At 71.2% G+C, this 461,373-nt stretch carries 402 protein-coding genes, 2 tRNA genes, 6 pseudogenes and 2 riboswitches (2 of these 412 running past the window's edge); of the genes and pseudogenes, 178 read left to right on the plus strand and 232 right to left on the minus strand.

Annotated features, from left to right (window positions below; all coding sequences use genetic code 11):
• The 4 genes from H343_RS0108565 to H343_RS29685 form a co-directional block, all read left to right on the plus strand.
• Positions 1-1,617: the 3' portion of a thiamine pyrophosphate-binding protein gene (locus H343_RS0108565; protein ID WP_028430787.1), read on the plus strand. The gene continues 78 nt to the left of window position 1, outside the view; only the last 1,617 of its 1,695 coding nucleotides appear in the window; its start codon lies beyond the left edge, outside the window; its stop codon occupies positions 1,615-1,617.
• On the plus strand, positions 1,610-3,040 hold the full coding sequence (locus H343_RS0108570) for an aminobutyraldehyde dehydrogenase (protein ID WP_037903084.1): 1,431 nt from the start codon (positions 1,610-1,612) through the stop codon (positions 3,038-3,040). The genes H343_RS0108565 and H343_RS0108570 overlap by 8 nt, the downstream gene beginning before the upstream one ends.
• Positions 3,041-3,247: 207 nt before the next feature.
• Positions 3,248-4,114 (plus strand): hypothetical protein, encoded by an 867-nt coding sequence (locus H343_RS0108575; RefSeq protein WP_037903085.1) that lies wholly within the window; start codon positions 3,248-3,250, stop codon positions 4,112-4,114.
• A 1-nt stretch (position 4,115) separates the two neighbouring features.
• On the plus strand, positions 4,116-5,138 hold the full coding sequence (locus H343_RS29685) for a PadR family transcriptional regulator (protein ID WP_051264834.1): 1,023 nt from the start codon (positions 4,116-4,118) through the stop codon (positions 5,136-5,138).
• Between the two features lie 29 nt (positions 5,139-5,167).
• Here the strand turns inward: H343_RS29685 and H343_RS0108585 are convergent, their stop codons facing one another.
• Both H343_RS0108585 and H343_RS0108590 read right to left on the minus strand, forming a co-directional pair.
• Positions 5,168-5,752: a Uma2 family endonuclease gene (locus H343_RS0108585; protein WP_486586831.1), complete on the minus strand. Its 585-nt coding sequence runs from the start codon at positions 5,750-5,752 to the stop codon at positions 5,168-5,170.
• Between the two features lie 257 nt (positions 5,753-6,009).
• Positions 6,010-6,972 (minus strand): zinc-binding dehydrogenase, encoded by a 963-nt coding sequence (locus tag H343_RS0108590; RefSeq protein WP_028430791.1) that lies wholly within the window; start codon positions 6,970-6,972, stop codon positions 6,010-6,012.
• A gap of 140 nt (positions 6,973-7,112) precedes the next feature.
• On the opposite strand from H343_RS0108590, the gene H343_RS0108595 reads away from it, so the two are divergent.
• Both H343_RS0108595 and H343_RS35245 read left to right on the plus strand, forming a co-directional pair.
• Positions 7,113-7,967 (plus strand): IS5 family transposase, encoded by an 855-nt coding sequence (locus H343_RS0108595; protein WP_028430792.1) that lies wholly within the window; start codon positions 7,113-7,115, stop codon positions 7,965-7,967.
• A 125-nt stretch (positions 7,968-8,092) separates the two neighbouring features.
• Positions 8,093-8,578: a hypothetical protein gene (locus tag H343_RS35245; RefSeq protein ID WP_158679537.1), complete on the plus strand. Its 486-nt coding sequence runs from the start codon at positions 8,093-8,095 to the stop codon at positions 8,576-8,578.
• A gap of 108 nt (positions 8,579-8,686) precedes the next feature.
• Here H343_RS35245 and H343_RS0108605 read toward each other — a convergent pair whose 3' ends face one another.
• The 3 genes from H343_RS0108605 to H343_RS0108615 are packed head-to-tail and all read right to left on the minus strand — an operon-like array spanning position 8,687 to position 11,417.
• Positions 8,687-9,448 carry an amino acid ABC transporter ATP-binding protein gene (locus tag H343_RS0108605; protein ID WP_078505236.1) on the minus strand — a complete coding sequence of 254 codons (762 nt, stop codon included), beginning with the start codon at positions 9,446-9,448 and terminating at the stop codon, positions 8,687-8,689.
• The gene (locus H343_RS0108610; RefSeq protein WP_028430794.1) at positions 9,445-10,407 is read right to left on the minus strand and encodes an amino acid ABC transporter permease; all 963 of its coding nucleotides are present in this window, start codon (positions 10,405-10,407) and stop codon (positions 9,445-9,447) included. Before H343_RS0108610 ends, H343_RS0108605 begins: the two co-directional genes overlap by 4 nt.
• A gap of 53 nt (positions 10,408-10,460) precedes the next feature.
• Positions 10,461-11,417 (minus strand): ABC transporter substrate-binding protein, encoded by a 957-nt coding sequence (locus H343_RS0108615; protein WP_028430795.1) that lies wholly within the window; start codon positions 11,415-11,417, stop codon positions 10,461-10,463.
• A gap of 596 nt (positions 11,418-12,013) precedes the next feature.
• Between H343_RS0108615 and H343_RS0108620 the strand changes: the two genes are divergently transcribed.
• Positions 12,014-13,210 (plus strand): NAD(P)-dependent malic enzyme, encoded by a 1,197-nt coding sequence (locus tag H343_RS0108620; RefSeq protein ID WP_028430796.1) that lies wholly within the window; start codon positions 12,014-12,016, stop codon positions 13,208-13,210.
• Between the two features lie 141 nt (positions 13,211-13,351).
• On the opposite strand, the gene H343_RS0108625 is transcribed toward H343_RS0108620, so the two are convergent.
• A complete protein-coding gene (locus tag H343_RS0108625; RefSeq protein ID WP_051264836.1) occupies positions 13,352-14,140 on the minus strand; it encodes a class I SAM-dependent methyltransferase in 789 nt (262 codons plus the stop codon).
• An 86-nt stretch (positions 14,141-14,226) separates the two neighbouring features.
• On the opposite strand from H343_RS0108625, the gene H343_RS0108630 reads away from it, so the two are divergent.
• Positions 14,227-14,946: a CGNR zinc finger domain-containing protein gene (locus tag H343_RS0108630; RefSeq protein WP_028430798.1), complete on the plus strand. Its 720-nt coding sequence runs from the start codon at positions 14,227-14,229 to the stop codon at positions 14,944-14,946.
• Here the strand turns inward: H343_RS0108630 and sodX are convergent.
• Positions 14,874-15,356 (minus strand): annotated as a pseudogene (sodX, locus tag H343_RS34105) (nickel-type superoxide dismutase maturation protease); the annotation flags it as partial. The gene H343_RS0108630 and the pseudogene sodX sit on opposite strands and share 73 nt — an antisense overlap.
• Positions 15,357-15,541: 185 nt before the next feature.
• On the opposite strand from sodX, the gene sodN reads away from it, so the two are divergent.
• Positions 15,542-15,937, plus strand: coding sequence for a superoxide dismutase, Ni (gene sodN / locus H343_RS0108635; RefSeq protein WP_028430799.1), 396 nt, complete (start codon positions 15,542-15,544; stop codon positions 15,935-15,937).
• A 246-nt stretch (positions 15,938-16,183) separates the two neighbouring features.
• On the opposite strand, the gene H343_RS0108640 is transcribed toward sodN, so the two are convergent.
• From H343_RS0108640 to H343_RS0108650, 3 genes are all read right to left on the minus strand, one after another.
• On the minus strand, positions 16,184-17,212 hold the full coding sequence (locus H343_RS0108640; protein WP_028430800.1) for a cation transporter: 1,029 nt from the start codon (positions 17,210-17,212) through the stop codon (positions 16,184-16,186).
• A 297-nt stretch (positions 17,213-17,509) separates the two neighbouring features.
• Complete coding sequence (locus tag H343_RS0108645; RefSeq protein WP_028430801.1) at positions 17,510-18,535, minus strand: hemolysin family protein; 1,026 nt, start codon at positions 18,533-18,535, stop codon at positions 17,510-17,512.
• A complete protein-coding gene (locus tag H343_RS0108650) occupies positions 18,532-19,881 on the minus strand; it encodes a hemolysin family protein (protein WP_028430802.1) in 1,350 nt (449 codons plus the stop codon). Before H343_RS0108650 ends, H343_RS0108645 begins: the two co-directional genes overlap by 4 nt.
• A 538-nt stretch (positions 19,882-20,419) precedes the next feature.
• Here H343_RS0108650 and H343_RS0108655 point away from each other — a divergent pair.
• The 4 genes from H343_RS0108655 to H343_RS0108670 all read left to right on the plus strand — a co-directional run bounded on the left by H343_RS0108655 (position 20,420) and on the right by H343_RS0108670 (position 23,262).
• Entirely contained in the window at positions 20,420-21,448 is a 1,029-nt protein-coding gene (locus tag H343_RS0108655; RefSeq protein ID WP_028430803.1) for a sporulation protein, read from the plus strand.
• Positions 21,449-21,562: 114 nt separating this feature from the next.
• Entirely contained in the window at positions 21,563-22,018 is a 456-nt protein-coding gene (locus tag H343_RS0108660; protein WP_028430804.1) for a tellurite resistance TerB family protein, read from the plus strand.
• 75 nt (positions 22,019-22,093) lie between these two features.
• A complete protein-coding gene (locus H343_RS0108665) occupies positions 22,094-22,372 on the plus strand; it encodes a Sec-independent protein translocase subunit TatA (RefSeq protein ID WP_028430805.1) in 279 nt (92 codons plus the stop codon).
• A 146-nt stretch (positions 22,373-22,518) separates the two neighbouring features.
• Positions 22,519-23,262 (plus strand): beta-glucanase, encoded by a 744-nt coding sequence (locus tag H343_RS0108670; protein ID WP_486586832.1) that lies wholly within the window; start codon positions 22,519-22,521, stop codon positions 23,260-23,262.
• Between the two features lie 129 nt (positions 23,263-23,391).
• Here the strand turns inward: H343_RS0108670 and H343_RS0108675 are convergent, their stop codons facing one another.
• Both H343_RS0108675 and H343_RS0108680 read right to left on the minus strand, forming a co-directional pair.
• Entirely contained in the window at positions 23,392-24,594 is a 1,203-nt protein-coding gene (locus tag H343_RS0108675; RefSeq protein WP_028430807.1) for an acyltransferase family protein, read from the minus strand.
• A gap of 221 nt (positions 24,595-24,815) precedes the next feature.
• On the minus strand, positions 24,816-25,391 hold the full coding sequence (locus tag H343_RS0108680; protein WP_028430808.1) for a TerD family protein: 576 nt from the start codon (positions 25,389-25,391) through the stop codon (positions 24,816-24,818).
• A 133-nt stretch (positions 25,392-25,524) separates the two neighbouring features.
• On the opposite strand from H343_RS0108680, the gene H343_RS0108685 reads away from it, so the two are divergent.
• A complete protein-coding gene (locus H343_RS0108685; RefSeq protein ID WP_028430809.1) occupies positions 25,525-25,929 on the plus strand; it encodes a BlaI/MecI/CopY family transcriptional regulator in 405 nt (134 codons plus the stop codon).
• A gap of 3 nt (positions 25,930-25,932) precedes the next feature.
• The gene (locus H343_RS0108690; protein ID WP_028430810.1) at positions 25,933-26,865 is read left to right on the plus strand and encodes a M56 family metallopeptidase; all 933 of its coding nucleotides are present in this window, start codon (positions 25,933-25,935) and stop codon (positions 26,863-26,865) included.
• A 43-nt stretch (positions 26,866-26,908) separates the two neighbouring features.
• Here the strand turns inward: H343_RS0108690 and H343_RS0108695 are convergent, their stop codons facing one another.
• Both H343_RS0108695 and H343_RS0108700 read right to left on the minus strand, forming a co-directional pair.
• Positions 26,909-28,066 carry a N5-glutamine methyltransferase family protein gene (locus H343_RS0108695; RefSeq protein WP_028430811.1) on the minus strand — a complete coding sequence of 386 codons (1,158 nt, stop codon included), beginning with the start codon at positions 28,064-28,066 and terminating at the stop codon, positions 26,909-26,911.
• A gap of 9 nt (positions 28,067-28,075) precedes the next feature.
• Positions 28,076-29,023, minus strand: coding sequence for an EamA family transporter (locus H343_RS0108700; RefSeq protein ID WP_486586833.1), 948 nt, complete (start codon positions 29,021-29,023; stop codon positions 28,076-28,078).
• 69 nt (positions 29,024-29,092) lie between these two features.
• Between H343_RS0108700 and H343_RS0108705 the strand changes: the two genes are divergently transcribed.
• Both H343_RS0108705 and H343_RS0108710 read left to right on the plus strand, forming a co-directional pair.
• A complete protein-coding gene (locus H343_RS0108705; protein ID WP_028430813.1) occupies positions 29,093-30,001 on the plus strand; it encodes a LysR family transcriptional regulator in 909 nt (302 codons plus the stop codon).
• An 85-nt stretch (positions 30,002-30,086) separates the two neighbouring features.
• Positions 30,087-30,323 carry a hypothetical protein gene (locus H343_RS0108710; protein ID WP_028430814.1) on the plus strand — a complete coding sequence of 79 codons (237 nt, stop codon included), beginning with the start codon at positions 30,087-30,089 and terminating at the stop codon, positions 30,321-30,323.
• 198 nt (positions 30,324-30,521) lie between these two features.
• Here the strand turns inward: H343_RS0108710 and H343_RS0108715 are convergent, their stop codons facing one another.
• Together H343_RS0108715 and H343_RS0108720 are read right to left on the minus strand one after the other, a co-directional pair.
• Positions 30,522-31,052, minus strand: a complete 531-nt coding sequence (locus H343_RS0108715) for an NUDIX hydrolase (protein ID WP_028430815.1) — start codon at positions 31,050-31,052, stop codon at positions 30,522-30,524.
• 88 nt (positions 31,053-31,140) lie between these two features.
• On the minus strand, positions 31,141-32,538 hold the full coding sequence (locus H343_RS0108720) for an NsdA family TPR-like regulatory protein (protein WP_028430816.1): 1,398 nt from the start codon (positions 32,536-32,538) through the stop codon (positions 31,141-31,143).
• Between the two features lie 739 nt (positions 32,539-33,277).
• On the opposite strand from H343_RS0108720, the pseudogene H343_RS35850 reads away from it, so the two are divergent.
• From H343_RS35850 to H343_RS0108750, 6 genes and pseudogenes are all read left to right on the plus strand, one after another.
• A pseudogene (locus tag H343_RS35850) lies at positions 33,278-34,441 on the plus strand (tetratricopeptide repeat protein); the annotation flags it as partial.
• Positions 34,442-34,549: 108 nt separating this feature from the next.
• Complete coding sequence (locus H343_RS0108730) at positions 34,550-35,140, plus strand: peptidoglycan recognition protein family protein (protein WP_028431141.1); 591 nt, start codon at positions 34,550-34,552, stop codon at positions 35,138-35,140.
• A 182-nt stretch (positions 35,141-35,322) separates the two neighbouring features.
• A complete protein-coding gene (locus H343_RS0108735) occupies positions 35,323-36,231 on the plus strand; it encodes a pyridoxal-phosphate dependent enzyme (protein ID WP_028430817.1) in 909 nt (302 codons plus the stop codon).
• 9 nt (positions 36,232-36,240) lie between these two features.
• Positions 36,241-36,726 (plus strand): GNAT family N-acetyltransferase, encoded by a 486-nt coding sequence (locus H343_RS0108740; protein WP_028430818.1) that lies wholly within the window; start codon positions 36,241-36,243, stop codon positions 36,724-36,726.
• Positions 36,727-36,981: 255 nt separating this feature from the next.
• Entirely contained in the window at positions 36,982-37,404 is a 423-nt protein-coding gene (locus tag H343_RS0108745; protein WP_028430819.1) for an ATP-binding protein, read from the plus strand.
• Complete coding sequence (locus tag H343_RS0108750) at positions 37,401-38,387, plus strand: SigB/SigF/SigG family RNA polymerase sigma factor (protein ID WP_037903091.1); 987 nt, start codon at positions 37,401-37,403, stop codon at positions 38,385-38,387. The genes H343_RS0108745 and H343_RS0108750 overlap by 4 nt, the downstream gene beginning before the upstream one ends.
• A 70-nt stretch (positions 38,388-38,457) precedes the next feature.
• Here H343_RS0108750 and H343_RS0108755 read toward each other — a convergent pair whose 3' ends face one another.
• Entirely contained in the window at positions 38,458-38,880 is a 423-nt protein-coding gene (locus H343_RS0108755) for a hypothetical protein (RefSeq protein ID WP_028430821.1), read from the minus strand.
• 89 nt (positions 38,881-38,969) lie between these two features.
• Between H343_RS0108755 and H343_RS0108760 the strand changes: the two genes are divergently transcribed.
• Positions 38,970-39,938 (plus strand): diacylglycerol kinase family protein, encoded by a 969-nt coding sequence (locus tag H343_RS0108760; protein WP_028430822.1) that lies wholly within the window; start codon positions 38,970-38,972, stop codon positions 39,936-39,938.
• 315 nt (positions 39,939-40,253) lie between these two features.
• Positions 40,254-40,517, plus strand: a complete 264-nt coding sequence (locus H343_RS0108765; RefSeq protein ID WP_027747983.1) for a WhiB family transcriptional regulator — start codon at positions 40,254-40,256, stop codon at positions 40,515-40,517.
• Between the two features lie 216 nt (positions 40,518-40,733).
• On the opposite strand, the gene H343_RS0108770 is transcribed toward H343_RS0108765, so the two are convergent.
• The 6 genes from H343_RS0108770 to H343_RS0108795 all read right to left on the minus strand — a co-directional run bounded on the left by H343_RS0108770 (position 40,734) and on the right by H343_RS0108795 (position 48,738).
• A complete protein-coding gene (locus tag H343_RS0108770) occupies positions 40,734-42,227 on the minus strand; it encodes a PAS domain-containing sensor histidine kinase (RefSeq protein WP_028430823.1) in 1,494 nt (497 codons plus the stop codon).
• Between the two features lie 337 nt (positions 42,228-42,564).
• Positions 42,565-43,590: an SIS domain-containing protein gene (locus tag H343_RS0108775; RefSeq protein ID WP_051264954.1), complete on the minus strand. Its 1,026-nt coding sequence runs from the start codon at positions 43,588-43,590 to the stop codon at positions 42,565-42,567.
• A gap of 155 nt (positions 43,591-43,745) precedes the next feature.
• Complete coding sequence (locus H343_RS0108780; RefSeq protein ID WP_028430825.1) at positions 43,746-45,335, minus strand: glycoside hydrolase family 3 N-terminal domain-containing protein; 1,590 nt, start codon at positions 45,333-45,335, stop codon at positions 43,746-43,748.
• A gap of 64 nt (positions 45,336-45,399) precedes the next feature.
• Positions 45,400-46,206: an ABC transporter permease subunit gene (locus tag H343_RS0108785; RefSeq protein WP_028430826.1), complete on the minus strand. Its 807-nt coding sequence runs from the start codon at positions 46,204-46,206 to the stop codon at positions 45,400-45,402.
• A gap of 44 nt (positions 46,207-46,250) precedes the next feature.
• A complete protein-coding gene (locus H343_RS0108790; RefSeq protein WP_028430827.1) occupies positions 46,251-47,234 on the minus strand; it encodes a carbohydrate ABC transporter permease in 984 nt (327 codons plus the stop codon).
• Positions 47,235-47,469: 235 nt separating this feature from the next.
• Positions 47,470-48,738: an extracellular solute-binding protein gene (locus tag H343_RS0108795; protein WP_028430828.1), complete on the minus strand. Its 1,269-nt coding sequence runs from the start codon at positions 48,736-48,738 to the stop codon at positions 47,470-47,472.
• 327 nt (positions 48,739-49,065) lie between these two features.
• Here H343_RS0108795 and H343_RS29695 point away from each other — a divergent pair, with 327 nt between their 5' ends.
• The 6 genes from H343_RS29695 to H343_RS0108825 all read left to right on the plus strand — a co-directional run bounded on the left by H343_RS29695 (position 49,066) and on the right by H343_RS0108825 (position 56,948).
• A complete protein-coding gene (locus H343_RS29695; RefSeq protein ID WP_051264841.1) occupies positions 49,066-49,893 on the plus strand; it encodes a GntR family transcriptional regulator in 828 nt (275 codons plus the stop codon).
• Between the two features lie 104 nt (positions 49,894-49,997).
• On the plus strand, positions 49,998-52,184 hold the full coding sequence (locus H343_RS29700) for a carbon starvation CstA family protein (RefSeq protein ID WP_078505265.1): 2,187 nt from the start codon (positions 49,998-50,000) through the stop codon (positions 52,182-52,184).
• The gene (locus H343_RS0108810) at positions 52,181-52,381 is read left to right on the plus strand and encodes a YbdD/YjiX family protein (RefSeq protein WP_028430829.1); all 201 of its coding nucleotides are present in this window, start codon (positions 52,181-52,183) and stop codon (positions 52,379-52,381) included. Before H343_RS29700 ends, H343_RS0108810 begins: the two co-directional genes overlap by 4 nt.
• Positions 52,382-52,508: 127 nt before the next feature.
• Entirely contained in the window at positions 52,509-53,009 is a 501-nt protein-coding gene (locus tag H343_RS0108815) for a GNAT family N-acetyltransferase (protein WP_028430830.1), read from the plus strand.
• Between the two features lie 26 nt (positions 53,010-53,035).
• Positions 53,036-53,205, plus strand: a riboswitch (cobalamin riboswitch).
• A gap of 303 nt (positions 53,206-53,508) precedes the next feature.
• The gene (locus H343_RS29705) at positions 53,509-55,884 is read left to right on the plus strand and encodes a ribonucleoside-diphosphate reductase subunit alpha (protein ID WP_051264956.1); all 2,376 of its coding nucleotides are present in this window, start codon (positions 53,509-53,511) and stop codon (positions 55,882-55,884) included.
• Entirely contained in the window at positions 55,884-56,948 is a 1,065-nt protein-coding gene (locus H343_RS0108825; RefSeq protein WP_028430831.1) for a ribonucleotide-diphosphate reductase subunit beta, read from the plus strand. Before H343_RS29705 ends, H343_RS0108825 begins: the two co-directional genes overlap by 1 nt.
• 95 nt (positions 56,949-57,043) lie before the next feature.
• Here the strand turns inward: H343_RS0108825 and H343_RS0108830 are convergent, their stop codons facing one another.
• The 10 genes and pseudogenes from H343_RS0108830 to H343_RS0108875 form a co-directional block, all read right to left on the minus strand.
• On the minus strand, positions 57,044-57,559 hold the full coding sequence (locus tag H343_RS0108830; RefSeq protein ID WP_028430832.1) for a hypothetical protein: 516 nt from the start codon (positions 57,557-57,559) through the stop codon (positions 57,044-57,046).
• Between the two features lie 50 nt (positions 57,560-57,609).
• On the minus strand, positions 57,610-58,356 hold the full coding sequence (locus tag H343_RS0108835) for a D-Ala-D-Ala carboxypeptidase family metallohydrolase (protein ID WP_028430833.1): 747 nt from the start codon (positions 58,354-58,356) through the stop codon (positions 57,610-57,612).
• A gap of 377 nt (positions 58,357-58,733) precedes the next feature.
• Positions 58,734-59,369 (minus strand): peptide deformylase, encoded by a 636-nt coding sequence (def, locus tag H343_RS0108840; protein ID WP_028430834.1) that lies wholly within the window; start codon positions 59,367-59,369, stop codon positions 58,734-58,736.
• A 186-nt stretch (positions 59,370-59,555) separates the two neighbouring features.
• Positions 59,556-60,557, minus strand: coding sequence for a hypothetical protein (locus H343_RS0108845; RefSeq protein WP_028430835.1), 1,002 nt, complete (start codon positions 60,555-60,557; stop codon positions 59,556-59,558).
• A gap of 171 nt (positions 60,558-60,728) precedes the next feature.
• On the minus strand, positions 60,729-61,973 hold the full coding sequence (locus H343_RS0108850) for an HD domain-containing protein (RefSeq protein WP_028430836.1): 1,245 nt from the start codon (positions 61,971-61,973) through the stop codon (positions 60,729-60,731).
• A gap of 305 nt (positions 61,974-62,278) precedes the next feature.
• Positions 62,279-63,658, minus strand: a pseudogene (locus H343_RS29710) (HD-GYP domain-containing protein); the annotation flags it as partial.
• 212 nt (positions 63,659-63,870) lie between these two features.
• Positions 63,871-64,254, minus strand: a complete 384-nt coding sequence (gene rsrA / locus H343_RS29715; protein WP_051264843.1) for a mycothiol system anti-sigma-R factor — start codon at positions 64,252-64,254, stop codon at positions 63,871-63,873.
• Positions 64,251-64,901, minus strand: a complete 651-nt coding sequence (locus H343_RS0108865; RefSeq protein ID WP_028430837.1) for a sigma-70 family RNA polymerase sigma factor — start codon at positions 64,899-64,901, stop codon at positions 64,251-64,253. Before H343_RS0108865 ends, rsrA begins: the two co-directional genes overlap by 4 nt.
• A 317-nt stretch (positions 64,902-65,218) precedes the next feature.
• Positions 65,219-65,863: an alpha/beta family hydrolase gene (locus tag H343_RS0108870; protein ID WP_028430838.1), complete on the minus strand. Its 645-nt coding sequence runs from the start codon at positions 65,861-65,863 to the stop codon at positions 65,219-65,221.
• 47 nt (positions 65,864-65,910) lie between these two features.
• Entirely contained in the window at positions 65,911-66,729 is an 819-nt protein-coding gene (locus H343_RS0108875) for an SOS response-associated peptidase (RefSeq protein WP_028430839.1), read from the minus strand.
• A gap of 138 nt (positions 66,730-66,867) precedes the next feature.
• Between H343_RS0108875 and H343_RS0108880 the strand changes: the two genes are divergently transcribed.
• From H343_RS0108880 to H343_RS0108895, 4 genes are all read left to right on the plus strand, one after another.
• A complete protein-coding gene (locus H343_RS0108880; protein WP_028430840.1) occupies positions 66,868-67,581 on the plus strand; it encodes a M50 family metallopeptidase in 714 nt (237 codons plus the stop codon).
• 55 nt (positions 67,582-67,636) lie between these two features.
• Complete coding sequence (gene aroA, locus H343_RS0108885; protein ID WP_051264845.1) at positions 67,637-69,046, plus strand: 3-phosphoshikimate 1-carboxyvinyltransferase; 1,410 nt, start codon at positions 67,637-67,639, stop codon at positions 69,044-69,046.
• Between the two features lie 9 nt (positions 69,047-69,055).
• A complete protein-coding gene (gene rsgA, locus H343_RS0108890; RefSeq protein WP_028430842.1) occupies positions 69,056-70,066 on the plus strand; it encodes a ribosome small subunit-dependent GTPase A in 1,011 nt (336 codons plus the stop codon).
• Between the two features lie 106 nt (positions 70,067-70,172).
• Positions 70,173-70,499 (plus strand): DMT family transporter, encoded by a 327-nt coding sequence (locus H343_RS0108895; RefSeq protein WP_028430843.1) that lies wholly within the window; start codon positions 70,173-70,175, stop codon positions 70,497-70,499.
• Between the two features lie 142 nt (positions 70,500-70,641).
• On the opposite strand, the gene H343_RS0108900 is transcribed toward H343_RS0108895, so the two are convergent.
• A complete protein-coding gene (locus tag H343_RS0108900; RefSeq protein WP_078505271.1) occupies positions 70,642-71,238 on the minus strand; it encodes a TetR/AcrR family transcriptional regulator in 597 nt (198 codons plus the stop codon).
• Positions 71,239-71,404: 166 nt separating this feature from the next.
• Between H343_RS0108900 and hisN the strand changes: the two genes are divergently transcribed.
• A complete protein-coding gene (gene hisN, locus H343_RS0108905; RefSeq protein ID WP_028430845.1) occupies positions 71,405-72,199 on the plus strand; it encodes a histidinol-phosphatase in 795 nt (264 codons plus the stop codon).
• Positions 72,200-72,395: 196 nt separating this feature from the next.
• Positions 72,396-72,821, plus strand: a complete 426-nt coding sequence (locus tag H343_RS29720; RefSeq protein WP_037903096.1) for a CBS domain-containing protein — start codon at positions 72,396-72,398, stop codon at positions 72,819-72,821.
• A gap of 84 nt (positions 72,822-72,905) precedes the next feature.
• On the opposite strand, the gene H343_RS0108915 is transcribed toward H343_RS29720, so the two are convergent.
• Complete coding sequence (locus H343_RS0108915) at positions 72,906-74,372, minus strand: catalase (RefSeq protein WP_028430846.1); 1,467 nt, start codon at positions 74,370-74,372, stop codon at positions 72,906-72,908.
• A gap of 132 nt (positions 74,373-74,504) precedes the next feature.
• Here H343_RS0108915 and H343_RS0108920 point away from each other — a divergent pair, with 132 nt between their 5' ends.
• Positions 74,505-74,921, plus strand: a complete 417-nt coding sequence (locus H343_RS0108920; RefSeq protein WP_028430847.1) for a Fur family transcriptional regulator — start codon at positions 74,505-74,507, stop codon at positions 74,919-74,921.
• 177 nt (positions 74,922-75,098) lie between these two features.
• Here H343_RS0108920 and H343_RS0108925 read toward each other — a convergent pair.
• The 4 genes from H343_RS0108925 to H343_RS0108940 form a co-directional block, all read right to left on the minus strand.
• Positions 75,099-75,172 (minus strand) — tRNA-Met (locus H343_RS0108925).
• Positions 75,173-75,267: 95 nt separating this feature from the next.
• The gene (locus tag H343_RS0108930; protein ID WP_051264848.1) at positions 75,268-77,037 is read right to left on the minus strand and encodes a tetratricopeptide repeat protein; all 1,770 of its coding nucleotides are present in this window, start codon (positions 77,035-77,037) and stop codon (positions 75,268-75,270) included.
• A 185-nt stretch (positions 77,038-77,222) separates the two neighbouring features.
• Positions 77,223-77,296: transfer RNA gene (locus H343_RS0108935), tRNA-Met, on the minus strand.
• A 74-nt stretch (positions 77,297-77,370) separates the two neighbouring features.
• A complete protein-coding gene (locus H343_RS0108940) occupies positions 77,371-80,244 on the minus strand; it encodes a UPF0182 family membrane protein (RefSeq protein ID WP_486586857.1) in 2,874 nt (957 codons plus the stop codon).
• A 132-nt stretch (positions 80,245-80,376) separates the two neighbouring features.
• Between H343_RS0108940 and H343_RS0108945 the strand changes: the two genes are divergently transcribed.
• Positions 80,377-80,949, plus strand: coding sequence for a PPA1309 family protein (locus tag H343_RS0108945; RefSeq protein ID WP_028430850.1), 573 nt, complete (start codon positions 80,377-80,379; stop codon positions 80,947-80,949).
• Positions 80,950-80,982: 33 nt separating this feature from the next.
• Here the strand turns inward: H343_RS0108945 and H343_RS0108950 are convergent, their stop codons facing one another.
• The 3 genes from H343_RS0108950 to H343_RS0108965 form a co-directional block, all read right to left on the minus strand.
• Positions 80,983-82,077 (minus strand): PDZ domain-containing protein, encoded by a 1,095-nt coding sequence (locus tag H343_RS0108950; RefSeq protein WP_028430851.1) that lies wholly within the window; start codon positions 82,075-82,077, stop codon positions 80,983-80,985.
• Positions 82,078-82,677: 600 nt separating this feature from the next.
• On the minus strand, positions 82,678-83,136 hold the full coding sequence (locus H343_RS0108960) for a molybdopterin synthase catalytic subunit (protein WP_028430852.1): 459 nt from the start codon (positions 83,134-83,136) through the stop codon (positions 82,678-82,680).
• 158 nt (positions 83,137-83,294) lie between these two features.
• Positions 83,295-84,392 carry an SDR family oxidoreductase gene (locus H343_RS0108965; RefSeq protein ID WP_028430853.1) on the minus strand — a complete coding sequence of 366 codons (1,098 nt, stop codon included), beginning with the start codon at positions 84,390-84,392 and terminating at the stop codon, positions 83,295-83,297.
• Between the two features lie 245 nt (positions 84,393-84,637).
• Between H343_RS0108965 and H343_RS0108970 the strand changes: the two genes are divergently transcribed.
• Positions 84,638-86,161, plus strand: a complete 1,524-nt coding sequence (locus tag H343_RS0108970) for a zinc-dependent metalloprotease (RefSeq protein WP_028430854.1) — start codon at positions 84,638-84,640, stop codon at positions 86,159-86,161.
• Positions 86,158-86,751: an NUDIX hydrolase gene (locus H343_RS29730; RefSeq protein ID WP_078505272.1), complete on the plus strand. Its 594-nt coding sequence runs from the start codon at positions 86,158-86,160 to the stop codon at positions 86,749-86,751. Before H343_RS0108970 ends, H343_RS29730 begins: the two co-directional genes overlap by 4 nt.
• On the opposite strand, the gene H343_RS0108980 is transcribed toward H343_RS29730, so the two are convergent.
• The 4 genes from H343_RS0108980 to H343_RS0108995 all read right to left on the minus strand — a co-directional run bounded on the left by H343_RS0108980 (position 86,741) and on the right by H343_RS0108995 (position 90,500).
• Positions 86,741-87,499 (minus strand): AIM24 family protein, encoded by a 759-nt coding sequence (locus H343_RS0108980; RefSeq protein ID WP_028430855.1) that lies wholly within the window; start codon positions 87,497-87,499, stop codon positions 86,741-86,743. The two genes, H343_RS29730 and H343_RS0108980, sit on opposite strands and share 11 nt — an antisense overlap.
• Positions 87,500-87,522: 23 nt before the next feature.
• On the minus strand, positions 87,523-88,206 hold the full coding sequence (locus tag H343_RS0108985) for an AIM24 family protein (RefSeq protein ID WP_028430856.1): 684 nt from the start codon (positions 88,204-88,206) through the stop codon (positions 87,523-87,525).
• A gap of 11 nt (positions 88,207-88,217) precedes the next feature.
• The gene (locus tag H343_RS0108990) at positions 88,218-89,876 is read right to left on the minus strand and encodes a TerD family protein (protein WP_028430857.1); all 1,659 of its coding nucleotides are present in this window, start codon (positions 89,874-89,876) and stop codon (positions 88,218-88,220) included.
• Between the two features lie 72 nt (positions 89,877-89,948).
• The gene (locus tag H343_RS0108995) at positions 89,949-90,500 is read right to left on the minus strand and encodes a M48 metallopeptidase family protein (protein ID WP_051264854.1); all 552 of its coding nucleotides are present in this window, start codon (positions 90,498-90,500) and stop codon (positions 89,949-89,951) included.
• A gap of 182 nt (positions 90,501-90,682) precedes the next feature.
• Here H343_RS0108995 and H343_RS29735 point away from each other — a divergent pair, with 182 nt between their 5' ends.
• Positions 90,683-91,786 (plus strand): ThiF family adenylyltransferase, encoded by a 1,104-nt coding sequence (locus H343_RS29735; RefSeq protein WP_037903100.1) that lies wholly within the window; start codon positions 90,683-90,685, stop codon positions 91,784-91,786.
• A gap of 54 nt (positions 91,787-91,840) precedes the next feature.
• A complete protein-coding gene (locus H343_RS29740; protein ID WP_037903103.1) occupies positions 91,841-93,214 on the plus strand; it encodes an ABC1 kinase family protein in 1,374 nt (457 codons plus the stop codon).
• A 65-nt stretch (positions 93,215-93,279) separates the two neighbouring features.
• Here H343_RS29740 and H343_RS35525 read toward each other — a convergent pair whose 3' ends face one another.
• From H343_RS35525 to H343_RS29745, 5 genes are all read right to left on the minus strand, one after another.
• Positions 93,280-93,456 (minus strand): hypothetical protein, encoded by a 177-nt coding sequence (locus H343_RS35525; protein WP_199778904.1) that lies wholly within the window; start codon positions 93,454-93,456, stop codon positions 93,280-93,282.
• Between the two features lie 65 nt (positions 93,457-93,521).
• Positions 93,522-93,845, minus strand: a complete 324-nt coding sequence (locus tag H343_RS0109010; protein WP_028430859.1) for a hypothetical protein — start codon at positions 93,843-93,845, stop codon at positions 93,522-93,524.
• Complete coding sequence (locus H343_RS0109015; RefSeq protein ID WP_028430860.1) at positions 93,842-94,207, minus strand: WhiB family transcriptional regulator; 366 nt, start codon at positions 94,205-94,207, stop codon at positions 93,842-93,844. The genes H343_RS0109010 and H343_RS0109015 overlap by 4 nt, the downstream gene beginning before the upstream one ends.
• Positions 94,208-94,341: 134 nt before the next feature.
• Entirely contained in the window at positions 94,342-94,614 is a 273-nt protein-coding gene (locus tag H343_RS0109020) for a hypothetical protein (RefSeq protein ID WP_028430861.1), read from the minus strand.
• Between the two features lie 178 nt (positions 94,615-94,792).
• Positions 94,793-97,126: an ATP-dependent DNA helicase UvrD2 gene (locus tag H343_RS29745; RefSeq protein WP_199778905.1), complete on the minus strand. Its 2,334-nt coding sequence runs from the start codon at positions 97,124-97,126 to the stop codon at positions 94,793-94,795.
• A gap of 232 nt (positions 97,127-97,358) precedes the next feature.
• On the opposite strand from H343_RS29745, the gene H343_RS0109030 reads away from it, so the two are divergent.
• Positions 97,359-97,607, plus strand: coding sequence for a mycoredoxin (locus H343_RS0109030; protein WP_028430862.1), 249 nt, complete (start codon positions 97,359-97,361; stop codon positions 97,605-97,607).
• Positions 97,608-97,787: 180 nt separating this feature from the next.
• On the opposite strand, the gene nudC is transcribed toward H343_RS0109030, so the two are convergent.
• From nudC to H343_RS29760, 5 genes are all read right to left on the minus strand, one after another.
• Positions 97,788-98,741, minus strand: a complete 954-nt coding sequence (gene nudC / locus H343_RS0109035; RefSeq protein WP_028430863.1) for an NAD(+) diphosphatase — start codon at positions 98,739-98,741, stop codon at positions 97,788-97,790.
• Complete coding sequence (locus H343_RS29750) at positions 98,738-100,264, minus strand: dipeptidase (RefSeq protein ID WP_078505274.1); 1,527 nt, start codon at positions 100,262-100,264, stop codon at positions 98,738-98,740. The genes nudC and H343_RS29750 overlap by 4 nt, the downstream gene beginning before the upstream one ends.
• A gap of 106 nt (positions 100,265-100,370) precedes the next feature.
• Positions 100,371-103,724: an ATP-dependent DNA helicase gene (locus tag H343_RS29755; protein WP_078505275.1), complete on the minus strand. Its 3,354-nt coding sequence runs from the start codon at positions 103,722-103,724 to the stop codon at positions 100,371-100,373.
• Positions 103,725-104,022: 298 nt separating this feature from the next.
• Entirely contained in the window at positions 104,023-107,589 is a 3,567-nt protein-coding gene (locus H343_RS0109050) for an ATP-dependent DNA helicase (protein WP_078505370.1), read from the minus strand.
• Between the two features lie 269 nt (positions 107,590-107,858).
• A complete protein-coding gene (locus H343_RS29760) occupies positions 107,859-108,266 on the minus strand; it encodes an MGMT family protein (RefSeq protein ID WP_037903229.1) in 408 nt (135 codons plus the stop codon).
• Positions 108,267-108,454: 188 nt separating this feature from the next.
• Here H343_RS29760 and H343_RS29765 point away from each other — a divergent pair, with 188 nt between their 5' ends.
• A complete protein-coding gene (locus tag H343_RS29765) occupies positions 108,455-111,355 on the plus strand; it encodes a lysylphosphatidylglycerol synthase transmembrane domain-containing protein (protein WP_078505276.1) in 2,901 nt (966 codons plus the stop codon).
• A gap of 115 nt (positions 111,356-111,470) precedes the next feature.
• Here the strand turns inward: H343_RS29765 and moeZ are convergent, their stop codons facing one another.
• The 7 genes from moeZ to H343_RS29780 all read right to left on the minus strand — a co-directional run bounded on the left by moeZ (position 111,471) and on the right by H343_RS29780 (position 121,302).
• Positions 111,471-112,649, minus strand: coding sequence for an adenylyltransferase/sulfurtransferase MoeZ (moeZ, locus tag H343_RS0109065; RefSeq protein WP_028430865.1), 1,179 nt, complete (start codon positions 112,647-112,649; stop codon positions 111,471-111,473).
• Positions 112,650-112,711: 62 nt separating this feature from the next.
• A complete protein-coding gene (locus H343_RS0109070; RefSeq protein WP_028430866.1) occupies positions 112,712-113,542 on the minus strand; it encodes a spherulation-specific family 4 protein in 831 nt (276 codons plus the stop codon).
• Positions 113,530-114,609 (minus strand): SDR family oxidoreductase, encoded by a 1,080-nt coding sequence (locus tag H343_RS0109075; RefSeq protein ID WP_028430867.1) that lies wholly within the window; start codon positions 114,607-114,609, stop codon positions 113,530-113,532. Before H343_RS0109075 ends, H343_RS0109070 begins: the two co-directional genes overlap by 13 nt.
• 135 nt (positions 114,610-114,744) lie before the next feature.
• Positions 114,745-115,926, minus strand: coding sequence for a hypothetical protein (locus tag H343_RS29770; RefSeq protein ID WP_051264856.1), 1,182 nt, complete (start codon positions 115,924-115,926; stop codon positions 114,745-114,747).
• A gap of 212 nt (positions 115,927-116,138) precedes the next feature.
• Positions 116,139-118,418, minus strand: coding sequence for a DUF3492 domain-containing protein (locus H343_RS29775; protein WP_078505277.1), 2,280 nt, complete (start codon positions 118,416-118,418; stop codon positions 116,139-116,141).
• Positions 118,419-118,756: 338 nt separating this feature from the next.
• Complete coding sequence (locus tag H343_RS0109090; protein WP_028430868.1) at positions 118,757-120,280, minus strand: DUF3152 domain-containing protein; 1,524 nt, start codon at positions 120,278-120,280, stop codon at positions 118,757-118,759.
• Positions 120,280-121,302, minus strand: coding sequence for an alpha/beta fold hydrolase (locus tag H343_RS29780; protein ID WP_051264858.1), 1,023 nt, complete (start codon positions 121,300-121,302; stop codon positions 120,280-120,282). The genes H343_RS0109090 and H343_RS29780 overlap by 1 nt, the downstream gene beginning before the upstream one ends.
• 113 nt (positions 121,303-121,415) lie before the next feature.
• On the opposite strand from H343_RS29780, the gene H343_RS0109100 reads away from it, so the two are divergent.
• The 4 genes from H343_RS0109100 (at position 121,416) to H343_RS29785 (ending at position 123,304) form a co-directional block, all read left to right on the plus strand.
• Complete coding sequence (locus tag H343_RS0109100) at positions 121,416-121,646, plus strand: hypothetical protein (RefSeq protein WP_028430869.1); 231 nt, start codon at positions 121,416-121,418, stop codon at positions 121,644-121,646.
• Between the two features lie 121 nt (positions 121,647-121,767).
• Positions 121,768-122,391, plus strand: coding sequence for a TetR/AcrR family transcriptional regulator (locus H343_RS0109105; protein WP_028430870.1), 624 nt, complete (start codon positions 121,768-121,770; stop codon positions 122,389-122,391).
• Positions 122,392-122,634: 243 nt separating this feature from the next.
• Complete coding sequence (locus H343_RS0109110) at positions 122,635-122,865, plus strand: DUF3107 domain-containing protein (RefSeq protein ID WP_028430871.1); 231 nt, start codon at positions 122,635-122,637, stop codon at positions 122,863-122,865.
• A gap of 148 nt (positions 122,866-123,013) precedes the next feature.
• Entirely contained in the window at positions 123,014-123,304 is a 291-nt protein-coding gene (locus H343_RS29785) for a hypothetical protein (RefSeq protein ID WP_051264860.1), read from the plus strand.
• A 94-nt stretch (positions 123,305-123,398) separates the two neighbouring features.
• On the opposite strand, the gene H343_RS0109120 is transcribed toward H343_RS29785, so the two are convergent.
• Entirely contained in the window at positions 123,399-124,127 is a 729-nt protein-coding gene (locus H343_RS0109120; protein ID WP_028430872.1) for a ferritin-like fold-containing protein, read from the minus strand.
• A gap of 486 nt (positions 124,128-124,613) precedes the next feature.
• On the opposite strand from H343_RS0109120, the gene H343_RS0109125 reads away from it, so the two are divergent.
• Together H343_RS0109125 and H343_RS0109130 are read left to right on the plus strand one after the other, a co-directional pair.
• Positions 124,614-126,269 (plus strand): DEAD/DEAH box helicase, encoded by a 1,656-nt coding sequence (locus H343_RS0109125; protein ID WP_037903105.1) that lies wholly within the window; start codon positions 124,614-124,616, stop codon positions 126,267-126,269.
• 203 nt (positions 126,270-126,472) lie between these two features.
• Complete coding sequence (locus tag H343_RS0109130; protein WP_028430874.1) at positions 126,473-127,390, plus strand: alpha/beta fold hydrolase; 918 nt, start codon at positions 126,473-126,475, stop codon at positions 127,388-127,390.
• Positions 127,391-127,396: 6 nt separating this feature from the next.
• Here the strand turns inward: H343_RS0109130 and H343_RS0109135 are convergent, their stop codons facing one another.
• From H343_RS0109135 to H343_RS0109150, 4 genes are all read right to left on the minus strand, one after another.
• A complete protein-coding gene (locus H343_RS0109135) occupies positions 127,397-128,002 on the minus strand; it encodes a MarC family protein (RefSeq protein ID WP_028430875.1) in 606 nt (201 codons plus the stop codon).
• A 230-nt stretch (positions 128,003-128,232) separates the two neighbouring features.
• On the minus strand, positions 128,233-129,093 hold the full coding sequence (locus H343_RS0109140) for a PHP domain-containing protein (protein ID WP_028430876.1): 861 nt from the start codon (positions 129,091-129,093) through the stop codon (positions 128,233-128,235).
• A 244-nt stretch (positions 129,094-129,337) separates the two neighbouring features.
• Positions 129,338-129,976 carry a DUF6758 family protein gene (locus tag H343_RS0109145; RefSeq protein ID WP_028430877.1) on the minus strand — a complete coding sequence of 213 codons (639 nt, stop codon included), beginning with the start codon at positions 129,974-129,976 and terminating at the stop codon, positions 129,338-129,340.
• A 188-nt stretch (positions 129,977-130,164) separates the two neighbouring features.
• Complete coding sequence (locus H343_RS0109150; protein ID WP_028430878.1) at positions 130,165-130,752, minus strand: suppressor of fused domain protein; 588 nt, start codon at positions 130,750-130,752, stop codon at positions 130,165-130,167.
• 468 nt (positions 130,753-131,220) lie between these two features.
• Here H343_RS0109150 and H343_RS0109155 point away from each other — a divergent pair, with 468 nt between their 5' ends.
• Entirely contained in the window at positions 131,221-132,336 is a 1,116-nt protein-coding gene (locus tag H343_RS0109155) for a magnesium and cobalt transport protein CorA (protein ID WP_028430879.1), read from the plus strand.
• A gap of 106 nt (positions 132,337-132,442) precedes the next feature.
• Positions 132,443-132,973 (plus strand): hypothetical protein, encoded by a 531-nt coding sequence (locus tag H343_RS0109160; RefSeq protein ID WP_028430880.1) that lies wholly within the window; start codon positions 132,443-132,445, stop codon positions 132,971-132,973.
• A 62-nt stretch (positions 132,974-133,035) separates the two neighbouring features.
• On the opposite strand, the gene H343_RS0109165 is transcribed toward H343_RS0109160, so the two are convergent.
• Positions 133,036-133,740, minus strand: coding sequence for a hypothetical protein (locus tag H343_RS0109165; protein WP_486586834.1), 705 nt, complete (start codon positions 133,738-133,740; stop codon positions 133,036-133,038).
• A gap of 234 nt (positions 133,741-133,974) precedes the next feature.
• Here H343_RS0109165 and H343_RS29790 point away from each other — a divergent pair, with 234 nt between their 5' ends.
• The 3 genes from H343_RS29790 to H343_RS0109180 are packed head-to-tail and all read left to right on the plus strand — an operon-like array spanning position 133,975 to position 137,148.
• Positions 133,975-135,306, plus strand: coding sequence for a magnesium transporter MgtE N-terminal domain-containing protein (locus tag H343_RS29790; RefSeq protein ID WP_051264862.1), 1,332 nt, complete (start codon positions 133,975-133,977; stop codon positions 135,304-135,306).
• Positions 135,296-135,904 carry a DUF1003 domain-containing protein gene (locus H343_RS29795; RefSeq protein ID WP_051264864.1) on the plus strand — a complete coding sequence of 203 codons (609 nt, stop codon included), beginning with the start codon at positions 135,296-135,298 and terminating at the stop codon, positions 135,902-135,904. The genes H343_RS29790 and H343_RS29795 overlap by 11 nt, the downstream gene beginning before the upstream one ends.
• 56 nt (positions 135,905-135,960) lie before the next feature.
• Positions 135,961-137,148, plus strand: a complete 1,188-nt coding sequence (locus H343_RS0109180; RefSeq protein WP_028430882.1) for an Mrp/NBP35 family ATP-binding protein — start codon at positions 135,961-135,963, stop codon at positions 137,146-137,148.
• Positions 137,149-137,252: 104 nt separating this feature from the next.
• Here H343_RS0109180 and H343_RS0109185 read toward each other — a convergent pair whose 3' ends face one another.
• The 5 genes from H343_RS0109185 to sigE form a co-directional block, all read right to left on the minus strand.
• On the minus strand, positions 137,253-137,933 hold the full coding sequence (locus H343_RS0109185; RefSeq protein WP_028430883.1) for a hypothetical protein: 681 nt from the start codon (positions 137,931-137,933) through the stop codon (positions 137,253-137,255).
• 206 nt (positions 137,934-138,139) lie between these two features.
• Positions 138,140-138,637: a sec-independent translocase gene (locus tag H343_RS0109190; RefSeq protein WP_028430884.1), complete on the minus strand. Its 498-nt coding sequence runs from the start codon at positions 138,635-138,637 to the stop codon at positions 138,140-138,142.
• Positions 138,638-138,784: 147 nt separating this feature from the next.
• The gene (locus H343_RS0109195; protein WP_028430885.1) at positions 138,785-140,590 is read right to left on the minus strand and encodes a trypsin-like peptidase domain-containing protein; all 1,806 of its coding nucleotides are present in this window, start codon (positions 140,588-140,590) and stop codon (positions 138,785-138,787) included.
• A gap of 92 nt (positions 140,591-140,682) precedes the next feature.
• Complete coding sequence (locus H343_RS29800) at positions 140,683-141,627, minus strand: anti-sigma factor (protein ID WP_051264866.1); 945 nt, start codon at positions 141,625-141,627, stop codon at positions 140,683-140,685.
• A gap of 11 nt (positions 141,628-141,638) precedes the next feature.
• A complete protein-coding gene (gene sigE, locus H343_RS0109205; RefSeq protein WP_078505279.1) occupies positions 141,639-142,412 on the minus strand; it encodes an RNA polymerase sigma factor SigE in 774 nt (257 codons plus the stop codon).
• 203 nt (positions 142,413-142,615) lie between these two features.
• On the opposite strand from sigE, the gene H343_RS0109210 reads away from it, so the two are divergent.
• A complete protein-coding gene (locus H343_RS0109210) occupies positions 142,616-143,266 on the plus strand; it encodes an O-methyltransferase (protein WP_028430887.1) in 651 nt (216 codons plus the stop codon).
• Between the two features lie 315 nt (positions 143,267-143,581).
• On the opposite strand, the gene H343_RS34110 is transcribed toward H343_RS0109210, so the two are convergent.
• Positions 143,582-143,749, minus strand: coding sequence for a DUF3117 domain-containing protein (locus tag H343_RS34110; RefSeq protein WP_016469583.1), 168 nt, complete (start codon positions 143,747-143,749; stop codon positions 143,582-143,584).
• 308 nt (positions 143,750-144,057) lie between these two features.
• On the opposite strand from H343_RS34110, the gene H343_RS0109220 reads away from it, so the two are divergent.
• The gene (locus tag H343_RS0109220; protein WP_028430888.1) at positions 144,058-144,846 is read left to right on the plus strand and encodes an enoyl-CoA hydratase-related protein; all 789 of its coding nucleotides are present in this window, start codon (positions 144,058-144,060) and stop codon (positions 144,844-144,846) included.
• 39 nt (positions 144,847-144,885) lie between these two features.
• Here the strand turns inward: H343_RS0109220 and H343_RS0109225 are convergent, their stop codons facing one another.
• Positions 144,886-145,506 carry a DNA-3-methyladenine glycosylase I gene (locus tag H343_RS0109225; protein WP_028430889.1) on the minus strand — a complete coding sequence of 207 codons (621 nt, stop codon included), beginning with the start codon at positions 145,504-145,506 and terminating at the stop codon, positions 144,886-144,888.
• Complete coding sequence (locus H343_RS29805; protein ID WP_078505282.1) at positions 145,496-145,903, minus strand: DivIVA domain-containing protein; 408 nt, start codon at positions 145,901-145,903, stop codon at positions 145,496-145,498. The genes H343_RS0109225 and H343_RS29805 overlap by 11 nt, the downstream gene beginning before the upstream one ends.
• A gap of 175 nt (positions 145,904-146,078) precedes the next feature.
• On the opposite strand from H343_RS29805, the gene folP reads away from it, so the two are divergent.
• The gene (gene folP, locus H343_RS0109235) at positions 146,079-146,948 is read left to right on the plus strand and encodes a dihydropteroate synthase (RefSeq protein WP_028430890.1); all 870 of its coding nucleotides are present in this window, start codon (positions 146,079-146,081) and stop codon (positions 146,946-146,948) included.
• A gap of 177 nt (positions 146,949-147,125) precedes the next feature.
• Here the strand turns inward: folP and H343_RS0109240 are convergent, their stop codons facing one another.
• Both H343_RS0109240 and dapE read right to left on the minus strand, forming a co-directional pair.
• Entirely contained in the window at positions 147,126-147,872 is a 747-nt protein-coding gene (locus tag H343_RS0109240) for an LOG family protein (protein WP_028430891.1), read from the minus strand.
• Between the two features lie 232 nt (positions 147,873-148,104).
• Positions 148,105-149,184, minus strand: a complete 1,080-nt coding sequence (gene dapE, locus H343_RS0109245) for a succinyl-diaminopimelate desuccinylase (protein ID WP_028430892.1) — start codon at positions 149,182-149,184, stop codon at positions 148,105-148,107.
• A gap of 51 nt (positions 149,185-149,235) precedes the next feature.
• On the opposite strand from dapE, the gene H343_RS0109250 reads away from it, so the two are divergent.
• Both H343_RS0109250 and H343_RS35855 read left to right on the plus strand, forming a co-directional pair.
• Positions 149,236-150,219 (plus strand): VldE C-terminal domain-containing protein, encoded by a 984-nt coding sequence (locus H343_RS0109250; protein WP_028430893.1) that lies wholly within the window; start codon positions 149,236-149,238, stop codon positions 150,217-150,219.
• A gap of 333 nt (positions 150,220-150,552) precedes the next feature.
• Complete coding sequence (locus tag H343_RS35855) at positions 150,553-151,047, plus strand: hypothetical protein (protein ID WP_028430894.1); 495 nt, start codon at positions 150,553-150,555, stop codon at positions 151,045-151,047.
• Between the two features lie 90 nt (positions 151,048-151,137).
• Here H343_RS35855 and dapC read toward each other — a convergent pair whose 3' ends face one another.
• Together dapC and fdxA are read right to left on the minus strand one after the other, a co-directional pair.
• Positions 151,138-152,244, minus strand: coding sequence for a succinyldiaminopimelate transaminase (dapC, locus tag H343_RS0109260; protein WP_028430895.1), 1,107 nt, complete (start codon positions 152,242-152,244; stop codon positions 151,138-151,140).
• Between the two features lie 160 nt (positions 152,245-152,404).
• On the minus strand, positions 152,405-152,731 hold the full coding sequence (gene fdxA / locus H343_RS0109265; protein ID WP_027764481.1) for a ferredoxin: 327 nt from the start codon (positions 152,729-152,731) through the stop codon (positions 152,405-152,407).
• Positions 152,732-152,869: 138 nt separating this feature from the next.
• Here fdxA and H343_RS0109270 point away from each other — a divergent pair, with 138 nt between their 5' ends.
• Complete coding sequence (locus tag H343_RS0109270) at positions 152,870-153,919, plus strand: GNAT family N-acetyltransferase (protein ID WP_028430896.1); 1,050 nt, start codon at positions 152,870-152,872, stop codon at positions 153,917-153,919.
• On the plus strand, positions 153,912-154,922 hold the full coding sequence (locus H343_RS0109275) for a transglutaminase-like domain-containing protein (RefSeq protein WP_028430897.1): 1,011 nt from the start codon (positions 153,912-153,914) through the stop codon (positions 154,920-154,922). The genes H343_RS0109270 and H343_RS0109275 overlap by 8 nt, the downstream gene beginning before the upstream one ends.
• Positions 154,923-154,956: 34 nt before the next feature.
• On the opposite strand, the gene H343_RS0109280 is transcribed toward H343_RS0109275, so the two are convergent.
• The 4 genes from H343_RS0109280 to H343_RS0109295 all read right to left on the minus strand — a co-directional run bounded on the left by H343_RS0109280 (position 154,957) and on the right by H343_RS0109295 (position 158,891).
• The gene (locus H343_RS0109280) at positions 154,957-157,116 is read right to left on the minus strand and encodes a peptidoglycan binding domain-containing protein (RefSeq protein ID WP_028430898.1); all 2,160 of its coding nucleotides are present in this window, start codon (positions 157,114-157,116) and stop codon (positions 154,957-154,959) included.
• A gap of 129 nt (positions 157,117-157,245) precedes the next feature.
• Positions 157,246-157,686: a DUF6113 family protein gene (locus tag H343_RS0109285; RefSeq protein WP_486586835.1), complete on the minus strand. Its 441-nt coding sequence runs from the start codon at positions 157,684-157,686 to the stop codon at positions 157,246-157,248.
• The gene (mshB, locus tag H343_RS0109290; RefSeq protein WP_028430900.1) at positions 157,683-158,666 is read right to left on the minus strand and encodes an N-acetyl-1-D-myo-inositol-2-amino-2-deoxy-alpha-D-glucopyranoside deacetylase; all 984 of its coding nucleotides are present in this window, start codon (positions 158,664-158,666) and stop codon (positions 157,683-157,685) included. Before mshB ends, H343_RS0109285 begins: the two co-directional genes overlap by 4 nt.
• 30 nt (positions 158,667-158,696) lie before the next feature.
• On the minus strand, positions 158,697-158,891 hold the full coding sequence (locus H343_RS0109295; RefSeq protein WP_028430901.1) for a hypothetical protein: 195 nt from the start codon (positions 158,889-158,891) through the stop codon (positions 158,697-158,699).
• A 216-nt stretch (positions 158,892-159,107) separates the two neighbouring features.
• On the opposite strand from H343_RS0109295, the gene H343_RS0109300 reads away from it, so the two are divergent.
• A complete protein-coding gene (locus H343_RS0109300) occupies positions 159,108-161,414 on the plus strand; it encodes a prolyl oligopeptidase family serine peptidase (RefSeq protein WP_028430902.1) in 2,307 nt (768 codons plus the stop codon).
• Between the two features lie 148 nt (positions 161,415-161,562).
• On the opposite strand, the gene H343_RS0109305 is transcribed toward H343_RS0109300, so the two are convergent.
• The 5 genes from H343_RS0109305 to H343_RS0109325 form a co-directional block, all read right to left on the minus strand.
• Positions 161,563-162,681, minus strand: a complete 1,119-nt coding sequence (locus H343_RS0109305) for a dipeptide ABC transporter ATP-binding protein (RefSeq protein ID WP_028430903.1) — start codon at positions 162,679-162,681, stop codon at positions 161,563-161,565.
• 14 nt (positions 162,682-162,695) lie between these two features.
• Positions 162,696-163,769 (minus strand): ABC transporter ATP-binding protein, encoded by a 1,074-nt coding sequence (locus H343_RS0109310; protein ID WP_028430904.1) that lies wholly within the window; start codon positions 163,767-163,769, stop codon positions 162,696-162,698.
• Positions 163,770-163,779: 10 nt separating this feature from the next.
• A complete protein-coding gene (locus H343_RS0109315; RefSeq protein ID WP_028430905.1) occupies positions 163,780-164,757 on the minus strand; it encodes an ABC transporter permease in 978 nt (325 codons plus the stop codon).
• Positions 164,758-164,887: 130 nt separating this feature from the next.
• A complete protein-coding gene (locus H343_RS0109320) occupies positions 164,888-166,684 on the minus strand; it encodes an ABC transporter substrate-binding protein (RefSeq protein WP_028430906.1) in 1,797 nt (598 codons plus the stop codon).
• A gap of 87 nt (positions 166,685-166,771) precedes the next feature.
• Positions 166,772-167,815, minus strand: a complete 1,044-nt coding sequence (locus tag H343_RS0109325) for an ABC transporter permease (protein ID WP_028430907.1) — start codon at positions 167,813-167,815, stop codon at positions 166,772-166,774.
• Positions 167,816-168,278: 463 nt separating this feature from the next.
• Here H343_RS0109325 and H343_RS29810 point away from each other — a divergent pair, with 463 nt between their 5' ends.
• Together H343_RS29810 and H343_RS35250 are read left to right on the plus strand one after the other, a co-directional pair.
• Positions 168,279-169,277 (plus strand): hypothetical protein, encoded by a 999-nt coding sequence (locus H343_RS29810; RefSeq protein WP_051264868.1) that lies wholly within the window; start codon positions 168,279-168,281, stop codon positions 169,275-169,277.
• An 893-nt stretch (positions 169,278-170,170) separates the two neighbouring features.
• A complete protein-coding gene (locus tag H343_RS35250; RefSeq protein ID WP_158679538.1) occupies positions 170,171-170,599 on the plus strand; it encodes a hypothetical protein in 429 nt (142 codons plus the stop codon).
• Positions 170,600-170,880: 281 nt separating this feature from the next.
• Here the strand turns inward: H343_RS35250 and H343_RS0109335 are convergent, their stop codons facing one another.
• The 7 genes from H343_RS0109335 to H343_RS0109365 all read right to left on the minus strand — a co-directional run bounded on the left by H343_RS0109335 (position 170,881) and on the right by H343_RS0109365 (position 181,236).
• Entirely contained in the window at positions 170,881-172,008 is a 1,128-nt protein-coding gene (locus H343_RS0109335) for a dipeptide ABC transporter ATP-binding protein (RefSeq protein ID WP_028430908.1), read from the minus strand.
• Positions 171,998-173,026: an ABC transporter ATP-binding protein gene (locus H343_RS0109340; RefSeq protein WP_199778906.1), complete on the minus strand. Its 1,029-nt coding sequence runs from the start codon at positions 173,024-173,026 to the stop codon at positions 171,998-172,000. The genes H343_RS0109335 and H343_RS0109340 overlap by 11 nt, the downstream gene beginning before the upstream one ends.
• An 11-nt stretch (positions 173,027-173,037) precedes the next feature.
• Complete coding sequence (locus H343_RS29815; protein ID WP_078505288.1) at positions 173,038-174,036, minus strand: ABC transporter permease; 999 nt, start codon at positions 174,034-174,036, stop codon at positions 173,038-173,040.
• A gap of 127 nt (positions 174,037-174,163) precedes the next feature.
• Positions 174,164-175,087, minus strand: a complete 924-nt coding sequence (locus H343_RS0109350; protein ID WP_028430910.1) for an ABC transporter permease — start codon at positions 175,085-175,087, stop codon at positions 174,164-174,166.
• 14 nt (positions 175,088-175,101) lie between these two features.
• Positions 175,102-176,742 (minus strand): ABC transporter substrate-binding protein, encoded by a 1,641-nt coding sequence (locus tag H343_RS0109355; protein ID WP_028430911.1) that lies wholly within the window; start codon positions 176,740-176,742, stop codon positions 175,102-175,104.
• Positions 176,743-176,979: 237 nt separating this feature from the next.
• Positions 176,980-178,848, minus strand: a complete 1,869-nt coding sequence (typA, locus tag H343_RS0109360; protein WP_028430912.1) for a translational GTPase TypA — start codon at positions 178,846-178,848, stop codon at positions 176,980-176,982.
• Between the two features lie 147 nt (positions 178,849-178,995).
• Complete coding sequence (locus H343_RS0109365; protein WP_037903259.1) at positions 178,996-181,236, minus strand: ABC transporter family substrate-binding protein; 2,241 nt, start codon at positions 181,234-181,236, stop codon at positions 178,996-178,998.
• A 293-nt stretch (positions 181,237-181,529) separates the two neighbouring features.
• On the opposite strand from H343_RS0109365, the gene H343_RS0109370 reads away from it, so the two are divergent.
• The 6 genes from H343_RS0109370 (at position 181,530) to H343_RS0109395 (ending at position 189,050) form a co-directional block, all read left to right on the plus strand.
• Positions 181,530-182,507, plus strand: a complete 978-nt coding sequence (locus H343_RS0109370) for a bifunctional helix-turn-helix transcriptional regulator/GNAT family N-acetyltransferase (RefSeq protein ID WP_028430914.1) — start codon at positions 181,530-181,532, stop codon at positions 182,505-182,507.
• Between the two features lie 252 nt (positions 182,508-182,759).
• Positions 182,760-183,077: a hypothetical protein gene (locus H343_RS0109375; protein WP_028430915.1), complete on the plus strand. Its 318-nt coding sequence runs from the start codon at positions 182,760-182,762 to the stop codon at positions 183,075-183,077.
• Between the two features lie 72 nt (positions 183,078-183,149).
• Positions 183,150-184,007, plus strand: coding sequence for a hypothetical protein (locus tag H343_RS0109380; protein ID WP_028430916.1), 858 nt, complete (start codon positions 183,150-183,152; stop codon positions 184,005-184,007).
• A gap of 30 nt (positions 184,008-184,037) precedes the next feature.
• Complete coding sequence (locus H343_RS0109385; protein WP_028430917.1) at positions 184,038-186,023, plus strand: fumarate reductase/succinate dehydrogenase flavoprotein subunit; 1,986 nt, start codon at positions 184,038-184,040, stop codon at positions 186,021-186,023.
• Entirely contained in the window at positions 186,020-186,919 is a 900-nt protein-coding gene (locus H343_RS0109390) for a succinate dehydrogenase/fumarate reductase iron-sulfur subunit (protein WP_486586836.1), read from the plus strand. The genes H343_RS0109385 and H343_RS0109390 overlap by 4 nt, the downstream gene beginning before the upstream one ends.
• A gap of 331 nt (positions 186,920-187,250) precedes the next feature.
• Complete coding sequence (locus tag H343_RS0109395; RefSeq protein WP_028430919.1) at positions 187,251-189,050, plus strand: serine hydrolase; 1,800 nt, start codon at positions 187,251-187,253, stop codon at positions 189,048-189,050.
• Positions 189,051-189,181: 131 nt separating this feature from the next.
• Here the strand turns inward: H343_RS0109395 and H343_RS29820 are convergent, their stop codons facing one another.
• The 6 genes from H343_RS29820 to H343_RS29825 all read right to left on the minus strand — a co-directional run bounded on the left by H343_RS29820 (position 189,182) and on the right by H343_RS29825 (position 198,012).
• Positions 189,182-190,978: a SpoIIE family protein phosphatase gene (locus tag H343_RS29820; RefSeq protein ID WP_078505290.1), complete on the minus strand. Its 1,797-nt coding sequence runs from the start codon at positions 190,976-190,978 to the stop codon at positions 189,182-189,184.
• Between the two features lie 302 nt (positions 190,979-191,280).
• Positions 191,281-193,734, minus strand: a complete 2,454-nt coding sequence (locus tag H343_RS0109405) for a SpoIIE family protein phosphatase (protein WP_486586837.1) — start codon at positions 193,732-193,734, stop codon at positions 191,281-191,283.
• A gap of 91 nt (positions 193,735-193,825) precedes the next feature.
• On the minus strand, positions 193,826-194,050 hold the full coding sequence (locus H343_RS0109410) for an SPOR domain-containing protein (protein WP_078505292.1): 225 nt from the start codon (positions 194,048-194,050) through the stop codon (positions 193,826-193,828).
• Between the two features lie 102 nt (positions 194,051-194,152).
• Entirely contained in the window at positions 194,153-194,905 is a 753-nt protein-coding gene (locus tag H343_RS0109415; RefSeq protein ID WP_028430922.1) for a GntR family transcriptional regulator, read from the minus strand.
• Positions 194,906-195,174: 269 nt separating this feature from the next.
• On the minus strand, positions 195,175-196,437 hold the full coding sequence (locus tag H343_RS0109420) for a saccharopine dehydrogenase NADP-binding domain-containing protein (RefSeq protein ID WP_028430923.1): 1,263 nt from the start codon (positions 196,435-196,437) through the stop codon (positions 195,175-195,177).
• 246 nt (positions 196,438-196,683) lie between these two features.
• The gene (locus H343_RS29825; RefSeq protein ID WP_051264870.1) at positions 196,684-198,012 is read right to left on the minus strand and encodes an MFS transporter; all 1,329 of its coding nucleotides are present in this window, start codon (positions 198,010-198,012) and stop codon (positions 196,684-196,686) included.
• A gap of 416 nt (positions 198,013-198,428) precedes the next feature.
• Between H343_RS29825 and H343_RS35255 the strand changes: the two genes are divergently transcribed.
• Entirely contained in the window at positions 198,429-198,581 is a 153-nt protein-coding gene (locus tag H343_RS35255; RefSeq protein WP_158679539.1) for a hypothetical protein, read from the plus strand.
• 144 nt (positions 198,582-198,725) lie between these two features.
• On the opposite strand, the gene H343_RS0109435 is transcribed toward H343_RS35255, so the two are convergent.
• Positions 198,726-199,139 (minus strand): SgcJ/EcaC family oxidoreductase, encoded by a 414-nt coding sequence (locus H343_RS0109435; RefSeq protein ID WP_037903114.1) that lies wholly within the window; start codon positions 199,137-199,139, stop codon positions 198,726-198,728.
• 646 nt (positions 199,140-199,785) lie between these two features.
• On the opposite strand from H343_RS0109435, the gene H343_RS0109440 reads away from it, so the two are divergent.
• The 5 genes from H343_RS0109440 (at position 199,786) to H343_RS0109460 (ending at position 204,116) form a co-directional block, all read left to right on the plus strand.
• On the plus strand, positions 199,786-200,304 hold the full coding sequence (locus tag H343_RS0109440; protein ID WP_028430925.1) for a sigma-70 family RNA polymerase sigma factor: 519 nt from the start codon (positions 199,786-199,788) through the stop codon (positions 200,302-200,304).
• Positions 200,301-200,612 (plus strand): hypothetical protein, encoded by a 312-nt coding sequence (locus H343_RS29830; RefSeq protein WP_037903116.1) that lies wholly within the window; start codon positions 200,301-200,303, stop codon positions 200,610-200,612. The genes H343_RS0109440 and H343_RS29830 overlap by 4 nt, the downstream gene beginning before the upstream one ends.
• A 560-nt stretch (positions 200,613-201,172) precedes the next feature.
• On the plus strand, positions 201,173-202,873 hold the full coding sequence (locus H343_RS0109450) for a carbon starvation CstA family protein (protein ID WP_028430926.1): 1,701 nt from the start codon (positions 201,173-201,175) through the stop codon (positions 202,871-202,873).
• Complete coding sequence (locus H343_RS0109455) at positions 202,870-203,127, plus strand: cory-CC-star protein (protein ID WP_028430927.1); 258 nt, start codon at positions 202,870-202,872, stop codon at positions 203,125-203,127. The genes H343_RS0109450 and H343_RS0109455 overlap by 4 nt, the downstream gene beginning before the upstream one ends.
• Positions 203,118-204,116 (plus strand): ArsA family ATPase, encoded by a 999-nt coding sequence (locus H343_RS0109460; protein ID WP_028430928.1) that lies wholly within the window; start codon positions 203,118-203,120, stop codon positions 204,114-204,116. Before H343_RS0109455 ends, H343_RS0109460 begins: the two co-directional genes overlap by 10 nt.
• A 220-nt stretch (positions 204,117-204,336) precedes the next feature.
• Here H343_RS0109460 and ychF read toward each other — a convergent pair whose 3' ends face one another.
• Complete coding sequence (gene ychF, locus H343_RS0109465; RefSeq protein WP_028430929.1) at positions 204,337-205,425, minus strand: redox-regulated ATPase YchF; 1,089 nt, start codon at positions 205,423-205,425, stop codon at positions 204,337-204,339.
• Between the two features lie 196 nt (positions 205,426-205,621).
• Here ychF and H343_RS29835 point away from each other — a divergent pair, with 196 nt between their 5' ends.
• Positions 205,622-206,365 (plus strand): DUF6542 domain-containing protein, encoded by a 744-nt coding sequence (locus tag H343_RS29835; protein ID WP_051264872.1) that lies wholly within the window; start codon positions 205,622-205,624, stop codon positions 206,363-206,365.
• Between the two features lie 91 nt (positions 206,366-206,456).
• Here the strand turns inward: H343_RS29835 and H343_RS0109475 are convergent, their stop codons facing one another.
• Positions 206,457-207,467, minus strand: a complete 1,011-nt coding sequence (locus H343_RS0109475; protein WP_028430930.1) for a 4-hydroxy-3-methylbut-2-enyl diphosphate reductase — start codon at positions 207,465-207,467, stop codon at positions 206,457-206,459.
• 151 nt (positions 207,468-207,618) lie between these two features.
• On the opposite strand from H343_RS0109475, the gene xseA reads away from it, so the two are divergent.
• From xseA to H343_RS0109490, 3 genes are all read left to right on the plus strand, one after another.
• A complete protein-coding gene (xseA, locus tag H343_RS0109480; RefSeq protein ID WP_028430931.1) occupies positions 207,619-208,833 on the plus strand; it encodes an exodeoxyribonuclease VII large subunit in 1,215 nt (404 codons plus the stop codon).
• A 79-nt stretch (positions 208,834-208,912) separates the two neighbouring features.
• Positions 208,913-209,236, plus strand: coding sequence for an exodeoxyribonuclease VII small subunit (locus tag H343_RS29840; RefSeq protein WP_051264874.1), 324 nt, complete (start codon positions 208,913-208,915; stop codon positions 209,234-209,236).
• A gap of 187 nt (positions 209,237-209,423) precedes the next feature.
• Positions 209,424-210,017: a malonic semialdehyde reductase gene (locus H343_RS0109490; RefSeq protein ID WP_028430932.1), complete on the plus strand. Its 594-nt coding sequence runs from the start codon at positions 209,424-209,426 to the stop codon at positions 210,015-210,017.
• Between the two features lie 96 nt (positions 210,018-210,113).
• On the opposite strand, the gene H343_RS29845 is transcribed toward H343_RS0109490, so the two are convergent.
• Positions 210,114-210,722 (minus strand): DUF4245 domain-containing protein, encoded by a 609-nt coding sequence (locus H343_RS29845; RefSeq protein ID WP_486586838.1) that lies wholly within the window; start codon positions 210,720-210,722, stop codon positions 210,114-210,116.
• 250 nt (positions 210,723-210,972) lie between these two features.
• Here H343_RS29845 and glpX point away from each other — a divergent pair, with 250 nt between their 5' ends.
• Positions 210,973-212,007: a class II fructose-bisphosphatase gene (glpX, locus tag H343_RS0109500; RefSeq protein ID WP_028430933.1), complete on the plus strand. Its 1,035-nt coding sequence runs from the start codon at positions 210,973-210,975 to the stop codon at positions 212,005-212,007.
• 226 nt (positions 212,008-212,233) lie between these two features.
• Here glpX and H343_RS0109505 read toward each other — a convergent pair whose 3' ends face one another.
• Together H343_RS0109505 and H343_RS0109510 are read right to left on the minus strand one after the other, a co-directional pair.
• Positions 212,234-212,611: a WhiB family transcriptional regulator gene (locus H343_RS0109505; RefSeq protein ID WP_028430934.1), complete on the minus strand. Its 378-nt coding sequence runs from the start codon at positions 212,609-212,611 to the stop codon at positions 212,234-212,236.
• A gap of 215 nt (positions 212,612-212,826) precedes the next feature.
• Positions 212,827-213,513 (minus strand): DUF1707 and DUF2154 domain-containing protein, encoded by a 687-nt coding sequence (locus H343_RS0109510; RefSeq protein ID WP_028430935.1) that lies wholly within the window; start codon positions 213,511-213,513, stop codon positions 212,827-212,829.
• A 199-nt stretch (positions 213,514-213,712) separates the two neighbouring features.
• On the opposite strand from H343_RS0109510, the gene H343_RS0109515 reads away from it, so the two are divergent.
• The 5 genes and pseudogenes from H343_RS0109515 (at position 213,713) to H343_RS0109535 (ending at position 221,708) form a co-directional block, all read left to right on the plus strand.
• Positions 213,713-215,437, plus strand: coding sequence for a fumarate hydratase (locus H343_RS0109515; RefSeq protein WP_028430936.1), 1,725 nt, complete (start codon positions 213,713-213,715; stop codon positions 215,435-215,437).
• 192 nt (positions 215,438-215,629) lie between these two features.
• A complete protein-coding gene (locus H343_RS0109520; RefSeq protein WP_028430937.1) occupies positions 215,630-217,036 on the plus strand; it encodes a class II fumarate hydratase in 1,407 nt (468 codons plus the stop codon).
• A 165-nt stretch (positions 217,037-217,201) separates the two neighbouring features.
• Positions 217,202-217,936, plus strand: a pseudogene (gene fomD, locus H343_RS29850) (cytidylyl-2-hydroxypropylphosphonate hydrolase); the annotation flags it as partial.
• 469 nt (positions 217,937-218,405) lie between these two features.
• Entirely contained in the window at positions 218,406-219,107 is a 702-nt protein-coding gene (locus tag H343_RS0109530; protein ID WP_051264970.1) for a class I SAM-dependent methyltransferase, read from the plus strand.
• Between the two features lie 48 nt (positions 219,108-219,155).
• Complete coding sequence (locus H343_RS0109535) at positions 219,156-221,708, plus strand: SpoIIE family protein phosphatase (RefSeq protein WP_037903118.1); 2,553 nt, start codon at positions 219,156-219,158, stop codon at positions 221,706-221,708.
• A 208-nt stretch (positions 221,709-221,916) separates the two neighbouring features.
• Here H343_RS0109535 and H343_RS0109540 read toward each other — a convergent pair whose 3' ends face one another.
• Together H343_RS0109540 and H343_RS0109550 are read right to left on the minus strand one after the other, a co-directional pair.
• Complete coding sequence (locus H343_RS0109540; RefSeq protein ID WP_028430940.1) at positions 221,917-222,087, minus strand: DUF5670 family protein; 171 nt, start codon at positions 222,085-222,087, stop codon at positions 221,917-221,919.
• A gap of 359 nt (positions 222,088-222,446) precedes the next feature.
• The gene (locus H343_RS0109550) at positions 222,447-223,319 is read right to left on the minus strand and encodes a SigB/SigF/SigG family RNA polymerase sigma factor (RefSeq protein WP_037903275.1); all 873 of its coding nucleotides are present in this window, start codon (positions 223,317-223,319) and stop codon (positions 222,447-222,449) included.
• Positions 223,320-223,634: 315 nt separating this feature from the next.
• On the opposite strand from H343_RS0109550, the gene H343_RS29855 reads away from it, so the two are divergent.
• On the plus strand, positions 223,635-224,843 hold the full coding sequence (locus H343_RS29855; protein WP_037903120.1) for a PP2C family protein-serine/threonine phosphatase: 1,209 nt from the start codon (positions 223,635-223,637) through the stop codon (positions 224,841-224,843).
• A 45-nt stretch (positions 224,844-224,888) separates the two neighbouring features.
• On the opposite strand, the gene H343_RS29860 is transcribed toward H343_RS29855, so the two are convergent.
• The 8 genes from H343_RS29860 to H343_RS0109595 form a co-directional block, all read right to left on the minus strand.
• Positions 224,889-225,413 carry a MarR family transcriptional regulator gene (locus H343_RS29860; RefSeq protein ID WP_051264876.1) on the minus strand — a complete coding sequence of 175 codons (525 nt, stop codon included), beginning with the start codon at positions 225,411-225,413 and terminating at the stop codon, positions 224,889-224,891.
• Positions 225,414-225,623: 210 nt separating this feature from the next.
• Complete coding sequence (locus H343_RS29865) at positions 225,624-226,928, minus strand: PP2C family protein-serine/threonine phosphatase (RefSeq protein WP_051264877.1); 1,305 nt, start codon at positions 226,926-226,928, stop codon at positions 225,624-225,626.
• Between the two features lie 238 nt (positions 226,929-227,166).
• Positions 227,167-227,346, minus strand: a complete 180-nt coding sequence (locus H343_RS33545) for a hypothetical protein (RefSeq protein ID WP_051264972.1) — start codon at positions 227,344-227,346, stop codon at positions 227,167-227,169.
• A gap of 173 nt (positions 227,347-227,519) precedes the next feature.
• Positions 227,520-228,476 carry an SPFH domain-containing protein gene (locus H343_RS0109575; RefSeq protein ID WP_028430943.1) on the minus strand — a complete coding sequence of 319 codons (957 nt, stop codon included), beginning with the start codon at positions 228,474-228,476 and terminating at the stop codon, positions 227,520-227,522.
• Between the two features lie 194 nt (positions 228,477-228,670).
• On the minus strand, positions 228,671-231,070 hold the full coding sequence (locus tag H343_RS0109580; protein ID WP_158679540.1) for an FtsX-like permease family protein: 2,400 nt from the start codon (positions 231,068-231,070) through the stop codon (positions 228,671-228,673).
• Complete coding sequence (locus tag H343_RS0109585) at positions 231,067-231,807, minus strand: ABC transporter ATP-binding protein (RefSeq protein WP_078505297.1); 741 nt, start codon at positions 231,805-231,807, stop codon at positions 231,067-231,069. The genes H343_RS0109580 and H343_RS0109585 overlap by 4 nt, the downstream gene beginning before the upstream one ends.
• The gene (locus tag H343_RS0109590) at positions 231,804-232,331 is read right to left on the minus strand and encodes a PadR family transcriptional regulator (protein ID WP_028430946.1); all 528 of its coding nucleotides are present in this window, start codon (positions 232,329-232,331) and stop codon (positions 231,804-231,806) included. The genes H343_RS0109585 and H343_RS0109590 overlap by 4 nt, the downstream gene beginning before the upstream one ends.
• A 210-nt stretch (positions 232,332-232,541) precedes the next feature.
• The gene (locus tag H343_RS0109595; RefSeq protein WP_028430947.1) at positions 232,542-233,993 is read right to left on the minus strand and encodes a catalase; all 1,452 of its coding nucleotides are present in this window, start codon (positions 233,991-233,993) and stop codon (positions 232,542-232,544) included.
• Between the two features lie 255 nt (positions 233,994-234,248).
• Between H343_RS0109595 and H343_RS0109600 the strand changes: the two genes are divergently transcribed.
• A complete protein-coding gene (locus tag H343_RS0109600; RefSeq protein WP_078505298.1) occupies positions 234,249-236,291 on the plus strand; it encodes an alpha/beta hydrolase in 2,043 nt (680 codons plus the stop codon).
• Positions 236,292-236,351: 60 nt separating this feature from the next.
• Here the strand turns inward: H343_RS0109600 and H343_RS29875 are convergent, their stop codons facing one another.
• From H343_RS29875 to H343_RS0109620, 4 genes are all read right to left on the minus strand, one after another.
• Positions 236,352-237,848 carry an AI-2E family transporter gene (locus H343_RS29875; RefSeq protein ID WP_078505300.1) on the minus strand — a complete coding sequence of 499 codons (1,497 nt, stop codon included), beginning with the start codon at positions 237,846-237,848 and terminating at the stop codon, positions 236,352-236,354.
• A 201-nt stretch (positions 237,849-238,049) separates the two neighbouring features.
• Positions 238,050-238,745, minus strand: a complete 696-nt coding sequence (locus tag H343_RS0109610; protein WP_028430949.1) for an aggregation-promoting factor C-terminal-like domain-containing protein — start codon at positions 238,743-238,745, stop codon at positions 238,050-238,052.
• A 589-nt stretch (positions 238,746-239,334) separates the two neighbouring features.
• Positions 239,335-240,657: an RNA 5'-3' helicase PhoH2 gene (phoH2, locus tag H343_RS0109615; protein ID WP_028430950.1), complete on the minus strand. Its 1,323-nt coding sequence runs from the start codon at positions 240,655-240,657 to the stop codon at positions 239,335-239,337.
• Positions 240,658-241,095: 438 nt separating this feature from the next.
• Positions 241,096-241,857, minus strand: coding sequence for an isoprenyl transferase (locus H343_RS0109620; RefSeq protein ID WP_028430951.1), 762 nt, complete (start codon positions 241,855-241,857; stop codon positions 241,096-241,098).
• Positions 241,858-241,978: 121 nt separating this feature from the next.
• Between H343_RS0109620 and mgrA the strand changes: the two genes are divergently transcribed.
• Positions 241,979-243,031, plus strand: coding sequence for an L-glyceraldehyde 3-phosphate reductase (mgrA, locus tag H343_RS0109625; protein WP_028430952.1), 1,053 nt, complete (start codon positions 241,979-241,981; stop codon positions 243,029-243,031).
• A gap of 351 nt (positions 243,032-243,382) precedes the next feature.
• Here mgrA and H343_RS0109630 read toward each other — a convergent pair whose 3' ends face one another.
• On the minus strand, positions 243,383-244,336 hold the full coding sequence (locus H343_RS0109630) for a prepilin peptidase (RefSeq protein WP_051264879.1): 954 nt from the start codon (positions 244,334-244,336) through the stop codon (positions 243,383-243,385).
• A 156-nt stretch (positions 244,337-244,492) separates the two neighbouring features.
• Here H343_RS0109630 and H343_RS34120 point away from each other — a divergent pair, with 156 nt between their 5' ends.
• A complete protein-coding gene (locus H343_RS34120; protein ID WP_078505302.1) occupies positions 244,493-244,672 on the plus strand; it encodes a hypothetical protein in 180 nt (59 codons plus the stop codon).
• Positions 244,673-244,781: 109 nt separating this feature from the next.
• Here the strand turns inward: H343_RS34120 and H343_RS0109635 are convergent, their stop codons facing one another.
• From H343_RS0109635 to H343_RS0109690, 12 genes are all read right to left on the minus strand, one after another.
• Positions 244,782-245,534, minus strand: coding sequence for an OmpA family protein (locus H343_RS0109635; RefSeq protein WP_028430954.1), 753 nt, complete (start codon positions 245,532-245,534; stop codon positions 244,782-244,784).
• Between the two features lie 9 nt (positions 245,535-245,543).
• Positions 245,544-246,089, minus strand: a complete 546-nt coding sequence (locus tag H343_RS0109640) for a hypothetical protein (protein WP_486586839.1) — start codon at positions 246,087-246,089, stop codon at positions 245,544-245,546.
• Positions 246,090-246,157: 68 nt separating this feature from the next.
• Positions 246,158-246,691, minus strand: a complete 534-nt coding sequence (locus H343_RS0109645; protein WP_486586840.1) for a hypothetical protein — start codon at positions 246,689-246,691, stop codon at positions 246,158-246,160.
• 50 nt (positions 246,692-246,741) lie between these two features.
• On the minus strand, positions 246,742-246,951 hold the full coding sequence (locus tag H343_RS0109650) for a hypothetical protein (protein ID WP_028430957.1): 210 nt from the start codon (positions 246,949-246,951) through the stop codon (positions 246,742-246,744).
• A gap of 301 nt (positions 246,952-247,252) precedes the next feature.
• On the minus strand, positions 247,253-248,143 hold the full coding sequence (locus H343_RS0109655) for a type II secretion system F family protein (protein WP_028430958.1): 891 nt from the start codon (positions 248,141-248,143) through the stop codon (positions 247,253-247,255).
• A 21-nt stretch (positions 248,144-248,164) separates the two neighbouring features.
• Positions 248,165-249,109, minus strand: coding sequence for a type II secretion system F family protein (locus H343_RS0109660; RefSeq protein ID WP_028430959.1), 945 nt, complete (start codon positions 249,107-249,109; stop codon positions 248,165-248,167).
• A gap of 122 nt (positions 249,110-249,231) precedes the next feature.
• Positions 249,232-250,584, minus strand: a complete 1,353-nt coding sequence (locus H343_RS0109665) for a TadA family conjugal transfer-associated ATPase (RefSeq protein WP_028430960.1) — start codon at positions 250,582-250,584, stop codon at positions 249,232-249,234.
• A 91-nt stretch (positions 250,585-250,675) separates the two neighbouring features.
• Positions 250,676-251,143: a TadE/TadG family type IV pilus assembly protein gene (locus H343_RS0109670; RefSeq protein WP_078505304.1), complete on the minus strand. Its 468-nt coding sequence runs from the start codon at positions 251,141-251,143 to the stop codon at positions 250,676-250,678.
• Positions 251,144-251,150: 7 nt separating this feature from the next.
• Positions 251,151-253,388: an AAA family ATPase gene (locus H343_RS0109675; protein WP_028430962.1), complete on the minus strand. Its 2,238-nt coding sequence runs from the start codon at positions 253,386-253,388 to the stop codon at positions 251,151-251,153.
• A gap of 15 nt (positions 253,389-253,403) precedes the next feature.
• The gene (cpaB, locus tag H343_RS0109680; RefSeq protein ID WP_028430963.1) at positions 253,404-254,132 is read right to left on the minus strand and encodes a Flp pilus assembly protein CpaB; all 729 of its coding nucleotides are present in this window, start codon (positions 254,130-254,132) and stop codon (positions 253,404-253,406) included.
• A gap of 3 nt (positions 254,133-254,135) precedes the next feature.
• A complete protein-coding gene (locus H343_RS29880; protein ID WP_486586841.1) occupies positions 254,136-255,131 on the minus strand; it encodes a hypothetical protein in 996 nt (331 codons plus the stop codon).
• A gap of 297 nt (positions 255,132-255,428) precedes the next feature.
• Positions 255,429-256,763, minus strand: coding sequence for an Nramp family divalent metal transporter (locus H343_RS0109690; RefSeq protein ID WP_028430964.1), 1,335 nt, complete (start codon positions 256,761-256,763; stop codon positions 255,429-255,431).
• Between the two features lie 222 nt (positions 256,764-256,985).
• Here H343_RS0109690 and H343_RS0109695 point away from each other — a divergent pair, with 222 nt between their 5' ends.
• Positions 256,986-258,008 (plus strand): chitinase, encoded by a 1,023-nt coding sequence (locus tag H343_RS0109695; protein WP_078505378.1) that lies wholly within the window; start codon positions 256,986-256,988, stop codon positions 258,006-258,008.
• 214 nt (positions 258,009-258,222) lie between these two features.
• Here H343_RS0109695 and H343_RS0109700 read toward each other — a convergent pair whose 3' ends face one another.
• The 5 genes from H343_RS0109700 to H343_RS0109720 all read right to left on the minus strand — a co-directional run bounded on the left by H343_RS0109700 (position 258,223) and on the right by H343_RS0109720 (position 263,084).
• Positions 258,223-259,083 (minus strand): S1 family peptidase, encoded by an 861-nt coding sequence (locus tag H343_RS0109700; protein ID WP_028430966.1) that lies wholly within the window; start codon positions 259,081-259,083, stop codon positions 258,223-258,225.
• A gap of 173 nt (positions 259,084-259,256) precedes the next feature.
• Entirely contained in the window at positions 259,257-260,726 is a 1,470-nt protein-coding gene (locus H343_RS0109705) for a GntT/GntP/DsdX family permease (RefSeq protein WP_028430967.1), read from the minus strand.
• Positions 260,727-260,839: 113 nt separating this feature from the next.
• Positions 260,840-261,253, minus strand: a complete 414-nt coding sequence (locus H343_RS0109710) for a RidA family protein (RefSeq protein WP_028430968.1) — start codon at positions 261,251-261,253, stop codon at positions 260,840-260,842.
• Positions 261,250-262,014: an IclR family transcriptional regulator gene (locus tag H343_RS0109715; RefSeq protein WP_028430969.1), complete on the minus strand. Its 765-nt coding sequence runs from the start codon at positions 262,012-262,014 to the stop codon at positions 261,250-261,252. Before H343_RS0109715 ends, H343_RS0109710 begins: the two co-directional genes overlap by 4 nt.
• Positions 262,011-263,084 carry a sugar kinase gene (locus tag H343_RS0109720; RefSeq protein ID WP_486586858.1) on the minus strand — a complete coding sequence of 358 codons (1,074 nt, stop codon included), beginning with the start codon at positions 263,082-263,084 and terminating at the stop codon, positions 262,011-262,013. The genes H343_RS0109715 and H343_RS0109720 overlap by 4 nt, the downstream gene beginning before the upstream one ends.
• Before the next feature lie 148 nt (positions 263,085-263,232).
• Between H343_RS0109720 and H343_RS0109725 the strand changes: the two genes are divergently transcribed.
• Both H343_RS0109725 and H343_RS0109730 read left to right on the plus strand, forming a co-directional pair.
• The gene (locus tag H343_RS0109725; protein ID WP_028430971.1) at positions 263,233-264,504 is read left to right on the plus strand and encodes an alanine racemase; all 1,272 of its coding nucleotides are present in this window, start codon (positions 263,233-263,235) and stop codon (positions 264,502-264,504) included.
• A gap of 84 nt (positions 264,505-264,588) precedes the next feature.
• Positions 264,589-266,211, plus strand: coding sequence for a D-aminoacylase (locus H343_RS0109730; RefSeq protein WP_028430972.1), 1,623 nt, complete (start codon positions 264,589-264,591; stop codon positions 266,209-266,211).
• Positions 266,212-266,262: 51 nt separating this feature from the next.
• Here H343_RS0109730 and H343_RS35860 read toward each other — a convergent pair.
• Both H343_RS35860 and trhA read right to left on the minus strand, forming a co-directional pair.
• Positions 266,263-266,340 (minus strand): annotated as a pseudogene (locus H343_RS35860) (dihydrofolate reductase family protein); the annotation flags it as partial.
• A gap of 71 nt (positions 266,341-266,411) precedes the next feature.
• Positions 266,412-267,197: a PAQR family membrane homeostasis protein TrhA gene (trhA, locus tag H343_RS0109735; protein ID WP_486586842.1), complete on the minus strand. Its 786-nt coding sequence runs from the start codon at positions 267,195-267,197 to the stop codon at positions 266,412-266,414.
• A 291-nt stretch (positions 267,198-267,488) separates the two neighbouring features.
• Between trhA and H343_RS0109740 the strand changes: the two genes are divergently transcribed.
• Together H343_RS0109740 and H343_RS0109745 are read left to right on the plus strand one after the other, a co-directional pair.
• Positions 267,489-269,327, plus strand: a complete 1,839-nt coding sequence (locus H343_RS0109740; RefSeq protein WP_028430974.1) for a phosphoenolpyruvate carboxykinase (GTP) — start codon at positions 267,489-267,491, stop codon at positions 269,325-269,327.
• Between the two features lie 168 nt (positions 269,328-269,495).
• Positions 269,496-269,900 (plus strand): SCO4983 family protein, encoded by a 405-nt coding sequence (locus H343_RS0109745; RefSeq protein WP_028430975.1) that lies wholly within the window; start codon positions 269,496-269,498, stop codon positions 269,898-269,900.
• Positions 269,901-269,956: 56 nt separating this feature from the next.
• Here the strand turns inward: H343_RS0109745 and H343_RS0109750 are convergent, their stop codons facing one another.
• Positions 269,957-271,168 carry a pyridoxal phosphate-dependent aminotransferase gene (locus tag H343_RS0109750; RefSeq protein WP_028430976.1) on the minus strand — a complete coding sequence of 404 codons (1,212 nt, stop codon included), beginning with the start codon at positions 271,166-271,168 and terminating at the stop codon, positions 269,957-269,959.
• Between the two features lie 140 nt (positions 271,169-271,308).
• On the opposite strand from H343_RS0109750, the gene H343_RS29885 reads away from it, so the two are divergent.
• Positions 271,309-271,989: a TetR/AcrR family transcriptional regulator gene (locus H343_RS29885; RefSeq protein ID WP_486586843.1), complete on the plus strand. Its 681-nt coding sequence runs from the start codon at positions 271,309-271,311 to the stop codon at positions 271,987-271,989.
• On the opposite strand, the gene H343_RS0109760 is transcribed toward H343_RS29885, so the two are convergent.
• On the minus strand, positions 271,931-273,967 hold the full coding sequence (locus H343_RS0109760; protein ID WP_028430977.1) for a thioredoxin domain-containing protein: 2,037 nt from the start codon (positions 273,965-273,967) through the stop codon (positions 271,931-271,933). The two genes, H343_RS29885 and H343_RS0109760, sit on opposite strands and share 59 nt — an antisense overlap.
• Before the next feature lie 135 nt (positions 273,968-274,102).
• Entirely contained in the window at positions 274,103-275,269 is a 1,167-nt protein-coding gene (locus H343_RS0109765; RefSeq protein ID WP_028430978.1) for a hypothetical protein, read from the minus strand.
• A 109-nt stretch (positions 275,270-275,378) separates the two neighbouring features.
• On the opposite strand from H343_RS0109765, the gene H343_RS0109770 reads away from it, so the two are divergent.
• Positions 275,379-276,566, plus strand: a complete 1,188-nt coding sequence (locus H343_RS0109770; protein WP_028430979.1) for a cystathionine gamma-synthase — start codon at positions 275,379-275,381, stop codon at positions 276,564-276,566.
• Between the two features lie 141 nt (positions 276,567-276,707).
• On the opposite strand, the gene H343_RS0109775 is transcribed toward H343_RS0109770, so the two are convergent.
• The 3 genes from H343_RS0109775 to H343_RS0109785 all read right to left on the minus strand — a co-directional run bounded on the left by H343_RS0109775 (position 276,708) and on the right by H343_RS0109785 (position 278,171).
• The gene (locus H343_RS0109775) at positions 276,708-276,956 is read right to left on the minus strand and encodes a hypothetical protein (RefSeq protein ID WP_028430980.1); all 249 of its coding nucleotides are present in this window, start codon (positions 276,954-276,956) and stop codon (positions 276,708-276,710) included.
• A 95-nt stretch (positions 276,957-277,051) separates the two neighbouring features.
• On the minus strand, positions 277,052-277,573 hold the full coding sequence (locus H343_RS29890; RefSeq protein ID WP_078505310.1) for an RNA polymerase: 522 nt from the start codon (positions 277,571-277,573) through the stop codon (positions 277,052-277,054).
• Positions 277,574-277,628: 55 nt separating this feature from the next.
• A complete protein-coding gene (locus tag H343_RS0109785; RefSeq protein WP_028430981.1) occupies positions 277,629-278,171 on the minus strand; it encodes a MarR family transcriptional regulator in 543 nt (180 codons plus the stop codon).
• A 162-nt stretch (positions 278,172-278,333) separates the two neighbouring features.
• On the opposite strand from H343_RS0109785, the gene ilvA reads away from it, so the two are divergent.
• The 3 genes from ilvA to H343_RS0109800 all read left to right on the plus strand — a co-directional run bounded on the left by ilvA (position 278,334) and on the right by H343_RS0109800 (position 281,706).
• A complete protein-coding gene (gene ilvA / locus H343_RS0109790) occupies positions 278,334-279,566 on the plus strand; it encodes a threonine ammonia-lyase (protein ID WP_028430982.1) in 1,233 nt (410 codons plus the stop codon).
• A gap of 215 nt (positions 279,567-279,781) precedes the next feature.
• Positions 279,782-280,843, plus strand: a complete 1,062-nt coding sequence (locus tag H343_RS0109795; RefSeq protein WP_028430983.1) for a daunorubicin resistance protein DrrA family ABC transporter ATP-binding protein — start codon at positions 279,782-279,784, stop codon at positions 280,841-280,843.
• Positions 280,840-281,706, plus strand: a complete 867-nt coding sequence (locus H343_RS0109800) for an ABC transporter permease (protein ID WP_028430984.1) — start codon at positions 280,840-280,842, stop codon at positions 281,704-281,706. The genes H343_RS0109795 and H343_RS0109800 overlap by 4 nt, the downstream gene beginning before the upstream one ends.
• An 82-nt stretch (positions 281,707-281,788) precedes the next feature.
• Here the strand turns inward: H343_RS0109800 and greA are convergent, their stop codons facing one another.
• Both greA and H343_RS0109810 read right to left on the minus strand, forming a co-directional pair.
• The gene (greA, locus tag H343_RS0109805; protein WP_028430985.1) at positions 281,789-282,286 is read right to left on the minus strand and encodes a transcription elongation factor GreA; all 498 of its coding nucleotides are present in this window, start codon (positions 282,284-282,286) and stop codon (positions 281,789-281,791) included.
• Between the two features lie 131 nt (positions 282,287-282,417).
• Positions 282,418-282,879, minus strand: coding sequence for a DUF4307 domain-containing protein (locus H343_RS0109810; protein WP_051264882.1), 462 nt, complete (start codon positions 282,877-282,879; stop codon positions 282,418-282,420).
• 112 nt (positions 282,880-282,991) lie between these two features.
• Here H343_RS0109810 and mca point away from each other — a divergent pair, with 112 nt between their 5' ends.
• From mca to H343_RS29895, 5 genes are all read left to right on the plus strand, one after another.
• Complete coding sequence (gene mca / locus H343_RS0109815; protein WP_028430987.1) at positions 282,992-283,861, plus strand: mycothiol conjugate amidase Mca; 870 nt, start codon at positions 282,992-282,994, stop codon at positions 283,859-283,861.
• A gap of 4 nt (positions 283,862-283,865) precedes the next feature.
• Complete coding sequence (locus H343_RS0109820) at positions 283,866-284,174, plus strand: hypothetical protein (RefSeq protein WP_051264884.1); 309 nt, start codon at positions 283,866-283,868, stop codon at positions 284,172-284,174.
• A 34-nt stretch (positions 284,175-284,208) separates the two neighbouring features.
• Entirely contained in the window at positions 284,209-284,874 is a 666-nt protein-coding gene (msrA, locus tag H343_RS0109825) for a peptide-methionine (S)-S-oxide reductase MsrA (RefSeq protein ID WP_028430989.1), read from the plus strand.
• A 193-nt stretch (positions 284,875-285,067) separates the two neighbouring features.
• Complete coding sequence (locus H343_RS35865; protein WP_078505312.1) at positions 285,068-285,421, plus strand: hypothetical protein; 354 nt, start codon at positions 285,068-285,070, stop codon at positions 285,419-285,421.
• Positions 285,418-285,696 carry a hypothetical protein gene (locus H343_RS29895; RefSeq protein ID WP_037903132.1) on the plus strand — a complete coding sequence of 93 codons (279 nt, stop codon included), beginning with the start codon at positions 285,418-285,420 and terminating at the stop codon, positions 285,694-285,696. The genes H343_RS35865 and H343_RS29895 overlap by 4 nt, the downstream gene beginning before the upstream one ends.
• Here the strand turns inward: H343_RS29895 and H343_RS0109840 are convergent, their stop codons facing one another.
• Together H343_RS0109840 and H343_RS0109845 are read right to left on the minus strand one after the other, a co-directional pair.
• Entirely contained in the window at positions 285,697-286,134 is a 438-nt protein-coding gene (locus H343_RS0109840) for a VOC family protein (protein ID WP_028430991.1), read from the minus strand. It lies immediately after the preceding gene.
• A gap of 1 nt (position 286,135) precedes the next feature.
• Positions 286,136-286,720: a DinB family protein gene (locus H343_RS0109845; protein ID WP_028430992.1), complete on the minus strand. Its 585-nt coding sequence runs from the start codon at positions 286,718-286,720 to the stop codon at positions 286,136-286,138.
• Positions 286,721-286,787: 67 nt separating this feature from the next.
• On the opposite strand from H343_RS0109845, the gene H343_RS0109850 reads away from it, so the two are divergent.
• From H343_RS0109850 to H343_RS0109860, 3 genes are all read left to right on the plus strand, one after another.
• On the plus strand, positions 286,788-287,741 hold the full coding sequence (locus tag H343_RS0109850) for a helix-turn-helix transcriptional regulator (RefSeq protein ID WP_486586844.1): 954 nt from the start codon (positions 286,788-286,790) through the stop codon (positions 287,739-287,741).
• Between the two features lie 332 nt (positions 287,742-288,073).
• Entirely contained in the window at positions 288,074-288,499 is a 426-nt protein-coding gene (locus tag H343_RS0109855) for a DUF1801 domain-containing protein (RefSeq protein ID WP_028430994.1), read from the plus strand.
• Between the two features lie 378 nt (positions 288,500-288,877).
• Positions 288,878-289,402: an RICIN domain-containing protein gene (locus H343_RS0109860; protein ID WP_028430995.1), complete on the plus strand. Its 525-nt coding sequence runs from the start codon at positions 288,878-288,880 to the stop codon at positions 289,400-289,402.
• Between the two features lie 206 nt (positions 289,403-289,608).
• On the opposite strand, the gene H343_RS34130 is transcribed toward H343_RS0109860, so the two are convergent.
• The 4 genes from H343_RS34130 to H343_RS0109880 form a co-directional block, all read right to left on the minus strand.
• Positions 289,609-290,535, minus strand: coding sequence for an alpha/beta fold hydrolase (locus tag H343_RS34130; protein WP_158679541.1), 927 nt, complete (start codon positions 290,533-290,535; stop codon positions 289,609-289,611).
• A gap of 419 nt (positions 290,536-290,954) precedes the next feature.
• Entirely contained in the window at positions 290,955-291,608 is a 654-nt protein-coding gene (locus H343_RS0109870) for a class I SAM-dependent methyltransferase (RefSeq protein WP_028430996.1), read from the minus strand.
• Between the two features lie 119 nt (positions 291,609-291,727).
• A complete protein-coding gene (locus H343_RS0109875; RefSeq protein WP_028430997.1) occupies positions 291,728-293,149 on the minus strand; it encodes an APC family permease in 1,422 nt (473 codons plus the stop codon).
• A gap of 535 nt (positions 293,150-293,684) precedes the next feature.
• The gene (locus tag H343_RS0109880) at positions 293,685-293,906 is read right to left on the minus strand and encodes a hypothetical protein (protein ID WP_028430998.1); all 222 of its coding nucleotides are present in this window, start codon (positions 293,904-293,906) and stop codon (positions 293,685-293,687) included.
• Positions 293,907-294,200: 294 nt separating this feature from the next.
• On the opposite strand from H343_RS0109880, the gene msrA (H343_RS0109885) reads away from it, so the two are divergent.
• The 4 genes from msrA (H343_RS0109885) (at position 294,201) to H343_RS0109900 (ending at position 298,378) form a co-directional block, all read left to right on the plus strand.
• Positions 294,201-294,857 (plus strand): peptide-methionine (S)-S-oxide reductase MsrA, encoded by a 657-nt coding sequence (gene msrA / locus H343_RS0109885; RefSeq protein WP_028430999.1) that lies wholly within the window; start codon positions 294,201-294,203, stop codon positions 294,855-294,857.
• A 553-nt stretch (positions 294,858-295,410) separates the two neighbouring features.
• Positions 295,411-296,931 (plus strand): alanine/glycine:cation symporter family protein, encoded by a 1,521-nt coding sequence (locus H343_RS0109890; protein WP_028431000.1) that lies wholly within the window; start codon positions 295,411-295,413, stop codon positions 296,929-296,931.
• A gap of 189 nt (positions 296,932-297,120) precedes the next feature.
• Complete coding sequence (locus H343_RS0109895; protein WP_028431001.1) at positions 297,121-297,774, plus strand: ATP-dependent Clp protease proteolytic subunit; 654 nt, start codon at positions 297,121-297,123, stop codon at positions 297,772-297,774.
• A 1-nt stretch (position 297,775) separates the two neighbouring features.
• Positions 297,776-298,378 carry an ATP-dependent Clp protease proteolytic subunit gene (locus H343_RS0109900; protein ID WP_028431002.1) on the plus strand — a complete coding sequence of 201 codons (603 nt, stop codon included), beginning with the start codon at positions 297,776-297,778 and terminating at the stop codon, positions 298,376-298,378.
• A 187-nt stretch (positions 298,379-298,565) separates the two neighbouring features.
• Here H343_RS0109900 and H343_RS34135 read toward each other — a convergent pair.
• Positions 298,566-298,922, minus strand: a pseudogene (locus tag H343_RS34135) (helix-turn-helix domain-containing protein); the annotation flags it as partial.
• Between the two features lie 220 nt (positions 298,923-299,142).
• Here H343_RS34135 and H343_RS29910 point away from each other — a divergent pair.
• The 4 genes from H343_RS29910 (at position 299,143) to H343_RS0109930 (ending at position 302,061) form a co-directional block, all read left to right on the plus strand.
• On the plus strand, positions 299,143-299,736 hold the full coding sequence (locus H343_RS29910) for a DUF1648 domain-containing protein (protein WP_078505317.1): 594 nt from the start codon (positions 299,143-299,145) through the stop codon (positions 299,734-299,736).
• A gap of 190 nt (positions 299,737-299,926) precedes the next feature.
• A complete protein-coding gene (locus H343_RS29915; protein ID WP_037903133.1) occupies positions 299,927-300,769 on the plus strand; it encodes a MerR family transcriptional regulator in 843 nt (280 codons plus the stop codon).
• Entirely contained in the window at positions 300,766-301,623 is an 858-nt protein-coding gene (locus tag H343_RS29920) for a hypothetical protein (RefSeq protein ID WP_199778907.1), read from the plus strand. The genes H343_RS29915 and H343_RS29920 overlap by 4 nt, the downstream gene beginning before the upstream one ends.
• Before the next feature lie 69 nt (positions 301,624-301,692).
• Positions 301,693-302,061, plus strand: a complete 369-nt coding sequence (locus H343_RS0109930) for a hypothetical protein (RefSeq protein WP_028431004.1) — start codon at positions 301,693-301,695, stop codon at positions 302,059-302,061.
• A gap of 211 nt (positions 302,062-302,272) precedes the next feature.
• Here H343_RS0109930 and H343_RS29925 read toward each other — a convergent pair whose 3' ends face one another.
• The gene (locus H343_RS29925) at positions 302,273-302,827 is read right to left on the minus strand and encodes a hypothetical protein (protein ID WP_051264892.1); all 555 of its coding nucleotides are present in this window, start codon (positions 302,825-302,827) and stop codon (positions 302,273-302,275) included.
• 466 nt (positions 302,828-303,293) lie between these two features.
• Between H343_RS29925 and H343_RS0109940 the strand changes: the two genes are divergently transcribed.
• Both H343_RS0109940 and H343_RS29930 read left to right on the plus strand, forming a co-directional pair.
• Positions 303,294-303,827: a type 1 glutamine amidotransferase domain-containing protein gene (locus tag H343_RS0109940; protein ID WP_028431005.1), complete on the plus strand. Its 534-nt coding sequence runs from the start codon at positions 303,294-303,296 to the stop codon at positions 303,825-303,827.
• 14 nt (positions 303,828-303,841) lie between these two features.
• Positions 303,842-304,312, plus strand: a complete 471-nt coding sequence (locus tag H343_RS29930) for an acyl-CoA thioesterase (protein WP_051264894.1) — start codon at positions 303,842-303,844, stop codon at positions 304,310-304,312.
• Positions 304,313-304,502: 190 nt separating this feature from the next.
• On the opposite strand, the gene H343_RS0109950 is transcribed toward H343_RS29930, so the two are convergent.
• Positions 304,503-305,741 carry an Ig-like domain-containing protein gene (locus H343_RS0109950; protein WP_028431006.1) on the minus strand — a complete coding sequence of 413 codons (1,239 nt, stop codon included), beginning with the start codon at positions 305,739-305,741 and terminating at the stop codon, positions 304,503-304,505.
• Positions 305,742-305,943: 202 nt separating this feature from the next.
• On the minus strand, positions 305,944-306,384 hold the full coding sequence (locus H343_RS0109955; RefSeq protein WP_486586845.1) for a hypothetical protein: 441 nt from the start codon (positions 306,382-306,384) through the stop codon (positions 305,944-305,946).
• Between the two features lie 122 nt (positions 306,385-306,506).
• On the opposite strand from H343_RS0109955, the gene H343_RS33555 reads away from it, so the two are divergent.
• On the plus strand, positions 306,507-306,860 hold the full coding sequence (locus H343_RS33555) for a hypothetical protein (protein WP_051264896.1): 354 nt from the start codon (positions 306,507-306,509) through the stop codon (positions 306,858-306,860).
• On the opposite strand, the gene hutH is transcribed toward H343_RS33555, so the two are convergent.
• The 5 genes from hutH to H343_RS0109985 all read right to left on the minus strand — a co-directional run bounded on the left by hutH (position 306,833) and on the right by H343_RS0109985 (position 313,477).
• Positions 306,833-308,380 (minus strand): histidine ammonia-lyase, encoded by a 1,548-nt coding sequence (gene hutH / locus H343_RS0109965; RefSeq protein ID WP_028431008.1) that lies wholly within the window; start codon positions 308,378-308,380, stop codon positions 306,833-306,835. The two genes, H343_RS33555 and hutH, sit on opposite strands and share 28 nt — an antisense overlap.
• Positions 308,381-308,497: 117 nt before the next feature.
• Positions 308,498-309,787, minus strand: a complete 1,290-nt coding sequence (locus H343_RS29940; RefSeq protein WP_078505318.1) for a GGDEF domain-containing protein — start codon at positions 309,785-309,787, stop codon at positions 308,498-308,500.
• Positions 309,788-309,933: 146 nt separating this feature from the next.
• On the minus strand, positions 309,934-310,743 hold the full coding sequence (locus H343_RS0109975) for an enoyl-CoA hydratase-related protein (protein ID WP_028431009.1): 810 nt from the start codon (positions 310,741-310,743) through the stop codon (positions 309,934-309,936).
• A gap of 286 nt (positions 310,744-311,029) precedes the next feature.
• Positions 311,030-312,166, minus strand: coding sequence for an adenylate/guanylate cyclase domain-containing protein (locus H343_RS0109980; RefSeq protein WP_028431010.1), 1,137 nt, complete (start codon positions 312,164-312,166; stop codon positions 311,030-311,032).
• A 354-nt stretch (positions 312,167-312,520) separates the two neighbouring features.
• Entirely contained in the window at positions 312,521-313,477 is a 957-nt protein-coding gene (locus tag H343_RS0109985; protein WP_028431011.1) for a biotin--[acetyl-CoA-carboxylase] ligase, read from the minus strand.
• Between the two features lie 201 nt (positions 313,478-313,678).
• On the opposite strand from H343_RS0109985, the gene H343_RS0109990 reads away from it, so the two are divergent.
• The 4 genes from H343_RS0109990 to H343_RS0110005 all read left to right on the plus strand — a co-directional run bounded on the left by H343_RS0109990 (position 313,679) and on the right by H343_RS0110005 (position 316,554).
• Positions 313,679-315,286, plus strand: a complete 1,608-nt coding sequence (locus H343_RS0109990; protein ID WP_028431012.1) for an acyl-CoA carboxylase subunit beta — start codon at positions 313,679-313,681, stop codon at positions 315,284-315,286.
• Between the two features lie 13 nt (positions 315,287-315,299).
• A complete protein-coding gene (locus H343_RS0109995) occupies positions 315,300-315,545 on the plus strand; it encodes an acyl-CoA carboxylase epsilon subunit (protein WP_051264897.1) in 246 nt (81 codons plus the stop codon).
• Positions 315,546-315,714: 169 nt separating this feature from the next.
• The gene (gene mmpB, locus H343_RS35870; protein ID WP_486586846.1) at positions 315,715-315,843 is read left to right on the plus strand and encodes a morphogenic membrane protein MmpB; all 129 of its coding nucleotides are present in this window, start codon (positions 315,715-315,717) and stop codon (positions 315,841-315,843) included.
• Positions 315,844-315,906: 63 nt separating this feature from the next.
• Entirely contained in the window at positions 315,907-316,554 is a 648-nt protein-coding gene (locus H343_RS0110005) for a Maf-like protein (protein ID WP_028431014.1), read from the plus strand.
• Between the two features lie 83 nt (positions 316,555-316,637).
• On the opposite strand, the gene H343_RS29945 is transcribed toward H343_RS0110005, so the two are convergent.
• Positions 316,638-317,075 (minus strand): hypothetical protein, encoded by a 438-nt coding sequence (locus tag H343_RS29945; RefSeq protein WP_037903134.1) that lies wholly within the window; start codon positions 317,073-317,075, stop codon positions 316,638-316,640.
• Between the two features lie 419 nt (positions 317,076-317,494).
• Here H343_RS29945 and H343_RS0110015 point away from each other — a divergent pair, with 419 nt between their 5' ends.
• Positions 317,495-319,267 carry an ATP-binding protein gene (locus tag H343_RS0110015; protein WP_028431015.1) on the plus strand — a complete coding sequence of 591 codons (1,773 nt, stop codon included), beginning with the start codon at positions 317,495-317,497 and terminating at the stop codon, positions 319,265-319,267.
• 81 nt (positions 319,268-319,348) lie between these two features.
• Here H343_RS0110015 and H343_RS0110020 read toward each other — a convergent pair whose 3' ends face one another.
• Complete coding sequence (locus H343_RS0110020; RefSeq protein ID WP_028431016.1) at positions 319,349-320,308, minus strand: DeoR/GlpR family DNA-binding transcription regulator; 960 nt, start codon at positions 320,306-320,308, stop codon at positions 319,349-319,351.
• A gap of 157 nt (positions 320,309-320,465) precedes the next feature.
• Positions 320,466-321,944 (minus strand): NAD(P)H-quinone dehydrogenase, encoded by a 1,479-nt coding sequence (locus H343_RS0110025; RefSeq protein WP_028431017.1) that lies wholly within the window; start codon positions 321,942-321,944, stop codon positions 320,466-320,468.
• A 128-nt stretch (positions 321,945-322,072) separates the two neighbouring features.
• Between H343_RS0110025 and H343_RS0110030 the strand changes: the two genes are divergently transcribed.
• The 3 genes from H343_RS0110030 to H343_RS0110040 all read left to right on the plus strand — a co-directional run bounded on the left by H343_RS0110030 (position 322,073) and on the right by H343_RS0110040 (position 325,905).
• A complete protein-coding gene (locus tag H343_RS0110030) occupies positions 322,073-322,510 on the plus strand; it encodes a gamma-glutamylcyclotransferase (protein ID WP_028431018.1) in 438 nt (145 codons plus the stop codon).
• A gap of 777 nt (positions 322,511-323,287) precedes the next feature.
• Positions 323,288-324,106 (plus strand): purine-nucleoside phosphorylase, encoded by an 819-nt coding sequence (locus H343_RS0110035; protein WP_028431019.1) that lies wholly within the window; start codon positions 323,288-323,290, stop codon positions 324,104-324,106.
• An 83-nt stretch (positions 324,107-324,189) separates the two neighbouring features.
• A complete protein-coding gene (locus H343_RS0110040) occupies positions 324,190-325,905 on the plus strand; it encodes a phospho-sugar mutase (protein ID WP_028431020.1) in 1,716 nt (571 codons plus the stop codon).
• A 105-nt stretch (positions 325,906-326,010) separates the two neighbouring features.
• On the opposite strand, the gene H343_RS29950 is transcribed toward H343_RS0110040, so the two are convergent.
• The 3 genes from H343_RS29950 to H343_RS29955 form a co-directional block, all read right to left on the minus strand.
• Positions 326,011-326,490: a hypothetical protein gene (locus tag H343_RS29950; protein WP_158679543.1), complete on the minus strand. Its 480-nt coding sequence runs from the start codon at positions 326,488-326,490 to the stop codon at positions 326,011-326,013.
• 321 nt (positions 326,491-326,811) lie between these two features.
• Positions 326,812-327,222 carry a hypothetical protein gene (locus tag H343_RS0110050; protein WP_028431021.1) on the minus strand — a complete coding sequence of 137 codons (411 nt, stop codon included), beginning with the start codon at positions 327,220-327,222 and terminating at the stop codon, positions 326,812-326,814.
• A gap of 385 nt (positions 327,223-327,607) precedes the next feature.
• A complete protein-coding gene (locus H343_RS29955) occupies positions 327,608-328,522 on the minus strand; it encodes a PH domain-containing protein (protein ID WP_078505326.1) in 915 nt (304 codons plus the stop codon).
• Positions 328,523-328,714: 192 nt separating this feature from the next.
• Here H343_RS29955 and deoC point away from each other — a divergent pair, with 192 nt between their 5' ends.
• The 4 genes from deoC (at position 328,715) to H343_RS0110075 (ending at position 332,916) form a co-directional block, all read left to right on the plus strand.
• A complete protein-coding gene (deoC, locus tag H343_RS0110060) occupies positions 328,715-329,698 on the plus strand; it encodes a deoxyribose-phosphate aldolase (RefSeq protein ID WP_051264903.1) in 984 nt (327 codons plus the stop codon).
• An 8-nt stretch (positions 329,699-329,706) separates the two neighbouring features.
• The gene (locus H343_RS0110065; RefSeq protein WP_028431023.1) at positions 329,707-331,146 is read left to right on the plus strand and encodes an aldehyde dehydrogenase family protein; all 1,440 of its coding nucleotides are present in this window, start codon (positions 329,707-329,709) and stop codon (positions 331,144-331,146) included.
• A complete protein-coding gene (locus H343_RS0110070; protein ID WP_078505328.1) occupies positions 331,139-332,125 on the plus strand; it encodes an aldehyde dehydrogenase family protein in 987 nt (328 codons plus the stop codon). The genes H343_RS0110065 and H343_RS0110070 overlap by 8 nt, the downstream gene beginning before the upstream one ends.
• A gap of 104 nt (positions 332,126-332,229) precedes the next feature.
• The gene (locus tag H343_RS0110075; protein ID WP_486586847.1) at positions 332,230-332,916 is read left to right on the plus strand and encodes a hypothetical protein; all 687 of its coding nucleotides are present in this window, start codon (positions 332,230-332,232) and stop codon (positions 332,914-332,916) included.
• Between the two features lie 242 nt (positions 332,917-333,158).
• Here H343_RS0110075 and H343_RS0110080 read toward each other — a convergent pair whose 3' ends face one another.
• Positions 333,159-333,974, minus strand: a complete 816-nt coding sequence (locus H343_RS0110080) for a SigE family RNA polymerase sigma factor (RefSeq protein WP_028431026.1) — start codon at positions 333,972-333,974, stop codon at positions 333,159-333,161.
• A gap of 283 nt (positions 333,975-334,257) precedes the next feature.
• Between H343_RS0110080 and afsQ1 the strand changes: the two genes are divergently transcribed.
• The 5 genes from afsQ1 to H343_RS0110105 all read left to right on the plus strand — a co-directional run bounded on the left by afsQ1 (position 334,258) and on the right by H343_RS0110105 (position 338,466).
• On the plus strand, positions 334,258-334,935 hold the full coding sequence (gene afsQ1 / locus H343_RS0110085) for a two-component system response regulator AfsQ1 (protein WP_078505381.1): 678 nt from the start codon (positions 334,258-334,260) through the stop codon (positions 334,933-334,935).
• Between the two features lie 89 nt (positions 334,936-335,024).
• A complete protein-coding gene (locus tag H343_RS29960) occupies positions 335,025-336,815 on the plus strand; it encodes a sensor histidine kinase (protein ID WP_037903334.1) in 1,791 nt (596 codons plus the stop codon).
• Positions 336,812-337,462 (plus strand): hypothetical protein, encoded by a 651-nt coding sequence (locus tag H343_RS29965; protein ID WP_037903136.1) that lies wholly within the window; start codon positions 336,812-336,814, stop codon positions 337,460-337,462. Before H343_RS29960 ends, H343_RS29965 begins: the two co-directional genes overlap by 4 nt.
• A gap of 107 nt (positions 337,463-337,569) precedes the next feature.
• On the plus strand, positions 337,570-338,190 hold the full coding sequence (locus H343_RS0110100) for a VanZ family protein (protein ID WP_028431028.1): 621 nt from the start codon (positions 337,570-337,572) through the stop codon (positions 338,188-338,190).
• A 78-nt stretch (positions 338,191-338,268) separates the two neighbouring features.
• Positions 338,269-338,466, plus strand: a complete 198-nt coding sequence (locus tag H343_RS0110105; protein WP_028431029.1) for a PspC domain-containing protein — start codon at positions 338,269-338,271, stop codon at positions 338,464-338,466.
• A gap of 100 nt (positions 338,467-338,566) precedes the next feature.
• Here the strand turns inward: H343_RS0110105 and H343_RS29970 are convergent, their stop codons facing one another.
• Complete coding sequence (locus tag H343_RS29970; RefSeq protein WP_037903138.1) at positions 338,567-339,688, minus strand: adenosine deaminase; 1,122 nt, start codon at positions 339,686-339,688, stop codon at positions 338,567-338,569.
• Positions 339,689-339,838: 150 nt separating this feature from the next.
• On the opposite strand from H343_RS29970, the gene H343_RS0110115 reads away from it, so the two are divergent.
• Positions 339,839-340,666: an alpha/beta hydrolase gene (locus H343_RS0110115; RefSeq protein WP_078505384.1), complete on the plus strand. Its 828-nt coding sequence runs from the start codon at positions 339,839-339,841 to the stop codon at positions 340,664-340,666.
• A 27-nt stretch (positions 340,667-340,693) separates the two neighbouring features.
• On the opposite strand, the gene H343_RS0110120 is transcribed toward H343_RS0110115, so the two are convergent.
• Both H343_RS0110120 and H343_RS0110125 read right to left on the minus strand, forming a co-directional pair.
• The gene (locus H343_RS0110120; RefSeq protein WP_037903140.1) at positions 340,694-341,683 is read right to left on the minus strand and encodes a class I SAM-dependent methyltransferase; all 990 of its coding nucleotides are present in this window, start codon (positions 341,681-341,683) and stop codon (positions 340,694-340,696) included.
• Between the two features lie 121 nt (positions 341,684-341,804).
• Positions 341,805-342,746 (minus strand): LysR family transcriptional regulator, encoded by a 942-nt coding sequence (locus tag H343_RS0110125; protein WP_028431032.1) that lies wholly within the window; start codon positions 342,744-342,746, stop codon positions 341,805-341,807.
• Between the two features lie 91 nt (positions 342,747-342,837).
• On the opposite strand from H343_RS0110125, the gene H343_RS0110130 reads away from it, so the two are divergent.
• Positions 342,838-344,187 carry an MFS transporter gene (locus H343_RS0110130; protein WP_028431033.1) on the plus strand — a complete coding sequence of 450 codons (1,350 nt, stop codon included), beginning with the start codon at positions 342,838-342,840 and terminating at the stop codon, positions 344,185-344,187.
• A gap of 218 nt (positions 344,188-344,405) precedes the next feature.
• Here H343_RS0110130 and H343_RS0110140 read toward each other — a convergent pair whose 3' ends face one another.
• The 11 genes from H343_RS0110140 to H343_RS0110190 form a co-directional block, all read right to left on the minus strand.
• Positions 344,406-345,683, minus strand: a complete 1,278-nt coding sequence (locus H343_RS0110140; RefSeq protein ID WP_028431034.1) for a thymidine phosphorylase — start codon at positions 345,681-345,683, stop codon at positions 344,406-344,408.
• A gap of 155 nt (positions 345,684-345,838) precedes the next feature.
• Positions 345,839-346,264, minus strand: a complete 426-nt coding sequence (locus H343_RS0110145) for a cytidine deaminase (RefSeq protein WP_051264907.1) — start codon at positions 346,262-346,264, stop codon at positions 345,839-345,841.
• Positions 346,261-347,526 (minus strand): ABC transporter permease, encoded by a 1,266-nt coding sequence (locus tag H343_RS0110150; protein WP_028431036.1) that lies wholly within the window; start codon positions 347,524-347,526, stop codon positions 346,261-346,263. The genes H343_RS0110145 and H343_RS0110150 overlap by 4 nt, the downstream gene beginning before the upstream one ends.
• A gap of 116 nt (positions 347,527-347,642) precedes the next feature.
• Positions 347,643-348,758, minus strand: a complete 1,116-nt coding sequence (locus H343_RS0110155; protein WP_028431037.1) for an ABC transporter permease — start codon at positions 348,756-348,758, stop codon at positions 347,643-347,645.
• Positions 348,755-350,509, minus strand: coding sequence for an ABC transporter ATP-binding protein (locus H343_RS29975; RefSeq protein WP_078505387.1), 1,755 nt, complete (start codon positions 350,507-350,509; stop codon positions 348,755-348,757). The genes H343_RS0110155 and H343_RS29975 overlap by 4 nt, the downstream gene beginning before the upstream one ends.
• 178 nt (positions 350,510-350,687) lie before the next feature.
• Positions 350,688-351,719: a BMP family ABC transporter substrate-binding protein gene (locus H343_RS0110165; RefSeq protein WP_028431038.1), complete on the minus strand. Its 1,032-nt coding sequence runs from the start codon at positions 351,717-351,719 to the stop codon at positions 350,688-350,690.
• A 267-nt stretch (positions 351,720-351,986) separates the two neighbouring features.
• A complete protein-coding gene (locus tag H343_RS0110170) occupies positions 351,987-353,279 on the minus strand; it encodes an amidohydrolase (RefSeq protein WP_028431039.1) in 1,293 nt (430 codons plus the stop codon).
• A gap of 117 nt (positions 353,280-353,396) precedes the next feature.
• Positions 353,397-354,860: a hypothetical protein gene (locus H343_RS29980; RefSeq protein WP_078505389.1), complete on the minus strand. Its 1,464-nt coding sequence runs from the start codon at positions 354,858-354,860 to the stop codon at positions 353,397-353,399.
• 144 nt (positions 354,861-355,004) lie between these two features.
• Positions 355,005-355,937: an N-acetylneuraminate synthase family protein gene (locus H343_RS0110180; RefSeq protein ID WP_028431040.1), complete on the minus strand. Its 933-nt coding sequence runs from the start codon at positions 355,935-355,937 to the stop codon at positions 355,005-355,007.
• Between the two features lie 94 nt (positions 355,938-356,031).
• Entirely contained in the window at positions 356,032-357,306 is a 1,275-nt protein-coding gene (locus tag H343_RS0110185) for an acylneuraminate cytidylyltransferase (RefSeq protein WP_051264908.1), read from the minus strand.
• Positions 357,307-357,379: 73 nt separating this feature from the next.
• The gene (locus tag H343_RS0110190; RefSeq protein WP_028431042.1) at positions 357,380-358,720 is read right to left on the minus strand and encodes a DUF6716 putative glycosyltransferase; all 1,341 of its coding nucleotides are present in this window, start codon (positions 358,718-358,720) and stop codon (positions 357,380-357,382) included.
• A 244-nt stretch (positions 358,721-358,964) separates the two neighbouring features.
• Between H343_RS0110190 and H343_RS0110195 the strand changes: the two genes are divergently transcribed.
• Both H343_RS0110195 and H343_RS0110200 read left to right on the plus strand, forming a co-directional pair.
• On the plus strand, positions 358,965-359,951 hold the full coding sequence (locus tag H343_RS0110195; protein ID WP_028431043.1) for a glycosyltransferase family 2 protein: 987 nt from the start codon (positions 358,965-358,967) through the stop codon (positions 359,949-359,951).
• A 41-nt stretch (positions 359,952-359,992) separates the two neighbouring features.
• On the plus strand, positions 359,993-361,342 hold the full coding sequence (locus H343_RS0110200; protein ID WP_028431044.1) for a polysialyltransferase family glycosyltransferase: 1,350 nt from the start codon (positions 359,993-359,995) through the stop codon (positions 361,340-361,342).
• Positions 361,343-361,350: 8 nt separating this feature from the next.
• On the opposite strand, the gene H343_RS0110205 is transcribed toward H343_RS0110200, so the two are convergent.
• Positions 361,351-361,908, minus strand: a complete 558-nt coding sequence (locus tag H343_RS0110205) for a gluconokinase (protein ID WP_051264910.1) — start codon at positions 361,906-361,908, stop codon at positions 361,351-361,353.
• A 176-nt stretch (positions 361,909-362,084) separates the two neighbouring features.
• On the opposite strand from H343_RS0110205, the gene H343_RS0110210 reads away from it, so the two are divergent.
• Positions 362,085-362,798, plus strand: a complete 714-nt coding sequence (locus tag H343_RS0110210) for a FadR/GntR family transcriptional regulator (RefSeq protein ID WP_028431046.1) — start codon at positions 362,085-362,087, stop codon at positions 362,796-362,798.
• 90 nt (positions 362,799-362,888) lie between these two features.
• Here the strand turns inward: H343_RS0110210 and H343_RS29985 are convergent, their stop codons facing one another.
• Positions 362,889-364,343, minus strand: coding sequence for an amidase (locus H343_RS29985; protein ID WP_078505391.1), 1,455 nt, complete (start codon positions 364,341-364,343; stop codon positions 362,889-362,891).
• A gap of 116 nt (positions 364,344-364,459) precedes the next feature.
• Here H343_RS29985 and H343_RS29990 point away from each other — a divergent pair, with 116 nt between their 5' ends.
• Both H343_RS29990 and H343_RS0110225 read left to right on the plus strand, forming a co-directional pair.
• Complete coding sequence (locus H343_RS29990; RefSeq protein ID WP_051264912.1) at positions 364,460-365,188, plus strand: HAD-IA family hydrolase; 729 nt, start codon at positions 364,460-364,462, stop codon at positions 365,186-365,188.
• Between the two features lie 220 nt (positions 365,189-365,408).
• Positions 365,409-366,287, plus strand: a complete 879-nt coding sequence (locus tag H343_RS0110225) for a L,D-transpeptidase family protein (RefSeq protein ID WP_486586848.1) — start codon at positions 365,409-365,411, stop codon at positions 366,285-366,287.
• A gap of 354 nt (positions 366,288-366,641) precedes the next feature.
• Here H343_RS0110225 and H343_RS33560 read toward each other — a convergent pair whose 3' ends face one another.
• From H343_RS33560 to H343_RS0110240, 3 genes are all read right to left on the minus strand, one after another.
• The gene (locus H343_RS33560) at positions 366,642-368,015 is read right to left on the minus strand and encodes a hypothetical protein (protein ID WP_028431048.1); all 1,374 of its coding nucleotides are present in this window, start codon (positions 368,013-368,015) and stop codon (positions 366,642-366,644) included.
• Positions 368,015-368,665 carry an RNA polymerase sigma factor gene (locus tag H343_RS0110235; protein WP_028431049.1) on the minus strand — a complete coding sequence of 217 codons (651 nt, stop codon included), beginning with the start codon at positions 368,663-368,665 and terminating at the stop codon, positions 368,015-368,017. Before H343_RS0110235 ends, H343_RS33560 begins: the two co-directional genes overlap by 1 nt.
• A 295-nt stretch (positions 368,666-368,960) precedes the next feature.
• Entirely contained in the window at positions 368,961-370,556 is a 1,596-nt protein-coding gene (locus H343_RS0110240) for a family 20 glycosylhydrolase (protein ID WP_106958811.1), read from the minus strand.
• A gap of 269 nt (positions 370,557-370,825) precedes the next feature.
• Between H343_RS0110240 and H343_RS0110245 the strand changes: the two genes are divergently transcribed.
• From H343_RS0110245 to H343_RS0110270, 6 genes are all read left to right on the plus strand, one after another.
• On the plus strand, positions 370,826-371,452 hold the full coding sequence (locus H343_RS0110245) for a 2-oxo-4-hydroxy-4-carboxy-5-ureidoimidazoline decarboxylase (protein ID WP_486586849.1): 627 nt from the start codon (positions 370,826-370,828) through the stop codon (positions 371,450-371,452).
• Between the two features lie 216 nt (positions 371,453-371,668).
• Positions 371,669-372,049, plus strand: a complete 381-nt coding sequence (sdhC, locus tag H343_RS0110250) for a succinate dehydrogenase, cytochrome b556 subunit (RefSeq protein WP_037903145.1) — start codon at positions 371,669-371,671, stop codon at positions 372,047-372,049.
• Between the two features lie 5 nt (positions 372,050-372,054).
• Positions 372,055-372,543, plus strand: a complete 489-nt coding sequence (locus H343_RS0110255; protein WP_028431053.1) for a succinate dehydrogenase hydrophobic membrane anchor subunit — start codon at positions 372,055-372,057, stop codon at positions 372,541-372,543.
• 26 nt (positions 372,544-372,569) lie between these two features.
• Positions 372,570-374,324 (plus strand): succinate dehydrogenase flavoprotein subunit, encoded by a 1,755-nt coding sequence (gene sdhA / locus H343_RS0110260; protein ID WP_028431054.1) that lies wholly within the window; start codon positions 372,570-372,572, stop codon positions 374,322-374,324.
• Entirely contained in the window at positions 374,324-375,121 is a 798-nt protein-coding gene (locus tag H343_RS0110265) for a succinate dehydrogenase iron-sulfur subunit (RefSeq protein ID WP_028431055.1), read from the plus strand. Before sdhA ends, H343_RS0110265 begins: the two co-directional genes overlap by 1 nt.
• Before the next feature lie 208 nt (positions 375,122-375,329).
• Positions 375,330-376,340 (plus strand): peptidase, encoded by a 1,011-nt coding sequence (locus tag H343_RS0110270; RefSeq protein WP_028431056.1) that lies wholly within the window; start codon positions 375,330-375,332, stop codon positions 376,338-376,340.
• A gap of 31 nt (positions 376,341-376,371) precedes the next feature.
• Here H343_RS0110270 and H343_RS0110275 read toward each other — a convergent pair whose 3' ends face one another.
• Positions 376,372-377,292 (minus strand): transglutaminase family protein, encoded by a 921-nt coding sequence (locus H343_RS0110275; protein WP_028431057.1) that lies wholly within the window; start codon positions 377,290-377,292, stop codon positions 376,372-376,374.
• Between the two features lie 92 nt (positions 377,293-377,384).
• Here H343_RS0110275 and H343_RS0110280 point away from each other — a divergent pair, with 92 nt between their 5' ends.
• The gene (locus H343_RS0110280; protein ID WP_028431058.1) at positions 377,385-378,689 is read left to right on the plus strand and encodes an acyl-CoA thioesterase/BAAT N-terminal domain-containing protein; all 1,305 of its coding nucleotides are present in this window, start codon (positions 377,385-377,387) and stop codon (positions 378,687-378,689) included.
• Positions 378,690-378,813: 124 nt separating this feature from the next.
• Here H343_RS0110280 and rocD read toward each other — a convergent pair whose 3' ends face one another.
• Positions 378,814-380,028, minus strand: coding sequence for an ornithine--oxo-acid transaminase (rocD, locus tag H343_RS0110285; RefSeq protein WP_028431059.1), 1,215 nt, complete (start codon positions 380,026-380,028; stop codon positions 378,814-378,816).
• 361 nt (positions 380,029-380,389) lie between these two features.
• On the opposite strand from rocD, the gene trpS reads away from it, so the two are divergent.
• The 3 genes from trpS (at position 380,390) to H343_RS30000 (ending at position 383,219) form a co-directional block, all read left to right on the plus strand.
• Positions 380,390-381,403: a tryptophan--tRNA ligase gene (gene trpS, locus H343_RS0110290; protein WP_028431060.1), complete on the plus strand. Its 1,014-nt coding sequence runs from the start codon at positions 380,390-380,392 to the stop codon at positions 381,401-381,403.
• Between the two features lie 68 nt (positions 381,404-381,471).
• Positions 381,472-382,089: a 2'-5' RNA ligase family protein gene (locus H343_RS0110295; protein ID WP_028431061.1), complete on the plus strand. Its 618-nt coding sequence runs from the start codon at positions 381,472-381,474 to the stop codon at positions 382,087-382,089.
• Positions 382,090-382,151: 62 nt separating this feature from the next.
• Positions 382,152-383,219, plus strand: a complete 1,068-nt coding sequence (locus H343_RS30000) for a YihY/virulence factor BrkB family protein (RefSeq protein WP_106958812.1) — start codon at positions 382,152-382,154, stop codon at positions 383,217-383,219.
• Here the strand turns inward: H343_RS30000 and H343_RS30005 are convergent.
• On the minus strand, positions 383,101-384,642 hold the full coding sequence (locus H343_RS30005) for a D-alanyl-D-alanine carboxypeptidase family protein (protein ID WP_486586850.1): 1,542 nt from the start codon (positions 384,640-384,642) through the stop codon (positions 383,101-383,103). The genes H343_RS30000 and H343_RS30005 overlap by 119 nt on opposite strands.
• A 95-nt stretch (positions 384,643-384,737) precedes the next feature.
• On the opposite strand from H343_RS30005, the gene H343_RS0110310 reads away from it, so the two are divergent.
• Together H343_RS0110310 and H343_RS0110315 are read left to right on the plus strand one after the other, a co-directional pair.
• Positions 384,738-385,034 (plus strand): SCO4848 family membrane protein, encoded by a 297-nt coding sequence (locus tag H343_RS0110310; RefSeq protein WP_051264916.1) that lies wholly within the window; start codon positions 384,738-384,740, stop codon positions 385,032-385,034.
• A 20-nt stretch (positions 385,035-385,054) separates the two neighbouring features.
• Positions 385,055-386,422: a metallophosphoesterase gene (locus tag H343_RS0110315; RefSeq protein WP_106958820.1), complete on the plus strand. Its 1,368-nt coding sequence runs from the start codon at positions 385,055-385,057 to the stop codon at positions 386,420-386,422.
• A gap of 176 nt (positions 386,423-386,598) precedes the next feature.
• Here the strand turns inward: H343_RS0110315 and H343_RS0110320 are convergent, their stop codons facing one another.
• The 12 genes from H343_RS0110320 to H343_RS0110375 all read right to left on the minus strand — a co-directional run bounded on the left by H343_RS0110320 (position 386,599) and on the right by H343_RS0110375 (position 402,189).
• Positions 386,599-387,570, minus strand: a complete 972-nt coding sequence (locus tag H343_RS0110320; RefSeq protein ID WP_028431064.1) for an ABC transporter substrate-binding protein — start codon at positions 387,568-387,570, stop codon at positions 386,599-386,601.
• A gap of 95 nt (positions 387,571-387,665) precedes the next feature.
• Positions 387,666-389,702, minus strand: coding sequence for an ABC transporter permease subunit (locus H343_RS0110325; RefSeq protein ID WP_028431065.1), 2,037 nt, complete (start codon positions 389,700-389,702; stop codon positions 387,666-387,668).
• A 38-nt stretch (positions 389,703-389,740) separates the two neighbouring features.
• Positions 389,741-390,919, minus strand: coding sequence for a glycine betaine/L-proline ABC transporter ATP-binding protein (locus H343_RS0110330; RefSeq protein ID WP_078505334.1), 1,179 nt, complete (start codon positions 390,917-390,919; stop codon positions 389,741-389,743).
• On the minus strand, positions 390,919-392,490 hold the full coding sequence (locus H343_RS0110335; RefSeq protein WP_037903147.1) for a GMC oxidoreductase: 1,572 nt from the start codon (positions 392,488-392,490) through the stop codon (positions 390,919-390,921). The genes H343_RS0110330 and H343_RS0110335 overlap by 1 nt, the downstream gene beginning before the upstream one ends.
• 76 nt (positions 392,491-392,566) lie before the next feature.
• On the minus strand, positions 392,567-394,069 hold the full coding sequence (locus H343_RS0110340) for an aldehyde dehydrogenase family protein (RefSeq protein ID WP_028431068.1): 1,503 nt from the start codon (positions 394,067-394,069) through the stop codon (positions 392,567-392,569).
• 527 nt (positions 394,070-394,596) lie between these two features.
• Positions 394,597-395,400 carry a hypothetical protein gene (locus tag H343_RS33565; protein WP_051264918.1) on the minus strand — a complete coding sequence of 268 codons (804 nt, stop codon included), beginning with the start codon at positions 395,398-395,400 and terminating at the stop codon, positions 394,597-394,599.
• Between the two features lie 22 nt (positions 395,401-395,422).
• Positions 395,423-395,869 carry a hypothetical protein gene (locus tag H343_RS30015; RefSeq protein WP_051264920.1) on the minus strand — a complete coding sequence of 149 codons (447 nt, stop codon included), beginning with the start codon at positions 395,867-395,869 and terminating at the stop codon, positions 395,423-395,425.
• A complete protein-coding gene (locus H343_RS30020; RefSeq protein WP_486586859.1) occupies positions 395,866-397,509 on the minus strand; it encodes a hypothetical protein in 1,644 nt (547 codons plus the stop codon). Before H343_RS30020 ends, H343_RS30015 begins: the two co-directional genes overlap by 4 nt.
• A gap of 353 nt (positions 397,510-397,862) precedes the next feature.
• The gene (locus H343_RS0110360; protein ID WP_028431069.1) at positions 397,863-398,852 is read right to left on the minus strand and encodes a malate dehydrogenase; all 990 of its coding nucleotides are present in this window, start codon (positions 398,850-398,852) and stop codon (positions 397,863-397,865) included.
• Between the two features lie 365 nt (positions 398,853-399,217).
• Entirely contained in the window at positions 399,218-400,675 is a 1,458-nt protein-coding gene (locus H343_RS30025; protein WP_051264925.1) for a helix-turn-helix domain-containing protein, read from the minus strand.
• Between the two features lie 246 nt (positions 400,676-400,921).
• Complete coding sequence (locus tag H343_RS0110370; protein WP_037903148.1) at positions 400,922-401,320, minus strand: DUF3017 domain-containing protein; 399 nt, start codon at positions 401,318-401,320, stop codon at positions 400,922-400,924.
• Complete coding sequence (locus H343_RS0110375) at positions 401,320-402,189, minus strand: bifunctional methylenetetrahydrofolate dehydrogenase/methenyltetrahydrofolate cyclohydrolase (protein WP_028431071.1); 870 nt, start codon at positions 402,187-402,189, stop codon at positions 401,320-401,322. Before H343_RS0110375 ends, H343_RS0110370 begins: the two co-directional genes overlap by 1 nt.
• A 404-nt stretch (positions 402,190-402,593) precedes the next feature.
• Between H343_RS0110375 and H343_RS0110380 the strand changes: the two genes are divergently transcribed.
• Both H343_RS0110380 and H343_RS0110385 read left to right on the plus strand, forming a co-directional pair.
• On the plus strand, positions 402,594-403,391 hold the full coding sequence (locus H343_RS0110380) for an RDD family protein (RefSeq protein WP_028431072.1): 798 nt from the start codon (positions 402,594-402,596) through the stop codon (positions 403,389-403,391).
• A gap of 133 nt (positions 403,392-403,524) precedes the next feature.
• Positions 403,525-404,157, plus strand: a complete 633-nt coding sequence (locus H343_RS0110385; RefSeq protein WP_028431073.1) for a hypothetical protein — start codon at positions 403,525-403,527, stop codon at positions 404,155-404,157.
• A 169-nt stretch (positions 404,158-404,326) separates the two neighbouring features.
• On the opposite strand, the gene purH is transcribed toward H343_RS0110385, so the two are convergent.
• On the minus strand, positions 404,327-405,940 hold the full coding sequence (gene purH / locus H343_RS0110390; RefSeq protein ID WP_028431074.1) for a bifunctional phosphoribosylaminoimidazolecarboxamide formyltransferase/IMP cyclohydrolase: 1,614 nt from the start codon (positions 405,938-405,940) through the stop codon (positions 404,327-404,329).
• Between the two features lie 7 nt (positions 405,941-405,947).
• A complete protein-coding gene (gene purN, locus H343_RS0110395; RefSeq protein ID WP_051264927.1) occupies positions 405,948-406,619 on the minus strand; it encodes a phosphoribosylglycinamide formyltransferase in 672 nt (223 codons plus the stop codon).
• A 268-nt stretch (positions 406,620-406,887) separates the two neighbouring features.
• Here purN and H343_RS0110400 point away from each other — a divergent pair, with 268 nt between their 5' ends.
• Complete coding sequence (locus H343_RS0110400) at positions 406,888-407,802, plus strand: hypothetical protein (protein ID WP_028431076.1); 915 nt, start codon at positions 406,888-406,890, stop codon at positions 407,800-407,802.
• A gap of 86 nt (positions 407,803-407,888) precedes the next feature.
• Here H343_RS0110400 and H343_RS30030 read toward each other — a convergent pair whose 3' ends face one another.
• Positions 407,889-409,391 carry a cell division protein PerM gene (locus tag H343_RS30030; protein WP_158679544.1) on the minus strand — a complete coding sequence of 501 codons (1,503 nt, stop codon included), beginning with the start codon at positions 409,389-409,391 and terminating at the stop codon, positions 407,889-407,891.
• Positions 409,392-409,507: 116 nt separating this feature from the next.
• Here H343_RS30030 and H343_RS33570 point away from each other — a divergent pair, with 116 nt between their 5' ends.
• The gene (locus H343_RS33570) at positions 409,508-410,377 is read left to right on the plus strand and encodes a sigma factor-like helix-turn-helix DNA-binding protein (RefSeq protein ID WP_051264931.1); all 870 of its coding nucleotides are present in this window, start codon (positions 409,508-409,510) and stop codon (positions 410,375-410,377) included.
• Between the two features lie 93 nt (positions 410,378-410,470).
• On the opposite strand, the gene sucD is transcribed toward H343_RS33570, so the two are convergent.
• From sucD to H343_RS0110450, 8 genes are all read right to left on the minus strand, one after another.
• A complete protein-coding gene (gene sucD / locus H343_RS0110415; protein ID WP_028431077.1) occupies positions 410,471-411,355 on the minus strand; it encodes a succinate--CoA ligase subunit alpha in 885 nt (294 codons plus the stop codon).
• 40 nt (positions 411,356-411,395) lie between these two features.
• A complete protein-coding gene (sucC, locus tag H343_RS0110420) occupies positions 411,396-412,568 on the minus strand; it encodes an ADP-forming succinate--CoA ligase subunit beta (protein WP_028431078.1) in 1,173 nt (390 codons plus the stop codon).
• Between the two features lie 366 nt (positions 412,569-412,934).
• Positions 412,935-413,435, minus strand: coding sequence for a hypothetical protein (locus H343_RS0110425; RefSeq protein WP_028431079.1), 501 nt, complete (start codon positions 413,433-413,435; stop codon positions 412,935-412,937).
• A 205-nt stretch (positions 413,436-413,640) separates the two neighbouring features.
• Positions 413,641-414,807, minus strand: a complete 1,167-nt coding sequence (locus tag H343_RS0110430) for a hypothetical protein (protein WP_028431080.1) — start codon at positions 414,805-414,807, stop codon at positions 413,641-413,643.
• A 102-nt stretch (positions 414,808-414,909) separates the two neighbouring features.
• On the minus strand, positions 414,910-415,806 hold the full coding sequence (locus H343_RS0110435) for a hypothetical protein (protein ID WP_158679545.1): 897 nt from the start codon (positions 415,804-415,806) through the stop codon (positions 414,910-414,912).
• A gap of 288 nt (positions 415,807-416,094) precedes the next feature.
• Positions 416,095-417,411, minus strand: a complete 1,317-nt coding sequence (locus H343_RS0110440) for a VWA domain-containing protein (protein ID WP_486586851.1) — start codon at positions 417,409-417,411, stop codon at positions 416,095-416,097.
• The gene (locus tag H343_RS30040; RefSeq protein ID WP_078505396.1) at positions 417,408-419,975 is read right to left on the minus strand and encodes a DUF5682 family protein; all 2,568 of its coding nucleotides are present in this window, start codon (positions 419,973-419,975) and stop codon (positions 417,408-417,410) included. The genes H343_RS0110440 and H343_RS30040 overlap by 4 nt, the downstream gene beginning before the upstream one ends.
• A gap of 14 nt (positions 419,976-419,989) precedes the next feature.
• Positions 419,990-421,090, minus strand: a complete 1,101-nt coding sequence (locus H343_RS0110450) for an ATP-binding protein (protein ID WP_028431083.1) — start codon at positions 421,088-421,090, stop codon at positions 419,990-419,992.
• A gap of 150 nt (positions 421,091-421,240) precedes the next feature.
• Between H343_RS0110450 and H343_RS0110455 the strand changes: the two genes are divergently transcribed.
• Both H343_RS0110455 and H343_RS30045 read left to right on the plus strand, forming a co-directional pair.
• Positions 421,241-422,656, plus strand: coding sequence for an SWIM zinc finger family protein (locus H343_RS0110455; RefSeq protein WP_037903151.1), 1,416 nt, complete (start codon positions 421,241-421,243; stop codon positions 422,654-422,656).
• Positions 422,657-422,730: 74 nt separating this feature from the next.
• Entirely contained in the window at positions 422,731-424,560 is a 1,830-nt protein-coding gene (locus H343_RS30045) for a DUF5691 domain-containing protein (protein ID WP_486586852.1), read from the plus strand.
• A gap of 146 nt (positions 424,561-424,706) precedes the next feature.
• Here H343_RS30045 and icmB read toward each other — a convergent pair whose 3' ends face one another.
• Positions 424,707-425,117, minus strand: coding sequence for a coenzyme B12-dependent isobutyryl CoA mutase small subunit (gene icmB, locus H343_RS0110465; RefSeq protein ID WP_028431085.1), 411 nt, complete (start codon positions 425,115-425,117; stop codon positions 424,707-424,709).
• A 599-nt stretch (positions 425,118-425,716) separates the two neighbouring features.
• Here icmB and H343_RS0110470 point away from each other — a divergent pair.
• On the plus strand, positions 425,717-427,423 hold the full coding sequence (locus H343_RS0110470) for a M23 family metallopeptidase (RefSeq protein ID WP_051264935.1): 1,707 nt from the start codon (positions 425,717-425,719) through the stop codon (positions 427,421-427,423).
• Positions 427,424-427,571: 148 nt separating this feature from the next.
• Here the strand turns inward: H343_RS0110470 and pcrA are convergent, their stop codons facing one another.
• Complete coding sequence (pcrA, locus tag H343_RS0110475) at positions 427,572-430,196, minus strand: DNA helicase PcrA (protein ID WP_028431087.1); 2,625 nt, start codon at positions 430,194-430,196, stop codon at positions 427,572-427,574.
• Between the two features lie 326 nt (positions 430,197-430,522).
• Positions 430,523-430,714, plus strand: a riboswitch (cyclic di-AMP (ydaO/yuaA leader).
• A gap of 7 nt (positions 430,715-430,721) precedes the next feature.
• On the opposite strand from pcrA, the gene H343_RS0110480 reads away from it, so the two are divergent.
• The gene (locus H343_RS0110480) at positions 430,722-431,849 is read left to right on the plus strand and encodes a C40 family peptidase (protein ID WP_028431088.1); all 1,128 of its coding nucleotides are present in this window, start codon (positions 430,722-430,724) and stop codon (positions 431,847-431,849) included.
• 55 nt (positions 431,850-431,904) lie between these two features.
• Here H343_RS0110480 and H343_RS0110485 read toward each other — a convergent pair whose 3' ends face one another.
• Positions 431,905-432,258: a hypothetical protein gene (locus tag H343_RS0110485; protein WP_028431089.1), complete on the minus strand. Its 354-nt coding sequence runs from the start codon at positions 432,256-432,258 to the stop codon at positions 431,905-431,907.
• Between the two features lie 468 nt (positions 432,259-432,726).
• Here H343_RS0110485 and H343_RS0110490 point away from each other — a divergent pair, with 468 nt between their 5' ends.
• The gene (locus tag H343_RS0110490) at positions 432,727-434,067 is read left to right on the plus strand and encodes a hypothetical protein (protein WP_486586853.1); all 1,341 of its coding nucleotides are present in this window, start codon (positions 432,727-432,729) and stop codon (positions 434,065-434,067) included.
• A 248-nt stretch (positions 434,068-434,315) separates the two neighbouring features.
• Positions 434,316-434,858 carry a TQO small subunit DoxD gene (locus H343_RS0110495; protein ID WP_037903153.1) on the plus strand — a complete coding sequence of 181 codons (543 nt, stop codon included), beginning with the start codon at positions 434,316-434,318 and terminating at the stop codon, positions 434,856-434,858.
• A gap of 129 nt (positions 434,859-434,987) precedes the next feature.
• On the opposite strand, the gene H343_RS35530 is transcribed toward H343_RS0110495, so the two are convergent.
• Positions 434,988-435,302 carry a hypothetical protein gene (locus H343_RS35530; protein ID WP_199778908.1) on the minus strand — a complete coding sequence of 105 codons (315 nt, stop codon included), beginning with the start codon at positions 435,300-435,302 and terminating at the stop codon, positions 434,988-434,990.
• The gene (locus tag H343_RS30055) at positions 435,299-436,891 is read right to left on the minus strand and encodes a PspC domain-containing protein (RefSeq protein WP_078505336.1); all 1,593 of its coding nucleotides are present in this window, start codon (positions 436,889-436,891) and stop codon (positions 435,299-435,301) included. The genes H343_RS35530 and H343_RS30055 overlap by 4 nt, the downstream gene beginning before the upstream one ends.
• A 140-nt stretch (positions 436,892-437,031) precedes the next feature.
• Between H343_RS30055 and H343_RS0110510 the strand changes: the two genes are divergently transcribed.
• The 4 genes from H343_RS0110510 (at position 437,032) to H343_RS30060 (ending at position 441,561) form a co-directional block, all read left to right on the plus strand.
• Positions 437,032-438,396 (plus strand): ATP-binding protein, encoded by a 1,365-nt coding sequence (locus H343_RS0110510; protein WP_028431092.1) that lies wholly within the window; start codon positions 437,032-437,034, stop codon positions 438,394-438,396.
• Positions 438,397-438,566: 170 nt separating this feature from the next.
• Entirely contained in the window at positions 438,567-439,214 is a 648-nt protein-coding gene (locus H343_RS0110515) for a LuxR C-terminal-related transcriptional regulator (protein ID WP_486586854.1), read from the plus strand.
• A 242-nt stretch (positions 439,215-439,456) separates the two neighbouring features.
• Positions 439,457-440,251, plus strand: a complete 795-nt coding sequence (locus tag H343_RS35535; protein ID WP_028431094.1) for a hypothetical protein — start codon at positions 439,457-439,459, stop codon at positions 440,249-440,251.
• A gap of 263 nt (positions 440,252-440,514) precedes the next feature.
• Complete coding sequence (locus H343_RS30060) at positions 440,515-441,561, plus strand: SPFH domain-containing protein (RefSeq protein WP_078505338.1); 1,047 nt, start codon at positions 440,515-440,517, stop codon at positions 441,559-441,561.
• Between the two features lie 96 nt (positions 441,562-441,657).
• On the opposite strand, the gene H343_RS0110530 is transcribed toward H343_RS30060, so the two are convergent.
• Positions 441,658-442,656 carry an aldo/keto reductase gene (locus H343_RS0110530; protein ID WP_028431095.1) on the minus strand — a complete coding sequence of 333 codons (999 nt, stop codon included), beginning with the start codon at positions 442,654-442,656 and terminating at the stop codon, positions 441,658-441,660.
• Between the two features lie 240 nt (positions 442,657-442,896).
• Here H343_RS0110530 and H343_RS0110535 point away from each other — a divergent pair, with 240 nt between their 5' ends.
• The 4 genes from H343_RS0110535 to H343_RS0110550 all read left to right on the plus strand — a co-directional run bounded on the left by H343_RS0110535 (position 442,897) and on the right by H343_RS0110550 (position 445,567).
• The gene (locus tag H343_RS0110535; protein WP_028431096.1) at positions 442,897-443,556 is read left to right on the plus strand and encodes a hypothetical protein; all 660 of its coding nucleotides are present in this window, start codon (positions 442,897-442,899) and stop codon (positions 443,554-443,556) included.
• Between the two features lie 195 nt (positions 443,557-443,751).
• Positions 443,752-444,534, plus strand: coding sequence for a metalloregulator ArsR/SmtB family transcription factor (locus H343_RS0110540; RefSeq protein ID WP_028431097.1), 783 nt, complete (start codon positions 443,752-443,754; stop codon positions 444,532-444,534).
• Positions 444,531-444,914: a VOC family protein gene (locus tag H343_RS0110545; protein WP_028431098.1), complete on the plus strand. Its 384-nt coding sequence runs from the start codon at positions 444,531-444,533 to the stop codon at positions 444,912-444,914. The genes H343_RS0110540 and H343_RS0110545 overlap by 4 nt, the downstream gene beginning before the upstream one ends.
• 125 nt (positions 444,915-445,039) lie before the next feature.
• The gene (locus tag H343_RS0110550; protein WP_028431099.1) at positions 445,040-445,567 is read left to right on the plus strand and encodes a DinB family protein; all 528 of its coding nucleotides are present in this window, start codon (positions 445,040-445,042) and stop codon (positions 445,565-445,567) included.
• A gap of 66 nt (positions 445,568-445,633) precedes the next feature.
• On the opposite strand, the gene H343_RS30065 is transcribed toward H343_RS0110550, so the two are convergent.
• Positions 445,634-446,653, minus strand: coding sequence for a LysR family transcriptional regulator (locus H343_RS30065; RefSeq protein WP_486586855.1), 1,020 nt, complete (start codon positions 446,651-446,653; stop codon positions 445,634-445,636).
• Between the two features lie 161 nt (positions 446,654-446,814).
• Here H343_RS30065 and H343_RS0110560 point away from each other — a divergent pair, with 161 nt between their 5' ends.
• Positions 446,815-447,357 carry a hypothetical protein gene (locus tag H343_RS0110560; RefSeq protein WP_028431100.1) on the plus strand — a complete coding sequence of 181 codons (543 nt, stop codon included), beginning with the start codon at positions 446,815-446,817 and terminating at the stop codon, positions 447,355-447,357.
• A gap of 141 nt (positions 447,358-447,498) precedes the next feature.
• Here H343_RS0110560 and H343_RS0110565 read toward each other — a convergent pair whose 3' ends face one another.
• Positions 447,499-448,404 carry a LysR family transcriptional regulator gene (locus tag H343_RS0110565; RefSeq protein ID WP_028431101.1) on the minus strand — a complete coding sequence of 302 codons (906 nt, stop codon included), beginning with the start codon at positions 448,402-448,404 and terminating at the stop codon, positions 447,499-447,501.
• 147 nt (positions 448,405-448,551) lie between these two features.
• Between H343_RS0110565 and H343_RS0110570 the strand changes: the two genes are divergently transcribed.
• Positions 448,552-449,250 (plus strand): type 1 glutamine amidotransferase domain-containing protein, encoded by a 699-nt coding sequence (locus H343_RS0110570; protein ID WP_028431102.1) that lies wholly within the window; start codon positions 448,552-448,554, stop codon positions 449,248-449,250.
• A gap of 119 nt (positions 449,251-449,369) precedes the next feature.
• Here the strand turns inward: H343_RS0110570 and H343_RS0110575 are convergent, their stop codons facing one another.
• Both H343_RS0110575 and guaA read right to left on the minus strand, forming a co-directional pair.
• Entirely contained in the window at positions 449,370-449,966 is a 597-nt protein-coding gene (locus H343_RS0110575) for a Uma2 family endonuclease (protein WP_028431103.1), read from the minus strand.
• Positions 449,967-450,104: 138 nt separating this feature from the next.
• Positions 450,105-451,715, minus strand: a complete 1,611-nt coding sequence (gene guaA, locus H343_RS0110580) for a glutamine-hydrolyzing GMP synthase (RefSeq protein WP_028431104.1) — start codon at positions 451,713-451,715, stop codon at positions 450,105-450,107.
• A 397-nt stretch (positions 451,716-452,112) separates the two neighbouring features.
• Between guaA and H343_RS0110590 the strand changes: the two genes are divergently transcribed.
• Positions 452,113-452,451, plus strand: coding sequence for a chorismate mutase (locus tag H343_RS0110590; RefSeq protein ID WP_028431106.1), 339 nt, complete (start codon positions 452,113-452,115; stop codon positions 452,449-452,451).
• Positions 452,452-453,233: 782 nt separating this feature from the next.
• Here the strand turns inward: H343_RS0110590 and H343_RS30070 are convergent.
• From H343_RS30070 to H343_RS0110610, 4 genes are all read right to left on the minus strand, one after another.
• Entirely contained in the window at positions 453,234-455,159 is a 1,926-nt protein-coding gene (locus H343_RS30070; RefSeq protein WP_078505342.1) for a GMC family oxidoreductase, read from the minus strand.
• 167 nt (positions 455,160-455,326) lie between these two features.
• Positions 455,327-456,988: a succinic semialdehyde dehydrogenase gene (locus tag H343_RS0110600; RefSeq protein ID WP_028431107.1), complete on the minus strand. Its 1,662-nt coding sequence runs from the start codon at positions 456,986-456,988 to the stop codon at positions 455,327-455,329.
• A 119-nt stretch (positions 456,989-457,107) separates the two neighbouring features.
• The gene (locus H343_RS0110605; protein ID WP_028431108.1) at positions 457,108-460,053 is read right to left on the minus strand and encodes a hypothetical protein; all 2,946 of its coding nucleotides are present in this window, start codon (positions 460,051-460,053) and stop codon (positions 457,108-457,110) included.
• A gap of 240 nt (positions 460,054-460,293) precedes the next feature.
• On the minus strand, positions 460,294-461,373 hold the 3' portion of the coding sequence (locus H343_RS0110610) for a serine/threonine-protein kinase (protein WP_486586856.1). It continues 831 nt past the right edge of the window; the window shows 1,080 of its 1,911 coding nt (coding positions 832-1,911); the start codon falls outside the window, past its right edge — the gene reads right to left on this strand; its stop codon occupies positions 460,294-460,296.

The following is a 461,373-nucleotide window of genomic DNA, read 5'->3' on the forward strand; positions in this document are numbered from 1 at the left end:
TTCGGCGTGCCGGGCGAGAGCTATCTCGACGTGCTCGACGCCCTGCACGACGCTCCCGTACGGATGGTCGTCTGCCGTCACGAGGGCGGCGCCGGCTACATGGCGGAGGCGTCCGCCAAGCTCACGGGCCGCCCGGGTGTCTGCTTCACCACCCGCGGCCCGGGCGCCGCCAACGCCCTCGTGGCGCTGCACACCGCGCACCAGGACGCCACACCGCTGGTGCTCTTCGTCGGCCTGGTGCCGCGCGGCCACACCGGCCGCGAGGCGTTCCAGGAACTCGACCTGCGCGGCACCTTCGGGGCCACGGCCAAGCTCGTCGAGACCGTCGAGGACGCCTCCCGCATACCGGAGTTCACCGCGCGCGCCTTCGCCGTCGCCGCCTCGGGGCTGCCCGGCCCCGTCGTACTCGGCCTGCCCGAGGACATGCTCACCGACACGGCGCGGGTCGCGGACGCGACGCCGCTGCCCGTGCCCGGGGGAGGCGTCTCCGGCGGTCAGCTCCGCGAACTGGAGGAGCTGCTGGAGGAGGCGCGGCAGCCGCTGGTGCTCCTCGGCGGGACGCGCTGGACGGACACCGCGCGTGCGGACGTACGGGCCTGGGCCGAGTCCTGGTCGCTGCCGCTGGCGGTCGACTTCCGCTGCCAGGATCTGGTGGCGGAGGAGTGCGAGGTCTTCGCCGGGAGCCTGGGCTACGGACGCTCGGACGCGCTCGCCCGGCGCCTGGACGGCGCCGACCTGCTGATCTGCGTCGGCGCCGTCCCGGGAGACGTGGCCACGGACGGGTACACGCTCCTCGAACCGCGGGAGGGGCACGGCCGGGACGGCCGCCGGGTGGTGCACGTACTGCCGCAGTCCCAGCCGCCCGGCGCGGCCCACCGCGCGGACCTCGCGCTGCTGGCCTCACCTGCGGCGTTCGGTGAGGCGGTACGAGAGCTGAAGCCGGCGGAGCCGGTCCGCTGGAGCGAGGTGACCCGGGCCGACCGGGCCGCGCACCTGGACTTCCGCGAACCGCTCCACGACGACGAACCCCTCGACCTGGGCGAGGTGTTCGCCACCGTCGACGCCGCTCTGGACCCCGACGCCGTGGTCACCTTCGGCGCGGGGAACTACGCGCTGTGGGCCCAGCGCTTCATCGGCTACCGCGAAGGGATGCGTCAACTCGCCCCCCGCAGCGGCTCGATGGGCTACGGCCTGCCCGCCGGCGTCGCCGCGTCACTGCTGGAGCCCGCACGCCAGGTCGTCACATTCGCGGGCGACGGCTGCTTCCTGATGAACGGCCAGGAACTGGCGACCGCCACCGCGGAGGGCGGAGCGCCACTGATCCTGGTCGTCGACAACGGCACGTACGGCACCATCCGCAAGCATCAGGAGATGCACTACCCGGGCCGCGTCAGCGGCACCGACCTGATCAATCCCGACTTCGCCGCGTACGCACGGGCCTTCGGCGCCCACGGCGAAACGGTCACCACCACCGGGGAGTTCGGCCCGGCGCTGGAGCGCTGCGTGGCGAGCTGCCGCGGGGGCAGAGCGGCACTGATCGCACTGCGCCCCGCCGAGGGGCGCCTGGCGCCGGGCACCACGGTGGAGTCACTGCGTGAGGAGGCCCGAGGTGTCTGAAGACCTGGTACTGCGGAACGTCATCGACGGCGTGAGCGTCCCGCACACCGCCCGTATGGAACTCACGGACCCCGCCACGGGCGAGGTCTACGGCACCGCGCCGCGCTCCACGGCCGCCGAGGTGGACACCGCGGTGGCGGTGGCGCGACGTGCCTTCGGCTCCTGGCGCCGCAGCACCCCCGCCGACCGTCAGGCAGCGCTGCTGCGGCTCGCCGACCTGGTGGCGGAGAACGCCGGGGAACTGCTGGCGGCAGAGGTACGTGCCACCGGAAAGCCCCCGGAGGTCACCAGGACTCTCGAAATCGACCGGGGCGCCGACCAGTTGCGCTTCTTCGCGGGTGCGGCCCGTGTCCTGGACGGCGTCGCGGCCACGGAGTACGCCGAGGGGCACACCTCCTACGTCCGCCGGGAGCCCGTGGGCGTGGTCGCCCAGGTGACCCCGTGGAACTACCCGTTCATGATGGCGGTCTGGAAGCTGGCACCGGCGCTGGCGGCCGGCAACACCGTCGTGCTGAAGCCGTCCGACACCACGCCCGTCTCGACGGTGATGCTCGGTGAACTCGCCGCCCGCGCGTTCCCGCCCGGCGTGGTCAACGTCGTGTGCGGCGACCGGGAGACGGGCAGGGCGCTGGCCGGGCACGAGGACGTGGACATGGTGGCCATCACGGGCAGCACACGGGCGGGCTCCGAAGTGATGACCTCGGCCGCCCCGCGGGTGACGAACGTGCACCTAGAACTGGGCGGCAAGGCACCGGCACTCGTCTTCGGCGACGTCGACCCGGAACGAACCGCCCGCGCACTCGCCGACGCGGCGTTCTTCAACGCCGGACAGGACTGCACGGCCGTCACCCGGGTGCTGGTCGAACGTGCCGCCTACGAACCGCTGTTGACGGCGCTGGTGCGGGCCGCTAGTGAGACGCCCCTCGGAGCGCCCTCGGAGAGCGCCTTCCTCGGCCCGCTCAACAGCGCGGCACACCTGGACCGGGTGGCCGCCGTCGTCGGCGAACTGCCCCCGCACGCCGTACTGGAGACGGGCGGCCGGCAGGCGGACCGTCCCGGCTTCTTCTTCCCGCCCACGGTGATCTCCGGAGTGCGGCAGGACGACGCCGTGGTCCAGCGGGAGATCTTCGGCCCGGTGGTGACGGTCCAGCCCTTCGACACCGAGGACGAGGCGCTGGAGATGGCCTGCGGCGTCGACTTCGGCCTCGCCTCCAGCGTGTGGACGTCGGACCTGGGGCGGGCGATGCGGCTGAGCTCGGCACTGGACTTCGGCAGCGTGTGGCTCAACTGCCACCAGGTGATCCTCGCGGAACTGCCGCACGGCGGATACAAGCAGTCGGGCATGGGACGCGACCTGAGCCGCTACGGCTTCGAGGACTACACCCGCGTCAAACATGTCATGGCGGCGCACGCGGCGCCCTGAGCGGAAGCCGGGCCCTGACCGGAAGCCGGGACGGGCGCCGGCGCCGTCGGTGAACGGGCGCCGGCGCCCGTCCTGCGGCCGCCCGTCCTCTCGCGACCGATCGCGACGGACCGCGCGGACGGTCTTGCTTGCCTCTCTCCCAGACACGACATATCGTGTTCCTCAGCGGACGCGATATGTCGTCGCACGTCTACCCGGGAGGCCGCCGTGCCCGCCGAACACTCGTGGCAGATCTCCGAGGCACAGAACCTCGACTTCGACGACCCCGTCGAGACCCTCCACGTCCACGTGGTCAACGGCACGGTCAACGTCGTCGGCACCGCCGAACCCGGCGCCCGCGTCGAGATCAGCGAGGTGCAGGGCCCTCCGCTGGTGGTCACGCATGAGGGCGCTTCCCTGGTCGTCGCCTACGAGGACGTGCCCTGGAAGGGCTTCCTGCAGTGGCTGGACCGCAAGGACTGGAACCGGCACGCCGTCGTCTCGGTGTCCGTGCCCGCACATGTGCGCCTCTCGGTGGGTGCCGTCGGGGCGAACGCCTTCGTCTCGGGCGTCACCGGACGCACGGACGTCCGCGGGATCAGCGGCGACACGACCCTCGTCGGACTGACGGGCCGGGTACAGGCGGACACCGTCTCCGGCAGCATCGAGACACAGGGTCTGACGGGCAGGCTCAGCTTCAGCTCCGTCTCCGGCGACCTGACCGTCATCGACGGCGGCGGCTCGGCGGTCAAGGCCGACTCGGTGAACGGCGACATGGTCCTCGACCTCGGCGGACGGGACGACGGCATCGACGCGGCCGACATCGCACTGGGCACGGTCTCGGGGTCCATCGCCGTCCGGCTCTCCTGCCCCGTGCACGCCAAGGTCGAGGCCAACAGCGCCGGCGGCGCCGTGAGCAGCGCCTTCGAGGAGCTGAGAGCGGAAGGCACGTGGGGTGGGAAGAAGGTGAGCGGCGTGCTGGGCACCGGCAGGGGCCAGGTCAAGGCCAGCAGCGTCTCCGGCTCCATCGCGCTGCTGCGCCGCCCCTCCGCACCGCTCGACGACGACGCCCCCCTCCTCAGCAAGGACGTATGACATGCCTCCCGTCTTCGGCCACGGCCGTCTCCGCCTCTATCTGCTCAAGCTGCTCGACGAGGCGCCCCGGCACGGCTACGAGGTGATCCGGCTGCTGGAGGAGCGCTTCCAGGGCATGTACGCGCCGTCCGCCGGCACCGTCTACCCGCGCCTGGCCAAGCTGGAGGCCGAGGGCCTGGTCAGCCACTCAACCGAGGCGGGCGGCCGCAAGGTCTACTCGATCACCGACGCGGGACGCGCCGAACTCTCCGAACGCCGGGCCGAACTGGCCGAGTTGGAGGCCGAGATCTCCGCCTCGCTGGCGGCGCTCGCCACCGACATCCGGGACGAGGTCAGCGGTTCCGCGAGCGATCTTCGGCACGAGATCCGGGAGCAGGCCGAACGCGCCCGCAGGGAGGGCAACGGCGCGCGGACCGCGAGCGGCGGCGAGAAGGAGTCGTGGCAGCAGGCGAAGGAGGAGATGAGGCGGGCCAAGGAGGAGTGGAAGGAGCAGGCCCGCCGCGCGAAGCGGGAGACGCAGCAGGCCAAACGCCGGGCGAAGGAGGCGGAGGCGCGGGCGGCGGCCGTCGAGGAGGTGCAGCGCATCGCACGCCAGGTGCAGGACCAGGTCTCCTCGCGCGCCAAGTCGGGCGACTGGCCGGGCGCGGTGCGCGAGGGGATGTCCCAACTGGCGCGCGAAATGGGCAACCTGGGCCGGATCACCTCGTACACGACGCCGTGGTTTCCGCACGCGGGAGGGGAGCAGGGCCAAGAACAGGCCACGGGCCAGGAACCGCCGCGTCCCGACTGGGCGGAGGAGAACGGCACTTCGGGCGAGGACCCCGCCCGGGACCTGGAGAGACTGCTGGACCACTTCCGTGACGACGTACGGGACGCCGCCCGCGACCACGGCGTCAGTGAGGCCCAGCTGCGCCAGGCGCGGCGTCATCTGTCCACCGCGGCGGCGCACTTGGTGGCGGTGCTGCGGAACCCGGACGCCGGCACGGAGCGCGGGAAGGAGCCCGGAAAGGAACCCGGGAGCTGAACCGGGACTCGGCGGAGGCGCCGGCGGCCTCAGAACTCGCCGGTGTCCAGCTCGAACCCCAGCGGCTCGGGCAGTTCGATCCTCTTGGAGAGCTTCGCCTCCGCGCTCCGCGTGTACGTGCCGCCGGACGGCTCGGAGTGCACGACGACCTCGCCGGCCTCACGGTCGATCAGCAGATAGCAGGGGATTCCCGCCGACGCGTAGCCCCGCAGCTTCGCTCCCCGGTCCTGGCGTCCGGTGGAGGGGGAAGTCACCTCCCCGACGAGCAGAACGGGAGCAGGGTCGTGATACTCCGCCACATCGCCGAAACTGCCCTTCGGCGCGATGACGAGGTCCGGTACGACCTTGCCCGTGGGCGAGGCATCGGCGACGTACAGGCCCAGGCCGGTATAGCGTCCGAGTTCCTTCCGGTGGTCACGGACCTGACCCGATACCTCGGACACGATCTCCTCGTGCTCGCCGTTGGCCGGAGGCACCACGTGGATCTCTCCCTCGATCAACTCCACGCGCCATCCCTCGGGGGCTGCCGCGCTCAACGCGTCGAAGGCGTTCTCGACCGACGACGCCATGCTGTCGTCGGCCACCACATCGGACTCACGCTCGGGGGCTGCCATGGGCACGTGGACCTCCTTCGTCACGGAGCGACATTTCCAGAGTAGCCGCGCGGGCGCGACCGTGACCTTCGGTAGTCATCCCATCGCGGGATCAGTGACGTTTCCGCACCTCACGGAGCGGCCGCGTGTGCTGCTGCCGGTGCCCGGCCGGACGAGCGCCGCGCGGAGGCCGGCCGGGACCGAGCCGTTCACCGTCCACACCGCACGGCGCGCGCCGCCGTCCCCGCCGGACCGAACCACCCGGCCTGAGGAGCCGCTCAGACCGTGAGCACGACCTTGCCGAACAGGTCGCCCTCCGCCATCTTCACGAAGCCCTCCCGCGCCCGGTCCAGCGGGAGCGTGGAGTCGATGACGGGCCGTACGCCCTTGGCGGCGCAGAAGCTCAGCAGCGACGCCAGCTCCTCCTTGCTGCCCATGGTGGAGCCGACGACCTTCAGTTCCAGGAAGAAGATCCGGTTGAGTTCGGTCGCGGGCGGGTTCGGGCCGCTGGTGGCACCCGAGATGACGACGGTGCCGCCCGGCTTGAGGGACTTCAGGGAGTGCGACCAGGTGGCCGCGCCGACCGTCTCCAGCACGGCGTCGACGCGCTGCGGCAGCCGTGCGCCGCTCTCCACGGCGGCCTCGGCGCCGAGCTCGACCGCGCGCTTGCGCTTGTCCTCGTGGCGGCTGGTGGCGAACACCCGCAGTCCGGCCGCGGCGCCCAGCACGATCGCGGCGGTCGCGACACCGCCGCCGGCGCCCTGGACGAGGACGCTGTCGCCGGGCCGTACGCCCGCGTTGGTGAAGAGCATGCGGTAGGCGGTCAGCCATGCCGTCGGCAGGCAGGCGGCCTCCTCGAAGCTCAGCTCCTGCGGCTTGGGCAGCACGTTCCACCGGGGGACGGCGACCCGTTCGGCGAAGGTGCCCTGGTACTTCTCGGTGAGGATGCTGGGCCTCTCGCCCGGCCCGACCCCGTGGCCGGTGGCGCCGATGACGGAGTGGAGGACGACCTCGTTGCCGTCGGCGTCCACGCCCGCGGCGTCGCAGCCCAGGGTCATCGGGAGCGATTCCTCGCCGAGACCGATGCCCCGCAGTGACCACAGGTCGTGGTGGTTGAGCGACGCCGCCTTGACGTCGACTGTCGTCCAGCCGTCCGGAACCGCCGGTTCCGGACGGTCGCCCAACTCCAGTCCTTCGAGCGGCTGGTCCTTGTCGATGCGCGCGGCGTATGCAGCAAACATGATCGCACCGTACTCCCCCGGGCTTCGCCGGTGGTACCCCCATGGGCCGGTGACCAGCCCTCCCGCTCCGCGAAGCGACCGATTCACCTGAGAGCGGGTTTGAGATCTGCGGTACCGGTAGCGGGGTGACTCGTTGAGCAGTGCATGGGTACTGCTGGGGAGGGTTCCCGTCGGACCTGACGGATGAACAGTGGGCGTTGATCGAGGGGTTGCTGCCGCCGCCGCGGACGGGCCGGAAGGGCGGACGGCGGGAGAAGCATCCGCGACGCAGCATCGTGAACGCGATCTTGTACCTGGCGCGGACCGGCTGCCAGTGGCGATACCTGCCCAAGGACTTCCCACCGTGGGAGACGGTGTACTGGTACTTCACCTGGTGGCATGACGAGGGCACGGTCGAGAAGATCCACGACGCCCTGCGCGGGAAAGTCCGTGAGGCCGACGGACGGAAGGCCGAGCCGACGGCGGGGCTCGTCGACTCTCCATCGGTGCGGGTCGCCGACTCCGTCCCGAGGGAGACCAGCGGCTTCGACGCGGGCAAGAGAACCAAGGGGCGCAAGCGGTTCATCGTCACCGACACCCTCGGTCTTCTCCTGGCGGTGCACGTCGTCGCAGCCGGCGTCCAAGACCGTGACGGCGCTCGGCGCCCACTGCTGTGGATCCGCCTGGATCACCCCTCGGTGGAGACGGTCTGGGCGGACCAGGGCTTCGCCGGCCGGCTCGTGGGCTGGGCCGATGAGGTCCTCGACCGCACCATCGACATCGTGCGGAAGCTGCCTGGCCGGCGGGGTTTCCAGGTGCATCCCAGGCGCTGGGCCGTGGAGCGCACGTTCGGCTGGATCACCGTGCGCCGCCGCCTGGCTTGCGACCACGAGCGAGATCCGCGCCATTCCGAGACCATGATCCGCTGGGCGATGACCGACGTCATACTGCATCGGCTCACCCGCAGCGGACCGGCCACCCGCCGGCCCCGACGACCTCTACACCGCAGCACCTGAGGAGATCTCAAACGCGCTCTCAGAGAGCCCTCTACGTGCTCGACCCGGGCCCGGCGCCCGAGTCTCACACCACCCTGTATGCGACAAGGAATTTCGGACCCCCTAAAACCAGTTGACGTCGATATATGTCCACGCTAAGATTCGACCTCCCTGAAATTCAGGAACTCATATTGAACGGGGGAACTTTGAAGTCCTTGCTGACCGCCAAGGCCCTTGCAACGGGCATCGCCGCAGTGGCCCTGACTTTTGCGATGACAACTCCGGCGCATGCTGCGACAACCAAATTCTGCAACGTCAACTGGGGTCAACCGGGAGCCGGCTGCTTCTACTCAACGGGCGACAAATTCAAGGTACAGGACTATGTGTCCGACGGGCGCCGAGTCGTACTGAAATGGAAGCTCATCAACGGCCCACGCGAGGGCCGCCATGGTGAGTGCCATGACAAGAACGGTTCCGGCAACGGCTGGACCTGGTGCAACTACAACTTCCCTGAAGGCAGCAACTGCGCCCTAACTTTCGTCACCGTGGCGAGGAATGGGACCGATTCGGGCAGCGACATCCCTGGGGGGAACGGCGGGCAGATAACCGCCTATGTCTCCGGCCTCGGATAGAGGAATAACGAATGCGAGAACTTCGTCACCGTGACGAAGTGCTCGCATTCTTCTGCCGATCTGCGAATGAATCAGGCCCCAGCGCGGGCGATCGCCCCGCCCGCCTCGCTAGAGCACCTTGGAGAGGAAGGACTTCGTCCGCTCGTGCTGCGGGTTGCTCAGCACGTCCCGCGGATGCCCGGTCTCCACCACGACACCGTCGTCCATGAAGACCAGCGAGTCGCCGACCTCCCGGGCGAACCCCATCTCGTGCGTGACGACGACCATCGTCATCCCGTCCCGGGCCAGGTCCCTCATCACGTCCAGCACTTCACCGACCAGTTCGGGGTCGAGCGCCGAGGTCGGCTCGTCGAAGAGCATCAGCTTCGGCTCCATCGCCAGCGCGCGGGCGATGGCCACCCGCTGCTGCTGCCCGCCGGAGAGCTGGGAGGGGTAGCCGGCGTTCTTGTCACCCAGCCCCACGCGCTCCAGCAACGCACGCGCACGCTCCTGCGCCTTGGCCTTGCTCTCGCCCTTGACCTGCACGGGTGCCTCGGCCACGTTCTCCAGGGCCGTCATGTGCGGGAAGAGGTTGAAGCGCTGGAAGACCATGCCGATGTCGCGGCGCTGGGCGGCCACTTCGCGGTCGCGCAGCTCGTAGAGCTTGTTGCCCTGCTGGCGGTAGCCGACGAGGGTGCCGTCCACGTACAGCCGCCCGGCGTTGATCTTCTCCAGGTGGTTGATGCACCGCAGGAACGTCGACTTCCCGGAGCCGGACGGCCCGACGATGCAGAACACCTCCTGCGGGGCCACCTCCAGGTCGATGCCCTTGAGGACCTCCACCGGGCCGAAGGACTTGTGTACGGCCTCCGCCTTCACCATCGCGTTCATGCGCCCGCCCCTCCGGCTCCCGAGCCCGCTCCCGTACCACGCCTGAAGGTGAACACCAGCTGCCGCGCCCGCTGCCACGGCGTCGCCGGAAGCTGCCGGGACGAGCCGCGGGCGTAGTGCCGCTCCAGATAGAACTGCCCGATACTGAAGAGCGTTGTGATGACCAGGAACCACAGGGTCGCGACCAAGAGCATCTCAACGACCGCGCCCGCATTGTTGCCAATGTTCCTGGCCTTGCGCAGCGTTTCCTCGAACAGGACCACCTCACACAGCGCGGAGGTCTTGAGCAGGTTGATGAACTCGTTGCCGCTGGGCGGCACGATCACCCGCATCGCCTGGGGCAGCACTATTCGTCGCATGTTCTGCCCACTGGTCATGCCGAGCGCCTGGGAAGCCTCGGTCTGCCCCTCGTCGACGGACTGGATGCCCGCGCGGCAGATCTCCGCCATGTAGGCGGCCTCGTTGAGGCCGAGTCCGAGCAGCGCCGCCATGAACGGTGTCATGACGTCGGTCATCTCGTCCTTGTAGATCGGACCGAGATTGAGAACCGGGAAGATCAGCGCCAGGTTGAACCACAGCAGCAGCTGCACATACACGGGCGTGCCGCGGAAGAACCAGATGTAGCCCCAGGCCACCGAGGAGGTGACCGGGTTCTTCGACATCCGCATCACGGCGAGGACGATGCCGAGCACCAGGCCCATCAGCATCGAAAGCACGCTGACCACAAGGGTGTTCTTGACGCCCTCCATGATCTGGTCGTCGAAGAAGAAGTCACCGACCGAGGCCCACGACAGGTCCGCCACGGCGAACGCGTTGAAGAGGAGGGCCAGCAGTGCGACCACGACAACGGCGGAGACGTAGCGGCCGTAGTGCCGCACGGGTATCGCCTTGATCGCCTCGGGTGCCGTGCCGGTCGGTGGTGGCGCGTCGGCGGGCGCCTTGTCGAGGGGAGCGGTCATGGGGGTTTGCCTTTCAGCGTCCGTACAACGTCGGTTCGGTGGCCGCGACCGGCTCAGGAACCGCTGTTGATCTTCGCTTCGGAAACCCCGCCGTCCTCGACGCCCCACTTCTTGAGCGCCTTCTCGTACGAGCCGTCCTCGATGATCTTCGTCAGGGCCTTCTTCAGCGCGCCGCTCAGCTTGTCGTTGCCCTTGGCGACGGCCATGCCGTAGGGCGCCGACTCCATCTGCTCGCCGACGACCTCGAAGTCGTCACCGCTCTTCGCGGCGTTGGCCGCGACGGGGAAGTCGGAGATGTCGGCGACGACACCGCCGGCCTTCAGCCGCACCCGCGCCTGGTCGTCGTTGTCGAAGGGCTCGACGGAGATGGGGCGCTTGCGGTCCTTCTTGCACTCGTCGATCTGCTTCTTGAGGATCTCGTGCGAGGTGGTGCCGCGCTGGGTGGCGACCTTCTTCCCGCACAGCTGCTCGACCGACTCGATCTTCTCCGGGTTGCCCTTCTTGACGAGGATCGAGGAACCGGCCGTGAGGTAGTCGACGAAGTCGACGCCCTTGCCGACCTTCTTGCCCTGGTCGTCCAGACCCTCCTGGCGGTCCTTGGTGTCCGTCATCGACGACATGATCATGTCGAAGCGACCGGTCTGCATGGAGGTGATCAGGCCGTCGAAGGTGCCGTTGGTGAACTCGAAGCGCACGCCGAGCTGCTTGCCCATCGCGTCGGCGAGGTCGGGGTCGAGACCGACGATGTCCGCGCCGTCCTTGAACTCCATGGGCTTGTACGCGGCGTCCGTGCCGACCTTGATGACGCCCTCGTCCTGGATCTTCTTCGGCAGCTCGTCGAAGAGGGGGGCTTCACTGTCCTGCTTGCCCGACCCGCCCTCGGCGGAGCCCGTCTGGTCCCCGCAACCGGTCAGCAGCAGGGCGCCGGTGACCACGACGGCCAGGGGGGCGGCTGCCCGTATGCGCCTGGTACGCGCTGCGGCCTGTCGTCGGATGCTGCGTGCGGTCATTGCGGGTCCTCCTGCGGATGAGGGGCGGCCGGCCGGGCACACACCTTCGGGTGTCGCGACCCCGTGGGGAGCGGCTGATGGATGCAGAAATCCTGCCATCCGTTCGAGCGCTTACAGACGACTGGTGAGTCAAAATCGGATAACGGAGCCCGCAATCCGAATACAGGGCGGTCACGCATCGCGTACCGGACGTCGCTTTCCGTCGGGAAGAGACCTTCGGCACAGCGCGCCGCCCCGGCTCCGCGTGAAATCCGTGCGCCGCCGGGCGGTTGCGGTGGAGAACCAGCGGACGCGCGGACGCTTTCCGGCCGTTCTGTCGGCCGATGTCCGGTTTCTCTTCCCCGGGGTCCGGGAAGCGGGTCGTAACCGGAGGGCGTTGTCCGGTACAAAGGTCGATTACACCCCTCACCCGGGGACCAGGGCGCGTGTGCGGCGCGCCCGGCGTCTGCACCTCTCCCGCCGGACCGACGGGCCGGAGGGACCCACACCTGGGCGCGGCGGCCTGCGGCCGTCCGGACAGCGGACGCGGTTGCCCGCCCGTTCCTCAACCAGGGGACGGCCACCCTCACACAGATTCGACAAAGGGGTTCGACAAAGTGGCAGCGGAGATCGTCAATCCGAAGGAAGGCCTGGACGGGGACGTCATCGACCCGGCATTCGCCCTGCACCGCGGCGGCAAGATGGCCGTGCAGGCGACCGTTCCGGTGCGCAACGCCGAGGAACTCTCCCTCGCCTACACGCCGGGCGTCGCCAAGGTCTGCAGCGCCATCGCGGCCCAGCCGGAACTCGTCGACGACTACACCTGGAAGTCCCAGGTCGTGGCGGTCGTCACCGACGGCAGCGCCGTCCTGGGGCTGGGCGACATCGGCCCGGAGGCGTCCCTCCCGGTGATGGAGGGCAAGTCCATCCTCTTCAAGCAGTTCGGGGGCGTGGACGCGTTCCCGGTCGCGCTCGAGTGCCGCGAGACCGACGAGATCGTGGAGACGGTCGCCCGCATGGCACCGTCCTTCGGCGGCGTCAACCTTGAGGACATCGCGGCACCCCGCTGCTTCGAGATCGAGGCCAGGCTCAAGGAGCGGCTGGACGTCCCGGTCTTCCACGACGACCAGCACGGCACCGCCATCGTCACGCTCGCCGCGCTGCGCAACGCCGCCCGTCTGACGGGACGGCCGCTCGGCGACCTGCGTACGGTCGTCTCCGGCGCGGGAGCGGCGGGAGTGGCCATCGCCAGGATCCTCGTGGAGGCGGGCATCGGTGATGTGGTCGTCTGCGACCGCAAGGGCGTGGTCTCCTCCGACCGCACCGACCTGACCGCCGTCAAGCGGGAGTTGGCCGGCTTCACCAACAAGGCCGGGCGCACCGGTTCCCTGGAGTCGGCCATGGCCGGCGCGGACGTCTTCATCGGTGTCAGCGGCGGTACGGTCCCGGAGGACGCCGTGGCCACCCTGGCGGAGGACTCCTTCGTCTTCGCCATGGCCAACCCCGACCCGGAGATCCACCCGGACGTGGCCCGCAAGTACGCGGCTGTCGTGGCGACGGGCCGCAGCGACTACCCGAACCAGATCAACAACGTGCTCGCCTTCCCCGGTGTCTTCGCGGGGGCGCTGCAGGTGCGCGCGACCGACATCACCGAGGGCATGAAGCTCGCGGCGGCGGAAGCGCTGGCGGCCGTCGTCTCGGACGAACTGAGCGCGGAATGCGTCATCCCCTCGCCGTTCGACGAGCGGGTGGCTCCGGCGGTGACGGCGGCGGTCGCCGCCGCCGCACGCGCGGAGGGCATCGCCCGCCGCTGATCCTCCGGCTGAGAGGGGCGTCGACGCCGCGTGGAGGAACACCGGAGCCGGCGGCCCGCGCGGCGGGGAAGTTCGAGGGCGGTACGGGCCGGCCGGGCCCGTACCGCCCTCACCCGTGTCCGGGCCCGTGCCCGGGCCGGCTCAGCGCAGTCCGAGCACCAGCGCGTCCTCGGGCGAGCACCACACCGGCCGTGCCTCGGCGAAGCCGGCGGCGCGCAGGATTTCCGCGTGCCGCTGGGGGGACTGCGTCTCGCCGTCCGCGTGATCGCCGTCGGCGGGGTTGCCGAAGATGCGGAAGCGCTCGGCGACGACGTCCGCCAGGGCGGGCTCCTGGGCCATCGCCTTCCACCAGCCGGTCCAGTCCTGCGATCCGGCTGCCTTCTCGCGCTCGCGGCGGGCCTTGTCGAAGGCGTGCACGGTCTCGTTGATGCGCGGGGTGGAGGCGTCGGGCATGTGGTCGGCGTTCATGAAGACGCCGCCCTCGCGCAGTACGCCGGCGAGTTGTCCGTACAGGGCGCTCAGTTGAGCGGTACTCAGCCAGTGCAGTGCGGTGGCGGTCAGCACGGCGTCGTAGGAACGGTGCGGCAGCCGGCTCACCCAGCCGGGGTCGACGATGTCGGCGGTGACGAACTCGACGCGGCTGTCGGAGGCGAAGTGACCGCGGGCGAGGGTGAGAAGCGCGGGGTCGAGGTCGACTCCCGTGGAGTGTGCGGCGGGGAAGCGCCGCAGCAGCCGGTCGGAGATACTGCCCGTGCCGCAGGCGAGGTCGAGCACCCTGGGGGTGGAGCCGGCGAACGCCCCGACCATGTCGAGCATGACCCGGAACCGCTCCTCGCGGTCGGGGAGGTACCACTCCTGCTGACGGTCCCAACTGTCCTGCCACGCCTGCCAGTCCACCTGACGGGCGGCCGCGTCCGCGTACGTCGTCACGAACCCTCCTAGGTGTAATACCCTCTACCGCAGCACAACCATTACCTTCCGATGCCGACGATAGAGCAGTCTCGTAAGGATCACAAGTGGAACTCAACTATTACTCCGACATGGCGGTGCGCCTGGTCAACACCGAGCAGCCGGAGCGCGGCGAGGACTCCCTGACGTCGGTCGAATCCGTACGGGAGCTGTGCGGCGCCAGCCGGCAGATGGCACGGCGCGCCTCCGAGTCGGACGTGTCGCGGCTGAGAGGCGTACGGACGAGGCTGCGGGCCGTCTTCAGCGCGGCCTCCGAGGGCGACGAGACGCGCGCGGTCGACCTGCTCAACTCACTGCTGATGGAGTTCCCGACCAGCCCCCAGATCAGCGGCCACGGCGAACTCGACCAGGACGGACGCCCCCGCTGGCACATGCACCTCGCCGAGCACCCCGTCACCGCCGCGGCGGGCTACGCGGCGACCGCCTGCATGGGCCTCGCCTTCCACCTCACCGACCTCGGCGTCGAACGGCTCGGCATCTGCCAGGCCGCCCCCTGCAGCAGGGCGTACCTGGACACCTCCACCAACCGCTCCCGCCGCTACTGCTCCGACCGCTGCGCCACCCGCGCCAACGTGGCCGCCTACCGCGCCCGCAAGCGCCTGGAGGGCGAAGAGGCCGCGGACGGCCGTGCCCCGGGCCGTGATCCGGGCCGCGACCAGGGACGCAGCCCCGGCCGCAGGGCCGCCAGCGCCCGCAGCCCGCGCTCCGCCACCAGCGGACGCGCCGCCGAAAGCGCCCAGCGCGCCACGGGCAGGAAGGAGCGCTGAACCCCGCGCGGTGGGCGCAGCCGCAGCCACGCGCGGGCGACCACCAGCTCGTCGGGGACCGCTCCGAACTCCCGGCTGTCATTGCGCACCCGCGGATTGTCACCGACGACCCACCAGCCACCCGAACGGCGCTCCACCGCCCTCTTCACGATGAGCAGGTCGTGCTGGAAGGGATGCCGGAGCACCACGACGGCCCCGGGGCGCACGCCGGTGCCGTATGTCAGCACCAGGGTGTCGCCCGGCCGCAGCGTCGGCTGCATGGAGGGGTTGTGGACCTCGGCGAGCCCGATGCGTTTGAGCAGGCCCGCCTCGCCGCCGCTCCCCCGCATCCCGTGCCCTCCTGCTCCGTCTGCTCCTCCTGCTCCGCCTCCCTCGGCTGCCTCGGCTGCTTCCCGCGCCCGCTCAGGCATCTGTGCGACTCACCTCGTCCCGATACGTCCCGTCCCGCCCTGCCCCGCCGGCGGCCGGTCCGGCGGGTTCTCCTCTTACCCCGACACTGGACTTTTGTCCTAAGCCCACGGGGGCACACGCGAAAAGGCCTCCCCCACGGAGTAATCTCACAGGTGAGAAGACGATCACGAGGAAGGACGGCTTTATGCTTTCCCGTCTGTTCGCCCCCAAGGTGCAGGTCAGCGCTCACTGCGACCTCCCCTGCGGTGTCTACGACCCTGCCCAGGCCCGCATCGAGGCGGAGTCGGTCAAGGCCATCCAGGAGAAGTACCAGTCCAACGACGACCCGCACTACCGCGCCCGCGCCACCACCATCAAGGAGGAGCGGGCCGAACTCGCCAAGCACCACGTCTCGGTGCTGTGGAGCGACTACTTCAAGCCCCCGCACTTCGAGAAGTACCCGGAGCTGCACCAGCTGGTCAACGAGACCCTCAAGTCGCTGTCGACGGCCAAGGGCTCGACCGACCCGGCCACGGGGCAGAAGGCGCTGGACCACATCGCCCAGATCGACAAGATCTTCTGGGAGACCAAGAGGGGCTGAGCAATCCTCAAGCCCTATGACCTGCGGTTTTCTTGACCGCCAGGTCCACATGTCCGCACCCGGTCCGCAGGGCGCTCACCACGGCGTCCGTGACGGACCGGGTGCGGTCCTCGTGCCAGGACCGCCCGTCCTGCGCGGTGCGGGCGCCGGGACTCAACTGCCGCCGCCGTCAGGCTCGTCAGGACCTCATGGCATGGCGCACGCTGCCGGGCTCGCGCTGCTTCCCGGACTTCCCGGCCGGTCCCGTCAGAAGGCGAGGATGACGAGAGTGACGGCGTAGATGCCGATGAGGAGGGCGCCGTCGAAGCCCAGTCGGAGCCATCCTCGCTTCTGACGCACCAGGAGGCCGCCGAGTACCACGGTGGTCATGACGAGGGCGGCGCTGGTGAGGAACAGCTCGTCCGGGGCCGCCGCGTGGAACAGCGAGCCCTCCCGGTAGGCGATGTCGCCGATGGCGAGGTTGAGCACGTCGAGTGAGTTGCCGCCGATGATCGCGGCGATGGCGAGGGTGATCGCGCCGCGGCGGACGGCGGCGACGGCGGTGACCGCCTCGGGCAGGGCGTTGATGACGCCCATGATTCCGGCACCGACGAGTCCGGCCTTGAGGTTCGTGCTCGCGAGAATCCCCTCGGCGGCACGGGTGACCGCCCACCCGCCGATGACGACCACGCCCGCGATCCCGAGGAACTCACTCCACAGCCTGGAGTTGGCGCGCTCGGTGTGCTTGCCCCGTTCCTGCGGCACGTCGGTGACCGTCTCCCTCGTACGCACGGCCCGCCACATGGGATCGGAGCTGGTGTGGATGAGGCGCAGCCCGCCGACGTAGAACAGGACGAGGACCCCCGAGGCGGGGTGGATGCCCGCGACCGTGACGTCGGGGCTGAAGGACGCCATGAGAGCCAGGCCGAGCAGTCCCGTGAGGAGGCATCCGAAGAGGAGGTTCTGCATGGAGGCCGAGGCATGTTCGAGGTTGGCCCGCCGGTGGAACGCGTCGGCGGCGACGACGGCGAGGGTTTGTGCCGCGATGCCGCCGACGGCATTGCCGTAGGCGAGTTCCGGTTGGGCGTCGGCCGCGCTGACGGCGGTCATGACGATGCCTGAGAGCGAGGTGATGAGCCCGAAGAGAACCGCTCCGAACAGCGCCTCGCCCCAGCCCGTACGGTCGGCCAGGACGTCCCCCAGCCCTGCCAGCCGGACGCTGCAGACGACGGTGAGCGCACCGGCCAGAACGACGCCTGCGACGCTCCAGCCCAGTGGCCACTGCCCGCTGAGCAGTTCGACCATGGTTCTCCTCTCCCGGTCGGGGGCCCGGCGCGGTCCGTTCCCGGGGTGTGTCCCACGCTGTGCTTGCCGCACACGTGGACAGGGCCCAGTGCGCATGTACGGGACGGCAGGTGGCTCACATCCGCCGCTGCGGGGGGCCCGGCCGTGCGGGCCGGCTCAGCCGTTCAGCGGGTGCCGTGAGCGGCGTGGAGGTCCGGCGCGGGCCTCCTCGCGAGCACCGCGGCGCCCCGGGCCGGCCGGCGGCCCGCGACGGCGGGCGTCCGGCCGGCGGCTGACCTCCGGCTCAGGTCACTGGCCGGTCTGCGCCTGAAGGAGCCGGCCCACGAGGTCGTCCAGGCTGACGAGCCCGGCCAGGCTCCCGTCCGCGTCCCGGACGACCGCGAGTGAGGCCCTGTGACGCCGCAGTTGCTCGACGGCGTGCGCGACGGTGTCGCCCGGTGACACCTCCGGTACGTTCCGCGCCAGCCGCCGGGCGCTCGTGGACGTACCGCGGGAGCGGGCGACGAGCGCGTCGCGGGCGTGGACGGAGCCGACGACGGTCCCGTCCTCCTCCCGTACGAGCAGACGCGTCCGGTCACTGGCGTCCGCGGCGGCCAGCACGGCCGCGGCGTCCGCCCCGGCGGGTACGGAGGCGATCCGCCCGGCCGGCACGCGCAGCTCCCCTACCGGCGTCTGCGGCTCGGTCAGCGAGCGGGTCAGCAGCCCCGAGTCCGTCTCACTGATCAGCCCCAGCCGCTGGGACTCCGCGATCAGGTGCGTGAGCTGCTCACGGTTGTGCACGGACGCCAGCTCTTCGCGTGGCACGACCCCGCACATCCGGACGAGCGCGTTGCTCACCCGATTCAGCACCCGGATCAGCGGCCACAGCAGCCGGATGAGGCCGCGGAAGGGCGGGCTCAGCAGCATCGCCGAACGCTCCGGGTGGGCGATGGCCCAGGACTTGGGAGCCATCTCACCGAGAACCATGTGCAGGAAGACGACTACGGCCATCGCGACGGCGAAGGCGATGCCGTAGCTGAGGCCGGTGGGCAGGCCGAGGCTCACCAGAAGCGGGTCGAGCTGGTGGGAGATGGCGGGCTTGGAGATGCTTCCCAGGCCCAGCGTGCAGGCGGTGATGCCCAGTTGGGCACCGGCGAGCATCATCGAGAGCTCGCGCATGCCCGCGAGCGCGGAACGCGCTCCGCGCACCCCGTCGGCCGCCGCCCGCTCCATGCGGTGCCGCTTGGCGGCGACGAGGGCGAACTCGGCGGCCACGAAGAATCCGCTGCCGAGAAGCAGCAGCAGTGTGATGAAGCCGGCCGTCAGCGGGCTCATGCGTTCTCCTCCTCGGCCCGGGGGTGCTCCTCGGCGGAGCCGGGCAGACGCTCCAGACGGACGGCAGCGGGTACGTGGCGGTCGAGCGCGCGGACGTCCACGGCGCAGCGGTCACCGTCGGGCAGGGTGAGGGTGAGCCGGTCACCGACGGCGGGGAAGCGGCCCAGCCGGTCGATCAGCAGGCCGGCGACGGTCTCGTAGTCCTCCTCCTGGGGCAGCGGGATGCCCGTGGCCGCCTCGATCTCGTCCAGGCGGCGCCCCGCGTCGACGAGCCATCCGGCTCCGTCGGGGGACGCGAGCCGGATGATGCGGTCGGACTCGTCGGCGATGTCTCCGACCAGTTCCTCCGCGATGTCCTCGAAGGTGACGATCCCTGCCAGGCCCCCGTGTTCGTCCAGCACGGCGGCGAACTCCTCGCCGTGGTCGCGCATCTGCTCGACGGCGTCGGGCAGGGGCAGGGTCACCGGCAGCAGCAGCGGACGGCGGGCCAGTTCTCCGGCGGTGGCCCCGGGGAGCTGTCCGGCGGGCAGCCGCATCAGCTCGCGCACTCCGAGGACACCGGTGACGTCGTCGGGGCGCTCGCCCAGGACCGGGTAGTGCGAGTGGCCGTGCTCGCCGATGAGGTCCACGGCTTCGGGCGCCGGCGCGTCCGCGCGTATGTAGGCCACGTTCACACGGGAGACCATCACCTGCTCCAGGGTCCTCTCGGAGAACTCCAGTGCGTGATCGAGGAGTTGCGCGGTGTGCGGTGGCAACTGGCCGCTCTCGTGGGACTCGTCGATGAGATGGCCGAGCTCCTCCAGTGTCGCTCCGTGGTGCAGCTCCTCCACGGGCTCGATGCCCACCTTGCGCAGCAGGGAGTTGGCGGCGCTGTCGAAGACGCGCACGAGGGGACCGACGACTTTCAGGTAGGCGAGCGTCGAGGAGGCGAGCGACTTCGCGAGCCGCTCCGGCACGGCCAGCGCCAGGTTCTTGGGGGCCAGTTCGCCCAGCACCATCTGGATCACGGTGGCCAGTACGAAGGCGAGGGTGAGGGAGATCCCCGGTACCGCGGCCTGGGGGACACCGGCCGCGGTGAGGGCGGGGCCCAGCAGCGCGGCGACCGACGGCTCGGCGAGGAATCCCACGACCAGACCCGTGACCGTGATGCCCAGCTGGGCCCCGGAGAGCATGAAGGAGAGCCGCCCCAGCACCGTCACGGCACGAGCGGCCCGCTTGTCGCCGGCCTCCGCCTGACGGGCGAGAATCAGCCGGTCCGCTGCGACGTAGGCGAACTCCTGGGCCACGAAGTAACCCGTGCCGGCCGTCAGGACGAGCACTGCCAGAAGGCCGAGAACGGCGCTCATTCAGCACCACCGCGCAGGGTGCCGGGTGCGGCACGGAAGGGGTGGGCCGGGCGGGGACGGCGCCACGGCGGGTCCGTCATCCGGTGGGCGGGCAACGAGTGCTCCTCATCTGTGTGGGCTGCTGCGACGGGTGTGACCAGCACAGTTCCCGCACTCGCTCCTCCGGGCGGGCCGGGCGGGCTCTGCCTGAGTCCGTCCATGGCTGGATTTATCGCTGGATCAGGTGCCGTGGCAGGTGAGAGTGCCCCGTCCTGACGCTGCTTGCCTTACTCTGCTGAACCTACAGGACTGTAGAAGTTGCCTGCGGGGGCGGCCTGTGCCGCCGTCTCGCGCGGCTGCCACAGCCCTGCCGACGACCGGGAGGGGGCCGGGTGGCGAGTCCCGACAGGGACCACAGGCCCGCAGGGGGTTCAGGGGCTCCGGCGGCACGGTGCGCCGCCCCGGCGGGTGCCCGCAGCCGAAGCCCGGGGAGCACCCTCCCGTACACGGCACGCGACACACGACGTCACACGGAACGACTGAAGGAGTGGACGCCGCGATGGTGTTCAAGAAGCTGCTCGGGGCCATGGGAATCGGGGGACCGTCGGTGGACACGGTCCTGGAGGAGGGAGCGGTGGCGCCCGGCGGGCCGCTGTCCGGCCAGGTCCACATCGAAGGCGGCAGCTCGGATGCCGAGATCGAGCAGATCGACCTCGAACTCGTCGCCCGCGTGGAGGCCGAGAGCCACGGCGACGAGCACGAAGGCACCCTCGCCTTCGCACGCTTCACGGTGGGGGGCGGATTCCGGCTGGCCGAGGGCGAACGACGGAGCATCCCCTTCTCCGTCACGCTGCCGTGGGAGACGCCGGTGACGGAACTGCACCAGCAGCCGCTGGGCGTGGTGCTGGGCGTACGGACCGAACTGTCGGTCTCCGGCGCGAAGGGCAAAGGCGACCTGGACCCGCTGCGGGTGGGGCCGCTGCCCGTGCAGGAGGCCGTACTGGAGGCTCTCGGGCAGCTCGGGTACGCATTCCGCTCCGCCGACCTGGAGGCGGGCCACATCCACGGTACGGGCCAGCAGCTCCCCTTCTACCAGGAGATCGAGCTCACGCCGCCGCCCCAGTACGCCCACACGGTCAACGAGATCGAACTGACCTTCCTCGCGGGCCCCTCGGGCGTCGAGGTCGTACTGGAGGCCGACAAGCGCGGCGGGCTCTTCTCAGGCGGCCACGACGTCCTGAACCGCTTCGCGGTCGGCCATGAGGACGCCGGACGTACGGACCTGACGGCCGAGGTCGAGGGCTGGGTGCGTCAGCTCGTCGACCGTCACGGCGGCCACGGCCAGCACGCTCAGCACGGCGAGTGGGGTCACGGCAGCCCGTACGGCGGTGAGTTCGCCCACAAGGACGGCCACGGCGGACACGGGCACGGCGGCGGTCACCACGGCTCCTCGGGCCCCGGCATGGGCACCGCGGTCGCGGCGGGCGCCGCCGGACTGGCCGTCGGTGTCGCGGGCGGGTTCGTGGCCGCGGAGGTCGTCGACGAGATCGGTGACGCCTTCGAGGGCGACGAGGAGGAGGAAGGCTGAGCGGCGGAGCAGCGAACCTGCTAACTTCTACACGTCTGTAGAAGTTACGTCGCGGATGAAACCGCGCCCGGTCCGCCAGGGGCGGCCCGGGCCCCTCACTCATACGGAGTTCTCATGGCCCTTTGGGACCGCATCAAGGAATCCGCACAGACGATGCAGACTCAACTGGAGGCGAAGAAGAACGATTTGCAGAGCGGCGCCTTCCGCGACGCGAGCATGGCCATGTGCGCCCTGGTCGCCGCGGCGGACGGCACCATCGACCCGGCGGAGCGCACGCGCGTCGCCCAGCTGATCACCAGCAACGACGTCCTGCAGAACTTCGCCGCCGACGACCTGCGCCGGCGCTTCGAGGGTTACCTCGACAAGCTCACCTCCGACTTCGACTTCGGCAAGGTCGCCGTCCTGCAGGAGATCGCCAAGGTGAAGAAGAAGCCGACCGAGGCACGCGCCGTCGTACAGATCGGCATCGTCATCGGCGGCGCCGACGGCGACTTCGACGCCACGGAGCGCGCGATGGTCCGCGAGGCCTGCTTCGCCCTCGACCTGCCCGCCGCCGAGTTCGACCTCTGACCGGCTCACCGGCGTTTCACCGGGGCGCCGGCCGCCCCTCGCCACACACCTCAGTGCGAGCAGAAGGGACGCCTCATGTTCGGCATCAGCGAGCTGGCCATCCTCATCATCGTCGGCGTGCTCCTCTTCGGCGCGAAGAAGCTGCCGGAGCTGGCCCGTTCGGCGGGCAAATCCGCCCGCATCCTCAAGAGCGAGGCCAAGGCGATGAAGACGGAGGGCAAGCCGGACGGGACGCCCTCCTCGTCGTACACCGTTCATCCGGCCCCTGACCCGGCACCCCCGCCGGCCCCGCCCGCCCACGGCGCCACCGAGCCCCGGGGCGAGGCGGGCGGAGGGGCTCGGGACCAGCCCTGAGGCGCACGTGAGCACCCGCCGCGCGGTACGGCCGCCCCCGTGCCCCCGCGTACCCCGGCGGCGTACCGCGCGTCGGCTCCTGAGCGCCGCGCCGCACGCGTAACGTGACGGCCGACCACCCCGGAGCCGACCGTGAGGCTTACGCCGTGACGAGCCCGACGCCGGACTTCATGGACCGGATCAGGAGCAGGCTGCCGGCGCTGCGCCCGCGACGCCCCGAGGTGTCCCCGTACCTGCCGCCGGGCGGCCCCGTCCTCACCGCTGACTTCTCCTCGAAGAGGCAGTGGGTCGCGGGCCGTTCATGGGCCTATCCGGACGGGGGCCCCACCAATCCCGGCGACGGCAAACTCGACCACCTCGTGCCCGATCCCGCCTACAGCCGGACCGGGGTCTTCCGCGCCACTCCCCGGCCGGAGGGCACCTGGAGCGCCGGCCTGCTGACGACGGAGGGCAGCGACGAGGACTTCACCGTCCGCGCGGGCGACATCCTCGAAGCCGGGGTGGTGCTGCCCCGCGAGCCGGGGGCGTGGCCGGCGATCTGGACGTGGCGGGAGGGCGGCAACGAGATCGACGTCTTCGAGTACCACCCCGACAATCCCCACACGCTGGAGATGTCGAACCATGTGCGCGGCAGTGGGCACTACTGCACCGACCCTGCCGTCGCCCCGGGCTCCGGGATCGACGTGCGGGTGCGCTTCGGCGCGGAGTCCGTCGACTGGTGGATCAACGGAGCCCCCGTCTTCGCCGACGGCACCGGCGTGGGCGAGGACTGGTACGCGCACCTCGTGGTCAACCTCTCCGTGAGCGCGGGCGTCCATCACCCCGCGCCGGGCCCGGCCGTACGGTCGATCAGCTACGAGGTGCCGTACCTGCGCGTGCACCGGCCCTGAAGCAGCCCTCCCGGGGCCCCGGTCTGAGGGGTCCCGACCGTCGGGCCCCGGTCTGAGGCCCCGCTCCCGAGCCGGGACGACCTACCCGAAAGCCGCGCCCTGCGCCGCGCCAGGCCCTTCCGGCACCCCCTATGGGCGCCGGCCCCGTGAGGTATCCGTACCGGCGGCCCCGTCGTTGCGGCGGCGGGCGTCCGCTGCCGGGTCGCCGCGGAAGGCCCAGTTCATCCTCGGCTCCATGGAGAAGCGGAACGCCCGGCGCACCGGAGCCGTGCAGAAGACGGTGATCACCGCTGCCGCGATGGCCGTGACACCGATGGCGCCCAGGGGGGTGTGCACCCAGTCCGCCTCGTACCAGTCCCAGAAGCGGGAGCCCTTGGCGAAGAAGCCGTGCAGCAGGTAGCCGTAGAGCGTGCCGGCGCCCAGCGCGGTGAACCACATGTGGCGGCGCGGCACCCAGGCCAGGAAGCACGCGGTGAGCACCATCGAGCAGCCGAAGAGCGCGAACGTCATCACCACCCCTGCCCACCAGGCCACGCCCAACTCCTGGGCACTGGCGTAGTGGTAGAGCCATGCGGGGTTCATCCGCTCCACGGCCCAGTAGGCGAACGCGAGGCCGCACAGCGCCACCGGCACCGCCAGCAGACGCGCGGACCGGCTGCGTACGAGGTCGAAGTGCTCGGCCCTGAGCCGGAGCCCGATGACGAAGAACGGGAGGAACTGCAGGACGCGTTGCAGGTCCAGGTCGTCACCGATGTCGGGGGAGACCGAGGCGAGCACGGCGATGGCCAGCGCGAGGGGCACGGGCCGGCGAACGGCGTTCCACAGCGGCGTCGTCAGCCGCCAGATGAACAGCGCGATCAGGAACCAGGTCAGATACCACGGGTCGAGCAGGCTGATGGGGTAGCCCGGGTCGTCGCCCGCCCAGCGCTTGAAGAGGGTGTAGGCGACCTCGAAGAGCACGTACGGGACGGCGATCCCCGTCACCAGCCGCTTGAGCTGGTGCGGCTTGCCCGTGAAGCCCCGTGAGAAGTAGCCGGAGATCACCATGAACGCCGGCATGTGGAAGGTGTAGACGAAGACGTAGAGGGCTCCCGCGGCACGCGAGTCCGCCCTCAGCGGCTCCCACGCGTGACCCAGCGCCACGAGCACGATCGCCAGATACTTCGCGTTGTCGAAGAACGGATCACGCTGCTTCCCCTCCTGGACGCTCGTCGGGGCGGCTGCGGGTCTGCCCTTGGCGCTGTCCGGGACCTGGGGCTCCGGCGGAGGGTCCGCCGGGCGGGCGGCCGGCAGGGGTGCCCGCTGGTTCCGCGTGTACAGGTCGTGCGCCACAGCGCCTCCTTGCTGCCTCTCTGCGAGGGGGTCATGAGACGTGCCGCACGCTCCGCCCCGGAGCGGCGGGGAGTATCTACAGCACTGTAATAGATGAGCCGTGAACGGTCACGGACTCCGGGGAACAGCCGACAGACCGCCTCCGCAACGGAGTTGACCCCTCCCCGTACGTACGAACCGGACCGCGGCCCGGAGTCGTACGCACGGGCGGGCCGCCCGCATCAGATGTTCACGCCGAAGTCCTGGGCGATTCCCGCGAGTCCGGAGGCGTACCCCTGGCCGACCGCCCGGAACTTCCACTCCTGCCCGTGCCGGTAGAGCTCGCCGAAGACCATCGCGGTCTCGGTCGCCGCGTCCTCGGTCAGGTCGTAGCGGGCGAGTTCGGCGCCGCCGGCCTGGTTGACCACACGGATGAAGGCGTTGCGGATCTGGCCGAAGCTCTGCCCGCGCTGCTCCGCGTCGTGGATCGAGACCGGGAAGACGATCTTGCTGACCTGCGCCGGGACGCGCGCGAGGTCCACCTTCACGGCCTCGTCGTCCCCCTCCCCCTCACCGGTGAGGTTGTCGCCGGTGTGCTCGACCGACCCCTCGGGGCTGGTGAGGTTGTTGTAGAAGACGAAGTGCCCGTCGGAGAGGACCTGTCCGGCCTCGTCGCACAGCAGGGCACTGGCGTCCAGGTCGTAGTCGGCGCCCGTCGTCGTACGCACGTCCCAGCCCAGACCGACGAGGACCGCACTGAGCCCCGGGGCCTCCTTGCTCAGCGAGACGTTGCCGCCCTTGGCCAGCGAAACTCCCATGATCTCCTCCAGACTTCGACGTGCCGGAATCAAAAACTACATCACTGTAGAAGGGCAAATCACGGGGCTGCCCCCGTTCAGTACCATGGCCGCCTCTGCCGTGCGCGGCGAGCCAGGCTGGAGGGAGACGCCATTGAAGGGGCAGGACAACCTTCGTACCGGTCCGCGGGCCCCTCGCCGGGGCCAGGGCGAACTGGAGGCGCAGGTACTCACCGTGCTCCACACCGCCCCCGGCCCGGTGAGCGCGGCGTGGGTGCAGGAGCGGCTGGACGGCACTCTCGCCTACACCACCGTCGTGACGATCCTCACCCGGCTCCTCACCAAGGGTGCGGTCAGCCGTGAGCGGCAGGGTCGTTCCTTCGCCTGGCAGCCGTCGTGCGACGCCGCGGGGCTGGCCGCCCTGCGGATGCAGCGGGTCCTGGACAGCGAGGTGGACCGCGAGGCGGTCCTCACCAGCTTCGTGACCGCCCTCCCCCCGGACGACGAGAAGCTCCTGCGCGACCTGCTGGGCCACTACGCACAGGGGCCGGAGCACTGAGACATGGGCGTCTTCGTCTTCCTGCCGCTGGTTCTGCCGCTGACGGCATGGCCGATCGCCCGTCTCGCCGAGCGGCGTCTCCACCCGCGTTCCGCCGCCCGTCTGCTGACGGGGGTGGGTGTCGTCCTGGCCGTGTGCAGCACCCTGTGCCTTGCGCTGATCATGGTGGTGGGGACGGCCCAACTGCCCGGCAACCCGCTGCCCGACGGCTGGTCCGACCCCGAAGTACGGGCCGCCGTCCCCTACGACGAGGTCGTGGGCAAGGCCGCGATCCCGGCCCTCGCCCTCGTCGCCGTGGAGTGCTGCAGAACGGTGTGGCGTCACCTGCGGGTCCGGCGCCGGGCCGAACGCGCGCTGCAGGGGATGCCGCCGTCGCAGGTCGCGGTCCTCCCCGACGGGAGCGCCTACGCCTACGCCCTCCCCGGCAGGGGACAGGGCCGGATCGTGGTCTCCACCGCGATGCTGGCCTGTCTCGAACCCCGCGAGCGGGAAGCCCTCTTCGCCCACGAGCGCACCCATCTCGAGGCGGGCCACCACCGCTTCCTGCTGGCGGCCCAACTGGCGGCGCGGGCCAATCCGTTCCTCCACCCGCTGAAGACGGCCATCGCCTTCAGCGCGGAACGCTGGGCCGACGAGGACGCCGCGCACGCCGTGGGTGACCGCCGCCTCATGGCCCGTACGGTCGGCAAGGCAGCACTGGTCTCACGTCCCGCACCCGCCCGGACACTCGCCGGATTCGCGGCGCCCGGGCCCGTACCGCGCAGAGTGCAGGCCCTGCTGTGCCCGGCTCCCGACGCCCGCGTCTGGCCGCCCGGTCACACCGCCGTCGGCCTGGCCGTGTGGACGGCTGCCGCGGGTGCCACCGCATCCGCGCTGTCGTCGGCGAACGCCACCGTCGCGCTCTTCCTGGTCCTGCACGCCGCGACCCCGCTGTAGGAGCCCGCCGCCCTCACGTCCCCAGCCTTCACGTCCCCCGCCTTCACGCCGCGGCCCTCAGCCGCCACAGCGAGGTGACCTCGGCCGCACGGGCCGCGTGCAGCGGATCGGCCGGGTCGGCGGAGCGCGGATGGTGCGGACGGGTGTCCTCGCGTCCCGCCACGGTGAGCCCGGCCTCCCCGATCCAGCACAGCAACTCGGCGCGGGTGCGCAGTCGGAGGTGCTCGGCGAGGTCGGAGAGGATCAGCCAGCCCTCACCTCCGGGCGTGAGCCGTCCGGCAAGCCCGGTGAGGAAACCGCGCAGCATGCGGCTTCCCGGGTCGTAGACGGCGTGTTCGAGGGGCGAGGTCGGCTTGGCGGGCAGCCACGGCGGGTTGCAGACGACGAGGGAGGCGCGTTCGCCGCCGGGCGGGAAGAGGTCCGCGCGCAGGACCGTCACTCTTCCCGACGGGTCCAGCCGGCCGAGGTTCCCGCGTGCGCACTCCAGCGCGCGCGGGTCCTGGTCCGTCGCGACGACGCGCTCCACGCCCCGCCGGGCGAGCACCGCGCTGAGCACGCCGGTGCCGGTGCCGATGTCGAACGCCGTTCCCGCCGGGGGCAGTTCGGTACGGGCCACGAGGTCGACGTACTCGCCTCGCACGGGCGAGAAGACGCCGTAGGCCGGATGCACCCGCTCACCGCCCAGCGCCGGGACCGGCACACCTCTGTGCCGCCACTCGTGCGCACCGATCACACCGAGCAGTTCGCGCAGCGAGACGACGGAACGCTCCGCCACGGACGGCGGCGGCCCGTACGCCTCCGCGCACGCCTCCCCCACGTCCGGGGCACGGCGCAGCGGCACGGCGTAACCTCCCGGCCCAGGCCCGGAGTCGAGCGGCACCAGCAGCATGCCGAGCACTCTCGCGCGCCGGGACTGCGCCTGCCGGTTGAGATGGAAGCTCTCGCGCGGGTCCGCCCCGGCACGGGGCGGCTTCCTCTCGACGCGGCGGCGCAGCGCGGACAGCAACTGGCGCGCACCGTGGAAGTCGCCGTGCCAGAGCAGCGCGGTGCCCTCGCAGGCGAGCTTGTAGGCGGAGTCCGCCGTCATGCGGTCGTCCGCGACGCGTACGTGCCGCGGGGGCTTCATCCCGCTCTCCGAGCGCCACAGTGCCGACCGTTCACCCTCGTCCTCGGTCCAGCCGACCGACTGCCGCTCGTCCACCTGCCCAGCCTATGGCGCCCCGCGGGCGGGCGGCGTACGCACAGCACCCATGCTGGCGACGATGACCAGCGCTATGGCCACCAGCTCCAGCGGGCGCAGGCGCTGCTGGAGGACCAGGAAGCCCGCCAGCGCCGCCGCCACCGGCATCAGACTCATCAACAGCGCGAAGGTGGCCGCCGGCAGCCGGCGCAGCGCGAACAGCTCCAGGGTGTAGGGCACCCCCGAGGAGAGCACCGCCACCGCCGCGCCCAGCCCCAGCGTCACCGGGTCCAGCAGGGCGAGCCCCGCGTCGGCCACCCCGAGCGGCGCGCTGATCAGCGCAGCGGGCACCATGGCCAGGGCGAGCCCGTCGGCCTTGGGGAAACGGGCGCCCGTACGGGAGTTGAAGAGGATGTAGGCGACCCACATCGCGCCCGCCGCCAGCGCGAACCCTGCCCCCGCCGGGTCGATGCGGTCGAAGCCGCTGCTGCCCAGCAGGTACACCCCCACGAGCGCCAGCCCGGCCCACAGCAGACTCAGCGCCCGCCTCGAAGCGACGACGGAGAGGACCAGCGGGCCGAGCAGTTCGAGGGTGACGGCCGCGCCGAGCGGGATGCGGTCGATGGCCTGGTAGAAGAGCGTGTTCATCGTGCCCAGCGCGACGCCGAGACCGGCCACCGCGGCCCAGTCCGTACGGGAGTGCCCCCGCAGCCGTGGCCGGCACACGAGCAGCAGCAGCACCGCGGAGAAGATCAGCCGCAGGGCGACGACACCCAGCGCACCCGCGCGGGGGAAGAGCGTGGCGGCGACGGCCGAGCCGAACTGCAGCGACATGGCACTGCCGACGACCATGCCGACCGCGGCGGCCCTGCCGCCTCCCGCGTCACCGGACGTACGGGCGCCGGGCGCGGAGGCGGACGTACCGGCGGAGGCGGACGTACCGGCGGCGGCGGGCGCGGTGCTTTCCCCAGAGGTCATGAGCAACACGCTAGGACCACCGCGCCCGGCTGTGAAATGCCGCTTCGCCAGCGGCTATGCTCCCGACGCATGACCGCCGAGCTACGCCACCTGCGCGCCTTCCTGGCCATCGCGGAGGCGGACAGCGTGACCTCCGCCGCCGCGGTGCTGCGGATCAGCCAGCCCGCCCTCTCCCGTACGCTGCGCCAGCTCGAGGCGCACATGGGAGTACGGCTGGTCGACCGGACGACGCACCACCTCCGGCTGACGGCCGACGGCCACCGGTTCCGGGAGAAGGCGGCGAGGGCCCTTGCCGCCGTCGACGAGGCCCTCGATCCCGGCAGGCTGTGTCCCTGGCCGCTGCGGCTGGGCCATGCCTGGTCGGCGTTCGGCCGGTACACCACACCCCTGCTGCGGCGCTGGAAGGAGAGCTGTCCGCAGACACCGCTGGAGCTGCTGCGCGTCGACGACCGTACGGCGGGGCTGCTGAGCGGCAAGGTCGATGCCGCGCTCGTACGGGCGCCGATGATCCCCGAGGACGCGGAGGGCCTGCTCGGTGAGTGGCTGTGCAACGAGCCCCGCGTGGCGGCCGTCCCCGCGGAGAGCGAACTGGCCGAGCAGCCCGGTGCATTGACCCTGGCCGACCTCGCCCGCCATCCGGTCGCGCTGAACACGGTCTCCGGACTGACGACTCTGGACCTGTGGCCGGAGGAGATCCGCCCCGACCCGGCCTCGACCGTGGCCGTCGCCAACACCGACGACTGGCTCGGCGCCATCGCCGCGGGCAGCGCGGTGGGCACCTCCACGTCCGCCACCGCGGAGATGCACCCGCACCCGGGTGTCGTCTACCGGCCGCTCGACGGGGCGGACGAGGTGCCGCTGATGCTCATCTGGCGGGAGACACCCCCGGGTTCCGGAAGACCCGGGCACCCAGCCGTCCCCCAGCTGGTGGAACTCGCGCTCGGCGTACTGGCCGGGGACGCGCGGGGAACGGGCTGATCCCGGCATACGTTGAGCGACCGGGGACAGACGGAGAGTCCGGACACCCCGGGCACAGGCGACACGAGCAGCGGGAGGCACGAGCATGGCGGGATTCATCGACAGGGCCAAGGAACAGGCGCAGCGCGGACTGGCACAGGGCAAGGAGAAGGTGGAGGAGGTGCAGTCCCAGCGCACCGGCAACGATCTGCTGCGCAGGCTCGGCGCCGCCTACTACGCGGAGCAGCGCGGCAGCGGCTCACCCGCTCAGGTGCAGCAGGCGCTGGCAGCCGTGGAGCAGCACATCGCGCAGAACGGGGACGGTTTCCTCCGCAATCCCTGAGCGGTCGGCCGCCGGAGGCCGGCGCGCGCACCTCTCACCGCGCACCGGCTCGCCCGGTCCCCGGCCCGTACGCACGGGCCGGGGATCTCTGCCGTCCACCGCGGCCGGGGCCGGGAGACCCACGTCTCGCGGCCGGGGCCCGGGAGACCCACGCGTCCGACGCCTCGGGCTGACCCTCGGGGCCCGCCCGGACGGGACCTAACCGAAGCGCAGCCGGTACAGCATGAGCAGCGCCGCCGCCGTGTTCGCCGCGGGCACCTCGCCCTGTGCGATCAGTTCGGGCGTCTCCTTGAGCGGGACCCACTCCCTCTTGTCGGACTCGATGTCGTCCTCCGGGTGACCGACATGGGTGGCACCGTCCGACCAGTAGATGTGGTGCCGAGCGTCGATCAGCCCGTTGGCGGGCTCCACCGTCATCAGATGCCGCAGCGGTCCGGGCCGCCAGCCCGTCTCCTCCAGCATCTCGCGGGCGGCGGCCCCGGCCAGGTCCTCGCCGTCCTCCACGACTCCGGCAGCCAGCTCCCATCCCCAGCTGTCGGTGATGAAGCGGTGCCGCCAGAGCATCAGCACCTCGTTGCGCTCGTTGACTGCTGTGGCCATCGCCACCGGCCGCAGCCGGATCAGGTAGTGATCCAGATGCCGGCCGTCCGGGAGAAGCACGTCCGCGAGATTGACCCGTAGCCACTGGTTCTCATACACAGTGTTCTCACCCAGGTTCTGCCATCGCACGTGTGTGCCCCCTTCCTGACGGGGTTGGGGCACATCCCAGCACGCGGCGGCATCCCTCTGACAGAGGCGCCGCCCGGGCCTCTCCCCGTCAGAGAGGCACTCTCAGGGTCTCCTCGATCAGCCTGGCCGCGCGGTCGGCAGGTGTTCCGGGATGGCGGAGCAGATGCTCCCTCACCTGCCGCATGCGCTGCCGCAGCCGCCGCGACTCGATGCCCTGCGCGTTGTCGACCATCTGCACCGCCGTCCGCGCGGCGCGCTCGGCGGAGCCTCCGTGCAGCTCGATGTCCGTGAGCGTGGCCAAACGGTTCACCCGGCCCCGCACATGGGCGGGTTCCCGAGCCGCCTCCTCGGCGTACCGCTGTGCGGGGTCCAGCTCTCCCAGTACGAGCAGAGTCTCAGCCAATCGCACCTGCACCAGGCCCGGTTGTACGTAGCCGGTCTCCTCGGGTTCCTCCTCCGGACGGATGCGCGTCGAGCAGCTCTCGGCCTTGCGCATGCAGTCGTACGCACTGCGCCGGTCGCCGATCCGGGCGTAGGCCGTCGCCTGCATCGCGTGGAGGTCCGTCGCCAGGGCCGGTGTGGACTGCGGCCCCGGCGTGCGTAACACCGCCTCCGCGCAGGCTATGGCGCGTCTGTCGTCACCGAGGAAGAGCGCCTGATTGACCAGCAGCGCCACCACGTAACCGCCGAAGAGACGGTCGCCGGAGGCTTTTCCCAGGCGCAGGGCCTGGTGGAAGTAGCGCTGCGCCAGGCCCTGTTCGTCCGCGTCGTAGGCACATATGCCGCCGACCGCCGCCAGCGACCCCGCCGCACGGCACAGTTCGCGGCCGGTGCCGTCGCCGTAGCCGCCGCGGAGCAGCGGGGCGACCTCGCCGTTGAGGAATCCGACGACACGGGGGCGGGTCGCGACGCCGCCCGCGTTGCGGTACAGATGCTCGTAGTGTCCGCGTGCCGCGTGCAGCACCGAGACGTCCACCTCCGAGACCTCACGCGTCCCGTCGTGCGAGACGTCCGGGTCGTCGGGCGGGTTCTCCCACTCCCACACGGGCGCGACGGCCGCGGCACCCGTCAGCAGCGCCGGCCCCGGCGTGTCCGCGTGGAGCTGGTCGGCACGCCACGAGAGCGCCGCCCGCTCCACGAACCGGCCGAGTGCCGCCCTGTCCCCGGCGGCACACGCGGCGAACCCGCCGTCCCCCGCCCGGCCGGCATCCTGCACCGATGCCGGGGAGTGGGAACGCGGCGGAGCGGCCATGCCGATGTCGTCGAGAGTGAGCGTGCGCTTCAGCCGCCCGCCCAGGACCTCGCATATCAGCTCCGGGACCCTGCCGCGCGGGCGCTGCCCTTTGAGCCAGCGCGCCACGGACGTGTGATCGTAACGCAGAGTGACATCACTTCGAGCGCCGAGGTGATTGACCCTCATGGCGAGACCGGCCCGGGAGATTCCTGACTGGTCAAGCAGTACGTCCAGTTGACTGTTGGGCTCCATCACGCCCTCCGGTCGTCCAACCCTTGTTTCGCAGAGTAACGGACTTCCGTTCACACGGGGTGTGAAAAAGCCACCTGTGCGTGGGCACGGCACATGCTGCCGCAGAAGCGGAGGCTGCTGTTCGCTTGGAAGCACTCCGTCCGCGGCAGGGCGAACGGAGCACCACAAGGAGGGATTTCGACCATGAATGACCCGATCCTCATCCACTTCGAGCCGCGCCGGGCGGTCGGCAATGCTGTCCTCTGAACACCACCGCCGGCACCCCGCGCCGAACGGAACGCTGCGTTCACTTCTGGCCGAGACCGAGTGGACGCAGGAGGCACTCGCCCGCGCCGTCGGCCGGCTCGGTGCCGAGGCGGGGGTCCCGCTCAGCTACGACCGCACCTCCGTGGCCCGCTGGCTGCGCGGCAGCCGCCCCTCCCCGCGCGTACAGGGCTTCATCGCCGAAGCCCTCTCGCGGCGGCTGGGCCGCCCGGTCCGGGTGACTCAACTGGGCATGGGGGACGGGCGCAGCGGCGGGCCCGGCCCCCGCTCACCGCGGTACGGCGCGGGGAAGACGGAGAGCAGCGATGCCGTGCCGGGAGCGTACGACGGCCAGGAGACGGCACGCCCCGCGGACCAGCTCGCCGCGCTCACCTCCGCGGTGGTCGGCCCGCCCCGCGCGGACTCCCCGCCGCCCGCCCCCTACCGGCTCACGCTGCTGGCGCCGGCCGTCGCCGCCGCGCACGGCACCGGGGCGATGACCGCCGGCCGGTCGCGGGCGTCTCCCGGCGCAGGTACGGGCGACGCCCCCGGTCCGTCCGGCGGCACAGCAGCGGTGGCGCAGCGCTCGCGGCACACGCCCCGCACCGCCGCGGCAGACCCCTCGACTGCCGTCGGCGGCGACAGAACCGGCGAGGAGGCCCGCCTGAACGGGGGAAGCATCGGCGAGACCCCCACCGAGACTCCCGAGCCCCTCCGTCCCCGTCCGCCCCGGGCGCACTCCCCCACGCCCGCCCGGGGCGGACGGTCCTCCCGGCGCACCACCCCCGACGAAGTCGCCTCCGTACGCGAGCATGTGCGCTTCTTCGCCCAGCAGGCCGACCGGCACGGCGGCGGTCACATCCGCACGCCGCTCGCCGCCGCGCTCGCCGATCTGGTCCGCCGGCTGCGCACGGGGGGCGAAGGGCCGCACCATCCCCGGCTGGTGGCGGGAGCGGCGCGGCTGAGCTTCCTGCTGGCACGCGTCTACGCCGACGAACAGCGCCACGGGCTCGCCCAGCGCGCCTTCCTCACCGCGGCCGAACTCGCCGAGGAGGGTGAGGACCCCGAGGGCGTCGCACTCGTCCGCCGGGCGCTGAGCTCCCAGGCGCACCAACTGGGGCACCGGCGCCAGAGTCTCGCCCTCGCGGAGGCCGCCTGCGAGGCCGCGCCGGCAGGCGCACCGCCCTCGACCGTGGCCTTCCTTCACGCCGGGCTGGCCGTCGCGCGGGCGGCGGAGGGCGAACGCGGCAGCGCCCTGGCGGCGATCCGCCGCGCCGAGTACGAACTGGCCCGCTCACCGGCCGACTTGACGACCGGTCCGGAGAGCCCCGACGGGGAGCCCGTCGGCGCGTACCAGGACGCCGCGCTGCACTACCAGGCCGGCCAGGTGCGTGTTGCCCTGGGCGACAGGGACGGCGCCATCACGGAGTTGCGCTCCTCCCTGCGCTCCCGGCCGGAGGGCGAGCGGCGCTCGCGTGCGCTCAGCGAGGCGGAACTGGCCGAACTCCTGCTCTCCCGGGGGCGCGTGGAGGAAGCCTGCTCCACCTGGCAGGGCTTCCTGGAGGACGCGACGCTCGTGCGGTCCGGCCGTGCGCGCCGGGCACGCGACCGTATGCCGCGTCTGCTGCGCCCGTACGCGCAAGAGCGCTGCGTCCAGGCGCTGTCGGCCCGGGCGGGCATGACCCCGGGCCGTGAGCGGAGTAAGTCCCCGCCCAGCGGGCATCACCCACGAACACCACGAGAGCGCACAGGGAAGGTACGGGGCGAGATGGCCACACCCATCACAGCGAGCGCCTTCATCGCAGCCCTCGAGAAAGAGGGCGTGACGATCGAGGAGGTCCGCGACTGGCGCAACCACAACCGCAACCACACGGGGCCCTGGGGCCCTGTGCACGGCATCATGATCCACCACACGGTCACCAACGGCTCCAAGGAGACGGTCGACCTCGTCTACGACGGCCGCTCCGACCTGCCCGGACCCCTGTCGCACGGCGTCATCACCAAGGACGGCACGGTCCACCTCGTCGGACACGGCCGCGCGAACCACGCGGGGCTCGGTGACGACGACGTGCTGCGCGCGGTGATCGCCGAGGAGGAGCCCCCGGGCCCCAACGAGGTGAACACCGACGGCAACCGGTGCTTCTACGGCTTCGAGTGCGAGAACCTCGGCGACGGCGAGGACCCGTGGCCCGAGGAGCAGCGCGACGCGATCGAGCGGGCCGCCGCCGCGCTGTGCAGGCACCACGGATGGAACGAGCGCTCCGTGATCGGCCATCTGGAGTGGACGGACCAGAAGGTCGACCCGCGCGGATTCACGATGGACGAGATGCGCGAGCGCATCGCGGCACGCCTGAAGTAGCCGCACCCGGCATCACGGGAAGGGGCGGGCGGCGCGACAATGGAGAAGTGGAGACCAGCGCCCCCGCCCCGCCCCCGCACGGCGCCGACGGTGTGTCCGGTCAGTGCCGTGACAGCGTGGCGGGCGGTGAGACCGGTGACGCCGCGTCCGGCCTCCGCGGCGCGGACGCCCTTCTCGCGGCGGTGAGCCCCGCGCCACTGCTGCCCTCCCCTCTCCGGGAACTCGACGACGAGCGGTTCGCGCGGCACGGCGTACGGCTGCTGCTCAAGCGCGACGATCTGATCCATCCCGAGCTGCCGGGCAACAAATGGCGAAAACTCGCCCCTAATCTCCGCGCCGCGCTCACCGCCGGAGCCGGGACCGTGCTGACGTTCGGCGGCGCCCACTCCAACCATCTGCGCGCCACGGCCGCCGCCGGACGCATGCTCGGGCTCACCACGGCCGGCTTCGTACGCGGCGACGAACTGGCCGCACGCCCCCGCAACGCCTCACTCGCCCGCTGCGAAGCCGACGGCATGCGGCTGCACTTCGTCTCACGTGCGGACTACCGCCGCCGCGCCGAGCCGCACTTCCTCACCTCGCTGCTCGCCCGCTCCGGGTACGGGGACGCCGGCACGTTCCTCATACCGGAAGGAGGCAGCAACTCCCTTGCCGTACAGGGCTGCCTCGACCTCGGCCGCGAACTGCGAGGCCGTACCGACGTCGCCGCCGTCGCCTGCGGAACGGGCGGCACCCTGGCGGGCCTGGCCGCCGGACTCGCGCCCTCCCAGCGCGCCCTGGGCATCCCGGTGCTCCGCGGCGGCTTCCTCGGGTCCGACGTCCGCGGCCTGCAACGATCTGCGTTCGGGGAACTCCGGGGCAGCTGGTCGCTGGACGAGCGCTTCCACTTCGGCGGCTTCGCACGCGGGAGCCGGGAACTGGAGGAGTTCGCGGCGGACTTCGCCTCCCGGCACGGCCTGCCGCCGCTGGAGCGGACCTACGTCGCCAAGCTGCTCTTCGCCCTGACCGCGCTCGCCGCCGAGGGCGCCTTCGCGCCGGGCAGCACCGTGACGGCCGTCGTCACAGCAACCGGTCCGGGCGGTCCGGGCTAGCCTGACGGCATGATCAGAGCCGCCGTCCCGGCCGACGTTCCGGCCATCCACACGATGATCCGTGAACTGGCCGCGTACGAAAGAGCACCCGAGCAGGCCAGGGCGACGCACCGGCAGCTGCACGACGCCCTCTTCGGCGAACACCCGGCGGTCTTCGCGCTGATCGCCGAGGCGGCTACGGAGAGTGACCCGGTCGGTTTCGCTCTGTGGTTCAGGAATTTCTCGACCTGGACGGGCACTCACGGTGTGTATCTGGAGGACCTGTACGTCCGCCCTTCCGCACGCGGTGCGGGGCACGGCAGGGCACTGCTTTCAGCCCTTGCCGGAATCTGTGTCGAACGGGGTTATGAACGCTTCGAGTGGTGGGTATTGGACTGGAACGACCCCTCCATCGGTTTCTACAGATCACTCGGGGCCCGGCCGATGGAGGAGTGGACGGTCTTCCGCATGTCCGGAGAGCCGCTGCGGGCACTGGCAGAAGCCAACGCAGCGTAATCACTTCGGATTCGCGACCTCCGACCCCTAGCCACAGACAGTACCCATATGTTTACTATGGGTGACGCTCATGTGATGGGGCGCTGTGATCCATGCGGGCGACATCAGGTCTCGGATCGCGATAGCGTCACAGTCGAACCATCGACGGCGTCAGGCCGGTGGTTCTCCGTGGAGGAGATCCACAACTGCGCGGCGGAGTGCCGCATGCGCAGCAGCGAACGAGCCGAACCGGCTTGTGCCACTTTGGAGGTGAGGGTGTCCCAGATCGCAGGTGAGCCCGTGGGGCAGGACGGACAGGACTTCGTGGAAGTCCGGCTGCCCGCCGCGGGTGCCTATCTGTCGGTGCTGCGCACGGCCACTGCCGGACTCGCGGCCCGCTTGGACTTCACCCTCGACGAGATCGAGGATCTGCGGATCGCCGTGGACGAGGCGTGCGCGATCCTGCTGCAGCAGGCTGTGCCGGGCTCCGTGCTCAGCTGCGTCTTCCGGCTCGTCGGTGACTCCCTCCGTGTCACCGTCTCGGCCCCCACGACCGACGGCCGGGCCCCGGAGCGCGACACCTTCGCCTGGACGGTGCTCTCCGCCCTGGCCGGCGAGGTGGATTCGACGGTTTCCGACGACCGTACGGTCAGCATCAGCCTGCACAAGAAGCGCGGTGCGGGCCCCGGGGCGCCGTGACTGAGCACGAGGCACGGGAGCATTGGGCGGGCCGTACCGGTGCGGCGGCCGACCCGGTCGTGCCGGAGCAGGCCAGACCGCACCCCGCCGACCCCAGCAGTCAGCGACCGGACCAGGCAGAGCGGGCGGACGCGATGGACATGCAGCAGCACGAGACCCAGGAACACCACGGGTCCGCACAGCACGGCGGGCGCACGGCGCGGGCCGCTCAGTTCGCGCACTTCGACCCGCACGACCGCAGCGGGGCGCGTGCCATGTTCATCGCCCTGCGGAACCTCCCCGACAACTCTCCCGAGCGCGCCGAACTGCGCAACCACCTGGTGCGCATGCACCTGCCGCTCGTGGAGCACCTGGCCCGCCGCTTCCGCAACCGGGGCGAGCCGCTGGACGACCTCACCCAGGTCGCGACGATCGGTCTGATCAAATCCGTCGACCGCTTCGACCCGGAGCGCGGGGTGGAGTTCTCCACGTACGCCACCCCCACCGTCGTCGGCGAGATCAAACGGCACTTCCGCGACAAGGGCTGGGCCGTACGCGTCCCGCGCCGTCTGCAGGAGCTGCGCCTGTCCCTGACGTCGGCGACCGCTGAACTCTCCCAGCTGCACGGCCGGGCGCCGACCGTGCACGAACTGGCGCAGCGGCTGTCGATCTCGGAGGAGGAGGTGCTCGAAGGGCTCGAGTCGGCCAACGCCTACAGCACGCTCTCGCTCGACGTCCCCGACACCGACGACGAATCCCCGGCGGTCGCCGACACGTTGGGAGCGGAGGACGACGCCCTGGAAGGGGTGGAGTACCGCGAGTCCCTCAAGCCCCTCCTGGAGGAGCTGCCGCCGCGGGAGAAGAAGATCCTGCTGCTCCGCTTCTTCGGGAACATGACCCAGTCGCAGATCGCGCAGGAGGTCGGCATCTCGCAGATGCACGTCTCCCGGCTGCTGGCCCGCACGCTGGCCCAGCTGCGCGACAGGCTTCTGGTCGAGGAGTAGAGCCGCACCGCCAGCACCACGCCGCTCGCGCGCGTCCGCCCTTTGCCCGGGCGGGCGCGCGCGGGGCGTGTCAGGCGTCGCGCGGGCCGATGCCGAGCGCTTCAGTCGCGGTGGGATTGACCAGGCAGCCCAGTACGACGACCCCGGCCAGGGCGATGGCGATACCCATGGCGGTCCACACGCCGCCGTTCTGGGCCATCTGGTAGCCCGCCGGCAGCGCGATCAGCTGCACGAACATCGAGGGCCCCCGGCTCCACCGCCGCATCAGCCACAGGCCGCGGGCCGCGGCCAACGGCAGTACGGACAACGCCAGTACGGTCACCGCCATGGTGACCGCCTGCACCATGCCGTCAGGTTCGTCCGTCACCAGCATCACCAGCGACGCCACACCGAACGCGGCGACGATGAGTCCTTCTACCGTGGTCAGTGCGGCGGCCACGGTGAGCCGTCGCGGACGGCCGGAGGGGGCGGGGGTCTCGTTATCGGCTGACACAGGGGAAGCGTAGCTGTCCGCGCACGTCCCCCCTCCAAGGGCCGCAGGGCGGCCTGCTGCTGCCGCCGGTCATGGGTACGCTGCACTCCATGCGCGCACTCCTCGTCGTCAACCCCGTCGCCACGACCACCAGCGTGCGGACCCGCGAGGTCATCACGCACGCCCTCGCCAGCGACCTGAAGCTGGACGTGGTGACCACGGAGTCCCGCGGCCACGCCCGTGAGCTCGCCCGGCTGGCGTCGGAGAACGGCGAGACGGAACTGGTGATCGGACTCGGCGGCGACGGCACCGTCAACGAACTCGTCAACGGCCTGCTGCACCACGGCCCCGAACCGGACCGCCTGCCCCGCCTCGCCGTCGTCCCCGGCGGCTCCACGAACGTCTTCGCCCGCGCCCTCGGCCTGCCCAACGACGCCGTCGAGGCGACGGGTGTGCTGCTGGACGCGATCGAGACCGGCAGAGAACGCACGATCGGGCTCGGCCTCGCGTCGGGCGTGCCGGACACCGACGACGCGGGGGTGCGTCCGCGCTGGTTCACCTTCTGCGCCGGCTTCGGATTCGACGCGGGGGTCGTCGGCCGCGTCGAAGCGCAGAGAGAGCGGGGCAAGCGTTCGACCCATGCCCTGTATGTACGGCAGGTGATGCAGCAGTTCCTGAGGGAGAAGCACCGCAGCCGGGGCACGATCAGACTGGAGCGGGAGGGCGAACAGCCCGTCGAGGAACTGGTGCTGTCGATAGTCTGCAACACCGCCCCGTGGACCTATCTGGGCAACCGCCCCGTCTACGCCGCCCCCGGGGCGTCCTTCGACACCGCCCTCGACGTGCTCGGACTCTCCCGGCTGACCCCTCTCGCGGTGAGCCGCTACGGCACCCAGCTGCTCACTTCCAGCCCGCAGCGCGGGCCGCACGGCAGACACGCGGTGACCCTGCACGACGTAAGCGACTTCACCTTGCATTCCCAGGCTCCACTGCCGTTCCAGATGGACGGTGACCACCTGGGAGTGCGGACGAGCGTGAACTTCACAGGTGTACGCCGTGCACTGCGTGTGATTGCTTAAGTGGAACCCCCGAAAGTCCTTCCACTCGAACGTTTAGGCCAGGGTCCACCCCCTGGAAGTACGCCTGTGAGTGTTGCGGCGCCAAGGAATCCAAAAAAACTTGTCGGAAGGGGTTGTATCCGCCGCCGAGGTTTGCGAGTCTCTTCATGGCGATCGGGACGGCCCCTTCACGGAGGCCCCCAGACGCCCGAATCCTTCCTCTCATTCCAGCTGGGACCCGTATCACAATCGAACGGCGCCCCTTCCCTTGCGAGAGGATTCGTGAAAGCGTTCACATTCACAAGCACTCAGAAACCACGAGGAGAGGTAGCAGCCATGGACTGGCGTCACAACGCCGTTTGCCGCGAGGAAGACCCCGAGCTGTTCTTCCCCATCGGCAACACTGGTCCTGCGCTGCTGCAGATCGAGGAAGCGAAGGCTGTCTGCCGCCGCTGCCCCGTCATGGAGCAGTGCCTGCAGTGGGCGCTGGAGTCCGGTCAGGACTCCGGTGTCTGGGGTGGCCTCAGCGAGGACGAGCGCCGCGCGATGAAGCGCCGCGCGGCTCGCAACCGGGCGCGGAACAACGCCGCGACCGCCTGAGACTGACGCCCACACCCTGCCACTCGCTGCATCCCGAGCCGCAGCGCGCAGTGCCGCGACGCGCATCGCGTACATACAGACTTCGAGCCCCGGCTTCCGAGCCGGGGCTCGAAGTCTTGTGCAACATCCACACATGAGTGCCGGCGGGCGAGGGCGCACGCCGGTCAGCGCGCCGGTCGTCCTTCACGGCGCCCCCCGGCACTCCCCCGCGCCGTCTCAGTGATTCTCGCGCTTGTCCCGCTTCTCGGGCGCGACGGGAAGGTCGAAGACAACCCGGGTGCCACGCCCGGGCGCGGGGATCATGTCGAACTCACCGCCCAGTTCGCCCTCCACCAGAGTCCGTACGATCTGCAGACCCAGGTTGCCGGCGTGCTTGGCGTCGAAGTTCTCGGGCAGGCCACGCCCGTCGTCCTGGACGGAGACCAGCAGCCGCCCGGTCTCCTTGCCGGGTCCGGAGCTGCGTACCGCGCCGACCTCGATCGCGCCCTGCTCTCCCGGCCCGAACCCGTGCTCCAGGGCGTTCTGCAGCACCTCGGTGAGCACCATGGAGAGAGGGGTGGCCACCTCCGCCTCCAGCACGCCGAAGTGGCCCGTACGGTGGCCGGTCACACGGCCGGGTGAGATCTCCGCCACCATCGCCAGCACCCGGTCCGCGATCTCGTCGAACTCGACCCTCTCGTCCAGGGTCTGAGAGAGCGTCTCGTGCACGATCGCGATCGAACCGACGCGCCGCACGGCCTCGTTGAGCGCGTCACGGGCCCGGTCCGAGTCCATCCTCCGGGACTGCAGCCTCAGCAGCGCGGCCACCGTCTGGAGATTGTTCTTCACCCGGTGGTGGATCTCCCGGATGGTGGCGTCCTTCGTCATCAGTTCGCGTTCACGGCGGCGCAGCTCGGTGATGTCACGCAGCAGGATGAGCGAACCGATGCGCGTCCCCTTGGGTTTGAGCGGGATGGCCCGCAGCTGTACGACGCAGTCGTTGGCCTCGACCTCGGCGCCGCGCGGCGCCCAGCCGCTCGCCAGCTTCACCAGGGCCTCGTCCACCGGGGCGCGGGAGGGCGCCAGTTCGGCCGTGACCTGACCGAGGTGTACACCCACGATCTCGCTCGCCAGGCCGAGCCGGTGGTACGCGGAGAGAGCGTTCGGACTGGCGTACTGCACGACACCGTCGGCGTCCAGCCTGATCAGTCCGTCGCCGACGCGCGGGATGTGGTCGATGTCGAGCTGCTGGCCGGGGAAGGGGAAGGCGCCCGCCGCGATCATCTGGGCGAGGTCGGACGCGCTCTGCAGATACGTCAGTTCGAGCCGGCTCGGGGTGCGGACGGTGAGCAGGTTGGTGTTGCGCGCGATGACACCGAGGACCCGGCCCTCCCTGCGTACGGGGATCGACTCGACCCGTACGGGCACCTCCTCCCGCCACTCCGGATCTCCCTCGCGCACGATTCTGCCCTCGTCGTGCGCGGCGTCCAGGAGAGGGCGGCGGCCCCGCGGCACCAGATGGCCCACCATGTCGTCCTGGTGGGAGGTCGGGCCGGTGTTGGGACGCATCTGCGCCACTGACACATAGCGCGTGCCGTCCCTGGTGGGCACCCACAGCACGAGGTCGGCGAAGGAGAGGTCGGAGAGCAGCTGCCATTCGGAGATCAGCAGGTGCAGCCACTCCAGGTCGGAGTCCGAGAGGGCCGTGTGCTGGCGTACGAGGTCGTTCATGGAGGGCACACGGGCGAGCCTACCGGCGCCCGGCGGCGTGGCCGGGCGTCCGGGCGGGGCGGCCGGGCAGCGGGTGCTCCGCGAGGAACTTCGCCCACGGCATGGACAGGCAAGAGTGGTCTAGTCCACAATGGCCGGGTAAAGAAACGGTCTTCTGCTCTCCCCGCACAGGAGAGCAGAGAGAGACTCCGGCACTGTCTGCCCTGACCGGCCGGGGTCTCCGAGCTCCGGGCTGCGGTGCCGGGCGGGTTGAGGGTCCCGCCCCGGCGCCGCGGCCCGAAGTGTTTCCGGCGCGGGGGCCCGGGCCGGGGCCGGCGGCGGGGCGGGCGCCCCCGGCTCAGCGCGTCTCGGTCACCTTCGCCAGCGCACGGGGGGCGTCTGGGTCCTGACCACGGGCGATGGTGACCTCGTAGGCGAGCATCTGCAGCGGAATGATCTCCAGGATCGGCTGCAGCTCCTCCGGCAGCCCGTCCGTCGGCAGGGCGAATCCCGCGGAGGCCCGCTCGACCTCCGAACGGCTGCCGATGACGACGAGATCGGCGCCCCGGTCGCGGAGCCGGTCCAGTACGGGCTGCAGCGCCTCGCCGCCCTTGCCTTCCGTGACCACGGCGATGACCGGGGAGATGTTGTCGACCATGGCCAGGGGGCCGTGCAGCAGGTCCGCGCCCGAGTAGGACAGGGCGGGGATGTAGCTGGTCTCCATCAGCTTCAGCGCCGCCTCCTTCGCCGTCGGATAGCCGTAGCCGCGCGAGGTGAGGACCATCCGCTCCGCGAACCGGTAGCGCCCTGCGAGCGCCTTGATCTCCGGCTGACGTGCGAGGACGGACTCGGCGAGGTCCGGCAGGGCCTTGGCTCTCTCCACCCCGGGGCCGCCGCGCATGCCCTCCACGAAGAGGTAGAGCGCGAGCAGTTCCGCGGTGTAGGTCTTGGTCGCGGGCAGAGCCTGCTCGGATCCCGCGAGTACGTCGATGTGGAACTCGCTGACCTCCGCCAGCGGCGAGGCGGAGTTGTTGGTCACGGCGAGGGTGAGCGCACCGGCCTCCCGTGCGGCCCGCGTCGAGGCGACGAGGTCCGGGGAGCCGCCCGACTGGCTGACGGTGACGACCAGGCAGTCGGTGAGGTCGGGCCTGGCCCCGTACGCGGTGGTGGTGGACATGGACGTCAGCCCGCACGGCTTGCCCAGCAGGATCTCCAGCAGGTACTTCGCGTACAGCGCGGCGTTGTCGGACGTGCCGCGCGCGGTGAGCAGCACGAAGCGCGGGTTGCGGGCCGCGACCTGTTCGGCGGTCTCACGGATTCTCGGGGCGCCCTCCTCCAGGATGCGGCGCAGCACCTCCGGCTGTTCGGCCATCTCACGGGACATGACCCGTCCCCGTCCGTCGCCGGGAGAGCCCGTCGACGATGCCGGGGCGGGTGTCGAGGCGGGGGTCGAGCCGGGGATCGAGGCGGGCGTGGCGGACATGCTGTGTGCCTCCAGGTGACGTTCGGTGCTGCCGGACGGACGTGCGTACCGGGAGTTCAGCCGTCGGACCTCTTGCCGGCGATGACCTCCGCGGCGGCCCGTCCGCACACGCGGGCGGCGCCGTGGGTGGCGATGTGCAGGGAGCCGGAGGGCGGCGCCTGGGGCACTCCCATCTCGACCACGACCGTCTCCGGACGTGCCGCGAGCAGAGCACCCAGTGCGTCGGCCATCCAGCGGTGACGGTGGACGTCGCGCACCACGGCGACGATCCTACGGTCAGCCGCCGCACCGAGCACACCCGCGACCAGGCCGGATGTGCCGTCATCGCCGCTCTCCCCGTCCGTGCCGTCCGCGCCGTACGTGACGGTCCCGGTGCCGGGCAGCAGCTCCGACAGTTCGGCGGCCACGCCCCACGGTGTCTCGCTGCCCACCGCGATGTTCGCCGCGGGGGTGAAGGAGGCCACGAACGGCGGGGCAGTGAGCGGCTCGTAGGTCTCCCCGCCCGTGACGCGCAGAGCGCGGCGGGCCGCTTCGAGCCCGACGCCGGGGCCTCCCGCCCGGCCCTCGTCCGCGGCTGCCGCCGCAGCGCCGCGCTGCTCCCTGTTCCCGTTGCGCGCGGTGGCGTGCGCCCAGCCCGCGAGGGCGCGCACGCGCGCAGCGGCGTCGGCGAGGCGCTGCTCCGGCAGTTCACCGTCGAGCACCGCCCGTACCAGGGCGTCGCGCAGCCGCAGCACGGTCTCCTCGTCGGCCAGTCCCCCGCCGACGCACAGCGCGTCGGCGCCCGCGGCCACCGCGAGGACGCTGCCGCGCTCCAGGCCGTACGTTCCGGAGATGGCCTGCATCTCCATTCCGTCCGTGACGATCAGACCGGTGTGGCCGAGCCCGCCCTCCTCGCGCGGGGCGCGCAGCAGACCGGTGAGGGCTGCCGGACTGAGCGTGCCGGGGAGGGCGGCGTCGAGGGCGGGCAGCAGGATGTGCGCGCTCATCACGCCCATGCTTCCGGCCGCGACCGCAGCCTGGAACGGGACGAGTTCGCGCGCGTGCAGCGTGCTCATGTCGGCGTCGATACGCGGCAGGGAGTGGTGCGAGTCGACGGCTGTGTCGCCGTGCCCGGGGAAGTGCTTGACGCACGCGGCCACACCCGCCTGCTGGAGCCCCTCGACGTAGGCGACGGTGTGCCGTGCGACGAGCCGGGGGTCGTCGCCGAAGGAGCGGACCCCGATGACCGGGTTGTCGGGGTTGGAGTTGACGTCGGCGGACGGTGCCCAGTTCAGGTTGACGCCGCATTCGGCGAGGCGGCGGCCCAACTCGTGTGCCACGGCGCGGGTGAGGCCGGGGTCGTCGACGCGGCCCAGGGCGAGGTTGCCGGGGAAGGAGGAGCCCGTACGGGCCTCCAGGCGGGTCACGTCCCCGCCCTCCTCGTCGACAGCCACCAGCACTTCGGGCCGTACGCGGCGCAGCTCCGCGGTGAGAGCGGCGAGCTGCTCGGGCGAGGCGATGTTGCGGCCGAAGAGACCGACGGAGGTGAGGCCCTCCCCGAGCTGCCGCAGCAGCCAGTCCGGCGCGCTGGTGCCGGTGAAGCCGGGCTGCAGCACGGCGAGAGCGTCCCGGGTGAGGCTCCCGGTGTCGGTTGCGAGCGTGGTCATATGGCGCATTGTCCCTTCACTGTCGGCCCTTCGCTGGAGAGGGCGGGCGAGCGGAGTGCGGGCGCTATCCCTTCACGGCGCCGGCGGTGAGCCCGGCGACGGCCTTGCGCTGGAGGTAGAGGAAGAGCAGCAGGATCGGAAGGGCGAAGAGCGAGGCCGCGGCCATGGTCGCTCCCCAGTCGTCCCCGAAGGCGGTCTGGAAACGGGAGAGCCACAGGGGCAGGGTCTGGCTCTCCGCGTCCTTGTTCAGGATGAGCACCATCGGGAACTCGTTCCAGGCGGTGATGAATCCGAAGAGCGAGGTGGCCATGAGACCGGGCGCGAGCAGCGGGAAGATCACCTTGCGGAACGCCTGTGTACGGCCGCAGCCGTCCACCATCGCCGACTCCTCCAGCTCCTTGGGCACCGCGGCCACATAGCCGCGCAGTGTCAGGATCGTCAGCGGCAGCACCATCACCGTGTAGAACAGCGTGAGAGGGACGAGGCTGTTGAGCATGTCGGCGTCCCGCACCGTCATGTAGATCGCGATGACCATGACCTCCCAGGGGGCCATCTGCGCGATCATGAAGGTGAGGATGAGGCCCTTGCGGCCCCGGAAGCGCATCCGGGCCAGGGCGAATGCGGCGAAGAGCGCGATGAGCAGGGAGAGTCCGACCGCGACGAGCGTGACGGTGACCGAGTTGCGTACCAGCGACCAGAAGTGCTCCGCGCGCACCGCTGTCGCGAAGTGCTCCAGGGTGGGGCTGGAGGGGAACCACACCGGAGTCTCGGAGACGATGTCGCTGTCCGGCTTGAGCGCCGTGCTGAACATCCAGTAGACGGGGAAGACGAAGCCCGCGAAGAGCACGAGCGCCGTGGCGTCGGGCCAGATCGCCGTCCAGCGGCGCCGCCGCGGACGGCGGGTGAGTGCCCCCTTCACTGCTCGTCCTCCTCTTGTCTCAGCGCGAGGCGCAGGTAGTACGACATCAGCGCCAGCAGGATCAGGATGGTGAGCACGGAGATGGCCGCGCCCATGCCGTAGTGCTGGTTGCCGACGCCCTCGACGAAGGCGTAGACGGGAAGGGTCTCGGTGAGGCGGTTGGGGCCGCCCTCGTTGATCGCGAAGATGTGCGGGAACGCCTTGAAGATCCATATGACTTCGAGGAACGTCGTCACCAGCAGGAACGGCTTGAGGAAGGGCAGGGTTACCGTCGCGAAGCTCTGCCGGGCGTTCGCCCCGTCGAGCGCCGCCGCCTCGTACAGCTCGCGGGGGATGGTCGTGGTCGCCGCGTAGAGGTTGATCGCGACGAACGGGATCGACGTCCACACGATGAGCAGCGAGATGACGAAGAAGGTCGAAAGCTGCCCGCCCGTCCAGTTGAAGTCCGCCATGGAGTGGAAACCGACCGCGTCGAGCACCCAGTTGACGACGCCGAAGCGCTGGGCGAACAGCCATTGGTAGACCGTCGTCGCGGCGATGACGGGCATCGCCCAGGCCAGCACGAGACCGACGGAGAGCAGCAGGCGCATACGTGTGCCGAGCCTGGCGAGCAGCAGGCCGACCAGGGTGCCGCCCACCATGATCACGGTGACGTTGACGACGGTGAAGAGGACCGAGCGCAGGGTGACCCGCCAGAAGTCCTCATTGCCGAGGGTCTCGCGGTAGTTGTCCGTTCCGGTCCACTCGGTGACGTGCTGGATCAGCTGCGTCATGTTGAGGTTCTGGAACGACAAGAGGCCGTTCAGCACCAGTGGCCAGCCGAGGAAGACGGCGGTGACCGCGAGCGCGGGCAACAGCAGCAGATAGGGAAGTGACCGGCGGGAGCGCGTGGCGGGAGCGCCCGGCGGTTCACCGGCCGGACTCACCGCCGGGGGCGTGCCCCGTGCGGGAGGCGGCGCCTGCTGGGTCTGCACTGACATCTCTGCTCCGGCTCCCGGGGTCGAAGAGCGGCCTGTCCGTTCGTCCTCCCGGCCCGCCCGCGCCGCTGCGGTACGTACGGGCCGGGAGGAGGAGGGACGGTGAAGGGCCTGGGGGACGGTGGGCGGAAGGGCCCGGTACGGGCTGCCGGAGGGCGGGCAGTCGCACCGCCCCCTCCGGCGACGCGACTGCCCACACCCCGGCAGCCCGTACGCCGGCGCCTGCGGGCCGTCCGCGCTACTGCTTCTGCGAGAGCCGCTTGTTGATCTCGTCCTCGACGAGCTCGGCGGCCTCCGCGTGCGGCGTGCCCTTGAGTACGGCGGTCATGTAGGTCTTCACCGGGTTCGGCGGGTTCTCCACGGCGGCCCACTGGGGGATCAGCGGAGTCAGCCCGCCGCCCGCAACGGCGGGGGCCGCGGCCTCGGCGGCCTCGTTGCCCTTGAGCTTCTTGCGCAGGGAGTCCTTGTTGGGGATCACGCCGCCCTCCTGGGCGAGCGCTCCCTCGAACTTGTCGGAGAGGGCGATCTTGAGGAACTCCTCGGCGAGTTCCTGCTTCTCGCTGCCCGCCGCGACGGCCAGGTTGGAGCCGCCGAGGAAGACGCCCTCCGGCTTCTGCGCGCTCTCACCGGGGATGGTGAAGTAGCCGATGTCCTTCTCGATGTCCGGGTTGGCCTCCGCGGCGGTGGCCGCCTCCCAGCCCAGTCCGATGAACGCTCCGGTCCTGCCCTTGGCGAAGACCTCGGCCTGCTGCGGGGTCGCCTCGTCCTTGTCCTTGGGGGCCTTGGAGTACGAGGCGTACTCGGCGTAGAGCTTCATGGCCTCGCCGACCTTGGGGTCCGCGAGGTTGGAGACCCACTTGCCGCCCTTCTTCTTCACCAGGCCGGCGTCCTTGCCGATGAGGAGGCCGTCGAAGAAGTACCAGTTCTGGCCGGGCAGATAGAGCGGTTCGGCGTCGGTCTTCTTCTCGATCGTCTCCAGCGCGTCGAAGAACTCCTCGCGCGTCTCGGGTGTCTCCTCCAGGCCGGCGTCGGCCCAGATCTTCTTGTTGTAGATGACGGTGCGGTTGACCGTGTACCAGGGCGCGGCGTACTGCTTGCCGCCGTACACGGCCGACCGGTTGACCGACTCGGTCCAGTCCGCGCCGATGCTCTTCTTCAGGTCACCGAGGTCGGCGAGGCCGCCCGTCCTCGCGTACGCGGGGGTCTGGGTGTTGCCGATCTCGATGACGTCCGGAGGGTCGGACTCCGAGAGCGCGGTGGTGATCTTCTGCTGGATGCCGTTCCACTGCTGGACCTCCAGCTTCAGCTTGGCGCCCGTCTTCTTCTCGAAGGCCGCCCTGACGTCCTTCTCCCACTGCTCGGGCGTGGAGCCGTCCATCGCCCACAGCGTGAGCGTCTGCCCCTTGAAGCCGTCCGCACCGGAGTTCGTCCCACCGTCCGACCCGCAGCCCGCAACACCCGTCAGAAGTGCCGCGGTTACCGTCGCGGCCACGAGTCCTCGTTTCACAGCATCCTCCCCGATGGACCGGATGTGGTCTAATGGTTTAGACCAGTCAGCAGCTTGGCCTAGACCTATCGCAGGTGTCAACGGGGTCGCGAACCCACTCCTGCTTCCGTTATCGGAACGACATCTGGGCGGGAGAGCCCCCTGCACCCGCCTCCGTGCCACGATGTGAGCCGCGAAGCACAACCGGAGCCGAGCCTGCGAACCGGAACAACACCGCAAGGGCCCTCGGAACCGGCGCGCGGACCGGAGCCGGAGAAGGGGCACCCGGCACGGACCTCAGGGCAGAAGCCGGTGACGGCAGTACGACGACAGGCGGGAAGGCGAGCCATGAGCACGGACGGGGGCGCGGTCACAGCCGCGGCAGAGCCGGAGTCCGCGGGCGGCAACGGCGGCGCGCGGACCGCACGCGTGCCCAAGTACTACCGCCTCAAGCGCCACTTGCTGGAGATGACGGAGACCATGCCGCCCGGCACTCCCGTCCCGCCCGAGCGCGCTCTGGCCGGCGAGTTCGACACCTCACGGACGACCGTGCGCCAGGCCCTGCAGGAACTCGTCGTCGAGGGACGCCTGGAGCGCATCCAGGGCAAGGGCACCTTCGTCGCCAAGCCCAAGGTCTCCCAGGCACTGCAACTGACCTCCTACACCGAGGACATGCGCGCCCAGGGGCTCGAACCCACCTCGCAGCTGCTGGACATCGGCTACGTCACCGCAGACGACCGCCTCGCCGACGCCCTCGGCATCCCCGCGGGCGGCCGCGTCCTGCGCATCGAGCGGCTGCGGCTGGCCAGCGGCGAGCCCATGGCGATCGAGACGACGCACCTGTCCCAGCGGCGCTTCCCGGCCCTGCGCCGCAGCCTGGTGAAGTACACCTCGCTCTACACGGCCCTCGCCGAGGTCTACGACATACACCTCGCCGAGGCGGAGGAGACCATCGAGACCTCCCTGGCCACCCCGCGCGAGGCCGGACTGCTGGGCACGGACGTGGGACTGCCGATGCTGATGCTCTCCCGCCACTCGCTCGACACCGACGGCGAGCCCGTGGAGTGGGTCCGCTCCGTCTACCGCGGCGACCGCTACAAGTTCGTCGCCAACCTCCAGCGTCCCCACCGCGGACGCGGCGCCGACGGTGGCCGGGAAAGCCGTCCGGGAAGATGACGAGCCCTTAACTGCCGAACTCTGTCCGTGGCATGGCGTCGCCGGTGCCGGGTGGCTTACCGTCCTTGCCGTCGTGAAGCAACCCCGACGGGAGGGCGACCCCGGTGCGAACCGCCAGTCCACGCACGATCGTCATCTGGTCCGCTGTCGCGCTGGTCGGCGCGGTCGCCTGGTCGATACTCGCGCTCTCCAGAGGCGAGGAGATCTCGGCCGCCTGGATGGTGGCCGCGGCGCTCGGCTCGTACGCGATCGGCTACCGCTTCTATGCGCGCTTCATCACCAACCGCGTGCTCAAGGTCGACAAGACCCGCGCGACGCCCGCCGAGCGGCTGAACAACGGCATCGACTACCACCCCACCGACCGCCGTGTGCTGCTGGGCCACCACTTCGCCGCCATCGCGGGCGCGGGCCCGCTGGTGGGCCCGATCCTCGCCGCGCAGATGGGATATCTGCCCGGCACGATCTGGATCATCGTCGGCGTCATCTTCGCGGGCGCCGTGCAGGACATGGTGGTGCTCTTCTTCTCCATGCGGCGCGACGGCAAGTCGCTGGGCCAGATGGCGCGTGAGGAGATCGGACCGGTGGGCGGCGCGGCAGCGCTGATCGCCGTCTTCGTCATCATGATCATCCTGCTCGCCGTGCTGGCGCTCGTGGTCGTCAACGCCCTCGCCGAGTCGCCGTGGGGCACCTTCTCCATCGCCATGACCGTGCCCATCGCGCTGTTCATGGGCTTCTACCTGCGCGTGATCCGGCCCGGCCGGGTCAGCGAGGTGTCGCTGATCGGGATCGTCCTGCTGCTGTTCGCGATCGTCTCGGGAAGCTGGATCGCGGAGTCCTCGCTGGCGGACGCGTTCACGCTGGAGCCGGGCACGCTGGTCGTCTGGATGGTCGTCTACGGGTTCATCGCCTCGGTGCTGCCCGTATGGATGCTGCTCGCGCCGCGCGACTACCTGTCGACCTTCATGAAGATCGGCACGATCGCGCTGCTCGCGCTGGGCGTCGTCATCGCACTGCCGACCATGAAGATGGACGCGGTCACGGACTTCGCGGGGAGCGGCACCGGTCCGGTCTTCGCCGGTTCACTCTTCCCGTTCGTCTTCATCACCATCGCGTGCGGCGCGCTCTCCGGGTTCCACGCGCTGATCTCCTCGGGCACCACCCCGAAGATGATCCAGAAGGAGACGCAGATCCGGATGATCGGCTACGGCTCCATGCTGATGGAGTCGTTCGTCGCCGTGATGGCGATGGTCGCGGCGTGCATCATCGACCCCGGGCTGTACTTCGCGATGAACGCCCCCGCCGGCGTGATCGGCGACAGCGTGCAGTCGGCGTCGCAGGCGGTGGCCGACCTGGGCTACTCGATCTCGCCCGAAGCGCTCGCCTCCGCCGCCAAGGAGGTGGAGGAGCAGTCGCTGCTCTCCCGTACGGGCGGGGCACCCACCCTCGCGGTGGGCGTCTCGGAGATCTTCTCGCAGATCATCGGCGGCGCCGGAGCGAAAGCGTTCTGGTACCACTTCGCGATCATGTTCGAGGCCCTGTTCATCCTCACCGCCCTCGACGCGGGCACCCGCGTGGGCCGGTTCATGCTGCAGGACACCCTCGGCAACATCTACAAGCCCTTCCGCAACATCAGCTGGATTCCGGGTCTGTGGCTGTGCAGCGCCATCGTGGTCGCGCTGTGGGGCTACTTCCTGTGGGTCGGCGTCCACGAGCCGCTGGGCGGGATCAACCAGCTCTTCCCGCTGTTCGGCATCGCCAACCAGCTGCTCGCGGCCGTCGCGCTGGCGGTGGCGACCACGCTGCTGGTGAAGTCCGGCAAGCTGAAGTGGGCCTGGGTGACGGGCGTTCCACTCGTCTGGGACGCCGTGGTGACCCTCACGGCGAGCTGGCAGAAGGTCTTCTCCAGCGACCCGAAGGTGGGCTTCTTCCAGCAGCGCTCCGACTTCCAGGCGGCCATCGACAGGGGTGAGGTGCTCCCGCCGGCCAAGAGCATGAGCGACATGCAGACCATCGTGACCAACTCCACCGTGGACGGCGTGCTGGCCGCGCTCTTCGCCGTACTGGTGATCGTGGTGATCGCGGACGCCGGACGCACGTGCGTCAGGGCCCTGCGCGACCCGGCCTCCGCCACGCTGAACGAGACGCCGTACGAGGAGTCCAAGCTCGTCGCACCGGCCGGCCTCATCCCCGACAAGGAGGAGAAGGCCGAACTGGCGGCGGTGGGCGCGGGCGGTTCCGGCCCCGGGTCCGGGGAGACGGCGGGCGGCTCCGGGACGCGGGAGGAGCCGTGACCCGGCAACTGCTGCGCGGCGCACGCTGGGTCCGCTGGTACGTGCGCGAACTGACCGACGAGAGCGCCTACGACCGGTACGTGGAGCACCTGCGCAAGCACGACCCGGACGCGCGGGTACCCAGCCGGCGGGAGTTCGAGCGGCAGCGCACGGACGCCCGCGACAACGACCCCCGAGGAGGGTTCCGCTGCTGCTGACGTGTGCACCGCGGACGCGGGACGCAGACGCGGGAGGAGCCTCACGAGGAGCGCACGAGGAGCCGTCCGCCCCGAGGGGCGGGCGGCTCCTCCGCCGTTGTCGGTGGGATACGGCAGACTCCCGCACATGGACCTCACGATCAGACGCCCACGGCCCGACGAGCTGGAGACCGTCGGCGAGCTGACGGCACGTGCCTACCTCGAGGACGGCCTGCTGGACTTCGGCGAGAGAGACCCGTATCTGGAGCATCTGCGCGCCGCCCGCCACCGCGCCGAGCACGCCGAGATGTTCGTGGCGGCCGACGCCGGCTCGGACCTCGTGCTGGGCTCGGTTGCCTTCGCGTCGTACGGCGGGACGTACGCGGAGATCGCCCGGCCGGGAGAGGGCGAGTTCCGCATGCTGGCCGTCCGGCCCGGCAGCCGGGGAAGGGGAGTCGGCGAGGCCCTGGTGCGGACATGCGCGGAACGCGCGCGTGAACTCGGCCTGAGGCGGCTGGTGCTCTCCAGCCACCCGCGGATGCTGTCCGCCCACCGGCTCTACGGGCGGCTGGGGTTCGCGCGCACACCCGATCGGGACTGGCACCCGCTGCCGCTCCTCGCGCTGATCACCTTCGCTCTGGAGCTGTGAGACTTCACTCTCGTCCGGCACAAGATGTGGTGTCGTCTGTCGTTGGCCGCCACCAGATGTATGGTGGTGCTGGCTGCCATGCAGGGGAATCCGGTGCGAGTCCGGAACTGTCCCGCAACGGTGTGCGATGTGCTGTTCCCCGTGCCGGGAGCCGGACGTCGCAAGTCCGAGTGCCTGCCGGCGGCGTAGACGACGTCCGGGTCCCGAGGGATGGACCGGTGGACGCTGGAAGGTGTGCCGCCGCCCGCTGCGGCATGCCCGAACGCCCCGCCGTGTGCGCTCGCCCCGGGTCCCATCCGAGCGAGGGAGAGCACACCCCGTGACCATCGCATCCGCCGAAACCGCCACCCCGCGCGGTGACTTCGGCGCCCCTGACGCCTCCGGCGCATCCAGAGCCGCAGGAGGAACCACAGAGGCAGAAGGGGCCACCGGCGCCGCCGACGGCCCGCACACGGGCACGCAGCCCGCCACACAGCCCGCCGCGCCGGGCTCGCGGACTCTGCTGGACACCCTGACCGAGCTGTCCGCCGACCTGCCCGGCACCGACCCGGAGAGGGTCGCCTCCGCCGTGCTCCGCGGCCGTCAACAGGGCAGCAGCGAAGCCGAGTTGCGGGCGCTCGCGGCGGAGGAGGCGGCCGGGCTCATCGGGGAGGAGCCCGCCCACTCGCGGCTCGCCGCCCGTCTCCTCACGCTCGCCGTCCGGGAGGAGGCCCGCGGGCAGGGCGCCACCTCCTTCTCGGCGTCCGTCGCCACCGGCCACCGCGAGGGCCTGATCTCGGACGGTACGGCCGCGTTCGTACGGACGCACGCTGAGCGACTCGACGCCCTGGCGGAAGCGGCGACGGCCGAAGGGGCGGACGACCGCTTCGGATACTTCGGGCTGCGCACGGTCCACTCGCGCTACCTGCTTCGCCACCCCACGACCCGACGGGTGACCGAGACGCCGCAGCACTTCCTGCTGCGCGTGGCATGCGGACTGGCGGCGGACGGCTCGGACGCGGCCGTCGACGAGGTCGCCGAGCTGTACCGGCTGACCAGCTCTCTGGCCTACCTCCCCTCCTCCCCCACGCTCTTCAACTCCGGTACCCGGCACGCCCAGATGTCGTCCTGCTATCTGCTGGACTCGCCCCTGGACGAGCTGGACTCGATCTACCAGCGCTACCAGGAGGTCGCGCGGCTCTCCAAGCACGCCGGCGGCATCGGCCTGTCCTGGTCCCGCATCCGGGCGCGCGGTTCGCTGATCCGGGGGACCAACGGGCACTCGGGCGGCATCGTCCCGTTCCTGCGCACCCTGGACTCCTCGGTCGCGGCGGTGAACCAGGGCGGCCGGCGCAAGGGCGCGGCGTGCGTCTATCTGGAGACCTGGCACGCCGACGTCGAGGAGTTCCTGGAGCTGCGCGACAACACCGGTGAGGAAGCCCGGCGGACGCACAACCTCAACCTCGCGCACTGGGTTCCGGACGAGTTCATGCGCCGCGTGGAGGCCGACGGCGACTGGTCGCTCTTCTCTCCCTCACAGGTGCCGGAGCTGACCGACCTGTGGGGCGACGCGTTCGACGACGCCTACCGGCGGGCCGAGTCCGAGGGGCGCTTCGTCAAGCGGGTGCCGGCCCGGCAGCTCTATGCCCGCATGATGCGCACCCTGGCGCAGACCGGGAACGGCTGGATGACGTTCAAGGACACCGCCAACCGCACCGCCAACCAGACGGCCGAGCCCGGCAGCATCGTCCACTCCTCGAATCTGTGCACCGAGATCCTGGAGGTCACCGACGACTCGGAGACGGCGGTGTGCAACCTCGGCTCCGTCAACCTCGCGGCGCATCTGGGCGAGGACGGCGAGATGGACTGGGAGCGCCTGGACGCCACCGTCCGTACGGCCGTGACCTTCCTCGACAGGGTTGTGGACGTCAACTTCTACCCGACCGGGGCGGCCCGGCGTTCCAACTCCCGCTGGCGCCCCGTCGGTCTGGGCGTGATGGGGCTGCAGGACGTCCTCTTCCGCAGGCGCCTGCGCTTCGACTCGGACGCGGCACGGGAGCTGTCCGCACGCATCAGCGAACGCATCATGCTCGCGGCCTACGAGACCAGCGCCGAACTCGCCGAGCGGCACGGCCCGTTCGGCTCCTGGACTAAGACCCGTACGGCGCGCGGCGTGCTGCACCCCGACCACTATCCGCGGGCCGTTCATGCCTGGCCGGAGCGCTGGGCGGCGCTGCGTGCCCGCATCGCGCGGAGCGGCATGCGCAACTCGCTGCTGCTCGCCGTCGCACCGACGGCCACGATCGCGGCGATCGCGGGTGTGTACGAGTGCATCGAGCCGCAGGTCTCCAACCTCTTCAAGCGCGAGACGCTGAGCGGCGAGTTCCTCCAGGTGAACGCCTACCTGGTGGAGGATCTCAAACGGCTGGGGCTGTGGGACGAACGTGCGCGCGAGGCACTGCGTGAGACGTCCGGATCGGTGCAGGACCTGGAGTGGCTCCCCGACGAGATCCGCGGGCTCTACCGCACCGCCTGGGAGCTTCCGCAGCGCGCCCTGATCGACATGGCCGCGGCCCGCACGCCGTATCTCGACCAGAGCCAGTCCCTGAACCTGTTCATGGCGGCTCCCACGATCGGCAAGCTCTCCTCGATGTACGCCTACGCCTGGAAAAGCGGCATCAAGACCACCTACTACCTGCGTTCACGGCCTGCCACACGCATCGCCCGCGCCGCCGGCACCCCGGCCCCCGACCCCGCCCTCACACACGTCCTCACCGAAGCCGGCGGCGGCCCGGACGGCGCAGGGGACGGCGCGACGAACGGCGCGACCGCGCCGGTGACCGAGGCCGCCGCCTGCTCCCTGGAGAACCCCGAGACCTGCGAGGCATGCCAGTGATGACCAGCGCACGCACCGACACCACCGCCGCGGGGACCAGCACCGCCGGGAACCTGCTGGACCCCGGTTTCGAGCTGACCCTGCGCCCCATGCGCTATCCCGGCTTCTACGACCGCTACCGCGACGCCATCAAGAACACCTGGACCGTGGAGGAGGTCGACCTCCACTCCGACGTCGCCGACCTCGCGAAACTCACGCCCGGCGAGCAGCACATGATCAGCCGTCTCGTGGCCTTCTTCGCCACGGGTGACTCGATCGTGGCGAACAACCTCGTACTGTCGCTCTACAAGCACATCAACTCCCCCGAGGCGCGCCTGTATCTCTCGCGGCAGCTCTTCGAAGAGGCCGTGCACGTCCAGTTCTATCTGACGCTCCTGGACACCTATCTGCCCGACGTCGACGAACGCGCCGAGGCGTTCGCGGCGGTGGAGAACATCCCCTCCATCCGCGAGAAGGCGCAGTTCTGCTTCCGCTGGATGGACGCGCTGGAGGGCGGCGAGGGCGAGGGGAGAGTCGACCGGCTGGTCAGCATGGCCGACCGGCGGCGGTTCCTGCTCAATCTGATCTGCTTCGCCGCCTGCATCGAGGGGCTGTTCTTCTACGGCGCGTTCGCCTATGTCTACTGGTTCCGCTCCCGGGGCCTGCTGCACGGGCTGGCCACGGGCACCAACTGGGTCTTCCGCGACGAGTCGATGCACATGTCCTTCGCCTTCGACGTCGTGGACACCGTCCGCGAGGAGGAACCCGAACTCTTCGACACGGAGCTGGAGAAGGAGGTGACGGCGATGCTGGAGGAGGCCGTGGAGGCGGAGCTGCAGTTCGCCCGTGACCTGTGCGGCGACGGGATGCCGGGGATGAACACCGAGTCGATGCGGGAGTACCTGCGGGCCGTCGCCGACCAGCGGCTCGTCCGGCTGGGCTTCCCGGCCCGCTACGGCGCGCGCAACCCGTTCTCCTTCATGGAACTGCAGAACGTGCAGGAGCTGACGAACTTCTTCGAGCGGCGCGCCTCGGCCTATCAGGTCGCCGTGGAGGGGTCTGTCTCCTTCGACGACGACTTCTGAACGGGGTTCTCTCCGCACCGGCCCCGGACACGGAGGGGGGCCGCGCTGTCGGCGCGGCCCCCCTGGTCGTGCGTGCGGTCAGCCGGACGGGCCGGTCAGCAGCCGCCGCAGTTGTAGAACGTGACGTCCCAGTGGTTGCTCTCGTCGAAGTAGATGTTCCCCGACCCGGCCTCCCACTTGCTGCCGCCGATGGAGGTGAAGGTGTTCTTGATGTAGTTGCTCAGGCAGCTCGACATGGCGAAGTCGAGCTTGTAGCCGTTCCAGTGGCTGTACTGGCCGTCCGCGTGACCGGTCTCGGTGCCGCCCGTGACGGTCAGGGCACAGCCGCTGGCGCCCTTGAGCGTGATCGCGCCCTGGATCGAGGCCGAGTTGACCTGCTCCAGCGAGGTGCAGGTCGGGTTGTTGCGGTCGGAGCAGCCGCCGCTGGAGCGGATGCCGATACCGGCGTTGCTCAGCTGGCCCGCGGCCTGCGAGTGGCTCAGCTTGGCGAGGACGCCCGCTTCCTTCTTGACCGGCTCCGCGGTGTGGGCCTCCGCGGCGTAGGCGGTGGAGAAGACGGCGAGCGCCAGCGCCGACGAGCCGACCGCCGCGCGCAGCATGGTTCTCTTCATGGGGGGTGTGATCCTTCCTGGTGGGGGGTCCTCGTGGTCAGCGGTTCAGGTCAGATGCCGCAGGAGGGCGCGTCCCAGTACTGGCCGGAGCGGTGGTCGAGGTGCGTGTGGTCGTCGTGACCGGGATAGCCCGGGCCGAGGATGCCGTTGAACCCGCGGTTGCGTGCCTCCTGGGCGAGCGTGCACAGCGAGTGGGGGCTGACGCCCAGGTCGGCCGCGTCACCGTAGAGGTGGCGGCTCGATGGGGCCCCGCCCACGTCGTCGTTGCACGCCTGGGAGCGGAATCCGCTGGTGACCCGGATCGACTGGTCGCCGAGGGCGTGGCGCAGGGCCTCCAGCTTCCACATGGTGCGCAGGGCGTTGGACTTGGCCTCGGCCGCGCTGACGGCTCCACCGCTCCAGTCGGAGTTGCAGTTGTTCAGCTCCGCGAAGTCGAAGTGGGCGGGCGAGCAGTCGTCTTCCTGGAGTTCGTAGATCTTCTCGTACGTCGCCGCGTCGGCCACGCCGCTGGCGCTCAGTCCGTACGCCTGCTGGAACCGGGTGACGGCACCCTTGGTCGCGGGGCCGAACTGGCCGTCGACGGCCAGGACCTCGCCACTGGCCGGGTAGCCGGCGACCCGTACCTGGAGCTGGGTGACGTCGTCCCCGGAAGCGCCCTCGGAGAGGTCGCGGTTCCAGGTGTAGCAGCCGTCGGCGGCCGCTGCCGGGCCGGCGCTCGCGCTGGCGGCCGAACCCACCAGTACGGCTGCCGCGACCATGACAAGTGCGAGCACTGTCCTGACCGTACGTCGGGGCATGATGCCTCCATGGATGTGGGGGTGACACCAGAGCTTGTCGTGACATGGTGAGGGCGTCAACAACTGTCAGAAAATGCCAATGGACGAGGCCACTGAAGGGACATGACCACGCCCCGCGGCAACTCCTGAACCACGGCAGGGAGTTGAACTCGGCGTCTTCGCTGCCTGCGGGACATGCCGGGCGTGCGCCGGGTATCGGGCGGCAGACCGGGAGCGCCCCCGCACGAAGACACCCACGCCCGGTCTCAGCTGCCCGGCCTCAGCTGCCCGGTCTCGGCTGCCCGGTCTCGGCGCCGCTTTCCCCGGAAAACGGAACCGCCGCCCCACGCGATGCGCCGGGCGGCGGTTCCGCGGTGCGCGGGGAGCCCCGCGCACGGTCAGTCGTTCGGCACCGTCTCGTACCGGGGCGTGCCCTCCGCCATCTGCCGAAGGGCGTCCTTGCGCTCCCGCTTGGAGAGCCGGTCGATGTAGAGGTAGCCGTAGAGGTGGTCCGTCTCGTGCTGGAGGCAGCGGGCGAAGTAGCCCCTCCCCTCGACGGCGACGGGCTTGCCCTCGGCGTCCTGGCCGCGTACGACCGCGTAGTCGGGGCGCGCGAGGGACTCGTAGGCGCCGGGCACGGAGAGGCAGCCCTCGTTGGAGTCGTCCAGACTGCGGCGTTCGGCGGGGAGTTCGTCCAGCACCGGGTTGCACACGGCACCGACGTGCCGCACGCCCTCGTCGTCCGCGCAGTCGTACACGAAGACCTTCAGGTCGACGCCGATCTGGTTCGCCGCGAGCCCCACGCCCTCGGCGGCGTGCTGGCTGGCGAACATGTCGTCGATGAGAGAGGCCAGTTCGCCGTCGAACGCGGTGACGTCCTTGCACTCCTTGTGGAGCACCGGGTTGCCGACGACGGTGATGGGGCGGGCGGTTCCACGCTCGCGATGAGCGTTCTCACGTGCCTCACAGTCCCTGGTGTCGTCCACGAATCCCCCGGAGCCGCGCTCCCCGCCGATCTCCTGCTGCTGCGCCATTCCGCCGATTGCCTTCCTCGCCACCTGAGCCGTCGCCCTACAGCGTAGCCGTGCCGCCCGGACCTCCCGCAGCCTTGTCCCCCGCGACGGTGAGCAGCACGTCCGTACGGGACACGTCCGTACGAGAGACCTCCGTACGGAAGAGGCAGGGCGGACGGGCCTGCCCCGCCCGCGTGAGGCGCCGGATCAGCAGACCTCTTCCAGGTCCCGCCACTCACGGGTCTCCGGGCTGTCCGCGACCCAGCTGTCCAGCAGCCCCCGCACAAGCCCTCCGGGAGCCGCGAGCCCGCACTCCCGCTCCGGAACCCACGGATCCCCCGGACCGCCCGGCGTCATGTGCCCCAGCGGCCCCGGTTGGCCCGGCGAGCTGTGATCGTGCGGGTCGACGTGTGCCGAGCCGTCGCCCTCGTCGGCCGGCATCCGGCTCTCCGAGCACGTACGGCACAGCAGCCGCACCGAGGACGACCAGTCCTCCGCCGCGAATCCCGCGTCCGCGGCCAGCCGCTCCAGCGCGTCCCTGTCGGCCTCCGAGGCGGCCTGCAGCAGCACCACCCAGGTCGGTACGGGCGAGGGCGCCCACAGTTCGATCTCGTCGAAGACGGGGAAGGACGCACCGCCGCTCGTGGTGCGCTCACCGTGCGGTACGCCGTCGTGCAGCACCACTTCGCCCCAGCGCCGCCCCGAGGAGGGCAGCGGGATGCTCTGGATCTCCAGCCGTGCCGGATCGATACGCCTTCCCCACACGACCTCGGCCTCGCCCTCCGGGGAGAGCCTCACGGCCGCGCTGCCCAGCTGCATCCCGGTGGGTTCGGCCACCGCGGCGGTCTGCGGCGAGTGTCCGGGCACGCGCAGCCCGTACGCCTGCCAGGCGCGCCGGGCCAGGGGCCAGTCCTGCAGCGCCGTGGCCGCGATGCCCACGTTCCACCAGTCGGGGGCGCCGGTCTGGCGTTCCAGCAGTGCGACGGCACGCAGTCCGGCCGTGCGCGCCTGCTCCCAGTCGTGCCGGAACTTGTGCAGCAGCGCGAGGTTGAACCAGGACTCCGACAGCCACGGCTCGAGATCGGCGGCCTGTGTGAGCAGCGCGTCCGCGTCCTCGTAGCGCCCGTCGCCGATGAGCGTGAAAGCGCGGTCGGTCGCCTGCCGCCACGAGGCGGAGGGCCGGTGCCGCACCTTGCCGAAGATCCTCACGATGTTCCCGCCTGATTCCCGCCTGTTGATCGGCTGCTGGCTCTCTCTCCTGCCGCAGGCGCACGGTGCGCCTGCTGAACATGCACCGCGGGCACGGTGTGTGCACCATTTCCGCAGTTCCCCTCTCGCATCCAACCATGCCCGTACGGAAGGCTGCTCACTACCCGGGAGTCAAGCCGCAGGTCCACGCGACACCACGCGTGACAGGGCCTCCACGACGCGTGGTTCGTAGTCATGGGCACCCCCCAGCCGCAACCGCTCCAGCGCGCGCAACGAATCCTCCATCGAAGCCTTCCCGGCCACCATGTCCTCGTACGCGTTGACGGCGCGGACGATACGTGCGGTGAGCGGCTGGTCACGGTAAGGATCTGCCTGCCGTTCGACCACCACGGCGACCTCCCGGGCCACGCCGGTCTGCCGGACCACCGCACCGCCCAGCAGCGCGATACGCCGCTGCAGGTCCTCGTCGAGCTGCTCGGTGGCCCCGCCGGCCACCGGATCGACGAGCGAGAGCTGGCCGATGTCGTGCATCAGCCCCGCGTACTCCAGCACGGTGAGATCCGGTTCCGTCAGACCCAGCTCACGCCCGACGGCGCAGCAGAGCGCGGCAACCCTGCGGGCATGCCCGTGCGGTGTGTAGCCGGCCACCTCCGTGGCGCGTGCGAGCGAGGCGATGGTCTGCCGGTAGGTCGCGCGTACGGACGCGTAGCGGCGGAAGGAGAACTGTGTGAGCAGCAGCGGCACGCAGAAGACCGGCAGGGCCCACAGCCCCGCCACGGCCACCGCGAGCGCGATCACCGCACCCGTGGCGGCGACGGCGGGCGCGATGCCGATACGGGCGCGCAGCTGGCCGCGCAGCAGGGAACCCGCGGGCCATCCCGTGCGTCCCGACGCGAGCACGGCCGCGAGGACGGCGTCGCACAGCCCGGTCAGCAGCGTGACGAGGAGCAGGCAGAGCGCGTAGTAAGGGCCACGGTCCACCCACTGCGCCAACACGCCGGAGTTGTAGAGGGGTTGGAAGCAGGTCGCGGCGAATCCCACGGCGAGCACGCCCCGTACGGCGTGGTCCAGGGGCATCGGGCTGCCCTTCGCGGCGCGGGGGGCGTTGCCGATCAGGGCGGCGGCGATCACGACGGCGACGCACTGCATGACGCCGTGCGTCGTCTCCCTGCCGCCCGCATCGCCCAGGAGCGCGTATCCCATGGCCCCCGCGGCGCCGAGCGGAGCGCTGGTTGGCGGGCGGCCGTCGGGGTCGCTGCCCGGCAGCCGGACGCGCAGAGCCTCACCGAGCGCGATGACGGCCCCGAACGCCAGTGCAAGGCGGGGCTGTTCGAGTCCGTGCCAGAGGGTGAAACCGAGCGCCGCGCAGGCCAGTACGGCTGCTGCGGCGCGGCTCAGAGCGACGGCGAGAGTCATGCGTGCGGCCGGGTCGACCCGCTGGGTCCCGAGGAGCCCGAGGGGCCGGTGGAGTCGGCCGGTTCGGGGGCCGGCTCCTCGGACTCGGTGCCGTCGGTGGGCTCAGGCGGCCGCGCCGGTCCTTCGGCACCCGTTCCGGCAGCCCCCGGGGCTGAGCCGGACGGGGCTGAGCCGGAGGGGGCGGAGCCGGACGGGGCCGTGTCCGCGGGGCGGCGGTCTCCGGGACCGTCGTCCACGCCGGCGGCACCCGTGGGGCCAGGGGGCCGCGCCCGGCTCCGTAGGCCCCCGTTGGCGGAAGTACCCACGGGCGCTGCGGCGCCCGCACTCACCCCGGCCATCGCCTGCTCGCGCGCTGCCGGTACGTTCCCGCCGGGCCCGTCCGCCGTCACCGCCGGCGACCAGCCGTGCCGGTCCAGGGCACGTGCGAGCGCCCGTACCATCCACGGGTCGAACTGCGTGCCCGCGCACCGCTCAAGCTCCGCCACGGCCGTACGCACCGGCCGCGCACGGCGGTAGCTGCGGGTCGAGGTCATCGCGTCGAAGGCGTCGGCGACCGCCACCACCCGTGCGAATTCCGGGATTTCCTCCCCCGAGAGCCCGTACGGATAGCCGCTTCCGTCCAGACGCTCGTGGTGGTGCAGGATCGCGGAACGCGCCTCACCGAGGAAGCCGATGCCGCGCACCATCTCGTGCCCGTACTCGGGGTGCAGTTCGATGACGCGGCGCTCCTCCGGGGTGAGCGGGCCGTCCTTGCGCAACACGCGTGTGGGCACGCCGAGTTTGCCGATGTCGTGCAGGATGCCGGCGAAGCGGAGAGCCTCGGTCCGCTCCTCGTCCATGCCCATCTCCCGCGCGATGAGGACGGACGCGCGCCCCACCCGCTCACTGTGACCCCTCGTGTAGCGGTCCTTGATGTCGACTGCCTGGACGAGCGCGCGGATCGTCGACTGGTGTGCCGCGCGCTCAAGGTGGTACTGCGCGAACACCCAGCAGCAGATGTACATCGGCAGCAGCACGAAGAACCCCGCGACCGGCCCGTAGGGGCTGCGCCACAGCACCGCCATCATCAGTCCGACCAGACCGTGCAGCAGGAGCGGAGTCACCGCACGCGAGAACTGCCCCCTCCAGGCCGCACGCGGGGCACAGCGCTCGGCCGCGGCCAGCGCGGCACCGTCGAGCGTGGTGACCACGGCACAGAAGACCAGCGTCGCCGCGACGGCAGCCGAGAGCACACCGGCGAAGCCGGCGGCGAACGGCGCGAGCTGCGAACCGGAAGGCACGGTGGTGGTGCCCGTGAGCAGTGTGTAGACCTCAGCGGCCGCCCAGGAGGCGAGGGCCAGTTGGGCGGCGTGCCAGCAGCGGCGGGCACCCGCGTGCCGCTGCTCGACACGGCCGATCAGCGCACCCGGCAGAGGTACGAGCGCGGCGGCCGCGGGCGTGAGGAGGAAGGCACCGGTGAGCAGGACGGGGAAGAATCCGCCCATGTTGCCGGGCACCCTGTGCCCCATCAGCGGGCAGCGCGGGGCGTATTCGCACATCGCGTAGAGCACGGCGAGCGGCAGCAGCACCGTCCACTCCGGACCGGCTCCCGTCAGAGCCGGCGTCGCGCACCAAAGGGCGGCGCAGAGCGCGCAGATGATGAGGACGCGCGCCGCCCACGGCAGTCCCGCTCCCCGTGAACGCATCGTGCGACTCCTCCCCGTACCACGCTGGATGGGGAAGAATAGGACGGCTGAGGCGGGAGTGGGGACCTCATGCACGCATTAGCTCGTACGGTTTCTTCTGCCCTCACTCTTTCGAGTGACCTGACAGCGGATCCTCTGGTACGAATCGCCCAACTCCCGTACTGGAGCGGACAGTCGGGAGTCGGCAGGGCACCGCCGAGAGCGGCGACCCGTCAGGCCGGCTTCTTGCGCCCCTGCATGGGCTGCGACACCCCGGTGGCATCCGAGTCGTCCTCCGCGGCGGCCGTCACCGAATCCTCGCGCGCCGACGCCCCGCCCGGCGGGACCTCCCCGGCCGATTCGGCCGCGCGGATCAGCTCGATCCGGCCCATCACCTTGGAACGCAGATCCGAGGGGACGTCGTCCTGCCCGCAGCAGCGCTTGACGAGCTTCTTGACCTCCTGCTCGAGCCCGTACTTCTCGAAGCACGGAGAGCACTCGTCGAAGTGCTCCTTGAACTTCTCGCAGTCGCTGTCCGGCATTTCCCGGTCCAGGTACTCGTACAGGTGGTCCAGGACCTCGGAGCAGTCCGTCTCGTGCGGCTCTCCGCAACTCATGAGCCCGAGCCTTCCCCGTCGTGCGACTGCGCTGCGCCTGCCGGAACCAGACCCCGGTCACGCGCGTAGTCCTCGAGCATGCCGCGCAGCTGTCGCCGTCCGCGGTGCAGCCGGGACATCACCGTGCCGATAGGTGTCCCCATGATGTCGGCGATCTCCTTGTACGCAAAGCCCTCGACGTCCGCGAGATAGACCGCGATGCGGAACTCCTCCGGAATCGCCTGCAGCGCTTCCTTCACATCGGAGTCCGGAAGGTGGTCGAGAGCCTGGGCCTCGGCCGAACGCAGACCCGTCGACATGTGCGACTCGGCGCGCGCGAGCTGCCAGTCCTCGATGTCCTCGGCGGCGCTGCGCTGGGGCTCACGCTGCTTCTTGCGGTAGGAGTTGATGAAGGTGTTGGTCAGGATGCGGTACAGCCACGCCTTGAGATTCGTCCCCTCACGGAACTGGTGGAACGAGGCGTATGCCTTCGCGTACATCTCCTGCACGAGATCCTCGGCGTCGGCGGGGTTGCGCGTCATGCGCAGGGCCGCCGAATACATCTGGTCGAGGTAGTTCAGGGCGTCGCGCTCGAAGCGCTCGCTGCGCTCCGCCTCGGTCTCCTGCTTGGCGTCTCCGCCGTCTTCGGTCCCGGTGACCGGACCCACCTCCTCCGACGCTGCGGCGGATCCGACCACGGACCCGCTCGAATCGGAGAATAGACGACCTTCCGCTCCTCGCGCCGCCCAGGGCGCCGTCCCACCGCCGAGCGCGACCGTCGCCCAGTCCAGGTCAACGGCCCTCGGACGCTGCGGGCAAGCGACAGATCCCATGACTGGCGGCTCCCTTGATCGTGAACGTTCCGACGGTGGCGACAACAGTTGCGCCCCACCGTTCATTCCCGCTCCCCTTCCCGCCCGCTCCCCTTCCCGCGCCCGGGGGCCGCACATGCCCGGCCCGCACCCGCGCCGGCGCGGAGAGCTGTTCAGGCGGCGGCGCCGCCCGCCGGCCCGGTCTCCTCCAGCCAGCCGAGGACGCCGTCGGTCAGGACGCCCAGTGCCGCCTCCTGCCCGGTCTCCGCGCGCCTGGGCACAGCGAAGGAATGGTCGCCCTCCGGCACCTCCACGATCCGCGTCCCCCCGGGGAACTCCTGCGGACGTCCGAACGTGTCCCGTCCGCCCTGCACGACGAGCGTGGGCAGCCCCGCCCCCGTCAGCTCGTCCGCCCGTGACTTCTCCGGCCTGCCCGGCGGATGCAGCGGAAACGACAGCGCGAGCACCGCGCACGCGCCCAGTTGCCTGCCCGTGCGGCAGGCCACCCGCGCCCCCGCGCTGCGGCCTCCGGCGATCACCGGCAGGCCGGGCGCGGCCAGCGCGGGCCACAGCGCTCTCCAGGCGGCGTCGAGGGTCGCGGGTGCCGGTGCGACCTTCTTCCCGGCCACCCGCCAGGGCTGCTCGACCAGCGCGACAGTCACTCCCGCTGCCGGCAGGGCCCCGGCCAGTGCCCGCAGGTCCCGCGCCTCGATCCCGCCGCCCGCGCCGTGGCCCAGCGCGAGCACCGCGTGTGCCGTCCCGGCGGTGTGCCAGGTGATCCGGGCATCGCCCGACGGTGTTCCGACGATCTCACTCATGGAAGCCATCCTGCCGCCCCCCGCGGCAGCGACCTCTCACCGGCACCTCAGAACAGCGTGCCGACTTCCGGTCCGGTCAGCTCCTTGACCAGCTCGGGCCCGTTGTTGTGCACATTGCTGACGTCCGTGGACACGGGATACGCGCGCATCGTCCCGGGCGGCGGGGGCGCGAGCAGTTCGCGCAGACTCTGCTGCGGCACGCGGGCGGGACTCAGCCAGGCGTCCCAGCGCTCCGGCAGCATCATCAGCGGCATCCTCGGGTGGATCTGAGAGAGCGAGTCAGGTCCGTCCTCGCCGCTCGGGCCCGCCAGTGGTGCAGTCTCCGCCTCGGTGGTGACCACGGTGCAGGTCGTCCACCACGCCGACGGATGGTCGTCCGGCAGCGTGCTGTCCCGCCAGAACTCGTACAGCCCGGCCATCGCCATCACCGAACCGTCCGCCGGTGTCACGAAGTACGGCTGCTTGCGGGTCCTCTTCCTTCTGCCCTCCTGTTCGAGCTGGAGCTCCCCTCTGGCCGTGCACCACTCGTAGTAGCCGTCCGCGGGGATCAGACAGCGGCGGGCGGCGAACGGACGGCGGAAGGCGGGCTTCTCATGCACCGTCTCCGCCCTCGCGTTGATCATCTTCGCGCCCATGTCGGGGGACTGCGCCCACGACGGTACGAGCCCCCATGTCAGCTTCCTCAACTGACGTGCCGGACGCGGGTCACCCGTACCCTTCACCGGGCGGTCGAGCACCGCGTACACCTGCTTGGTCGGGGCCACGTTCCAGTCGGGCGCCAGGGCCTCCTGTGTGTCCCATCTCTCTACGCCGAAGAGCGCGACCAGGTCCTCCGGTCTCCGGCTTGCTGCATACCTTCCGCACATGAGTGCCACACTGCCACGGCACTGATGTAGAGCGCTGTGCGTTCACGGAGAAGCGCATTCCGCATCCGGACAAGCCACAACAAGTGGCGTGCGGAGGAGCGTTGCACGGCGCGGGGGCCGGGGAGGACAAGGGAAGAGATGGACACCACGAGCATCGCCGGTCTGTGGGACCGGGTCTTCGGCACCCAGCCGGACCCGGACCAGTGGCTGGTCGTCATCACCGCGCTGACAGCCCTGTGCGCGATCCTGCCGCACAGTGTGTGGCGAGTGTCACGGAACGCCGTCACCATCGCCCACGAGGGCGGCCACGGCCTGATCGCGCTGCTGTCCGGGCGGCGACTGGACGGCATCCGGCTGCACTCCGACACCTCCGGACTGACCCTCTCCCGCGGCAAGCCGACCGGCATCGGCATGGTGCTCACCGCGGCCGCCGGCTACACGGCGCCCTCCCTGCTCGGTCTCGGCGGCGCCTGGCTGCTGGCCGCCAACCACATCACGCTGCTGCTGTGGAGCGCCACAGCCCTGCTGCTGGCGATGCTGGTGATGATCCGCAACGCCTACGGCGTGCTCACCCTCGTCCTCACGGGCGGCACGTTCCTGCTCGTCTCCTGGCTGACCGGCGCCGAGGTGCAGGCCGCTTTCGCCTACGGCGTCGTGTGGTTCCTGCTGCTGGGCGGCGTACGTCCCGTCTTCGAGCTGCAGGGCAAGCGCCGCCGCGGCGGTGCACCGGACTCGGACGCCGACCAGCTCTCCCGCCTCACGCATGTGCCGCCGCTGGCCTGGCTGGTGCTCTTCCACGTGGTGACGATCAGCTGCCTCTCCGGCGGCGGCCGGTGGCTGCTCGGGCTGTGAGCGGGGGAGTTCGGCGCTCGCCGGCGGGCCGGCCCGAACGACTAAAGTGAAACTCATGACCGAGCACAACTCCCCCGCCGCCCTGTGGTCCGCTCCGTGCGCGCACGCGCCCGTCGACGCGAGGGTCGCCGTGCCCGGTTCGAAGTCGGTCACCAACCGCGCTCTGGTACTGGCCGCCCTGGCCGGGGGCCCCGGCCTGCTGCGCCGGCCGCTGCGCTCGCGGGACACCCTGCTGATGGCGCGGGCGCTGCGCGCGACGGGGGCACGTATCGAGGAGGACCCCGGCCCCGACGGCAAGGACGAGATCTGGCGCGTCGTCCCCGCCGGGCTGCACGGACCGGCCACAGTCGACGTCGGCAACGCCGGGACCGTGATGCGTTTCCTGCCACCCGTCGCCGCACTCGCCGACGGGCCCGTCAGATTCGACGGCGACCCCCGCTCGTACGAACGTCCGCTGCACGGAGTCATCGACGCGCTCCGTGATCTCGGAGCCCGCATCGACGACGACGCGCGCGGGCGGCTGCCGATGACCGTCCACGGCACCGGCTCCCTCACCGGAGGCAGGGTCGAGATCGACGCCTCCTCCTCCAGCCAGTTCGTCAGCGCGCTGCTGCTCTCCGGGGCGCGCTTCGACGAGGGCGTCGAGGTGCGCCACACCGGCGACACCCTCCCGTCCGTGCCGCACATCCGGATGACCGTGGAGATGCTCCGCGAGGCCGGCGCACGCGTCGAGGCACCCGAGGACGGCGGCCGCCCGGACGTCTGGCGGGTCGCCCCGGGTGCGCTGCGTGGCCGCGACCTCGTCGTCGAGCCCGACCTGTCCAACGCACAGCCCTTCCTGGCCGCAGCCCTGGTCACCGGCGGATCGGTCACCGTCCCGGACTGGCCGGAGCAGACCACGCAGCCCGGGGACGCGCTGCGCCGCATCTTCACCGGGATGGGCGGCTCCTGCGAACTGGACGAGCGTGGTCTGACCTTCACCGGCGACGGCCGCGTCCGCGGCATCGACGTCGATCTGAGCGATGTCGGAGAGCTGACCCCCGGCATCGCCGCCGTCGCCGCCCTGGCGGACTCCGAGTCTGTGCTGCGCGGCGTCGGCCATCTCCGACTGCACGAGACGGACCGGCTGGCCGCGCTCACCAAGGAGATCAACGGCCTGGGCGGCGACGTCACCGAGACCGAGGACGGGCTGCGCATCCGCCCCCGCCCGCTGCGCGGCGGCGTCTTCCACACCTACGACGATCACCGCCTGGCCACCGCGGGAGCGGTGCTGGGCCTCGCCGTCGAAGGGGTGGCCGTGGAGAACATCGCCACCACTGGCAAGACCCTGCCCGGCTTCCCCGAACTGTGGACGGCGATGCTCACGCCCGGCGAGCACCCCGGAGCATCTCCCTCGGCCCCCTCCTCACCCCCGGCGGCCGGGGGGCACGCCGCCGGCGGACGGCGCGTCGAAGAGAGAGCCTGAGCTCCCGCGATGCGCCGATACGGCAAGCACACCGACGAGGACGACATCCGGGTACGCCCCAACCGCAAGGGCACGCGACCCCGTACGCACAACCGCCCCAAGCACGAGGACGCGGCGGAGGGCATGGTGCTGACCGTCGACCGGGGGCGGCTGACCTGCCTCGTCGATGACCGCACCGTCACCGCTATGAAGGCCCGCGAACTGGGCCGCAAGGGTGTGGTCGTGGGTGACCGGGTCGCCCTCGTCGGCGACCTCTCGGGCGCGAAGGACACGCTCGCCCGCATCGTGCGTGTCGAGAAGCGCACGTCGGTGCTGCGGCGCTCGGCGGACGACAACGACCCCTACGAGCGCGTCGTCGTCGCCAACGCCGACCAGTTGGCCATCGTCACCGCCCTCGCCGATCCGGAGCCCCGTCCGCGTCTGATCGACCGCTGTCTGGTCGCGGCCTACGACGCGGGCCTGGCGCCGCTGCTCGTACTGACCAAGTCGGATCTCGCGCCCGCCGAACCGCTGTTGGAGAAGTACACGCCGCTGGGGCTGCGCCATGTGGTCACCAGCCGTTCCGAGTTGGCGGACGCGGGGGCGGTGGAGCGCGTACGGGAGTCGCTGTACGGACGGAGCACCGTCTTCGTGGGCCACAGCGGCGTCGGCAAGACGACGCTGGTGAACGCCCTCGTTCCGGCGCGGCTGCGGCGCACGACCGGTCACGTCAACGCGGTGACCGGACGCGGCCGTCACACCACCACCTCGGCGCTCGCCCTGCCGCTGCCCGTCGAAGGGAGCTGGGTCATCGACACCCCGGGCGTACGGTCCTTCGGGCTGCATCACGTCGACCCCTCACGCGTCATCGGGGCGTTCCCCGACCTGGAGCCGGGCACCGCGGGCTGTCCGCGTGCCTGCAGTCACGACGAACCGGACTGCGCGCTGGACCAGTGGGTGAGGGACGGTCACGCCGACCCGCAGCGGCTGTACTCGCTGCGCAGACTGCTGGCGACGCGTGAACAGGGCGAAGGGGATTGACCCGTCCTCATGCCCCGGCATGGGCATAATCACCCGGAAGTGCGGCACACCGACCGGTGAGGCACATCGGGGACAGTGCGGCCGGGAGCAACGGGAGGCATTCCACATGGCGGCGTGGCTGCTGGTCTTCGTGGCGGGGCTCCTGGAGACCGGCTTCGCGGTCTGCCTCAAGCTCTCACACGGATTCACGCGCCTGTGGCCCACCGTCGCGTTCTGCGCCTTCGCGCTGGGCAGCTTCGGACTGCTGACCCTCGCACTCAAACGCCTGGACGTCGGCCCCGCCTACGCGGTCTGGACGGGCATCGGCGCGGCGGGAACAGCCCTCTACGGGATGGTCTTCCTCGGCGACGTGGTCTCAGCGCTGAAACTGGTCTCGATCTCGCTCGTCATCATCGGCGTCGTGGGCCTGCAGCTCTCCGGCGGCGCACGCTGAGAGCGCTCCGGCACGGGCGTGCCGCCCAGCACACGCACCGCGAACCTGGCTCCCTCGTGCCCTCACGCCCTGGCGCCCTGGCGCCCTGGCGCCCTGGCGCCCTGGCGCCCTCCGGAAGGTCGGTGACAGACCGGCGCGCCGCTCAGCGGGACTGCGCGAGCATCGCACCCACCACCTCGCGGACCTGCCCCAGGGCTTCCTCCTCTCGGCGCTCCGCGTGCGGTGCGACCACGAACGACAGCGCGATCCGCAGCCCCGCCTCGCACGCCAGACTCATCTTCCCCGACAGCCCGTTCGGGGACAGCCCGGCGACCAGCCGCTCGCACAGCGCGGTGGTCAACTCCCCCGGCTCCGCGGGGCGTACGTCCGGGTGCGCGCTCCCCACGACGGCAGGCAGCGGCATCAGCGCACCCCAGCAGCCCGTGAGCGCGGAGCGCACGATGGGCTCGTCGCGGGCGGTGCGCAGCATCCACGCCGCCGCACACGTACACGAGGCCGCCGGGTCCGTACCCCCTCGGCCTGCTTCCGCCGCGGCCCGTACGGCACCTTCGAGGAAATCGTCGACCAGGCGGCCCACCAGGGCAGCGCCGAGACCTTCCTTGCTGCCGAACTCGTTGTAGAGGGTCTGCCGGGACACGCCCGCCGTGGCGGCGACGTCCACCATCCGCACTCCGGGCCACGGTTGTGTACCGACAGCCGTGTGTGCGGCTTCCAGCAAGCTCTCACGTGCAGTGCGCATCGTGCCTCCGTACCCGGCGGCTGGGGTGCGGGACAGAATTGACGCACCACCAGGCCCTGTCAAGACAGTGCGCGGATTCCTGAGGGCCCGAATGGCTCGCACCCGCTTGGTCCCGCCCCGGCACTGCCCTGTGGCTGGCCAACGTGCTGGTCGATACTGTTCGCACATGCCGGACTACCACGATGATCTGCGCCTCGCGCACGTACTGGCCGACGCTGCCGACGCCGCCACGATGGAGCGGTTCAAGGCTCTCGACCTGAAGGTCGAGACGAAACCGGACCTGACGCCGGTGAGTGAGGCCGACAAGGCGGCGGAGGAGCTGATCCGCACCTCGCTCAAGCGCACCCGGCCGCGGGACGCGGTGCTGGGTGAGGAGTTCGGCACGGAGGGGCACGGCTCACGGCGCTGGATCATCGATCCGATCGACGGCACCAAGAACTACGTACGCGGCGTGCCCGTCTGGGCGACGCTGATCGCCCTGACCGAACTGGGAGAGGGCGGTGACCACCCCGTCGTGGGACTGGTATCCGCACCGGCCCTCAACAGGCGCTGGTGGGCCGCGAAGGGCGGCGGCGCCTACACCGGACGCAGCCTGTCGCAGGCCAGCCGGCTGCGCGTCTCCCAGGTACAGGCCGTACGGGACGCCTCCTTCGCCTACTCCTCGCTGCACGGGTGGGAGGAGCGCGGCATGCTGCCCGGCTTTCTGGAACTGACCCGCAACTGCTGGCGGACGCGCGGCTACGGCGACTTCTGGCCGTACATGATGGTCGCCGAGGGATCGGTGGACGCCTGCGCGGAGCCGGAGCTGTCCCTGTGGGACATGGCCGCGAACGCGGTCATCGTGCAGGAGGCAGGCGGGACGTTCACGGGGCTCGACGGCCGGCGGGGGCCGCACAGCGGGAACGCGGCCGCCTCGAACGGGCTGCTGCACGAGGAAGTGCTCAGCTATCTGACGGCGTAGGGCGGAGCGAAGGGGCCGGTGTGACGGGGCCGGTGTCACTGGGCCGGAGCAAAGGGGCCCGCTGCCCCCTTCCCCGAAGGTTCCGCACCCTTGTTGTGGCCGCGGAGGCGTGTGACCATGAAGTCACGAAAGCTTGTGACCTTGTGAATCGCCTCTCGAAAGGGAGACGGTTCCTCCAAGGAGGTGGCCCACGAACATGCCCACCCTTGTCCGAGACGCCATGAGCACAGTCGTCCTCACCATCGGCCCCGCCCACACTCTGCGTCAGGCCGCCACCCTGATGTCGGCCCGCCGTGTGGGCGCGGCCGTGGTCCTCGACCCCGACACCAGCGGACTCGGCATCCTGACCGAGCGCGACATCCTCAATTCCCTGGGCGCGAACCAGGACCCCGACCGGGAATCGGCACACGACCACACCACTACCGACGTCGTCTTCGCGACTCCCGACTGGACGCTCGAGCAGGCCGCACAGGCAATGACCCACGGCGGCTTCCGCCACCTGATCGTACTGGAGGACCAGGGGCCGGTCGGTGTCGTCTCCGTACGGGACATCGTGCGCACCTGGGCGGCGACCGACCACGCGGCGGATCCGCTCGGCATGACGGCGGCACCCGCACCCTGAGACCCCGGCGGAGGCCGTGAGGAGATGTCACCGGAGGGACCGGCACGCGGCCGGTCCCTCCGGTTCTTACGGCGAGCGGCCGGTTCAGCCGCGCAGGGCCTGTACCGCGGCCTCCAGTCGCTTGCCGTAGTCCTCGTCCGCCTTGCGGAAGTTCTCGACGGCCCGCTGGGCGATGTCGTCCCGCGAGACCTGCGAGACGAAGCCCGCGATGTTGTCGACCAGACGCTGCTTGGCGTCCTCGGGCATCAGACGGTAGAGGTTGCCCGCCTGGACGAAGTCGTCGTCCTCGGCGTGCGACGGGGTCACATGATCACCCGTCATGCCCGAGACCGCGACCGGCTCCCACAGTGGCTTGTCGGTCTGCGTCACGCCGTCGAAGCTGTTGGGCTCGTAGTTCTTCCGGCCGCCGTGCCGCCCGTCGTACATCACGCCGTCACGGCCGTGGCTGTTGGCGGTGGTGGCGTGCGGACGGTTGACCGGCAGGTGGTCGCCGTTGATGCCGACGCGGTAGCGGTGGGCGTCGCCGTACGCGAACAGGCGGCCCTGCAGCATCTTGTCCGGGGACGGGCCGATACCGGGCACGAAGTGGTGCGGCGAGAAGACCGACTGCTCGACCTCGGCGAAGATGTTCTCCGGGTTCCGGTTGAGCTCGAGCTTGCCGATCTCGATCGGCGGGTAGTCCTCGTGCGGCCAGACCTTGGTCAGGTCGAACGGGTTGAAGCGGTAGTTCGGAGCGTCGGCCGCCGGCATGATCTGCACCTGGACCGTCCAGCTCGGGTAGTCCCCGCGCTCGATGGCCTCACGCAGGTCCCGCTGGTGACTGTCGGCGTCCTTGCCCGCCAGGGCGTCGGCCTCTTCGTTGGTGAGGTTCTGGATGCCCTGGTCGGTCTTGAAGTGGTACTTGACCCAGAAGACCTCGCCGTCGGCGTTGTTCCACTGGAAGGTGTGCGAGCCGTAGCCGTTCATGTGGCGGTAGGTGGCGGGGATACCGCGGTCACCCATCAGCCAGGTCACCTGGTGGGTCGACTCGGGCGAGAGACCCCAGAAGTCCCAGACGTTGTCCGCCTCCTGCGAGCCGGTGTACGGGTCCCGCTTCTGCGTGTGGATGAAGTCGGGGAACTTGATGGCGTCACGGATGAAGAAGACCGGGGTGTTGTTGCCGACGAGGTCGTAGTTGCCCTCCTCGGTGTAGAACTTCAGCGCGAAGCCACGGGGGTCGCGCACCGCGTCGGCCGAGCCGAGGTTGCCCGCCACCGTGGAGAAGCGGAGGAAGGTCTCGGTCTTCTTGCCGACCTCGGAGAGGAACTTCGCCCTCGTGTATCGCGACACGTCGGCGGTCAGGGTGAAGGTGCCGTAGGCACCCGCGCCACGCGCGTGCACGATCCGCTCCGGGATGCGCTCACGGTTGAAGTGCGCCAGCTTCTCCAGAAGGAGCTGGTCCTGGATCAAGGCAGGTCCGCCGGGACCGGCGGTCTGGCTCTGCTGATTGTCCGCGACCGGAGCGCCGGCTTCCGTCGTCAGCGGACCGGTGGTCTTGTCCTGCACCGTCACGTACTCCTCCTGCTTGATACCTGTGCTGGGCTGAGCCTTTCCCGATCCTACATTGGACATTGTCTAAGTCAAGAAGAGGACGAAGTCCGTACGGGTTCTTTTCCCGGACGCCGACACTGCTAGTGTTGACGTATGAGCGACCTGCTTGAGCGGCTCCGCGACCGCGGCTGGCGGCTCACCGCGCAGCGGCGAGTCGTCGCCGAGGTCCTCAACGGCGACCACGTGCATTACACGGCCGACGAAGTGCACGCACGGGCCTCCGCCCGCCTCCCCGAGATCGCGCGGGCCACCGTCTACAACACGCTGAGCGAACTCGTCTCCATCGGAGAAGTGATCGAGGTCAGCACGGACGGGCGTGCGAAGCGCTACGACCCCAACGCCCGCCACACGCACCAGCACTTGGTGTGCTCCCGGTGCGGCACCATCCGCGACGTCCACCCCTCGGGCGACCCCGTGGCCGGCCTCCCCGAGGCCGAGCGGTACGGCTTCACCATCTCGGACGCCATCATCACGTACCGGGGCACCTGTCCCCCGTGCACCGGTGCCTGACCCGCCGCACCCGGCATCCCCTCCGCTCGCCCAGGTCCCTCCGCAAGCCCTCCCTCAGCGAGCGCTCCCGGAGCCCAGTACGCGGAGAGCACAGCCGGAGAGAACGAACGCATCCCACGGACACAGACACAGCACGAAGGGCCCGGATCTCGGAAGATCCGGGCCCTTCGTCTTCAGTAGCGGGGACAGGATTTGAACCTGCGACCTCTGGGTTATGAGCCCAGCGAGCTACCGAGCTGCTCCACCCCGCGCCGTTGTGCCGTAACTCTAACCCTGCGCTGACGACCAGCGCAAATCGCTTCGCGGAAGCCGGGTCCGGGGCCGCGCGGGCGGGGCCCCGGACCGGTCACGCCGTCAGGTCCGAGCGCAGGGCATCGCACAGCTTGGCCGCGCGTTCGGCCACCTCGGCCGGACCGAGTTCGACCGCCCGAGCACACCAGTGCTGCCCCTGCTCCAACTCGCCACGGCGCGCGCTCAGCAGGGCGAGCCGCAACGCAGCCCGTCCGTGACCGGCCTCGGCGGCGCGGGTCCACCACAGGGCCGCCTCCGGCTCGCTGCCCTCACGGGCGAGCAACAGGCCCAGGTTGAACGCCCCGTTGGGGCTGCCGGCCTCCGCCGCGGCGCGGTACCAGTGCGCGGCGTCGACGATCTCCCCGCGGGCCGCCGCACACATCCCCAGCCGCACCTGCGCACGGCGGTGCCCGTGCTCGGCCGCGCGCTCGTACCACTCCTCGTACTCGTCGCGGCTGCTGACGAGATCCCCCGTCCCGCTCGCGCCGCCCATGCCCTTGCGGCGCTGCAGGAGCACGCCGAGACGGAAGGCCCCCTCGATGCTGCCGCCTCCCGCCGCGCAGCGGAGCCGGCGCTCGGCACCGTGCTCGTCGCCCTCACGCAGCAGCGCGATGCCCACCTGGAGCGCCGCCTCGGTATGACCTGCCGCGGCCGCGCGTGCGTACCAGACGCGGGCGGTGCCCTGGTCTCCACGGCCGGCGTGCAGAATGCCCAGGTTGAAGGCGGCGTCGACGCTGCCGGCCTCGGCGGCCTTGGAGAACCAGGGCTCGGCACCGTCCGCGTCACCGCGCTGGAGCAGCAGCACGGCGAGGGCGTTGGCGGCCTCGCGGTGACCCGCGTACGCGGCACGCCGGTACCACTGCTCTGCCTGGGCGGTACGGCCCTGGGCGGCGCACAGCAGCCCGAGGTTGAACGCGCCGTTGTCGCAGCCCGCTTCGAGCGCCACCCGGTACCAGCGCTCGGCGGCCTGCCGCTCCCCGCGGTCGGCGTGCAGCGCGCCCAGCGCGTTCGCCGCGTTGCCGTCACCGTCCTCCGCGGCGCGGCGCCACCACACGGCGGCGCTGTCCTCATCACCCGCGTCGCGCAGCAGGAAACCCAGTGCGCACGCGGCACGCGGCTCACCGTCCTTGGCGGAGGTGAGGTACCAGCGGCCGGCCTCCTTCAGTTCGCCGCGGCGCTCCAGGATCGCGCCCAGCCGGAGCGCGGCACGACGGTGGCCGCGTGCGGCAGCCTGCCGGTACCACTGCTCTGCCTCGCTTTCGGCCTGCTGCGCGGACCCGTCCTTCTCCTCCCCTTCGGCCGCGCATGCGGCGGCACGCGCGCCGATGATCTGTGCGACCCGGTACGCGGCCTCACGGTGTCCCTGCTCGGCCGCGGCACGGAACCACTCCTCGGCACCGTCCTCGCCACGGTGTTCCAGCAGGTCGGCCAGGGCGTAAGCGCCGAGCGCGTGGCCGCACTCGGCGGAGTGACGCAGCCAGTAGTGCGCCGCGGGCTCGTCGCCGCGCTCGCGGTGGTGCCTGCCGAGTGCGTGCGCCGCCGCGGCCGATCCCGCGACCGCGGCGATGCGCCACCACCCGGCCGCCTCCTCGGCGTGCCCCCGCTGGTGAAGCAGAACCCCCAGATTGTTCGCCGCGGCGCGGTCCCCAGCAGCAGTGGCCGCACGCAGAGGCGGTTCGGCGCCGTCGAGATCGCCACGGCGCAGCAGCTGCGCACCGAGCACGCTCTTCGCGGCAGTGTCGTCGGTGCTGTTGTCAAATCCAGTACGGCTCGCACCGGTCCCCGGTGGACCTTCGAGCCTCACCTTGTCCCCCATAAGCCCCATCGTCGCACCACCCGCAACCCACGTACACCTGGAATACCACCACCAAGTGAGGTCACTACAGAGGTTTGTCGACTTCCCGACAGAGAGACACCTCAAACCGCTTGCCACGAAAGGGGATTGGGGGTTGACGCGTCGTCAACGACGAAGGGCCCGGATCTCGGAAGATCCGGGCCCTTCGTCTTCAGTAGCGGGGACAGGATTTGAACCTGCGACCTCTGGGTTATGAGCCCAGCGAGCTACCGAGCTGCTCCACCCCGCGCCGTTGTGATGACAACTCTACACCACTGCGCGGGGTGCTCCGCACCCGGTGGCTGACCACCGGGTGCGGCCCGACTACTCGTTCTTCGCCTGCTCTTCGGCGTCCACCGCGTCCTTCAGGGCGGCGTTGAGGTCGTCCTGCGCCTCGCCGTACGCCTTCCAGTCGCCCTTCTCCAGGGCGTTCTGACCGTCCTCGTAGGCCTCCTGTGCGTTCTTCAAGGCCTCCTGCACGTTGGGATCGTCCGAGGACGGCGGCGCATCCGGCTCGTCGGGCTCCTCCGGCTCATCGGGCTCCGGGGAATCGCCCTCGCTGTCGAAGACCTTGTCCAGGGCCTCGCCCAAGGTGTTCTCGAAGGCGATCCGCTCCCCGTAGGTGACCAGGACCTTCCTCATGCGTGGGTAGTTCGTCCCCGCACCGCGCACGTACACCGGCTCGACGTAGAGAAGGCCGCCCTCCAGAGGCACGGTCAGCAGGTTCCCGTACTCGATCTCCGAGTCTCCGCGTTTGAGGAGGTTGAGGGACTCGGCGATGCTCGGATCGGAGTTGAACTTGCTCTGCACCTGCGAAGGTCCGGACACCGTGGTGTTCGACGGCAGTCTCAGGATCTTGATCTTGCCGTACCCCGGACTGCGCGTGTCCGCGTCGATCGCCATGAAGGCGCCCAGAGTCTCGCGCTTGTTGGGGTTGAACGTGGTGGTCAGCGAGAAGGTCTGCTTCTTCTCATCCGGCATCTGCAGGCTCAGATAGTACGGAGGAACCGCGTTGCCCTTGTGGGTCGGATCGTCCGGGATCTGCCAGCGCTCACTGCCGCTGTAGAACTGCGAGGCCGAGGTGACGTGATAGCGCGTCAGCAGTTCACGCTGCACCTTGAACAGGTCCTGCGGATAGCGCAGGTGGTCCATCAGCTCGCCGTCGATCGCGCTCTTCGGCTTGACCGTGTCCGGGAACGCCTTCATCCAGGTCTTCAGCACCGGGTCCTTCTTGTCCCACTGGTACATGTCGACCTTGCCGGTGTACGCGTCCACCGTGGCCTTGACCGAGTTGCGGATGTAGTTGACCCGGTTCTGCTGGGCCACGACGGCACGCTGCCCGTCGGTCAGCGAGTCCGCGGTGGTGTCACCGAGCGTCGTACGCGACGAGTACGGGTATCCGTTGGAGGTCGTGTAGGCGTCGACGATCCACTTGATCCGGCCGTCGACGACCGCCGGGTAGGGGTCGCCGTCGATCGTCAGCCAGGGCGCGACCGCCTCGATCCGCTCCTTGGGCGTCCGGTTGTAGAGAACCCGGGAGCCCTCGCCGATCGCTCCGGAGTAGAGGATCTGCGGCTCGTTGAAGCTCAGGGCGTAGGCGGCGCGGTTGAGCGAGCTGGCGAGGTTCACACCGGACTTGCCGGTGTAGGTGTAGGTCTTCTCGCCCTCGTCGTCCGCGTAGTCGAGCTCCTTCTGCGGACCGCCCACGATCGAGTACTGGTTGGTCTTCTCGCCGTAGTAGATGCGCCCCTCGTACTTGCCCAGCTCGCCCTTGGGAGGCAGGTCCTTCTCGGTGAAGGACGGAGCGCCGTCCTTGTCCACCGTGGTCCCCTTGGCGGCGACCATGCCGTAGCCGTGGGTGTACTTGAAGTGCGTGTTGATCCAGTTCTTCTCCGGGATGCCGTCGGTGTTGATCTCCCGGAGGCCGACGACGGTGTCCTGCTCCTTGCCGTCCTTGGTCTTGTAGCGGTCGACGTCGAGCGTCGCCGGGAACTGGTAGTAACCCCTGACCTGCTGCTTCTGCTGATAGGTCGGTGAGACGACGTTCGGGTCGAGCAGGCGCAGGCTGGCGGTGGTGTCCGCGGCGTCCCGCAGCTGCTCCTTGCCTGCCTTGCTGGTGCCCGAGTAGTCCTCCACCTCGGAGTCGTCGATGTCGTAGGCCTCACGGGTCGCCTTGATGTTCTTCTCGATGTAAGGCGTTTCCTTGGCCTGCTCGTTCGGCTGGACCTGGAACTTCTGCACGATCGCCGGGTAGAGCCCGCCGATCAGGATCGCCGAGAGCACCATCAGGCCGAAGCCGATCACCGGCAGCTGCCAGGTGCGCCGCCAGATGGTGGCGAAGAACAGCAGCGCGCAGATGATGGCGATGCAGAACAGGATCGTCTTCGCCGGCAGGTAGGCGTTGGCGTCGACGAACTTCAGACCGGTCCAGTTGTCGGTGGCCTTGAAGTCGCCGGACTTCACCGCCAGTCCGTACCGGTCCAGCCAGTAGGCCACGGCCTTGAGCGCGACGAAGACACCGAGCAGCACGGACAGATGCCCGGTCGCCTGCGCCGTCGCGCGGGCACCCGGCGTGGTCAGGCGCAGCCCGCCGTAGAGGTAGTGCACCAGCGCGGCGGCCAGCAGCGAGAGCACTGCCGCCGCGAAGCCGAAGCTGAGCAGGAAGCGGTACCAGGGCAGGTCGAAGGCGTAGAAGGAGATGTCCTTGCCGAAGTGCGCGTCGGCTTTCCCGAAGGGCACTCCGTTCACCCACATCAGCCACGTGCGCCACTGGCCGGCTGCCGAAGCGCCAGAGATCAGCCCGACCAGCGCCGTGACGCCCAGCAGCACCCACTTCTTGTACGGAGCGATGCTCATCCGGTAACGGTCGAGGCTCTGCTGCTCCAGCGACATCGCGCTCAGTGGGGGACGCAGCTTGTGCGCGAGCCAGATGTTCAACCCCACCGACACCGACATCAGCAGGCCGAAGACGGCGAACATGCCGATCTTGGTCCACAGTGTCTTGGTGAAGACGGCGGTGTAACTCACCGAGCGGTACCAGAGCCAGTCGGTCCAGAACCCGGCGAACATGACGAAGAGCATGGCCAGCACCGCGAGCACGGCCACTGTCAGCAACAGCGTCCGGGAGCGCCGGGATGGTCGGCCCACTCTGATCCGTGGCCCTGAGGGACCGCCTGAGCCGGAGCCGCGGTCCGGCATCTGGAAAGCCAAGGTGCGCACCTCGAAGATCGCAGTGGATGAGGACGGGCCCGCATCGTAGGCCCACTCATGCAACTTAACGAACCTTTACCCAGTTCCCGATCCCGGGGTGGAAGGCGGCACGATATAGAGATGGAATATCTCCCCACCGAAGGCACACCCCTTGCTGCCGGTCCTCTCACCCAGGCAGTGCTCGAACTCGACGAGTACGCGGCAGGGCTGGGCTGGGACCAGCCCAGCCGTCTGTTCGCGCTGGTCGACACCGCTCAGCTGCGCGAACAGGAACCCGAACTCGCGGGCCAGCTCGGCTTCGACGAGACCGGCGGGTCCGGTGCCTCGCTGACCCCCGTGGAGCAGGACGAACTTCCCACCGGCGCCCCGCTCGACGAGTTTCTGGCGACGATCGCCTGGCCCGACGCCGTCGCCGGCTGCGCGATGACGGTCGAGCGGCTGATGCTGCCGCACTCCGCCGAGGAGTCGATGCCTGAAGAACTCCGGCGGGAGGGCGCCGAGGAGGCGCTCACCGAGTGGGTCGCCGGACATCCCGAACGTCAGGAGGTACGGATGACCGTCGCCGTACTGCGGGACGGCACGCGGGAGTCGGCCCTGCGCCTGCGTGAGAAGGACACGGCGACCGAGGTGCTGACCGGGGCCGGCCTGGTGCCCGGGCTGGCCGAGGCGCTGGCGGCGACGTTCGAGGAGTGACCAGCCGGGACCGGCGTCACGGGGACACGGCCGTCAGCTCGCCCTGCACTGCGGGAGGGCGGCCGTGTCGTCGTTGCGGATCTTCTTCAGCGCGCTCATGGCGTCGTCCAGGGTGCCGGTCCTGACGAGGGTCAGTCCGGACGGCCGGTCCTTGGCGGCGGTGGGGCAGTTGTCCTCGGGAGTGAGGAAGTACTTGGCGCCCTTGGCACGTGCCGCGACCGTCTTCATCTGGATGCCGCCGATGGCGCCGACCTTGCCCTCGTCGTCGATGGTGCCCGTACCGGCCACGAACGACCCGCCGGTGAGGTCTTCGGGGGTCAGCTTGTCGACTATGCCGAGCGAGAACATCAGCCCGGCGCTGGGACCGCCCACGTCCGCGAGCTTGATGTCGATATCGAACGGGAAGGTGTAACCGACCCCGGGCTGGATGCCGACTATGGCCCGCCCGTCGTCACCCGCCTTCTTCGTGCCGACGGTTATCTGCTTCTCATCCCGCGCGGAGGGCTCGCGCCCGGCCTTCTCCGCGGCCTTCGCCCTGGCCGCCGGAACGATGGTGAAACGGACCTTCTCACCGGGATCGTGCTTGGTCACCACATCCGCCACCTCGTTCGGCTCGGCCACCTTCTTGCCGTCCACCGCACGGATGATGTCCCCGGCGTGCAGCTTGCCCTGAGAGGCACCGCCCTTGACGACTGAGCCGACGATGATGTGGGAGGGAACGTCGGTCCCCAGCTCCTCCAGCGCCGCCACCTTCGCGCTCTCCTGGGAGGCGCTGAACTCCTCCGCGTTCTCCTGGTCGACCTCCTTGGCCGACTTGTCCTCCGGGTACAGCGTCGAGTGCGGAACGACCGCACTGTCGTGCTGGAGCCAGCCGCCCACCGCCTCCGCCAGGTTCATGCGGTAGTCGGCGCCGGTGACGCGGACCGTCGTCATGTTCAGGTGGCCGGAGGTCTCGTACGTCCTGTGGTCCTTGATGTTGAGCACCGGATCGCCGTCGTGTTCACCGAGGGTGTTGACGGTCGGACCGGGTGACATCTCGGCGTAGGGCACCTTGATCAGCAACCCGGCACAGAGCAGACCTATGAGCAGCAGCGTGGATGCGAGCATCGTCGCGGTGCGGCGTGGCATGGAACGACAGTAAGGGACAGCCCTGTCATTCGGCCGTCCGGGCCGGTCCGTCCGGGGCCGGGTGAGCGGCGCTCGGGACCGGTTCTGCGGCGGTCTCCGGCTGGAGCGTCCCTGCGGCCTCGTCGCGCCGTGAGCGTTCCATGGCCTGCCGGAAACGCTCGTAGCCGGCGACCCCGGCGGAATCCGGAATGCCCGTCCGGCGCCGGCTTGCCCAGCTGCTCCAGACGCCCGCCACGACAGCGGCAAGAAGTGGAATCAGCAACCAGGAGAGTGCCGCCATGAGGACCTCCCGACCCCTTGTGAACTCGCTCTACGCCCGAGCCCTCCGAACAGAACGGCCGATGAGCAGATTAACTCTCGGCAGGACAACGGTCTTTCCCGGGGTCCGGTAGCGCAAGCGGAACGTGCACCGTACGGGTGCCGCGGTCACCCGGCACGGTGACGGCGCTACGCCAACCCGCCCAGCCGGATTTCGGGGTCCTACACGAGGCAGCGCCACGCGCCGACCCTCCCAGCCGCCGCCCGACCACCACCCCAAGATGACGGCACACGCGCCGACCCTCCCAGCCGTCACCCGACCACCACCCCAAGATGACGGCACTACGCGCCGACCCATTCTTCTGTGCCGTCCGTGAAGGTCTGGTGTTTCCAGATCGGGACCTCGTGCTTGAGGTTGTCGATGAGGCGGCGGCACGCCTCGAACGCCTCCGCGCGGTGCGGGCAGGAGACCGCGACGACGACCGCGAGATCACCCACGGACAGTTCGCCGACCCGGTGCACCGCGGCCAGCGCGCGCACGGGGAAGTCGGCGGCCACCTTCTCCGCGACCCGGCGCAGCTCGGCCTCGGCCGTGGGATGCGAGGAATACCCCAGACGGGTGACATCAGCGCCGCTGTCGTGATCCCTCACCGTGCCGACGAAAAGCGCGGTACCGCCGGCGGCCGTGTCACCCACCGCGGCGAAGACCTCATCGACGGAGAGCGGAGTCTCGCGGATGCCCAGCAGACGGACAGGGTCGTCCGCCGCCTGCTCGCCCGGGTGGTCGTACGTGTGCGCCATGACCTCATGCTGCCGCACATTGCCGCAGCGGTGGAAGATCGGCGTGGAACGGAGGCCGGAGCAGGCGGCCGGCCGGACCGACGACGGACGGCCGACAGCCGACAGCCGAGCGAGCGGTCCCGACGCCGTGAAACGGCGCGGGCGAGGCCCGCCGCCCGTCACAGCCCCCGGCGCTTGCGAGCCCTGCGCACCAGCGCGGCCGTACCCAGCAGGGCCACGGTGGCGCCCGCACCCGCGGCAGTGGCCGCCTCGGTACGTCCGAGCCGCCGCCCCGCGACCGTGTGCCGGCCGGCGACCTCCTCCAGCAGTTCCGCCAGCACTCCTTCGTTCGTCCAGCGAGGCCGCCAGCCCGCATCGTGCAGGCGGGAGCCGGACACGACCCAGGGGTGCATGGTGTAGGCGAGGTCCCCCGCGGGCGACGGGGTCAGCCCCAGCCGGTGCAGCCGGGAGGCGGCGCCCAGGGCGACAGCCGAGGGCAGTTCCATGCGCCGTATGCCCGTCAGCTCCTCGACCTCTTCCTGCTCCAGCCATCCGTCGCAGCCGACCGCCATCTCGCCGTCGGCCTTGCCCAGTACGGCGAACTCCAGGGCGCCGACCAGATCCTCGACGTGGCAGAACTGCCAGCAGGGACGTGAGTCGGCCACGACCAGCAGCCGCGGCGACTCGAAGTACCGGGTCAGGGCCGTATCCATACCCGCGCCCACGAGCACGGAGGGGCGCACGACAGTCACGTTGAGCCCCGGGTGGGCGCGGGGCGCCCGGCGTGCAAGCCGTTCGATCTCCAGCAGGTCACCGACCGCGGTCGCTTCCGCCGTCGCCCGCAGCTCGGCGTCCTCGGCGAGAGGGACGTCGTTGTCGGGCAGGGCCCCGTAGACCATCGTCGACGTGCACAGGATGACCCGGTGGACGCCCGCTGCCGCGGCAGCCGTCAGCACTGTCTGAGTACCGCGCACGTTGAGGGCGGTACGAGCGGTGGGGTCGGTCTCCAGATCGAGGTCGAGGGCGAGGTGCACCACGACGTCCACCGGATCGCCGTCGTTGCGCAGCCGGTCGGCGATGGCGGGATCGCGTACGTCGAGCGTGTGCCACTGGGCCTCGCTGACCTCCCCGCGGCGCTCGTCGAGGGCGATGACGCGCTTGATCTCCTCCGATGCGGCGAGCCGCTCGGTCAGCAGCGCGCCGACGCCTGACGCGGCCCCCGTGACGGCGACGGTTGGGGTTCGCGCTGCGCGAACGTTGCTGTCGGTGGAACTCACCGGTCGTCTCCAGCGGTTGTTTCTGGTAAGAGGTGCGCAGGCTCCATCCTGCCTGACACGTGTCTAGGCTGGAGGTGGAGCCCGTGAGATCGATGCAGGCTCGCACATGTCCCGATTGGTCCACTTCGACCAGTCGGTTCAGTCCAACGTAGTCCACCCGCTCGTTCTTGCCGGCCAACCGCGAGCGCACCGTCCCTGCGGGACCCGCAAGACCTACGAGACCCACGACAGAGCCGAGGAAACCCGTGAGTGACACCCCATTCGGATTCGGCGTACCTCCTGAGGAGCCCGAAGACGGGGACGAGGGCAAGAAGAAGGGCGACGGCGCCGGACAGAGCGGCCGCGGCGGCCAAGGCGGCACCCCCGGACCCTTCGGATTCGGCGGCGGTCAGGGCGCATCCGGCGGCGACAATCCGCTGGCCGCCATGTTCGGCTCGCTCGGCGGCGGTCAGGGCGGCATGGACCCGGGCGACCTGGGCGCGGCCTTCCAGAAGCTCGGCCAGATGCTCTCGTACGAGGGCGGCCCGGTGAACTGGGACATGGCCAAGGACATCGCGCGCCAGACCGTCGCGGCCGGGCCCTCCGGCAGCGCGGCGCAGTCCGGCGACGAGAGCCCCTCGGGGACGCTCGTCAAGGACGCCAGCATCGGCCCGAGCGAGCGCGCCGCCGTCGAGGAGGCGGTACGGCTGGCCGACCTGTGGCTGGACGGTGTGACGTCCCTGCCGTCCGGCTCGGGGTCCGCGGAGGCATGGAGCCGCGCCGAGTGGGTCGAGTTCACGCTTCCGGTGTGGAAGGACCTGGTGGACCCGGTCGCCGAGCGGGTCGGCACGGCGATGGGCGACGTGCTCCCCGAAGAGATGCAGGCCATGGCGGGGCCACTGCTCGGAATGATGCGTTCCATGGGCGGTGCCATGTTCGGCACGCAGATCGGTCAGGCTCTGGGCGTGCTGGCGGGGGAAGTGGTGGGCTCGTCCGACATCGGCCTGCCGCTCGGCCCGCCCGGAAAGGCAGCGCTGCTGCCGGGGAACATGGCCGCGCTCGGTGAGGGCCTCGGCGTCCCCCAGGAGGAGGTGCGGCTCTACCTGGCGCTGCGCGAGGCCGCGCATCAGCGGCTCTTCGCGCACGTGCCGTGGCTGCGCTCGCACCTCTTCGGCGCTGTCGACGGGTACGCACGCGGCATCACGGTGGACACCTCCAAGCTGGAGGACGTGGTCGGGCAGTTCGACCCGCAGCGTCCTGAGGAGATCCAGGAGGCCCTTCAGCAGGGCATGTTCCAGCCGGAGGACACACCTGAGCAGAAGGCCGCGAAGGCCCGGCTGGAGACTGCTCTCGCACTGGTCGAAGGCTGGGTGGACGCGGTGGTGCACGCCGCCGCAGAGCCGCATCTGCCCTCCGCCTCCGCGCTGCGGGAGACGCTGCGCAGGCGCAGGGCGTCCGGCGGTCCGGCTGAACAGACGTTCGCCACCCTGATCGGGATGGAACTCCGCCCGCGGCGGCTGCGCGACGCGTCCCGGCTGTGGGCCTCGCTGACGGACGCACGGGGCATGGAAGGGCGCGACGGCCTGTGGGCGCACCCCGACATGCTGCCCACCGCCCAGGACCTGGACGACCCGGACGGGTTCGTGCACAGCGAGAACCCGGACTTCTCCGAGCTGGACAAGCTGCTCGGGGACGCCGCGGAGGACTCCGCCAGCGACCGCGGCAAGAACAGCGGCAAGGGCGACGGTGAGAGTGACGGCGGCGACGGGAACGGCGAAGGGAAGCAGTGAGCCTGCTCGAGGACGCGACCCGCACGCTGACGGAATGGTCCGCTCCGGATGAGGAGCAGAACCGGCTGCGGCAGGAGTATCTGAGCCATCTGCAAAGGCACCCGGACGGCATGTGGAAGGCGTGCGCCGACGGGCACCTCACAGCCAGCGCCCTGGTCGTCGACCCGCTCGGCGCGCGCGTACTGCTGACGCTGCACCGCAAGCTGCGGATGTGGCTCCAGATGGGCGGCCACTGCGAACCGGAGGACACCTCTCTGGAGAGTGCGGCGCTGCGCGAGGCCGGGGAGGAGTCCGGGATCACCGGTCTGAGCCTGCTGCCGGGCGGACCCCTGCGGCTGGACCGGCACCGCACACCGTGCGCCTGGCATCTGGACGTGCAGTACGCGGCGCTGGCGCCGGAGGGTGCGCTGGAGCATGTGAGCGAGGAGTCGCTGGAGCTGCGCTGGTACGGCTACGAAGCGGTGGCGGAGGTCGCCGACGAGTCGGTGGTAAGGCTGACGGAGCGTGCCCGCGCCCTGGTCCGGAGCGAGCCGGCCCGAGCGGCCGGGTCGGCCGGGACACAGGGCGGGGCACCGCCGCTCAGTTGGTGAAGATGTTCCCCTGGTTCTGTCCGGCGGCTCCCTGCGGGCCCATGCCGTACTGCGCACGCAGCCCCTGACCGATCACGGCGTTCTGCGGAGGGAGCAGTTCGCTGGGCTGGACGAGAGCGTGACCCTGCCCCATGAAGCTCAGCTCCCAGCCCTCGCCGGTGTTGCCGCGACGCCGCCACACGCTCGAGGCGCTGGTCTGCGCCTGCATCTGCACCCGCAGCGAGCTGGACCAGGCGACGACCGCGTCGGCGTCCGCGTTCGCGTAGGCGTCCGGCGTGACACGCAGCATCAGCGGCTGACCGGACGTCATCAGAGCGACCTTGCCCTGGCCGGAGATGTTGAGGTTGTACTTGCCGGACCCGGAGACGCCGAACTGGCTGTCCACGGAGATGACTTCCCAGTGCAGACAGGAGTCGAGGGCGAGGACGTAGGCGCCGTCCACGGTCAGGCCCTCGGGGTCGACATCCACAAGGTGTATGTGCTGCGCGAGGTTGGCGAGATAGACGGTGCCCTGCCCGGAGCAGCGCATCAGATCGAGCCCTTCGCCGGTCATCCCACTGGCACGGCGCTGCTGCCGGCTCTGGAACTCGCCGTCGAACTCCAGCATTCCCTGGTAGGCCACCATGCTGCCCTTGCGGGCCAGCACGTCCTCGTGGCCGGTGAGGGCCACGCGCAGCAGCTTCGGGTTCTGCATGGTGTAGCGGTCCTGGCTCTGGACCTCGGTGTAGCCGAAAAGCGGACTCTGCATGGTGTGTACGCTCCCCTCCCCCGTCAGCCTCGTGCCCGCAGGCGGTCGGCGCTGTCCTCACTGGGCTGTACGACGACGAATCCCTGGCCGGAGAAGCCCATTTGGTAAGCCTCGCCGCTGCCGCGTCCGATCATCGAGGACGCCTTGAAGCTGCGCTTCCCCTTCATCTTCAGATGTGTGGACCAGGCGACGAGAGCGTCGGGGTCCACGTAGGTCTCGTCGTCGCCGCGCCCGCAGTCGACGACCACGGGCACTCCGCGGGTGGTCAGGGCGACCCATCCGGTCCCGGAGACGGCAACGTTGAACAGGCCCTGCCCGGCGAACTTCGCCATTCCCTTCACGCGCTGCACGCCCCATCCGAGGTGTGCGTCGAAGGCGAGCAGGTTGGTGCCGTTGACGGAGATGCTCTCGTCGTCGAGATTGAGCACGACGACGTCGGCCCCGTAGTCGGCGAGGTAGAGCAGGCCGTCCCCGTGGCAGCGCATGAGCGGGGCGCCCTCACCGGTGAGCCACTGGGAGGCCCGCTGGCGTACGGCCGGGGGGTTGGGCTCGTACTGCACGAAACCCTCGTAGGCGATCATCGAGCCGACGCGGGCGAAGAGGTCCTGCCCGCTCTGCATGACCACCTTGAGCATGTGGGAACCGTGGTTCTCCATGCGGGCTGCCGGCTGGGCCGGCGAGAAGCCCGAGACGAGCTGCTGATCCATGACGGGCTCCCTCACACCTCGTAGGGCTGGACGACGATGAAGTTGCCGGGCGCACCGCGGAATTGAAGGTTCACGGTCTCGCCGCTGTGGCCGGGGTAGGCCTGGCGGCGCAGCCGCACCTGGCTGGAGACGACCACCTGGGAGGCTGCCGACCACGCGACGACGGCGTCGGCGTCCGCGAAAGTGGTGGGGGTGACCGGGAGGACCACCGGGGTTCCGTGCGTGGTGACCACGACGGTGCCGGTGCCCTGGAAGGCCATGGTGAACAGCGCACCACCGGGGATGCCGTGGCCCTCGATGCGGCGCACCTCGTGCTGGAGGCTCTCGTCGAAGGCAAGGACACGGTCGGCCGAGACGCAGATCGCGTCACCCTGCAACTCGATCGGGTGGAGCGACGCGGCCTCCTCGGCGAGGAAGACCTGACCGCCGCCCGTACAGCGCATGAGCTGCATCTCCTGGCCCGTGGCGCCGCCGACGACGCGGCCCTTGAAACCGGCTCCCTTGTAGCTGAAGTCGACCTTTCCCTGATACAGCACCATGCTGCCCTGCCGGGCGAGGACGGGCTGGCCGTCGATGCCGAGGTCGACGCGGGCGAGCTGTTCGTTCTGAAGGGTCCAGCGCCGGCCTGTGGGGGCCTCGCGGTACTTGTCGAGAGTGACGCGCATGCCCGCGGCCGGAGCCTGCGGGACCTGCGGGGCGTACGGCGCTTGCGGGGCGTACGGCGCTTGCGGAGCCTGTGGAGGCTGCGGAGCGTACGGGGCGTACGGGGCCTGCGGGGCCTGCGGGGCCTGCGGGGGGCTGTACGTCTGCGGGGCGGCCGGCGGCTGTTGCTGCACGGGGGCCGGCGGCGGACCGGGTGGGCCGGGCGGCTGCCCGTACCCCGCCGGCGAGAAGGCGTTCGGATCGGCGACCGTGGGGGCGGAAGCGTGTGCTGCCGCGGGGTGGTCCGCCTGCGTCGGTGTGGGTTGCGGCCCGGGTGCAGCGGGCGGTCCGGGGGAGGCGGGCTGCTGCGGGACCTGTGGAGCCTGCGGGGTGGCAGCCGTGGCACCGCTGTCGGCCGGCGGCGCGAAGGCGGGCGGCTGTGTCCCGCCCGCCGGTGGCGCGAAGGCCGGTGCCGCGGAAGGCTCGGGAGCGGTCTCCTCCTCCAGCACCTCGCCGCCGAAGTTGCGCAGCAGGGCCTCGAGCCCGCCGTCGAAACCCTGGCCGACCGCCGCGAAACGCCAGACGTCCTTGAAGTAGAAGTCGCCGAGCATCACGGCGCGTTCGGTGCTGAACTCCGAGCCGTCGAAGGCATACCGTGCGACCTCTTCGCCACCCGCGACGATGCGTATGTAGCCGGACCGGACCTGCGACATCTGTCCGGCCCCGTCGAGGGCCGCGGTGAAGGACAGCCGCTTGATCTGCTGGGGAATGCTGTCGAGCGTCACACGGAAGGACTCCGTGTCGCCCGCCTGGGCCCCGAGTTGCTGGAGCGACTCCTCGGGGGACTTCGGCTGGTTGAAGAAGATGAAGTACCGGTCGTCGGAGAGCCGTTCGTCGGCGTCGAGACCGAAACAGCTGATGTCGAAGGTGAGTCCGGGGCCGTCCATCTGCACGCCGACGTACAGGTCCCGGCCGGCTGTCAGATCACTGATTCTGGCCTTGTGGCCGCGTTGGAATTCCCTGGCCATACGTAACGACCGTCCCCCGTCCGTAGCTGTGTGCGTCTCGCGGCGTCAGGCTATCCAATGGGTGTGGGAAGTTCACTCGTCGCGTGCGGCCGGAATATGAGGCAGCCTCTCGGCGGCCACGGCTCCCTCCAGGAAACCGCGGGCCCGCTCCGTGCGGGGGTAGGCGTCCAGCAACTGCCAGAAGCGCCGCCCGTGTCCGGGCACGAGCAGGTGCGCGAGTTCGTGCAGCAGTACGTAGTCGACGACGTACTCCGGCATGCCGCGCAGCCGGTGCGAGAGCCTGATGCTGCCCTCGGCCGGTGTACAGGAACCCCACCGGGTGTTCTGGTTGGTCACCCACCGTACGGAGGCGGGCCGTGCCCGGCCTTCCAGATACCGCTCGGAGAGCTGGGCCGCGCGGTCGGCCAGCTCTCCGTCACCCAGCATGCGCTTGCTCTCCTGAGCCGCCAGCTTGTCGAGCATGACACCCACCCAGCGCCGCTCCTCGTCGGGGGACATCCGGGCGGGAATCATCACGATCGTGCGGCCGCCCTCACGGTAGGCGGAGACCGTACGCCTGCGGCGCGTGCTGCGACGCACTTCGACCGACTGCTGGCGGGCACTGTTCAGCGGGTCGGCGGACACGCCCCGACGTTACCCGCTGGCGGGAGCGGAAGTCCCACCTCCGCCCTGGTTCGGGGCATTTGCCCCTTACCGGCTCGCTTCATATGACTACCTCCCACGCCTGTGGACAACTCTCGGCACTGGGCGGCGCAGCAACCGCATGCTGTCCTCGGCAGAAGCGAGACCCGAGAGGGCGGGGAAGCATGCATCCGATGATCAAGCCGGCGCTGCGGCGTGCCTGGCGTGACAGGCAGACAGTGCAGTACGGCGCGGCGCCCGCACACGCGGTGCTGCTGGGGCCGGTGGACAACGCGACCGCGGCGTTCATGGAGTTGATGGACGGCACGCGCAGTCTCGCTCAGCTCGGAGCGGAGGCAGCCCGGCTCGGGCTGTCCCGCGGGACGGTGGACCGTCTCGTCGAGCGGCTCTCAGCGGCCGGTGTGCTCGACGACGCCACGGCGGACCGTGAGGCGGCAGCGAGCGTGAGCGACCGGCTGCGTCCCGACCTGGGTTCGCTCTCCGTCGTCCACCGGGAACCGGGAGGCGGCCTGCGCAGACTGGTGGCCCGGCGCGAGAGTTGTGTGCAGGTGCGGGGCGCCGGCCGGGTCGGGGCGCTCGTCGCCTCGACGCTGGCAGCGGCGGGGGTGGGCGAGGTGGACGTCGTGGACGGGGGCCACGTCGAGCCCTGGGACGCCCTGCCCGGCGGCGTCCCGGCCGGAGACTGCGGGGAGAGGCGTGACGTGGCGGCGCGAAGAGCCGTGGGCCGGGCGAAGCCCTGGCGTTCACCAGCCGGGTCCAGGCGCGGCATCGGGCTGGTGGTGCTGGCACCGCGCGACGGCCTTGACGCATACGCCCCGGACCCCGCGGCGGCGGAGGGATTCGTGCAGTCGGGCACTCCGCATCTGTACGGCGGGGTGGTGGAGAGCACGGGCGTGGTGGGCCCTCTGGTCCTTCCGGGAGCCTCGCCGTGTGCCGGCTGCCTGTTGCGCGGAAGGGCGGAACGGGAGCCGAGCTGGCCAATGGTGGTGGGCCAGTGGCGGACATCGGCGAGACGCAGATCGGGGGTTCCCGCCTGTGACGCCGCGCTGGCGACGATGGTCGCGGGGGCCATCGCCTCGTACGCGCTCGGATTCCTCGACGGGGACGGTCACTGCGCCGCCGGCTACCGCATGCGGTTCGCCCTGCCGCATCTGATGGGTGACACGGAACAGTTCTCGCCCCATCCCGAGTGTCCATGCGGTGCCGCTTCGGTGACAGGAGACCGCCCGGTCTCGGCGGCGGTCGAAGAAGAGGTCACAATGGCGTGATGGCCGCCGTCCTCGGTGCTGTCCGGTTGAGCCGTCTGGAAGTTGGAGGGGCCCATGTCTGATCTCCCACGCAAGGCAGTGACGCGTACCGCCAAGCTGGCCGCGCTGCCCCTGGGGTTCGCCGGGCGCTCCGCCTGGGGGCTGGGGAAGCGGATCGGCGGTCTCTCCGCGGACCTCGTCGGACATGACCTGCAGCAGCGCACCGCGGAGCAGCTGTTCAAAGTGCTCGGCGAGCTGAAGGGGGGCGCCATGAAATTCGGGCAGGCGCTCTCGGTCTTCGAGTCGGCGCTGCCCGAGGAGGTCGCCGGTCCGTACCGGGCGACCTTGACGAAGCTGCAGGAGGCCGCGCCTCCGATGCCGACCAGCACAGTGCACGAAGTGCTGTCCGAGCGCATGGGCGAGGGTTGGCGCGAGCTCTTCGAGGAGTTCGACGACAAGCCCTCCGCGGCGGCCTCGATCGGCCAGGTTCACCACGCCGTCTGGCACGACGGGCGCGAGGTCGCGGTGAAGGTGCAGTACCCGGGAGCCGGCGAAGCCCTGGTCTCCGACCTCGCTCAGCTCGGAAGGTTCGCCCGCCTGTTGGGTCCGCTCATTCCCGGTATGGACATCAAGCCGCTGCTCTCGGAACTGAGGAACCGCGTCACCGAGGAACTGGACTACGAGCTGGAGGCACAGTCTCAGCAGACCTACGCGGAGGAGTTCGCGCAGGACCCGGACGTCGTGATCCCGGACGTGGTGCATCAGTGCGATCAGGTGCTGGTGACCGAATGGATGGACGGGGTGCCGCTGGCCGAGGTCATATCGGAGGGCACCCAGGAGGAACGGGACCGGGCGGGGCAGCTGTTGGCACGGTTCCTCTTCTCCGGCACCGCTCGTACCGGTCTGCTGCACGCCGACCCCCACCCGGGCAACTTCCGGCTGCTGCCCGCGGAGGAGGCGGGTGAGGACCAGTGGAGGCTGGGGGTGATGGACTTCGGCACCGTGGACCGGCTTCCGGAAGGGCTGCCTTCCATGATCGGAACGGCGCTGCGCATGGTCATCGAAGGACAGGCCCAGGAGGTCTACGAGCTGCTCTGCGCGGAGGGCTTCGTCAAGGACTCGATCGAGCTGGACCCGGCCGCGGTGCTGGACTACCTGGTACCGGTCATCGAACCCGCCAAGGCGGCGGAGTTCCAATTCAGCCGTGACTGGATGCGCGATCAGGCGGCGCGGATCGCCGATCCTCGTTCACCGGCGCACCAGATGGGCAAGCAGCTCAACCTCCCCCCTGCCTATCTCCTCATACACCGGGTGACGCTGAGCACCATCGGCGTGCTGTGCCAGCTGGGGGCGTCGGTGCGGTTGCGTGAGGAGATGGAGGCGTGGGTGCCGGGCTTCGCCGACGGCGGCGGGGAGGAAGCCCTGTCCGTGGCGCAGACGCCCGCCTGACCTGCCGAGCGCGGCTCGGGGCCGGGCGACGTGGACCTCTTCCATGTGACCTGCCGCGGTCCGCGTCACCACCAGGAGGAGTCGAGGCGGCTCTCGATGGCACGGATGTTGGCGCGAGCACACGTCTCGCAGGTATGGAGGGACTCCCCGCCCTCGCGGGAGGAGACCCAGGTGGCTGGCGTCCCCTGGGCCACCGTTCCGCAACAGTCGCAGACCGTCTCTCCGGCGGGCTCCTCTTCCATCCGTCAGAAGATATCGCCGGGAACGGCGGAGAGCCGGAACGCACGGCCCCGGCTCTCCTGTCGGTTCACTGCATGACCGCCATGGCGATCGCCCGGCGAGCACGCAGGGAAGCGCGCTCGGCGCGACGCTGAAGGCGCCGGGCGGAGGTGATTCGCAGTGCCCTGCGTTCCGCCTCGGCCGCCTGCAGGCGGTCGTACATATGGGCTCGGGCCAGGGACTCTGGCATGAGTTGCATCTGTCGGGTCCTGTTCTGACGCGAGGAGTTCGCGTCTGTGCTGGAAGGGGTCGTGGTCTCGGCGTTGGGAGTCATCGCGGGGTCCTGCTTCGGAAGGTGACGCAGCTGGGGATCGCGCGTCGACGGGCGGTCGATCGTTCCGGCGGTGGTCATGCTGTGACCGGGTTCTTGCGGGGACGGCCACGCGGCCGCTTGCGGGGAACTACGACTCCCTGGACGAACAGCTCGCCGCCCCAGACGCCCCAGGGCTCCCGGCGGTGCTTGGCACCCGCGAGGCAGGCCTCACGCAGCGGGCAGGTCTGGCACAGCGTCTTCGCGTACTCCACGTCTGCGGGGGCTTCGGCGAAGAAGACCTCGGGGTCGTAGGAGCGGCAGGGCACGGTCACGCCGAGGCGCTCGATGGCGTCGTCGAGCTCGGTCAGCGTGAGCAGCGGGGCGGTCACGGGGTCCTCCGTGGTGGCATCAGGCGGCATCAGGTCGGTCGTGGGTGACGGGGTGTGCGTGTCGAGGTGCACTGCCGGTTCTTCCTCGTCTGTCGATGTCTGTTGTCTGTGTCGGCCCAGCTGGTGGCCGGGCGGGGCAAACAGAAGGGCCGCGGATCCCTGTGTGGGTTCCGCGGCCCTGGAAGGTGCCGACCTGATCTCGCCGATCAGGCTGGATCTCTCCAGGGTTCGAGCCCACGGAAGGCCCACATCGGGTTGTGCTGCGTCTTCTGGCGTCCCTCGCCGGCACCATCGGCTGCGGCCGCAAAGGCATAGGTCGTGCCCTGTGCCACTGCTGCCCGTACCTCAAGTGCCTTGGTCGGTCGCTCGCCGCCGAGCACGACGCCGGGCAGACCGGCGCCCTTGACCCGGGAGCCGAGCAGGCAGGAGGCGACGACCGGGCGGTCGGTCATTTTGGTGGTGGTAATGAACTTGATCACTGGGCTCGCCTCCTCTCGGCGACTCGGGGGAACGGCTGCGGCCGGTCCTCAAACGTGCAGGATTCAGTACAGCATGGATGGGGTGGAGCGAAAAGCCCCCTCCCTCTCCACGTCCGGAAGGCTATGGTGCCGCGGACAGCGGGCGCAAACTGTTTTTCCGCCGTCTCGGAAAAGCCCTTCACGGCGTCGTTCCGGGCGCTCCCCCGGGGTCGTTCGCGCGGTCCTCCGCCAGGTCCGCCGCACTGTCCTCAGCCGGGTCTGCCACGGGGTCGTCCGTCCGGTCGTCCAGGACGTCCTCCGCGGCCTCGGCGGATTTCAGCTCCTCGCCCGCGCACAGCGCGAGGACGTCCGCGCCGAACCGCTCCAGTTTGCGCCCCCCGACGCCGGAGATGCGGGAGAGCGCGCCCTCGTCTCCGGGCAGGTTCTCAGCGATCGCCATGAGGGTCTTGTCGGTGAAGACGCAGTAGGCAGGCTGGCCCAGCTGCCTGGCCTGCTCGGAACGCCACTCCCGCAGCCGCTCGTAGAGCTGCTCGTCGAGATCGGAGGGGCAGCCTTCGCAGCGCATCAGTTTCATCTCGCCCGGATCGGTCAGCGAACGCCCGCACACACGGCACTGGACCGGTCCTCGACGCTTTCGGGTACGGCTGCCGCCGCTGCCTCGTTCGATCCCGCCGCGGCCTGCCGCCGTACGGGCTCCCGCTGCCGGCGATCCCGGACGCAGACCGTTCAGGAAGCGGCTGGGCCGCCGACCGCCCCGACCGCCCGGCGAGCGTGAGAGCGCCCAGGAGAGCGTGAGATGCCGGCGGGCACGAGTGACGCCGACGTAGAGGAGCCGCCGCTCCTCCTCGACCTGAACGTCGGTCTTGGCGTGAGTGATGGGCATCATCCCCTCGGTGAGCCCGGTCAGGAACACCGCCTCCCACTCCAGGCCCTTCGCGGCGTGGAGCGAGGCGAGGGTGACGCCCTCGACCGTGGGCGCGTGCTGCGCGTTGGCCCGTTCGTCCAGCTCCGCCACGAAGTCGGTGAGCGTCGGCTCCGCCCCGCCGGCCGAGGACCGTCCCGCGGAGAGGGCTTCGGCCAGCCGCACCAGAGCCGTCAAAGACTCCCAGCGGTCACGCACGGCGCCCGACCCGGCCGGCGGGTCCGCCGTCCAGCCTTTGCCGCTCAGGACGGCGCGGACCTGGGAGGGGAGGTCGAGGGCACCGTCGAGAAGGGCGTCGTTGTCGCCGAAGCGGGCCGCGCTGCGCAGTGCCACACCCGCCTCCCGGACCTCCGGCCTTTCGAAGAAGCGTTCCGCGCCGCGGAGTTGGTAGGGGACACCGGCGTCGACCAGGGCCTGCTCATAGACCTCGGACTGCGCGTTGATGCGGTACAGCACGGCGATCTGGCTGGCGGGGAGACCGGAGTCGATCAGCTCACGGATGCGCCTTGCGGTGCCCTCGGCCTCGGTCGGCTCGTCGGGGTACTCGGTGTAGGCCGGCTCGGGGCCCGCCTCCCGCTGGGAGATCAGCTCCAGGCGGTGCTGAGCGGCACGGCCCGCCGCCTGGGAGAGCAGGCCGTTCGCGAGATGCACGACCTGCGGCGTCGAGCGGTAGTCCCGCACGAGTTTGACCACGGTCGCGCCCGGATGGCGGGCACGGAAGTCGAGCAGATGGTCGGGGGTGGCGCCGGTGAAGGAGTAGATCGTCTGACTGGCGTCGCCGACGACGCAGAGACTCTCCCGGTCCCCCACCCACAGCTCCAGGAGCCGCTGCTGGAGCGGGCTGACGTCCTGGTACTCGTCCACCACGAAGTGCTGGTACTGCCCGCGGACCGTCTCGGCGATGTCGGGGCGGTCCTGGAGGACGCCCACGGTGAGCAGCAGCACATCCTCGAAGTCGATCACTGAGCGCTCGCGCTTGAGCTGTTCGTAGAGCCCGAAGACCCGGGCGGTCTCCGCGGGGTCGCGCGGGGCCTCACGGCTCGACCTGGCGACGACGGCCGGATAGTCCTCCGGGACGGTCCGCGTCACCTTGGACCACTCGATCTCACCTGTGAGGTCCCGCAGTTCGCTGCGGTCCAGACGGAGGCGGCAGCGGGCCGCCGCCTCGGCGACGAGCTGCACCTTGCGCTCCAGCAGCCGCGGCAGCTCACCGCCGACAGCCTTCGGCCAGAAGAACTGCAGCTGCCTGAGCGCGGCCGAGTGGAACGTACGTGCCTGGACCCCGCTCGCCCCCAACTGCCGCAGCCGCCCCCGCATCTCCCCCGCCGCCCGGGCCGTGAAGGTGACCGCGAGCACACTGGCAGGCGGCAGGATGCCCGCACGCACGCCGTAGGCGATCCGGTGGGTGATGGCGCGGGTCTTGCCCGTGCCGGCCCCGGCCAGCACGCACACCGGGCCGTTCAGGGCCGTCGCCACCTCGCGCTGCTCGGGATCGAGCCCCTCCAGCACCGCGTCGGCGTCGCGCGGCGGAGCCGCGAAAGCGTCCTGATCGGGGCGGGGGAAGAGAGCGGAGTCCGTTGCTGCTGTCACCCCGCCATGCTGCCAGGTCTCCCACGGCGCCCGTGACGCCTGTCCACAGCCGAACGACGACAGTCGTACAGGCTCCTGGAGTCAGGGATCAGGGACTCCCGCAGTGCGGCAGTCCGGCAGTCCGGCAGTCCGGCAGTCCTGAAGGCTCGGACTCGTCGGCGCTTCCGGGAATGGTCCGGTTCGCTCGCACGTTCCCCCAGAGACCAACGGACACGAAGGAGCGCGAGTACCCATGGCGGGAAACGTGACGATGTACAGCACCACTTGGTGTGGCTACTGCCGTCGGCTGAAGGGCCAGATGGACCGCGCGGGAATCGCGTACACCGAGATCAACATCGAGCACGACCCGGAGTCGGCCGACTTCGTGGAAAAGGCCAACGGCGGCAACCAGACGGTGCCGACCGTGCTCTTCCCCGACGGCTCGACGCTGACCAACCCCTCGCTGGCCCAGGTCCAGCAGAAGGTCGGCGCCGACGCCTGACGGACACCGCCCGCCGGAGGCACCACCGCCCGGGGCCAACCGGCACGTTCCCGGTGCCGGTGGTGCTCCGGGCGGCCGGCGCGTCCCCCGGGCCGTGCCGTGCGGTGCGTCGTCCCCCGACGTTCCCCGCGCGTAGGTCGCGGTCGGGCGCCCTGTCACACCTTGCGGTCGGGCGCCTCGTCACACCTTGCGGTCGGGCGCGGGCAGCGGTTCCCCGTACCACAGCTCCACCAGACGCGCCGCGATGGAGATCCCGGAGGGCGGCAGCACCTCCCCGGACTTGATCGCGTTCCGGATGTCCTCTCGGGAGAACCAGCGGGCGTCCTCGATCTCGTGCCCGTCCACGCGGATCTCCGGTGACGTGGCCCTGGCCATGAAGCCCAGCATCAGACTGGCGGGAAACGGCCACGGCTGGCTGGCCACGTAGCCGACCTCGCCCACCGCCACCCCCGCCTCCTCGGCGACCTCCCGGATGACCGCCGCCTCCAGCGACTCCCCCGGCTCGACGAACCCCGCCAGCGTCGAGAAGCGTCCCTCGGGCCAGTGCACCTGACGGCCCAGCAGCGCGCGGTCCTGCTCGTCCCGTACCAGCATGATCACGGCGGGGTCGGTTCGCGGATAGTGCTCGGCGCCGCACGCCTGGCAGCGGCGCAGATGTCCGGCCTCGGCGATGACCGTACGTTCGCCGCAGCGCGAGCAGAAGCGGTGCGTGCGCTGCCAGTTCTCCAGTCCGATGGCGTGGGTCATCAGTTCGGCGTCACGCGCGGAGAGCAGGACGCCCGCCTCACGGAGTCCGGCGGGGCGCGCGATGTCGTCCATCCGCCCCGGCAGGGCGTCCTTCTGCAGCGCGAAGTAACGCACCCCTTCCTCGTCGACCCCGAGGAAGTAGCGGTGCGCTTCTGTGAAGGGCGCGTCGAAGGACGGCATCATCACCAGTTCGGTGTTGCCCTCGCTGTTGTCCTCGATCAGCGCCTGCCCGCCGGAGACCACGAAGACCCGTGTCGTCGGATGGGACCACGCTGCCGCCAGCCACGCCTCGTCCGTGCGGCAGTGCGCTGCGCGGTCGATGCCGCCCGTGGCGGTCAGGGAGATGGGGCGGCCGGTGTCGGCCGTACGGTCGGTCCAGATGGTCACTTCAGCTCCTGCTTCTCCTGCGACAGGTCTGCGGGGGCGCCGGGCGACGTCCGCCGAGGGGTCCGTAGGCCGTCGGAGGGGGCACCGCCCGCGTCGGCGGAGGCGTCGGCCTCCCGCTCGCGCTCCCACCGCCCGGCAAGGTCGCCCCACAGGTACGCGGTCGCCTCGGCGCCCTTCATCAGCAGATCCAGCTCGACCTTCTCGTTCGGCGAGTGCCAGCCGTCGGAGGGAACGGAGATGCCCAGGAAGAGCACCGGCACACCGAGCACGTCCTGCAGATCGGCGGCCGGGCCCGACCCGCCCTCGCGCGTGAAACGGACCCGCTGTCCGAACGCGCGCTCCATCGACCGTACGACCGACCGGAGCGCCGGATGACCGAGCGGGGTCAGGCAGGGACGGGTGGCGCCCCAGAAGGTGATCTCGTGCCGGATGCCGTCCGGCAGGGCCTTGGCCACCCACTCCCTCACCGACTGCTGGACCTTCTCCGTGTCCTGTCCGGCCACCAGCCGGAAGGAGAGCTTCAGCTGTGCGCGGGAGGGGATGACGGTCTTGCCGCCGGGCCCCTGGTAGCCGCCCCCGATGCCGTTCACCTCGGCCGTCGGGCGGGCCCAGACCCTCTCCAGCGTGGTGTAGCCGGCCTCGCCGAGCACGGCGTGCGAATGGGCCGTGCGCAGCCAGGCGTCCTCGTCGAAGGGCAGTTCGGCGAAGAGCTGCCGCTCCTCGTCGGTCAGTTCGACGACGCCGTCGTAGAAGCCGGGGAGTGCGACGCGGCGGTCCTCGTCGTGGAGGGTGGCGGCCAGCCGTGCGGCCTCGGTGGCGGGGTTCGGGACGGCACCGCCGAAGGAGCCGGAATGGACGTCCTGGTCCGGACCGTACAGGTCGATCTGGCAGTCGGTCAGTCCGCGCATCCCGGTGCACACGGTGGGCGTCTGCGCGGACCACATGCCGGTGTCGGAGACGATCGCGGCGTCACAGGCGAGACGGTCGGCGTTGGCACGGGCAAGAGCGGGGAAGTGCGGCGAGCCGGACTCCTCCTCGCCCTCGATCAGGAGCTTGAGGTTGACGGCCGGAGCGCTGCGGCCGGTGGCCGCGAGATGCGCGCGGACGCCCAGGGTGTGCAGGAAGACCTGCCCCTTGTCGTCGGCCGCGCCCCGCGCGTACAGACGGCCCTCGCGCTCCTCGGGCGCGAACGGATCCGAGTGCCAGCCGTCAGCGAGGACCGCGGGCTGGACGTCGTGATGGCCGTAGACCAGCACGGTCGGGGCGCCGGGGTCGCCGGACGGCCACTCCGCGAACACCGCGGGAGCACCCGGCGTCTCCCATGTCTCGACGACGGGGAAGCCCGTCGCGGTGAGCTTTCCCGCCAGCCATCCGGCGCTCCGCCGCACGTCCCCGGCGTGCTCCGGATCGGCGGACACCGACGGGATGCGCAGCCATTCCGCAAGATCTTCGAGGAAGTCGGCACGCCGGTCTTCGATGCAGGACCGGACGGCGTCGTCCGGAGCTGCCGCGCTGCTGCTCATGCCCGAGAGCCTATCCGGCATCCGGGTGACCACTCGCATCCGCTCCGGCGGCGCGGACCGCCCGGCGGCCGGGCCGTCTGAGGGTCCGGCTCAGGGTTCCGGGGCGTCACGCACCGGCGTCGGGAGAGCCGCCGACCGTACGGGGGACGCCGCCGGTACGTGGGGCGCCGACCGCGCGGGGGCCGGCGTCCATGCCGGGGCCGTCATCCGTACGGGCCTCCGTGTCCTTGCCGAGCAGCAGCCGTTCGAGTCCCTCGCGGTCCAGAAGCCCTTCCGGACGGACGAGTTCACCGCCCCGCACGTAGAGGAAGGCCGCGCCGACCGACGACGGCGGCACGCTCTGCCTCTCGGCCCAGGCGAGGCGGTACACGGAGAGCTGGAGCGGATCGGCGCCGCGGCCCCGGCCCGTCTTCCAGTCGACGATCTCGTACGTCACGCTGCCGTCGGCACCCACATCGCGGTAGACGGCGTCGATACGGCCGCGGATGATCCGCCCCGCCAGTTCGATCTGGAAGGGCTCCTCGACCCGGTACGGAGCGCGCTGCCCGTACGGCGAACGCCGGAACGCCTCCTTCAGCGCGGCGAGATCCCGCTCGTCGGCGATCTCGGCCCTTTCCTCACCGTCGCTCCCCGCGCCCGGCAACTCGTCCGGGCCGAGCATCGGAAGCGTCAATTCCTCGAACCGGGATTCCACCCACGCGTGGAAACGCGCACCGCGCCGCGCCGCTGCCGGCTCCGGCGGCCGGGGCATCGGACGGGCCAGTTCGCGAGCGAAGCCGCCCGGGTCCGCCGCCATCCGCATCAGCTGGGACGCGGACAGGGACGCGGGCAGCGGCACGTCCCGCACGGTCGCACGTGAGCGCCGCAGCTCCCCCTCCAGCGCTTCCAGGTCCCGGTCCCACGAAGCTGCAAGTCTCTCCTCCTCGGGGCTGAGCCCGGCACCCGGCGCCCGCAGGGGTTCCGGATGCTCGCCCGCCAGCCACGCGCCGACCGCGTCCGCCGCCGCACGCCGGCGGTCCGTCGCGTCGGCGTCCAGGGGCAGCGGCCAGGCGCGCTCTTCGGCGGCGGCCGCGAGCGAGGGGTTCTCGGCGTCCTCGTCCGGGGCGTCCGCCCAGATCTCGACCTCGCCGTGTGCGGGGTCCGCCTCGCAGTGAGCACGCAGGGCCTCCAGGAACGACGAGGGGCCACGCTGCCTCTTCTGGCTCGGACCCCACCAGTGGCCCGAGCCCAGCAGCAGAGAACGGGGCCGGGTGAAGGTGACGTAGCCGAGGCGGAGTTCCTCCGTGGCCTGGTGGTCACGCATCGCCGTGTCGTAGTCCCGGACGCCCTTCGCGTTCCACTCCGCCACGTCCGGCAGCGTGGCCGCGTCGCCGCGCAGGGCGTGCGGAACGACACGGGGGCGACCGAGCCACGACTCTCGTGGCTGCTCGCTGGGGAACTGCTTCGCCACCAGGCCGGGTACGGCCACCACGTCCCACTCGAGCCCCTTGGCCTTGTGCGCCGTGAGGACTTTCACGGTGTCCTCCCCGCCGGGCAGCGAACTGTCCAGCCCCTTCTCGTACTGCGCGGCCGTGCGCAGGAACCCGAGGAAGGCGGGCAGCGTCGCCTCACCGTCGAGGGCGGCGAAGCCCGCGGCGACGTCGAGGAAGTTGCTCAGCGTCTCGCGGCGGCGGGCGGCGAGGGCGTGCGGGGACGCGGAGAGTTCCACCTCCAGTCCCGTCACCGTCAGCACCCGGTGCAGCACGTCCATCAACGGGTCGGCCAGCGAACGCCGCAGATCGCGTATCTCCGCGGCGAGCCGGGCGAAGCGCACCCGCGCCGCGGCCGAGAAGGGCAGGCCGTCGTCTCGGCCGTCCGCCGCCAGGAACGTCTCCAGGGCGTCCGCGAGGGAGACGACCTCCGCCGGGTCGACGCCCTCGACCGCGGCGGCCAGGCGCCTTTCGGGATCACCGCCGGTGTCGTCCCCGTGCTGGACGAGCAGCCGTGCGCGCCGTCCCAGCAGTGCCAGGTCGCGGGGGCCGATGCGCCAGCGCGGCCCCGTCAGCAGCCGCACGAGCGGGGCGTTGGCCGTGGGGTCCTGGAGGACCTCGCACACGGCGACGAGGTCCGCCACCTCCGGCAGATGCAGCAGCCCGGAGAGGCCGACCACCTCCACGGGCACCTCGCGTTCGACGAGGGCGCGCTGGATCTCCGCGAAGTCGCCGGCGCCGCGGCACAGTACGGCCATCTCACCGGGCGGTGTACCCGTACGGACGAGATGGGCCAGGCGGTCGGCCAGCCACTCCAGCTCCGCCGCGTGAGTGGGCAGCAGCGCGCACCGCACCGTCCCCTCGCCCTCGGCGCCGGGGGCCGCACGCAGGGCCTCGACGCCCTCGTGACGCTCGCGAAGCGGTGCGGCGAGGGAGTTGGCGAGCTGGAGGAGCCTGCCGCCGCTGCGGCGGTTCTCGCTGAGGGAGAAGCGGGGGGCGGGGGTGCCGTCGGCGTGGGGGAAGTGGCGGGGGAAGTCGTCCAGGTTGGCCACCGACGCGCCCCGCCAGCCGTAGATCGCCTGACAGGGGTCGCCGACGGCGGTGACCGCGTGACCCGCGCCGCCGCCGAACAGCCCGGCGAGCAGCACCCGCTGGGCCACGGAGGTGTCCTGGTACTCGTCGAGCAGGACGACGCGGAACTGGTCGCGCAGAACGCGGCCCACCTCAGGCACGTCACGCGCCAGTGTCGCCGCGAGGGCGATCTGGTCACCGAAGTCCAGCAGATCGCGTTCACGCTTGCGCGCACGGTACTTCTCGACCAGACCCAGGAGTTCGGTGCGGCCGAGCGCCGCCTGGGGGACCTTGCGCAGGGCGGCGTTGCTCAGCCTTTCGGTCCTCAGCCGGTCGAGCAGCCGCGTGTCGTACGTGCGCAGCTCCGCCGGAGCGACCAGGTGCTCGGAGAGTTCGGCGTCGAGCGCGAGCAGGTCCTCGACGAGTGACGCGACGCTCTTGGTGAGCGCTTCGAAGGGGCCCGGAGCCGAACGCAGCACGCTCGCGGCGAGCTGGAAGCGGGTTGCGTCCGCGAGGAGCCTGGCGCCGGGCTCGATGCCCAGGCGCAGCCCGTGCTCGGTGAGCAGACGCCCCGCGAAGGCGTGATAGGTGGAGATCTGCGGTTCGCCCTGGGCGTGTTCGGGATCGGCCGGATCGGGGTCGGTGACCCCGGCCCGTACGAGCGCACGCCGCACCCGCTCCGAGAGTTCACCGGCGGCCTTGTTGGTGAAGGTCAGCCCGAGCACCTGCTCGGGCCGGACCTGGCCGGTGCCCGCGAGCCACACCACGCGGGCCGCCATGACGGTCGTCTTGCCGGAGCCGGCACCCGCCACGATCACCTGTGGAGCGGGAGGCGCCGTGATACAGGCGATCTGCTCCGGGGTGAAGGGGACGCCGAGGAGCTCCTTGAGCTGTTCGGTGTCGGTGAGTTGTGCGGGCACGCAGGAGACGCTAGCGGCCGGCACCGACAACTGCCGAAGCGGAGGGAGCCCGTTGGGGGGAGGCGGCCACGGGGAGGTGTCCGGCAGGGCGGGGGTGGAGGGCAGTTGCGGAAGCGCGGGCGGGGGCGGTCGGGGCCGCCGGGGGCCGGGACCGGCGGGGACCGGCCGGAAGCGGGGCGGTCGGGTCAGTCGGAGCCGGGTCGGCCGGCGAAGGGGCGGCCGGCGACGGGCCGTGCCCGGACGGAGCGTCAAGTGCCGCCTCAGCCGTGCCCGTCCGTCGCGCCGGCGGCTCTCCGCGTCATTCGAGGACCTGACGCCCCTCCGGACGCGCGGAACAGGACCCGCGGAACGAGCAGTGCGCGCACTGCCGGCCGGGGGAGGGCGTGAAGCGTTCGTCGAGGACCCGGCCGGCCGCGTCCGCCAGCAGGTCCCCGATCCATTCCTCACGGACGGCTTCCCCCTCGGCCGCCTCCGCCGGCCCTGCCGGCGCTTCCTGACGCTGCACCACCGGCAGCGGCTCGCCGCCCTCGCGCTGCGGCGCCTCCAGCCGCAGATGCACCAGTTCGGCGCCCCCCGGGTGCGGCCGGTGCCCGTCGAAGAGGTGGTCGGCGGCCCCTTCGCGCACGGCCAACTGGTAGACGGCGAGCTGCGGATGGCGCGCGACCTCGGCACCGCTCGGCTTCGTACGGCCGGTCTTGAAGTCGACGACGTAGGCCCGTCCGCCCGCGTCGGCATCCACGCGGTCCATCGTGCCGCGGATGCGCACCTCGTACTCACCGGCCTCCAGCGTGACGTCGAACCCGACTTCGCTGCCTGCCACTTCACGGCCCTCGGCCCCGCCGTCGGACGCGTCGGCGGAAGCGGCGTCCGGCCCCGCGTCCGGCCCCGCAGCAGGCCCGCCAGCCGGCTCAGCGTTCCGCCGCATGACGTGCCAGCGCAGGAACCGCTCGAGCGCCGCACGTGCGCTCTCCTTCTCCTGCCGTGACTTCCAGGGCGCCTCGAACGCGAGTCCGTCCCACACGGTCTCCAGCCGCTCCATCAGCACCGCCAGATCGGCGGGCGTACCGCCCGAGGCGACTTCGTCGGCCAGCACGTGCAGGACGTTCCCGAATCCCTGTGCGGCGGTCGCCGGAGCGTCGGCCCTGACCTCCCGGGCCAGAAACCACTGCAGCGCACAGGTGTTGGCGAGCTGGTCCAGCGCGCTGCCCGACAGCGTGACCGGGGCGTCCCGGTCACGCAGCGGGACTTCGGACCACGTCGGCTCGTGCAGACCCCACCAGCGGGCGGGATGGGCGGCCGGTACGAGCGCGTGGCCCTCCTCGTCGCGCATCGCCGCGAGCCGGGCGAGCCGCTCGGCGGCAGCTTCGCGCAGGGCGGGAGATGCCTCCGGGTCGACGGTCGTGGCACGCAGTTCGGCCACGAGAGCGGAGACCGAAAGCGGGCGGCGCGGACGGACGGCGACGCTCCTCGGCTCGACCCCCAGCTCGTTCAGGAAGCGGGACGGCTGGTCGCCGTCGTCCGCGGGTGCGCGCACAGCCGTGACGACCAGTCGCTCCCTGGCACGGGTGGCCGCGACGTAGAAGAGCCTGCGCTCCTCGGTCAGCAGCGCGCCCGGCGGCAGCGGCTCGGCGAGCCCGTCACCTCCGATGCGGTCGGCCTCCAACAGCGAGCCGCGGCGCCGCAGATCGGGCCAGAGCCCCTCCTGCACACCTGCGACGACGACGAGACGCCACTCCAGCCCTTTCGAACGGTGGGCGGTCAACAGCCGTACCGCGTCCGCTCGTACGGCACGGCCCGTGAGGGTGTCCGCGGCGATGTCCTGGGCGTCCACCTCTTCGAGGAAGTTGAGGGCGCCCCGGCCGCCGCTGCGTTCCTCCGCGCGGGCCGCGGCGGCGAACAGCGCGCACAGGGCGTCCAGATCACGGTCGGCGTTGCGTCCGGCGGCGCCGCCCCGCAGCGCGGCGCGCTCCAGTCGCTGCGGCCACGAGGTGCCGTCCCACAGCAGCCACAGAGCCTCTTCGGCGGTGCCGCCCCCTGCGAGAAGCTCACGCGCCTTGCGCATCAGCTGTCCGAGTCGCTGCGCGCCCCGTGCGTACGCGGGGTCGTGAGCCACCAGGCGCTCCGGCTCGGCGAGCGCCTCCGCCAGCAGGACGCCGGAGGGGCGTGGCACGCTCTCGCCCGCCGCCCGCTCCTCCTCGCGCAGGGCCCGCCCGAGCCGGCGAAGGTCCGCCGCGTCCATTCCGCCGAGCGGGGAGGTGAGGAGGGTGTGAGCGGTCTCGGTGTCGAGCAGGCCGGCGGACACACGGGAGGAGGCCCCCTCCCCCACTCCCGGCCCTGCTGCTTCCCGCCCTGTTGCTTCGCGCCCCGGCGCCTCCGGCTGCTGCACTGCCGGCTCCCGCACCGTCTGCTCCCGCGCCGTCTGCTCCCCCGTCGCCGGACCGCGCGCCGCTCCCGCCGGGACGCGCGGGGAGGCGGAAACGTCGGCATCGGCGTCGGCGTCGGCCGAGCGGAACGCCTCCGGCGGATCCTCGGCGGCTGCCGCGCGCGCCACCGCCCGCAGCGCCGTGAGCAGCGGTGCCACGGCGGGCTCGTGACGCAGCGGCACGTCGGCCCCGTCCACGTCGAGGGGGACCCCGGCCGAGGTCAGGGCACGGCGCACGGCCGGTATCGTGCGGCCTCCCGCACGGACCAGGACGGCCATCTCGCTCCAGGGGACGCCGTCCTCGAGGTGGGCCCGCCGCAGCAGGTCCGCGATGGTGTCGAGTTCCGCCCCCGCAGTGGGACAGGTGAAGGTCTCCACCCGGCCGCCGGGGTGCTGCGCGGCCAGCGCGCGGTGCTTCCGCACGGCCTCGGCGGGCAGCCGAGTCAGCGGGATGCGGCGGGTGATCTCGCGTGTGGCGGCGAGCAGTTGACCGCCCGAGCGGCGGGCGGTCTGCAGCACCTGCACGGGTGCGGGCGCTCCTGTGCGCTGCCGGAAGACCTGCGGGAAGTCGAGAATCCCGTTCACGTCCGCGCCGCGGAAGGTGTAGATCGACTGGTCGGGGTCGCCGAACGCGACGAGGGGACGGCCGCCTCCGGCCAGCGCTCTCAGCAGCCGTACCTGGGAAGGGTCGGTGTCCTGGTACTCGTCGACATACACCGCGTCGTACCGCTCACGCAGATCCGCGGCAACCTCCTGCCGCTCCGCGAGGAGCACGGCCCGGTGGACCAGTTCGGCGTAGTCGAGCACGCCCTGCGCGTCGAGCACGTCCAGATACTCCGCGAGGAAGCCCGCCGCCGCGCCCCAGTCCGGGCGTCCGGTGCGCCGGGCGAACGCGCCCAGTTCGTAGGGGCCCAGGCCCAGCTCCCGGCTGCGGGCGAGCACGGCCCGTACCTCGTCGGCGAAGCCCCGGGTGGTCAGGCAGGCACGCAGCTCGTCCGGCCAGCGGGTACGGCCGCGGCCCTCCGCCTCCAGGGCGAGCTGGCCCTCCAGCAGTTCGCGGATGTAGAGGTCCTGTTCGGGCCCGGAGAGCAGCCGCAGCGGCTCGGCGAACAGTTCGGCGTCCTGGTGGGCGCGGAGAAGCGCGTAGCAGTACGAGTGAAAGGTTGTGACCTGCGGTGCGGACGTACGCTCCGGGCTTCCCGCCATACGTGCCGCGATGCGGTCGCGCAGTTCCACCGCTGCCCTGCGGCTGAAGGTGAGCACGAGAATGCGCTCGGGATCGCCGCCCGCGCTCACCCTCTCGGTAACGGCTTCGGTCAGCGTCGTCGTCTTGCCCGTCCCCGGACCCGCCAGCACCAGCAGCGGGCCGGCGGAATGGTCAACCACCCGGCGTTGCTGTGCGTCCAAGGCAGGAGGGTCCACGGGCCCGGGCGGGGTACGCACCAGCCTGTACGTGCCCGAGCCGGTTCCCGAGCCGACCCCGGGGCCGGCCCCGGGACCGGTGTCACCAGGGGGTGCCCGGTGCGCGTCGGACGGGATGGAGGAACTCACATGGATCGCCTTGGGGAGGGTCTGTGCTGAGTGGTGCAGACGCTACGCCAGGGGGCACACGAGCCGCAGCGCGATACTCGTGTACTCCGTACGGGTGGCTCATGGCGAGCGGCGGGCGGGCATGGCGGAAGGTGATGACTGTGAGCAGCCCCAGCACGTGGTCAGTCGGTGCCGCCCCACCTGGCCCTGCGCATGTCGATCCGCGGTATGTGGCCCTCCGCCGCACGGCCCGCCTCACGCAGCGGCGTCCCCTCCGCCCGGTACCGCTCCACGGCGCGCAGTTCGTGGCCCCCGAGCAGGACACCGTCCGCCCGTACGACACGCCACCACGGCACGGCGCCACCGTAGAGCGCCATCACGCGGCCCACTTGGCGCGGGCCGCCTTCCTCCACCCACTCGGCGACGTCGCCGTAGGTCAGGACCCGCCCCGGCGGAATCCGCTCGGCGGCCTGGAGGACCCGCTCCGCGTATTCGGGCAGCTCCGGCGCTCCGTGCGGGCCCTGCGCGCCGTGCGGGCCCTGCGCGCCGTGCGGCAGGGGCCCGGGGTCGGGCTGTCGGCTCCCATGCATACGGGCAATGGTGCCGTACGCCACCGACAACGGCCCGCCCTCGGGACCACGGCCGGGCTCACCGTCGGGCATGCGGGCGGGCTCACGGCCCGGACCCCGGCACCGCGGGGACGGCCCCGGCCCTCGAACGCCCCCCTGGACGGCGCGCGAACCGTCCGCTCGTGCCACCATCGTGCGGGCGGTGACGAGTGATACGGGATCAGGACGGAACGGCAGCCGGTCAGCGGCAGGGTGAGCACTCCCACGGGAGGGAGGACGCCACCACCGGCCGTGCTGCCCGCGACCGGCGCGATTCGCCCTCGCCGGACGCCCGCACCGGTCCGTCCGGAGCGAGGGAAGCGAGAGAGGGGCCCGGCCCGGACGGGCACGGCGGGCCGGACGGACACGGCGGCCCGGACGGCGACAGCGGAGGGCCCTCCGGTCCCACAGGCCGCGACTGTCCCGCCGGAGAGCCGGATCCGTCCGCCTCCGACGGCCCGGGTGCGGCCGAATCCTCCGAGCGGGTCGAGAGCGACGAGCCGCTCCTCCCCGCGCGTGTGCACCGCCCCGCCGACCTGCTGCGGCTGGGCCTCGGCCTGCTGGCCATCACCGTCGTCCTGATCGTCGCCAACTTCGCGCACGGCACCACGGCGGGGCTGGAACAGGACATCGACAAGGGCACCCAGCAGGCACCGCCTCTGCTGATCAGCCTGACGGGGCTGACCTCCAGCATCGTCATCCTGCTCGTCCCCGTCGCCTTCGCCATCGAGCGCCTGATCAAACGGGACGGCCTGCGTATCGCGGACGGCGTACTGGCCGCCGTCCTCGCGCACGGTGCGTCGCTCGCCGTCGACCTGTGGGTCGCGGAGGCGGCACCGGACTCCGTCCGGGACGCGCTGACGAAGCAGATCACCAACACCGACCTCACCACCCCGGTGCACAGCTATCTCGCCCCCGTCATCGCCTACATGACCGCCGTGGGCATGGCCCGCAGGCCGCGCTGGCGGGTCCTGCTGTGGGCGGTGCTGCTGCTGAACGCCTTCGCCGTCCTCTTCCCCGGCTACTCGACGCCGTTCTCGATCATCGTCACCGTGCTGATCGGCTGGTCGGTTGCGTACGGCACGCTGTACGCGGTCGGCACACCCAACGTCCGCCCGACCGGCCAGACCCTGCTGGCCGGGCTGCGACGGGTCGGCTTCAAACCCGTCAGCGCACTGCGCGTCGAGGACCCGGGCGGCCCCGAGGGCAGCGAGACGGGCGACCACGGACGGCGCTACCGGGTCACCCTCGAGCACGGCTCGCCGATCGACGTGACCGTCGTCGACCGCGAACAGCAGGCGCAGGGCTTCTTCTACCGTGTGTGGCGCCAGCTCACGCTGCGCGGGATCATCCAGAACAGAAGCCTCCAGACGCTGCGCCAGGCCCTCGAGCAGGAGGCGCTGCTCGCTTACGCCGCCATCGCCGCCGGAGCCAACGCCCCTCGCCTGATCGCCACCTCGGAGCTCGGCCCGGACGCGGTGATGCTGGTCTACGAGCACATCGACGCCCGGAGCCTCGACTCGCTCCCGGACGAGGAGATCACCGGCACCCTGATGCGCGCGGCCTGGCAACAGGTCGCCGCCCTGCAGTCCCGCCGCATCACGCACCGGCGGCTCGTCGGCGACGCGCTGCTGGCCGACAACTCCGGAAACGTGTACCTGACGGACCTGCGCGGCGGGGAGATCGCGGCCGGCGACGTGGTGCTGCGCATGGACGTCGCCCAGCTGATGACCACTTTCGGACTGCGCGTCGGCGCGGAGCGTGCAGTCTCCGCGGCGGTGGACGTACTGGGCCCCGACGCCGTCGCAGACAGTCTGCCGCTGCTGCAGCCCATCGCACTCAGCCGCAGCACGCGCACCACGCTTCGCAGGCTCGCCAAGGAGCGCGCGCAGCGCGAACGCGAGGCCGTCATCGAGGCGTCGCGCTCCGGCAAGGACGCCAGGGGGCATCCGCACGAGCCGGAAACCGCGGTGGACGCGGCGGCGGACGCGGCGAGGGACCGCAAGTCGCTGCGTGCGGAGAAGCACGCGCAGAAGCGGGCCATGGACGAGGCGATGGAGGAGGCGCGGGAGGAGGACCTGCTCTCGCAGATCCGGCAGCAGGTGCTGCTCATCCGCCCGCAGGCGCCCGTGGAGCCCGCCAGGCTGGAGCGGGTCAGACCGCGCACCCTGGTCACTTTCATCGCGGGAGCACTGGCCGCGTACTTCCTGCTCTCCCAGCTCACGCAGGTCTCCTTCGGCCAGGTCGTGGGAGAGGCGAACTGGGCCTGGGTCGGCGGCGCAGCACTCTTCTCCTCGCTGACGTACTTCGCGGCGGCCATGGCGTTGCTCGGCTTCGTTCCCGAGAAGGTGCCCTTCCGGCGCACCGTCGTCGCCCAGGTGGCGGGTTCCTTCGTGAAGCTGGTGGCGCCGGCGGCCGTGGGAGGTGTCGCGCTCAACACTCGTTTCCTCCAGCGGGCCGGGGTACGGCCGGGGCACGCCGTGGCGAGTGTCGGCGCCTCGCAGCTGTTCGGGCTGGGCAGTCACATCACCCTGCTGCTCGTCTTCGGGTATCTGACCGGCACCGAGCACACGCCGACGCTGTCGCCGTCGAGGACGGTCATCGCCGGGCTGCTGACGGCCGCTGTGCTGGTGCTGATCGTCACGGCGATCCCGGCGCTGCGCAGGTTCGTCTCGAACCGGCTGCGTTCGCTCTTCGCGGGAGTCGTGCCGCGGATGCTGGACGTGGTGCAGCGCCCGAGGAAGCTGGTGACGGGCATCGGCGGGATGCTCCTGATGACCCTGCTGTTCGTGATGTGCCTCGACGCCTGCGTGCGGGCCTTCGGGCACGACGCGAGTTACGCGAGCATCGCCGTGGTCTTCCTCGCGGGCAACGCCCTCGGTTCGGCAGTGCCGACGCCGGGCGGCCTGGGGGCTGTGGAGGCCGCACTGATCGCCGGTCTCATCACCTTCGGGGTGCCGAAGGAGATCGCGACCCCGGCCGTGCTGCTCTTCCGGCTGCTGACGCTGTGGCTGCCGGTGGGGCCGGGCTGGCTGTCGTTCACGCACCTCACACGCAAGGGCGCGCTCTGACGGCCGGTGCCCGTACGCGCCGAGGCCCGGCCGCGCCGTTCTGCGCGGCCGGGCCTCCTACGCGGTCTCCCTCGGCGTCCCCTCCCCTGCCGGGGCGGGGCCAGCGGGGCACCCGTCAGTACACGGGCTTGTCCGGCTCGACCTGATTGACCCAGCCGATGACTCCGCCGCCCACGTGGACGGCGTCCGAGAATCCCGCGCTCTTCAGCGTCGCGAGGACTTCCGCGGACCGGACACCCGTCTTGCAGTGCAAGACGATCTTCTTGTCCTGCGGCAGGTCCTGCAGGGCGCTGCCCATCAGGAAGTCGTTCTTCGGGATGAGCTTCGCGCCGGGGATCGAGACGATCTCGTACTCGTTCTGTTCGCGCACGTCGATGACCTCGATCTGCTCACCGTCGTCCATCCACTCCTTGAGCTGCTTGGGAGTGATGGTCGATCCGGCCGCGGCCTCCTGGGCCTCGTCGGAGACGGCGCCGCAGAACGCCTCGTAGTCGATGAGCTCGGTCACGGTGGGGTTCTCACCGCAGACGGCGCAGTCGGGGTCCTTGCGGACCTTCACCTGGCGGTAGCTCATCTCCAGGGCGTCGTAGATCATCAGACGTCCGACCAGAGGGTCGCCGATGCCTGCGAGGACCTTGATGGCCTCGTTCACCTGGATCGACCCGATCGAGGCGCACAGCACACCCAGTACGCCGCCCTCGGCGCAGCTCGGCACCATTCCGGGCGGCGGGGGCTCGGGGTACAGGCAGCGGTAGCAGGGACCGTGCTCGCTCCAGAACACGGACGCCTGTCCGTCGAAGCGGTAGATCGAACCCCATACGTACGGCTTGCCCAGCAGTACGCACGCGTCGTTGACCAGATAGCGGGTGGCGAAGTTGTCCGTGCCGTCCACGATCAGGTCGTAGTCGGCGAACATCTCCATCGCGTTCGAGGAGTCGAGACGCTCCTCGTGGATGTTGACGGTCGTGTGCGGATTGATCCCCAGGACCGTGTCCTTGGCGGACTCGGCCTTGGGACGCCCGATGTCCGCCTGGCTGTGGATGATCTGACGCTGCAGGTTCGACTCGTCGACCTCGTCGAACTCCACGATGCCCAGGGTGCCCACACCGGCGGCGGCCAGGTACATCAGGGCGGGCGACCCGAGGCCGCCCGCGCCCACACAGAGCACCTTTGCGTTCTTCAGCCGCTTCTGCCCGTCCATCCCGACGTCCGGGATGATCAGGTGGCGGGAGTACCTGCGGACCTCGTCAACGGTGAGCTCGGCAGCCGGCTCGACCAGGGGTGGCAGCGACACGGGGACTCCGTTGGTCGGTTGGAACGTACGGTTGTTCTCCCGTAACACTGCCACGCCCTATCTCATTCCGAGACACCCGGTCCGAGACGCGAGACGATCGCATCCCAGTAGCCGGGCAGGGTCTCCCACGGGTTCCGGCCGTCGCGGCCCGAGCTGTCGGTGAAGCAGACCGTGCCCGCACCCTGCCAGCGCGCGACGCGCAGCGCTTCGTCGATGTGCGTCCCCGCCACCGTGTGGACCAGGTGGCAGAAGCGCTCCGGCGGATGGTTCGCGGTCCACTCGGCGGCCTGGAACCAGCGGTAGTCGGTCCAGTCGCCGCAGAAGGTCACCAACTGGTCGGCCACGTCCGCGTACCCGGGGTGCGGGTGGGTGCCGTGCCCCAGGACGAGACGGACGGGCGCGTGCACCGTCGCACCGCCGTCCGGGAGCGGCGTCCCGCACGCGGGGCCGTGCCTCTCCCGGTGACGCCGCTGCTGCACGCAGAGCGCACGCAGCGTCGTCGCGGTCCGCCGGGTCTCGGCGAGCTGTGCGTGACCGGACGGGCAGCGCGCGAGGTAGAAGCCGTCCACGCGGTACCAGTCCAGAAAGCGGTGCGCATCGGTCACCAGCTCGCCGAACGAGCGTGTCCCGTCCCGCATGTCGAGATGCCCCAGCACGGCCGCTCCCGTCTCGCGCAGCCTGGCCGCCGACGCCAGGCAGTACTGGTCGGGGCGCGTCCCGGGTCCGCGGGCCACGTCGAGAACCGTCCAGTGCAGCGGGATTCCGGGCTGTGCCAGCGCCGCCCACTCCGTCGGCGCGAGCATCGGGTGCGCCAGACCGGGCACCCCGAAGCCCATACGCCCGGCGGCCGCCGCCGGTGCTCGCGGTGCCTCGGGAACCGTCAGATTCGGCATGCCGCCTCCATCCAGATGTCGGCCAGCGACTCCTCCAGCCCGATGCGGGGACGCCATCCCAGCCGGTCGCGTGCCGTGCGTACGTCCGCCTGCTGCCAGCTGCCACAGCCGTCCGGATAGTGATACGCGGTCGACGGGTGCACCGGCCCCGACGGCGCCGGTACGGACGCCGTGGCGAGTGTGGCTCCGCCGGAGCCGGCAGGGGCCGCCGGTCCCGTCGTGCCCGCGGGGCCGTGGGCGCCCGTCACACCGCTCGCACCGCCCGCACCGGCACCGGCACCGGCACCGGTCGATCCCGCCGCCGGAACCGCGGACGGCTCCAGTTCGTGCAGCGAGCCTCCGTACCCGGCCACGCGGGCGAGCACGGCCGCAGCTTCGCGCAGCCGCACCGCCCTGCCCGTACCGATGTTGATGACGCCCTGGGCCGCCGAGAGCGAAGCGGCGTGCACGGCGCGCGCGATGTCCCGCACGTCCACGAAGTCCCGCTGCACGCCCAGTCCGGCAAGTTTCAGCTCGCTCTCGCCGAGCTGCATCGCGCGGCGCATGCCCTCCGCCAGGCGCCCCAGCGGCGAACCGGCCGGAGTGCTGGGGCCTGCCGGTGAGAAGACGCGCAGCACCACCGCGTCCAGCCCGGACGCCAGCACCAGCTCCGTCGCGGCCAATTTGCTCACGCCGTACGGGCCGCCGGGCCGCGGGGCGGCCGCCTCACCTGTCGAGGAACCCTGCTGGGACGGTCCGTACTCCGCCGCGCAGCCGATGTGCACCAGCCGCGCGGCACATCCGCTGCGGCGCAGCGACTCGCAGACGGTGGCCGTGGACACGGTGTTGTGCCGGGTCAGTTCGCGGGCCCCTCCGCGTGTGGCGCCCGCGCAGTTGATGACGACGCCCGGGTGCACCGCGTCCAGGAAGCGGGTCAGCGCGCCGGGACTGCCGGTGGACAGATCGAAGCGGACGTCCGCGTCGTCGTTCCGGCCGAGAGCGGTGAGCTGCACCGCGGGGTCCGCCAGCAGGCGGTCGGCGACGAATCGGCCGAGGTATCCGCCGGCACCGAGAAGCAGCACTCTCATCGTTCGCCCTCCGGCTCCTCGTCGGTACGGTGCGACGGCTGTGGGGTGGTCATCCGGTCTTGCTCCTTGTCGTGTTGCGGGGTCGCGCACCTCGGCCGCGCTGGCCTGCGTACGCGGGTGGGCGGAACGGCGCGCTCAAGGCGCCGGGTCTCCGCCCGGGGTCTCGCCGGGTTCGCGGTCCGTACGGCGCCCCCGGTCGTGGGGAGCACGGCGGTGGGCCGACGCTCCGGTAAGTAGGCGGCACGCCTGGACCAGCAGTCCGAGGGCCGCGCATCCGCACGCGACAGCCGGCGGGAGACCGGGCCCGAACGGTGCAAGGGAGCCCTGCGCGGGCAGGACGGCGGGAGCCGCGGCGAGGAGTGCCGACGCGACGGCTGTCATCGCACAGGCGGCCGCCAGCCCGGCCGCCGCCGCGGCGTGGAATCCGTGCGCCGTCAGCAGCAGGGCCACGAAGAGCAGCACGCCGAGGACTGTGACGGCGATCAGCTCACCGGCGAGCAGGCGGCCCTCGGCACCGGCTTGCGGTGCGATGCGTACGGCGGTCTCCGCGACGACGGTCTGAACTCCCAGCAGCGCCACGGCGAAGAGGACGACGGCCGCCGCCAGCAGCGGCCGCACCGCCGCCGCGAACTCCTCCAGACTGCGGCTGCCCGCAAGCCTCCGGCGCGCCCGTACGGCGAACCAGCGCGCGCACCATGCGGCGGGCGCGACGGCACACGCGAGCGAAAGCGCCACGGTCACGCCTCCTCCGGCCGCGTCCGGCCAGAAGCCTTGCGGGGGTCCGTCGGGCCGCGTGCCCGCGAGTTCGTCGCCGAAGACCGCGCAGCCGGTCAGCCAGCAGGCCGCGAGCATCGCCGGCAGTCCGGGCGCGGCATGTACGACGCGGCTCAGCACCAGCCGTACGGACGCGACGACGAGGAGGGCGGAGACTCCCAGGAACGCCACTCGCGCCGGCGTCCCCCGACTCCGGATGTCCGCCAGCACGAGGAGCGCGAACGCGGCACCGGTCAGCACGCCGGGCAGCAGCACGAGCAGGGCCGCTCCGGCGGTGCGGGACGGCCTACTGCCGCGCGCACCGTACTGAGCGTGTGCACGGCCGGAGTCCCCGGCTCTCGCCTCGGCTTCGCACCGGGCCGCCACATCGGCAGGGTGGCCTTCGGCCCGTGGCACCCGCGCGAACAGTTCCTCGGCGAGGGAGAAGACATCACGGTGCCGGTATCGTGCCGCGGTCCGGTCGGTGATTCCGTGCGCCTCCAGGTGGGCGGCGATCTCCAGCGGGTCGACTGCCCGTTCGCACATCTCGCGGTGCCGGTGCATCAGCTCCCTCACGGGGTCGGCCGGGCCGGCCGCCGCCCCCGGACCGCTCCGCCCTCGCTCCGCCCCTTTCGATGGTGTGTGGGGCGCAGGGAGGAGCGCCCGGGAGCGGACGTCCCACCCGGCGGCGCCCACCGGGGCACCCGGCGCGTACGGCCGCACGGGCGGCGCCTCGGGGACGTGCGCGCCGGGGCCGGATGTGGCTTCGTGCACGCTCATCGGCTCTCCCCCTCCCGGGGTTTCGCCCGCCCGGGGCGCGGCGGGCCGACCGGCGCTCCGTCGGGCAGGTCCGGGCGTGCCCAACTGGGCACCTTCGGGCGCGTACGCCGACGCTCTCCCGGCTGCCGCGGCTGCCCCGGCTGGGCGGGCTGGGCGGGCTGACGGGAGGGACCGGCCGCGGCCACAGCACACACCTCAGGCAGCACGCGCACCGCCCCGCCCGTTCCGGCAGAGGCAGAGACGGCAGAGGCAGAGAGGGCAGCGGCGCAGACGGAAGCGGCGCAGACGGAAGCGGCGGAAGCAGCCGCCCGGGAACCGCCCGTGCCCTCCGCCCACCGGCCCGGCACCCGCGCCTCGGCGGGGCTGCCGAACGGCAGCAGCGGATCGCGGAGTTCGCGGACAGCGTTCTCCTCTCCCCCGCTCACCGGGCGACGCGACATCAGCTCCAGGTAGATCCCGCGGAAGGCCGCGACGTTCTGCTCGACGGTGAAGAGTTCGAGAGCCCGTTCACGTGCCGCGGCACCCAGCCGCTCCCTGCGCTGCGGATCGTGCAGCAGAGCCGCACAGCTGTCCGCAAGAGCCCGCGGGTTGCGGGACGGTACGACGAGGCCCGTGCCGCCGATCACTTCGCACACCGCGCCCACGTCCGTCGAGACGGTGGCCCGACCGCAGAACATCGCCTCGACCAACGAGACGGGGAACCCTTCGACCACGCTGGAGAGCACCACGACGGAGCCCGCCCCGTAGGCGTCCGCGAGCGTCGGCACAGCGGGGCTCCCCGCCTCCTCGAAGCTCACGGGACTGTCCCCGACCGCGAGTGCGTCGGCCGCCTCGTCGGGGAAGAGCTGTGCGGCCAGAGCCCGGCAGCGCGCCTCGTAGTCGCGCGCCTCGGGGCCTTGTCCGGGTGCGGTGGCGACGATGCGCAGCCGCGCCCCGGGAACGCTCCTGCGGATCTCGGTGAAGGCGTGCAGAAGACCGATCAGGTCCTTGGCGGGCTCGATACACCCGGCCCACACCACGGTGGCAGCGGTCGCGTCGGACCCCGTGCCGCCGGCCTGTCTTCGGCCGCCCGCCTCCTCGCCGAGGTCCGCGAACGGCGCCGCGTCCATGCCGGGGTAGACGGTGCGCAGCTTCCCGCGCGGCGCTCCGCAGCGCTCCTGCCAGCGCCGCGCGTGCGTGTTGCCCGGTGTGATCAGCTCCGCCCGGCCGTACGCCTCGCGGGCCAACTGCCGCTGGAACGAGGCCAGCAGCGCACGCACGGCGGCGCCGGCCGCAGCCGGGGCGACGGTGTCCGCGACGCTCGCGAGGTAGTGCTCACGCAGCCGCACGCCGTACTCCGTGATCAGCAGGGGCGTGCCGAAGAATCGCTTCGCCAGCAGACCGGGCAGCGCCGCGGGTCCTCCGCCCACCGCATGGCACAGGTCGGCGGCGGCCAGGCCCGCACCGCGGACCGAGTCGCCGTCCCCGCCGGCGCCGCCGCCGTCCCCACCGCCGTCGCCGCTGCCGTCCCCACCGCCGTCGCCGCTGCCGCACGGGAGACCGGCGCGCGCCCCACCGTCGTGGCCGGGACCGCCGTCGCCGTACCAGTCGAGGGAGAGCGGACGGAGCGCGCGTTCCAGCTTCTCCGCCACGGCGAGCAGATCGGCGACCCGTGCGGAGTGCGCCGCCCGGAGCGCACCGGGGGCGCGGCAGGCGGACTGCAGTACGCGCACGGCGAGTTCGCTGCACAGCGCGCCGGGGAGGCCGCCGCGTTCGCGGGCGAGGTCGGCGAGCCCGTAGAGCCCCTCGGCGAAACGGTCCGCCAGCTCTCCGGCACCCCGCGCGCCGCCGTGGTCACTTTCCGGGTGACCCTTCTCTCCGTCGCCCCACGCGCCGCCGACCCCCCAGGCGCGCCTCTCCCCGCCGGACCCGTCACCCCTGGAACCGTCCCCCGGCCCCTCTGCGCCGCAGATCGCCGCCGCCAGTTCACGGAAGCACTCTTCGAAGCGCCGCCGGTCCCGCCGCCCGTAGGACATCCCGTGTGCCGCCCGCAGGTGCGCGTCCGAAGTCGTGCCGCCGGGGGCGCCGGGGACCGCTCCCCACAGAGCGGCCGTACGCACCCTCTCGACGTTGCCGGGGAGTTCGCACCAGCCCAGGCTCTCCTGCCGGGCGCTGCGGCTGAGCGCGTACACCTCGAACTCGTGGCCGCCCAGCCCACGCAGAAGGCGGTCGCTCCAGACCACCGCCTCACCACGCGCGTAGGGATAACCACCCTCCGTAAGCAATGCGATGCGCACGGACGCACCACCCCCGACCGATTCCTCCGAGTGGGCCACCGCCCGTGAGGGCTGCGTGGCGTGACGCGGAAGACGCTATGCGCGCCCCTGGTGCGCGATGGACGGTTGTCCGTCGCGCCACCAAAAGGGGTGAATGGCCGTGACTTATCGCCCAGTCGGACGTTCCCGTGCGCTACGTGACCAACCGGACCGCACTCCGCGACCGCCGTCGCCCGGCGCTCTCAGCGGGAACGGCAGCCCCTGCCGACAAGGCTGCTGCGGCTGCGGGCAGGCACGGAAAACGCACGGTCAGGGTACGGACGGGCGGCACACGGAGCCGGAAGCGGGCGCACGCACGGTCAGCCGCGCGGGAACGGCCAGGCGTTGGGCTTGCAGGTCGCCCCGCCCGACTTCAGTGTCTTGGTCTGCTGCATCATCACAGGCGCCAGCGCGCCGTCCTTGGAGCAGCCCACGTGGTTGAAGCCGATCCTGTGGCCGACCTCGTGGTTGATGAGCATCTGCCGGTAGGCGAGCATGCGATCGTCCCCGAAGGTCTTCGCACCCTTCGCCCACCGGTACGCGTTTATCATGATCCGCTCGGTGGAGGCCGAGTCGCAGGAGACGTGGTCCACACTGGTGTCCAGGCCCGACTTCGCGCACCACACGTCGGTCGTCGGCGCGCTCGCCAGGGTGATCACGAAGTCGGCGTCGCCGCCCTCGACCCGCTCGAAGCTCCGCTCACCGTCGTTCGCCCAGCTCCGCTCGTCGTTGAGGGTCTTGTGCACGGCCTGCGCGAAGAGGCCGGACTCCAGCGGGAGCCCCTTCTCGACGTCCACGCGGTAGCGCATGACCCGGCCGCCGTCGGCCCCCTTCTCGTTCCCCTTCACCGCCGTGAAGCTGCCCTCACCCTTGAACCGGGCGTCCAGCGAGAAGGGTTGGCCCATCTTCTCGTCGTACGTCGGCGGCACCGCCTCCTGCGGCGCGCCACCGGGAGCGCCCCGGCCGTCGTCGTCCGAGCGGGACGCGGGTCCTTCGCCCGAGAGCTGGCCCCGGTCGGTCCCGGCGCTGCCCGCCTCGTCCGAGTCACCGAGGCTCCCGCCGCCGGCGACCTGCCCCCCGACGACGACGGCGAGCACCGTCGTGACGGCGGCCGCCAACACTCCGGTCACCGCGCGGCCCTTGCCGCCCTTCTTCGTCCGCGGGATCTCGGCCGGCTCGGAAGCGCGAGGTGCGACCGGAGGCCCTCCCTCGGTGAAACCGTGCCCCTGCCCGTGTCCCGGCCCCTGTCCCGACCCGTGCCCCGGCTCCTGGCGCTGCCGCGGATCCCCGGGGCCCTGCTCCGCGCCGAACCCGGCGGGCTGCCCGTAGCCGTTCCACGGCCCGGGGGTACCGGGCCGGCGGATGTCCGGACCGCGCCCGGGCGGCCCGGCCTGACGCAGCGGATGACGGGGCGGGGGCGTCTGCACGCCGCCGGTGCCATGGCCTGCGAAGTCGTCGAACGCGTCCAGGTACTCCTGCCGCGGACCGGCCTGCTGCCCCCGGGGGGCTGCCGCACCCGCGGCACCCTGGAGCACCCGCCCGGCGGCCTGCCCCGCCGCAGGGCCTGACGCAGGACCGCGTCCGGTCCCGTCGGCACCCCAGCCGCCACCCGGTTCGCGCAGCTCCGGATGGCCGCCGCGGACGGTGGGCCCGTAGGCGCCCTCCTCCCACGACGGACCGCGGCCCGGGGCCTCGTCACGCGGTTCTGGGGGTTGCGGCGGTGTCGGACGGGTCGCCGTGTCGCCCGGCGCCATGCCGTACCAGGGCGGCGCGCTGCCGCGTCCGACCGCCCGTGCGGACGTGTCGCCGGCCTTTGCGCGCCCCTTGCGGCTATGGCGTCCCACTAATCACCTTTCGGGCGTACGGGCGTCGAGGGCGAAGCCTTGCCCACCCCGGCCTGACCCGTCAACCGAGCCGTGTCCACAAGCAGTTCACGGAACGCGCACGCGACAAACCCCGGATACTCCATCATCGCCACGTGTCCGGCTCCGGGCAATGCCAGCAGCCGACTGTCACGGAAGGCAGCACTGGCCCGCTGTGCCATGCGGAAGCTCACCAGTTGGTCCCGTCCGCCGTACACCAGAAGAGCCGGCGCGAGTACGCGTTCGGCCTGTCTCCACAGCGAGTGCTGCCCGCCGAGGGTGTAGGCGTCGACGATGCCGCGGGCCGAGCGGACGAGAGCGTCCCAGAAGTAGGGCAGCCGCAGCCGTCGTTCGTACTCCCTGACCGCGGCGGCGAATCCGCCCGGCGAGACGCGGCCCGGGTCGCCGTAGCACAGCGCCAGCACCTCTCTGGTGCGCCGCTCGGCCGACCAGCCCCTCGTCAGCCGTCCGAACAGCCCCGCGACACCTGGCACCGCGAGCAGCGCCGTCGGCAGTGCGGTGCGCTGCGGCGGCAGCTCCGGCAGTGCGGGCGAGACGAGGGTGAGCGTGCGCACGAGGTCGGGCCGGAGCGCCGCGACACGCGTGGTCACGGCACCGCCCAGCGAGTTCCCCAGGAGATGCACGGGCGCGCGGCCGCACTCGTCGAGGTGGCGGATGACGGCGCGGGCGTGCCCGGAGACCGAGTAGTTGCCGTCGTCGGGCGGCGGGGACAGGCCGAAGCCGGGGAGGTCGACCGCCTCGCTGTCCACGTCACCGGCGAGTTCGAGCATCAGAGCCGACCAGTTCAGAGAGGAGCCGCCCAGTCCGTGCACGTACACGGCGGGCGGCAGGCCCTCGCGCTCCGGGGGCCGCGAGCGGACGTTCAGCGTCAGGCCGGGCAGTGAGACGGTGCGCAGAACCTCCCCGTCGTGCGCCGCGGGGACTCCGGCGGGCGGAACCGCTTCGGCGGGGCCTGGCACTCCCGGTTCATCGGTCGACGACATGTGGCAATGTTACGAGACGATCACGCGACTCCCCATGTGTTCGCCGTCACACGACGGCGCGGTCGAGTCGTAGCCTCGAATAAGAGGCGTCCTGACTGGAAAGGCGAGCGAGCATGCCTGATGCACCGATCGATCCCGAAGACTACGAGGACACCTACGAGGAGGAGCCGGCCGAGGGGAACGCCGGAATCGAGACTCCGCCTGAGGACGCCGCCGAGCAGCAGGCCGACCTGCTCCGCCAGCGGGAGGCGCCGATCACAGGCCGGGGCGACCCCGAGGTCGACCCCGCGGACGCCGCCGAGCAGGCGCGAGTGGTGGAACTGAACGAGGATGAGTACCGATAACGCGCCCGTTGTGCCTTCTGCCCGCTGAAATAATCGGCCCGCAGGAGTCACAGCTCGGTTACCCAAAAGTACGATGGCGGGCGCAGCGCATACCGCGCACAGAACTGATCAGGGAGGCGGCGTGTCAGCCATCGACCAAACCGAGGCGCGCCCACGCGGCACGCGCCTGCCGCGCCGGGCCCGACGCAACCAGTTGCTGGGAGCAGCTCAGGAGGTCTTCGTCGCCCAGGGCTACCACTCAGCGGCCATGGACGACATCGCCGACCGGGCAGGTGTCAGCAAACCCGTTCTCTACCAGCACTTCCCGGGCAAACTCGACCTCTATCTCGCACTGCTGGACCAGCACTGCGAATCACTGCTCCAGGCGGTGCGCACCGCGCTCGCCTCGACGACGGACAACAAGCAGCGGGTGGCGGCCACGATGGACGCCTACTTCGCTTACGTCGAGAACGAGGGCGGCGCCTTCCGGCTCGTCTTCGAGTCCGACCTCACCAATGAGCCCGCCGTCCGCGAGCGGGTCGACAAGGTCAGCCTGGACTGCGCCGAGGCGGTCAGCGAGGTCATCGCCGAGGACACCAAGCAGCCGCGCGACCAGGCGATGCTGCTCGCGGTGGGCCTGTGCGGGATGGCACAGATCACCGCCCGCTACTGGCTCGGCTCCGGCAGGCCCATCCCGCGCGACGCCGCTGCGAAGCTGATCTCCTCCCTGTCCTGGCGGGGGATCGCCGGCTTCCCGATGCAGTGACGCACGCTCCATGACACGCGGCGCCGACGGGCGCCGCGTGTTCGCTGTGCGTGCTCTCGCTGTGCGCGCACTCATCAGTGCGCGCGTTCGCCGTTCGCGAGGCCGCCGTCCGCGGGGCCCCGTGCGCGTGTTCGCTGCGGGCGTGGGAGGCAGGGCGCCGCAGCGCGTCCGTGTCCGGCTAATGTGTGCTTCGTACAGCGCGGCTGACCGCGTAAGCAACTGACCGTTCGGAGGGACATAGCCGTGGAGGTCAAGATCGGCGTGCAGCAGGCGCCCCGCGAGATCGTCTTCGAGAGCAAGCAGTCTCCCGACGAAGTCGAGAGCGTGGTCTCGGCCGCACTGGCCGAGGGCGGCTCGAAAATGATCAGTCTCGCGGACGAGCACGGCCGCAGGATCCTCGTTCCCGCGGAACGCGTCGCCTACGTCGAGATCGGTGAACACACCGGCCGCAAGGTGGGATTCGGCACCATCTGAGGGTCCGTCCGAGGCACACGCACCACACGGCGGCGGCTTCCCGAATCTTTCGGGGGGCCGTCGTTTCACGTGTGCTTCACAAGGGGAGTACGGGAACGACCGACCTTCACAGCCGACCCGCCCGGTCGCCCACCCCCGAGGAGGTCCCGTGATCTGGGAGGCACTCGGCTCCGCGTTCCTCGGACTCGTCATCGCATACGCCGCGGTCCGGCAGCTGCCCGAGCGGCTCCCGAGCCGTCCCCTCGTACTCACCACGGGCCCGGCAGCCGCGCTGCTGGGCGGTGTCGTCTGCCGGATCGCCGTGGGCGGGGGTCATCCTCTTGTGACGCTGCCGGTCGCGGCCGTGGTGAGTGTGGCGATCCTCTCACTGCTGATCGTCGAGAAGGCCCGCCCGGCCGCCGGTCTGCCGGCGAACGTCGCGGGCCCTCCCGGCGCCTGAGCAGTGGCCGGACGCCACGACCCGCGGTCAAGCCCGACGCTCAGTCATCTGTCCCTCGTCCGGGCGTCAGAAGGGCCGCGAATTCAGCGGGCCGTCACGCGGCCAGACCCAGCGCCGCCATCCGCTTGGTGTGCGCCTCGGTGATCCGGGAGAACATCCGCCCCACCTCCGCCAGGTCGAAACCGTCCGCAAGGCCGCCCACCAGCATCGTCGAGAGCGCGTCCCGGTCCGCGACCACGCGCTGCGCCTGCGAGAGGGCCTCCCCCATCAGCCGCCGCGCCCACAGCGCGAGCCGTCCGCCGACCCTGGGGTCGGCCTCGATGGCGGCACGCACCTTCTCCACCGCGAAGCTGGAGTGCCCGGTGTCGTCCAGCACCCCCAGCACCAGTGCACGGGTGTCGGAGTCCAGGCGGGCGGCCACCTCGCGGTAGAAGTCCGAGGCGATGGAGTCCCCGACGTACGCCTTGATCAGCCCTTCCAGCCAGTCCGAGGGCGCGGTCTGGCGGTGGAACTCGTCCAGGGGCGCCGCGAAGGGCTGCATGGCCTCGGTCGGATCGGCGTCGATGACCGTGAGCCGCTCCCGCAGCTGCGCGTAGTGCTGGAACTCCGCGGAGGCCATGGAAGCCAGCTCCGCCTTGTCGGCGAGGGTGGGTGCCAGCTTCGCGTCCTCCGCCAGGCGTTCGAAGGCGGCGAGCTCCCCGTATGCCAGGGCCCCCAGGAGGTCAACGACGGCCGCACGGTAGGTCGGGTCGGCGGAGGCCGCTGCCCAGTCCTGGGTGGCGGTACCGGTCTGCTCGGCGGGGGTCTTCTCAGGCGTCTCCATGCTGTGCACGATAGCCGTCCTCACCTGGCCCGGAAGCCCCCGGTTCGCGCCTGACGCACCTCAGGGAACCCGTACACAACAATCGCCCCGGTACACATGCGCGGATCCGGGGTACAGTGATATTGGCTCCCGCCGTATGCGGCGGGACGCATGTACGCAAGACTGCGGATGCCCGGTCGGAGGCCCGATCGGCTCCGACCCGACCGCCCTCCACGTGGCGCGTGATCCCCACACGTCCCGTGACCATGGGGGACCGCTCGCGTGAAGTGCGCTTGAGCGAGAGCCAGTGGTCCCGCACAGTCCGGCGGGCCGGCAAGACGCCGCCTCCGGAATCTGCGGTACGACCCTCCTCGCCGCCTCCTCGCGCGTCACACAGAAGAGGCCAGCATCCTGTCCACCAAGACTTTCCGAGATCTCGGGATCCTCTCCGAGACCGCCGAGGCCCTCGAGGCCGTCGGCATCAGTACCCCTTTCCCCATCCAGGAGATGACCCTCCCCGTCGCCCTCGCCGGCGGCGACGTCATCGGCCAGGCGAAGACCGGCACCGGCAAGACGCTGGGCTTCGGCCTTCCGCTCCTCGAGGCCGTCACCGTGCCCGCCGACGTCGAGCACGGCCGGGCCGCACCGGAGCTGCTCACCGACTCCCCCCAGGCCCTCATCGTCGTCCCGACGCGTGAGCTGTGCCAGCAGGTCACGAACGACCTGCTGACGGCCGGCAAGGTGCGCAACGTGCGTGTCGTGCCGATCTACGGCGGCCGGGCCTACGAGCCGCAGGTCGAGGCCCTCAAGAAGGGCGTCGACGTCGTCGTCGGCACCCCCGGCCGGCTGCTCGACCTCGCGGGCCAGAAGAAGCTGCGGCTCTCGGACGTGCGCACGCTCGTCCTGGACGAGGCCGACGAGATGCTCGACCTGGGATTCCTCCCGGACGTCGAGAAGATCATCCAGATGCTGCCGGTCAAGCGGCAGACCATGCTCTTCTCCGCGACCATGCCCGGCCAGGTCATCTCCCTCGCCCGCCGGTACATGAGCCGGCCCACGCACATCAGTGCCTCCGAGCCGGACGACGTGGGCCAGACCGTGGCCAACACCGAGCAGCACGCCTTCCGTGCCCACTCCATGGACAAGCAGGAGATGGTGGCCCGCATCCTGCAGGCCGAGGGCCGCCAGCTCGCGATGGTCTTCTGCCGTACGAAGCGGACCGCCGCCGATGTCGCCGACCAGCTCACGCGGCGCGGCTTCGCGGCCGGCGCGGTGCACGGCGACCTCGGTCAGGGCGCGCGCGAGCAGGCGCTGCGCGCGTTCCGCAACGGCAAGGTCGATGTGCTGGTCTGCACGGACGTTGCCGCGCGCGGCATCGACGTCGACAACGTGACGCACGTCATCAACTACCAGACCCCGGAGGACGAGAAGACCTACCTCCACCGCATCGGACGCACGGGCCGTGCGGGCGCTTCGGGTACGGCTGTGACGCTCGTCGACTGGGACGACATCCCCCGGTGGCAGCTGATCAACAAGGCTCTGGAGCTGAGCCTTCCGGACCCGGAGGAGACCTACTCCACCTCCCCGCACCTCTTCGGAGCGCTGGGCATCCCCTCGGGCGCCAAGGGTGTCCTGCCGCGCAACGAGCGTACGCGTGCGGGGCTGTCGGCCGAGCAGGTCGAGGACCTGGGCGAGACGGGGCGCAGCCCCGGACGCGGCCGGGGCGGCCGCGGCGACGGCCAGGCCGAGGAAGCCGCGCGGCCCCGGCGGACCCGGCCCCCGCGCCAGCGCCGCCGTACGCGCAACGGCGAACCGGTCGGCGCGGACGGCGCGGACGGCACGGCGAACAGCACAGCGTCCGATGCGGCGGACGGCTCCGCGGTCACACCGTCCGCGACGGGCGAGGACCCGGGTGCACGCAAGCCCCGCCGTCGCCGCCGTACGCGTGGTGGCAGCGGTGCGGCCTCCAGTACGCAGGAGGGGACTTCCGCGGCCGCCGAGAAGAGCGCGGCCACCGCGACCGCCACCGACCGCCGGCCGCAGGGACAGGCGGCGCCGGAAGTGTCCGGCGAGAGCGCCGACCGGCCGCGCCGGCGCCGCACGCGGACGCGGAGCGGCAGCACGAAGGCGGCATCGCAGGGCAAGGCCACCCCGGACAGCTGATCCGTCGCCGCGACCGGTCCACGGCCGCACGGCGGGACGAACGACAGGGCCCGGCGGGCTCTCGGGAGATCCGAGAGGCCGCCGGGCCCCGCCCGGTGCGCCGTTCCCGCCCACCGGGCCTGCGCCGTCGCGCCGTCGTGCCGTCCGGCCCGCCCGTCTCGCCAGGAGCGGTCGCCGGGGCGGTCAGGCGGTAGCGTCCTCACATGAGCAAGCCGCCCTTCCTCGAACTGCCGTCGTCGGCCCGCGCGTACCGACTGCCCACCGCGCGCGGCGAGTTCGCGGTACTCGACGGGGGTGAGGCCCGTCTGGGCACGGCGCTGCTGGTGCCCGGCTTCACCGGCAGCAAGGAAGACTTCATCGCCCTGCTGCAGCCTCTCGCCGACGCCGGCTACCGGGCCGTGGCCGTCGACGGGCGTGGTCAGTACGAGACGGACGGGCCGCGCAGCGAGCAGGCGTACGCGCAGACCGAGCTCGCCCGGGACGTACTGGCACTGACGGACGCACTGCGGCAGGGCCGCAGCGGCGGGGACGGCGGCGAGGGCCGGCGGCCGCGGGTGCATCTGCTGGGGCACTCCCTCGGCGGTCTCATCGCCCGGACGAGCGTGCTGCGCGACGTCGGGCCCTTCGCGTCCCTCACTCTCATGAGCAGCGGGCCCGCGGCCGTTTCCAGCGGCCAACAGCACCGTCTGAAACTGCTGTTGGGCGCGCTGCCGGTGATGACGATGGAGGAGGTCTGGCAGGCGATGCGCGAGCTGGATCCCGTCGAGGCGGCCGATGAGCAGACGCCCGCCGAGGTTGCGGAGTTCCTGCACAGACGGTGGATGGCGCATGTGCCGGAACAGCTGTCCGCGACGGCGCAGCAGTTGATCGCGGAGCCGGACCGCGTCGCCGAACTCGCGGCGGCCGTCTCCGGCACGGACTCCGGGCGGGTGCCGCTTCCCGTGCATGTGCTGTCCGGCTCGGTCGACTACGCCTGGCCCGTACCCCTGTTGGACGAGATGGCCGTGCGGCTGGGCGCCGCGCGTACGGTCGTGGCCGGGGCCGGGCACTCTCCGAACGCGGAGGACCCGCAGGAGACGGCCCGCGCGCTCACGGAGTTCTGGAACGCGGCCCCCGGCTGACGCGCGTCACGCCCCGGTGATGAACTGCCTGACGCCGTTGGCGATCTGCTGCACCGCGATCGCCGAGAGCAGCATGCCGGACAGCCGTGTGACGAGCACCACACCGCCGTCCTTGATGACCCGGATGACCAGCAGCGAGTAGCGCATCACCAGCCACAGCGCCAGATGGATCGCGAAGATCGCCGCCCACACCGAGAGGTGACCGCCGGCGCCGTCCGCGCGCTGCACGGCCAGGATGACGGAGACGATGGCACCGGGCCCGGCCAGCAGCGGCATGCCGAGCGGGACGAGGGCCGCGTTGACCTCCTTCGTCTGGGACGGCTCGTCGGCCTTCCCCGTCAGCAGGTCCAGGGCGACGAGCAGGAGCAGCAGCCCCCCGGCGACCATCAGGGCGGGCACGGAGACGTGCAGGTAGTCGAGTATCTGCTTCCCGCACAGGCCGAAGACGGCTATGACGCCGAACGCCACGGCTGTCGCCTGGAGAGCCATCCTGCGCTGCACCTTGACCGGCCGGCCGGAGGTGAGTGCGAGGAAGATCGGTGTGATCCCGGGCGGGTCCATGATCACGAACAGGGTGATGAACACGGACCCGAAGAGTGCGAAGTCGAACACGGCGATGCCTTGCTGTCAGGCCCCCACGGCGCGCGGCCGTACGGGAGGCGGGGATGGGGAGGAAGGGAGAGAGGTACGGACAGAGCGGGGGAAGGGGGAAGAGTCGGGGACGTCGCGGGGTGAGGACGGGCGTGACGGACCGGACGGGCGTGACGGGGCGTGGACCCCCAGACCCTCCGACGGGCACGGGAACCTCCGGCGGGCAGCAGCTGCCCCTCCGTGTCAGCCCTTCACAGACCCTTCTCGGGCGCCGTGACGGGCGCGGCGCCGGTGGCCCGTGCGGCGATCTCGGCGTACACCTCCGGGTCGGTGGTGTACTCGCCGAGGCGGCACTCCTTGCGGCTTCCGTGGTAGTCGCTGGAGCCCGTGGCCAGCAGCCCGAGGTCGGCGGCCAGGCCGTGCAGCCGGGCGCGCGTGGCCGGATCGTGGTCCATGTGGTCGGCCTCGATCCCGTCGAGACCCGCGGCGGCCAGGTTCGCGACGGCGCTCTCCGGCACGCACTGGCCGCGTTTGACCGCGAGCGGGTGGGCGAACACGGCGACACCGCCCGCCCCCTTGATCAGGCGCAGCGCGTCGAAGGGGTCGAGCTCGTGTTTCTCCGCGTGCGCCCTGCCCCCGTCCGCGATCCACTCCTCGGTGAAGGCGTCCGAAACGGTGGCGACGGCACCCGCCTCCACCATGGCGGTCGCGATGTGGGGGCGTCCGACCGAGCCGTCCCCGGCGATCTCGGCGACGCGCTCCCACGTCACGGGGACGCCCAGTTCGCGCAGCTTGCCGACCATGCTGCGGGCGCGGGGGACGCGGTCGTCCCGCACGAGTTCGCGCTCGCGGGCGAGTTCGGGCTCCGCGGGGTCGAAGAGGTAGGCCAGCATGTGCAGGCTGACGCCCTCCAGCCGGCAGGACAGCTCGGCACCGGTGACCAGGGTGAGTCCCGGGGGCAGCGCCGCTGCTGCGGCCTCGTGGCCCGAGACGGTGTCGTGGTCCGTGAGTGCGACGACGTCGAGGCCGGAGGCGCCCGCGTTGCGTACGAGTTCGGCCGGGGTGTCGGTGCCGTCCGAAGCCGTGGAGTGGGTGTGCAGGTCGATGCGCACGGGGCGGACTCCAGCCAGGGACGGGGACGGACGGCGGCAGGGGGTGCTCTCAGGATAGCCGTCCCCGCTGTGCCTCCTCCGCCCACCTCCGCGGCTGTTCGGCCGCCCGTCGCGCCACGGGCCGGCGGCGGGGCGCGGGGAAGCGTCCGGTGCCCGCGGACGGAGGGTGGAGGAGGGCCGCAGGCACGGAGGGCGCAGAGCCGATGCGGGAGCGGGGAGACGGGAGTGGGGAGACGGAGGACGGTCAGGACAGGATGCGCGACGAGAGCGTGCCGCACGGCAGCAGGTCGACCTCCGCGCCGGCGTCACGCAGGTCCGTGAGGACCAGTTCGTCGTACATCAGCAGTCCGGACTGCTCCGGCCAGACGATCGCCCACAGCCACAGGCCGCACGCCTCGCCCGCGAAGACCGCGCGGTCGCTCGACGCCCCCGTCACGTTCCACAGCGGCGTGGGCCGTCCCGCCGCCAGCACCTTGACGGGTGGCGCCTTGTCGACGCACATGCCCTCACCCGGGTCGGGGCCGTCCACACCGGCGTACCGCGCGCCGAGACCCACCCCCAGCTCCTCGGCCACCAGGATGAGTTCCCCCATGCCCCCGAGCGGTCCCGGCCCGGAACAGGCGACGGCCGTGGCCCGTCCACCGCTGCGGTCGTCGCCCGCGCAGGCGACGCCGGAGAAGAGCCAGCCGACCGGCAGCGGCCAGGGCATCCACACGGGCACCTTCGTACGTCCGACGACGACGGCGAGGGCTTCGACGCTCGGGGGGACGACAGGCTGGAGCGGGTGGACCGTGCCGTGCATGTCGCATTGCCAGGAGTCGGCGAAGAGTCCGGGCGCCCGCACCCGGCCACCGCATTTCGGGCAACTGGGTTCGCCCCTCATGGGGCACAACGGTCCTCCCCGCCCGCGCCCACGTCAAGGATCACCTGCCCGAAGTTGGCCGGGGAGCGACCCTCGGCGGTCCTGCGACGCAAAACTGCCGCCTCCCGCGCCTCAGGTGCATCATCCGTGCCGATGCGTATCGGTCCGCACGGTCCGTACCGGTCCGCACCGGCCGGGCAGCGGCACCGTCAGTCGGCCAGCGGCACCGACGCGCGCAGCGGGTCGCGCAGATCCGTGCCGTGGCGCAGCCACCGCTCCTCCAGCGCGGCCGCTCCCCGCGCCCGCTTCCAGGCCGCCTCGTTCGGCGTCATCGGCAGCAGCGGCATGAAGCGCACCGGGTCCAGAGGCGCGTCCAGTTCCAAGTCCTCTACGAGACCGCCCGGTTCGGCCACCAGTACGGATGTGAAGGGCGCACCGGGCCAGAGCGGTCCACCCACGTCGAGCGAGGCGCCGGGCGCCACCACGACCCCCTCGACCTGGGGGGAGGCCGCGAGCACGGCCAGCGGGCGCAGCACCTTGTCGGTCTCGGCGGTGCCCGCCCGCACGGACAGGAGCAGTTCGGCGCGCGGGCCGGTCTCGGGGTCGGCGAGCACGGCTGCCGGGTCGGTCATGGGGGCGGCCGACATTCCGAGCGTGGCGTACCTCGCGATGTCGCCGTCCAGGAAGCGCAGCACGTCGATGCGCTCGGTACCGAGGAAGGTCACCGACGCCCGGGCGTCGGGCTCGCCCAGAGCCGAACGCAGCCGTGCCTCCACAAGTTTCGATACGTCAGCCATGGCGCGAGGATAGACGCGTAAGGACCCGGCAAAGTGCCGGCCCCGGCGGCCGCAACGGACTCAGGGGCCTCTGAGCGGTGTTACCGTTGGCTGCTGGTCAGGCATGCGAACCGTCTCCCAAGGGAGACCGGCCGGAGGAGGTGGGACTGACATGGATACGAGTCGACCGTGCAGTACCAACTGCTCTTCCGTCACGCCACCGCGTCCCCGCTCCTGAACGCCCCTCTCCCCGGCCGGTTCACCGGCCAAACCTCAGGGGGGCCTCTTTTCCACCGGGTCCGCGCGAGGGAAGAGCGCCCGAGTTCCGCTCCATCCCGTCCGACTGCGAACCAGCCGACGCCGTCCGGGCCGGCCCCGAGCGCTACCCGCTTTGCAGACCTCCGCACTCCCGCGTCCCCGCGGGGGCCGTAGGCCCACATTCCGGGCAGCACTGACCGGACGACGGCGTGGCATCCACGAGGAGCCAGCATGTCGATGATCCGAGACCTGCGCGCCGCCGTACGCCCGTCCCTGCGCAAGGGCGGCCGTTCGGCACACCTCTACGAGAACACCCGTACCGACGCCGCGGGCACCGCGGTCGTCGACTGCGCCGTCTACCGCGACGGGCAGCGCGTCAGTGCCCATTCGAGCCCCGGCGAGGCGCTGCGCCGGGTGCGCGCCAGCGAGGGCCGCGAGTTCGTGTGGATCGGTCTGCACGAGCCGACCGAGCAGGAGTTCTCCGGCATCGCCACGGAGTACGGCCTGCACCCCCTGGCCGTCGAGGACGCGGTGCACGCGCACCAGCGGCCGAAGCTGGAGCGTTACGACGACAGCGTCTTCACCGTCTTCAAGACCATCCACTACGTGGAGCACGCGGAACTCACGGCCACCAGCCAGGTGGTGGAGACCGGCGAGGTGATGTGCTTCACCGGCCGGGACTACATCATCACCGTCCGGCACGGCGGCCAGGGTTCGCTGCGTGCGCTGCGGCACCGCATGGAGGACGACACGGAACTGCTCGCCAAGGGCCCCTCGGTCGTGCTCCACGCCATCGCCGACCAGACCGTGGACGGGTATCTCGCGGTGGCCGACGCCGTGCAGGACGACATCGACGAGGTGGAGATCGAGGTCTTCTCCAACAGCGCGGGCAACGGGCGGCGCGGGGGCGACGCCTCCAGCATCTACCAGCTCAAGCGGGAGGTGCTGGAGTTCAAGCGCGCGGTGTCGCCGCTGCTGCGGCCGATGCAGCTGGTGAGTGAGCGTCCGATGCACGTGATCGACCCGGAGATCCAGAAGTACTTCCGCGATGTCGCCGACCATCTGACGCGGGTGAACGAGCAGGTGCTCGGCTTCGACGACCTGCTCAACTCGATCCTCCAGGCCAACCTCGCGCAGGCGACGGTCACCCAGAACGAGGACATGCGCAAGATCACGTCATGGGCCGCCATCTTCGCGGTTCCCACCATGATCGCGGGCATCTACGGGATGAACTTCGACTACATGCCTGAACTGCACTGGAAATACGGCTATCCGACAGTGATGGCCGTCACCGCGACGATCTGTGTCGCCATCTACCGGGGCTTCAAGCGGAACGGGTGGCTCTGAACGGTGACACCGGGCGGCTCCGTTGACGCCCGGCGTTGACGGCACGGCCCGCGACGCCCGCCGGCCTCGGCACCCCGGGGCGGGCCGTGCCCGGTAGCCTGCCCGCATGACGCTTCTCGATCAGGCCCTCGTCGAGGAGGCCAGCAAGAAGTCCGGCCTCGTCTGGGTGCGCGGGCCCGAGGGCCCGGCGCGTTCGCTGTGGCACGTGTGGCACGACGGTGCCGTCTGTCTCGTCGGCGGCGGACCGCTGGAACAGCCCCTGGACGGGCTCGGCTTGACGCACGGCGGCACGGCGACCGTCAGCGTGCGCAGCAAGGACAAGGGCGGACGGCTCGTGGTCTGGCCCGCCCGCGTGGTCGAACTGCCCCCGCGGGACGAACGCTGGGAAGCGGCGGTCGCGGAGCTGCGGGGCAAGCGGCTCAACGCGCCCGACTTCCAGACCGTGGCGGAGCGTTGGGCACGGGAGTGCCGGGTGCTGCGGCTGGAGCCCGCAGGTGCGCCCGTACAGCAGCCCGGCACCATGCCCGACGGGTCACACGCGGCGGTGCCGCTGCCCACTCGCGCGACGACGCGGCGGCGGATTCCCGCTGCGCTGCCCAGACTCCTCTTCCGCAGGCGGCGCCGGGCGGATTCCTGACCCCGCAAGCGCCGCACACACCGCACACGCCGGCCGGGACGTGCCGCCGGGCCCGGACAGGCTCAGCCCCGGCTCGCGGCTATCTTCCTGCCGTAGTCGACGACCTGGTCCTTCGCCGGAGCCTTCAGCTCGAAGTCCTTGTTCCAGTCGTCGAGTTCGAGCGTGCCGGCACCGCCGCCGCGCTCCACCCGCATCGGGTAGGGAGCACCGATCAGCGAGACGTCGAGGGTGCCGCCGCTCCCCTCCCCCGCGGTGACGCGGACGGTCCGTACGCCGCCGACCTCACCCCGCTCGCCGGTCGCACGCTTCCCGTGCATCGCCAGCAGACCCTCCAGCAGCACACGCATGTCCGCGAAGCCGCTCAGCTGCTTGTAGGCCGGATCGCCGGGCGGCACGCGCACATACTTCCCCTCCAGCTTGCCCGCTGCCTCCACGTCCGCCTTGGACGGCTCCTCGCCGCCCTTCTCCTGCCGGGCCCAGAAGTCGGCGTCCGCCTTGAGGTAGAGGTCCTCGGCGACGCGCAGCAGAGCGAACGTCGAACCGCCCCTGGAGACCTTGCCGGTGGCACCGTCCTGCTTGAGCCGCATCTTCAGGCGGTAGTTGACGCCCTTGCTGACGACGTTGCCCGACAGTTCGACCGCGTCGGCCTTCTCCGCCGCGGCCCGGGCTCTCTTCTCGATACGCGCGGCGGACAGCTTGCCGACCCCGTTGGTCCCCTCGTCCGGATCGCTGCTCCCACATGCGGCCAGGGCCGCTGTGAGACCCACGCAGAGGACCCCTGACAGGGTCGCCCTCCGTCGCGTGCGGGCGCATCCAACCACGTCGGCAACCTCCTGGAGATCGGACCGGGGAACCGCACCTTACCGGGGGTCGTACCCCGTTGCGGACGGCAGCCGTCCGGACCATCGCGCACGGTCTCACAGCGACCCGCCAGGCTAGGCTGAACCCGGCAAAGAGTGCGGATGCACCGGATCGCGGACGGATGAGGAGGGCCCCGACAGATGGCCGCAGGCGCCTCCCGGGTCTTCGTCTCGCACCTCTCCGGCATCGCCGTCTTCGACCCCAACGGCGATCAGGTCGGGCGGGTGCGCGACGTCGTCGTCATGCTGCCCGGCCCGGGTGAGTCCCGGCCGGGCCGTGAGCGGGCGCCGGGCGTGCTGGGGCTGGTCGTCGAGGTGGTCAGCCGGCGGCGGGTCTTCCTACCCATGACGAGGGTGACGGGCGTGGAGTCCGGCCAGGTCATCACCACCGGCGTCGTGAACATGCGGCGCTTCGAACAGCGGCCCGCGGAGACGCTGGTTCTGGGCGAGCTGCTGGACCGCCGCGTGACCCTGGTGGAGACCGGTGAGCAGGTCACCGTCCTGGACGTGGGGATGCAGCAGCTCCCGGCCCGGCGCGACTGGCAGATCGACAAGGTGTTCGTACGCCGCATGCGGCGCGGTAAGGGAGGTGCGCTCAGACGGCGCGGGGAGACCCTGACCGTCGAGTGGTCCGCCGTCTCCGGTTTCGCGCTGGAGGAGAAGGAACAGGGCGCGGCCACACTGCTCGCCACGTTCGAGCGCATGCGCCCGGCAGACATCGCCAACACCCTGCACCACCTGACGGCAAAACGCCGGGTCGAGGTCGCGGCGGCGCTCGACGACGACCGTCTGGCGGACGTACTGGAGGAACTGCCCGAGGACGACCAGATCGAGATCCTCGACGAACTGCGTGACGAACGCGCCGCGGACGTCCTGGAGGCGATGGACCCGGACGACGCCGCCGATCTCCTCTCCGAGCTGCCCGAACCCGACAAGGAACGCCTGCTGCAACTCATGCGGCCCCAGGACGCGGCCCCGGTACGGCGGCTGCTGTCGTACGAGGAGGGCACGGCAGGCAACATGATGACGACGGAGCCCATCGTGCTCCAGCCCGACGACACCGTCGCGCTCGCGCTCGCACGGGTGCGCAACCAGGACCTGTCCGCGCCGCTCGCCGCGCAGGTCTTCGTGTGCCGTCCCCCGGACGAGACCCCGACGGGGAAGTACCTGGGCGTCGTGCACTTCCAGCGGCTGCTGCGCGACCCGCCCTTCACGCTCGTCGGTTCGATCGTCGACACGGACCTGCGTCCGCTGCCGCCGGAGACGACGCTGCCGTCGGTGAGCAGCTACCTGGCGACGTACAACATCGTGGCGGCGCCCGTCGTCGACGAGGACGGGCATCTGCTGGGCGCCGTCACGGTCGACGACGTGCTCGACCACCTGCTGCCCGACGACTGGCGCGAGGACGCGGCGCGGGGGCTTCCCGGTGGGGGCGGAACGAACGCGGAGGGAGTCGCACCCCATGGCCGCTGAACGGGGCCGGGACAGGGACCGGGAGCGCGAACGGGAGAGGGAACGCGAGCGGGAACGGGAACGGAACAGCCGCGGCCGGCTGGACGTGCCGCGCGCCCCGCGCCGCCGGCTGCTCCCGGAGTACGACCCGGACGCCTTCGGGCGGCTGTCCGAGGAGATCGCACGCTTCCTGGGCACGGGCCGCTTCATCGTCTGGATGACGTTCGTCGTCGCGGTCTGGATCGCCTGGAACGTACTGCTCCCGGCGCCGCTGCGCTTCGACGAGTACCCGTTCATCTTCCTGACCCTCGCGCTGTCGCTGCAGGCGTCCTACGCGGCGCCGCTGATCCTCCTCGCGCAGAACCGCCAGGCCGACCGCGACAGGGTCAATCTCGAACAGGACCGCCAGCAGAACGAGCGCAGCATCGCCGACACCGAGTTCCTGACCCGCGAGATCGCCTCGCTGCGCATGGGGCTCGGCGAGGTCGCCACCCGCGACTGGATCCGCTCCGAACTGCAGGAGCTGGTCAAGGACCTCGAACACCCCCGGCAGCAGCCCCCCGGTCACGGGACGGCGGAGGCGCGGGAGGCACGCCGGGGCCCGGACGATCAGATGTGACCGCTCAGACTCCCCGCGCCTTCGGGCGTACGGCGGCACGGCCGTACCATTTCGGCATGGCTACCGACACTCCCCCGGACTCCGCACAAGAGGGGGTTCCCGCAGCGACCGCTCCCACCGAGGACGCGGTACGCGCCGCCCTCGCGACGGTGAACGACCCGGAGATCCACCGGCCCGTCACCGATCTCGGCATGGTCAAATCGATCGACATCGCGCCCGACGGCGGCGTCGACGTGGGGATCTACCTCACGGTCTCCGGCTGTCCCCTGCGCGAGACGATCACCGCCAACGTGACCGAGGCCGTTCAGGGCGTCGCGGGCGTCACCCGCGTCGGCGTCGAACTCGATGTGATGAGCGACGAGCAGCGGCGCGAGCTGGCCTCCTCGCTGCGCGGCGGCAAGGCAGAGCGTGAAGTTCCCTTCGCGCAGCCGGGATCGCTGACGCGCGTCTACTGCGTGGCCTCCGGCAAGGGCGGTGTCGGCAAGTCCTCGGTGACCGTGAACCTCGCGGCGGCGCTGGCCGCCGAGGGCCAGAAGGTCGGCGTCGTCGACGCCGACATCTACGGCCACTCGATCCCCCGGATGCTGGGCACCGACGGGCGGCCCACACAGGTCGAGGACATGATCATGCCGCCGTCGGCACACGGTGTGAAGGTCATCTCGATCGGCATGTTCACGCCGGGCAACGCTCCGGTGGTCTGGCGCGGCCCCATGCTCCACCGCGCGCTCCAGCAGTTCCTCGCGGACGTCTACTGGGGCGACCTGGACGTACTGCTGCTCGACCTGCCCCCCGGAACGGGCGACATCGCCATCTCCGTCGCGCAGCTCGTGCCCAGCGCCGAGATCCTCGTCGTGACCACGCCGCAGCAGGCCGCCGCGGAGGTCGCCGAACGCGCGGGCTCCATCGCCGTGCAGACCCACCAGAAGATCGTCGGTGTGATCGAGAACATGTCGGGGATGCCCTGCCCCCACTGTGACGAGATGATCGACGTCTTCGGTACGGGCGGCGGCCGGCGCGTCGCGGAGGGCCTGACGAAGACCACCGGCGCCGACGTTCCGGTGCTGGGCGGCATCCCGATCGACCTGCGGCTGCGCGAGGGCAGCGACGAGGGCAAACCGGTGGTGCTGAGCGACCCGGACTCCCCCGCGGGCGCGGCCCTGCGGTCCGTGGCGGACAAGATCGGCGCCAGGCAGCGCGGTCTGTCGGGAATGTCACTCGGTCTCACGCCGAGCAACAAGTTCTGAGCCGTACGGCCGCCGGCCGTGCGGGCCGCCCCAGAGGCGGTCGCGGCCATGCGTAAGGGGCGCCCTCTCCAGGGAGGGCGCCCCTTACGTGGCTCACGTGCCTGTCAGCGCTGCGGGCCGGAGCCCTCACCCTCCCGCTGATAGGCGGTGATGTCCTTGACGACGGCGAAGCCCAGGCCGTACGCGCTCATCCCCCGCCCGTACGCCCCGATGTGCACGCCTTCCTGCGCCGCGCCCGCGAGTACCCACCCGTACTCGGACTCGCGGTAGTGGAAGGCCGTCGGGACACCGTCCACCGGCAGGGTCAGCGTGGACCAGCCGGTGCCACCCAGGTCGTCTGCGAGTTCCCAGGCCACCCCGGTCTGCTGGTCGAGCCAGTCCTGCCGCAGTCCGCGTTCCATCTCCTGCGGCCACGTGCACGACAGCAGACCCGAACCCGCGAGCCACGCCGCCGTGGAGACCGAGGTGGCCTCCAGCACGCCCGTCCCGTCCGCACTGCGCCGTACGGGACGGCTGGCGACCGTGACCGTGACCGCGAAACGCTGGTTCTCCGGATTGGCCTCCACCTTGAGCGAGGGGACCTCGCCGTGACCCGTCGAACCATGCTCGACCGTGCCGTCCGCCGTCGAGCCGACCTGCATCAGCCAGCGCGGGCCGGTGAACGCCTCATCGAGGCCGTACCACGGAAAGGAAGCCGTCAAGAACCCGTCCATCGCCCGCTCTGCACCGGATTCCTCCGGCACGGCGGGCCCGGGTTCCCCGGCCACCCGACTCGTCGTCTCCATCTGCGCGACGCCTCCTCATTGCCCTGTGCCACGGGCAGCCTGCCCCCCTCGGACGGCGAACCCCGGACACAGGGAGGATAGCCACACGCGGTCTCGGTTACGGGCTTGACCAAACATCGGACCGACATCGGGGACGTGAGATGCGCCTCTCAGGTGAAGCCGATGAGGCAGATGGTGCGAGCGGTGCGCGGCGTGAACCGAGAGGCTCAGGTGGCGTCGGCGTCGAAGGGCGGCGGCTCGCTCCGCGGCCCGCTCACCGGGCGCTCCTTGCTGAGCGGGTCGGACGTCGCCACGCCCGTGCCCTCGCCCTTCCGCAGGTTCGCGCGGCCGCCGTTCCTGCTGCCGCCGCTGCCGGAGGAGCCGTTCGCGCCGCTGCTCTCGCTGCCGTTCACGGCGTCCGTGACATCCGCCACGTCCTTGCGGAAGTCGAAGCCGTTGCGGATCTCCTTGATGCCGAGATCGTCCTCGTCGAGGAGGTGCTTGCGCGCGAAGTTCTTGGGGTTCAGGTCGTCGAACTCGAAGTCCTTGAACTCCGGCCCCAGCTCGGAGCGGATGTCCTCCTTGGCGTTGTCGGAGAACGCGCGCACCTTGCGGATGAACCCGGCGACATCCTGGATCACCTTGGGCAGTTTCTCCGGCCCGAAGATGAGCACGGCGAGGATGACGAGCGCGACCAGCTCGAGGGGTCCTATGTCGAAGAACACCTTGCAGCTCCCTCATCCCTCGTGGATTCGCGGGCAGTACGGCCCTTCCTCACGGTACCCGCAGTGACGCACCGGGTGGGAGCCCGCCTCGGCATCCGCCCGCCGAAGGTCACCTGTCCTCACCCCTCGCGGAAAGGTCACCCGTCCTCACCCCTCGTCACCCGCCGATCCGAGCTTCAGCCGCACCGAGCGTGTGTCACCGTCCCTGCGCAGGGTCAGATCCAGACGGTCGCCCGGCCGGTGGCTGCGTACCTTCACGATCAGCTCCTCCGCACTGTGCACCTCGTCACCGTCTACGCGCGTGATGACGTCACCCGGTTCGATGCCCGCCTTGTCGCTCGGGCCACCGGGCACGACAGGCTTCCCGCCCGCGTCCGACCGCTCGACACGTGCGCCGTCACCGGCGTAGGCCATGTCCAGCCGGACTCCGATGACCGGGTGCGTCGCCCTCCCGTCGTTGATCAGCTCCTCGGCGACGCGCTTGGCCTGGTTGACGGGTATGGCGAAGCCGAGGCCGATGCTGCCGCCGTCGCCGCCCCCGGGGAGCCCGGAACCGCTGCCGGCCGCCCTGATGGCGCTGTTGATGCCGATGACACGGCCCCGGCTGTCGACGAGGGGACCGCCGGAGTTGCCGGGGTTGATCGGCGCGTCCGTCTGGAGGGCGTCCACATAGCTGGTCCCACCGCCCTCCGCGTCGCCGCCGGCGGTGATGGGACGGTTCGTGGCGCTGACGATGCCGGAGGTGACCGTACCCTCCAGATCGAAGGGAGCACCGATGGCCACGACGGGATCTCCGACCCTGGTGGAGTCGGAGTTGCCGAGCGGCAGCGGGTCGAGGCCGGAGACTCCCGAGACCTTGACGACGGCGAGGTCGTAGCCGCCGTCGGTGCCGACGACATCTCCCTCGGTGGACTGGCCGTCGTGGAAGGTGACCCTGACTGCGCCGTCTGCGGCGGCCGACTCGACCACGTGGTGGTTGGTGAGGATGTGACCGCGCTCGTCGAGCACGAAACCGGTGCCGGTGGCCTCCCCCTCCCCGCCGCCGACATGAAGGGTGACGACCCCGGGCAGCGTCCGCTCGGCTATGCCCGCCACGCTGCCGGCCGCCCGCCGGGCACTCTTGTCCGCGGCCGCCTGCGGCAGTTCGACCTCGCTGACGCCTCCGTCGCGTTCGAGGTGTGCCCCGACCAGGCCGCCAGTGCCGCCGGAGACCACGGCCAGGACGAGCGCTCCGGCGACCGTCCGCCCACGCAGGCCGCGCAGCTTGCGCAGGCGGCTCCGGCCGCGTGCCGCGTCGGGGGCCGGCGGAGCCCAGGGGTCGTAGCGCAGCGAGGGAGAGGGCCGCTCGGACAGCGGCGGATGCGCGGAGGGCGGCCGTCCGCCGGCCTCCGCGGGGACCGGGGGGACCGAGGGAGGCGAGGTGGGCGGGAGCACAGAGTGCGCGGAGGGCTCGGAGGAAGCGGGCGCCGGGACGTGCGTACCGTGCGTGGGCGTGGCACCGCCGGGAGGCGGGGAGGGCGGCGCGGCGAGGTTCGTGCCGTGCGGTGGCGTCGTGGCCGGGGGAACCGCGACGCCATGGGCAGGAGTCGCCGTCGGACGCTGGACGAGCGGGGCGAGAGCCCAGGGGCCCGGCCCGCCGTAGGGCGGCGTGCCGTACGGGTCGACGCCGTGCAGCGGTTGAGCCTCGGACCGTACGGGCTCGGGCTGTACGGGCTCGGGCTGTGCGGCCTCGTCCCGTGCGGCTGCGGGAAGGGCGTCCGGCTCGTCCGCGGTCGGCACCGCGGAGGGCACCGGTGTCCCGGCTCCGCCCGCCGCCGCGTCGCCGGACGCGTCCTGCTCCACGTCCCGGGACGGCGGTGCCGCCGCGGGAGCTGCCGACTGCGCCCCGCGTGGATTCCGGCGTGGACGGCTCCACCACCTCGGCTGCGACCCGGTGGCCTTCCCCTCGTCCATGCTCTCTCCAACTGTCCGCCCCGCAGGGCAAATCGCCCTCGCCCCACCGGAATTCAATCAGGTCCGGTGGAGGGACGCAGCGAAGCCGGGCGTCAGCCCCGGGGCGATGCCGCGGTGCCGGCCGGAGAGGACCGGGGGGCGCTCTCCCGGGGCTCGGTGCCGTAGGAGTTGTAGGTGACGCCGGGCAGCGCGGACGACGGCGTCGAGGCGAAGAGGGCGTTGCGCAGCAGCGGATAGTCCCTCTCCCGCTCGCTCTTCGCCGCCGGGGGCGCGGAAGGCGCGGCCCAGGGAGCGGCGCGGTGGAACGCGGCGTCGCGGCCAGCCTTGACCGGTGCGCCGGCCGTACCGGCGGACGTCGTGCTCACGCTCTGGGCGCCGCCGGCGCGTTCCTCGCTCGCCCCGGCACCTCCGTCACGGCGGCGGCGGTCACGCTCGGCACCGGAGGCGGCCGTCGACGTACGCACCGAACTGGCGGACGCACCCTGGGAGTCGCCCTTGGCGGCGGCGGGTGAGCTTCCCGCCATGCTCCCGGAGCCCAGCCCGCCTCCGAGCGCGAGCGCGGCCAGCGAGACGGCACCCGCCGCGGCGAAGGCGAAACGCCGGCTGCGCCACGACACCCGGTCCGGTTCGTGTATACGGAAGCCGCGGTCGGGGGAGAGAGCGCTGCTGCCGCGCCCGCCCCGCAGGTAGTCGAAGGTCCAGGGGGAGTGGCCGCCACCGCCGCGGCCGTCGAAGCGGTCCTCGTCGTCGGCGGACGTGCGCTCCCGCGGGTCCAGGGGGTCTTCCGCGGGCAGCCCCTGCAGCCGCGCCAGCAGGCCGTCCGAGGGGGGCGGCGGCGCGGTGTCGGCGAAGACGTTCTTCACGCGGCGCTGAGCGTCGGCCTCCGCCTTGCAGTTGCGGCACGTCGCCAGGTGGGCCAGCACGCGTTCGCGTGCGTCATGACCCAGCTCGCCGTCGATCAGGGCCGCGAGGCGGTCGCCGAGATGCTGCTCGGCGGGAGTGAGCTCCCTCTCCCGGAGCGGCAGTTGACGTCCCATGTCCGTGCCACTCACGCGGCACCGACCTCCCCGCTTCCGACGGCGGGGGCCGCGGCGCTCAAGGCACGCTGCTGCTCCGCCCGCGCTTCCGGCGAGCGGTGCTGCAGCGCCTTGCGCAGCTGCGAACGTCCCCGGTGGATTCGGCTGCGCACGGTGCCCAGCTTCACGCCGAGCGTCGCGGCGATCTCCTCGTACGACAGCCCCTCGATGTCGCAGAGGACCACGGCGGCCCTGAACTCCGGCGCTAGCGTGTCCAGAGCCTGCTGCACGTCGGCGTCGAAGTGGGTGTCGTTGAAGTGCTGCTGAGGGGTGGGCTCACGGCTGGGCAGGCGCTCCGCGGCGTCGTCGGCGAGGGCGTCGAAGCGGATGCGCTGCTTGCGCCGCACCGTGTCCAGGAAGAGGTTCGTGGTGATGCGGTGGAGCCAGCCCTCGAAGGTGCCGGGTGTGTACGTCGACAGGGAACGGAAGACACGGACGAAGACCTCCTGGGTGAGGTCCTCCGCGTCGTGCTGGTTCCCGGTGAGGCGGTAGGCGAGGCGGTAGACCCGCGCGCTGTGCGTGCTGACGATCTCCTCCCACGTGGGAGGCGTCCATGCCTGCTTCTCCGCGTCGGTGTCGAAAGTCGCCGTGATCGCGGAATCGGCGGCGTGGCCCTGGTCAGCAATGTCGCTCACGGATTTCGGCTCGCCCGCAGACCTGCGGAAACGCTTGAGCATTCCACGGTCCCGGACAGCAGCCGCACCTCCCCTGTCGGCTCTGGTGGTGTCCAGTGGAGCCCCTACCATAGCCACCTCGCCCGTTAGCTCCGGATAAGCACTTTTGACCGGCTCTCGATCCCGCCGCTCCGCTTCCCCCACCGACGTCACCGTTTCCCCCCGGACGTCCACACACACCTTCCACCCCATTTCAACGCCCGGTCCCATCAGCGGGTTCCCGGGGCAGCGGATACAGTCACCGTTGCGGTGGAGGACGGGGACAGGAGAGGGCCATTACCGGCAACCGGCAGTCGAACTGGGCGTTCGCCGACGCCTACGGCGCCGAGCTCGTCGACGACGCCGAGAACGCGGCACTGCGCTGGGCCCGTGAGCGGGCCCGGCAGGCAGGCGTGCGCCCGGTCTCCGCCGCGACCGGCGCCACCCTGCGTCTGCTGGCCGCCACCGCGGGTGCCAAGGCGGTGGCGGAGATCGGCACCGGCACCGGCGTCTCCGGCATCCACCTGCTGGCCGGAATGCGCCACGACGGGGTGCTGACGACGGTGGACGTCGACCCCGAACAGCAGCAGTTCGCCCGGCACGCCTTCCGCGAGGCCGGCTTCGTCGGCAACCGCGCGCGCTTCATCCCCGGCTCCGCCCTGGACGTACTGCCCCGCCTGGCCGACGGCGGCTACGACATGGTCTTCTGCGACGGTGACCGTGCCGAGTGCCTCGACTACCTCGGCGAAGCACTGCGCCTGCTGCGCCCCGGCGGCCTCGTCTGCTTCGAGGGCGTCTTCGCGAACGGCCGTACGGTCGATTCGGCGGCGCAGCCGACCGAGGTGCTCAGACTGCGCGAACTGCTGCGCGCCGTACGGGAGAGCACCGCGCTGGTGCCGTCACTGCTGCCGGTGGGCGACGGCTTGCTCTGCGCCGTCAGGCGCTGAGGGGCCGCGCCGTCAGGCGCTGAAGGCGTCCGTCACGTGAGGCACGTGAGACCCGTGCGGCACGGCACATGTGACACATCACACCGTACGTCCGGAATGCACCTCCGGAGTGCGCCTCCGGCGTCCGGTCACATGCTGCTTTCCGCGTTCCGCATTCGTTCGGGGTTCTGGGTTCTGGGTTCTGGGTTCCGCGCTGTTCGGCCGGACGCCCACGCAGCTGCCCCGGAGCACCATGCGTGCTCCGGGGCAGTGGAAGGCCCACGGAAGGCGTCCGGTCGTCGGTCTGCCGCAGCCGTGCGTCGGCTGTCCGGGCGTTCAGCCGCAGACCTTCTTCAGCTCCTCGCCGAGCGCAGTCGCTTCATCCGGGGTCAGCTCGACGACGAGTCGCCCACCGCCTTCGAGCGGAACGCGCATGACGATGCCCCGCCCCTCCTTGGTCACCTCGAGCGGGCCGTCACCCGTCCGCGGCTTCATGGCCGCCATGCTCGTTCCCCTTCCTGAAACCAGCTGATCGCAGCCGACAACTCGCGTGTCACCGGCATCGAACACATTGCTCCTCGGTCATTATCCCGCATGGCAGGACCCGATGACCAACAAGAGGTCGCATCACTTCTGCCTCGCTCTCACACAAAACCACCCATTCCGTCGGTGAGGCTGCGATACTGCTCCGCTCCAGCCACCGGATGTCCCCGCGTCCGGCTCCGATCCGCACGGACCTCACACATCCCGGCGGAGGCCGACCCTCCGGTGACACCCTGTCGGTGCCCGATGATCTGGGCCATGCTGGCCCCATGTCGGACACCGTGCTCTATGACGTGACCGAGGGTCTCGCGACGATCACCCTCAACCGCCCCGATGCGATGAACGCGCTCAACAGCGAGCTCAAGTCGGCTCTGCGCGACACACTTCGCCGGGCGGCGGCGGACGAAGCCGTACGGGCCGTGCTACTGACGGGCAGCGGGCGCGCTTTCTGCGTCGGCCAGGACCTCAAGGAACACATCGACGCTCTGGAGAACCGCCCGGGAGACGCCCTCAGCACCGTCGGGGAGCACTACAACCCGATCACGCTCGCCATCGCCGGCATGCCGAAGCCGGTCGTGGCGGGCGTCAACGGCGTGGCCGCGGGCGCCGGCGCCGGATTCGCCTTCGCCGCCGACCACCGGCTGCTCGCGGAGTCCGCCGCCTTCAACACCTCCTTCGCCGGCATCGCGCTCACCGCGGACTCGGGCATCTCCTGGACGCTGCCCCGGCTTGTCGGCCCCGGCCGCGCTGCGGACCTGCTGCTCTTCCCGCGCAACGTGCGGTCGGCCGAGGCTCTCGAGCTGGGCCTGGCGCACAAGGTCGTACCGGACGCGGAGCTGGCCGACCAGGCCGCGGCGGTGGCTCAGCAGCTCGCCCAGGGGCCGACGGCGGCCTACGCGGCGATCAAGGAGTCGCTGGCCTTCGGCGCCGGTCACACCCTGGCCGAGACCTTGGAGAAGGAGGCGGAACTCCAGGTGCGGGCCGGTGCCTCGCAGGATCACCGGGCGGCGGTGGAGGCCTTCGTGAAGAAGGAGAAGCCGCGCTTCACAGGGCGGTGACCCCGGGCGGTGCCCCGGCCCCGGGCGGGACGCCGCGGCTCACGCGGCGCCTCCCCCGCGCCCGTCGTCGCGCGCGCGGTCGCGCGCCCAGCAGCCGGCCAGGTGGTCGTTGACCAGACCGCACGCCTGCATCAGTGCGTACGCCGTGGTCGGGCCGACGAAGCGGAAGCCCCGCTTCTTCAAGTCCTTGGCGAGCGCGGTCGACTCCGCCGTCACGGCGGGGACGTCGGCGAGCGCACGGGGCACCGGGTCACGCTCCGGACCGGGCGCGAACGACCAGATCAGCGCGTCGAGTCCGCCTTCGCCGAGCGAGGCGGCGACCCTCGCGTTGCCGACGGCGGCCTGGATCTTCGCGCGGTTGCGGATGATGCCCGCGTCGGCCAGCAGCCGGGCCTCGTCCGCCGCCGTGAAGGCCGCCACCTCCTCGATCCGGAACCCCGCGAAGGCGGCACGGAAGCCCTCCCGGCGGCGAAGGATCGTCAGCCAGGAGAGCCCCGACTGGAAAGCCTCCAGGCACAGCCGCTCGTAGAGTGCGTCGTCACCGCGGACCTCACGGCCCCACTCGGTGTCGTGGTACTCGGTGTAGTCCTCCGCCGTCAGGCCCCAGGGGCAGCGCAGCCGACCGTCGGGCCCGGGCAGGGCACCGCCCTCAGCGCTCATCGCGCCGCTCCTCGGAGCCCCGGCCGAACTCCCCGCCCCAGGCGGGGTGCCCAGCTGCGGAGCCACGGCCCATCGCCGCCGCCTGTGCGCCCGCCAGCGCGGACTCCAGCTCGGCTATGCGGGAGTCACGCTCGGCGAGCTCGGCGGCGAGCCGGTCCAGGATGTCGTCGACCTGCTGCATCCGGTACCCGCGGGCGGCGACCGGAAGGCGCAGCCCGTCCACGTCGGCACGGCTGACCGGGCGGCCGGCGGGCAGCGGCTCGTCCAGTTCGTCGGGCGGAGCGTCGGCGAGCCCCCCGAGAGCGGCGCCGCCCGGTCCGTCGCCGCCGCTGCCCACCACGGCGAGCGTGACCGCGGCGACGACCACGGCAAGCGAGATCAACAGGAACCAGAACACGCCAACTCCCCGACGTCCGTCCAGATGACTAAGGCTGTCTGTGCTCCCCGCATCGTGCCACGCCCCGCCGACACCTCGTCCCGGTCGCCCCAAGGACGGCCACGGGGAGCCGGTTAAGGTCGGCGTCGGGGCGGAACCGGCGTGGAACCCCCTGTGCCGATCGAGAGGATGGCGGATGCTGCGCCTGGGGACACGCGAGTTCGGCCCGCACGAGAGCGTGGTCATGGCCATCGTGAACCGGACGCCGGACTCCTTCTACGACCGGGGCGCCACCTTCCGCGACGAGCCCGCCCTGGAGCGGGTCGAGCAGGCGGTCGCCGAGGGGGCCGCCGTCATCGACATCGGGGGTGTGAAGGCGGGTCCGGGCGCGGAGGTGACCGCCGAGGAGGAGGTCCGGCGCACCGCGGGCTTCGTCGCGGAGGTCCGCCGCCGTTACCCGGACATCGTCATCAGCGTCGACACCTGGCGGCACGAGGTCGGCGAAGCGGTCTGCGCCGCGGGCGCCGATCTGATCAACGACGCGTGGGGAGGCGTCGATCCGGAACTGGCCGGGGTCGCCGCGCGGCACGGCACCGGCCTGGTGTGCACGCACGCGGGCGGGGCCGAACCCCGTACCCGCCCCCACCGGGTGCGCTACGACCGTGAGGGCGGCGTGGTCGCCGACATCCTCGATGTGACACTCGGGCTGGCCGAACGTGCCGTCGCGCTCGGAGTGCGCGGTGACGGCATCCTCATCGACCCGGGACACGACTTCGGCAAGAGCACGCGGCACTCGCTCGAGGCCACGCGCGGGCTGGGCGAGATGACACGCACGGGCTGGCCGGTGCTCGTCTCGCTCTCGAACAAGGACTTCGTCGGCGAGACGCTGGACAAGCCGGTCAAGGAACGGCTGACCGGCACCCTCGCCACGACCGCGGTGTCGGCGTGGCTCGGTGCCCGGGTCTACCGTGTCCACGAGGTGGCCGAGACCAGGCAGGTGCTCGACATGGTGGCGTCGATCGCGGGACACCGTCCGCCGGCGGTGGCCCGGCGCGGGCTCGCCTGAGCCGCCTGCATGCCGGTCCGTCCGTGCCCGTCCGTCCGTGCCCGTCCGTCCGTGCCGGTCTGGGCGGCACGGCGTCCGGCGGACACGGCTTTCACGCCCTCCACCGCCTTCACGAGGGCACGGACGGACATCACGGGGAAGCGCCTCACCCGGCCCCGGGCAGGCCGGGGAACCGGCTCACCCGGCCTCCTTCGTCACCACCGCGACGGCCTCCTCGATGTCGTCCGTGACGTGGAAGAGGTCCACGTCCCGCGCGGACGCCTTGCCCTGCGCGACGACCGAGCCCTGCAGCCAGTCGATCAGCCCCTGCCAGTACTCGCTGCCGAAGAGGACGATCGGGAAGCGGGTGACCTTCCGTGTCTGCACCAGGGTCATCGCCTCGAACAGCTCGTCCAGGGTGCCCAGGCCGCCCGGCAGCACCACGAACCCCTGCGCGTACTTCACGAACATCGTCTTGCGCACGAAGAAGTAGCGGAAGTTGACGCCGATGTCGACGTACTGGTTCATGCCCTGCTCGAAGGGCAGCTCGATGCCCAGCCCGACCGAGGTGCCGCCCGCCTCCAGGGCGCCCTTGTTGGCGGCTTCCATCGCTCCGGGGCCGCCTCCCGTGATCACGCCGAAGCCGGCCTCGGTGAGCGCCCGCCCGATCCGGACGCCGGCCTCGTACTCCGGCGAGTCCAGGGGCGTACGGGCCGAGCCGAAGACGCTGATGGCGGGACCGAGTTCGGCGAGGGCGCCGAAGCCCTCCACGAACTCCGACTGGATCCGCATCACCCGCCAAGGATCCTCGTGCACCCAGTCGGACGGCCCGGTGGTGTCCAGCAGCCGCTGGTCGGTCGTCTCGGTCTGCATCTGCTTGCGGCGGCGCACGACCGGCCCCAGACGCTGCTCCCGAGGCCCTCTTCCCCGCTCCGGGCTGCTCATCTCCTGCTCCCTCCGGCCGACTGCGATCATTCTGGTTCAGCGTACGCAGGGACGGGACGGGCAGAAGTGACGCACAGCGGTATCCCCGCCACCGAGTCGGTGTCCGTCCGTCCTGTGACGCTCTACGGGAACGTCCGCCTGCCGCTCTTCGTGCCGCCGTACCGCCGCCGCGCGTACCACCGCCCCGAACCGCCACCACCCCGTAACGCCACCGGTGCGGCCGGTGCGCCGTTCAGGCCGTCAGCCATGCACGCAGACGGTCCTCGCAGTGGAGGATCCTCGCCGTCTCCACGTGCTCGTCGCGCTTGTGCGCCATGTTCGGGTCGCCGGGCCCGTAGTTCACGGCGGGCACACCGAGGGCGCTGAACCTGGAGACGTCCGTCCAGCCGTACTTGGGCAGCGGCTCGCCGCCGACGGCGTCGATGAAGGCCTTCGCCGCCGGATGCGACAGCCCGGGCAGCGCGCCGCCCGAGGTGTCGTCGACCGTCATCTCCCACTCGCCGCAGCCGGCGAAGACCTCCCGCACGTGTGCGACGGCCTGTTCCTCGTCGATGTCGGGCGCGTAGCGGTAGTTGACGGTGACGGTGCACGCGTCGGGGATGACGTTGCCCGCGACGCCGCCCTCGACGCGTACGGCGTTCAGCCCCTCGCGGTACTCCAGCCCGTCGATCACCTTCCGACGCGGCTCGTAGGCGGCGAGCCGGGACAGGATGGGCGCCGCGGCGTGGATCGCGTTGGAGCCCTTCCAGCTCCGCGCTGAGTGCGCGCGCAGCCCCGTGGTGCGCAGCTCGACGCGGAGCGTGCCCTGGCAGCCGCCCTCGACCCGTCCGCTGGAGGGCTCCAGCAGTACGGCGAAGTCACCGGCGAGCCAGCCGGGGTGGGCGTCGGCGATGTGGCCGAGGCCGTTGAGGTGGGCGGCGACCTCCTCGTTGTCGTAGAAGACGAAGGTCAGGTCGCGGTTGGGCTCCGGCACCGTCGCGGCGATGCGCAGCTGGACCGCGACGCCCGCCTTCATGTCGCTCGTGCCGCAGCCCCACAGCACGCCGTCCTCGTCGAGGCGTGAGGGCACGTTCTCCGCGACGGGCACGGTGTCGATGTGCCCGGCGAGGATGACCCGTTCGGGCAGGCCCAGGTTCGTACGGGCGACGATGTTGTTGCCGTGCCGGTCGACACTCAGGTGCGGCAGCGGGCGCAGTGCGGCCTCGACGGCGTCGGCGATCGCCCGCTCCCCTCCGCTCTCCGAGGGGATGTCGACGAGCCGCGCGGTGAGAGAGGCGGCGTCCTGCTGCAGGTCGAGTGTGTGGTGCGGCATGAACCAAGCCTACGGCCGGGGCCTGTTGGCCTACCGGCTACCTTTGTGCCCGTGTCCCGCTCCGATTCCCGTCCCCAGAATTCCCGCGCGAGGGCCCTGCGACTGGCAGCGGCGTGCGCGGTGCTGCTCGTCCTCGCCGGTTATGTGGTGACACGGTACGTCACCGGCAGTACCGGCCCCGCGCGGTGCACCGTCGCCACGGCCGGAGCGCATTCGGAGGACTACGAGGTCGAACCGGAACAGGCGGTCAACGCCGCCACCATCGCCGCCGTGGGCTCCCGGCGCGACCTGCCCGAGAGGGCCGTCACGATAGCGCTCGCGACGGCCATGCAGGAGTCCTCGCTGCGCAACATCGCGCACGGGGACCGCGATTCGCTCGGACTGTTCCAGCAGCGGCCCTCACAGGGCTGGGGCACCGAGCGCCAGATCCAGGACCCCGTCTACGCGTCGGGGAAGTTCTACGACCGTCTCGTGCGGATTCCGGGCTACTCCCGCCTGCCGCTGACCGTCGCCGCGCAGCGCGTACAGCTCAGCGGCTACCCGCAGGCGTACGCCAAACACGAGTCCAACGCGGCACTTCTCACCTCGGCGCTGACGGGCCGCCGTGCCGCCGCGTTCAACTGCACGACGGGGCGTGGCGGCGGTGACGGCAGGGCGGGCAGCCCGGCGCAGGTGCGTGAGCGGCTGGTACGGGAGTTCGGAGAGGACGTGCTGTCCGGTGCGAAGCCGCAGGCGTCCGCCTCAGCCGGCAAGGGGGGCGGGGGAAGCGAGGACCTGCGGGAGAACGCGGTCCGTGCGCCCGCGGGCGACGGCGAGCCGGAGGTACGCATTCCCGCAGACGGTGACCAGCGCGGCTGGGAACTGGCGCACTGGGCGGTGGCGAACTCCGCCGAACTGCGCATCACCCAGGTCTCGTACGGCAACCGCGTCTGGGACTCCTCCAGCTCCGAAGAGGGCTGGCGCAAGCAGGACGAGGACGGTGCCGCGCCCGGCCCCGGACGGACGGGCGTGAGCGTGCGGCTGGCCGCCGGGTAGAGGACACACGGCCCGGCCACGTTCCGGGGCCTCCACCTTCGGGGGATTGCTTGCACGTCCGATGGACGCCGCGAGGGTCGCTCCCCCATGCCCTCACACGCTCCAACACTCCCGCGCATGCCGCTTCTTGGCGCCTCCGCGGCGGGTCAACTTCGCAGCCTGGAAGGCCGTTTGGGAGAGCGGATCATGTGACGCATTGCAAATCCTTTACCCCGGCGACCCGCAACTTTCCGGCCTCCCGAGGCGATAGGCACAGCGCCCGACCCGGCAAGTCTCCGGCAGAGCGGGCACCACGAATTCCGTAGCAGTAGATCTCTCCGTCAAAGGAGCAACATGTCCCTCCCTCTCACGCGCCGGATCGCCAAGACCGTGCTGCTGACGGCCGCGGGCGCCGTCTCAGTCGTCGGTACGGCCGGTGCCGCGAGCGCCGCCGAACTGCCGTCGACCGCAGACGTGGGCGGGCTGAGCAACCTGGACACCCCGGACCTCGGCAACTCCGTCGACGGAGCGCGGAGCGCCCACGGCCTCACCCCCAAGAGCAGCAAGGGCACCCTCGACAAGGCCGCCGACAACGCCACCGGGACGACCGCGCCCGAGGCCCTGGGTGTCGCGGGCCAGGCCTCCGACCAGACCCACAAGACCGTACGGGACCAGGCGCCGCAGGCGACCGCCGCTGTGCCGAACGCGCAGGCCCCGGGCCAGACTCCGGCCAAGGGCACCTCACCGGCCGAGGCCCTGCCGACCGAGAGCGGTACGCCGGTCGAGGGCCTGGCCAACGGCCTGCCCGGCAACACCCTCAACGTGAAGAACCTGGGGCTCGGAGTCTGAGAGCTCGCGCGGCCCACCGTGTGACCACGGACAGGGCGCACACCGGCGAGGGCCGCGGCGTCAGTTCCGCGGCCCTCGTCGCGCGTGTACTTACGACGACAGGCGCCGCACCGCCGCCGCCACACGTTCGTCTGTCGCCGTGAACGCGACCCGTACGAACCGCTCTCCGGCAGGGCCGTAGAAGTCGCCCGGCGCGACGAGGACGCCCAGTTCGGACAGGCCGGCGACCGTTTCCCAGCACGGCTCGTCCCGTGTCGCCCACAGATACAGCGACGCCTCGCTGTGCTCGATACGGAAGCCGCGGCCCTCCAGAGCGTCACGCAGGGCCGTGCGCCGGGCGGAGTAGCGGTCCCGCTGCCGCGCCACGTGCGCCTCGTCACCGAGCGCGGCGACCGTGGCGGCCTGTACCGGGGCGGGCACCATCATCCCGCCGTGCTTGCGGACCTGCAGCAGCTCGCCCAGTACCGCCGCGTCGCCGGCCACGAAGGCGGCGCGGTATCCGGCCAGGTTGGAGCGCTTCGAGAGCGAGTGGACGGCGACGATGCCGTCGCAGGTGCCGCCGCAGACGTCCGGGTGCAGCACGGAGACCGGGTCCGCGTCCCAGCCCAGCTCCAGGTAGCACTCGTCGCTGACGAGCAGCACCCCGTGCTGCCGGGCCCAGGCGACCGTACGGGTCAGCTCCTCCGCGTCCGTCACGCGACCCGTCGGGTTGGAGGGCGAATTGAGCCAGAGAAGACGCAGACCGGCCGGGTCCAGATCGTCCACGGGTGAGTCGTAGACGACCGGTTCGGCCCGTGCGAGCCGGGCGCCCACCTCGTACGTCGGGTAGGCCAGGCGCGGGTGGGCCACCCGGTCCCCGGGGCCGAGGCCGAGCTGGGTCGGCAGCCACGCCACGAACTCCTTGGACCCGACGACCGGAAGCACGTTCCGGTGTGTCATGCCGGACGCGCCCAGGCGGCGTTCGCACCAGCCGGTGAGGGCGTCACGCAGTTCGGCCGTCCCCCACACCGTCGGATATCCGGGGCTGTCGCCGGCGTCGGTGAGCGCGCTCCGGATCACATCCGGGACCGGATCGACGGGCGTGCCGACGGAAAGGTCGACGATGCCGTCGCGGTGCGCCGCCGCGGCGGCCTTGTACGGCTCCAGCCGGTCCCACGGGAAGGCCGGGAGCAGACCGGAGACGGGTGAAGGGGGCACGGGACGAACTCACTTTCTGCTGTGAGACACCGTGGTCCCGCACGGCAGCCGGCCTGGGCCGGCTTGCTGTGCGGGACCACGAAGACGCGGACGGCCGAACTCCGCCAGGGAGCGCGGGCAGAGGCTGCGGGCAACTGGTGCCCGGCGCCTCACCCGTGGATCACTCGTCGTGGCTCTGGGGAGGGAGCGCGGCGATGACCGGGTGGTCCCGCTCGATCAGGCCGAGCTTGCTGGCGCCGCCGGGGGAGCCCAGCTCGTCGAAGAACTCGACGTTCGCCTTGTAGTAGTCCTTCCACTCCTCGGGAGTGTCGTCCTCGTAGAAGATCGCCTCGACCGGGCAGACCGGTTCGCAGGCTCCGCAGTCGACGCATTCGTCCGGGTGGATGTACAAGGACCGCTGGCCCTCGTAGATGCAGTCGACGGGGCACTCCTCGATGCAGGCCTTGTCCTTAAGGTCGACACAAGGCTCCGCGATGACGTAGGTCACGCTGTCGTTCCTCCTCAATAGGGCCGGCGGACCGGTGTCCGGCTCCGCCGCTGGGCGCGCGGGAGCGCGGCGTCGTCGATGCCCGTCCTAGTATCTCCGTTCCCGGTGCGGAGACGAACAGGAGGGGCGGGTAGAGCTGTGGAATTCACCACGGGCGGACGTCTTGAAGTCCGGATCACCGCGTCTGACGTGGGGAAACGTGTGTCCGTGAGGTCTTTGACCGAATCCGGCGGACGGCACGCCACCTTCACGGACACCGTAGGAGTTCTCACATCCTGGGACGAGGGCGTACTGCACATCACCCGCCGTGGTGGACAGAGCGTACCGATCGCGGAGACGGCGGTGGTCGCCGGGAAGGTCGTCCCCGACGCCCCGGCCCGGCGGCGCGGACTTCCGGCGGCCGGTGTGCGCGAACTCATCCAGGTGGCGGCCCGCGGCTGGCCCGCCGTGGAGACGGAGCCGATGGGCGGATGGACCCTCCGGGCGAGCGCCGCGCGGCATCCCGGGGGAGAGCGGCACGAAGGGTTCACCGCCCGCGCCAACTCGGTACTGCCGCTGGACGATCCGGGCCTTCCGCTCGACGAGGCGGTCGCCCGGGTGGAGCGCTGGTACACAAAGCGCGGGCTGGTGCCGCGCGTACAGGTCACCACCGGCGGCGAGCGGACCGACGAGATGCTCACCGCGGAACTGGACCGGCTCGGCTGGAGGGGTGAACGGTACGCGGTGCTGCGCATCGCGCCGCTCGCGCCGCTCGCGGACCGGGAGCCCGACAGCCGGGTGCAGCTCAGCCGCTCACCGGACACGGAATGGTTCTCGCTCCACCGGCGCGCCGCTGAACAGCCCGGCGTGGCGTGGAAGGTGCTCACCGGCGGTCCGTCCGTCCTCTTCGCCAAGGTGCCCGGCGCCGGCGGTTCCGCCTCCCCGGACGCGATCGGCCGCTGTGTGGTCGACGGACGGTGGGCAGGCTTCGCCGCGATCGAGGTGGCCCCCGCCAGCCGCCGCCGGGGACTGGCGACGGCGGTGATGGCCGAGTTGGCGCGCAGGGCTCTCGATGAGGGTGCCTCCGCCGCGTACCTGCAGGTGGAGAGTGACAACGAGGCAGCTCGCGAGCTGTACGACGGGCTGGGCTTCGCCGACCACCACTCCTACCACTACCGCCGCGCACCGCAGGGGGATCAGCATGAGTGACGAGGCGGAGAGCACTGAGGAGAACGGGAACCGGCACCGCTTCGCCGAGGCGGCACGCGACGAGCGTCCCGATCTGGCGCTGCTGTGCCTGCTGATCGGTGCCGAGGCTGCGACGGTGCCCCCGGTCGGCCCGGGGCACCGGCCCGCACCGTCCGAACAGCCGGAAGCGCCGGAAGCGCCGGAAGCGCCGGAACGGCCGGTACAGGAGAGCGGACGCGGACAGCGGAACGCCCCGCAGGACGGACCGCAGGACGGACCGCAGGACGGACCGCACGGGACGAACGGCGTGCTCGACGCGGAGATCGAACTCGACCGGCTCGCCGGTCTGTTGCCGTACTCCCCCGCACGCACTCCGGAACAGTGGGCCGAAGCGCTCCGCCGTCTGCTCGGTGAGGAGTTCGGCTTCGGCGGCGACGCCGCCGACTACCGGCGCCTGGAGTCGTCCCTGCTCCAGGCGGTGCTGCGGCGCCGCCGCGGGCTGCCCATCCTGCTGTCGGTCGTGTGGATCGAGGTGGCACGGCGCGCGGGCGCACCGGTATACGGCGTCGGCCTGCCCGGACACTTCGTCGTCGGGTTCGGCGACCCGTCCGGCAGGCACGCCCTCGCTGATCCGTACGGCGGCGGGCGCGAGCTGTCCTCCGGTGACGTGGAACGGCTCATCGCGGGCGCGGGTGGCGCGGGTACGCGCGTACCGGCAAACGTCCTGCAGCCCGCCGGACCGCTGGAGATCGTCCTGCGCATCCTGAACAACATCCGCGCCTGGGCCGCCGCCCGTCCCGAACAGTCGGCCGTGCAACTGTGGGCGCTGGAGCTGTCCCTGCTCCTTCCGCACCATCCCGCACGGCTGCGCCACGAGCACGCCCGGCTGCTCGTCGAACGCGGCGAATTCCTCACCGGAGCCGCCGAGCTGGACGACTACGCGGCCGTCGTCGAGCCGGTCGAGCCGTCGGCGGCCGAGACGGTGCGCGGCGAGGCGCGGGCGGCCAGGGCACGGCTCAACTGAACGACCGGGGAGGCCGCGCGCTGAGGAGCCCGGCTCACCGTGCGTTCAGTTCGATCTCCTGGACGCGCTCGGACGGGGCGGTCTCCTTCAGCGCGAGCCTCAGTGCCCCTGCCACGTCCTGCGGCGTGACGGGGGTCTTGCTGCCGTCCCCGCGGGTGATCCTGACGCCGTCGAAGGTCGTGCCGTACAGGTTCTTCAGCACGGGCAGGTCGTAGGTGTCGACCAAAGTTCCGTTGACCGGCTTCATGGACAGGAACTTCGGCAGCGACTTCTCGGGGCTGAACTGGATCGAGGCGTTCCCGGCCTTGATCGTCACCAGCCCGGACATCGCCGGTTTCCCGAACTCCTCGATGGCCCGGTCGAGTTCCTTCTTGCCTATCCTCGGCTGCTGCATCGTGACGGGCAGTTCGACGGGGCTGTTGTCACCCGTGGCGGCGCGGGTGCGGTAGGCCTGCTCCAGGGCGGGTGCGGCCTTGTCCGGGTCGATGCCCTTGTGCGGCTTGCCGGGGACGGCGACCGCCTTGCCGTCGACGAACTTGACCATGCCGTCCTTGGGGGCGCCGCCGTCACCGGTCTCCTTGGAGATGTCCGTCAGGGCGGATGCCATCTTCTCCTCGTCCACCCGCAGGGCCGGCTCGGCCTCCCGCTGGACGCCGAAGAGGGAGCCGATGACGGTGACGGGGTTGTAGTCCCGCCCGGCGACCTTGCGCACCGTGGCCTCGGTGTCCAGGGTCAGCCCGGCCACGCTCGGCTTGAGCTGGGCCTTCTCGTCGTTGGCGAGGATGGTGAAGGGCTGCGTCGTACGGTCGCCGAACGCCGCGTCCAGCTTGTTGACGGCATCGTGTCTGGTCGTGTTGCCGATGTCGACTCCGAGGACCGTGGTCCCCTTCGGGACATCCGAGTGGTTGAGCAGCAGTCCGGTGCCGTATGCGATACCGATCAGCGCGGCGACGCCGACCCCGGCGAGCATGAGTTTGGAACGCCCGCCGGAGCGCTCGTCCTCGCCGCTGTCGGCGCTCGTGGCCCGGCCCGGGACGTCCAGCTCCCCGTCCTGCTGACCGGGGTTCTCAAAGGGCGAACTGTCGGAGGCGCCCCCCGCTGCGGGGAAGCGCGGCACCCCGCCGACGAGCGTGTCGCTCGCGACGTGGTCGTCGCCCGGGTCGCCCGGAACGCCGTGGCCCTCGCGGCTGCCCCGGCCGGGCCGGTACATCTCCTCGCCGGTGCCGCCCGGCGCGAACGGCGCCGGCCCGGTGCCCAGTCCGAGGGTGGAGCTGACCGGCGGCTCTCCGGGCGGGGTGCCCGTGTCGGGGCGCGGTGCCAGCGGCATCTCACCGCTCGCCGGGCCGGTGGTGGGCCCGGGCGCGCCGCCGGGGCCGCCGGCCCGGGGCACTCCGGCGGCGGGTGTTCCGGTGTCCAGGTCGTCGAGCAGCCCGTGGATGGCGCTGCGGGGAGGACCGGAGAAGTGCTCGCCGCTGCCCGGCCCGCCCACGGCCGGAGTGCCGTCGGCCGGGGTGTCGGTACGGCCGAACGGGTAGGCGCCCGTGTCGTAGGGATCGGGGGAGCCGTAGGGGTCCTGGACGCCGTAAGGGCTGCCGACACCGTAGGGGTCGCTGGTGCCGTACGCCGGTTCGCCGCTGCCCGGCGACGCGGCGGAGTCCGACCGGCCACCGGGACCTCCGCTGCCGCCGGACGTACCGGAACCGCCGGAAGTCGCCTTGCCCTTGCGGGGAGCGAACCAGTCGCTGGTCTCCTGCGTGAACTCGCCGCTGGAGGCGTCGGACGGGTGCGGAGCGGCGGGTGTGCCCGGCTGCCCGGGAATCGGCGCACCGCTGCCGGCCGCCGGTCCCGGTGGGGCAAGCGGACGCGCGTCACCGGCCGCGAACGGCTGCGAGGTCCCACCCTCGGAACCACCGCCGGACTCGTCGTCGTCCTTGACGGGCTTGCGCATCACGACGGGCGGGATGGGCCGCGAACCCGGGATGTTGATCCGGATGCGGGTGGTGAGGGTCGTCTCGGTCTTGCGGTCCTTCGGCGGCTCTCCGGTGCCCGCGTTCGGATCCGAGCCCGCGGCCGGCGCCGTCCCGGCGTCGGCTGAGTCCCCCGCGGCGCCCGGCCCGTACGGCTCGGTGCCCGGTGGGTACGAGCCGCCACGGCCATGAGGCCCGGAGGACGAACGGTCAGTTTCACGACTCAAAGCAGGTACTCCCGGTTGGGTTCGCCGCCCATCATGCTTGTTCCAGAGCGGCTCGCCGGCGCGCACCACCATACTTGGGGTCGCCGTCCGGGGACCCGGTCCCACGAAATCACCTGGACAGCGGCTCCGTCAGCGGTACTTGTGCCCTGGCACCGGCGGTGCCGGCAGCGCGATCGTGGCACACATCACAGCGGCGAGCATCCCGCCCACTAGAAAGACATATGAACCGATCCCGGCCCCGAAGAGGAAGTCGCCCTCGGGGCGGGCCGAGGTCAACAGCACTACGGCCAGCGCCCATCCGACACCGGGAAAGGCGGCTCCGAGACGGGTTCGGCAGAACTTGGCACCGCCCCAGAACAGTCCGGCCGCCCCCGCGAGTGCGAGCAGCAGGCCCCCGGGGAACCAGCCGCTCTGCACGAGCGATCCCGCCGTACCGGCCAGCGCACCGAGCACGAGAAGTACGAAGTAGACAACTGTGCGCACCGACCGGGCGGCGGGCACCGGCTGTGGCCACTCGGCCGGCACACCGCTTCCCGGCCGCCCGTCACCGCTGCGGCTGAAGTCGCTCATACGCCCGCTCCCGCGAACAAGTCCTCTGCGACGGTGCGCCCACGGTTGTCTCCGGGGCCCGCCGCACGGTAGAACTCCGTGCTGAGCAGCGGCTGCCCGAGGCCGTTGGAGAGCGCGAAACAGTCACCGTCCACGCTGATCTGCGTGGCGTGCGCGCGCATCGCAGCCGCCTTCGCCTCCGCGTACGCCGAGCCGTCGATCATCACGTCGACGAGAGCGGGGTCCTCCAACAGCCCCGGCACATCGGCCGGTTCCGCGACACCGGGGAACCGACGGGCCGCACCGGAGCCCGCCGCGGCGCCGGGGCCGGCTTCCCGCCGCAGCCGCGCGAAGCCGCTCTCCAGTGCCTCGCGGGGAACACAGTTCCAGTAGATCCGCGGCACCTCGTGTGCCTCACCCGCCTCGGGCACGCACCGGGGGTCCGCCGCCAGCCGTGCCGCCCGCATGGCGACGCGGTGCGCCTGGATGTGGTCGGGGTGGCCGTAGCCGCCGTCCGGGTCGTAGGTGACGAGCACCCCGGGACGCACCTCGCGGATCACGGGGACCAGATGCAGGGCCGCCTCGTCGACATCCGCCCGCCAGAAGCTGCCGGGGCGGTCGTTCGTGGCCAGGCCCATCATCCCGGAGTCGCGGTAGCGGCCGGGGCCGCCGAGGAATCGGTGGTCGTCCACGCCCAGTTCACGCATGGCGCGGGTGAGTTCGGCCATACGGTGACGCGCCAGCGGGGTCAGCCCGCCGGAGCCGTCGTCCCCGGACGTCCCGCCGGCACCGGCCGGCGCCGGCGGACCCGAGGGCTGCTGCGGCGCCAGGTGGGCCAGCTCGGGCGGGATGACTTCGCCCTCCTCACCCAGGGTGCAGGTCACCAGTGACACGTGGGCGCCCTCGGCGGCGTACTTGGCCATCGTGGCACCGTTGTTGATCGACTCGTCGTCGGGGTGCGCGTGCACCAGCAGCAGACGGCGGTCAGGGACTGCGCTCATGCCCCTGACCCTACGGCCCCTCCTGTGGAGTCAGAACTTGATGTCCCCGAGCATCCCCGCCACGTTCGTGGTCAGGTCGCTGATGGTGGGAGCGACGGAAGAGCTGGCCAGGTAGAAGCCCAACAGCACGCAGACCACCGCGTGTCCGGCTTTGAGCCCGGACTTCTGCACCAGCAGTACGACGATGATCAAGAACAGCACGACCGCCGAAATCGAGAGTGCCACGGCGGTTCACCTCCAAGTTCGCGGTCGGCAACGGTTCCGGACAGCGTGAGCCCATGACACGGGCGGGCCACCGGCTTCATACCCGGCTCCCGCACGACGCAATGGATCATAACTATCCGTCAGACGGCATGTGGCGGGAGCACGGATGCAGAGGAGGGGCGCATATTCGGTTCCGGCCACCGCACCGCGCGCCCGCCGGGGCCTACCCTCTGCGTCATGACGATCAGCTTCCCCCGGCAACACGCACGCACCCAACGCTTCACCCTCGGCGCTCCGCGCGCGTTCACCGTCTCCCCCGACGGCTCACGCGTGGTTTTCCTCCGCTCGCGCGGGGGCACTGACCGGGCGAATCTCCTCTGGGTGCGCGAGCCGGCCGGCGCCCGGGAGTACGTCGCGGCGGACCCCGAGGGCCTTCTCGGCGGCGCGGAGGAGGAACTGTCCCCCGAGGAGCGCGCCCGCCGTGAACGCAGCCGTGAGGGATCGGCGGGCATCGTCGGATATGCCACGGACAAGGCGGTCGAGAACGCCGTGTTCGCGCTGTCGGGACGGCTGTTCGTCACCGATCTGCGCACGGGAGACACACGCGGGCTGGAGACACCCGCCCCCGTCGTCGATCCGCGGCTCTCGCCCGACGGGCAGCGCATCGCCTACGTCTGTGACGGCGCGCTGCGCGTCATCGGCTCCGACGGTACGGACGACCGCGAACTGGCCGCCCCCGAGGACGAGGGCATCACCTACGGATTGGCCGAATTCATCGCCGCCGAGGAGATGGCACGCAGCCGGGGTTTCTGGTGGTCGCCCGGGAGTGACCGGCTGCTCGTCGCACGCGCCGACGAACGGCCGGTGCGCCGCTGGTGGATCGCCGACCCCGCCAACCCGGAGGCGGCGCCCTCCGAAGTGGCCTACCCGGCGGCCGGTACGCCCAACGCCGAGGTGACACTCCACCTGCTGAGCACCGACGGCCGGGAGCGGCGCGGGATCGAGTGGGACCGTGCCGCTCACCCGTATCTCGCCCGCGTCCACTGGTCGTCCTCAGGTCCGCCGCTGCTGCTCGTACAGGCACGCGACCAGCGCAGCCAGCTCCTGCTGGAGGCCGACACCGGGAGCGGGACCACCAGCACGCTGCGCGCCGAACAGGACTCGGACTGGCTGGAGCTGTTCTCGGGCGTGCCCGCCCGGACGCCGGACGGCCGGGTCGTACGGATCGAGGACGCGTCCGGGGCACGGATGCTGATGGTGGGTGACCGGCCCTTCTCCCCCGCGTCGCTGCACGTACGGTCGGTGCTCGATGTCGGCACGGACGGCGTCCTCTTCACCGCTTCCCCGGGCACGGCGCCGCAGCAGTCTCACGATGCCGCGCCCGTCAGTGCCCGGCCCGCCGGTGACGCACCCGCGCAGGCCGGGCGGGGCGTCGGCGACATCGGTGTGCACCTCGCCCTCTTCGGCCCGGACGGTTCCTGCGGGGGCTGCGAGCGCCTCACCGACGCGGAGGACGACGGGGCGGCGCACGTCTCCTCCGCGGTGCGCGGCGGCGACACCCTCGTACTGGCCACCTCCTCGCTCTCGCACGCGGGCGCCCGCGTGCGCGTCCTGGCCATCACGCACGACGGGACCGACGGAGCCGACGGAGCCGACGGAGCCGACGGAGCCGACGGAGCCGACGGAGCCGACGGCGGGACGGTCGCGTCCGTCCGCACCACTCCGCTCGACACCGTGCCCTCACACGCCGCGCAGCCGGTGACCGGCACGGCACCGCGTCTGCTGCGCACCGGGACGCGAGGGATTCCGGCGGCGGTCGTACTGCCCACCGGCCACCGGGAGAGCGACGGGCCGCTGCCCGTGCTGATGGACCCCTACGGCGGCCCGCACGGTCAGCGCGTGGTGGCCGCGCACAACGCCTATCTGACGTCGCAGTGGTTCGCCGACCAGGGCTTCGCCGTCGTCGTCGCGGACGGCCGCGGCACGCCCGGCCACTCCCCCGCCTGGGAGAAGTCCCTCTCCCGCGACATCGCGGACGTCACCCTCGACGACCAGGTCGAGGCGCTCCACTCGCTCGCCCGCAGCCATCCGCTGGATCTGGGCCGTGTCGGCATCCGCGGCTGGTCGTACGGGGGTTACCTCGCCGCGATGGCCGTGCTGCGCCGTCCCGACGTCTTCCACACGGCCGTCGCGGGCGCCCCGGTCACGGACTGGCGGCTCTACGACACGCACTACAGCGAGCGCTACTGCGGCACACCGCAGGACGACCCGGAGGTCTACGCACGCGCCTCCCTCGTCACCGACGAGGGCCTCTCCGGTGCGGCGGAGACGCACCGCCCCATGCTGATCGTCCACGGGCTCGCGGACGACAACGTGGTCGTCGCGCACACGCTCCGGCTCTCCTCCGCCCTCCTCGCGGAAGGGCGCCCGCACGAGGTGCTGCCGCTCTCGGGCGTCACGCACATGACCCCGCAGGAGCAGATCGCCGAGAACCTGCTCCTGTTCCAAGTGGCCTTCCTCAAGCGGACGCTGGGCGTTCCCTAGGCGGTGTCCGGCCGGGGCCGCACGGGCCGCAGGCCGCAGGCCACGGACGCCGGAGGGCGCCGTAGCGGAACTTCCCGCTACGGCGCCCCGAAGGCTGTCCACGGCCCGGAGGCCACGTCGGCGGCCCGTGGCCGACGGGCCGTGAGCCCTACTTCTCTCCCTCGCTCTCCAAGGCCCTCAGCGCCGTGTCGAGGACGACTTCCTCCTCGCGGGCCGTCGTCGACCCCTCCTCGGGGAAATGGCAGGCCGTGAGGTGGCCGGCGGTGTTGCCGGATATCTGCACCAGCGGAGGGTCCTCCGTGGCGCACTTGTCCTGCGCCTTCCAGCAGCGCGTACGGAACCGGCAGCCGGAGGGCGGGTTGATCGGGGAGGGCACGTCGCCGGCGAGACGGATGCGCTCGCGCTGGTCCTCCTCGCCGTCGCCCAGCGTGGCCTCGGGCACGGCCGACAGCAGCGCGTGGGTGTACGGGTGGCGCGGCCGGGTGTAGATCGACTCGCGGTCACCGACCTCGACGATCTTGCCCAGGTACATCACCGCCAGCCGCTGCGAGAAGTGCCGCACGATCGCGAGGTCGTGCGCGATGAAGACGAAGGCGATGCCCAGGTCGCGCTGCACCTGCTGGAGCAGGTTGACGACCTGCGCCTGGATGGAGACGTCCAGCGCCGAGACCGGCTCGTCCGCCACGATCAGCTTCGGCTCCAGCGCGAGCGCGCGGGCGACGCCGATGCGCTGCCGCTGACCGCCCGAGAACTCGTGCGGGAAGCGGTTGTAGTGCTCCGGGTTGAGACCGACGGTCTCCAGCATCTCCCGGATGCGCTTCTCGCGCCCTCCGGGCGGGTTGATGCCGTTGACCTCCATCGGGCCGCCGATGATCGAGCCGACCGTCTGCCGCGGGTTGAGCGACGAGTACGGGTCCTGGAAGATCATCTGGATCTCGGAGCGCACGGGCGCCAACTGCTTGCGGCTGGCGTGCGATATGTCCTGCCCGCGGTAGGAGATCGTCCCCTTCGTGGGTTCCAGGAGCCGGGTCAGCAGCCGTCCGGTCGTGGACTTGCCGCAGCCGGACTCGCCGACCAGGCCGAAGCTCTCGCCCGGCATGACGCTCAGATCGATCCCGTCGACGGCCTGGACCGCGCCCACCTGCCGCTTGAACGGGAAACCGCCCATGATCGGGAAGTGCTTGGTCAGGCCCTTCACATCGAGCAGGGGCTCGCTGCCGGCCGGCACGTCGTTCTGCGGCTTGGTCAGGGTGAGTTCTTCGCTCATTGGTGTCATTCTCCCTAGCCCAGCCGGGGTTTGATCTGCTCGATGAAGAAGGTCTGCTTCTGCTCGGCCGTCAGATGACAGGCGGAGCCCCGCCCGGCGGGGAGATCCGGCCGGTCGGCGGTGCAGGACGTGTCCCCCGCGACCTGGTCCACGTACTCGCAGCGCGGGTGGAACGGGCAGCCGGGCGGCGGTGCGAGCAGACTGGGCGGCGTGCCCTGGATGGGCACCAGCTCCTCGTTGACGTCGCTGGAAAGCCGCGGCATGGAGGTGAGCAGGCCCCACGTGTAGGGGTGCTGCGGCCGGCGCAGCACCTCGGCGACCGAGCCGCGCTCGACCGCGCGCCCGCCGTACATCACGAGGATGTCGTCGGCGACGTTGGCGATCACACCGAGGTCGTGGGTGATGAAGACGATCGCGGAACCGAACTCCTGCTGGAGGTCCTTGAGCAGATCGAGGATCTGCGCCTGGACGGTGACGTCCAGCGCGGTGGTCGGTTCGTCGGCGATGAGCAGGTCCGGGTTGCACACCAGCGCCATCGCGATCATGGCGCGCTGCCGCATGCCGCCGCTGAACTGGTGCGGGTAGTCGTTGGCGCGCAGCTTGGCGTTGGGGATGCCGACCTTGTCCAGCATCTCGACCGCCCGCAGATGGGCCTCGCGCTTGGAGGCGCCCGTGTGCTTGCGGTACGGCTCGGAGATCTGCCGGCCCACCGTGTAGTACGGCGACAGCGCGGTCAGGGGGTCCTGGAAGATCATCGCCATCTTGTTGCCGCGCAGCGACTCCAGGGTCTTCTCCCGCGCCCCGGTCAGCTCCTGGCCGTCCAGCAGGATCTCGCCGGAGACGTCTGTCTTCTTCGGGTTGTGCAGCCCGAGGATCGACAGGTTGGTCACCGACTTGCCGGAGCCGGACTCGCCGACGATGCCGAGCGTACGGCCGCGCTCCAGGTCGAAGGAGAGACCGTCGACGGCCTTGACGGTGCCGCCCTCGGTGTCGAAGTGCACGTACAGATCGCGTACGGACAGGAACGCGCCGGCTGCGCCCGCGTCACGCGGCGCCGGAACGTCCGCTTCCTTGGTCAGGGTGTTCACAGCGGTACTCCTAGGCCAGCCGCACGCGCGGGTCGATGAACGCGTAGGCGGCGTCCACGATGACGTTGAGCAGGATGATGAAGGTGGCGGAGAAGAGCATCACGCCCATCACCATCGGCAGGTCGGTGTTCTGCACCGAGTCGACCGCGAGCTTGCCGAGCCCCGGGAGCGAGAACGTCGCCTCAGTGATCATCGCGCCGCCGAGCAGTGAGCCCATGTCCACGCCGAAGATGGTCACGATGGGTATGAGAGAACCGCGCCATGCGTAGCGGAAGAAGACGAACTTCCCCGACATCCCCTTCGCCCTCGCGGTGCGGACGTGATCCTCGGAGAGCTGCTCGATCATCGACGAACGCGACAGACGTGTGTAGTTCGCGGTGAAGATGATCTGGATGACCATCCACGGAATGAGCAGACCCATGAACCAGCCGGCCGGATCCTCGGAGAGCGGCACGTACTTGGGCTGGTCGAGAATCCCCAGATTGAAGACCAGCAGCGCCATCACCAGCGGACCGACGAAGTAGATCTGCATCGAGCTGAGCACGAGCGAGCCGGTGCTGAAGACCTTGTCGGTCAGGGTGCCGCGCTTCCAGGCGGCGATCATGCCGGCGCCGAGGCCGATGAACAGGAATACGACGGCTCCGCCGAGCGTCAGCGACACGGTGGTCGGGAAGCGGTCCAGGATGGTGTTCCAGACCGGCTCCGAGTTGGCGAAGGAGTAGCCGAAGCACGGTGCCGGGCAGGGCCCCTGGGCGAAGTCACGGCCGGTGATGATGCCCGACATGAACTCCCAGTACTGCATCGGGAGGGGCTTGTCGATGCCCATGTTCTTACGGATGACTTCCAGCGCGTCCGGCGTGCAGTTCTTACCGCAGGCGAGCATCGCAGGATCTCGCGGCACCGCGTAGAAGAGGAAGAACGTGACCGCGCTGATGATCAGCAGGATCACGATCGCGCCGGCCAGCCGGCGGGTGAAGAAACGTAGCATGACGGAACGCAGCTCTCGTGGGCAGCGGATTCGTGGGTGGGGGAACGGGCCGGTGGTGCCCGCCCCCTGAGGGAAGACCCCCCAGGGGGCGGGCACCACTACGGCGCGTGCAACGGCGCTGAGAGCGCTGTTACTTCTTGATGTACAGCTGGGTCGGGTCGATGCCGCTGATGACGTCGTTGAGGACGGCACCGCCCACCTTGGACCCGTGCAGCTGGATCTGCTTGTAGTACATCAGCGGGATGTCGGGCAGGTCCTCCTTGAGGATCTTGTCCGCGAGCTTGCCCCACTCCTCGGCAGCCTTGTCCGCGTCGGTGATCTTGGAGATGCGGTCCATCTCCTTGTTCATCTCCGGGTTGTCGTAGTGCGAGTAGTTCGACGCACCGTCCTGGACCTGACGGCCGTCCAGAGTCGGCGGGACGACCGTCGACGCGCTCGGCCAGTCCGCTCCCCAGGAGGAGTGGTACATGTCGAACTTGTTGTCGGTCTTGCCGATCTGGTCGTAGTAGGTGTCCGAGACGATGTCCTTGAGCTGGACGTCGAAGCCGGCCTTCTCCAGGTTGTCCTTCGCCGCGATGGAGAAGTCCTGCCACTCGGGCGAGTTCTGGAAGGCGAAGGTGAGCTTCATGCCGTCCTTGCCGGCGTCCTTCAGGATCTCCTTGGCCTTGTCCACGTCACCCTGCGGGTTCTTGATCTTCCCGTAGGGGTCCGCGCCGGTGTGACCCGCGACGGTCGGGCTGAGGTAGCTGCCTCCCAGCTCACCGCCGCCGGAACCGCCGAACGCCTGCATCAGGGACTGCGCGGGCAGCGCGTAGGCGATGGCCTCACGGACCTTCTTGTCCTTCAGGCGGTCCATGTTGAAGGAGATCTTGCCGACGTAGGGCTGGTAGCCGGCCAGCGAGCGCTTCTTCACGTCCTCGTCGGAACGGACCGACTGCATGCTGGAGGCGTCGACCTGGTTGCTGTAGCTGACCGCGGTCTTGTTCTCGGCGCTGTCGGAGGCCAGGCGCTTGGTGGAGGCCTCGTAGGAGACGCCGAACTGGATGTTGTGCGTGTCCGGGTAGGCGTGGCGCACGGCGTCCGTGTCCGGGTCCCACTCCTCGTTGCGCACGAGCTTCATGCTCTTGCCGGACTTGAAGGACTTGATCTTGTACGGACCGGAAGCCACCGGGTCCTTGTCGTACTTCTCCTTCGTGTCGCCCTTCTCCTGGACGGCGGCGTATCCGGCCATGCCCAGCGCGTACGGCAGGTCGGGCTGCGGGTTCTTGAACTTGAAGATGATGGTCTTGTCGTCCGGCGTCTCCAGGATGCTGTCCGGGAGGTGGTCGCCCTCGTAGGGACCTTCCTTGAGCAGGTCCCGGTAGCCGGTGCCGCTCTCGCCCGCGAGCCACTGCTGGATGAAGACGGGGCCCTCAGAGATGAAGGGCGCGAACATTCGCTCGAAGGTGTGGCGGATGTCCTTGGACGTGATCTCGGATCCGTCCTCCCACTTCACGCCGTCCTTGAGTTCGTACTTCCACTCACGGTCGCCGTTGGAGGACTGACCGCTGTCCTTGGCGAGGTCGCCGACCACGGTGTACTTGCCGGCGTTGTCGCGCTTGTAGGTCGTCAGACGACGGTGGATCAGGGTCGACATCGCGCCCTCGTCGCTGACGTACATCTGCGCGGGGTCGAGGTGGGCGAAGCTGTCGCGCTGGTAGACCGTCAGCGCGCCGCCCTCCTGGGCACCCTTGACGGGCTCCGCGGGACCGGTCGAGGCCTCCTCGTCACCGAAGTCGTACTTGACCTGCTGCTTCGCGGCGTCGTCCTTGCTCACGCCCTCGCCGCCGCCGCCACCGCCGCCGCTGCTGCAGCCGGTGAGTATGAGCGCGCCTGCGGCGAGCCCCACGACGGAGACGCGCGCCGTCCGCGTACTGAATCTGCTCATGGTGGTACTAGCACCTGCCCTGTCGGTTGTCCGTTGCTGCCTGACTTGTGCGGTGCCGGGGTGGCAGCGCCCCCCACTTCTCGGTCTTCAACGTCCCGATTTCGGGTCGAAGGCGTCCCTGACCGAGTCCCCGAGCAGGTTGAACGCGACGATGAAGAGCACCATCGCGACGCCGGGGAAGATCATGTAGGTGATGTTGCTCTGGTAGACCTCGGCCCCCGTGGCGAACATCCGGCCCCAGTCGGGTGTGGAGCCCTGCATGCCGACGCCGAGGAAGGAGAGACCGGCGACGGCGGTGACGAAGTTGGGAAGCATGTACGTGGACTGCACGAGGATCGGAGTGACCACGTTCGGGATCAGCTCCTTGCGGATGATCCGCCAGGGCGGGGTGCCGGCGACCCTCGCCGCCTCGATGAACTCCCGCTCGCGCAGTGTCAGCACCTGACCGCGCAGCAGACGCGCCAGTGTCATCCAGCCCAGCAGCGTCATCACGAAGATCAGCACCGAGGCCCGCAGCCAGGTGGGCATCTCGTCCGTGGGGTCGACCATGAGGGCCGCGATCACGGGCGTGAAGGCCACGAAGAAGAGCTGGTTCGGGAAGGACATCATCAGGTCGGTGAGGCGGCCGAGGAAGTAGTCCGGCTTGCCACCCATGTAGCCGCCGGCGACACCGATCACGATGGCGAACATCACCGAGAGAATCGTGATCACCACGGCCAGGGAGAGCGAGGTGCGCATCCCGTAGACCAGCTGCATGAAGACGTCACGGCCCAGACCCGGCTCCAGGCCGAACCAGAACTCGGCGTCCATGCCGCCGTTGGGCTTGATCGGATAGCCGTTGTCGTTCAGCAGGCCCGGCTGTATCTGCCCGTAGCGGGTGTAGGGGTCCTTGCCGTAGAGCCACGAGATCACGGGTGCCAGCGCCGCGATCGCGAACATCGTGATGACGACGCAGGCGGCGATGACGCCCGTGCGGTCACGCTTGAAGCGCATCCACATCAGCTGACCGGGAGAGCGGCCGACGAGCTGCCCCTCGGCCTCTTTTTGGCCGGGCTGCTCGCTGGCCAGACCGGCGACGTCGGGATCTGGGGTCTCTGCCCCGGCCATCGCGGTCTGGGATGGACTTGTCATCGTGATTGCGCCCCCGCGCTCGTTATCTATGCGGATAGATCCATGCGAGAGCACGCTGGCGATCCGTGCCCTGGGTTGAGGAGACTTTGCAAGTCAATTACTGCCCAGTCAAGAGGTACCGGGGGGAGCATGTGAACCCTGAGCGCATCTTGAGCGAAGGTATTGCAGATTGAGGTCCAAGCGTGCTTGACGGCCTTCGCCTCGAATAGACATATCGGCATAAGAGCACTTCAAACGCGTTAACATGACCGCAACTCAGTCGTCGCGCCTCCGATATACGGACCCGCCACCCTGAACTCCGTACGGCCGTGCGGGTGCCGTCGGACCGGGCCGGAGCGGGGCCATGCCGCCCCGGCCCGGTCGCCGTCGGAGCCCGAAGTAGGCTTGCCCGAGACCGTACGGGCGTGCCGCTGATCACCGTTCCGTACGGCGCACGGGTAACCGCACAGCCGGGGGGCCGGACTTGGACCGGGAGAGGACGCTGAGACCCGGCGCGCACACCGCCGGCGCGCTGCTGCTGTCCGCGCTCGCCCTGCTCAACCTCGGCTGGATCGTCCGCGACTTCGACAAGGCCGCCAACGTCACCGACGCGTGGTGGATGTGGACGGGGCTGCTCTTCCGCGCCCAGGACGGCATCTGGGCGAGTTCGTTCGTGGAACCCACACTGCTGGTGCTCTACACGGTGTGCGCCGTCACGGCGCTGCTCTCCTCCGCCGCCGCGGGCATCCTCGTCTCCACGGGCGTACTGACCGTCCTGCTGCGCGTCCCCACCCTGTGGAATCTCAACGCCGGCTGGGTCCAGGGCGGGGTGTCCGACGGGCTGAGGATCAAGGTCCTCATCAGCGTGATCGCGATGCTGGTCCTCGCCGTCGCTCTCATCGTCACCGCGGCGGCCGGCCGCCGCCCCGTCTCCGACGCCGAGGACGCCGCCTCGCGCGGCACGCGCGAGGCGGCTCCCGCGCGTCCCACCCCGGCGCGCGGCTTCGCGGCGTCCGCCATGCTGGCCGCGGTCGCCGTGGTGCTCTTCTCCTGGGAGTTCCACTCGTGGCACCAACAGGGCTGGGAACTGTACTCACACCACCTCACCGGTGACCGCGTCCTCGTCACACTGCTCGCCGTTCCCGAGAGCTGGTACGGCATCTCACTCGCGCTGATGTGCCTGAGCGCCTCCGTCGCGGCCTTCACCCGCTCCGGCTTCTCCCGCCCCCTCGGCATGACGGTGAGCGCGCCCCTGGTGGCCCTGGGCCTCTTCCACCTCTCGTTCACGGTCAAGGCCGGACTGCTGGACGACTTCGCCGCCCTGGCCCTGCGCGACCAACTGCGTCTGGCCACCGCCGTCTTCGAGATCCTCGTGGCCTTCGCCCTGCTGCTCGCCCTCGCGGGGCGCGGCAGCGTGGCCCAGGGCCGTACTCCCGCAAGGGAACCGACGCCACGGCAAGGAACCCTGCGACCGCAAGCCTGAAGGCGCGAGTGTCCCCGACCGGCCTTGGCCAAGGCACCGCCGGTGGAGAGAGCCACCGCAACGACCAGCTTCCTCCAGCGAGGGCCGGGCGTTCCTAGCCGTCGACGGGTGCCATTCCTTCCGGTCGAACAGCGATTGACGCAGCATGAGGTCGGGGTCACCTCTGGCCAGGCACTCATGAAGTCACCACGCCCGGTCCGACTGATGCACGCGAGAGTCCCCGGCCGGGGCCGACCGATCCCGTTGAGGACACCGATCCCGTTGAGGACTCTGCGTCGGTCAGACGGCAGGGCAGACTCCCCGGGCGATGCGCGGGGAGGATGCCGTAGCCATGCCCGATCGACGGCCTTGTCCATGCGGACACTGCCGGGACGACGGCGTTGGGGGCCGCGTGGAAAGGGATGGAGAGTATGCCCAGGACCAGGGGAGGGTGTCTGGCTGTCACGCACGTTGGGCGCCGGAGGCTCCCGGTGCGACGGGACATCCTGCGCGTCGGACAGGACCTGCAGTTCGCTGCCCTTCTTGCCCCCGGGCGATCGGATTGCACCCGGTCAGCGATTCCCATTCTTATCAGGCCGTCCTGGACGGGTTGGGGCCCACAGTGAGCTGGACTGATCTAAGCGACCATGGACGCTGCCTCGGCCCGTGCGAGCCATCTTCCGCTTCCGTGAAACGACAGTTGTTGCGTGACAGGACATCTACCGAACTTAGCTGCCTCACTCTTTGCCGCTCATCAGGTGACTGAGTCCGAATCAGGATTCCACTTTTTCGAGCCAGCTCTCGGTTCGACTCACCACTCCAGCAAACCGACTGGGCAGTCGATTTGACTGCATTGACCCGCCGCCACGTATATGGCAGCCTCGCAGCTTCGACCACACAGGGAGGGGCCCGACGTGAAACCATTTGCGAACAAGACAATGCGCGCTGCAATGACGATGGGCATTCTGGCCACCACGTTCAGCTTCATCAGTGGCAACGCCCAAGCGGCTGAAACGAATGCCTCATGGAGCGCGAGCTGCCAGAAAGCGGAAAGCCCCAGCGACCCAGGCGGGGTTGACGTACTGGCGACACTGACGAACAAGAGTGACCCTGACAAGTTCGCCAAGCTCGTCTACACGGCCGACGGCGAAAAGGTTCGCGTGACCAACAACACCGGCCTTAGCGTGAGTGCGTACCTCGGCTGGAGCAAGGAGTGGCGATACTCCCTCTACCCGAACGACAATTCCGTCCACGACAATCTCTCCATGGCGGAGGGAGAGAAAGTCGCAGTTCGCTTGTCCTTCCCCGGGGGAACAAGTGCTAGTTGTTACGGCCGCGCATGACCGAATCCAAGTATCGACTTTCTTGGCGTGTTCGTGGATTTGTGAGCCGAGTCACGACACATCACATAGCAGCAAATTCAGCCCGAAATAGAAGCCTTCGACAAGGAAGTTCGAAGAGGAGCAATGCCCCTCTGAGGGAAGCACGATAACCCCTAAGCGGGGAGGTCCTGTCGTACACGCATTTGTTGTGCTGGCAGGACCTCCTACGCACGGTGGGTACCCGCGTGCCGGCACGGGCCGGCACGCGGATCTCGCCGAACTCGGGGGAACCCATGGGCCGCTCAGTCCGCCACGATCCGCTCCTTCTCCTCGGCGTAGTGACAGGCCGAGGGGTGCCGTGCCGGCCCCTCCGCCCGCTTGAAGCCCTCCGGCACCACCAGCGGCGGCTCCTGAAGTGCACACCTCTCGGCCGCCTTCCAGCAGCGGGTGCGGAAGTGGCAGCCCGAGGGCGGGTCGGCCGGTGAGGGCACCTCGCCCTCCAGCACGATGCGTGTGCGCCCGGCCTCGGCCTGCGGGTCCGGTACGGGCACCGCCGACAGCAGCGCCTGCGTGTACGGGTGGGTGGAGTGCTCGTAGATCTCGCTCTCCGTACCGACCTCGACGAGCTTGCCGAGGTACATCACAGCCACCCGGTCGGAGATGTGCCGTACGACGGACAGGTCGTGCGCGATGAAGACGTAGGAGAGCTCGAACTCGTCCTGCAGCCGCTCCATCAGATTCACCACCTGCGCCTGCACCGAGACATCGAGGGCTGAGACCGGTTCGTCCGCGACGATGATCTCGGGCCGCAGCGCGAGCCCACGGGCGATGCCGATGCGCTGCCGCTGACCGCCGCTGAACTGGTGCGGATAGCGGTTGACGTACTCCGGGTTGAGCCCGACGACGTCCAGCAGCTCCCGCACCCTGCGCCGCCGGTCGCCCTTGGGCGCCACCTCCGGGTGGATGTCGAAGGGCTCCCCGACGATGTCGCCCACCGTCATGCGGGGGTTGAGGGAGGTGTACGGGTCCTGGAAGACCATCTGGATGTTGCGGCGCACTGCCTTCAGCGCCCGGCCGGACAGCCGTGTGATGTCCTCGCCCTTGTAGCGGATGCTCCCGGCGGTGGGGGCCTCCAGATTGGTCACCAGCTTGGCGACCGTGGACTTGCCGCACCCCGACTCCCCCACGATGCCGAGAGTCTCACCGCGGCGGAGGTCGAAGGAGACACCGTCCACGGCCCTGACCGCGCCCACCTGCCGCTTGACGACGACGCCCTGGGTGAGCGGATAGTGCTTGACCAGACCGCGTACTTCGAGGATCGCGTCGCGCTGCGCGTATGCGGTGCCGGCCCGCGACGTCGCCATCAGCTCCCGCGCGGCCTGTCCTTCCTGCCGGGCCTGCGTGCGCCCGGGCGCACGGTCACGTCGCATCCAGCAGCTCCTTCCAGAAGTGGCACGCGCTGGCACGGCCCGGTCCCACCTCGTACAGCGGTGGTTCGTCGGTTCGGCAGACGGGGCGTGCCATGGGACAGCGGGGGTTGAAGCCACATCCGGGCGGGATGTTCAGCAGGCTCGGCGGCAGCCCCCTGACGGCGTCGAGCTGCTGCCCCTTCTGGTCGAGCCGGGGGACCGAGCCGAGCAGGCCCTTGGTGTACGGGTGGGCGGGTGCCCGGTAGAGCTCGTCGACGGGCGCGGTCTCCACGATGCGGCCCGCGTACATGACGGCGATCTTGTCGGCGGTGTCCGCGACGACACCCAGGTCGTGGGTGATGAGGATCAGGCCCATCCGGTACTCGCGTTGCAGATCGGCGAGCAGCTCCATCACCTGTGCCTGGACCGTGACGTCGAGAGCGGTGGTGGGTTCGTCCGCGATGATCAGACGCGGCTGCAGCGCCAACGCCATGGCGATCATGATGCGTTGGCGCATGCCGCCGCTGAACTGGTGCGGATAGTCGTTCACCCGTGCCCGCGCGGCGGGGATCCGTACGCGCTCCATGAGTTCGACGGCCTTCGCCCGTGAGTCCTTGCGGGAGGCCCCCTGGTGCACCCGGAACATCTCACCGAGCTGGTAGCCGACGCTGAGGACGGGGTTGAGCGAGGAGAGAGCGTCCTGGAAGATCATCGCCATACGCGCACCGCGGACTCGGCGGCGCTCCTCATCCCGCACCTCCAGCAGGTCCCGCCCCTCGAAGAGGATCTGCCCGCTCGTGACACGGCCCGGCGGGATGTCGAGGATGCCCATCACCGCCTGCGCGGTCACCGACTTGCCGGAACCGGACTCGCCGAGCACCGCCAGCGTCTCCCCCGCCTCGACGCCGAAGCTGACGCCGTTCACCGCCCGTGCCACGCCGTCGCGGGTGTGGAACTCCACGTGCAGGTCCCGCACCCGCAGCAGGTCCGCGGGGCCGGACGGCGAGGGGGGCGGCGGCCGGTCCTGTGTCTGGGTCACGTACGTCTCCCTCAGCGCAGCTTGGGATCGAGGGCGTCGCGCACCGCGTCGCCGAGCATGATGAACGCCAGTACGGTCAGGCTCAGCGCCGCGGCGGGATAGAGCAGGATGTGCGGGGCGTTGCGGAACTGCATCCCCTGCGAGGCGTCGGAGATGTCCGCGCCCCAGGAGACGGTGGGCGGCTGGAGTCCGACGCCGAGATAGCTCAGGGTTGCCTCCAGCGCGATGTACGTGCCCAGCGCGATGGTGGCCGTCACGATGACGGGCGCGACGGCGTTCGGCAGGATGTGCCGCCCCAGCATCCGCGCGTTGCCCGCGCCCAGGGCCCGCGCCGCCTGCACGTAGTCGTTCTGCTTCGCCGAGATGACGGAGCCGCGCGCGATACGGGCGATCTGCGGCCATCCCAGCAGCACGATGAACGCGACGACCGTCCACACCGAACGGCTCCCCGTCATGGACAGGAACACCAGCCCGCCCAGCATGATCGGAATGCCGAAGAAGATATCGGTGAGCCGGGAGAGCAGGGCGTCCCACCATCCGCCGAAGAAGCCGGCGAGCCCGCCGAGCGCGCTGCCCGCCAGCGCCACGCCCAGCGTGGCGCAGACGCCGACGGTGACGGACGTACGGGCGCCGTAGACCACGCGCGTGTAGACGTCGCAGCCCTGGGCGTCGTAGCCGAACCAGTGCCCGGGCGAGGCGGGGTCGAGGGACTTGTCGAGCCGGCAGGAGAGCGGGTTGCGGGTGGCGATCAGGCCGGGCCACACGGAGATGAGGACGAGGAAGAGGATCAGCAGCGCGGAGGCGATGAAGACGGGATTGCGGCGCAGGTCGTGCCAGGCGTCGGACCAGAGGCTGCGGGCGCGGCCCGGTTCGGGCTCCCGCTCACCGGAAGGGCCCTGGAGATCCTCCTCGAAGGGCTCCAGATCGGTACCGGGCCCGGCACCGGCGCCGCCCGCCGCGGCGGGCGGCTCGTCGGCGGAGGACGGGCTCTCGGGGGCTCTCTCAACCACGCGTCACCTCCGGGGCCGGCGGTACGGGCGGGCCGGAGCGGCGAGCGCAGGGGGGAGCGTCGCGTGGCCGGCGTTCTGACCGGAATCAGGCGTGCCGGTGGTGCGGGGGCCGGTGGAGCGGGCGGGTTCACGCATAGCGGATCCTCGGGTCGAGCACGGCGTACAGGAGGTCGACGGCCAGATTCGCGAGCAGGAAGACGATGACCAGGATCGTCACGAAACCGACGACCGTCGGCGAGTTCTGCCGCACGACGCCCTGCCAGAGCTGGAAGCCGACCCCCTGGATGTTGAAGATCCGCTCGGTGACCAGGGCGCCCGCCATCAGGTTGCCGACGTCCGTGCCGAGGAAGGTCACCACGGGGATCAGTGAGTTGCGCAGCAGATGACGCACGGTCACCCGGGAGCGGGAGAGCCCCTTGGCGACGGCTGTGCGCACGTAGTCGGCCCGTGAGTTCTCGGTGATCGACGCACGGGTGAGCCGGGTGACGTAGGCGAGCGAGAGCAGGGCGAGCACCAGCCCCGGCAGCAGCAGCTCACCGGCCGGTGCCGCGGGTGAGACGGCGGGCTGGATCCAGCCCCACTTCACCCCCAGCAGGTACTGCGCGAGAGTGCCCGTGACGAAGGTGGGCACGGAGATCACGACCAGTGTGAGCATCAGCACGGAGCTGTCGACGGGACGGCCGCGCCGCAGGCCCGTGATCACGCCGAGTGCGATGCCGAGAACGATCTCGAAGACGATCGCGATGACCGCCAGTCGCAGGGTGATCGGGAAGGCGGTGCGCATCAGCTCGGTGACGGGCTGCCCGTTGAAGGCGTTGCCGAAGTCGCCGGTGAAGATGTCCCTCATGTACAGCAGGTACTGCTGCCACACGGGCTTGTCGAGATTGAACTCGGCGCGCAGCTGTGCGGCCGTGGCCGGGTCGGGCGCCCGTTCGCCGAACATGGCGTTCACCGGGTCGCCGACCGCGTAGACCATCACGAAGATGAGGAACGTCGTCCCGATGAACACCGGGACCATCTGGAGCAGTCGTCTGATGACGTAGCGCCCCACTGGCTTTCACTCTCTCACTTGACTCTGATGTCGGTGAAGACCGGTACGGAGAAGGGGTTCAGCCTGACGTCGCTCACCCTGTCCGAATAACCCGCGTTGCCGTCCTGGTACCAGAGGGGAATGGCGGGAAGGTCCTCCAGGACGATCTTCTCGGCCTCCTGGAACTTGCTCACCGCTTCGGACTGCCCTGCCGCGTTCGCCTCGTCCATGAGTTCGTCGACGCGGTCGTCGGAATATCCGGCGTCGTTGGAGGAGGCGCCCGTGTAGTACAGCGGCTGAAGGAAGTTCTGGATGAGCGGGTAGTCCATCTGCCAGCCGGTGCGGAACATGCTCGTGAGTTTCTTGTCGGCGATGTCCTTGCGGAACTCGCCGAAGGTGGGCACGGGATTGACGGTGCAGGCGCCGTCCTTGTCGAGGACGTTGTTGATGCTGTTGCAGACGGCGTCCATCCACTGCCGGTGCGAGCCGGTGTCGACGTTCGAGGTGAGGCTGACCTTGCCGCCGGGGAGCCCCCCGGCGTCCTCGATGAGCTCCTTCGCCTTCTCCGGGTTGTACGTGCAGGTCTCGCCGCACAGTCCGGGCTTGTAGCCGCCGGACTTCTTCAGCACCGGAGAGGTGAGGTCGCCGGCCGGCTTCCGCGTGCCGTGGTAGATCTTCTCCACGATCTCCTCGCGGTTCACGGCCATCGACAGTCCGCGCCGTACCTGCTTGGCCTTCTCGGTCTGCCACTCCTTCTTGTAGAGGGGGAAGGAGATCGTCTGCAGAATTCCGGCGGGCTGGTTGATGTAGCGGCCGCCCAGGTCCTTCTCCGCGTTCTTCAGCTGACCTGCCGGGAGCTCGTCGAAGACATCGAGGTTCCCTGCCTGCAGATCGGTGTAGCCCGTGTTCTGGTCGGTGTAGACCTTCAGCTCGACACCCTTGTTCCGGGGCTTGTCCGGCCCCGTGTACTCCTTGTTCACCGACAGCCGCATGGACTGGCCCTTGGTGTAGGAGTCGACCTTGTACGGGCCGTTGCCCACGGGTTTCTGCAGCCAGCCCTCATGGTCCTCGAAGAATTTCTCCGGCAGCGGTGCGAAGGCGGCGTACCCGAGTGTGTCGGGCCACAGGGAGAACTTCTGGTTGAGCCTCACCTTGAAGGTGTGCTCCCCGGTCACCTTCAGCCCGGACATCTTCTTCGCCTCGGGCTGGGCGCCCTCGTCCTCGGGGTGGACCTCGTCGTAGCCGTCGATGTACTCGAAGAAGTAGGAATTGACCTGCTTGTTCGTGACCAGCGCGCCGTAGTTCCAGGCGTCCACGAAGGACTTGGCGGTCACGGGCGTCCCGTCGGAGAACTTCCACCCCTTCTTCAGGGTGATGTCGAAGTTCTGCTGGTCGTCCGTCCTGATCGACTCGGCCACGGCGTTCTCCGCCTTGCCGGTGTCGGCGTTGTAGCGCTTGAGACCCCGGAAGGTCATCTCCAGGACCTTGCCGCCCTGCACCTCGTTGGTGTTGGCGGGCTCCAGCGGATTCTGCGGATCGGTCCAGAAGGCCCGTACGACTCCGGCCGACGAGCCGGCGGTGGTGCCCCCGCCACCTCCCCCGCCGCAGGCGGCAGCCGCCAGGGTCACGGCCGTCGCACAGCCGAATGCCCACGTGACACGCGTGGCTCCGCGCATGGGTGCCTCCTCGGTACCGCAGACGTCATGCCTTGCGGACCAGATAACACCCTTCACGGATATTCATCTCGTCGCCCCGTCGGCCTTTCGCGCATGGCCCGCACGGAAACCCCCGTATGACGGAAGGGAATTCGGGCCCCGAGGCAGGAGAAGCGGCGGGAAAAGCAGCGGCCCCCCGTTCGTCCGGCCGGGTGACCGGAGAACGAGGGGCCCGGGGCCCGGCGTGGGGCCCTTTGGTCAGCGCTTGGCGCGGGAAGCCGCCCGCCCGCGTGCCCGCTGGTCGAGTTCCACCTTGCGGATGCGCACCGTCTCCGGTGTCACCTCGATGCACTCGTCCTCGCGGCAGAATTCCAGGGCCTGCTCCAGCGACAGCTTCCGCGGCGGCACCAGGTTCTCCGTGGTGTCGGCGGAGGCGGCCCGCATATTGGTGAGCTTCTTCTCCTTGGTGATGTTCACGTCCATGTCGTCGGAGCGCGAGTTCTCACCGACGATCATTCCCTCGTAGACCTCGGTGCCGGGCTCGATGAAGATCGTGCCGCGCTCCTGGAGGTTCATCATCGCGAACGGCGTCGCCGAACCGGCCCGGTCGGCGACCAGCGAGCCGCTGCGCCGCGTGCGCAGGTCGCCGAACCACGGCTCGTGGCCCTCGAAGAGGCTGTGCGCGATGCCCGTCCCCCGGGTCTCGGTCAGGAACTCCGTGCGGAAACCGATCAGTCCACGCGCCGGGACGATCCACTCCATGCGGATCCAGCCGGAGCCGTGGTTGGTCATCGTCTCCATGCGGCCCTTGCGCGTCGCCATCAACTGCGTGATGGCGCCCATGTATTCCTCCGGGGCGTCGATCGTCATGCGCTCGACGGGCTCGTGCAGCTTGCCCTCGATCTCCCGGGTGACGACCTCCGGCTTGCCCACCGTCAGCTCGAAGCCCTCACGGCGCATCGTCTCCACGAGGATGGCCAGCGCCAGTTCGCCACGGCCCTGCACCTCCCACGTGTCGGGACGCTCGGTCGGCAGGACCCGCAGTGAGACGTTGCCGATCAGCTCGCGCTCCAGCCGGTCCTTGACCAGGCGGGCGGTGACCTTGTGGCCCTTGCCGCCCTTGCCCACCAGCGGGGAGTTGTTCGTGCCGATCGTCATCGAGATCGCCGGCTCGTCGACGGTGATGAGCGGCAGCGCGATCGGGTTCTCCGGATCGGCGAGGGTCTCGCCGATCATGATGTCGGGGATGCCCGCGACGGCGCAGATGTCGCCGGGCCCGGCCGCCTCGGCGGGCTTGCGGGTCAGCGCGTCCGTCATCAGCAGTTCGGTGATGCGCACTTTCGCCTCGGTGCTGTCGCGCTTCATCCAGGCCACCGTCTGGCCCTTCTTCAGCGTCCCGTTCTTCACGCGCAGCAGTGCGATACGGCCGAGGAAGTTGTCCGCGTCGAGGTTGGTGACGTGGGCCTGGAGCGGCGCGTCCTGCTCGTAGGTGGGAGCGGGCACCGTCTCCAGCACAGTGGTGAAGAACGGTTCGAGGCTGTCGCTGTCCTGCGGGACGCTGCCGTCCTCGGGCTGGGTCAGGGAGGCGATCCCGTCGCGCGCGCACGCGTAGACGATGGGGAACTCGATCTGCTCCTCGTCCGCGTCCAGGTCGAGGAAGAGGTCGTAGGTGTCGTCGACGACCGCGGCGATGCGTGCGTCGGACCTGTCCGTCTTGTTGATGCAGAGAATGACGGGAAGCCGGGCCTCCAGCGCCTTGCGCAGCACGAACCGTGTCTGCGGGAGCGGGCCCTCGGAGGCGTCCACGAGCAGCACGACAGCGTCGACCATCGACAGGCCGCGCTCGACCTCACCGCCGAAGTCGGCGTGACCGGGGGTGTCGATGATGTTGATGACGACGGATTCGCCGTCCTTGGGGTGGTACTTGACCGCGGTGTTCTTCGCGAGAATGGTGATGCCCTTCTCACGCTCCAGGTCGTTGGAGTCCATCATCCGGTCGTCGACGGACTCCAGTTGGTGCGCGGCGAAGGTGCCGGCCTGCTTGAGCATGGCGTCGACCAGGGTGGTCTTCCCGTGGTCGACGTGGGCGACGATGGCGACGTTGCGGATGTCATGGCGCGTGGGCATGGCTGACTGCGCTTCTCCCGGATCGAGGGTGGGACGCGGTGCATCTGTGCCGGTCACGCGCCCTGCCGGGCTGATGTCGCCGCGGCTCCGTCAACCATGGTAGGGGCCGACCCACCCTGGGACCTATTTCAGCCCTCCTCACGGGGGCTACCGCTCGTAGCCGATGTCCTGATATCGGGGCGTGTGGAAGCCGAAGGCTCCCGCGTTGGCGATGCTGTCCCTGGCCGCGACCAGCTGCGGCCGCTGATAGAGGGGCACCGACCCGGCGGCGGCCCAGATCCGGGCGTCCGCGCGCTTGATCAGATCGTTGCGGGCGCCGTCGTCCAGCTCGCTGGAGGCCTCTTCGAAGAGCTGGTCGATCTGGTTGGTTCCCACACGCGTGTAGTTCTGCTCGACCAGCAGCGAGCCGTCCGCCGCCGCCGCGGGCTTGGAGAAGATCGGACGGGCGTCGGTGGCGGGGTAGGCGGTGCCGGGCCAGGAGTACAGGGCCATGTCGTAGTCACCCTGCGAGATGTGGTTCGCGAAGTACTCCTCGTCCGCGACCTCCTTGATCTGCGCACGCACGCCGATCGCCGACAGCTCCTTCGCGATACGCGCGCCCGTGGCCCTGATCGACTCGGAGCCGGGGCCCGCGGGGAGCACGAAGCGCAGCGTGAGCCCCTTGCCCTGCTTGGTCCGCATCACCTTCGCCCCGCCGTCGGAGAGCAGCCGCAGCTCGTCGGCGGTGGCGCGGGCCTGCGATGCCCTCTTCAGGGCGGTGCGCGCCTTGCTCAGCCTGGTCTCCGAGCCGCTCTCCTGTGCCCTGCGCATCTGCGCGCGGGCCGCCTGCGTGAGCAGCGACGCACGCTGCCCCGCGGTGACCGGCGAAAGGGTCAGCGGCTGGCCGGCGAGGCGTTCGGCCTCCGCGGCGCTGACGGGCGCGAGGGCCGGAGCGGGGGCCGCACGGTTGCGCGAGTCACTCTCCGCCGCACCCTCCTCCTTGCTCTGCTCGCCCTGCTTGCCCTGCTTGCCCTGCTTGCCGTCGTCGCCGGTGTCGCTGTCGTCCCCGTCGCCGTCGCCCTTCTTGGCGTCCGCGCCGCCGGTGGGGCTCGGCTGTGCAGCCCCGTCCTTCCAGCCGGCCTCGGCGAGCAGCGACTGGGCCGATTCCACGTCCTGATCGCCGAGCGCGTCGCTGTTGTCGGCGTACCCGTCCTGGTCGATCATCCGCAGGTGGCTGCCGAGCGACTTGACGGGCAGACCCGTACCGCGAAGCGCCCGCTCGGCCAGTGCCTCCCGGTCGATGGCGCGGGCGATCGCGCGCCGTACACGCTCGTCCGCGAGCGGGCCCTTGGAGCCGTTGAGAGCGAGCTGGGTGTAGGCGGGTTCGAAGGCGTGCCGTACGGCGATGTCCCTCAGCCGTCGGTCCTGCCGGGCCCGCTCGCGGGCCCGGGTGTCCGACGCGCGGCTCTCCTCGCCCTCCTGGGAGCCGCGCTTGGCGTCCTCGCCGCCTACCTTCTCGCCCTTGTGCGCTCCGACGATCCGGCGGAGCGTCGCCACGTCGATCTCTGCCAGGTCCAGCTTTCCGCGGGAGAGGGCGGCCTGCCGCTTCTCCCGGGGAACCACGCGCAGGACGATCCGCTTGAGCTTGGCGGGCTCGCCCCACCAGTCCTTGTTCCGCACGAGGGTGACCGAGTCGTCGCCCCCGCGGATCTTCTCGACCCTGAACGGCCCGGCCGACTCGGACAGCGACCTGCGGGCGCCGCCGTTGAAGTCCTTCGCCCGGCCCGTCACGGACTTCGGGTACAGCGGCGTGAACAGCGACTTCCAGTCCGCGTAGGGCTTGCGGAAGACGACCTTCACCTCGTTCGCGCTCGCCCCTTCGGTGACCTTCCGGATGCGGTCGTAGCCCGCGTTGCGCGCGGCCCCGAACGACTTGTGCCTGCCGCTGAGCGCCTTCCACTGCGCCTTGAAGTCGGCGGCGCCGATGGACCGTCCGCCGCTCCACTCCGCCTTGGGGTGGAGCTTGTAGACGACGGTCTGACGCGGCTCACGCTCGGTGACCTCGGCGGCCTCGAGATAGTCCTGGTTGAGCTGTGGGCGGGCTGCGGCGTCGAGAGTGAAGAGCGAGGGCAGGGTGGCGCCGGTGACCCTCTCGGTGGTGGCGTCGGCCGTGGGACGGAAGGCGTTGAGCGTGCTCGGCATCGAGTCGACGGCCCAGCGCAGGGTGCCGCCGGACGCGACCTGTTCGCGGTCCAGGTGGGGCACGTCCGTGGAGGCGCCGCTTCCGCCGCCTTCGGAGGACGGACCGTCGTCGGCGGAGGTGCATCCGGCGAGGGGAAGAAGCGCGCCTGCCACGAGGAGTGCGAGCGAACGCCGTGTGGCTGCGTCGAGGGCTGGCATGGCTGGCATGGCTGAACCTCCGGGGCTGACGCGGACCGACTGTGCGTGCACGCGGGCCTGCGTGAGCACGTTCGGCGGCATAGGCGTTTCATCACATCTATCGCCCACTGAAGGGGAGCCCGCGCTCCGTATCGCGGAGACTCGGCCGGATGACCCGGCACGCCACCCGTGCGGAGGAGGAACGGCCGCAGCGGCACGGGGGCGAGGGGCCGCGGCGGCCGTCGCACGGTCCCTGTCCGCGCTTTCCGGAGGCACCCGGCTCCGATACCTTTGACTCGGTCAAAGAAAGGAAGGGCGATGCCATGCCCAACGGGACGGTCCAGGAGATCCGGGCGTTCAACCGCTTCTACACCAACCTGATCGGCGCGCTCGACTACAGCCGCCACCTCCACACCCCGTACACGCTGACCGAGGCGCGCGTCCTGTACGAACTGGTGCGGGCGCCGCGGACCGAGACCGCCGATCTGCGGGCCGCGCTGTCGGTGGACGCCGGGCAGCTCAGCCGCATGCTCGCCCGGTTCGAGGAGCGGGGACTGGTCAGCCGCACGGTCTCGGCGAGGGACGCCCGGCGCCAGAGCGTGCAGCTGACGGCCGAGGGCCGCCAGGCGGCGCGGCTGCTGGAGGAGCGCTCCGAGCAGGCGGTCGAATCGCTGCTCGAGCGGATGTCCGGGCCGGACCGCGAGCGGCTGGCGAGCACGCTGCTCGCCGCCCGCGGGATCCTCGAGGGCCAGGGCCAGGGCCAGGGGCAGGGGCAGGGCGAGGGCGAGAGGCCGGAGACGGCGGACGGCGGCACGAGTGCCCGGATACGGCTTCGGGCGCCCCGCCCGGGCGACTTCGGCTGGATGATCGAGCGCAACGCGTCGGTGTACGCCGAGGAGTTCGGCTGGGACGGCGGCTACGAGGCGCTCGTCGCCCGCATCGTCGCCGAGTTCGCCGGCGGCCACGACCCGCGCCGCGAGGCGGCTTGGGTGGCCGAGCTGGACGGGCGCCGGGCCGGCAGCGTGATGTGCGTGGCCGGCGGTGCGCCGGAAGTGGCCCGGCTGCGGCTGCTGCTCGTCGATCCGGAAGCCCGCGGCCACCGCATCGGGGAGCGGCTGGTGGAGGAGTGCGTCGGCTTCGCCCGCCGCGCGGGCTACGGCGAGATGGTGCTGTGGACCAATGACGTACTGGCGGCGGCCCGCCGCATCTACCGGCGCGCGGGCTTCGAACTGGTCAGGGAGGAGGCTCACCACAGCTTCGGTCACGACCTGGTCGGGCAGGACTGGCGGCTGGTGCTGTGACGGGGCGCCGGGACGGCTGAGCGGGCCGGGACGGTCACCGGGTTGACCCATAAGGCGGCAGCGGTTTGTGGGCGGCGTGTCCGGACGTTACCCGTACGGGTGAGCGGGGTTGGTGATCGCGCCCCGCACGAGGTAAACCCGTGCAGCGCCCTTCACAACGGGGAGAGTGACGCGCGACACTCGCCATCGCACCTTGACACGCAAGCCGCTCCTGAACACCAGCCAGCCGTCACGACCCGCGGAGGTAGGCCGTTGTCACCTCATACGTCACCTCATACGTCACTGCACGACGACCTGACGGCGGCGCAGCGCTGCCTCGACGAACTCACCCACACCGTGAACCGGCTGGAGAACCATGTCGGCAGCGGCCTGGAGATCCGCCGGGTGCGCAGCGACGCCGAGCACCTGCGCGAGTCCCTGGCGCTGCTGCGGGCCGCGTCACCGGCTGCCGGGGCGAAGAGCGGCGTTCGGCCGGAGATGGTCACCATCCCGGACAAGCCCTACGACCACGGACTGTGGTCGGACGTGGACGACGAGGGGGTGGGCGCCAAGGACCGGCACGCGCCGTAAGCCCGCGCCGCCCGGCTGACCTGCTCCATCCTGACCGCCCCGACTGTTCAAGCGCCCATACCGGAGAAACCGTTGGCCACTGGCACCCAGCCCCAACCGAATACGAGCAACGCGGACGGCACGAGCAGCCCGCCGGGCACCGGCGGCGTCCGTACGGGCACACGCGCCGCCATCGGCGAGCGGCACCTGCGCACCGACCGCTGGTGGCTCGCCCCGGCGAGCACCGCGTTCGGCCTCTTCCTCTTCGTCGTCTACTCGTCCTGGCGGGCGTTCGCGGGCGCCGACTACTACCACGCGCCCTACGTCTCGCCGTTCTACTCCCCCTGCCTGGCCGAGAGCTGCGAGCAGATGCAGGGCGGCCCCAACTGGGCCCTGTTCGGTGAGTGGTGGCCGCTGTCCCCCGCGTTGATCATCCTGATCTTCCCGCTGGGCTTCCGGCTCACCTGCTACTACTACCGCAAGGCCTACTACCGCGGCTTCTGGGCCTCTCCCCCGGCCTGCGCCGTGGCCGAGCCCCACAAGAGCTACAGCGGTGAGACGCGCTTCCCGCTCATCCTGCAGAACCTCCACCGCTACTTCTTCTACGCCGCCGTCCTCGTCGCGGTCATCCTCACCTGGGACACCCTGCTCGGCTTCCGCAACGCGGACTACGAGTGGGGGCACATGGGCCTGGGCACGGTGATCTTCCTCATCAACATCGTGCTGATCTGGGCGTACACCATCTCCTGCCACTCCTGCCGGCACATCGTCGGCGGGCGGCTCAAGCACTTCTCGAAGCATCCGGTGCGGTACCGCATGTGGGGCTGGGTCGGAAAACTCAACGGCCGTCACATGCAGCTCGCGTGGGCTTCACTGCTGAGCGTGGGCGTCGCCGACTTGTACGTGTACCTTCTGGCGACCGGTGTGTTCACCGATCCGCAGCTCTTCTGACCACGCTTCTTCGAGAGGGATGCACCACACATGACGCAAGTCGAACGCCAGCAGTGGGATGTCGTCATCGTCGGGGCGGGCGGTGCGGGGCTGCGGGCCGCGATCGAGGCACGTGAGCAGGGTCTGCGTACGGCGGTGATCTGCAAGTCGCTGTTCGGCAAGGCGCACACGGTGATGGCCGAGGGCGGCATCGCCGCCAGCATGGGCAACGCCAACCCGGGTGACAACTGGGAGGTGCACTTCCGGGACACCATGCGCGGCGGCAAGTTCCTCAACCAGTGGCGGATGGCGGAGCTGCACGCCAAGGAGGCGCCCGAGCGGGTGTGGGAGCTGGAGACCTGGGGGGCGCTGTTCGACCGTACGGCCGACGGCCGCATCTCCCAGCGCAACTTCGGCGGCCACGAGTATCCGCGTCTCGCCCACGTCGGCGACCGCACGGGCCTGGAGCTGATCCGTACGCTCCAGCAGAAGACCGTCGCCCTCCAGCAGGAGGACTACAAGGAGTTCGGGGACTACGAGGCCCGGCTGAAGGTCTTCCAGGAGTGCACCGTCACGCGCATCATGAAGTCCCCCGTGGAGGGCGGCGCCCCTGGTGAGGAGAAGGTCTCCGGCGTCTTCTGCTACGAGCGCGAGTCGGGCCGCTTCTTCGTCATGGAGGCGCCCGCCGTGGTGCTGGCCACCGGCGGCATCGGCAAGTCCTTCAAGGTGACCTCCAACTCGTGGGAGTACACCGGGGACGGGCACGCGCTGGCGCTGCTCGCGGGGGCGTCGCTGATCAACATGGAGTTCGTCCAGTTCCACCCGACCGGGATGGTCTGGCCGCCCTCGGTGAAGGGCATCCTCGTCACCGAGTCGGTGCGCGGCGACGGCGGCGTCCTGCGCAACTCCGAGGGCAAGCGCTTCATGTTCGACTACGTCCCGGACGTCTTCAAGGAGAAGTACGCCGAGTCGGAGGCGGAGGCCGACGGCTGGTACGAGGACCCGGCGAACAACCGCCGCCCGCCCGAACTCCTCCCCCGCGACGAGGTCGCCCGCGCCATCAACGCCGAGGTCAAGGCCGGCCGCGGCTCTCCGCACGGCGGCGTCTTCCTCGACGTCTCGACGCGGATGTCCCCCGAAGTGATCAAGCGCAGGCTGCCCTCCATGCACCACCAGTTCAAGGAACTGGCGGACGTGGACATCACCGCCGAGGCAATGGAGGTCGGCCCCACCTGCCACTACGTGATGGGCGGCGTCGCCGTCGACCCGGACACGGCAGCGGCGGTCGGCGTCACCGGGCTCTACGCGGCGGGCGAGGTCGCCGGCGGTATGCACGGCTCGAACCGGCTCGGCGGCAACTCGCTCTCCGACCTGCTCGTCTTCGGCCGCCGTGCGGGGCTGCACGCCGCGCAGTACGCCGCCGGGCTGGGGGACGAGGCACGGCCGGCGGTGAGCGAGCAGCAGATCGACACGGCCGCCGCCGAGGCTCTGCGCCCGTTCAGCGCCGAGGAGGTCCCGGACGGCGCACCCGCCGAGAACCCCTACTCGCTGCACCAGCACCTCCAGCAGTCCATGAACGACCTCGTCGGCATCATCCGGCGCGACGAGGAGATGACTCAGGCGCTGGAGCGGCTGGCGGAGCTGCGCGTACGGGCGACGTACGCGGGCGTCGAGGGGCACAGGCAGTTCAACCCCGGCTGGCACCTGGCGATCGACCTGCGCAACATGCTGCTGGTCAGCGAGTGCGTGGCGCGTGCCGCGCTGACGCGTACGGAGTCGCGCGGCGGTCACACCCGCGACGACTACCCGGAGATGGACCGCCGCTGGCGGCAGTCCAATCTGGTGTGCACCCTCGCCGACGAGCCGGTCTCGGTGGACGCCTCCACGGAGCCCGGCGAGGCCGCGGAGCGCGCCGACCGCGGACGCATCGACCTGCACCGCCGGGACATGCCGCCGATCCGCCCGGATCTGCTGGAGCTCTTCGAGAAGGAGGAGCTGATCAAGTACCTGACCGACGAGGAGCTGACGACCGAATGAGCGCGGAGACCCACGCCGGCGAGGGAGCGGGTACCCACACGCGCCCCACGGCCGAAGACAGCGGCATCATCGCCCAGGGCACCGGTACACCGGGCGCGGTGGCCGGCGGCGCGCCGGACTCGACCGGCACCAGCTACATCGCGCACTTCCGTGTGTGGCGGGGCGACATCGACGGCGGCGGCCTGGAGGACTTCGAGGTGGAGGTCTTCGAGGGCGAGGTCGTCCTCGACATCGTCCACCGGCTCCAGGCGACGCAGGCCCCCGATCTCGCGGTGCGCTGGAACTGCAAGGCGGGCAAGTGCGGATCGTGCAGCGCGGAGATCAACGGACGGCCGCGGCTGCTGTGCATGACGCGGATGTCGGTCTTCGACCGTGCGGAGACGGTCACGATCACGCCGCTGCGGGCCTTTCCCGTGGTGCGGGACCTGGTCACCAACGTCTCCTACAACTACACCAAGGCCCGCGAGGTGCCGTCCTTCGTGCCGCCGAAGGACCTCGGCCCCGGCGAGTACCGGATGCAGCAGGAGGACGTGGAGCGCTCCCAGGAGTTCCGCAAGTGCATCGAGTGCTTCCTGTGCCAGGACACCTGCCACGTGGTGCGCGACCACGAGGAGAACAAGCAGGCGTTCGCCGGCCCGCGCTTCCTGATGCGGGTCGCCGAGTTGGACATGCACCCGCTGGACGCCGCGGAGGAGTCCGGGCTGGACCGCAAGACCACCGCGCAGGACGAGCACGGACTGGGCTACTGCAACATCACCAAGTGCTGCACCGAGGTCTGCCCCGAGGGCATCAAGATCACGGACAACGCGCTGATCCCGCTCAAGGAGCGGGCCGCGGACCGCAAGTACGACCCGTTGGTCTGGCTCGGCAACAAGATCCGCCGCAGGACGACGTGACGGGGAGTACCTGACACGAACGCGGAAATCCCTCACCCAGCGCGACAGCTCTTGGGCTGAATGTGACGGGGTGTGACGAGTCCGACGGTGTGACAAGGGGCGCACCCGGAGGCCGTGCCACAGCACGCCACCGGTGCGCCCCCTGCCGTGACCTGCCCGGCGGACGCCAGTGGTCGCACCAACGGCGTCCCGGTACAACTGGTCACAAGGCCCGCGGGGCTGGATACGCTGCCCCGAGGGCACATCGGCGACGGTGCGCCCTGTGACCGGCACGCATACGTCCGTACCGCCAGACCTTCCAGACCGTCCGTACCAGCGCAGGGGAACCACGATGAGACGTCGGCACTTCCTCGGGACCGCGGGCAGCCTCGCCGTGGCCGCCGGGATCGGTCCCAGTTCCGCCCCGGCCCTCGCGGCCTCCCCCTTCGCCGTGAGCAAGGCCGGGCCGCCCACCGTGACACCCGAGGACCTCCGTTTCCGGCCACGCAAGCTGCGTCCGGGCAGTCCCGGCCGCGCGGGACTGCTGCGCGACCAGGTCGAGCGCATGGTCCCCGCGGCGGAGAGGTACATGCGCCCGGGCCCCGGACGGCCCACCCCCTCGCACCCGGGATTCGTGCTGCTCGCCGCGAAGGACGGCGTCGTCGTGGAGCACGCCGCACGGGGTCACGCGCTGCGCTACGCGAGCTGGGACGAGGCGGCGGGCACGGCGGAGGAGCTGCCGCGCGGGGAGTGGGTGTCCATGCGCGAGGACACGATCTTCGACGTGGCGTCCGTCTCGAAGCTGTTCACCTCGGTCGTGCTGGTGAGCCAGGCCGAAGAGGGCACCCTCGACCTCGACGCCCGGGTGGCGGAGTACCTGCCGGCGTTCGACCAGAGCGACCCCGCCAAGTCCCCCATCGTGGTACGGCAGCTGGTCAGCCACACCTCGGGCATGAAGCCCGACATGGACCTGGAGCCCTACCCGGACAACGACGCTCGCTTCGCCGCCGTGTTCAAGGAGCCGCTCCAGAGCGCACCGGGTGAGGAGTACGCCTACTCCGACCTCAATCTCATCACCGCGGCCCGTCTCCTGGAGGAGGTCACCGGCGAAGGCTTCGACGACCTGGTCGCCCGGCTGATCACCGGACCCCTGGGGATGGACGACACCGGGTTCAACCCTCCGGCCTCCAAGCTGGACCGGATCGCCGCGACCGAGTACATGCCGTGGACCGGACGCGGCATGGTGCGCGGTTCCGTGCACGACGAGAAGGCGTACTACCTGGGTGGCGTGGCCGGTCACGCCGGAGTCTTCTCCACGGCCCGCGACCTGGCCGTCTTCGGTCAGATGGTGCTCAACGGCGGCACCTACGGGGGCCACCGGGTACTCGGCGAGAAGTGGGTGCGCGCCATGCTCACCAACCAGAACCCGGGCATGGGCGCCGAGGCCGCACGCGGCCTGGGCTGGCAGCTCGACCAGCGCTTCTACATGGACGCCATGTCCTCGCCCGTCACCTTCGGCCACACCGGCTTCACCGGTCCGTGTCTGGTGGCCGACCCGATCGAGGGCACCCTCTTCGTGCTGATGGCCAACCGGGTGCACCCAACCCGCGACTGGGGTACCGAGAGCGTCTACCGCCGCGCTCCGGCACGGCATCTGGCACGCGCCGTGCCCGTGCGTCCCGCCGTCTCACCTGCCGCCTGGTACTCCGGGCAGCGCGACGAGAGCACCGGCACGCTCCAGGTCCCGCTGAAGCGCGCCGTGAAGGACGACGCCTCGCTGCGCTTCCGGCTGTGGTACGACACGGAGCCGTCCGACGTCTGCACGGTGGAGGCCACGACGGACGACGCTGCCGGTGAGGGTGCCGACTGGCGCGCGGTGCCTCTGCGGCTGCGGGCTGCGGAGCACCGCTGGGAGAACGAGGGCGAGTTCTCGGGATTCTCCGGACGCCGGTGGCTGCGCGCCGAGGGGAAGCTGCCCGACGGGGTGACGGCTGTGCGCTGGCGCAGTGCCACGGACGAGGACCAGCAGGGCAGGGGCGTCTACGTGGACGACATCCGTGTTCTGGACGACGGCCGTCCCGTCTTCATGAGTGTCCGGCCGCGGGACAACGCCCGTATCCGCGCCGAGGGCTGGAAGCTCTCCGAGAACTGAGCAGCGGAGGGTCGCGGCCCTCCCGGGTCGCTGCCGTGGAGCCGCCCGCCGCCCGGGGCCTCGCGCTGCGGGGCTTCCGGGCGCAGGGCGCGGGCCTCCGGGCGCAGGACTCCGGGCTCAGCACTCAGCGCTCAGAACAGGCTGAGCAGCGCCTCTGTCGGATCGGCCGGTTTGGAGTCCCGCCCGGGGCGGTCGAGTTCGAACCAGACGGTCTTTCCCCGGTGCGTACGCCTGCTGCCCCACCCCGTGCTCAGCAGCCCCACCAACTGCAGTCCCCTGCCGCCCTCGTCGGTCACCTGGGCGCGGCGGCGACGGGGCTGGACCAGTCCGGAGTCCCAGACCTCGCACACGAGCGTACGGTCCAGCAGCAGCCGCAGGCGTATGTCGCCCTTGCCGTGGCGCAGTGCGTTCGTCACCAGTTCGCTGACGAGCAGCTCGGCCGTGTCGGCCAGGCCGTCCAGGTCCCATGCGGTGAGCTGATCACGGGTCAGCTCGCGGGCGCGGGCGACGGAGCGGGGCTCGGCCGAGAGCGTCCAGTCCCCCACGGCGCCGTCCGGCAGGCCCTGCACACGGGCCACCAGAAGGGCTATGTCGTCCTCACCGTGGTGGACGTCGAGCGTGGTCAGCACCCGGTCGGCGACGTTCTCCAGCGATTCGGTGGCGTCGGTGAGGGTCGCGCGCAACGCGCCGAGGCCCTCGTCGATGGGGTGTTCGCGGGATTCGACGAGCCCGTCCGTGTAGAGCGCGATCATCGCGCCGTCCGGCAGATCTATCTCGATCTCCTCGAACGGCTCGCCGCCCACGCCGAGCGGGACACCCTTGGGTACCTCCAGCATCAGCGCCGGCTCGTCCGGTTCGACGAGTACGGGCGGAAGGTGGCCGGCGTTGGCGATCGTGCAGCGGCGGGAGACGGGGTCGTAGACGGCGAAGATGCATGTGGCGAGGTAGACCTCCGACAGGTCGTCGCCGCCGCCGCGCTGCGAGCCGGGCGTGTCCCCCAGGCCGCGGGCTATCTCGTCCAGGGCGCCCAGCACCTCTGCGGGCTCCATGTCGGTCGTCAAGGCCAACGTCCGTACGGCGGTGCGCAGTTCGCCCATGGCGACGGCGGCCCGCAGCCCTCGTCCCATCACGTCGCCGACGACGACGGCCGTGCGGTGCCCGGGCAGTTCGACCACGTCGAACCAGTCCCCGCCGACCTCGGTGGCCGGGTTGCCGGGCAGGTACCGGCAGGCGATGTCCAGCCCGGCGGCCTCCGGGTCACCGGGCGGGAGCAGGCTGCGCTGGAGGATCAGGGCCCGTTCGTGCTCTCTGCGGTAGAGGCGGGCGTTGTCGATGCACACCGCGGCGCGGGAGGCCAGTTCGGCGGCGAGGGCGGCGTCCCGTTCCCCGAACGGTTCGCTGCCCTTGACCCGGGAGAACTGCACGAGTCCGAGCACACGGTCACGGGCGACCATCGGCACGGCCAGCGTCGACTGCACGATGGCGCCGAACTGGACCGGGATCGTGCCGTCCTGACCCGCGATGTGCTGTACGCGTCCGGTGCGCAGCGCGTTGGCGCAGGGAGTGTGGAAGGGATAGCAATGGGTCGCGCCCACGGTGACCGGGCTCGAAGTGGTCGTGCCCGTCTGCCCGTCACGGGTCAGCGACGGAGGTGCCTCGGACACCGAGCTGGCGAACCCGACGCGGCGCAGCTCACCGCTGCCGTCGCCCGGACCGACGGGCGGCGGCTCGTCGCCCGCGAGGACTTCTCCGTACAGGTCGACGGACGCGAGATCGCAGAACTGCGGAACGCCCACGTCCAGCAGCTCCCGGGCGGTGGTCTCCAGGTCGAGCGAATTACCGATACGGGCGCCCGCCGCGTTGAGGAGAGCGAGAGCGCGGCGTACGTCGTCCGGCTTGCCTGCCGCCTCCACTGGGATATCGCTCAACGCCGCCCCTTCCCGTGACCAGTGTGGCACCGGTTCTGAGCAGTGTGGCAGGAGTAGGGCACCCGGAACACGCTCTTCCCGATCGCCGCGCGATTTTGTGCGGTTACTGTCGCTCCGGACAACAACCCGTGCGGCCTCACACCTCCGTGCAGTCCCCCCTGTCATCTGCAGGGACACCAGACTCCTAACCCGGCCGGGCCTGTTCGAACCATTTTGTGCGAGGGCGCACAGCAGGAGCAGAGATGCGGGCCGCAACAAGGCGCGCTGGACGGGTGAGCAGCCGTGCGCCCCTCGAAACCCGTTCAGGGAAGGGCGAGTTCGAACCAGACGGTCTTACCCATCGGTCCGTGCCGCGTGCCCCAGCGGCGCGCCTCCCGCGCCACGAGCCGGATGCCGCGGCCGCCCTCGTCGTCGGGCAGGGCGCTGCGCTCCCGCGGCGGGTCGGGGAGCGGGTCGGAGACCTCGACGAGCAGTGAAGCGCCGCGCACCATACGGACGCCGATCGGACCGTGCGCGTACCGCATGGAGTTGGTGACCAGTTCGCTGACGAGCAGCACGCTCGCGTCCTCCAGCGCCTCCAGCCCCCACTCGCGCAGCGTCCGCCGTACGACCTCCCGTGCCCGGCGTACGGCGTAGCTCTCGGCCGGGAACGTCCAGGAGGCGGCGCTGCCCTGGGGCAGCCCGCCCAGCTTCGCCATCAACAGGGCGACGTCGTCGTTGGGTTGGGAGGACGTCCGCCCGTCGAGGTCCTCGATGACGCCGTCGCAGGCCTCCTCCAGGGTGACGGGGATGTCCGTGTCATCCTCGCCGGGGCCGCCCGAGAGCATCGCGCACAGACGGTCGATGCCCTCGGTGATGTCCTCGCCCCGCGACTCGATGAGCCCGTCGGAGTAGAGAACGAGCACCGAGCCCTCCACCACGTCGAGTTCGAAGGACTCGAAGGGGACGCCACCCACCCCGAGCGGCGCACCCGAGGGCAGGTCCAACGCGTGCGCCTCCCAGCCGCCCTCGACGGTCTCGGTGAGCAGCAGGGGCGGCGGGTGGCCGGCCTTGGCCATGCTGCACCGCCGCGTCGAAGGGTCGTAGACGGCGTAGACGCAGGTGGCGATGAGGGGATCGTCGGTGCTCTGGACGAAGTCGTCGGCGAGGTCGTTGACTCGCCGGAGCAGCTCGTCGGGCGACAGGTCGAGCCCGGCGAGCGTACGGACCGCCGTGCGCAGCCGGCCCATCGTCACGGCCGCGTGCAGCCCGTGCCCCATCACGTCCCCCACGACGAAGGCGACCCGGCCGCCGGCCAGCGGGATGACGTCGAACCAGTCCCCGCCGACCTCGGTGCCGCTGCTTCCGGGCACGTACCGGTAGGCGACGCGCACGCCGGGCGGCTCGGGGACCTTCTGCGGCAGCAGACTGCGCTGGAGCATCAACGCCCCCGCGCGCTCACGGGCGTAGAGGCGGGCGTTGTCGAGCGAGATACCGGCCCGGTCGGCCAGCTCCATGGCCAGGGCTATGTCGTCGCGGCCGAACTGCTCGCGGCCCTCGGCACGGCTGACGACGAGGAGGCCGAGCACGACGCCCCGCGCCCGCAGCGGCAGCGCCATCAGTGAGTGGATGTTCAGATCGAGCGCCGCCTGCATCTTGGGATCGCCGGGATACGTGGCGGCGAGCAACTCCCTCGGCGACGACGCCAGATGGGGGACTCCGCTGGCCAGGGTGCGGCCGAAGAAGGAGTCCGCGAGGAAAGGGACGTCCTGCCCGACGCGCAGCATGCGGGTCACGGTCGGCCCTTCGTCACGTGCGGCGACGCCGAGCTGGAAGAGCGGGGTACCGGTGAGCAGTTCGATGTCGGGCAGGTCTCCGCCGTGCGCGGCGGCACCGATGAGCATCACGCCCGCGTAGTCGGCGAGGCGCGGGACGAGGCTGGAGGCGAGGGCCTGCGAGATGGCGGTCACGTCGAACCGGTCCGCGAGCCCGACGCCGACGTCGTCGAGCAGGGCCAGCCGCTCCCGCGCGGCCTCGATCTTCTCCAGCGCCTCCCGCCGCTCGGTGATGTCCATGAACACGCAGCTGACGCCGAGCACCTCGCCCTTGTCGCTGGTGAGGCGGCTGTAGGAGACGGAGCGCGAGCCCGGACGTCCCTCCGGTGCGGGCATCACCACGTCGACGACGGGGCGGCCCGTCTCCAGCACGGTCGACTGGACGGTCGAGACCTCCTCGGCCATCCAGGAGGGCAGCACCTCGTAGACGGTCCTGCCGAGATGCTCCTCCACGGAGAGCTGATCGAGCCGGGCGAGAGCCTCGTTGACGCGGATGTAGCGCTTGTCGTTGTCGAAGACGGCGATGCCCAGCGGGGAGGACTCGAAGAGCGCGTCGAGAGCCGCCAGGTCGTGCTCGACGGAGCGGATCCGGCTCGTCTCGACGATGTTGGCGAGGATGACGGGGTGGGCCGCGGTGTCGTACAGGAGGGAGACGCGGCCCTCGACCAGGACCCGGTGACCGGCGCTGTGCAGGATGTTCATCGTGCCCCGCCAGCGGCGTTCACGCCGCAGGGCCGCGTCGCGCCTGTGCTCTCCCTCGTCGTATCCGTCCTGGAGGAAGTCCTGGATGCGGCAGCCCACGACCTGCTCGGCTCGCCAGCCGAGGATCTCCTCCGTCATCGGGTTCCAGAGCAGGATTCGTCCGTCCCCGTCGAGCATGACGGTTCCGACCCGGAGGGTGTCGAGGATCGAGGCCACTCCCTCGGAGGGTCCTGTGCTCACCACCGCCCACGTCCCTGATCGGGTAGCTGACCGCCCGGCCGTTCCGGGCGGGCTGGACCGAATAAGTCCATATACCCGATTTTGGGCTCAGTCAGGCGTACTCGCCGCTCGCACGCTCCAGGGGCTCGACCAGATAGCTGCCGTGACCGCCTCCGGCTTCATCCCCGCCCCCTCCACTCCCCCCGAGCCGGTCGGCGACCCGCTGTGCCTCCGTGCGGGTGGCGTAACTGCCCACCCGGTAGCGATTGCCGTCGCCGTCCTCACGTATGACGTGCCACGGCAGCACGGCGTCGCCGTCACCACTCACGCTTCGCATATGCCGGAGCTTACGCCCGGCCCTCACTCAGCGCATTCGACTTGGCACAACGAGACATCGATTTCGGCCATGCGTTCCCACGGGGAACGTGGCAGGCGCCCGCTACTTCACCGGCAGGTGGTACGAGACACGGAAGCGGTCCGCCGGCACGACCACGTCCGCCGTCTCGACGGCCCGCCCGCCCGCGAAGAACGTACGGGTGACCACCAGCACCGCCAGCCCCGGCACGCCCCCCAGTTCGGTCATCTCCTCGGCGAGACCCGGCCGCGCGCCGACCTCCTCGACGACGTTGTCCACCACGACGTCGATGGCGGCCATCCGCTCCACCACACCCTTGCCGCCCAGCGGGCCGTCCTCGGGCAGCACCACGGGCGTACGCCCGGTGACGGACAGCGGCTCCCAGGAGGTGGAGAGCATCGAGGGCTCACCCTCCACACGGAAGAGATACCGGGTGCGCATCACGCGCTCGCCCGGCTCGATACGCAGCCGTTCCGCCGTGAGCGGGCTCGCGTCCTCCTGCTCGCTGTGCGACTCCCAGGTGCCCTTCACGTCCTCGTCGGACTGCTCCTGCCGGAAGGGTGAGGACTCACCGAGCGCGCGGTAGCCGGTTCGGGAGACGCGGCGCGGGACCGCATGCTCACGGACGTAGGTCCCCGAGCCGGAACGGCCCTCGACGAGCCCTTCGGCCATGAGCACCTTGCGCGCCTCCAGGGCGACGGTGTCGGAGACGCCGTACTCCGCGCGGATTCTGGCCTGGGAGGGCAGCCGGGTGTGCGGCGGCAGATCACCACCGACGATCTTCTGTCGCAGATCCCCGGCCACGCGCAGATAAGCGGGCTGTTCACCGAACGGCATGGGCTGCCCTCCCGTCGTGACACGACTCCGGCGAGGAGCCGGAACTCGCCCCGACAAGTAGCCAGGTTGACAATGGGCAACAGCTTGGCAACTCACGGTTGCCGCCCGCAACTTACGCCCAAAGATTCACTCGAAGTGATGAGTAGCTGCTCAGGGCCTCCACACACCATCTCCAAGCGTCCACATTCCCCGGCTCGGACCTCCCCCGCGGGAGCTTCCGCGGGAGCCCCCGCCGCAGCCGCCGCAGCCGCCGCAGCCGCAGAGCCCGCTCACAGCGCCCGGGCGTCGACTGTCACGCCGGCGGCCCGCAACCGCTCCGTGAGAGCGTCACCGAGGGCGGTCGCGGGCGTGAGCACACCACCTGCCGCGGCGGGCAGCGCAGCCCGGTCGTGCACGAGGGCGAGAGCGGACTCGCCGAGCATCACGGCCGTCGCGCTGTAGCCGGGATCGCCCTGTGCCCGGAAACGTACGGCGTAGCGGGCACCGGTCGTGGTGACGGTGAAGGTGTCGAAGGTGAAGTGCCCCTTCTCCCGGGTCCGCGGGCCGGGCCCCTCACCGGGCTTGGGCAGGACCCTGTCCAGCAGACGGCGCGTGGGGGGAAAGCTCAGGCCGGCCAGAACGGCGCCCAGCGCCCCGGCCACTCCGGCCGCGAAGAGCGGCGAGAGCGGGGAGCGGCCGGCACTCATCGCCTCGCGGTAGCGGAAACGGCTGCCGTAGGCGTGGCCACGCAGGGCGTCGCTGCGGCGGACGACGCGGTTGTTGAAGGGAGCCATGGGAAACGGGGCGAGCGTGCCGCGCAGCGGGGTGCCGGCCTTGCGGGCGCTGCCCAGGACGAGGTCGCTCTGGCGGCCGGCATCGGGCTCGGCGGCACGGTCGGGGCTGAGCGTGTAGGGGTCCATCGCGAGCCGGCGCGCCTGACGGTCCTTCCTCATGGTGTCGACCTGCCGCCGCACCGAGTCGATCGTGCCGCCGCTGACACCGCCGCTGACGGCGGTGAGGACCGAGATGGTCTCCGCGAGTTCGCCGGCGCCGTCGGCGCGGACCCTCTCGTGGAGCGTATGCACGTTGATGTCGGAGGGAACGGAGTCGAAACCGCAGGCGTGGACGATGCGGGCCCCCGTGGAGGACGCCGTCCCGTGGTGGGCGTCGATGCTCTCGCGGACGAAGAGGGCCTCGCCGCACAGATCGACGTAGTCCGTGCCGGCCCGGGCGCAGACGCCGACGAGCGTACGGCCGTACTCGACGTAGGGCCCGACCGTGGTGATGACCACGTGGGCGGCGCCGGCGATCTTCTCCAGGGCGGGGCGGTCGCCCGCCTCCGCCACGAACAGGGGCCAGTCGCGGGCGCGTTCGCCGAGACTGCCGCGGAGCGCGGAGAGCTTCTCCTCGCTGCGTCCGGCCAGCGCGATCCGGGTGCCCTCCGGCGCGGTCCGCTCGAGGTGGCGGGCGACGAGGGCGCCGACGAAGCCGGTCGCGCCGTACACGACGACGTCGAGGTCGCGGACGCGGGGACGGGGGCCGGTGTCAGTCATGGCGGGGTCCTTCCGGCGAAGCAGTGGTCGAACGTCCCCCGGGGCGGCGGGGGCCGCCCCCTGCCCGGAGGGCCGACGGGCCGCCTCGCCCGTGCGGGACGGTCAATCATCTCCCGGGGCGGCGTGGTGCCGGCGTACGGGGCCGCCCGGCCGGTGGCGGGCGGCGTGGGCGGCTCGGCGAGACGCCGCGGGCCTCCGCGCACGGGCCATGGCCCGTACCGCGTCGGGTCACGGTGGCGGACGGCCTCAGCGTGCGCCCTCCCCGCCCTCCCGGTACCGGCCGGCGCCGGGCCCGCCCGGCCGAACGGCCTCCCGCTCACCGGGATGCCGGGACGTCCCCGGACCGGTGACCGGGGCGAGCAGCGCGATGGTCACCGCGGCGAGCGCCAGAACGCCCAGCGCGGCGGGCAGTCCGACGACAGTCGCCAGGCCCCCGATGACCGGCGAGACCAGCAGCCAGCCCAGATTGCCCGCGAAGCCGACCTGCCCCATCGCCAGGGCCGGATGCGGAAGTGCCCCCGCCGCCGTGAACGCGCCGGGGAAGACGGCGCTGATCCCCGCACCCGCGACCACGAGCGCCGCCAGCATCACGAGGGGGTGGCCCAGCAGCAGGGCGACGGTGAGTGCGGCCGCGCAGCACAGCGTCCCGGCGCGGATCAGGCGCACCCACCCCAGCCGGTTCACGAGCCGGTCGTTGAGCAGCCGCGTGACGACGCCCCCGGCCGAGAAGGCGGCATAGCCGGCGGCGGCCAGCGCGGCATCGGCTCCCACCTGCCGCAGATAGACGCCGCTCCAGGACGCCGGTGCGTCCTCCACGAGAGAGGCGAGGAAGGTCATCACCGCAAGCAGCAGCACAAGGGACCGGCTGTTCGTCTGCGGGGGTTCGCCGAGGTCCGGAGCGGGGGAAGCAGGGGGCCGGCCGGTGGGCTCCTCCCGGAAACGCGCTGCCTCCCCCGGCTGCTCGCCCTGCTGCCGATCCGGCGGCTCGCCCCGCTGCCCGTCCGGTGGGAGGCCGCAGGCCGCGAGCGCCGATATGACGCCGAGCACCACGGCCATCAGCACGAACTGCGTCGTCAGGTCCAGCCCCAGGCCGGCGGTGGCGACTCCCGCCAGGCCGCCCGCCACCGCGCCCATGCTGCGGATGGCGTGCATGGAGTTCATGACCGTACGTCCGTACCGGTGCTGCACGACGACTGCCTGGGCGTTCATCGCGACCGAGGTGCATCCGTCGGCCGCGCCGAGCAGCAACAGCAGTACCAGCAGCGGCCAGGCGGAGTCCGCCGCCGGGATCAGGCCCAGAGGAACGCTGAGACCCACCGGGGCGAGCGCGCTCACCGCGCGGCTCCCGAGCCGGTGCACCAGCAGTCCGCCTGCCTGGCTGCCGGCGAGAGCTCCCACGCCGGGACCGGCCAGTACGAGGCCCAGCACCCCCGCGGACAGGTGAAGATCGTCCTTCACCGACGGAACGCGCGCCGCCCAGGAGGCGAAGACCGCGCCGTGCACGAAGAAGATCGCCGACACGGCGAGCCGTGCGCGCCGCAGCCGGGTGGGAACGGGGACGTGCTCGGAGCGCACCTGGCGACTCCCCCTCTGTCCACACGCCGCCGGTGGACACGGTGGTGAACGTCCCGCCGGACAGCTGAACGACGGGCCCCGTCCACTGTGTCATCCGCCCGGCACCGCCCGAGGACGTCTCGAAGATCCGGGCGGCGGACGACGTGATGCACCCACGGGCCCCTGCGAATCCGGGAGTTGCTCCCCTTCCCCTGAGCTTTCCGGTGCTTGATCCACCGCCTCGCCGCGCAGATCCTGTACCCGCCGGGCCATGTGCGCGGCGACGGCGTCGGCGGATTCGCCGAGTAAGGGCGTGGGCGGCTGTCGGGGCATCCGGGCACCTACGAGGTCGGTCGGCCGCCCCGCAGCGAGACCGCGACCAGCTCAATGTCCGGGACGGTACTGAGTACAGCGGTCAAGCCGCGTACCAGGGAGTCATGATCACGATTCCCGAAGGGCTCGATCGTGGCTGTCAGAACACCAGCGGCGAACTCGCCGCTCCGGCAGCCCGGTCGAACGTCCGACTGTCCGGTGGACGCCCCGGGCGGTACTGGGACAACGCCCTCGCTGGGTCCTTCTTCGCCACCTGAAGAACGATCTGCCCGGCGGCCGGCCCTGGCCCAGCCCGGCCGCAGCCCACACGGCGCCCTTCCGCAGCCTGACCCCCGCTCAACGGTGTCCGCCAAACGGATCAATCCCACCGTTCCTGGCCCGGATGCGGGCCGCTCCGCTCATCAAACGGCGACACCGGTGTTCTGCCCGGCACAGATCCACCAGTCCCCGTCCCGCCTCACCAGGACCCAGGTGCCCACGTTGACGCGTTCGGTGCCTGCTGTCTCGATCGGTTGCCGGAAGAAAACCATGGCGACGTCCGGGGCCGGAAAGGTGACCCGCTCGATTTCGTACCAGGTGCGGATGCCATCCGTCGGAACCGCAAGGCGCTCACGGTGATAGGCGTGGAGGTCGTCCCAGCCTACGAAGCGCGCGCCGTTCACAGCCGTGAAAACGACGTCCTCGGTGAACCGGGCGTCGAATCCCGCGGCGTCGGCCTCGCGGAATGCGTTCTCCAGCTCCGTGAAGATCTCCTCTATACGTCGTGAGTCCCGCTGCTGGGACAGAGCGCCTTGGCCGCTCGGCCGGTCGGTCATCCTGTGCTCCTGATGTGACGGTTCAACTTCAGGCGTTCTCCCCGCGGGGAGTGGCCTCGCCCTGGGTATCGCGGCGGTGCTCTCGGCCGGATGAGTTCGAGGGCGGGACCATGGTCGCAGCCCTGAATACGTACGCCTCCGGCTCCTCGGCGAGTTCACGCTCAAGGCGTGGCGGTGCGGTGCACGCAACTGGGTCGCCGGCTGATCGCCAACGCTGCACAACAGCGGCAGCAAGGGACCGAGGGACTTCTCCGCGCCGTCAGCGGCCTGGTCGTGCACGAGGGCTTCTCCCCGTCGCGCCGTCCGGCCTCGGCGGACACGAGCCGGCGGTCTACGCTGGTCTCGCTGCCCTCGTGCTCAACCTCGCGGTCGCCGTGACCGTCACCGCGGCGCTGGACGGTATCGGCACACCCCGCAGTGCGGACACCACAGCGCCGACGTCCTGCCTGACCGTCAGGCATCGCCCCGAGGGGGGAGCGAGCAGTTCATGAAACGGACCAGACCCGGCGCCCACCCCACCGCAGCGCGGTCACGACCCCATGAGCCGCCTGCGCTGGCCGGGGCGGGCGCCCGCGCTGACCGTACGGACCGGGATCCCGCGTACGGGGAGTCCGGGGACGGTGACTCCGGGGACGGGGCTCAGCCCATGAGCGCCCCCGAGGACCTGGACCGCGAGGACCTGGACCGCGAGGCCGCTGTCGCACGGCTGTTCGATCTGCACTATGCGTCGATGCTCCGTCTGGCCACCCTGCTCGGCGCCGACGACCCGGAGAACATCGTGGCCGAAGCCTATTACCAGATATATCGCAAATGGCGCAAACTACGCGCCGCCGACTCCGCCGAGGCCTATCTGCGCTCGGTCGTCTGCAACCTGACCCGGATGCGGATACGGCACCTGCAGGCAGCACGCAAGCACGTCGAAGCCCCTGTCGACCCGGTGGCGTCCGCGGAGACCTCGGCGATCCTCCACGACGACCAGCAGGCGCTGGTCTCCGCGTTGCAGCGGCTCCCGTCACGGCAGCGCGAGGCGCTGGTTCTGCGCCACTGGCTCGGACTCAAGGAGGCGGAGATAGCACAGACCATGGGCATCTCCTCCGGTTCGGTCAAGACGCACACCGCCCGCGGAACAGCCGCCCTCACCCAGGCGCTGGAGGCGCGACGATGAGCAACCTCCCCCCGCCCCCCGTCCCTTGCACCGAGGAACAGCTCCAGGACGCGCTCGAAGCCTTCGCCGAGGGCGTACGGCCCGCACCCGGTGCCTACCGCGCGGCGCACGGCGACTGGCGGCGCAGAGAACGGCAACGCCGTCTCGTCCTCGCAGCGCTGATCACCGTGGTCTTCACCGTTGCCACCCGGATCGGACTGTGGGTGCTCAACCGGCCGCCAACGAGGCCCGGAGTGATCTTCGGCGACAGGCCGTCCACCGGCAAATCGCAGCCCGCCGACCGGACCGGCTCCCTTCCCCGGCGCTGACCCCGCGTCTCTCCGGCGCTGAGCCCACGTCCGAGCCCGGCCGGTGAACCGGCGGACGGCGCCCGGCCGGCAGCCGTACCGGCGGGGGCCGACGGGTGGCTGTGCGGGCGCGCGACCGGATCTGATGACGCACGCCGGGGCCTGCCGCCCGAAAACTCGCGGAAATCTCCTGTCAACCGAATCGGGCCCCTCGACAACTCTTGAGCAGACCGCCGGGCGGCCGGCCCGCGGCATCCGTGCCGGAGGTAAGGGGCACCAGTGGCAGACAGCGGATACGGACACACGCAGGGCGAGACCTCGGCCGAGGGCTTCGGCAAGGTGCGTGTGACCGTGATGGGCAGGTTCTGCCGCTGCCGCGGCACGGTCGCCGCCCGGACTCGGAACGCAGTGTCCCGGCATGCCGCCGAGCCGTACCGGGATGCGCCCGGCCGCCCGTTCCTGCGCCCGTCCTCCCCCGGTCGATTACGACCACGCTCCCACCGCCCCCGCCGTCCGCCTGCCAGGGGCACATCCCGTGCAGGCAGGCGGCTCCATCTCCCAGAACCCAGAGGGCATCCCGAATGAATGCAGTTCCGCTGATGTTGATCGGCCTTGCGATGTTCGCGGGCGGATACCTCCTTTACGCGAAGTTCCTGGGCAACCGGGTCTTCAAGCTCGACGCCTCCTTCAAGACGCCCGCGCACGAGCTGCGGGACGGAGTGGACTACGTCCCGACCAACAGGTTCGTGCTGTGGGGTCACCACTTCACCTCGGTCGCGGGCGCAGCGCCGATCGTCGGCCCGGCGATCGCCGTGATCTGGGGCTGGCTGCCCGCGTTCCTGTGGGTCACCCTCGGCACGGTCTTCTTCGCGGGCATGCACGACCTGGGCGCCCTGTGGGCCTCGGCGCGCAACAAGGGCCGCTCGATGGGCACGCTTTCCGGGCGCTACATAGGCCGCCGGGGCGCGAACCTGTTCCTCGTCGTGATCTTCCTGCTGCTGCTGATGGTGATCGCGGCCTTCGCGGTGGTCATCAAGGACCTGCTGATCTCCACCCCCACGGCGGTGATCCCCGCCTGGGGCGCGGTCGCGGTGGCGCTGCTGGTCGGCCAAGCGGTCTACCGCTACAGGATGAGCCTCGGCGTGGTCACCGTGGTCGGCGTCGCGGCGCTCTACGGTCTGATCCTCCTCGGCGACGCCGTCCCGGTGGAGCTGCCCGACCCGGTCCTGGGCATGTCCCCGGCGACCTTCTGGATCGTCGCCCTCTTCGTCTACGCGGGCATAGCCTCCCTGCTGCCGGTGTGGGTGCTGCTCCAGCCGCGTGACTACATCAACGGCGTCCAGCTCTTCGTCGGACTCGGCATCCTCTTCGTCGCGGTGCTGCTGAGCGCGCCGACGATCGTCGCCCCGGCCGTCAACGACGCCGTGCCCGCCGGCACACCGGACCTCGTGCCGCTGCTCTTCGTCACCGTCGCGTGCGGCGCGATCTCCGGCTTCCACGGCATGGTCTCCTCGGGCACCACCTCGAAGCAGCTGGACAAGGAGACCGACGCACGCTTCGTCGGCTACTTCGGCGCGGTCGGCGAGGGCATGCTCGCGCTCGGCGCGATCATCGCCGCCGTCGCGGGCTACCGCACCCTGGCCGACTGGAAGGCCGTCTACGGCGCCTTCGGCGAGGGCGGCGTCGGGGCCTTCGTCACGGGCGGCGGCGAGATCGTCAACAGCGGCCTGGGCCTCCCGGCCTCACTGAGCTCTACGATCCTGGCCACCATGGCGATCCTGTTCGCCGCCACCACCATGGACACCGGCGTGCGCCTGCTGCGCTTCGTCGTCCAGGAGGCCGGCGACGTCGCCAAGGTGAAGATCAACAATGGCGTCGGCACCCTCATCGCGCTCGCAGCCGGTATGGGACTCACCTTCAGCCAGGGCTCCGAGGGCGCCGGCGGCCTCCGTATCTGGCCGCTGTTCGGCACCAGCAACCAGCTGCTGGCCTCGCTGACCCTGTCCGTCGTCGCGGTCATGCTGATCCGCAAGCGGCGCAACCCGGCGCCTGCGCTGGTGCCGCTCGCGATCGTGTTCGTCATGGCGTTCTGGGCCGCGCTCGCACAACTCGGCGACCTCTACGACGCCCAGGACTGGCTGCTGCTGGCCATCGACGCCGTCATCATCGTCGCCGCAGTTTGGGTCGCCTTCGAGGCGGTCGTCGCGATGCGGCGGGCGTCCCAGGAGGCGCCGGAGGCCCCTGACGCCGATGTGACGGAGAAGGCCGAGGTCAAGGGGTGACATCCCGCTGGGCCTCGTTCCGTGCCGGGCTGGAGGAGTTCTACGCCGGTCCCTACCGGCGTACCTTCGCCCGCGCACGGCGCGAGGAGGACGACCTCTTCCGGATGGTCGTCCTCGCGGAAGCGCTGGGCGTGCCCGACCCGGCGGCGTACTACACCGCCGAGCTGATGCCCGCCCTCTACGAGGACTTCCACGCCTGGCACCGCCGGATGGGCATGGACCGCTCGCCACTGGAGCATGTCGCGTGCTGCTAGAACTCGCCGCCTCGCGCAGGGTCGTCTTCGTCGGCGGCAAGGGCGGGGTCGGCAAGACGTCCATCGCAGCGGCGCTCGCCCTCGGCCGTGCCGGGGCGGGCGCCCGCGTGCTGCTGGTCTCCACCGACCCGGCCCACAACCTCGGGCACCTCTGGGGCCGTCCCGTGGGCGACGAGCCCGTGCGCCTCGCCGGACCCGGAGACCTCGCCCCACGGGCGGGGACCGGGACGGCGGGTCACGTCGACGGGCTGGAGATCGATCCTGAGCGCACCGTCGAGCAGCACCTGTCCGCGGTCGCCGGGACGATGCGGCGGCTGCTCCCCGAACGGATGCACGCACCGGCCGCCCAGCACCTGGATCTGGCGCGGCAGGCGCCCGGCACCCACGAGTCGGCGGTGCTGGAGCGCATCGCCGAGGCGGTGGAGATCGGGGAGGAGTCGTACGACCTGGTCGTCTTCGACACCGCCCCGTCCGGCCACACGCTGCGGCTGCTCGCGCTGCCCGAGCAGCTCACCTCCTGGACCGAGACCCTGCTCGCCAACCGTGACCGGTCGGAACGGTTCGGCGCCGCGGTGCGCGGTCTCGGCGGCGGAGAGGAGACGGACCGCGACGCCGAACTGCGCCGGACCCTCGTACGCAGGCGCAACCGCTTCTCCCTGCTGCGCGAGGTGGTGACCGATCCGGCGCAGACCGGCTTCGTGGTCGTACTGACCGCCGAACTGCTCCCGATCGCCGAGACCATGGAGGTGTACGAGAAACTCACCGGCCTCGGCGTCGGCGTGACCGCCCTCGTCGCCAACCGACGTTCCCCGGCGGACGCCGGTGACCTGCTCGCGGGGCGCCGGAGGCAGGAGGACGAGCACCTCGTCCGGCTGCGGCAGCAGGTCCCGGACGTACCGCTGCTCGAAGTGCCGCTGCTGCCCGGGGATCTGGCGGGAACGGAGGCGCTCGCCGCGCTGGCCGACCGGCTCGGCCCTTCCTCTTCCTGAGTTCCGGAACGAACACCGGCTCAGCAACATTACTAACAGTAATGTTAGTAACATCGTTGTTAGTAACGCACCTTCTCCAGTTGTTGCGCGGTGGCCGAACCCCGTCCGCCTCCCCGCCGGGGAACACCCCCGACAAGTCAGGTTCCTGTGCGTCTCCTTCCCTCCGCCAAGGAACTCGGGCCAGGGATGGAGACCCGGTGTCGACGGGTCAGGTGGCTCGCTACACGTTGAAGCGGAACTCCACCACGTCGCCGTCGCGCATCACGTATTCCTTGCCCTCCATCCGGGCCTTGCCCTTGGAGCGGGCCTCGGCGACCGACCCGGCCGCGACCAGGTCGTCGAAGGAGATGACCTCCGCCTTGATGAAGCCGCGCTGGAAGTCCGTGTGGATGACCCCGGCGGCCTCGGGCGCGGTGGCGCCCCTCTTGATCGTCCAGGCCCGGGACTCCTTCGGGCCCGCCGTGAGGTACGTCTGCAGGCCGAGGGTGTCGAAGCCGACGCGGGCGAGGGTGGCCAGGCCCGGCTCGTGCTGACCGACGGTCTGCAGGAGTTCCATCGCCTCCTCCTCGTCCAGCTCGGCGAGGTCGGCCTCCAGCTTGGCGTTGAGGAAGACGGCCTCGGCCGGGGCGACCAGTGCGCGCTGGTCGGTCTTGAAGGATTCGTCGGTCAGCTCGTCCTCGTCGAGGTTGAAGACGTAGATGAAGGGCTTGGTCGTCAGCAGGTGCAGCTCGTGCAGCGGCGCGGCCTCCTCGGTGCCCTGGGCGAGGCCCGCCGAGAAGAGGGTGCGGCCCTGTTCGAGGATGTCCTTCGCCTCCTGCACGGCCTTGACCTGGGGCTGCTTGTCCTTCTTGACCCGGGCTTCCTTCTCCAGCCGCGGCAGCACCTTCTCGATGGTCTGCAGGTCGGCGAGGATCAGCTCGGTGTTGATCGTCTCGATGTCGTCCTTCGGGGAGATCCTGCCGTCGACGTGTACGACGTTGTCGTCGTCGAAGGCGCGGATGACCTGGCAGATGGCGTCCGACTCGCGGATGTTCGCCAGGAACTTGTTGCCCAGGCCCTCGCCCTCGCTGGCCCCGCGCACGATGCCCGCGATGTCGACGAAGTCGACGGTGGCGGGCAGGACCTTCTCCGAGCTGAAGATCCCGGCCAGCGTGGCCAGCCGGGGGTCGGGCACCCCGACCACACCGACGTTCGGCTCGATCGTGGCGAACGGATAGTTGGCCGCCAGCACCTCGTTCTTGGTCAGGGCGTTGAACAAGGTCGACTTGCCGACGTTCGGCAGGCCGACGATTCCGATCGTGAGCGACACGTGACGACTTCCCGTAGCGAGTATGAGGCGGTGGTCCGAGCCTGCGGCGGCTCCGGCCGGTGCGCCGGTGACATCGGCCGGCACGGGCCGCGGACAGCCCCGGCAGCCTGACCGGTCCACCAGTCTACGGCTCGAACTGACGGCCAATGCGTGTCCGTCCCGGGTGATCGGCAGTGAGGCGGCCTACGTTGGAGCCGTGGAACAGCAGCACAGCGCGCATTCGGGCCGGAAAGGCCCCGGTCAGGCGCAGGGGCAGGGGCAGGGTCAGCCACAGGGGCAAGGCCGGGGACGCGGTCCCCGGCGCCGGAAGGGGTCGAAACCGCGGGCCGCCGCGGCCGCGGCGGCGGCCCAGGGGCCGGCGGCGGCACCGCTCGCCGCTCCCGCACCCTCCCCTCGTGAGCCCCGGCGCAGACGCGAACCTGACGCGGTACGGCGGGAGACCGCGGCCCTCTACCACGCGCAGCTCCGGTTCCCGCTCATTCCCCCGCGGCTGACCGGCGCCCTCTCCTGGCTTCCGCGCGCCCGGCTCACCGCCCTGGGCACCGGACTTCTGGGCGTCCTGCTGATGGTGCTGGCCGGCGGGGCCGACAGGCTGCTGCTGGAGAGTTCGGCGACCGTCTACGGGGGCGCCTTCATCGTGGTCTGCGTGGTCTGTGCGGCCTGGGTGCGGCCCGCCGACCTCTTCACCGCTCCGGTCGCCGTACCGCTCGCCTTCACCGCCGGTCTCATCCTCATCAGCGGGGGCGCGGGCACCGAGGGCTTCACGGGCCGGCTGACGAGCCTCTTCCCCGCACTGGCCGTCAACGCGGTCTGGCTCTACGCGGGCACGCTGACCGCCACGCTCATCGTGCTCGTACGCAAGGTGGCGCTGGTCGTGCAGCGGTCGCGCGCCCGGGCGCTGGAGGAGGCGCTGGACGACGACGAGGCCGGGCTCGTCTGACTCCTGCGCCTCCCCGCGCCGGGGCCGCGCCGGGCGCGGCCCGGGCGGGTCTCCTCCCGGCCCGGCCGTCCCGCCGACGGTGTCCTGACCGTCAGCCCGTCTTGCGGGCCGCCTCCGCGCGCAGGTCACGCCGCAGCTCCTTGGGCAGGGAGAACTGCATGCGCTCCTCCACGGGCTGCACGATCTCCACGTCCTCCCAGCCGTGTGCGGCCAGCCAGTCCAGCACGCCGTCGACCAGGACGTCCGGGACGGAGGCGCCGGAGGAGAGGCCGACGGTGGTCACTCCTTCGAGCCAGGACTCCTCGATCTCGTCGGCGTTGTCGACGAGGCGGCCGTCCTTGGCTCCGTGGGCGATCGCGGTCTCCACCAGCCGTACGGAGTTGGAGGAGTTCTTGGAGCCCACGACGAGGACGAAGTCGGAGCCGGCTGCGACCTGCTTGATCGCTGTCTGCCGGTTCTGCGTGGCGTAGCAGATGTCGTCGCTGGGCGGGGAGAGCAGATTGGGGTAGCGGCCCTTGAGTGCGTCGACGGTCTCCATCGTCTCGTCGACCGAAAGGGTGGTCTGGGAGAGCCACACGACCTTCTCGGGGTCGCGGACCTCGACGTTGGAGACGTCCTGCGGACCGTCGACGAGGGTGATGTGCTCCGGTGCCTCGCCGCTGGTGCCGATGACCTCCTCGTGGCCCTCGTGGCCGATGAGGAGGATGTCGTAGTCCTCCTTGGCGTAGCGGACGGCTTCCTTGTGCACCTTCGTCACGAGCGGGCACGTGGCGTCGATGGTCGCCAGCCTGCCGCGCTCGGCCTCCTGGTGGACCTCGGGGGCGACACCGTGCGCGGAGAAGATCACGATCTCGCCCTCGGGCACCTCCTCCGTCTCTTCGACGAAGATCGCGCCCTTCTTCTCGAGGGACTTCACCACGTACTTGTTGTGCACGATCTCGTGACGTACGTAGATCGGGGCGCCGTACTGCTCCAGGGCCTGCTCGACGGCGATGACGGCGCGGTCCACACCCGCGCAGTAGCCACGGGGCGCGGCGAGGAGGACCCGGCGGCGTACGCCGGGGGTGTCGGCGGCGGACGGGCGGGAGGGCGTTGCAGACATGCGTCCATCGTAAGGGCGTACCGGCGGGCGTACGGGCGCCGCGTTGCGGGCGCCACTCTTTCCGGCACGATCCGGGCGGGCCGACCGGGCGGTTGTGGAGCGCGCAGCCACCGTGGGCCGCGCTGTCCGACGCGGCCATTAGTGTCGTCGTATGGCTCTCCACACCACTCCCGAGGCTCCCGTTCCGGTCGGTGAGATCTCCCGGCTGATCGGCGGATGGATCGACCGGCTGGGCGCGGTGTGGGTGGAGGGGCAGATCATCCAGCTCTCACCGCGGCCGGGGGCGGGCATGGCCTTCCTCACGCTGCGCGATCCCTCGCGCGACGTGTCGATCAGTGTGACGTGTTTCCGTGACGTCTTCGACCGGGTCAAGGACGTCGTCGGTGAGGGCGCTCGTGTCGTGGTGCACGCCAAGCCCGTCTGGTACGGCCGGGGAGGCACGCTGTCGCTGCGCGCCGCCGAGATCCGCCCCGTGGGCATCGGTGAACTGCTGGCGCGCCTGGAGCAGTTGAAGAAGACACTGGCGGCGGAGGGGCTGTTCGCGGCGGAGCGCAAGCGCGCGCTGCCCTTTCTGCCCCATCGCATCGGGCTGGTCACCGGGCGCGCGTCCGACGCGGAACGGGACGTGCTGCACACGGCCCGCGAGCGCTGGCCGGCCGTCCGCTTCGAGGTGCGGAACACGGCCGTGCAGGGGGTACGGGCCGTGCCGCAGGTCATCGAGGCGGTGCGGGAGCTGGACGAGCACTCCGGCGTGGACGTGATCATCGTGACGCGCGGCGGCGGCAGCATGGAGGATCTGCTGCCCTTCTCCGACGAGCGGCTGGTGCGTACGGTCGCGGAGTGCCGGACGCCCGTCGTCTCGGCCATCGGGCACGAGGCGGACACCCCGCTGCTGGACCTGGTCGCGGATCTGCGTTCGCGCACCCCGACGCACGCCGCCAAGGACACCGTGCCGGACGTGGGCGAGGAGCACGAGCGGGTGCGGGAGCTGCGGGCCCGCTCCTACCGGGTGATCAACGCGTTCCTGGACCGGGAGGAGCGCGGACTGACCGATGTGATGAGCCGTCCGGCGATGGCCGATCCGCACGCGATGCTCGTCGAGCGGGAGGAGGAGGCCGCTTTCCTGCTTCAGCGGGCGCGTCGCACGCTGAAACACCGGCTGGAGAGGGCTGAGGACGAACTGGCGCACACACGGGCCCGCGTCGTCGCGCTCTCACCGGCGGCCACCCTGCAGCGCGGCTACGCCGTGCTGCAGCGGGAGGACGGCACGGTCGTCAGGGCGGCCGGGGAGGCGTCCGAGGGGGACAAGCTGCGGGCCCGGGTCGCGGAGGGCGAGTTCGGCGTCACCGTGGGACCGCGGGCGTGAGGCCGGCACCGAACGCCGGCGTGCGCGTGAGGCGTCGCAGCCCGGCGGGCGCCGCGCGTACACGCTCTAGGCTGGCCGCATGACCTCTCGAGCGCAGACGGAGACGGCCGCACAGGCGGAGGCGGACTCGGCCGAGGAGCTCTCCGCACTCACCTATGAGCAGGCCCGGGGCGAACTGGTACGGGTCGTGCAGCAGTTGGAGGCCGGAGGCGCCACCTTGGAGGAGTCGCTGGCCCTGTGGGAGCGCGGTGAGGAGCTGGCGCGGATCTGCCGGGAGTGGCTGGAGGGGGCCCGGATGCGGCTCGACGCGGTACTGGAGGCCGAGGCCGAGGCGGAAGAGGAGGGGGAACCCGGGGACGTGGCCCCCGACGGGGAGACGGAGGACGACGGAGAAGCCCGGTGACCGCGGCGGGGGCGCGGCAGCCGTGACGGGGCGAGCGGAACGGCGGCCCTGACACCCGAGGACACCGAGGTCGGCACGGAGCATCAGGCCCGCTGGAGCGCCGGGCACCGTGGAGCGCGGAGGCGTGCCCCGATTACGGTGGACCGGCCCATCCGTAGGACCGCGTGCAAAGGCAAGGCTTCCCCACATGACACTCGCCCTCGACCCCGCCGCCCAGGACCTGCTCTTCCTGGAGGCGCACACCGCGTACACGTTCGCCGACGAGCCGGTGAGCGACGAGCAGATGCGTGCCGTGCACGAACTGGTGAAGTACGCCCCCACCGCCTTCAACCAGTCGCCGCTGCGGGTCACCCTGGTCCGCTCCCCCGAGGCGCGCGAACGCCTCGTGCAGCACATGTCCGAGGGCAACCGGCCCAAGACCGCTACGGCTCCGCTCACCGCGGTGCTCTCCGTCGACCTCGAATTCCACGAGCGGCTGCCGGAGTTGTTCCCGCAGTTCCCCGGTTTGAAGGACGTCCTCTTCGCCGAGGCCGCCACCCGTGAGACGCACGGCACCTTCAACGCCACGCTCCAGGCGGGCTACTTCCTTCTGGGGATTCGCGCCGCGGGACTCGCTGCCGGCCCCATGAGCGGCTTCGACAAGGACGGTGTGGACAAGGAGTTCTTCGGGGACGGCAGGCAGAAGTCGCTTCTCGTGGTCAACATCGGCCGTCCCGGCGAGGAGGCGTACAGGCCCCGCTCAGCCCGCCTCTCCTTCGAGGACGTCTTCACCACGCTCTGAGGGACGGCCGCACGCCGTCCGGGCCGGGAACCCACGCGCAGCCCGCGAAGGTCCGGGCGGGCACGGCCCGCAGCAGGAGGCGGGCGGGGAGGCGGCTCAGCGCCCGCCGCCGTCGCCCTTCCCGTCCGCGCTCAGCACGGAGGCCATCCGCTCCAGCTGCCAGAAGGACGCCGTGCCGGTCACGACCACGGTGGAGGCGTCCTTGCCGGGGAGCTCACTCACGAGGGCGTCGTACTTCTCGCCCTCGTACCGCGTCCATTCCCGGCCGCCCACACGCACGGTCTCGGCGGTCTCGCGTGCGCCTTGCGTGACGTCCTCGATGTACTTCGACGGGCGGGGCGCGTCGCTCTGCTCCACCGCCACGTACTGCGTGTCCGGGGTGATGAAGCCCAGGTGCCAGGCGGCACCGTCGGGGCCGTCGCCGTCGTACGTCACGGATGTGGCCCGCCAGTCGCGGGACAGCCCCTCCGGCGCGAGGACAGGATAGGGGGCCGCCCGGCGTGCGGAGTCCAGCTCCACCCGGTAGCTGACGCGCTTGACCGGGTCCACGTCCTCGTCGTGCGGCACGAAGAGGTACATCACGCCTGCGGCAAGCAGGACGACCGCCAGTGAGGGCACCATTCCGCGCACCGACCGGACGCCCTTGCGTCCGGTCTGCCCGGCCTGCTGCCCCTGGGTCTGCGCTGACTCGGCTTCTGCTGACACAGCTCCATCGTCCCCTACGCCGCCGACGGCCGGGACGACGGGTCGCTCCGGCCCGTACCGCACCGCCGTACAGCCCCGCCGTGCCGCCCGCCCGTGCCGCTGCCGTACCACCTCACCGGGCGCGCCCCACTGCCTCGCAGAAGCGCTCATCCGTGGGGCCCTCTGCTCACTCTGCGGGATGCTGGGTACTCTCGTAAGCACCCTCAGCAGCCCGGCCGGCGTCCGCAGCCGAGCAGAAAGGTGTGCCCCGATGACCGATCATCAGCACCTCCCCTCCCCGCTCGACGTCAGCCCCGAGGTCCCGGACCGCAACCTCGCCCTGGAACTCGTACGGGTCACCGAGGCGGGTGCGATGGCATCGGGCCGCTGGGTGGGCCGCGGCGACAAGAACGGCGCCGACGGTGCGGCCGTGAAGGCCATGCGCACCCTGGTCTCGACCGTCTCGATGAACGGCGTCGTCGTCATCGGCGAGGGCGAGAAGGACGAGGCGCCCATGCTCTACAACGGCGAGCGGGTCGGGGACGGGACGGGCGCGGAGTGCGACGTCGCCGTCGACCCCGTCGACGGCACCACGCTCACCGCCAAGGGCATGGCCAACGCGGTCTCGGTCCTGGCGGTGGCCGAGCGCGGCACCATGTTCGACCCGAGCGCCGTCTTCTACATGGACAAACTGGTCACCGGACCGGACGCGGCGGAGTTCGTGGACATCACGGCACCGCCGTCCGTCAACGTCCGCCGCATCGCCAAGGCGAAGGGCTGCTCACCGGACGACGTGACCGTCGTCGTCCTCGACCGGCCCCGCCACGAGAGCATCGTCAAGGAGGTGCGGGAGTCGGGAGCCCGCATCAAATTCATCACGGACGGCGATGTCGCGGGCGCGATCATGGCCGTGCGGGAGGGCACGGGGGTCGACCTTCTGCTCGGCGTGGGCGGCACCCCGGAGGGCATCATCGCGGCCTGCGCCATCAAGTGCCTGGGCGGGACGATCCAGGGCATGCTCTGGCCGAAGGACGACGAGGAGCGGCAGCGGGCCCTGGACGCCGGACACGACCTGGACCGGGTACTGCACACCGACGACCTCGTCAGCGGCGAGAACGTCTTCTTCGTCGCCACCGGCATCACCGACGGCGACCTGCTGCGCGGCGTGCACTACCGGGGCGAGAGGGCCTTCACCGAATCGCTGGTGATGCGCTCGAAGTCCGGCACGATCAGGATGATCGACTCCACGCACAAGCTGTCCAAGCTGCGCGCGTACAGCTCCGTCGACTTCGACAGGGCACGTTAGGGCCGCCGGGCGGCAGGCTCCCGCCGCGCTCTGTCCCGGCGGGAGCCTGCCCCGGGCGCACGGGCGCACGGGCGCGCGGGCGCACAGTGCGCGGCGCGCGGGGCCGAAGCCGGGGTGCCCGCTCACAGCCGGGCCCGGGCACCGGTTCGAGTGCGGGAAGGTCTGCCGGGCGCGTGCCGCGCCGAGGCCCGCGGGCAGCGGGCCCGCTCAGGCGATCGAATCCAGCTCAGGCGATGCGGGAGACCGGCCCGGCTTCGCCGGCGGCGCTCGCGCTCGCCGCCTCACGCCTGCGCCGGCGGGCGAGCACCACGCGCCGCTCGGCCGCGGTGAGCCCTCCCCACACGCCGTACGGCTCGGGCAGCACCAGCGCGTGCTCACGGCACTCGACCATCACGGGGCAGCGGGCGCAGACGCGCTTCGCGGCCTGCTCGCGCGAAAGCCGCGCCGCCGTGGGCTCCTTCGAGGGTGCGAAGAAGAGGCCGGCCTCGTCCCGGCGGCAGACCGCCTCCGAGTGCCAGGGACCCGCTTCGTCCCCGCGCGCGGACGCACTCTGAAGGGGCACGGCGGCGGCCTCCTGAAGGGACTGATGCGGCGGTTGCAGCACGGTCTACTCCTGACGAGACGACGGTGGGGTCACCAACACCGGATTCGCTGCGCACGGCAGTTCGCGCTGCGGCCGTACGAGAAGTCGATGCCCAGGCTCTACCCGCTGTACGCACCGGTATGCATACCGTAGGAATGCTCCGCGTCTCATCACCGGGACGTGCCCCGCGGCGGCACCGTCCCGGCGGAGGATTCCGGGAAGTCTCCCGGCTCTTCTCAGATTTCCCTGCGCAAACGGTCACGCAGATCGCGAAGCAGCTTCCCGCGCTTCGGCTTCGCGTCGACCCCGCCGAAGACCGCGGCACCCTGGATCAGCACCACCGGCGCGTGCGGATCGTCGGCCTCCGAGGTACGCACGTCGAAGCCGCCGAAGATCCCCGCGCCCTTCTGCCGCAGTGTGACGTTCTCCGGGACGCGGATGTCGATGCCGCCGAAGACCGCAGTCGCGTTGATCACCAGATGCTGCTGCTCGAAGACGGCTTCGGTCAGATCGATCTCGATGCCCCCGAAGCAGGCCACGGCGTTGATCTTGCCGGGTGCCCGGTAGCGGCCCTTGCGGACAGCTCCGCTGAAGACGGCGACCAGATTGTCCTTCGTGCCCGTACCGGCGGAGTCCGCCCGGGGAGCGGGCGCGGGTGCCGCCACCGTGTGCACGGCCGCACGCCCCCTGGGCAAGTCGCTGACCAGGGGCTCCAGTTCGCCGAGCGTCTTGGCCGCGTACACGCCGTCGATGCGCTCCGCGTGCTCGGCGGCGTCGAGCCTGCCCTCCGCCAGGGCTTCGCGGAGGATGTCCGCGACCCGGTCGCGGTCGGCGTCCGAAGCGCGCACGGAAACCCCGTCCGCCACCGTGTTCTCGGCCTCGGGTCTGGTCGCGGGCTTCTTTTCCAGCGGAGAATCAGTCACGGCAGCAGCCTACCCAAACGCGATAGATCGCGACTAGGGCGCGGTCGCATCAAGTCGGCGCCGACAAGGCGCCGCTGCCGCCGGGCCCGACCTCACCGACACGGGTGCGTCCAGGCGCTCTACGCTGAATGGCGCGCTCGACCCCGGCTCCGCCGGGAGGTGCCCCAGCCGAGAGCCGTACGAGAGGAAGAGGCCACCGATGGCTGCCAGCCCCCGCCCGTCCCAACCGGACTTCGTCTACACGGATCTGCTCCCGCTGGGCGAGGACCCCACTCCGTACCGCCTCGTGACCGCCGGGGGTGTGCGCACCTTCGAGGCCGGCGGGCGGACCTTCCTCCAGGTGGAACCCGAAGCGCTGCGGAAGCTCGCCGCCGAGGCGATGCACGACATCTCGCACTACCTGCGGCCCGGACACCTCGCTCAGCTGCGCCGCATCCTGGACGACCCGGAGGCCAGCGCCAACGACCGTTTCGTCGCGCTCGACCTGCTGAAGAACGCCAACATCTCCGCCGCCGGTGTCCTGCCCATGTGCCAGGACACCGGCACCGCCATCGTGATGGGCAAGCGCGGCCAGCAGGTGCTCACCGAGGGCGGTGACGAGGAGGCACTCTCCCGCGGCATCCACGACGCCTACACGCAGCTCAACCTGCGCTACTCGCAGATGGCGCCGCTGACCATGTGGGACGAGAAGAACACCGGCTCCAACCTGCCCGCGCAGATCGAGCTGTACGCGACCGACGGAGACGCGTACAAGTTCCTCTTCATGGCCAAGGGCGGCGGCAGCGCCAACAAGTCCTTCCTCTTCCAGGAGACGAAGGCCGTGCTCAACGAGGCGAGCATGATGAAGTTCCTGGAGGAGAAGATCCGTTCGCTGGGTACGGCGGCCTGCCCGCCGTACCATCTCGCCGTCGTCGTGGGCGGTACGAGCGCCGAGTACGCCCTGAAGACCGCGAAGTACGCCTCGGCCCACTACCTCGACGAGCTCCCCGCCGAGGGTTCCCCCGCCGGGCACGGCTTCCGTGACAAGGAGCTGGAGGAGCAGGTCTTCGAACTCACCCAGAAGATCGGCATCGGCGCGCAGTTCGGCGGCAAGTACTTCTGCCACGACGTGCGGGTGGTCCGGCTGCCCCGGCACGGCGCGTCCTGCCCCGTGGCCATCGCCGTCTCCTGCTCCGCCGACCGCCAGGCCAGGGCGAAGATCACCGCGGAGGGCGTCTTCCTGGAACAGCTGGAGAGGGACCCCGCGCGCTTCCTGCCGGAGACGACGGACGAGGAGCTGACCGAGGGCGCGGGCCTGTCCCCGTCCGGCGGCGGCTCCGGGACGGGCGACGACGCCGTGCGCATCGACCTCGCCCGCCCCATGGAGGAGATCCGCGCCGAGCTGTCCCGGCACCCGGTCAAGACACGGCTGTCGCTGACCGGCACGCTCGTGGTGGCCCGCGACATCGCCCACGCCAAGATCAAGGAACGGCTGGACGCGGGCGAGGACATGCCGCAGTACCTCAAGGACCACCCCGTCTACTACGCGGGACCGGCCAAGACCCCCGAGGGCTACCCCTCCGGCTCCTTCGGCCCGACGACGGCCGGCCGCATGGACGCCTACGTCGCGCAGTTCCAGGCGGCGGGCGGTTCGATGGTCATGCTCGCCAAGGGCAACCGCAGCCCGCAGGTCACCGAGGCGTGCGCCACCCACGGCGGCTTCTACCTCGGCTCGATCGGCGGCCCCGCCGCCCGCCTCGCCCAGGACTGCATCAGGAAGGTGGAGGTGCTGGAGTACGAGGAGCTGGGCATGGAGGCCGTCTGGCGGATCGAGGTGGAGGACTTCCCCGCGTTCATCGTGGTGGACGACAAGGGCAACGACTTCTTCACCGACCCCGGCCCGGCGCAGCCCTTCGTGACCTCGATCCCGGTGCGCGGCGCGTAGGTCCTCCCGGCCGGGTCCGGAGCGCTCACGGGCCGCTCCCGTCTTGCTCGCGGATTCCTCGGGGCGTGCACGCGGTGCTCGTGCGGCGTACGTGCACGCGACTCCGCACTGCGCGCCGCGTCAGCGGGTACCGGGACGACCCGGGGAATGTCCACGTCCCCCGGGAACGCTGCCCGTACGGGAGGTAGACGCATGAACGGCGAACCGGACCACACGGAGTACCGCACCGAACGCGACTCGATGGGCGAGGTCCAGGTGCCCGCGGGCGCCAAGTGGCGGGCCCAGACGCAGCGCGCGATGTGGAACTTCCCCATCAGCGGACAGCGCCTGGAGAGCGCCCACATCCAGGCGCTGGCCCGCATCAAGGCGGCGGCGGCCGAGGTCAATGGCGAGCTGGGCGTCCTGGACCCGGAGTTGGCGGAGGCTGTGCGGGCTGCCGCCGAGGAGGTCGTCGCCGGGCGCTGGGACCAGGAGTTCCCCGTCGACGTCTTCCAGACCGGTTCCGGCACCTCCTCCAACATGAACATGAACGAGGTCGTCGCGACCCTCGCGAGCGAACGCCTGGGCGCGCCCGTGCACGCCAACGACCACGTCAACGCGAGCCAGTCCTCCAACGACGTCTTCCCATCCTCCATCCACATCGCCGCGACGGCAGCGATCACCGCCGATCTCGTCCCGGCGCTGGAGCACCTGGCGGAGTCGCTCTCGCGCAAGTCGGGGGAGTTCGCCGACGTCGTCAAGTCCGGCCGCACCCATCTGATGGACGCGACGCCCGTCACCCTGGGCCAGGAGTTCGCCGGCTACGCCGCCCAGGTCAGGCACGGCGTCGAACGGCTGCACTCGGCACTGCCCCGGCTCGCCGAACTCCCCCTCGGCGGTACGGCCGTGGGCACGGGCATCAACACCCCGCCCGGCTTCCCCGCCGCCGTCATCGAACGGGTGGCCGCCTCCAGCGGGCTGCCGCTGACCGAGGCCCGCGACCACTTCGAGGCGCAGGGCGCGCGGGACGCGCTGGTGGAGACCTCGGGCCAGCTCCGTACGATCGGCGTGAGCCTCACCAAGATCACCAATGATCTGCGCTGGATGGCGTCGGGCCCCCGCACGGGGCTCGCCGAGATCAGGCTCCCCGACCTCCAGCCCGGCTCCTCGATCATGCCGGGCAAGGTCAACCCGGTGATCCCGGAGGCCGTGCTGATGGTCGCCGCGCAGGTCACGGGCAACGACGCGACGATCGCGGCGGCGGGCGCGGCCGGCAATTTCGAGCTGAACGTGATGCTTCCCGTCATCGCCAAGAACCTGCTGGAGTCGGTGCGGCTGCTGGCCAACGTCTCCCGGCTGCTGGCCGACCGTACGGTCGACGGCATCGAGGCGGACGTGGAGCGGGCCCGGGAGTACGCGGAGTCCTCACCTTCGGTGGTCACACCGCTCAACAAGTACATCGGGTACGAGAACGCGGCTGCCGTCGCCAAGAAGGCCCTCGCGGAGAGGATGACGATCCGTGAGGCCGTCCTGGAGGCCGGTCACGTGGACCGCGGCGCCCTGACCCTGGAGCAGCTCGACGAGGCGCTCGACGTCCTGCGCATGACGCGCCCCTCGTGAGGTTCCCCGCGCGCGCCGACCCGCGGGACCGCCGGTGAGAGCGGGGCAGGTGTGACGCGCCTCGGGCGGGCCCCGCGCCCCGGGGTGGGAAGGCTCACCCGGCGGGAGTGACCCGTTGGGGTTCAGCTCACGGCGGTGACTGCCTGTCGCAACTAAGATCTGCACATGACACCGGAGACGGCAAGGACGGCGGGCGAAGCCGGCACGGACCCCGGGGCCGGCGAGACGGAGGCCGGCACGGACGGTGACGGCGGCAGCCACGGCCGCTGGGCCCCGGGCACCGGCATCCTGTGGCGCTACCGGGCCAACGGCGCCGCTCACCCCCACATCTGCCGCCCCGTCACCGTGGTCCGCGACACCCCCGACCTCCTCGCCGCATGGGTGGCCCCCGGCACCGTCTGCGTCAAGCCCGAGATGGCGGACGGCACGCCCGTCCACCACGAGCCGCTGGAGACCCGCTACACGAAACCCCGCAGGACGGTGCTCTCGCACTGGTTCGGCACCGGTGTGCTGAAGCTGGCCCGCCCCGGCGAGCCCTGGTCCGTGTGGCTGTTCTGGGAGCGGGAGGGGGAGTTCAAGAACTGGTACGTCAACCTGGAGGAGCCGCTGCGCCGCTGGCCCGGCGGTGTCGACTCCGAGGACCACTTCCTCGACATCTCCGTCTACCCGGACCGCAGTTGGGAGTGGCGCGACGAGGACGAGTTCGCCGCCGCGCAGCACGCCGGACTCATGGACGAGGAGCTGGCCTCGCGCGTACGGGCCGCCGGGACCGCTGTCGTGGAGCAGATCCGCGCCTGGGCCGCGCCCTTCCGGGACGGCTGGGAAAACTGGCGCCCCGACCCGCGCTGGCGGGTGCCGCGGCTGCCGCACGACTGGGACGGCCGGCCGGGTCCGGTCCCGCCCTCGGAGGACGGCGTCACCTGCGCGGCCGGCGGGGGCGGCTCGGCCTCCACGGCGCGGGCGGGCTCGGGACGGGCGGACTCGGGACGGACGGGCGCTGCGCATGCCGACTCGGGACCTCCGCGCGGCGGCGAACGTCCGTGAACCGGACCACAGGACTGCCGGGTGTCCGCAATCCGGTGCACCGCCGCCCGCGGCCGGCCGGATGTGCGCCATGGGCGCCTCCCCGCGCACATACGGGAACAGCAGCGCCCGGTCACCGCATCCGCCGGGACCGTCTTGTTCCGCACTGGCCGGGATGTACCGGAAGCGTCCGGAGACACGCGCCCGGTTCGACCTCCCGTTCCCCCTTGCTGCGCCCCCATACTGCAAACGTAGGATCAACCTCCGTAGGCCGACTGCTGCGACAACTCCCCTCGCCCCTCGGGGATTTGGCACATGGCCAGAGAGGAGACCGACCGTGAGCAGCATGGACGGGAACGGCGGGGATCCCCCCGGGCCACGGGCTGACGGGGCGTACCGGGACTTCGACTGGAACGGGATCGACCGGTCCGGCCAGGCGGAGGCGTTCGACGCGATCGGCGACCGCTACGACGAGGCCTTCCCGCACAAGGAGGGCCAGGTCTCCCTGGGCGCGTGGCTCGCCGAGCAGCTTCCCCCCGGGTCCCACGTCCTGGACCTGGGATGCGGCACGGGACTGCCGACCGCGCGTCAACTGGTCGAGGCGGGCCACCGGGTGACCGGTATCGACCTCTCGCCCGGCATGATCAAGCTGGCCAGGGAGAATGTTCCGGAGGGCGACTTCCGCCGGATGGACATCTCCGATGTGGAGAAGCACAGTCTGGGGCCCTTCGACGGGGTCGCCGCGTTCTTCTCACTGCTGATGCTGCCCCGCGTCGAGATTCCGTACGCGCTGCGCATGCTGCACCAACAACTGCGGGAGGGTGCTCCGATGGCCCTGTCGATGGTGGAAGCGGATGTGGATGACTTCACGTTGCCGTTCTTGGGGAACACGATCCGGGTATCCGGCTACCTACGGGACGACTTGCGCCGGGTCGTGCAGGACGGGGGTTTCGAGATCGCCGGGGAGGATGCCTATGCCTACGCTCCGGCGAGTACGGACGTACCGCCCGAGATCCAGCTCTTCCTGCAGTGCCGACGACGCCCGTAGCAGCAGAGCAGTGAGCGCTACGCGCGTAAGACGCGCAGCCCCGGATGGATGGAAACCGAACGCGTGACGGAGCACCAGCAGCCCGCGACCAGCACAGCCGTGCCGCCGCTACCCGGCCTGGGCACGGCCCCCACGGGCGGCCCCGCGCCGGGACGCTCCGGCATGCCCTCCGGCACGGCCGGCTTCCCCGGCGGGACGGAGGGCTCCGGCGGACAGCTGCCCGAAATGTCCGGTCCGCCCGGCGGATTCGGTGACTCCGGCACGTCCCGCGCCGCCCGCGACAGCGAGCAGCCCGCGCCGCGCTCCGGTGAGGAAGGCGCGGAGCAGGCACGTCCGGCGGCACGCCCGCAGCCGGGGGGAGGGCGACGTACCTCCGGTAAGTCCGGAACGTCGGGAACCTCCGGCAGGACAAGCAGGACCGCCAAGACCGACAGGACCGGAAAGACCGACAAGACCGGCAAGGGACGCAGCACGAGCTCCTCCGGAACATCCGGGAAGGACGGCAGAGCCCGTAAAGCCGGCGGGACGGGGAAGGCCTCCAAGGAGGGCACCGGCAGCAGCACCCGCGGCTCGGGCTCCCGCAGCGGCCAGGGAGGTTCCGTGCCCGAACCGTCGCACGGTCCCGAGTCCGCACCGGAGCCCCAGGCCCCCTCACACCCATCGACCGCGGAGAGCGGTGCCGTGTCACACCCGACCACAGGCGACATGACGGCCGCCGAAGTACCGCCCGCCTCCCAGCCCTCCCCCGCCGGGTCCGCCCCGGCGGCCCCGGCGGGCCCGGCGGAAGGGGACGCGCTCGTACCGGACGTCGACACCGCCGAGCGGGAGCGGCGCGGAGGCGACCGGCTGCGCTTCGTCGGCGCGGCCACCCGCCGTATCGCGCGCGGCATGGACCTGGACGAGACCGTGCTGGGGCTGTGCCGGGCCAGCGTGCCCGCCTACTCCGACGCGATCCTCGTCTATCTGCGCGACCCGCTCCCCGTGGGCGACGAGCGGCCGACGGGGCCGGTGGTGCTGCGGCTGCGGCGCAGCGACCGCATCCCGGACGACCCGCACGCCCTGGTGGCCGCGGCGTCGGCCTCCGGCGATCCGGCGCAGCCCGAGAGCCGGCCGGGCGCCGCCGACCCCTCCGGCGGGGCGAGCGTCACGATGCCCTCGCTCACGGCGGTCTCCGACGGGACCGCGGGCGCCGCGGAGTACGTCGAGGTGCTCAACGGCGGACCGCTGGCCGAGGTGCTGCGGGGCGTACGCCCCGTCTTCGCCGACGCCCCGGCCGCCCGCGACGCCCTGCCCGAACTGCTGGGCACCGACCCCGACGTGCCGTCCGGGCAGCGGGCGATACTCGCCCCGCTGCGGGGCCGCAGAAAGGTCATCGGGGCCGCCGTCTTCCTGCGCAGGCCCGAGCGTGCCGCCTTCGAACCGGACGATCTGCTCATCGCGGCCCAGCTCGCCACACACACCGCGCTCGGTGTGGACAAGGCCGTGCTCTACGGGCGTGAGGCGTACATCGCCGACGAGCTGCAGCGCACGATGCTCCCCGACGAGCTGCCCCAGCCGACCGGCTGTCATCTGGCCAGCCGCTACCTGCCCGCCGCCGAGACGGCACGCGTGGGCGGCGACTGGTACGACGCGATCCCGCTGCCCGGCAGCCGGGTCGCCCTCGTCGTGGGTGACGTGATGGGCCACTCCATGACGTCGGCGGCGATCATGGGCCAGCTGCGTACGACGGCCCAGACGCTGGCCGGGCTCGACCTGCCGCCGCAGGAGGTGCTGCACCACCTCGACGAACAGGCGCAGCGGCTGGGCAGCGACCGGATGGCGACGTGCCTCTACGCCGTCTACGACCCGGTCGCACACCGCATCGTCATCGCCAACGCCGGACATCCGCCGCCCGTGCTCCTGCACCGCGACGGCCGTGCCGAGGTGCTGCGTATACCGGCGGGCGCTCCGATCGGCGTCGGCGGTGTCGACTTCGAGGCGGTGGAGCTGGACGCGCCCGCCGGCGCCACGCTGCTCCTCTACACCGACGGGCTGGTCGAGTCGCGCCAGCGTGACGTGTGGACCGGCATCGAGCACCTGCGCGAGAAGCTGACGGCGACCGCCCGCCTGACCCGGCCGGAGGCGTCGGCGCCGCTGGAGCCGCTGTGCGACGAGGTGCTGGACATCCTGGGGCCCGGCGACCGTGACGACGACATCGCGCTGCTGGCCGCCCGGTTCCACGGGATCGCACCCAGCGACGTCGCGTACTGGTTCCTCGACCCGCGCGCGCAGACGGCCGGGCAGGCACGCAGGCTGGCGCGGCGCGCTCTGGCCCGCTGGGACCTGGAGGAGCTGTCCGACTCCGTCGAGCTGCTGGTGAGCGAGGTCGTCACCAACGCGGTGCGCTACGCCGAACGTCCCATCACGCTGCGGCTGTTGCGTACGGACACCCTGCGCTGCGAGGTGGGCGACGACGTGCCGCAGCTTCCGCGGCTGCGGCAGGCGCGGGCGACGGACGAAGGGGGCCGCGGGCTCTATCTCGTCAACAGGCTGGCCAGGCGCTGGGGAGCGACACGGCTCTCGACCGGCAAGGTGGTGTGGTTCGAACTGCCGCTGTCCTGAGCGGGTTCCGGCGGGGCGGGCGGGGGCCGCGTTGCGCTTTTCGGCCCGTGCCGGACGCCCGTGAGCGCAGTCGTCCGCCGTCCCCTCCCGCGGCGGATCCGCTCACGGCCGTCCGGCGCGGCGCCCGGCCGGGAATTGCCGGCCGGTGGACGCACGGCGGGAAAGTCTCCCGTCCCCTTTTCCCGCCGTGCGCGTCATTCTCCGGTGGTTACCAGCGATACCACCGGCCTTTCCCTCCGCCGGTGCGGGCGGGGCGGACGAAGAATCCCAGCAGCCAGACCACGAGCACGATGACCGCGATCCACCACAGGGCTTCCAGCGCGAAACCGGCACCGAAAAGGAGCAGGACGAGAAGCAGTACGAGAAGCAAAGGAACCATTGTTGTCGACCTCCGGGCACTCAGGTGCCCCTGTTCACGGTGAAGAGTCATCGGCCCAGGTGTCGCCTGGGTAACACTTCTCCCGGGTGGACTCCGGCTTTGACGGCGGTCACCCTCCGGGGCGGCGCAACGGGATTCCGCCCACCGTGCCTTTCACGGATGGTGCCGCAGGGTGCTGTCGCGTACACGTGACCGCAAGCGGGCCCTCGATCCCGATCCCGATCCCGATCCCGCCGAACCGCGTTCGCGGCGGCCGTCACGTACGGAAAGCCGCGCCGGCAGGAGAAAGGCCACCCCGATCAGGGCGACGGAAGCGAGAACCATACCGATGACCATCCCGGATTTCCCGTTCCCCTCGCTCAGTCCTGCGTCATGGCGATGCGGAGCTGCCCGAGGCAGTTGCGCAGCAGCCGAGAGATGTGCATCTGGGAGAGGCCGAGCGTCTCCCCGATCTGCTGCTGTGTGAGTTCCTCGCCGAAATGCATCTCGAGAATGCGGCGGTCGCGCTCCTCCAGCTCCGCCAGCAGCGGCTTGAGCGCGCTGAGGTCCTCGACCTTCTCCAGCTCCGGGTCCCAGCAGCCGTATCGGCCGAGAAGCGTCTTGCTCTCCTTCGCGTCCGACTCCTCGTCCTCGCCGGAGAGGTGGAGGGAGTGCGTGGAGTAGGCGTTCGCGGCGACCTGCGCCTCGATGACCTCCTCGACGGACAGCCGCATGGCCTCCGCGAGTTCGGCGGTGGAGGGCGACCTGCCCAGCCGGGCCTCCAGCCGGTCGGTGGCCCGCGCCAGGGCGATGCGCTGCTCCTGCAGGCGGCGCGGTACGTGCACGGCCCAGGTGGTGTCGCGGAAGAAGCGTTTGATCTCGCCGGTGATGTAGGGGATCGCGAAGGAGGAGAACTCCACCCCGCGGTCCGGGTCGAACCGGTCGATGGCCTTGATGAGGCCGATGGTGCCGACCTGGCGGACGTCCTCGTACTGGTCGTCCCGCTGCTGGTAGCGCTTGGCGACGAAGTTGACCAGGGGCAGGCTGAGTTCGATGAGGGTGTTGCGCGCGTACTGGTACGCGGCGGTGCCCTCCTCCAGCTCCTGCAGATGCCGCAGGAAGACGGGTGTCACCTGGCGTGCGTCCCGGGGTGCGACGGTCTGCGGGTCCGGGACCAGCGGCAGGTCCGATGCGCCGTTCTCCTCGGCTTGCGCGCCGGCCACGCTGGACACCGGCATGGTGGCGCCACTCATGAAGGCCTCCGTACGGCAAATGTTGTCGTCCTGCATGTTTCTACCTGTCCGCGCACCGTAACGCCACACCCCCCACCTCCCCCCTTCACCGGCGCTTCCCCGCCGCTCCGCCTTCCACAGCAGGTCAAGCGGCTGCGACGGCCCGTCCTCGGCCCTGCGCGCCGGCCCACAAGAGCCCTTCGTGTGACGTCGTTCACTTTTCCATCACGTAAGTGAAACTCCCGTGCCGCGTATGCTGAGCGGAGAACTACGGTTGCGAAGCCGCCACGTCCCTTGGGCACCGCCTCGCTCCCGTCCTGGTCAGAAGCAGGAGAAGTGGACAGACTCGCCGCAGTCGAGCGGGCCCTGCGCACCGCCGCCCCTCATGAGTTGCTCGACGTCGTCACCGTGGCGATGCGACAGCACTACGACGCGATCGATGTCGAGCTGCGCATGGTCGACTACGGGCTCCGCAGCCTCCAGGTCGTAGAGCCCGTGCCGCACACCTCCGCCGCGGTACCCATAGCCGGCAGCCCGCAGGGCAGGGCGTTCGGCGCACCTGACCCCGTGGTCGTACCGGACGCGGCAGCGCGCACCGTCACCGTCCACCTCGCCGTGAGCGTGCGCGGCGACCGCGTGGGCGTGCTGTCCGTCGTCCTCCGCCAGGACGCGGGCGTCCACGCGCTGCTGCCGGAGCTGGGGCACCTCTGCAAGGCGCTCGGCCACGAGATCATGGTCGCCGAGCGCGACACCGACCTCTATCTGCTGGCGCGGCGGGCCTCCAGGCTCACCCTCGCCGCCGAGATGCAGTGGCAGCTCCTGCCGGGCCGCTCCTGCCGGAGGACCGAGTTCGCCCTCGGCGCCCATCTGGAACCGGCGTACTCGATCTTCGGCGACAACTTCGACTGGTCCGCCTCGGCCGATCACCTCACCCTCGCCATCACCAACGGCATGGGCGAGGGCATCGAGGCCGCCCTGCTCACCAACCTCGCCGTCAACGCGATGCGCAACGCGCGCCGCGCCGGGCTCAGCCTGGCCGACCAGGCGTCCCTCGCGGACCAGGCCATCTACGCGCAGTACCGTGGCGCCGCCCATGTCTCGATGCTGCTGCTGCGTTTCGAGCTGGCGTCCGGTCAGGGCGAGGTCGTCGAAGCGGGCTCACCCCGCGCCTGGCGGATGCGGGACAGCAAGGTCGAGGCACTGGACTTCGACGCCCAGCTCCCCCTGGGCATGTTCGAGGAGACGCCCTACGTCTCCGAACGCTTCCACGTGCTGCCCGGCGACCGGCTGCTCTTCGCCAGCGACGGCGTCTACGACACCCCGTTCCAGGCCGGCGAGCACTACGGCGAGCAGGCCCTCGCGCGCTCCCTGAACGCCAACCGGCTGCTGCCGGCGGCTCAGGTTCCGCAGGCGATCCTGCGTGAACTCGCCGACCACCGGGGAGTCACACCGCTCGACGACGACGCGCTCGTCGTCTGCCTCGACTGGTACGGGGGCGGGAAGGACGGGGCTGACCCGCTCACGGAGCCGTCCGGCGAGGACTGAGACGCGCGGCGCCGGTGGAGGTGACAGCGGCCGTACCGCGGCCGGTCAGGCCGAGCTCTCCACGCCCGGACCCGACTCTTCCCGCCCGCTCAGCCGGAGTTGGGGCACCACCGACTCGGTGACGTCACGGAAGCCCTTCAGCCCTTCGAAGAGCGCGGCACGCGCCTTGGGCGGCATGGCGGCGATGGTCGTGGTCAGCGACTCCTCGCGCCGGCGCCGCAGATCCCGCAGGCAGTCCTCGCCCTGCCGGGTCAGATGCAGTTCCAGCTCCCTCCGGCTGACGGGGCTGGGTGAGCGCTCCAGAAGGCCCATCGCCTGAAGCCTGTCGCACAGGCGGCTCACCGAGGACGGTGCCGAGCCCAGCGCCTCCCCCAGGGTGCGCAGGTTCATTCCGTCCTGCCGGTCCAGGCAGTACAGCACCCTCAACTGCGAGGCGGACACCGGGGACGGGGAGACCGCGTCCCGGCCACGCTCCCACAGCACTTCGAGCAACTCGATGACCTCGCCCGCCGCCTGAGCGGCCTCGGGCCCGCGCTGCCGCGGCCCGTCAGGGGAGCTCTCGCTCGTCACAGTGACTCTCCGAACCAGCACGGCCGACCGCTGACGGGCCGGACCCGGCGCTTCACGGTCTGCCGATGATCAGATACCGACGGAACCCTTGCCGGACAACAATCATACTCGGACTCTCGTCTGCCCTCCCGCGGCCGTTCGCACACATGCGCCCGACCGGGCCTCAAGTGCACGGCCCCGCACGCGAGTCGGCGGCCGGGGCGGCAGCGGTCACCGCACGAAGTGCTGGTCGTCCCAGCCGTCCCAGCCGTCCCGGCCCGACCACGCGGCCCCGGCCCACTCCAGGCAGAGCACCGTGGCGTCGTCCCGCGGATCGTGGTCGGTCGCCTCCAGGACTGCTCTGGTGAAGGCGTGCACCGCGTCACGCGGGTGCAGGGCGGCGGTCTGCCTGATCAGCTGGCTCATGCTGCGGTGGCTGCCGTCCGCCTCCAGCATGCCGTCGGTGAGCAGGACGAGGCGGTCGCCGGGGCGCAGATCGAGGCTCTGGAGGTGATACCGGTGGTACGGGTCGACACCGAACGGCAGATCGACGACGGGCGTGATCTCCTCGACCTTCCCCTTGCGCAGGAGCAGGGGCCAGACGTGGCCCGCGTTGACGAATGCGGCCTCGCCCGTGCGGAAGGACACCCACACCAGCTGGCCGGTGGCCATGGCCTGCGCGCCGTGCTCCGCCAGCGCCTTGTGCACCCTGGAGGACTCCTCCAGGACCGCGCGGTGCTCACGGACGGCGTGCTCGGCGACCGCCTGGTTCGCCGCCTCGGCCTGGGCCGCGAGACCGAGACCCGCGCGGCGGGCGTTGCGCAGGGCGCTGACGACCACGGTGGCGAGCTGGGCGGCCCGTACGTCGTGTCCCATCGCGTCTGTGAGGGACAGGTGCAGCCCGCCCCGGTTCAGCACGTAGTCGAAGGTGTCCCCTCCGATGGAGGCGGCGGGCTCCAGTGAGCCGGCGACGATGAACGGACCGGCGTCGCAGGTGAAGGACTCCGGCAGCAGACGGTGCTGGATCTCGGAGGCCAGCGACATCCGTGTGGTCCGCCGGCCCCATTCGAAGAGGTCGGTGAAGCGTCTGTTGACGATCACCACATAGGCGAGAGCGTGGGAGGCCTCGGTGATGCGCCGCAGAGTCCCCTGGCCGGGGGAGGCAGGCAGCACCATCTCCAGTACGCCGATCGTGTCGCCGCGGTCCGAGACCGGAGTGACGACCCTGACGCGGCCGTCACCCGAGGTGTCCCCGGCACCCTCGTCCTCCGAGACCCACAGCTGCTGGGAGCGGATCACCCGCTCGTAGACGGTCCCGGACAGCGGCAAGGGCCGCGGTTCGCCGGTGAACTCCTCCTCTGTGGTCCCCGCCAGCCGTACGACCGCGCTGCCTCCGAGATCGGTGATCAGGAAGGAGACCTCGACGGCCGAGAACTGCTCCTGGAGCATCCGCGCCATCACCGAGACCGACTTCACCGGCGGCGCGGCCTGGACCGAGGCGAGCAGGCTGCCCATCCAGTCACTGCCGTCCGCCATTCTCCGCGCCCTTCCGGTCGGCGTCAGGACGCCTGCCTGCCCGGCGCCACCAGGTCTGGGACCGCCGGCTCGCGCGCTGCCGCTGAACGCAGGCAGGCACCCTGCTTACCGTCAGTATCGGCCGGGGGTCGCGCCGCGGCCACGCGCGCGGGCCCGTTCGGACGACCGCCGGTGGCCGGGCCGCTGCCCGGGCCGCGGCATCCACGGCACGGTCCGCGGCTTCGTCCGCGGCGGGGCGTCACTCCTCGCGGGAGGGTCGGCCCCGGCGCGGGTGCGGGCGGGCGTCCCCGGGCAGGCGCCCGGAGTCGGCCAGGGCCTTGCGCAGCAGATAGTCGATCTGGGCGTTGGTCGAGCGCAGTTCCTGCGACGCCCAGCGGGCCAGCGCGTCGTGCATCGCGGGGTCGAGCCGCAACAGCACCTGTTTGCGCTGCCGTTGCGGCCGGCGGCCGGCCCGGACCCGCGGTGGACCGTCCGCGGAGCCGGAGCCGGAACCCGCGCTGGGGTCCGGACCCGGGCCGGAGGCCGCGGACCCCTCCCGGGGTCCCACGGCCTCCGGCCGTTCCGCGGATTCCGCGCCTTCCGGGGGGTCAGTCACTGGTAGAGCGTCCCCGTGTTCATGACCGGCTGCGGGGAGCGGTCACCGCAGAGGACGACGAGCAGGTTGCTGACCATGGCGGCCCTGCGCTCCTCGTCCAGCTCGACGAAGTCCTGCGCCGCGATACGGGTGATGGCGTCCTCGACCATGCCGCAGGCACCCTCGACGATGGTCTTGCGTGCGGCGACCACCGCGCCCGCCTGCTGCCGCTGGAGCATCGCGGAGGCGATCTCCGGAGCGTAGGCGAGGTGCGTGAAGCGGGATTCGACGATCTTCACCCCGGCTGCCTTCACCCGCACCGTCAGTTCGACCGCGAGCTTCTCGGTGATCTCCTCGGCGTTGCCTCGCAGGGAGAGGCCGCCCTCGTCGTGCGCGTCGTAGGGGTACTCGATGGCGATGTGCCGCACGGCCGCCTCGGTCTGTGTGGCGACGAACTCGACGTAGTCGTCCACGGAGAACTTCGCCTGTGCCGTGTCCGCGACCTGCCAGACGACCACCGCGGCCAGCTCGATCGGGTTGCCGTAGGCGTCGTTGACCTTGAGGACGGCGGTCTCGTGGTTGCGCACACGCGTGGAGATCTTCGCCCGGCTGGTGAGGGGGTTGACCCAGCGCAGCCCGTCGGTGCGGATCGTGCCGGTGTAGCGCCCGAAGAGCTGGACGACGCGGGCCTCACCGGGCGCGACCATGTTCAGACCGCACATCGCGAAGATGGAGCCGATCAGCACCAGGACGCCCAGGACGATGAGCGCGGCACCGGCCCCGCCGGAGCCGTCCGAGGCGAGCCCGCCGCCCGTCACTATTCCTCCCGCACCGAGCAGGACGCCGACCAGGCCGAGGAGCAGGGCGAGGCCGCCGGGAATGCTGTGCGCGGCGACCTCCCGCACCTCTGGCTGGGGCATGTCGGGCAGGTCCTGGGGTTCGGCGGTCTTGGGTGTCGGGTCTTGAGCGGGCATCAGGGTTCCCCCGTTTCGTGATCTGTGTGCGCGGAGCCGGCCGTTCGGAGGCAGTGCTCCGCCCCGGTCTCTCCACTGTCTAGCAAAGTGATATCACTTTAGCGTGAAAACGCGGTCCCGGCCAGCATGGGGGTCCGGCCGGGACCGCGGGCTCAGCGGACACGGGCCCCGGAAGGGCCCCGGAAGGGCCCGGCTCACTCCGTACGCAGCCCGTCGGGCCGCATCATCCGCCACAGGAACGGCAGACTCACCAGCGTCACCACGGCGATCACCACGGCGCCCGCTCCGGCCACCGGCAGGAAGACCAGCCAGTCGGTGGCCGGTGCGCGCAGCAGCCGCAACAGCCCCCAGCCCAGGCCCAGCCCGAAGACCACCGCCAGCCCGATGCCGAGCACGACCGGCACAGCCGTCTGCCACAGGACCGACGCCCCGAGCGTGGAGCGCTTCGTACCGAACGCCACCAGCACCGACAACTGCCGCTTGCGGTCACGCAGTTGCTCCAGCATCGAAACGATCATGCTGGCCCCGATCAGCGCGAGCACACCGACCGCGGCGGCCAGCACCGCCCGCCGGAGAGTGGCGAACTCCGCCGTCACCACCTGGTCCCTGACCTCGAAGACGGAGTAGGAGGGGTCGGCCCGGAAGATGGTCGTCCGCAGCTCGTCCAGCGCCTCGGGCGTCCCCTCCGTCCGCACCCATCCCCGGTAGCCGGGGGAGGCCAGCCGCTTCTCGGAGAGGGCGCCCGGCGTGATCAGCAGACCGTCCGACTTGTTCCCGTCCGGCCTCCGGAGGCCCTCGACCGTGGAGGTCGAGGCGGGGATGGTCCAGGTGCCCTTGCCCGGGTCCTCCTCGTCCAGGACGAGGCGGGTTCCCGGGTCGGGCAGGGGCCCGGACGCGTCGGCGTCGCCGCGTGCGAGGAAGACGTCACCTTCCTTGCACTCGCCGACCCGGGCCAGCCGGCGCAGGGTGGAGCAGTCACCCATCGAGATCGCCACACCTTCGTCGGAGCCCTTGACGTTCGCGTGCGACGAGAGGCTTCCCTGGGCCCGGCGGACACCCGGCGTCCCGTTCAGCTCCCGGACCAGCGTCTCGGTGAGTGCGAGCGTGGAGCTGGGGCCGTAGATGACCGCCGCGCTGTTGTCCACGTGGCGGCGTTGTTCCGTCTGCCCGGTCTCGACCGCGGCGAAGAGCATCTGCAGCGCGATCGCCCCGGCCACCGCGATGGTGATGCCGCTGACGGCGCGGGAGGCGTTGCCGCTGCTGAGCTGGAGCCGGCGGACGGCCAGCTGCCACGAGACCGGGCCGCCGCGCAGGAGGCCGACCACGCGCTCCACCAGCCAGGGCAGCAGCAGCGACACCCCGACCAGCAGGAGCACGACCCCGCTGATGACCTGCGCCTCGCTGACGGAGGCGTCCGCACCGTCCACCGACCCCGCCAGCGGGTAGAGCAGCGCGGCGCCGACGGCCGGCGGCAGCAGCCGCCACCACAGCCGCCGGGAACGCTGTTCGCTCCTGCGCACCAGTCCGAGCGGCTCGATCGCGACCCCGCGGAGCGCGACGATCGTGACGGCCACCGCAGCGACCGGCACTCCCAGGACGATCAGCAGGCCGAGGCCGAGGGAGGGCGCCACGTCGGCGGGGAAGACACTGAACCCGAAGAGGTCCACGCGCCCGATGAAGACCCTGCCCAGCAGGAAGAACCAGCCCCCCAGCAGCAGCCCGAGCAGCGCGCCCACCAGTGACTCACCGGCCGCGATGCGCCGGGACGTCGCGGCGTCGGCGCCCACCAGCCGCAGTGCGGCGAGCCGGGCGTCCCGCTGCTCGCCGCCGAACCGTACGGCCGTGGCGACGAAGACCGCGACCGGCATCACCAGCACCGCACAGGCGACCACCACCAGCAGCAGCAGCGCGGGGTCCAGCGGCGCGTTCTGCTTCGAGCCGGCGAAGTCGGTCACCCGGACCGCGCCGGTCTCCGTGGAGAGGTCGTCGGCGCCCTTGTAGAAGGCGAGTTCGCCCGGCCCGAGCAGACCCTCCTCGCCGATGGTGCCGACGATGCGGCCGTCCAGCCGTTCGGCCAGATGCTCGCCCGCCGGGGAGCGCAGCATCTCGGCCAGCGCGGGCGAGACCAGCATCTCGCCGTCGGCCGGCAGCTTCTCCACACCGGGCGGGGTGACCGGGGTGGCTCCGTCGGCCTGGAGGAGCCTCCCGAACAGCTCGTCCCCGCCGTAGCGGTTGTTGGCGTCCTTGGACAGCACGGAGTCGGCGCTGGGCGGCACGTCCCGCGGGGTGAGGAAGTACGAGCCGGAGCGGGCCTCCTCCCGGGCGTCGTACCCTGAGATCATCTCCGGCACCGCCGCTGCCAGCAGCAGCACCGCCACGCCGAGCGCGACGCCGACGGCGGTCAGCAGCGTGCGCAGCCATCCCTGCCGTCCGCCGCTGGTGGCGAAGCGGGCACCCATCGCGAGGTCGCGGGCCCACTCCCGGAGGCGGGTACCGCGGGTGCGCCCCTCCGGGGGCTCCGTACCGCCGGTGCCGCTGCCGGTGGTGCCGCTGCCGGTGGTGCCGGTGCTCGTGCTGGTGCTCGTGGTCGTCACAGCACACCAGCCATGTTCCGGGCCCGCCCGTCCCGTACGACCACCTCGCGGTCGGAGTACGCGGCGACCCGCGACTCGTGCGTGACGAGGACGACGGCCGCCCCGGTCTCCCTTGCCGCCTCGGTGAGCAGTTGCATCACGCGCTCGCCGTTGAGCGAGTCGAGGGCGCCGGTCGGCTCGTCGGCGAAGAGCACGCTCGGGCCGGCCGCGAGCGCGCGGGCGACTGCGACGCGCTGGCCCTGACCGCCGGAGACCTGGCCGGGACGCTGGCCCGCCACGTCGTCGACCTCCAGCCGCTCCAGCCAGGCCGTCGCACGCGACTGTGCCTCCTTGCGGCCCACTCCTGACAGCCGCAGCGGCAGCGCGGCGTTCTCCACGCAGGTCAACTCCGGTACGAGCTGCCCGAACTGGAAGACGAAGCCGAAGTCCCTGCGGCGCAGCGCGCTGCGCCGGGCGTCGTTCATCGACGACATCTCCTGCCCGCGGTAGGTCACCGAGCCGGCGTCCGGAGGGACGATGCCCGCGAGGCAGTGCAGGAGTGTCGACTTGCCCGAACCCGAGGGGCCCATGACGGCGACGATCTCCCCGGCGCGGATGGCGAAGTCGGCGCCGTCGAGCGCGGCGGTCGAACCGTAGTTCTTGACGAGGTCCGAAGCGGTCAGCAGGAATCCGGCTTCCGCGCCGGGGCCGGAGGCCGCGGGAGTCGCGGTGGACGCAGTGGACGCGGGGGGTGTCATGGCCGTACCTCCGTGGCGAGCTTGCCGAGGCGTGCGGCAGTCAGTTCCAGCCAGCGCAGATCGGCTTCGAGGTGGAAGAGCGCGTGGTCGCAGATGAGCTGGTCCGCCAGGTCACCGCCCTGTTTGCGGCGCGTCAGCTCCCGCATCAGGCGCAGGTGCTCGGCGCGCTGGGTGTCCAGCAGTTCGCCGGCGTCGCGTCCGGTGAGCAGGGCGAGCACCACTTTCGTGTAGAGCGTGCTCTGCAGGTACGGCTCGGGCTTCTCCGGACGTGAGAGCCACCCGGCCACGTCGGTGATGCCGGCGTCGGTGATGGCGTACCGCTTGCGCTCGGGGCCGCCGCCGGCCTCGATGCCGTCGACCTCGACGAGGCCGTTCTTCAGCAGGCGGGACATCGTCGAGTAGACCTGGCCGTAGTGCAGGGGCCGGTCGTGGCCGAAGCGTTCGTCGAAGGCCCGTTTGAGGTCGTAGCCGTGGCGGGGGCCGGACTCCTCCAGGAGTCCGAGCAGGGTGTGACTGATGGACATGGCGAGGACTATACACACTAGGTATACAGACCGTGTATAGATTGCCGGAGAAAAGCCCTGACCTGCACGGCCAGGGCAACTCCCCCTCGGCGGACGCCGGAAGGGACGGACAAGGGCACGAGGCACCGGACCCGTCCGCTCTCTCTTCTCCGCCGGGCTCCTCGCCAGCGTGGGGCGGGCCGGCAGGCTCCTCGCCGGCTGCCCGGTCGGTCAGCCGCCGTTGACCTTGGCCGAGACCCGGTCGCCGAGCTGCTTGTCGACGTTCCGCCAGTACTGCACGGCACGGTCCAGCACGGGCTTGCTGACGTCGTCGAGCAGGTGCCCGGAGATGTTGTTCACGAGCCGGTCCCGCTCCGCGTCGTCCAGCACCTGGCGCACCTGGGTGCCCGCCTGCCCCCAGTCGTCGTCCTCACGGCGCGGCGCGTACGCCTCGCGGACCATCTCCTGGTCCTCGACGCCCCAGCCGGTCTCGTGGCCGTAGCGGGCCGTGTCGGCGGACGGGCCGCCGTAGGAGTTGGGCGCGTACGGCCGTGCGACCCGGGCCGGTTCGTAGCGCATCGGACCGTCCTTGGCGTAGGAGTTGACCTGCGCGTGCGCCCGGTTGGGCGGCAGCTGCGCGTAGTTGGGCCCGATCCGGTACCGGTGCGTGTCCGGGTAGGAGAAGAGGCGTCCGAGCAGCATCTTGTCCGGGGACGGTCCGATGCCCGGCACCAGGTTGGCGGGCTCGAAGGCGGACTGCTCGATGTGGACGAAGTAGTCCTCCGGGTTCCGGTCGAGCCTCATCCGCCCCACCTCGATCAGCGGGTAGTCGCCGTGCGGCCACACCTTGGTCAGGTCGAAGGGGTTGAAGCGGTAGTCGGGAGCGTCCGCGAAGGGCATCACCTGCACGTACATCGTCCAGCTCGGGGCGTCGCCGCCGTCGATGGCGCTGAAGAGGTCGCGCCGGTGCATGTCCGCGTCCTCGCCCGCGAGCCGGTCGGCGTCCTCCTGGGTGAGGAAGTCGATGCCCTGGTCGGTCTTGAAGTGGTACTTCACCCAGAACTTCTCGCCGCCGGCGTTCACCCACATGTAGGTGTGCGAGCTGTAGCCGTTCATGTGCCGGTACGTGCGCGGGATGCCGCGGTCACCCATCAGCCACGTCACCATGTGCGCCGACTCGGGCGAGAGCGTCCAGAAGTCCCACTGCATGTCGTGGTCGCGCAGGCCGCTGTCCATGCGGCGCTTCTGGCTGCGGATGAAGTCCTGGAACTTGCTGGGGTCGCGGACGAAGAAGACGGGGGTGTTGTTCCCGACCATGTCGTAGTTGCCGTGCTCCGTGTAGAACTTCAGCGCGAAGCCGCGGGGATCCCGCCAGGTGTCGGGGCTGCCCTGCTCGCCGGCGACGGTCGAGAAGCGGGCCAGCATCTCCGTACGCCTGCCGGGCTGGAAAAGATCCGCCTTGGTGAACTGGCTGACGTCGTTGGTGACTTCGAACACCCCGTACGCCCCGGCCCCCTTGGCGTGCACCACCCGCTCGGGCACCCGTTCGCGGTTGAACTGGGCCATCTTCTCGATCAGGTAGTGATCCTGGAGCAGGATCGGGCCGTCGCTGCCGACGGTGAGCGAGTGCTCGTCGCTCTCCACCGGGATGCCGGCGTTGTTGGTCGTGGTGTGGTCCGACATGGAGCTTCCTCCCGGAACGGGTGAGGTACGAGGTTCCACCGCCTGCCACGGCCCCCGTCCACCGCGACCGGAAGGCGGCTCGAACCGCGAACCAGTACCCGGCCGGCGCGAGAGGCAAACTCCCGGTATGTCCCCCTCGACCCCCTCCGTCCCCACCGCGTACGGCCCGGCGGCCCGCCAGGCGGTCAACCCGTCTCACCCTCAGCGCGTCAGCCGTAACGGTGACAGATCGCCGGTAACGGGTGGGGGCGGACAATGGCGTACACCACGGAGGCGGGATCGCGTCGCACCGCGACGGGCCCGGCGCCTCCCGGGGCGGAACCCGAGGGGCCGGAGAGGCCGGAGGAATTCCAGCGGCCGGAGGAGTTCGAGCGGCCGGAGGGGCCCGATCCCGGCCGCTGGGCCCCCTCAGACCCCGGCGGCCCCGGACCCCGCCACCCCGCACCGGCCGTCGTCCCCCTGCCGCCGCTCGGCAGTGGCACCGGCCCGCCGCGCCGCGTGCTCCGCCGGACCGCCGCGCTCCTGCTGGCCGTCGCCCGGCGCCCGTACTGGCAGCGTCCCGACCCGGCCTGGCTGGTGCGCCGCTGGCCCGGTCTGACAGCGACATGTACCGCGACCCTCTTCTTCTGGCTCTCCCTCACGCCCTCCCTGGTGCCGCGGCCCTGGTACCTCCAGGGCGTCATCGGCGGCATCACGGCGGCGATCGGGTACGCCATCGGGTCGGTGCTGGGACGGCTCGCACGGCTCGCGTTCACCGCGCTGCGGCGGAGTCCGCGCCTCGGCCGGCGCCTGGCGCTGCCGCGGGACGGACGCGCGCGGGCGCACGCCTGGCAGGCGTACTACGTGCTCGCGGTCGGGGTGACCGTCCTGGCGCTGTCCGAAAGCGCCCGCATGCAGCGGGAGTTGCGGGTCCTCCAGGAACTGCCCGAGACGCTGACCTGGCACTCGATGATGATCGCGCTGATGGCGCTGGGACTGTGCGGGCTGCTGCTCCTCGCCGCCCGTACGGTCCGGCTGTGCACCCGCGCCCTGATCCGTTCCCTGTGCCGGGTCGTGCCGCGTCCCGTCGCCGTCGTGGCCGGCCTGCTGATCAGCGCCACGGCGGTCGTAGTCGGTACCCGCGACGTCGTCTTCGACCGCGGTGTGATCGACGTCGTCTCACGGATCGCGGAGAGCACCGACCGGGGCACCCGGGAGGGCGTCGCGCAGTCGGACTCCCGCTACGTCTCGGGCAGTCCGCGGTCGCTGATCGGATGGGGCGAACTGGGCTACGAGGGCCGCAACTTCACCGGCTCCACGCTCACCGCCCACCAGATCCGCGAGGTCACCCGCCGCCCCGCCAGGGAACCGGTACGGGTGTACGTGGGCAGGCGCAGCGTCGAGGACGCCCAGGACACCGGGGTGGGCGACGCCGCCGACGACGCCGAAGTCTACGAGGCGGGCGCCGCGCTGGCGGTCGCGGAGCTGGAACGCACGGGCGCCTTCCGCCGCGAGGTGCTCGCCGTGGCCGGCACGACCGGCATGGGCTGGGTCAACTCCGCGGACGCCGAACCACTGGAGTACCTGCACGGCGGTGACACGGCGATCGTCGCCATGCAGTACTCGTACCTTCCCAGCTGGGTCTCCTTCGTCGTCGACAAGGAGCAGGCTGGGCGGGCGAACAGGGCGCTGGTCGAGGCCGTCCGGGCACGCTGGCTGCAGGAGCCCGAAGACAGACGTCCCAAGCTGGTCGTCTTCGGCGAGAGCCTGGGCGCGTACGGCATCGAGGCGGCCTTCGGCGGCCCCGAGGAGCTGATCTCCAAGGTGGACGGCGCGGTGCTGGCCGGTTCGCCGAACTTCTCCCCGGTACGGGAGGAGATCACCGGCGACCGTGACGCGGGAAGCCCGGTCTGGCGGCCCCAGTACGAGCGGGGCAGGCACTTCCGCTTCGCCCAGTGGCCCGAGAGGGACCTCGCCCGGCCGCCGGGGCCCTGGCGTGAGCCGCGGGTGGTCTATCTGCAGAACGCCTCGGACCCGATCGTGTGGTGGTCCTGGGATCTGGCTCTGAACCGGCCCCGCTGGCTGAGCGAGCCGCTCGGCCCGGACATCACGGAGGAGGTCAACTGGTTCCCGTTCGTGACCTTCTGGCAGACCACGGTCGACGTGGCCGTCTCCTACGACGTCGACGCACCGCACGGACACCGCTACGGCACCGGCTCGGTGGAGGCGTGGCAGGCGGTCGCACCGCCGGAGGGCTGGTCCGCCGCCGACTTCCGGCGGCTCAAGCACCACATGGACACCCGCAGGGCGCCGTACTGAAGGGTGCGCGGCGGGTGACGGCGCACCTGCGCCGTCACCCGCCGCGCGGGCGCCGAGGGCTTACCGGGCGCTGCCGCCGGAGTCGTTCCCGCCCTCGGAACCGTTCCCGCCGCCGGGACCTTCGCGGCCGTCCGAGTCCTCCGGACCGCCGCCGGGACCGCCCGGGCCGCCCGCCGGCGGCGGTGGCGCGTCGGCGGACTCCGTCGGGGACACCCCCGGCGCCGTGGCCGGCCTCTCCCCCGGCGCCGCGTGCGGCACCGCCGGGACCCCCGCGACAGACAGCTCCCCCGTCACCAGCGGCGCCGGACGGGCGCGCTGTTCCTCCGCGTACGCCCGCAGATAGCCGGCAGCCGTGTTGACCACCGCCACCAGCGGCACGGCGACCACCGCGCCGGGGATGCCCGCGATGAGGCTGCCGCCGGTCACCGCGAGCACGACGGCCAGCGGATGCACCCGCACCAGCCTGCCGAGGATGAAGGGCTGCAGCACATGACTCTCGATCTGCTGGACCAGGAGTACGACGCCGAGCACGAGCAGACCCGTGAGCGGCCCGTTCGTCACCAGACCCACCAGCACGGCCAGCGCACCCGAGAGGACGGCGCCGACGATCGGGATGAAGGCGAAGATGAAGATGAAGACGGCCAGCGGCACCGCCATCGGCACATCGAGGATGTAGATGCCCACACCGATGAAGATGGCGTCGATGAGGGCCACGATCACTGTTCCGCGTACGTACCCGGTCAGCGTCACCCAGGCCCGGGGCCCGGCACCGGCCACGCCCTCGCGGGCGCCCGCGGGCACCAGCTTCAGCACCCATCCCCAGATCCGTGCCCCGTCGTAGAGCAGGAAGAGAGTGATGAACATCGCCAGCACCGCTCCGGAGAGGAACTCCAGCAGGACGGTGACGCCCTCCAGCCCCGCGGAGGTGACCTCCTTGCTGTTGTCACCGAGCCACTGGCTCAGGTTCTTGGCGATGTCGTTGACCTGCTCCTCGGAGACATGGAACGGGCCCTTGACCGCCCAGCGCTGCATCTCGTCGATGCCGTCCTGGACCCGGCTGGTGAGCGTGGGCAGGTTCTCCGTCACCTGCCAGATCACGAACCATCCGACGAGGCCCATCACCACGAAGCCGGCGATGAAGGTGATCGCGGTGGCCAGCCCCCGGCCGACCCGGTACCGCCTCAGCCGGGCGACCGTCGGCTGCAGAAGCGCGGTGATCAGCAGTCCGGCGGAGAAGGCCAGGACGAGGAGGCTGATCGAGCTGATCACCTGGATCAGCACCCAGACCACCCCGGCCAGCACCAGCATCCGCCACCCGGCCTCGGCGGCGACCCGTACGCCCCAGGGCACGGCTGTCGCGGGCGCGGGCCTGCCTCCGACGGCGGGCGGATGGTTCGGGGGCGGCGGTGCCGGAGCGGGCTCCGGCGGACCCTCCTCCGGCCGGGCACCCGGCTTCGTCATGGCCTCCTGCTTGGCCAGCTGTTCCGCACGCCGCTCGGCGATACGGGCCGCGGCGCGGGCCACCCCGTCCCGCAGCTTGTCCACCCTGCTCGTCATCCCGCGTCCTCCGCCCCCGGACTTCGACGTCTCTCTGCTGCCGTTGAGTGACGACGTTACAGGTGTGAAGGTTGCTTCCGTCCTGCGAGAGGGCGATGTTCACCGCCCGCGCACCACGCGCTCACCCCCGCCCGGGGTCCGGGCGGGGGTGAGGCATTGGAAGCCTGTGAAGTTGTGCGGCTCAGCGCTGTGCGCCGGGGCTCAGTACCAGTTGTTGGCCTGCCAGAAGTCCCAGGCACCGCAGGGGCTGCCGTACCGGTCGTTCATGTAGTTCAGGCCCCACTTGATCTGGGTGGCCGGGTTCGTCTTCCAGTCGGCGCCCGCCGAGGCCATCTTCGTGCCCGGCAGCGCCTGCACCAGGCCGTACGCGCCCGAGGAGGGGTTGCTCGCCTGGTAGTTCCACCCCGACTCGCGCTCGACGATCTCGGAGAAGCACTGGAACTGACCGCCGCCGACGATCTGCTGCGCCATCGACTTGACTTCGGCGGTCGAGTACGAGGCCTGCTGGGCGAAGTCGCCAGCCCGCGAGGCGGAACGGCTCGCGGCCTTGGCCTCACGCTCGGCTGCTGCCTTCTCGGCTGCCTTCTCGGCCGCTTCCTTCTTGGCTGCGGCGTCCTTGGCGGCCTGCTTCCGCGCGGATTCCTCGGCGGACTTCTTCGCCTCGGCGTGCGCGGCGGTGGACGCGGAGTCCGCCTGCTGCGTGAGGGAAGCCGTCTGCGCCTGGGCCTGCTGGCCCGCTGGTATGTCTGCGAGGAGCGTCGCGTCAGCAGCAGTGGCCTCGACATCGGTCGTCGTCTGGCCCTGCTGGCTACCGGAGGCCACACCGACGACGGCGCCAACGGTGGTGACCGCGGTGGCGGACGCCACGGCGAATCCCCGGACGGAGATCCGAGTCACACGCTTTCCTTCCAACGTGCCCGCTTGAGTGACCGCGCGGGCGCAATCGTGCCCCTTGGCACTGACCTCCCAGGAACTTCGGTCACAGGAGGCACGGGCCCGTGAGGGCCCCCTTGGGCTGGGGGACCCGCGTGGTGCTCGGGCGGCATACGGCGTGACTGCTGTTCAGTTCTGTACTGCGCTGCGGTGTCACACCATGGGTGTTACTGCTGTGCCGTATGCGGGGCCTGACAGGAACCACACCCTGCCGGACGCGAGAGGGCTGAGGCAATTCCGTGCCGAGTGGGATAGCTCACACGGGGTTTGGCTGTCACATCCCACGGAAATACGGGCGCGGCACGGCCGTTGGGGCTAAGCTGCCGGACCCTCGCGGAACGGCCAGCGCGAACACCGCCGCCCACCGCCAAGTCTCCTGCCGTCACCGCAGGTCAGAGCCGCCCGCGCAGAATTCCGGCCAGGCGCCGGGCAATCCCGGGCACTCCATTCCGTACAGCATCGCGCGCACTCCCGTCCACCGGGAGGACACCCGCCGCACACCCGAAGGCGCCGGCCGCCAGGGGGACGACCGGCGCCTTCGGCTCAACTGCCCTCAGATATGCGCCTCTTCCAGCATTTCGGTCACAAGGGCCGCAATGGGAGACCTTTCGGACCGGGTGAGTGTGATGTGCGAGAAGAGCGGATGGCCCTTCAGCTTCTCCACCACCGCCACCACGCCGTCGTACCGGCCGACGCGCAGATTGTCCCGCTGCGCCACGTCATGGGTGAGGACCACCCGTGAACCGGACCCGATGCGCGAGAGCACGGTCAGCAGGACGTTCCGCTCCAGGGACTGGGCCTCGTCCACGATGACGAACGCGTCGTGCAGCGAACGGCCCCTGATGTGCGTCAGCGGCAGCACCTCCAGCATTCCGCGCTCGACCACCTCGTCGATCACCTCACGGCTGGTCACCGCGGAGAGCGTGTCGAAGACCGCCTGCGCCCAGGGATTCATCTTCTCGGCCTCGGTGCCGGGAAGATAGCCCAGGTCCTGACCGCCGACCGCGTACAGCGGACGGAAGACCATCACCTTCCGGTGCTGACGGCGCTCCAGCACCGCCTCCAGCCCGGCGCAGAGCGCGAGCGCGCTCTTGCCCGTACCGGCGCGGCCGCCCATGGACAGGATGCCGATGTCGGGGTCGAGAAGCATGTCGAGAGCGATGCGCTGCTCCGCGCTGCGCCCCTTGATGCCGAACGCCTCCCGGTCGCCGCGCACCAGCTTGATACGCCCGTCCGGTGTCACCCGCCCCAGCGCCTTGCCCTTCTCCGACTGGAGCACCAGGCCGGTGTGCACAGGCAGTTCGGACGCCTCCTGCACGAACACGCTGTCGGCAGCGAAGAGTTCGTCGATGTCCTCACCGGGGAGGGTCAGCTCGGACATGCCGGTCCAGCCCGACTCGGTGATGGCGAGCTCCGCGCGGTACTCCTCGGCGAGGAGTCCCACGGAGGACGCCTTGATCCGCAGGGGCAGGTCCTTGGAGACGACCGTGACGTCGTACCCCTCCGCCTGCAGGTTCCTGGCCACGGCCAGAATCCGCGAGTCGTTGTCCTGCAACCGGAAACCGGCCGGGAGCACGCCTGTGTCGGAGTGGTTCAGCTCCACTCGCAGTGAACCGCCCACGTCCCCTATCGGGATGGGAGCGTCGAGCCGGCCGTACCGGACGCGGTACTCGTCCAGTCTCCGCAGCGCCTGCCGTGCGAAGTAGCCCAGCTCCGGGTGATGCCGCTTGGCCTCCAACTCGGTCACGACGACGACCGGGAGCACCACCTCGTGCTCATCGAAACGATCCATTGCCGTCGGGTCGGCGAGCAGCACGCTGGTGTCGATGACATACGTGCGCCGGTCGGACTCATTGCGCTTCTTGCTTGTCACCACGGGTGGACGAACCCCCTCGGAAGAGGTCGGGGTGCGACGGCGTCGCAAGGGAAGAGACCGGTCCGCGCCCGCACGCGGCGGGCCGTGCACCGGCCCTCCGCGACATCCGCGTCGCCGCATCTTCTGCGGTCGTCCGTGGTCTGCAAACGGGCCTCCCGGCGCCGGAGCCTGTGGAGGGCACCCGGCAATGAGGGATATTCCCCCGGGCGAGCTCAAGCATGCAATGGCATATGCGGTGGACCCCGGCCGGGTGACCACGACAACTCGATCCGGTCAAGCAGCTGCAGGTCACGGAGACGGGCGGGCCCTGGCGCGGCGTCGCACGCCCGCGCGGTACGCGCCCCCGCCGTACGCGCCCCCGCGGTACGCGCCCCCGCCGTACACGCCCGCGCGCAGCCGAGACGTGCGCCCGCCCGGAGGCCGGCGTTCCGGGCGGGCTCAGTTCCCGTAGCGGCGGTGACGAGCCGCGTAGTCCCGCAGGGCACGCAGGAAGTCGACCTTGCGGAAGGCAGGCCAGAAGACCTCACAGAAGTAGTACTCCGAGTGGGCGCTCTGCCAGAGCATGAAGCCGGACAGCCGCTGCTCGCCGCTGGTGCGGATCACCAGGTCCGGGTCGGGCTGGCCCCTGGTGTAGAGGTGCTCGGAGATGTCCTCGACGGTCAGGCCCTCCGCCAGCTCGTCCAGGCTCCCGCCCTTCGCGGCACGGTCGGCGAGCAGCGAACGCACCGCATCGGTGATCTCCTGCCGCCCGCCGTAGCCGACGGCCACGTTCACCAGTATCCCGTCGATGTCCCCGGCCTGCTCCTCGGCCTTCTTCAGCACCTGCTGCGTACGGTCCGGCAGCAGGTCCAGCTGGCCGACGTGGTGGACGCGCCAGCGGCCGTCACCGGCGAGATCACGCACGGTGCCCTCGATGATGCCGAGCAGGGGCAGGAGCTCGTTCTCGGGCCGGTGCAGGTTGTCCGTGGACAGCAGCCACAGCGTGACGACCTCGACGTCCGTCTCCGCGCACCAGCCCAGCAGCTCCCGGATCTTCTCGGCGCCGGCCTGATGCCCCTGCTCCGTCGTGCCGCCCGAGGCGCGGGCCCAGCGGCGGTTGCCGTCCAGGATGACGCCGATGTGCTTGGGCACCTGGTCGGTGTCGAGACGGTCCTCCACCCGGCGCGCATAGAGCCTGTACACCAGGTCACGAAGCTTCATGGGAATGGCCAGCCCCTCCTTGGCGAGTCCGGGATTGTTGAACCTTACTGCTGGTGACGCCCCTGTACGAAGCCGGGCCGCTCCCGGCGGCGGACCTGAGAGGAACTGATAGTAAGGGCGCATGACGGACGACTCCTCCCTCCATCCCTTCCGGGCGTACGACGGCCGCTACGACTCCATGGACTACCGGCGTACCGGCAGGTCGGGGCTCAAGCTGCCCGCCGTCTCGCTCGGCCTGTGGCACAACTTCGGCGACGACCGCGCCCTGGAGACCCAGCGCGCCATCCTGCGGCGCGCCTTCGACCTGGGCGTCACCCACTTCGACCTGGCGAACAACTACGGGCCGCCACCCGGATCGGCCGAGCTGAACTTCGGCAAGCTGATGGCCCAGGACTTCCGGCCCTACCGCGACGAGCTGGTGATATCCACCAAGGCGGGCTACCCGATGCACCCCGGCCCGTACGGCGACTGGGGCTCCCGCAAGTACCTGCTCTCCTCCCTGGACGCCTCACTGCGCCGCATGGGCCTGGAGTACGTCGACATCTTCTACTCCCACCGCTTCGACCCGGAGACGCCGCTGGAGGAGACGATGGGGGCGCTGGCCTCCGCCGTACGGCAGGGGAAGGCCCTGTACGCGGGGGTCTCCTCCTACAACGCCCGGCGCACCCGCGAAGCGGCGGGACTGCTGCGCGAGATGGGCGTGCCGGCTCTCATCCACCAGCCCTCCTACTCGATGCTCAACCGCTGGACGGAGGAGGACGGGCTGCTCGACGCGCTGGAGGACGAAGGCATGGGCTGCATCTCCTTCGCCCCACTCGCCCAGGGCCTGCTCACCGACAAGTACCTGCAGGGCGTCCCGGAGGACTCACGGGCCGCGCAGGGCAAGTCGCTGGACCCGGGGCTGCTGACGGAGGAGGTGCTCCGGCGGCTGCGCGGGCTCGACGGCATCGCACGGCGCCGGGGCCAGTCCCTGGCCCAGCTCGCGCTGCGCTGGGTGCTGCGCGACCCGCGGATGACGTCGGCGCTGATCGGCGCCAGCAGTGTGCGGCAGCTCGAGGCGAACGTCGCGGCGTTGGAAGGGCCGGAGCTGACGGAGGAGGAGCTGCGCGAGATCGACACGTACGCGGTCTCCGAACCGGGCACCAACATCTGGTCCCGGAGCAGCGAGAGCTGAAGCGCCGGGCCCCCGGGGGCCCTGACCCCCGGGCAAGCGGGGACGGCGGCCCGGCCGGGGCAGTGAGCCGGCCGGGTCGACGGACCGGTCGAACGGGCGAGGGGCAGGGCGCCGAGCCGGAGGCAGGCCCGGTGTGCCGGGCGGTGACGGCGGGGCCCCGGGGCCGGGCGGGCGGCCGCCGGAAGTCCCGGGAACAGAGAACGGGCCGGTCCGTGGGGGGGGTGTACGGACCGGCCCGAGGGGGGGTTCCCAAGCCTAGCCCCTTACCGCCCGTCCGCGGGGCAGGGGGAGCGGGCCCGCCGTGTCGCGTTCCGGCCGGGTCCGTCGCCGCCCGTCCCGCGCCCCTCCCTCTCAGGCGCCCGCGGCGGCGGTGACGACACCCAGCACGGCGCCCGCGAACATGAAGGGACCGAAGGGCAGGGCCGTCCTGCGTCCCGCACGGCCGGCCAGCATCAGTGCGACGCCGTACCCGGCGTGCAGCAGAAAACCGAGGAACGCACCCGCCAGCAGCGGCTGCCACCCGTACCACCCAAGAGCGACACCCGCGGTGAGCGCCAACTTGACGTCGCCGAAGCCCAGTCCGCGCGGATGCACCAGGAACAGCACGAAGTAGACGGACGCGAGGACCGCTCCGCCGAGCAGAGCCCGTACCCAACTGCCGCCCGCTCCGGGAACGGCGGCGGCGACGGCGAGGAGTGCGGCGGTGGCGGCGGCCAGGGGCAGGGTCAGTACGTCGGGAAGCCGCCGCACCCGGATGTCCACGGCCGCCAGCAGCAGCCCGGACGGCACGATCAGCAGCCACACCGCCAACTCCGGGCGCGGGCCCACTGATCCGGCGAGCGCGGCACAGACGGCGGCACCGGAGAGGAGGAGCGGGAGCGTGCGGGAACCGTAGGCGCCGCGGGTGCTCCCGGGGGATGCTCCGTGGCTCCCCCGGGTCTCGGTGTCCCCTGCGTACCCGGTGTCGTCGGCGTCCTCGGTGTGCCCGGTGTACTCGGTGACGTCGGCGTGCTCGGTGACGTCGGCGTACGGCGCGGGCGGGGCGTCCTCCGCGGAGGCGGTCTCCTCCGGGTACTGGGCACTCCGCGGGGAGTCAACAGTCCGCGTGGAGCCGGTGCACCGGGCGCAGCGGGCGGGCCCCGCCCAGCCGCGCAGCGAGAGCGGCAGCGGGTGCCCCCGCGGACAGCTCGTGGGGCGGGGCTGCTCCCGCCCGACCGCGAACCGGTAGACGGTGCGCGGCAACAGCGCCCCGGCGACGGCGCCGTAACAGGCCGCGCACACAACGAGCGTCAACGTCAGCAGCACGACGCGAGCTTATGCACGAAACCACCGGTCAGGGCGGGCAAGGTGGGACCGAAATCGAAGGCCGCCCGAGGTTTACACGAGGTGAGCCGGTGTCACGTGACCTAAATCGCCCAGTATTTGGCCGTGGATGTCAGTGCGAGGCCCTAGTCTTGATGCATGTCCTCGACTTCTCAGCAGTCTGCAACACAAGGCCGCGCCATCGCTGAGGCCAACGAGGCGATTCGGCGTTACGTCGCGGGTCGTACGATCTGGTCGCAGGCGGACCTCGTCGAACTCGACCGACTTCGCTCCGACTGGCGGCGCGCCATCCAGGCGCAGGTGGAACCGGCCGCCTGATCTTCGTTTTCCGTTGTCCGCAGGCGAGTTCGGCGACCTTCGCAAGGACACTGTGGTGCGGAAGCACGGAAGCGGCCGCTCCGGCCGCCCCATTCACCACTGACGGCTCTCATTCCTGACGGGCGAAGGACACCTCGACACGGCGGTTCTTCTTACGGCCCTCCTCGGTCCTGTTGTCGGCGATCGGGTAGTCCTCGCTGTAACCCCGTACGTTGAAGGTGACCGACGTGGAGTTCAACTCCTCGGCCAGCGCCTTCTGCACCGCGTCGGCACGCTTCTTCGAGAGTTCCTTGCCGTGCTGGTAGGAGCCGAGATCGTCCGTGAAACCGAAGACGTTGAGCTCCTCGGCCTTCTGCTTGTCGGCCTCGTCGACGATGTCCCGGATACGTGACTCGGCGCTGCTGTCGAGCTTCGAACTGTCCTTGGGGAAGAGCACCTCCGCCTGGAGGGTGAACTTCGTCTTCTCCGTGCTGTCCTCACGGCGTTCCTCACCGCCCAGGTCCTCGGTCACGAACTTGATGTCGAGCACCTTGGACGGGGCGAGTTCCGCACCGTCGGCCAGTTTGAGTCCGGCCGCCTGGGAGTCGAGTTCGACCGGCGGCTTCGAGTCGCCGATGTTGTCCGGCGGTTCGCTGAACTTGGGCGCGGGTCCGGGAGCGCCGTCGTCCCCGGGAAGGGAGGGTGCGACCTCGGTCGGGATGCTCGTGGGATCGTCGGCGCCGGGCAGGGACGGCGGGGCGGGCGGGCTGGGCAGCGGCGAGGGGTCCGCCTGAGCGGTGGCGGAGCTGATCGCTGTGAAGAGCACGACCGAGACCGACGTGCAGGCGACCCATCGAAAGACATCCGTTCGCGGGCGGTTCATCGGGGCAGCTCACCCTTCCGAGATTTTGAGGCTGGCGGGTGGCATGTCCGCGATCTGGAAGTCGACTTCGGTCGAGTCCTCGGGCGGTGCGGGGAACTGGGCGTACCAGGACTTCGTCTCACCGGGCTTCAAGCCGCCCTGGAACGAGGTGCAAAGGCAACGTCCTTCGGTGTCCCTCAGAATGAAGTACCGCTTCTTTCCTGCCTTGTCGGTGAGTTTGGAAGCTGCCATGGACGCCTGGTTCTTCACCGACAGCTCAGTCTCGTCGGACTTCCACTCCACCCCCGTCCACAGCTTGCTGCTGCCGTTCGTCAGCCGGCCGTTGACCGTGACGAAACCGCCGTCGTCCCGCTCGGCTGAAGTGACGGTGAGCGTCATGCTGTCCCCGCCCTTGACCTCGGCGAGCACCTTGCTCTCGTCGGAACCCGATCCGCCTCCGCCTTCACCCTTGCCCTCCTCACCGGAGGGTGCGGGTTTCTGGTCGTCCCCGCCTTCGCTGTCACCACTGCATCCGGCCGAAAGGACCAGCCCCGCCGTGATCGCTGCAACGGCCATGGCCCGTCGGGTCCTCATGGTGCGTCGAATGGTCATCGATCGCTCGTCCTCAATTCGTCTTACGCTCATCAGCCGACCAGCACCACCGAGAAGAGGTCCGCCGGTTCCAGGTCGAGGTCCACATCATCGGGATCGATGGTGAACTCGTCTCCGTCACACGTGATTTCGATGAGATCCGCGTCATCCGCGAAATCACAGCGCGGTTTGATCACAGCGGTGGCGGTGGCTTGTGCCTTCTTGTTGGCAGCACCGGGAACGATGCTGTCGCCCGTGTCGAAACGAGTCCGGACCTCGACGGTGTAACCGTCGTCCCCGTTCCGGGAGACGGCCTCGCAGCTGACCACGTCGGAGCGGTTGCGTCCGGCGAAGTACTCCGCCTCGCCGCATCCGTCCCCGGTGAGCGGTCCGAGGCCGTCGAGCCAGTCCTGCCAGTCGTCACCGTCGCCGAGCGCGTCACGGAAGCCGTCGTAGAGCTCGTCACGGTCGTCCTGGGCTGCGGCCAGCGCGGCGGCGTCGGCCGCCGACTGGCCGCCGTTGCGTACCGTTCCCGCCTGGGCCACCGCGAAGAACGCGAAGGCCATGAAGAGAAGGCCCGCGATCACGGCCCCGTAGAGAATGACGGTCTGGCCCTCGTCGTCACGCAGGCGGTTGGCTATCCGCCACCGCCGACTACCGCGTTCACCCAGGTTCCGATCGCACCCGCGATGGTGGCGTCCAGGCCCAGTCCCCGGATGGCCAGAATGATTCCCGCGACGATGATCACGATGCCCGCGTATTCGATCGCCCCCGCGCCCGTGTCCGATTCGTGGCCGCGCAATCGCTCCGTGACGCGCTGGCGCCAGCGGCGCATGGCCTTCGACATCACGATCTCCTTCGCTGATGGCCGGGTTGAGCCCCGTCGGTAAGTGCTCCCCCGCGCTCCCGGCCCGGTTGGTGTAGTTCTTGTCACTCTTGCCGTGGGTGAAACAGACGTCCACCGCAGGGCAGTTGAGCAGCCGGTCAGCCGGGTGAGGGCCCGGACGGTCCGTCATCTGTGCCCACCTCCCGTCCGGTAGCCCAACGTTGTCGTCCGAATGCAGACTGTGCCACATCGGTCGGCGCCGACGAAGAGGAGAGGGGTGGACGGCGTCGGCCCGGCCCGGGGCATCTCGTTCGTCATTCCCTCACCCGTTCAGTACGGAACCGAAGTCGGTGTCGGAGCCGAGCACGAAGGTGGCCACGATCAGCAGCAGTGTGCCCGGCAGCAGGAAGGCGATGGTCGTCATCGTCGCCTTCGGTACGGTCTTCGCCGCCTGGCGGCGGGCGTTCTGCGCGTCGGTGCGGCGCATGTCCGTCGCGATCTGGATCAGCGTGTCCGCGATGGGGGCGCCCAGTTCCTCGCCCTGCTGCAACGCGGTGACGAACTGGTCGACCTGTTCGCTGGAGTTGCGCTTGCGCAGCTCGTCGAACGCCTGGCGGCGGCCGACGCCGAGGTCCATCTGCCTCAGTGTGATGCGCAGTTCGTCGGCCCAGGGGCCCTCGTAGTGCTCGGCGACGCGCTCCAGGGCCTGCCGGAAGCTGAGTCCCGCAGAGACCACGACGGCCAGGACGTCGAGGAAGTCGGGAAGCGTGCGCTCGATGACGCGCTTGCGGTCGCGGACGGCCTGCCAGATGGCGAGGTCGGCCGCGCTCCAGCCGAAGGCGAGCACCAGCGCCGCGAAGAGCAGGCTGTCCGCGGAGATCCCGACGAGCGCCATGACGACGCCGAACACCCCGTACGCGGCGCGGCGTGCGGCGTAGCGCTGGACCGTGAGGCCGCCCGGGTTGCCCGCCTGGTCGATCCTGCGGCGCTTCCTGGCGACGCGCTGCCGGCCCATCAGCCGGAGCACGAGCGGGGCCAGGGGCATGCCGAGACGGTCGACCGCCGCTTCGCGCACGGTCGTTCGTGTGGCGCCGACCTCCAGCGCGACGGCGAGGTCGCCGGGCAGTTCGGTCTCGGCCCGGTACATGCGGATGCCGGCGAGGGCTCCGTACACGGCGAGGCCGACGACGGCGGCGAGGAGAAGGGGCAGCATGGTGTCCTCGGACTCCCTTCCTCAGATCTCGATCTTGCCGAGTCGGCGGATGACGAAGAAGCCCGTGGCGAAGAGCCCGACGGCAGCGACGATCGCGAGCTGGCCGATCGCCGAGCCGGTGACGCGGGCCAGGGCGCCGGGCATCATCGAGTTCATCATCAGCATCGCGCCGAGCCCCAGCACGGGGACGGTGAAGGCCGTCGCGTTGACCTCGGCGAGCATGGTGCGCACCTCGCGGCGGGTCTCCTTGCGTTCCTCCAGGGTGGCGGTGAGGTTGCGCAGCGAGGCGACGAGTGTGCCGCCGGCGCGGTTGGCGAGCACCAATGTCGTGACCAGCACGACCAGTTCGCGGGAGGGCAGACGTTCGGCGAGTTCACCCAGGGCGTCGTCGATGGAGCGGCCGAGGGCGAGCTGGTTGGTGACGAGGGTGAGTTCGTCGCCCGCGGGCGCGTCCAGTTCCTCGGCGGCCATTCCGAGCGCGGTGCGCAGGGCCAGTCCGGCCGATGTGGCGTTGGCGAGGATGCGGGAGAGCTCCGGGAGCTGGTTGATGAACTGTTCGGTACGGCGGCTGCGTTGGTGGGTGAGGAAGGCGTTGGCGGCCAGTACCGCGAGGAGTCCGGCGATCGGGCCGAAGAACGGTGCCAGGACGGAGGCGGCGACCAGCCACAGGCCGGCGACCGCGGCCAGGACGTAGACGGCGAACTCGCCGGGTGTGATGTCCAGTCCCGTGGCCGCCAGCTTGAGCTGCACGCGGCGGCCCACCCGCGTCCGGCGCAACTGCCGGTCGACGCCGGTGAAGTGCCTGCGGCGGCCCGAGGGCAGCTCGTATCCCCCGCCGCCCGCGGACAGACGCTCGATGACGGCCCGCCGCTGTGCGCGGCCCGCCGCGTAGGTCAGCACCCCCGCGACGGCGAGGGCGCTCGCCAGCAGGAAGGCGCCGAGCGCGAGTTGTGCGGTGGTGTCCATGGCAGGTCCTCGGTCCTGGTCCGGGAGGGGCGTGGGTCTGCGGCGTCCGGCCCGGGTGATCGAAGGCGGGCCTCGCGGCGCGCTGCGGGGCGCGGCGGATGGGGTGCGGTTGCCGTGGGGCGCTACACCGCCTCTCTCGTCGCGAGCTTCGACGCGTCGTCCGCGACTCCGAAGACCGGCGGCACCGTTTCGCTCGCCATCTGCAGCCGCGCCGCGGCACGCCGCGGTACGGGCAGATGCTCGAACGTTCCGTGGACCTTGCCGTCGGCGGCCATGGGCCGTACGTCGAACCGGGAGACGGAGGCGATCTGGAAGGTCTCCCTGCCGTGCGAGGCGAGGAGGACGATCTCCACGATCTTCCGCGATCCGTCGGCGAGGCGCGCGAGTTGGATGATGACGTCGACGGCCGAGTTGATCTGGTCCTGGAGCGCGGGGAAGGGGATCTCGACCTCCGACATGGAGGCGAGCGTCTGCAGCCTCATCAGCGCGTCCTCAGCGCTGTTGGCGTGCACGGTGGCCAGCGAACCGTCGTGTCCGGTCGACATCGCCTGGAGCATGTCCAGGGTCTCGCCGCCGCGTACCTCGCCGACGATGATGCGGTCGGGCCGCATCCGCAGCGAGTTGCGTACGAGGTCGCGCACGGTGATCTGGCCCTTGCCCTCGACGTTCGGCGGCCGGGTCTCCAGACGGATGACGTGCTGCTGCTGCAGCTGGAGTTCGGCCGCGTCCTCGACGGTGATGATGCGCTCGTGCTGGGGGATGAGCCCGGAGAGGGCGTTGAGGAGTGTGGTCTTGCCGCTGCCCGTGCCGCCGGAGACGATCACGTTGAAGCGGGCGCGGATGAACGCGGAGAGCAGCGAGAGGATGTGCTCGTCGAGGGTGCCGAGTTCGATCAGTTCGTGCAGGGCGTACGCACGGGGGAAGCGCCGGATGGTCAGCGTCGGGCCGGTCAGGGAGAGCGGCGGGACGATGACGTTGACGCGCTCACCGGAGGGCAGACGGGCGTCGACCATCGGATTGGACTCGTCCACGCGGCGGTTGACGGTCGAGACGATGCGTTCGATGGTCTGCATGAGCTGCTCGTCGGAGGCGAAGCGGACCGGCACCTGCTCGACCCGCCCCGCACGTTCGACGAAGACCTGATCCGGCCCGTTGACCATGATCTCGGTGATGCCGGCGTCCTCGAGGAGAGGTTCCAGCACGCCGAGCCCGAGGGCTTCGTCCACGACGCGGCGGATGAGCGACGCCCGGTCGTCGGTGGCCAGTACAGGACCCTCGCGGCTGATGATGTGCCCGAGTACGCGCTCCAGGCGCGTCCGGCGCTCCTGCGGTGCGAGCGCGGACATCTCGGCGAGGTCGATCTCTTCGAGGAGCTTGGTGCGGTAGACCGGCACGAGATGGCTGGTCCCGTCAGTGGGGGCCGCCGCGTTCCGTGCCCTGGACTCCGGGGGGGTGATGCGGGCCCGCAGGCTCATGTCCGGCCTCCTCTCTTCGTCACACTTCCGGGCGGTTCTGGCTGTTCTGGCGGCGGGACGGCCGGTCCGGGCGGCCGGTCCGGGCGGCCGGTCAGTCGCGGGGCATGGTCGTGGACCGGGAGGCGTCGCCGAAGTCGTCGACGCCGGGGACTATGGAGGGGATGGTGACGGTTGCGGTGACCTCGACCTCGTCACCGCCGCCGCCGAGCGCGAAGCTGCTGCGGGAGGCGGTCCAGCCGGACATGGCGGCCCTGCCGGTGGACGCGTAGCTGCCGGCGATGTCCTCCTGGCTCGCGGTACGGGCGGCGGCTCGCGCACCCGTGCCGGCCTGCTGCACGGCGTATCCGGCGATGCCGAGCTGGATGGCGGAGACGGCCACGATGAGCAGCAGCGGCATCATTCCCGCCAACTCCAGGCTGGAGGCGCCTGCTTCGGGCTGCTCGCGGGCAGCGCGCGGCAGCAGGGCCCGTACCGCACGGCGCAGCGGGTTCACCGACGTGCCGCGGGCCGCCCCCCGTGAGGGGGCTCCCGCCGCTGTTCCTGTCCGCGTCGTCCGCATGCGTGGCTCACCCCTCTTCCGCGGCGCCGGCTCTGCCGCTGACGGTGAAGGGAAGTTTGCCCGCGCCGGGGAAGAGGACCGGCGTTCCGAGGTCGACGTGGGCCTTCCAGAGGTGACCGGAGAGAGTGCAGTCGACCTCGGAGTTCTTGCGCCACTCGGCGGGGAGATGCTCCGTGGCCGCCTCCTGGCAGGCGCCCTGGGCGTTGCCGTCCGACGCGGCGGCGGTGGCGGCGCGGGCCGCCTCGTCCGCGGCGTTGCCCGCGAGCGAGAAGGTGTAGCCGATGAGCACGCACTGCCACAGGACGGCCAGTACGAGCAGCACGACGGGAGCCATCCCCGCGAACTCCACGGTCACGGCGCCGCGGTCGCCCCAGACGCTCGTCTCGCCGTCCTCGTCGTCGTCTCCGTCGGCGCCGTAGGGGGGCCGGGCGCCGGTCGTGCGTGGGAATCCCCCGCCGGCTGCCGGTCCCGCGTGCACGTCCGATCCGGGGGCCGCTCCGGGCGCCGGGCCGGGCGCCGCTCCGGGCGTGGGTGCGGACATGGGTCCGGGCATACGGTTCCGCAGCGGCGAGGGGGAACTCTGCCCGGTTCCGTGGGGACCGCCGTCCGCTGCCTCGTCCCCGAAGGCTCCGAGCGTCCGGCTGGACGAACCGGACGGCAGCGCCTGCCGGTCGGCTCCGGCAGCGGGCCCTCCCTGGGGGGTGCCGCCGGAGGCGCCGCCCCACGTTCCTGCGCCGGGGGCTCCGGACGAGCCGGGTATGCCCGGCTCCGGAGCCGCGGAGCCGGCGGACCCAGCGGGCTGCCCGCCCTGGCCGCCCGGTCCCCGCGTCTGTCCCGTTCCTCCCCCGGGAGGCAGGGCGCGGCTGCCCGGCGCCGGTCCCGGCATCTGCCTGTGGGGCTGCGTGTGGGCCTGCTGTCGGGGGTGCGCCGGGTTCTGGGACTGAGGCTGGGACTGGGACTGAGGCCGGGACTGGGACTGGGGCTGCTTGTGCTGCCTGGCCAGTGCCATGACGCCCTTACCGCCCCTGCCTCCCTTCCCTCCCCTGGCGTGCTTGCTGCCCGAGGACGCCTCCGCCGCGGTGACCAGCCCCAGTTCACCGGCGAACCCCCAAAGCGCCTGTCTGACCGACCCCTTGCTGTCCAGGTCCTGCATGCGGCCGGCGTCGACGGCGCTCTGCAGCTCCTTGAAGTTCGCGGGAACGGTTGTGCGCGCCACGGGCGTGCCGACGATGCGGGCGATCAGCGCGGGCTGGATCTCGGTGAGCCGGGAGGTGCGGTTGACGAGAGTGACGGCTTCCTCCGCCTTGCGGATCTGGAGGCGGTCCCACATGCGCACCATGCGTTTGGCCGCCCTTACCGCCACGACGTCCGGCGTGGTGACCAGCACCGCGACGTCGGCCGTCTCGATGACGGCGGCGTTGGCGGCGTTGAGCTGTGTGCCGCAGTCGACGAGGACGATGTCGTAACGCGTCCTGAGCGCACCGATGATGAGCCGGGCGGCTCTGTCGTCGACCTCCTCGCCACGCTCGCCCTCGCCCGGTGCGAGCAGCAGTCCCAGCCCCGACTCATGGGTGTAGACGGCGTCCTGGAGCACGCGCGAGGAGATGTCGCTGATGCCCGCAAGGTCGGCCGCGGAGCGCCGGAACTGTACGTCCAGGTACGAGGCGACGTCGCCCGACTGGAGGTCCATGTCCACGAGCGCGCTGCCGCGCCCGGAGGACTGTGCGGCCAGGGCGAGTTGGACCGCCGCCAGTGTCGTGCCGACGCCGCCCTTCGCGCCGGTGACCGCGACGACGGTGCCTGTGGACCCTGCCGTCTCGTCGTCGCCGCCCCCCAGGTGCCGCCGTACTCCGGCGGCCCAGGACGCGGCGGCGCCGATCCGGGCGGCGACGTCGTCGTAGCCGAGCGGCAGTCCGAGCAGACCGCGCGCACCGGCGTCCATGGCGGCCGAGTAGAGCGGCGGGCTGGTGTCACGGGTGATGAGGACGACGCCGACCGCGGGGAAGCGCAGGGCGACCTCGCGGATCAGTTCCAGGGCCGGGAGCGGGCCGATGAGTTCGTGGACCAGCACGACCTCCGGCAGGTCCGCGACGGAGGCACCGGCCGACTGCTCCAGGAGGTCGAGCAGCCGGGTGGAGTCCACGGCGGGCGGCAGGGGTTCGCTGTCCGGGAGCTGGCGGAGCAGACCGATCAGCGACCTGGCTGCGTCCGGGTCGCTGACGGCTGGCTGGATACGGGTGACCATGGGCTGATTCCTGCCTCACTCGTCCCCGGTCAGCGTGTACGTGCGGTCGCTGTCGGGGAGCTCGGTGCTGTCGCCCGGTGCCACGAGGGCCAGCCGGACGTGCTCGGCGAACGACTCGGCGTAGGCGACACGCTGGGCGTCGGCCGAGGAGAGGGCGAAGGTGATCGGGACGCCGTCCGCCTCGCGCCGCCGGGTGCGCTCGTCGTCGCCGTCCTCCTTGAAGGGCGTGAGTTCTCCGACGTCGATGACCTTGGCGCCGCTGACGATGACCTTGGACTGGTTGGGCGACCGCCCCTTGCCGCCGGACTGCTGCTCGCCCTCGAAGGTGGCGAAGATGTTGACCCGGCTGCCCGGGTTGATCTTCCCGGCCACGCCGGTCTCGGCGTCGATCATGATGGCGATCTCCTGCTCGCCCGGCTCGAGTTCGGGCCGCTCGGCCATCATGTCCCGCTGCAGGAGCGATCCCTTGCGCAGCCGGTTGGTGGCGACCTTGCCGCGCACGGAGTCGAGGTCGGTGACGGCCGTCGTGGGAAGCCATCGCTCGGGCATGGAGACCTTGTCGAACTGCTCGCCGCTCAGGGCCCGGTAGGCGGGTACGTCCGCCTTCAGCTTGTACGCCGTCGTCTCGGGGCCGACCTTGGACTCCACGTCACGTATCAGCGCCAGCACGCCGGCGAACGCCGCCAGGGCGCACAGGACGGAGACGATCAGCAGGATGACGCCACGGCGCTGGCGTGAGTTCATGGACTACAGACCTCGGGGATCGGCGACGACGGTGTGACGGGCGTGCGTTGAGGAGGGCTCGGCCGCGCGGCGGTAGCCGCTCAGCCCCGCTCCGGCCCTGCCCCCGGCGGCTGGGCGGGGTGAGGACGCTCTGCGGGGGGCCGCCCCCTGCGCAGCGGGCGCGGCGCAGAACGCGCAGCGGTCCCCGATGAGTTCGAGTCCGCACCAGTGGCACTCGTCGCGCCGCACGGAGGAGACGAGCTGGTAGAGGACGGAGACGTCGGGGATGGCGGCGGCGAACTCGACGAGTTTGCCGGTGCCCCACCAACGGGGCGACTCCTTGGGCAGATACGCCTCCTGCACGCCGCCGGTGTTCCAGGTGCGCGCGAGCGTGGAGGTCACCCAGTCGGAGGTGAGCTGGCCGTGCGCTACGGTGAGCTGGGTGGCGAACTGCGGTCCCGCCAGGGTGGCCTGGGCCTTCGAACCGGTTCCGCCGCCGCCCCCGGGCCCGCCGTCGAGCCGTACGAGCTGAGGCGTGGGCGCGGCGAGCACGGCGAACTGCGCCTTGGGCATCCATGACTTGGCGTGCGCCGTGAGCGGTACGGGGACATGGTCGAGCTTGGCGACGGAGTTGAGCAGGGCACCCGCGTAGACGTAGTGCGCGAGCAGCCTGACCGCCGCGCCCAGCACGCCCGGACTGAACTCGCACAGCGAGAGCTGCCTCAACTGCCGTACGAGCACGCCCGTACCCAGTGGCGGGAGCGTCGTCGGCAGCAGGGCGACGCGGTCGCTCTCCAGTACGGAGCGCACGGCGTGCAGCCGGTGCAGGAACGGCTTGCTGAGCGTCGCGGGATGTACGACGACGAGGTGGCCGTGCTGCTCGATCAGGCTCTGGGTCTCGGCCAGCGCCGCCTCGAACGGCTGCTCCTCGGGCGGTTTGAAGACGTGGGCCCGCGGGGTGTGCCGGTCGGGCGGGGACAGCATGTGATCGTGGCTGGTGACTGCCAGCGCAGTTGTCATCCCGCCCCCGAACGTCCGACCCGGGCCGTGGAAGCCCCAGGTAGCCCAAGTACCCGACTGTCGTACCGATGTGACGACATCACAGCTTACGGCGGAGCCCACGCCTCTGGAACGGTTTCCGGCCCGCCCGCTCCCCCTGCCATACCCCGTCCCGGGAGCGGGTCAATCCGGTTCGCGGGTACGGCTGGGGGAGCCGGGCACGGCGGGGAGGGCGCGAGGCGGGCTCCGGGGGCTGTCGGGCCGGGTCCGTGGCGGGCGCCGGGCGGGACCGGACGGGCCGGATGCTCGCTTCTCAGCTCACCAGGGGAGCTCCCGCACCTGCTGGACGCAGAGCGCGACGAAGAGCATGCCGGCCAGGAAGAGCATCACGTTGCTGAGGATGCCGTTGCGCCATTCACCGGGCACACGGTCGGAGTTGAGCAGCCAGACGAGGGTGAGCGCGAGGAACGGCATGAAGAACGCGCCGAGCACGCCGTAGGCGACGACCAGCCCGAAGGGCTGGTCCAGCCACAGCAGCGCCATCGGCGGGAAGGTCAGCCACAGCAGGTAGGCGCGGAAGGGTGCCGAGCGCTCCCGCTCCCCGCGGGCCACGGCCTGTACGGTCTGCCCGTCGCCGGCCCCCTTGCGGGCGGCCTTCACCCGCTCGACGAAGTCGGCGAAGAGCAGGCTCACTCCGTGCCACACGCCGATCAGCGAGGTGAAGGAGGCGGCGAAGAAGCCGACCAGGAAGAGCTTGGCGGTGAAGGCGCCGAAGCGCTCCTCGAGTATCTTCCCGAGGTCGATGAGGCCCTTGTCGCCCTCGGTGAGGGCGACCTGCGAGGCGTGCAGCAGTTCCGCGCCGACGATCAGCATGGCGACGACGAAGACGCCGGTGGTGAGGTAGGCGACGCGGTTGTCGAGCCGCATCATCTTCATCCAGCCGCTGTCGGTCCAGCCCTTGGCGTTCACCCAGTACCCGTAGGCGGCCATCGTGATCGTGCCGCCGACACCGCCGATCAGGCCGAGGGTGTAGAGCACCGAGCCGTCCGGCAGTACGGGCAGGAGCCCGGCGAAGGTCGCGCCGACGTCCGGCGTGACGCGGATCGCGAGGTAGACCACGACCAGGAACATCAGGCCGATCAGCACCGTCATGAGCTTCTCGACGACGGCGTACCGGTTGAACCAGACGAATGCGAGCCCGACGAGCCCGGTGATGATCGCCCACGCCTTGAGGTCGAGCACGCCGGGGAAGAGCGCCTCCAGCGGGAGTCCGGAGGAGGACATCGCGGTGCCGCCGTAGACGAAGCCCCAGACGACGACGTAGACGGCGAAGTAGACCGTGGTCCACGAGCCCAGGTCGCGCCAGCCGTCGAAGATGGTGCGTCCGGTGGCCAGGTGCCAGCGCCCGGTCGCCTCGGCGAGGGCGATCTTGACGAGGCAGCCGATGACGGCGGCCCACAGGAGTGTGTAGCCGAACTTGCTGCCGGCGACGAGCGTCGCGACGAGGTCGCCCGCTCCGACTCCGGTCGCGGCGACGACGATCCCGGGGCCGACCCGCTTCCAGCTGGCCTTGCGCACGAACGGCCGCGCGTCCCCCTGCTGGGGGGACGCGGCGCCGTCCGTCCCGTTCTGTGTGCTGTCGTCGGTTGTCATCCCCTACCGCCTTCGTACTCGTCCCCGCTCCAGGTCCTGCCGGGCGCATCAAATCTCCCCGGCGACGATCAATACAAGGCCTTGAACGACTGCCAGAGGTCTTGACAACGCGAATGGTCTGGACCATCTTGGCTGCGAAGCGCAGGGCCCCGCGCACCACAATCCGCACCACCCCTCCCATCTCCCCCCACCACGGAGGCAGTTGTGGCACGCGCACGATCCCTGACCCACCCCCGCACGCTCCGGGGCGCCGCCGCGGCGTTCACAGCGGCGGCACTGACAATCTGCGGAGCGCTCACAGTCGGCACCGCCAACGCCACCGGAGACGCCTCCCCGGCGGCCGGCACCGGCGTGGGCGCCTCCGCAGTACCGGCACACGCCGTCACCGGCTACTGGCAGAACTTCGACAACGGCGCCACCACCCAGAAGCTCTCGGACGTACCGGGCGACTACGACATCATCGCCGTCTCCTTCGCGGACGCCACGGGAAGCCCCGGCCAGGTCGACTTCACCCTCGACCCGGCGACCGGCTACGGCTCCGAGGACGACTTCAAGGCGGACATCGAGGCCAAGCACGCCGACGGGAAGTCGGTGATCATCTCTGTCGGCGGTGAGAAGGGCAACGTCAGCGTCGCGGACGACGCCTCGGCCGACGCGTTCGCCGAAAGCATCGTCTCCCTCATGGACGAGTACGGCTTCGACGGCGTCGACATCGACCTGGAGAACGGGCTCAACTCGACGTACATGACGAAGGCCCTGGACACGATCCACAGCCAGAAGAGCGACGTCGTGGTGACGATGGCGCCGCAGACGATCGACATGCAGTCCACCTCGAACGAGTACTTCAAGACGGCGCTGAACATCAAGGACTACCTGACCGTCGTCAACATGCAGTACTACAACAGCGGTTCGATGAACGGCTGCGACGGCAACGTCTACTCACAGGGCTCCGTCGACTTCCTCACGGCGCTCGCCTGCATCCAGCTCGAAGGCGGCCTCGACCCCTCCCAGGTCGGCATCGGCACGCCCGCCTCCCCCAGCGCCGCCGGCTCCGGCTACGTCGAGCCCAGCGTGGTCACCGACGCTCTGGACTGCCTCACCAAGGGCACCGGCTGCGGAAGCTTCCAGCCCGAGAAGACCTACCCCGGTCTGCGCGGAGCCATGACCTGGTCCACCAACTGGGACGCCGCGAGCGGCAACAGCTGGTCGGGCACGGTCGGCCCGTACGTGGACGCCATGCCCTGACACCCGCCTTCCCCACACGCACGGCGCCCCCGGACCTTCCGGTCCGGGGGCGCCGTGCGCACATCGCCGCTCCGGTGCGGACGGGCCGGTCGAGCCCGGCCGAACCGGCCTGCGGACACCGGCGGTTCGGGGAACGGCCGCGGGCTTTCCCCTCACCCGCGGCGCCCCTGCGACAGGGTGGCGCCGCCGCGCCACCCCACCGCCCCGCCGGTGCCTACGGCTTGGGCAGCGCGCAGTCCGGCAGGCTCAGGTCGACCTTGTTGCCCTCGGTCACGCAGCTGGTGAGGGTGTAGGTCTGCTGGCCGTACGCCGTGCCCTCGTTGACGGTGACGTTGCCGCTCTCGTCCACCTCACAGGGGTTGTTGAGAGTGCACTCCTCACCGTTCTCGTTACGGGTGTTGTTGACACCGACGACCTTGCCGGAGGCGTCGTCGATCACGGGCGAACCGGAGGTGCCGCCCTTGGTGTCGCACTCGCCGGTGTAGCGCAGCGAGTCCTTCATGCTCCAGCCGTCCTCGCGCAGTTCGTGCACGAAGCCGTCGATGGAGCAGCTGAAGGTCTCCTTCCAGTATCCGGAGACGACGGTGATGGCGTTGCCCTCGGTGGGGTGTGACGCCTCGACGTCGAGGGGGTCGATGCCGGTGTCGGCCTTGATCTCCTCGTAGGTGGAGTCCAGCTCGTAGAGCGAGACGTCCGTGTCGGTCATCGTCGCGTAGCTGATCTTCGTGGCGGTCAGCGTTCCCGCCTCGCCGCCGGAGGCGTCGAGCAGGGAGAAGCTGCGCTGCGAGGGCTGGTCGACGACGACCTGGCCGGGCTCGGGCATGCCCTCGTCCAGGCAGTGCCCGTTGGAGAGCACCAGCCCGGGGTCGGTGGCCTTGGAGTCCGGCATCCGCACGAGCGAGCCCGAGCAGTTGCTGAGTGCGACCGTCCCCGCGAAGTCGGGTGCCGCGGCCGCCTGTTGGGCGGGCCGGGCCTCCTGCTGCCCGGCGGCGGCTGCGGGGGTCGTGGCGACACCCGTGAGGGCGACGGCTCCGAAGAGCGCCGCGGTCACGGTGCCGACGAGAGGTCTTTTCATAGTGGGGGGTTCCTCTCCTTCACCGAATCTCGTACGAAGAATCGTTCGGGGGTGACGCCGTGCATTCTTGGCGCAGGAGAGGGGCGCCCACAAGACCCCACAGGTTCCGAACGGCGCCCACAGAAACGGACGATGACGCTCCGAGGGCACCGCCGGGCAGTCGGGCGGCGCCGTCAGACGAGGAGACTCACCCCCGCCGCGACGACGAATCCCGCGACGGACAGGACGGATTCCAGCACCGTCCACGACTTCAGCGTGTCCCGCTCCGAGATGCCGAAGTACTGCGAGACGATCCAGAACCCGCCGTCGTTGACGTGCGAGGCGAAGATGGAACCGGCCGAGACGGCCATGATGACCAGCGCGAGGTGCGGCTGCGAGAAGTCCCCGGCGGCCAGCAGCGGAGCGATGATCCCCGCCGTGGCGACGATGGCGACGGTCGCCGAGCCTTGTGCGACGCGCAGCACCAGCGACAGCAGATACGCGAGAACGATCACCGGCAGTCCCGCGTCGCTGAAGGTGTCCGCCAACGCCTGTGCCACGCCGCTGCCTTCGAGCACGGCACCGAAGACGCCGCCCGCGCCGACGACCAGCAGGATGTTGCCGATCGGCTTCAGCGACGCGGTGGAGACCGACTCCAGGGACTTGCGGGACCAGCCGTGCCGCAGCCCCAGCTGCCAGTACGCCAGCAGCAGCGCGATCGTCAGCGCCACGAAGGGGTGGCCGAAGAACTCGATGACGGAACGGGGCGTCGAGGGGTCCAGCCCGATGGAGGAGAAGGTCGCCAGCAGGATGAGCAGCAGCGGAGTGCCGATGATGGCGAACACGACGCTCAGGCGTACGGGCTTCTCCTCTGTCACTCCCGCCGCCCGCTTCTCGGCCGCCACGGTCGCCTTGGCCTCCTCGGCCGCCTCGACCATGTCCTGCGGGACCTCCACGAAGAGCCGGTTGCCGATCCAGGCCGCGTACGCCCATGCGGCGAGCACGGCCGGTATGCCGGTGACGGCTCCCATCGCGATGACCCAGCCGAGGTCGACCTTCAGCAGCCCCGCGGCGGCCACCGGACCGGGGTGGGGCGGCAGGAAGGCGTGCGTCATGGACAGGCCCGCCAGCAGCGGCATGGCGTACAGCAGGATGGACTTCCCGGAGCGCTTGGCCGCGGCGTAGACGATCGGGGCGAGGACGAAGATTCCGACGTCGAAGAAGACCGGGATTCCGAAGATGAGGCCGGTCAGGCCCATGGCCAGCGGCGCGCGCTTCTCCCCGAAGAGCGAGAGGAGGCGGCTGGAGAGCGCCTCGGCGCCACCGCTGACCTCGAGTATCGCGCCGAGCATCGTGCCGAGCCCGATGATGATGGCGACGTGGCCGAGGATGCCGCCCATGCCCTGCTCGATGAGGGAGACGGCGTCGGACTTCTGCACGGTTCCGAAGAGTTCGGTCACCGACAGACCGGAGGCCAGACCGACGGCCATGGACACGCCCAGCAGCGCCACGAAAGGCTGCAGCCGGACCTTGATGATGAGGAAGAGCAGCAGCAGGATGCCCAGGGCGGCGACGGTCAGCAGACCTCCGGTGCCGCCTATGAGCGTGAGCAGACCACCTGTGCGGGGCTGCGCCTCCGCGGGTGCGGATGCGGCGAGCAGCATGGGGGACCTCGTGGTTTCCTTCTCAGATACGGGAGTTCGGGGCCGTTCAGGCATGCGGAACTCACCGCCCGGTGTCCGGGCGGGAGTTCAGACATGCCAGGGGAGGGAGCGGCTCAGCCGAGTACGGCCAGGGCGTCGATCTCGACGAGCAGCCCCGCGGGGAGGCCCACATAGACGGTCGTACGGGCGGCGGCGGCGCCGGTGAGGCCGGAGAAGTACTCGTTGTAGATCTCGTTGAACTCGGCGAAGTGCGCGGTGTCCGTCAGGTAGACGCGGATCATGACCGCGTCCTCCCAGCTCGCGCGGCCCTCGCGCAGGACGGACTCGACGTTCGCGAAGGTCTGGAGGGTCTGCTCGCGCAGCCCCGGGCCGACGGGTGTGGGCGCCCGGCCCGGCTCGGCGGGCCCGAAGCCGACCTGCCCGGAGACCTGGAGGATGTTGCCCTTGCGGACGCCGTGCGAGAACTTCGCGGGCGGCGTGGTGTGGGTGGCGGGAGTGAGGGCGGTCTTGGCCGGCTTGTCGCTCATGAGTGGGGTTCCTCGGTCGGGGTCGTTCCGGAGTATTCGGCGCTGATGGCCTCGGCGGTGCGGCGCACCAGGGGGAGAAGGGCGAGCAGTTCGTCGGCGCTGACGACGACGTTCGGTGCCGAGACCGACATGGCCGCCACGGCTCGTCCGTCCGGTCCGCGCACGGGTGCGCCGACGCAGTTGATGGACTCCTCGTGGCCGCCCAGGTCGGTGGCCCAGCCCTGCTTGCGCACCTTCGCCAGCTCGGCGAGGAACGCCGAGGGGTTCGTGATCGAACGGGCCGTGTACCGGGGGTAGTCGAGCCGTTCGGCGATCCGCCGCCTGTCCTGCTCGGGCAGATCGGCGAGGAGCAGCTTGGCCACGGCGGCGACGGTGATCGCCACGGGCTTGCCGATGCGGGAGTACATCCGCACCGGATAGCGGCTCTCCACCTTGTCGATGTAGAGGACTTCGTCCTCCTCGTGCACCGCCAGGTGGACGGTGTGGCCCGTCCTCTCGTTCAGCTCGACGAGGTGCGGGTGGGCGATCTCCCGTACGTCGAGGTTCTCCACTGCCTGCTGGGCGAGCGCGAAGAGGCGTGTGCCCAGCCGGTAGCGCTGGTCGGGCTGGCGGTGGACGATGCCGTGCTCGTGCAGGGTGCGCAGCAGACGCAGCGCCGTCGACTTGTGCACGCCGAGCCGGCCCGCGACCTGCTCCAGGTTGGCGGGGCCTTCCGCGAGGAGGGGCAGGATGCTCAGTGCGCGGTCGACGGTCTGGCTCATGTTGTCTTCGCCTTCTGTGTGCTCGCGGTGTTCCACCCGGGGACGGGGCGCAGTCTTCCCCATGCCTCGTCGTCCAGGGCGGCCAGCCGGTCGGCGAGCAGGCGGGGCGGCGGCTCGGCGAGGTCGCCGGGGACGGTGAGGGCGGCGGCGGCCGTGAGGTGGCCGTGCCGGAGGCGGTCCCGTACGGGCAGCCCGCGCAGCGTGGCGGAGAGGAACCCGGCGGCGAAGCCGTCGCCCGCTCCCACCTCGCCGACGACCTCGGTCCGCAGCGCGGGCACGAAGATCTCTTCGCCGGCTCCCTCCCCCACGAAGGCCGTCGCCCCCCGCTCACCCTGCTTGACGACCAGTACGGCGGGCTCGGGCAGCGCCTCACGCAGCGCGGAGGGACCGCCGGTGACGCCGCAGGCCGCCGCGGTCTCGTCCTCTCCGGCGAAGACGACGTCGCAGCCGCGCGCGAGGTCGAGCAGCACGCGCGGGTCACCTCCGCACCGCTCCCACAGTCCGACGCGGTAGTTGACGTCGAAGGAGACGAGCGGGCGGCCCTCACGGGGCCCGGTCAGCACCCGCATCAGCTCCAGGCAGTCCTCGGAGAGCGCGGCGGTGATGCCGCTGACGTGCAGCACTCTCGCGTCGTCGACCGCCGCGAGGTCCACCGTGTCCGGCGACATGGCCGACGCGGCGGAACCCGCGCGGTAGTACACCACCTCGGCGACACCGCCGGGGGCGCCGCCCGGGTCACCACCGGGGTCACCACTGGGGCCACCGCTGGGGCCACCGCTGGTTACGGCCTCACCCGTCGGGCCCGTGGGCCGCTCCCCCTCCGTGCGGAAATAGATGCCTGTCGGGCGCAGCGGATCACGTCCGACGGCGGACACGTCGACGCCCCGCGAGGCGATCGTCTCGAGAAGGTGGTCGCCGAATCCGTCCTGCCCGACCCGGCTGACCCACCGCACGGAGTGACCCGAACCGGCCAGCGTGCAGGCCACGTTGGACTCGGCGCCGCCGATGGAACGCTCGAAGGACGGCACGTCCGCGAGCCGTCCGGCCCGGGAAGGCAGGAACGTGACCATCGACTCGCCGAGGCAGACGACATCGGTGCTCGCCACTGTCCGCCTCCCTCTCGTCTTATGTCGATTGACGGGTATGCGCCGGGATGCTAGACAGCTCCGAGCGAAATACGCAATGCGTGTTGCATCGACTGCAACGAACGGAGTCGCCATGTCCAGCGCAGACCCCCTCGCCGCCCTCGCCGACGAGCGCATCGACCACCGCTTCAAGGGGCTGCCCCCGGACGCCTCCGGAACGACCGTCGCCGCTCTCGCCGCAGAGCGCCGCAACCTGTTCACCGGCGGCTTCACCACACCGGTGCTCGCCCTCTCCGCCGAGCGCCTGGAGCACAACCTCGCCCTGATGGAGGGCTACACGGAGCGCCACGGACTGGCCTTCGCCCCGCACGGCAAGACATCGATGGCCCCGCAGCTCTTCGAGCGCCAACTCGCCCACGGCGCCTGGGGGATCACGCTCGCCGTCCCCCACCAGGTCCGTGTGGCACGCGCCTTCGGCGCACCACGCGTCTTCCTCGCCAACGAACTCCTCGACGCGGCGGCCCTGCGCTGGCTCGCCGGGGAGCTGGAGCGCGACCCCGACTTCCGGTTCCTGTGCTACGCCGACTCCGTCTCCGGGGTCGCCCAGATGGAGGCGGCACTCTCCCAGGCGGGGGCCACCCGCCCCGTCGACGTCGTCGTCGAACTCGCCGCGGGCGAGGGGGCCCGTACGGGCGCCCGTACGGAAGCCGAGTGCGCGGCGGTCGCAGACGCCGTCGCCGCCGCCTCCACGCTCCGGCTGGCCGGCGTGGCCGGCTACGAGGGCGAGGTCCCCGACGCCGGCCCCCGCACCGTCACCGCCTGGCTGCGCCGACTGACCGCGCTGGCCGCCGCGTTCGACGCCGCGGGCCGGTTCGACGGGCTGTCCGAGATCGTCGTCAGTGCGGGCGGCAGCGCGTGGTTCGACGCCGTCGCCGACGTCTTCGCCGAACTGCCGCCCCTCTCCCGGCCCGTCCTCAAGCTGCTCCGCTCCGGCGCGTACGTCTCCCACGACGACGGCCAGTACCGCGACAAGACCCCCTTCAACCGGGTTCCCGAAGAGGGCGCGCTCCGGGCGGCGTTCACGCTCTGGGCGCAGGTCGTCTCCCGTCCGGCCCCCGACCAGGCTTTCCTCAACGCGGGCAAACGGGACGCCGCGTTCGACCTGCACCTCCCCCAGCCCCACACGGTCCGCAGTCCGGACGGCGAGTTCCGCCCGGCCGACGGCATCACCGTCACCGCGCTCTCCGACCAGCACGCGTGGCTGCGTACTCAGGCGCCGCTCGAAGCCGGCGACTGGGTGGGACTGGGCATGTCCCACCCCTGCACGATCTTCGACAAGTGGCAGCTGATCCCGCTGACGACGGCCGACGGCACGGTCACGGACTACATCCGCACCTTCTTCTGACGTTCCCGGCCGCCCGCACACACAGGCTGCCGACACAGACCCGTCCCGGCACAGGCCGTGCCGACACAAGAAGGGCACCCGCCCATGAACCTCGTCATCCGCGACGCGGAAGTCATCGACGGCACCGGACGGGCCGCCCCGTACCGTGCCGACGTCACCGTCGAGGGCGGCCGCATCACGGCGATCACCCGCGAAGGAGACGGGAGAAGGCCGACGGCGGCGCCCGGAGTCCGCACGCTCGACGCCGACGGCCTCGCCCTGGCCCCCGGCTTCATCGACATGCACGCCCACTCCGACCTCGCCCTCCTCCGCGACCCCGGACACTGTGCGAAAGCCGCCCAGGGCGTGACGCTCGAAGTCCTCGGCCAGGACGGCCTCTCCTACGCCCCCGTCGACGACCGCACCCTCGCCGAGGTGCGCGGTGCCATCACCGGCTGGAACGGCAACGGCGACGACATCGACTTCGACTGGCGCACCGTCGGCGAATACCTCGACCGGATCGACCGCCAGGGCACCGCCGTCAACGCCGCATACCTCGTCCCGCAGGGCAGCGTCCGGATGCTCGCCGTCGGCTGGGACGACCGTCCCGCGACCCCCGCCGAACTGGACACGATGCGGCGGCTGGTCGCCGAAGGGCTGGAACAGGGCGCGGTGGGCATGTCCTCCGGCCTCACCTACACACCCGGCATGTACGCCCCGAACACCGAACTGACCGAGCTGTGCCGCACCGTCGCGGCGTACGGCGGCTACTACTGCCCGCACCACCGCTCGTACGGCAAGGGCGCCCTGGAGGCGTACGAGGAGATGGTCGCCCTCACCCACGAGGCCGGGTGCGCCCTCCATCTCGCCCACGCCACCATGAACTTCGGGATCAACAAGGGCAGGGCCCCCGAACTCCTCGCCCTGCTCGACCGGGCGCTCTCGGCCGGCCGCGACATCACCCTCGACACCTATCCCTACACGCCGGGCTGCACGACGCTCGTGGCGATGCTGCCCAGTTGGGCGGGCGAGGGCGGTCCCGACGCCGTACTGGCCAGGCTGTCGGACGAGGAGACGTGCGCGCGCATCCGGCACGTCATGGAGGTGGAGGGCGCCGACGGCTGTCACGGGGTGCCCATCGAGTGGGACACCATCGAGATCTCCGGCGTCTCCGACCCGGCCCTGGCGCACCACGTCGGCAGGACGGTCGCACGGTCGGCCGCAGAGGCCGGCGAGACCCCCTTCGCCACCGCACGGCGCCTGCTGATCGAGGACAGGCTGGGCACCACGATCCTGCAGCACGTGGGCCACGAGGAGAACGTCCGGCAGATCATGCGGCACCCCGCGCACACGGGCGGCAGCGACGGCATCCTGCAGGGCGACAAGCCGCACCCCCGCGCGTACGGGACCTTCCCGCAGTATCTGGGCCGCTACGTCAGGGAGTTGGGGGTGCTCTCGCTGGAGGAGTGCGTCGCCCGGCTCACCTCCCGGCCGGCCGCGCGGCTGCGGCTGCCCGACCGGGGCCTGGTCCGCGAGGGCTACCGCGCCGACCTCGTCCTCTTCGATCCGGCGACGGTCGCGCCGGGCGCGACTTTCGACCGTCCGCGCGCGCTGCCGGCCGGCATTCCGCATGTGCTGATCGACGGCCGCCGCGTGATCGAGGACGGCCGCCGTACGGACGTCCTCGCGGGCCGCTCCGTACGCCGCACGCCGTACCGGGGCGTGTGAATCCGGGCGGCGAACGGGCGCCGTCTCCGGCAGTGTCGCCGACGGTGCGGCTCAGCGGGTCCGGTAGCGCGCGCAGATCAGTCCGCTGTCGAAGGCACGCTCCTCGACCAGCTCGAGATCGAGGCGCACGCAGGCCCGCGGCGGGTACCGCCTACCGCGGACGGCGCCCCGGGCCCTGGCCGGACACGAACCGGTACGGCCTAGTACGCCACCAGCGAGATGCCCACGTAGTGCACCACGAACGCGGCCAGCGTGAAGGAGTGGAAGACCTCGTGGAAACCGAACCAGCGCGGTGAGGGATTCGGCCGCTTGATCCCGTAGACGACGCCTCCGGCGCTGTAGAGCAGGCCGCCGGCTATGACGCAGACGAGCACGCCGATGCCGCCCTCGCGCATGAACTCCGGCAGGAAGAAGACGGCCGCCCAGCCCATCGCGAGGTAGCAGGGCGTGTAGAGCCAGCGCGGCGCACCGACCCAGCAGACACGGAAGGCGATGCCCAGGACGGCCGCGGCCCAGATCCCCCACAGCAGCGCCGAACCGGAACTGCCGGGCAGCAGCAGGATCGTCAGCGGTGTGTAGGTGCCCGCGATGATCAGGAAGATGTTGGCGTGGTCGAGGCGCCGCAGCACGGCGTTGGCCCTCGGGCCCCAGTCGCCCCGGTGGTACAGGGCGCTGATCCCGAAGAGCAGGCAGGCGGTGAGCGTGTAGACCGCGCAGGCGATACGGCCGCTGGTGCTGTCGGCCAGCGCGGTCAGGAATATCCCGGCCACGAGCACGGCGGGGAACATCCCCGCGTGCAGCCAGCCGCGCAGACGGGGCTTTATCAGCCCGGGGAGCGCGGCGGCGGCCGAAGTGACCGAGCCGGCGGCCGATTCGAGCGAGGCCGCGCCGGAGTTGCCGGTCCGGTCCGGCTCCTGGCCCCCCTCCATGCCGTGCGAGGTATCCGGGGAGTTCGTCGGCTCCTGCGAACGGGGCGGGACAGTCATGCGCCCCATCGTAGCTACGGCACCGTAGCCGCCAACCCGCCGGCGTGGGCCGCATCGGGGGTCCGGAGGAGTGGTGATGGACACATCCTTTCCATCTGGACACGCAGCCGATACGCTCGCATGCTCAGAGGAGCAAGGGTGACACCGGATGAGCGCGAGCCGCACACGCACAGCACAGCACCCGCCACGAACGCATCCGGGTCGCGGCCCCCAAGGGGCGAGTGAGAAGGACAGACCATGAGCGGATATCAGTGCAGTTATCCGTCCGAACCCTCAACGTCTGGAGAGATCGTGGCGCGCAGTTCTGCGGCTCCCACCATCAGCACCGTTCCCACCCGCCACCAGGGGCTCGCCTCCTGGGTCGAAGAGATCGCCGCCCTGACCGAGCCCGACCGGATCGTCTGGTGCGACGGCTCCGAGTCGGAGTACGAGCGCCTGTGTGAAGAGCTCGTCGAAAAGGGCACGTTCACCAAGCTCGACCCGGTGAAAAGGCCGCACTCGTACTACGCCGCCTCCGATCCCAGCGATGTCGCACGCGTCGAGGACCGCACGTTCATCTGCTCGGAGAAGGAAGAGGACGCCGGACCCACCAACCACTGGAAGGCGCCCGGCGAGATGCGGGCCGTCTTCAGCGGCGAGGGAGGAGAGGGCGGCATCTTCCGCGGCTGCATGCGCGGCCGGACGATGTACGTCGTCCCCTTCTGCATGGGCCCCCTCGGCTCCCCCCTCTCCGCGCTCGGCGTCGAGATCACCGACTCCGCCTACGTCGCCGTCTCCATGCGCACCATGACCCGCATGGGACAGCCGGTCCTCGACGAACTCGGCGAGGACGGCTTCTTCGTCAAGGCCGTGCACAGCGTCGGCGCCCCGCTGGAGGCCGGCGAACAGGACGTGCCCTGGCCCTGCTCCCCCACCAAGTACATCTCGCACTTCCCCGAGACCCGGGAGATCTGGTCGTTCGGCTCGGGCTACGGCGGCAACGCCCTGCTGGGCAAGAAGTGCTACGCCCTGCGCATCGCCTCCGTCATGGCACGCGACGAGGGCTGGCTCGCCGAGCACATGCTCGTCCTCAAGCTCACACCGCCGCGCGGTGAGGCGAAGTACGTGGCCGCAGCCTTCCCGTCGGCCTGCGGGAAGACCAACCTGGCCATGCTGGAGCCGACCATCAAGGGCTGGACCGTCGAGACCATCGGCGACGACATCGCCTGGATGCGCTTCGGCGAGGACGGCCGGCTCTACGCCATCAACCCCGAGGCGGGCTTCTTCGGCGTCGCACCCGGCACCGGCGAGCACACCAACGCCAACGCCATGAAGACCCTGTGGGGCAACTCCGTCTTCACCAACGTCGCGCTGACCGACGACGGCGACGTGTGGTGGGAGGGCATGACCGAGGAGGCGCCCGCACACCTGACGGACTGGAAGGGCAACGACTGGACCCCCGAATCGGGGACTCCGGCCGCGCACCCCAACGCCCGCTTCACCACCCCGGCCGGACAGTGCCCCATCATCGCGCCGGAGTGGGAGAACCCGAGCGGCGTCCCCATCTCGGCGATCCTCTTCGGCGGACGGCGCGCCACAGCCGTACCGCTGGTGACCGAGTCCTTCGACTGGCAGCACGGCGTCTTCCTCGGCGCGAACGTGGCCAGCGAGAAGACGGCCGCGGCGGAGGGCAAGGTCGGCGAACTGCGCCGGGACCCCTTCGCGATGCTGCCCTTCTGCGGCTACAACATGGGCGACTACTTCGCCCACTGGGTCGAGGTCGGCAAGAACGCCGACCCGGAGAAGCTGCCGAAGATCTACTACGTCAACTGGTTCAAGAAGGACGAGGACGGCAAGTTCGTCTGGCCCGGCTTCGGCGAGAACGGCCGCGTGCTGAAGTGGATCGTCCAGCGGCTCAACGGTGAGGCGGAGGGCGTCGAGACGCCTATCGGCGTGCTGCCGACGAAGGAGTCCCTCGACACCGACGGACTGGAGATGACCGAGGCCGAACTGGACTTCGTCCTCAAGGTCGACCGGGACGTCTGGCGCGAGGAGGCGGCTCTCGTCCCCGAACACCTCAACACCTTCGGCGACCACACGCCGACGGAACTGTGGGACGAGTACCGGGCCCTGGTACAGCGTCTGGGCTGATTCCGGATTCCGCCGCCGCCCCCGGCGGGGCCGCCTTCACGGGCGGTCCGGCCGGGGGCGCTCCCGTTGCGGTCCGGCGAACGGACGGATAGGGAATGTACGGGGGTCAACTTTAGACCTCGTCCAAGTTAGGATGGCTCTCCGGTGATGTCACGCAGGAGGCCGACCATGTACGAACCGATCCGCAACAAGTCGGTGCACACCGTGGCAGAAGCCGATTTCCCCCATCGCACACGGGCGGAGGAGCTGGACATCCGGCTCGCCGGCCACCTCACCGCACTGCTGACGGTCACCGACGAACTGCGTGCCCTCACGCCGAGCGACGAGCTGGACGAAGCCGCGCAGGCGCTGGCCGCCCATGTGGTCCGTCTCGGCAAGGGCCGGATGCCGCTGCGTGCCGCCCCGTCCGTCACGAGCGCCGATCCGGGGCACGTCGCGACGCTGCACCAGCGCGCTCACACCCTGGCCGGGCACGCGGTCGTGGTGGCCGACTACCGCGAGGACGAAGCGGCCGCCCTGGCGGCGGAGCGCGCGGAGGCGCACGCTTCGGCGCTCGGCCTCACGGCTGCCTGAGCCGGGTGCCACCCCGCCGGGCGGCACGCCGCGCCCGGGGCCGGACCCGGCCGTGGTCAGGGCTGGCTGTACCCGTCCAGGAACGCCCCGATACGCAGTACCGCGTGTTCCAGCTCCTTCACGGGCGGCAGGTTGACGATGCGGAAGTGGTCCGGGTCGGGCCAGTTGAAGCCCGTGCCGTGGACGATCATGATCTGCTCGGCCCGCAGCAGGTCGAGCACCATCTCCCGGTCGTCCTTGATCTTGTAGACCTTGGGGTCGAGCCGCGGGAAGGCGTAGATCGCACCCTTCGGCTTCACGCACGTCACCCCGGGGATCTGCGTCAGCAGGTCGTACACCGTGTCGCGCTGCTCCAGCAGCCGTCCGCCCGGCAGCACCAGGTCATTGATGGACTGCCGTCCGCCCAGGGCGGCGGCCACCGCGTGCTGCGCGGGCATGTTCGCGCACAGCCGCATGTTCGCGAGGATCGTGAGCCCCTCGATGTAGCTCTGCGCGTCGCCCTTCGGCCCGCACACCGCCATCCAGCCGCTGCGGTACCCGGCCACCCGGTACGCCTTGGACAGCCCGTTGAAGGTGACGGTGAGCAGATCGGGGGCGATCACCGTGGTGGGTGTGTGCGTCACGCCGTCGTAGAGGATCTTGTCGTAGATCTCGTCGGAGTAGACGATCAGGTCGTGCCGGCGCGCGATGTCCGTGAGGCCGCGCAGCATCTCCTCGTCGTAGACGGCACCCGTGGGGTTGTTCGGGTTGATGATGACGAGCGCCTTGGTCCGGTCGGTGACCTTCCGCTCGATGTCGGCGAGGTCAGGCATCCAGTCCGACTGCTCGTCGCAGCGGTAGTGCACGGCGGTGCCGCCGGACAGGGAGACCGAGGCGGTCCACAGCGGGTAGTCCGGGGCGGGTACGAGCACCTCGTCGCCGTCGTCCAGCAGGGCCTGCATCGACATCTGGATCAGCTCGGAGACGCCGTTGCCGAGGTAGATGTCGTCGACGGAGAGCTCGATGCCCTGCGTCTGGTAGTGCTGCATGACCGCGCGGCGGGCGGAGAGCAGCCCCTTCGCGTCGCCGTAGCCGTGGGCGTCGCCGACGTTGCGGAGCATGTCCTCGAGGATCTCCGGCGGGCACTCGAAGCCGAAGGCCGCGGGGTTGCCGGTGTTGAGCTTGAGGATGCGGTGCCCTGCAGCCTCCAGCCGCGTCGCCTCCTCCAGAACCGGACCGCGGATCTCGTAACAGACATTGGCGAGCTTCGTCGACTGGATCACCTGCATATCGCCACCTTACGGGCGGGCCGTGCGGGGCGCCTCATGTTTTGGGTCACCCTGACCGCCCGCGCCCCGCCCTGAGCTGCGCTCGGAAGGCGCCGCGCGGGCGTGGTCCCGGCGGTGGAGCATGCCCGACAATGACGTCCATGGCCTCCCCCAGCTCGCGATCCGCCGCGTCCGCCCCCCGCCCCGGTCTCCGCGAGCGCAAGAAGATCCAGACCCGGCAGGCGATCCGGAGGACCGCGTACCGGCTCTTCGAGGCGCAGGGGTACGACGCCACGCCCGTCGACCAGATCGCCGAGGAGGCGGAGGTCTCGCCCAGCACGGTCTTCCGCTACTTCCCGACCAAGGAAGACATCGTGCTCACCGACGAGTACGACGCGCAGCTGCACGCCTCGCTGCTGGCCAGGCCCGCCGACGAACCGCCCGTCACCGCGCTTCGCAACGCCGTGATGGAGGTCTTCGAGCAGACGATGCTCCGGGAGCCCGGCCGTGAACCCGCCGAGGCGCACCAGCGGATGCGGCTCGTACGGGACGTGCCGGCGCTGCGCGCGCGGATGGCGGAGAACATGGCCGCCTCGGGCCGGTTCCTGGCCGGCGCGCTCTCCCGGCGGACCGGGCTCGACGAGGGCTCCCTCGAACTGCGCGTGTGCACGGGGGCGTTGCTGGGCGCCCTGGCCGAGGCCATGTTCCATTGGAGCGACAACGGCCAGCGGGACGACATCCTCGGCATCGTCGACCGCGCGCTGAGCGTCGTCGAGAGCGGTCTCAACTCCGCAATGACCGCTCCAGAATCCCGGGATCGGCCGTCGGGGCGTCGCAGGTGAAGTTGCGGCAGACGTACGCCGTCGGGTGACCGTCCAGCAGCGGCCTGTCCCACAGCAGCGGCACGTCGAGCGCGGCCTGCGAGCCAGGTTCGCCCAGTGCGACGACCGCGCCGGGCGCCGTCGCCAGCAGTGCCGTGCGGTGCAGCGACCCGGTGCCGGCATCGTCGCGCGGGCCGACCACGGCCACCTCGCGGGGACCGTCCAGAGCCGCCTCGGCCGCCGCGAGTCCCCAGCCGATGAAGCGGGGCGCCCGCGGGGCCAGCGCCCGTACGATGCCCAACGCCCTCTCGGCGGCGTCCCGGTGGCGGGTGCTTCCGGTGTAGGCGGCGTAGGACAGCAGCGCGTTCGCAGCGGCCGTCCAGCCCGACGGAGTGGCGCTGTCGGTCGGGTCCTGCGGGCGGCGGATGAGTGCTTCCGCGTCGTCCGCGGTGTCGTAGAGGGCGCCGTCGGCAGCGGTGAAGTGACCGAGCAGCGTGTCGAGCAGGACGCCCGCACGCTCCAGCCAACCGGCCTCCCCCGTCACGGAGTAGAGGCCCAGCAGACCCTCGGCGACGTCTGCGTAGTCCTCCAGGACACCCGCGCTGGGGCCGGCTGTGCCGTCGCGGGAGGTGCGTACGAGGCGGCCGGAGTCGCTCATGTGCAGCCCGGTCAGCAGCTCGGCGGCCGCGGACGCGGCGTCGACGAGGTCGGGGCGCTCGAAGTAGGCGCCGGTCTCGGCGAGGGCGGCGACCGCGAGACCGTTCCACGCGGCGACGACCTTGTCGTCCCGCTCCGGACGGGGCCGCGTCCGACGTGCACGCAGGAGCCTCTCGCGTACGGAGACGACCCGGTCGGCGTCGGAAAGACCCTCGCTGTCGGAGAGTTGGAGGACCGAGGCGCCCTCCTCGAAGGTGCCCTCCTCCGTCACGCCGTAGTGGTCGGCGGCCCACTGAGCGTCGTCCTCACCCAGCACCTCGGTCAACTGGGCTCGCGTCCACACGTAGTAGGCGCCTTCGCGGTGGCGTCCGTGGCCGTCGTCGCTGTCCGCGTCGAGGGCGGAGGCGAACCCGCCCTGGGCGGTGCCCAGTTCGCGCACGATGAAGTCGGCGGTCTCCAGTGCGACCCGGCGTGCCAGGCCGGAACCCGTGGCGCGCCAGATGTGCGCGTAGACGCGGCACAGCAGCGCGTTGTCGTAGAGCATCTTCTCGAAGTGCGGCACGACCCAGCCGGCGTCGACGGAGTAACGGGCGAACCCGCCCGCGAGCTGGTCGTAGATGCCGCCGCGCGCCATGGCCTCGCAGGTCGCCAGCACCATCTCCAGAGCGCCGTCGGAGCCCGTGCGCGCGTGGTGCCGCAGCAGGAACTCCAGCGCCATGGACGGCGGGAACTTCGGCGCGCCGCCGAACCCGCCCCGCGCGGCGTCGAATTCACGTGTCAGCTCCAGCAGGGCCGAGGCCAGCTCCTCCGGGCCGGGCGGCTGCGCCTGGTCGTAGCGGATGCTGCGGGCCGACAGGTCCCGCACGATCCGTCCGGCGACATCGGCGACCTCGTCGCGCCGGTCCGTCCAGGCCGAGGCGACGCCTTCCAGCACCTTGCGGAACGAGGGCATGCCGTGCCGCGGCGCGGGCGGGAAGTAGGTGCCGAAGTAGAACGGCTCGGCCGCGGGCGTGAGGAAGACGGTCATCGGCCAGCCGCCCTGACCGGTCGCGGCCTGTACGGCCTCCATGTAGACGGAGTCGACGTCGGGACGCTCCTCCCGGTCGACCTTGACGGGGACGAAGTGGGTGTTGAGGTAGCCGGCGGTCTCCTCGTCCTCGAAGCTCTCGTGCGCCATGACGTGGCACCAGTGGCAGCTGGCGTACCCGACGCTGAGGAGCACAGGCACCCCGCGCCTGCGCGCCTCCTCGAACGCGGCCTCGGACCAGGGCCACCAGTCGACGGGGTTCTCGGCGTGCTGGAGGAGATAGGGGCTGGTCTCGTCCGCGAGTCGGTTCGCCATGCCCCCATCGTGCATGACCGCGGCGCGGGCACGGGCGCGGGTCCGCTTGCGCCGCGCGCCAGGCCGTAGCGCCGGCCCGGGGGCGCCGCGCAGACGCCCCCTGTACGGGAGGGGGCGCTCAGGCCGGGTGCGGCCTCACAGCTGGGCCCGGTCGCCGCCCGACGCCTCCCAGCCCGCGACGGCCAGCGCGCGGTAGGCCGCGTACTGGGCGGCGGGGTCGCCGGAATCGGCCCAGGGCACGGCGCCCACGTAGCCGTCGACGACGCGCAGCGCCTCCATCGCCTCGCCGAAGCGTTCGGCGCGCACGAGGAAGCACACGAGCAGGTGCAGGACGTGCGGCTGCACGGGATGGCCCGCCTCGACCTGGTCGACGGCGTACTCCGCCGCCTCCACGGCCTTGACCACCTCCTCGCTCTGGTACAGCCCGCGCACCACGTTGACCTCCGGCAGGTGCTCGTAGACCGCGAAGAGCGGGAGCGCCGGCAGCAGCGTGCCCTCGGGCGCCTGCGCGGCGGCGGTCTGGGCGAAGGCGTCGGCCTCCACGCGGGAGCCGCAGCCCTTCTCCGACCAGTACGGCAGAGCGGCCAGGTGGGCGCCCATGTGGTGCGGTGCCTTGCGCCGCAGCGTGGCCCACAGCTCCTCGAAGTCGGCCCGGCGGTAGGAGAGGTGGCGTGCGACGAAGAGTTCCGTGATGTACGGCGTGGGGTCCTCGGGGGCGAGCCCGGCGGCTTCCCGGCAGACCGCTCGGGCCTCCTCCAGGATGATGCGGTGGTCAGCCGACGAGGGGTCGGCGACGGCCTGCCAGACGAGGAACTGCGCGTACACCTCCGCGCCGCCCGCGTCGCCCGGCTGCTGCGTGCGCCACTCACGCAGCCAGCGCGCGTCCCGCAGCCCCGCTTCCTTGCTGAAGGAGACGCCGCCGGACGCCTCACTCCCGCTGGGCGCCTGCGCCGGGCCCAGTTCCCGCGCCCGCGCCAGCTCCATCGCCGCGGCGCCCGCCATCGACTGCACGCGCTGCCAGCGCAGTTCCCACTCGTCGCCGGTCAGGGCCAGCAGCCTCGCGACGGGCTGCCAGTCCTGGGTGCGCTGTGTCTCCTCCAGCGCCTCGACGAACTCACTGTCGGGGCCCGGCAGCCGCACGTCGAGCTGCTCGGCCGGCACGAAGCCGTAGCCGGCGCCGGCGTCGAGGGCACGGGCGAACCCCTGCGCGCCCTCCAGACGCTGCCGCCTCCGGCGCATCGCGGGAAGGATCAGGACGCCGAAGACGGCGGTCAGTGCGACGAGCACAAGCAGGGCTTCCATGGCTGCGTTCTCCCCGAGTACGCGTGTGAGGCCGGCCGGGCGGCATTCCGTCGGTGCGGTTCCGCTGGAGCCGCTCCGACTCCACCGTACGGCGCATTAGTCTCGGCCCATGAGCGACGAGCACCACAACGGACCCATGCCCCACAGCTTCGAGACCCTCGCGATCCACGCGGGGCAGACCGCCGACCCCGCGACGGGTGCGGTGGTGACGCCCATCTACCAGGTCTCCACGTACAAGCAGGACGGCGTCGGCGGCTTGCGCGGCGGCTACGAGTACAGCCGCTCCGCGAACCCGACGCGTACCGCCCTCGAACACAATCTCGCCGCCCTGGAAGGCGGCCGCAACGCCTTCGCCTTCGCCTCCGGCATGGCCGCCGAGGACTGCCTGCTGCGCACGCTGCTCGTGCCGGGCGACCACGTGGTCATCCCCAACGACGCGTACGGCGGCACGTTCCGCCTCTTCGCCCGCGTCGCGGAGCGGTGGGGCGTGGAGTGGTCGGTGGCCGACTCCTCCGACCCGGCGGCCGTCCGTGCCGCACTGCGCGAGCGTACGAAGGCGGTGTGGGTGGAGACACCGTCCAACCCGCTGCTGGGCATCAGCGACATCGCGGCACTCGCCGAGGTCGCGCACGGCGCGGGGGCGCGGCTGGTGGTCGACAACACCTTCGCCAGCCCGTACCTGCAGCAGCCCCTCTCCCTGGGCGCGGACATCGTCGTGCACTCCACGACGAAGTACATGGGCGGCCACTCCGACGTGGTGGGCGGCGCCCTGGTCGTCAACGAGGCCGAGCTGGCCGCGGAGATCGCCTTCCATCACAACGCGATGGGCGCCGTGGCCGGCCCGTTCGACTCCTGGCTGGTGATGCGCGGCACGAAGACCCTCGCCGTACGGATGGAGCGGCACAGCGCCAACGCGACCCGCGTGGCCGAGATGCTCACCGCGCACCCGCAGGTCACGCAGGTCTACTATCCGGGGCTGCCCTCGCACCCAGGGCACGAGACGGCCGCGAAGCAGATGCGGGCCTTCGGCGGGATGGTCTCCTTCCGGGTGGCGGGCGGCGAGGAGGCGGCGGTGCGGGTGTGCAACGGCACGCAGCTGTTCACGCTCGGCGAATCGCTGGGCGGCGTCGAATCGCTGATCGAGCACCCGGCACGGATGACCCACGCCTCGGCGGCGGGCTCGGCGCTGGAGGTCCCGGCGGACCTGATCCGGCTCTCCGTGGGCATCGAGTCCGCGGAGGACCTGCTGACGGACCTGCGGCGGACGCTGGAGGCGGCTTCGGGCCGTCCGGCCTGACGCGGGCTGAGGCGAGGGCGGCGGGTACGGGGCGGGCGTCCCGGCCCGTACCCGCGGCTCTCCCGTCCGCGGCTCTCCCGCCCGCGGCTCCTCGCCTCCTCCGGAACGGGCCGCCCGTGCTCCGCGCGGGCTCCGCCGCGGCTACCAGCCCACCGGCGGAGTCGTACCCGCCGGCTCACCGGTCCACGGCGCCGCCACCAGCGCCCAGACTGCGAGACCGACGGCTACCGCGAAGAACGCCCACAGCACGAACTGCACGGTGCGCCGTCGGCGTACCAGACGTCTCCCGCGCAGCACCGCCCGCTCGGCGAGGTCGGGCGGTACAGGTGCCTGCTGCCCGCTCTCCAGCAGGCGGCGCACCTCGGTCTGCTTGCGGTCGGGGAGTTTCATGCGGTCTCCTCATCTCCCCGTCCCGGCCCGGCCCTGGCCGCGACCGCCCCTGTCGGCCCCTGTCGTGACCGCCGTCGCTCCGGCCGCCGTCGCAGTCACCTGCCCGCGCCCGCGCCCGCGCCGTGCACGCTGCCGGAGGCGCGCTGCCCGCCGCCCCTCCCGTCGCCTCCGGTGCGCTCGGCCGGACCGCTCAGCGCGGCTGCCGTCCCCTTCGTGCACAGGTCCCGCACCCGCTCCACGGGCAGTCCGAGCGCCGCCGCGGCCTGTTCCTCGGCCACGCCCTCACATATCCGCAGCACCAGCATCAGGCGCTCCTGAGGCGGCACGGAGCCGAGCAGGCCGCCGCGCGCACGCCGGTAGCGCCAGGCAGTGTGCGCGAAGTGGACGACGAGATCGTGGCGCGTGTGCTCGTACGGGTCCTCGCCGCGCAGCCGGCCCCAGTCGGCGTACGTACGCGCGAGCGCGCCCTCGAGCAGATCCCGGGCAGCGGGGGCCGCGCCGGGCGGCTCACCCGTGAGCAGCGTGGCGGCGTGCAGGAGCCTGCCTCCCGCGCCCGCGACGAACGCCTCGAACTCCCGGGCCCGGCGGCTTTCCTCTCGCGCCCGCCGCTGTGTCATTGTCCGCGCCTTCCGCCCGCCTTACGGCAATAGGACGGCAGGCGCACTGATCAAATCAAGAGGCGGGCGTGCCCGGGGCGGTCGAGGGCTGGACGGCGTGCATCGCGGTGTTGAAGCGGGTGAGCAGCGCACAGAAGGTCTCGCGTTCCTCCTCGCTCCAGTCCTCCGTCAGCAGGGCCATCAGTTCGCGCCGTGAGGAGCGCACCTGCTCCAGCCGTGCGGAGCCGTGCTGCGACAGCTTGAGCACGACGGCGCGGCCGTCCTCGGGGTGCGTGGTGCGTGTGACCAGGCCCGCGTCGACCAGCGGCGCGACCTGCCGGGTGACGGTCGAGGAGTCGATGCCCATCCCGGCCGCGAGCGCCTTGACGCCCATGGGGCCGATCCGGTCGAGCCGGTTGAGCAGCAGGTAGGCGGCACGGTCCATGGAGTTGCGGGCCTGCCCGACACCGCCGAGCCGGGTCTGCTCGGCGCGGCGCGCGAAGACGGCTACCTGGTGCTGCATCGCGTCGAGGACGGGGCTTCCTTGGCTACCGGCGTCGGACCGGCCGGGGGCGTCGGCTGGGCTGTTCTCTGTCATCATGTCCGGTTGCGTGGGCATGGCCGAGGTGCTCGCTTCTTCGAGAAAGTTCCAAGGACACGTAAAGAGTGGCTGTCCTGACAGCGTACGCGGCCACGGCGCGACCCGTGCCATCGCTGCACGAACCGGTGCGGACGGGTATCCTCCGCATCTCTTCCGCGGCCGGGGTGCCAGACTGGCGGCATGGTCTCCCCTCCCGCCGACGTGCCTGCGCTCTCCGTCGAGGACGTTCGGGCCGCGCAGAAGTCGCTCTCCGGCGTCGCCCGCACGACATCGCTGGAAGGCAGCCGCCACCTCTCCTCCCTCGTCGGCTCGCCCGTGCACCTCAAGTGCGAGAACCTCCAGCGCACCGGGTCGTTCAAACTGCGCGGCGCATACGTACGGATCGCGGGGCTGACCCCCGACGAGCGCGCTCGCGGCGTCGTCGCCGCGAGCGCGGGCAACCACGCGCAAGGGGTGGCGCTGGCCGCGTCCCTGCTGGGCGTGGCCTCGACGGTGTTCATGCCGGAGGGCGCCCCGCTGCCGAAGGTCGCCGCGACCCGTGAATACGGTGCCGGGGTGCGGCTGCACGGACAGGTCGTGGACGAGACGCTGGGGGCGGCGCAGGAGTACGCGCGGGAGACGGGCGCGGTCTTCATCCATCCCTTCGACCACCGGGACGTGGTGGCGGGGCAGGGCACGGTCGGGCTGGAGATCCTCGAACAGTGCCCCGAGGTGCGCACGGTCGTGGTGGGCGTGGGAGGCGGCGGCCTCATCGCGGGCATCGGGGTGGCCCTCAAGCAGCTCCGCCCTGACGTGAGGCTGATCGGCGTCCAGGCCGAGGGGGCGGCCGCTTATCCGCCGTCGCTCGCGGCCGGCGAGCCGGTGTCCCTGGACTCGGTCTCCACCATGGCCGACGGGATCAAGGTGGGGCGGCCGGGCGACGTGCCGTTCAAAATCGTTGGCGACGTGGTCGACGAGGTCCGTACGGTGTCCGAGGACGCCCTCTCCAGCGCGCTGCTGCTCTGCCTGGAACGGGCGAAGCTGGTCGTGGAGCCCGCGGGGGCGAGTCCGGTGGCGGCGCTGCTGTCCAGGCCGGAGTCCTTCGAAGGCCCCGTGGTGGCCGTGCTCTCGGGGGGCAACGTCGATCCGCTGGTGATGCAGCGGACGCTGCGGCACGGCATGGCGGCCGCCGGCCGCTATCTGTCCCTGCGGCTGCGGCTGACGGACCGCCCGGGGGCGCTGGCGGCGCTGCTGGGGGAGTTGTCGGTGGCGGACGCTAACGTCCTTGACGTGAGTCACGTACGGACCGACCCACGGCTCGGGCTCGACGAGGTGGAGGTGGAGCTGCACTTGGAGACGAAGGGACCGGAGCACTGCACCGCTGTCGCGTCCACACTGAGGTCGGCGGGGTACACGGTGGTCCTGACCCGCTGAGGCTGTCTGTCCGGGCGACGGGGGAGTCGGCCGAATTCGCGACTGTCGCGAATTCATTGACGCGATGTATCGCGTTCACACATACTGCTGTCCTGCGGATCGCAGGACATCCGTCGCCACTCCGTGCCGGACATTTCAGGCATGGGGCATGAGGCAATGTCCGCGATGTTTCTCAACGTTCTCTGCACACTTCTCCAGACTCTGGGAGCCCACTTATGCCAGGCGCCATTTACGCCGAAGGGCTGGTCAAGACCTTCGGTGCGGTAAGGGCACTGGACGGCGTCGACCTCGATGTCCCCGAGGGCACCGTGCTGGGCCTGCTCGGGCCGAACGGCGCCGGGAAGACGACCGCCGTACGGGTGCTCACCACCCTCATCGAGCCCGACAGCGGCAAGGCAGTCGTCGCCGGGATCGACGTGCTCAAGCGACCGCACGACGTACGGCGCTCGATCGGCCTGTCCGGCCAGTTCGCCGCCATCGACGAATATCTGACCGGCCGGGAGAACCTGCAGATGGTCGGCCGCCTCTACCAGCTCTCCGCGCGCGACGCGAAGAAGAGGGCGGCCGAACTGCTGGAGCGCTTCAACCTCGCCGACGCCGCCGACCGTACGGCCAAGACCTACTCCGGCGGCATGCGCCGCCGCCTGGACCTCGCCGCGGCCCTCGTCGTCCATCCGCCCGTGATGTTCATGGACGAGCCCACCACGGGTCTCGACCCCCGCAACCGGCTGCAACTGTGGGAGGTCATCGAGGACCTGGTCGCCGGCGGCACGACTCTCCTGCTCACCACTCAGTATCTGGAGGAGGCCGACCGCCTCGCCCACGACATCGCCGTGGTCGACCGGGGCAAGGTGATCGCCCGCGGTACGTCCGACCAGCTCAAGGCCCAGACGGGCGGCGAGCGTATCGAGGTCGTCGTGCACGACCGGGCGGAGATCGCCACGGCCGAGGCCGTGCTGGACAAGCACACCCTCACGGCCCCGGGCCAGGGCGGCGGAGTCACCGTCGAACAGCACACCCGCAGGCTCACCGTCCCGGTGACCGGCGGCGCCAAGCTGCTCGCCGAGGTCATCCGGGAACTGGACTCCCGCGGCGTCGAGATCGACGACATCGGCCTGCGCCGCCCCACCCTCGACGACGTCTTCATCACCCTCACCGGTCACGCGGCGGAGGCAGCCGAGGCGGAGGCCGAGGCGGCAGCCGCCCCCGGCGAGGCGGCAGCCGGCAAGAAGGACAAGCGCAAGGCCAGGAAGCAGAAGAAGGAGACCACCCAGTGACCGCCACCACCTCGGCGCCGACCGCTCCGGGCCCGGCCGCCCCGGCCGGCGGCGGCATCCGCCAGTCCGCACGCGACTCACTGACCGTCGCGAAGCGCAACCTCATCCGGATGCTCCGCATCCCCGAGGTCGTCATCTTCGGCCTGTTCCAGCCGATCATGTTCGTGGTGCTCTTCAGCTACGTCTTCGGAGGGTCCATCCAGGTCCCGGGCGCCGGCCTGGACCCGGGCCTCTACCGCGAGTTCCTCATGGCGGGCATCTTCGCCCAGACCGTCACCTTCGCCACGGCGGGGGCGGGCGCGGGTATCGCCGAGGACATGCACAAGGGGCTCATCGACCGGTTCCGTTCCCTGCCCATGGCCCGGGGCGCGGTGCTCACCGGCCGTACCCTCGCAGATCTGGTGCAGACCGCTCTGACGCTGATAGTGCTGGCCCTCGTCGCGATGCTCGTCGGCTGGCGCACCCACGAGAACGGGCTCAAGATCCTGGCCGGCTTCGGCCTGCTGCTGCTCCTGGGCTACGCCTTCACCTGGATCGGCGCGCTGATCGGACTGACGGTCCGCTCCCCCGAGGCCGCCACCTCCGGCGGTCTGATCTGGCTCTTCCCGCTGACGTTCATCTCGAACGCCTTCGTTCCCTCGCAGAACATGCCGACGGTCCTGCGGAACATCGCCGAGTGGAACCCGTTCAGCGCCACGGTGCAGGCCTGCCGCGAGCTGTTCGGCAACCTCCCGCCGAACTATCCGGTGCCCGACGCATGGCCGATGCAGCACCCGGCGTGGGCCTCGCTGATCTGGTCCGTCCTGATCATCGCGTTCTTCCGCACGCTGGCGGTGCGCAAGTACAAGTCCGCCACCGGCTGACAGCGGCCGAAGGCGCAGCGGTGGGCCCCGGCCGACGGCCGGGGCCCACCGCTGCGGTTCCGTGCGGCCTGCCGGCCGCGCCTCAGCCCTGGTAGGGCTTGGCTTCGAGGATCTTGACCGACGCCATCTTGCCGTTCGGCAGCTCGTACTCGGCTTCCGTACCGACCTTCTTGCCGTTCACGCCGCTGCCCAGCGGGGACTGCGGGGAGTACGTCTCGATATCCGAGCTCGCGTACTCGCGCGAGGCGAGCAGGAAGGTCACCGTGTCGTCCTCGTCACCGTCGAAGGCGATCGTCACGACCATGCCGGGCGCCACCACACCGGTGTCCGCGGGAGCTTCGCCGACCTTCGCGTTCTCCAGCAGCTGCTGGAGCTGGCGCACGCGCAACTCCTGCTTGCCCTGCTCCTCCTTGGCCGCGTGGTACCCGCCGTTCTCGCGGAGGTCACCCTCCTCGCGAGCCGCCTCGATCTTCTTGGAGATCTCGGTGCGTGCAGGACCCGACAGGTACTCCAGCTCGGCCTTGAGCTGGTCGTACGCCTCCTGGGTGAGCCAGGTGACGTTGTCGCTGGTCTGGGTCACAGGTGCTCCTCGTCGGTACTGGGAAATAAAACTCGCCCTGCCCATGAGGCTGCGCCTTCAGGGTGGGGCGGAAACTACGAGCCTAACAATTCCGGCGGAAAAGGGAAGGAGACCGAACGCTGCGTACGGCGTCAGTGACGGTCGGTCGACCGGGGCGCGCAGCCCATCAGTTCGGCGCTCGTCGCACGGGACGTCGTCCGTACGGAGGCGACCGTGTCGACCCGCTTCTCACCGCCGCCGACCAGGACGTCCTTGCGTCCCACCTCGCCCGCGTCCTCGGCGAGCGCGCGCAGCGTGCACACCCCTTCGGCGCCGCCGTCCTTGCGGACCTCCAGGTGCACCTCGACGGCACGGTCCGAGACGACCTTGAACTTGATCATCTCGCCGCTCACGTCCTGCCCGGAGATGTAACCGGCCCCGAGCCAGACGACCCCCACAAGCCCCAGCACGCCGAGCACCGTGCCGACGATCTTCAGCCTGCGGTCGGTACGGGCGTCACGCTCGCCGGCACCCGTACGTCCGTACCGCCCCGGAGGCACCCCCGTCGAACCGGGGGTGCGCTCTCCGCCGGTCTCCGCTCGCACGTCAACCATGACAGGGTCCACTTCCGTCGCGTCGGGGGTGATCGGGAATCGGGAATACATCAGCAGCCGATTCGGTCACTATAGAAGTCGCCTGCCGTGACGAGTTGACGAGGACCGAGTCTTGACTGACCAGCTGCGACTGATGGCCGTGCACGCGCACCCCGACGACGAGTCGAGCAAGGGTGCCGCCACGATGGCCAAGTACGTGTCCGAGGGGGTGGACGTGCTGGTCGCGACCTGCACAGGGGGCGAGCGGGGGTCCATCCTCAACCCCAAGCTCCAGGGCGATCCGTACATCGAGGAGCACATCCACGAGGTGCGCAAGAAGGAGATGGACGAGGCCCGCGAGATCCTCGGGGTGAAGCAGGCATGGCTCGGCTTCGTCGACTCCGGCCTTCCCGAGGGCGACCCGCTGCCGGCGCTGCCGGAGGGCTGCTTCGCCGTCCATGACGTCGACGAGGCCGCGGGTGCGCTGGTTCGCCTGATCCGCGAGTTCAAGCCGCACGTGATCACCACGTACGACGAGAACGGCGGCTACCCCCACCCCGACCACATCATGACCCACAAGATCTCCATGGCGGCCTTCGAAGCCGCGGGCGACCCGAACAAGCACCCGGAGGCGGGTCCCGCCTGGCAGCCGCAGAAGATCTACTACAACCAGGGCTTCAACCGCCCCCGCACCCAGGCGCTGCACGAGGCGCTGCTGGAGCGCGGGCTCGACTCCCCGTACGGGGAGTGGCTGGAGCGCTGGAAGTCCATGGGCCGCGAGCGCGAGATCACCACGTACGTGCCCTGCGGCGACTATTTCGAGATCCGCGACAAGGCCCTGATCGCGCACGCCACACAGATCGACCCCGACGGCGGCTGGTTCCGCGTCCCCATGGACATCCAGCGGGAGGTGTGGCCGACCGAGGAGTACGAGCTGGCCAAGTCCCTGGTGGACACCTCGCTACCCGAGGACGACCTCTTCGCGGGCATCCGCGACAATTGAAGACATGACCCTGACGAGTCCGACACAGAGCACCGTGGACCAGCTCCTTCCCCTCGCGAAGGAGCTGGATGAGAACAAGGTGACTCCGGGCGTCCTCGGCTTCGTCGTCTTCGCCGTGATGGGCCTCGCGGTGTGGATGCTGATGAAGTCGATGCACCGGCACATGAACAAGGTCGACTTCGAGGAGCGGCCCGCGGGGGACGGCGGCCCTGCGCAGGGCGTCGCCGCCGCCCCGGCCTCCTCGTCCTCGGCACCGCTTCCGGCACAGCCTGCGGCGTCCGGGGACGGGGAACCCCCCGCCTCGGGCACCTGACCAGGAACACACGTACGCAAGACGGGAGTTCGCCATGCTGTTCGGCAGCCACAAGAACCGCCTCCCGACCGCGGAGGAGGCCCTGCCGGGCCGCCCCGAGCGGGAGTTCACCGTTCCCGAGCGTCACACGGTCCTCGGCAACCCGCTGCTGGGCCCGTACCCGGAGGGCCTGGAGGTCGCGGACTTCGCCATGGGCTGCTTCTGGGGCGCGGAGCGGATCTTCTGGCGCGCCGACGGAGTCTGGACGACCCTCGTCGGCTACCAGGGCGGGCACACACCCAACCCGGCGTACGAGGAGGTCTGCTCCGGCATGACCGGGCACACCGAGGGGGTCCGTGTGGTCTTCGACCCCGCGAAGGTCACGTACGAGCACCTGCTCAAGCTCTTCTGGGAGTCCCACGACCCCACACAGGGCTTCCGCCAGGGAAACGACACCGGCACCCAGTACCGCTCGGCGATCCACACCCACGGTCCCGTGCAGCAGGCGGCGGCCGAGGCGTCACGCGACGCGTACCAGAAGGTCCTCACCGCCTCGGGGCACAGCACCATCACGACGGAGATCCTCCCCGCCCAGGGGCGCACCTTCTTCCCGGCTGAGGGCTACCACCAGCAGTACCTGGACAAGAACCCGGCGGGATACTGCGGGATCGGCGGGACGGGCGTGAGCTGCCCGGTGGGGGTGGCGCCGGCTGAGGGCTGAGTTCCCGAGCCGGGCGGCGGCGTTCCTGCCGGCAACGGTGCTCTGGAACATCGCTTGTCCGGCTCGTCCGGCTCGTTCGCCGCGTCGACTCCCGCCGCAGACAAGTACGTGAGGTCACTCGTCGGGGTGCCTATGCGCTGATCCCGCTCGGTACCCTGTAGCAGAGATCAGACTCTCATCCATGGGAGCAGCCATGTCGACCCCCGCCGCCGAGCAGCCACTCGTACCCCAGCCTCCGGACACTGTGTCTGCCCTGCGGCAGGCGTTGGCTCAGATCGCCCCCGCCGCGCTACCGGCTTTCACCCGAGAACTCGACCTGGCGGCCGATCAGTCCCGGCACGGCGACGATCTCGCTCCGTTGCAACGCTTCATCGCGCAGTGGGGCGTCTACGTCCATATCCAGCGGCAGCCGGAGCTCGCCGACGAATTCCGGCGCTGCGAAGACCTCGCTGAATCCGGCGACGCGGTGCAGGCCAGACGCGCCGCGTCCGAGCTCGGCCGACTCCTTGATGAAGCACACGCCGCGCTCCAGCTCCCGCCGCGGTGAGCAGCAAATGGCGCTGGGAGTACGACCCGGACCACGCCAACGTGGCCGGTGGAGTCCCGAAGCACGTGGTCGCGGAGGTGGAACGCCTTGCCGGACAGCTCGTCGAGCTGGCCGAAGTGGGGGTCGAGATCAGCGATGCCGCCTTCATCGACATCTCCCGCATGCGCCAGCTGCTGCACGACGACGGCGTCGAAACCACCGCGGCGATCTGCAAGCTCGACGAGACCGACATGGCGGGGCGGGTTCTTGAACAGTGCACGCCGCAGTGCGGCTGATCAGTCGAGGCAGAACTCGTTGCCCTCGGGGTCGGACATCACGATGTGTCCGGTCCAGAGCGGCGGCGCGGGCTCGAAGCGCCTGAGCCGGGTGGCGCCGTGTGAGACGAGCCGCTCGGCCTCCGTCTCCAGAGCCGCCATCCGCTCATCGCCCTCGAGCCCGGGGGCGGCTCGCACGTCGAGGTGCACGCGGTTCTTGACCTGCTTGCGCTCCGGCACCTTCTGGAAAAACAGCCGCGGCCGGGAGCCTTCGGGATCGACGAGCGCCGAGGCATCGTTACGGCTCCCGGGCGGTACGCCCATCGCGTCCAGGGCCTGTTCCCACGACTCGAATCCGCCGGGCGGATCCATCAGCCGGTAGCCGAGGGCCTCGGCCCAGAACGCCGCCAACCCGCCCGGATCGGCGGCGTCGAAGGTGAATTGCACGTCGCGGGCCATCTCAGCTCGCCTCCCGTCGGGTCTGCAGGCGGGTGTGCCGGTGCAGGTCGCGGAGCAGGCACACCTCGGCAAGATGGTGGATCAGCTCCCGGTTGATGTGCAGCACGAGCGCCGCCAGAGGATGCGCCGCGTACGGGCCCTCGGACTCTCCGCATGGACGGGTGAGGCCGGCTTCGCCCAGCGACTCGACCCCCGCCAGCCATGTGGCGTACTCCGCGTCGAGCTGGGCCAGCGCCGCAGCCGCGGTCCCGGCGTACTCGAACGACTGGTAGTCGGTGGTCTCACGACCGAAGTGCGCGGCGTTGCGCACCGCGAGCACGCCGACGATCACGTGCCCGAGTCGCCAGGCGATCGTCGTGAACGGTGGCGGGTCGGGCTCGGGCATCGCGAAGTCGATGGTCATCGCTCCGGACCCGGCCTGCACGGGTGCGGTGCCGGTGCCGCGTGGGCGCACGCTCCAGCAGCCGGGCTCCGGCTCCCAGAAGTACTCGTCGTCGGTGAGACCGTCGAGACGGTCGCGCAGCTGTTGGGTCCAGTGCCAGTCGAGCTGGTCTCGGAGCAGGGGGTTCCAGATCTGGTCGGTCATGGTGCCAGCCTTCCGCATATAGCGGACAGGATCGTTCCGTGATCTGTGGAACGATGAGTGCGTGACCGTGGAGGGGACGACCGAGCGGGTGCTGCGTTTGCTGGCGCTGCTGCAGCGCCGGCCGACCTGGACCGCCGCCGAGCTCGCCGCAGAGCTGGGTGTCACCGACCGATCGGTGCGCCGTGACGTGGACCGGCTCCGCGCGGTCGGTTACCCGGTACACGCGACGGCGGGCGTCGGCGGCGGCTACCAGCTCGGCGCGGGCACCCGGTTGCCGCCGCTGCTCCTCGACGACGAGGAGGCGATCGCGACGGCGGTTTCCCTGCGGCTCGCATCGGGCGGCACCGTCGCCGGGGCGGGCGAGGCGGCTCTGCGGGCTCTCACGAAGCTCGACCAGGTGATGCCGCCCAGGCTGCGCGCCGAGGTGCAGGCAGTTCACGGCGCCACCGAGACCCTTGTCGGCCCCGGAGTCGAGATCGACGCGGAGCTGCTGGTGACACTCGCCCGCGCCTGCCGCGACGCCGTACGGGTGCGGTTCCGGTACGCCGGACGCGACGGCGACGAGCGCGGACGCTCGGTCGAGCCGGTGCGAATGGTCGCCACCAGCCGCCGCTGGTACCTGATGGCCTGGGACGTCGACCGCGACGACTGGCGCACCTTCCGGCTCGACCGGATGCGCGAAGTGGTGGCTTCGACCTGGCGCTTCCGGGTGAGAGAGCATCCGGATCCGGTCGCCTACGTGCAGCGGTCGGTGACCGCGGCGCCGTACCGGTATGTCGCCCGGGTGCGGCTGCGCGGCCGGCCCGACCAGGTGCGGGAGATGGTGCCTCCCCAGGTGGGGCGCGTCGAGGACGATCACGACGGGTGGTGCGTGCTCGTCACGGGCGGGGAGGACCTGGACTGGCTCGCCGTACACGTGGCCCGGCTGGGCTTTGAGGCGGAGGTGCTGGAGCCTCCGGAACTGCGAGAGGCCGCTGCTCAGCTCGCCCGGCGCCTCGCGGCGACGGCCGGGGACGGCTGAGGGTCCGTTCGCTCCTTGCTCAGCGGACAGTACGGCTCGGCCGCGGGCTCTCGTCCTGCCGGCCGACGGCTGGTGCCGGTTCCGTTCGCTCGGGGATTCGGATCCGACCACGAGTGACAGCGGCCGCATCGCATTCTTCAGGGACAGCTTCGGGCCTTTGGCGGAGTTCATCGGGGCGATGAACTGCGAGGAAATCGTCGACAACCCCGAGCGCGCCCCTGGACGGCCTGGAAAGCCCGGCCCAAGGTGAAACCGGTGCGGCACCCGGAAGTGCCTCAACGGTAATTGCGAGGCTACGGCGGGATTCGGTCATGGCTACTTAGCATGGGTGGATGGCGGATCGACCATCACAGAATCCCCGGCTGCTGTCGGGCGGCAACCCTCAGATTCCGAAGGGCGACGGCGATGAGCCTGTCCAGGCGTACATCGCCGCAATGCCCGCCTGGAAACACGATGTCGGCCGGCACCTGGACGACCTCGTCGTGCGCACCGTCCCCGGCGTGCGCAAGGCGGTCCGCTGGAACTCGCCCTTCTACGGCACCGAAGGCAACGGATGGTTCCTCAGTCTCCACTGCTTCACGAGGTACGTGAGAGTGACGTGGCTCAACGGCTCGTCGCTGGACCCGCTCCCCCCTGGCGACTCCAAGCACGAGCACGTGCGCTACCTCGACATCCATGAGGATGACGAGCCGGCGGAGAAACTCATCGCGAGCTGGATCCGGCAGGCGGCCGGCATGCCCGGCGAGGACCTCTTCTGAGCGGACCGTCCCCGCAGGAATCAGTGCGCGGCGCGGACGTCTCGTCGTCGCAGCCCCGCTATCCGGTCGGCCGCACTTCCGGGCCTGTGTCCGGGCAGCCGTACCCGGGCGAACACAACGCAGGCAGGGTCGGCGGGCGGGGAGGCGTGCTGACCTGAACACGGCGGAAAGCGTGAACGCCCCGGCGGTCGAATTCACGGGAGAGACAAGGCGTTCGTCAAGAGGCGCCCTCGTTCCATCCATCCCTCGGGTGGTTTCGTGCGGACCCCATGTACTTCTGCCGTCCTTACCGCATTTCCTGATGTGTGTTGTCCTCGCTGCCGGGCGGACCACTGTTCCCCGGCATGCGCGCACCCTTTCAGGAGGATCGAAATTCGCATGCACCGCACTCTCGTCACGCGCCTGGCCACGGTCGTCGGCCTGATCGCCGCGATGCTGGGCACGTCCGTCACCACGGCCACGGCCGCTCCGGGCGACCGGATCACTCCCGTCACCATCGTCAACTCCGCGACCAGCGGACACCTCATTCCCAACGACTACGGGAACAACCGGGAGGACGGCATCTACACGTGGGCCTGGAACGGGCCCACCTACGGCAGCGACCAGTGGACACTGGAGGAGAGCAGCAGCGGCCACTACCTGATCCGTAACAACTCCACCCGCAAGTGCCTGAAGCCCGGCGGCACTTACTACGCGAAGACCTATGTGACCCAGGGCAACTGCGCGGACAGCTTCGAGTACCAGTGGGATCTGGAGCGGGCGCCGTTCAGCAACCTCTACAAGATCGTCAACCGCTCCACGCACCAGGCCATGACCCCGTACTACAACGCGCCCAACCAAGTCGTCGTCCTCGACAACGACAGCAACGACGCCAAGAACCTCTGGTCCCTGACCGGCCTGTGATCTGACGGGCGGCCGTTTCCCCGCGGTTCGCACGCGGGGAAACGGCCGCCCAGGCCGGGAGCGCAGCCGGGAGCGCAGCTTGGAGGCGGCTTTGGCGGAGCGTCACGAGGCACGAGAAGATCTCCGCGACGGACCACCACGTGCTGAAGAGCTCCCCCGGCCGGCGGGCTTACCGAGGCGGAGGTGCGCGGGCTCGCCCGCCACACCTATGGGAGGAGGAAGTCCCGTACGAGACCGCCCACTTCCTTCGGCGACTGCAGGTGCAGCATGTGTCCGGCATCCTGCACCCGGGTGATGCGCAGTCCCGGTCGGCCGTTCTTCCTCAGCGCTTCGAGCCCGTTGTGCACTCCGGCCAGCAGTGCCTCGTTCAACTCCCGGAGGGGTGCGGGCAGTCCGGCCAGATTCGGGACCTGGCCACCCTGCACGAGGAGCGTGGGGCAGACCGCCTCGCGTACGACTGTGAAGGTGTTCCAGCCCTCGAGCGGTTCCATCAGAGGTGCCTGGTCCGAAGCCGCCGGCTTGCGCCGGTAGCGTCCGTCCGCCAGCAGTTGGAGCGAACGCCGGGTGCCGGCTTCCTCCAGCGCGGTGTCCAGTCCGTACACCGCGGCTGCCTGACGGGTCCGCTCGATTGCCTGTTCGGCCTGTTCCGCATCGAGGACGTCCGGTGCGAGTGCCGCGGAGTGAGCCGCGAGTTGCTGCGCGCGCCGGTCCGCGACGACCCCTGCCTCCAGACCTGGATACAGCTCCGCATCGCCCCCACCGAAACCGTCGAGATCGACCACCCCGGGGCATTCAGGGCGCCGGTGGCCATGGCACAGAGCGATCATGCCGCCCAGGGAGTGGCCGATCACGCGCGGATTGTCCAGGGCCAACGCGTCGGCGATCGCGTCCAGGTCGGCGAGGTGAGCGGCCCAGCTGTAGTCGCCGTCCACCGGCGGGTCGGACAGGCCGTGCCCGCGGAGGTCGTAGGAGACCAGTCGCATGCCGGTCAGATGGGGTCGCATGCGCTCCCAGTCGAGCAGACTGCGGTTCGCTCCGTGACAGAGCACGACATCCGGGCCGTCACCGCCGTGGTCCGCCACGGCGAGGTCACCGGCCGGCCCGGCGACACGGTGATGCGGTGGTTGCGACAAGGGATCCCCTCTCAGCGGCCGGAGCTGACCAGGCAGCGGCCGGCGTCTTCTCTGTGACCTCGCACGTGGCGCGACGCGCGTCGGCGGCGCCGTCGTGTCGAGGTCCCGGCACCAGCCGGGACCGTCGCACGGCCCACCCGGACCGATCCACTGAATTTCACGGCGGAGCGAACGCCCCCAGCCGGGAGGGTGACCCGACGTCCTCGGGCCTCGTCGCGCGGAGCGCCGCTGTGCCGGTGCCGCACACCGCGCCACCCTGAAGCCGGCCGCTTCACGCCGGCCGACGCCTCCTGGGCGAAGCCGATCGAGGCGCACAGGGCATCCGCTGGTGCGGCCGCCCTCTCCATCCAGCGCCCCGCCCGCCCCGTGACCGTCTGCGTTCTGGCACGCGAGCGGCCTCGCCGCAGGAACAAGCCCCGTCAGGGCCGTTCAGGCTTGCGGGCCAGCAGGCAGGCGTGCGGTCTCCTCATCCGTCCGCCGGGCTCCTGCTCCAGCCTCGCGGTGACAACGAGTCCGGCCTGCTCCAGCAGGCCGACCACGCGGTTCAGCGGCAGAAGGTACGACTCGTAGGAGACCGGACGGCCGTAGCCCCGGGTCGAATGCAGCCGTTCATCGCCGACATGGTCTCCCCAGAGCAGGTGGCCGCCGGGCGCGAGCGTGCGGTGGAACTCGGCGAACACCACCGGCAGCCACCGCGGGGGCGTGTGATGGGTGGAGTACCAGGCCAGGATGCCGCCGAGCTCGTCGTCCCCCATCTCCAGCGAGGTCATCGAGCCCTCGGTGAACCACAGGTTCGGATATGCGTGCCGGGCCAGCCCGATCATCTTCGGTGACAGATCGACGCCGAAGGCGGACACCCCCATCCCGGCCAGGTGCGCCGTCACGCGGCCGGGGCCGCATCCCAGGTCCGCCACCGGCCCCGGACCGGCCGTCCGCACGAGTTCGGCGAACCCCGCCAGCATCGCGCGTGACAGCGGATCCATCTCGGCCGGAGGCGGGACGCGTTCGACGTAGTCGACGGCAACCGTGTCGTACGACGCACGTACGGCGGCCAGAAAGGAAGGCTCGGCCATGCGGACGACCGTAGACCGGGGAACTGACAGGCGGTGGCGCGACCTTGTTGACCTGCGTGACACCACCGCCGCGGCCGCCCGGCCGTCAACCCGCTCCGGTGATCACTTCCGGTCACGTACTAGCGAGGCGTCACTGTGTCGCGTGCCGCGACTGCTTCTATGAGGCGCTGTTCGGCGTCCTCGCCCGCGGCGACCCTGGGCAGGCGCCACAGGAACACCGCTCCGACCAGCCACCAGCCCCCGACGATCGCCCACTCCGCCGGCCATATGAGAGCCGCGGGCATGCCGGGCAGGTAGAGCGTGGCGAGTCCGAGGCTGAGTATCAGTGCGACGACGCCGGAGGCGACGCCGCCGGGGGTGCGGAAGGGCCGGTCCATGGCCGGTTCACGGCGGCGCAGCATCAGGAAGCACATCACGACGACGGTGTACGCGATCACGATGTTGATGCCACCGGCGTCGACCAACCACACCAGCATCGGCTCTCCGAACAGCGGGGCGAGCACCGACAGTCCCCCGATGAAGAGCACCGCGTTGCCGGGCGTGCGGAACCGGGGATGGACACGGCCGAACCAGCCGGGAACCATCCTGGAGCGTGCCATGGCGTACAGCAGGCGACTGCCGCCGATGAGGAATGCGTTCCAGCTGGTCAGGATGCCCGCGATGCCGCCGATGACGAGAACGTCGCCCATGGCTTCGCTGTTCCACACGGCGGCCATGGCGTCGGCGGAGGCGAGTTCGGAGTCCGCGAGGGCAGAGGCACTCAGACCCGAGCCCACCGTCAACATGATCATGACGTACCAGACCGTCGCGCAGAGCACGGAGACGACGAGCAGCTTTCCCATCTGACGGTAGGGCAGCTTGATCTCCGCCGCGGACTGCGGGATCACATCGAACCCGACGAACAGGAAGGGCACGGCGACCAGGACCGTGAAGAACCCTTCCATCCCGCCGGCGATCAGTGGCCGCATGTTGCCGGTGGAGCCGCCGGTGAGGGACCCGAGCAGCAGGGCTGCTCCGGAGGCGAGGAGGAACAGCACGGCGATGGTCTGGAACACGCTGGCCGGGCGGATGCCGCGGTAGTTCAGAGCGGTGATGCCGACCGCCGAGACGACGCCGACTGCGACCCAGCTGGCATGGACGTCGTAGTCGGCGACGGTCCACAGATGACCGGCGAGCATGTCGGGGAAGAGGTGGAGGACGGTCTGCGGCAGGGCCACGGCTTCGAAGGCGGCGACGGAGGCGTATCCCAGGACCAGGGCCCAGGACGCCACGAACGCCCCCCGCCCGCCCAGCGCCCGGAGCGCGTAGTTGTGCTCGCCGCCCGCGTGGGGCATGGCGGAGACGAGTTCGGCGTAGGTGAGGCCGACCATGCAGACGATCAGCCCTCCGCCCGCCATGGCCAGGGCGGCGCCGAGCGGCCCGGCCTCGCTGATGAAGTCGGAGGTCAGCACGATCCAGCCGAAGCCGATCATCGCGCCGAAGGCCAGGGCCAGGACGTCCCCTCTGCCGAGGACCTTCAGGAATCCTCCGTTGTCAGCCATGCGCGGGTCCCGCCTCTCGGGAGGTCGATCCGGGGTGCGCAACAGTGGAGCCCAAGGCAAAGCATGACGCCATGCGCATGACGTACAAGTCCTGCCGCGTCTCTGTACGCGGAGTCGAACGGGACGAGCGTGCCTTGCTCTCCCCCTGACCTCGGCTTTCGGGCCGGGAGTCCGGCGCGGCCCCGGGAGGTCCCGGAACTCCCGGGGCGTACCGCGGGCTTGCGGTGCTGCGTCCGGGGAGCCACTCACGGCACGGATGCCGGCTCCGGGGCCGCCTCGTGGTCGTACGGAGCGTCCCGCCGTTCATCGGCCCGTGGGCGCCGTACTGCTCGTTGCAGACGGCGCGGCGGGTTCGCCGGCACGGGATGTGAACCGGCCCGGCCGGAGTCACTCCCGGCCGGCGCCGGGGCCGGGTACCGGACGCCGGCTTCCCGCGCCGGCGGACTCCGGCCGGGAACCTCGCCGGATCCGGCGGCGACGTGCCAGCCGAGTCGCGTCCGGGCTCCCGCAGGCCGGATTCCGTGTGGTCACGGTGTCAGAGCTTGTCCATCCCCGTGTAGGGGCTGACGATGCGGGCCTGGTGGGAGCCGAAGTCGACGAGCATCGCGATGCCTTCCTCGGCACCGACGACTCTGCCCAGGCCGTACCGGTCATGTGAGACCCGGTCACCCAGTGCGAAGTGCTTGGCCAACGGATCGGCGGGAGCTTTGAAGGGACTGGTGGGCAGATGGCGCCGAGGCGCGGAGGGTTTCGTCATCGTGAGTTCAGTATGCGCTGCCCGGGCCCTGAGCGATCAGGCCGGGACGGCAGGAGTGGACTTTCGGTAGGGGCCCCGGACGCTCGGCCGGGCACGCGGTCCGGCGCACGGCGGCGCGAGGCGTCGTACGTGCCGGCCGTCCGTTCCCCTCCCCGCAGACCTCTCCGCGGGCCTCCAGCTCCCCGCCCCGCTGCTCTCCGGGGCGAGATCCGGCCTCGCGCGGGGTAGAGGCTACGGAGGCACGCGACGAACACGAGCGGGGTCCATCCCCGAGCGACCCGACCACGGAGAGCCATGCTGAACTCCTTCACCCACCGCCTCCCCACCCCCGAGGAAGCCTTACCGGGCCGCACCGAGCCGATGTTCTCCATTCCGGAGACCCATCCCGTGCTCGGCACCCCTCTGTCGGGCCCCTGCCCGGAAGGCTTCGAGACCGCCGACTTCGCGCTGGGATGCTTCTGGGGCGCCGAGCGGCGCTTCTGGCGGACTCCCGGCGTGTGGACCACTCTTGTCGGCTTCCAGGGCGGCAGCACGCCGAATCCCATCTCGGAGGAGGTCGCCGACGGCCGCACCGGTCACGCGGAGACGGTCCGCGCGGTCTTCGACCCCTCGAAGGTCTCGTACGGGGAACTGCTCAAGCTGTTCTGGGAGTCCCACGACCCGACACAGGGCTTCCGGCAGGGCAACGACGTCGGCACGCACTGCCGCTCGATGGTCTTCTTCCACTCCCCCGCCCAGCAGGCGGCGGCGCAGGCGTCCCGCGACGCCTACCAGAAGGCCCTCCGCGACGCGGGCTACGGCGACATCACCACCGAGATCGTTCCCGCGGAGTCCTTTCCCTTCTATCCGGCCGAGGCCCGTCACCAGCAGTACCTGGAGCGCAACCCGACGGGTTACTGCGGCCTCGGCGGTACGGGCGTCGAGCTGGGCATGCCGTTCGGGACCGGCTGATGCGCCGCCGGCCGGGTCCGGCGGACCCGGCCGGCGGGACGCAGCACGCACATCCGGGCATGCGGCCCATTGCAGACGCAGGCGTCCCGCGCCTGCACGGCTCGATTCGGATACGGCTCGGTCACGAATTCAGACACAGTTTTCGGCCGTCCCGGAATACAGAAAGCATCCCGTCACGAACGGAGCGGATTCTTCCTGCCCGGTAACCGCCCGTCGGCACGCGTGAGCGATCACATCCGGGCAGTGAAAAGACACGCTCACCAGCGGTGCGGCGGCCGCGGCCGCCCCTCGGGCACTACTGTCATCAACTTGTGACTACCGCCACAGGAATTAGTGATCGTCATCCTTCCTCCCGCAATTGACGCGTGATAGGAACTGACGACAACCCGGCCTTTGGCCTGCCCTTTGAGTACCTTCTTCTGAAGGGTCGGTGAACGTCGGCCGCAGTACAGTGTCCCAACTCCATCCAGCGGCGCCTGCACAATCGGGGCGCCACACGAGTATTTGGGACACACTCCGCCCAATTCCGTTCCACTTCTGCCAAAGGTGACCCATGTCACTTGACTCTCTGACGAACAACATCGACAAGACCGTCAACGAGATCTTCGATCCGGTCGCCACGTGGCTGACCGAGGTCGTCTTCTACGCGGTCCCCGTGGCCGGCGCGGATCTGCCGCTCATCGTGGTGTGGCTGGTGGTCGCCGGTCTTGTCTTCACCACCTGGTTCGGCGTCATCCAGTTCCGCAAGTTCAAGCTCGCCCTGGACGTCGTGCGCGGGAAGTACGACGAGGGCGGTTCCTCCGGTGAGGTCAACCACTTCCAGGCGCTGACCGCCGCCGTCTCCGGCACGGTCGGGCTCGGCAACATCGCCGGCGTCGCGGTCGCCGTGAGCATCGGCGGTGCCGGCGCGACCTTCTGGATGATCCTTTGTGGTCTGCTCGGGATGGCGACCAAGTTCGTCGAGGTCACCCTTGGCGTCAAGTACCGCGAGGTGCACGCTGACGGCACCGTCTCCGGTGGCCCGATGCACTACCTGCCGAAGGGGCTCGCGGAGCGCTTCGGCAAGCGCGGGAAGGTCTTCGGTTCGGTCCTGGCCGGGCTCGCCTCGACCATGATCCTTTTCTTCGGCCTCTTCGGCGGCAACCTCTTCCAGGTGAACCAGAGCTACGCCCAGCTCGCCGCCACCACGGGCGGCGAGGACGGCCCGCTCGGCTCCTCCGGCGGCGCGCTCGCCTTCGGTCTGCTGATCGCCGCCATGGTGGCGATCGTCCTGATCGGCGGCATCCGCTCCATCGCCTCCGTCACCAGCCGGCTGATCCCCGCCATGGCGATCATGTACATCCTGGCCTGCCTGACGGTCATCCTCATCAACGTCACCGCGGTACCTTCCGCGATCGCCACGATCATCGAGGGTGCCTTCAACCCCGAGGGCGTCGCGGGCGGTGTCATCGGTGCGCTGATCGTCGGCTTCCAGCGTGCCGCCTTCTCCAACGAGGCCGGTCTCGGCTCCGCGCCGATCGCCCACTCCGCGGTGAAGACCAAGCACCCCGCCAGCGAGGGCCTGGTCGCCCTGCTGGAGCCGTTCATCGACACGGTCATCATCTGCACCATGACCGCGCTGACGATCGTCATCGCCGACCCGGCCAGCTGGAGCGAGGCGAAGGACGGCAACGAGGTCGACGGTGTCACCATCACCTCGGACGCGTTCGGGACGGTGCTGCCCTGGTTCCCGAACCTGCTGACGGTCGCGGTCCTGCTGTTCGCGTTCTCCACGCTGCTGACATGGGGCTACTACGGTCTCAAGTCCTGGTGCTACCTGTTCGGGAAGTCCCGCACCAGCGAGATGACCTTCAACATCGTCTACAGCGTGGTCTGTGTCGCCGGTGCGCTGCTCTCCCTCGACACCCTGATCAGCATGGCTGACGCGATGCTCTTCCTGCTGGCCGTCTTCAACGTCACCGGCCTGTATCTGCTCGCGCCCATCGTCAAGAGGGAGCTCAGCTCCTTCGTGGCGCACGTCCGCGGTGAGGGCACCGCAAAGGAAGAAGAGCCGAGCGAGCCGGCTGCCAAGTAGGCACACCGCCCCGTCGAGGTTCCCGTACGCGCCGTCAGCGGTGCGTACGGGAACCTCTTCGTTTCCGGCGGCCTCTGCCCTCGGCGAATCTGCCGAGGGGCAAGACCTCTGACGCGGCGTCCCCGGCGGGCCAACAGTGGGATGTGAGCGGCGAATCGCGCCGCTCCCGCCCCGTCTGAAGGAGCCCCGATGCCGCCACTCGCCATCCAGCACGACCCCGCCGGGGTCCCGCGCGCATCGCAGGAGGAGACACCTGCGAGCCGGTTCGACGACCACCTCGCCGCGCAGCTCCTCACCCAGCGGATCGTCCTCCTCGGCAGCCAGGTCGACGACGTCTCCGCGAACCGCGTCTGCGCGCAGCTGCTCCTGCTGTCCGCCGAGGACCCGCGGTCCGACATCAGCCTCTGCATCAACAGCCCCGGCGGTTCCGTGACGGCGGGACTGGCGATCTACGACACGATGCGGCTCGTCCCCAACGACGTCTCCACGCTCGCCATGGGCTTCGCGGCGAGCATGGGGCAGTTCCTCCTGACGGTGGGGGCGGCGGGGAAGCGCCACGCCCTGCCGAACTCGCGGATCATGATGCACCAGCCGTCCGCGGGCATCGGCGGGCCGACCGCGGACATCGCGATCCAGGTCGAGAACCTCCAGTTCATGAAACGGTCCATCGAACGGATCACGGCGGAGCACACCGGGCAGAGCGAGGAGACGATCTCCCGCGACGGTGACCGCGACCGCTGGTTCACGGCCGAGCAGGCGGTGGAGTACGGCTTGGCCGACCGGGTCGTCCAGTCGCTGGACGACGTCCGTCCGGCCGTCCCGACGCGACGGACGGGGCTGTGAGATGAGCCAGTACACGATTCCGACCGTCATCCAGCGCACCCCGCAGGGAGAGCGCGCCTACGACATCTACAGCAGCCTGCTCGCCGAACGCGTCGTCTTCCTCGGCACCGAGATCGACGACGGCGTCGCCAACTCCGTCATCGCCCAGCTCCTCCACCTGGAGTCCTCAGGCCCGGACCGCGAGATCTCCGTCTACATCAACTCACCGGGCGGCTCGTACACCTCGCTGACAGCCGTCTACGACACGATGACCTTCGTCGGCGCACCGGTCTCGACCTACTGCGTCGGGCAGGCGGCCTCCACCGCGGCGGTGCTGCTGGCAGGGGGCGACCCCGGCCGCCGCTACGTACTGGAACACTCGCGGGTGCTGCTGGGGCAGCCTGCGAGCGGCGGCAGGCAGGGGACGGTCTCGGATCTGAGCCTGCAGGCAGAGGAGATGATGCGCATCCGGTCCGAGGTCGAGGAGGTGCTGGCCCGTCACACCCACCACGACGTCGCGACGCTGCGCGCCGACATGGACCGTGACAAGGTCTTCACCGCGCACGAGGCGGTGGCCTACGGGCTCGCCGACGAGGTGCTGAGCAGGCGGATGCAGCCGGGCTGACCGCCGCGACCGGGAGAACGCTCGGCTCTCAGGCGGCGAGGCGCACGTCGCCCGGGCGTCTCCCCGCCCGGGCGGCAGGCCCGTTACGCCGGGCGCTCATCTGCGTCACGGACGTCACGGTGGCCGCCTCGTCCTCCGCGGCCGCGCCCCGGGAGCCGGCGTCGTGCGCCGGAGTGCGCGGGGCGCCGGCAGCCGGCGCTGCGGCAGGGGACGCGGCCGGACGCCGCCGGTAAGGCCCGGCCAGTTCGCTCCCGGCGAGTGAGAGGACGTCGGCCAGCCCCAGCCCGAGTGCCTTGGCGGCGGCCGCGAGCACCTCGGACGAGGCCTCCTTGCGACCCCGTTCGACCTCGGAGAGGTAGGGCATGGAGATGCGGGCCGCGTCGGCGACGTCCTGGAGGGTGCGCTGCTGAGCGCGGCGTTCCTTGCGCAGTACGTCTCCGACGAGGTGCCGCCACAGAGGCTCCACGGCCCCTCGGGCGTGCGCCGCCGGCGGGTGGGGACTCAGTGGGATGACGCGGTCCTGTTTCGGCGAGTGGCTGCTCACCTCCCCAGAGTAGGAGCGTCCCGCCCGGACGGGCTCCCCCCGGGAGCGGCGTTCCGCCACCGGCGAAACCAACAGGGTCGCCGTCCCTACGGGTGCGCCGGGCCGCCCGCCGGGAAGCGGGGAGCCCGGGCGGCTGCCGCCGGACGGCGTCCGTACAGAGGCGTCGGGCGACGCCGCTCAGCACTGACCGGGCCCGGGGCGGCGGTGCACAATCTGAGGCATGAGCCGAGGACGAACAGCCACCGGACAGGACCGGCCCGAGACCGACGTGGCGAGCCGGCCCGCGCCCGGAAGGAGCGGGCCGCTGTGGACCTGGCTGATGCCGAGCCTCCTGACGCTCGGCGCGATGGCCGTGTGGGGCGCTGTGCGGTACCCGGAGCTGCCCGACCGGGTGCCCCTGCACATCGGCCCGGACGGCGTCGACGCCTGGACGGGGAAGACCTTCTGGAGCGTCTTCGTCCCGGTTCTCACCTATGCGGGAATCACCCTGGTCGTCGTCGGCTGCGCGGCCCTGACGGCGCGCATCACCCCGCTGGACGAGATGCCGGAGCCCCGGGACGGCCGGCCCGCGGGCGGCCTGAGCAGCCGCCCGGCCAGCGCGGTCTCGGCCCGCCGCACGGCCAGGTCCCTGCTGGTCCTGAACGCCGGGCTCGGTGTGGGTCTGGTGCCGCTGTGCTGGGTCCAGTGGCGCACGTCCGAAACGGCGGACGTGCCGGTCTGGCTCCTGGCTGTCACGCCCGCTCTCTTCCTCCTCGCCCTCGTCCCGGTCGGCGTGGCCTGGTGGCGGGACACGGCCGACAAGAGAACGGCCTGAGCCGGCGGCGCCCGTCGGTCACCCGTCCCTGCCGCCGCCACGGCCCGGCGGTGAGCAGTCGCCGCGAGCCGAGCGCACGCTGAGCCTTCGCCCCCGAGTGCGCAGACGGGCCGAGAGCGGCCGCGGGCCGGTGCGCGTCCCGGGGGTGGTGTGTTGACCTTGCCGCAGCGTCAAGGTCTTCAATCGGTGCATGCGAATCGGCGAGCTCGCCGCCCTGGTCGGGGTCTCCACCCGAACCGTGCGGCACTACCACCGGCTGGGTCTCCTCCCCGAGCCCTCACGCCTGTCCAACGGCTACCGGGATTACCGCCTGCGGGACGCGGTGACCCTGGCCCGCGTACGGCGGCTGGCCGAACTCGGCCTGTCGCTGGAGGAGATCCGCGACGTGCTGGCCGACGAGCGGGGCCGGGAACTGCGCGAAGTGCTCCTGGAGCTCGACGCGGACCTGGCAAAGCAGCAGGAGAGGATCGGTGCCAGACGGCAGCGGCTGGCGGCGCTGCTGGCGGAGGCCGAGCTGCACCCCGACTCGACGGTCTCCCCCGAGATGGCGGAGGTGCTGCGCGGACTGCCCGCCGGCGGCTCGCAGTTCGCCGAGTTCGACCGGGAGATGCTCACTCTCGTCAGCACCCTGGCCGGACCCGAGGACCAGGCACACCTCGCCGGTCTGCTGCGCCCGCTCACGGAGCCCGCCGCGGTCGAGCGGGCCCACGCGCTCTACTCCCGGCTCGACGAACTCGCCGACGCCGCACCCGGCGACCCCCGCGTCGCGGCGCTCGCCGCCGACCTGGCCGCCCACATCCCCGACGAGATGGCCTCGGCGATGACCGGGAACCCGGACACGGCCACCGGCCGGCCGCCGGTGGCCGTGCCGGGCGGGAACCGGGCAGGGACGACCCTCGGAGGCGAGGACCGGGAGGACGGGCAGGACCTGGAGGGCGGCGGGCGGTGGCTGGAGAACCTGGCCGCCGAGATGTCGCCCGCGCAGATCGAGGTCTTCCGGCTGCTCATGACCCGCCTGAAGGGGGAATCGTGATGCTCCGGATCTCGCGTGCCGCCCTGCTGGCCGTGCTCCCGGCGGAGCTGCTGCTCGCGCTGCTGCTCGTCTCCGGGGTGTCGCTGCCCGGACCGGTGCTCGTCCTGGCCGAGTTCGCCGTCCTGTCGGTGGTCGTGCTGGAAGTGGTGACCGCGTCCCGGCTGTTCAGGGCCGAAGTAAGCGGCGGCGCGGGACGGCGTACGGCGCTGCGGCGGACCGTCGGACGGATGGTTCCCGTCCCGGTGCGCAGGATCGTGGGCTTCGAGTTGCGGGGCATGTCCGCGATAGCCCTGTGGGCACTGCGCCGCCGCGACGGCGTGCCGCCCGGAGCCGTCGCCCTGCCCTACTGGCGGGAACAGGCATCCACGCTGCTGGCGCTGCTGTTCGTGATGGCCGTCGAGACGGTGGGCACGGAGTTGCTGCTGCGCGCACTGGGGGCGCCCGCGGGACTGCGCGCGGTCTTCCTCGTGGTGGACGTCTACTCGGTGGTGGCGGTGCTGGCGATCCTGGCGGCCAGGGCGACCCGTCCGCACGTCGTCTCGCCCGGCGAACTGCGTATCCGCTCGGGGGTCTTCCTGGATCTGCGCGTTCCCCGCCGGCTGATCACCTCCGTCCGGCGCGTGCGCAACTACAACGAGAGCGGCATGGCCTCCGTCGAGGACGGGCGTCTCGCCGTCGCGATGTCCTCGCAGACGAATGTGCAGGCCGAGCTGAGTGAACCGGTGACGGTCGTACGTCCGCTCGGCGGCCGCGCGCAGATCACCACGATCCGCTTCTTCTCCGACATTCCGGGCACTGCGCTGGAGGTTCTCAACACCCCGGCTGCGCACGGTGAACCGTCTGCGCACGAGTGAGTGCCGCGCGCCGGGTACCCGGCTCCTGGCCGGCCCGTCCGGCAGCAGGCACCGACAGATCGGAGAAGCATGTCAACCCAGCACCCGGCAGTTCGAGGTGGCGAACGCAGGGGCCCTTTCGAGCGCCTGGCCGAGTCCGCCTCCAACGTCACCAGTTCACCGTTGTTCTACGTCTTCTGCCTGCTGCTGATCGCGGCCTTCGTCACCGTGCACCTCACCGGTGTCCCGCTGGCCTGGATGATGTTCGCCGGTGATCTGCTGGCCGCCGTCAACCTGCTTCTGCTCACGCTCCTGAAGAACACGGAGCGCAGGGCGGAACACGCCCTGCAGCGCAAACTCGACGCGATAGCCGCCGTGATGCTGGAACAGCACGAGGGCGGTACGCGGGATGCCCACGAGCGTCTGCGCGGGGCCATCCGCATGGACGAGAACGTGTGACGCCACATGTCCCGTAGCAGCGGGCGGCACCGGTGGACCGGTGCCGCCCGCCGTCGAAGGCGGCGGCCGTCACACACCTGGAATCCAGGACGCCGACAGGACGGCTGCACGCCTCGCCGGATGAGCAGCTCGGCTGCTCGCACGGCTCTCACCCCCGCGCGGCCGGTTCACGGCCGTGCGGCGGTGGAGCCGGTACCGGAGGTGCCGGGACTCAGCCCGCCTCGGCCGCGGCGATCATCTCCCGGGCCTTGCCCTCGCTCTGGTCGTAGCGGTCCGGGAAGGCGGACCGCTGGACGCTCTGCGCGAGCTCGCCCGCGGTGTAGCCGGGGTTCGCCTGGTCGTTGGGGATGGCCTGGTCCAGGAACGCGTTCGTCGCGTAGACCGGGTCCAGGATCTGCTCGGGAGTGCCCCAGCCGGCGCTCGGGCGCTGCTGGAAGACGCCGAGGGAGTCGCGGTCACCACAGTTGAGGTTGTGCATGTGGGACTCGACCCAGCCCGCCTCGAAGGCGGCGAGCATCACCTTGTCGGTGACGCCGCGGCCGCTGGCCACGTCGTGCACGGTGTTGATGATCGCGGGGTCGTAGTCCGGCGGAACCGTGCACTTCTCGTCGAGGATCTCCGCGTTGGACCGGTGGTCCCCGGCCTTCGCACCGGTTTCTCCAGCCGTGGCGGTCACTCCGAGACCGGTGGCGATGAGCACCCCGGCGGCCAGTGCGGTGGCGCTGCGGACGACCGTCTTGCGTCTGATCTTCATCGTGCTTGTCATGGGTTTTTCCTTCCAGGTGGGGGACAGGAACGCGCGTAGATGCACGCCCCTGCTGGCGCGGAACCCTGTGACTCCCGCCGGTTCCGGGCCTTGGAGTGACCTGGAGGACGGCGAGCAATCGATTTCGTGCGGGACCGTACAAGCCTGACGCTGACACGTCAATGGACGCTGGTTTTCACGCTCCAGGCACTTGGGACACATCCCCGAATCACGCAAAGCAAGCGGACAATCCCACCTTTACAGCTCCCAATTCCCGGGCCGGGGAACGGCGGCCGACACTCGGCGAAGGCATCGAAATCGATTTCACCAATGGTCCCACCAATGCCCGGTCCACGGCCCGCGCGCTCTGCATGGCGGCATGGCGGAATGACCGCAACCGGGCTGGGGACCCGGCCGGGGACAGCGAAGTATGTGACGTGCTGTGCGCGGCGGATGCGCGGGCAGCGCGCGGAAGGAAGTGGCCGGAATGCGCATCGCCTTTCTCATGGCCCCCGAAGGGGCCGAACAGGTCGAACTGACGGAACCGTGGAAGGCCGTGCAGGACGCCGGGCACTCGCCCCGGCTGGTGTCCACGGGCGCGGGCCGTGTCCAGGCGTTCAACCACCTCGACAGGGCGGACACCTTCCCCGTCGACCAGACCGTCGACGAGGCATCGGCCGAGCAGTACGACGCCCTGCTGCTGCCCGGCGGCGTGGCCAACCCGGACGCGCTGCGGCTGGACGACGACGCGGTGCGGCTGGTGAAGAGCTTCAGCGAGTCGGGCAAGCTGATCGCGGCGATCTGCCACGCCCCGTGGACGCTGATCGAGGCGGACGTCGTACGCGACCGCAGGCTCACCTCGTACCCCAGCCTGCAGACCGACCTGCGCAACGCCGGCGCGCACTGGAGCGACGAGGAGGTCGTCGTCTGCGACGACGGCCCGAACACCCTCGTCACCAGCCGCAGGCCCGACGACCTCAAGGCGTTCGACGACGCGGTGGTGGGTCTGCTCGGCGGCTGAGGTAGACATTGCCCATGGCTGAAGCTTTCACCGTCCCGGTCACCGTCCGGGGCTACGAGACGGACTCCCAGGGGCACCTCAACCAGAGCGTCTACCTCCAGTACGCGGAGCACGCCCGCTGGATGATGCTGCAGGCCGCCGGGGTCCGTCAGGCGGACCTGCTGGCCAGGGGCGTGGGCCCGGTGGCGCTGGAGACCAACATCAGATTCCGGCGGGAGCTGCGCGCGGGAGACGAGGTGGAGGTCACCTGTGCCTTCGTGTGGGGTGAGGGCAGGACCTTCAAGGTCGAGAACGACGTCCTCACCCCGCAGGGCGAGGTCGCCGCCCGGCTCACCGGCACGGGCGGGGTGATGGACCTGGAGGAGCGGCGCCTGCTGGAGGACCCGCGTGAGCCGTTCCTGGAGCTGGCCGCCCGTCCCGGACTGCTCGGCCTTGGCCCGGGGCCGGGCCAGGGCCCGGATGATCAGGACGCTGCCGGGAGCTGATCCGGGAGCCGGACCGGGAGCCGGGCCGGGCGCGCGTCAGGCCCGCAGCCGGGTCCGGGCGGGGACGGGGGTGGCTCTCCGGGGCGCACGTGCGGCGGCTTCGGGCACGGCGAAGGGCGGGGCCGGGGCAACTGTGGCCCCGGCCCCGCCCTGTGCGCTCGTCCGGCTGCTGCCGGCCCGGCGGCGCCGGTCAGACGGCGGAGCCTGCCTTCCACTCCGCCCAGTTCATGTTCCAGCCGTTGAGCCCGTTGTCCGGCTGGATCGTCTTGTCCGGGGAGCCCGTGACCTCGACGATGTCGCCGATCATCGAGTTCGAGTAGAACCAGGAGCCGTCCGTGCCCTTGTCGTCCGCGCCGCGCTTGTCCTTCAGGCCGACGCAGCCGTGGCTGGTGTTGCCCGAACCGAACGGCGCGCCCCAGTAGTTGCCGTGGATGAAGGTGCCGGACGTCGACAGGCGCATGGCGTGGGGGACGTCCTTGATGTCGTAGCCCTCGTCGCCCTTGCGGCCGAAGCCGACGGTGTCGCCGTCCATCCGGGTCTCCTTGTGCTTCTCGGAGATCACCATCTTGCCGTTGTACGTGGGGTTCTTCTCGCTGCCCGCCGAGATCGGGATGGTCTTGAGCTCCTTGCCGTCCCGCGTGACCGTCATCTTGTGGTTCTTGACGTCGACGGTGCTGACCTGCGCGCGTCCGATGTTGTAGGTGACCTGCTTGTCCTGGACACCGGTGACGTTCGGCCCGCCCTTCACACCGTCGAGGCCGAGGTCGACGGTGACCTTGGAGCCGGCCTCCCAGTACTCCTGGGGGCGGAAGTCGAGGCGGGTGTCGTCGAACCAGTGCCCGACGACCTCCTGGCCGCTGCTCGACTTGACCTTGATCGCGCTCTGCACGGCCTTCTTTTCGCTGATCGCCTTGTCGAAGTTGATCGAGACGGGCATGCCCACGCCGACGGTCTGGCCGTCCTCGCCGGTGTAGGTGCCTATGAAGCTGTTGTCGGGGGAGACGGTCGTGAACGTCGAGTTCTCCACGGCCTTGCGGCCGCCCTCGTCCTCCGCCGTCGCCGTGATCTTGTACTGGGTGGCGCGCTCGAGCTGGTCCTGCGGCTTCCACTTCTTGCCGTCACCGGACATCGAGCCCTCGACGGCCGTTCCGCCCTGCACGGCTATGAGCTTGACGTCGGTGAGCTTGCCCTTGGTGACGGCGACGTTCCCGCCGGTGTTGATGCTCGCGCCTTCCGACCCGTCCTTGGCGCCGATCTTTATTCGGGCCTCCGAGCTCTTCTTCCCGCGCGCCTCGGACTTGGCCTTCTCCGCCCCGTCCCCGCCCTCCGACGAGCTGCACGAACTCAGCACCAGCACCCCGCCGAGCAGTGCGACCGTCATCGACATCGCCTTGCGGTGCTTACCCAGCGTGCTCACAGGCTTCTCCATATGCGTCAGAATTCCAAGCTCCCCGAATCACCGCGTTCGCCCCCCTGCCGGAGCATCCCGGACATGTGCGGACCCAGCTCTACGGACCAGAACGCACTGAGGCACGTGACCGGTTCCACTCGTGACAAAACTGTGTTCCACGACACGTGGCACCGCTCACAGCCCCGGAACGTGCCGTCACGACGCCTGTGACCACACCACTTCAGCGCCGGCTGACGTCCAGGTCCTCCCCCTGATTCTCCTCCAGGTCCTCCCACGGGCAGCCGCCGGGACCGTCGAGCGCGAAGAGGTCGTCGACGTCGCCCTCGGCGAACTCCTCGCTGCCCCAACTCGCGTGCGCCAGCTCCACTCCGGGCAGCCCGCGCACGAGGTCGAAGGGGTCGACGAGGTAGGCGATGGCCTCCCCCGCGTCCGAGGCGATGGTCTCCCTCGCGTGCGACCGTTCCTCGTCCGGCATCAGCTCGTCGCGCTCCACGCGGTCCAGGGCCGCGGTGGTGAGCGCGCCCGCGTCGGCGACCTCGACGACGAGCTCCACCCGTAGCCGGATGTGCGGGGAGGGGCCGGGGCCCCCGGACGCCTCGGCGGGCCCGGCCCCGCCACGGGAGCCGGTGGACGGGGAACGCAGTGTCTCGTCAGCAGCCATGTCCGGAGCGTAGGCCGCGGCGGAGGCTCGGCTTCCGTACGACCCGCGGCTGTCTATAACATCGGCTCCCTCGCCGACAGTTCACGGCTGACCCAGCCGTCGACCGGGAAGGGGCCCTCTCCGTGTCCGCAGCCGGACCCGACACCGCGCCGGCACGCCACCGCTCCCTGGTGACGGCCACCGCGGCAGGCGCGCTGCTGTGCGCTCTCTGGTTCGTCCCCTCGGCGAACGCCAGTCCGGACGGCGGTACGGGTGCGCACGCCCGGCAGGCGGTGACGCCGGCCGCCGCGCACGGCGCCGGGCGGGCCCCGCAGGGGGCCGGCACGGCGGCACCGTCCGGCGAGGACGGCGGCTTCGGCACCCCGGCCGCCCTCGGCTGTCTCGTACTCGCGGGCACCGGCGGCGCCTTGGCCCTCCGCGCGCGCCGCCGTGGCGCCGCGTGCGCCTCTCAGACGAGTTCGCCCGTCACCGACTGAGCCGCACGCACCAGCGCCCCGGTCCCCACGAACTCCTCCGCCGCCGCCAGGTCCGGCGAGAGGAAGCGGTCCGGGCCCGGGCCCTGCACACCGGCCTCGCGCAGCGCGGCCACGATCGCCCCCGCCGCGTCCCCCGGCGTCAACCTGGCGCTCTGGGCGCGCAGTTCCACCGCACGCGCGGCCGTGTAGAGCTCGACGGCGATGACACGGGTCAGGTTGCCCACGGCCGTGCGCAGTTTCCGCGCGGCGGACCAGCCCATGGAGACGTGGTCCTCCTGCATCGCCGAGGAGGGGACGGAGTCCGCGGAGGCGGGGACGGCCAGCCGCTTCATCTCGCTGACCAGCGCCGCCTGGGTGTACTGCGCGATCATCAGACCGGAGTCGACGCCGGCGTCGTGGGCGAGGAAGGGCGGCAGACCGTGCGAACGGTTCTTGTCCAGCAGGCGGTCGGTACGGCGCTCCGCGATCGAGGCCAGATCGGCCGCGGCGACGGCGAGGAAGTCCAGTACATAGGCCACGGGTGCGCCGTGGAAGTTGCCGTTGGACTCGACGCGTCCGTCGGGCAGCACGACCGGATTGTCGACGGCGGCGGCCAGCTCGCGCCCGGCGACCGTACGGGCGTGCGCGAGGGTGTCGCGCCCGGCGCCCGCCACCTGGGGGGCGCAGCGTACCGAGTAGGCGTCCTGGACGCGGGGGGCGTCGTCCTGATGGTGACCCGTGAGTCCCGAACCGGCGAGCACTTTCAGCATGTTGGCGGCCGAGTCCGCCTGGCCGGGGTGGGGGCGGATGGCGTGCAGCTCGGGCGCGAGCACCTTGTCGGTGCCCAGCAGGGCCTCCATGGTGAGCGCGGCCGTGATGTCGGCGGAGGTGAAGAGGCGCGCGAGGTCGGCGGAGGCGAGGATCAGCATTCCGAGCATGCCGTCGGTCCCGTTGAGGAGTGCCAGCCCTTCCTTCTCGCGCAGTTCCACGGGGGTGATGCCGTGCGCCGCGAGCAGTTCGGCGGCGGGCGCGAGACCGCCGTCCGGTCCCTCGGCGTCCCCTTCGCCCATCAGGGTCAGTGCGCAGTGGGAGAGGGGTGCGAGGTCGCCGGAGCAGCCCAGTGAGCCGTACTCGTGGACGACGGGCGTGATCCCGGCGTTCAGCAGTTCCGCCATCGACCGGGCGACCTCGGCCCGTACGCCCGTACGCCCGGAGGCGAGCGTCTTCAGCCGCAGGAACATCAGGGCGCGCACGACCTCGCGCTCCACGCGGGGGCCCATGCCGGCGGCGTGCGAGCGCACGATGTTGCGCTGGAGCTGTGCGCGCAGGCCGGGGCTGATGTGGCGCACGGCGAGTGCGCCGAACCCGGTGGAGACGCCGTAGACGGGGTCCGGCTTGGCCGCCAGCTCCTCGATGTGGCGGCGAGAGGCGTCCAGTGCGGCCAGCGCCTGTGCCGACAGCTCCACTCGGGCGCCGTCCCGGGCGACCGCGACGACGTCCTCGGGGCTCGTGCCGGAGTCGCCCAGCACCACGGTGTGCATACTCATATTCAGGCACCCTAAAGAGTGAATCGATTCCTGTCACGACCGGGTGCCGCCGAACACAGCGCGCGAGGCGTACGCGGCCCCTCTCACCCCGCGGATCTCACCCCGCGAATCTCACCCCGTGGAGCGGCCGTCCGCCCGGGGCGGGGTGCCGGGCGGGTGCGGCGGGTCCGCCGCGTCCGCCGGGTCCGCGCCGTCGCCGCGGAAGTGGCGGCGGAAGTGGCGACGGTCGCCCACGGGCGGCGCCTGGGCTGCCTCCTCCGCCTCCGAGGCGTCGGCGAGCCGGACGACCGGGTCCGCGACGCCCCCGTCGCGCCCGGCCACCACGGGCTTGCGCGCCCGTGCCGCCTTCGCGCGGTACTGCGCGGCGTCGGCGAGCCGGAAGAGCCGCGCGGGAGACCGCACGGGGCCGATCGGGTCACCCGTGGAGGCGACGCCGCACGCGACCCCGTCCCCGGCGGGCAGGCCGCACGCCTTGCGGCAGACCTCCTCGGCGGCCCGTACGACCTCGTCGGCGTCGGGGCCCACCGTCAGCAGGCAGAACTCGTCACCGCCCAGCCGCGCCGCCAGAGCCCCCGGCAGCGTCGCGCCGCACAGCGACAGCACCATCCCGAAGCGCTCCAGCAGCCGGTCGCCCGCGGCGTGGCCGAGTTCGTCGTTGACGCGCTTGAGTCCGTTGACGTCGCAGACGACGAGGCTGACGACGGAACCGTCCTCGCGGTGCCGCTCCAGGCCGTCCTCCAGCTTCCCCTCGATGGCGCGGCGGTTGGCCAGGCCCGTGAGCTGGTCGGTGAAGGCGAGACGCCGTACCTCCTCCAGCTGCTCGTTCTGGGCGATTCCCGCGGCGATGATCTCGGCGAGTATCGCGGCGAAGTGCGCGTCGGAGCGGTCGAAGACCGCCCCGCCCCTTCCGCGGGCCACGTACAGCTCCCCCCAGGCACGGCCGTGCAGCACGATCGGTGCGACCACGCAGCACCCCCGGCCGCGGCGGCGCAGCGCGGCCGCCCGCGGATGGGACGGCGGCCCCTCGGGCAGACCGTGCCGCGGTTCGGCCGTCTCGACCCACGCCTGCGGCTCGTCCTTGCCGTCCAGGGCCCACCGCTCACGCAGCGGCTCGGTGATCTCCGGGAAGTCGTGCACCGGGTAGGACTCGTCCTCGGGGAACTCGCTCTCCCCCACGGCGAGCTCCCCGACGTTGACCAGCACGTCCAGCCGTCCGCGCGCCCGGTCCCAGGCGGAGACGGCGGCGAACGTGGCGTCCATCGCGGCGCACGCCCGTACGGCCGCCGCCCGAGCGACCTCGCGGTGCGTGGGCTGCCGGGGGTGCGCCTCAAGGAAGCGCTGCGCGGTGGCCATGGCCTGCGCCAGCTCGACCACTGCCCGCAGCCGGGGGTCCTCTCCCATGTGGCCAGGCTAGGAGCGTTCGGCCCGCCCCGCCGGGTGGGTTGCTCCCGGCCGCCGCCCGAGGCGGGCTCCATGGACCGCCGCCGTGGGGCGGCGGTCCGCGGCCCGGGCCCCGCTGTCGCCGGCCTTACGGGCCCGCCGCCCCGTCACTCACCGGGCCACTGCGGCTTCCGCTTCTCGTTGAAGGCGGCCACTCCCTCGGTGCGGTCGCCGGAGAAGGCGACACCGCGCCAGGCCGCGTCCTCGATCTCCAGGCCCGCACGCAGGTCCATGCCCCAGCCCGTGCGCAGGGCACGCTTGGCCGCGCGCAGCCCGACGGGTGAGTTCGCGGCGATGCGGGCGGCCAGTGCGAGCGCCTCGTCCCTGTCCTGTCCGGCTCCGGCGAGCTGGTCCACCAGGCCGAGTTGACGCGCCTCGGACGCCTCGACCCGGCGCGCGGAGAAGATCAGCTCGGCGGCGCGGGCCGCACCCACCCTGCGGGGCAGCAGCTGTGTGCCGCCGCCGCCCGGGATGACCCCCACCGACACCTCGGGCAGCCCGACGACGGCGCTGGGGTCGGCCACGATCAGGTCGCAGGACAGGGCGAGTTCGAACCCGCCGCCGAGCGCGAAACCGTGCACGGCGGCGATGGTCGGCATCGGCAGCTCCAGCACCCCGGTGTAGGCGGCGCGTGCCGTCGGACGGTGGCGGCTGAGCTCGGCGTCGCTCAGGGAGTTGCGCTCCTTGAGATCGGCGCCGACGCAGAACGCCCGCTCGTGCGTCGAGCTGAGCACGGTGGCGCGTACGTCGCTGTCGGCGGCAAGGGCGGCGCACGCTTCGGCGAGACGGGCGGCGAGTTCGGCGGAGACCGCGTTCATGGCGCCGGGGCGGTCCAGCACGAGTTCGGCGACGTGGTTGCCGGCGTCCTTGCGGACCACGATCCACTCGCCGTAGCGCTCTTCGCTCACCGTGCTCATACGACCCTCCGGTTAACGCTCGCTCACCACTGTCGCGGGCAACCTTACGGTCAGCACGGTGGGACGAGCGGCGCCGGGCGGTCACCGCGCCCCTCGCGCAGGGCCGTTGACCGGTGCGGGGAAGGCAGTGAGCACGGTGACAGGACCGGACGCGCGGGGCTGCGGAGGCGGGAGAGCGCGGTGGCGGGAAGTCCGGGACGGCGGGCGAACGACGTGAGGCGGGAACAGCGCAGGCACGGAGGAGTGGAGGCTCCGGGACGCGGAGGCGCGGGGACGCGGGGCGGTCTCAGCGCCGGCCGAGCATCCACGGCTCGACGACGCCAAGCCCCCGCACGGGCCGCTGGTAGAGCGGCTGGAGCGCGAAGCGGTACCCGCTCAGGTCCTCGGTCTCCTTCTCCGACTCCGGAGCGTCGCCCGCCGCGATCAGCTCCGACCGGAATGCGCCGTCGACGAGGACACGGTCCTTGGGCGCTATCGACGTCAGCCTGCTGGCGAGGTTGACGGTGTTGCCGAAGACGTCGCCCATGCGCGTCGTCATCGTGCCGAAGGCGATGCCGACGCGCAGTTCGGGCATCGTCTGGTCGTTCGCCATGGTCTCGATCAGCCGAAGCCCGATCTCCGCGGCCGTCCCCGCCGTCTCGGCAACGTAGAGCACCTCGTCGCCGAGCGCCTTGATCAGACGGCCGCCGTTCGCGGCGACCAGATCGGCGGCCGTCGTCTCGAACGCCTCGACCAGCTCGCCCAGTTCGTCGTCCTCCAGCCGGCGGGTCAGCCGCGTGAAGCCGACCAGGTCGGCGAAGGCGATGGCCTGCCGCCGTGCCACGGCGTCCTCGTCGTCCAGCGCCTGCACGACCCGGCCCGTCGCCGCGGCGAGCTGCCGCCGCCACACGTACACCAGGAACTCCTGCAGCTCGGGCAGGAGCAGCTCCACCAGCGGATATGTGACCTCGTTACGGCTCATGCCGGCCTCGGGAGGCTCGGTGAGGCCCATCAGGAAGGAGTCGATCTGCCAGTCGGCCAGGCGGGAGGTCGTCTGCCCGGTCGACCGTGCGACCTGCACGGCCGTCGTCTCGCTGAGCAGCCCGGCCTCCACAAGGCCCGCCAGCCGGCGCAGCGCCAGTACGTCCGCCTCGGTCAGCGCCCGCGCCTGCCCCACGTCGGCGAAGCCCATGGCCCGCCAGAAACGGGAGGCGAGCTCCATGGAGACGCCTGCGGCGCGGGCCGCCTGGAACGGCGTGTACTGCCGGCCGGAGCCGAGGATGAGCTCCTCGATGCGCTGCGCGCTGTGGTCGTCGTCGGAACCCTCAAGGGCGTCGGCCGGCTCGTGGTCACCGGTGCCGGTGCCTTCTTCCGGGGCGTCCGCGCCTTCCGCGTCGTCGGGGACGTCCTCCCGGGGGGCTTTCGCCCGTCCCGCCGGGTCCACCGGACGGAGCGGGGCGCCCGGTGCCTCCGCTGTACGCGGTGCCTCCGCCGTGCGCGGTACGTCCCCCGGCCCGGGTTCCGGTGCCGGCTGCGGCCCGGACGGACGCGCGGGAGTGTCCGGTTCATCGTCGGCCACTGTCCGCCCCTCGCCAGGTCCGCTCGTCCCTGCGCACTGCCCTTCCGTTCTCTTGCCCGGATCCTCCGGGGATCACCGGGACGCGCTGCGCACGCGTCCCCTCCGCCGCGTGCCCACAATACGGCAGCAGCGCGCTGAACTGGTCCCTCTGCGAACGCAGCGACAACTCGCGGCCACCGCCCCGGCGGATCACCGGTGTGCCGCCGCCCCGCGCCACTCTCACGCCCCCGTGCCGCCGTGCCCCCGCAGATGCACGATGTCGCCCGCCGCGACGGGCCGCTGCACCCCGTCCTCCGTCGCGATCACCAGCCGCCCATCGCTGTCGACCGCCACCGCCTCACCGGTCACCTCCCGCCCGCCGGGCAGCTCCGCCCGCACGGTACGGCCGAGCGTCCCGCACACCGCCGCGTACGCCTCCAGCAGACCGCTGCTGAGCGGGTCGCCGTCCGCGGAGCTGAAGCGGCCGTACCAGTCCTCGACCGAGCGCAGCACGGCACGCAGCAGGGGGTCGCGGTCGGTGCCGGCGGCGCCCGCGAGCACGAGCGATCCCGCTGTGGGCACGGGCAGTTCGAAGGCGCGCTGGGAGACGTTGAGCCCGATGCCGAGGACGACCGCGGCGTCACCGTCCCCGGCCCCGGCAACTTCAGCCGCCTCCCCCGCCTGTCCCGTCCGGGCCCCCGCGGCCTGCGCCCGGGAGGGCAGCGCCGTGCGCTCGGAGAGGACGCCGCCCGTCTTGCGCTCCTCGCCCTCGGTCTCGATGAGGATGTCGTTGGGCCACTTCAGCCGGGCGTCCGCGCCCGCCGTCCGGGCGATGGCAGCCGCTGCCGCCACCCCCGCGAGCAGCGGCAGCCAGCCCCAGCGCTCCTGCGGCACCCGCGGCTCCAGCAGGACGGAGACGAAGATCCCGGAGCGCGCCGGTGCCGTCCACTCGCGGTCCATGCGGCCCCGGCCGGCGGTCTGCTCCTCCGCGACGAGTACGGCGCCCTCCCGCGCGGTCCCCTCACGCGCCCGCTGCGCCAGGTCGGAGTTGGTCGAGCCCGTGCTCTCCACCACCTCCAGCGACGTCCACAGACTGTCCTGCCTGATCAGGGCTCGGCGCAGCGAAGGAGCGCTGAGCGGCGGGCGGCTGAGGTCGGACCAGCGGCTTGAGGAGTCCTCGGACGGGTTCGGCGTCATGGCGCCAGGGTAGGGCGGCGGCGGGCACACCGCGTGCGCGGCGTGACCGCACGGCGGAGTTCCCCGGCGGGTGCCGGCCGGGAGGCGGGCGAGTACGGAGGCGGCGCCGGCAGTGTGGCCAACGCCGCACCGACGAACGGCCGCTTCACGGATAGCCTACGAACCGGTAGCCGCACGCTGACGAGTAGGAGCCGCACGCTGATGTCCGAGCAGCAGAGCCCAGCCCCCGACGATCAGCAGCGCCACACGACCGCGGGCAAGATCGCGGATTTCGAGCGCCGCGCTGCTGAGGCGACGCACGCGGGCTCCGAGCGCGCGGTGGAGAAACAGCACGCGAAGGGCAAGCTCACCGCACGCGAACGGGTCGATCTGCTGCTGGACGAGGGCAGCTTCACGGAGCTGGACGAGTTCGCCCGGCACCGCTCCACCAACTTCGGCCTGGAGAACAACCGCCCCTACGGGGACGGGGTCGTCACCGGCTACGGCACGGTCGACGGCCGTCCGGTGTGCGTCTATTCACAGGACTTCACCATCTTCGGCGGCTCTCTCGGCGAGGTGTACGGCGAGAAGATCGTCAAGGTCATGGACTTCGCGCTGAAGAACGGCTGTCCGGTCGTCGGCATCAACGACGGCGGCGGGGCACGCATCCAGGAAGGGGTCGTGGCACTCGGGCTCTTCGCGGAGATCTTCCGCCGGAACGTGCACGCCTCCGGTGTCGTCCCCCAGATCAGCCTCATCGTCGGCCCCTGCGCCGGCGGCGCCGTCTACTCCCCCGCCATCACCGACTTCACCGTGATGGTGGACCAGACCTCGCACATGTTCATCACGGGTCCGGACGTGATCAAGACGGTCACGGGTGAGGACGTCGGCTTCGAGGAGCTGGGCGGCGCCCGTACACACAACACGACATCCGGCGTCGCCCACCACATGTCGGGCGACGAGAAGGACGCCGTGGAGTACGTCAAGGCGCTGCTGTCCTACCTGCCGTCCAACAACCTCTCGGAGCCGCCGGTCTTCCCCGAGGACGCCGATCTGGAGACCTCGGACGACGACCGCGAGCTGGACACGCTGATCCCGGACTCCGCGAACCAGCCCTACGACATGCACTCCGCCATCGAGCACGTGCTGGACGACGGCGAATTCCTGGAGACGCAGGCGCTGTTCGCGCCGAACATCATCACGGGCTTCGGGCGGGTCGAGGGCCACTCGGTCGGCGTGGTCGCCAACCAGCCGATGCAGTTCGCGGGTTGCCTGAACATCGACGCCAGCGAGAAGGCGGCGCGCTTCGTGCGCACCTGCGACGCCTACAACGTCCCCGTCATCACATTCGTGGACGTGCCGGGCTTCCTGCCGGGCACCGACCAGGAGTACGACGGCATCATCCGGCGCGGCGCCAAGCTGATCTACGCCTACGCGGAGGCGACGGTGCCGCTGATCACCGTCATCACCCGCAAGGCGTTCGGCGGGGCCTACGACGTGATGGGGTCCAAGCATCTGGGCGCCGACCTCAACTTCGCCTGGCCCACCGCCCAGATCGCGGTCATGGGCGCCCAGGGGGCCGTCAACATCCTGTACCGCAAGCGGCTCGCGGGTGCCGAGTCCGGCGAGGAACGCGAGAAGCTGCGGGCGGAGCTGACACAGGAGTACGAGGACGCGCTGCTGAACCCGTATTCCGCTGCCGAACGCGGGTACGTGGACGCTGTGATCATGCCGTCCGAGACCCGCCGCCACATCACGCGCGGTCTTCGCACGCTCCGCTCCAAGCGAGAGCAGCTTCCCCCCAAGAAACACGGCAACATCCCGCTGTAAGGAGGCCGTTGCGATGCTTGAGCCCACGACAGGGGAGAACCCTCCGTTCCCGCCGATCAAGGTGGTGCGGGGCAATCCGACCCCGGAGGAGCTGGCCGCGGCCCTGGCGGTGGTCAGAGCACGGGCGGCGGCCGCGATGGTCTCCGGCGGACCGGCGTCCCGGACCGCCGACGAGTGGTCGGACCCGGCCCGTACGGTGCCGCGGCGGCTGCCGCACCCGGGGCCGAAGGCGTGGCGTACGAGCTACTGGCCCGCCTGACACCGCCGGTCCCGTCACGGGACGTCCGGCCGCGTCACGTCCGTCACTTCGGTTACGCCGCCTTGCGGCACCGCCCGGCTCCGGCACCGTCCACCGGGCGGTGCCGGAAGGCGCGAATGAGTACGCGTACTCAGGCGCCGCGCCGCGCCGGCGCAGCAGCATGGACGTCATGCTGCTGTCCGACCCCCCTGACGAGCCGCCGAACCAGATGCGCGCGACCATGGCGATGCTGCGGCGGCTGGGCTGGCTGCTGCCCGTCACCGTCGTGGCCTCGCTCGTGCTCGTCAACGTTCGCTGAACGCGGGCGCCCGCGATGCCGTGCGGCGCTCTCGCGGCCGGGGAGCCTCCCTACGATGGCGGCATGACCTCTCAGCCCGCACGCCCCTCGCAGTCCCGGCCCTCCTCCCCGTCCACGGGCCGCCGGCTCGTCCTCGCCTCCGCCTCCCCCGCGCGTCTGGGGCTGCTGCGGCAGGCAGGGCTGGCGCCCGAAGTGATCGTCAGCGGAGTCGACGAGGACGCGCTGACGGCCCCGGACCCCGGTGCGCTGGCACGGGTGCTGGCGGAGGCGAAGGCCGCGGCGGTGGCGGCCCGTCCGGAGGCGGCGGACGCGCTCGTGGTGGGCTGCGACTCGGTGCTGGAGCTGGACGGGCAGCCGCTGGGCAAGCCCGCAGACGCGGAGGAGGCCACCGCCCGCTGGAAGGCGATGCGGGGACGCTCCGGGGTGCTGCAGACGGGCCACTGCGTCATCGACGTACGGGAGGGCACGCGCACTTCGGCGACCTCCGCGACCACCGTGCACTTCGGCGAACCGACGGACGCGGAGATCGCCGCATATGTCGCCTCGGGTGAACCCCTGCACGTCGCGGGCGCGTTCACCCTCGACGGACGCTCCGCACCCTTCGTCGACGGGATCGACGGGGACCACGGCACCGTCATCGGGCTGTCGATGCCGCTGCTGCGCAGGCTCCTCGCACAGCTGGGAGTGACCGTCACCGACCTGTGGGCGTGAACCTCCGTCCGCCCCCGCGCGAACGAACGTCCGCCGCCGCGCGGGCCGTCGGGCCCACGGCAGCGCGACGGACCCCCGCGGGACTACGTCGCGGTGGGCTCGGGGCCCGGCACGCCGGCCGGCGAAGTCTCCTTCGCCGGCGACTCGTCGACGCTGTAACACACCAGCGACCAGACGATCAGCCCCAGCACGAGCATCATGAACAGGAACGCGACCCAGCCGACCAGTCCGACCGAGGCCGCCCCGAGCAGGCCGTGCACCACGGCGGCACTGATGAGGACGATGCGCAGCAGCCCGGCCGGCGCCCTGTCGCGTACGGCGGTACGGAGCAACACCCCCGCGCACAGCAGCAGATAGCCACCGAAGAGGGCGCCCGCGACCACCGCCGAGAGGGACATCGAGCGGGGTTCGAGCCCTGCCATGGACATCTGCTGCGCGTCCACGACCATGCCGAGAAAGATGTTCAGCAGAACGATGCCGACCGCCTCGACGGCAAGTATCAGCGCCGCGGCCGCAGCCACGGTTCGTCTGAGTCCCACCCCGCCCACCCTCTTCCGATTTCCCGCCGCCCGGACCGATGTTGTCCGTTACCTGGAGTACGTCTCCATCGCACCGCGAACGCTACTTACGGGTATCACACCGGGCAAGAGGATCGACGCGAAGCAAAGTTTGCCCCCGTGGTTCATAGGAACCCCACAAAGACCGGGCGATCCGGCGTGCGGTCGCACGCGGAGACCTTGCCCACATGCACCGATCCGCAGGCTGCGCCGAAAACCCGGCGTACCTTGGGATGACAGGGAACACCCCGGGCCGGGTCGCCCGCACGTCACACTCCGTGTGGGCAAGCTCACGCCCATGAGCGACTCGGCCTGCGGTGTCGCCTGTACCTAAACTCATCACGTCAATCTTGTTGCGGCGCAGCGCCAAGTAGGGAGTCATCGTGCGCAAGGTGCTCATCGCCAACCGCGGCGAAATCGCTGTTCGCGTCGCCCGCGCCTGCCGGGACGCGGGGATCGCCAGCGTCGCGGTCTATGCCGAGCCGGACCGGGACGGGCTGCACGTCCGGGCGGCCGACGAGGCATTCGCGCTGGGCGGTGACACTCCGGCGGCCAGCTACCTCGACATGGACAAGGTCCTCAAGGCGGCCGCCGACTCCGGCGCGGACGCCGTCCACCCCGGATACGGGTTCCTCTCCGAGAACGCCGAGTTCGCCCAGGCCGTCCTCGACGCGGGCCTGACCTGGATCGGGCCTCCGCCGGAGGCAATCCGCGGCCTCGGCGACAAGGTCGCCGCACGGCACATCGCGGAACGTGCCGGTGCCCCGCTGGTCGCGGGCACGAAGGACCCCGTCTCCGGCGCCGACGAGGTCGTCGCGTTCGCCGAGGAGAACGGGCTGCCCATCGCCATCAAGGCCGCCTTCGGCGGCGGCGGCCGCGGCCTGAAGGTCGCCCGCTCGCTGGACGAGGTCGCGGAGCTGTACGACTCGGCGGTACGGGAGGCGGTGGCCGCGTTCGGCCGCGGCGAGTGCTTCGTGGAGCGCTACCTGGACCGTCCCCGGCACGTGGAGACACAGTGCCTGGCCGACAAGCACGGCAACGTGGTCGTCGTCTCCACCCGCGACTGCTCTCTGCAGCGCCGCCACCAGAAGCTCGTCGAGGAAGCACCCGCCCCCTTCCTGACCGACGAGCAGAACGCCGAGCTGTACCGCGCCTCGAAGGCGATCCTCAAGGAAGCGGGCTACTCCGGCGCCGGCACCTGCGAGTTCCTCGTGGGCCAGGACGGCACGATCTCCTTCCTGGAGGTCAACACCCGCCTCCAGGTCGAGCATCCGGTGACCGAGGAGGTCACCGGCATCGACCTCGTACGGGAGATGTTCCGCATCGCCGACGGCGAGGCCCTGGACTACGACGACCCGCAACTGCGCGGCCACTCCTTCGAGTTCCGCATCAACGGCGAGGACCCCGGCCGCAACTTCCTGCCCGCGCCCGGAACCGTCACCACCTTCGCCCCGCCGTCCGGCCCCGGCGTCCGGCTGGACGCCGGAGTGGAGTCCGGCAGCGTCATCGGCCCCGCCTGGGACTCCCTGCTGGCCAAACTGATCGTCACCGGCGCCACCCGGCAGCAGGCGCTCCAGCGCGCCGCACGCGCGCTGGAGGAGTTCACCGTCGAAGGAATGGCCACCGCCATCCCCTTCCACCGCGTCGTCGTGCGGGACGCGGCCTTCGCCCCCGAGGTCAACGGCAGCCCCGACGCCGCGTTCGACGTCCACACCCGGTGGATCGAGACGGAGTTCGTCAACGACATCAAGCCCTTCGCGGCCACGGGTTCCGAGACGGACGAGGAGGACGCCACCCGCGAGACCGTCGTCGTCGAGGTCGGCGGCAAGCGCCTGGAGGTCTCCCTCCCCTCCTCCCTCGGCGTCTCCGCGGCGCCGGCGGGCGGCGGGAGCAAGAAACCCAAGCGCAAGGCGTCCAAGAAGGCAGGCAGTGCGGCGTCCGGCGACGCACTGGCCTCCCCGATGCAGGGCACCATCGTGAAGGTGGCCGTGGAGGAGGGCCAGCACGTCGAGGAGGGCGAACTCGTCGTCGTACTGGAGGCGATGAAGATGGAACAGCCTCTCAACGCCCACCGCTCCGGCACCGTCAAGGACCTGCACGCCGAGGTCGGCGGCTCGCTGTCGGCGGGCACCGTCATCTGCGAGATCAAGGACTGACACCTCGACGGACCCCGTCCGCGGCGAGTTCGGCGCGGACCGCCGCCGCGGACGGCGAACCGCCCCCCGGTGGACGCCCGTTCAGCGGCGCCGTGGAGCCAGATCCGCCACACGCCCCCCGGCCGGCGACTGTTCGGGCAGGGCATGCGAGCCGCGCAGCTGCGGAGGTGCCGGGCTTCCACCGCCCCCCTGCGGGTGGTTGCGCCGCTGGCCGGGCATCGGCACGTCCCGGCGGGCCTTCTCACCGCCACCGCCGCCGCGCTGCACCGGCGTGGACTCGGCACCGCCCGAGGGTGTCAGCCCGGCCACGGTGATCTGCACACCCTGGTCGGCCAGGGCCTGCAACTCCGTGCCCGCGCGGTCGTCCTGAGGCGGCGGCTTGTCCGTCACCAGCCGCGTCATGACGTCCGTCGGGACCGTCTGGAACATCGTGTCCGTGCCCAGCTTGGTGTGGTCGGCCAGCACCACCACCTCCGACGCCGCCTGCACCAGCGCCCGGTCGACGCTCGCCGAGAGCATGTTGGACGTCGAGAGCCCGCGCTCCGCCGTGAGCCCGCTCCCGGAGAGGAAGGCGCGGGAGACGCGCAGCCCCTGGAGGGACTGCTCGGCGCCGCTGCCGACCAGCGCGTAGTTCGAGCCACGCAGGGTGCCGCCCGTCATCACCACCTCGACGCGGTTGGCGTGCGCCAGCGCCTGGGCGACCAGCAGCGAGTTGGTCACCACCGTCAGCCCCGGCACACGGGCGAGTCTGCGCGCCAGCTCCTGCGTCGTCGTACCGGCACCGACGACGACTGCCTCACCCTCCGAGACGAGACCCGCGGCGAGGTCGGCGATGGCCGTCTTCTCGGCGGTCGCCAGCTGCGACTTCTGCGGGAAACCGGACTCCCGGGTGAAGCCTCCCGGCAGGACCGCACCGCCGTGCCGGCGGTCGAGCAGTCCTTCTGCCTCCAGCGCCCGCACGTCTCTGCGCACGGTGACTTCGGAGGTCTGGACGACGCGGGCGAGCTCCCGGAGCGAAACCGCTCCGTTGGCACGCACCATTTCCAGGATCAATTGACGACGTTCTGCAGCGAACACAGAACTGACAGTAACGCCAACGGCCGTCTGGTTTCAGCAGTTTCCGTCGATAACTGGAAGTTGTCCATGAACGGACTTGCGACATGCTATGGGACCAACTGGACAAACCACCCAGCCGGTTTCAGGCGTCCTCGGCCGTCTTCCGTGTGTGCAACTGCCGCGCCACCTCGCCGATCGACCCGGTCAGCGACGGATACACGGTGAAGGTGTTCGCGATCTGCCCCACCGTCAGGTTGTTGTCGACCGCGACCGAGATGGGATGGATCAGCTCACTCGCACGCGGCGCCACCACCACCCCGCCCACGACGATCCCCGTGCCCGGACGGCAGAACAGCTTCACGAAGCCGTCCCGGATGCCCTGCATCTTCGCGCGCGGATTGCGCAGCAGCGGCAGCTTGACGCACCAGGCGTCCATCCGGCCGCTGTCCACATCGGCCTGGCTGTAGCCGACGGTCGCGATCTCGGGGTCGGTGAAGACGTTCGCGGAGACGGCCTTGAGGTTGAGCGGCGTGACCGTCTCGCCCAGGAAGTGGTACATCGCGATGCGCCCCTGCATGGCCGCGACCGACGCGAGCGCGAAGACGCCCGTGCAGTCACCGGCCGCGTAGACACCCGGAGCGGACGTACGGGAGACCTTGTCGGTCCAGATGTGCCCGGACTCCTTCAGCCGGACGCCGGCCTCCTCCAGCCCCATGTCCGCCGTGTTCGGCACCGCGCCGACCGCGACGAGGCAGTGGCTTCCGGTGATGGTGCGGCCGTCCTGGAGGGTCACCTCCACGTGATCGTCCACACGCTTGGCGGAGGCGGCGCGGGAACGTGCCATGACGTTCATGCCACGGCGCCGGAAGACGTCCTCCAGCACCGCGGCCGCATCCGGATCCTCACCCGGCAGCACCCTGTCCCGCGACGAGACGAGCGTGACGTTCGAGCCCAACGCCCGGTAAGCACCGGCGAATTCGGCACCCGTCACACCGGAACCCACGACGATCAGCTCTTCCGGCAGCTCCTCCAGGTCATAGAGCTGCTTCCAGTTGAAGATCCGCTCACCGTCCGGCTGCGCGTCCGGGATCTCACGCGGATGGCCGCCCGTCGCGATCAGCACCGCGTCGGCGGTGAGCCGCTCCTCCTGAGCCGGAGCTCCTCCGGCTCCGCCGGCGGCCTCCCCCGTCGGCGTGACCACGACCTCCCGCGAACCGCCCGGCCCCTGCGCCGGCTCCAGCCGGCCACGGCCCCGCAGCACCCGCACACCCGCGCGCGTCACGGACGCGGCGATGTCGTGCGACTGCGCGAGCGCCAGCCGCTTCACACGGCGGTTGACCTTGCCCAGATCGACGCCGACGACGCGGGCCGGGTCGTCCGGGTCGTGCGTACTGTCCTCGACGCGGATGCCCAGCTCCTCGTAGGAGGAGTCGAAGTTCGTCATGACCTCGGCGGTCGCGATGAGGGTCTTCGACGGCACGCAGTCGGTCAGCACCGACGCGCCGCCCAGACCGTCGCAGTCGGTGACGGTCACCTCCGCCCCGAGCTGCGCCGCCACAAGGGCGGCCTCATAGCCGCCCGGTCCGCCACCGATGATCACGATCCGAGTCACATACCCCATTGTCCCGCACTCGCCTCCCGGCGCCGCCGGTGCCCCCTCCGGGAGCCTCCCGGGACCTCCGCGGGCGACCCACCGCCACCGCGTTCGCCACCGCCGCCCCGGCAGCGAACTCCCGTACCCTCGTCGTCATGTCGCTCTACGCCGCTTACGCCGCGAACCTCGATCCGCGGCTGATGTCGCGCCGCGCCCCGCACTCCCCGCAGCGCGGCACGGGCTGGGTCACCGGCTGGCGCCTGACCTTCGGCGGCGAGCAGATGGGCTGGGAAGGCGCGCTTGCCACGGTGGTGGAGGACGTGGGAGCACAGGTCTTCGTCTCTCTCTACGACATCGCACCCATGGACGAGGAGTCCATGGACCGCTGGGAGGGCGTGAGCCTCGGCATCTACCGACGCAGCCGGCTGCGCGTGCACACGCTCGACGGCGAGGCGACGGCCTGGTGCTACGTCCTCGACGGTTATGAGGGCGGGCTGCCCTCGGCCCGCTACCTCGGCGACATCGCGGACGCGGCGGAGGCGGCGGGGGCGCCGCACGACTACGTGATGGAGATCCGCAAGCGGCCCTGCTGAGCTGATTGCGGGGTGCCGGGTGCCGTGTCCGGCGGTGGTGGGTGCGGGGTGCGCCGGGGTGTGTGGTGGGTGCGGGGGCGTGCCGCTGCGCGCGTGACTCCGGGACGGCATGATTTTCGGCCCGGCCCCGGAACATCGAGGGCGAAGCTCACCAACGCCGGGCCGCAAATCATGCTTGAGTGTCCCGGAGCCACCCGCTCCGCGTCCCGCCCCCTCCCGCCCGTTCCCCGGCTGCCCTCGACTCCGGTGCGGACCCGGTCGGCCGTGCCCTCGCACACTGCGCGCTTCGCCGTCCGGAGGGGCGCCGGTGTGCGTACCTGACTCCGCGCCCCTGAACGGTCACCGGCTTCCCCGCGTGCGGGTGGAGCGGCCCCCGGGGGGAGAGCCGCCGACGCACGGGAGGGGGTGGGACGCGGAGGGGACGCCCCGCGGGCGGGGTCCCGGTGGGAGTGACAAGGGAGAGCGGCCGACGCACGGGAGGGGGTGGGACGCGGAGGGGTGGGTGTCCGGACACCTTGGGGTCTCCCCGGCGAAGCCAGGGGAAGTGATTTGCGGCCCGGCGAAAAAGGGCTCGGCCTCGATGTTCCGGGGCCGGGCCGAAAATCATGCCGTCCGGACATCCATCCCGCAGCGGCACACCCCCGCACCCACCACCGGCACACCGGCACACCGGCACCGGCGCAGCCGCGAACCCGCAAGCGCGAACGCTTGTGTGGATTCCGCGATATTCCCTTGGTCCGTCTACGCGCGTAGGCTGTTACAGGCTACGCTCATCGCGTGAACGCTTCAGCCTCGAACACCGCCGATGATCCGTACCGTTCCGCCGATGCCGCCGCCGGGCGGCTGCGGGAGCTGACCGGCACGGACAGCCACGACGTTGTCCTTGTGATGGGTTCCGGCTGGGTGCCCGCCGCCGACGCGCTCGGGACGCCCGAGTCCGAGTTCCCGGTGACGGAGCTGCCCGGTTTCCCCGAGCCCGCGGTGGAGGGCCACGCGGGCACGGTGCGTTCCCACGAGCTGGGGGACAAGCGGGTGCTGGTCTTCCTCGGCCGCACCCATCTCTACGAGGGCCGCGGTGTCGCGGCGGTCACGCACGGAATCCGTACGGCCGTCGCCGCGGGCTGCAAGACCGTCGTGCTGACGAACGGCTGCGGCGGCCTGCGCGGCGGGATGGTCACGGGCCAGCCCGTGCTCATCAAGGACCACATCAATCTGACCGCCACCTCCCCCATCGTCGGCGCCAACTTCGTCGACCTCACCGACCTCTACTCCCCCCGTCTGCGCACCCTCTGCCAGGAGGTCGACTCCTCCCTCGAAGAGGGTGTCTACGTGCAGCTGCCCGGCCCGCACTACGAGACGCCCGCCGAGATCGGCATGGTCCGCGCCATCGGCGGGGACCTTGTCGGCATGTCCACCGTGCTGGAGGCGATCGCCGCCCGCGAGGCGGGTGCGGAGGTCCTCGGCATCTCGCTGGTGACGAATCTCGCCGCGGGCATGACGGGTGAACCTCTCAACCACGAGGAAGTGCTCCAGGCGGGCCGTGATTCGGCCGCACGGATGGGTTCGCTGCTGGCACAGGTGCTCGGTCGGATCTGAGCGGGTACCGGGCAGGCCGGGGTCCAGGGCGCCGGTACCCCGCTCCCGACGGCCGCGGCACACGTGAGAGAGAGGCGACACTCGTGCAGGACGATGTGACGGAGCTGACCGCCCGCGCCAGGGCCTGGCAGGCCGAGGACCCCGATCCGGAGACGCGCGAGGAGCTCGCAAAGCTCATCGAGGTCGAGGACCGCGAGGAACTGGCCTCCCGCTTCTCGGGCACGCTCCAGTTCGGTACGGCCGGGCTGCGCGGCGAACTGGGCGCGGGCCCGATGAGGATGAACCGTTCCGTCGTGATCCGCGCGGCGGCCGGACTCGCGGCCTATCTGCGCGGCCAGGGCGCGGCAGGCGGAGGCCCGGGCGGGGACTCCGGTCCCGGCCTCGTCGTCATCGGCTACGACGCGCGCCACAAGAGCTACGACTTCGCCTGCGAGACCGCGTCCGTCATGACCGGCGCGGGCCTGCGCGCGGCGCTGCTGCCGGGCCCGCTGCCCACACCGGTGCTGGCTTTCGCGATCCGCCGGCTGGGAGCGGTGGCGGGCGTGATGGTCACCGCCAGCCACAACCCGCCCCGTGACAACGGCTACAAGGTGTACCTGGGCGGCGGCTCGCAGATCGTCCCGCCCGCGGACGCCGAGATCGCGGCGAGGATCGACGCGGTCGGCCCGATCGCGGGTGTGGCGCGGCCCGGCTCCGGCTGGGACGTGCTGGACGAGGACGTCGTCGAGCGCTATCTGGCCCGTACGGGTGCCGCGCTGACCGAGGGTTCACCGCGCGACGTGCGGGTCGTGCACACGGCGCTGCACGGCGTCGGCTCCCGCACCCTGCACGCGGCCTTCCGGCGGGCGGGATTCCCCGATCCCGTCCCGGTACGTCAACAGGCCGAACCCGATCCGGACTTCCCCACCGTCTCCTTCCCCAACCCGGAGGAGCCGGGAGCGATGGATCTCGCGTTCGCCACGGCCCGCGAGACGGCCTCCAGTTCCGGCCCTGTCGACCTCGTCATCGCCAACGACCCGGACGCCGACCGCTGCGCCGTCGCCGTTCCCGACGAGCAGGCCGGCAGCGGCTTCCGCATGCTGCGCGGCGACGACGTCGGTGCGCTGCTCGCCACTCATCTCGTGCACAAGCGGGCGCGCGGCACGTTCGCCACGACGATCGTGTCCTCCTCCCTGGTCTCGCGGATCGCCCTTGCGGCGGACCTGCCGTACGAGGAGACGCTGACGGGCTTCAAGTGGCTGGCCCGTGTGGAGGGTCTGCGCTACGGCTGGGAGGAGGCGCTGGGCTACTGCGTCGACCCCGACGGCGTACGCGACAAGGACGGCATCACGGCCGCGCTGCTCATCGCCGAGCTGGCCGCCGAACTCAAGCAGGCCGACCGTTCGCTGACCGACCTGCTCGACGACCTCGCCGTGCGGCACGGGCTGCACGCGACCGACCAGCTCTCGGTACGTGTCGAGGACCTCTCGCTGATCACCTCCGCCATGGAACGCCTCCGCACGAGCCCTCCGGCCTCGCTCGCCGGTCTCGCCGTGATCTCCGCGGAGGATCTGAGCGCGGGCACCGAGGCGCTCCCGCCCACCGACGGTCTTCGTTACCAGCTCGCGGGCGACCCTGCCTCGGGTGTGGAGAAGGCGCGGGTGGTGGTGCGTCCCAGCGGCACCGAGCCCAAGCTCAAGTGCTACCTGGAGGCCGTGCTTCCGGTCCGCGACCAGGCGGCACTCGGGGACGTCCGTGCGCGTGCGGCGTCGGTGCTGGCCGAGCTGAAGGCAGACCTCGGCGCGACGGCGGGCGTCTGACGCCGCGACTGCTTCACGGCACCCCTTCGGCCCGGCCTCCTCGGGAACAGCCGGTTCGGCGCTGCTGGGGCCGCACGGCTGTTCAGAGCGTCAGCTTCCGTCGGGCTACGCGCGAGCAAGGTTGTCGTTGACCGCCTGGGCCGCGCGGGCCGCGTCGTCGACCGTGATGACGAACTCCCTGCCGTTCTCGAGCTGGAGCCACACCGCGTCGCCGGCCCGCAGGGAGACCGCCGTACGCCTTGGCTGCCAGCGGTAGCCCCAGCCGCCCAGTTGCATCGGGCGTGTCCGTTTCGACGAGGCGCCGGTGATGCGCGTGAGCGGAATGCGGCGGCGCAGCGGCGGCACGGCAATGGAACGGACCATCACATGGCGGCTGTTCACGGTCACCTCGACCGCGCCCACGCCGAGCAGGACGGCCGATCCGGCGAGCGCCACGAGGAAGACGAACCAGCGGTCGCTGAACAGCGCCGTCAGGACGAGGAAGGTCACGGCGCACAGGCCACCGCTGATCAGCATCCATGGTGCGGTCACGCGATTGCGCCACTCCCTGACGGGCCCGCTGCCGTGCCGTGCGTACTGACTCATGCCCTCACCCCGGTCTCGCTCGGCGAACCCGGAGTTCCCGGGCCCGCCACCCATCCCACCCGCCCGGCCTGCGCGGCACAACATGGCCTCCGCGGCCACCTCCCGTCCCGCGCCGCGAGTGAAGCGGGAACGGCCCGGCTCCTGCAGCCGTGCGGACGCGGTACGGCCGGGACCGGGCGGCTGATGCCGCCGGGCCCCGGCCGTGGGGAAACCGCGCTGAGCGACCGCAGTACCGCAGTACGCGGAGACCCGGCGGGGGCTTCGGACACGCTGCGAAGCCCCCGCCGGTTCAACGGCCGTCCGGCTCAGCGGCCGTCCGGCTCAGTAGCCGTACGCGCCGCCGCGCTCGGCCCGGGTACCGGCCGGGCAGGTGATGGCCACGCGCTTCGCGCCGGCCAGCGGCCCGACGGTGTAGCGGCGGTCGTTCGAGCAGTCCGTGTAGACGTACCACCTGCTGCCCGAGCACGAGACGGCGAACGTCCGGCCGGAGAGGTTCGGGTTCCAGCAGCGCAGCGCGGCTGACTTCCTCGGCACGGAGACGGCCTGGCCGCCGGGTGCTTCCATCGCCATCCCGGCCCGCGAGACACCGGTCCGCAGGTCGGTCTGGGTGTAGGTGGCGTCGTCCCCCCACGATGAGGGAACCGAGTGAGCAGCGGGGGCCATGGCTCCGCCGAGCCCGAGCACCATCGCGGCGCTCGCCCCCAGCACTGCCAGAGATTTACGGATCTTCACTTCTGTCTCTCACTTTCTCGTCACTCGGCCTGCTGGCCGATCGCCCGATACGGGCGATGTCGACCAGATTCCTCACCAAATGACGGAAGAACAAGAGAACTCGATTTTCATGACGATATGCGTTCTTGATTCGAATTTCATGCGCAGCCTCGCGGGGCATCAGAGAATCGATTCACCAACTGCCCTGCCCCACAGGGCATTTCACCCTTACGAGCGATGCCGCCGGTGTCTCCGGCGACCCCGCGCACAGCCCGCACCGGGCGCGGGAGAGGCACTTCAACAGCCGAGTACGGCCCGGCGGCAGCACGTTCCGGGCCGTACGCAACGACGCGGCAGCCATCGGGTCACGCCCGGGCCGGGAATCGCCGGGCGCGGTTGACCCTCGTCAGCTCGCGAACAGGACCGCCAGGGCTACGCCCCCGGCCAGCGCGGGGGCCGCGATCTCGTACGCCCAGCGGACCGTGACCTCGCCCTGCGCGGCGGGGCTCTCACCGTGGTCCGCGGCGAGCGTCCGCAGTTCGTCGACGGCCTGGTCGGAGGGCGCCCTCTTCTCGCTGCCGTCGGCCACGGCGTCGCCGGGTGTCCCGCCCAGCCCGAACAGCCCGCCGGGCCGGGCCGGCGCGGCACCGCCGGAGGCCGCACGTTCCGAGCGTTCGGTCTGACGGGCCGCCCGCTTGCGGGCACGCAGCGAGACCGGGATGGACCACAGCTGGTACTTGGCGCCGTCGGCGAGGACTTCGCTGGAGTAGCCGGACCGGACGGACTCCACCGCGCCCCAGGGGACGGTGATGGTGCGGAAGGGATTCCGTACGCGCATCCGCTGCGGGTTGGCGTAGACAGCGGGCCGCAGCGTGTAGGCGACCACGAGCGGGACGGCGAAGAGGAGCCCGGCGAGAGCGGTCAGGCGCGTGTGGTTCGTGCCGCCGACCAAGGCGTCGGCGGCGAGCCAGACGCCGAGCAGGAGCAGCAGAATGCCGCCCGCGAGGGCGCCGGGTGAGCGGTAGCAGCGGTCGGCGTACGCGGGGGTCTCGGGCTCCTGCGACGGGCCGGGACCGGATACGGACGCGGAGCCGGGCTCCGGATCTTCCGTGCGGGCCGGTCCGGTAGGTGCCGGTTCCGTGCGGGCCGGTTCCGTACGTGCCTCCTCGGCCCGGTCTTCCGTGCCGGCCTCTTCCACGCGCTCGGCGTCGGCGCGGTCTGCGGGCTCGTTCTCGCGGACGCGCTCGTGCTCCGGCGCGCGCCCGTCCTCGGACTCCTGTCCGCTCCCGGGCCCGCGCTCTGGTCGGGACTCGCTACTCATGGGGACCGATTCTGCCGGACCGTCCGCATGGCGGGCATTGCGGCTCGGCATCGATCTGCGCCTCCTCCCCGGCCCGGCGCGCCTCCCGCGGCCCTCCCCGCACCCCCGCGACCGCACCCGGCGCCGCATGCTCCGCATCCCGGCCCCTCTGGCCCCTACCGGCGTAGCTACGCGTGTAGATATGCTCCCCTTGTGACTGTGTCTTCTGCGCCCACCTCTACCGCATTCGCGGACGTGACCGCGTCCGACGCCGCGTTGCGCCGTTATCTGCACGGCCTGCCCGGTGTCGACGCCGTCGGACTCGAAGCCCGCGCCGCGACCCTCGGCACCCGATCGATCAAGACCACGGCGAAGGCGTACGCCATCGACCTGGCGATCTCGATGATCGACCTGACCACCCTCGAAGGGGCGGACACCCCCGGCAAGGTGGGGTCCCTGTGCGCCAAGGGCAGCAACCCCGACCCGAGCGACCGCACCACCCCGCAGGTCGCCGCGATCTGCGTCTACTCCGACATGGTGGCCACGGCCCGCAAGTCGCTGGCCGCAAGCGGAGCCACCGGGATCAAGGTCGCCTCCGTCGCGACCGCGTTCCCCTCCGGACGCGCCGCCCTGTCCGTAAAGCTCGCCGACACCCGGGAGGCAGTGGCCGCCGGGGCCGACGAGATCGACATGGTGATCGACCGCGGCGCCTTCCTCTCCGGCCGGTACGGAAAGGTCTTCGAGGAGATCCAGGCCGTCAAGGAGGCCTGCGCACGGGCCGGGGGAGAACCCGCCCACCTGAAGGTGATCTTCGAGAACGGCGAGCTGTCGACGTACGACAACATCCGCCGCGCATCCTGGCTCGCGATGCTCGCCGGCGCCGACTTCATCAAGACCTCCACCGGCAAGGTCGCGGTGAACGCCACACTGCCGAACACGCTGCTGATGCTGGAGGCCGTGCGCGACTTCCACGCCGCCACCGGCACCCGGATCGGCGTGAAGCCCGCGGGCGGCATCCGCACCGCGAAGGACTCCCTGCGCTATCTGGTGGTGGTCAACGAGACGGCGGGGCCGGACTGGCTCAGCCCCGACTGGTTCCGCTTCGGCGCCTCCAGTCTCCTCAACGACCTGCTGATGCAGCGCCAGAAGCTGAGCACCGGCCGCTACTCCGGTCCCGACTACGTGACGGTGGACTGAGGCACTCCATGACAGACCAGATTTTCCAGTACGCACCCGCGCCCGAGTCCCGCGCACTCGTCGACATCGCCCCCTCCTACGGGCTGTTCATCGACGGCGAGTTCCGCGAGGCGGCCGACGGCAAGGTCTTCAAGACGGTCTCCCCCGCCACCGAGGAGGTGCTCTCCGAGGTCGCACAGGCGGGCACGGAGGACGTGGAGGCCGCGGTGCGGGCGGCACGCGCCGCCTTCGCCGGCTGGTCGGCGCTGCCCGGCACCGAACGTGCGAAGTACATCTTCCGCATCGCCCGCATCATCCAGGAACGCGCCCGTGAACTGGCCGTCCTGGAGACACTGGACAACGGCAAGCCGATCCGCGAGACCCGCGACGCCGACCTGCCTCTGGTGGCGGCCCACTTCTTCTACTACGCGGGCTGGGCGGACAAGCTCGCCCACGCGGGCATGGGCACCGACCCCCGGCCCCTCGGGGTGGCCGGGCAGGTCATCCCCTGGAACTTCCCGCTGCTGATGCTGGCGTGGAAGATCGCGCCCGCCCTCGCCACGGGCAACACCGTGGTCCTCAAGCCCGCCGAGACGACGCCGCTCTCCGCGCTCTTCTTCGCGGACGTCTGCCGCCAGGCCGGTCTGCCCAAGGGTGTCGTCAACATCCTCACGGGCGACGGCTCGGCGGGCGCGGAGCTGGTCGGCCATCCCGGCGTCGACAAGGTGGCCTTCACCGGTTCCACCGCCGTGGGCAAGCAGATCGCCCGTACGGTCGCGGGTACGCGCAAGAAGCTCACGCTCGAACTGGGCGGCAAGGGCGCCAACATCGTCTTCGACGACGCCCCCGTCGACCAGGCCGTCGAGGGCATCGTCAACGGCATCTACTTCAACCAGGGGCAGGTCTGCTGCGCCGGTTCGCGGCTTCTGGTGCAGGAGTCCCTGCAGGAGGAGCTGCTGGAGGCGCTCAAGCGGCGGCTGGCCACGCTGCGCGTGGGCGACCCGATGGACAAGAACACCGACGTGGGCGCCATCAACTCCGCCGAGCAGCTCGCCCGTATCACCGCCCTCGCCGACTCCGGCGAGGCCGAGGGCGCCGAACGCTGGTCCGCGCCCTGCGAGTTGCCGCGGAACGGCTACTGGTTCGCGCCGACGCTCTTCACGGGCGTCAGCCAGGCGCACCGCATCGCCCGCGAGGAGATCTTCGGGCCCGTGCTGTCCGTACTGACGTTCCGAACACCGGACGAGGCCGTTGCGAAGGCCAACAACACACCGTACGGACTCTCGGCGGGCATCTGGACGGAGAAGGGCTCGCGCATCCTGTCCATGGCCAACAAGCTCCGGGCGGGCGTCGTCTGGGCCAACACGTTCAACAAATTCGATCCGACCTCGCCCTTCGGCGGCTACCAGGAGTCGGGCTTCGGCCGCGAGGGCGGCCGTCACGGTCTGGAGGCCTACCTCGATGTCTGACAGCTCCAAGAAGACCGGGCAGGCCGAGAAGGCCGGGACACAGGCGGCTTCGCGCCCGCGCAAGGCCGCCCCGGCGGCCTCCACGGCATCGCGGAAGCCTGCGCGTACGCCGGTGCGGCTCGATGTACTGAAGACCTACAAGCTCTTCGTCGGCGGCAAGTTCCCGCGCAGTGAGAGCGGACGGGTGTACGAGGTGACCGACTCCCAGGGCAACCGGCTGGCCAACGCCCCGCAGTCCTCACGCAAGGACGCGCGGGACGCGGTCGCCGCCGCACGCAAGGCGTTCGGCGGCTGGTCCGGTGCGACGGCCTACAACCGGGGCCAGATCCTCTACCGCGTCGCGGAGATGCTGGAGGGACGCCGGGAGCAGTTCACGGCCGAAGTCGCCGCCGCGGAAGGGCTGTCGGCGGCACAGGCAGCTGCACAGGTCGACGCGGCCGTCGACCGCTGGGTCTGGTACGCGGGCTGGACCGACAAGGTGGCGCAGATCGCGGGCGGCGCGAATCCCGTCGCCGGGCCCTTCTTCAACCTCTCCACACCCGAACCGACCGGCGTGGTGGCCGTACTGGCGCCGCAGGAGTCCTCGCTGCTGGGCCTGGTCTCGGTGCTCGCCCCCGTGATCGCCACGGGCAACACGGCGGTGCTCGTCACGGCGGAGGCGGCTCCGCTGCCCGCTCTGTCGCTGGCGGAGGTGCTGGCCACCTCCGACCTGCCGGGCGGCGTGGTCAACGTCCTCTCCGGACGCACACGTGAGATCGCCGCGACGCTCGCCGCGCACCAGGACGTCAACGCCATGGATCTCGCGGGCACTTCGACGGATGCGGAGCTGGCCAAGGAGCTGGAGGAGGCCGCCGCCGACAACCTCAAGCGGGTGCGGCGCCCGGCCCCCGGGACCACGGACTGGGCTGCCGACCCGGGTACGTCCCGGCTGCTGGCGTTCCTGGAGACGAAGACGGTCTGGCACCCGATGGGCGTCTGACGCGGGCGGGCCCGACGGGCGGGGAGCAACGCGATCCGCCCGGACGGTCTGCGTCAGGTCTACGAGGCGGTGGACCTCCTGGCGCGTGAGGGGCGCGTTCCCGCATGCCGACCGAGTGGTTACGCAGCGGGCCGGATGGCCGACAATGGTCTCTCGTGACCGATCCCCATGACACCTCACGCTCGCCCCGCGTGATCCTGCTGACCGGACCCTCCGGCTCCGGCAAGTCCCGGCTCTCCGAGCGCAGCGGGCTGCCCGTCCTGCGGCTGGACGACTTCTACAAGGAGGCAGGAGACCCGACGCTGCCCCTGCTGCCGCACGGCATCGGCGTGGACTGGGACTCGGCGCGGTCCTGGGACGCCGACGCCGCACTCGCGGCGGTACGCGAGCTGTGCTCCGAGGGCGAGACGACCGTTCCGCTCTACGACATCTCGCAGAGCGCGCGCGTCGGTTCGGAGACACTCACCCTCGGTTCGTCGCCGCTGTTCATGGCGGAGGGCCTCTTCGCCGCGGACATCATGGAGCGCTGCCGCGAACTGGGCCTGCTCGCCGACGCGATCTGCCTGCGCGGGCGCCCGTCCACCACGTTCCGGCGCCGCCTGCTGCGGGATCTGCGCGAGGGGCGCAAGTCGGCGCCCTTCCTGCTGCGCCGGGGGTGGCGTCTGTTGCGCGCGGAAGGTGCGATCGTCGCGCGGCACCGGGAGTTGGGCGCGTATCCCTGCGCCCGGGACGAGGCCGCGGAGCGGATAGGGCGGCTGCGGGCGGCGAGCGGCGTACGCACGTCGATGTGAGACCGGCACGGATACGGGCCCGGTGACGACGCAGACAGCGGGTACAGGCAGACCCCCCGGTTGCCCGTACCCGCTCTCTGTCACCCGTCCCCCGACGGGTCCCCGTGATCCCCCGCTTCCCCCGTGCTCCCCCGTGTTCCCCCGCCCCCGGGGCGCCCCCACGCCCCTTCCTGCGGTCCCCCGTCAGGGCCCCCCGGCCCTGTCCTCAGGCTCTTCGGCCGGACGCCGTCCGGCTCGGCTCACTAGGCGACCAGTTCACCGAAGGACTCGTCCCGGTCCCGGCCGACGCTGAGCACCTCGTCCTCGCGCAGCCGGCGCAGGGTGCGCCAGATGCTGCTCTTGACCGTGCCGACGCTGATGTCGAGTATCTCGGCGATCTCCGGGTCGGTGCGGCCCTCGTAGTAGCGCAACACCAGCATCGTGCGCTGGAGTTCGGGCAGCCGGGAGAGCGCCTGCCAGAGCACCGTGCGCAGTTCGGTGCCGCGCATCGTGTCCTGGTCGCCGGCGGTCTCCGGCAGCTCCTCGGTCGGGTACTCGTTCAGCTTGCGGCGGCGCCACGCGCTGATGTGCAGGTTCGTCATGGTGCGGCGCAGATAGCCGCCGACGGCCGCCTTGTCGCTGATCCTGTGCCAGGCGCGGTACGTCGAGAACAGCGCGCTCTGGAGCAGGTCCTCCGCTTCGAAGCGGTCCCCCGTGAGGTGGTATGCGGTGGCGTACAGGGAGGCGCGGCGCTCACGTACGTAGGCGGTGAACTCCGCCTCGGACGTTCCCTCTTGCCGCGCTCCCGGCTCCTCCCTGTACGCACCGTCCCCCGTGCGGGCCTCCCCTCGAAGGCCCTCCACCGCGGTGATGTGCGGCGGACGTACGCGTCCGGTGCTTCCCCCGTGACTTCCCGGGCGGGGGGTGCCCCCGAGGCACCCCCGCCCGTTGGTGGCCCCCGCGGTGGAGGCCTTGGCGGAAGCACCGGACTTCTCCGCGACGTGGTTCGCGGGAACCGTCGGGGTGTGCAGGCGCGTGTGAATGACTGCGCTGATGTTTTTGCTGTGCAGTGTGTTCATCTCGCGCCCCCCTCGGGCCGAACCGGTCGCTTGCTGATGTCGTACACACTGCACGGGCAGTTTCATCGCGGCGTCCGTCGTCTGTCACAGCGGTGTCACAAGGCGGGGAGAGGGCGTGTCCTCCGCCGTGCACGGCCGTCCCGCCCGGTGTGACGGCCCGCTCCCCCGGGGCTCCCCCCGGGCTCCTGCGGGGCGGCCGGAGCGGGGATCGCGCAGGGCAGGAGACCACCGAGGGGTACCGCACGGTCGAAGTGGGAGGGGGGCATGGGACAGAATGGCCCGCGTGCCTTTCCTGTTGCTGATCGAGGACGATGACGCCGTTCGTACCGCCCTGGAGATGGGTCTGACCCGTCAGGGGCACCGCGTGGTGACCGCGGCGTCCGGTGAGGACGGCTTGAAGCTGCTGCGCGAGCAGCGGCCCGACTTGATCGTCCTGGACGTGATGCTGCCGGGCATCGACGGCTTCGAGGTGTGCCGTCGCATCCGCCGCACCGACCAGTTGCCGATCATTCTGCTGACCGCGCGCAGCGACGACATCGACGTGGTCGTCGGGCTGGAGTCCGGCGCCGACGACTATGTCGTCAAGCCCGTGCAGGGCCGGGTGCTGGACGCCCGCATCCGCGCGGTGATGCGGCGCGGGGAGCGCGAGTCCAACGACGCGGCGACCTTCGGCAGCCTGGTCATCGACCGTTCGGCGATGACCGTCACGAAGAGCGGTGAGGACCTGCAACTCACGCCCACGGAACTGCGGTTGCTGTTGGAGCTGAGCAGGCGGCCCGGACAGGCACTCTCCCGTCAGCAGCTTCTGCGGCTGGTGTGGGAGCACGACTACCTCGGTGATTCCCGCCTCGTGGACGCCTGTGTGCAGCGGCTCCGGGCGAAGGTCGAGGACGTGCCGTCGTCGCCGACGCTGATCCGTACCGTCCGCGGTGTCGGATACAGGCTGGACGCTCCGCAGTGACGGACCCGGCACGGCCGAGGTCGCCCGAGCAGGAGCGGGAGCAGAAGCGGGAGCAGGAGCATCGGGGACGGGAGCGGCGCGGACAGCGGGTGCGGGGCCGGCTCGCGGGTGTGCTGCCGACGCTTCGGCTTCGCCTGGTCGTCGTCTTCGCGCTGGTGGCTCTGACGGCGGCGGTCTCGGCGTCCGGGATCGCCTACTGGCTCAACCGGGACGCGGTGCTCACGCGGACGCAGAACGCCGCGCTCAACGACTTCCGCAAGTCGATGGAGGACAACGCGGGAAGCCTGCCCCGCCGCTACGACTGCCGCCAACTGCGCGAAGCCGCCGAGAAGATGGCCGGCACGTCGCAGAACTACGAAGTCCTGCTCACCGGCGAGGACGCCGAGGGGGCGCCGTGCACGGCCGCCTCCGACCAGGACGCGTTCACCATGCGGGACGTGCCCGGAGCGCTGCGTACGGCCGTGGGCAAGCGCCGGCCGGTCGACAGCGACAACAGGCACTCGTACCACCTCTACTGGCAGCGCACGACGGAGGAGGGCGGCAACGAGCCCTTCCTGGTCGGCGGGGCGAAGATGATCGGCGAGGGGCCGACGCCCTCGGGCTACATGCGCAAGTCGCTGGCGCCCGAGCGGGACGATCTCAGCTCCCTGGCCTGGTCGTTGGGCATCGCGACGGGCCTGGCCCTGGTCGGTGCGATGCTGCTGGCGCAGGCCGCGGCGACCACTGTGCTGCGGCCCGTACGGCGGCTCGGTGACGCCGCGCGGCGGCTCGGCGAAGGCAAGCTGAACACCCGGCTGAGGGTCTCGGGAACAGACGAACTGGCCGAGCTCTCCCGGACGTTCAACCGGACCGCGGAGGCACTGGAGAGCCGGGTCGCCGACCTCAGCGCGCGGGAGGAGTCCTCACGGCGCTTCGTCGCCGACATGTCGCACGAGCTGCGGACACCGATGACCGCGATCTCCGCGGTCACCGAGGTGCTGGAGGAGGAGCAGGACAACCTCGACCCGATGATCGCGCCGGCGGTGCAGCTGGTGGTCAGCGAGACCCGGCGGCTGAACGATCTGGTGGAGAACCTGATGGAGGTCACCCGCTTCGACGCCGGTACGGCCAAGCTCGTGCTCGACGACGTGGACGTGGCGGACCAGGTCACCGCCTGCATCGACGCGCGTGCCTGGCTGGACGCGGTCGAACTGGACGCCGACCGGGGCCTGATGGCGCGGCTGGACCCGCGCCGGCTCGACGTCATCCTCGCGAATCTGATCGGCAACGCGCTCAAGCACGGTGGTTCGCCGGTCCGGGTCTCGGTGCGTACGCAGGAGCCGCGGCAGGCAGCGGACCCGGCGGCGGGCTCGGGCCCGGGTTCCGCCTCGGGCTCGGGCGACGGGGAGCTGCTGATCGAGGTCGCGGACCGGGGGCCCGGCATCCCCCAGGACAAGCTGCCGCACGTCTTCGACCGATTCTTCAAGGCCAGCGCGTCCCGGCCGAGGTCCGAGGGCAGCGGTCTGGGGCTCTCCATCGCACAGGAGAACGCGCACATCCACGGCGGCTCGATCTCCGTGCGCAACGACCCCTCGCCGGAGGGCGGCGCCGTCTTCACGCTCCGTCTGCCGCGCAATACGGGCGGGCCCACCGCCGGGGACGGCGGCGAGGCGGACGAGGAAGCGGAAGCGGCGGCCGAGCGCGAGGGCCGTGAGGCCCGTGAGGCCCGTGAGGCCCGTGAGGCCAGGGGATCCCGGGGTGAGCCGGGAGGCGGCAGAGAACGCGACCAGGGCGGACGGAACGCGCGCGGACACGGGGACACCGACGGCGAAGGCGGCAGCGGCAGAAGCAGCGACGACGGCAGCAACGACGGCGACGGCGGCAGGAGGGACGGACGGTGAGCGGCACACAGCTCCTCGGAACCCGCGTACGCAGCGCGAGCGGTGCGTTCCTGTGCCTGGCTGTGGCCGGCGCGCTGCTCTCCGGCTGCGGCATCCGCCCCACGTCCGTGCCCGTCGACGCCGGTGCCGCGCCCTCGCGCGTGAGCTGTGTGCTGCCCGGCGACCGTGAGACGGCCGGCGAGGCCGGCAAGGGCAACCTGCCGGTCAGGGTGTATCTCGCGTGCGGCTCCCGGGTCTCTCCCGTGGAACGCCGCGTGGCCCTGCCCGACGGTGACGACTCCGAGCGGCTGCCCGTCGCCCGCGGGCTCCTCGACGCGCTGCAGGCCCCACCGGACGCCGAGGAGGACGCGGCCGGGTTCAGGACGGCCGTTCCCCGCCACCTGACGGTCCAGGGCCCCGCGGAGGAGGACCCTCCGGGCGCACTGCGGCTGAGCATGCCGCTGCGCGATCTTCCCGAGTTCGCACTGGCGCAGATCGTCTGCACGTACACGGACACCGCGGCGTCCGGCACCGACCAGTCGGTGCTCCTCGGCGGGCCCGCCGAGGGGGACGGCGCCGGTGAGGGCGATCCGCCGCAGCGATTCGACTGCGGTACGGAGCTGCGCACGCGCCCCGAGGCCGCCGCCACAGCGGGAACGACGGCCTGAGGAGCGCCACGCCTGCCGCCCGCCGCTCCGTGCCGTCCGCCACGCCCCGTGCCCCCGACGCCCGGAACGCCCGGAACCGCGACCGGAGGGGCCGCGTCCTTGATGGTGTGCAGCGCCATGGCCGTGGCGGCGGGACCGCCGCTCCCGCTTACCGAATCCGCCTCGCAGGGACCGTCCTGCTGAGCGCGTATCTGGCGTTCGCCGGCTGGCTGGCGCTGCGCCCGCTGTCGGTGCCGTGGGTGGCCCCCGCGAACCTGCAGCCCCTGGCCACGATCCGCTCCGATCTGGCGGCCGGCTCACCCGAGGCGCTCGCCGACCTCGCCGGCGGTCTGCTGCTGCTGGCGCCGCTGGGCGTGCTGATGCCGCTGGCGGCGGGACGGCTCCTGGCCCCGCTGCCGGGCACCTGGGCGCGTACGGTCGCCGGGGGCTCGCTGATCTCGTCCATGGTCCTGCTGCTTCAGTCCGGAGTGCCCGGACACGTGGTCGATGTGGACTCGGTGCTGCTGAACACCGCCGGGATCGCGCTCACCTGTCTGCTGGCCTTTCCGCCGCTGCGGGCGCGGCTGCGCCGCAGTGCCGGGCTCGCGCCCGGTCCGGGCGGGGCCGCACGAGGAAGCGCTCCCCATGCCTCCTTCCGCGGGCCCGCCGCGCAGGACGCGCTCCTCCGCCGGGAGGACGCGGGTCAGGGTGCATCCCCCAGAACAGCCGGGGTCGGCATCGCCCCCTAGCCCGATGCCGGAAGGTGTGAGCCCGCATAGCGTGGAAACACGATCACTGGCAGCACCCCGTAGTGAAGGAGTCACGTCATGCCCGCACTTGCCCGCCCGCGCGACAGCCGGATGATTGGCGGTGTGTGTGCCGGACTGGCACGCCGCTTCGGCATGAAGCCCAACACGATGCGGCTGATATTCGTACTGTCCTGTCTGCTGCCCGGCCCGCAGTTCCTTCTCTACATCGCGCTGTGGATCCTGCTCCCCAACGAGGAGGAGCGGACCGCCTGGTAACGGCGGACCGCTCCGCGTACACGGCCGGGCCGCGCACCTTCGCGGGTGCGCGGCCCGGCCCGTTCGCGTGCCGCTGCCGCCGCCCGAGGTACGCCCCGCCTCAGCCGCCGAAGAGCCACTCCGACTTCAGCTCCGCGTACCCGGGCTTGATCACCTCGTTGATCATCGGGAGACGCTCGTCGAAGGGGATGAACGCGGACTTCATCGCGTTGACCGTGAACCACTGCATGTCGTCGAGCGTGTAGCGGAAGGTCTCCACCAGGTGCTCGAACTCCTGGCTCATGCTCGTGCCGCTCATCAGCCGGTTGTCGGTGTTGACCGTCGCGCGGAAGTGGAGGCGGCGCAGCAGCCCGATGGGGTGCTGCGCGTACGAAGCGGCCGCGCCCGTCTGGAGGTTGGAGGACGGGCACAGCTCCAGCGGGATGCGCTTGTCCCGTACGTAGGAGGCGAGGCGGCCCAGCTTCACCGAACCGGCGTCGTCCTCCTGGATGTCGTCGATGATGCGCACCCCGTGCCCGAGCCGGTCCGCACCGCACCACTGGAGGGCCTGCCAGATGGACGGCAGACCGAACGCCTCCCCGGCGTGGATGGTGAAGTGGTTGTTCTCCCGCTTGAGGTACTCGAACGCGTCGAGGTGACGGGTCGGGGGGTGGCCCGCCTCGGCACCCGCGATGTCGAAGCCGACGACGCCCACATCCCGGTACCTGTTGGCGAGTTCGGCGATCTCCAGAGCGCGGGCGGCGTGCCGCATCGCGGTGAGCAGCGCACCCACGCGGATGCGGTTGCCCTCGGCGCGTGCGCGCTGTTCGCCCTCGCGGAAGCCTTCGTTCACCGCCTCCACCACCTCTTCGAGGGTGAGGCCCTGCTCCAGGTGCTGTTCGGGGGCGAAACGGACCTCCGCGTAGACCACGCCGTCGGCGGCGAGATCCTCGGCGCACTCGGCGGCGACGCGGACGAGGGCTTCCCTGGTCTGCATGACGCCGACGGTGTGCGAGAACGTCTCCAGATAGCGCTCCAGCGAACCGGAGTCGGCGGATGCGCGGAACCAGTTCTCCAGCCGTTCGGCATCGGTCTCGGGAAGTGCTTCGTACCCCGTCTCACGGGCCAGCTCGACGATGGTGGCGGGCCGCAGACCACCGTCGAGGTGGTCGTGCAGCAGCACCTTCGGGGCGCGGCGGATCTGCTGCGGGGTGGGAATCGTGTTGAGGGTCTGGCTCGTCATCCGCGTACTCTAGCTCCTACGCGCGTAGATGGCATCTGCACCACAACTTCCGTTTCGCCGCCGGTCGTTGAGGGACAAGCGCCCGTTCGATACGCAATGGTGATCCCGAGGCACCGTACGCACCGGTCCGCTTCTGCCATCGTCATTCCCATGGCTCAGCAAGCTTTGCCCGAGCGGGAGGCCCGACTGGGGCGGGCGATGGGCGCGGACGGGTCCGGGTCGGCACCGCACGCCGTCGTTCTGCTGCTGCCGGGAGGCGGCACCGCTCACAGCCTCCGCCGGCGCTCGGCGGTCGCCGCCGCGGCGCTGCGTCCCCTGGCACGGCGGCTGGTACGGGCCGCGCAGCAGGGCGAGCCGGACGCCTCACTGGTGGCGCACGTGGTGCACTACCGCTACCGCGGCTGGAACGGCGAGGCGGCACACCCCGCCTGCGACGCGGAATGGGCCGTGACCGAGGTCGTCCGCCGCTACGGCGACGTACCGGTCTGCCTGGCGGGGGTGGACGTGGGGGCACGTGCGGCACTGCGCGCCGCCGGCCACCCGGCGGTCGGTTCCGTGCTCGCGCTCTCCCCGTGGCTCCCCGCCGCTGGGGACGGGGCGGGCAGCGCTGCCGGCACCCGGCGCCCCTCCTCCGCGCGGGAGGAGGAGCACGCGGAACCCGTACGCCAACTGATCGGCAGGCAGGTGCTGTTGGTGCACGGCACGGACGACGGGCACACGGACCCCGAACTCTCCTACCGTCTGGCCGAACGGGCCAAGAAGGTCAACGCGGACGTGTGCCGGTTCGAGGTCCACACCGACGGCCACGGACTCCGCCAGCACCACACGGAAGTCGCCGCGCTGGCTGAGAACTTCGTGCTGGGCACGCTCTGTGGAGGGGAGTTCGCCCGTCCGCTGACCGACGCCATGGCGGCACCGCCGCCCCTCGGTCTGCGGATGCCGCTCGCGACGGGCTTCGGGCGCAGCCTGCGGCGCTGACAGCCGGGAGGCGGGGGCGCCGGGACGTCAGGACGCGCGGCCCGTGTGGACAGTGACGGCCTCCAGGTAGAAGGCGTCCGGCCGGTGCATGATCCCCGTCGGGGCCTCCTCGTCGAGCAGCGCGTCCAGCACGAGCATGTCCTCCGGCTCCAGCCGCTCGTCCAGCACTTCGCGGGACCGGGTCAGCACCGCGTACAGGTGCTTCCGTGCCGGGGCTCCGAGTGGCGCGGGCAGGTCGATGAGGAAGCTGCGCGTACCCGCCGGGGTGAGGCCGGCGCGGGCGAGCATGGCGGGCCAGTCCTCGACGGTCTGCGTGTGGCCGGGGAGCGAGGCGCGCATCTCGTCCTCGAACCAGTCCTCGTTCATCGCCTCCAGCCGCGTCTGGAGCCCCGGACGTCCGAGGCCGATGTCCCGCGGCAGGAAGCGGGCGGCCAGGCCGCGTTCCACGACGGCCAGGAGGCCGCCGGGACGCACCGCTCCGGCGAGGGCGTCCAGGGCCGCCTGCTGGTCGCCGATGTGGTGCATGACGTTGCTGGTCCAGATGAGGTCGGCGCTGCCCAGGCTGCCCAGCTCGTCGGGAAGCTGGGCCTGCAGCGTCCGCACGCGCCCGGCGACGCCCTCCCGTTCCGCGCGGTCACGGGCACGCTCCAGGAGGCTGGCGGCACCGTCCACGGCGACGGTCTCGGCCTGGGGGAATGCGTGCGCGAACACGCTGGTCTGGACGCCGGGGCCGCTGCCCACGTCCAGCAGCCGCTCGCACGTGTCGGGGCCGCAGCCGCCCTCCAGCAGCACGCCGCGCAGCCAGGCCACCGCCTCCTCCACGAAGGGGAGGCGCATCTCGCCCTCCCTCTCCAGGTGTTCGGCCATGGCTTCCCAGTCGATGTCCTCCTCGCCGTGGCCGTGGCCGTGGCTGTGGCCGTGGCTGTGGCCACCGTGACCGCCGTGGCCACCGTGCCCCTGCCCGGGGCCGGTGTGCCCGTCGCCCTCGCCGCCCTCGTGTCCGGTGTGTGTGCTCATGCGGTACTCCTCGTCCGTACGGCTCCGCTTGCGTGCCCTGCGGGGAGCCTGCGGCCCTGCACGACGTCTCGGCAACTCACGTTGCCGTTCTGGCGAAAAGAGCGATCGGATGGCGGTCCGCTCAGCCCGACAGCAGCCGTCCGCGGCGGCTCAGCAGGAAGCTCTTGAACGCGGCCACCGGCGCCGTGTCCGGCCGCCCCGCGAGCCACGCCAGGCCGATCTCGCGGACCGCGCGCGGCGCCGTGACGGTCAGTTCGCGCACGCCGGGGCGGGGCACGGCGGGCGGCGGAAGCAGAGCGACGCCCAGACCGGCCGCGACGAGACCGCGGATGGTCTCGGCCTCCTCGCCCTCGAAGGCGATACGGGGCGTGAAGCCGGCCTCGGCGCAGAGCGCGTCCAGGATGCGCCTCATGCCGTAGCCGCGCTCCAGGGTGACGAAGTGCTCCTCGGCTGCCTCGGCGAGACGGACGCGCCGGCGGGCCGCCAGCGGGTGATCGTCCGGTACGACCAGCCGCAGCCGCTGCTCGTCCAGGGGGCGGGCGACGAGGTCGGGCGCGTCGGGCACCGGCGAGGTGAGGCACAGATCGAGGCCCCCGGCACGCAGCCGGTCCAGCATCGCCTCCCCGTAGTTCTGCACGAGGGCGAACCGCACTCCCGGATGGCCGGTCCGGAAGGAGCGGATCAGACCGGGGACGGTCTCCCAGCCGAGGGTGTGCAGGAACCCGAAGGCGACCTTGCCCTTCGCGGGGTCCGCGTCCGCGGTGACGGACTCGGCCGCCTGTTCGACCGCCGCAAGGGCACGTTCGGCGGAGGCGAGGAAGGTGCGCCCGGCCGGAGTGAGCGAGACCGTGCGGCCGTGCCGGGCGAAGAGGGCGACGCCCAGGTCGCTCTCCAGCCTGGTGATCGCACGGCTCAACGTGGACTGGGGGACGCCGAGTTCGCCCGCGGCACGAGTGACGTGCTCGTGCCGGGCGACGGCGGCGAACTGGGCGAGGCGCGGCGTGAGCGAGGCCGCCCAGTCGGATGTGACCGGGATGTCATTCTCTCCGTGCAGAGCCGCCATGATCCGCCTCAGGTGCTGTGATGCGTCAGAGGAACGATTCTGGCAGTTCTGTGCATTGGACGCATCAGTGGGCGGCTCGTAGCGTCGAAGCATGCCCACCGCCGATACCGGGGCGTCCACCGACGTGGGCGCCTCCGCCGTTCCCGCAGGACCCTCGCGGCCCGCCGTTCCCGCAGGACCCGCGCGGCCCGCCGCGACCGCGCCGCCCGCCGGAAGCACCCCGGACGCCGACCTGACCAAGCTGAGTCCCGGCGACCCCGGACACCGCCGTATGCGGTTCGCCCTCTTCGCCGCGGGCCTGGCCACCTTCGCGCTCCTGTACTCCACGCAGGCGCTGCTCCCGGAGATCTCCCGCGACCTGCACGCCGACCCCGGCACGGCGAGCTGGACGGTCTCCGGCGCCACGATCGGACTCGCCCTCGCGGTACTGCCCCTGGCGGCGCTCTCCGAACGCTTCGGACGCCGCCGGATGCTGACCGTCTCCATGACCCTCGCCGTCGTCCTCGCCCTCGCGGTCCCCTTCGCACCGGACCTGGGCACGCTGATCGCGCTGCGTACGCTCCAGGGCGCCGCCATCGCGGGCGTCCCGGCCTCGGCGATGGCATTCCTCGCCGACGAGGTGCGCGGGAGGCATCTCCTCGGCGCGACGGGGCTCTTCGTCGCGGGCAACAGCGTGGGCGGCATGAGCGGCCGGATCCTCAGCGGCTGGATCACCGAGGCGTGGGGCTGGCGCGCGGGGCTGGCCGCGGTGGCTCTCGCCGCCCTGGTGTGCGCGGTGGCGTTCCGGGCGCTGGCTCCCCGGGCCCGTCACTTCCGGCCCGCACCGCTGAACGCGCGTGCGCTGGCCCGTACGGTCAGGGCGCATCTTCGCAATCCGCTGCTCGTGCGGCTGTACGGCATCGGCCTGCTTTTCATGATCGTGTTCGGCGCCGTCTACACGGTCATCGGCTACCGGCTGGTGGCGCAGCCGTTCGGCCTCTCCCAGGGCCTCGTCGGCTCGGTCTTCGTCATCTATCTGGTGGGGGCGGCGACTTCGGCCACTTCGGGCAGGATCGGCGCCCGGCTGGGGCGGCGCGGAACGCTGTACGCGGGAATCGGGACGACGACGTCGGGCCTCCTGCTGAGCCTCGCCGACAACCTGACCGCCGTCGTCCTCGGGCTCGTACTGATCACGGCGGGCTTCTTCGCGGGTCACACGGTCGCCTCCGGCTCGGTCAGCCACACGGCGGCGGAAGGACGGGCGCAGGCCTCGGCGCTGTACCAGATGGCGTACTACACCGGGAGTTCGCTCGGCGGCGCGCTGGGAGCGGTGGCGTTCGCCGCGGGCGGCTGGGCGGCCACCGTGGCCCTGTCCCTGGCGGCGATGGCCCTCGCCGGCGGTGTGACGCTGCGGGGCACCCGGCGGGCCGTGGCACAGCGGCGGCTCCTCGGCGCGGGATGACCTCGGGCAGCCTCAGCCGAGGGGGAAGCCGGCTGTCTCCAGCCGCACGCCGAAGGGCTCGGGGAGGCCGTGGCCGACGGTGAGGGCGCTCATGGCGGTCTCCTTCATCGGTGTGTCACCGGCGCCGGCATGCCCAGAAGGGGCGCGGCACCGCTACGGACCGCTCTCACCCGAACGGGAACGGCCCCCGCCGAGGTCCGCCGGGCGCTGCCGTGCCCTCACACCACCCGTTCCAGCACGATCGGCGTGACGGCGAACTCCGTGCCCTGCGGCGCGATGTCGTAGGCCCCCTCCAGTGCCTCCTGCGCGTAGGCGAACTTCTCGGGGGTGTCCGTGTGCAGCGTCATCAGCGGCCTGCCCGCGGTGACCGGGTCACCCGGCTTGGCGTGCAGTTCGATGCCGGCGCCCGCCTGGACCGCCTCCTCCTTGCGGGCGCGTCCCGCGCCCAGACGCCATGCGGCCAGGCCCACCGCGTAGGCGTCGAGACGGGTGAGGATGCCGGAGGCGGGGACCGTGAGGGCGTGCTGCTCGCGGGCTGTGGGCAGTGCCGCGTCGGGGTCGCCGCCCTGTGCGGAGATCATGCGGCGCCAGTGGTCCATGGCGCTGCCGTCGGCCAGGGCCTTCGCCGGGTCGGCGTCGGCGAGGCCCGCGGCGGAGAGCATCTCGCGGGCCAGGGAGAGGGTGAGCTCGACGACGTCGGCCGGGCCGCCGCCCTCCAGCACCTCCAGGGACTCGCGCACTTCGAGCGCGTTCCCGGCGGTGGCACCCAGGGGTGTGTCCATGTCGGTGAGCAGGGCGCGTGTCCGCACCCCGTGGTCCTTGCCCAGCTCGACCATGGTGGAGGCGAGTTCGCGGGCGTCCTCGAGCGTCTTCATGAACGCGCCGGAGCCGGTCTTCACATCGAGCACCAGCGAGCCCGTGCCCTCGGCGATCTTCTTGCTCATGATGGAGCTGGCGATGAGCGGGATCGACTCCACGGTCCCGGTCACGTCGCGGAGGGCGTAGAGCTTCTTGTCCGCGGGGGCCAGCCCCTCGCCCGCCGCGCAGATCACCGCGCCGACGTCGTCGAGGATGCCGAGCATCCCCTCGTTGCTGAGGGACGCCCGCCAGCCGGGGATGGACTCCAGCTTGTCGAGGGTTCCGCCGGTGTGGCCCAGGCCCCGGCCGGAGAGCTGGGGCACGGAGGCGCCGCAGGCGGCGACCAGCGGGGCGAGCGGCAGCGTGATCTTGTCCCCCACACCGCCCGTGGAGTGCTTGTCGGCGGTGGGGCGGGTGAGGGAGGAGAAGTCCATCCGCTCACCGGAGGCGATCATCGCGCCGGTCCAGCGGGCGATCTCGGGCCGGGTCATGCCGTTCAGCAGGATCGCCATCGCGAGCGCCGACATCTGTTCGTCGGCGACCTCACCGCGCGTGTAGGCGTCGATCACCCAGTCGATCTGTTCGTGGGTGAGCGCGCCGCGGTCGCGCTTCGTACGGATGACGGAGATGACGTCCATGGTCATAGAACCGTGAGTCTCCTTCACACAGAGCAGGGAACCGTGGGCGTGGGTTCACGACACGGACGAGGGACGGGACCGGAGGAGCCCGGGTACCGGGGGCCGGACGGGCGGAGCGGCGAGGGCGTCACACGCGCCCGTCGCGCCGCCGCCCGTCAGCGCTGGAGGTCGGACGGCCCGAAGGCGTCGGGCAGCAGATCGGCCATGGGCCGGATGCCGCCACGGGCCGTGTCCACCAGCAGATCCGGACCGCCGTGCTCCCACAGGAGCTGACGGCAGCGCCCGCACGGCATCAGCACGTCCCCGTTGCGGTCGACGCAGGTGAACGCCGTGATCCGGCCGCCGCCGGAGGCGATCAGCGACGAGACCAGCCCGCACTCCGCGCACAGGGCGACGCCGAAGGCCGCGTTCTCCACGTTGCAGCCCGTGACCGTGCGGCCGTCGTCGGCCAGAGCGGCCGCGCCGACGGGAAAGCCGGAGTAGGGGGCGTAGGCCCGGGACATCACGTCCCGGGCGGCTGCCCGCAGCGCGGCCCAGTCGGCGTCCGCGGTCTCCGCGCCGTCGGCCGGGGCGCTCGTCATGTTCCCTGCCCTCGGCGGTAGGACCTGCCGATGGCCTTGGGTGGTCGCAGCCGCTGCGCGGCCAGCGAGAGCACCAGCAGGGTGGTGATGTACGGGCTCATCTCGACGAACTCCAGGGGAACGGTGTCCGTCACCAGATACCACACCAGCAGGCCCACAGCGATCACGCCGCTGATGGCCGCCTGGATGATGCCGCCCTTGCGCAGCTTCCACAGCGCGAGCGCCGCCAGCAGCACCGCCACCAGCAGCAGCAGCGCGTGCACGGTCGGGCCGCCCGCGCGCAGCTGGAGGGCGTCCATGAAGCCGAACAGGCCGGCGCCCATGGCGACACCGCCCGGTCGCCAGTTGCCGAAGATCATGGTGGCGAGGCCGATGTAGCCGCGCCCGCCGGTCTGCTGGTCCTGGTAGATGTGCACGCCGATCGCGAGGAACGCGCCGCCGAGTCCGGCGAGCGCACCGGAGACGACGACCGCCGCGTACTTGTACCGCAGCACGTTGACGCCCAGCGTCTCCGCCGCCACCGGGCTCTCTCCGCAGGCGCGCAGCCGCAGCCCGAAGGAGGAGCGCCACAGCGCGAAGAAGCTGCCGACGAAGAGTGCGACGGCGAGCACGGCCAGCCAGGAGACGTTGCTGACCAGTGAGCCGAGGATGCCCGCCAGGTCGGAGACGAGGAACCAGCCGTTCTCCTCGACCGCCTGGAGGCCGTCGGCGAGCCCCGGAACGGTGAACGTCGGCATGTCGGCCATGGGAGGCGACTGTTTGTCGTTGCCGCCCGCCGCCGCGGCGGCGCTGCCCTCCGCGCCGAACCACAGCTTGGCGAGGAACTGCACGACGCCCAGAGCCAGGATGTTCACGGCGACACCGGAGACGATGTGGTCCACGCCAAAGGTGACCGTGGCGATGGCGTGGATGAGTCCGCCCAGCGCCCCTCCGAGGATTCCGGCCAGCGCCGCGATCCAGGGGCCGTGCTGCCAGCCCATCCAGCCCGCGCCGAAAGCGCCGAGCATCATCATGCCTTCGAGGCCGATGTTGATCACACCGGCGCGCTCCGACCACAGGCCGCCGAGCCCGGCGAGGCCGATGGGGACGGCAGCGGCCAGCGCGCTGGAGTACTGGCCGCTGGAGGTGACCGCCTCGGAGCCCGTGACCATGCGGAGCACGGAGAGGGCGACGAGGCCGCCCGCGATCATCAGCAGCACGACGGGGAAGGAGAGTCCGCGCCGTCCGCCGGCGGGCCTGCCCGGGCGGAGGCGCTTGCCGATGGTCCCGCCGTTCCCGTTCCCGTTCCCGTTTCCCTTCCCCTTCCCCTTCCCGGAACCGTTGCTGCCGCCCTGCGTGCCGGTGCTGTTCTCGCCGGTCCCGGCGGTGATGTTCGTACTCACGCGGACACCCCGGCCTTCTCGTCGTTGCTGTCGCTCTTACGGGCCTGCGTGGCCAGCTCCTCGCCGACCCTGCGCTGCTGCCTGCGGAGCCCGTAGCGGCGTACGACCTCGTACGCGATGACCACGCACAGGACGATGACGCCCTGCATCACTCCGACGATCTCCTGCGCGTAGCCGTCGAACTCGAGCTGTGTGCCCGTACGTTCCAGGAATCCCCACAGCAGCGCGCCCAGCGCCATACCCAGCGGGTGGTTGCGTCCCAGCAGGGCGATGGCGATGCCGGTGAAGCCGATGCCGGCGGGGAAGTCGGTGCCGTAGTTGTGCGAGGTGTTCAGCAGCGTCGGCATGCCGACCAGACCGGCGACGAGGCCGGAGAGCACCATGGAGGTGACCACCATCCGCTTCACGCTCACTCCGCTCGCGGAGGCGGCGGACTCGGAACGGCCCACCGCGCGCAGGTCGAAGCCGAAGCGGGTGCGTCCGAGCACGAACCAGTAGGCCAGACCGACCAGTACGGCGATGAGGATCGTGCCCTGGATCGGGTCCGGCGAGGTGGGGATGGTGAAGAAGTGGCTGGAGGCCGGGATGTCGGGCGTGTGGAAGAGATTGCCCTCCTTCTCGGCCAGCCGGCCCTCTTGAAGGAAATAGCCGATGGCCGAGCCCGCGACGGCGTTCAGCATGATCGTCGTGATGACCTCGCTGACGCCCCGCGTGGTCTTCAGCAGACCGGCGATGCCGGACCAGACCGCGCCGACCAGCATCGCGATGAGGATGATGAGCGGGATCTGGACGATGCCGGGGAGCGTGAGCGAACCGCCGACGACGGCGGCGAAGAAGGCCGCGATGCGGTACTGGCCGTCGACGCCGATGTTGAAGAGGTTCATGCGGAAGCCGATGGCCACCGCGACCGCCGCGAGGTAGTACGGGATCGCCTTGTTGATGATCCAGACCTGGCTGTCGCTCTTGGAGCCGAAGTCGATCATCACGTAGAAGGCGTGCAGCGGGTCCTTGCCCGTGACCCCGATGACGCCGGAGGTGATGACCAGCGCGGCGACGAGGGCGAGCAGCGGGGCGCCGAACGCCAGGATCAGCCTGTCCTTGTCGAACTTCACCGGTTCTCGCCCCCTTCCGGTCCTTCCTTCGGTCCTTCCGGGCCCGCGGCGGGACCGCCGGGTCCGCGGGACTGCTCCGGCAGCGCGCCCCGGGTCGCGTCCCCGGGGGCGTCCTGCGCGGAGTCCTCGACGTGTTCGAGGTGGCCGCTCGCGGCGCCCGTCATGGCGGAGCCCAACTCCTCGGGGGTGATCGTCGCGGGGTCGGCGTCGGCGACCAGCCGGCCGCGGTACATCACCCGCAGGGTGTCCGAGAGCCCGATCAGCTCGTCGAGGTCGGCGGATATCAGCAGTACGGCCAGCCCTTCGCGCCGTGCCTCACGCAGCTGGTCCCAGATCTGCGCCTGGGCGCCGACGTCGACGCCGCGGGTGGGGTGCGCGGCGATGAGCAGCTTGGGACGGTGGCTCATCTCGCGTCCGACGATCAGCTTCTGCTGGTTGCCGCCGGAGAGCGAGGCCGCGGTGACCTCGATGCCGGGGGTGCGCACGTCGTAGTCGGCGACGATGCGGGCGGTGTCGGCCCGCGCTCCCACCAGATCGAGCAACTTCCCCTTGCTGTTGGGCTCTTCGGTGACGTGTCCGAGGATGCGGTTCTCCCAGAGGGTGCTCTCCAGGAGCAGGCCGTGGCGGTGGCGGTCCTCAGGGATGTAGCCGATGCCGCCCTCGCGTCGCCTGCGTGTGGAGTACGCCGTGATGTCGGCGCCGTCGAGGGTGACGGCGCCGGCGTCGGGATCGCGCATGCCCATGACGGCTTCGACGAGTTCGGCCTGCCCGTTGCCCTCGACGCCTGCCACGCCGAGGACTTCGCCCTTGTGGATGGTGAAGGTGATGTCGTCGAGCACGGCCCGCACGGCGCCGTCGGTGTCGGTGGCGGAGAGCCGCAGCCCCTCCACGGCCAGCATCGGCGTGGTCGTCACGGTCGACTCGCGCGTCTCGGGCGAGGGCAGTTCGCTTCCGACCATCAGCTCGGCGAGCTGCTTGGGCGTGGTCTCCCCGGGCTTGACCGAGGCCACGGTCGTACCGCGCCTGACGACGGTGATGTCGTCGGCGACGGAGAGGACCTCGCCCAGCTTGTGCGAGATGAACAGCACGGTCAGGCCCTCGGCCTTGAGTTCGCGGAGGTTCTCGAAGAGCGCGTCGACCTCCTGCGGCACCAGTACCGCGGTGGGCTCGTCGAGGATCAGCGTCCGTGCGCCCCGGTAGAGGACCTTGAGGATCTCCACGCGCTGCCGGTCGGCCACGCCCAGGTCCTCGACGAGCACGTCGGCACGGATGCCCAGCCGGTAGGCGTCCGACAGCTCCTTGATCTTCTTACGGGCGCGGGAGCCGATGCCGTACAGGTCCTCGGCGCCGAGCACCGTGTTCTCCAGCACCGTGAGGTTGTCGGCGAGCATGAAGTGCTGGTGCACCATGCCGATTCCGCGCGCGATGGCGTCGCCGGGAGTGGTGAAGGAGACCTGTTCGCCGTCGACGGTGATGGTGCCCTCGTCGGGCTTCTGCATCCCGTAGAGGATCTTCATCAGCGTCGACTTGCCCGCGCCGTTCTCACCGACGAGGGCGTGCACGGTGCCGCGGCGGACGGCGAAGTCGATGTCGTGGTTCGCGACGACTCCGGGGAACCGTTTGGTGATGCCGTGGAGTTCGACGGCCGGCCGCGAGACGGTGCCGGCTGCCGCACCGGCCGCAGGCGGGCTGCTGCTGGACGTTGAAATGACGCACTCTCCTGAAACGCCGCTGCTCGGTGGGGGGTTCAGCTCTTCTCCGGGACGTCCGGCGGGCGGGCCCGGCCCCGGACGTCCGCCCCGGGGACGGTGTCGGGCGTATCCGCAGGGCCGTCGGCCCGCGGATACGCCCGCTCCGGAACTCCAAGGACGTTCCGGCACGCGGGCCGGAACACCGCCGGTCAGGTCCGTGGACCTGCCGGCGGTTCGGTCACGGAGTGTCCTTGACCTTGATCTTCCCGTCGATGATGCCCTGCTTGGCCTTGTCGATGTCGCTCTGGATGTCGTCGATGAAGCCACCGGAGGTGGCCAGCGAGACACCGTCCTCCTTGAGGTCGAAGGAGGTGGTGTCCTTCATCGGCTTACCGTCCTTGACGCTCTTGACGAGGTCGAAGACGGCGACGTCGACGTTCTTGACGGCCGAGGTGAGGATCGAGTCCTTGTACTTGGCCAGGCCGGGCTGCTCGTACTGGTCGGAGTCGACTCCGATCGCCCAGGCGCCCTTCTTCTTGCTGATGACCTCGATCGAGCCGACACCGGACTGGCCCGCGGCGGAGTAGATCACGTCGTTGTCCGCGTCGAGCATGCCCTTGGCCTTGGCCTTGGCGGCGGCCGGGTCGTTGAAGCCCTTGGTGTTGGTCGGGTACAGGTACTGCGAAGTGACCTCGACGTCCGGGTCGGTGTCCTTCACGCCCTGCTCGAAGCCCGCCTCGAACTTCTGGATCAGCGCGTTGTTGACGCCGCCGATGAAGCCGACCTTCTTGGACTCGGTCTTCTTCGCCGCGGCGACACCGGCCAGATAGGACGCCTCGTGCTCGGCGAAGACCAGGCCCGCGACGTTCTTCTGCTCCGAGGGGGAGTCGACGACGCCGAAGGTGGTCTCCGGGAACTCCTTCGCGACCTTGTTGATGGACTTGCCGTAGTCGAAACCGACGCCTATGACGGGGTTGTAGCCCGCCTTGGCCAGGGAGGTGAGCCGCTGCTCGCGGTCCGCCTCGGTCTCGTCGTTGCCGGCGGTCATCTCCTTGGACTTGACGCCGAGTTCCTCCTCGGCTTTGTCCACACCACGGGCCGCGGCCTCGTTGAAGGAATGGTCGTCGCGGCCGCCGACGTCGAAGGCCAGGCCGACTCCCGCGTCCTTCTCGCCGGCGGACTCGGTGGAGCTCTCACCGCACGCGGTGGCGGTCAGGGCGAGGGCCGCGGTAGCTGTGACCGCGGCGGCAAGCTTTGTTACCCGACGCAAGAGGACGTCCCCTTCGGCTCTTGGAAGCGCCTCTTCCGGCGCTGGCTTCCGGCTCAGATTAACGCGCGTAGATTTCAGGTAAAGACTTGCCGGAATGCTGTTATCGGATCGGTGCCGAGGGCGCGGAGTTCCAGGTGGAAGGGGGGTCGCCGGCCGCCTCCGGGGCCCGGAGGCGGCCGCACGCACCGGACCCGCGCCGCCACGGGGAACGGCGCGGGTCACTCCCGGGGTCACCGGTGCCGGGAAGGGCAGGACCTGCGGGAGGCGCTATGCCCCGGGCACCTCGAGCGGAGTGTCCAGCAGCGCGGCGGCGGTGAAGAGCTCGACGCCGACGGTGATCGCGCTCTCGTCGGCGTCGAAGTCGCCCTGGTGCAGATCGCGCGAGTGCCGGTCACCGGGCCCGCGCACACCCAGCCGTGCCATGGCTCCGGGCACGTGCTCCAGGTACCAGGAGAAGTCCTCGCCGCCCAGGCTCTGTTCCGTGTCCTCGACGGCGGGCGTGCCGCGGCGCGCGGTCATCGCCGTACGCAACAGCTCCGTGGTGCCGTGCTCGTTGACGACGGGCGGCACTCCGCGCACGTACGTGATCTCCGACTTGGCGCGGTGGAGCGTCGCCGTCTCGTCGATGGCCGCGTGCACCATGTCGGGCGCCTCACGCCAGGCGGCGAGGTCGAGGCAGCGCAGCGTGGCGGACAGTTCGGCCCGCTGCGGGATGACGTTGCAGGCGTGACCCGACTCGATACGGCCCCACGTCAGAGCCAGCCCGGCCCGGGCGTCGACGCGGCGGGAGAGCAGAGCGGGAACCTCGGTGACCAGCTTCGCCGCCGCCGTGACCAGATCGGTGGTCAGGTGGGGACGGGCCGTGTGGCCGCCGGGGCCGCTGAGAGCGACCTCGACCCGGTCGCAGGCGGAGGTGATCGGTCCGGGACGCAGCCCGATCCGGCCCGCCTCGACACGGGGGTCGCAGTGCACGGCCATGATGCGGCCGACGCCGTCCAGTGCGCCGCCGTCGATGGCGTCCGTGGCGCCGCCGGGCAGCACCTCCTCGGCCGGCTGGAAGAGCAGCCGTACGGAGCGCGTCAGGTGCCCCGCGCGGGCGAGGCCGGCGAGTACGAGACCGGCGCCGAGCACGACGGTGGTGTGCACGTCGTGCCCGCAGGCGTGCGCACGGCCGGGGACGGAGGAGCGGTACGGGACCGTCTTGGTGTCCGGAATGGGGAGCGCGTCGATGTCGGCACGCAGGGCGAGCATCGGACGGACTCCGTCCCACCGGTCGGCGAGACCGGGGTGGACGTCGCACAGGAGGCCGGTGCCCATCGGCAGGGTGCGGGGCCGCAGTCCCGCCTGCTCGAGGCGGGCCTTGATCGCGGCAGTCGTCCGGAACTCCTGGTTGCCCAGTTCCGGATGCATGTGCAGGTCGCGACGGAAGGCGACCAGTTCGTCGCGAAGCGCGTCGGGAAGTCTGCCGGGCAGCTCCGGGACCACGCCCAGCAGGGCTGCTTCGACTGCTGCTTCGCCGGTTGGGTCCACCTCCGGCTCGGGGGACAGGACTCTGTTCATATCCGCAGGGTAGGCGCATTCAGGCCACCGCATACAGCCGATCCCGCAAAGTTCAGCCCCTCAGGCGACCGAAAATCTCTGAGGACGGCGATTATGTCCGTTTGCCGGTGGGTATAGTTACGCGCTCGCGCGACCGGCTCTCGGTGGGACGGACGTCCTGGACGGAGACGGGCCCGCGGGCGCCGCGCTCTGCTGTCCGGAGGTTCCGCTTCCGGCCGTTTCGGCTGCCCCGGGGGACGCGGCGGACGCGGGCCCCGGGGACGCCGCCCCGGCCGCCCTCGCCGGGCCGAGCGCTCCGAGTCTGCGTACGTTGCGCGCGGTGCCGGTGACGCCCGAGAGGAATCCCTCCGCGCGCGGCGAGGCACCGTCCGTCAGCCAGGTCCGCTCCACCTCGCACACCGCGACCGAGACCGGCGTGCCGGCCAGCGCGAGGGGCAGGGTGTGCACGACGGTCGAGGGAAAGCTGAGGATCGTACGCCCGATCGGGCCGCGTCGGGCGACCAGCTCCAGCGGAAGGTCGGGGCGGACGATCTCCAGTCCCGTGGCCGCCGTCACCCGCTGCAGCTTCTCGCTGCTCTCGCGGCGGTGAGCGAAGTAGCGCGTCGCGCCGTGCGCGCGAGCCAGCGAGGAGACCGCCTCGAGATAGCGCTCCAGGTCCACCACTCCCGTCTCGACGAGCGAGGTGCCGACCAGGTCCGTGCCCCGGGTCAGCCGCGGCGGCCCGAAGCGGGCGCGGGTCCAGGCGAAGTCGTTGGAGGTGACGGTCACACCCAGGTCCCGCAGCTGAGCGGAAGAGGCGTCGACGGGCATCGAGCTGAAGATCTCGACACGCCTCCGTGCGCCCCGGGTCCCTCCGCCGTCCGCGGGACTGCCGGGAGTGAGACGGGAGCGGGCCCGGCGGGCGAACGGCGCGAACAGCGCGGCCTGCGCACCGCCGGCGCCCTTTCGGTGCCAGCGCACCAGCCGTTCGCCGTGGGCGAGCTGGGAGACGAACTCCATGGTGGCCGTGCCGTCGTCGACCACGACGACGCTGCGTGCCGTGGTGAGGGTGAGCAGCAGCTGCACGTAACGGGAGAAGGGGTCCCCGATGACGACCCTGCGTGCGCGGCGCAGCTCGCCCGCGAGAGAACCGAGTGTCTTCAGGGGCGCGGTGGCACCGCCGCGCGCCTCCTCCCAGCGCACGGCGATGCCCTCGTCCCTGGCCAGCTCCGCCACGCGGCGCAGCTGACCGCGCGTCATCGGGTCGTGCGGGGAGAGCACGACGACGGTGAGGCCCGGCGCGGGGGCTTCGAAGTCCCCGCCCGTCACGGCCGGCCGGTCCTGCCCGTCCCGCCCGGCCCGTGTGTCCTTCCCGTCCCGCCCGTCCTGCCCGTCCCGCGCGGTCGGGCCCTCCTGCCCGGACGGCCCGCCCTGCCCCGGCCCGGCGGCGGGGGCCGCGGAGCCGTTCCCTGCCGCCCCCGGCCCCGTCCCCGTCACGGACGCGGTGTCCCTGTGCGCCCACTCGAGGACGTTGAGCAGTTGCACAGGGCTCTCGACGAAGGCGAGGGTGCCCCCGGCCCGTCTGCGGGGCAGACCCCGCAGACGGCGCGGCGGGACGGCGTCCCCGCTCTCCGGCCGGGCCGCGTACGCACCCGCCGTCGAGGGAGGGGGCGTGGGAAGGGCCGGGCCGGTCGGCACGGGCTCGCGCCCGTCAGGTCGGGTCAAGGCTGCCACTCCGTCGCTTCGTCATACCGTGACCGGCTCGCGGTCCGCGGACTCCTCGGCCTCCGCGACGACGCCCTTGACGCGGCGGAGCTTCTCCATCGGCTTCAGCTCGCTGTCGTAGACCTGCTTCACCCCGTCACCCAGGGACTCCTCGATGGTGCGGATGTCGCGCACCAGCCGCTGCAGGCCGCCCGGCTCGACGGAGGCCGCCTGGTCGGAGCCCCACATGGCGCGGTCGAGGGTGATGTGCCGCTCCACGAAGCAGGCGCCCAGGGCGACGGCGGCGAGGCTGGTCTGCAGTCCGGTCTCGTGGCCGCTGTAGCCGATGGGGACGTTCGGGAACTCGTTCTGCAGGGTGTGGATCATCCGCAGGTTGAGCTCCGCGGCCTTGGCCGGGTAGGTCGAAGTGGCGTGGCAGAGCACGATGTTCTCGCTGCCGAGGACCTCGACCGCGTGCCGGATCTGCTTGGGGGTCGACATGCCGGTGGAGAGGATCACCGCACGGCCGGTGGCGCGCATGGCCCGCAGCAGCTCGTCGTCGGTGAGCGAGGCGGAGGCGACCTTGTAGCAGGGCACGTCGAACTTCTCCAGGAAGGCGACGGACTCCACGTCCCACGGTGAGGCGAACCAGTCGATGCCGCGCTTCGCGCAGTGCTCGTCGATCGCGCGGTAGCCCTCCTCGTCGAACTCCACGCGGTGCCGGTAGTCGATGTAGGTCATCCGGCCCCAGGGGGTGTCGCGCTCGACGTCCCACTGGTCGCGCGGTGTGCACACCTCCGGGGTGCGCTTCTGGAACTTCACGGCGTCGCAGCCGGCTTCGGCCGCCGCGTCGATGAGCGCGAAGGCGTTCTCGAGCTCGCCGTTGTGGTTGATGCCGATCTCGCCGGTGACGTAGACGGGGCGGCCGGGGCCGACGGTCTTCTCGCCGAGGGTGCGCAGACGGTTGGTGCTCATCTCGATGGTCTCTCTCTTCAGTGGGTCGGTATGTGCTGGTCGTGGAGGTCGTGAGGGTGGTGGTCGTGAGGGGGCCGGCGGCGGACGCGGCGTGTCACAGGGACGGTCCGAGAAGCCAGGAGGCGATCTCGCGGACGGCTCCCGCGCCGCCTCCCGTGGAGGTGACCGCGCGCGCGGCCCCGCGTACGGCGTCGTGGGCGCCCGCGACCGCGACGGGCCAGCCGACGAGGTTGAAGCAGGACAGGTCGTTGACGTCGTTGCCGACGTAGAGCACGCGCTCGGGGACCACGCCCCGCTCCTCGCACCACTGCTTGAGCGCGAGGTCCTTGCGGTCGATGCCGTGCAGCACGGGGACCTTGAGCTTGTCGGCCCGCGCGGCCACGACCGGGTTCACCTCCGTGGAGAGGATCAGCAGCTCCAGCCCGTCGCGGCGGAGGGCGGCGATGCCGAGGCCGTCGCCGCGGTGCACCGCGACGATCTCCCGTCCGTCGGAGTCGATCAGCACCCTGTCGTCGGTCTGGGTGCCGTCGAAGTCGAGTACGACCGCGTCGACGTCCTCCCGCGAGGGCAGCGCACCGGGCCGCGCTTCGTCGAGCAGCGGCGCGAGCGCCCGGGCGCGGGCGAGGTCGTGCGGGTCGTCGATCTCCAGGACGCGGGCGGGGTCCGTACGCACCGGTTCGGTACGGCCGAAGAAGCGGTGACCGCTCCTGCGGAAGCCCGCGGCGTCCATCGCGTACGCGGCTCCGGTCTCCAGCAGGTCCTGCGGGCGGTCCTGGCGGCGCGGCCGGTGGGCCTTGTCGTGGTTGACCCCGGTGCCTCCCGTGTCTGCCGTGCCTGCCGTCCCGGTGGCGTCCGTCCCGCCCGCGTCCGTGCGGTCGGCGTCCGTGCCGTCGCGCCAGATGAAGCCGTGGAACGGGGCGACGGTCAGCGCGCTGTCCGCGCCGCCCACGGCCACCGCGCCGGCGACCGCGTCGATGTCGCCGTGGGTGATGAACGGGCTGGTGCACTGCACCAGCAGCACCACGTCGGCCGCCGCTCCCGTGCGCTCCTCGCAGATCTCCACCGCGTGCAGCACCGCCGCCTCGCTGGTGGCGGTGTCCCCGGCTATGTCCGCGGGACGCTCGACGACCTGGGCGCCCGCCGCGCGTGCGGCGGCGGCGATGCCGGAGTCGTCGGTGGAGACGACGACGTCCGTCACGAGTTCCGCGGCCCGGCACGCCCGTACGGCCCTGGTGACCAGCGGGAGACCGCCGACCGTGGCGAGGTTCTTCGCGGGTACGCCCTTCGACCCTCCGCGGGCCGGGATCACGGCGACCACCCGGCGCTTCCCCACGCCGCTTCCGGCCCCTGTCTCGAACAACTCGGTCATATCCGCTCCTCGGGAGTGGTCGGGCAAGGGCTGGAGGTCTCGGGAAGCGCCCGCCGCCGGGCGCCGCGGCACGTCACAGCTCCCCCATGCGGCGGATCACCGGCGCCACCCGCTGCACGCCGTGCCGGTAGGCGCCCCGCGCCGCGTCGCGCACGGCGCCGCGCACCACCGCGCGCAGCCCGGACGGCGCGTCCTGCCCGGCTGCCGCCGCGGCGCCGGGCAGCGGGGCGCCGTGGGCGTCGAGGCCGTAGCGGGCGAGGATGCCGGGCAGGTATCCGGGGGCGGTGGTGGGTGTGTAGTACGGCGTGAGCGCCGGGAGCCGTTCCCTGCCTGCCAGCTCCGCGACCCGCCCGCATGCCTCGTCGAAGGCGTGCTCGTACCGGCCGCCGGGCAGTACGCCCTGCCGCGCGGTCCACTCCCCGGCCGCCTCCGGCAGGTGGCCGGCGTCGAGTTCGTCCCAGGAGGCGAGGCAGCCGGAGCCGAGGAAGTGGTGGTTGCCCAGTGCCTCCCGCACGCCCAGGTCTGTCAGGACGGCCGTGGGGACAGCCCGGTGCAGGGACTCCAGGGCGGCGGTGGAGCTGACCGTCACCAGCAGGTCGGTGCGGTCCAGCACCTCGCCCATGTGCCCGTAGACGAGGCGGCAGTTGGGCGGCAGGCCGCCGGGCAGCCGCGCGGCGAGCTTCTGGTACGGCTGCTCCTCGATGTGCGTGGTGTGCTCACCCGGCCTGCTGCGCAGCTTGATGAGCACTTCCCGTCCGGGGTGGGCACGGGCGTGTGCGGCGGCCCGGCCCAGCAGGTACGCGCGGTCGGCGCGGCTCGCGGGCACGGACGGCTGTGCGGCGAAGACCACGGTGAAGGGCCGCCCCGGCTGCGGGCCCTGGTAGGGAGTGCCGCCCAGGAAGGGGAGCGCGCCTTCGGTGACGGAGGCGCCGTCGGCTCCGACCCCGGCGTAGACGGAGCGGAAACGCTCGGCGTCGTAGCGGGAGTTGGCGAGGACGACGTCGGCTCCGTGCCGCAGCAGCAGCCCGTCGGCGAGCTTCTCGTAGACGACGCCGACGTAGCCGGTGACGACCACGGGGCGGCGTACGAGCGCTCCGGCGGGGGCACCTGCGGAGGTGCCGGCGGAGGCCGCGTGGGCCATGCCGTGCAGCATCGCCTGCACCGCGCCGCCGACGCAGGCGAGGACCACCACGTCGTACGCGCCCCGGTCCGCGGCCTCCTGCGCGAAGTGCACGCCGCCGGTCTCGCGCAGCGAGTCCGCGGTGACGCCGACCTCGGCGAGCTGCCGTGCCGTCGGAGTGGCGCGGCCGCGCAGCAGGAAGCCGTCGATCCGGGCGCCGGGGGTGAGGCGGCGGGCTGTGAGCGCACCCCATTTCCAGCGCGTGTCGGAATCGGCCAGTACGGCCGTCCGCAATGCGGGGGCGGATTCCGGGGGCCGGCCGGGAAGTGCTGAGCGATTTCTTGATGCCACGTCCCAGACGCTAGAAAGCAATTCCGGAGTCCGGCCCAACGCAAATACAACAGCCGGTTAACAGCGCACCGCCGGACGGCCAACCCGACCGCGCGCCAAGGGCGTTCACGCTACCGCCATGCGCCGTTCACCGGCACGTACGCCGCAGGTCACAACGCGGGCCGGGGGCACCCTTAAGGTCGGCCGGGTGGTTAAGCTCTCCGTCATCGTGCCGTTCTACAACGTGCAGTCCTACGCTCCGGAAACGTTGCGCAGTCTATGTGCCAACGCGCGCGGGGACATCGAATTCATTCTGGTCGACGACTGTTCGTCCGACGGCACCCCAGAGATTCTCGCGGACGCCGAGCGCGATCTGCGCGGCGCCGTCCTCGTCCGGCACGAGGTCAACGGCGGCCTCGCCACCGCGCGCAACACCGGCCTGGACGCCGCCCGAGGCGAATACCTGACCTTCCTCGACGGTGACGACTGGCTGGCGCCCGGCTACTACCCGGACCTGCTCGCCGCCGCCGAGCACCTGGGCTGCGACTTCCTGCGGACCGATCACGTCCAGTGCACCGCCCGCGCCCGTACGGTCTCCCGCGTCCCGCACGGCCGCCGGGGCGTGGTGATGGACCCGCGCGAGGCGATCCTGCCCGCCGACCGCACCACCTCCGTCGACTACGCCTACGCCTGGGCGGGGATCTACCGCCGCAGGCTGCTGGAGGAGGGGCTGCTGCACTTCACGGACGGGCTGCGCACCGCTGAGGACAGGCCGTGGATCTGGCGGCTGCACCGCGAGGCGAAGTCCTTCGCGGCGGTCGGGCTGACGGGCGTCTTCTACCGGCGTGGCGTGGCTTCCTCACTGACCCAGATCGGCGACGTCCGCCAGCTCGACTTCATCCGCGCCTTCGACCAGGTCGTCGCGGAGACAGCCGGGGACAAGGACGCCGCGGCGCTGCTGCCGAAGGCGGTGCGCACCTACTGCGCGATCATCTCCCACCATCTGACCAGCGGAAGGTTCCAGCCGCACGTGGCACGCAGGCTCCGCGCGATGAGCTCCGCCGCGCTCAAGCGCCTCCCCCCGGACGTCCTGGCGGACGCGCTGGACTCCATGGACGTCGAACGTGCCTCCCGGCTGCGCCGGCTGCGCCGCCGCCCCGCGGTACTGAGCGCCGGGGCGGGTGAGGCCGCATGAGTGAGACAGCCGACCGTGGAGTTCACCGAGGACGGACCCCGATGCGTACGCAGATCTTCTTCGCCTCGACGCTGTACGGGGCCGCCACCCTCGCCGCCGCGCTGGACGCGGGGCACTTCACGCCCGCCGACCGCCGTCTGCTGCTGGTGAGCAACAACGCCGCGAACCCCGAGACGACGCCCTCCCTGGACACGATGCCGGGCTTCGAGCGGCTCCGGGGGCGCTTCGACCGCGTGCTGTCCTGGAACGAGGCCGTCCGGCCCTTCCACCCGGGCGGCTGGTCGCCCCGCACGGACGACGTGCCGATGTGGGAGCGGTACGCGCGCATGCTGTGGGGCCTGGGCGACGACGACGTCGAACTCGTCGTCGAGTCCATCCAGGTCGAACCGGCCCTCGCCGTGGCCCGCCTCTTCCCCGACGCACCCGTCGACGTCTACGCCGACGGCCTGATGAGCTACGGCCCCACGCGCAACAAGCTCGACCCCCTGGTCGGCTCGCGCGTACGGCGGCTGCTCCACCTCGACCTGCTGCCGGGCCTGGAGCCGCTGCTTCTCACGGAGTTCGGCGTCGGGAGCGAGGTCGTCCCCACCGGCACCTTCAAGTCCGTGCTGGCCGAGCTGGCGCGGGACGTGCCGCCCGGCGCCGCCTCGGTGCCGGCCGGTTCGGCCCTGCTGCTCGGCCAGTACCTGTCGGCGCTGGAGATCCTCACGGCGGAGGAGGAGGAACAGCTGCACGTGAGGATGCTGCGCGGCGCCGCCGGACTCGGCCACCGCAGCGTGGTGTTCAAGCCGCACCCCGTCGCGCCGGCCCGCTTCTCCCGTGCGCTGGAGAAGGAGGCCGGGGAGCTGGGCGTCGAACTGCACGTGCTGACCGCGCCGGTGCTGGCGGAGGTGCTGTACGAGCGGATACGCCCGTCTCTCGTCGTGGGCTGCTTCTCGACGGCCCTGCTGACGGCCGCCTCCTTCTACGGGCTGCGTGTCGCCCGCGCGGGCACGGACCTGCTGCTGGAGCGGCTGGCGCCGTACCAGAACAGCAACCGCGTGCCGGTCACCCTCGTCGACGCGCTGCTGCCGGACATCGGCGACGCGACGGCTGTCGGCACGTGGAGTGCCCCGGACGCGCACCGCGTCGAAGGCGAACTGACCGGTCTGGTACGGGCCGTGGGCTTCTGCATGCAGCCCGCGATCCATCCGGGGCTGCGCGGCGACGCCGAGCGGTATCTCGCACAGCACCTCGACGAGCGCACCCGCCGCTACTTCAAGCGCCGCCGGCTCACCTCACTCGCCCTGCCCGGTGCCGTGCCGCGGCAGCTCGCCTTCGTGCCGCGCAACCGTGCCGTGAGAAGGGTGGCGCGGCGCGTACGGGCGCTCAAGCGCGCGGCGACGAGCTGAAGCAGCCGCTACCGACGTGCGGGCACGGCTCCCCGCTCGCGCAGCACGGCGAGGGCCTGTTCGGTGACCGTTCCGGGGTCCTCCTCGACGGAGACAGCGGCTCCCCGCTCGTCCGGCTGCAGCTCCTCCAGCGTGGCGAACTGCGAGTCCAGCAGGGCGGGCGGCATGAAGTGGTCCCGGCGCTCTTCCATGCGCCGGGCGATGAGCGCCTTCTCGCCGGTGAGGTGGAGGAAGAAGACGCGCGGCGCCGCCGCGCGGAGCCGGTCGCGGTAGACGCGCTTGAGCGCGGAGCAGCTGACCACTCCGCCGAGCTGCTCTCGTTCGCGCGCCCAGGCTCCTATGGCGTCGAGCCAGGGCGCGCGGTCGGCGTCGTCCAGCGGGGTGCCGGCGGTCATCTTGGCGACGTTGGAGGGCGGGTGGAAGGTGTCGGCCTCGGCGTAGGGCACTCCCAGGGCCTCGGCCAGCAGACCGCCCACTGTGGTCTTGCCGGTACCGGCGACTCCCATCACGACCACGACGTCCGCGGCGGCACTCGAACCGGGGCGGTCACTGCCCGTGGGGCTCATCTCTCATACCTCGCTGTCCGCGCCTCCGGGCGCGCTCTTCTGCCTGGTCGCCGCACACTCAACCCCATTACGTCACATGTATTCAATAGGGCGTGATCTATTGGTCATACTTAAAGTGCCCGCTGAGGACCACGTAGTCTGATTCCCCCCGGGGGCGGAGAGAACTCAGGAGATCCATGACCAGCCAGGCGGACGGCCGAGGGCGCGGCCTGCACGCACGTCTGCTCGCCCAGCTCGGGCCCGCGATCACCGCGGGCGAATACCCTCCGGGCACGGTTCTGCTCACCGACGAGCTGGCCGAACGGTACGAGGTCTCGCGGACCGTCGTGCGCGAAGCGGTTCGGGTGCTGGAGTCGATGCACCTGGTGGAGTCGCGGCGCCGGGTGGGGGTGACCGTTCTGCCCACCCAGCGGTGGAACGTCTACGACCCGCAGGTGATCACCTGGCGGCTCGCCGGGGCGGACCGGCCACGGCAGCTGCGTTCGCTGACGGTGCTCCGCTCGGCGGTCGAACCGGTCGCCGCCCGCCTCGCGGCGGAACTGGCCACCCCCGAGGAGTGCGCCGAGCTGACCGAGCACGCCCTGGGCATGGTGCGCACCTCCCGCGGGGAGCAGCTCCCGAACTACCTCGTGCACGACGTCGCCTTCCACCGGGTGATACTCCGGGCCTCGCGCAACGAGATGTTCGCACGGCTCGGCGACGTCGTCGCCGCAGTCCTGACCGGACGCACCGAGCACGAGGTGATGTTCAGCGACCCCCGCCAGGAGGCGGTCACGATGCACGTCCAGGTCGCCGAGGCCGTACGGGAGGGGGACGGCCCGGCCGCGGAGCGTGTGATGCGGACCATCACCGACGACGCGATGGCCGAACTGGACGTGCTCGCACCGTGAGCCGCGGGCTGCTCAGGCCCCGGTGACCCGTCGGACTGCTTGAGCGCGAGCCCGGCACGTCGCGAACGGGCAACCCCGCCGGGAGCGGACCTAGGAAGCCGCGCGGGCAGGCCCCTGCTGCCCGGCCTCCGGCGGCCATCTCTCGAACCAGCGCTGGTCGGCCTCCAGTTGAGCCGCCAGCGAGACCAGTACGGGTTCGCCGCCGGCGGGGCCGAGCAGCTGTGCTCCCAGCGGCAGGCCCGTACCGGTGAATCCGGCGGGCACATTGACGGCGGGCCAGCCCAGCACGTTCCACGGCCAGGCGTAAGGGCAGTGGCCGATCATCGTGCGGTCCGTCTGCAGGCCGGACAGTCCGGCGAGGTCCCCGATGCGCGGGGGCGGCGTCGCGGTCGTCGGCGCGAGCACGACGTCGAAGCGGCGGAAGATCCGTCCGACGCGGCGCTGCAGCGGCGCCTCCGCGGCACGGGCCGCGCGCAGCACGGCCCCCTCCAGCAGCCGGCCCGTACGTGCGGCGCCGCGCGTACGGGGGTCGAGCAGGCCGGGGTCCGGAGCGCGCAGGCTCCACTCCCTGACCCCCGCAGTGGCCCGCGGCACGAACGTCAGTCCGATCGGGCCGTACTGGGGGTCGGCCTCCTCCACGTCGTGGCCCAGCGCCGCCAGGCGCTCCGCGATCCCGGCGACCGCTGCCCGTACCACCGGATCGAGTGACTTCCGCGTCGCGGTGAAGGGGGGACGTGTGGAGAGCGCGATACGCAGCCTGCCCGGATCTCGGCCGGCCGCGGAGCGGACCTCGACCGGCGCCGGACGGTGCAGATCTCCGTCCGCGTTGCCCGAGGCCACATCCAGCAGCAGCGCCGCGTCCCGCACCGTACGGGCGAGCGGCCCGAAGACCGTGATCCCCTTGAACGCCTCCGGGTCGGGCAGCGTCGAGATCCGGCCGCGCTGCGGCTTGATGCCCACCAGATGGCTCCACGCGGCCGGGATGCGGATGGAACCCGCGCCGTCCGAGCCCAGCGCGGCCGGCACCAGCCCGGCGGCCACCGCCGCCGCCGAACCCCCGGACGAGCCGCCCGGAGTGTGCTCCAGGCTCCACGGATTTCGGGTCTCACCGAAGGCCGGCCCCTCGGTGAAGGGCCACTGGCCCAGTTCGGGGGCGTTGGTCTTGCCGACGACGACGGCTCCCGCCGCGCGCAGCCTGCGTACGCACTCACTGTCCGCATTCTTCGGAGGGAACTCGCCGCGGCAGCCGAACGCCGTCGGCTGTCCGGCCACGTCCATGTCGTCCTTGACCGCCAGCGGCACGCCCAGCAGCGGGAGACGCTCACCGCGCGCCAACCGCCGGTCGGCGGCGTCCGCTTCGGCCAGAGCCTCCTCCTCGCGTACGCGGCGGAACGCGTTCAGCGTCGGGCGGCTCGCTTCGATACGGGCGAGGGCGCTCGCGGTCAGCTCACGCGCCGTCACCTCGCCCGCGGCCAGCGCGGCCGCCTGGGCGGCGAGTCCGCGCGGCTCACGGGGCTCCGTCCTCGGAAGGGCTTCCGCGCTCACGGGCACTCCCAGTCCCGGGGCCCACGCCCCGTACTCGCCGGTAATACGCCCCTCATCCTGCGCCCTTCCGTCCGTCCCGGCAATGTCGCACGGCGCGGATGCGCTATGAATCCCCCATGACCACTTCCGTCGTGTGCGGCCCCGAGGGGCCCGTCCGCGCCCTTCCCGGCCGGGTTCCGCCACCATTTGCAGCGGTGCTCTTCGACTTCTCCGGCACCCTCTTCCAGATCGACGCCTACGCGGACCGCATACGCGCGGTGCTGCCGCACAGCGTGAGCGAGGCCGGGATGGACCGGCTCCTGACCGGCCTGGAGGCGGGGCTCGAGGACCCCGCCGTCATCAGCGCCCAGCGCGGGCGTGACGTCTCCTCACAGGCGCACCGCCGCGCGTTCACCACCTGGTACGCCTCCGTGCCCGACCTGGCTCCCCACGCGGACGCGCTGTACGCGCAGTTGCAGTCTCCCGAGCACTGGCGTCCGTACGCCGACACCGCAGACACGCTGGAGCGGCTCGCCGGACGCGGGATCGCGCTGGGCGTGGTCAGTGACGTCGGCTGGGATCTGCGTGCCACCTTCGCCCACCACTCCCTCGCGCACCACTTCTCGTCCTGGGTCCACTCCTACGAGCACGACACGGAGAAGCCGGACCCGCGTCTGTTCCTGCACGCCTGCGGGGAACTGTCCGTGACGCCGGGGGAAACGCTGATGGTGGGCGACCACCCGGCCAAGGACGGCGGGGCCGCGGCCGCCGGACTGCGCTCGTACGTACTGCCCGCGGGCGCCGCACCGGGTTCCCCGCGCGGCCTCGACGCGGTACTGCGTCTGCTCGGCCCGCAGACGCCGTGAACGGGCCGGCGGCCGGGGCGGAACGCGCGCACGCGGCGGCCGTTCCGCCCCGGCGGCGGTGGTTGTGGACCTCCGCGGACCGCTCACTTTCCGTGCGCGGGGCGGAACCTTTCGCGCACGGCACGTCGTGCGGGGCGGTTCGCGCGGGAGCCGCGAGGGAATGCAAGGGGCGGCCGGAGTCGAGGATTTCGTGATGACCGTGAAGTGTCAGGGGGTTCGTATGGCGGGGGCAGGAGCAAGGCGGGGCGGTGCGCTGGCGGTCACGGCGGTGCTGGTCGTGGGCGGCGGAGCGGCGGCGGGCTGCAAGGCGGACACCAGCAGCGGTGCGCCCATCCGTGTGACGAAGACGTCCGTTCCGCCCGCGACACCCTCCGAGCGCGAACAGTCCGCTGTGACCGACGAGAAGCCGGACGCACCGGAGAAGACCGCGCCGACCACGCCCCCGCCCGAGCGCACCGAACCGGCCGACCCCGTGTTGATGTCCGTCGGTTCGAACAGCACGAAGGTCCGTGAACTGCAGGCGCGGCTGCGGAAGCTGCAGCTCTTCGACCGCAACCCGACGGGCTACTTCGGCCCGGTCACCAAGGAGTCGGTGCGCGACTTCCAGCGGCAGCAGGGCATGGACCGCACCGGAGCGATGACCTCGCGTGCCTGGACCGCACTGAGCGCCCGTACGAGCATGCCGAGCCGCAACGAGCTGTACCCGCCGACCACCCGGCCTCTCGATGATCCCGACCCGCGCTGTCTGACGGGTCGCGCCCTGTGCGTCAGCAAGGAAAGCCGGACGCTCGCCTGGTACGTGGACGGGAAGATGCGCTCCGCCATGGACGTGCGCTTCGGTTCGGCCTACTCACCCACGCGCGAAGGAGAGTTCGGGGTCGACTTCAAGAGCCGCGACCACGTCTCGACGATCTACGACACCCCGATGCCGTACGCGCTCTTCTTCAGCGGCGGGCAGGCGATCCACTACTCCGCGGACTTCGCCGCCCAGGGCTACCAGGGCGCGTCGCACGGCTGCGTGAACGTACGGGACAAGAAGAAGATCGCCGCGCTCTTCGACAAGGTGAAGAAGGGCGACAAGGTGATCGTCTACAAGTGACGGCGGCCTGCGGCCCGGAAGTCGGCCGGGGAAGGTCGAACCGGAAGAGGTCGAGCCGGAGGAGGAAGCCGGGGGAGGAGGCCGGGGGAGGAGGCCGGGGGAGGAGGCCGGGGGAGGAGGCCGGGGGAGGAGGCCGGGGGAACCGGAGTGCCGGCCCGGCCGGATGCCGTGGTCCCCGATGGGGCGCGGGCGGGACCGGGGGAACGTGTCCCGCCCGCGCCATTCGCGCGAGCCCGAAGGTACGGGGGGAACCTCGGACTTGTCGCGCAGCCGATGACCAGTCGGCTCACTACTTACTGCGCCGTGCAGCTTGAAAATGTCACACCAGGATTCAACTAAATTGTGTGGTCTGCGTCACACGTTCGAGGGGGCCTGCGACGAGTCCGCGGCCGCACCCTCCGAGTCGTCTTCTTCCGGCGACTGAGAGCCGTCGTCGCCCGGCGCCGGGTTGAATCCGTCACCGTCGCCGCCGTCGGGGTCGCCGCCGGGCGTGCCTATCCCGCCCGGCCCGCTGCCGCCGCCGGAGGAGTCGCCGCCGCCCGCGTCGCCGCCGCCGTCACTCCCCGACCCCCCGGAGTTTCCCGGACCACCCGGGCCTCCTGGACCGCCCGGTCCACCGGGGCCGCCCGGCCCGCCCGAGCCGCCACCGGACTGGGCGTTGCTGCCGTCGTACTTGTCGCAGAACTTCTCGACGTCCGCCGAGCCTCCGGCCACCTGCTCGAGCTTCAGCCGGGCGCCGGCGGAGAGGTCCTCGTTCTCGTACGCCGCGCACAGGGCCCGCGCTATCGCCTGCTTGTCCGGTCCCGACAGACCGCCTTCCGGCGGCGCTCCCCTCCCGGGGCCCGGTTCCTTCGGATTCTTGCCTTCGCGTCCGCGCTCCGTACCCGCGAGGTCCTCACCGCTCGGCGAGTCGGACGGCCCTGACGAGCCGTCCCCCTCACGGGTGCCGCGTCTTGGCCCGTTGTCCTCGGCGCTGCCGCTGCCGCCCTGCGCCGCGTCGCGCTCGCCGTCGCTCGGACTGGCCAGCGGTGACACGCTCGCCGCGGGCGACTTGCTGTCACCGAACGGTGTCGGCAGCACGCCCGTGGTCGCCGCGACAGCGGCACCGCCCAGGGCACATCCGGCGACTGCCATGGCGAACCCGGCGCGCAAGGGGCGTCCCGCCAGGGACACCCGGCGTGCCGCGCCGGGCGGACGACGGTCGTGTGCACGGCCACCGCGGCTGTCACGGCTGTCACGGACCGCACGTCTGCCGATGACCGTTCCCGACTCCGTGGGGCCGGCGCTGATCTCGACCGTTCCGCTGTGCACGCCCGTTCTGGCGTGCGCCGCCCGGAACGCCTCCAGAGCGGCGGCCTCTCCGGGGAGCTCGGCGGACCGGTCGGACTGCCCGGTGCCCTGCGCGGCGTGCCGCTCGTCCGCCTGATGCACGGTCGCCGTCTGCTCGGCGGCGAACTCCTCGAGTGCGGCCGCGAGCCGTTCGGCGGGATCAGCGGCGTGCCCGGACCGCCGGGGGTGCTGATGCGGACCGCCGGCTTCACGGCGGGCCCAGGACGGAGTGGTGGCTCCCGGCCGTCCCGTGGAACCACCGGAGACCGCGCCGGCGTTGCGGTGACTCTCCGGCTGACGTCCGGCGCGAACAGCGCTACGCGCATCGACCGACTGGCCGCGGAGCAGTCGCTCCGCCGCCTCTTCGTCCAGCCACCTGTACCGGTCGTCGTCCGCCATCACGTTTCCCTCAGCGTTCGCGGGGCCTGATGCGTCACACCGCGGCCTGTGTCCCACTGAGACGCTTCGGGGCCCTCCCCCGGTTCTGCCGGCCCCTCCGCGGTGTCCTCCAGCAGCTCCGCGAGCTTGCGCAGCCCGCGGTGTGCGGCCGTACGCACGGCACCGGGCCGCTTGCCCAGCACCTGGGCGGCGCCCTTGGCGTCCAGCCCCACGACCACCCGCAGCACCACGGCCTCGGCCTGGTCCTGCGGCAGCTGCGAGATGATCGCCATGGTGCGCCCCGTGCCGAGGGACTCCATGGCCTGGGCGGCGGTGTCGGCACCGGCGGGGAGTACGGCCAGGTCGCTCTCGTCGCCGCCGATGACGGGGCGGCGGCCCTTCGTGCGCAGATGGTCGAGTGCGCGGTTACGGGCGATCCGCGCGGCCCAGCCCCGGAAGCGGTCGGCGTCCCCGCTGAACCTTCCGAGGTCGCGTGCTATCTGGAGCCATGCCTCCGAGGTGACGTCCTCGGCGTCGGGTTCGTTGACGAGCGTGCGGACATAGCCGAGCAGCCGCGGGTGCACAGCCCTGTACACAGTGCGGAAGGCGACTTCGTCCCCGCCCTGTGCCGCGCGCACCGCGGCTGTCAACTCCGCGTCGTCCCCCTGCACGCCCGTTTCTCGCCCCACTCCGCGATGTCCCAACGGATCTGGTCGCGCCCCTGGTCCGGCGCCTGACTGTCGTGTCGCTGATGCCTGCGTAATCCGTATGCACCAACCAGCATCGATGCGAGAGCACGCTAAGGCCAAGTGTGCGTCGACGTCCACGTAAGTTGACCACGTAACAGAATCGGGCCGGGGAACGCTGTAAGGGGTACGGGCCTGCCCCTGGCGTGGTGCGCCCGTTCTCGAGGGCGACCGGGGTCTCTCCTGTGGGGGGTGGCGATCCCGGTCGCCTTCGCATTTCTCAGGCCGTGCGCGCGCCGAGCTTCTGGAAGTCCTCCCAGCTCAGAGCCGGTTCGGAGGGGTTCCACAGCTTCTGCGCGGTGGCACGCAACGGCATCCGGATTCCCGCCGCCACCTGTGCGGGGGTCTGCGCGTCCGCAAGGTCGCACCACACCGCGAACCTGCCGCCGGGTACGTGCTCCGGTCCGGAGAGGGATTTCGGGACGGGCTTCGTTCCGCGCAGCACCGCCGGCGTCCACTGCTCGTAGATGCGCCGCCCCGTGGGGTAGGTGAAGTCGTTGGGCTGCCCGAGGACGTAGTAGAGGTACTCGTCGTTGAAGTTGATCAGCTTCCAGCCCTCCTTCAGGTACTCCACGGGGTCGCGCTCCCCGATCTCCTTGCCCGTCCAGTACGTGATCTGCCTGTTCTTCTTCTGCGGTACGGCGCCTCCGGGGTGGACGCCGTCGTTCCACACCTGCGGTGTCCTGCCCTCCTCGCGCACGGTCTCGGCCCGGTCGTTGAGCCAGGCGGCTGCCAGGTCGCGCACGCCGGCGTCCCTGCCGTACTTCTCTCGTGCCTCGGAGGCCAGCTTTGGATAGGAGGCCTCCGGGTCCCGTTTCGTGAGGGCCAGGTACTCGTCTCCGCCCAGGTGCCAGTACTTGCCGGGGAAGAGGTCGGCGTACTCGCGCAGCAGATCGTCGATGATCTTCGCGGCCTTCGGGTCGGCGATGTCCACCGCGCCGCGCGTCGGACTGCCCGACTCGTCCTTGAGCTGCAGCTCCGGGTGCGCGTCGATGACCGCGCCGAGGTGCCCCGGAGAGTCGATCTCGGGAATGACGGTGATGTGCCGGGACTCGGCGAGCTTCACGATCCGCCGCATCTGCTCCTTGGTCAGCCGGGGACGGGAGACCACCTCCGGGTGGGAAGTGCTCTCGAGCCTGAACGCCTGGTCGTCGGAGATGTGGAGCTGGAGCTGGTTGAGCTTGAGGTCGCCCATCTCCCGGATGCGGTCCTCGATCCAGTCGGCGCTGAAGTGCTTGCGCGCGATGTCGAGCATGAAACCGCGCTGGGGGCGGTCGGGCTCGTCCCTGACGACACCGTCCGCGACTCCGCCGCGTGCGCGGACCGACTGGAGCAGGGTGCGGGTGCCGTAGAAGACGCCGGCGTCGGCGGAAGCGGTGATCCTCACCTTGCCCTTCCGGCTCCGCAGCTCGTATCCCTCCCGTCCCGTACCGGCGTCCTCGTCCTTCACGAGTTCGACGTCCGCCGTACGGGCCGGGCCCTTGCTGAAGGGGACCTTCAACTCACGTGCGAGCAGCTTCGCCTCGCCGGCGAGCGGACCCTCGGGGTCGGCGACGACCCGGGTGTGCTTCGAGGGCTCCCAGCCCGGTCCGCGCACCGGCTGCCAGTCGCGCACGGAGGGGATCGCCGCGGGAGCGGGGCCGGTTCGGGCCGGAGCCGTGGGAGTCGGGACGGCGGACGAGCCGTTCGCCGGACCCCCACCCCCTCCGCCGCCGGTGTCCTCGTCCGAGCAGGCGCTGAGAGTGAGAACCGTCACCGTTCCCGCCACGAGCGCGGCTGTCGAAGCCTTCAGCTTCTTTGGCCACATAGATCCCATAAAGATAGGTTATTGCCCCTTTTCATCTCGCACTCGTCAGGTCCACGAACAGGGTCTTCTCCCTTCCGAGTGAATTTCACATGCTCGTCGTATCGTTCGCGCCCCGCCTCGTTACGGTGGCCGCGGCGCCGCCAGCACCGCCCCGAACCGGCTTCACACAGCGGGGCCGAGCGGCCCGCCGGACGGTCCCGGCCCTCCCGGCACGGTGACGTCCGGCTGTCCTGTCCGTCGTACGCCACTTTCCCGTACGTCCGCCGTTCGAGGAGTTCATGCCGCCGCCCAGTCCGCAGAGCGAGGAGACGGCCCCGGCCGGGTCTGCCGGCGGCCTGGCCGGAGCCGGGCCCGTGGTGACGGGGCAGCGGCCCGCCCCGCCGGCCGCACCGCTGCCGAAACCGCTGCCGATGCCCCTCTCCCGCTTCAACGCCGCGCCCACGGCCCAGACCTCGGCACTGCTGCTGCGCTGCGCCGGCAGCCGCCGCTGGGCGATACGCGTCGCGGCCTGCCGCCCCTACCCCGACATGGAGGCGCTGCTGGCGGCCGTGGACGAGGCGAGTTACGACATGACGGCGCGGGACCTGTCGGAGGCGCTGTCCGCGGAGTCGGCCCAACTGCCCTCCCCCGGTCCGCACGCCGCGGTCCCGTCCGCCGAGCGGCGGGGGATGCTCGCCGCGCACACGGCTCTGCGGGCCGCGCACTCCGCCTACGAGAAGCGCTTCGGGCACACCTTCGTCGTCTGCCTCGACACGTACCGTCCCGAGGAGCGGCTCGACCAGGCGCTCGCCGCGGTGCGCTCCCGCCTCGGCCACGACACCGACGAGGAGCGCGAGGTCTCCGCAGAGGAGCTGCGCCTCCTCGCGCGCGGCAGGCTGTCCGGGCTGGTCACGGCGCCCCGCTGAGGCCGTCCCACGGCGTGGCACCCTCACTCCACAGCCGGCCCGTACGTGCCTGATTGATCACACCCGCCCCACCCGGGACGGTTGTGCCGACAAAGCGTCGCTACGATGGCCCAGGCCGGTGATCCGTACCCGGCCGAGCCCGGCCGGCACCGCTGCACTTACCCGAGTCGAAGATGGCGGCAGGCTCTGAAAATCTGCTCCCGGAAGGTTTTTTCCGTGCCGGCTGGAACGCTGTATCGCGGCCGGGAAGGCATGTGGTCCTGGGTGGCTCACCGAGTCACCGGCGTCCTCATCTTCTTCTTCCTGTTCGTGCACGTGCTCGACACCGCACTCGTCCGCGTCTCACCCGAGATGTACGACGAGACAGTGGCGATCTACAAGACACCGCTCGTCAACCTCATGGAGTACGGCCTCGTGGCTGCCGTCCTCTTCCACGCGCTGAACGGCCTGCGCGTCGTCGCCGTGGACTTCTGGTCGAAGGGCGCGAAGTACCAGAAGCAGATGCTGTGGACCGTGATGGGCATCTGGGGCGTCCTGATGGCCGGTGCCTTCTACCCCGTGATGCAGCACACCCTGCGTTCGCTGTTCGGGAGCTGAGAGAGATGTCGACCGAGACCGCCGAGACCGCAGCCGCGAAGAACTCCGCCGGCGGGGACGCCCCCGCCTACAGCGTGGACAACCCGGCACCCCTGATCGAGCCCCCGCGCGCCCGTACCGCCAGGACCCCGAAATCGACGCGCACCAACTTCGAGCTGTACGGCTGGCTGTTCATGCGGCTGTCGGGCATCGTGCTCGTCGTCCTGGTCATCGGCCACCTGCTGATCCAGCTCGTGCTGGACGGCGGCGTGAGCAAGATCGGCTTCGCGTTCGTCGCCGGCCGCTGGGCCTCGCCGTTCTGGCAGGTGTGGGACCTGATGATGCTGTGGCTCGCGATGCTGCACGGCGCGAACGGCCTGCGCACCGTCATCAACGACTACGCGGAGCGGGACGGCACCCGCATGTGGCTGAAGATGCTGCTCTACACGGCCACGGTGTTCACCGTCCTGCTGGGCACGCTGGTGATCTTCACCTTCGACCCGAACATCCGCTGACGTACGTACGGGCCCGAGGTGACCCCATGAAGATCCACAAGTACGAGACCGTGATCGTCGGAGCCGGCGGCGCCGGCATGCGCGCGGCCATCGAGTCCACCAGGAGCAGCCGCACCGCGGTACTGACGAAGCTCTACCCCACCCGCTCCCACACCGGCGCCGCCCAGGGCGGCATGGCCGCGGCCCTCGCGAACGTCGAGGAGGACAACTGGGAGTGGCACACCTTCGACACGATCAAGGGCGGCGACTACCTGGTCGACCAGGACGCCGCGGAGATCCTGGCGAAGGAGGCCATCGACTCCGTCCTGGACCTGGAGAAGATGGGCCTGCCGTTCAACCGGACCCCGGACGGCACCATCGACCAGCGCCGCTTCGGCGGCCACAGCCGCAACCACGGCGAGGCGCCGGTGCGCCGCTCCTGCTACGCGGCGGACCGCACGGGCCACATGATCCTTCAGACGCTGTACCAGAACTGCGTGAAGGAGGGCGTGGAGTTCTTCAACGAGTTCTACGTCCTGGACCTGCTGCTGAACGAGACCGACGGCATCCGCAAGACCGCGGGCGTCGTCGCCTACGAACTGGCCACCGGCGAGATCCACGTCTTCCAGGCGAAGGCCGTCGTCTTCGCCTCGGGCGGCAACGGCAAGTTCTTCAAGGTCTCCTCCAACGCGCACACGCTCACCGGCGACGGCCAGGCCGCCGCCTTCCGGCGCGGACTGCCGCTGGAGGACATGGAGTTCTTCCAGTTCCACCCGACCGGCATCTGGAAGATGGGCATCCTGCTCACGGAGGGCGCCCGCGGTGAGGGCGGCATCCTGCGCAACTGCGACGGCGAGCGCTTCATGGAGAAGTACGCGCCGGTGATGAAGGACCTCGCCTCGCGTGACGTCGTCTCGCGCGCCATCTACACCGAGATCCGCGAGGGGCGCGGCTGCGGCCCCGACGGCGACCACGTCTTCCTCGACCTGACGCACCTGCCGCCGGAGCAGCTCGACGCGAAGCTGCCGGACATCACCGAGTTCGCCCGTACGTACCTGGGCATCGAGCCCTACACGGACCCGGTGCCCATCCAGCCGACGGCGCACTACGCGATGGGCGGCATGCCGACGAACGTCCAGGGCCAGGTGCTCGCGAACAACAACACCCCCGTCCCGGGCCTGTACGCGGCCGGCGAGGTCGCCTGCGTCTCCGTGCACGGCGCGAACCGGCTGGGCACCAACTCGCTGCTGGACATCAACGTCTTCGGACGGCGCGCCGGCATCGCCGCCGCCGCGTACGCGTCCACCGCGGACTTCGTCGAACTGCCTGAGGACCCGGGCGCGTTCGTGCAGGGCGAGGTGGAGAACCTGCGGGACGCGACCGGCAACGAGCGGGTCGTGGACATCCGCAGGGCGCTCCAGGAGTGCATGGACAAGAACGTCATGGTCTTCCGTACGGAGCAGACGCTGAAGGAGGCCGTCGAGGAGATCGGCGAACTGCGCAAGCGCTACCGGGAGATCAGCGTCCAGGACAAGGGCCGGCGGTTCAACACCGATCTGCTGGAGGCCCTCGAACTGGGCAACCTGCTGGACCTGGCCGAGGTCACGGCGGTCTCCGCGCTGGCCCGCAAGGAGTCCCGCGGCGGCCACTACCGCGAGGACTACCCGAACCGCGACGACGTCAACTTCATGCGGCACACGATGGCTTACCGCGAAGTGGGCGACGACGGCACCGAGTCGATCCGGCTGGACTACAAGCCGGTCGTGCAGACCCGCTACCAGCCTATGGAGCGTAAGTACTGATGAGCACCGCTGTCACGGAGAAGACCGGCACGCCGGCCGGGGGCCCCTCGGCGGGGTCCGCCGTCCCGCGCGTGATCACCGCGACCTTCCGCATCCGCCGGTTCAACCCGGAGGTGTCGGCCGATGCGGTGTGGGAGGACTTCACCCTCGAGATCGACCCCAAGGACCGCGTCCTGGACGCGCTCCACAAGATCAAGTGGGAGACGGACGGGACGCTGACCTTCCGCCGCTCCTGCGCGCACGGCATCTGCGGCTCGGACGCGATGCGCATCAACGGCCGCAACCGGCTGGCGTGCAAGACCCTGATCAAGGACATAACCGCGATCAAGGACGGAAAGGGCACCAAGCCGATCACCGTCGAGGCGATAAAGGGCCTCACGGTCCACAAGGACCTCGTGGTCGACATGGAGCCGTTCTTCCAGGCGTACCGGGACGTCATGCCGTTCCTGGTCACGACCGGGAACGAGCCGACGCGCGAGCGTCTGCAGTCGGACGCCGACCGTCAGCGCTTCGACGACACCACCAAGTGCATCCTGTGCGCCGCGTGCACCAGTTCGTGCCCGGTGTTCTGGAACGACGGGCAGTACTTCGGCCCGGCGGCGATCGTCAACGCGCACCGTTTCATCTTCGACAGCCGCGACGAGGCCGGAGAACAGCGTCTGGAGATCCTCAACGACAAGGACGGGGTGTGGCGTTGCCGCACCACCTTCAACTGCACGGACGCGTGTCCGCGCGGCATCGAGGTGACGAAGGCCATCCAGGAGGTCAAGCGGGCGCTGATCACACGCCGCTTCTGACCCCTCGGTCGAGCGGGGGCGCACACGCCCCCGCTCGCACGCGCACGCAGGAGGCGCCCGGAGTCCGCTCCGGGCGCCTCCTGCGTGCGCGTGCCCCGACTCCCGTTCGACGCAGCCCGTTTCGGGGCACCATATCGACGCGCGACCGCACCACAAGCACGTCTGCCCGCACCACTCGTCTGCACCACCCCCCGCAGAAGGAGTACGCGTGAGACGCACAAGACGCATACGCACAGGCGCCGGAGCACTTGTCGCCGCGGGAGCCCTGATCGGGCTCACCCTTCAGACAGCGCCCGCCAACGCCGACTCCGCCGGCTCACCAGGCCCGGCACCGTCGAAGGCCGTGTCCCAGCTCGCCGTGCCGGAGGCCGAACAGGAGCGTGCCGCCGGCCACTGGACAGCGGAACGGATGCGCAAGGCCGTACCGCTCGACCTCCCCGCCGCCGGTTCCGCCGCCGTCGAGCGCGCCGGCAAGGCGGTGCCGCGCGGCACCGAGTCGAAGGTCGCACCGGTCGCGCCCCGGGCCGGAACCAAGGCGCTGCCCGAGGCGGGCGGGCCCTGGACGGGCGGCGGCGACGTCGTCCAGACCTCGGGCCGGGTCTTCTTCACGATGGACGGCCGCGAGGCGTCCTGCTCCGGCAACGCGGTCACCAGTGAGAACGCCAGCACGGTCATCACGGCCGGGCACTGCGTGAAGTATCAGGGCAGCTGGCACACCGACTGGGTCTTCGTGCCCGGATACCACGACGGCGAGGCCCCGCACGGCACATGGACGGCCGCCGAGACGCTGACCACTCCGCAGTGGGAGGCCAGTGAGGACATGAGCTTCGACATCGGCGCCGCAGTGGTCAGCCCTCTGGACGGCCAGAAGCTCACCGACGTCGTGGGCGGCCAGGGCCTGTCCTTCAACGCCCCCTACGACACCACCATGTACGCCTTCGGCTTCCCCGCCGCCGACCCGTACGACGGCGAGAAGCTGGTCTACTGCAGCGGCACGAGCTTCCGCGACTTCCTGCTCACCAGTGACCACGGACTCTCGTGCAACATGACGGGCGGCTCCAGCGGCGGCCCGTGGTTCACCGAGTTCGACGAGGCCTCGGGCACCGGGCTGCAGGCGTCGGTGAACAGCTTCGGCTATGTCTTCCTGCCGGACACCATGTTCGGACCGTACTTCGGGGAGGACGCCCGGACGCTGTACGAGACGGCTCAGGCCGGATAGCACCCGGACCCGAGCCGTCCGGCAGGGCTCCTCAAGCCTGCGGGTCGTCGCGCAGCCGCACCTCGCACTCCCCGTCGTAGGAGAGGTAGGAGGTGATCGTCTCCGGCACCCGCAGGCTCGGGGTGTTCAGGTACAGGGCACGGACACGTTCGAAGTCGGCGTCGACCGTCACCCGGGCCGCCTCGTCGAGCACGGCCAGTTCCGCCTCACCCGGCTCGTCCCCCGCGGAGCCGGCGGCGCCGCCGTCACCGGCGCCCCACGCGTCCCAGGGCAGCACCTCTGCCCGGTTGAGCGCGGCGAGGTCCCGTACGACGTTGGCCCGCACCATCCACATGCCCATGAGACCGAGGACGCTGACGCCGAACGTCTTCGGGTCGGCCTCGCCGCTGCGGCAGCGGCGCCAGCTCTCGCCCGCGACGAGGAAGCGGTCGCGCGGGAGGTCGAGGGGGTCCACGTCGACGTCGTAGGCCGACTCGATGCGTGAGTCGGGCACCATCTGCGGGTCCATGAGGACCCAGCCGCGCTCGGGGTGCAGATACTCGGTCACCCAGTGGTCGTCGTGGAATCCCTGTGCGAAGTAGGTGGCGTAGCCGCACCGGATACGGGCGGGGGTGCCGGTGTGGCGGAGCAGCGCGCAGTGCAGCAGTGCGAAGTCGCGGCAGGTTCCGGCGAAGCGGTCGAGGGGCCGGCGGGGTGCCGTCAGCGGGGCGTCGTCGAGCCGCGTGACGATGTCCAGGATGTCGACTATGTAGCGGGTTTCGGCCTCCTCCCGGTAGCGGGACTCGGGCAGCGCACACCCGAACCGCCCGGCCTCCTCCCGGTGGATGAGCAAGTTGCGGACGAGCAGGGCCAGTTCACCGGGACCGGAGGGAAGTTCCGCGAGCCTGTCGGACGAACCGGGATCACTGTGGACGCTCTGCGTTAAATAAAAGTCACGCTCTGCGGGCAGCATGCGCGACAGCGTGTCGGATATCGGCCCGGATTTCCAGCCGGGAGGAACGGCCGATTCCGCTGCGCCGGAACACGGTGCGTATGGTGCCCGGCGTGGGACGAATCGGGAACGCGCACAAGGCCGCCGCCGCCCTGTTGGTGCTGGCGGCGGGCACGGCATGCTCGGAAACGGGCGGTTCGCACGACGCGCGCCGCCCGGACAGCGACCGGGTGGCCATCCGGGTCGACCGCCCCGAGGCCCTGGCGGACGAGAGATTCCGCGTGAAGATCGACGGACTCGGGGCGCACGACCGGGTCACCGTCGCCGCCCACACCGAGGACCAGACCGGCCGCCCCTGGAGCGCGGAGGGCGAGTTCACCGCGGACGCGGGAGGCAGGCTCGACCTGGGGAAGCAGGCACCGCGAGGCGAACGCCCGTACGCGGAGCCGGACAGCATGGGGCTGGTCAGCGCGATGCTGCCGCGCCGCGGGCCGGGGGTGAAGATGATCGGCAGCGGCGACGCCTTCTCCTACCACCCGCCCGCCCCGGCGCAGAAGCGCGCGTACGGCCTGCGGCTGACCGTCAGCAGGGACGGCGACCAGCTCGCCGGCCGTACCGTCGAACGCCGCTGGCTGCCCTCGTCCGAGAAGGTGCGGCACCGCAAACTCACCGTCGCCGAGGACAAGGTCGACGGCGAGATGTACTCCCCCGCCACGGGCGCCCCCCGGCGTGCGCCCGTTCTGGTCTTCGGCGGTTCCGAGGGCGGCAACTCCGGTGAGTACGCAGCCGCGTTGCTCGCGGCACGCGGCCACCCCGCGCTGTCGCTGTGCTACTTCCGCTGCGGCGAGGGCTCGGGGCGGCCGGACGCGATCGACATGATCGACCTGGGCTACTTCACCCGTGCCGCCCGCGTCCTGGCACACGAACCCGCTGCGGACCCGCAGCGGCTCGCGGTGATGGCCAACTCGCGCGGCAGCGAAGTGGCCCAGCTGCTGGGCCAGCGCCACCCCTCCGTCTTCCGCGACGTCATCGCCTACGCGCCGTCCGCCAAGGTCAACGGGCCCTATCTGGCAGGGCCTTCGGGCCGTGCGGCCTGGGCCGAGAACGGCCGTCCCCTCCCCGCCGGACCCATCGAACTCGACCAGGTGCGCGGCACCGTGCTGGCGGTCGCGGGCGGCAACGACAAGATGTGGGACTCCGCCGCGTCGGCCCGCCGCATCGCCGCGCAGCACAACGCGTCCGGCAAGAGGCACCGGCAGCTCAGCTACCCCGGGGCGGGCCACCACGTGAACTGGTTCCCCTACGGACAGCCCGGCCAGGAAGGCGGCGCGAACGGCAGCGTCGTGGCCACGTCAGCCGCGGACCAGGCAGCCCGCGAGGACAGCTGGTCGCGCGTGCTGAAGCTGCTCTCCCGCTGAGACGGGCCGGGCGTGCGGCCTCGCACCCCCGGCCCGTCCTGCCACGGTCCGTCCCGCCACGGGTTCCCCCGCAGGCCGGCGGACTGCCCGGCCCCCGGGGGGCCGGCCCGCCCCGGAGGGGCGCTCAGCCCTGGAGGACCGCCTCGAACTGCTCCAGGCCCCAGTCCAGGTCCTCCTTCGTGACCACCAGCGGCGGCGCGATGCGGATCGTCGAGCCGTGGGTGTCCTTGACCAGGACGCCGCGCTTCATCAGCTTCTCCGACAGCTCGCGGCCCGTACCGTGCGCGGGGTCGATGTCGATGCCCGCCCACAGCCCGCGCCCGCGCACCTCGCGCACGGCTCCGCCGCCCAGCAGCGTCCCCAGCTCGCGGTGCAGATGCTCGCCCAGCTCCTTGGCCCGCTGCTGGTACTCACCGGTGCGCAGCATCGCGACCACCTCCAGCGCCACCGCGCACGCCAGCGGGTTGCCGCCGAAGGTGGAGCCGTGCTCCCCGGGCCGGTACACGCCCAGCACGTCACGGGAGGAGACCACGGCCGAGACGGGTACGACGCCGCCGCCCAGCGCCTTGCCCAGCACGTACATGTCGGGATGCACGCCCTCGTGCTCGCAGGCGAAGGTCGCCCCGGTACGCCCGAGGCCCGACTGGATCTCGTCCGCGATCATGAGCACGTTCCGGGACCTCGTCGCCTCGCGCACCCCCGCGAGATAGCCCGCCGGCGGCACCAGCACGCCCGCCTCGCCCTGGACGGGCTCCAGCAGCACCGCCACGGTGTCCCGACCGTGCTCGTCGAGCGCGGCCTCCATGGCGGCGAGGTCACCGTAGGGGACGACGACGAAGCCGGGCGTGTACGGGCCGAAGTCCGCACGTGCCTCGGGGTCGGTGGAGAAGGAGACCACCGTCGTGGTGCGGCCGTGGAAGTTGTTCTCCGCGACGATGATCTTCGCCTGGCCGTCGGGCACGCCCTTGCGCCGGTACCCCCACTTGCGGGCCGTCTTCACGGCCGTCTCCACGGCCTCGGCGCCGGTGTTCATGGGCAGCACCATCTCCATGCCGCACAGCTCGCCGAGCTGCTCGCAGAAGTCGCCGAAGCGGTCGTGGTGGAAGGCGCGGGAGGTCAGGGTCACCCGGTCCAGCTGCGCCTTGGCCGCCTCGATCAGCCGCGGGTTGAGATGCCCGAAATTGAGCGCCGAGTATCCGGCGAGCATGTCGAGATAGCGCCGCCCGTCCGAATCCGTCACCCAGGCCCCCTCGGCGGAGGCCACGACGACGGGCAGAGGGTGGTAGTTGTGGGCGCTGCGCGCTTCGGCGGCGGCGATCAGCCCTTCCGAGGTGGACATCCGGGGTCTCCGTTCGTCTCGTGTTGTCCCGCGGCTCCCGCGCCTCTGCTCACGTTGTCCCGTGACGGAGGCGGGGGATGCCTCTTTCTATCGTCCACCCACCGCCCCGCGAAGAAACTTCCGCCCCGGCAGTGGCCTCCCGGGACCGCGTCGCCACCGGGGGCGCACGTCCGCGGCCGTGGCCGGACGGAGCGGGGCGCCGGACGGAACGGACGGAGCGGACAGGCCGAGGCAGGCGGGCGGACGGAAGCAGACGGGGAGCGGAGGGGGAGCGAAGGGCCGCGCACGGCGGACGACACGGTGCCTCAGCTCACTGCACAAGCGTGCACACCGGCCCCCCGGGACCTGAGACAATGGGCGCATGCCCAATGACCGTCCGCGTGTGCTCTCCGGGATCCAGCCCACATCGGGTTCGTTCCACCTCGGCAACTACCTCGGCGCCGTGCGCCAGTGGGTTGCCCTGCAGGAGTCCCACGACGCCTTCTACATGGTCGTCGACCTGCACGCGATGACTCTCCCGCAGGACCCGCGGGAGCTCCGCGCCAACACCCGGCTCGCCGCCGCGCAGCTGCTGGCCTCGGGGCTCGACCCCGAGCGGTGCACCGTCTTCGTGCAGAGCCACGTCCCGGAGCACACGCAGCTGAGCTGGCTGATGGAGTGCCTGACGGGCTTCGGCGAGGCGTCCCGGATGACGCAGTTCAAGGACAAGTCGGCGAAGCAGGGCGCGGACCGCACGTCGGTGGGCCTGTTCACGTACCCGATCCTGCAGGTCGCGGACATCCTGATCTACCAGGCCAACCAGGTCCCCGTCGGCGAGGACCAGCGGCAGCACATCGAGCTGACCAGGAATCTCGCCGAGCGCTTCAACAGCCGCTACGGCAGGACCTTCACCGTCCCCGAGCCGTACATCCTGCGCGAGACGGCGAAGATCTACGACCTTCAGGACCCGTCGGCCAAGATGAGCAAGTCGGCCTCGTCCCCGAAGGGCATCATCAACCTGCTGGACGAGCCGAAGACCTCGGCGAAGAAGATCAAGAGCGCGGTGACCGACACCGGCAGCGAGATCAGCTTCGACCCCGAGGACAAGCCCGGCATCAGCAATCTGCTCACGATCCACGCCACGCTCACCGGCACCGGTATCGCGGAACTGGAGCAGAATTACGCGGGCAAGGGTTACGGTGCGCTGAAGACGGACCTCGCCGAGATCGTCGGCGACTGGGCCGCCCCCTTCCGTGACCGCACACGGGAGTATCTGGACGATCCCGAGACACTCGACTCGCTGCTGGCGAAGGGCGCCGAGAAGGCACGAGCCGTGGCCGCGGAGACACTCGCACAGGCATACGACAAGGTGGGGCTGCTGCCCACCAAGCTCTGAACCTGACCGCGCACAGCACGCGGTACGGAACGAAGAGACAGACCTGAACACGCAGAAGGGAGAACGAGGTGGGGACCGTCACGCTCGGCGTATCGATCGCTGTCCCCGAGCCGCACGGCAGTCTGCTCCAGCAGCGGCGTGCGAGCTTCGGCGACCCCGCAGCCCACGGGATCCCCACCCACGTCACCCTGCTGCCGCCGACGGAGGCGGACCCGGCCGACCGCCCCGACATCGAGGCGCATCTGTCGCGGGTGGCCGCGGCGGGGCGTGCGTTCGAGCTGCGTCTGGCCGGCACGGACACCTTCCGTCCGATCTCCCCGGTCGTCTTCGTGCGCCTCGTGGCGGGCGCGTCCGCCTGCACGTGGCTACAGGAGCAGGTGCGGGCGCCCGAGGGCCCGGTCGCGCGCGAGCTGACCTTTCCGTACCACCCGCACGTGACGGTCGCGCACGGCATCTCCGAGGAGTCCATGGACCGGGCCCAGGAGGAGCTCGCGGAGTTCGAGGCGTCCTGGACGGCCACCGGCTTCGCGCTGTACGAACAGGGCGCCGACCTTGTCTGGCGGCTCCAGCGGAAGTTCACCTTCGGCACCGGTGACGAGGGCTCGCCGTCGTTGTCGGCCGTGCCGCGTCAGGTCGCACAGCCCCTTCCCTCCGGCGACGAGGCGGGTTTCGCGCCGCTGCGCTGATCCGGATCGCGATCGGGGGGCAAGGCCGGGGTGAGAACGCGGAGTGCGGGTAACCGCTGATCATGGAATGGCTCACGAAGCTGCCGTGGATCGGCCCCCAGGCGGAACGGTTCTTCCGGACCCGTGTCTGGCGCGTCTACCTGCACCTGGACGAGCGCAAGTGGACGCGGCTCGCCGCGGCCATCACCTTCACCAGCTTCCTGTCGCTCTTCCCGATGCTCGCCGTCTCGGCCGCCGTCGGGGCCTCGCTGCTGTCGCCGGAACGCATGCGGACGCTGCAGGACACCATCAGGGACCAGGTCCCGGGCATCTCCGAACAGCTGGACATCGAGTCCTTCGCGGAGAACGCCGGCACCATCGGGCTCGTCGCCGGTCTGGCGCTGCTCTTCACCGGCGTGAACTGGGTCGGCACGCTCCGCGAGAGCCTGCGTGCGCTGTGGGACCTGGAGGAGGACCCGGGCAACCTCGTCGTCCTCAAGCTCAAGGACCTCGGCGCGCTCCTCGGGCTCGGCGCGGTCGGACTCTTCTCCCTCGGCGGCTCCGCCTTCGCGGTCAGTACCGTCACCTGGCTGGCACGGCAGCTCGGACTCGCCGAGGGCGGCATCGGCACCGTCCTGCTCAGCGCCGCCGGATACACAGCCGCCGTGGCCGCCGACTTCGCGCTGCTGTGGTACGTGCTGACCGTGCTGCCGGGCGTACGCCCGCCCCGCCGCGCGACCGTCCTCGCCTGCGTGATGGGCGCGGTCGGATTCGAGCTGCTGAAGCTGCTGCTGGGCGGCTACCTCCAGGGAGTCGCCGCCAAGAGCGTCTACGGAGCGTTCGGTACGCCCATCGCGCTGCTGCTGTGGATCAGCTTCATGGCGAAGCTGATGCTCTTCTGCGCCTCATGGACGGCAACTCAGCGGACCCTGAAGCCGATCGAGGAGATCGACGCGCTGGGCAGCGGGGCGCCCGGACCGGCGGAGACGGAGCGCGCCGCCCCCAGCCCGCACGGCGAGCCCGCTCAGGACGTCACTCGGGCTTCCGAGCGGCCACCCGGTCCGGACCGGACTCCGGACCACCGGAGTCGGCCTCCGGACGACCGGAGTCGGCCTCCGGATCCGGGTCGGGGCCGTCCTCCGGCGTCGTAGCGGAACCGGACGCCTGCTTCGCGGCGGAACCGGACCCCTGCTCCGGGCCGTGACCGAACGGAAGGCGTCCGAGCCGCGACAGATCCGGCATCGGCCACCTGCGGTGCACCGCGTAGGCGATGCCCGCCAGGAGGACCAGGCAGACACCGGTGACGCCGATGGCGACCCCCACGCCGCCCGAGCCGCCGTCGGAGCCGCGCTCCTCCTGGCCCCCGGCCTCGCCCGCGGGCTTGGCGTCCTCACTGTCGCCGGGCTTGCCCGAGGTGCCCGTGCTGCCCGGCGCCACCAGCTCACCCACCGGCTCCACCTTGTCCGCCGCCTCGAAGCCCCAGTCGAAGAGCTTGGCGGTCTCCTTGTAGACCTCCAGCCCGCCCTGCTCGTCGTCGGGGTGCATGCACGTCACGAGCAGTACGCGGTCGCCGCGCTGTGCGACGCCGGTGAAGGTGGCCCCGGCGTCGGACGTCGAGCCGTTCTTCACGCCCGCGATCCCCGGGTAGGGGTCCAGGCCGATGTCGCCCGTCAGCAGCCGGTTGGTGTTCTGGATCTCGTAGGTCTCGCGCTTCTTCTTGCCCTTCTTCTCCTCACCGGGGAACTGGGCCCGCGCGGTGGCCGCGTAGTCGCGGAAGTCGGACTTCTGCATTCCGGCACGGGCGAAGAGGGTCAGGTCGTAGGCCGAGGAGACCTGGCCCTTCTTGTCGTAGCCGTCGGGGCTGACGACGTGCGTGTCCCGCGCGTTCAGCTTCTCGGCCTTCTCGTTCATCTCCCGTACGGTCTTGTCCTTGCCGCCGTTCATCGCGGCGAGCACGTGGACCGCGTCGTTCCCCGAACGCAGGAAGACGCCCCGCCACAGGTCCTCCACGCTGTAGGTCTGACCCTCCTTCACACCCACCAGGCTGCTGCCCTCGCCCATGCCCTCCAGGTCGGAGCGGGTGACCTTGTGCGTGGCCGACTTGGGGAACTTCGGCAGCACGGTCTCGGCGAAGAGCATCTTCAAAGTGCTGGCCGGCGGGAGCTTCCAGTGCGGGTTGCGCGCGGCCAGCACCTCACCCGACTCGGCGTCGGAGACGATCCACGCGCGCGAGGTGACGCCCTTGGGAAGCCCCGGCGGTTTCTCTCCCGGTGCGGGCCGCATCTGGGTGCCGGGCACGCCGAGGCGCTTCCCGCCGACGGCGGACATCCGGGCGGGAGGTTCGGGGTCCTTGTCCTTGTCCTCCGCGTCCTCCGCGTCCTCCGCGTCGGCCACGGCCACCCCGGACGCCGCGGACGTGATATCGCTCACACCTCCGGGTGCTGCGGTGGGCGGTGCGGCTTGGGCCGAGCCGGCGAGTCCGGCGGGCAGCAGAAGCGAGAGGGCGACGGCCGCCGTGGCGGCGGGCATGCGGAGGGCGCAGTGTGAGGAAGTCGGCACAGAGCGAAAGTACATGCCCTTCGAACACTTGTGGACCGCCAGGCCCCCCGGGAAGGCGGCCCGATAGCCCCTCCCGGCGACCTTCTTAGCCCGATAGCCATACTTGACCCATGCGCCAGCCCTCCGGGACGCGGTCCTCGCGTCCTCCCACGCTCAGCCGTCGCGTGTCCTGGTTCCTGTTCGCCTTCGGAATCTGGTCGTGGTTCCTGTGGATCACGTTCGTCAGGAATCTGTGGAAGGACAGCAGCGGACTCGCCTTCGACGACGCCGGTGACCCCACGGGCTACTTCTGGGTCCATCTGGTGCTCGCCGTCACCTCGTTCCTGCTCGGTACGGCGATCGGTTTCATCGGACTGCGCGGGCTGAGGGCGCCGCGTGGCCCGCGGGCGGAAGACGAGGGAGTCTGACCGTGTTCTTCACACTGCTCATGATTCCGGTGCTGCTCGGGCACTGGTACCTGTGGCGCCGTCTCGTACGTGACGTCTCGCTGCCCCGAAGCCGCTGGCGGCGCACCGGCACGGTGCTCGTCTTCGCCCTGTCCGGCCTGGTGTTCGCCGCGTTCGTCGCGCGCCGCAGCGCGCCCTTCGTCGTGGAACAGGTGCTCGCCTGGCCGGGCTATCTGTGGGTGGCGATGATGCTGTACCTCTTCCTCGCCCTGCTGGTGGGGGAGTTCGTACGGCCGGTGCTGCGGCGGGTGCTGGAGCGGCGGGCGGCCTCCGCGGAACCTGGAGACGCTTCCGGGAGCGACGGCTCCGCCGCCCCCGCGGCGGAGGAGCCGCTGGAGGCCGAGACCCAGGCGCCCGGCGACGGCGGCGGAGGCACGGCCCTCGCGACGGAGACGAAGACCGCGGGCACGGACGTCCGCGACACCGCCGAAGCCGAACCGGGTGCCGCCGGCGCGACGGGGCCTCCCGCTGCGCCCGGAGGCGCCGACGGCCGGGGCGGCGCCGGGAGCGCGGCCCCCGCGGACCCCTCGCGGCGGCTCTTCGTCGCCCGTACGGTCGCCGCCGGTGCCGCCCTCGTCGCCACGGGGACCGTCGGCGCGGGGGCGTACGGCGTGCTCAACGGGCCCACCCTGAAGAACGTCACCGTGCCGCTGGCCAAGTTGCCGCGCTCCGCGCACGGTTACCGCATAGCGGTGGTCAGCGACATCCACATCGGCGCGATTCTCGGACGGGGCCACCTCCAGCGCATCGTCGACACCATCAACAGCGCCCAGCCCGATCTGATCGCCATCGTCGGCGACCTGGTCGACGGCAGTGTGGAACACCTCGGCGCCGCTGCCGATCCGCTGCGCCGGCTGAAGGCGCGCGACGGCTCGTTCTTCGTCACCGGCAACCACGAGTACTTCGGCGACGCGGCGGAGTGGATCGACCGCCTGGGAGAACTGGGCGTACGCACTCTGGAGAACAGCCGCCTGGAGATGCCCGGCTTCGACCTCGCGGGCGTCAACGACGTACAGGGCGAGGAGGAGGGAGAGGGGCCGGACTTCAACAAGGCGCTCGGCGACCGCGACACCTCACGCGCGTCCGTGCTGCTCGCCCACCAGCCGGTGCAGATCCACGAGGCCGTCGACCACGGCGTGGACCTCCAGCTCTCCGGACACTCGCACGGCGGCCAGATGTGGCCCCTCAACTATCTCGCGGCACTCGCCAATCCGACCGTCGCGGGGCTGGAGCGCTACGGGGACACCCAGCTCTACGTCACGCGCGGAGCGGGCGCCTGGGGACCGCCGGTGCGGGTGGGGGCGGAGTCCGACGTCACCATCGTCAAGCTCGCCTCCAAGAGGGCCTGACGAACGGGCCGTACCCAAGACCCCGGGGCGCCGCCCCGCACCCCGACGGGCCCCGCACACCGTGCCCCGCGAGCAGAAGGCCGGGATCACCGCCCCAGCGGTGTCCCGGCCCCTTCTGCCCTCGGCGGCGGCCCCGGAGGGCCGCCCTCAGGCATACGCCCCGGCGGCGCGGCGCGTCACTTCTTCGGCAGCCACTTCTCCCAGGTGTCCTTGTTCTCCTTGGCCCACTTCTCCGCGGCGTCCTCGGAGGACATCCCGTCGCCCGCGATCCACTGGGCGACCTGGTTCTGCTGGTCCGTGGACCACTTGAAGTTCTTCAGGAACTCTGCGGCGTCACCGCCGTTCTCCGCGAAGTCCTTGTTCATGTACTTCTTCAGCGGAGTGTTCGGGTAGGCGCACTTGGTGTCCTCGACCGGCTCGTCGCAGCCCTCCTTGTACGGGGGCAGCTTGACCTCGACGAGGTCGAGTTCCTCGTTCAGCCACTGCGGGGTCCACCAATAGGTGATGAAGGGCTTCTTGTCCTTGACGTTCTTCTTCATCTCGGTGATCTGGGCGGCCTCGCTGCCCGCGTACACCGGCTTGAAGTCGAGGTCGAGGTTCTTGATGATGTGCTTGTCGTTGGTGGAGTACGACGGTGAGCCCTCCAGGAGCTGGCCCTTGCCGCCGCTCTCCGTCGTGCGGAAGTCCTCGGCGTACTTGTTGAGGTTCTTCCAGTCCAGTACGTCGGGGTTCTCGTCCGCGAAGTACTTGGGGACGTACCAGCCGATGTGGCCGGTGACGCCCAGGTCACCGCCGTCGACGACGGTCTTCTTGTCCTCCAGGTACTGCTTCTCCTTCTTCGGCACACCGCGCCAGTCCTCGAGGAGGGCGTCGGCCTTGCCGCGGCCTATCGCGTCCCAGGCGACGGGCTCGTCCATCTGCTGGGCCTTGACCTTGTAGTCCATCTCCTCTTCGAGGATGTGCTTGGCCACGGCGACGTTCGCCTCGGCGCCCACCCAGGACGGGATCAGGAGGGTGACGTTCTTGTCGCCGGCGGACTTGCCGGTGTCGGCGGCGCCGCATCCCGCGGTCGCGGCGGCCAGACCCAGCACCCCCACTCCCGCGAGGACGGACCGGAGGACTCGGTTGCTTCTGCTGGCAGTGCTCATGTCTTGATCGCTTTCTTCACTGGGGGCAACAGGGGGTGGCTGGAAAGGTAGGCGGATGGGTCGGCGTGCGGAAGGGCCGGGGCCGCTCCCCGCGCTCATCGGTCGCGTCGTTTGGCGGCTCCCGCGGGCTGGGTGATCCGGTCCAGCACCAGACCGAGCAGGACGATCGCGGCACCGGCGGAGAGCCCGACGCCCAGTTCGCTCTTCTGGAGGCCGTAGACCACGGCGTAGCCGAGTGCGCCGCCGCCGACGAGGCCGCCGATGACGACCATCGCCAGAACGAGCACCACGCCCTGGTTGACGGCGAGCAGCAGCGCCGGGCGGGCCAGCGGGAGCTGGACCTGCCTGAGCTGCTGTGCGCCGCTGGCGCCCAGCGAGCGGGACGCCTCCAGAGCGGAGGGGTCGACGTTCTTCAGTCCCTGTGCGGTGATGCGGACGACCGCAGGGAGCGCGTAGAGCAGCGCCGCCGTGATCGCCGCCGCCCGTCCGACGCCCGCGAGGGCGACGACGGGAATGAGATAGATGAACTGCGGCAGTGTCTGCAGAACATCCAGCAAGGGCCTGATCATCTGCTCGACCCGGCCGATCCGCGCGGCCACGATGCCGATCGCGAAGCCGAGCGCCAGCGTGAGGAAGAGACCCGCCAGGACCTGGGCGAGGGTGTCCAGGGACGTGTCCCACACCCCGATGACGCCGATCACGGCGAGCGAGAGCGTGCCGGTCAGCGCGGTGCGCCAGGTACCCACCACGAGGGCGAGCGCGGCGACCACGAGGAGCAGCATCCACCAGGGCGTGCCCTGGAGCAGGTCGCGCAGCGGGTTGAGGACCCAGATCGTGAACTTGGTCGCCCACACCTCGGTGCCGCCGATGACGGGGATGCCCTCGGCGAAGTTGTCGGTGAACCAGTCGACGGCCGTGTTGGTCGGGCGGGCGATCTCGACCGTCCAGCCGTCGGGCCACTCCGAGGGGTCGGAGGAGACGGCCTTGCCCAGCACCCAGCCGACCGCCGTGACGAGGAGGATGCCCAGCACCGCCCATACGCCGCGGACGCGGTCGAGCAGCGAGAGGCGACTGCCGGGAAGAGCGGAGGTCTCCTCCATCCGCTCCCCGGCCGCCGAGGTCGTACGGTCCAGCCAGATCGCGATCATCACGATGGCGAGTCCGGCCGCCAGGGCCTCACCGATGTTCACCTTGGACAGGGCGCGGAAGACCTCGTCACCGAGTCCGCCCGCGCCGATGACCGAGGCGATGGTGACCATGGACAGCGCCATCATGATCGTCTGGTTCAGTCCGAGGAGCATCTCCTTGCGGGCCAGCGGCAGTTGAGCCGTCCACAGGCGTTGCCAGGCGTTGGCGCCCAGCGATGCGGAGGCCTCCAGCGCCGACGCGTCGGCGCCGCGCACCCCGAGCGAGGTCAGACGTGCCATGGGCGGAGCGGCGTAGATGACGGTGGCGAAGAGAGCCGAGGGGACACCGACGTCGAAGAAGAGCACGAACGGCAGCAGATACGCGAACGCCGGCATCACCTGCATGGTGTCGAACACCGGCCGCAGCACCTTCTCGCAGGTGTCGGACAACCCGGCCGCCAGGCCCAGCAGCAGCCCGACCACGGCCGATGCCGCGACGGCGACCACCATCAGCCCCAGCGTCTCCATGGCCGGTTCCCACACGGCCAGCAGCCCGCACACGGCGAAGGCACCGAGGGCCGTGCCCGTCACACGGGCGGCCCGGCGGTCGGCGCGGAGTCCGGCCGCCCACCAGGAGATGGCCAGCACCGCGCCGAGGACGCCGAGCCAGCCCATCGCGTCCAGGAGCTCGGTGACGCTGTCGACGGAGGTCTGTGCGGCGTTGCTCAGATGCAGCAGGAAGTAGAGGAAGAGCGGATTGGTGTCACGGTTGTCGATGACCCACTGGTTGGCGTCGTCGAGCGGCCCGTTGACGTCGACGCTCAGCTGCTCGGGCCAGCCGCCGCTGCCCCACAGCCCCGCGCCGAGGGGGACGAGCACCACGGCGAGGGCGAGGAGGGCCAGCAGCTTGCGCCCCGCGGCCTTCTGCCACAGCCGGCCGGGCCGGGCCGGGCCCTGGGAACGGGGCGGCGACTTCTCCGGGGGGTTCGCACCCGGCGCGGTCACGGTGCCGCTGTCGGGCCCGGTGACCGTATCGGTGCTGCTCACGCTGCCACCCCTTCCTCCTCGTCGAGTCCGGCGATGACCTCCAGCAACTGCTGCTCGTCGATGATCCCGAGCAGTTCGTCGCCGTCCATGACCCGGGCGTGACCGCCGCTGCGGACGATGGTCTCGATGGCCTCGGAGACGATGGCGTTGGGAGCGAGGGTGGCTCCGCTGTCGCCCTCGCCGCCGTGGGCGGGGCGCATGGCACGGCGTACGGATATGACCTGCTCGCGGGGGACGTCGCGGACGAAGTCGCGGACGTAGTCGTCCGCCGGCGTGGCGACGATCTCCTCCGGGGTGCCGCACTGCACGACCTCGCCGTCGCGCATCAGGGCGATGCGGTCGCCCAGCCTCAGCGCCTCGGACAGGTCGTGGGTGATGAAGACCATCGTGCGGCCTTCCTCGCGGTGCAGGCGGATGACCTCCTCCTGCATGTCACGGCGGATCAGCGGGTCGAGGGCGCTGAACGGCTCGTCGAAGAGGAGCACTTCGGGGTCGACCGCCAGTGCGCGTGCCAGCCCGACGCGCTGCTGCTGACCGCCGGAGAGCTCGACGGGACGGCGCTGTCCGAGCCCGGCCAGGCCCACCTTCTCCGCCATCTCCATGGCCTTCTCACGGCGTTCGGCCTTGCCCATGCCCTGGATCTCCAGGCCGTAGGCGATGTTGTCGATGACGGTGCGGTGCGGCAGCAGGCCGAAGTTCTGGAAGACCATCGCGGCGCGCTTGCGGCGCAGCTCGCGCAGCCGGTTCTTGTCCATGCCCAGGACGTCCTCACCGTCGATCTCCAGCTTTCCGGAGGTCGGTTCGATGAGCCGGGTCAGGCACCGTACGAGCGTGGACTTGCCGGAGCCGGAGAGGCCCATGACGACGAAGACCTCGCCGCTGTGCACGTCGAAGGAGACGTCGCGCACGGCGGCGGTGCAGCCGGTGCGTTTGGTCAGCTCCGCGCCGGAGAGGCCGGCGTACTCCGCGTTGCCGGGAATCCTGTGGCTCTTGGGGCCGAAGACCTTCCACAGGTCACGCACGGAGATCACCGGGGTGGAGCCTTCGGCTCCCTCGCGTTTCGCGGGTACGGCGTCCTCGACGGCCTCCGTGTTCCGTGCGGTCGCCGCGGTGCCTGTGGCCGCTGCGGTCTCTGCGGTCCCTGCGGTCTCTGCCGACTCGTGGGTCTCGGTCATCACGCAACACCTCCCGGTGCCGTAGTCGTAGCGGGTCGTTCGGGCCGGATGAGATCAGCCGCCTTCTCACCGACCATCAGCACACCGATCATCGGATTGACGGCGGGCATCGTGGGAAAGACGGAGGCGTCCGCAACACGAATGCCCTCCATGCCGCGGATCCTCAGCTGAGGATCGACGACCGCGAGTGCGTCGTCGGCGGCCCCCATCCGGCAGGTGCCCGCCGGGTGGTAGACGGTGTGGGCGACCCTGCGGGCGTACTCGCTGATCTCCTCGTCCGAGGTGATCTCCGGGCCGGGGGCGACCTCGCGCTTGAGCCACTTCGCGAGCGGCTCGGACCGGGCGACCTCCCGTGCGGCCCTGACGCCGTCCACCAGGGTGCGGGCGTCGTAGTCGCCGGGGTCGGTGAAGTAGCGGAAGTCCAGGGCGGGTTTGACGGCGGGGTCGGCGGAGGTGAGGCGGAGACGCCCGCGGCTGCGGGGCTTGGGGATGTTGGGTGTCAGCGAGACGCCGTGCGGGGGCCGTTCGTAGCCCAGTCGCTCTGGATTGTCCGTGAACGGGATCTGGTAGAAGTGGAACATCAGGTCGGGGCCCGCGCTTTCCGGATCGCGGCGCAGGAAGAGCCCCGCGTCGGAGTCCATCGCGGAGTTTTCGGGGATCGGCCCGTCCGTCTCCCAGACGATGACCGACTCGGGGTGGTCGAGCAGGTTCTCCCCCACACCCGGCAGATCGTGCGTGACGGTCAGGCCCAGCGCTTCCAGGTCCCCACGGGGTCCGATCCCGGAGTGCATCAGCAGCCGCGGGGTGTCCACGGCGCCCGCGCAGAGCAGCACCTCGCGGCCGGCGGATATCAGCCGCTCGCCGCCGTCCTTGTCGCGTACGTGCACGCCGGTCGCCCTGTTGCCGGCCAGTTCGAGCCGGTAGGCCCAGGTCTCCAGCAGGATGTGGAGGTTGGGGCGGTCACCCGCCTCGATGTGGGGGTGGAGGTAGGCGACGGAGGCTGAGGAACGCTTGTTGGTCTCCGGGTGGTAGGAGAGGTCGAAGAAGCCGACGCCCTCGTGGAAGGGCTGCTTGTTGAAGCCCTCGATCTCCGGGACGTCCAGGGCGTCCTTCGCCGCGGCGATGAAGTCGCGGGCGATGGCGTTCCGGTCCTGCTCGCCGACCGGCACGATGTTGTTGCGCAGCTTGCCGAAGTAGGGGTCCATGGCGGCGGCGCCCCAGCCCGCGGCTCCCCCCGCCTCCCACTCGTCCCAGTCGGACGGCAGGGGCTTGAAGGAGATCAGGGTGTTGTGGGACGAGCAGCCGCCGAGCACCTTCGCGCGGCTGTGCCGGATGTGGGAGTTGCCGCGCGGCTGCTCCGTGGTGGGGTAGTCGTAGTCCAGCTCACCGCCGAGCAGACCCAGCCAGCGGCGCAGTGTGAGCACCTCCGGCCGGTCCATGTCCGACGGGCCGCCCTCGATGAGGGCGACGGTGACGTCCGGGTCCTCGGTGAGCCGTGAGGCGATCACCGAACCGGCCGTACCGCCACCGACGATGACGTAGTCGTAGCTGGGAATGCCGTTGCTGGACATTGCCGTGTCGTGCTCCTTGGGGTTCACGCTTCCGTTTCCGTGCGGAGGGGGCGAAGGGGGCATGGTGCGGTGACCCTCAGCCGGAGAACCAGCGGACCGGTGCGGGACGCAGGTTCTCGTACACGTGCTTGGTCTCCCGGTACTCGGCCAGCCCGTGCGGCCCCAGCTCGCGGCCCACTCCGGACTTGCCGAAGCCACCCCATTCGGCCTGCGGCAGATAGGGGTGGAAGTCGTTGATCCACACGGTGCCGTGCCGCAGACGGCCTGCGACGCGGCGGGCGCGGGCGGTGTCGGAGGAGAAGACGCCGCCGGCGAGGCCGTACTCGGTGTCGTTCGCCAGGGCGACGGCCTCGTCCTCGGTGCGGAAGGTCTCCACGGTGAGGATCGGCCCGAAGGTCTCCTCACGGATCACCTTCATCTCCCGGTGACAGTTGTCGAGCACCGTCGGCGAGTAGAAGTAGCCGTCGGCCGGGCGTACTCCGGAAGGCGCGGGGCGCTCGCCGCCGCAGCGCAGGACCGCGCCCTCCTGGAGGGCGGAGGCCACGTACGCCTCGGTCTTGGCCAGTTGCTGTGCGGAGACCAGCGGCCCGCACTCGACGTCCTTCTCGGTGCCGCGGCCCAGCCGGATGCGCCCGGCACGTGCGGCCAGTTCGGCGACGAAGCGCTCGCGCACCGGCTCCTCGACGATGAGGCGGGCGCCGGCGGAGCAGACCTGGCCGCTGTGGATGAAGGCGGCGTTGAGGGCCTGGTCGACGGCGGTGTCGAAGCCCTCTTCGGTGGCGCAGGCGTCGGCGAAGACGACGTTGGGGTTCTTGCCCCCCAGCTCCAGGGCGACCTTCTTCACTCCCGGCGCGGCGGCCTGAGCGACCTTCGTACCGGAGGCGAGGCCGCCGGTGAAGGAGATCAGATCCACCTCGGGGTGCTCCGCGAGGCGGGCGCCGACGGGGTCGCCCGGCCCCGTCACCAGGTTCGCGACTCCGGCGGGGAGCCCCGCCTCGGCCAGCAGACGCACCAGGTGGACGGTGGTCAGGGGCGTGATCTCACTGGGCTTGATCACGAAGGTGTTTCCGGCGGCCAGCGCGGGGGCGACCTTCCAACTGGCCTGCAGCAGCGGGTAGTTCCACGGTGTGATCATCGCGCAGACACCTACCGGTTCATGCACGACAACACTGTGGACGCCGGGGTCCCCAGCGTCGACGACCCGGCCGCCGGACTCTCCCGCGACGAGGTCCGCGAAATAGCGGAAGGCCGCGGTCACGTCGTCGACGTCGACCCGGCCCTCCTCCAGAGTCTTTCCCGCGTCCCGGGACTCGGTGAGCGCTATCTCCTCACGGTCCCGCTGGAGGAGGCCGGCGACCCGGCGCAGCAGCGCGGCCCGTTCGGCGACGGCTGTACGGGGCCACTCCCCCTCGTCGAAGGCGCGGCGCGCGGCGGCGACCGCCGCGTCGGTGTCCTCGGCGCCGCCCTCGGCGACGACGGCGAAGGTGGTGGCGTCGGCGGGATCGAGGATCTCCCGCGTCCCGCCGGCAGCGGCGGCACGCCACTCACCGTCGATATGAATGCTCTGTGTTTCGGACACCCTCTGTACTGCCTTCCGAACTGATGACAACGCTTTGTGTCACGAAGAGCGCTCTTCGTGATCACCACGGGACTGCGGCCGTGCGCAGGGCACACGGCAAGAGCGAACCCTGCCCCGTCCTGGCGTTTACATGTCCGCCCGGAGCAGATAAGTGGGCTTACTCACTGGCCGAAGTCCGACGGACACAAAAGGGGCTCAAAGGACGCACCTTCTGTGTGCTTTTCTGCCGTTTTGCGTGCCCCGACTTGACCGCTTCTGTTTGGTTTCCGGCCGGACACAGGGTGATAACGGCGAGTGAGGCCCCCGCGTCGCGAGACCGCCCCCCGGCGAGGCCCGCGCGCTGTACCCACGGTGAGGCCGGCGGCGGACCGGCCGGCAGGCTCACGGACGGCGACGGTCCGGGGCAGACGTACAGGCGGCAGACGGGCAGCGCGTGCCCGCAGGGGGAGGCGCGTGCCCGCAGGGCGGCGCGGACGTAGGCCCCCGGTGGAGGCAACAGGCACCCGGCACCGAGGCGGAAGACCGCCTCAGGTGCCGCCGCGCGGCTCGTCGGTGCACTCCGCGCCGGAGGGGCAGAAGAACTTCACTGCCTCCTCGAGCAGTTCCTTCTCCTCGCCCGGGTCGCCCTCCTCGGTCTGGCCGTAGGCGATGACCGCGTACAGCTCGCCGTCCTCGGCCTCGAAGCGGTGGTCGATGACGTGCCGGGGGCCGCCGTGGTCCTCGGAGTCGTAGGTGTACTCGAGGCGGGCGGCGGAACGGCCCTCGCCGCTGTCGAGCCGGTCCAGGGATTCGCGTTCGTAGTCCTTGAGCTTCTCGGCGTTCTTCTCCGCCAGCTCCAGCGAGGCGTACGGGTCGGAGTCCTCGACCCAGAAGATCTGGAGCTGCCGCGCGCCGCCGGGCTGCTCGTAGAAGACGACGTCCGAACCGCTCTCCCTGCCCTCCGTCCGCCGGTCCCAGTCCTCGGGGACGGCGACGCTGAAGCCCTCCGGGTCCTCGTTCAGCATCCAGCCGGGCGGAAGGGTGGCCGAACCGGGTCCGGCCGTCGCCCCGTTCCCGGGTGCCGTCGGGGAGTCCCCCGGCCCGGACGGCGGTGAGGAAGGCCCTTCGGAGACGTTCGGTGACGGCATCGGCCGGCTCTGCGGCGGCGGCTCCGGCTCGTCCTTCCAGCCGAGGGCCCAGGTGCCGAAGGCGAGGGCACAGACGGCCAGCACCGCGAAGGCACCCTTGAGCACCTGCCGCTGGCGTCGCACGGACTCGGCGTGCTGCTGTCCCCGCTGCACCTCGGCTTCGTGGTCCACCCAGCGCTGGTGGTCCGCGTCGAAGCGGATCATGCGCCCTTCCCCCTCACGTGATTCAGCCCAGTACCTGCGCGGCGGCCTGGGCGACCGCCGTCGCCGACGCCAGCAGGCCGACCGCCGAGGTGCCCGACTCCAGCAGTTCACGCAGCCGCGACACCCGCGTGGAGCCGGCCCGGCCCGTACGGGTGATCTCGCCCTCGATCTCGTCGAGTTCACCGCTCACGCCTCGGGTGTCGTCGCTGACCGCGAGGACCGCCATGTCCGCGCGCAGCGCGCGGACGGCCTCCAGCAGGGCCAGGGTCGCCTCGTCGGTCTGCTGCGGCGGGGAGTTGTACGTGTACGAGGTGGACGTGGCCGTGCCGTGGCTGCCGGTGGCGACCGAACCCCCCGACATGGTGCCGATGTTCACGGCCCCGCCTCCCCCGCCGGATGCCGCCGCGCCCTGCTGCTCCCCTTCCCGTTCCTGCTCCCGCTCCCCGGATCCACCCTCACCTGACGTCATGCGAGGCTCCTCTCCACATGCTGGGCCTGGCCGTGCTCACCCGTGGCGACGGCCCCGCCGCTCATCTCCTTGATGAAGACGCCGCCGTCACGCACGTTGACGATCTGCTGCTCGAAGCGGTCCGTGCGGTAGCCCCGCTGCTCCAGCGCGTCCCGCACACCGCCCGCGATGCGGTCCTGGACGGTCTTGACGTACCGGCTGACGTCCATCTCCTGGAACAGCGAGAGCTCGTTCGTGCTCGCCAACTCCCGTACGGAGACGAGCGGAGCGTCGGGCGCCGCGTACTCGGGAGGGCTGAGCCAGACCCGGCAGACCGACACCAGCGTGCGCACCGCCGCGATCCCGGTCGTGACGGTGACGGCGGGCGCCGTCAGCAGCGCCAGAACGCCCTCGCGCAGAGGCCCGCCCGCGCGGCGCCCGATGATCGAGTCCACCTCGCGGAAGCTCTCGGCGACGGGGCCCAGCACATGTGGCGCGACCTCCAGCACGAGCATCCCGCCCTGGGTGTGCACGCGGACGAGCAGCGTGACGACGACCTGCTCGTCCCAGGCGCCCACCCGGACGCGGAGGAAGTGGCGGCGGGCCTCCCCGCCCTCGTCGACGGCTTCGTCCAGGTGCACGCGCACGCTGTCCGGACCGTAGACGCCGGTCTCGCGGTGCGGGCCGGAGGGGAGATAGACGAACTCCTCGACCTCCAGCTCCCGCAGCCTGTCCCGGCCCGTGCGCTCCGCGGCGTCGCGCAGCGCCACGAGCCGCGGCGTGATCATGTCGATGACGTGGCGGGCGGAGAGCCGCGTCTCCCCCTGCGCCGGTACGCCCCCGCCGTTCATCTCCTTCTTGCGGCGCAGCTCCAGCGCGAACGACCAGGGCTTGTGCGGGACGCCCGCGCCCACGAAGGGACGGTTGGAGTCGTAGAGCGCGGCCCGCGCCTGCTGTTCACGGTCGATGGCCTCGCCGATCCGGCGGTAGCGGTCGGAGAAGGGCAGCTCGGGCTGGCGGGCGGTGGCGAAGCTCTCCCGCCCCAGCTGCTCCCTCAGGACGGTGTTCGTACTCATCCGGTGCAGCCAGACCACTGCGGCCATCCCCAGCGGGAAGATCACCGGATACGGGTTGTCGGCGATGCCCTCCACCACGGTGAGCCAGTAGAACACCGCGCCGATACGGGCCCAGACCGTGACCAGCCGGCCGAGCCAGCGCCGCACCAGTGACCACATGGGACTGCGGGTGGGGGCCGTCCGCGGCGGCGCCTGCCCGTCACGGCCGAGAAGTGCACGTCCGGCCCACAGCGAGAGCACGACCCCGGCGTAGAGGAGCACGTAGTCGGTGGGCTTCCCTGACGGGGAGGAGCTTCCCAGCTCGCTCAGCGAGAGGGCCATCGAGAGGAGTTCACCCAGGGTGGGTTCGGGGCCTCCCCCGTAGGCGTCGCCGAGGGTGTCCCACAGCATCAGGAGGGACGTGAGGAAGAAGCCCGCCCACAGCGCCGACAGGGCCAGCGCCGTGCGCACTTCCTGCCGTCGGGCACATAACGCGTGGGCGAGCACGGGACGCAGGTCCACGCCCGCCGAGGGCGGCACCGGCCGCTCGGCGTGGCCGATCAGTTCCTCGATGACGCGCCTGCGGAACGCGGCGTTCAACCGCACTCCCGCGCACAGCAGGCGCGTGGCCTCGCTGTGAGCATGTGTGCGCGCTGGGTGATTCACGGCAGCCCCCGATTGCCCCAATACCGTTCCAGGGAGAGCCAAGAACATACCCGAGGGGCACGACGCAGGGCTACAGCGTGACCACCGTCTGTGGATAACTCTTGTGACACATCCGGGCAACGCGGAGGCAGCCGTCCCGCTGCGTCAACTGGCCTGCGGACGCGAGGAGTCGGCGACGAACCGGCCGCGTGCGGGCGCGGCGGCGCACAGCCGGGAGCCCGCGCGTCCCGGAACGTTCCGGAACCCGCGGACCCTCACCGCCGGCGCCGAAGCAGACCGGCGTGCGCGGCTGTTCAGAGCAGTCCGAGGCCCCGTACCGCTTCGCGCTCCTCCGAGAGCTCCGTCACGGAGGCGTCGACCCGGGTACGTGAGAAGTCGTTGAGCTCCAGGCCCTGAACGATCTCGTACGAGCCGCCGGAGCAGGTCACCGGGAAGGAGGAGATCAGGCCCTCCGGCACTCCGTAGGAGCCGTCCGAGGGGATGCCCATCGAGGTCCAGTCGCCCTGCGGGGTGCCGTTGACCCAGGTGTGGACATGGTCGATGGCGGCGTTGGCTGCGGACGCCGCGGAGGAGGCGCCGCGCGCCTCGATGATGGCGGCGCCGCGCTTGGCGACCGTGGGGATGAACTCCTCGGCCAGCCACTTCTCGTCGTTCACGGTCTCGGCGGCGTTCTTGCCCGCGATCTCCGCGTGGAAGATGTCCGGGTACTGGGTGGCCGAGTGGTTGCCCCAGATCGTCAGCTTCTTGATGTCGGAGACCTGCGAGCCCGTCTTCTTCGCGAGCTGCGTCAGCGCGCGGTTGTGGTCGAGGCGGGTCATCGCGGTGAACCGCCCGGCCGGTACGTCCGGGGCCGCGGCCTGGGCGATGAGCGCGTTGGTGTTCGCGGGGTTGCCGACGACGAGGATCCTCACGTCGTCCGCCGCGTGGTCGTTGACGGCCTTTCCCTGCGGCTTGAAGATGCCGCCGTTGGCCTCCAGCAGGTCGCCGCGCTCCATGCCCTTGGTGCGGGGGCGGGCCCCGACGAGCAGCCCCACGTTCGTGCCGTCGAAGGCGACGTTCGGGTCGTCGGTGATGTCAATGCCGTGCAGCAGCGGGAAGGCGCAGTCGTCGAGTTCCATCGCGGTGCCCTCGGCGGCCTTCAGCGCGGGTGTGATCTCCAGCAGACGCAGCTTGACGGGCACGTCCGCGCCGAGCAGCTGGCCGGAGGCGATACGGAAGAGCAGCGCGTAGCCGATCTGGCCGGCCGCTCCGGTGACGGTGACATTGACAGGGGTGCGGGTCATGGCGGTCTCCGTAGTACCTGACGGTGGCGAAGGGCCTTCCCCGGCCGAGCCGGAGGGAACGCGCCCTGCCCTTTCGGAAGTCTCTCTACATCAAGAGAACCGGCGCCAGGCTATCCGACGCGGCGTTCGCGTCGGCAGCCGCCCGCGCGAGGAGGGGGTGACGCGGAGGCGGCTGCCGACGGCTGCCAACCCGTGGGGGGTGCTGAACGGGCGTCTTCCCGGTATCGCGCGGGCCATGCATGCGCATTCATCCGGGGCCCGCCACCGGCGCGCTCCCCTGCGGCCGCAAATCACTCGCCCCAAGTCGCCCTCGCCGCCGGGCTGTTGAAGACCGTTCGGATTCAGGGCCGGGTCACCCGCAGCGGTTACGGGGTGTCCGGCACGGACGGCGAGGCCGAGTCCGGCGCGTCGGCGGCGCCGACCTGCGTGCATCCCGTCGTGCCCGCCGCGAGAGTCGCGCATGCGCGCGCCTCGGTCGGGGAGCCGACGGCGACCATCTCGGTGTAGGCGTCGTTGGTCGAGTCGACTTCGTCGCTCTCGACCTGACCGTCCGCGCTTATCTTCAGACCGTCCCCCTGTGCCGCACCCGTTATCCGCCCCCACGCCGCCCGGCACACCTTGCTGTAGCGCACCTCGACCATGCTCGGGCCCACGAAGGCCGAGTTGCTGCTCTTGACGTTCTGACCGCCGCAGCCCATCTCCTCCGGGTCCTTGCCGGAGCAGTCCTTGCCCTGGCACTTCACACCCGCCGGGAGGTCGCGTTCCTCCCGCGCGGACGGCGAAGGGGACGGCGAGGCGGAGCTGTTGTCCGTGGCCCCGGGCAGGCCGAAGACCAGGACACCGACGACGATCAGAGCCGACGCTCCCGCGGCGCCGCCGAGAAGAGCCGCGATCCGGCGTCCCCGTGACGAACCTCGCGGACTCTCCGGGCCGCCGGGTGCGCCCGGACCGTCCGGACCTGCCTGCCCGCCGGGAAGCCCCGGCGGTTCCGGGGTGTGCGCGGGGTACGCGGCCCCGCCGGCGGTTCCGCCCCGCTCCGTCCCGGCACCGCGCCCGCCCGGCGTGACCCGGAGGGCCGTCGTGTGGTCGTCCTCGCGTGCGGAGGTGCCCCAGGAGGCGAGATCCACCCGCTGCTGCCTGCTGCCGCGCCCGCCGGTGCCCGGGAGCGGGCGCGGACGCAGTACGGCCGTCTCCTCGTCCGCCGGCGGCCCGTCCATGTCCGTGGCACCGCCGGACGCGCGCACCTCACCCCGGCCGCGGCCGGAGAGGTCGGCGGACGACGGCGGAGCCGACGACGGTGGAGAGGCGGAGGGCGGAGCGGACGGTGCGGCGGAGGATGCCTGCTGCTGGTCGTCCCCGGGGCGGCCGGCCGCGGCGGGCTTCTCCTTCGCCGGCTCGTCACCGGCCCCGGACCGGTCCTTGTCCTTGTCCTTGTCCCGGTCCTTGTTACGCCCGCGCTTGCGGCCCTTGGCCGGCTCGTCCCAGAACTCCCCCAGCGCCTCCCGCGCCTGGGCGACGCGGATGGCCTCCATCGTCTCGTCGTGCCGCATCTCGGCACGGCTCCACGCCCGCTCGGCCAGCTCCCACATCGTCTCCAGGTGGCGGATGTCGGTGCCGGTGACCTCGGCCAGCGCGCGCATGGCACCCCGCGGCGGCAGCAGCCGGCCGCCGAGGTATCTCTCCCACGACGACTTGCTGTAGCCGGTGCGGTCCGCGACCGTCGCGACGCTCATTCCGCTGCGGTCCACCAGCCGTCTCAGCTGGCTGGTGAACTCGCGTATCTGCGGGTCCAGTTCCTCCGGTAGCGGCCTCCACCGAGGCATGTGCCTCCCCCTTGTCCCCCGAATTCGTCGACATCCCCCGCACCAGGCCGCCCAGTCTGCCACCCGGCCGGGAGGGTGCGGTCATGAAGGCGGCCCGTGACTTCCGCGCGGAAGTACGGGCCCCCGTCTCACCTCACGCGGTGTACCGGAACGCTTGCCCTGCGCCCCGGGGCGTCATCGGTGACGTGTCTTTGGCCTCTCCGCCACCTCGCCGGACGTCCCGCTTCGGCACGCCTACCGCGGGCCTCACCTGATGGTGAAGCGGACGATGTCCTCCAGGATCGGGATGTCCAGCCACGGGTTCGGCTGCGCCATCATCGCCAGCAGCGTGATCGTCAGGCCCAGCACTCCGTACGTCGCTATGTCCGTGAAGTTCGAGCGGACGGCCAGCATCCCCACGGACGGCATCGTGCGCCGCATCACCGCGGCGCCGAGCAGCGAGACCCCGATGATCAGCGTCCCCGCGCGGAACTCGCTGACCGTCACCAGGAGTCCGAGCAGCACCCCGCAGCACACGGCCAGCAGCGGCCACTGCCTGTACGGCGCCGCGTGGCCCGCGCCCACCGGACGTCCGCCGCCCTCGGGGCGGGCCGTGTCACGCGTCACAGAGGGGAAGCGGCGCGTACGCCGCACACGTACCTTCATCACTCCACCGCCGGGGTCTGCGCGGCACGCTCGGCCGCCTCGACGACATTGACGAGCAGCTGCGCGCGTGTCATCGGGCCGACGCCGCCGGGGTTCGGGGAGATCCAGCCCGCGACGTCCCGTACACCCGGGTGGACGTCGCCGACGATCTTGCCGTGTTCGTCCCGGCTCACGCCCACGTCCAGCACGGCGGCACCCGGCCGTACGTCCTCCGGCTTGATCAGGTGCGGCACTCCGGCCGCGGCCACGACCACGTCAGCCTGCCGCAGCAGCGCCGGCAGGTCGCGGGTGCCGGTGTGGCACTGCGTGACCGTGGAGTTCTCGCTGCGCCGGGTCAGCAGCAGGGGGATCGAACGGCCGACGGTGATGCCGCGCCCGACGACCACCACGTGCGCACCGTTCAGCTCGACGCCGTGCCGCCGCAGGAGCTGGATGATGCCCTGCGGCGTGCACGGCAGCGGGCCCGGCTCGTTCAGCACGAGGCGTCCGAGGCTGGTGGGGTGCAGTCCGTCCGCGTCCTTGGCCGGGTCCATCAGCGCCAGCACGCGGTTGGTGTCGATGCCCCGGGGCAGCGGGAGCTGGACGATGTAGCCCGTGCAGGCGGGGTCGTCGTTGAGCTCCCGTACGACCGCCTCGATCTCCTCCTGTGCGGCGGTGGCGGGCAGTTCACGCTGGATCGAGTGAACGCCGATCTGCTCGCTGTCACGGTGCTTGCCGGCGACGTACTTCTGGCTGCCGACGTCGTCCCCGACGAGCAGCGTGCCCAGGCCGGGGGTGACACCCCGCGCCCGGAGCGCGTCGACGCGCGCGGTGAGGTCGGTCTTGATCGCTGCTGCCGTGGCCTTGCCATCGAGAATCTGGGCCGTCATGGGTACATCCTCCCGGATGCGGAGTCCGGTTCGAAATCCGTGTCGCTCCGCGGGACGCCGCGCCCCGGCGGCGGGGGAGTGAGCGCCCGCCCGGCATCCGGAACGGCCCTCGCACGGACGGAAGTACGGGCGTATCGACGAGCAAGTCAGCGTCTCGTTGCGGATTCGCCACATTCCGAGATCTAGCTGGACAGGACAGCTGTGCGGCCACGAACATGAATCGGCGGCGCCGCGCCCGAACCAATATGGGCCGACGGCACGGCGTCGCATCATCGGGGGAGGCACATCGTGCATAGCACACACCTCACGCAGTCCACTGACGGCATCTGCGGGGGCGGAACTGTCATTCCCCCGAGTTCTTCGGCCCATTCCGTCCCCTGCTCGACGCTCGGAGGAAGAGACTCGTGAGCTACCCACCGCCCCCCGGCCAGGACCCGAACAACCCGTACGCCAAGCAGCAGCCACAGCAGCCGCCCCAGCAGCCCGGCGGCCACCCCGGCTACGGCTACCCCCAGCAGCCGCAGCAGCCGCAGTACGGCCAGCAGCCCGGCTACGGCTACCCGCAGCAGCCGCAGTACGGCCAGCAGCCCCACCCGGGGGGCGTCCCGGGTCAGCCCGGGTACGGCTACCCGCAGCAGCCCGGCACCGTCCAGGCCAACAACGGGTACATAAACATGCACCACCTCGGCCAGGTGCCTCTGGCCACGATGGGCCAGCGCTTCCTGGCACGGCTCATCGACGGCCTGATCCTCGGCACGGTCTACACCGTCGTCCTCGTCGCCGGGCTGGGCAGCACGATCGGCCTGACCACCTCCTCGCTCGAGGAGTGCGGCACCTACACGGACCCGGGCTACAACCAGTGCGTGCAGGACGCCAACGCCGAGAGCATGGGCATGATCGGCGTCTTCTTCGTCATGGTGCTGGGCATCGCCGTCTTCCTGGCGCTCTACGAGTGGCTGATGATCGCCTTCAAGGGCGCGACCGTCGGCAAGATGGCCATGGGCCTGCGGGTGGTCCGCGAGGCCGACGGCGGGCTCCCGGGCGTCGGCCCCGGCTTCATCCGCTACATCATCCCGATCGCGGGCGTCTTCGTCTGCTACATCGGCGCCCTTCTGGTCTTCCTCTCGCCGTTCTTCGACAACAGCGGCAAGCTGCAGGGCTGGCACGACCGTGCCGCGGGAACCCTGGTCATCAAGAAGTAACGGAGGGGTGGCGCCCCTTGGGCGCACCGAGCCCGGAGAGCATGAACGTCAACACGAGGGCCGCGCCGCGGGACAATCGGGGCGCGGCCCTCGTGCGTCCGGGCCCGAGCAGACGAACTGAAGGAATTCCCCGATGAGTTATCCGCCCCAGCCCCCGAACGACCCGTACGGGAAGAATCCCTACGCCCAGCAGCCGCCTCCGCAGCAGCCCGGCGGCCACCCCGGCTACGGCTACCCCCAGCAGCCGCAGCAGCCGCAGTACGGCCAGCAGCCCGGTTACGGCTACCCCCAGCAGCCCGGGAGCCCGCCCCCTTACGGCTACCCCCAGCAGCCGCCCGGCCCTTACGGCCCGGGGGCACCCGTGCCGCCCGGCGTGCTGTCCGGCAAGGTCAACGGCGCCCGCGTGCTGATGCTCATCGCGGGCGGTCTTCAAGCCGTGGTCTCCGTCATCGCAATGATCATGCTCGGCGTGGCGGCCAACGGCTTCGAGGACATCGCGCACGCCGCCGACTTCCACTTCGGTCTGGGCGTCCTCTACGTCGTCTGCGGAATCCTCCTCGTGCACGCGGTCATCGGCATCGTGCTGGGCACCTCACTCACCAAGGGCGGCAACGGCACGCGGATCAGCGGCATCGTGTGGGCCTCGTTCCTCACCGTCTTCGGACTGGCCGGCTTCCCTCTCGGGGCGGTGTGGATGGGCGTGGGGATCACATGCATCGTGCTGCTGGCCCAGTCCGGGGACTGGTTCAACAGGCCGCGTCACTGATGACGGTTCCCACGGCCGCCCGGTGCGGCAGCGCACGTACGAGCACCCCGGGCACGTCACCCGCCGCCCGGGGTGCCGTGCTCCCCTCGCCCGTCTCCCGTCCTCGGAAGGGCCGCCCGCCGGCATGAGACCCGGCGGACGGCCCTGAGACCGGCGGACGCCCTGAGGCTCAGTGGAAGAAGTGCCGCGTGCCGGTGAGGTACATGGTCACGCCGGCCGCCTTCGCCGCCTCGGCGACGGCCTCGTCGCGCACCGAACCACCCGGCTGCACAACGGCCTTGACGCCTGCCCGCGTCAGCACCTCCAGCCCGTCGGGGAACGGGAAGAACGCGTCCGAGGCGGCGTACGAGCCGAGCGCCCTCTCCTCCCCCGCGCGCCGCACGGCGAGTTCGGCGGAGTCGACGCGGTTGACCTGGCCCATTCCGACACCGACGGTCGCACCGTCCTTGGCAAGGAGCACCGCGTTGGACTTCACCGCACGGCAGGCGCGCCATGCGAAGGCCAGCTCCTCCAGCTCGTCCGGGGAGAGCGCTTCGCCCGTGGCCAGCCGCCAGTTCGAGGGGTCGTCGCCCTCCGCCTGCAGCCGGTCCCTGACCTGGAGGAGTGTGCCGCCCTCGACGGGCCTGAACTCGACGGGCGCGGACGGCTCTCCGGCGCAGCGCAGTACCCGGATGTTCTTCTTGCGCGACAGCGCCTCGACCGCGCCCGCCTCGTAGCCGGGGGCGACGACGACCTCCGTGAAGATCTCCGCCACCTGTTCGGCCATCGCGAGCGACACCGGACGGTTGACGGCGATCACACCGCCGTACGCGGAGAGCGGGTCGCAGGCGTGCGCCTTGCGGTGGGCCTCCGCGACGTCGGAACCCACGGCGATGCCGCAGGGATTGGCGTGCTTGATGATCGCCACGCAGGGCCGTCCGGTGTGGTCGTGGGCGGCACGGCGGGCGGCCTCTGTGTCGACGTAGTTGTTGTAGGACATCTCCTTGCCGTGCAGCTGTTCCGCCTCCGGCAGGCCGGAGCCGCTGCCGTCCGTGTAGAGGGCAGCGGGCTGGTGCGGGTTCTCGCCGTAGCGCAGCACGCTGCGGCGGGTGAAGGCCGCGCCCACGAAACCGGGCAGTTCGCCGGCGCCGCTCCCGCCCGTCTCCTCCTCCGGCAGTGCGTAGCCGTCGGCGAACCAGTTCGCCACGGCCACGTCGTAAGCCGCCGTGTGCTGGAAGGCCTCGCCCGCCAGCCGCTTGCGTTCCGCCAGGTCGAATCCGCCGCCCTCGACGGCCTTCAGCACGTCCTGGTACCGGCCGGGGTTGACGACGACCGCGACCGAGGGGTGGTTCTTCGCGGCGGCGCGGACCATCGAGGGGCCACCGATGTCGATCTGCTCCACGCACTCGTCCGGTGCGGCGCCCGAGGCCACGGTCTCGCGGAACGGGTAGAGGTTGACGATCACCAACTCGAAGGGCTCCACTTCGAGTTCGGCGAGCTGCTCCCGGTGGGAGGCCAGCCGCCGGTCGGCGAGGATGCCCGCGTGCACGCGCGGGTGCAGCGTCTTGACCCGGCCGTCAAGGCACTCCGGGAATCCCGTCACGTCCTCCACCGCCGTGACCGGCACGCCGGCCGCCGCGATCCGCTTCGCCGTCGAACCGGTGGAGACGATCCCCACGCCCGCCGCGTGCAGGCCGCGTGCCAGCTCGTCCAGGCCCGTCTTGTCGTAGACGCTGATCAGCGCCCTGCGGACCGGCCGCTTCGCCTCCGAGGCGCTCGTGCCGCCCTCGCCGCCGTTGCCCATGCCACCCTCAGCCATGTCGCAGCCGTACCTTTCGTCCTTCGATGCGGTAGCCGTCGCGGGAGAGACGTCCCACGACATCGACGAGCAGCCGTCGCTCGACTTCCTTGATCCGCTCGTGCAGAGCGGCGCCCCCGTCGGCGTCGTCCTCGTCCAGGACATCGACCACGCCCTGCGCGATGATCGGCCCCGTGTCGACACCGTCGTCGACGAAGTGGACGGTGCACCCGGTCACCTTGACCCCGTACGCGAGTGCGTCACGTACGCCCTGGGCGCCGGGGAAACTGGGGAGCAGGGCGGGGTGCGTATTGACCACCCGCCCCCCGAAGCGGGCCAGGAACTCCTTGCCCACGATCTTCATGAAGCCCGCGGAGACGACAAGATCCGGCTCGTACGCGGCGGTTGCCTCGGTCAGCGCCCGGTCCCACGCGTCACGCGTGCCGTGGTCGCGTACGCGGCACACGTACGTGGGGATGCCCGCGCGCTCGGCGCGCTCCAGCCCCGCGATCCCGTCACGGTCCGCGCCCACGGCGACGATCCGTGCGCCGTAGGTCTCCTGGCCGTCGGCGTCGATCGCGTCGAGCAGGGCCTGCAGATTCGTACCGGAGCCGGACACGAGGACGACGAGACGGGCGGGAGGGGAGACGGGACGGGGGCGGCTCGGGCTCTGGTGCGCAGCCACGGCGGGGCTCTCTCTCACGGGAATCTTCCCGGCTCACAGGGCGCGGGAAGGGAAAGCAGCGGTTTGTGTGGTCGTACGAACTCATTGAGCGGCGGATTCCGGGGAACTCTACGAAGCGTCCGACCGTCGGCAACGATACCGGCCCCCGACACGGCCCCCACGGGACGGGGGCCCGTGGGGCAGGTAGCGTCAGGAGGAGGCTCCCGCGCGGTCGCGGGAGCGCACAGGGCCACAGGACACAGAGGACGCAGGGGAAGACACACACCACATGACCGACCGAAGCCGCCGCCGTGCGGCCCCATCCGACACCGCCTCGCGCGAGGACAACCCCTTCGCGGCACCACCGGAGGGGCGGCCGGACCGGCCCTGGCAGCCGCGCCGCGGCACGGACTCCGAGCGCGGCTCGGGCACTGGCACGGACACGTCAGGGCCGGGATCTCAGGGACCGGGAAGTCCGGACGGTCCTGGAGGCCGGTCGGACGGGGAGGACTCCGCGGAGGACTCGGGCGGCAGGCGCTCGTCCTGGGGCAGCCAGTGGAGCAGCCGCCAGCCGGGCCGGCAGAGCGGCGGCTTCGGCAGCGCGGGCGGAAACGGCGACGGAAACAGCAACGGGAACGGGAACGGCAACGGCGGCGGCGGGTTCGGTTCCGGCGGCAGCCGCGGCATGCGCTGGGACCCGACCGATCCCCTCCAGCGCCACGCGCGTTACTCCCTGCACACCGGCATCTGGGCCCTCTTCTTCGCCCTCTTCAGCCTTCCCGAGGTCGCCCTGCTCCTCGGCGCCCTCTCCCTGTACTGGGGCATCAACGCGCTGCGCGCCGGCGGCAAGCCGGCCTCCACGGAGGGGACTTCCGAACGGAGCCGCGGTGACTCCGGCGCCGCGGCGTCGGCCGAGGACGTCGCGGGCAGCGACCGTACGACCACGCCGGACAGGCCGAAGGCCGCCCCTGCCGTCCCGGTCAGCGCCACTCCGGCACAGGCCGCCAAGTCCCGTACGACGGCGGCTGTCAGCGGACTGATCACGGCATCGCTGGCGCTGGCCGTGGTCGCGGCGACGTTCACCTTCCAGTCCGTCTACCGCGAGTACTTCGTGTGTACGCAGGACGCCCTCACCCAGTCCTCCCGCGAGGACTGCAAGGAGCTCCTGCCCAGCGAACTCCGTCCGCTGCTCGAGAACCGCTGAGGCACCGCCGGGGAACCGCCGAGGAACCGCCGAACCCTCCGGCCCGCGGAGAGACCCGCGGGAGCGGCCGGCGGGGCGGGCCGTCGTCAGTCGCGGCGCGGCTCGAAGTCCGGCATCAGCCCGCCCGACGCCGTCTTGAGTGCCGTCCAGCGTGCCTGACGCGCCGCCGTCGCGTGCCAGTCGTCGTCGGGGCCGTGCTCACGCAGCCGCCACGCCCGTACGGCGAGTGCGGTGGGCAGCCCGGCAACCGCAGTCCACGCCACGACGGCGAGCCCCGTCAGCCGCCAGTCCGGCCCGAAGGACGCCAGCGCGTGCGTACCGACCGCGCCGCCGGAGCAGACCGCGAGCAGGGCCAGTGACGCGGCGCAGCCGCACGCCACCAGACCGAGGACGCACGCCGTGCTCTGCCTGCCCGACGCGCCCTCCCTGCTCCCCGGTTCGGGCACCGCGGCCCGCCCCACGTACCAGCCCGCCGTCAGCGCGGCCACGAGCGGCACACAGCCGGCGACCAGGCAGGCCAGGAGCCCGCCGGAGCCGTCCGGGGGCAGCGCGGCCAGCAGGGGAAACGGTGGCAGCCGTGCGTCGCCGCCCTCGGCCAGCGGCCCCACCACGGTTCCCGCTCCGAGTGTGAAACCTGGGCCGAGTCCGTACGCCGCCGCCCACACCGCCGCGTTCGGCAGCAGCGCGAGGACGAGGAGCAGCACCGCCAACCGGTCGCTCCAGGTGCCCGCGAGAGCCGGGAAGGCGCCCTGTACCGCCCCGATGTGCCAGACCATCGCCCCGCACGTGAGTACGAGGCCGCCGCCGCACAGCACGGCGGTGACGGTGAGCACCGCACGCACGGGGCGCAGCCGTCTCGCCAGTTCGGCGGACTCGCGCAGCAGTTCCGGAAGGGGCGGTTCATCCTCGGCTGGCCCGTCGCGAGTCGTTCGGTGCCCGTCGCCCGTCTGCGACGCACCCGAGGGATCGGAGGGGCCGGACGGACCGGACGGGCCTGAGGTACCCGAAGCGCTGCGACCGCCGGCCACCCACGCCGCCGCGGCCGCGACGCACACCACGAAGAGCGGCAGCCGCACCAGTGCGCTGAGCACATCGGCGCGTACGGGCCCACCCGAGGCGAAGAGGGCGGTGACGACGCCCGTCAGCAGATATCCGCCCGCGACCCAGCCGAGAGGAGCCGGCCCGCCCGGCGCCCGGTCGTCCTGCCGGTCCGCCCGCCCGCCGGCCTCCTCGCCCGCCACCAGAGCCTGCAGGCACGCGCGGTAGAGCAGCCACGCGGGCAGGACGACGAGCAGCAACGGCGTCAGGGCGACGGGGGCGGGCACGCCGGAGAGCGTCTCCATGCGCATGAGCCGGCTCCCGTGGCCCAGCAGCCAGAGGTCCGCGGCGATGCGCAGGGCGCCGCCGGCACCGCTGTCGGGGTAGGGGGAGATGATCCACAGCAGCACCACGAGGACGGCGAGCGCTCCGAGCCCCAGCCCGGCGGCGATCACCCCTTCGAAGAACCAGGTGGCCCCCGAGGGGAGCGGCCGTGACCTGCTTCGTTCGTACGGGGACAACGTCGGGCTGCGATGCGTCACTTGACTCACGTCGACATGCTGTCAACAACACACGTTCTGTCCCGGTAACACCATAGTTGTCGCTGTGTCGCCCACTATGTCCGCATGCACCTGGTCACACAAGCACTCCGGCATCGAGAGCGCGCATGAGACGCCGGCGCGATCCCGTCCGACACGGCACCGGCACGGGCGCGGTCGAGGACGCGGTCGAGAACGCCGGCACGGGCTCGCGCGGTGGCCCGGAGCGCGCCGCCCCCGTGCTCACCGCAGCCGACGCGTTCGACCTCCTGCACGGCAGGAACGCGTCCGCCCTCACCCGCCAGGCATTCCTCCTGTGCGGTCGTCCCCGGCTCGCGCGCCGCGCCGTCACGCACGCCTTCACACTCGCGTGGCGGCGCTGGCCGGAGATCGCCGTGGACCCCGATCCGGCCGGATGGCTACGCGCTGCCGCCTACCAGTACGCCCTCGCCCCGTGGCGCCACTTCCGCGTGCTCCACCTCGCGCGTCACGGACGGGCGTTGCGCGCAGTCCCGCCCCGCGACCGTGCTCTGCTCGACGCGCTGCTGCGTCTGCCCCGTTCGTACCGCGCGGCTCTCCTGCTCCGTGACGGGCTCGGGCTGAGCCACGCCGACACGGCCGCCGAGGTGGAGGCGAGCACGTCGGCGACCGCTGGCCGGCTGAGACACGCACGGGCAGCGCTCGCGGGGCCGGTGCCCGAACTCCGGGGCGCGGCGCCCGGGGAACTTCCGGTGCTCACCGCGCGACTCCTGCGGCAGCTTGCCGCGCCGCAGCCGTCCACGCCGCCGTCCGCACGGCACGTCCGCCGCCGCAGCGGCCTCCTCGCATGGTGCCCGACGGCCGGGCTCGCCCTTCTCGCCGCGCTGGCAGCCGCCGCGTTCACATTCGGGGCCACCGGCGGCGGCTCCGCGCCTCTTCCCGTCCCTGTGGGTCCCTCCGCGACGCTCGCACCGGGGCAGCAGTCCGGCCCTCCGGCACAGGTACCGCCACACCGGTGAGGCGACCACGACGGGGCCCGTCCCCTCCTCCGTTTCGGAGGGGACGGGCCCCGTCGCAGGTACGGGCGTACGTGCGCCGCCCGGCCAGTGGCGTCAGCCGCCGAGCAGTTGACGGGCCAGGCGCGCCGTCTCGGACGGCGTCTTGCCGACCTTCACGCCTGCGGCCTCCAGGGCCTCCTTCTTCGCCTGGGCGGTGCCCGACGAGCCGGAGACGATGGCGCCCGCGTGGCCCATGGTCTTCCCCTCGGGGGCGGTGAAGCCCGCGACGTAGCCCACGACCGGCTTGGTGACGTTCTCCTTGATGAAGTCGGCCGCTCGCTCCTCCGCGTCGCCGCCGATCTCACCGATCATCACGACGAGATCGGTGTCCGGGTCGGCCTCGAAGGCCCGCAGCGCGTCGATGTGGGTGGTACCGATGACCGGGTCGCCGCCGATGCCGACCGCTGAGGAGAAGCCGAGGTCGCGCAGCTCGTACATCATCTGGTACGTCAGCGTGCCGGACTTGGAGACCAGGCCGATGCGGCCGGACTGGGTGATGTCGCCCGGGATGATGCCGGCGTTGGACTGGCCGGGAGTGATCAGGCCGGGGCAGTTGGGCCCGACGATGCGCGTCTTGTTGCCCTTCTGGCAGGCGTAGTCCCAGAAGTAGGCGGTGTCGTGCACCGCGATGCCCTCGGTGATGACGACGGCGAGGCCGATGCCGGCGTCGACCGCCTCGACGACGGCGTCCTTGGCGAACTTCGGCGGCACGAAGATGACTGTCGCGTCAGCGCCGGTGGCCTCCATGGCCTCCTTGACGCCGCCGAAGACCGGCACCTGGGCGCCGTCGAAGTCGACGTCCGTCCCCGCCTTGCGCGGGTTGACACCGCCGACGATGTTGGTTCCGGAAGCAAGCATCCGCTTGGTGTGCTTCTGGCCTTCGGAGCCGGTCATCCCCTGGACGATGACCTTGCTCTCCTTGTTGAGGAAGATAGCCATGGTGTGTCGATGTCCTCGTCAGATCTCGGTCTCGTCCGGCTTACTTGGCGGCAAGCTCGGCAGCGCGGTCAGCCGCACCGTCCATGGTGTCCACCTGCTGCACGAGCGGGTGGTCCGCGTCGGAGAGGATCTTGCGACCCAGCTCCGCGTTGTTGCCGTCCAGACGCACGACCAGCGGCTTGTTGACGTCCTCGCCCTTGCTCTTGAGCAGTTCGAGGGCCTGCACGATGCCGTTGGCGACAGCGTCGCAGGCGGTGATCCCGCCGAAGACGTTGACGAACACGGACTTGACGTCGGGGTCCCCGAGGATGATCTCCAGGCCGTTGGCCATCACTTCGGCGGATGCGCCGCCCCCGATGTCGAGGAAGTTGGCCGGCTTGACGTTCTTGTGCGCCTCACCGGCATACGCGACGACGTCGAGGGTGGACATGACCAGCCCCGCACCGTTGCCGATGATGCCGACCTGCCCGTCGAGCTTGACGTAGTTGAGGCCCTTGGCCTTGGCCGCCGCCTCCAGCGGCTCGGCCGCGGCCTTGTCCTCCAGCGCCGCATGGTCCGCCTGCCGGAAGTCGGCGTTCTCGTCGAGCGAGACCTTGCCGTCCAGCGCGATGACCTTGCCCTCACCGGTCTTGACCAGGGGGTTCACCTCGACGAGCAGCGCGTCCTCGCGTACGAAGACGTCCCACAGCCTCTTGAGGACCTCGGCGACCTGGTCGACGAGTTCGGCCGGGAACTTCGCGGCCTGCGCGATCTCGCGCGCCTTGGCGTCGGTCACGCCCTCGATGGCGTCGACGGGGATCTTCGCGAGAGCCTCGGGCTTCGTCGCGGCGACCTCCTCGATCTCGACACCGCCCTCGACGGAGGCCATGGCGAGGAACGTGCGGTTGGTGCGGTCCAGCAGGAAGGAGACGTAGTACTCCTCCGCGATGTCCGCGGTCTGGGCCAGCATGACCTTCTGGACCGTGTGGCCCTTGATGTCCATGCCGAGGATGGCGCCGGCCTTCTCGACGGCGTCCGCGGGGTCGGCAGCGAGCTTCACACCGCCGGCCTTGCCACGGCCACCGGTCTTCACCTGCGCCTTGACGACCGCGCGACCTCCGAGTCGCTCGGTCACCTCGCGCGCCGCCTCGGGCGTGTCGATGACTTCACCGGCCAGCACCGGTACGTCATGCTTGGCGAAGATGTCCCTCGCCTGGTACTCGAACAGGTCCACGCGCGTACGTCCCCTTAATCAGTGGTTCGCGGTTGTCAGCGTGAGTGTGGGCGTGCCGCGTGGCCGCGGCGTTTCGGACGGCGCGCGGCATGTCCGCCTTGCAGGTTAGCCCTGCGCGTGAGCGGTGCATAAATCCAAGCTCACACCGGCGCGGTGACAACGGTCACAAACGCTTGTCCCGGTGACGTGGAGAACGTACAACTCACCGCCCGCCCCGGTGCCGCGAAGTACGGGGCGACACCGGGCGGGCGGCGTGGTGCGGTTCCTGCCCCGGACCACGTCCAGGGACGCCGCGCACGCGAAGTCCTCTCGAACCGGCCCGAGTTGATCATGGCCGGGGGCGACGGCAGGCGTGCGTCCCGCTGTTCAGAGGGACGGCACGGTCGGAGTGACGGGCAGCTCCGGCAAGGAGAGCGGCACGACGCCGACAGCCGGGACGCCCGGCAGCAGCTGCGGAACCCCGATCACGAAGTCTTCCGGCAGCCCCGGCGCGGACGGTGCGGCGGACGCAGCCGGGATGCCGGACACAGCAGCCATGTCCGTATCCGCGGGAGCCTGCGACGCCGTGGACACGGCCTGGCCGGCCTCTTCGGTGACATTCCCGACCGCCTTCCCCACGCCCTGCCGTACGCCTTGCTCCGTCTCCTTCGTCATGGCCGCTCTCCCGGCCGTCCGCGGCGCTTCCTGAAGGAGTTGCCGGGTGCCGTGCGTGCCGTGCGTGCCGTGCGTCCCGTCCGTGACGCCGTGGAGCACCCCGGCGCCCGCGGGCGGTTCGTCCGCCTGAGCGCCCGCGGTGCCAAGGGCCCACAGGCCCGCGGCCGCCGCCGCGACGGCGAGCCCGCGGCGAACGCTGTTGTTCCTGTGCATGGCTGTCTCGATCCAGTAGTCCGGTGGTGGTGCGGTGAACGGTGGTGCGGTGAAAGGCGGGTGCGTGGTGGTGCGAGCGGCACGGTGAGAAGGGCGTACGGGCCGCGAGGCCCGCGGGGTGGCTCGACCCCCTTGGACGAGCCACCCCGCGGACCTCTGCTCAGGTGCCCGGCAGCCCCGTGCCGGAAGGCTCAGACCGTGCGCCTCAGACCGTGGGAACAGCCGGCAGACGGTGGCTGGGCAGCCCCGGAACGTTCGCGATGTCGGTCAGGTCACGCGTGCTGGGCGCCTCGACGACCCGGACACCCGAAACCACGTGCACCACGGCTCCGTTGACGTTGGCGTGCGCACCGGCACTCAGCTGAGCCGCGTAGGGAACGGCGTCGTCGCAGGCACCCGCACCGAAAGCGTGGAGGTGGGCGGCCACGTCACCGCCGGCAGTGTGCGCGCCCCCGGCCAGGGTGTGGGTGCGGTGGACCGTGCTCTCCGCGAACGGGGCGGAGGTGGAGGCGGCGGCGTCGGCGGTCACGGCAACGTCGGCGGCGGCCCGGCCGGCGACGAGCTGCGCGTGCAGCGCGAGGTGGCTGCCGTAGGCGGGCAGGACGGTGCTGCCCGCACGGTCGACGAGAGGCCGGGCGGTGGAGACGCCCGCCTGGACCGTGGCCACGGTCTGCTGGGCGTGCTCGCCGCTCAGCCGGTCGGTCACCAGCTCGGGACGCACACCCGCACCGGCGAGACCACTGACGAGGTCGCCGGTGGCCGGTGCGGAAGGCACACCCGGGATCTGCGGAACGGGCGGCAGCGCCGGGGCGGGCAGCGTACGGGGCGGCAGCGGTGCGACGTCGACGCCGGGGAGGCCGCCGAGGGCCGGGGCGCCGGGCAGGTCTCCGGCGGCCGAACCGGCCTCCCGCTGGACCTCCTTGACCGCCTTGCCGGCCTTGTCGGCGTGGCCCGTCCCTTCGAGGGCCTCGCCCGCCTCGCCCTTCACGTCCCCGACGGTGCCCGCGGCTCGGCCGGCGGCGTCGCGGGCGTCGACGGGCAGGTGGCCCCGCACGCCCTCGACGGTGCCCTCGACCGTCCTGTTGAGGCCGTCGGTGGGCAGCGTGTTGGTGGGCAGGCCGTTCTCGGGGATGCCCTTGCTCGGCAGCTTTCCGGTGATGCCGCCGGTCACACCTTCGGTGGTCTCGCGGACGGTCTGCGTGGTCTCCTCGACCGTGCCGGTCAGGCCGCCCTTGTCGGCCTTCTCGACGGTGCCGGTCACGGAGTCGGCGGAGACGGGCAGTTCTGCAGCGCTCGCGGCAGCGGTGCCCAGCGTCCAGATGCCGGAGGCAGCGGCGGCGACTATGAGGGAACGTCGGATGTTCTTGCGCATGATGACTAAGGTCCTTCGAATTCAGTGATCTTGGGGCTCGGGCAGACCTGTCCACCCCCGCGTGGCAGGTCGCGGGTTCCGCAGACGGAGAGAAGGTCTGCCCTAGCCGGGGAATTCGAGGATCTCGGCGGCACGCTCACGCGTGGGGGTACCGGCCGCCGCGCGGACGGCTCCGGACTGCAGCGGCCCGGAGTTCCCGGCCCCGCTGACGACACCGGCGAGCTGGTGCTGACCGCGCGGGCCCTTGCCGTCGCCCGCGTACTGCGATGTGACGGAGGCGGGCGCGGCGGGAGCCTGCTGGGAGGGGAGCCGGTCCGGAACGCCCCCGTCGTCACCGCGTGAGGTGCCGTCACCGGACGTGCCGCGCTGGACCGGTCCTTCGGGGAAGGGCACCCGCGCGCTGTCCGGACCGGCGTACGACCGCTGACCGTCGAGGTCGCGGGCGGAGTCGCCCGATTCACCGGAAGGCGTGCTGTGGCCTCCCCCACCGGGGACGTCGTCGCCGTCCCCGTCACCGGGAGCGTCCTCGCCCTCCTCACCGGGGCGGAGGCCGAGCCCGTCGGAGAGTCCGTCCAGGCCGACCGCGCCGGTCACACCTTCGACGGTGTCCTCCACGGGCCGGGTGACCCGGCCGGTGTCCTCGGCGCCCTGTGCCACCGGTTCGAGCACGCGCGAGGCGGTACGGGCGGCGGCCTCCCGCGCCTCACGGCGCCGCTCGGCCAACTCGGCCTCGGACAGGCCCAGTTCGTTCCCGGCCTCCTCGCCGCCGACGGGGAGGGAGCCGGAGGACTTCTCCGGAATCGGCAGTCCGGACGATGCCGAGCCGACGGCGTCCCGGTCCGTACCGGCCGGGGCCGCCGAAGCAGCCTGCGCGCTGCCACCGAAGAGGAAGGCGAGCGTGAGGAAACCACCGAGGAGGAGCATCGTCAGCAGCGCTCGCCGGGCGGCGGCCGAGCGCGGCAGGCGCACGGCGGCAGGCACGGCGAAAGCGACTGACAAGGCGGAGACCTTTTCGGTGGAAGCGGAGAAGCGCTGCTCAGGGACGCACAACGGCGAACCGGGAACGCTGCGTTCCGGACAGTTGAGATCCTTTCACGGCGTCAGGTACCTGCCGCAACTGCCGTCACAAAGTGTTCACTTCTCCTTGATCCCGCTCGCGCTCCTTCCCGTTCCGGCCCGTACTTCCAGCCCTTTCTTCCGGCCCGTACTTCCGCCTGCCCTGCCGGTTCCCTCCTCCTCCTCCGATCCCCCTTGCGTCCCCCCGACGCGCGCCCCGTGGCCGGGGCCTCACTCGTCGGGCACCGGCAGGGGCCGCTTCTCGATCGCCGCGGCCATCACCTCGGGGAAATGGTCGGGCGTACAGGCGAACGCGGGCGCGCCCAGAGCAGCGAGCGCGGCCGCGTGCTGACGGTCGTAGGCGGGCGCGCCCTCGTCGGAGAGTGCGAGCAGGCACACGAACTGCACTCCGGCGGCCTTCATCTGCGCGACCCGCTTGAGCATCTCCTCACGGATACCGCCCTCGTAGAGGTCGCTGATGAGGACGACGACGGTCTCCGCGGGCCGGGTGATCTGCGTCTGGCAGTAGGCCAGCGCCCTGTTGATGTCGGTGCCTCCCCCCAGCTGCGTGCCGAAGAGGACGTCGACCGGGTCGTCGAGGTCGTCGGTGAGATCCACGACGTTGGTGTCGAAGACGACGAGCCGCGTACGCAGCGACCGGATCGAGGCGAGCACGGCGCCGAAGACCGACGCGTAGACGACGGACGCGGCCATCGAACCCGACTGGTCGATGCAGAGAACCACGTCCTTCTTCACCCCCTGCGACGCACGCCCGTGGCCGACGAGGCGCTGCGGCACGACCGTCCCGTACTCGGGCAGGTAGTTCTTGAGGTTGGCGCGGATGGTGCGGTCCCAGTCGATGTCGGCATGACGGGGGCGCTGCACCTTCGCGGAGCGGTCGAGCGCCCCCGCGAGCGTGGAGCGGGCACGGGAGGCGAGCTTGCGCTCCACCTCCCCGACGACCTTGCGCACCACCGCTCGCGCCGTCTCCTTGCTGGTCTCCGGCATGGCCTTGTTCAGGGAGAGGAGGGTGCCCACGAGATGCACGTCCGCCTCGACGGCCTCCAGCATCTCCGGCTGGAGGAGCAGCGAGGACAGCCCGAGCCGGTCGATGGCGTCCCGCTGCATCACCTGCACGACGGAGCTGGGGAAGTAGGTCCTGATGTCCCCCAGCCAGCGGGCGACTTGGGGTGCTGAGCCGCCGAGGCCGCCCGCACGCTCCTCGCGCCGCGTGCGCCGGCCGCCGCTCTGGCCGCCGTAGAGCGCCTGGAGCGTACTGTCCATTGCGCTGTCGGTGCCGGTCAGGGCGCATCCGGTGCCGTCGGAGCCGCCCGCGTCGCCCAGCACGAGGCGCCAGCGGCGCAGCCGTTCCGCGCGCTCGGCGGGAGCGGAGTCCGCAGCGGAAGCGCTGTCCGGGGCGGGAGCGCTGTCCGGGGCGGGAGCGCTGTCCGGGGTGCCAGGGCGGAGGTCCGTTGCCCCGCCGGCGTGGTCGCTCCATGCGTCACCGGTCATGCCGCTGCTCTCCCCCGTATCCGTGCCGTTGTTCATACGGCTGTCTCCTCCCGGTCCCCGGCGCTGTGATGTGAGGCAGTACCCGAACTCGCCCCACCCGCACCCGCACCCGCACCCGCACCCGCGAGCAGCAGACCGAGCGTCGGCAGGACTGCGTCCGCGCGTGACTCGTCCAGACCGGGGCCGAAACCGCCCGGCGCCCCACGGCGCGTAGACGCTCCCCCCGCGCCCGCTGCCGGAGGGCCCTGCGCACCGGACAGGTCCCCGCGCCGGACGAGTTCGCCCACGGTGCGCCGTACGCCCGGCTCGTACTCGGCGAACGTACGGCGCAGCAGGGGCAGTACGTCCGTGAAGGCGTGCCCCGGCACCCCGGCGAGCCACGCGTCGACCAGCGCCAGCAGCCGCTCGTCGTGCACCAGCAGCACGCCGCTGCCCGCGAGGAAGCCCTCGATCCACGCCGCCGCCTCTGCCGGTGCGGTGCCCGGCGACAGTGCCAGACCCATCAGCCGTGCCGCCTCGTCCGTCCCCAGATCGCCCTCGTCCAGCAGCAGCCGGACGCACCGGCCGCGCAGCAGGCCAGGTATCCGGTCGCGGGCGGCGAGGCGGCGAAGGACGGCACGCCAGCGCGACGTGACGCCGTCCGCGCTCGCGCCCCTTGCCTGCCGCAGAAGCCCCACGGACTGATGGACGCCCTCGATGTGGCGGCGCATCTCGGCCGCGCCGTCCGCGTCCAGCCCGGCGCACGCCGGCGGCAGCCCCACACACACCCGCTCGGCGAGCCCCTCGGCGACGTCGGCGAGCGCCACCGCATCGGTGCGGCGCACATCGCCGTAGCGCACGGAACGCACCAGCGCGGGCAGCGCCTCGGCGAGGCGACCGACGTCCGCGTCGAGGGCGGCACGGTCGGCCAGCGCCCGCATGGCCACCGGCAGCGCGTCCTGGAGTCCCGCGAGCAGAGAGCGCTCGGCGAGGGCGGTCAGGGTGGCCAGCTCGGTCGCGTCGGTGGCCTGCGAGACAGCTGCCGCCGTCGCCGCGCCCTCCACGGTCGTGCCCCACACTCCGGCCTCGGCGATCCGCACCGACAGCTCCGGCTCCCAGCGCAGGCGCCAGCTCTCCCGGAACGTGCCGGTCCCGCGGGGGGCCGACCGGTGCGGCTCGGCCCACTCGACGCGGAGGAGGCGCAGCCTGTGCAGCAGCCGGCTGCGCTCCAGGTCGGTCTCCTTGCGCAGGTCGAGCTCCAACTCCCGCTCCGCCGCCTCCGGTTTGAGCCGCAGCCTGCGCTGCTGCCGTGCCAGGTCCCGCTGGAGCGGTACGGCCGGGGCTCCTTCCGGGACCTCGCCGAGCACGTCACCGACGACGAGCCGGTCCTGGACGAGGGCGAGCGGTACGCCGGAGCCCTCGCACATCACCGCGCGTACCGCGTCGGTCGTCTCGGTCAGCCCGGCGAGGGGCCTGCCGCGCATGGCGGCCAGCGACTCGGCGAGCCGGACCGCCTCGATGACGTGGGCGGAGGAGACGCTGTGGTCCTCGGCCCGAAGCAGACGTGCCACCTTGGTCATCCAGCGCACGACGACCCGGTCGGGGGCCGCGAAGAGATGGCCGTACCAGCCGGGGGAGGCGATTCCGGCGCCGTAGCCGCTGCGCCGGGCGAGCCTGCGGTGCGTCCAGGGAACCCAGGTCATCTCGGCCTTCACCCTCGGCAGCCCCTTGAGGAGCAGACGGTCGGCGGTGACCTTCGTCTTCGCGGCGAGCGCGGGAACGTGCCAGGCGCCGCAGACCACGGCGACGGCGTCCTGCCCGAACTCCCCGCAGGCGTCGCGCAGCCGCAGGCGCATATGGGCCTCGCGCACCGAGTCGTCCCCGGGCCCTCCCCCGGCACCTTCCCCCTGGGAGTTCTCGGCGGCGCCATGCGTCTCGCGCAGTGCCTTCATGGCGTCGGCGAGGACGGCGAAGGGGGCGTAGGGCTCCGCTCCCGCTGGGGCACCGCGGTGCTCCACGACGTCCTCCCACCAGCGCTCCGCGTCGTCGTACCCCGCGGTCTCGGCGAGGACGGCGAGCGGATCGATGCGCAGCGCGTCGCCCGGCGCCGGGCCGGCGGGAGCGCTGTCCGGGCCGTCGGGGCAGTCCGGGCCGTGCGGGGGCTCCGGACCTTCGGCGTCCGCGCCGTCGCCGCCTCCCTCGTGGTGCCCATGTGGGCCTCCCCCGCCTCGCTCCGCGCTCTTGTGCGGGCCCTCCTCGCGGAGTGCAAGCGAGTGCGCGGCCGGAAGGTCGATGAAACGCACCGGCACCCCCCGCTCCGACGCCCAGCGGATCGCCACCCACTCCGGTGAGAATTCCGCGAACGGCCAGAACGCGGCTCTGCCCGGCTCGTCGGGCACATGAGCGAGCAGGGCGACCGGCGGGCGCATCTCCGCCTCCCCCGCGAGCGCGACGATGCCGTCCGCCTCCGGTGGCCCTTCCACGAGCAGCACCCGGGGCTGCCGTGCCTCCAGCGCGGCCCGCACGGCCCGCGCCGAGCCCGGGCCGTGGTGCCGCACACCCAACAGCAGGGGACCGCCGCCGTGTTCGCCGGACCGCGCCGTTCCACCGGATCGCGTCAGGCCGTCGGACCGCGTCACGCGGAGACCTCTCGGCAGGCACGGTAGAAGTCCTTCCACCCGTCACGCTCGCGCACGACCGCCTCCAGGTACTCCTGCCACACGACGCTGTCGGAGGACGGGTCGCGCACCACCGCGCCCAGTACGCCCGCGGCGACGTCGCCCGCGCGCAGCTCACCGTCCCCGAAGTGGGCCGCCAGCGCCATGCCGCCGGTGACGACGGATATCGCCTCCGCGGTCGAGAGCGTCCCGGAGGGGGACTTGACCTTCGTACGGCCGTCGGCCGTCACGCCGTTGCGCAGCTCGCGGAAGACGGTCACCACCCGCCGGATCTCCGCGATGCCGTCCGGCGAGGCGGGCAGGTCGAGTGAGCGGCCGAGCTGGTCCACGCGGCGCGCGACGATGTCGACCTCCGCCTCGGGTGTCTCCGGCAGCGGCAGCACCACAGTGTTGAAACGGCGGCGGAGCGCGCTGGAGAGCTCGTTGACACCGCGGTCGCGGTCGTTGGCCGTCGCGATCAGGTTGAACCCGCGCACCGCCTGGATCTCCTCGCCCAGCTCCGGCACGGGCAGCGTCTTCTCGGACAGGACGGTGATGAGGCTGTCCTGCACGTCGGCCGGGATGCGGGTCAGCTCCTCGACCCGCGCCGTCCTGCCCTCCGCCATGGCCCGCATCACGGGGCTGGGCACGAGGGCGTCACGGCTCGGGCCGTGGGCCAGCAACTGGGCGTAGTTCCAGCCGTAGCGCACCGCTTCCTCCGCGGTGCCGGCCGTGCCCTGCACGAGCAGTGTCGAATCTCCGCTGACCGCGGCCGCGAGATGCTCCGAGACCCAGGTCTTGGCGGTGCCGGGCACACCGAGGAGCAGCAGCGCGCGGTCCGTCGCCAGCGTGCTGACGGCGACCTCGACGAGGCGGCGCGGGCCCACGTACTTCGGCGTGATCACCGTGCCGTCGGGCAGCTCACCGCCGAGCAGGTACGTGCAGACCGCCCACGGCGACAGCCGCCAGCGCTCCGGACGCGGCCGGTCGTCCGCCGCGGCGAGCGCGCTCAGTTCGTGGGCGAACGCGTCCTCGGCATGTGGCCTCAGCGCCTGCTTCTCGGCATGGGTAACGGTCACAGATCCCCCTCCACACAATGGCGGTTCGATGTGCTCCTCACCCTGCACCCGGCCACTGACAATCCCTCCCTCACCGCGCTGAGCTGCACAGACCTCCGATACGGCGGCGGTACGGAGCGATTGTCAGTGGCGGCTTCTACGGTCGGGACCATGACTGGAGTGGGGGTCCGCTGGACGGCGGAGGAAGTACTGACACTGGCTCCTGACGAGGCGTCACGGAAAGCGGGCAGCCGGCTCTCGCGGTCCGACCACTGGTCGGACGCGGCAGCAGGTTCCGGCGCCGTGTGGGGTCTGTGCAAGGGCAGCAGCGGCAGCGCCAAGCCGTACCGGACGGTGGTGGATCTCGACAGCGCCGGCGGCGGGGGCGCGCCGGGCTGCAAGTGCAGTTGCCCCAGCAGGAAGTACCCCTGCAAGCACGTCCTCGGCCTGCTGCTCCTGTGCGCGGACGGGCAGGGGCAGCCGCCGGACGGGCACTCCCCGCCCGAGTGGGCCGGCGAGTGGCTGAGCAGACGCCGTGAACGCGCCCGGCGCGGAACGGAGGCGCCGGCAGGGGCGGGCGGCGACGGGGACAAGGGGGAGGGCCGCCGCTCCTCCGGCCCTCAGGCCGCGCAGCGCCGCGCCGAGCGGCGCACGCAGCGCGTCGCCGCCGGAGCCACGGAGCTGGAGGAACGGCTGGCCGACCTGCTGCGCGGCGGCCTGGCGGGGGCGGAGCAGTCCGGTCCCGCGGCCTGGGAGGAGACGGCGGCCCGCATGGTCGACGCGCAGGCACCCGGGCTGGCCGCCCGCATCAGGGAGTTGGGCGCCCTTCCGTCCAGGGGCTCCGGCGGTCCGGGAGGCTGGCCGGAGCGCCTGCTCTCCGAGTGCGCGTTGCTCCATCTGCTCAACCAGGGCTTCCTCGCCCTGGAGAGTCTTCCGGAGCCGCTGGCGGCGACCGTACGGACCAGGGTGGGCTTCACCGTCGACGCGGCGGAAGTACTGGCCGGGGGAGCCTCACGCGTCCGGGACGAATGGCTGGTGCTGGCCCGGCGGGACACGGAGGAGGGGCGGCTCACCGCCCGCCGCACGTGGCTGCGCGGGCACACGTCGGGCCGCTTGGGGCTGCTTCTCTCCTACGCACCGCTGGGAAGGCAGCACGAACTCGCTCTTCCCGCAGGATCGGTACTCGATGCGGAGCTGGCCTACTACCCCGCCGCCCGCCCGCTGCGCGCGGCTCTGGGCGAGCGGCACGCAGCCCCGCGTCCGGGCTCCGCACCGCCCGGCGGCACCGTGACCGGCGCGCTGGCGGAGTACGGGGCGGCGCTGTGTGACGATCCCTGGCTGGATGCCTGGCCCACCGTGCTGAGCGGTGTCGTGCCGGTCACCGGTGAGGGCGGGCTCGTCGCGCAACTGGCCGACGCGGAGGGAGAGTTCGCCGTGCCCGTCGCGCCCGGCACCGCCCCCGCGGCCCTGTGGAGGCTCCTCTCGGTCGCCGGCGGCGCCCCGGTCACGGTCTTCGGCGAGTGCGGCCACCGAGGCTTCGCCCCGTACACGGCATGGAGCGGCGAGGAGGGAGTGGTTCCGCTGTGACGCCCCGGCCGAGCTCTGCGGAAGAGCACCGACCCGTCCCCGCGCTCCGCGCGCCATCGCACGAACGGAGTGACATGAGCGCACCCGCGCAGCAGACACCGGAGCCACCCGGGCCGGAGGCACAGGCTTCACCGGCAGATGCACCAGCGGATGCACCGGTGGTACCCGCAGCACAGGGGCTCGCGACGAAGGCATGCGCACCGGAGACTTCCAGCGTCCCGTGGGACGAACTGGTCTCCGCCGCTCTGCTGGGCACCGAGCGGCGCACCCCGCCGGGCGGCGGCGGGGTGACGGAGCTGCTGGATGCGGCAGCAGTCGAGACCGTCCGGCGGCGGGCCGGCCTGCTCCCCGCCCCCGCCGGCCCACGCCCGGGCTCCGCGCCCGAGGACGGGCGGCCGCCGCTGCCCGCCGTGGCCGCCCGGCGGCTGACGACGCTGCTCAGCGCGCGTACCGGCGGGGCGGGGAGCGGCGGTGGCCGCCGCCGCGGTCCGGCCCCGGACCTCGCCGAACTGCTTCCTCAATGGCTCGCCGCGGCCAACCGGTTCGGGTACCGCCCGCCTGCCGCCCAGCTCCCCGCGCTGCTCGACGCGGCGCGTTCGCGGACAGACCTGCGCCCGCAGACACTGAGGTTCGCGGGCCCGCGCGGCCTGTGGCTCGCCCGGTTCAACCCGGACTGGAAGTTCGCCCTGCGCAACGGCGCTCCGCCCGGGACGCCTGCCGTACGGGCGGGGCAGGAAGCGAGCGACGAGGCCCCCGCCGAGGGAGAGACCCACGCCCAGGGGCAGGAGGGGGACAACACCGACGGCACCCTCGGCGAGACCGCCCAACAGCTCTGGGAGGAGGGCCTGTTCGCGGAACGAGTCGCTCTGCTCACCTCGCTGCGCCGCCGTGACCCGTCGACCGGGCTCGCGCTGCTGTCCACGACCTGGTCCTCGGAGAGCGCCGAGGACCGGCTGATGTTCCTGGACTCTCTTCGTGAAGGGCTGTGCTCCGCGGACGAGCCGTTCCTCGAGCGTGCGCTCAGCGACAGGAGCCGCACGGTCCGGGCCACCGCCGCCGAGCTGCTCAGCTGCCTCCCGGCCTCGGCCCTGGCGGCGCGCATGGCAGCCCGCGCCCGTACGTGCGTGACGCAGGACCCTCTCTCGACGGCGCCCGTCGTCGCCGTGGAGGCCCCGCCTGAATGCGACGCGGCCATGCAGCGGGACGGCGTCGTGCCCAAGCCTCCCGCCGGCCGGGGTGAGCGCGCCTGGTGGCTGACGCAGCTGGTGGAGGCGACGCCGCTCGCGGCCTGGTCCGGTCAGTTCGGAGGCCGGTCCGCAGAGGGGATCGTCGCGCTGCCCGTCGCCGACGGCTGGAAGCAGGATCTGCACGCCGCCTGGTGCCGCGCTGCCGTACGGCAGCGCGACGTGGAGTGGTCGAGGGCGCTGATCGGCGAGCCGTCCGAGCCGCTCTCGGAGGGCCGCAGCGATCCGGCTCCGCTGCTCGCGGTGCTCCCCGAGGGGGAACGTGCCCGGTGGGCGGCGGGATTCATCCGGGCGCACGGGCTCTCCGAGGCGTTCCACGTGCTCGAGGTGTGCGGAGCGCCCTGGAGCGAGCCGCTCGGCCGGGCGGTGGTCGACGCGCTGGAGATAGCCCGCGACGCGGGCAGTTACCCGTGGAGGTTCAGCGGTGCGATGGGGCTGGCCGAACGCTGCCTCTCGCCGTGCGACGCCGTACGGCTGGAACCGCTGGCCGCCGTCCCGGACGAGCCGGAGGGCGGATCACCGGGAGCGGGGGCCTACTGGGCCGAGGCGTTCCACCGCATGGTCGCCACACTGCGGCTGCGCGCCGTCATGGCTGCCGAACTGAGCGGGGAGGTGACCGGTCCGGCCCTGTCCTCGCCGGATTCCGCCGAGGGTGCCTGACACCTTCACGGGAGGGGACCGGGCGCCCGCCGCGCTCCGCCGTCCGGGGCCGAACCCGCCCCGGGCACAGGGCGGGGAGCGGAGGGCGAGGAGACGAGGGAGGGCGGAGAGGGAGCACGTGGACAGCGGCGAGGGGAACGCGGGGGTCAGGCGGCGAGGCGTCCGACGTTCGTCCTGATCCATTCGACGACCTCGTACGTCGTCGCCCCGGGCGTGAAGATCTCCGCCACACCGCTCTCCTTGAGCGGGGCGATGTCGTCCTCGGGAATGATCCCGCCGCCGAAGACCTTGATGTCCTCCGCGTCACGGTCGCGCAGCAGCTCCAGCACCTTGGCGAAGAGGGTGTTGTGCGCACCGGAGAGGATCGACAGACCGATCGCGTCCGCGTCCTCCTGGATCGCGGTGCCGACGATCTGCTCCGGCGTCTGGTGCAGACCGGTGTAGATGACCTCCATGCCGGCATCGCGCAGCGCCCGCGCGATGACCTTGGCCCCGCGGTCATGCCCGTCGAGACCCGGCTTGGCGACAACCACGCGGATCGGACCCGACACACCCATCACTGCCTCCATCTCAACGGCCCTTCGACGGTTCTACGACGGCATCTGCGTCATCCGTGGAGGGCGTCCGCGACTGCCGGAGTGAACGCACGTTATCCCCAGCATCCCGTACGCGCGTGGTTCCCGCCGCGAAGGGAGTGCGAAATCACACGTGGGCAGCCACCCGGTCACGTGCTGTGCACACGGCACGCAAGGGTGGCGGGCCGCCGCGCCCGGTGGTGACGAGGACGGCCGACGTGAGCGCCCGGCACCTGCCGGCCACCGCGGCCCAGACGGGATTTGTCAGACACCCCCTAGCGTCCGGCACGTCCGGCCGCGCACCGGCGTGGGGGATCTGTCCCCATCCGGGGGGAGTTGAGTGGCACCGTACGGAGCGGGAGCACCGGGGAGAGGTGCACCCGGGGAGCCGACCAACCGGCCAAAATTTCGAACGCGACTCGAACGCCAGGCCAAATACCCGTACGTAGAGCGCCGAAAGGCGCTCGAATGCCCGTTTCTCCCGAGCGTAAAACCTGTTGAAGATTGTCGTCCTCACGTACCCCCGGGTACAGTCGCCGCACTGTTCCGCCCTTGTTGTCGAGGCGAAAGAGAAGTTGGTGGTGAACGACCGTCACCCGTCGGGAACCTCGTTCCCGGCAGATGCCACTCCCGGCTTCCCGTACCCGGCGCACGACAGCGGTCCCTACGAGGAGGCGGCCTACGGCCTCTACGCACAGCAGGGAGTCCAGCAGGGTTACACCTCCGGGTACAACGGCTACTCCACAGCCGCCTACGGCAACTCCGCCGGCTCCTACGGCGATGGAGACCCCCTCTTCGGCTCCCTGCCGGGCGCCGACACGGGCGCGGGCGGCGGCAGTTACCCCGCGGCCACCTACGACGCGTACGCGTCCGACGGCAGTTACGCCTCGTACGGAACCGGCGGCTACGACACCGGCGCCGCGTGGACGGACGCAGGGTTCCCGCTGACCACCGAGGTTCCCGCCCAGCACGGCGGCGTGCACGGAGACTTCACCCAGGGCCAGGGGGAGACAGCCCACTGGGAGTCGGGCGGCTGGGACTCCGGGCAGTGGGAGACAGGTCACTGGGATCTGCCCGCCGACGGAGGCGGCTGGGACACCGGGGCACACGCAACGGCGGGGCTCGCCCCCGAATCCGGCCAGTATCCGGCGGAGCCGTACGACGTCTACGCCTACGGGCACGAACACGCAGTTCAGGGCCACGACAACCACGAGTACCACGAGTACTACGAGTCCTATGACGGACACGATCCGCGGGCCGCTGAGGGGTACGACACCTACGGGCAACACCCCTCCCACGACGGGCAGTTCGCGCAGAACAGCGGCCCGGACGCCACAGCGGCCCACCCCACCGTCGACAGCGACCACCTCCTGAACGCCGAGCCCTACGCGGAAGAGGACCACTTCCCCGCCGGCCACCGCGACAGCCACGACGACAGCCACGACAACGGCGATGTCCACGGCCACGGCCATCACGGCCACGACGACGTCTACAGCCACGACGAGGAACTCGCCTCCGGCGCCGCACCGTCCGCCGCCGCGTACGTCCCGCACCCGCGTGGCCGCCGCCGCTCCCCCCGGCCCAAGCGCTCGGCCATGCTCACCGTCGCCGTGCCGTCCGTCGCCGTGATGGGCGTGGCGGGCGCCGCCGCAGCATCCGTCGTCGGTGAGGGCCAGGAGAGCGACCAGGTCACCGCGCAGGCCTCCGCGGCCGACACAGCCGTGAAACCGGCCAACACCAAGCTCGACACCCAGCTCGCCGGACTCTCCGCCGACGCGAACGACTTCGCCGACCGCGCCAGCCGCACGCAGGAACGCATCGACCTCAAGCAGCGCCAGGAGGCGGAGCGCGAGCGCAAGGCGAAGGAGGCCGCGCGCAAGGAGGCGCTGCGTCCCAAGTTCGCGGTCCCCGTCAAGGAGCACGGGCTGAGCGCACAGTACGGGCAGGCGGGCCTCAACTGGATGTCCGTCCACACCGGGATCGACTTCCCCGTCGACGAGGGCACGCCCGTGATGGCCGCGACCGACGGGACCATCACCACCAAGTACGACATGTCCTTCGGGAACATGGCCGTGGTGACCGCGCCCGACGGCACCGAGACGTGGTACGCCCACCTGAGCAGCACCAAGATCCGCGCGGGTGAGGTCAAGGCCGGCGACACCATCGGGTATTCGGGCAGTTCCGGCAACTCCACCGGCCCGCACCTGCACTTCGAGGTGCACCCCGGCGGCGGTGCGGCCATAGACCCGCTCCCCTGGCTGCGCTCCAAGGGCCTCGACCCGTCCTGACCACCGCTGCGGGGCGGTCGGGCGTCATACCCGCGCCTGGTCCTCCACACCCGGCTGCCGCTCCGGCCCCCGGCGCGTCCGCGTGCAGGGCTCCGGGCGTACGGGCATGCGCCCCCGCCCGGCCCCCGTACGCCCGGCGGCCGGTCCGCTACAGCTTCTGCACCGGCGCGTAGCGCAGCAGCAGCCGCTTCGGCTTCTCACCGCCGAAGTCCACCGTCGCCTCGGAGTTGTCCCCGCTGCCCTTCACGGCCAGCACAGTGCCCAGCCCGAAGCTGTCGTGAGTGACCCGGTCCCCCACGGTCAGTGAGACCACGGGGCGGTCCGCACCACGCCGCGTCGCGAACCCGCTCGGGCCGCCGCGCCGGGCCCCTCCCCCCGCGGCCGACGAAAGAAGCGCGCCCGCACCGGAGCCCGTCCCGATGCCGCCACGGCCGGTCGCCCCGCCCCCGGTGGCCGCACCGGTGCGCTTCCACTCGACGAACGTGTCGGGGATCTCCTCCAGAAAGCGGGACGGCGGGTTGTACGACGGCTGGCCCCACGCGCTGCGCAGCACGGAACGCGTCAGGTACAGCCGCCTTCTGGCACGCGTGATGCCCACGTACGCCAGCCGCCGTTCCTCCTCCAGCTCCTTCGTCTGACCCAGCGCGCGCATGTGCGGGAAGACGCCGTCCTCCATGCCGGAGAGGAAGACCACGGGGAACTCCAGGCCCTTGGCGGTGTGCAGCGTCATCAGTGTGATGACGCCGCTCTCCTCGCCCTCCTCCTCGTCGGGGATCTGGTCGGAGTCCGCGACGAGGGCGACCTGTTCCAGGAAGTCGGCGAGCGTGCCCGGTTCGTCCTCGCCGCGCTCCTGCTCGAACTCCAGGGCCACGGCGGCCAGTTCCTGCAGATTCTCCAGGCGTGTCTCGTCCTGGGGGTCGGTCGAGGACTGCAGCTCGGCCACATAGCCCGTCTGCTCCAGCACGGCTTCCAGCACGGTCGCGGGCCCGGCGCCCGACTCGACGACGGTGCGCAGCTCCTCCATCAGCACGTTGAAGCGCCGCACCGCGTTGGCCGAGCGCGCGGCCATCCCGTACGCCTCGTCGACACGGACCAGGGCCTGCGGGAACGTGATCTTCTCCCGCAGCGCCAGAGCCTCGATCATCGCCTCGGCGCGGTCGCCGATGCCCCGCTTGGGAACGTTCAGGATGCGGCGCAGCGGCACCGCGTCCTCCGGGTTCGCCAGCACCCGCAGGTACGCCAGCACGTCGCGGACCTCGCGGCGCTCGTAGAAGCGCACGCCTCCGACGACCTTGTAGGGCAGGCCGACCCGGATGAAGACCTCTTCGAAGACACGGGACTGTGCGTTCGTACGGTAGAAGACGGCGACGTCGCCCGCCTTGGCCTCGCCCGCGTCGGTGAGCCGGTCGATCTCCTCGGCGACGAACTGTGCCTCGTCGTGCTCGGTGTCGGAGACGTAGCCCGTGATGCGGGCGCCGGCTCCGGACTGCGTCCACAGGTTCTTCGGACGGCGGTTCTCGTTCCGCTCGATGACGGCGTTGGCGGCGCTGAGAATCGTCTGGGTGGAGCGGTAGTTCTGCTCCAGCAGGATCGTCGTCGCGTCCGGGTAGTCCTCCTCGAACTGGAGGATGTTGCGGATGGTGGCGCCGCGGAAGGCGTAGATGGACTGGTCGGCGTCGCCGACGACGCACAGTTCGGCCCGCTCACGCGGGGCGTGTTCCCCCTCTCCTTCCCCCTCCCCAGCGTCCGTGCCCGAGTCCGTATCCGTGCCTGTGTCCGCGTCCGTGCCCGTGTCCGCGTCCGTGCCCGTGTCCGCGTCCGTGCCGACGAGTTCACGCACGAGGGTGTACTGCGCGTGGTTCGTGTCCTGGTACTCGTCCACCAGCACATGGCGGAACCGGCGCCGGTAGTGCCCGGCGACATCCGGGAACGCCTGCAGCAGATGGACGGTGGTCATGATGATGTCGTCGAAGTCCAGGGCGTTCGCCTCGCGCAGCCGCGCCTGGTACATCGTGTACGCCTCGGCGAGGGTCTTCTCGAAGCCCCCCGACGCCTGCCCCGCGAAGTCCTCCTCGTCGATCAGTTCGTTCTTGAGGTTGGAGACCTTCGCGCTGAACGCCTTGGGCGGATAGCGCTTCGGGTCCAGGTCCAGGTCACGGCAGACCAGCGCCATGAGCCGCTTGGAATCCGCCGCGTCGTAGATCGAGAACGACGAGGTGAAGCCGAGCTTCTTGCTCTCCCTGCGCAGGATGCGCACGCACGCGCTGTGGAAGGTGGAGACCCACATGGAACGCGCCCGTGGCCCGACCAGCTCCTCGACCCGCTCCTTCATCTCGCCGGCCGCCTTGTTGGTGAAGGTGATGGCGAGGATCTGACCGGGGTGCGCGCCGCGGGCGGCCAGCAGATACGCGATGCGGTGGGTGAGCACACGCGTCTTCCCCGAGCCCGCCCCGGCGACGATCAGCAGAGGCGAGCCCGTGTGCACGACGGCCGCACGCTGCGCCTCGTTCATCTCCTCCAGCAGCGTCTGCGCGTCCACGACGGTGCGCTGGGCGCCTCCGCGGTGGTACGCGCCGGAGCTGCCGCCGTCCCCTCCGCGGCCCTCGGATCCACGGCCCTCGAAGGTGCCCTGGAACAGGTCGTGCGGGATCTCTTCCTCGCCGTGGTGGCCCCCGTCGGGAGAAGGCTCCTCGCCCTGTCCGGGGGAGGGTCCGTCCTGCGCGCGCACGGGAGCGAGGTTCGCCAGGAAGCTGTCGTCGAAGAGGCTGCTCATCGTCGAGCAAGTCTAGGCTCTGGGTGTGACGCCGCAGAGCCTGGCGGCCCTGGAGGGGCCCGCCCCACGGCCTGACGTTCCGGGACGGACCCCGGCGTACGGCCCCGCCGTACGAGCCCGACGGTCCGGCGACCTGCGCGCATCCCCGCCCCTGCGGGCCCGGCGGCCCGCGGACGCTCCCATCCCGCGAAGGCCCGCCCGACCGCAGCCGTTTGATAACGAACAGATAGCGGACGTATCACCTCCGGTCTTCACAGGCACCCCACAACTCCGCTAGCGTGCCGTGCCGGACGCCCCGCACCGCTCGCCGGCGAAAGCGCCGGCACGGGTCGTCCCCGCCGAATCCGGCCGGCAGCACTGCCGGAGCCGGGGACCCACCGCGTACGCGGACCTGCGCGTACGCACCCGGGGTGAATCGGTCCGTACGCGCCCGCCGAAGCACGCGCACGGCCCGTAGGGCAGCCTTCCGAACGCCCGAACCCGTCAGCTAACCCGGTAGGCGGTTCACGGAAGGAGTTGCCGGCCTTGGCGTCCCATCGCAAGCCGCGCACACGCATATTCGGCTCCGCCGCGACGAAACGCGGCGCTCTCGGCGTCACCACCGCGGCGCTCGCCTCCGTCTCCCTGCTCTCGCAGAGCGCCCAGGCAGCACCGGACGACGGCAGGCCGTCGGTCTCCGAGGTCAAGAAGAAGGTCGACAAGCTGTACCAGGAGGCGGAGAGCTCCACCCAGAAGTACAACGCCGCCAAGGAGAAGACGGACGCCCAGCGCACCAAGGCCGACCGGTCGCTCGACGAGGCCGCCGAGCGCACCGCCGACCTCAACGACGCCCGGCGCACGCTCGGCAACTACGCCACGGCGCAGTACCGCAACGGCGGCATGTCGCAGACCGCGACGCTGCTGCTCTCTCAGGACCCGCAGCAGTTCTTTGAGCAGACACATGTGCTGGACCGGATGACGGGCCGCCAGAAGGAGGCGGTCGGCGACTTCGAGCGGCAGCAGAAGGCGGCGAAGGCCGAGCGCGCCGCGGCCACCGAGCAACTGGCCTCGCTGGCCGCCTCCCAGAAGGCACTCAAGAAGAACAAGCAGGACGTACAGGCGAAGCTCTCCGAGGCCCGCAAGATGCTCTCGAAGCTGACGGCCGAGGAGAAGGCGCGGCTGGCTGCGGCAGAGAAGAAGCGGGAAGCGGCAGCCCGCAAGGCGGCGGAGCGCGCGGAGGCGGAGCGCCGCGAGGCGGCGAAGGACCAGCAGGGTGACGGCTCCGAGGCCGGCACGGGCAGCGGTTCGCCGGACGGTTCGGCCTCGTCCAGGGCGCAGAAGGTCCTCTCCTACGCCAAGGCCCAGTTGGGCAAGCCGTACGTGTGGGGCGCCACCGGGCCGAGCTCCTTCGACTGCTCCGGGCTGACCATGGGCGCGTGGAAGGCCGCCGGGGTCACGCTGCCGCGTACCACCTTCGACCAGGTCGACGTGGGTTCGAAGGTGCCCAGGTCACAGATGCAGCCGGGCGACCTGATCTTCTTCTACGACGACGTGACCCACGTCGGCATCTACGCGGGGAACGGGCAGATGATCCACGCCCCGAAGCCGGGTACCGAGGTCAGGTACGAGTCCATCGACAACATGCCCTTCCACTCGGCGAACCGGCCGGGCTGAGGCACGGCGGGCGGGGGGCCGGGCCCCCGCCCGGACCCCCGGGCCGTTCCCGTCCTCAGGTCCACAGCACCGCGATGAAGATGTTCGCGGTGGTCAGCGCGCCGACCGTGCCGAAGACGGAGGCGGGGATCTTCTCCTCGTCCCGCTTGACGTAGACCAGGCCGAGGATCACCACGAGCAGCGCGAGCTTGACGCCTGTCTTGATGTTGTCGACGGGCTCGTCCGCCGCCTGGTTGAGACCGACGAGGACCATGCCGGTCACCAGCATCGTGAACGCACCGTGCAGCATGCCGGGACCGAAGCGGGCCTCGCCGGCGCGCATCGGCTTCATCTGGAAGAGGAAGCCGCCCAGCAGCGCGGCGATGCCGATGATGTGCAGGCCGAAGAAGACATCGATGAGTACGCCCATGCCGGGAGCCTAGCCAAGTGCCCCGTCCCGCCCGGCGGTTGGCCCGGCGAAGTCCACGGGCCCGGACCGCGGGCCGCTTGGCGGTCAGGACGTCGGGGCCGGCCGGCGGGGGCGGTGGCGCCCCTCCCATGTCCACGTCCTCCCCCATGTTGACGTCCCGTGCGCGAGGCGTTCGGTGCAGGTCCCCACCGGGCCGTCACAGCGGATCTCCCCGGCCGGCCCGTCGAGGGGATCCGAAGTCGACGCTGTGGTCGGAGAGTCGGGCGGGCGCGGGGTAATCGCGGGGCAAGGGGCCCGCGTTCGTCGCCGAATCCGGTCGACCGTGGCGACGTCGGTCCTGCCTGCCGACGCCTCTCACACGGCCGGGTGACGAAGCGAGCCCTGCCGCGTTCCCGGGGGCTTGCGTAGGGCACAATGCGCCTTTCACCGACGGTGTTTGAGACAGTGCTCGAGAGGCGGGGTTGCGCAGTGGCCGTGGACACGGCACGGGACGGGACGACAGGCGGCGGCAGCGCGAGCGAACAGGCCCTGTCCCTGCGCAAGTCCACTCCCTCCGAGGGCACTTCTCACACCCACTCCACCCGCTGCACCTGTGGAGACTGTCCGCACGGGGCCCGCGAGGGACTCCGCAGCGCGCTGGCGGACTTCCGCGGCCGCCGCGACGAACTCGCCGCGGGCGGCGGCCTTCCCGCCGCCCTCGCACACTCCCCCGGCGCCTCCCGCCAGTGGGTCTCGGACGAGCTGACCCGCGCCGCCCTCACGGTCGCCGAACGCGGCCGCCAGGAGGGCGCCGTCCGGCTGACGTCGCTGTGGCGCCACACCGTCATCGCCGTCTGGGCAGCCGTGGGGGTACTGCTTCTCGGGCAGTTGCTCACCGCCATCGCCGCGGGCTGGAGCATCGCACGCACAGCCGCCCTCATCGCCGCCTTCGCCGCCGCCGGGCTGCTCTCCGTCGCCGCGTATCTGCACAGGGCGCGGGGCGGCGCGCTCGCACCCGTCATCGGCGAGGACAACCGTCTCTCCACATCACGGGCCGTCGCCGGGGCCTGGGTGCTCCTCGCCGTCTACGACGTCCTCGTCCTCGCCCTCGAACTGGCCGCCCTGTCCGGGCAGGACGAGCGCCGCGAACTGCTGACCGGACTCGAACTCTCGCAGGGCGCTGGGCTGTTGACGGTGCTGGCGCTGAGCTGTGCCATAGCTGTCTTCGTGCGCCGCACAGTGACCGTACGGGTGCAGCAGCAGCGGCTGCAGAAGGTGCGTGCCGACCGCCCGCGCGCGTCCGACCTGCTCACCGATGACGCCGGCCGCGGCTCCTTCTGCGACGTGCAGTACGTCCTGGTCAGCGCCGTCGCCGTGGTCTTCGCCGCCGTACGTCTCGCCCGGCAGCCCGACCAACTGCCCGATCTGCCCTGGAGCCTGGCCCTCCTCGTGGTGGTCTCGGCGGCGACCTACCTCGCCGGAAAGTACGCGGAGGGCGGACGTCCGGTCGTGCTGTCGGTGGTGCGGGCCCGCGAGATCGGAGACCTGCACTCTCCCATCCGTACGGGCGACGACATCGAGATCCGCGGCGCGGGGTTCGTACCGCCCGGCGCGGACGAACCCGACCGGCTCGCACGGATGGTCGTCCGTGTGGGCGCCGTGCACGTGCCCGTGCCGCTGATTCCGGTCACGGGCGGCTTCTCCAACCCGGCCGACGCGACCCTCACCGTGCCGGTGCCCGTGGAGGTCGAGCCGGGACGGGTCGAGGTCCAGGTCGTCACGGCGGCCGGCGTCGAGACCAACCGGTACCCCATCGACGTCGCCGACTGACTGAGCGGTGACCGGGCGCCGGGCCGCGCCCGGCGCCCGGTCGCGGAGCACCCGCGAGCGCGCGTCGAGGTGGATCTTTTGCCGGTTCTGTCCCGAATCCTTCGTCAGCGGCGCCACTTCAGGCACACGCCTTGTGCACCGGAGCGTACATAGAGGGTGTGTGCGCGACCCCGGCCGCGTACCGTGGCGACCTGCCCAAGCCGAACGGGCATGCGGCAGCGGCACGAACGACGGAGGTGGGGCGTGGCATGTCTCTGACGGACGGACACACGACGGTGGGCGGCGACGCGCCTGTGAGCGGCCCGCCCGGCAGCATACGCGCGAGAGTGTCCAAGCACGCGCTGCTCCCGCTGCGTCTCTTCCTCGGCGCCACCTTCCTCTACGCCGGCATCGACAAGGTCACCGACCCCGCCTTCCTCGCCTCCGAGGGCAGCGGCTCGCTCGCGCAGGTGCTGGAGTCGGCACGCGAGGCGGCGGCGGTTCCCGCCCTGATCGATCTCGCGCAGAACGACCCCCGCATGTTCGGCATCGCCATCGCCGCCGGTGAGATGGCCGTGGGCCTGGGCGCCCTGGTGGGGCTGCTGACCCGGCTCGCCGCCTTCGGCGGTGTGCTGATCTCGCTGAGCCTGTGGCTGACGGTCAGCTGGTCGAGCGACCCGTACTACTACGGCAACGACCTTCCGTACATGATGGCCTGGGTCCCGCTGATGATCGCGGGGGCGGCGACGCTCTCGATCGACGCGGTGATCTCGCGCAAACGGCGCCGCAGAGGCAGGCACATCTTCGCCTGACCGGCCGGTCTCTCCCCAGCCGGTCTGCGCAGCCGGTCTGCGCAGCCGGTCTCCTCGCCCGGTCTCCGTGCCCGGTCGTCCTCGTCCCGTGCCGGTGGTCCCATGCCCGCCGGGACGGGACGGGCAACCTCACGGCCCGCCGGGCCCGGCCGGCCCCGGCCGGTCCTCCCCCGAACGCGCGTACCTCTCACGCAGGTCGTCCATCGGCATCCCCTCAGATCCCCTCACCGGCGGCGGCGCCCCTCTCCGCCGCAGCCGGCGGCGGACGAGGAAGGTCGCCCACGCTGTCAACGCCGACGCCAGCAGCGCCGCCGGCACGACCGCCGGCAGCAGCCACGCCGGCACCCTCCACTCCCCGAGGGCGTCCATCACGTACATCAGCGCGGTGCCGGCGAGCAGCACGCCGAGCAGCAGCCGTGCGGGTTCGAAGCGGTGCCGGTTCATCGCTCGCCCTCACTCCCGGCCCGGACCCCGGCGCCGGCCCTGCGGTCGTCCTGGAACTCCTCGGCGGGCGGGAGGCGGTCGGAGCGTTCACCCGCGGGGAGCGCCCGAACGATCTCGAACTGCCCGACGTCCATGTGCACCGACAGCTTGAGGGTCCCCCTGGGCTTCCGGCCGTCGAACGGGGGCAGCGTCATGCTCTCCCGCTGCTCGAGCCCCGCGTAGCTGTCGATACGTGCCTCCCCGTCACGGGTCAGCCCCCTGGGCAGCCGGATCTCTCCCGCCCCCACCCCGGCGTCGAGTTCGACCTGCGTGTCCCTCGGCACGACCACCTTCAGCATCCCCGCCCCGGCCCGCACGGTGGTCCGAACCGGCCCACCGTCCGCGGCGAACCGCACGTCACGCAGGTCGAGTTCGCCGCTTCCGGCGTCCAGCCGGTACGTACCGCGCACGTCCGGCGCGGACGCCGGCGTCCACGTCACCTCACGCCAGTCCGTGCCGATGCTCTTCGGAATGAGTGAGGCCCCGGCCAGCATGACGGCGGTGACGACCACCAGGAAGACGGTGCCGAAACCGACCCGGCCGGCGAAGGCGCTGACGACGAAGCCGATCGCGTACACCGCCAGCGCGCAGGCCAGCCCCAGAGTCAGGTTCGTGCCCAGTGGCCGGGACTCCCAGCCGGAGAACGTGCCCACCACCGCGGCGGCCGAGGCGAGCGTGGCGACCAGACCGCCGAGCGACCGCTCGCGACGGCCCCCGCACACGTGCTCGCCGGTGCGGCGGGGCCGGCCGCCGGCGGGCCGGGCGCCCGTACGGGGCTCCGCCGCCTCGTCCGGGCCCCAGAGATAGCCGGTGTCGCGGGCAGCGGTGCCGTCCTTCGTCAGGGGCTCGCGCCACCACGACGGTGTGCCCGGCACGGGCGGGGCCTGCGCCTCCGGCGGTGCGTCGGCGACGGCGTGCGCGGTGGCCGGGTCGACGGGAGCGCCGACCGCCTCGGCGGCCTCCGCCTCCCGGCGGTGGTGCGACCAGTACGCGGCGCCGGTCACCGCACCCGCGATGAGCAGGGAGTAGGGGGTGCTGCGGTTGCCGAGGGAGGCCAGGAAGAGCCCGCAGCCGACGAGAGCGACAAGGATCGCGGACAGCGTCGAGCCCTCGACCCGGCCCGACAGCAGCCACCGTGCCTCGTTCTGCTGCTCGCCCTCGGCGGGGATGAGCAGCCAGGCGAACCCGTAGAAGACCAGACCGAGTCCGCCGGCGACGGAGAGCACGGCGAGCGGGACGCGGAAGATGACCGGATCGAGGTCGAAGTAGCGGCCGAGGCCGGCGCACACACCTCCGGCGACCCTGGGGCGGCGGCTCCTGGTGAGCCTGCGGGACGGAGGCCCGGCGGACCCGCCGGACGCTCCCCCCGGCAACGGGCCGTCCGTGGCCGCCCCTTCAGCCGCGGCCCCGTGCGCAGCCGCCCCGTGCGCGGCCGCCCCGTCCGCAGTCGCGCCGCCGTCCGGGCGGTCCCCCGCGGCGGCGCCCCCGCCGCCCTCCCCGGGGGCGCGCGCCCCCGGTCCCTGTGACGATGCGTGTTCCTCCTCGGCCATGCGCCCATGTTGGCCCCTGATCACCGTCCGGTACATCGGGGCCGGTCCCCCACCGGCCCCTGATTTCGCCCCGACGTGGCAGGGTCGGATCAGGGAACAACCCTGATGACCCCCGCGCGCGGCCGTGTGACGATCGGTGCATGACCCCCGCCTCCCCGACCGCGAGCACCGCGCACACTGCGGGCAGCGGGACGACGGCACCCCCCGACGATCCCGCGCCGCAGCCTCCCCTGCGCAAGCTCTACCGCAGCTCCGAGGGCCGCATGCTCGGCGGTGTCGCCCGCGGACTCGCGGGGCACCTGGGCCTGCCGGTCTCCTGGGTACGCATCGTCTTCGTCGCGCTGGCCGTGACGGACGGTCTGGGCGTGCTGCTGTACGCGGCGTTCTGGTTCGTGGTGCCGCTCGGCACCGGAGGCGTCGACTCCGCCCGCAAGGCCGCCGCCGCTCCCGCCGCGGGGGATCGCGACAGCAGGAGCGGGCGCCGGGTGCGCAAGCCCGACAAGGGTCAGCTCTTCGCCGTGCTGGCGCTGCTCGTGGGCGCGGCGGTGGTGGTCGACAACCTCCAGTTCGGGCGGATCAACACCTATGTGTGGCCGATCCTGCTGATCGGTCTCGGCGTCGTCCTGGTGTGGCGGCAGGCGGACGACGCACGCCGCGCACACTGGGCGGAGGTCACCCGCCGCCGGAGGCTGCTGCCGCTGGCGCGCAGCGCGGCCGGGGTGGTGCTGGTGGCGGCCGGTGTCAGCGGGATCGTGCTCGTGCAGGGTTCGGCCAGGCATCTCGGGCCCGTCCTGCAGGCCGCGCTCGCCGTGCTGGTGGGTGTCGCGCTGCTCGCGGGACCGTACCTCGTCCGGATGATGCAGGACCTGTCCGAGGAGCGGCTGATGCGCATCCGCGCCCAGGAGCGGGCCGAGGTCGCCGCACACGTGCACGACTCCGTGCTGCACACCCTCACCCTGATCCAGCGCAGCGCCGACGACCCCCGCGAGGTCGCCCGGCTCGCCCGCGCCCAGGAACGTGAGCTGCGCAACTGGCTCTACAAACCGCAGGGCGACGGCAAGGACGAGGACGGCAGACCGCGGACACTCGCGGAGGCCGTCAAGGCGACGGCAGCCGACGTCGAGGACCATCACGGCGTGCCGGTGGAGGTCGTCTGCGTCGGTGACTGCCCGCTCGACGAGGGTCTGGACGCCCAGATCCAGGCCGCGCGCGAGGCGATGGTCAACGCCGCCAAGTACGGTGGTGGGGGCACCACCACCCATGCCGGAGGCCATGGGGGAGGGGCGGTTCAGGTCTACGCGGAGGTCGAGGGCCGTTCGGTCTTCGTGTCCGTACGCGACCGGGGGCCGGGCTTCGACCCGGACACCGTGCCGGAGGACCGGATGGGCGTGCGCGAGTCCATCGTCGGCCGTATGCGGCGCCACGGCGGTACGGCCCGGCTGCGGTCGTCGCCGGGCGAGGGGACAGAGGTGGAGCTCGAGATGGAGAGGGCGGCTCAGTCGTGACCGACGAGACAGCAGGCACAGGGGGGACCGGCGGCCCGGCGGGCGCGGGGGCTGCCGGCCCGGCGGGCGGCAGCACGGGCGACGGAACCGCGGGGAGCACCCCGCCCGCCGCCGGCGCGGCGCCTTCGGCTCCTTCGGCTCCTTCCGCGGAGCCCGGGCACCGCGTCAGGGTGGTGCTCGTCGACGACCACCGCATGTTCCGCGCGGGCGTCCAGGCGGAGATCGGCCGTACGGAGACCACCGGCGTCGACGTCGTTGGTGAGGCCGGCGACGTGGACCAGGCCGTCTCCGTCATCACCGCCACGCGCCCGGACGTCGTCCTGCTGGACGTTCACCTGCCGGGCGGGGGCGGTGTCGAGGTGCTGCGCCGCAGCGCCTCACTGATGGGCGGCGCCGACTCTCCCGTACGCTTCCTCGCCCTGTCCGTCTCCGACGCGGCGGAGGACGTCATCGGCGTGATCCGCGGCGGCGCCCGCGGCTACGTCACCAAGACCATCACCGGCTCCGACCTGGTGGACGCCGTCTTCCGCGTCTCCGACGGCGATGCCGTCTTCTCCCCGCGCCTGGCCGGCTTCGTACTGGACGCCTTCGCCTCCACCGACGCCCCGCCCGTCGACGAGGACCTGGACCGCCTCACGCAGCGCGAGCGCGAGGTGCTGCGCCTGATCGCGCGGGGCTACGCGTACAAGGAAGTGGCCAAGCAGCTCTACATCTCGGTGAAGACGGTCGAGTCCCACGTCTCGGCCGTGCTGCGCAAGCTCCAGCTCTCCAACCGTCACGAGCTCACGCGCTGGGCGGCGGCCCGGCGCCTGGTCTGACGCCACCCGGAAGGGCAGGCGCACCGGGAGGTGCCCGGCACACCGGCCGTCGCCCGGCAACGGGGACCACGCTGGCCACGGAGGACACCGGTGACGGAGAATGAAGAGCAGTGCCCGCTTTCCGAGTCCGTACAAGACGCGGCGGGCCCGTGACCGACTGAGGCCTTTCCGGGGGGAGTTCGGCCGCCGGATGAGCGGGGGGCATTCCGGCGGCGTCGGGCGCGTGCGCAGAGGTTTCACTGATGACTCAGCCTCCGCAGGACGGCTTCGGCGGCTCCCGGCCGCCGGACGGTCCACCCCCGGGCGGTCCGCCGCCGCCATCGCAGCAGCCCCCTCCACCGCCGGGGCAGCCGCCCGGGTACGGATACCCGCAGCAGCAGCCCCAACAGCCGCCCCCGGCCGGCCAGTCGTACGGCTATCCGGGTCCGTACGGGCAGCAGCAGCCCGGTTACGGGTACGGGTACCCGCCGCCACCGCCTCCCTCCCCGGGCCCCTCCGGCCCGAACGGCAAGCTCGTCGCGATCATCGCCTCGGCCGCCGTCGCACTGCTGCTCGTCGCCGGCGGGGTCTACCTCGCGGTCGGCGACGGCGGGGGCGGCACCGCTCAGCCGCAACCCGCGCCGAGCACATCGTCCGCGCCGGAGCCGTCCCCCACCGGGGAGTCGCCGCTGGAGCCCACGGAGGAGCCGACGGACGACTTCGGCGACGAGACCCCGGACCCGCACTCCAAGGAGGACGGCTTCCAGGGACAGTGGCAGTCCGAGGGCGGAAAGACCCTGACGATAGGCGCCAAGGCCCAGTCGGGAGACGCCGCGGGCAAGAACTCCGTGTCCTACATCGATGCCGGCGGCGAAGGCATCTGCATCGGGATCGGGGACGAGCGGAGCGGCGGCGCGACGTTCCGTACGGCGCTGCGCTGCGGGGGCAAGGACAGCAAGAAGTACATCGCGGGGAACGCGACGCAGGACGGCGACTCGCTCACCATCATCTGGGACAAGGGCGGTTCGGACACCCTGGACTGGAACGGCAGCCGGTAGGCCGCCGGGGCGTGTCCGCCGCACCGGCGGGCACGCCCCCACGCGGCACCCCCACGCGAGGCCACGCCGCCCGAGGCGCGCGGCACGACGCCGCGCGGCTCCCGGCGACACCCTGCGACACCCGGCGATCCGGGGCGGCCTTCGGCGGCTTCCCGCGGCTTTCCGCGCCGCTGCACACCTCTCGACCGGCGGCCCGTACGGAGCTACCGTGGAAAGCAGCCTTTCTACCCGAATGCCGGACTTGCGCGGCGGTGCAGGAGGCCATGATGGTCGTCGAGGTGATCGTCGGAATCGTTGCTGTATGCGTGGTGTACGCACTCTCGGCGGCACGCGTGGTCCGGCAGTACGAGCGGGGCCTGGTCTTCCGGTTGGGAAAGCTGCGCTCCCAGATCATGGAACCCGGATTCCATCTGATCGTGCCCGGAATCGACCGGTTGCAGAAGGTCAACATGCAGATCGTGACGCTGCCCGTGCCCGCCCAGGAGGGCATCACTCGGGACAACGTCACGGTGCGCGTCGACGCCGTCGTCTACTTCAAGGTGGTCGCGCCCGCCGAGGCGATCGTCCGGGTCGAGGACTACAGCTTCGCCGTCTCCCAGATGGCCCAGACGTCCCTCCGCTCGATCATCGGCAAGAGCGAACTGGACGATCTGCTCTCCAACCGCGAGAAGCTCAACCAGGGCCTGGAGCTGATGATCGACAGCCCGGCCGTGGACTGGGGAGTCACGGTCGACCGGGTCGAGATCAAGGACGTGTCCCTGCCCGAGACGATGAAGCGCTCGATGGCACGGCAGGCCGAGGCCCAGCGGGACCGGCGGGCGAGGGTCATCAACGCCGACGCGGAGCTGGAGGCGTCCAAGAAGCTCGCGCAGGCCGCGGAGCAGATGTCCGAGTCCCCGGCGGCGCTCCAGCTGCGTCTGCTGCAGACGGTCGCGTCCGTCGCCACCGAGAAGAACTCCACGCTGGTGCTGCCGTTCCCCGTCGAGCTGCTGCGCTTCCTGGAAGGCCCGCGGGAGGGCGGGACGCCGAACGGCAACGGCACCGCACGCCGCACACCGGTGACGCGGGGAGAGGAGACGGAGCCGGAGGCCGTCGCGCCGGACACCGTCATCACCGAAGGACCCGCCCCCGGCGCCCTCGCGCCGGAGGCGTCCGGGACACCGGAGGCACCGGACGTGCCGGAGCCCGCACCCGTGCCGGAGAACGCGGAGGTCCCGCGGGACACACGGGACCACCTCCCCGCCGGTGAACTCCCGGACGGCTCGGCGGAGGACGGGAGGGCGCTGCCCAGGCGGCACCCCCGCCGGTAGCCGGCCGCCGACTGCACCTGCCGTCTGCCGTCTGCCGTCTGCCGTCTGCCGTCTGCCGTCTGCACGTGCCGTACCTGCCGTCAACCGCTCGTGTGCTCAGTCCAGTCCGGCGAGGAAACTGTGGGGGTACGGGAGCCGCTGGGCCGAGGCATCGGTGAGGCGGCGGACCTGCTCGGGCTCCAGTTCCCAGTCGACGACGGCCAGATGGGACGTGAGCTGCTCCATCGTGCGCGCGCCGACGATCGGGGCGGTGACATCGGGCTGCCGCAGCAGCCAGGCGACGGCGACCTGGGCGGGAGGACGCCCTGTCTCCTCGGCGACGGCGAAGAGTTCATCGAGGACGCGCCACGTCCGCTCGTCCTGGTACGCGCTCCACGACTCGCTCCAGCCCTGCTTCTCCGCCTTCTCCACCCGGCTGCCGCGCGGTGGCTCCTGCATGCCGCGCCGGATCGAACCGCTCAGCCAGCCCCCGCGCAGCGGGCTCCACGGGATGACGCCCAGCCCCTCGTTCCGGCAGACCGGCAGCAGGTCCCACTCGGTCTCCCGGTCGAGCAGGTTGTAGAGCGGCTGGAGGCAGGTGAAGGGCTCCCAACCGTGCCGGCGGCTGAGGTCGACCGCCTTCTGGAGCTGCCATCCGCTGAAGTTGCTGGCGCCGACCGCCCGTACCTTGCCCGACCGTACGAGGGAGTCGAGCGTGGAGAGCGTCTGCTCGAGGGGCGTGGCCGGGTCCCAGGCGTGCACCTGGTACAGGTCGATGTAGTCGGTCTGCAGCCTGCGCAGCGACGCCTCGACGCCCTCCATGATGTGTTTGCGGCCCAGGCCCCTCTCGTTGGGCCCGTCCCCCATCGGGAACCTGACCTTCGTCGCGATCACCAGCTCGTCACGGCGGCGGGTGCGCAGCCAGCGGCCCAGGATCTCCTCCGACCCGCCGGTGGAGTACACGTCTGCGGTGTCGATGAAGTTGCCGCCGGACTCGACGAAGGTGTCGAGGATGGCGGCGCTGGTCTCCTCGTCGGTCTCGCGGCCGAACGTCATGCTGCCCAGGCACAGTTCGCTCACGCGTATCCCTGACCTGCCCAAGAGCCGATTGCGCATGTTCCACGACCTCCGGATTAGCGGTGACCTGCGGGAATGTGCTGTTCCGTGAGTCTAGTGTCCACGGCTGCGGTGGGTACGTCCCGTCAGTCAGCGGTCCGGAGGGAGGCCGCCCGGCAGGGACGGTGGGTCCGGCCCGGGGGCGTCAGAGCTCGGGAACCCCGGGGTGCGGGCCGCGCCGGTTGAGCGATGAGCGTCATTCCGCTCCCCTGCGCCTCTCCCGCCCCTACCATCACGGGCATGCCCGACGCCTCCGCGCACCACCTCCCCCCGGTCACCACCCGGCAGGCGGTCCGCAACACCGCTCTCGTCGTCGTCGCGCCGCTGACGCTGGCGGCCTTCGGACTCGTGCACCCCGGCGGGCTGCGTCCGTCCACCGGCGCCGCCTGGACGGAACTGCACGTCTGGCTGATCCCCGTCTGGCCGCTGCTGGCGCTCGGCCTGGTCGTGCCCCTGTGGGGACAGCCGCGCCGCGACGCGGCCGGAATCGCCACGGTCCTCGCCTGGACCGGGGCCTTCGGCTACGCGACGTTCTACACCGGCCTCGACGCCGTCGCCGGAATCGGTGCGGGCGTGGCCCAGGAGAACGGAGGCCCGCGGGCACGGGAGGTCATCAACCCGCTCTTCCACCTCGGTGACGCCCTCGGGCAGGCGGGTGTCGTCTGTCTCGGCGCCGGTGTGACCGCCGCGTCCGTGGCGCTCCTCCTCCGGCACGGGGTGCGTGTGCTGCCGGGCACGGCGGTGCTGCTGGTGTGCTGCTGGTCGTTCTACGACAGCCACATCTTCATGCCCCGCGGCGTGTGGACGATGCTGGGCTTCGCGCTGGGCTTCGCGCTGTTCGTACTGGCCACGGCAGCACGCCGGGGGCCGGGCACTCCCTCCTCCCGGCCGGAGGACTGACGGCGGCAGCCGCCGCGAGAGCTTCCACGAGGGGTCCCGTGCGTGCCGCTGCCGCACGGCGTCACGGTCCTCGCCGTGGTGCCCCGGCTTCACCCGCGCCGAGCTCCAGGAACGCGTTGGGACGGACCTCAGCAGCCTGCCCGACCGGGCTTGGCTCGAGTAATCCATCAAATGGCTTTGATGGATTATGCTGTCATGGTGTCCCGAGATCAGACAGCCCCGGCGTTCTTGCGCCTGGCCGCCAACCCACTGCGGTGGCGGCTGCTGACCGCCCTGGCCGCAGGCGACCACCGGGTCCGTGAGCTCGTCGACCTGCTGGGCCAACCGCAGAACCTGATCTCCTACCACTTGCGACTGCTGCGCAGAAGCGGGCTGGTCACCGCCCGCCGGAGCAGCTTCGACGGACGCGACAGCTATTACCACCTGGACCTGGAGCGCTGCGCGCACGCACTGACCGACGCCGGCGTCGCCCTGCACCCGGCGCTGCGCCTCAATCCCGCCCCGCCGCCACCCCTGGCTGCCGAACAGGCCCACCCTCGGGTGCTGTTCGCGTGCACCGGCAACAGCGCGCGCTCACCGATCGCCGAGGCCCTGCTGCTCCACCGCAGCGGCGGCCGCGTGGAGGTGACCAGCGCGGGCAGCCACCCCAAACCGCGTATCAACCCCCACGCCGTACGGGTCCTGCGCGAGCACTACGGCATCGACATCGCCGATCAGTTGCCCCGCCATCTCGACACGGTGCCGCGCCACCGTGTCGATCACGTGATCAGCCTCTGCGACAAGGTCCGGGAGGTGATCGCCGAATCCGGCGATCACCCGCGACCGACCCACTGGAGCATTCCCGACCCGGCCGCCGTCAACGACAACGACCAGGCAGGCCGCCCCGCCTTCAAGCACACGGCAGCGGAGATCGACACCCGCATCCGCTACCTGCTGCCCGTCCTCGCCCGCGCCACGAACCCGGAGATCCGACCATGACAACATCCGACGAGCTCGCCGGCGTCCGCTACATCGTCGACGACGTCGCCGCCGCCGTCCGCTTCTACACCACCCACCTCGGCTTCACCCTGCACACGAATCCCGCTCCCGCCTTCGCCGACGTGATCCGCGGCCCGCTGCGCCTGCTGCTGTCGGGGCCGGAAAGCTCCGGGGCCCGGGCGACGCCCGATGGCTCCACCGCGCCGGGCCGCAACCGCATCCATCTCATTGTCGACGACCTCGACACCGAGATCGACCGACTGCGCACCGCCGGGCAGTCCTTCAGCGGCGACGTCGTCTCAGGCCCGGGTGGACGCCAGATCCTGCTCACCGACCCGGCCGGCAACCTCATCGAGCTGTTCGAGCCTGCCTCACACTGAGCTGCTTCCGGAGGGAGGCCGGCAGCTCACATCGAGATCGCCCCCGTCTCCGCGAGGGTGCGTCCGCGCGAAGCCGTCTGCGCAAACGGCACACCGCCGCCCCGCACCCGTGCGAATGTGCCGGAATGACTACGACACCCGACGGCCGCACCGTCCCGCCCCGGAACGCCGGCGAACGTCCCATGCTGGAGAGCTGGCTGGACTTCCACCGTGACACCCTGGCCCTCAAATGCGCCGGACTGGACGACGCTCAGGTGCGCCTGGCCCCCGTGGAACCGTCTGCGCTGACGCTGCTGGGGCTCGTGCAGCACATGGCGGTGGTCGAACGCAACTGGTTCCAGAAGGTGTTCGCCGGGCTGGACGTACCGCCGCTGTACGGGGAGGGCGACGGGGCCGGCTTCGCGCTCACCCCGGAGAACGGCATGGAGGAGGCGGTGGAGGTCTGGCGTACGGAGATCGCCCGCGGCCGTGAGCTGACCGCCGCCGCGTCCCTGGACGACTCCGGCCGGTTCTCCGAGGAGGACGCCGCACTCCTCGGGGACAGCCATGTGTCGCTGCGCTGGATACTCATTCATCTGATAGAGGAGTACGCACGCCACAACGGCCACGCCGATCTGATCCGCGAACGCATCGACGGCGTCTCGGGCACCTGACCGCATGGGGAGGGGCGTGCGGGCAGCGTGTTCCTCGGGCGCCGCCCGCACCGCCGCCGCGCCCGGTCAGCTCGCCCGCCGCTGCCGCGGCACCAGGAGACGCCGGGCGAGTCCCCCGGCGCCGGGCCCGCCGCCCGGCAGGGCACCTGCGAGCAGGACCGCCCGGGCCGTCTCCCGCAGCGCCGTGACGGCACTCCCCTCGCCGTGTCCCGGCAGCCAGGCGAGCGCCGCCGTGGCCGGCGGAACACCGGCGACGTCGGCGTACGCAAGCCCGTCGCGCGGGTACAACTCGCGGGCCGCGGCCGGCAGAAGAGCGATGCCCTCTCCCTGTGCGACCGCGAGGAAGAGCGACTCCAGGTCCTGCACTGCCGGCCCGAACCGCACGCGCGTACCGTCCGGGCGGGGGTTGACCGCCCAGTGGTCCCACCACTCGCGCATCACGTCTCCGGCGACGTCGACGAAGACGCGGCCGGCGAGGTCGCACAAGCCGAGCGGCTGCCGCGCCAGCAGCGGATCACCGGCGGGCAGGCACAGGACCCGTGGTTCGACGGCCAGTCGGAGCGTACGGATTCCCCTGTGTACGGGAGGACGCAGGAACGCCGCGTCCACCTCCCCGCTGACGAGGGCCTCGACCTGGCCGGCGAAGTCGAGGCTGCGCATCTCGACCACGCTGTCCGGATGTCTGGCGCGGAACTCCGCGAGGATCCGCCGTGTGTAGGGCATGGCCGCCTCGGCACCGATGAACCCCACCCTCAGCCGACCGCTCACACGTCTCGCCTGCGTCTGGACGGTCGCCCGCAGCCTGTCCGCCGCGTCGACGACGGCGCGGGCCACGGGCAGCAGCTCCCTTCCTGCCGGTGTCAGCGCGACACGGCGCGTGGAGCGCTCCAACAGGCCGAGGCCCATGCGCCGTTCGAGCGCGGTGATCTGCCTGCTGAGGGCCGGCTGGCTGATGAACATCCGTCTCGCCGCCTGCCCGAAATGCAGTTCCTCGGCCAGGGTCAGGAAGAGCCTCAGCTGATGGACGCTCGGGTCGCTCCCCCCTGGTGCGGTCCTGCGGTCCTCCGCTTCCGATAACTCATTCACCCCGTTCTCCCCCATACCTGACACGGTATCAATTTGCCCCGTAACCGCCTGAGTTTTCTCTTCATCTGCCCCCGTTCACCGGCCACGCTGGTTGACGTGTCCGAAGCGGCCGCCGGAAGTGCGCGGCTGCCGGAACAGCAATGGAGGGGGAACAAGTGAGCATGTCACCGCGCAGGGTTCTGGCGATGACCGCGGCAGCGGGGCTGGTCGGAGTCACGGTGCTGGCCGGCACCGCGTCGGCCGCGCCGGCGTCGTCGCAGCAGTCCGCCTACACGCAGCAGGCAGTGGCCTCGGGGCTGACAACCGCCGAGGCCGCCAAGCTGCAGAAGCGGGTCGACGCCGTGCTGGACGGGCAGCTCGGCGGCAAGCAGGTCTCCGCCACGAAGGTGGTGTACGACGGTCTCACCGTCACCGTCGACCCCCGCTACAAGCCGGGCGACGCGAAGAAGTCCGCGTCCGGGGCCGAGGCGGCCTGCGGATACGGGCATCTGTGCATCACCGTGCGGGGCACGAACTTCGACTTCTACAAGTGCCAGAAGTGGTACGTGAGCAACTGGTGGGGAGACGGCACGTTCGTCAACAACCAGACACCCGGCACCGTCGCCCGGTTCTACAACCAGGACGGCAGCCAGCGCTGGAGCTCGACCGCGTACGACTCGGGTACGGCGACGTGGGACCCGATCTACTCACTGAAGCCGTGCTGAGCGGGCCGGCTGCCGAGCTGAGCGCCGGCTGAGCTGAACCGGCGCACCGTGCGAGCGGGCCGCCTCCGTCCACCGACGGGGGCGGCCCGGCGTCCGTCGGGCAGCCCCCGTCAGCCGTCGCCGTCGGCCGTCGGCCGTCGGCTACAGCCCGTCCCAGCTCTCGGCGCTCCGGTGGAGGTGGTCCCGGACGGTGGCGAGCGCCCGCGTGCCGCTCGCACCGCGCCGGGTGGCGAGGAAGAGGGTGTTCAACGGCGGGAACGCGGGCCGGTGCAGCTCCTGCAGGGTGCTGTCGGCCAGTGCGGGCCCGGCCAGATAGCGTGGAAGCACGGAGATCCCGGCTCCGGCGGCGACAGCCGCCAGGACGGCCCGCAGGTCGGGCACGAGGAGCGCGACCGGATTGGGCGGACGCCGGCCGAACTCGCCGCGCCAGTACCGGCGGACGATCGGCAGGTCCTCGGCGTACGCGACCAGCGGCAGGTGCGCGAGGGCCCCGACCGGGTCCGCATCCAGCCGTCCCGCGTCGACGGTGTGGGCCAGTCCGGGCGGCCCCACCAGCAGGAACTCCTCGTCGGTGAGCGGCGTCGCGATGACGGCGCGCTGCGGGGGACGTACGGACGAGACGACCAGGTCGAGCCGGTCCGCGACCAGCGCGGAGAGCAGGTCGCCCGCCAGCCCGAGCGTCGCGCGGAGGTGCAGGCCGCGGCCGGTCAGCGCAGCCAGGGCGGGCAGCACCCGCAGGGTCATCACCTCGGCGGGACCGCCGATCCGCACGGTGCCGCGCACCTCGGGACGCTCGTCCTCGGCGCTCAGGGCGTCGTTCAGCTCGTCGATGTGCAGACCGACGCGGGCGGCGAGTGCCGCCGCCCGCGGAGTGGGGGTGACGCCCTTGCGGGAGCGGACGAAGAGCGGCTGGCCGATCTCGCCCTCCAGACGGGCGAGTTGACCGCTGACCGCGGGCTGGGTCACTCCCAGACGCCCGGCCGCCGCCGACAGCGATCCCGACCGGTGGATCTCCAGGAACGTCCGCAGCAGATCGAGGCTCGGCACGCAAACCCCTCCCATAAGTGTCCTTATGGATCAGAGTATGCCTTCCTGTGACGGGTGATGGATGCTGGTACGGCCGCAGCGGACGGGGCACCCGGCCGCGGGCCCCAGCGGACCGGCAGCACGCACTCCACGGAAAGAGTTCACCTCATGTCCAAGATCCTCATGGTCGTCTCCGGCGCGGACAGCATGCGGCTGGCCGACGGCACGACCCACCCCACCGGCTACTGGGCCGAGGAGGTCGCCGCGTCCCACGAGGTGCTGCGCGCGGCCGGGGCCGAGGTCGTCATCGCCACACCGGGCGGCGTACGGCCCACGGTCGACGCGCTCAGCCTGGACGAGCAGGGCGGCGTTCCCGCGGCGGACGCAGACCGCCACCGCGCCTACCTCGACTCCATCGCCGCACAGCTCGACGCACCGGCGTCCCTGGCCGACGTCCGGACCGGCGACTACGACGCCGTCTACATCCCCGGCGGCCACGCCCCGATGGCCGACCTCGCGGAGGACGGCGACCTCGGCCGTCTGCTGAACGACGCCGACGCACGCGGAACGGTGGTGGCCGCCCTCTGCCACGGCCCCGCGGCGCTGCTGAGCACCACGACGCACGGGGACTTCACCTTCGCGGGCCGCTCCCTGACCTCCTTCACCGACGAGGAGGAGAACCAGGGCGGTCTGGGCGAGAAGACGCCGTACTACCTGGAGAGCAGGCTCCGCGAGTCCGGAGCGGTGATCGACTCCGGCCCGGCGTGGGGCGTGAAGGTCGTCCAGGACGGCAACCTCATCACCGGCCAGAATCCGCAGTCCAGCAGGGAGACCGCCGGGACGGTCCTGAAGGCCCTCAAGGGCTGAGGCCACCGCACGGACAGACAGACAAACAGACGCCGGGGCGGTGGCCGTGTGATGCGGTCACCGCCCCGGCGTCCCGGCTCATGCCTGCCCTTCACCCGTGCCGAAGGCCCGGCGGCCCCTCACAGGTGGTCGATGTCCGCGAGGTCGATGTCGACGGGGAAGGGCACTGCCAGCTTGAGCCGGTCGTGGTGGATGCCCGTGACGGCGTAGACCATGGTCGTGGGGTCAAGTTCGTAGACGTACACCACGGGCCGGTCCTCCTCGCCGGACATCTCGACGCGCCAGAAGTGCGGGATGCCCGCCCGTGCGTACTTGTGCGGCTTGGTGTCGCGGTCCCGCTCCTGGGAGTCGGGAGAGACGACCTCGACGGCGAGCACGACGTCCGCCGCCTCGTACCGGGTCTGACGGTGACTCGCGTCGGCCTCGGCGTGTACCACGCAGAGATCGGGTTCGGGCGCCGTGCTGGGGCTGAGCACCACCGGCATCTCCCGCCTCACCCGCATGTTCTCGGGCACGGTGCGGCGCACACCGCTCTCCAGCAGATACATGGTCAGCGAATGGAACTTCCGCTGCGGGCTCACGAAAACCAGACTTGCGTCGATCAACTCGGTGTGCGGCGGGAGGTCCGGCAGATCGAACAGGTCGTCCACGGTGTAGCCCTGCCGCGGCGGCACAGGCCACGACGGTGAGGCGGAGGGCACGGGTTCGGCGGTCATGATTCCTCCCATGGACGGGATTCTTGAACCTGAGCCCACATTAGCGGGTGGAATCAGCCCTGCCGCCGCTCGGACGAATGAGCGACGGCAGACGCGTTGACGTGGGAGAAAGCCCGCAAAGCCACGGTCCGGCCCGGCTCACTCCCACTCGATGGTGCCCGGCGGCTTGCTCGTCACATCGAGGGTGACGCGGTTGATCTCGGAGACCTCGTTGGTGATCCGGGTCGAGATGCGCCCCAGCACGTCGTAGGGCAGCCGCGACCAGTCCGCCGTCATGGCGTCCTCGGAGGAGACGGGGCGCAGCACGACGGGATGGCCGTAGGTGCGCCCGTCACCCTGCACGCCCACCGAGCGGACGTCGGCCAGCAGCACCACGGGGCACTGCCAGATCTCGCGGTCCAGGCCCGCGGCCGTCAGCTCCTCACGGGCGATGGCGTCGGCCTCGCGGAGCAGGCCGAGGCGCTCGCGGGTGACCTCGCCGATGATCCGGATGCCCAGCCCGGGCCCGGGGAACGGCTGGCGCTGGACGATCTCGTCCGGCAGCCCCAGTTCCTGGCCGACCATGCGGACCTCGTCCTTGAAGAGCTGCCGCAGCGGCTCCACCAGCTCGAACTCCAGGTCCTCGGGAAGGCCGCCGACGTTGTGGTGGGACTTGATGTTGGCCGCCCCGGTGCCTCCGCCGGACTCGACGACGTCGGGGTAGAGGGTGCCCTGCACGAGGAAGGCGACGTCCTCACCGGCGGCACCCGCCTCCGCGACGAGTTCCGCCTGCGCCTGTTCGAAGACGCGGATGAACTCCCGCCCGATGATCTTGCGCTTCTGCTCGGGGTCGGATGTCCCGGCCAGCGCGGACAGAAAGCGGTCGGCGGCGTCGACGACCTTGAGCTGTACGCCTGTCGCCGCCACGAAGTCCTTCTCGACCTGCTCCGTCTCGCCCTTGCGCATCAGCCCGTGGTCGACATAGACGCAGGTGAGCTGCGTGCCGACCGCCTTGTGGACGAGGGCCGCGGCGACCGCCGAGTCCACGCCGCCCGACAGTCCGCAGATGGCACGCTTCCCGCCGACCTGTTCGCGGATCGCCGCCACCTGCTCGTCGACGATGCTCTCGGTCGTCCAGGTCGGGGAGAGCCCCGCCCCGCGGTAGAGGAAGTGCTCCAGCACCTGCTGCCCGTGCGTGGAGTGCATCACCTCGGGGTGGTACTGGACGCCGTAGAGCCGGCGCTGGTCGTTCTCGAACGCGGCGACCGGCACCATGTCGGTGGAGGCGGTCACGGTGAAGCCGTCGGGGGCGGCGGAGCAGGCGTCTCCGTGCGACATCCACACCTGCTGGCGCTCCGGTGTGCCCTCGAAGAGAGTGGAGGCGGACTTGGCGACGTGCAGATCGGTGCGTCCGTACTCGCGGCTGCCGGTGTTGTCGACGGTGCCGCCGAGGCTCTGCGCCATGAGCTGGAAGCCGTAGCACAGGCCCAGGACCGGGACGCCGGCCTCGAAAAGGGCGCCGTCGAGGGAGGGGGCGTCGTCGGCGTACACGGACGAGGGACCGCCGGAGAGGATGACCGCCTTGGGGTTCCTCGCGAGGATCTCCGCCACCGGCATGGTGGAGGGGACGACCTCGCTGTAGATGCGGGCCTCGCGCACGCGGCGCGCGATGAGCTGCGCGTACTGGGCGCCGAAGTCGACCACGAGGACGGTCTCGGGGGCGTGAGGAGAACCGGCGGTCTCCGGGGTGGCGGAGGGCGTGGATGCCACGGAGCTGCTGCCTTTCGGCCTTACGGCGGTGGAGCGGGGTGCGGTGCGGGTGCGGAGGTACCGCGCAGTCACTCAGGAGCCACGGGCCCGCCCGCTCTCGCCGCACTCACGTCGTGCCACCGATTCTATGCCGCGGGAGTTCCGGCTTGGCCTCCGGTCGGCTGCCGGGGCATACTGACCGCCATGTTCGAGCAGACCACACGCAGCCAGATCCGCTTCTGGTTTACCTATGGCACCGGCCGGTCCGGCTGCCATGGTCGAGCTGCTTGAGCCACTGACGAGCGACTTGCCGGGCGCCCCGGGCCGATCAAGGCCCGGGGCGCCGGTCGTCTCCGCTTCCACGGGCCGTGAGCGTCCGGGCCGCGCACCGCGTACGAGCCCCGAGGACGGAGACATCATGAGCACAGGAGCGACCGCGAGCACGGAAACCACCGCGGCGACCGGTACCGGCGGCCGCGAAGGCACCGCCGCGACCACCGCCGCGGGCCCCGCACCGCACGAGGAGATCACCGTGGCCCGCGCCCGTATCGACAGCCTGGACGAACGGATCATCGCTCTCGTACAGGAACGCAGAGCCGTCTCGGCCCGCATCCAGCAGGCAAGGATCGACACGGGCGGACGGCGGGTCCATCTGACCCGCGAGATGGAGATCCTCGGCCGCTACAGGGCCGAGCTGGGCCGCCCGGGCACCCAGCTCGCGATGACGCTGCTGGGGCTGTGCCGGGGAAGGCTGTGACGCCGACCCGTCGACCCGTCGCCAGTCGCCGGCGGCCGGCCGCCCGGGCGCAGCGCCGGACGGGCCCGCCGTGGACGGCCTGGGGAGACGCGGCACAGCAAGCCGGCACGGCAAGCCGGCACCGCGCCGGTCACCCGTACGGTGCGTGACCGGCCGACGGAGGCTTCGTTGGATCAGGTGTCCCCGATGTCAGCCGGGCGCCCGGCTGCATGGGGCGGCGCCATCGCAGCGATGAGACGCCCGTTCCTCCCCCCGTGAGGCGGAGGCGGAAGCGTCGTGGGACCTCGCTCCGGCGCGAGTGACCGGTCAGCAGGGGACAGCAGCCCGGTCACGACCCTCTCCCCGCACCGGCGGGGAGACAGCGGCCGGTCCCGGGGACGCCCTGGACCGGCCGCTCCGCGGAACACTGTCCGCCCCTCTCCGGGGGCCTGCGGCGAGGGGGCGGTCCCGAGACTCGCGTAGGGAGGTTCCGAAGTTCTTGAACCCTCGGTAAAAATTCCGGCCGACCGGTACGGATCGAGTGACGGAGTCGGCTCGACCGCTTGCGTCATACGCTGCGCATCCACGACGATGCACGAACGAACTCCCTTTCACCACAGAGCCGTTGAGACCCGGGAAGAAGCATGCCCGGGTCCGGACGGTCCAGCGGCGCCACCCCCCGGTGCCGCTCCCTCAGCGCGGACGCTGCCCTGACGTCCGCGCTGGCTCAAGGGCCCCGCGGTCGCCGCCCACCCACCCGGCGGGCACCGCGGGGCCCTTCGCCGTCCGCTCTCTCCCGCCGGCTACTCCGCCCGCTCCGGCGCGCCCGTCACCGGCTGCTCCTTCCCGTCCCCTCCGGCACCTCCGCCCGCGCCCGCGTGCGCTCCCTCATCCGCATGCGCCCCCTCGTCCGCGTCGCCGTCCTTCCGCCTGCCCGGCACCTTCGGCACCGGCAGCACCGTCAGCCTCAGCGCCCCGAACGCGTCCTGCGGCACGGCCGGCTGACGCGGCGGCACGGGCTCCAGACGTACGTACGCGGCGCCCTGCTCCGGACGCACGTCCTCCTCGCCCTTGTTGGGCCACAGCGACATGGCCCGCTCCGCCTGGGCGGTGATGGTGAGCGCGGGGTTCACCCCCAGGTTGGCCGAGACGGCGGATCCGTCCACGACGCTGATGCCCGGATGCCCGTGGAGCCGGTGATAGGGGTCGATGACGCCGCTGTCCGCGTCGGCGCCGATCGGGCAGCCGCCCAGGAAGTGCGCGGTAAGCGGAGTGCCCATCAACTCACCGATGTTGGTGCCCGGGAAGCCGTTGATCTCGTCAGCGAGGTGGCGTGCGGCCTCGGCACCTTCGGGGATGTAGGCCGGGTTGGGCGCGCCGTGGCCCTGCCGGGCAGTGAGCAGGCCCTTCCCGAGGCCCTTCTCCTTGCGGTACGTGGTCAGGGAGTTGTCGTGCGTCTGCATCACCAGGCCGATGATGATCCTCTCGGACCACTTGCGTCCCGACAGCGACCGCAGGAAGAGGCTCGGGTGCCGCAGACAGGTGAGCAGGTGCCCGAGGATCTTGGGCAGCCGCGTCCCGTGGTTGACCTGGAGGGTGGTCAGCGCGCTCATCGCGTTCGAGCCGCGCCCGTAGCGGACCGGCTCGATGTGGGTGTGCTCGTCGGGGTGGATGGAGGAGGTGATGGCAACGCCCCGGGTGAAGTCGAGCTTCCGCCCGTCCTTCCACTTCTTGCTGTAGCGCCGCTCGACCGTCTGCGCGCCCACCAGGGCCTCGGAGTTGGTGCGGGTCAGCTCCCCGAGCCGTGCCGAGAGGTGGGGCAGTGAGCCGGTGTCGCGCATCCGGTGCAGCAGGGTCTGCGTCCCGTACGTACCGGCAGCGACCACGACCTTGCGGGCCCGCAGCACCCGGGCGGGGCCCTTCTTCTTGTCCGTGGCCACGCATGTGACGTCGAAGCCCGAGCCGTCCGCCGCCTCCCGCACCTCGCGCACCGTGGTCATCGGGTGGACGACGGCGCCCGCCTTCTCCGCGAGGTAGAGGTAGTTCTCGTTGAGGGTGTTCTTCGCGCCGCGGCGGCAGCCCGTCATGCACTCGCCGCATTCGGCGCACGCCTTGCGCGACGGGCCCGCCCCGCCGAAGTAGGGGTCGGGCACCTCGCCGCCGGCTTCCGTGACCGCCGTGCCGTCGGCGTCCTCGCCGTCGCCGAAGAAGACACCGACGGGTGCCATGTGGAAGGTGTCGCCGACACCCATCCGTTCGGCTGCCGCCCTCAGATGCTCGTCCGAGGGCGTGACGGTCGGGTTGAGACGTACGCCGAGCATCCGCTGCGCCTGGTCGTAGAAGGGCTTCAACTCCTCCTGCCAGTCGGTGATGTGGCCCCACTGCCGGTCCTGGAAGAAGGCGGGCGGCGGTACGTACAGGGTGTTGGCGTAGTTGAGCGAGCCGCCGCCGACGCCGGCTCCGGCCAGGATCATGACGTTGCTGAGCACGTGGATGCGCTGGATGCCGTAGAAGCCGAGGGCGGGCGCCCAGAGGTAGTTCTTCGTGTCCCAGGAGTTCTTGGGCAGCGTCTCGCGGGTGAAGCGGCGGCCCGCCTCCAGTACGCCGACCCGGTGGCCCTTCTCCGTCAGGCGTAGCGCGGAGACGGAGCCGCCGAAGCCGGACCCGATGACGATCACGTCGTAGTCGTAGGAATCGCCCTTGTTCCGGGCGGAGTTCTCCTCAGGCACGGTGGGCCTCCGGTGCGAATGGTGCGGCTCGGGTCGTGGTCGTGGTCGTGGTCGCTCGTTCGGCCGAGTCGGCGCGGGCGGCAGCGGGAGAGGCGGAATGCCGGCCCCGGGCCACGCCCGCGCCGTCAGCGGTCAGCGGTCAGCGGTCAGCGGTCAGCGGTCAGCGGTCAGCGGAAGCGGAACGCCTTGAGCGCCTTGAGGGAGGCGCTCATGAACGCGGCGTACTTCTCGTCGTCCATGCCGAACGACGGCGCCATGGGCAGCACACGCTGGTGCGCGACCGTCTGCGGCTCGGTGTACTTGAGGATGCCCTCGCTGCCGTGCCTTCTGCCGAGCCCGGAATCGCCCATACCGCCCATCGGCGCCTGCACGCTGCCGTAGGCGGCGGCGTAGCCCTCGTTGACGTTGACGGTTCCGGCACGCAGCCGCGCCGCGACCTCACGGGCGCCTCTCCCGTCACCGCCCCAGACGCTGGCGTTGAGGCCGTAGGGCGTGGAGTTGGCGAGCGCGACGGCCTCGTCCACGTCCGAGTAGCGGTAGACGGAGACGACCGGGCCGAAGGTCTCCTCCGCACACACGGCCATCGGCGAGCCGACGCCCTCCAGGATCGTCGGTTCGTGGAAGAGCGGTCCGATGTCGGGCCGTGCCCTGCCGCCCGCGAGAACTTTCGCGCCCTTGGCGACGGCGTCCTCGATGTGCCGTGCGACGGTCTCGAGTTGCTTCCGGGATACGAGGGAGCCCATGTCCGCGCCGTAGGCCAGCGCGGAACCGAGGCGCATCTCCTTCGTGAGGGCCACGAAGCGCTCGACGAACGCCTCGGCCACCGACTCGTGCACGTACAGCCGCTCGATGGAGATGCACAGCTGCCCGGCGGAGGAGAAGGCGCCGCGCACCGCACCGGCCGCGGCCTTCTCCACGTCGGCGTCGGGCAGTACGAGCATGGCGTTCTTGCCGCCCAACTCCAGTGAGCAGCCGACCAGTCGGGCCGCCGCGCGCTGGGCGACGCCGCGTCCGGTCGCGGTGGAGCCGGTGAAGGAGACGTAGTCGCCGCGGTCGACGACCTCGGGCCCGACCACGGGGCCGTCCCCGATGACGATCTGCCACACGTCCTGCGGCAGCCCGGCCTCGATGAGCAGACGGCGGGCCCACAGCGCGGGCAGTGCCGTCTCGGTGTCGGGCTTCATCACCACGGCGTTGCCGGCGACGAAGGCGGGGAGCGCGTCGCCGACGGACAGTTCGAGGGGGTAGTTCCAGGGGGCGATCTGCCCGATGACGCCCCGGGGGTGACGCAGCTCCGTCACCCTGGTCAGTACGGGGATCGCGCCGGTGTGCCGCTTCGGCCGCAGATAGGCGGCGGCCCGGCGGCCGTAGTGGCGGGCGGCGACGGAGACCGCCTGCACCTCCTCGTGCGCGTGCAGCCGGGTCTTGCCGGTCTGGAGCTGGATGAGGTCCAGCACTTCGCTCTGCCGCCTGAGCACCAGGTCGTGAAATCGGAGCAGGACGGCCGCACGCTCCCGTACGGGCGTGGCGGCCCATGCCCGCTGCGCCTCACGCGCGCGGTCGAAGGCCGCGGCGACATCCTCGGGGGTGGCCTCGGGCAGTTCCGCGAGCTGCTCCCCCGTGAAGGGTGTGTGACTGGGGGTACGGCCGCTGCCGGCCACTCCCTCGGTGAGGCGGCTGACGAGGCCGGCCGTGACGACGTCGGCCGCGGTGCGCGCCCCGGCGGGAGCGGGGGCGACGGGGTTGCTCCCGGAGGCCCCCTCCCCGGTGGCGCCGGGGGTGCCGGAGGCGGTGCCCTGTGTCTCTCGCGTGTCCTGCGTGTCCGTCATGCGGCAGAGACTACGACCGCTGAAACGTGCTGCATACCCGGCGGTAACCACTTTCACCGAATCTGCCAGTGAACGCTGGCGCGACCACGCGGACCGCCTCGGATCGCCGCTCGCGCGCGCTACCGGGCCGTCGCGCGGTAGGTGTCGGCGACGGCTTCGAAGTGCCGGTCTATCTCCTTCTTGTTCTCCTTCGAACCCATCACCATCAGCACGTGGTACCGGCCGTCCAGGATCATCGCGCGGTTGCGCGCGTACACGTCACGCCCGCCGTCGCGCCAGCCGAAAGTGCCCTCGGCCATGGCCGTCTCGCCGACGTCTATGCGCCGCAGCCCGGAGGTCGAGGCCCAGTCCGACGCGCGGTACGCGGCCAGCTCCGGCTGGTCGTCGCTCTGGTAGGCCGCCGGGTCGTCGCCGTACTTCTCGGTGCTGTCGCGGCCGTTGACGACGACCATCTCGACCTCGCCGCCGTTGTAGCGGACCTGGCCGCGCCCGGTCGTCGAACGGCGGTCCCACTCCTGCGGTACGGCGACCTGGAAACCGGCCGGGTCGCGGCTCAGCTTGTAGCCCTCCGGGACCTTGCCCCCCGGTGCCGGGTCCTGCGGCTGCTCGTCGCCGCCCTTGCCCGCACCGGCGTCCCCCGCGTCGCCCTTGCCGCCGGAGTCCGGGGCAGAGCTCTCCTCGCCCACCGAGCCGCGCTGCTGGTTCGATGCTCCGTCCGTGCCGTCCTTGGGCATGAACCACATCGCGTACAGCACGGCTGCCGTGAGTGCCAGCAGCACCGCCCCGAGCAGGGTGCGGCCGAGCTTGCGCGGGCTCGATCGCCGCTGTTTCGTCTCCCGTGCACGCTTGGGTGGCCGCTCCCGCCGGGATTCGGCCTTCTCGGGACGCTCCTGCCGCTCGGCCCTCCGCGGCCGTTCGGCGCGCTCTGCCCGCTCGGCCCGCTCGGCCCGTTCTCCCCGTTCGGCGGCGGCCTGCTCGACCCGGACCTTCTTCTGCCTCTGCCGCTCGGCGGAGGCCGCGCGTCTGCGGGCCCGCCGTCTTCGCACGAGTTCTCCACGGCGGCGGACTATCGGCAGCCGCCGCGGGTCGGACGGCCCGCCTGCCTCCAGGGAGGGGGCGAAGACCGTGTGCCATCCGGCGTCGGGCTCCGGCGCGGAACGCACCAACGAGCGCAGCCAGCCGCGCAGTTCCTCGAAGTCGGGGCGCTCCGTGGGGTCCTGGCGCATCAGTGACTCCACCACCGGGCGCAGCGGACCGCAGTCCTCCGCGAAGGCGGGCGGCTCGGCGCACACCATCTGCACCAGTTCGGCCACGTCGTCCTCGGGATAGGGCCCGTGGCCCTGCACCGCGCGGAAGAGCAGCACACCCAGCGCCCACAGGTCGGCGGCGGGACCGACGGGCGGCGCGAGCCGCCAGTTCTCGTGCACCGGTCCGGCCTGCTCCGGTGCCCACCGCTCGCTCACCGCGCCCACGACCGTCATCCGCGCCTGCCGCGCCCGTTCCGCGGCCAGTGCCGTCGTGGGGCCCCGGAAGTGCTCCTCGCCCGGCTGGTCCCCGTACCCCTGGTCGCCCCAGGGGCGGTTCTCCACGTCCTCGTCCCCGACGGGGACGTCCTCACCGGCGTACGTGGCGAAGTCCGCCTCTTCGTCGTCCGCGCGGCGAGCGGACCGCAGAGCGGAGCCGGGCCCGGCCTCGGGGCGGTGCCCGGGCTCGGTCGTTCGCCAGGAAGCCTGCACAGGAAGGCTGTTGGGCGGCCGGGAACCGGGAAGGTCGGTCGGGCTGACCTCGTCGTCCCCCGAGGGCAGCCAGCGCACGGAGTCGTCCGGGGCGGGGTGCGGACCCGCAGGGGACGGACGGGTGGCGCCGCTCCACCAGTCCTCGCCCGTACGTGAGCCGTCCTCCCCCGTACGTGAGCCGGCGGCCCCGGACGGTGCCGCCGGTGACGCCCCGCTCTCCTGCCCGCTCCGGCTGTTGCCCGTACGGGCCGCCGCTCGCCGCGCACCCGCCTGATAGGCCGCGATGGCTCCGCTGCGAGGGCCGCGCGAGCCGCGCGGCCCGGTTTCGTAGCCGTGCCGCACGGGCGGCCCGGCCGGACCGCCCGTGTCAGCGGGCTCGTCGTCCGGAGTGAGTCCCTGGCCGAAGAGGCCACGCGGACCGTTCGTCCCACGCGGACCCGGACTGCCGCCGGGCCCCTGCGGGACGCCGGAGACGTACGGCGGGGAACCGCCGGGGGCGGAGGGGCCGTCGCCTTGCGGGCCGTCGCCGTGCGGGGCGTCGTCCTCGTGCCGTGCGTCGAAGCCCGCGGGAAGCGCGGTGCCCGCCCACGTCGCGGGGGTGTGCAACACCGTTCCGCCGTGGCCGGACGGTGGGCTCTGTCTGCCGCCGCCCGGACCGGCGGACTCGTCCGGGATGCCGCCGCTGGGCGTCAGGGGAAGACGCCCCGAGTCCGGGAAGGGGCTGTATCCGCACAGCGCCTCCTCAGCGGCGCCCACAGCGAGACCCGTCAGCAGGGCCCGCCCGTCGTCGCAGATCAGGACGGTCCGTTCGGTGACGTTCCGGTGGGTCCAGCCGTGCGCGTGCACCGCCCGCAGAGCCGTCAGCAGGTCCGCGGCGATCTCCGCGGCCCGGTGCGCGCTCAGTGTCTGGTCGCCGAGGAGCGTCGCCAGCGGTGTCGCCGGCAGCAACTCGCTGACGATCCACAGTCCGTCACCCTCGACGAAGACGTCGAAGACCTGGTCGAGCCGGGGATGGTCGGGGATACGGGCCGCGGCGACGGCGGCCTCCACGGCCCTGCGCACTGCCGGGTCCGCGGGCCTGCGCGTGGCCCGGCCCACGGAGCCGCGGAACCTTCCGCCCCCCGCGGAGTCGTCACCGCCGGGACCGCCCTCGCCGACGAACTCCGCCTCGACGACCTCCGGCAACGGCACCTGCCGTACGAGCACTTCCTGCCCGCTCGCCGTGTCGTAGGCAACCGACTCCGTCAAGTAGTAAGACTCGGCGGGGGGTTGCGGCAGGCGGTAACGGTCGGCAAGGAGCCGCCCCGCCTGTCCCGCGTAGTCGTCCACGACGCCTCCCCACAGCGCGCGAGACCGTCGATTTCACACCGCGTCCGCATCTTTGCGGACGGATTCCGGTCTGCGGTCAATCACGATACGTGCCTGAGCTGTCCCCTGCGGCCGGACGCGGAACCTCCCGGTGAGCCGGGCGGCACGCCTCCCCTGCCGCCCCCGGAGGGCTTCGTGGGTTCGCCTGCCCGAAGCCGCCTCCCTGTCAACGTCCCCAGGAAGGCGTGTGCGGAACCGCCGTCAGTCGAGCGGCTTGAAGGTCTCGAAGGCGGTCTCGCGCAGTGTCTCGCACTCCTTCTCGTCCCACTTGCCGGCCTCGCAGGTGATCAGGATGGCGTGACCGCGCGAACCGTCCACCTTGAAGCCACGGTTGACCACCCGCACCTTCTTGCCGTCCTCCTCGCGCTCGAACTCCCAGTCGGCCACGGTCGGATAGCCGCGCCAGTTCACCTTCTCGATGCCGATCAGGCGGTAGCCGCTGCTGCTGCCGCGTACGACAGGCTCCAGCTTCCGCCATCCGGCCGCCGCATTGGTCAGCGGACTGGGGCTGTAGTCGACCTGGATCTTGGGCAGGCCGCCGCCGGAGTACTTGGCACCCGAGTTCTGCCCGGCGACTCCCGTACGTTCGAAGTCCTCGGGCATCGCCATGCTGAAGTGGAAGCGGTCGTCGGTGACCCGGGTGTAGCCGTCGGGCAGTCCGGCGCCGTCGCCCTCCTCGCCCTCATCCGCACCCTCGGATTCGTCCGCCTTCGGCGACGGCGAGTCCTTCTTCCCGTCCTCGGCGCCCTTGTCGTCCTTCTCGGGGGCGGGGGCGTCCTTCTCCTCGCCGCCTTCTCCGCCTGCGCCGGAAGTCGCCGCGTCCTTCGCCCGGTTGCCTTCCCCGTCACCGACCGTGTTGACCAGGAGGACCGCGATCAGCGCCAGCACGGCGACGACGGCCGCACCGGCGGCGGCCAGCGTGCGGCGCGAATACCGCGCGGCGAGCGCCGAGAGTCCCGCCGCTCCGCCCGCCCGGCCGCCGGACCCGCCGGACTGCGGGGTGCGCCCGCCCGTCGTGCCGGTTCCCTCCGCGGGTGTGGCGGCAGCCGCCGGCTCCGGAGGTTCCTCGCGCTCCTCGTCCGCTGCGACAGCCGTGCCGGCAGCTGCGGCCGCGGCCGCCGAAGAGGTGCCGCCGGAAGGGGACTTGGCGGGCTTGCCCTTCCCCTTCATCCTGCCCTTCACGAAGCCCGGACGGGCGCCGGAAGCGGATGCCGTCCCCGAGCCGGCCCCCGGACCCGGTTCCGCCGCCGCCTCCGGCCCGTCCCCGCCGTCGTCCTCTCC

The sequence above is a fragment of the Streptomyces sp. TAA204 genome (assembly GCF_000424965.1).

Bases quoted from the DNA above. Each gene is read 5' to 3' on its own strand.
- H343_RS29685 (WP_051264834.1), top strand. From the start codon at position 4,116: ATGCCTCCCGTCTTCGGCCACGGCCGTCTCCGCCTCTATCTGCTCAAG.
- H343_RS0108585 (WP_486586831.1), bottom strand. From the start codon at position 5,752: ATGGCAGCCCCCGAGCGTGAGTCCGATGTGGTGGCCGACGACAGCATG.
- H343_RS0108590 (WP_028430791.1), bottom strand. From the start codon at position 6,972: ATGTTTGCTGCATACGCCGCGCGCATCGACAAGGACCAGCCGCTCGAA.
- H343_RS35245 (WP_158679537.1), top strand. From the start codon at position 8,093: ATGTCCACGCTAAGATTCGACCTCCCTGAAATTCAGGAACTCATATTG.
- H343_RS0108605 (WP_078505236.1), bottom strand. From the start codon at position 9,448: ATGAACGCGATGGTGAAGGCGGAGGCCGTACACAAGTCCTTCGGCCCG.
- H343_RS0108610 (WP_028430794.1), bottom strand. From the start codon at position 10,407: ATGACCGCTCCCCTCGACAAGGCGCCCGCCGACGCGCCACCACCGACC.
- H343_RS0108615 (WP_028430795.1), bottom strand. From the start codon at position 11,417: ATGACCGCACGCAGCATCCGACGACAGGCCGCAGCGCGTACCAGGCGC.
- sodN (WP_028430799.1), top strand. From the start codon at position 15,542: ATGCTTTCCCGTCTGTTCGCCCCCAAGGTGCAGGTCAGCGCTCACTGC.
- H343_RS0108645 (WP_028430801.1), bottom strand. From the start codon at position 18,535: ATGAGCCCGCTGACGGCCGGCTTCATCACACTGCTGCTGCTTCTCGGC.
- H343_RS0108650 (WP_028430802.1), bottom strand. From the start codon at position 19,881: ATGAGCGCCGTTCTCGGCCTTCTGGCAGTGCTCGTCCTGACGGCCGGC.
- H343_RS0108655 (WP_028430803.1), top strand. From the start codon at position 20,420: ATGGTGTTCAAGAAGCTGCTCGGGGCCATGGGAATCGGGGGACCGTCG.
- H343_RS0108660 (WP_028430804.1), top strand. From the start codon at position 21,563: ATGGCCCTTTGGGACCGCATCAAGGAATCCGCACAGACGATGCAGACT.
- H343_RS0108665 (WP_028430805.1), top strand. From the start codon at position 22,094: ATGTTCGGCATCAGCGAGCTGGCCATCCTCATCATCGTCGGCGTGCTC.
- H343_RS0108680 (WP_028430808.1), bottom strand. From the start codon at position 25,391: ATGGGAGTTTCGCTGGCCAAGGGCGGCAACGTCTCGCTGAGCAAGGAG.
- H343_RS0108690 (WP_028430810.1), top strand. From the start codon at position 25,933: ATGGGCGTCTTCGTCTTCCTGCCGCTGGTTCTGCCGCTGACGGCATGG.
- H343_RS0108700 (WP_486586833.1), bottom strand. From the start codon at position 29,023: ATGACCTCTGGGGAAAGCACCGCGCCCGCCGCCGCCGGTACGTCCGCC.
- H343_RS0108705 (WP_028430813.1), top strand. From the start codon at position 29,093: ATGACCGCCGAGCTACGCCACCTGCGCGCCTTCCTGGCCATCGCGGAG.
- H343_RS0108710 (WP_028430814.1), top strand. From the start codon at position 30,087: ATGGCGGGATTCATCGACAGGGCCAAGGAACAGGCGCAGCGCGGACTG.
- H343_RS0108720 (WP_028430816.1), bottom strand. From the start codon at position 32,538: ATGGAGCCCAACAGTCAACTGGACGTACTGCTTGACCAGTCAGGAATC.
- H343_RS0108730 (WP_028431141.1), top strand. From the start codon at position 34,550: ATGGCCACACCCATCACAGCGAGCGCCTTCATCGCAGCCCTCGAGAAA.
- H343_RS0108740 (WP_028430818.1), top strand. From the start codon at position 36,241: ATGATCAGAGCCGCCGTCCCGGCCGACGTTCCGGCCATCCACACGATG.
- H343_RS0108760 (WP_028430822.1), top strand. From the start codon at position 38,970: ATGCGCGCACTCCTCGTCGTCAACCCCGTCGCCACGACCACCAGCGTG.
- H343_RS0108765 (WP_027747983.1), top strand. From the start codon at position 40,254: ATGGACTGGCGTCACAACGCCGTTTGCCGCGAGGAAGACCCCGAGCTG.
- H343_RS0108770 (WP_028430823.1), bottom strand. From the start codon at position 42,227: ATGAACGACCTCGTACGCCAGCACACGGCCCTCTCGGACTCCGACCTG.
- H343_RS0108775 (WP_051264954.1), bottom strand. From the start codon at position 43,590: ATGTCCCGTGAGATGGCCGAACAGCCGGAGGTGCTGCGCCGCATCCTG.
- H343_RS0108780 (WP_028430825.1), bottom strand. From the start codon at position 45,335: ATGACCACGCTCGCAACCGACACCGGGAGCCTCACCCGGGACGCTCTC.
- H343_RS0108790 (WP_028430827.1), bottom strand. From the start codon at position 47,234: ATGTCAGTGCAGACCCAGCAGGCGCCGCCTCCCGCACGGGGCACGCCC.
- H343_RS29695 (WP_051264841.1), top strand. From the start codon at position 49,066: ATGAGCACGGACGGGGGCGCGGTCACAGCCGCGGCAGAGCCGGAGTCC.
- H343_RS0108815 (WP_028430830.1), top strand. From the start codon at position 52,509: ATGGACCTCACGATCAGACGCCCACGGCCCGACGAGCTGGAGACCGTC.
- H343_RS0108825 (WP_028430831.1), top strand. From the start codon at position 55,884: ATGACCAGCGCACGCACCGACACCACCGCCGCGGGGACCAGCACCGCC.
- H343_RS0108830 (WP_028430832.1), bottom strand. From the start codon at position 57,559: ATGAAGAGAACCATGCTGCGCGCGGCGGTCGGCTCGTCGGCGCTGGCG.
- H343_RS0108835 (WP_028430833.1), bottom strand. From the start codon at position 58,356: ATGCCCCGACGTACGGTCAGGACAGTGCTCGCACTTGTCATGGTCGCG.
- def (WP_028430834.1), bottom strand. From the start codon at position 59,369: ATGGCGCAGCAGCAGGAGATCGGCGGGGAGCGCGGCTCCGGGGGATTC.
- H343_RS0108850 (WP_028430836.1), bottom strand. From the start codon at position 61,973: ATGACTCTCGCCGTCGCTCTGAGCCGCGCCGCAGCAGCCGTACTGGCC.
- rsrA (WP_051264843.1), bottom strand. From the start codon at position 64,254: ATGAGTTGCGGAGAGCCGCACGAGACGGACTGCTCCGAGGTCCTGGAC.
- H343_RS0108870 (WP_028430838.1), bottom strand. From the start codon at position 65,863: ATGAGTGAGATCGTCGGAACACCGTCGGGCGATGCCCGGATCACCTGG.
- H343_RS0108875 (WP_028430839.1), bottom strand. From the start codon at position 66,729: ATGTGCGGAAGGTATGCAGCAAGCCGGAGACCGGAGGACCTGGTCGCG.
- H343_RS0108880 (WP_028430840.1), top strand. From the start codon at position 66,868: ATGGACACCACGAGCATCGCCGGTCTGTGGGACCGGGTCTTCGGCACC.
- aroA (WP_051264845.1), top strand. From the start codon at position 67,637: ATGACCGAGCACAACTCCCCCGCCGCCCTGTGGTCCGCTCCGTGCGCG.
- rsgA (WP_028430842.1), top strand. From the start codon at position 69,056: ATGCGCCGATACGGCAAGCACACCGACGAGGACGACATCCGGGTACGC.
- H343_RS0108895 (WP_028430843.1), top strand. From the start codon at position 70,173: ATGGCGGCGTGGCTGCTGGTCTTCGTGGCGGGGCTCCTGGAGACCGGC.
- H343_RS0108900 (WP_078505271.1), bottom strand. From the start codon at position 71,238: ATGCGCACTGCACGTGAGAGCTTGCTGGAAGCCGCACACACGGCTGTC.
- hisN (WP_028430845.1), top strand. From the start codon at position 71,405: ATGCCGGACTACCACGATGATCTGCGCCTCGCGCACGTACTGGCCGAC.
- H343_RS29720 (WP_037903096.1), top strand. From the start codon at position 72,396: ATGCCCACCCTTGTCCGAGACGCCATGAGCACAGTCGTCCTCACCATC.
- H343_RS0108920 (WP_028430847.1), top strand. From the start codon at position 74,505: ATGAGCGACCTGCTTGAGCGGCTCCGCGACCGCGGCTGGCGGCTCACC.
- H343_RS0108930 (WP_051264848.1), bottom strand. From the start codon at position 77,037: ATGGGGCTTATGGGGGACAAGGTGAGGCTCGAAGGTCCACCGGGGACC.
- H343_RS0108940 (WP_486586857.1), bottom strand. From the start codon at position 80,244: ATGCCGGACCGCGGCTCCGGCTCAGGCGGTCCCTCAGGGCCACGGATC.
- H343_RS0108945 (WP_028430850.1), top strand. From the start codon at position 80,377: ATGGAATATCTCCCCACCGAAGGCACACCCCTTGCTGCCGGTCCTCTC.
- H343_RS0108950 (WP_028430851.1), bottom strand. From the start codon at position 82,077: ATGCCACGCCGCACCGCGACGATGCTCGCATCCACGCTGCTGCTCATA.
- H343_RS0108960 (WP_028430852.1), bottom strand. From the start codon at position 83,136: ATGGCGCACACGTACGACCACCCGGGCGAGCAGGCGGCGGACGACCCT.
- H343_RS0108980 (WP_028430855.1), bottom strand. From the start codon at position 87,499: ATGCAGAGTCCGCTTTTCGGCTACACCGAGGTCCAGAGCCAGGACCGC.
- H343_RS0108985 (WP_028430856.1), bottom strand. From the start codon at position 88,206: ATGGATCAGCAGCTCGTCTCGGGCTTCTCGCCGGCCCAGCCGGCAGCC.
- H343_RS0108990 (WP_028430857.1), bottom strand. From the start codon at position 89,876: ATGGCCAGGGAATTCCAACGCGGCCACAAGGCCAGAATCAGTGATCTG.
- H343_RS29735 (WP_037903100.1), top strand. From the start codon at position 90,683: ATGCATCCGATGATCAAGCCGGCGCTGCGGCGTGCCTGGCGTGACAGG.
- H343_RS29740 (WP_037903103.1), top strand. From the start codon at position 91,841: ATGTCTGATCTCCCACGCAAGGCAGTGACGCGTACCGCCAAGCTGGCC.
- H343_RS35525 (WP_199778904.1), bottom strand. From the start codon at position 93,456: ATGGAAGAGGAGCCCGCCGGAGAGACGGTCTGCGACTGTTGCGGAACG.
- H343_RS0109010 (WP_028430859.1), bottom strand. From the start codon at position 93,845: ATGACCACCGCCGGAACGATCGACCGCCCGTCGACGCGCGATCCCCAG.
- H343_RS0109030 (WP_028430862.1), top strand. From the start codon at position 97,359: ATGGCGGGAAACGTGACGATGTACAGCACCACTTGGTGTGGCTACTGC.
- H343_RS29750 (WP_078505274.1), bottom strand. From the start codon at position 100,264: ATGAGCAGCAGCGCGGCAGCTCCGGACGACGCCGTCCGGTCCTGCATC.
- H343_RS29760 (WP_037903229.1), bottom strand. From the start codon at position 108,266: ATGCATGGGAGCCGACAGCCCGACCCCGGGCCCCTGCCGCACGGCGCG.
- H343_RS0109070 (WP_028430866.1), bottom strand. From the start codon at position 113,542: ATGCCGAATCTGACGGTTCCCGAGGCACCGCGAGCACCGGCGGCGGCC.
- H343_RS0109075 (WP_028430867.1), bottom strand. From the start codon at position 114,609: ATGAGAGTGCTGCTTCTCGGTGCCGGCGGATACCTCGGCCGATTCGTC.
- H343_RS29770 (WP_051264856.1), bottom strand. From the start codon at position 115,926: ATGCACCGGCACCGCGAGATGTGCGAACGGGCAGTCGACCCGCTGGAG.
- H343_RS29780 (WP_051264858.1), bottom strand. From the start codon at position 121,302: ATGTCGTCGACCGATGAACCGGGAGTGCCAGGCCCCGCCGAAGCGGTT.
- H343_RS0109100 (WP_028430869.1), top strand. From the start codon at position 121,416: ATGCCTGATGCACCGATCGATCCCGAAGACTACGAGGACACCTACGAG.
- H343_RS0109120 (WP_028430872.1), bottom strand. From the start codon at position 124,127: ATGGAGACGCCTGAGAAGACCCCCGCCGAGCAGACCGGTACCGCCACC.
- H343_RS0109125 (WP_037903105.1), top strand. From the start codon at position 124,614: ATGACCCTCCCCGTCGCCCTCGCCGGCGGCGACGTCATCGGCCAGGCG.
- H343_RS0109130 (WP_028430874.1), top strand. From the start codon at position 126,473: ATGAGCAAGCCGCCCTTCCTCGAACTGCCGTCGTCGGCCCGCGCGTAC.
- H343_RS0109145 (WP_028430877.1), bottom strand. From the start codon at position 129,976: ATGAGGGGCGAACCCAGTTGCCCGAAATGCGGTGGCCGGGTGCGGGCG.
- H343_RS0109150 (WP_028430878.1), bottom strand. From the start codon at position 130,752: ATGGCTGACGTATCGAAACTTGTGGAGGCACGGCTGCGTTCGGCTCTG.
- H343_RS0109155 (WP_028430879.1), top strand. From the start codon at position 131,221: ATGTCGATGATCCGAGACCTGCGCGCCGCCGTACGCCCGTCCCTGCGC.
- H343_RS0109160 (WP_028430880.1), top strand. From the start codon at position 132,443: ATGACGCTTCTCGATCAGGCCCTCGTCGAGGAGGCCAGCAAGAAGTCC.
- H343_RS29790 (WP_051264862.1), top strand. From the start codon at position 133,975: ATGGCCGCAGGCGCCTCCCGGGTCTTCGTCTCGCACCTCTCCGGCATC.
- H343_RS29795 (WP_051264864.1), top strand. From the start codon at position 135,296: ATGGCCGCTGAACGGGGCCGGGACAGGGACCGGGAGCGCGAACGGGAG.
- H343_RS0109180 (WP_028430882.1), top strand. From the start codon at position 135,961: ATGGCTACCGACACTCCCCCGGACTCCGCACAAGAGGGGGTTCCCGCA.
- H343_RS0109185 (WP_028430883.1), bottom strand. From the start codon at position 137,933: ATGGAGACGACGAGTCGGGTGGCCGGGGAACCCGGGCCCGCCGTGCCG.
- H343_RS0109195 (WP_028430885.1), bottom strand. From the start codon at position 140,590: ATGGACGAGGGGAAGGCCACCGGGTCGCAGCCGAGGTGGTGGAGCCGT.
- H343_RS29800 (WP_051264866.1), bottom strand. From the start codon at position 141,627: ATGGGACGTCAACTGCCGCTCCGGGAGAGGGAGCTCACTCCCGCCGAG.
- sigE (WP_078505279.1), bottom strand. From the start codon at position 142,412: ATGGTAGGGGCTCCACTGGACACCACCAGAGCCGACAGGGGAGGTGCG.
- H343_RS34110 (WP_016469583.1), bottom strand. From the start codon at position 143,749: ATGGCGGCCATGAAGCCGCGGACGGGTGACGGCCCGCTCGAGGTGACC.
- H343_RS0109220 (WP_028430888.1), top strand. From the start codon at position 144,058: ATGTCGGACACCGTGCTCTATGACGTGACCGAGGGTCTCGCGACGATC.
- H343_RS0109225 (WP_028430889.1), bottom strand. From the start codon at position 145,506: ATGAGCGCTGAGGGCGGTGCCCTGCCCGGGCCCGACGGTCGGCTGCGC.
- folP (WP_028430890.1), top strand. From the start codon at position 146,079: ATGCTGCGCCTGGGGACACGCGAGTTCGGCCCGCACGAGAGCGTGGTC.
- H343_RS0109240 (WP_028430891.1), bottom strand. From the start codon at position 147,872: ATGAGCAGCCCGGAGCGGGGAAGAGGGCCTCGGGAGCAGCGTCTGGGG.
- dapE (WP_028430892.1), bottom strand. From the start codon at position 149,184: ATGCCGCACCACACACTCGACCTGCAGCAGGACGCCGCCTCTCTCACC.
- H343_RS35855 (WP_028430894.1), top strand. From the start codon at position 150,553: ATGTCCCTCCCTCTCACGCGCCGGATCGCCAAGACCGTGCTGCTGACG.
- H343_RS0109275 (WP_028430897.1), top strand. From the start codon at position 153,912: ATGAGTGACGAGGCGGAGAGCACTGAGGAGAACGGGAACCGGCACCGC.
- H343_RS0109285 (WP_486586835.1), bottom strand. From the start codon at position 157,686: ATGAGCGACTTCAGCCGCAGCGGTGACGGGCGGCCGGGAAGCGGTGTG.
- mshB (WP_028430900.1), bottom strand. From the start codon at position 158,666: ATGAGCGCAGTCCCTGACCGCCGTCTGCTGCTGGTGCACGCGCACCCC.
- H343_RS0109300 (WP_028430902.1), top strand. From the start codon at position 159,108: ATGACGATCAGCTTCCCCCGGCAACACGCACGCACCCAACGCTTCACC.
- H343_RS0109305 (WP_028430903.1), bottom strand. From the start codon at position 162,681: ATGAGCGAAGAACTCACCCTGACCAAGCCGCAGAACGACGTGCCGGCC.
- H343_RS0109315 (WP_028430905.1), bottom strand. From the start codon at position 164,757: ATGCTACGTTTCTTCACCCGCCGGCTGGCCGGCGCGATCGTGATCCTG.
- H343_RS0109320 (WP_028430906.1), bottom strand. From the start codon at position 166,684: ATGAGCAGATTCAGTACGCGGACGGCGCGCGTCTCCGTCGTGGGGCTC.
- H343_RS0109325 (WP_028430907.1), bottom strand. From the start codon at position 167,815: ATGACAAGTCCATCCCAGACCGCGATGGCCGGGGCAGAGACCCCAGAT.
- H343_RS0109335 (WP_028430908.1), bottom strand. From the start codon at position 172,008: ATGCGACGTGACCGTGCGCCCGGGCGCACGCAGGCCCGGCAGGAAGGA.
- H343_RS0109355 (WP_028430911.1), bottom strand. From the start codon at position 176,742: ATGCGCGGAGCCACGCGTGTCACGTGGGCATTCGGCTGTGCGACGGCC.
- typA (WP_028430912.1), bottom strand. From the start codon at position 178,848: ATGCCCACGCGCCATGACATCCGCAACGTCGCCATCGTCGCCCACGTC.
- H343_RS0109365 (WP_037903259.1), bottom strand. From the start codon at position 181,236: ATGCCAGCCATGCCAGCCCTCGACGCAGCCACACGGCGTTCGCTCGCA.
- H343_RS0109370 (WP_028430914.1), top strand. From the start codon at position 181,530: ATGCCCAACGGGACGGTCCAGGAGATCCGGGCGTTCAACCGCTTCTAC.
- H343_RS0109385 (WP_028430917.1), top strand. From the start codon at position 184,038: ATGACGCAAGTCGAACGCCAGCAGTGGGATGTCGTCATCGTCGGGGCG.
- H343_RS0109390 (WP_486586836.1), top strand. From the start codon at position 186,020: ATGAGCGCGGAGACCCACGCCGGCGAGGGAGCGGGTACCCACACGCGC.
- H343_RS0109395 (WP_028430919.1), top strand. From the start codon at position 187,251: ATGAGACGTCGGCACTTCCTCGGGACCGCGGGCAGCCTCGCCGTGGCC.
- H343_RS0109410 (WP_078505292.1), bottom strand. From the start codon at position 194,050: ATGCGAAGCGTGAGTGGTGACGGCGACGCCGTGCTGCCGTGGCACGTC.
- H343_RS0109415 (WP_028430922.1), bottom strand. From the start codon at position 194,905: ATGCCGTTCGGTGAACAGCCCGCTTATCTGCGCGTGGCCGGGGATCTG.
- H343_RS0109420 (WP_028430923.1), bottom strand. From the start codon at position 196,437: ATGACTGACACCGGCCCCCGTCCCCGCGTCCGCGACCTCGACGTCGTC.
- H343_RS35255 (WP_158679539.1), top strand. From the start codon at position 198,429: ATGATCACGATTCCCGAAGGGCTCGATCGTGGCTGTCAGAACACCAGC.
- H343_RS0109435 (WP_037903114.1), bottom strand. From the start codon at position 199,139: ATGACCGACCGGCCGAGCGGCCAAGGCGCTCTGTCCCAGCAGCGGGAC.
- H343_RS0109440 (WP_028430925.1), top strand. From the start codon at position 199,786: ATGAGCGCCCCCGAGGACCTGGACCGCGAGGACCTGGACCGCGAGGCC.
- H343_RS29830 (WP_037903116.1), top strand. From the start codon at position 200,301: ATGAGCAACCTCCCCCCGCCCCCCGTCCCTTGCACCGAGGAACAGCTC.
- H343_RS0109450 (WP_028430926.1), top strand. From the start codon at position 201,173: ATGAATGCAGTTCCGCTGATGTTGATCGGCCTTGCGATGTTCGCGGGC.
- H343_RS0109475 (WP_028430930.1), bottom strand. From the start codon at position 207,467: ATGTCTGCAACGCCCTCCCGCCCGTCCGCCGCCGACACCCCCGGCGTA.
- xseA (WP_028430931.1), top strand. From the start codon at position 207,619: ATGGCTCTCCACACCACTCCCGAGGCTCCCGTTCCGGTCGGTGAGATC.
- H343_RS29840 (WP_051264874.1), top strand. From the start codon at position 208,913: ATGACCTCTCGAGCGCAGACGGAGACGGCCGCACAGGCGGAGGCGGAC.
- H343_RS0109490 (WP_028430932.1), top strand. From the start codon at position 209,424: ATGACACTCGCCCTCGACCCCGCCGCCCAGGACCTGCTCTTCCTGGAG.
- glpX (WP_028430933.1), top strand. From the start codon at position 210,973: ATGACCGATCATCAGCACCTCCCCTCCCCGCTCGACGTCAGCCCCGAG.
- H343_RS0109515 (WP_028430936.1), top strand. From the start codon at position 213,713: ATGGCTGCCAGCCCCCGCCCGTCCCAACCGGACTTCGTCTACACGGAT.
- H343_RS0109520 (WP_028430937.1), top strand. From the start codon at position 215,630: ATGAACGGCGAACCGGACCACACGGAGTACCGCACCGAACGCGACTCG.
- H343_RS0109530 (WP_051264970.1), top strand. From the start codon at position 218,406: ATGGACGGGAACGGCGGGGATCCCCCCGGGCCACGGGCTGACGGGGCG.
- H343_RS0109535 (WP_037903118.1), top strand. From the start codon at position 219,156: ATGGAAACCGAACGCGTGACGGAGCACCAGCAGCCCGCGACCAGCACA.
- H343_RS0109540 (WP_028430940.1), bottom strand. From the start codon at position 222,087: ATGGTTCCTTTGCTTCTCGTACTGCTTCTCGTCCTGCTCCTTTTCGGT.
- H343_RS0109550 (WP_037903275.1), bottom strand. From the start codon at position 223,319: ATGAGTGGCGCCACCATGCCGGTGTCCAGCGTGGCCGGCGCGCAAGCC.
- H343_RS29865 (WP_051264877.1), bottom strand. From the start codon at position 226,928: ATGGCGGACGGCAGTGACTGGATGGGCAGCCTGCTCGCCTCGGTCCAG.
- H343_RS0109575 (WP_028430943.1), bottom strand. From the start codon at position 228,476: ATGCCCGCTCAAGACCCGACACCCAAGACCGCCGAACCCCAGGACCTG.
- H343_RS0109585 (WP_078505297.1), bottom strand. From the start codon at position 231,807: ATGACACCCCCCGCGTCCACTGCGTCCACCGCGACTCCCGCGGCCTCC.
- H343_RS0109590 (WP_028430946.1), bottom strand. From the start codon at position 232,331: ATGTCCATCAGTCACACCCTGCTCGGACTCCTGGAGGAGTCCGGCCCC.
- H343_RS0109595 (WP_028430947.1), bottom strand. From the start codon at position 233,993: ATGTCGGACCACACCACGACCAACAACGCCGGCATCCCGGTGGAGAGC.
- H343_RS0109600 (WP_078505298.1), top strand. From the start codon at position 234,249: ATGGCGTACACCACGGAGGCGGGATCGCGTCGCACCGCGACGGGCCCG.
- H343_RS29875 (WP_078505300.1), bottom strand. From the start codon at position 237,848: ATGACGAGCAGGGTGGACAAGCTGCGGGACGGGGTGGCCCGCGCCGCG.
- H343_RS0109620 (WP_028430951.1), bottom strand. From the start codon at position 241,857: ATGAAGCTTCGTGACCTGGTGTACAGGCTCTATGCGCGCCGGGTGGAG.
- mgrA (WP_028430952.1), top strand. From the start codon at position 241,979: ATGACGGACGACTCCTCCCTCCATCCCTTCCGGGCGTACGACGGCCGC.
- H343_RS34120 (WP_078505302.1), top strand. From the start codon at position 244,493: ATGTCCTCGACTTCTCAGCAGTCTGCAACACAAGGCCGCGCCATCGCT.
- H343_RS0109635 (WP_028430954.1), bottom strand. From the start codon at position 245,534: ATGAACCGCCCGCGAACGGATGTCTTTCGATGGGTCGCCTGCACGTCG.
- H343_RS0109640 (WP_486586839.1), bottom strand. From the start codon at position 246,089: ATGGCCGTTGCAGCGATCACGGCGGGGCTGGTCCTTTCGGCCGGATGC.
- H343_RS0109650 (WP_028430957.1), bottom strand. From the start codon at position 246,951: ATGTCGAAGGCCATGCGCCGCTGGCGCCAGCGCGTCACGGAGCGATTG.
- H343_RS0109655 (WP_028430958.1), bottom strand. From the start codon at position 248,143: ATGCTGCCCCTTCTCCTCGCCGCCGTCGTCGGCCTCGCCGTGTACGGA.
- H343_RS0109660 (WP_028430959.1), bottom strand. From the start codon at position 249,109: ATGGACACCACCGCACAACTCGCGCTCGGCGCCTTCCTGCTGGCGAGC.
- H343_RS0109665 (WP_028430960.1), bottom strand. From the start codon at position 250,584: ATGAGCCTGCGGGCCCGCATCACCCCCCCGGAGTCCAGGGCACGGAAC.
- H343_RS0109670 (WP_078505304.1), bottom strand. From the start codon at position 251,143: ATGCGGACGACGCGGACAGGAACAGCGGCGGGAGCCCCCTCACGGGGG.
- H343_RS0109675 (WP_028430962.1), bottom strand. From the start codon at position 253,388: ATGGTCACCCGTATCCAGCCAGCCGTCAGCGACCCGGACGCAGCCAGG.
- cpaB (WP_028430963.1), bottom strand. From the start codon at position 254,132: ATGAACTCACGCCAGCGCCGTGGCGTCATCCTGCTGATCGTCTCCGTC.
- H343_RS29880 (WP_486586841.1), bottom strand. From the start codon at position 255,131: ATGACAACTGCGCTGGCAGTCACCAGCCACGATCACATGCTGTCCCCG.
- H343_RS0109690 (WP_028430964.1), bottom strand. From the start codon at position 256,763: ATGACAACCGACGACAGCACACAGAACGGGACGGACGGCGCCGCGTCC.
- H343_RS0109700 (WP_028430966.1), bottom strand. From the start codon at position 259,083: ATGAAAAGACCTCTCGTCGGCACCGTGACCGCGGCGCTCTTCGGAGCC.
- H343_RS0109705 (WP_028430967.1), bottom strand. From the start codon at position 260,726: ATGCTGCTCGCCGCATCCGCACCCGCGGAGGCGCAGCCCCGCACAGGT.
- H343_RS0109710 (WP_028430968.1), bottom strand. From the start codon at position 261,253: ATGAGCGACAAGCCGGCCAAGACCGCCCTCACTCCCGCCACCCACACC.
- H343_RS0109715 (WP_028430969.1), bottom strand. From the start codon at position 262,014: ATGAGCCAGACCGTCGACCGCGCACTGAGCATCCTGCCCCTCCTCGCG.
- H343_RS0109720 (WP_486586858.1), bottom strand. From the start codon at position 263,084: ATGGTCACGTTCCTGCCTTCCCGGGCCGGACGGCTCGCGGACGTGCCG.
- H343_RS0109725 (WP_028430971.1), top strand. From the start codon at position 263,233: ATGTCCAGCGCAGACCCCCTCGCCGCCCTCGCCGACGAGCGCATCGAC.
- H343_RS0109730 (WP_028430972.1), top strand. From the start codon at position 264,589: ATGAACCTCGTCATCCGCGACGCGGAAGTCATCGACGGCACCGGACGG.
- trhA (WP_486586842.1), bottom strand. From the start codon at position 267,197: ATGACTGTCCCGCCCCGTTCGCAGGAGCCGACGAACTCCCCGGATACC.
- H343_RS0109745 (WP_028430975.1), top strand. From the start codon at position 269,496: ATGTACGAACCGATCCGCAACAAGTCGGTGCACACCGTGGCAGAAGCC.
- H343_RS0109750 (WP_028430976.1), bottom strand. From the start codon at position 271,168: ATGCAGGTGATCCAGTCGACGAAGCTCGCCAATGTCTGTTACGAGATC.
- H343_RS29885 (WP_486586843.1), top strand. From the start codon at position 271,309: ATGGCCTCCCCCAGCTCGCGATCCGCCGCGTCCGCCCCCCGCCCCGGT.
- H343_RS0109760 (WP_028430977.1), bottom strand. From the start codon at position 273,967: ATGGCGAACCGACTCGCGGACGAGACCAGCCCCTATCTCCTCCAGCAC.
- H343_RS0109765 (WP_028430978.1), bottom strand. From the start codon at position 275,269: ATGGAAGCCCTGCTTGTGCTCGTCGCACTGACCGCCGTCTTCGGCGTC.
- H343_RS0109770 (WP_028430979.1), top strand. From the start codon at position 275,379: ATGAGCGACGAGCACCACAACGGACCCATGCCCCACAGCTTCGAGACC.
- H343_RS0109775 (WP_028430980.1), bottom strand. From the start codon at position 276,956: ATGAAACTCCCCGACCGCAAGCAGACCGAGGTGCGCCGCCTGCTGGAG.
- H343_RS29890 (WP_078505310.1), bottom strand. From the start codon at position 277,573: ATGACACAGCGGCGGGCGCGAGAGGAAAGCCGCCGGGCCCGGGAGTTC.
- H343_RS0109785 (WP_028430981.1), bottom strand. From the start codon at position 278,171: ATGCCCACGCAACCGGACATGATGACAGAGAACAGCCCAGCCGACGCC.
- ilvA (WP_028430982.1), top strand. From the start codon at position 278,334: ATGGTCTCCCCTCCCGCCGACGTGCCTGCGCTCTCCGTCGAGGACGTT.
- H343_RS0109795 (WP_028430983.1), top strand. From the start codon at position 279,782: ATGCCAGGCGCCATTTACGCCGAAGGGCTGGTCAAGACCTTCGGTGCG.
- H343_RS0109810 (WP_051264882.1), bottom strand. From the start codon at position 282,879: ATGGTTGACGTGCGAGCGGAGACCGGCGGAGAGCGCACCCCCGGTTCG.
- H343_RS0109820 (WP_051264884.1), top strand. From the start codon at position 283,866: ATGACCCTGACGAGTCCGACACAGAGCACCGTGGACCAGCTCCTTCCC.
- msrA (WP_028430989.1), top strand. From the start codon at position 284,209: ATGCTGTTCGGCAGCCACAAGAACCGCCTCCCGACCGCGGAGGAGGCC.
- H343_RS35865 (WP_078505312.1), top strand. From the start codon at position 285,068: ATGTCGACCCCCGCCGCCGAGCAGCCACTCGTACCCCAGCCTCCGGAC.
- H343_RS0109840 (WP_028430991.1), bottom strand. From the start codon at position 286,134: ATGGCCCGCGACGTGCAATTCACCTTCGACGCCGCCGATCCGGGCGGG.
- H343_RS0109845 (WP_028430992.1), bottom strand. From the start codon at position 286,720: ATGACCGACCAGATCTGGAACCCCCTGCTCCGAGACCAGCTCGACTGG.
- H343_RS0109855 (WP_028430994.1), top strand. From the start codon at position 288,074: ATGGCGGATCGACCATCACAGAATCCCCGGCTGCTGTCGGGCGGCAAC.
- H343_RS0109860 (WP_028430995.1), top strand. From the start codon at position 288,878: ATGCACCGCACTCTCGTCACGCGCCTGGCCACGGTCGTCGGCCTGATC.
- H343_RS0109870 (WP_028430996.1), bottom strand. From the start codon at position 291,608: ATGGCCGAGCCTTCCTTTCTGGCCGCCGTACGTGCGTCGTACGACACG.
- H343_RS0109875 (WP_028430997.1), bottom strand. From the start codon at position 293,149: ATGGCTGACAACGGAGGATTCCTGAAGGTCCTCGGCAGAGGGGACGTC.
- H343_RS0109880 (WP_028430998.1), bottom strand. From the start codon at position 293,906: ATGACGAAACCCTCCGCGCCTCGGCGCCATCTGCCCACCAGTCCCTTC.
- msrA (WP_028430999.1), top strand. From the start codon at position 294,201: ATGCTGAACTCCTTCACCCACCGCCTCCCCACCCCCGAGGAAGCCTTA.
- H343_RS0109890 (WP_028431000.1), top strand. From the start codon at position 295,411: ATGTCACTTGACTCTCTGACGAACAACATCGACAAGACCGTCAACGAG.
- H343_RS0109895 (WP_028431001.1), top strand. From the start codon at position 297,121: ATGCCGCCACTCGCCATCCAGCACGACCCCGCCGGGGTCCCGCGCGCA.
- H343_RS0109900 (WP_028431002.1), top strand. From the start codon at position 297,776: ATGAGCCAGTACACGATTCCGACCGTCATCCAGCGCACCCCGCAGGGA.
- H343_RS29910 (WP_078505317.1), top strand. From the start codon at position 299,143: ATGAGCCGAGGACGAACAGCCACCGGACAGGACCGGCCCGAGACCGAC.
- H343_RS29915 (WP_037903133.1), top strand. From the start codon at position 299,927: ATGCGAATCGGCGAGCTCGCCGCCCTGGTCGGGGTCTCCACCCGAACC.
- H343_RS0109930 (WP_028431004.1), top strand. From the start codon at position 301,693: ATGTCAACCCAGCACCCGGCAGTTCGAGGTGGCGAACGCAGGGGCCCT.
- H343_RS29925 (WP_051264892.1), bottom strand. From the start codon at position 302,827: ATGACAAGCACGATGAAGATCAGACGCAAGACGGTCGTCCGCAGCGCC.
- H343_RS0109940 (WP_028431005.1), top strand. From the start codon at position 303,294: ATGCGCATCGCCTTTCTCATGGCCCCCGAAGGGGCCGAACAGGTCGAA.
- H343_RS29930 (WP_051264894.1), top strand. From the start codon at position 303,842: ATGGCTGAAGCTTTCACCGTCCCGGTCACCGTCCGGGGCTACGAGACG.
- H343_RS0109950 (WP_028431006.1), bottom strand. From the start codon at position 305,741: ATGGAGAAGCCTGTGAGCACGCTGGGTAAGCACCGCAAGGCGATGTCG.
- H343_RS0109955 (WP_486586845.1), bottom strand. From the start codon at position 306,384: ATGGCTGCTGACGAGACACTGCGTTCCCCGTCCACCGGCTCCCGTGGC.
- hutH (WP_028431008.1), bottom strand. From the start codon at position 308,380: ATGCACACCGTGGTGCTGGGCGACTCCGGCACGAGCCCCGAGGACGTC.
- H343_RS29940 (WP_078505318.1), bottom strand. From the start codon at position 309,787: ATGGGAGAGGACCCCCGGCTGCGGGCAGTGGTCGAGCTGGCGCAGGCC.
- H343_RS0109975 (WP_028431009.1), bottom strand. From the start codon at position 310,743: ATGAGCACGGTGAGCGAAGAGCGCTACGGCGAGTGGATCGTGGTCCGC.
- H343_RS0109985 (WP_028431011.1), bottom strand. From the start codon at position 313,477: ATGACGCCGAACCCGTCCGAGGACTCCTCAAGCCGCTGGTCCGACCTC.
- H343_RS0109990 (WP_028431012.1), top strand. From the start codon at position 313,679: ATGTCCGAGCAGCAGAGCCCAGCCCCCGACGATCAGCAGCGCCACACG.
- H343_RS0109995 (WP_051264897.1), top strand. From the start codon at position 315,300: ATGCTTGAGCCCACGACAGGGGAGAACCCTCCGTTCCCGCCGATCAAG.
- mmpB (WP_486586846.1), top strand. From the start codon at position 315,715: ATGCTGCTGTCCGACCCCCCTGACGAGCCGCCGAACCAGATGCGCGCG.
- H343_RS0110005 (WP_028431014.1), top strand. From the start codon at position 315,907: ATGACCTCTCAGCCCGCACGCCCCTCGCAGTCCCGGCCCTCCTCCCCG.
- H343_RS0110020 (WP_028431016.1), bottom strand. From the start codon at position 320,308: ATGGTGCGTGCCAACGGAGCGGTTTCGCTCCGGGAGCTCGCCCGCGTC.
- H343_RS0110025 (WP_028431017.1), bottom strand. From the start codon at position 321,944: ATGGGGTATGTGACTCGGATCGTGATCATCGGTGGCGGACCGGGCGGC.
- H343_RS0110030 (WP_028431018.1), top strand. From the start codon at position 322,073: ATGTCGCTCTACGCCGCTTACGCCGCGAACCTCGATCCGCGGCTGATG.
- H343_RS29950 (WP_158679543.1), bottom strand. From the start codon at position 326,490: ATGAGTCAGTACGCACGGCACGGCAGCGGGCCCGTCAGGGAGTGGCGC.
- H343_RS29955 (WP_078505326.1), bottom strand. From the start codon at position 328,522: ATGAGTAGCGAGTCCCGACCAGAGCGCGGGCCCGGGAGCGGACAGGAG.
- H343_RS0110065 (WP_028431023.1), top strand. From the start codon at position 329,707: ATGACAGACCAGATTTTCCAGTACGCACCCGCGCCCGAGTCCCGCGCA.
- H343_RS0110070 (WP_078505328.1), top strand. From the start codon at position 331,139: ATGTCTGACAGCTCCAAGAAGACCGGGCAGGCCGAGAAGGCCGGGACA.
- H343_RS0110075 (WP_486586847.1), top strand. From the start codon at position 332,230: ATGCCGACCGAGTGGTTACGCAGCGGGCCGGATGGCCGACAATGGTCT.
- H343_RS0110080 (WP_028431026.1), bottom strand. From the start codon at position 333,974: ATGAACACACTGCACAGCAAAAACATCAGCGCAGTCATTCACACGCGC.
- H343_RS0110105 (WP_028431029.1), top strand. From the start codon at position 338,269: ATGCCCGCACTTGCCCGCCCGCGCGACAGCCGGATGATTGGCGGTGTG.
- H343_RS29970 (WP_037903138.1), bottom strand. From the start codon at position 339,688: ATGACGAGCCAGACCCTCAACACGATTCCCACCCCGCAGCAGATCCGC.
- H343_RS0110115 (WP_078505384.1), top strand. From the start codon at position 339,839: ATGGCTCAGCAAGCTTTGCCCGAGCGGGAGGCCCGACTGGGGCGGGCG.
- H343_RS0110120 (WP_037903140.1), bottom strand. From the start codon at position 341,683: ATGAGCACACACACCGGACACGAGGGCGGCGAGGGCGACGGGCACACC.
- H343_RS0110125 (WP_028431032.1), bottom strand. From the start codon at position 342,746: ATGGCGGCTCTGCACGGAGAGAATGACATCCCGGTCACATCCGACTGG.
- H343_RS0110130 (WP_028431033.1), top strand. From the start codon at position 342,838: ATGCCCACCGCCGATACCGGGGCGTCCACCGACGTGGGCGCCTCCGCC.
- H343_RS0110140 (WP_028431034.1), bottom strand. From the start codon at position 345,683: ATGGACGTCATCTCCGTCATCCGTACGAAGCGCGACCGCGGCGCGCTC.
- H343_RS0110145 (WP_051264907.1), bottom strand. From the start codon at position 346,264: ATGACGAGCGCCCCGGCCGACGGCGCGGAGACCGCGGACGCCGACTGG.
- H343_RS0110170 (WP_028431039.1), bottom strand. From the start codon at position 353,279: ATGAACAGAGTCCTGTCCCCCGAGCCGGAGGTGGACCCAACCGGCGAA.
- H343_RS0110180 (WP_028431040.1), bottom strand. From the start codon at position 355,937: ATGAGCACCAACCGTCTGCGCACCCTCGGCGAGAAGACCGTCGGCCCC.
- H343_RS0110185 (WP_051264908.1), bottom strand. From the start codon at position 357,306: ATGACCGAGTTGTTCGAGACAGGGGCCGGAAGCGGCGTGGGGAAGCGC.
- H343_RS0110200 (WP_028431044.1), top strand. From the start codon at position 359,993: ATGCGTACGCAGATCTTCTTCGCCTCGACGCTGTACGGGGCCGCCACC.
- H343_RS0110205 (WP_051264910.1), bottom strand. From the start codon at position 361,908: ATGAGCCCCACGGGCAGTGACCGCCCCGGTTCGAGTGCCGCCGCGGAC.
- H343_RS0110210 (WP_028431046.1), top strand. From the start codon at position 362,085: ATGACCAGCCAGGCGGACGGCCGAGGGCGCGGCCTGCACGCACGTCTG.
- H343_RS29990 (WP_051264912.1), top strand. From the start codon at position 364,460: ATGACCACTTCCGTCGTGTGCGGCCCCGAGGGGCCCGTCCGCGCCCTT.
- H343_RS0110225 (WP_486586848.1), top strand. From the start codon at position 365,409: ATGGCGGGGGCAGGAGCAAGGCGGGGCGGTGCGCTGGCGGTCACGGCG.
- H343_RS33560 (WP_028431048.1), bottom strand. From the start codon at position 368,015: ATGGCGGACGACGACCGGTACAGGTGGCTGGACGAAGAGGCGGCGGAG.
- H343_RS0110240 (WP_106958811.1), bottom strand. From the start codon at position 370,556: ATGGGATCTATGTGGCCAAAGAAGCTGAAGGCTTCGACAGCCGCGCTC.
- H343_RS0110245 (WP_486586849.1), top strand. From the start codon at position 370,826: ATGCCGCCGCCCAGTCCGCAGAGCGAGGAGACGGCCCCGGCCGGGTCT.
- H343_RS0110255 (WP_028431053.1), top strand. From the start codon at position 372,055: ATGTCGACCGAGACCGCCGAGACCGCAGCCGCGAAGAACTCCGCCGGC.
- sdhA (WP_028431054.1), top strand. From the start codon at position 372,570: ATGAAGATCCACAAGTACGAGACCGTGATCGTCGGAGCCGGCGGCGCC.
- H343_RS0110265 (WP_028431055.1), top strand. From the start codon at position 374,324: ATGAGCACCGCTGTCACGGAGAAGACCGGCACGCCGGCCGGGGGCCCC.
- H343_RS0110275 (WP_028431057.1), bottom strand. From the start codon at position 377,292: ATGCTGCCCGCAGAGCGTGACTTTTATTTAACGCAGAGCGTCCACAGT.
- rocD (WP_028431059.1), bottom strand. From the start codon at position 380,028: ATGTCCACCTCGGAAGGGCTGATCGCCGCCGCCGAAGCGCGCAGCGCC.
- trpS (WP_028431060.1), top strand. From the start codon at position 380,390: ATGCCCAATGACCGTCCGCGTGTGCTCTCCGGGATCCAGCCCACATCG.
- H343_RS30000 (WP_106958812.1), top strand. From the start codon at position 382,152: ATGGAATGGCTCACGAAGCTGCCGTGGATCGGCCCCCAGGCGGAACGG.
- H343_RS30005 (WP_486586850.1), bottom strand. From the start codon at position 384,642: ATGTACTTTCGCTCTGTGCCGACTTCCTCACACTGCGCCCTCCGCATG.
- H343_RS0110310 (WP_051264916.1), top strand. From the start codon at position 384,738: ATGCGCCAGCCCTCCGGGACGCGGTCCTCGCGTCCTCCCACGCTCAGC.
- H343_RS0110315 (WP_106958820.1), top strand. From the start codon at position 385,055: ATGATTCCGGTGCTGCTCGGGCACTGGTACCTGTGGCGCCGTCTCGTA.
- H343_RS0110320 (WP_028431064.1), bottom strand. From the start codon at position 387,570: ATGAGCACTGCCAGCAGAAGCAACCGAGTCCTCCGGTCCGTCCTCGCG.
- H343_RS0110330 (WP_078505334.1), bottom strand. From the start codon at position 390,919: ATGACCGAGACCCACGAGTCGGCAGAGACCGCAGGGACCGCAGAGACC.
- H343_RS0110335 (WP_037903147.1), bottom strand. From the start codon at position 392,490: ATGTCCAGCAACGGCATTCCCAGCTACGACTACGTCATCGTCGGTGGC.
- H343_RS33565 (WP_051264918.1), bottom strand. From the start codon at position 395,400: ATGATCCGCTTCGACGCGGACCACCAGCGCTGGGTGGACCACGAAGCC.
- H343_RS30015 (WP_051264920.1), bottom strand. From the start codon at position 395,869: ATGACGTCAGGTGAGGGTGGATCCGGGGAGCGGGAGCAGGAACGGGAA.
- H343_RS0110360 (WP_028431069.1), bottom strand. From the start codon at position 398,852: ATGACCCGCACCCCTGTCAATGTCACCGTCACCGGAGCGGCCGGCCAG.
- H343_RS30025 (WP_051264925.1), bottom strand. From the start codon at position 400,675: ATGCCTCGGTGGAGGCCGCTACCGGAGGAACTGGACCCGCAGATACGC.
- H343_RS0110370 (WP_037903148.1), bottom strand. From the start codon at position 401,320: ATGAAGGTACGTGTGCGGCGTACGCGCCGCTTCCCCTCTGTGACGCGT.
- H343_RS0110375 (WP_028431071.1), bottom strand. From the start codon at position 402,189: ATGACGGCCCAGATTCTCGATGGCAAGGCCACGGCAGCAGCGATCAAG.
- H343_RS0110385 (WP_028431073.1), top strand. From the start codon at position 403,525: ATGAGTTATCCGCCCCAGCCCCCGAACGACCCGTACGGGAAGAATCCC.
- purH (WP_028431074.1), bottom strand. From the start codon at position 405,940: ATGGGCAACGGCGGCGAGGGCGGCACGAGCGCCTCGGAGGCGAAGCGG.
- H343_RS0110400 (WP_028431076.1), top strand. From the start codon at position 406,888: ATGACCGACCGAAGCCGCCGCCGTGCGGCCCCATCCGACACCGCCTCG.
- H343_RS33570 (WP_051264931.1), top strand. From the start codon at position 409,508: ATGAGACGCCGGCGCGATCCCGTCCGACACGGCACCGGCACGGGCGCG.
- sucD (WP_028431077.1), bottom strand. From the start codon at position 411,355: ATGGCTATCTTCCTCAACAAGGAGAGCAAGGTCATCGTCCAGGGGATG.
- H343_RS0110425 (WP_028431079.1), bottom strand. From the start codon at position 413,435: ATGCACAGGAACAACAGCGTTCGCCGCGGGCTCGCCGTCGCGGCGGCG.
- H343_RS0110430 (WP_028431080.1), bottom strand. From the start codon at position 414,807: ATGCGCAAGAACATCCGACGTTCCCTCATAGTCGCCGCCGCTGCCTCC.
- H343_RS0110440 (WP_486586851.1), bottom strand. From the start codon at position 417,411: ATGAACAACGGCACGGATACGGGGGAGAGCAGCGGCATGACCGGTGAC.
- H343_RS0110455 (WP_037903151.1), top strand. From the start codon at position 421,241: ATGACTGGAGTGGGGGTCCGCTGGACGGCGGAGGAAGTACTGACACTG.
- H343_RS30045 (WP_486586852.1), top strand. From the start codon at position 422,731: ATGAGCGCACCCGCGCAGCAGACACCGGAGCCACCCGGGCCGGAGGCA.
- icmB (WP_028431085.1), bottom strand. From the start codon at position 425,117: ATGGGTGTGTCGGGTCCGATCCGCGTGGTTGTCGCCAAGCCGGGTCTC.
- pcrA (WP_028431087.1), bottom strand. From the start codon at position 430,196: ATGAGCAGCCTCTTCGACGACAGCTTCCTGGCGAACCTCGCTCCCGTG.
- H343_RS0110485 (WP_028431089.1), bottom strand. From the start codon at position 432,258: ATGGGCGTACTCATCGATGTCTTCTTCGGCCTGCACATCATCGGCATC.
- H343_RS0110495 (WP_037903153.1), top strand. From the start codon at position 434,316: ATGTCTCTGACGGACGGACACACGACGGTGGGCGGCGACGCGCCTGTG.
- H343_RS35530 (WP_199778908.1), bottom strand. From the start codon at position 435,302: ATGAACCGGCACCGCTTCGAACCCGCACGGCTGCTGCTCGGCGTGCTG.
- H343_RS30055 (WP_078505336.1), bottom strand. From the start codon at position 436,891: ATGGCCGAGGAGGAACACGCATCGTCACAGGGACCGGGGGCGCGCGCC.
- H343_RS0110510 (WP_028431092.1), top strand. From the start codon at position 437,032: ATGACCCCCGCCTCCCCGACCGCGAGCACCGCGCACACTGCGGGCAGC.
- H343_RS35535 (WP_028431094.1), top strand. From the start codon at position 439,457: ATGACTCAGCCTCCGCAGGACGGCTTCGGCGGCTCCCGGCCGCCGGAC.
- H343_RS30060 (WP_078505338.1), top strand. From the start codon at position 440,515: ATGATGGTCGTCGAGGTGATCGTCGGAATCGTTGCTGTATGCGTGGTG.
- H343_RS0110530 (WP_028431095.1), bottom strand. From the start codon at position 442,656: ATGCGCAATCGGCTCTTGGGCAGGTCAGGGATACGCGTGAGCGAACTG.
- H343_RS0110535 (WP_028431096.1), top strand. From the start codon at position 442,897: ATGCCCGACGCCTCCGCGCACCACCTCCCCCCGGTCACCACCCGGCAG.
- H343_RS0110540 (WP_028431097.1), top strand. From the start codon at position 443,752: ATGGTGTCCCGAGATCAGACAGCCCCGGCGTTCTTGCGCCTGGCCGCC.
- H343_RS0110545 (WP_028431098.1), top strand. From the start codon at position 444,531: ATGACAACATCCGACGAGCTCGCCGGCGTCCGCTACATCGTCGACGAC.
- H343_RS0110550 (WP_028431099.1), top strand. From the start codon at position 445,040: ATGACTACGACACCCGACGGCCGCACCGTCCCGCCCCGGAACGCCGGC.
- H343_RS0110560 (WP_028431100.1), top strand. From the start codon at position 446,815: ATGTCACCGCGCAGGGTTCTGGCGATGACCGCGGCAGCGGGGCTGGTC.
- H343_RS0110570 (WP_028431102.1), top strand. From the start codon at position 448,552: ATGTCCAAGATCCTCATGGTCGTCTCCGGCGCGGACAGCATGCGGCTG.
- H343_RS0110575 (WP_028431103.1), bottom strand. From the start codon at position 449,966: ATGACCGCCGAACCCGTGCCCTCCGCCTCACCGTCGTGGCCTGTGCCG.
- H343_RS0110590 (WP_028431106.1), top strand. From the start codon at position 452,113: ATGAGCACAGGAGCGACCGCGAGCACGGAAACCACCGCGGCGACCGGT.
- H343_RS0110600 (WP_028431107.1), bottom strand. From the start codon at position 456,988: ATGACGGACACGCAGGACACGCGAGAGACACAGGGCACCGCCTCCGGC.